The sequence below is a fragment of the Faecalibacterium sp. Marseille-Q4164 genome (genome assembly GCF_017377545.1).
Taxonomy (GTDB): Bacteria; Bacillota; Clostridia; order Oscillospirales; family Ruminococcaceae; genus Faecalibacterium; species Faecalibacterium duncaniae.
This window is the reverse complement of record NZ_JAFREJ010000002.1, coordinates 1-396,647: the sequence shown is the minus strand read 5'-3', so window position 1 is coordinate 396,647 and position 396,647 is coordinate 1. Positions and strand designations below refer to the sequence as shown.

Annotated in this window: 375 protein-coding genes, 1 tRNA gene, 2 other RNA genes, 3 pseudogenes and 3 other annotated features; of the genes and pseudogenes, 97 read left to right on the top strand and 284 right to left on the bottom strand. The window is 57.4% G+C overall.

Going from position 1 to position 396,647, the window contains the following annotated elements; genetic code table 11:
* Nucleotides 1–294: 294 nt before the first annotated feature.
* Nucleotides 295–1,344 carry a hypothetical protein gene (locus tag J3352_RS05015; protein ID WP_097773699.1) on the bottom strand — a complete coding sequence of 350 codons (1,050 nt, stop codon included), beginning with the start codon at nucleotides 1,342–1,344 and terminating at the stop codon, nucleotides 295–297.
* A gap of 10 nt (nucleotides 1,345–1,354) precedes the next feature.
* Complete coding sequence (locus tag J3352_RS05010) at nucleotides 1,355–1,684, bottom strand: hypothetical protein (protein WP_143405774.1); 330 nt, start codon at nucleotides 1,682–1,684, stop codon at nucleotides 1,355–1,357.
* Nucleotides 1,685–1,868: 184 nt separating this feature from the next.
* Between J3352_RS05010 and J3352_RS05005 the strand changes: the two genes are divergently transcribed.
* From J3352_RS05005 to J3352_RS04980, 6 genes are all read left to right on the top strand, one after another.
* On the top strand, nucleotides 1,869–2,234 hold the full coding sequence (locus tag J3352_RS05005; protein ID WP_179859190.1) for a helix-turn-helix domain-containing protein: 366 nt from the start codon (nucleotides 1,869–1,871) through the stop codon (nucleotides 2,232–2,234).
* A 259-nt stretch (nucleotides 2,235–2,493) separates the two neighbouring features.
* Entirely contained in the window at nucleotides 2,494–3,339 is an 846-nt protein-coding gene (locus J3352_RS05000) for a sulfide/dihydroorotate dehydrogenase-like FAD/NAD-binding protein (protein ID WP_035393563.1), read from the top strand.
* Between the two features lies 1 nt (nucleotide 3,340).
* Complete coding sequence (gltA, locus tag J3352_RS04995; RefSeq protein ID WP_097773696.1) at nucleotides 3,341–4,735, top strand: NADPH-dependent glutamate synthase; 1,395 nt, start codon at nucleotides 3,341–3,343, stop codon at nucleotides 4,733–4,735.
* 292 nt (nucleotides 4,736–5,027) lie between these two features.
* Nucleotides 5,028–5,783, top strand: coding sequence for a DeoR/GlpR family DNA-binding transcription regulator (locus J3352_RS04990; RefSeq protein WP_156065277.1), 756 nt, complete (start codon nucleotides 5,028–5,030; stop codon nucleotides 5,781–5,783).
* Complete coding sequence (gene pfkB, locus J3352_RS04985; protein WP_156065279.1) at nucleotides 5,780–6,685, top strand: 1-phosphofructokinase; 906 nt, start codon at nucleotides 5,780–5,782, stop codon at nucleotides 6,683–6,685. Before J3352_RS04990 ends, pfkB begins: the two co-directional genes overlap by 4 nt.
* A gap of 169 nt (nucleotides 6,686–6,854) precedes the next feature.
* Nucleotides 6,855–8,780, top strand: a complete 1,926-nt coding sequence (locus J3352_RS04980; RefSeq protein WP_156065281.1) for a fructose-specific PTS transporter subunit EIIC — start codon at nucleotides 6,855–6,857, stop codon at nucleotides 8,778–8,780.
* A gap of 82 nt (nucleotides 8,781–8,862) precedes the next feature.
* Here the strand turns inward: J3352_RS04980 and J3352_RS04975 are convergent, their stop codons facing one another.
* Nucleotides 8,863–9,273: an SseB family protein gene (locus J3352_RS04975; RefSeq protein WP_181966840.1), complete on the bottom strand. Its 411-nt coding sequence runs from the start codon at nucleotides 9,271–9,273 to the stop codon at nucleotides 8,863–8,865.
* Nucleotides 9,274–9,510: 237 nt separating this feature from the next.
* Here J3352_RS04975 and J3352_RS04970 point away from each other — a divergent pair, with 237 nt between their 5' ends.
* From J3352_RS04970 to J3352_RS04960, 3 genes are read left to right on the top strand one after another with little or no spacing between them, the layout of a single operon-like run.
* Nucleotides 9,511–10,935 carry an extracellular solute-binding protein gene (locus tag J3352_RS04970; RefSeq protein WP_156065283.1) on the top strand — a complete coding sequence of 475 codons (1,425 nt, stop codon included), beginning with the start codon at nucleotides 9,511–9,513 and terminating at the stop codon, nucleotides 10,933–10,935.
* A gap of 38 nt (nucleotides 10,936–10,973) precedes the next feature.
* Nucleotides 10,974–14,012: a bifunctional diguanylate cyclase/phosphodiesterase gene (locus J3352_RS04965; protein WP_156065285.1), complete on the top strand. Its 3,039-nt coding sequence runs from the start codon at nucleotides 10,974–10,976 to the stop codon at nucleotides 14,010–14,012.
* 59 nt (nucleotides 14,013–14,071) lie between these two features.
* Nucleotides 14,072–16,585, top strand: coding sequence for an excinuclease ABC subunit UvrA (locus J3352_RS04960; protein WP_097773689.1), 2,514 nt, complete (start codon nucleotides 14,072–14,074; stop codon nucleotides 16,583–16,585).
* Nucleotides 16,586–16,640: 55 nt separating this feature from the next.
* On the opposite strand, the gene prfB is transcribed toward J3352_RS04960, so the two are convergent.
* A complete protein-coding gene (gene prfB / locus J3352_RS04955; RefSeq protein WP_005930411.1) occupies nucleotides 16,641–17,762 on the bottom strand; it encodes a peptide chain release factor 2 in 1,122 nt (373 codons plus the stop codon).
* 178 nt (nucleotides 17,763–17,940) lie between these two features.
* Here prfB and J3352_RS04950 point away from each other — a divergent pair, with 178 nt between their 5' ends.
* The 6 genes from J3352_RS04950 (at nucleotide 17,941) to J3352_RS04925 (ending at nucleotide 24,799) form a co-directional block, all read left to right on the top strand.
* Entirely contained in the window at nucleotides 17,941–18,924 is a 984-nt protein-coding gene (locus J3352_RS04950; protein ID WP_156065287.1) for an RING finger protein, read from the top strand.
* Nucleotides 18,925–18,964: 40 nt separating this feature from the next.
* Complete coding sequence (locus J3352_RS04945) at nucleotides 18,965–19,840, top strand: UTP--glucose-1-phosphate uridylyltransferase (protein ID WP_035393570.1); 876 nt, start codon at nucleotides 18,965–18,967, stop codon at nucleotides 19,838–19,840.
* A 169-nt stretch (nucleotides 19,841–20,009) separates the two neighbouring features.
* The gene (locus J3352_RS04940; protein ID WP_156065289.1) at nucleotides 20,010–21,386 is read left to right on the top strand and encodes an MATE family efflux transporter; all 1,377 of its coding nucleotides are present in this window, start codon (nucleotides 20,010–20,012) and stop codon (nucleotides 21,384–21,386) included.
* 121 nt (nucleotides 21,387–21,507) lie between these two features.
* Nucleotides 21,508–23,124, top strand: coding sequence for a DUF5046 domain-containing protein (locus tag J3352_RS04935; RefSeq protein WP_156065291.1), 1,617 nt, complete (start codon nucleotides 21,508–21,510; stop codon nucleotides 23,122–23,124).
* A gap of 14 nt (nucleotides 23,125–23,138) precedes the next feature.
* Nucleotides 23,139–24,131 (top strand): PstS family phosphate ABC transporter substrate-binding protein, encoded by a 993-nt coding sequence (locus J3352_RS04930; RefSeq protein ID WP_156065293.1) that lies wholly within the window; start codon nucleotides 23,139–23,141, stop codon nucleotides 24,129–24,131.
* A 113-nt stretch (nucleotides 24,132–24,244) separates the two neighbouring features.
* On the top strand, nucleotides 24,245–24,799 hold the full coding sequence (locus J3352_RS04925) for a transporter (protein WP_156065295.1): 555 nt from the start codon (nucleotides 24,245–24,247) through the stop codon (nucleotides 24,797–24,799).
* Between the two features lie 64 nt (nucleotides 24,800–24,863).
* Here J3352_RS04925 and J3352_RS04920 read toward each other — a convergent pair whose 3' ends face one another.
* The 8 genes from J3352_RS04920 to J3352_RS04885 all read right to left on the bottom strand — a co-directional run bounded on the left by J3352_RS04920 (nucleotide 24,864) and on the right by J3352_RS04885 (nucleotide 30,358).
* The gene (locus J3352_RS04920; RefSeq protein WP_097770265.1) at nucleotides 24,864–25,127 is read right to left on the bottom strand and encodes a Txe/YoeB family addiction module toxin; all 264 of its coding nucleotides are present in this window, start codon (nucleotides 25,125–25,127) and stop codon (nucleotides 24,864–24,866) included.
* Complete coding sequence (locus J3352_RS04915; protein ID WP_035393578.1) at nucleotides 25,120–25,386, bottom strand: type II toxin-antitoxin system RelB/DinJ family antitoxin; 267 nt, start codon at nucleotides 25,384–25,386, stop codon at nucleotides 25,120–25,122. The genes J3352_RS04920 and J3352_RS04915 overlap by 8 nt, the downstream gene beginning before the upstream one ends.
* A gap of 141 nt (nucleotides 25,387–25,527) precedes the next feature.
* Nucleotides 25,528–26,439, bottom strand: coding sequence for a transporter substrate-binding domain-containing protein (locus J3352_RS04910; RefSeq protein WP_156065297.1), 912 nt, complete (start codon nucleotides 26,437–26,439; stop codon nucleotides 25,528–25,530).
* A gap of 113 nt (nucleotides 26,440–26,552) precedes the next feature.
* Entirely contained in the window at nucleotides 26,553–27,311 is a 759-nt protein-coding gene (locus J3352_RS04905) for an amino acid ABC transporter ATP-binding protein (RefSeq protein WP_156065299.1), read from the bottom strand.
* 5 nt (nucleotides 27,312–27,316) lie between these two features.
* A complete protein-coding gene (locus J3352_RS04900; RefSeq protein WP_098924970.1) occupies nucleotides 27,317–27,991 on the bottom strand; it encodes an amino acid ABC transporter permease in 675 nt (224 codons plus the stop codon).
* Nucleotides 27,972–28,631 (bottom strand): amino acid ABC transporter permease, encoded by a 660-nt coding sequence (locus J3352_RS04895; protein WP_156065301.1) that lies wholly within the window; start codon nucleotides 28,629–28,631, stop codon nucleotides 27,972–27,974. Before J3352_RS04895 ends, J3352_RS04900 begins: the two co-directional genes overlap by 20 nt.
* A gap of 227 nt (nucleotides 28,632–28,858) precedes the next feature.
* Nucleotides 28,859–29,680 (bottom strand): leucine-rich repeat domain-containing protein, encoded by an 822-nt coding sequence (locus J3352_RS04890; RefSeq protein WP_197036506.1) that lies wholly within the window; start codon nucleotides 29,678–29,680, stop codon nucleotides 28,859–28,861.
* A gap of 42 nt (nucleotides 29,681–29,722) precedes the next feature.
* Nucleotides 29,723–30,358, bottom strand: coding sequence for a LexA family transcriptional regulator (locus tag J3352_RS04885; protein ID WP_156065305.1), 636 nt, complete (start codon nucleotides 30,356–30,358; stop codon nucleotides 29,723–29,725).
* Between the two features lie 219 nt (nucleotides 30,359–30,577).
* Here J3352_RS04885 and J3352_RS14430 point away from each other — a divergent pair, with 219 nt between their 5' ends.
* Complete coding sequence (locus J3352_RS14430; RefSeq protein ID WP_279237275.1) at nucleotides 30,578–31,582, top strand: collagen-like protein; 1,005 nt, start codon at nucleotides 30,578–30,580, stop codon at nucleotides 31,580–31,582.
* A gap of 137 nt (nucleotides 31,583–31,719) precedes the next feature.
* On the top strand, nucleotides 31,720–34,485 hold the full coding sequence (locus J3352_RS04875; RefSeq protein WP_156065307.1) for a bifunctional diguanylate cyclase/phosphodiesterase: 2,766 nt from the start codon (nucleotides 31,720–31,722) through the stop codon (nucleotides 34,483–34,485).
* An 80-nt stretch (nucleotides 34,486–34,565) separates the two neighbouring features.
* On the opposite strand, the gene J3352_RS04870 is transcribed toward J3352_RS04875, so the two are convergent.
* The 4 genes from J3352_RS04870 to J3352_RS04855 form a co-directional block, all read right to left on the bottom strand.
* Complete coding sequence (locus J3352_RS04870; protein WP_156065309.1) at nucleotides 34,566–35,882, bottom strand: 2-hydroxyacyl-CoA dehydratase; 1,317 nt, start codon at nucleotides 35,880–35,882, stop codon at nucleotides 34,566–34,568.
* Nucleotides 35,883–35,898: 16 nt separating this feature from the next.
* Nucleotides 35,899–38,853, bottom strand: coding sequence for an acyl-CoA dehydratase activase (locus tag J3352_RS04865; RefSeq protein ID WP_156065311.1), 2,955 nt, complete (start codon nucleotides 38,851–38,853; stop codon nucleotides 35,899–35,901).
* Between the two features lie 254 nt (nucleotides 38,854–39,107).
* Nucleotides 39,108–39,905 carry a HAMP domain-containing sensor histidine kinase gene (locus tag J3352_RS04860; protein ID WP_197036507.1) on the bottom strand — a complete coding sequence of 266 codons (798 nt, stop codon included), beginning with the start codon at nucleotides 39,903–39,905 and terminating at the stop codon, nucleotides 39,108–39,110.
* 20 nt (nucleotides 39,906–39,925) lie between these two features.
* On the bottom strand, nucleotides 39,926–40,678 hold the full coding sequence (locus tag J3352_RS04855) for a response regulator (RefSeq protein WP_097770274.1): 753 nt from the start codon (nucleotides 40,676–40,678) through the stop codon (nucleotides 39,926–39,928).
* 332 nt (nucleotides 40,679–41,010) lie between these two features.
* On the opposite strand from J3352_RS04855, the gene J3352_RS04850 reads away from it, so the two are divergent.
* Nucleotides 41,011–44,187 (top strand): ABC transporter ATP-binding protein/permease, encoded by a 3,177-nt coding sequence (locus J3352_RS04850; protein ID WP_097773671.1) that lies wholly within the window; start codon nucleotides 41,011–41,013, stop codon nucleotides 44,185–44,187.
* 122 nt (nucleotides 44,188–44,309) lie between these two features.
* Here J3352_RS04850 and J3352_RS04845 read toward each other — a convergent pair whose 3' ends face one another.
* Both J3352_RS04845 and J3352_RS04840 read right to left on the bottom strand, forming a co-directional pair.
* Nucleotides 44,310–44,816 (bottom strand): HD domain-containing protein, encoded by a 507-nt coding sequence (locus J3352_RS04845; protein ID WP_097773670.1) that lies wholly within the window; start codon nucleotides 44,814–44,816, stop codon nucleotides 44,310–44,312.
* 36 nt (nucleotides 44,817–44,852) lie between these two features.
* Nucleotides 44,853–45,284 carry a hypothetical protein gene (locus J3352_RS04840; RefSeq protein ID WP_223383978.1) on the bottom strand — a complete coding sequence of 144 codons (432 nt, stop codon included), beginning with the start codon at nucleotides 45,282–45,284 and terminating at the stop codon, nucleotides 44,853–44,855.
* A 287-nt stretch (nucleotides 45,285–45,571) separates the two neighbouring features.
* Between J3352_RS04840 and htpG the strand changes: the two genes are divergently transcribed.
* From htpG to J3352_RS04815, 5 genes are all read left to right on the top strand, one after another.
* Nucleotides 45,572–47,500: a molecular chaperone HtpG gene (htpG, locus tag J3352_RS04835; RefSeq protein ID WP_156065315.1), complete on the top strand. Its 1,929-nt coding sequence runs from the start codon at nucleotides 45,572–45,574 to the stop codon at nucleotides 47,498–47,500.
* 99 nt (nucleotides 47,501–47,599) lie between these two features.
* Nucleotides 47,600–48,715, top strand: coding sequence for a 5-bromo-4-chloroindolyl phosphate hydrolysis family protein (locus tag J3352_RS04830; protein ID WP_154277280.1), 1,116 nt, complete (start codon nucleotides 47,600–47,602; stop codon nucleotides 48,713–48,715).
* Nucleotides 48,716–48,854: 139 nt separating this feature from the next.
* Nucleotides 48,855–50,141, top strand: a complete 1,287-nt coding sequence (locus J3352_RS04825) for a galactokinase family protein (RefSeq protein ID WP_156065317.1) — start codon at nucleotides 48,855–48,857, stop codon at nucleotides 50,139–50,141.
* Nucleotides 50,138–51,637, top strand: coding sequence for a UDP-glucose--hexose-1-phosphate uridylyltransferase (gene galT / locus J3352_RS04820; protein WP_097773666.1), 1,500 nt, complete (start codon nucleotides 50,138–50,140; stop codon nucleotides 51,635–51,637). The genes J3352_RS04825 and galT overlap by 4 nt, the downstream gene beginning before the upstream one ends.
* Nucleotides 51,638–51,829: 192 nt before the next feature.
* Entirely contained in the window at nucleotides 51,830–52,597 is a 768-nt protein-coding gene (locus J3352_RS04815) for a copper homeostasis protein CutC (RefSeq protein ID WP_156065319.1), read from the top strand.
* Nucleotides 52,598–52,651: 54 nt separating this feature from the next.
* Here the strand turns inward: J3352_RS04815 and J3352_RS04810 are convergent, their stop codons facing one another.
* Both J3352_RS04810 and J3352_RS04805 read right to left on the bottom strand, forming a co-directional pair.
* Nucleotides 52,652–53,242 (bottom strand): rhomboid family intramembrane serine protease, encoded by a 591-nt coding sequence (locus tag J3352_RS04810; protein WP_005930504.1) that lies wholly within the window; start codon nucleotides 53,240–53,242, stop codon nucleotides 52,652–52,654.
* Between the two features lie 82 nt (nucleotides 53,243–53,324).
* A complete protein-coding gene (locus J3352_RS04805; RefSeq protein WP_156065321.1) occupies nucleotides 53,325–54,608 on the bottom strand; it encodes an amidohydrolase family protein in 1,284 nt (427 codons plus the stop codon).
* A gap of 167 nt (nucleotides 54,609–54,775) precedes the next feature.
* Here J3352_RS04805 and holA point away from each other — a divergent pair, with 167 nt between their 5' ends.
* A complete protein-coding gene (gene holA, locus J3352_RS04800; RefSeq protein WP_156058306.1) occupies nucleotides 54,776–55,804 on the top strand; it encodes a DNA polymerase III subunit delta in 1,029 nt (342 codons plus the stop codon).
* A complete protein-coding gene (locus J3352_RS04795) occupies nucleotides 55,801–56,418 on the top strand; it encodes a toprim domain-containing protein (RefSeq protein WP_154277276.1) in 618 nt (205 codons plus the stop codon). Before holA ends, J3352_RS04795 begins: the two co-directional genes overlap by 4 nt.
* A gap of 55 nt (nucleotides 56,419–56,473) precedes the next feature.
* Here the strand turns inward: J3352_RS04795 and J3352_RS04790 are convergent, their stop codons facing one another.
* Complete coding sequence (locus tag J3352_RS04790; protein ID WP_227622120.1) at nucleotides 56,474–57,226, bottom strand: ZIP family metal transporter; 753 nt, start codon at nucleotides 57,224–57,226, stop codon at nucleotides 56,474–56,476.
* 73 nt (nucleotides 57,227–57,299) lie between these two features.
* Nucleotides 57,300–57,839: a TIGR00730 family Rossman fold protein gene (locus tag J3352_RS04785; RefSeq protein WP_156065323.1), complete on the bottom strand. Its 540-nt coding sequence runs from the start codon at nucleotides 57,837–57,839 to the stop codon at nucleotides 57,300–57,302.
* A gap of 132 nt (nucleotides 57,840–57,971) precedes the next feature.
* Between J3352_RS04785 and thiD the strand changes: the two genes are divergently transcribed.
* The gene (gene thiD, locus J3352_RS04780) at nucleotides 57,972–58,772 is read left to right on the top strand and encodes a bifunctional hydroxymethylpyrimidine kinase/phosphomethylpyrimidine kinase (protein ID WP_117476894.1); all 801 of its coding nucleotides are present in this window, start codon (nucleotides 57,972–57,974) and stop codon (nucleotides 58,770–58,772) included.
* A gap of 26 nt (nucleotides 58,773–58,798) precedes the next feature.
* Here thiD and J3352_RS04775 read toward each other — a convergent pair whose 3' ends face one another.
* The 86 genes from J3352_RS04775 to J3352_RS04350 all read right to left on the bottom strand — a co-directional run bounded on the left by J3352_RS04775 (nucleotide 58,799) and on the right by J3352_RS04350 (nucleotide 115,898).
* Nucleotides 58,799–59,371, bottom strand: coding sequence for a chromate transporter (locus tag J3352_RS04775; RefSeq protein WP_156065325.1), 573 nt, complete (start codon nucleotides 59,369–59,371; stop codon nucleotides 58,799–58,801).
* Nucleotides 59,368–59,937 (bottom strand): chromate transporter, encoded by a 570-nt coding sequence (locus J3352_RS04770; protein ID WP_156060779.1) that lies wholly within the window; start codon nucleotides 59,935–59,937, stop codon nucleotides 59,368–59,370. The genes J3352_RS04775 and J3352_RS04770 overlap by 4 nt, the downstream gene beginning before the upstream one ends.
* Nucleotides 59,938–60,009: 72 nt before the next feature.
* Nucleotides 60,010–60,609 (bottom strand): HD domain-containing protein, encoded by a 600-nt coding sequence (locus J3352_RS04765; protein WP_156065327.1) that lies wholly within the window; start codon nucleotides 60,607–60,609, stop codon nucleotides 60,010–60,012.
* A gap of 258 nt (nucleotides 60,610–60,867) precedes the next feature.
* Nucleotides 60,868–61,644: a DUF1871 family protein gene (locus J3352_RS04760; RefSeq protein WP_097773656.1), complete on the bottom strand. Its 777-nt coding sequence runs from the start codon at nucleotides 61,642–61,644 to the stop codon at nucleotides 60,868–60,870.
* A complete protein-coding gene (locus J3352_RS04755; RefSeq protein ID WP_242699864.1) occupies nucleotides 61,616–62,440 on the bottom strand; it encodes an EcsC family protein in 825 nt (274 codons plus the stop codon). Before J3352_RS04755 ends, J3352_RS04760 begins: the two co-directional genes overlap by 29 nt.
* Nucleotides 62,441–62,915: 475 nt before the next feature.
* On the bottom strand, nucleotides 62,916–63,143 hold the full coding sequence (locus tag J3352_RS04750; RefSeq protein ID WP_143405515.1) for a hypothetical protein: 228 nt from the start codon (nucleotides 63,141–63,143) through the stop codon (nucleotides 62,916–62,918).
* 14 nt (nucleotides 63,144–63,157) lie between these two features.
* Nucleotides 63,158–64,126 carry an ADP-ribosylglycohydrolase family protein gene (locus tag J3352_RS04745; protein WP_156065329.1) on the bottom strand — a complete coding sequence of 323 codons (969 nt, stop codon included), beginning with the start codon at nucleotides 64,124–64,126 and terminating at the stop codon, nucleotides 63,158–63,160.
* Nucleotides 64,123–64,440 carry a hypothetical protein gene (locus J3352_RS04740; RefSeq protein WP_156065331.1) on the bottom strand — a complete coding sequence of 106 codons (318 nt, stop codon included), beginning with the start codon at nucleotides 64,438–64,440 and terminating at the stop codon, nucleotides 64,123–64,125. The genes J3352_RS04745 and J3352_RS04740 overlap by 4 nt, the downstream gene beginning before the upstream one ends.
* Nucleotides 64,441–64,453: 13 nt before the next feature.
* On the bottom strand, nucleotides 64,454–64,870 hold the full coding sequence (locus J3352_RS04735; protein ID WP_156065333.1) for a hypothetical protein: 417 nt from the start codon (nucleotides 64,868–64,870) through the stop codon (nucleotides 64,454–64,456).
* The gene (locus tag J3352_RS04730; RefSeq protein WP_156065335.1) at nucleotides 64,867–65,106 is read right to left on the bottom strand and encodes a hypothetical protein; all 240 of its coding nucleotides are present in this window, start codon (nucleotides 65,104–65,106) and stop codon (nucleotides 64,867–64,869) included. Before J3352_RS04730 ends, J3352_RS04735 begins: the two co-directional genes overlap by 4 nt.
* A 95-nt stretch (nucleotides 65,107–65,201) precedes the next feature.
* Nucleotides 65,202–65,393 (bottom strand): Lar family restriction alleviation protein, encoded by a 192-nt coding sequence (locus J3352_RS04725; protein WP_156065337.1) that lies wholly within the window; start codon nucleotides 65,391–65,393, stop codon nucleotides 65,202–65,204.
* A 3-nt stretch (nucleotides 65,394–65,396) separates the two neighbouring features.
* Nucleotides 65,397–65,642 carry a hypothetical protein gene (locus tag J3352_RS04720; protein ID WP_156065339.1) on the bottom strand — a complete coding sequence of 82 codons (246 nt, stop codon included), beginning with the start codon at nucleotides 65,640–65,642 and terminating at the stop codon, nucleotides 65,397–65,399.
* Between the two features lie 3 nt (nucleotides 65,643–65,645).
* On the bottom strand, nucleotides 65,646–65,858 hold the full coding sequence (locus J3352_RS04715; protein ID WP_156065341.1) for a hypothetical protein: 213 nt from the start codon (nucleotides 65,856–65,858) through the stop codon (nucleotides 65,646–65,648).
* 13 nt (nucleotides 65,859–65,871) lie between these two features.
* Nucleotides 65,872–66,093, bottom strand: coding sequence for a hypothetical protein (locus J3352_RS04710; RefSeq protein WP_156065343.1), 222 nt, complete (start codon nucleotides 66,091–66,093; stop codon nucleotides 65,872–65,874).
* A 3-nt stretch (nucleotides 66,094–66,096) separates the two neighbouring features.
* Nucleotides 66,097–66,330, bottom strand: coding sequence for a hypothetical protein (locus J3352_RS04705; RefSeq protein WP_156065345.1), 234 nt, complete (start codon nucleotides 66,328–66,330; stop codon nucleotides 66,097–66,099).
* Nucleotides 66,331–66,347: 17 nt separating this feature from the next.
* Nucleotides 66,348–66,599 (bottom strand): hypothetical protein, encoded by a 252-nt coding sequence (locus tag J3352_RS04700; protein WP_156065347.1) that lies wholly within the window; start codon nucleotides 66,597–66,599, stop codon nucleotides 66,348–66,350.
* Between the two features lie 188 nt (nucleotides 66,600–66,787).
* The gene (locus tag J3352_RS04695; RefSeq protein WP_097777973.1) at nucleotides 66,788–67,195 is read right to left on the bottom strand and encodes a hypothetical protein; all 408 of its coding nucleotides are present in this window, start codon (nucleotides 67,193–67,195) and stop codon (nucleotides 66,788–66,790) included.
* Nucleotides 67,196–67,213: 18 nt separating this feature from the next.
* A complete protein-coding gene (locus J3352_RS04690) occupies nucleotides 67,214–67,843 on the bottom strand; it encodes a GH25 family lysozyme (RefSeq protein WP_156065349.1) in 630 nt (209 codons plus the stop codon).
* A 67-nt stretch (nucleotides 67,844–67,910) separates the two neighbouring features.
* Nucleotides 67,911–68,441 carry a hypothetical protein gene (locus J3352_RS04685; protein WP_156065351.1) on the bottom strand — a complete coding sequence of 177 codons (531 nt, stop codon included), beginning with the start codon at nucleotides 68,439–68,441 and terminating at the stop codon, nucleotides 67,911–67,913.
* A gap of 34 nt (nucleotides 68,442–68,475) precedes the next feature.
* Nucleotides 68,476–68,658 (bottom strand): hypothetical protein, encoded by a 183-nt coding sequence (locus J3352_RS04680; RefSeq protein WP_156065353.1) that lies wholly within the window; start codon nucleotides 68,656–68,658, stop codon nucleotides 68,476–68,478.
* Between the two features lie 20 nt (nucleotides 68,659–68,678).
* Nucleotides 68,679–68,828, bottom strand: a complete 150-nt coding sequence (locus J3352_RS04675; RefSeq protein ID WP_156065355.1) for an XkdX family protein — start codon at nucleotides 68,826–68,828, stop codon at nucleotides 68,679–68,681.
* A gap of 1 nt (nucleotide 68,829) precedes the next feature.
* Nucleotides 68,830–69,192 carry a hypothetical protein gene (locus J3352_RS04670; RefSeq protein WP_156065357.1) on the bottom strand — a complete coding sequence of 121 codons (363 nt, stop codon included), beginning with the start codon at nucleotides 69,190–69,192 and terminating at the stop codon, nucleotides 68,830–68,832.
* Nucleotides 69,129–69,701, bottom strand: coding sequence for a hypothetical protein (locus J3352_RS04665; RefSeq protein ID WP_156065359.1), 573 nt, complete (start codon nucleotides 69,699–69,701; stop codon nucleotides 69,129–69,131). The genes J3352_RS04670 and J3352_RS04665 overlap by 64 nt, the downstream gene beginning before the upstream one ends.
* Nucleotides 69,702–69,712: 11 nt before the next feature.
* A complete protein-coding gene (locus tag J3352_RS04660; protein WP_156065361.1) occupies nucleotides 69,713–70,333 on the bottom strand; it encodes a hypothetical protein in 621 nt (206 codons plus the stop codon).
* Nucleotides 70,334–70,645: 312 nt separating this feature from the next.
* Complete coding sequence (locus J3352_RS04655; protein ID WP_156065363.1) at nucleotides 70,646–71,191, bottom strand: hypothetical protein; 546 nt, start codon at nucleotides 71,189–71,191, stop codon at nucleotides 70,646–70,648.
* Between the two features lie 58 nt (nucleotides 71,192–71,249).
* Nucleotides 71,250–72,587, bottom strand: coding sequence for a hypothetical protein (locus tag J3352_RS04650; protein WP_156065365.1), 1,338 nt, complete (start codon nucleotides 72,585–72,587; stop codon nucleotides 71,250–71,252).
* Nucleotides 72,584–73,435: a putative phage tail protein gene (locus J3352_RS04645; RefSeq protein WP_156065367.1), complete on the bottom strand. Its 852-nt coding sequence runs from the start codon at nucleotides 73,433–73,435 to the stop codon at nucleotides 72,584–72,586. The genes J3352_RS04650 and J3352_RS04645 overlap by 4 nt, the downstream gene beginning before the upstream one ends.
* The gene (locus J3352_RS04640; RefSeq protein WP_156065369.1) at nucleotides 73,432–74,604 is read right to left on the bottom strand and encodes a baseplate J/gp47 family protein; all 1,173 of its coding nucleotides are present in this window, start codon (nucleotides 74,602–74,604) and stop codon (nucleotides 73,432–73,434) included. Before J3352_RS04640 ends, J3352_RS04645 begins: the two co-directional genes overlap by 4 nt.
* A 12-nt stretch (nucleotides 74,605–74,616) precedes the next feature.
* Nucleotides 74,617–75,078, bottom strand: a complete 462-nt coding sequence (locus J3352_RS04635; protein WP_156065371.1) for a DUF2634 domain-containing protein — start codon at nucleotides 75,076–75,078, stop codon at nucleotides 74,617–74,619.
* A 24-nt stretch (nucleotides 75,079–75,102) separates the two neighbouring features.
* Nucleotides 75,103–75,633, bottom strand: coding sequence for a hypothetical protein (locus J3352_RS04630; protein WP_156065373.1), 531 nt, complete (start codon nucleotides 75,631–75,633; stop codon nucleotides 75,103–75,105).
* Nucleotides 75,634–75,646: 13 nt separating this feature from the next.
* Nucleotides 75,647–76,891 carry a hypothetical protein gene (locus J3352_RS04625; RefSeq protein WP_156065375.1) on the bottom strand — a complete coding sequence of 415 codons (1,245 nt, stop codon included), beginning with the start codon at nucleotides 76,889–76,891 and terminating at the stop codon, nucleotides 75,647–75,649.
* A gap of 10 nt (nucleotides 76,892–76,901) precedes the next feature.
* A complete protein-coding gene (locus J3352_RS04620; protein ID WP_156065377.1) occupies nucleotides 76,902–77,579 on the bottom strand; it encodes a LysM peptidoglycan-binding domain-containing protein in 678 nt (225 codons plus the stop codon).
* 15 nt (nucleotides 77,580–77,594) lie between these two features.
* Nucleotides 77,595–81,161 carry a phage tail tape measure protein gene (locus tag J3352_RS14240; protein WP_156065379.1) on the bottom strand — a complete coding sequence of 1,189 codons (3,567 nt, stop codon included), beginning with the start codon at nucleotides 81,159–81,161 and terminating at the stop codon, nucleotides 77,595–77,597.
* Nucleotides 81,151–81,297 (bottom strand): hypothetical protein, encoded by a 147-nt coding sequence (locus J3352_RS04610; protein WP_156065381.1) that lies wholly within the window; start codon nucleotides 81,295–81,297, stop codon nucleotides 81,151–81,153. The genes J3352_RS14240 and J3352_RS04610 overlap by 11 nt, the downstream gene beginning before the upstream one ends.
* Nucleotides 81,298–81,323: 26 nt before the next feature.
* Complete coding sequence (locus J3352_RS04605) at nucleotides 81,324–81,842, bottom strand: hypothetical protein (protein ID WP_197036508.1); 519 nt, start codon at nucleotides 81,840–81,842, stop codon at nucleotides 81,324–81,326.
* A 108-nt stretch (nucleotides 81,843–81,950) separates the two neighbouring features.
* Nucleotides 81,951–82,406, bottom strand: coding sequence for a phage tail tube protein (locus tag J3352_RS04600; protein ID WP_156065385.1), 456 nt, complete (start codon nucleotides 82,404–82,406; stop codon nucleotides 81,951–81,953).
* Between the two features lie 15 nt (nucleotides 82,407–82,421).
* On the bottom strand, nucleotides 82,422–83,831 hold the full coding sequence (locus tag J3352_RS04595; protein WP_207700492.1) for a phage tail sheath subtilisin-like domain-containing protein: 1,410 nt from the start codon (nucleotides 83,829–83,831) through the stop codon (nucleotides 82,422–82,424).
* 1 nt (nucleotide 83,832) lies between these two features.
* Nucleotides 83,833–84,039 carry an oligoribonuclease gene (locus tag J3352_RS04590; RefSeq protein ID WP_156065389.1) on the bottom strand — a complete coding sequence of 69 codons (207 nt, stop codon included), beginning with the start codon at nucleotides 84,037–84,039 and terminating at the stop codon, nucleotides 83,833–83,835.
* Nucleotides 84,040–84,051: 12 nt separating this feature from the next.
* Nucleotides 84,052–84,936, bottom strand: coding sequence for a hypothetical protein (locus J3352_RS04585; protein WP_156065391.1), 885 nt, complete (start codon nucleotides 84,934–84,936; stop codon nucleotides 84,052–84,054).
* Nucleotides 84,926–85,207 (bottom strand): DUF5026 domain-containing protein, encoded by a 282-nt coding sequence (locus J3352_RS04580; RefSeq protein ID WP_156065393.1) that lies wholly within the window; start codon nucleotides 85,205–85,207, stop codon nucleotides 84,926–84,928. The genes J3352_RS04585 and J3352_RS04580 overlap by 11 nt, the downstream gene beginning before the upstream one ends.
* Nucleotides 85,208–85,222: 15 nt before the next feature.
* On the bottom strand, nucleotides 85,223–85,648 hold the full coding sequence (locus J3352_RS04575) for a hypothetical protein (RefSeq protein WP_156065395.1): 426 nt from the start codon (nucleotides 85,646–85,648) through the stop codon (nucleotides 85,223–85,225).
* Complete coding sequence (locus tag J3352_RS04570) at nucleotides 85,638–85,988, bottom strand: hypothetical protein (protein WP_156065397.1); 351 nt, start codon at nucleotides 85,986–85,988, stop codon at nucleotides 85,638–85,640. The genes J3352_RS04575 and J3352_RS04570 overlap by 11 nt, the downstream gene beginning before the upstream one ends.
* Nucleotides 85,975–86,400 (bottom strand): hypothetical protein, encoded by a 426-nt coding sequence (locus tag J3352_RS04565; protein ID WP_156065399.1) that lies wholly within the window; start codon nucleotides 86,398–86,400, stop codon nucleotides 85,975–85,977. The genes J3352_RS04570 and J3352_RS04565 overlap by 14 nt, the downstream gene beginning before the upstream one ends.
* Nucleotides 86,401–86,838, bottom strand: a complete 438-nt coding sequence (locus J3352_RS04560; RefSeq protein WP_156065401.1) for a hypothetical protein — start codon at nucleotides 86,836–86,838, stop codon at nucleotides 86,401–86,403. It lies immediately after the preceding gene.
* A 10-nt stretch (nucleotides 86,839–86,848) separates the two neighbouring features.
* Complete coding sequence (locus tag J3352_RS04555) at nucleotides 86,849–87,874, bottom strand: hypothetical protein (protein ID WP_156065403.1); 1,026 nt, start codon at nucleotides 87,872–87,874, stop codon at nucleotides 86,849–86,851.
* A 19-nt stretch (nucleotides 87,875–87,893) separates the two neighbouring features.
* A complete protein-coding gene (locus tag J3352_RS04550) occupies nucleotides 87,894–88,292 on the bottom strand; it encodes a DUF2190 family protein (protein ID WP_156065405.1) in 399 nt (132 codons plus the stop codon).
* A gap of 18 nt (nucleotides 88,293–88,310) precedes the next feature.
* Entirely contained in the window at nucleotides 88,311–89,588 is a 1,278-nt protein-coding gene (locus J3352_RS04545; protein ID WP_156065407.1) for a hypothetical protein, read from the bottom strand.
* Between the two features lie 78 nt (nucleotides 89,589–89,666).
* Nucleotides 89,667–90,143 (bottom strand): XkdF-like putative serine protease domain-containing protein, encoded by a 477-nt coding sequence (locus tag J3352_RS04540; RefSeq protein ID WP_156065409.1) that lies wholly within the window; start codon nucleotides 90,141–90,143, stop codon nucleotides 89,667–89,669.
* Nucleotides 90,144–90,226: 83 nt separating this feature from the next.
* The gene (locus tag J3352_RS04535) at nucleotides 90,227–90,595 is read right to left on the bottom strand and encodes a hypothetical protein (RefSeq protein WP_156065411.1); all 369 of its coding nucleotides are present in this window, start codon (nucleotides 90,593–90,595) and stop codon (nucleotides 90,227–90,229) included.
* Nucleotides 90,592–94,017, bottom strand: coding sequence for a phage minor head protein (locus tag J3352_RS04530; protein ID WP_156065413.1), 3,426 nt, complete (start codon nucleotides 94,015–94,017; stop codon nucleotides 90,592–90,594). Before J3352_RS04530 ends, J3352_RS04535 begins: the two co-directional genes overlap by 4 nt.
* Nucleotide 94,018: 1 nt before the next feature.
* The gene (locus J3352_RS04525) at nucleotides 94,019–95,428 is read right to left on the bottom strand and encodes a hypothetical protein (RefSeq protein WP_156065415.1); all 1,410 of its coding nucleotides are present in this window, start codon (nucleotides 95,426–95,428) and stop codon (nucleotides 94,019–94,021) included.
* A gap of 18 nt (nucleotides 95,429–95,446) precedes the next feature.
* Entirely contained in the window at nucleotides 95,447–96,937 is a 1,491-nt protein-coding gene (terL, locus tag J3352_RS04520) for a phage terminase large subunit (RefSeq protein ID WP_156065417.1), read from the bottom strand.
* The gene (locus J3352_RS04515; protein ID WP_156065419.1) at nucleotides 96,903–97,490 is read right to left on the bottom strand and encodes a hypothetical protein; all 588 of its coding nucleotides are present in this window, start codon (nucleotides 97,488–97,490) and stop codon (nucleotides 96,903–96,905) included. Before J3352_RS04515 ends, terL begins: the two co-directional genes overlap by 35 nt.
* Before the next feature lie 62 nt (nucleotides 97,491–97,552).
* A complete protein-coding gene (locus J3352_RS04510; protein ID WP_156065421.1) occupies nucleotides 97,553–99,253 on the bottom strand; it encodes a ParB N-terminal domain-containing protein in 1,701 nt (566 codons plus the stop codon).
* Between the two features lie 80 nt (nucleotides 99,254–99,333).
* Entirely contained in the window at nucleotides 99,334–99,939 is a 606-nt protein-coding gene (locus J3352_RS04505; RefSeq protein ID WP_156065423.1) for a hypothetical protein, read from the bottom strand.
* Nucleotides 99,936–100,922 carry a DUF5131 family protein gene (locus tag J3352_RS04500; protein WP_242699863.1) on the bottom strand — a complete coding sequence of 329 codons (987 nt, stop codon included), beginning with the start codon at nucleotides 100,920–100,922 and terminating at the stop codon, nucleotides 99,936–99,938. Before J3352_RS04500 ends, J3352_RS04505 begins: the two co-directional genes overlap by 4 nt.
* Nucleotides 100,919–101,380: a YopX family protein gene (locus J3352_RS04495; protein WP_156065425.1), complete on the bottom strand. Its 462-nt coding sequence runs from the start codon at nucleotides 101,378–101,380 to the stop codon at nucleotides 100,919–100,921. The genes J3352_RS04500 and J3352_RS04495 overlap by 4 nt, the downstream gene beginning before the upstream one ends.
* Complete coding sequence (locus J3352_RS04490) at nucleotides 101,381–101,752, bottom strand: hypothetical protein (RefSeq protein ID WP_156065427.1); 372 nt, start codon at nucleotides 101,750–101,752, stop codon at nucleotides 101,381–101,383.
* Nucleotides 101,753–101,755: 3 nt separating this feature from the next.
* Nucleotides 101,756–102,133: a hypothetical protein gene (locus tag J3352_RS04485; RefSeq protein WP_156065429.1), complete on the bottom strand. Its 378-nt coding sequence runs from the start codon at nucleotides 102,131–102,133 to the stop codon at nucleotides 101,756–101,758.
* On the bottom strand, nucleotides 102,130–102,294 hold the full coding sequence (locus tag J3352_RS04480; RefSeq protein ID WP_156065431.1) for a hypothetical protein: 165 nt from the start codon (nucleotides 102,292–102,294) through the stop codon (nucleotides 102,130–102,132). The genes J3352_RS04485 and J3352_RS04480 overlap by 4 nt, the downstream gene beginning before the upstream one ends.
* Nucleotides 102,291–102,551, bottom strand: a complete 261-nt coding sequence (locus J3352_RS04475; protein WP_156065433.1) for a hypothetical protein — start codon at nucleotides 102,549–102,551, stop codon at nucleotides 102,291–102,293. Before J3352_RS04475 ends, J3352_RS04480 begins: the two co-directional genes overlap by 4 nt.
* Nucleotides 102,548–103,348 carry a hypothetical protein gene (locus J3352_RS04470; protein ID WP_156065435.1) on the bottom strand — a complete coding sequence of 267 codons (801 nt, stop codon included), beginning with the start codon at nucleotides 103,346–103,348 and terminating at the stop codon, nucleotides 102,548–102,550. Before J3352_RS04470 ends, J3352_RS04475 begins: the two co-directional genes overlap by 4 nt.
* Complete coding sequence (locus tag J3352_RS04465; protein ID WP_156065437.1) at nucleotides 103,345–103,563, bottom strand: hypothetical protein; 219 nt, start codon at nucleotides 103,561–103,563, stop codon at nucleotides 103,345–103,347. The genes J3352_RS04470 and J3352_RS04465 overlap by 4 nt, the downstream gene beginning before the upstream one ends.
* Before the next feature lie 21 nt (nucleotides 103,564–103,584).
* Nucleotides 103,585–104,295: a hypothetical protein gene (locus J3352_RS04460; RefSeq protein ID WP_156065440.1), complete on the bottom strand. Its 711-nt coding sequence runs from the start codon at nucleotides 104,293–104,295 to the stop codon at nucleotides 103,585–103,587.
* A gap of 10 nt (nucleotides 104,296–104,305) precedes the next feature.
* On the bottom strand, nucleotides 104,306–104,593 hold the full coding sequence (locus J3352_RS04455; protein WP_156065442.1) for a hypothetical protein: 288 nt from the start codon (nucleotides 104,591–104,593) through the stop codon (nucleotides 104,306–104,308).
* A 10-nt stretch (nucleotides 104,594–104,603) separates the two neighbouring features.
* Nucleotides 104,604–104,864 carry a hypothetical protein gene (locus J3352_RS04450; RefSeq protein WP_156065444.1) on the bottom strand — a complete coding sequence of 87 codons (261 nt, stop codon included), beginning with the start codon at nucleotides 104,862–104,864 and terminating at the stop codon, nucleotides 104,604–104,606.
* Nucleotides 104,861–105,454, bottom strand: a complete 594-nt coding sequence (locus tag J3352_RS04445) for a Holliday junction resolvase RecU (RefSeq protein ID WP_156065447.1) — start codon at nucleotides 105,452–105,454, stop codon at nucleotides 104,861–104,863. The genes J3352_RS04450 and J3352_RS04445 overlap by 4 nt, the downstream gene beginning before the upstream one ends.
* A gap of 144 nt (nucleotides 105,455–105,598) precedes the next feature.
* The gene (locus tag J3352_RS04440; RefSeq protein ID WP_197036509.1) at nucleotides 105,599–106,588 is read right to left on the bottom strand and encodes an ATP-binding protein; all 990 of its coding nucleotides are present in this window, start codon (nucleotides 106,586–106,588) and stop codon (nucleotides 105,599–105,601) included.
* On the bottom strand, nucleotides 106,509–107,324 hold the full coding sequence (locus J3352_RS04435) for a DnaD domain protein (protein ID WP_197036510.1): 816 nt from the start codon (nucleotides 107,322–107,324) through the stop codon (nucleotides 106,509–106,511). The genes J3352_RS04440 and J3352_RS04435 overlap by 80 nt, the downstream gene beginning before the upstream one ends.
* A gap of 21 nt (nucleotides 107,325–107,345) precedes the next feature.
* The gene (locus tag J3352_RS04430; protein ID WP_156065453.1) at nucleotides 107,346–108,047 is read right to left on the bottom strand and encodes an MBL fold metallo-hydrolase; all 702 of its coding nucleotides are present in this window, start codon (nucleotides 108,045–108,047) and stop codon (nucleotides 107,346–107,348) included.
* Nucleotides 108,048–109,169, bottom strand: coding sequence for a recombinase RecT (locus tag J3352_RS04425; RefSeq protein ID WP_156065455.1), 1,122 nt, complete (start codon nucleotides 109,167–109,169; stop codon nucleotides 108,048–108,050).
* 18 nt (nucleotides 109,170–109,187) lie between these two features.
* Nucleotides 109,188–109,535, bottom strand: coding sequence for a hypothetical protein (locus J3352_RS04420; protein ID WP_156065457.1), 348 nt, complete (start codon nucleotides 109,533–109,535; stop codon nucleotides 109,188–109,190).
* Nucleotides 109,525–109,740 carry a hypothetical protein gene (locus J3352_RS04415; protein ID WP_156065459.1) on the bottom strand — a complete coding sequence of 72 codons (216 nt, stop codon included), beginning with the start codon at nucleotides 109,738–109,740 and terminating at the stop codon, nucleotides 109,525–109,527. Before J3352_RS04415 ends, J3352_RS04420 begins: the two co-directional genes overlap by 11 nt.
* Nucleotides 109,737–110,006 carry a hypothetical protein gene (locus tag J3352_RS04410; RefSeq protein ID WP_156065461.1) on the bottom strand — a complete coding sequence of 90 codons (270 nt, stop codon included), beginning with the start codon at nucleotides 110,004–110,006 and terminating at the stop codon, nucleotides 109,737–109,739. Before J3352_RS04410 ends, J3352_RS04415 begins: the two co-directional genes overlap by 4 nt.
* Nucleotides 110,003–111,967 carry an AAA family ATPase gene (locus tag J3352_RS04405; protein WP_156065463.1) on the bottom strand — a complete coding sequence of 655 codons (1,965 nt, stop codon included), beginning with the start codon at nucleotides 111,965–111,967 and terminating at the stop codon, nucleotides 110,003–110,005. The genes J3352_RS04410 and J3352_RS04405 overlap by 4 nt, the downstream gene beginning before the upstream one ends.
* The gene (locus J3352_RS04400) at nucleotides 111,942–112,277 is read right to left on the bottom strand and encodes a hypothetical protein (RefSeq protein ID WP_156065465.1); all 336 of its coding nucleotides are present in this window, start codon (nucleotides 112,275–112,277) and stop codon (nucleotides 111,942–111,944) included. Before J3352_RS04400 ends, J3352_RS04405 begins: the two co-directional genes overlap by 26 nt.
* Nucleotides 112,274–112,471, bottom strand: coding sequence for a hypothetical protein (locus tag J3352_RS04395; RefSeq protein ID WP_242699862.1), 198 nt, complete (start codon nucleotides 112,469–112,471; stop codon nucleotides 112,274–112,276). Before J3352_RS04395 ends, J3352_RS04400 begins: the two co-directional genes overlap by 4 nt.
* On the bottom strand, nucleotides 112,458–112,961 hold the full coding sequence (locus J3352_RS04390) for a helix-turn-helix transcriptional regulator (RefSeq protein ID WP_156065467.1): 504 nt from the start codon (nucleotides 112,959–112,961) through the stop codon (nucleotides 112,458–112,460). Before J3352_RS04390 ends, J3352_RS04395 begins: the two co-directional genes overlap by 14 nt.
* A gap of 28 nt (nucleotides 112,962–112,989) precedes the next feature.
* Nucleotides 112,990–113,634 (bottom strand): HNH endonuclease, encoded by a 645-nt coding sequence (locus J3352_RS04385; protein ID WP_197036511.1) that lies wholly within the window; start codon nucleotides 113,632–113,634, stop codon nucleotides 112,990–112,992.
* Entirely contained in the window at nucleotides 113,625–113,777 is a 153-nt protein-coding gene (locus J3352_RS04380; RefSeq protein WP_197036512.1) for a hypothetical protein, read from the bottom strand. The genes J3352_RS04385 and J3352_RS04380 overlap by 10 nt, the downstream gene beginning before the upstream one ends.
* Nucleotides 113,774–114,172, bottom strand: a complete 399-nt coding sequence (locus J3352_RS04375) for a hypothetical protein (RefSeq protein ID WP_156065470.1) — start codon at nucleotides 114,170–114,172, stop codon at nucleotides 113,774–113,776. The genes J3352_RS04380 and J3352_RS04375 overlap by 4 nt, the downstream gene beginning before the upstream one ends.
* The gene (locus J3352_RS04370) at nucleotides 114,169–114,411 is read right to left on the bottom strand and encodes a hypothetical protein (RefSeq protein WP_156065472.1); all 243 of its coding nucleotides are present in this window, start codon (nucleotides 114,409–114,411) and stop codon (nucleotides 114,169–114,171) included. The genes J3352_RS04375 and J3352_RS04370 overlap by 4 nt, the downstream gene beginning before the upstream one ends.
* A gap of 44 nt (nucleotides 114,412–114,455) precedes the next feature.
* Nucleotides 114,456–114,722, bottom strand: coding sequence for a hypothetical protein (locus J3352_RS04365; RefSeq protein WP_156065474.1), 267 nt, complete (start codon nucleotides 114,720–114,722; stop codon nucleotides 114,456–114,458).
* A complete protein-coding gene (locus J3352_RS04360) occupies nucleotides 114,719–114,940 on the bottom strand; it encodes a hypothetical protein (RefSeq protein ID WP_156065476.1) in 222 nt (73 codons plus the stop codon). Before J3352_RS04360 ends, J3352_RS04365 begins: the two co-directional genes overlap by 4 nt.
* Nucleotides 114,930–115,673, bottom strand: a complete 744-nt coding sequence (locus J3352_RS04355) for a cell envelope integrity protein TolA (protein ID WP_156065478.1) — start codon at nucleotides 115,671–115,673, stop codon at nucleotides 114,930–114,932. The genes J3352_RS04360 and J3352_RS04355 overlap by 11 nt, the downstream gene beginning before the upstream one ends.
* A 24-nt stretch (nucleotides 115,674–115,697) precedes the next feature.
* Nucleotides 115,698–115,898, bottom strand: a complete 201-nt coding sequence (locus tag J3352_RS04350; RefSeq protein ID WP_156065480.1) for a helix-turn-helix transcriptional regulator — start codon at nucleotides 115,896–115,898, stop codon at nucleotides 115,698–115,700.
* Nucleotides 115,899–116,062: 164 nt separating this feature from the next.
* On the opposite strand from J3352_RS04350, the gene J3352_RS04345 reads away from it, so the two are divergent.
* The 3 genes from J3352_RS04345 to J3352_RS04335 all read left to right on the top strand — a co-directional run bounded on the left by J3352_RS04345 (nucleotide 116,063) and on the right by J3352_RS04335 (nucleotide 119,143).
* Nucleotides 116,063–116,470, top strand: a complete 408-nt coding sequence (locus J3352_RS04345; RefSeq protein WP_156065482.1) for a helix-turn-helix domain-containing protein — start codon at nucleotides 116,063–116,065, stop codon at nucleotides 116,468–116,470.
* A 44-nt stretch (nucleotides 116,471–116,514) separates the two neighbouring features.
* Entirely contained in the window at nucleotides 116,515–117,159 is a 645-nt protein-coding gene (locus tag J3352_RS04340; RefSeq protein ID WP_156065484.1) for a hypothetical protein, read from the top strand.
* An 895-nt stretch (nucleotides 117,160–118,054) separates the two neighbouring features.
* Entirely contained in the window at nucleotides 118,055–119,143 is a 1,089-nt protein-coding gene (locus J3352_RS04335) for a site-specific integrase (protein WP_156065486.1), read from the top strand.
* A gap of 154 nt (nucleotides 119,144–119,297) precedes the next feature.
* Here the strand turns inward: J3352_RS04335 and guaA are convergent, their stop codons facing one another.
* The 12 genes from guaA to J3352_RS04275 form a co-directional block, all read right to left on the bottom strand.
* Nucleotides 119,298–120,848, bottom strand: coding sequence for a glutamine-hydrolyzing GMP synthase (gene guaA / locus J3352_RS04330; protein WP_097773655.1), 1,551 nt, complete (start codon nucleotides 120,846–120,848; stop codon nucleotides 119,298–119,300).
* A gap of 100 nt (nucleotides 120,849–120,948) precedes the next feature.
* Nucleotides 120,949–121,581: a GyrI-like domain-containing protein gene (locus J3352_RS04325; RefSeq protein ID WP_035393594.1), complete on the bottom strand. Its 633-nt coding sequence runs from the start codon at nucleotides 121,579–121,581 to the stop codon at nucleotides 120,949–120,951.
* Nucleotides 121,582–121,794: 213 nt separating this feature from the next.
* The gene (gene tuf, locus J3352_RS04320; RefSeq protein WP_005930548.1) at nucleotides 121,795–123,000 is read right to left on the bottom strand and encodes an elongation factor Tu; all 1,206 of its coding nucleotides are present in this window, start codon (nucleotides 122,998–123,000) and stop codon (nucleotides 121,795–121,797) included.
* A 168-nt stretch (nucleotides 123,001–123,168) separates the two neighbouring features.
* Nucleotides 123,169–125,295 carry an elongation factor G gene (gene fusA, locus J3352_RS04315; protein ID WP_097773654.1) on the bottom strand — a complete coding sequence of 709 codons (2,127 nt, stop codon included), beginning with the start codon at nucleotides 125,293–125,295 and terminating at the stop codon, nucleotides 123,169–123,171.
* A 24-nt stretch (nucleotides 125,296–125,319) separates the two neighbouring features.
* Nucleotides 125,320–125,790, bottom strand: coding sequence for a 30S ribosomal protein S7 (gene rpsG, locus J3352_RS04310; RefSeq protein ID WP_005930552.1), 471 nt, complete (start codon nucleotides 125,788–125,790; stop codon nucleotides 125,320–125,322).
* A 158-nt stretch (nucleotides 125,791–125,948) separates the two neighbouring features.
* A complete protein-coding gene (gene rpsL / locus J3352_RS04305) occupies nucleotides 125,949–126,377 on the bottom strand; it encodes a 30S ribosomal protein S12 (RefSeq protein ID WP_005930554.1) in 429 nt (142 codons plus the stop codon).
* A gap of 373 nt (nucleotides 126,378–126,750) precedes the next feature.
* Nucleotides 126,751–130,326, bottom strand: a complete 3,576-nt coding sequence (gene rpoC, locus J3352_RS04300) for a DNA-directed RNA polymerase subunit beta' (RefSeq protein WP_156065488.1) — start codon at nucleotides 130,324–130,326, stop codon at nucleotides 126,751–126,753.
* Nucleotides 130,327–130,352: 26 nt separating this feature from the next.
* Nucleotides 130,353–134,174 (bottom strand): DNA-directed RNA polymerase subunit beta, encoded by a 3,822-nt coding sequence (locus tag J3352_RS04295; RefSeq protein WP_117533316.1) that lies wholly within the window; start codon nucleotides 134,172–134,174, stop codon nucleotides 130,353–130,355.
* Nucleotides 134,175–134,616: 442 nt separating this feature from the next.
* Entirely contained in the window at nucleotides 134,617–135,696 is a 1,080-nt protein-coding gene (rpoD, locus tag J3352_RS04290) for an RNA polymerase sigma factor RpoD (RefSeq protein ID WP_156065490.1), read from the bottom strand.
* Between the two features lie 41 nt (nucleotides 135,697–135,737).
* Complete coding sequence (gene dnaG, locus J3352_RS04285) at nucleotides 135,738–137,513, bottom strand: DNA primase (RefSeq protein ID WP_097773650.1); 1,776 nt, start codon at nucleotides 137,511–137,513, stop codon at nucleotides 135,738–135,740.
* A 21-nt stretch (nucleotides 137,514–137,534) separates the two neighbouring features.
* Nucleotides 137,535–138,533, bottom strand: coding sequence for a deoxyguanosinetriphosphate triphosphohydrolase (locus tag J3352_RS04280; protein ID WP_097770300.1), 999 nt, complete (start codon nucleotides 138,531–138,533; stop codon nucleotides 137,535–137,537).
* A gap of 209 nt (nucleotides 138,534–138,742) precedes the next feature.
* Nucleotides 138,743–139,363, bottom strand: a complete 621-nt coding sequence (locus tag J3352_RS04275) for a YigZ family protein (RefSeq protein WP_156065492.1) — start codon at nucleotides 139,361–139,363, stop codon at nucleotides 138,743–138,745.
* 69 nt (nucleotides 139,364–139,432) lie between these two features.
* Here J3352_RS04275 and J3352_RS04270 point away from each other — a divergent pair, with 69 nt between their 5' ends.
* Both J3352_RS04270 and J3352_RS04265 read left to right on the top strand, forming a co-directional pair.
* Nucleotides 139,433–139,975, top strand: a complete 543-nt coding sequence (locus J3352_RS04270) for a hypothetical protein (RefSeq protein WP_035393599.1) — start codon at nucleotides 139,433–139,435, stop codon at nucleotides 139,973–139,975.
* Nucleotides 139,976–140,095: 120 nt separating this feature from the next.
* Nucleotides 140,096–141,004 (top strand): DUF4300 family protein, encoded by a 909-nt coding sequence (locus tag J3352_RS04265; protein ID WP_242699860.1) that lies wholly within the window; start codon nucleotides 140,096–140,098, stop codon nucleotides 141,002–141,004.
* 432 nt (nucleotides 141,005–141,436) lie between these two features.
* On the opposite strand, the gene J3352_RS04260 is transcribed toward J3352_RS04265, so the two are convergent.
* Nucleotides 141,437–142,300, bottom strand: a complete 864-nt coding sequence (locus J3352_RS04260; RefSeq protein WP_156065494.1) for an AraC family transcriptional regulator — start codon at nucleotides 142,298–142,300, stop codon at nucleotides 141,437–141,439.
* Nucleotides 142,301–142,549: 249 nt separating this feature from the next.
* Between J3352_RS04260 and J3352_RS04255 the strand changes: the two genes are divergently transcribed.
* Both J3352_RS04255 and J3352_RS04250 read left to right on the top strand, forming a co-directional pair.
* Nucleotides 142,550–143,920 (top strand): MFS transporter, encoded by a 1,371-nt coding sequence (locus J3352_RS04255; RefSeq protein WP_156065496.1) that lies wholly within the window; start codon nucleotides 142,550–142,552, stop codon nucleotides 143,918–143,920.
* Nucleotides 143,921–144,034: 114 nt separating this feature from the next.
* On the top strand, nucleotides 144,035–147,118 hold the full coding sequence (locus J3352_RS04250) for a glycoside hydrolase family 2 TIM barrel-domain containing protein (protein WP_156065498.1): 3,084 nt from the start codon (nucleotides 144,035–144,037) through the stop codon (nucleotides 147,116–147,118).
* Nucleotides 147,119–147,391: 273 nt separating this feature from the next.
* Here J3352_RS04250 and J3352_RS04245 read toward each other — a convergent pair.
* The 4 genes from J3352_RS04245 to J3352_RS04230 all read right to left on the bottom strand — a co-directional run bounded on the left by J3352_RS04245 (nucleotide 147,392) and on the right by J3352_RS04230 (nucleotide 153,344).
* A tRNA-Pro gene (locus J3352_RS04245) sits at nucleotides 147,392–147,469 on the bottom strand.
* 138 nt (nucleotides 147,470–147,607) lie between these two features.
* Nucleotides 147,608–150,490: an excinuclease ABC subunit UvrA gene (gene uvrA / locus J3352_RS04240; protein ID WP_097773617.1), complete on the bottom strand. Its 2,883-nt coding sequence runs from the start codon at nucleotides 150,488–150,490 to the stop codon at nucleotides 147,608–147,610.
* Nucleotides 150,477–152,534 carry an excinuclease ABC subunit UvrB gene (uvrB, locus tag J3352_RS04235; RefSeq protein WP_005930935.1) on the bottom strand — a complete coding sequence of 686 codons (2,058 nt, stop codon included), beginning with the start codon at nucleotides 152,532–152,534 and terminating at the stop codon, nucleotides 150,477–150,479. The genes uvrA and uvrB overlap by 14 nt, the downstream gene beginning before the upstream one ends.
* Before the next feature lie 84 nt (nucleotides 152,535–152,618).
* The gene (locus J3352_RS04230; RefSeq protein ID WP_097773616.1) at nucleotides 152,619–153,344 is read right to left on the bottom strand and encodes a RadC family protein; all 726 of its coding nucleotides are present in this window, start codon (nucleotides 153,342–153,344) and stop codon (nucleotides 152,619–152,621) included.
* 259 nt (nucleotides 153,345–153,603) lie between these two features.
* Between J3352_RS04230 and J3352_RS04225 the strand changes: the two genes are divergently transcribed.
* Both J3352_RS04225 and J3352_RS04220 read left to right on the top strand, forming a co-directional pair.
* A complete protein-coding gene (locus J3352_RS04225) occupies nucleotides 153,604–154,614 on the top strand; it encodes an RluA family pseudouridine synthase (protein WP_156065502.1) in 1,011 nt (336 codons plus the stop codon).
* Nucleotides 154,602–154,979, top strand: coding sequence for a PAS domain-containing protein (locus tag J3352_RS04220; protein ID WP_156065504.1), 378 nt, complete (start codon nucleotides 154,602–154,604; stop codon nucleotides 154,977–154,979). Before J3352_RS04225 ends, J3352_RS04220 begins: the two co-directional genes overlap by 13 nt.
* 152 nt (nucleotides 154,980–155,131) lie before the next feature.
* Here the strand turns inward: J3352_RS04220 and J3352_RS04215 are convergent, their stop codons facing one another.
* The 4 genes from J3352_RS04215 to J3352_RS04200 form a co-directional block, all read right to left on the bottom strand.
* Complete coding sequence (locus J3352_RS04215; protein WP_156065506.1) at nucleotides 155,132–156,313, bottom strand: FprA family A-type flavoprotein; 1,182 nt, start codon at nucleotides 156,311–156,313, stop codon at nucleotides 155,132–155,134.
* Between the two features lie 89 nt (nucleotides 156,314–156,402).
* The gene (rmuC, locus tag J3352_RS04210; protein ID WP_156065508.1) at nucleotides 156,403–157,734 is read right to left on the bottom strand and encodes a DNA recombination protein RmuC; all 1,332 of its coding nucleotides are present in this window, start codon (nucleotides 157,732–157,734) and stop codon (nucleotides 156,403–156,405) included.
* Nucleotides 157,735–157,737: 3 nt separating this feature from the next.
* Nucleotides 157,738–159,216, bottom strand: coding sequence for a transglutaminase-like domain-containing protein (locus J3352_RS04205; RefSeq protein ID WP_156065510.1), 1,479 nt, complete (start codon nucleotides 159,214–159,216; stop codon nucleotides 157,738–157,740).
* A gap of 18 nt (nucleotides 159,217–159,234) precedes the next feature.
* Entirely contained in the window at nucleotides 159,235–160,308 is a 1,074-nt protein-coding gene (locus tag J3352_RS04200; protein ID WP_156065512.1) for an alpha/beta hydrolase, read from the bottom strand.
* A 326-nt stretch (nucleotides 160,309–160,634) separates the two neighbouring features.
* Between J3352_RS04200 and J3352_RS04195 the strand changes: the two genes are divergently transcribed.
* The 3 genes from J3352_RS04195 (at nucleotide 160,635) to ssrA (ending at nucleotide 162,160) form a co-directional block, all read left to right on the top strand.
* Nucleotides 160,635–161,153 (top strand): GNAT family N-acetyltransferase, encoded by a 519-nt coding sequence (locus J3352_RS04195; protein ID WP_156065514.1) that lies wholly within the window; start codon nucleotides 160,635–160,637, stop codon nucleotides 161,151–161,153.
* 113 nt (nucleotides 161,154–161,266) lie between these two features.
* On the top strand, nucleotides 161,267–161,749 hold the full coding sequence (smpB, locus tag J3352_RS04190; protein ID WP_005930963.1) for an SsrA-binding protein SmpB: 483 nt from the start codon (nucleotides 161,267–161,269) through the stop codon (nucleotides 161,747–161,749).
* Nucleotides 161,750–161,811: 62 nt separating this feature from the next.
* Nucleotides 161,812–162,160: a transfer-messenger RNA gene (ssrA, locus tag J3352_RS04185) on the top strand.
* A 66-nt stretch (nucleotides 162,161–162,226) separates the two neighbouring features.
* Here ssrA and J3352_RS04180 read toward each other — a convergent pair.
* From J3352_RS04180 to pheS, 3 genes are read right to left on the bottom strand one after another with little or no spacing between them, the layout of a single operon-like run.
* Nucleotides 162,227–162,727, bottom strand: a complete 501-nt coding sequence (locus J3352_RS04180; protein ID WP_097773608.1) for a methylated-DNA--[protein]-cysteine S-methyltransferase — start codon at nucleotides 162,725–162,727, stop codon at nucleotides 162,227–162,229.
* Between the two features lie 3 nt (nucleotides 162,728–162,730).
* On the bottom strand, nucleotides 162,731–165,142 hold the full coding sequence (gene pheT / locus J3352_RS04175) for a phenylalanine--tRNA ligase subunit beta (RefSeq protein WP_156065516.1): 2,412 nt from the start codon (nucleotides 165,140–165,142) through the stop codon (nucleotides 162,731–162,733).
* A gap of 18 nt (nucleotides 165,143–165,160) precedes the next feature.
* Nucleotides 165,161–166,183, bottom strand: a complete 1,023-nt coding sequence (pheS, locus tag J3352_RS04170; RefSeq protein WP_005930972.1) for a phenylalanine--tRNA ligase subunit alpha — start codon at nucleotides 166,181–166,183, stop codon at nucleotides 165,161–165,163.
* An 85-nt stretch (nucleotides 166,184–166,268) separates the two neighbouring features.
* Nucleotides 166,269–166,510, bottom strand: a binding site (T-box leader).
* Nucleotides 166,511–167,103: 593 nt separating this feature from the next.
* Between pheS and J3352_RS04165 the strand changes: the two genes are divergently transcribed.
* Nucleotides 167,104–168,315, top strand: coding sequence for an MFS transporter (locus tag J3352_RS04165; protein WP_156065518.1), 1,212 nt, complete (start codon nucleotides 167,104–167,106; stop codon nucleotides 168,313–168,315).
* Nucleotides 168,316–168,369: 54 nt separating this feature from the next.
* Here the strand turns inward: J3352_RS04165 and J3352_RS04160 are convergent, their stop codons facing one another.
* From J3352_RS04160 to J3352_RS04120, 9 genes are all read right to left on the bottom strand, one after another.
* Nucleotides 168,370–169,812, bottom strand: a complete 1,443-nt coding sequence (locus J3352_RS04160) for a TrkH family potassium uptake protein (protein ID WP_005930985.1) — start codon at nucleotides 169,810–169,812, stop codon at nucleotides 168,370–168,372.
* A gap of 12 nt (nucleotides 169,813–169,824) precedes the next feature.
* Nucleotides 169,825–171,183, bottom strand: a complete 1,359-nt coding sequence (trkA, locus tag J3352_RS04155; RefSeq protein ID WP_156065520.1) for a Trk system potassium transporter TrkA — start codon at nucleotides 171,181–171,183, stop codon at nucleotides 169,825–169,827.
* 47 nt (nucleotides 171,184–171,230) lie between these two features.
* A complete protein-coding gene (locus J3352_RS04150) occupies nucleotides 171,231–172,550 on the bottom strand; it encodes a thymidine phosphorylase (RefSeq protein WP_097773603.1) in 1,320 nt (439 codons plus the stop codon).
* Nucleotides 172,551–172,705: 155 nt separating this feature from the next.
* Entirely contained in the window at nucleotides 172,706–173,623 is a 918-nt protein-coding gene (locus J3352_RS04145; RefSeq protein ID WP_097770339.1) for an ABC transporter permease, read from the bottom strand.
* Nucleotide 173,624: 1 nt separating this feature from the next.
* A complete protein-coding gene (locus tag J3352_RS04140; protein WP_097770340.1) occupies nucleotides 173,625–174,794 on the bottom strand; it encodes an ABC transporter permease in 1,170 nt (389 codons plus the stop codon).
* A 6-nt stretch (nucleotides 174,795–174,800) separates the two neighbouring features.
* Nucleotides 174,801–176,309 carry an ABC transporter ATP-binding protein gene (locus J3352_RS04135; RefSeq protein ID WP_097770474.1) on the bottom strand — a complete coding sequence of 503 codons (1,509 nt, stop codon included), beginning with the start codon at nucleotides 176,307–176,309 and terminating at the stop codon, nucleotides 174,801–174,803.
* Nucleotides 176,310–176,570: 261 nt separating this feature from the next.
* Complete coding sequence (locus J3352_RS04130; protein WP_097773601.1) at nucleotides 176,571–177,734, bottom strand: BMP family protein; 1,164 nt, start codon at nucleotides 177,732–177,734, stop codon at nucleotides 176,571–176,573.
* A gap of 202 nt (nucleotides 177,735–177,936) precedes the next feature.
* Nucleotides 177,937–178,386 carry a cytidine deaminase gene (locus J3352_RS04125; RefSeq protein ID WP_156065522.1) on the bottom strand — a complete coding sequence of 150 codons (450 nt, stop codon included), beginning with the start codon at nucleotides 178,384–178,386 and terminating at the stop codon, nucleotides 177,937–177,939.
* Nucleotides 178,387–178,399: 13 nt separating this feature from the next.
* Entirely contained in the window at nucleotides 178,400–178,843 is a 444-nt protein-coding gene (locus J3352_RS04120; protein WP_156065524.1) for a GNAT family N-acetyltransferase, read from the bottom strand.
* Between the two features lie 147 nt (nucleotides 178,844–178,990).
* Between J3352_RS04120 and J3352_RS04115 the strand changes: the two genes are divergently transcribed.
* Both J3352_RS04115 and J3352_RS04110 read left to right on the top strand, forming a co-directional pair.
* Nucleotides 178,991–179,257 (top strand): type II toxin-antitoxin system RelB/DinJ family antitoxin, encoded by a 267-nt coding sequence (locus J3352_RS04115; protein ID WP_005931018.1) that lies wholly within the window; start codon nucleotides 178,991–178,993, stop codon nucleotides 179,255–179,257.
* Nucleotides 179,258–179,521, top strand: coding sequence for a Txe/YoeB family addiction module toxin (locus tag J3352_RS04110; RefSeq protein WP_097770344.1), 264 nt, complete (start codon nucleotides 179,258–179,260; stop codon nucleotides 179,519–179,521).
* A 51-nt stretch (nucleotides 179,522–179,572) separates the two neighbouring features.
* Here the strand turns inward: J3352_RS04110 and deoD are convergent, their stop codons facing one another.
* From deoD to J3352_RS04095, 3 genes are all read right to left on the bottom strand, one after another.
* Nucleotides 179,573–180,292: a purine-nucleoside phosphorylase gene (gene deoD / locus J3352_RS04105; RefSeq protein ID WP_156065526.1), complete on the bottom strand. Its 720-nt coding sequence runs from the start codon at nucleotides 180,290–180,292 to the stop codon at nucleotides 179,573–179,575.
* 266 nt (nucleotides 180,293–180,558) lie between these two features.
* Complete coding sequence (locus J3352_RS04100) at nucleotides 180,559–182,445, bottom strand: M23 family metallopeptidase (RefSeq protein ID WP_156065528.1); 1,887 nt, start codon at nucleotides 182,443–182,445, stop codon at nucleotides 180,559–180,561.
* 130 nt (nucleotides 182,446–182,575) lie between these two features.
* Nucleotides 182,576–183,493, bottom strand: coding sequence for an RluA family pseudouridine synthase (locus J3352_RS04095; protein ID WP_097773598.1), 918 nt, complete (start codon nucleotides 183,491–183,493; stop codon nucleotides 182,576–182,578).
* A 106-nt stretch (nucleotides 183,494–183,599) separates the two neighbouring features.
* On the opposite strand from J3352_RS04095, the gene rnpB reads away from it, so the two are divergent.
* The 4 genes from rnpB (at nucleotide 183,600) to J3352_RS04075 (ending at nucleotide 188,147) form a co-directional block, all read left to right on the top strand.
* Nucleotides 183,600–183,937: RNase P RNA component class A (gene rnpB, locus J3352_RS04090), an RNA gene on the top strand.
* 183 nt (nucleotides 183,938–184,120) lie between these two features.
* The gene (locus J3352_RS04085) at nucleotides 184,121–186,055 is read left to right on the top strand and encodes an NAD(+) synthase (RefSeq protein ID WP_097773597.1); all 1,935 of its coding nucleotides are present in this window, start codon (nucleotides 184,121–184,123) and stop codon (nucleotides 186,053–186,055) included.
* A 3-nt stretch (nucleotides 186,056–186,058) separates the two neighbouring features.
* On the top strand, nucleotides 186,059–186,415 hold the full coding sequence (locus J3352_RS04080; RefSeq protein WP_097773596.1) for a NusG domain II-containing protein: 357 nt from the start codon (nucleotides 186,059–186,061) through the stop codon (nucleotides 186,413–186,415).
* A gap of 25 nt (nucleotides 186,416–186,440) precedes the next feature.
* Complete coding sequence (locus tag J3352_RS04075; RefSeq protein WP_097773595.1) at nucleotides 186,441–188,147, top strand: LCP family protein; 1,707 nt, start codon at nucleotides 186,441–186,443, stop codon at nucleotides 188,145–188,147.
* 70 nt (nucleotides 188,148–188,217) lie between these two features.
* On the opposite strand, the gene J3352_RS04070 is transcribed toward J3352_RS04075, so the two are convergent.
* Both J3352_RS04070 and J3352_RS04065 read right to left on the bottom strand, forming a co-directional pair.
* Nucleotides 188,218–188,697, bottom strand: coding sequence for a hypothetical protein (locus J3352_RS04070; RefSeq protein WP_179859179.1), 480 nt, complete (start codon nucleotides 188,695–188,697; stop codon nucleotides 188,218–188,220).
* A 169-nt stretch (nucleotides 188,698–188,866) separates the two neighbouring features.
* On the bottom strand, nucleotides 188,867–190,045 hold the full coding sequence (locus tag J3352_RS04065) for a phosphopentomutase (RefSeq protein ID WP_097773594.1): 1,179 nt from the start codon (nucleotides 190,043–190,045) through the stop codon (nucleotides 188,867–188,869).
* A gap of 335 nt (nucleotides 190,046–190,380) precedes the next feature.
* On the opposite strand from J3352_RS04065, the gene pyk reads away from it, so the two are divergent.
* Both pyk and J3352_RS04055 read left to right on the top strand, forming a co-directional pair.
* A complete protein-coding gene (pyk, locus tag J3352_RS04060) occupies nucleotides 190,381–192,129 on the top strand; it encodes a pyruvate kinase (protein ID WP_156064171.1) in 1,749 nt (582 codons plus the stop codon).
* Nucleotides 192,130–192,146: 17 nt separating this feature from the next.
* Nucleotides 192,147–192,599, top strand: a complete 453-nt coding sequence (locus J3352_RS04055; RefSeq protein WP_097770351.1) for an S-ribosylhomocysteine lyase — start codon at nucleotides 192,147–192,149, stop codon at nucleotides 192,597–192,599.
* A gap of 86 nt (nucleotides 192,600–192,685) precedes the next feature.
* On the opposite strand, the gene gpmI is transcribed toward J3352_RS04055, so the two are convergent.
* The 30 genes and pseudogenes from gpmI to J3352_RS03905 form a co-directional block, all read right to left on the bottom strand.
* Nucleotides 192,686–194,212 carry a 2,3-bisphosphoglycerate-independent phosphoglycerate mutase gene (gpmI, locus tag J3352_RS04050; RefSeq protein ID WP_097773592.1) on the bottom strand — a complete coding sequence of 509 codons (1,527 nt, stop codon included), beginning with the start codon at nucleotides 194,210–194,212 and terminating at the stop codon, nucleotides 192,686–192,688.
* Between the two features lie 97 nt (nucleotides 194,213–194,309).
* Nucleotides 194,310–195,080, bottom strand: a complete 771-nt coding sequence (tpiA, locus tag J3352_RS04045; RefSeq protein ID WP_005931061.1) for a triose-phosphate isomerase — start codon at nucleotides 195,078–195,080, stop codon at nucleotides 194,310–194,312.
* A gap of 202 nt (nucleotides 195,081–195,282) precedes the next feature.
* Nucleotides 195,283–196,491 (bottom strand): phosphoglycerate kinase, encoded by a 1,209-nt coding sequence (gene pgk, locus J3352_RS04040; RefSeq protein WP_097773591.1) that lies wholly within the window; start codon nucleotides 196,489–196,491, stop codon nucleotides 195,283–195,285.
* A gap of 267 nt (nucleotides 196,492–196,758) precedes the next feature.
* On the bottom strand, nucleotides 196,759–198,207 hold the full coding sequence (locus J3352_RS04035; protein WP_156065530.1) for a flippase: 1,449 nt from the start codon (nucleotides 198,205–198,207) through the stop codon (nucleotides 196,759–196,761).
* Between the two features lie 12 nt (nucleotides 198,208–198,219).
* Nucleotides 198,220–199,179, bottom strand: a complete 960-nt coding sequence (locus tag J3352_RS04030) for a glycosyltransferase (RefSeq protein WP_156065532.1) — start codon at nucleotides 199,177–199,179, stop codon at nucleotides 198,220–198,222.
* 13 nt (nucleotides 199,180–199,192) lie between these two features.
* A complete protein-coding gene (locus J3352_RS04025; protein WP_156065534.1) occupies nucleotides 199,193–200,149 on the bottom strand; it encodes a glycosyltransferase in 957 nt (318 codons plus the stop codon).
* Between the two features lie 11 nt (nucleotides 200,150–200,160).
* Nucleotides 200,161–201,309: an EpsG family protein gene (locus J3352_RS04020; RefSeq protein WP_156064163.1), complete on the bottom strand. Its 1,149-nt coding sequence runs from the start codon at nucleotides 201,307–201,309 to the stop codon at nucleotides 200,161–200,163.
* Between the two features lie 12 nt (nucleotides 201,310–201,321).
* Nucleotides 201,322–202,320 (bottom strand): glycosyltransferase family 2 protein, encoded by a 999-nt coding sequence (locus J3352_RS04015; RefSeq protein WP_197036513.1) that lies wholly within the window; start codon nucleotides 202,318–202,320, stop codon nucleotides 201,322–201,324.
* 15 nt (nucleotides 202,321–202,335) lie between these two features.
* Nucleotides 202,336–203,310, bottom strand: coding sequence for a glycosyltransferase (locus J3352_RS04010; RefSeq protein ID WP_156065538.1), 975 nt, complete (start codon nucleotides 203,308–203,310; stop codon nucleotides 202,336–202,338).
* A 9-nt stretch (nucleotides 203,311–203,319) separates the two neighbouring features.
* Nucleotides 203,320–204,423, bottom strand: coding sequence for a glycosyltransferase family 1 protein (locus J3352_RS04005; RefSeq protein ID WP_197036514.1), 1,104 nt, complete (start codon nucleotides 204,421–204,423; stop codon nucleotides 203,320–203,322).
* Between the two features lie 2 nt (nucleotides 204,424–204,425).
* Nucleotides 204,426–205,430: an NAD(P)-dependent oxidoreductase gene (locus J3352_RS04000; protein WP_156065542.1), complete on the bottom strand. Its 1,005-nt coding sequence runs from the start codon at nucleotides 205,428–205,430 to the stop codon at nucleotides 204,426–204,428.
* The gene (locus J3352_RS03995; RefSeq protein WP_156065545.1) at nucleotides 205,427–206,878 is read right to left on the bottom strand and encodes a sugar transferase; all 1,452 of its coding nucleotides are present in this window, start codon (nucleotides 206,876–206,878) and stop codon (nucleotides 205,427–205,429) included. The genes J3352_RS04000 and J3352_RS03995 overlap by 4 nt, the downstream gene beginning before the upstream one ends.
* An 827-nt stretch (nucleotides 206,879–207,705) precedes the next feature.
* Complete coding sequence (locus J3352_RS03990; protein WP_154276672.1) at nucleotides 207,706–208,041, bottom strand: hypothetical protein; 336 nt, start codon at nucleotides 208,039–208,041, stop codon at nucleotides 207,706–207,708.
* An 86-nt stretch (nucleotides 208,042–208,127) separates the two neighbouring features.
* Nucleotides 208,128–208,618 (bottom strand): annotated as a pseudogene (locus tag J3352_RS03985) (phosphoglucosamine mutase); the annotation flags it as partial.
* A gap of 33 nt (nucleotides 208,619–208,651) precedes the next feature.
* A complete protein-coding gene (locus J3352_RS03980) occupies nucleotides 208,652–210,190 on the bottom strand; it encodes a BCCT family transporter (protein ID WP_156065547.1) in 1,539 nt (512 codons plus the stop codon).
* Nucleotides 210,191–210,910 carry an NTP transferase domain-containing protein gene (locus J3352_RS03975; protein WP_156065549.1) on the bottom strand — a complete coding sequence of 240 codons (720 nt, stop codon included), beginning with the start codon at nucleotides 210,908–210,910 and terminating at the stop codon, nucleotides 210,191–210,193.
* Nucleotides 210,903–212,687: an NTP transferase domain-containing protein gene (locus tag J3352_RS03970; protein WP_156065551.1), complete on the bottom strand. Its 1,785-nt coding sequence runs from the start codon at nucleotides 212,685–212,687 to the stop codon at nucleotides 210,903–210,905. The genes J3352_RS03975 and J3352_RS03970 overlap by 8 nt, the downstream gene beginning before the upstream one ends.
* A gap of 206 nt (nucleotides 212,688–212,893) precedes the next feature.
* Nucleotides 212,894–213,112, bottom strand: a complete 219-nt coding sequence (locus tag J3352_RS03965; RefSeq protein ID WP_143405772.1) for a hypothetical protein — start codon at nucleotides 213,110–213,112, stop codon at nucleotides 212,894–212,896.
* A gap of 51 nt (nucleotides 213,113–213,163) precedes the next feature.
* Nucleotides 213,164–214,006 carry a phosphorylcholine transferase LicD gene (locus J3352_RS03960; RefSeq protein ID WP_097773576.1) on the bottom strand — a complete coding sequence of 281 codons (843 nt, stop codon included), beginning with the start codon at nucleotides 214,004–214,006 and terminating at the stop codon, nucleotides 213,164–213,166.
* A complete protein-coding gene (locus tag J3352_RS03955; RefSeq protein ID WP_179859176.1) occupies nucleotides 214,003–215,469 on the bottom strand; it encodes a lipopolysaccharide biosynthesis protein in 1,467 nt (488 codons plus the stop codon). The genes J3352_RS03960 and J3352_RS03955 overlap by 4 nt, the downstream gene beginning before the upstream one ends.
* Nucleotides 215,453–216,325, bottom strand: a complete 873-nt coding sequence (locus J3352_RS03950) for a glycosyltransferase (protein WP_097773574.1) — start codon at nucleotides 216,323–216,325, stop codon at nucleotides 215,453–215,455. The genes J3352_RS03955 and J3352_RS03950 overlap by 17 nt, the downstream gene beginning before the upstream one ends.
* A 39-nt stretch (nucleotides 216,326–216,364) precedes the next feature.
* Nucleotides 216,365–217,219 carry a hypothetical protein gene (locus J3352_RS03945; RefSeq protein ID WP_143405771.1) on the bottom strand — a complete coding sequence of 285 codons (855 nt, stop codon included), beginning with the start codon at nucleotides 217,217–217,219 and terminating at the stop codon, nucleotides 216,365–216,367.
* 280 nt (nucleotides 217,220–217,499) lie between these two features.
* The gene (locus J3352_RS03940) at nucleotides 217,500–218,321 is read right to left on the bottom strand and encodes a glycosyltransferase (protein ID WP_097773572.1); all 822 of its coding nucleotides are present in this window, start codon (nucleotides 218,319–218,321) and stop codon (nucleotides 217,500–217,502) included.
* Entirely contained in the window at nucleotides 218,318–219,679 is a 1,362-nt protein-coding gene (locus J3352_RS03935; RefSeq protein WP_156065553.1) for a sugar transferase, read from the bottom strand. Before J3352_RS03935 ends, J3352_RS03940 begins: the two co-directional genes overlap by 4 nt.
* Nucleotides 219,660–221,972 (bottom strand): Helicase associated domain protein, encoded by a 2,313-nt coding sequence (locus J3352_RS03930; RefSeq protein WP_243137856.1) that lies wholly within the window; start codon nucleotides 221,970–221,972, stop codon nucleotides 219,660–219,662. Before J3352_RS03930 ends, J3352_RS03935 begins: the two co-directional genes overlap by 20 nt.
* A gap of 73 nt (nucleotides 221,973–222,045) precedes the next feature.
* Entirely contained in the window at nucleotides 222,046–223,200 is a 1,155-nt protein-coding gene (locus tag J3352_RS03925) for a site-specific integrase (protein ID WP_156065557.1), read from the bottom strand.
* 346 nt (nucleotides 223,201–223,546) lie between these two features.
* A complete protein-coding gene (locus J3352_RS03920) occupies nucleotides 223,547–224,239 on the bottom strand; it encodes a tyrosine-type recombinase/integrase (protein WP_005931136.1) in 693 nt (230 codons plus the stop codon).
* 156 nt (nucleotides 224,240–224,395) lie between these two features.
* Nucleotides 224,396–225,427 (bottom strand): type I glyceraldehyde-3-phosphate dehydrogenase, encoded by a 1,032-nt coding sequence (gap, locus tag J3352_RS03915; protein WP_005931138.1) that lies wholly within the window; start codon nucleotides 225,425–225,427, stop codon nucleotides 224,396–224,398.
* A gap of 175 nt (nucleotides 225,428–225,602) precedes the next feature.
* The gene (locus J3352_RS03910) at nucleotides 225,603–226,409 is read right to left on the bottom strand and encodes a hypothetical protein (protein ID WP_005931141.1); all 807 of its coding nucleotides are present in this window, start codon (nucleotides 226,407–226,409) and stop codon (nucleotides 225,603–225,605) included.
* A complete protein-coding gene (locus J3352_RS03905; RefSeq protein WP_005931146.1) occupies nucleotides 226,409–227,779 on the bottom strand; it encodes a citrate synthase in 1,371 nt (456 codons plus the stop codon). Before J3352_RS03905 ends, J3352_RS03910 begins: the two co-directional genes overlap by 1 nt.
* A gap of 184 nt (nucleotides 227,780–227,963) precedes the next feature.
* Between J3352_RS03905 and J3352_RS03900 the strand changes: the two genes are divergently transcribed.
* The gene (locus tag J3352_RS03900; RefSeq protein ID WP_035393677.1) at nucleotides 227,964–228,983 is read left to right on the top strand and encodes a SpoIID/LytB domain-containing protein; all 1,020 of its coding nucleotides are present in this window, start codon (nucleotides 227,964–227,966) and stop codon (nucleotides 228,981–228,983) included.
* A gap of 103 nt (nucleotides 228,984–229,086) precedes the next feature.
* On the opposite strand, the gene J3352_RS03895 is transcribed toward J3352_RS03900, so the two are convergent.
* Entirely contained in the window at nucleotides 229,087–229,785 is a 699-nt protein-coding gene (locus tag J3352_RS03895; protein WP_005931151.1) for a hypothetical protein, read from the bottom strand.
* 289 nt (nucleotides 229,786–230,074) lie between these two features.
* Between J3352_RS03895 and J3352_RS03890 the strand changes: the two genes are divergently transcribed.
* Entirely contained in the window at nucleotides 230,075–231,073 is a 999-nt protein-coding gene (locus J3352_RS03890; RefSeq protein ID WP_005931153.1) for a glycosyltransferase family 2 protein, read from the top strand.
* 78 nt (nucleotides 231,074–231,151) lie between these two features.
* Here the strand turns inward: J3352_RS03890 and J3352_RS03885 are convergent, their stop codons facing one another.
* Both J3352_RS03885 and J3352_RS03880 read right to left on the bottom strand, forming a co-directional pair.
* Nucleotides 231,152–232,060, bottom strand: a complete 909-nt coding sequence (locus J3352_RS03885; protein ID WP_005931155.1) for a hypothetical protein — start codon at nucleotides 232,058–232,060, stop codon at nucleotides 231,152–231,154.
* 114 nt (nucleotides 232,061–232,174) lie between these two features.
* Entirely contained in the window at nucleotides 232,175–232,516 is a 342-nt protein-coding gene (locus J3352_RS03880) for an arsenate reductase family protein (protein WP_005931157.1), read from the bottom strand.
* 156 nt (nucleotides 232,517–232,672) lie between these two features.
* On the opposite strand from J3352_RS03880, the gene J3352_RS03875 reads away from it, so the two are divergent.
* The 3 genes from J3352_RS03875 (at nucleotide 232,673) to tsaD (ending at nucleotide 236,552) form a co-directional block, all read left to right on the top strand.
* Nucleotides 232,673–232,861, top strand: coding sequence for a ferredoxin (locus J3352_RS03875; RefSeq protein WP_005931159.1), 189 nt, complete (start codon nucleotides 232,673–232,675; stop codon nucleotides 232,859–232,861).
* A 121-nt stretch (nucleotides 232,862–232,982) separates the two neighbouring features.
* Nucleotides 232,983–235,541, top strand: coding sequence for a DNA polymerase I (gene polA, locus J3352_RS03870; protein ID WP_035393680.1), 2,559 nt, complete (start codon nucleotides 232,983–232,985; stop codon nucleotides 235,539–235,541).
* A gap of 3 nt (nucleotides 235,542–235,544) precedes the next feature.
* Nucleotides 235,545–236,552, top strand: coding sequence for a tRNA (adenosine(37)-N6)-threonylcarbamoyltransferase complex transferase subunit TsaD (gene tsaD / locus J3352_RS03865; RefSeq protein WP_005931163.1), 1,008 nt, complete (start codon nucleotides 235,545–235,547; stop codon nucleotides 236,550–236,552).
* Nucleotides 236,553–236,721: 169 nt separating this feature from the next.
* On the opposite strand, the gene rplL is transcribed toward tsaD, so the two are convergent.
* The 7 genes from rplL to rpmG all read right to left on the bottom strand — a co-directional run bounded on the left by rplL (nucleotide 236,722) and on the right by rpmG (nucleotide 240,228).
* Nucleotides 236,722–237,096, bottom strand: coding sequence for a 50S ribosomal protein L7/L12 (gene rplL, locus J3352_RS03860; protein WP_005931165.1), 375 nt, complete (start codon nucleotides 237,094–237,096; stop codon nucleotides 236,722–236,724).
* 70 nt (nucleotides 237,097–237,166) lie between these two features.
* Nucleotides 237,167–237,682, bottom strand: a complete 516-nt coding sequence (gene rplJ, locus J3352_RS03855; protein WP_005931168.1) for a 50S ribosomal protein L10 — start codon at nucleotides 237,680–237,682, stop codon at nucleotides 237,167–237,169.
* A 37-nt stretch (nucleotides 237,683–237,719) separates the two neighbouring features.
* Nucleotides 237,720–237,859 (bottom strand) — a sequence feature (ribosomal protein L10 leader region).
* A 95-nt stretch (nucleotides 237,860–237,954) separates the two neighbouring features.
* Nucleotides 237,955–238,647, bottom strand: a complete 693-nt coding sequence (gene rplA, locus J3352_RS03850; RefSeq protein WP_005931176.1) for a 50S ribosomal protein L1 — start codon at nucleotides 238,645–238,647, stop codon at nucleotides 237,955–237,957.
* Between the two features lie 57 nt (nucleotides 238,648–238,704).
* Nucleotides 238,705–239,130: a 50S ribosomal protein L11 gene (rplK, locus tag J3352_RS03845; protein ID WP_005931181.1), complete on the bottom strand. Its 426-nt coding sequence runs from the start codon at nucleotides 239,128–239,130 to the stop codon at nucleotides 238,705–238,707.
* A gap of 133 nt (nucleotides 239,131–239,263) precedes the next feature.
* A complete protein-coding gene (gene nusG / locus J3352_RS03840; RefSeq protein ID WP_005931184.1) occupies nucleotides 239,264–239,794 on the bottom strand; it encodes a transcription termination/antitermination protein NusG in 531 nt (176 codons plus the stop codon).
* A gap of 28 nt (nucleotides 239,795–239,822) precedes the next feature.
* A complete protein-coding gene (secE, locus tag J3352_RS03835; RefSeq protein WP_005931188.1) occupies nucleotides 239,823–240,062 on the bottom strand; it encodes a preprotein translocase subunit SecE in 240 nt (79 codons plus the stop codon).
* A gap of 16 nt (nucleotides 240,063–240,078) precedes the next feature.
* On the bottom strand, nucleotides 240,079–240,228 hold the full coding sequence (gene rpmG, locus J3352_RS03830) for a 50S ribosomal protein L33 (RefSeq protein ID WP_005920501.1): 150 nt from the start codon (nucleotides 240,226–240,228) through the stop codon (nucleotides 240,079–240,081).
* A gap of 307 nt (nucleotides 240,229–240,535) precedes the next feature.
* Here rpmG and J3352_RS03825 point away from each other — a divergent pair, with 307 nt between their 5' ends.
* From J3352_RS03825 to J3352_RS03805, 5 genes are all read left to right on the top strand, one after another.
* Nucleotides 240,536–241,630, top strand: a complete 1,095-nt coding sequence (locus tag J3352_RS03825) for a D-alanine--D-alanine ligase family protein (protein ID WP_097773558.1) — start codon at nucleotides 240,536–240,538, stop codon at nucleotides 241,628–241,630.
* The gene (gene murI, locus J3352_RS03820) at nucleotides 241,623–242,447 is read left to right on the top strand and encodes a glutamate racemase (RefSeq protein ID WP_005931199.1); all 825 of its coding nucleotides are present in this window, start codon (nucleotides 241,623–241,625) and stop codon (nucleotides 242,445–242,447) included. The genes J3352_RS03825 and murI overlap by 8 nt, the downstream gene beginning before the upstream one ends.
* A 19-nt stretch (nucleotides 242,448–242,466) precedes the next feature.
* Complete coding sequence (locus tag J3352_RS03815) at nucleotides 242,467–242,940, top strand: DUF1934 domain-containing protein (RefSeq protein WP_243137857.1); 474 nt, start codon at nucleotides 242,467–242,469, stop codon at nucleotides 242,938–242,940.
* Nucleotides 242,941–243,061: 121 nt separating this feature from the next.
* The gene (gene argS / locus J3352_RS03810; protein WP_156065561.1) at nucleotides 243,062–244,876 is read left to right on the top strand and encodes an arginine--tRNA ligase; all 1,815 of its coding nucleotides are present in this window, start codon (nucleotides 243,062–243,064) and stop codon (nucleotides 244,874–244,876) included.
* A gap of 404 nt (nucleotides 244,877–245,280) precedes the next feature.
* Nucleotides 245,281–247,980 (top strand): leucine-rich repeat domain-containing protein, encoded by a 2,700-nt coding sequence (locus J3352_RS03805; protein WP_207700491.1) that lies wholly within the window; start codon nucleotides 245,281–245,283, stop codon nucleotides 247,978–247,980.
* A gap of 147 nt (nucleotides 247,981–248,127) precedes the next feature.
* Here J3352_RS03805 and J3352_RS03800 read toward each other — a convergent pair whose 3' ends face one another.
* Nucleotides 248,128–248,811 (bottom strand): metallophosphoesterase, encoded by a 684-nt coding sequence (locus tag J3352_RS03800; protein ID WP_097773554.1) that lies wholly within the window; start codon nucleotides 248,809–248,811, stop codon nucleotides 248,128–248,130.
* Between the two features lie 160 nt (nucleotides 248,812–248,971).
* Between J3352_RS03800 and J3352_RS03795 the strand changes: the two genes are divergently transcribed.
* Nucleotides 248,972–250,312, top strand: coding sequence for a D-alanyl-D-alanine carboxypeptidase family protein (locus J3352_RS03795; RefSeq protein ID WP_097773553.1), 1,341 nt, complete (start codon nucleotides 248,972–248,974; stop codon nucleotides 250,310–250,312).
* A 184-nt stretch (nucleotides 250,313–250,496) separates the two neighbouring features.
* On the opposite strand, the gene J3352_RS03790 is transcribed toward J3352_RS03795, so the two are convergent.
* The 6 genes from J3352_RS03790 to J3352_RS03765 form a co-directional block, all read right to left on the bottom strand.
* Nucleotides 250,497–251,189, bottom strand: a complete 693-nt coding sequence (locus J3352_RS03790) for a peptidoglycan-binding protein (RefSeq protein ID WP_156065567.1) — start codon at nucleotides 251,187–251,189, stop codon at nucleotides 250,497–250,499.
* Between the two features lie 3 nt (nucleotides 251,190–251,192).
* Nucleotides 251,193–253,793: a peptidoglycan-binding protein gene (locus J3352_RS03785; protein WP_156065569.1), complete on the bottom strand. Its 2,601-nt coding sequence runs from the start codon at nucleotides 253,791–253,793 to the stop codon at nucleotides 251,193–251,195.
* A 72-nt stretch (nucleotides 253,794–253,865) separates the two neighbouring features.
* On the bottom strand, nucleotides 253,866–254,060 hold the full coding sequence (locus J3352_RS03780; RefSeq protein ID WP_005931230.1) for a DUF3873 family protein: 195 nt from the start codon (nucleotides 254,058–254,060) through the stop codon (nucleotides 253,866–253,868).
* A 198-nt stretch (nucleotides 254,061–254,258) separates the two neighbouring features.
* Complete coding sequence (locus tag J3352_RS03775; protein WP_156065571.1) at nucleotides 254,259–255,200, bottom strand: AEC family transporter; 942 nt, start codon at nucleotides 255,198–255,200, stop codon at nucleotides 254,259–254,261.
* 88 nt (nucleotides 255,201–255,288) lie between these two features.
* On the bottom strand, nucleotides 255,289–256,653 hold the full coding sequence (locus J3352_RS03770; protein ID WP_156065573.1) for a sensor histidine kinase KdpD: 1,365 nt from the start codon (nucleotides 256,651–256,653) through the stop codon (nucleotides 255,289–255,291).
* Nucleotides 256,650–257,369, bottom strand: a complete 720-nt coding sequence (locus J3352_RS03765; RefSeq protein ID WP_156065575.1) for a response regulator transcription factor — start codon at nucleotides 257,367–257,369, stop codon at nucleotides 256,650–256,652. Before J3352_RS03765 ends, J3352_RS03770 begins: the two co-directional genes overlap by 4 nt.
* A gap of 165 nt (nucleotides 257,370–257,534) precedes the next feature.
* Between J3352_RS03765 and J3352_RS03760 the strand changes: the two genes are divergently transcribed.
* Complete coding sequence (locus J3352_RS03760; RefSeq protein WP_120021016.1) at nucleotides 257,535–258,461, top strand: ABC transporter ATP-binding protein; 927 nt, start codon at nucleotides 257,535–257,537, stop codon at nucleotides 258,459–258,461.
* Between the two features lies 1 nt (nucleotide 258,462).
* The gene (locus J3352_RS03755; protein ID WP_156065577.1) at nucleotides 258,463–259,212 is read left to right on the top strand and encodes an ABC transporter permease; all 750 of its coding nucleotides are present in this window, start codon (nucleotides 258,463–258,465) and stop codon (nucleotides 259,210–259,212) included.
* A gap of 249 nt (nucleotides 259,213–259,461) precedes the next feature.
* Here J3352_RS03755 and J3352_RS03750 read toward each other — a convergent pair whose 3' ends face one another.
* Complete coding sequence (locus J3352_RS03750) at nucleotides 259,462–260,667, bottom strand: IS110 family transposase (protein WP_005931251.1); 1,206 nt, start codon at nucleotides 260,665–260,667, stop codon at nucleotides 259,462–259,464.
* Between the two features lie 286 nt (nucleotides 260,668–260,953).
* Here J3352_RS03750 and J3352_RS03745 point away from each other — a divergent pair, with 286 nt between their 5' ends.
* A complete protein-coding gene (locus J3352_RS03745) occupies nucleotides 260,954–261,688 on the top strand; it encodes an ABC transporter permease (protein WP_156065579.1) in 735 nt (244 codons plus the stop codon).
* A 41-nt stretch (nucleotides 261,689–261,729) separates the two neighbouring features.
* Here J3352_RS03745 and J3352_RS03740 read toward each other — a convergent pair whose 3' ends face one another.
* The 14 genes from J3352_RS03740 to murC form a co-directional block, all read right to left on the bottom strand.
* Nucleotides 261,730–262,995, bottom strand: coding sequence for a cell envelope biogenesis protein TolA (locus J3352_RS03740; RefSeq protein ID WP_156065581.1), 1,266 nt, complete (start codon nucleotides 262,993–262,995; stop codon nucleotides 261,730–261,732).
* Nucleotides 262,992–263,195 (bottom strand): hypothetical protein, encoded by a 204-nt coding sequence (locus J3352_RS03735; protein ID WP_005931258.1) that lies wholly within the window; start codon nucleotides 263,193–263,195, stop codon nucleotides 262,992–262,994. Before J3352_RS03735 ends, J3352_RS03740 begins: the two co-directional genes overlap by 4 nt.
* A gap of 3 nt (nucleotides 263,196–263,198) precedes the next feature.
* A complete protein-coding gene (locus tag J3352_RS03730) occupies nucleotides 263,199–265,070 on the bottom strand; it encodes a hypothetical protein (RefSeq protein WP_156065583.1) in 1,872 nt (623 codons plus the stop codon).
* Between the two features lie 15 nt (nucleotides 265,071–265,085).
* Complete coding sequence (locus J3352_RS03725) at nucleotides 265,086–265,469, bottom strand: hypothetical protein (protein ID WP_117535737.1); 384 nt, start codon at nucleotides 265,467–265,469, stop codon at nucleotides 265,086–265,088.
* Nucleotides 265,470–265,473: 4 nt separating this feature from the next.
* Nucleotides 265,474–265,686, bottom strand: coding sequence for a hypothetical protein (locus tag J3352_RS03720; RefSeq protein ID WP_097770405.1), 213 nt, complete (start codon nucleotides 265,684–265,686; stop codon nucleotides 265,474–265,476).
* Between the two features lie 133 nt (nucleotides 265,687–265,819).
* The gene (locus J3352_RS03715) at nucleotides 265,820–266,818 is read right to left on the bottom strand and encodes a N4-gp56 family major capsid protein (protein ID WP_082210765.1); all 999 of its coding nucleotides are present in this window, start codon (nucleotides 266,816–266,818) and stop codon (nucleotides 265,820–265,822) included.
* A gap of 98 nt (nucleotides 266,819–266,916) precedes the next feature.
* Nucleotides 266,917–267,870, bottom strand: coding sequence for a ribosomal-processing cysteine protease Prp (locus J3352_RS03710; protein ID WP_097773541.1), 954 nt, complete (start codon nucleotides 267,868–267,870; stop codon nucleotides 266,917–266,919).
* A 98-nt stretch (nucleotides 267,871–267,968) separates the two neighbouring features.
* The gene (locus tag J3352_RS03705) at nucleotides 267,969–269,693 is read right to left on the bottom strand and encodes a hypothetical protein (RefSeq protein ID WP_156065671.1); all 1,725 of its coding nucleotides are present in this window, start codon (nucleotides 269,691–269,693) and stop codon (nucleotides 267,969–267,971) included.
* A 212-nt stretch (nucleotides 269,694–269,905) separates the two neighbouring features.
* Entirely contained in the window at nucleotides 269,906–271,339 is a 1,434-nt protein-coding gene (locus tag J3352_RS03700; protein WP_156065585.1) for a phage terminase large subunit, read from the bottom strand.
* A complete protein-coding gene (locus J3352_RS03695) occupies nucleotides 271,336–271,620 on the bottom strand; it encodes a chemotaxis protein (protein WP_097770410.1) in 285 nt (94 codons plus the stop codon). Before J3352_RS03695 ends, J3352_RS03700 begins: the two co-directional genes overlap by 4 nt.
* 313 nt (nucleotides 271,621–271,933) lie before the next feature.
* On the bottom strand, nucleotides 271,934–274,687 hold the full coding sequence (locus tag J3352_RS03690) for an insulinase family protein (RefSeq protein WP_242699858.1): 2,754 nt from the start codon (nucleotides 274,685–274,687) through the stop codon (nucleotides 271,934–271,936).
* Nucleotides 274,688–274,934: 247 nt separating this feature from the next.
* On the bottom strand, nucleotides 274,935–276,185 hold the full coding sequence (locus tag J3352_RS03685) for an MFS transporter (protein WP_156065587.1): 1,251 nt from the start codon (nucleotides 276,183–276,185) through the stop codon (nucleotides 274,935–274,937).
* A 5-nt stretch (nucleotides 276,186–276,190) separates the two neighbouring features.
* Nucleotides 276,191–276,988, bottom strand: coding sequence for a zinc dependent phospholipase C family protein (locus J3352_RS03680; RefSeq protein ID WP_005931300.1), 798 nt, complete (start codon nucleotides 276,986–276,988; stop codon nucleotides 276,191–276,193).
* Nucleotides 276,989–277,245: 257 nt separating this feature from the next.
* The gene (gene murC, locus J3352_RS03675) at nucleotides 277,246–278,625 is read right to left on the bottom strand and encodes a UDP-N-acetylmuramate--L-alanine ligase (RefSeq protein ID WP_227611466.1); all 1,380 of its coding nucleotides are present in this window, start codon (nucleotides 278,623–278,625) and stop codon (nucleotides 277,246–277,248) included.
* Between the two features lie 326 nt (nucleotides 278,626–278,951).
* On the opposite strand from murC, the gene J3352_RS03670 reads away from it, so the two are divergent.
* Nucleotides 278,952–279,797 (top strand): DegV family protein, encoded by an 846-nt coding sequence (locus tag J3352_RS03670; protein ID WP_097770415.1) that lies wholly within the window; start codon nucleotides 278,952–278,954, stop codon nucleotides 279,795–279,797.
* Between the two features lie 70 nt (nucleotides 279,798–279,867).
* Here J3352_RS03670 and J3352_RS03665 read toward each other — a convergent pair whose 3' ends face one another.
* From J3352_RS03665 to J3352_RS03630, 8 genes are all read right to left on the bottom strand, one after another.
* Nucleotides 279,868–281,538, bottom strand: a complete 1,671-nt coding sequence (locus J3352_RS03665; RefSeq protein ID WP_156065589.1) for an amino acid ABC transporter ATP-binding/permease protein — start codon at nucleotides 281,536–281,538, stop codon at nucleotides 279,868–279,870.
* Nucleotides 281,535–283,268 (bottom strand): ABC transporter ATP-binding protein/permease, encoded by a 1,734-nt coding sequence (locus tag J3352_RS03660; protein WP_156065591.1) that lies wholly within the window; start codon nucleotides 283,266–283,268, stop codon nucleotides 281,535–281,537. Before J3352_RS03660 ends, J3352_RS03665 begins: the two co-directional genes overlap by 4 nt.
* On the bottom strand, nucleotides 283,265–283,663 hold the full coding sequence (locus J3352_RS03655) for a metal-dependent transcriptional regulator (protein ID WP_005931315.1): 399 nt from the start codon (nucleotides 283,661–283,663) through the stop codon (nucleotides 283,265–283,267). The genes J3352_RS03660 and J3352_RS03655 overlap by 4 nt, the downstream gene beginning before the upstream one ends.
* Before the next feature lie 123 nt (nucleotides 283,664–283,786).
* The gene (locus J3352_RS03650) at nucleotides 283,787–283,957 is read right to left on the bottom strand and encodes a FeoB-associated Cys-rich membrane protein (RefSeq protein ID WP_005931317.1); all 171 of its coding nucleotides are present in this window, start codon (nucleotides 283,955–283,957) and stop codon (nucleotides 283,787–283,789) included.
* Between the two features lie 34 nt (nucleotides 283,958–283,991).
* Nucleotides 283,992–286,181, bottom strand: a complete 2,190-nt coding sequence (gene feoB, locus J3352_RS03645; RefSeq protein WP_005931319.1) for a ferrous iron transport protein B — start codon at nucleotides 286,179–286,181, stop codon at nucleotides 283,992–283,994.
* Between the two features lie 25 nt (nucleotides 286,182–286,206).
* Nucleotides 286,207–286,428, bottom strand: coding sequence for a FeoA family protein (locus tag J3352_RS03640; protein ID WP_005931321.1), 222 nt, complete (start codon nucleotides 286,426–286,428; stop codon nucleotides 286,207–286,209).
* 79 nt (nucleotides 286,429–286,507) lie between these two features.
* Nucleotides 286,508–286,723, bottom strand: coding sequence for a FeoA family protein (locus J3352_RS03635; RefSeq protein WP_005931323.1), 216 nt, complete (start codon nucleotides 286,721–286,723; stop codon nucleotides 286,508–286,510).
* A 403-nt stretch (nucleotides 286,724–287,126) separates the two neighbouring features.
* A complete protein-coding gene (locus J3352_RS03630; RefSeq protein WP_156065593.1) occupies nucleotides 287,127–287,705 on the bottom strand; it encodes a DUF3793 family protein in 579 nt (192 codons plus the stop codon).
* 436 nt (nucleotides 287,706–288,141) lie between these two features.
* Between J3352_RS03630 and J3352_RS03625 the strand changes: the two genes are divergently transcribed.
* From J3352_RS03625 to J3352_RS03600, 6 genes are all read left to right on the top strand, one after another.
* Nucleotides 288,142–288,279: a hypothetical protein gene (locus tag J3352_RS03625; RefSeq protein ID WP_197036516.1), complete on the top strand. Its 138-nt coding sequence runs from the start codon at nucleotides 288,142–288,144 to the stop codon at nucleotides 288,277–288,279.
* A 140-nt stretch (nucleotides 288,280–288,419) separates the two neighbouring features.
* Entirely contained in the window at nucleotides 288,420–288,989 is a 570-nt protein-coding gene (locus J3352_RS03620) for a hypothetical protein (RefSeq protein ID WP_227622518.1), read from the top strand.
* A complete protein-coding gene (locus J3352_RS03615) occupies nucleotides 288,986–289,507 on the top strand; it encodes a GNAT family N-acetyltransferase (RefSeq protein ID WP_156065595.1) in 522 nt (173 codons plus the stop codon). Before J3352_RS03620 ends, J3352_RS03615 begins: the two co-directional genes overlap by 4 nt.
* Nucleotides 289,504–290,088 carry a uridine kinase gene (locus tag J3352_RS03610; protein WP_156065597.1) on the top strand — a complete coding sequence of 195 codons (585 nt, stop codon included), beginning with the start codon at nucleotides 289,504–289,506 and terminating at the stop codon, nucleotides 290,086–290,088. The genes J3352_RS03615 and J3352_RS03610 overlap by 4 nt, the downstream gene beginning before the upstream one ends.
* 97 nt (nucleotides 290,089–290,185) lie before the next feature.
* Nucleotides 290,186–290,890: an ABC transporter ATP-binding protein gene (locus J3352_RS03605; protein WP_005931348.1), complete on the top strand. Its 705-nt coding sequence runs from the start codon at nucleotides 290,186–290,188 to the stop codon at nucleotides 290,888–290,890.
* A 5-nt stretch (nucleotides 290,891–290,895) separates the two neighbouring features.
* Nucleotides 290,896–294,165 carry an FtsX-like permease family protein gene (locus tag J3352_RS03600; protein WP_156065599.1) on the top strand — a complete coding sequence of 1,090 codons (3,270 nt, stop codon included), beginning with the start codon at nucleotides 290,896–290,898 and terminating at the stop codon, nucleotides 294,163–294,165.
* Between the two features lie 90 nt (nucleotides 294,166–294,255).
* On the opposite strand, the gene J3352_RS03595 is transcribed toward J3352_RS03600, so the two are convergent.
* The 5 genes from J3352_RS03595 to J3352_RS03575 all read right to left on the bottom strand — a co-directional run bounded on the left by J3352_RS03595 (nucleotide 294,256) and on the right by J3352_RS03575 (nucleotide 299,042).
* Nucleotides 294,256–294,957: an ABC transporter ATP-binding protein gene (locus J3352_RS03595; RefSeq protein WP_156065673.1), complete on the bottom strand. Its 702-nt coding sequence runs from the start codon at nucleotides 294,955–294,957 to the stop codon at nucleotides 294,256–294,258.
* Between the two features lie 16 nt (nucleotides 294,958–294,973).
* Complete coding sequence (locus J3352_RS03590) at nucleotides 294,974–295,813, bottom strand: ABC transporter ATP-binding protein (RefSeq protein ID WP_097770421.1); 840 nt, start codon at nucleotides 295,811–295,813, stop codon at nucleotides 294,974–294,976.
* Nucleotides 295,806–296,819: a branched-chain amino acid ABC transporter permease gene (locus tag J3352_RS03585; RefSeq protein WP_005931359.1), complete on the bottom strand. Its 1,014-nt coding sequence runs from the start codon at nucleotides 296,817–296,819 to the stop codon at nucleotides 295,806–295,808. The genes J3352_RS03590 and J3352_RS03585 overlap by 8 nt, the downstream gene beginning before the upstream one ends.
* A 13-nt stretch (nucleotides 296,820–296,832) precedes the next feature.
* On the bottom strand, nucleotides 296,833–297,711 hold the full coding sequence (locus J3352_RS03580; protein WP_005931363.1) for a branched-chain amino acid ABC transporter permease: 879 nt from the start codon (nucleotides 297,709–297,711) through the stop codon (nucleotides 296,833–296,835).
* Nucleotides 297,712–297,839: 128 nt separating this feature from the next.
* Nucleotides 297,840–299,042 carry an ABC transporter substrate-binding protein gene (locus J3352_RS03575; RefSeq protein WP_156065601.1) on the bottom strand — a complete coding sequence of 401 codons (1,203 nt, stop codon included), beginning with the start codon at nucleotides 299,040–299,042 and terminating at the stop codon, nucleotides 297,840–297,842.
* Nucleotides 299,043–299,570: 528 nt separating this feature from the next.
* On the opposite strand from J3352_RS03575, the gene eno reads away from it, so the two are divergent.
* Nucleotides 299,571–300,869, top strand: coding sequence for a phosphopyruvate hydratase (eno, locus tag J3352_RS03570; RefSeq protein ID WP_097773525.1), 1,299 nt, complete (start codon nucleotides 299,571–299,573; stop codon nucleotides 300,867–300,869).
* Nucleotides 300,870–300,960: 91 nt separating this feature from the next.
* Here the strand turns inward: eno and J3352_RS03565 are convergent, their stop codons facing one another.
* The 9 genes and pseudogenes from J3352_RS03565 to J3352_RS03525 all read right to left on the bottom strand — a co-directional run bounded on the left by J3352_RS03565 (nucleotide 300,961) and on the right by J3352_RS03525 (nucleotide 308,028).
* The gene (locus J3352_RS03565; RefSeq protein ID WP_143405770.1) at nucleotides 300,961–301,494 is read right to left on the bottom strand and encodes a hypothetical protein; all 534 of its coding nucleotides are present in this window, start codon (nucleotides 301,492–301,494) and stop codon (nucleotides 300,961–300,963) included.
* Nucleotides 301,472–301,948 (bottom strand): DUF4430 domain-containing protein, encoded by a 477-nt coding sequence (locus J3352_RS03560; RefSeq protein ID WP_097773524.1) that lies wholly within the window; start codon nucleotides 301,946–301,948, stop codon nucleotides 301,472–301,474. The genes J3352_RS03565 and J3352_RS03560 overlap by 23 nt, the downstream gene beginning before the upstream one ends.
* Nucleotides 301,949–302,078: 130 nt before the next feature.
* Nucleotides 302,079–302,375: a DUF2442 domain-containing protein gene (locus J3352_RS03555; RefSeq protein ID WP_005931388.1), complete on the bottom strand. Its 297-nt coding sequence runs from the start codon at nucleotides 302,373–302,375 to the stop codon at nucleotides 302,079–302,081.
* Between the two features lie 14 nt (nucleotides 302,376–302,389).
* Nucleotides 302,390–302,521: pseudogene (locus J3352_RS03550) on the bottom strand (DUF4160 domain-containing protein); the annotation flags it as partial.
* Nucleotides 302,522–302,549: 28 nt separating this feature from the next.
* Complete coding sequence (locus tag J3352_RS03545) at nucleotides 302,550–303,476, bottom strand: ROK family protein (RefSeq protein WP_156065603.1); 927 nt, start codon at nucleotides 303,474–303,476, stop codon at nucleotides 302,550–302,552.
* A gap of 161 nt (nucleotides 303,477–303,637) precedes the next feature.
* Complete coding sequence (locus J3352_RS03540) at nucleotides 303,638–305,224, bottom strand: mannitol dehydrogenase family protein (RefSeq protein ID WP_117475970.1); 1,587 nt, start codon at nucleotides 305,222–305,224, stop codon at nucleotides 303,638–303,640.
* An 8-nt stretch (nucleotides 305,225–305,232) separates the two neighbouring features.
* The gene (gene uxuA, locus J3352_RS03535) at nucleotides 305,233–306,333 is read right to left on the bottom strand and encodes a mannonate dehydratase (RefSeq protein ID WP_156065605.1); all 1,101 of its coding nucleotides are present in this window, start codon (nucleotides 306,331–306,333) and stop codon (nucleotides 305,233–305,235) included.
* A gap of 226 nt (nucleotides 306,334–306,559) precedes the next feature.
* Nucleotides 306,560–307,246, bottom strand: coding sequence for a GntR family transcriptional regulator (locus J3352_RS03530; RefSeq protein ID WP_097773519.1), 687 nt, complete (start codon nucleotides 307,244–307,246; stop codon nucleotides 306,560–306,562).
* 137 nt (nucleotides 307,247–307,383) lie between these two features.
* Entirely contained in the window at nucleotides 307,384–308,028 is a 645-nt protein-coding gene (locus J3352_RS03525) for a phosphatase PAP2 family protein (protein WP_156065607.1), read from the bottom strand.
* A gap of 189 nt (nucleotides 308,029–308,217) precedes the next feature.
* Between J3352_RS03525 and J3352_RS03520 the strand changes: the two genes are divergently transcribed.
* The 6 genes from J3352_RS03520 to J3352_RS03495 all read left to right on the top strand — a co-directional run bounded on the left by J3352_RS03520 (nucleotide 308,218) and on the right by J3352_RS03495 (nucleotide 313,839).
* The gene (locus J3352_RS03520; protein WP_156065609.1) at nucleotides 308,218–309,123 is read left to right on the top strand and encodes a Cof-type HAD-IIB family hydrolase; all 906 of its coding nucleotides are present in this window, start codon (nucleotides 308,218–308,220) and stop codon (nucleotides 309,121–309,123) included.
* 174 nt (nucleotides 309,124–309,297) lie between these two features.
* Nucleotides 309,298–310,260: a bifunctional 4-hydroxy-2-oxoglutarate aldolase/2-dehydro-3-deoxy-phosphogluconate aldolase gene (gene eda / locus J3352_RS03515; RefSeq protein ID WP_097770432.1), complete on the top strand. Its 963-nt coding sequence runs from the start codon at nucleotides 309,298–309,300 to the stop codon at nucleotides 310,258–310,260.
* A 93-nt stretch (nucleotides 310,261–310,353) separates the two neighbouring features.
* The gene (locus J3352_RS03510; RefSeq protein ID WP_005931436.1) at nucleotides 310,354–311,379 is read left to right on the top strand and encodes a sugar kinase; all 1,026 of its coding nucleotides are present in this window, start codon (nucleotides 310,354–310,356) and stop codon (nucleotides 311,377–311,379) included.
* A gap of 26 nt (nucleotides 311,380–311,405) precedes the next feature.
* Nucleotides 311,406–312,254, top strand: coding sequence for a 5-dehydro-4-deoxy-D-glucuronate isomerase (gene kduI / locus J3352_RS03505; RefSeq protein WP_005931438.1), 849 nt, complete (start codon nucleotides 311,406–311,408; stop codon nucleotides 312,252–312,254).
* A gap of 62 nt (nucleotides 312,255–312,316) precedes the next feature.
* Nucleotides 312,317–313,117 carry a gluconate 5-dehydrogenase gene (locus J3352_RS03500; protein WP_117504564.1) on the top strand — a complete coding sequence of 267 codons (801 nt, stop codon included), beginning with the start codon at nucleotides 312,317–312,319 and terminating at the stop codon, nucleotides 313,115–313,117.
* A gap of 245 nt (nucleotides 313,118–313,362) precedes the next feature.
* On the top strand, nucleotides 313,363–313,839 hold the full coding sequence (locus J3352_RS03495; RefSeq protein WP_156065611.1) for a cytochrome C: 477 nt from the start codon (nucleotides 313,363–313,365) through the stop codon (nucleotides 313,837–313,839).
* Between the two features lie 284 nt (nucleotides 313,840–314,123).
* On the opposite strand, the gene J3352_RS03490 is transcribed toward J3352_RS03495, so the two are convergent.
* Entirely contained in the window at nucleotides 314,124–314,765 is a 642-nt protein-coding gene (locus J3352_RS03490; protein WP_156060600.1) for a transcriptional regulator, read from the bottom strand.
* Between the two features lie 244 nt (nucleotides 314,766–315,009).
* Between J3352_RS03490 and J3352_RS03485 the strand changes: the two genes are divergently transcribed.
* The 4 genes from J3352_RS03485 to J3352_RS03470 all read left to right on the top strand — a co-directional run bounded on the left by J3352_RS03485 (nucleotide 315,010) and on the right by J3352_RS03470 (nucleotide 318,754).
* Nucleotides 315,010–315,393 carry a RidA family protein gene (locus J3352_RS03485; protein WP_156060598.1) on the top strand — a complete coding sequence of 128 codons (384 nt, stop codon included), beginning with the start codon at nucleotides 315,010–315,012 and terminating at the stop codon, nucleotides 315,391–315,393.
* 96 nt (nucleotides 315,394–315,489) lie between these two features.
* Complete coding sequence (locus J3352_RS03480; protein ID WP_005931457.1) at nucleotides 315,490–316,884, top strand: APC family permease; 1,395 nt, start codon at nucleotides 315,490–315,492, stop codon at nucleotides 316,882–316,884.
* Between the two features lie 88 nt (nucleotides 316,885–316,972).
* Nucleotides 316,973–318,193, top strand: coding sequence for a MalY/PatB family protein (locus tag J3352_RS03475; RefSeq protein ID WP_156060596.1), 1,221 nt, complete (start codon nucleotides 316,973–316,975; stop codon nucleotides 318,191–318,193).
* Between the two features lie 3 nt (nucleotides 318,194–318,196).
* Nucleotides 318,197–318,754 (top strand): AhpC/TSA family protein, encoded by a 558-nt coding sequence (locus tag J3352_RS03470; protein ID WP_156060594.1) that lies wholly within the window; start codon nucleotides 318,197–318,199, stop codon nucleotides 318,752–318,754.
* 133 nt (nucleotides 318,755–318,887) lie between these two features.
* On the opposite strand, the gene J3352_RS03465 is transcribed toward J3352_RS03470, so the two are convergent.
* From J3352_RS03465 to J3352_RS03455, 3 genes are all read right to left on the bottom strand, one after another.
* Nucleotides 318,888–319,769, bottom strand: coding sequence for an aldose epimerase (locus J3352_RS03465; protein WP_156065613.1), 882 nt, complete (start codon nucleotides 319,767–319,769; stop codon nucleotides 318,888–318,890).
* A 76-nt stretch (nucleotides 319,770–319,845) separates the two neighbouring features.
* On the bottom strand, nucleotides 319,846–321,336 hold the full coding sequence (locus tag J3352_RS03460) for a UxaA family hydrolase (RefSeq protein ID WP_156065615.1): 1,491 nt from the start codon (nucleotides 321,334–321,336) through the stop codon (nucleotides 319,846–319,848).
* Nucleotides 321,337–321,422: 86 nt separating this feature from the next.
* On the bottom strand, nucleotides 321,423–322,937 hold the full coding sequence (locus J3352_RS03455) for a tagaturonate reductase (RefSeq protein WP_156065617.1): 1,515 nt from the start codon (nucleotides 322,935–322,937) through the stop codon (nucleotides 321,423–321,425).
* Between the two features lie 317 nt (nucleotides 322,938–323,254).
* Here J3352_RS03455 and uxaC point away from each other — a divergent pair, with 317 nt between their 5' ends.
* The 3 genes from uxaC (at nucleotide 323,255) to J3352_RS03440 (ending at nucleotide 327,039) form a co-directional block, all read left to right on the top strand.
* Nucleotides 323,255–324,688 (top strand): glucuronate isomerase, encoded by a 1,434-nt coding sequence (uxaC, locus tag J3352_RS03450; RefSeq protein WP_005931478.1) that lies wholly within the window; start codon nucleotides 323,255–323,257, stop codon nucleotides 324,686–324,688.
* A gap of 165 nt (nucleotides 324,689–324,853) precedes the next feature.
* Nucleotides 324,854–325,579, top strand: a complete 726-nt coding sequence (locus tag J3352_RS03445; protein WP_005931481.1) for a biosynthetic peptidoglycan transglycosylase — start codon at nucleotides 324,854–324,856, stop codon at nucleotides 325,577–325,579.
* 107 nt (nucleotides 325,580–325,686) lie between these two features.
* Nucleotides 325,687–327,039: an MATE family efflux transporter gene (locus J3352_RS03440; RefSeq protein WP_156065619.1), complete on the top strand. Its 1,353-nt coding sequence runs from the start codon at nucleotides 325,687–325,689 to the stop codon at nucleotides 327,037–327,039.
* A 55-nt stretch (nucleotides 327,040–327,094) separates the two neighbouring features.
* Here the strand turns inward: J3352_RS03440 and J3352_RS03435 are convergent, their stop codons facing one another.
* The 5 genes from J3352_RS03435 to J3352_RS03415 all read right to left on the bottom strand — a co-directional run bounded on the left by J3352_RS03435 (nucleotide 327,095) and on the right by J3352_RS03415 (nucleotide 331,728).
* Nucleotides 327,095–327,802, bottom strand: a complete 708-nt coding sequence (locus tag J3352_RS03435; RefSeq protein ID WP_005931487.1) for an LrgB family protein — start codon at nucleotides 327,800–327,802, stop codon at nucleotides 327,095–327,097.
* On the bottom strand, nucleotides 327,783–328,211 hold the full coding sequence (locus tag J3352_RS03430; RefSeq protein WP_099357294.1) for a CidA/LrgA family protein: 429 nt from the start codon (nucleotides 328,209–328,211) through the stop codon (nucleotides 327,783–327,785). Before J3352_RS03430 ends, J3352_RS03435 begins: the two co-directional genes overlap by 20 nt.
* Before the next feature lie 164 nt (nucleotides 328,212–328,375).
* The gene (locus tag J3352_RS03425; protein ID WP_005931493.1) at nucleotides 328,376–329,311 is read right to left on the bottom strand and encodes a GTP-binding protein; all 936 of its coding nucleotides are present in this window, start codon (nucleotides 329,309–329,311) and stop codon (nucleotides 328,376–328,378) included.
* Between the two features lie 10 nt (nucleotides 329,312–329,321).
* Complete coding sequence (locus J3352_RS03420) at nucleotides 329,322–330,203, bottom strand: YitT family protein (RefSeq protein ID WP_005931496.1); 882 nt, start codon at nucleotides 330,201–330,203, stop codon at nucleotides 329,322–329,324.
* A gap of 307 nt (nucleotides 330,204–330,510) precedes the next feature.
* Nucleotides 330,511–331,728: an FtsW/RodA/SpoVE family cell cycle protein gene (locus tag J3352_RS03415; RefSeq protein WP_227622529.1), complete on the bottom strand. Its 1,218-nt coding sequence runs from the start codon at nucleotides 331,726–331,728 to the stop codon at nucleotides 330,511–330,513.
* A gap of 275 nt (nucleotides 331,729–332,003) precedes the next feature.
* Here J3352_RS03415 and J3352_RS03410 point away from each other — a divergent pair, with 275 nt between their 5' ends.
* The 5 genes from J3352_RS03410 (at nucleotide 332,004) to upp (ending at nucleotide 335,603) form a co-directional block, all read left to right on the top strand.
* Nucleotides 332,004–333,206, top strand: a complete 1,203-nt coding sequence (locus J3352_RS03410; protein WP_050762776.1) for a hypothetical protein — start codon at nucleotides 332,004–332,006, stop codon at nucleotides 333,204–333,206.
* A gap of 139 nt (nucleotides 333,207–333,345) precedes the next feature.
* Entirely contained in the window at nucleotides 333,346–333,771 is a 426-nt protein-coding gene (gene tsaE / locus J3352_RS03405; RefSeq protein ID WP_156065621.1) for a tRNA (adenosine(37)-N6)-threonylcarbamoyltransferase complex ATPase subunit type 1 TsaE, read from the top strand.
* Complete coding sequence (gene tsaB / locus J3352_RS03400) at nucleotides 333,768–334,499, top strand: tRNA (adenosine(37)-N6)-threonylcarbamoyltransferase complex dimerization subunit type 1 TsaB (RefSeq protein WP_156065623.1); 732 nt, start codon at nucleotides 333,768–333,770, stop codon at nucleotides 334,497–334,499. Before tsaE ends, tsaB begins: the two co-directional genes overlap by 4 nt.
* A gap of 8 nt (nucleotides 334,500–334,507) precedes the next feature.
* Nucleotides 334,508–334,954 carry a ribose 5-phosphate isomerase B gene (gene rpiB / locus J3352_RS03395; RefSeq protein ID WP_005931511.1) on the top strand — a complete coding sequence of 149 codons (447 nt, stop codon included), beginning with the start codon at nucleotides 334,508–334,510 and terminating at the stop codon, nucleotides 334,952–334,954.
* A gap of 22 nt (nucleotides 334,955–334,976) precedes the next feature.
* Entirely contained in the window at nucleotides 334,977–335,603 is a 627-nt protein-coding gene (gene upp / locus J3352_RS03390) for a uracil phosphoribosyltransferase (RefSeq protein WP_035393712.1), read from the top strand.
* A gap of 61 nt (nucleotides 335,604–335,664) precedes the next feature.
* Here upp and J3352_RS03385 read toward each other — a convergent pair whose 3' ends face one another.
* The 11 genes from J3352_RS03385 to J3352_RS03335 form a co-directional block, all read right to left on the bottom strand.
* A complete protein-coding gene (locus J3352_RS03385) occupies nucleotides 335,665–336,681 on the bottom strand; it encodes a YgcG family protein (protein WP_154276742.1) in 1,017 nt (338 codons plus the stop codon).
* A complete protein-coding gene (locus tag J3352_RS03380; RefSeq protein ID WP_156065625.1) occupies nucleotides 336,678–337,439 on the bottom strand; it encodes a LemA in 762 nt (253 codons plus the stop codon). The genes J3352_RS03385 and J3352_RS03380 overlap by 4 nt, the downstream gene beginning before the upstream one ends.
* Before the next feature lies 1 nt (nucleotide 337,440).
* A complete protein-coding gene (locus J3352_RS03375; protein WP_097770455.1) occupies nucleotides 337,441–338,598 on the bottom strand; it encodes a toxic anion resistance protein in 1,158 nt (385 codons plus the stop codon).
* 131 nt (nucleotides 338,599–338,729) lie between these two features.
* Nucleotides 338,730–339,353, bottom strand: coding sequence for a 5-bromo-4-chloroindolyl phosphate hydrolysis family protein (locus J3352_RS03370; protein ID WP_156065627.1), 624 nt, complete (start codon nucleotides 339,351–339,353; stop codon nucleotides 338,730–338,732).
* A 185-nt stretch (nucleotides 339,354–339,538) separates the two neighbouring features.
* Nucleotides 339,539–340,027 carry a DNA-deoxyinosine glycosylase gene (locus tag J3352_RS03365; protein ID WP_098924614.1) on the bottom strand — a complete coding sequence of 163 codons (489 nt, stop codon included), beginning with the start codon at nucleotides 340,025–340,027 and terminating at the stop codon, nucleotides 339,539–339,541.
* Complete coding sequence (locus J3352_RS03360) at nucleotides 340,024–340,914, bottom strand: Cof-type HAD-IIB family hydrolase (RefSeq protein ID WP_156065629.1); 891 nt, start codon at nucleotides 340,912–340,914, stop codon at nucleotides 340,024–340,026. The genes J3352_RS03365 and J3352_RS03360 overlap by 4 nt, the downstream gene beginning before the upstream one ends.
* A gap of 245 nt (nucleotides 340,915–341,159) precedes the next feature.
* A complete protein-coding gene (locus J3352_RS03355; protein WP_156065631.1) occupies nucleotides 341,160–342,047 on the bottom strand; it encodes a putative manganese transporter in 888 nt (295 codons plus the stop codon).
* Nucleotides 342,048–342,292: 245 nt separating this feature from the next.
* Complete coding sequence (leuB, locus tag J3352_RS03350; protein ID WP_097770460.1) at nucleotides 342,293–343,366, bottom strand: 3-isopropylmalate dehydrogenase; 1,074 nt, start codon at nucleotides 343,364–343,366, stop codon at nucleotides 342,293–342,295.
* A gap of 170 nt (nucleotides 343,367–343,536) precedes the next feature.
* A complete protein-coding gene (gene leuD, locus J3352_RS03345) occupies nucleotides 343,537–344,022 on the bottom strand; it encodes a 3-isopropylmalate dehydratase small subunit (RefSeq protein ID WP_156058482.1) in 486 nt (161 codons plus the stop codon).
* Nucleotides 344,023–344,041: 19 nt separating this feature from the next.
* Nucleotides 344,042–345,301, bottom strand: a complete 1,260-nt coding sequence (leuC, locus tag J3352_RS03340) for a 3-isopropylmalate dehydratase large subunit (RefSeq protein WP_156065633.1) — start codon at nucleotides 345,299–345,301, stop codon at nucleotides 344,042–344,044.
* 147 nt (nucleotides 345,302–345,448) lie between these two features.
* Nucleotides 345,449–347,101, bottom strand: coding sequence for a 2-isopropylmalate synthase (locus tag J3352_RS03335; RefSeq protein WP_005931556.1), 1,653 nt, complete (start codon nucleotides 347,099–347,101; stop codon nucleotides 345,449–345,451).
* 220 nt (nucleotides 347,102–347,321) lie between these two features.
* Nucleotides 347,322–347,577: a binding site (T-box leader), on the bottom strand.
* Between the two features lie 469 nt (nucleotides 347,578–348,046).
* On the opposite strand from J3352_RS03335, the gene ftsH reads away from it, so the two are divergent.
* Together ftsH and J3352_RS03325 are read left to right on the top strand one after the other, a co-directional pair.
* Nucleotides 348,047–349,873, top strand: a complete 1,827-nt coding sequence (ftsH, locus tag J3352_RS03330) for an ATP-dependent zinc metalloprotease FtsH (RefSeq protein ID WP_005931562.1) — start codon at nucleotides 348,047–348,049, stop codon at nucleotides 349,871–349,873.
* Between the two features lie 359 nt (nucleotides 349,874–350,232).
* Nucleotides 350,233–350,862, top strand: a complete 630-nt coding sequence (locus J3352_RS03325; RefSeq protein ID WP_097773497.1) for a transcriptional regulator, IclR family protein — start codon at nucleotides 350,233–350,235, stop codon at nucleotides 350,860–350,862.
* 114 nt (nucleotides 350,863–350,976) lie between these two features.
* Here J3352_RS03325 and J3352_RS03320 read toward each other — a convergent pair whose 3' ends face one another.
* Nucleotides 350,977–351,906, bottom strand: a complete 930-nt coding sequence (locus tag J3352_RS03320) for a sugar phosphate isomerase/epimerase (protein WP_156065635.1) — start codon at nucleotides 351,904–351,906, stop codon at nucleotides 350,977–350,979.
* A 364-nt stretch (nucleotides 351,907–352,270) separates the two neighbouring features.
* On the opposite strand from J3352_RS03320, the gene J3352_RS03315 reads away from it, so the two are divergent.
* Nucleotides 352,271–352,429: a helix-turn-helix domain-containing protein gene (locus tag J3352_RS03315; RefSeq protein WP_197036518.1), complete on the top strand. Its 159-nt coding sequence runs from the start codon at nucleotides 352,271–352,273 to the stop codon at nucleotides 352,427–352,429.
* A gap of 59 nt (nucleotides 352,430–352,488) precedes the next feature.
* Here the strand turns inward: J3352_RS03315 and J3352_RS03310 are convergent, their stop codons facing one another.
* From J3352_RS03310 to J3352_RS03290, 5 genes are all read right to left on the bottom strand, one after another.
* Nucleotides 352,489–353,487 (bottom strand): beta-methylgalactoside transporter, encoded by a 999-nt coding sequence (locus J3352_RS03310; protein ID WP_005931572.1) that lies wholly within the window; start codon nucleotides 353,485–353,487, stop codon nucleotides 352,489–352,491.
* An 18-nt stretch (nucleotides 353,488–353,505) separates the two neighbouring features.
* Nucleotides 353,506–355,047, bottom strand: coding sequence for a sugar ABC transporter ATP-binding protein (locus tag J3352_RS03305; RefSeq protein ID WP_156058487.1), 1,542 nt, complete (start codon nucleotides 355,045–355,047; stop codon nucleotides 353,506–353,508).
* 169 nt (nucleotides 355,048–355,216) lie between these two features.
* Nucleotides 355,217–356,260 carry a substrate-binding domain-containing protein gene (locus J3352_RS03300; protein WP_242699857.1) on the bottom strand — a complete coding sequence of 348 codons (1,044 nt, stop codon included), beginning with the start codon at nucleotides 356,258–356,260 and terminating at the stop codon, nucleotides 355,217–355,219.
* Between the two features lie 381 nt (nucleotides 356,261–356,641).
* Nucleotides 356,642–357,844 (bottom strand): AraC family transcriptional regulator, encoded by a 1,203-nt coding sequence (locus J3352_RS03295; RefSeq protein WP_035393717.1) that lies wholly within the window; start codon nucleotides 357,842–357,844, stop codon nucleotides 356,642–356,644.
* Between the two features lie 131 nt (nucleotides 357,845–357,975).
* A complete protein-coding gene (locus J3352_RS03290; protein WP_156065639.1) occupies nucleotides 357,976–359,364 on the bottom strand; it encodes an MFS transporter in 1,389 nt (462 codons plus the stop codon).
* 414 nt (nucleotides 359,365–359,778) lie between these two features.
* On the opposite strand from J3352_RS03290, the gene uidA reads away from it, so the two are divergent.
* The gene (gene uidA, locus J3352_RS03285; protein ID WP_156065641.1) at nucleotides 359,779–361,605 is read left to right on the top strand and encodes a beta-glucuronidase; all 1,827 of its coding nucleotides are present in this window, start codon (nucleotides 359,779–359,781) and stop codon (nucleotides 361,603–361,605) included.
* 63 nt (nucleotides 361,606–361,668) lie between these two features.
* Here uidA and J3352_RS03280 read toward each other — a convergent pair whose 3' ends face one another.
* The 19 genes from J3352_RS03280 to J3352_RS03190 form a co-directional block, all read right to left on the bottom strand.
* Nucleotides 361,669–362,790: an MBL fold metallo-hydrolase gene (locus tag J3352_RS03280; RefSeq protein ID WP_097773491.1), complete on the bottom strand. Its 1,122-nt coding sequence runs from the start codon at nucleotides 362,788–362,790 to the stop codon at nucleotides 361,669–361,671.
* Nucleotides 362,763–364,829 (bottom strand): YgiQ family radical SAM protein, encoded by a 2,067-nt coding sequence (locus tag J3352_RS03275; protein WP_097773490.1) that lies wholly within the window; start codon nucleotides 364,827–364,829, stop codon nucleotides 362,763–362,765. The genes J3352_RS03280 and J3352_RS03275 overlap by 28 nt, the downstream gene beginning before the upstream one ends.
* A 56-nt stretch (nucleotides 364,830–364,885) precedes the next feature.
* On the bottom strand, nucleotides 364,886–365,752 hold the full coding sequence (locus tag J3352_RS03270; protein ID WP_005931608.1) for an NgoMIV family type II restriction endonuclease: 867 nt from the start codon (nucleotides 365,750–365,752) through the stop codon (nucleotides 364,886–364,888).
* Nucleotides 365,739–366,686 (bottom strand): DNA cytosine methyltransferase, encoded by a 948-nt coding sequence (locus J3352_RS03265; RefSeq protein WP_035393721.1) that lies wholly within the window; start codon nucleotides 366,684–366,686, stop codon nucleotides 365,739–365,741. The genes J3352_RS03270 and J3352_RS03265 overlap by 14 nt, the downstream gene beginning before the upstream one ends.
* Nucleotides 366,687–366,714: 28 nt before the next feature.
* Complete coding sequence (locus tag J3352_RS03260; RefSeq protein ID WP_035393724.1) at nucleotides 366,715–369,630, bottom strand: DNA translocase FtsK; 2,916 nt, start codon at nucleotides 369,628–369,630, stop codon at nucleotides 366,715–366,717.
* 217 nt (nucleotides 369,631–369,847) lie between these two features.
* Nucleotides 369,848–370,582 (bottom strand): DUF3137 domain-containing protein, encoded by a 735-nt coding sequence (locus J3352_RS03255; RefSeq protein WP_197036519.1) that lies wholly within the window; start codon nucleotides 370,580–370,582, stop codon nucleotides 369,848–369,850.
* A gap of 25 nt (nucleotides 370,583–370,607) precedes the next feature.
* Nucleotides 370,608–371,651 (bottom strand): hypothetical protein, encoded by a 1,044-nt coding sequence (locus J3352_RS03250; protein ID WP_005931619.1) that lies wholly within the window; start codon nucleotides 371,649–371,651, stop codon nucleotides 370,608–370,610.
* A gap of 16 nt (nucleotides 371,652–371,667) precedes the next feature.
* Complete coding sequence (locus tag J3352_RS03245; RefSeq protein WP_005931622.1) at nucleotides 371,668–371,859, bottom strand: hypothetical protein; 192 nt, start codon at nucleotides 371,857–371,859, stop codon at nucleotides 371,668–371,670.
* An 11-nt stretch (nucleotides 371,860–371,870) separates the two neighbouring features.
* Nucleotides 371,871–372,497 carry a hypothetical protein gene (locus J3352_RS03240; protein WP_005931626.1) on the bottom strand — a complete coding sequence of 209 codons (627 nt, stop codon included), beginning with the start codon at nucleotides 372,495–372,497 and terminating at the stop codon, nucleotides 371,871–371,873.
* Nucleotides 372,498–372,514: 17 nt separating this feature from the next.
* Entirely contained in the window at nucleotides 372,515–373,357 is an 843-nt protein-coding gene (locus tag J3352_RS03235) for a hypothetical protein (RefSeq protein WP_005931628.1), read from the bottom strand.
* 15 nt (nucleotides 373,358–373,372) lie between these two features.
* Nucleotides 373,373–373,963: a hypothetical protein gene (locus tag J3352_RS03230; RefSeq protein ID WP_005931631.1), complete on the bottom strand. Its 591-nt coding sequence runs from the start codon at nucleotides 373,961–373,963 to the stop codon at nucleotides 373,373–373,375.
* Nucleotides 373,964–374,001: 38 nt separating this feature from the next.
* Nucleotides 374,002–374,439 carry a hypothetical protein gene (locus J3352_RS03225; protein ID WP_097773489.1) on the bottom strand — a complete coding sequence of 146 codons (438 nt, stop codon included), beginning with the start codon at nucleotides 374,437–374,439 and terminating at the stop codon, nucleotides 374,002–374,004.
* A 5-nt stretch (nucleotides 374,440–374,444) separates the two neighbouring features.
* Nucleotides 374,445–375,263 carry a hypothetical protein gene (locus J3352_RS03220; protein ID WP_035393727.1) on the bottom strand — a complete coding sequence of 273 codons (819 nt, stop codon included), beginning with the start codon at nucleotides 375,261–375,263 and terminating at the stop codon, nucleotides 374,445–374,447.
* A gap of 106 nt (nucleotides 375,264–375,369) precedes the next feature.
* Nucleotides 375,370–377,865: a LuxR C-terminal-related transcriptional regulator gene (locus tag J3352_RS03215; RefSeq protein ID WP_099357289.1), complete on the bottom strand. Its 2,496-nt coding sequence runs from the start codon at nucleotides 377,863–377,865 to the stop codon at nucleotides 375,370–375,372.
* A 225-nt stretch (nucleotides 377,866–378,090) separates the two neighbouring features.
* Nucleotides 378,091–379,602, bottom strand: a complete 1,512-nt coding sequence (locus J3352_RS03210; RefSeq protein WP_197036520.1) for a carboxylesterase/lipase family protein — start codon at nucleotides 379,600–379,602, stop codon at nucleotides 378,091–378,093.
* A gap of 70 nt (nucleotides 379,603–379,672) precedes the next feature.
* Nucleotides 379,673–381,112, bottom strand: a complete 1,440-nt coding sequence (locus tag J3352_RS03205) for a glycoside hydrolase family 1 protein (protein ID WP_156065647.1) — start codon at nucleotides 381,110–381,112, stop codon at nucleotides 379,673–379,675.
* Nucleotides 381,113–381,144: 32 nt separating this feature from the next.
* A complete protein-coding gene (locus J3352_RS03200; protein WP_156065649.1) occupies nucleotides 381,145–382,089 on the bottom strand; it encodes an ROK family protein in 945 nt (314 codons plus the stop codon).
* Between the two features lie 34 nt (nucleotides 382,090–382,123).
* Nucleotides 382,124–382,306, bottom strand: coding sequence for a hypothetical protein (locus J3352_RS14235; protein WP_242699855.1), 183 nt, complete (start codon nucleotides 382,304–382,306; stop codon nucleotides 382,124–382,126).
* Nucleotides 382,307–382,397: 91 nt separating this feature from the next.
* A complete protein-coding gene (locus tag J3352_RS03190) occupies nucleotides 382,398–382,964 on the bottom strand; it encodes a hypothetical protein (protein WP_197036521.1) in 567 nt (188 codons plus the stop codon).
* 293 nt (nucleotides 382,965–383,257) lie between these two features.
* On the opposite strand from J3352_RS03190, the gene J3352_RS03185 reads away from it, so the two are divergent.
* Nucleotides 383,258–383,959 (top strand): hypothetical protein, encoded by a 702-nt coding sequence (locus J3352_RS03185; protein ID WP_197036522.1) that lies wholly within the window; start codon nucleotides 383,258–383,260, stop codon nucleotides 383,957–383,959.
* A 200-nt stretch (nucleotides 383,960–384,159) separates the two neighbouring features.
* Here the strand turns inward: J3352_RS03185 and J3352_RS03180 are convergent, their stop codons facing one another.
* The 7 genes from J3352_RS03180 to J3352_RS03150 form a co-directional block, all read right to left on the bottom strand.
* A complete protein-coding gene (locus J3352_RS03180; protein ID WP_097773471.1) occupies nucleotides 384,160–385,146 on the bottom strand; it encodes a TRAP transporter substrate-binding protein in 987 nt (328 codons plus the stop codon).
* Nucleotides 385,147–385,269: 123 nt separating this feature from the next.
* On the bottom strand, nucleotides 385,270–386,571 hold the full coding sequence (locus J3352_RS03175) for a TRAP transporter large permease (protein ID WP_097773470.1): 1,302 nt from the start codon (nucleotides 386,569–386,571) through the stop codon (nucleotides 385,270–385,272).
* Nucleotides 386,572–386,574: 3 nt separating this feature from the next.
* Nucleotides 386,575–387,129, bottom strand: coding sequence for a TRAP transporter small permease (locus J3352_RS03170; protein ID WP_005939311.1), 555 nt, complete (start codon nucleotides 387,127–387,129; stop codon nucleotides 386,575–386,577).
* Nucleotides 387,130–387,140: 11 nt separating this feature from the next.
* A complete protein-coding gene (locus J3352_RS03165; RefSeq protein ID WP_156065653.1) occupies nucleotides 387,141–388,175 on the bottom strand; it encodes a TRAP transporter substrate-binding protein in 1,035 nt (344 codons plus the stop codon).
* 216 nt (nucleotides 388,176–388,391) lie between these two features.
* A complete protein-coding gene (locus J3352_RS03160; RefSeq protein ID WP_156065655.1) occupies nucleotides 388,392–389,183 on the bottom strand; it encodes a helix-turn-helix domain-containing protein in 792 nt (263 codons plus the stop codon).
* Nucleotides 389,180–390,667, bottom strand: coding sequence for a sensor histidine kinase (locus J3352_RS03155; RefSeq protein ID WP_156065657.1), 1,488 nt, complete (start codon nucleotides 390,665–390,667; stop codon nucleotides 389,180–389,182). The genes J3352_RS03160 and J3352_RS03155 overlap by 4 nt, the downstream gene beginning before the upstream one ends.
* A gap of 131 nt (nucleotides 390,668–390,798) precedes the next feature.
* Nucleotides 390,799–391,464, bottom strand: coding sequence for a Crp/Fnr family transcriptional regulator (locus tag J3352_RS03150; protein ID WP_005931731.1), 666 nt, complete (start codon nucleotides 391,462–391,464; stop codon nucleotides 390,799–390,801).
* Nucleotides 391,465–391,563: 99 nt separating this feature from the next.
* Between J3352_RS03150 and J3352_RS03145 the strand changes: the two genes are divergently transcribed.
* Nucleotides 391,564–392,283 carry an ATP-binding protein gene (locus J3352_RS03145; RefSeq protein ID WP_005931734.1) on the top strand — a complete coding sequence of 240 codons (720 nt, stop codon included), beginning with the start codon at nucleotides 391,564–391,566 and terminating at the stop codon, nucleotides 392,281–392,283.
* Nucleotides 392,284–392,449: 166 nt separating this feature from the next.
* Here the strand turns inward: J3352_RS03145 and J3352_RS14475 are convergent, their stop codons facing one another.
* Both J3352_RS14475 and J3352_RS03135 read right to left on the bottom strand, forming a co-directional pair.
* Nucleotides 392,450–392,605, bottom strand: coding sequence for an IS3 family transposase (locus J3352_RS14475; protein ID WP_143405769.1), 156 nt, complete (start codon nucleotides 392,603–392,605; stop codon nucleotides 392,450–392,452).
* Nucleotides 392,606–392,802: 197 nt separating this feature from the next.
* On the bottom strand, nucleotides 392,803–393,777 hold the full coding sequence (locus J3352_RS03135) for a Fic family protein (protein WP_035393904.1): 975 nt from the start codon (nucleotides 393,775–393,777) through the stop codon (nucleotides 392,803–392,805).
* A gap of 181 nt (nucleotides 393,778–393,958) precedes the next feature.
* Here J3352_RS03135 and J3352_RS03130 point away from each other — a divergent pair.
* From J3352_RS03130 to J3352_RS03115, 4 genes and pseudogenes are all read left to right on the top strand, one after another.
* Nucleotides 393,959–394,243: pseudogene (locus J3352_RS03130) on the top strand (tyrosine-type recombinase/integrase); the annotation flags it as partial.
* A 372-nt stretch (nucleotides 394,244–394,615) separates the two neighbouring features.
* Complete coding sequence (locus J3352_RS03125) at nucleotides 394,616–394,828, top strand: helix-turn-helix domain-containing protein (RefSeq protein WP_197036523.1); 213 nt, start codon at nucleotides 394,616–394,618, stop codon at nucleotides 394,826–394,828.
* A 125-nt stretch (nucleotides 394,829–394,953) separates the two neighbouring features.
* Nucleotides 394,954–395,823, top strand: coding sequence for a DUF6017 domain-containing protein (locus J3352_RS03120; protein ID WP_097773440.1), 870 nt, complete (start codon nucleotides 394,954–394,956; stop codon nucleotides 395,821–395,823).
* Nucleotides 395,823–396,611, top strand: a complete 789-nt coding sequence (locus J3352_RS03115) for a ParA family protein (protein ID WP_097773564.1) — start codon at nucleotides 395,823–395,825, stop codon at nucleotides 396,609–396,611. Before J3352_RS03120 ends, J3352_RS03115 begins: the two co-directional genes overlap by 1 nt.
* The last annotated feature ends 36 nt before the right edge of the window (nucleotides 396,612–396,647 follow it).

The window sequence follows — 396,647 nt, the reverse complement described above, 5'->3', positions numbered from 1 at the left end:
ACTCGCTACCTCCACCTTGGCAAGGTGGCGCTCTACCAGATGAGCTACGGCCGCACATTTCATGTGGTCTGCCGGGGTTTCGCTCCCGGCGACGTGGGTTATTATACCGCACGGCGGGGGCTTTGTCAACCATAAATTTTCAATTTCTGCAAGTTTTCTGGTTTTACACCAAATAACATCAAAAAATGAAGGCCGAGGTTATCCCCGGCCTTCGCGTCCAGCTTCAAGAAATCATTTTCCAAGACACACTTCTGGGCCTCTGCCGCAAATAAAATCGGCAGATATCCTTTACCCTTACTGCTTGGTCAGAATATAAGTTCCATTCACAGGTCTCGTTGCATCAGACATATTGATATCAGTCAGAACATAAGATTTGCCATCTTCGACTGTTCCGTTGGCGTATGTTCTTTGTGGGCAATGATCCGGAAAAACATAAATTCCAACTGTCATCGGATTGCTCCAGAAAGAGTCAAACGTGTCTTCACTGGAGTACTCTGCATATCTTGTTTTTTCAAAAACGATCTCTATCCCGTAATAATCCGATTTCCAATCTTCATATACCACAGAGACCGGAACCGGCGTTAATGTATCATATCCTCTGGAAATCATTCTAGAACTCCAGCCATATTGTGGCATTCGGAACTGCGCTTGATATTTCACATACGCTGTATCACCTTCAATATGGTCGATCACAAATTTGTAGGAATCTTCTCCATTCGAAGCGACCCAGGTTCCGCACAAATCATCTGTGATCTGAACCTTTACATCATCTTCATTTTGCCCGACCAGTTCCCATCCATCCAAAGTATACTGATAAAAAAGCTGGTAGCCTCTAGTCGCACTCATATACTGTGTATCCGAACAAAGCTGTACATCTACCGTTATGTCCTGTTCTAGCGCATTGCTATATCCACAATATCCTGGCGTCAGATAGTATCGCACATTTTCCTTTTCCTGCAAAAGTTGCGCTACATCAGAATCCACAATACCTTGCGGCAGTGATTCTTTCGGTAATACGGTTGTGTTCATTTCCTGCACACTGGTTACATCCCAGTCGCCATTCTGGCGACTGCCCACAACGGCATACGCCACTTCATAGGCAGAATCCGCATTTTCTGCCCGGACTTCTACGGTCACGCTCTCTGTTTTATAATTGCTGTCGTAGTTTCGGTCTTTTACAGAAAAATCTTTGAGTTCCAAACCGTATTCGCCGTAATTTCCATCCTCGTTCTGGATTGCCGTTTTTAGCAGATCATTCGGCATTTGTTTCGAACCGCTGCAAGATGTGCAAAAGCACAAAGCAATCAGCATCATGCTGATTTGTATAATTTTAAGCTTTTTCATAAATTTCCCCTCACTGTTTATAATAAGTGATATATTCGCCGTTATTGTCCACTACAATTTTATTTCCATTGATTGTGCATTTGAAGCTCGCCCATACCGCATTACCCCAATAAAAATAGAGCGTTCCATTTTTATATTCATAGGTGCAGGTAAAACTTCCGATATCGCAATATCCGTTTTCAAAAACAAATTCTTCCGGGAGCATATAAATGTATTGCGTAGATTGATCCGTCTTATATCTGCCTGAAAGCTTTGTTTCAGATTTTTTCCATGCCATAAGCCCCACCATCAGCACCAGCACAGCCGCCACAGCCACAATGATTTTCTTTTTTTGTTCCATGATATCTCTCCTTTGTTTGAGTTCATCAGACACCTGCCCGTTTTTTTCATTCTATCACACATTCGCAGCTCAATCAATATCATTTGATATTATTTTTGATATTTATAGAACATTGAACTGGCAATCATTCCTGTGTATCCTTAACTCAAGGATAATACTTTTTGATAGCAAGGGAGTGACGATTTTGAAAAGTTCAGCAATAGAACGTCAGGCACTTTCCTTGCAAGTAGGCCAGCGGATCCGCTCCATTCGCAAACAGCGCGGTCTGAGTCTCGAAGCATTAGCACTGAAATGTGATATGAATGCCGCCTTTTTGGGGCATATTGAACGTGGCCTGCGCTGCCCCACCCTTTATACTTTGGAACGCATCAGCACCGGCCTTGAAATCAACATTGTAGAATTATTTCTCGATAATAGTGTCACACTTTCAAACGCTGTTGCTGTTCAGCACTTTTCCGATGCCATCGCTTCCCTTTCGCCATCACAGGTTCAACAGATTCTGAGTATCGTTGACCATTCCATTGCTCTTACAAAAGCGTCTGAATCCTGACTTTTTTGATGAAAGCAAACCTCCATGTACAGCCGCAAAACTGCACATGGAGGTTTGCTTTCGTTTCTTTGTACAGGTAGATACCATTCTTTGTTTCAGCTTTGCGGCGGCAGACACAAAGAAAATTCGGTTGCGTTCCCTTCTTAAAGAGGTTATAATAAACTTGTCAAAAAGTTGCACAAAAACACGTCTGCTGTGCCGCGCGGGCGGGCAGACGTGTTTTTGTGCCGAGATTTTGCCAGAAAAAGGAGCAACCGCAATGTACAAGATCACTGAAAAGGTCGCGCTGAACCCCACCGTGACAAAGATGGTCATTGAAGCCCCGCTCATTGCCAAAAAGGCAAAGCCGGGCCAGTTCATCATTGTGCGCCCGTTTGAGGACAGCGAGCGTATCCCCCTGACCGTGGCCGGTTACGACCGCGAAAAGGGCACTGTGGATATCATTTTCCAGATCGTGGGCGGCACCACCATGGAGCTGAACAGCCTGAACGCAGGCGACAGCGTCCATGACTTTGTGGGCCCCTTGGGCCGCGCCACCGAGACCGAGGGCCTGAAAAAGGTCTGTGTTGTCGGCGGCGGCGTGGGCTGCGCCATCGCCCTGCCCATTGCCAAGGAGCTGCACGACCAGGGCTGCACCGTCCACAGCGTCATCGGCTTCCGCAATAAGGATCTGCTCATCCTCGAGGACGAGTTCAACGCCTGCAGTGACGAGCTGCGCATTATGACCGATGACGGCAGCTACGGCACCAAGGGTGTGGTCACTGCCGCTCTGGACGAGCTGGTAGCCGCCGGTAACCAGTATGATCTGGTCATCACCATCGGCCCGCTGATTATGATGAAATTCGTTGTCAAGACCTGCCAGAAGCACGGGCTGAAGAGCATCGTCTCCATGAACCCCATTATGATCGACGGCACCGGCATGTGCGGCGGCTGCCGCCTGACCGTGGGCGGCGAGACCAAGTTTGCCTGCGTGGACGGCCCTGACTTTGACGGTGACCTCGTCGATTTCGACGAAGCCATGGCCCGCGGCACCATGTACCGCCCCTTTGAGGCAAAGGCCCGCGAGAAGGCCTGCAATCTGTTCAAGACTGAGGAGGCAAAGTAAGATGGCTTTCAATATGGATCCCAAAAAGTGCCCCATGCCCACCCAGGACCCCAACGTCCGCAACAAGAACTTTGAGGAAGTTGCACTGGGCTATACCGAAGAGATGGCCGTGAACGAGGCAAAGCGCTGCATCCACTGCAAGAACAAGCCCTGCCAGACCGGCTGCCCCGTGGGCATCGATATCCCCGAGTTCATCGGTCATGTGGCCGAGGGCGACTTTGAAGCCGCCTATCAGGTCATTGCCCGCTCCTCCTCCCTGCCCGCCGTCTGCGGCCGTGTCTGCCCCCAGGAGAGCCAGTGCGAGGGCAAGTGCACCCGCGGCATCAAGAACGAGCCCGTGGGCATCGGCCGTCTGGAGCGCTTTGTGGCCGACTGGCACCGTGAAAACGTCCACACCGCCCCCATCGTGCCCGCATGGAACGGCCACAAGGTCGCCATCATCGGCGCTGGCCCTGCCGGTCTGACCGCCGCAGGCGACCTGGCCAAGCTGGGTTATAAGGTCACCGTTTACGAGGCCCTGCATGTGGCCGGCGGCGTGCTGATGTACGGCATCCCCGAGTTCCGTCTGCCCAAGGCCATCGTGCAGCAGGAGATCGACGGCCTGAAGAAGATGGGCGTGGATTTTGAGTGCAACATGGTCATTGGCAAGGTGCTGACCATCGACGAGCTGATGGACGAGTACGGCTACGAGGCCGTGTTCGTTGGCTCCGGTGCCGGTCTGCCCCGCTTCATGGGCATCCCCGGCGAGAGCCTGAAGGGCGTGTACTCTGCCAACGAGTTCCTGACCCGCTCCAACCTGATGAAGGCCTACCTGCCCACCAGCAAGACCCCCATCCGCACTGGCAAAAAGGTGGCCGTTGTGGGCGGCGGCAACGTGGCCATGGATGCTGCCCGCAGCGCCCTGCGTCTGGGTGCCGAGACCGTGTACATCGTCTACCGCCGCGGCATGGCCGAGCTGCCTGCCCGTAAGGAGGAGGTCGAGCACGCCGAGGAAGAGGGCATCATCTTCAAGACCCTGTGCAACCCCGTGGAGATCCACGCCAACGACGAGGGCTTCGTCAAGTCCATCACCTGCATTGAGATGGAGCTGGGTGAGCCCGATGCTTCCGGCCGCCGCCGTCCCATTGAAAAGAAGGGCAGCGAGTTTGAGCTGGAGGTGGATACCGTGATCATGAGCCTGGGCACCAGCCCCAACCCCCTGATCCGCTCCACCACCCCCGGTCTGGAGACCAACAAGCACGGCTGCATCGTCACCGAGGGCGACGAGGGCAAGACCAGCCGTGAGGGCGTGTACGCCGGCGGCGATGCCGTGACCGGTGCTGCCACCGTCATCAAGGCCATGGGTGCCGGTAAGGCAGCCGCCAAGGCCATGGACGAGTACATCCAGAATAAGTAACCGTGCTTCCTGGCTTCCCTATTCGGGAAGCTCCGCAAGGCGCTGGCACAGCCAGACCGAAGCGGTGAGAGATTCAGCCGACATTCCATTGTGGAGTGTCGGCTTTTTTGTTGTTGTATCCCACTTCTTATGCATCCTGCCCAAAAAACAGAGCAATATTTTGTCACTCAAACTTGGCGGGATTTGATTGATTTTGACTGAGATTTTGCTATAATAAGGGGGCAAGGCGGTCAGAACCCGCCAACGTCAATCAAAATCAATCATATGAATCGAACAAGGGGGAATGTTCCCGATGCTGGCAGAAGAACGATTCAGCCTGATTTTGGATCTGCTGGCCCGCCAGCGCACTGCCACCGTGCAGGAGCTGTGCGAGGCGCTGAGCGCCAGCGAGTCCACCATCCGGCGCGATCTGAACGAGCTGGGCAAGCAGGGCAAACTGAACAAGGTGCACGGCGGGGCCACCCTGCCGGACAGCCCCTTCCGCACCGATGAGCCTACCATGGCCGCCAAGGAAGAGCTGGCCGTCAGTCAGAAGCAGAGCATCGCTCAGGCGGCGGCAGAACTGATCCTGCCGGAAGATTTCATCTATCTGGATGCAGGCTCCAGCACGCTGGCTCTGGCACGGGCGCTGAGCGGCCCGGCCCTGAACGCCAGCTATGTGACCAACGGCGTGGCCCACGCCCGCCTGCTGGCCCAGAAAGGCTGCCGTGTGTTCCTGCCCGGCGGGCTGCTGCGGCCCCAGACCGAGGCCATCATCGGGGCGGCTGCGCTGACTGCCATCCAGCAGTACAATTTCACCAAAGCCTTCATGGGAGCCAATGGCGTGGCGCTGGGTTCCGGCTTTACCACCCCAGACCCCGAGGAGGCCGCTGTCAAGGCTGCGGCTCTCCACCGGGCGCGGGAGGCGTGGTTCCTGGTGGACGACACCAAATTCGCGCAGGTCTACCCCGCCGTCATCTGTGATCTGCACAGCGGTGCCATCCTGACGAACAAGTGCCCCAACCCCAAATACCGGCAATACACTCTGATAAAGGAGACCGAGGTATGATCTACACTGTTACATTCAATCCTGCCATCGATTATGTCGTCCGTCTCGACAGGCCCCTTGAGGTGGGCGAAGTGAACCGCGCCGCCGGGGAGGACTGCGTGCTGGGCGGCAAGGGCATCAATGTTTCCGGCGTGCTCCGGGAGCTGGGCTGTAAGAGCGTGGCTCTGGGCTTTGTGGCCGGTGAGACCGGTGCCTGGCTGGAGCGTGGTCTGGCCGCGCAGGGGCTCCGGACCGATTTCATCCATCTGGCCGAGGGCATGACCCGCATCAACGTCAAGATCAAGGCAGGCACCGAGACGGAGCTGAACGGCGCAGGCCCCAGCATCCCGGAAAGCGCCATGCAGCAGCTGGAAGCCCAGCTGGACACCCTGCAGCCTGACGACATCCTCATTCTGGCGGGCAGCATCCCCAAGAGCCTTTCCCAGAGCACCTACGAGCGGCTGCTGGCAGGGCTGGAGGGCCACGGCGTGCGGGCCGTGGTGGATGCCACCCAGGATCTGCTGGTCAACGTCCTCCCCTATCACCCCTTCCTGATCAAGCCCAACGATCACGAGCTGGGCGAGATCGTGGGCCGGGAGCTGAAAACGGACGAAGAGATCACCGCCGCCGCCCGCGCTCTGCAGGAAAAGGGTGCCCGAAACGTGCTGGTGAGCATGGCCGGGAACGGCGCTCTGCTGGTGGATGAGCACGGCGAGGTGCACCGCATCGGCTGCCCCAAAGGCAAGGTCGTGAACAGCGTGGGCGCAGGCGACAGCATGGTGGCCGGTTTTGTGGCAGGTTATCTGCAAAGCGGCAGCTATGAGCAGGCCCTCAGGCTGGGCACCGCCTGCGGCAGTGCCACCGCGTTCAGCCTTGGGCTGGCAACGAAAGAAAAGATCGAAGAATTGTTTGGTCAAATTTAAGGCAGCTCACCCTCTCCGTCATTGCTGACGCAATGCCACCTCCCCCAAAGTGGGAGGTCTTGACAGTCATTGCTATGTTGATGGTTTTGCCAAGGGCTCTCCCTTCGGGAGAGCTGGACGCGAAGCGGCCTGAGAGGGTGAGGACGCTACGAGAGAAAGGAGAACCCTTATGCGCATTACGGAATTATTCACCGCAAAGTCCATCGAGCTGGATTCTGCGGCCTCCAACCGGGACGAGATCCTCTCCCGGCTGGTAGAACTGCAGGCCACCCACGGCAACATCACCGACACAGAAGCCTACAAGAAGGCGCTCTACGCCCGGGAGGATGAGGCCTCCACCTACGTGGACAACGGCATCACCGTTCCCCACGCCAAGACGAATGTGGTCACCCGGCCCAGCCTGGCCGCCCTGCGTCTGAGCACCCCGGTGCAGTACAACGCCGAGGATGACGGCAAGACCGACCTGCTCTTTGCCATTGCAGCCCCCGAAAACGGCAGCCTGCATGTGGATATGCTGGCCCGCATGATGCAGATGCTGATGAACGAGGACTTTGTGGAAAAGCTGAAGGCCGCCAGGACCCCCGCCGAATTCCTTGCCCTCATCGACGCACAGGAGGAGGCCCAGTTCGGTGAGGAGAGCTTCACCCAGCAGGTCATCCCCCAGAGCGGCTACCGCATTCTGGCCGTGACCGCCTGCCCCAACGGCATTGCCCACACCTACATGGCCGCCGAGGCGCTGGCCAAGGCCGGTGACAAGCTGGACCTGCCCACCAAGGTGGAGACCAACGGCTCCGATGGTGCCAAGAACGTGCTGACCCGCGCCGAGATCGCAGCCTGTGACGGCATCATCGTGGCTGCAGACAAAAATGTGGAGACTGCCCGCTTTGACGGCAAGCCCGTGCTGTTTGCCCGGGTGGATGACGGCATCCACAAGCCCGAGGAGCTGCTGAAAAAGGTAGCCCACTGTGAAGTTCCCGTGTATCACGCCAAGGGCGGTGCCGCCGCTGCCGAGGAGGAGACCTCCGGCGACAGCTTTGGCCGCAAGGTGTACAAGGACCTGATGAACGGCGTGTCTCACATGCTGCCCTTTGTGGTGGGCGGCGGCATTATGATCGCGCTGGCCTTCCTGCTGGACGATTACACCATCGACCCCTCCAACTTCGGCATGAACACCCCCATCGCCGCCTTCTTCAAGACGGTGGGCAGCGCCGCCTTTGGCTACATGCTTCCCATTCTGGCAGGCTTCATCGCCATGTCCATCGCCGACCGTCCCGGCCTGGCCGTGGGCTTTGCGGGCGGCGTGCTGGCCATGAACGGCACCAACTTTGTAGGCCTTGCCAACGGTGAGACCACCGGCATCTCCGGCGGCTTCCTGGCCGCTCTGCTGGCCGGTTTCGTAGCCGGTTATGTGGTCGAGTTTCTGAAGAAGATCACCGAAAAGCTCCCCGCCAGCCTGAACGGCATCCGCCCCATGCTGATCTACCCGCTGGGCGGCATCCTCATCATCGGTGCCGTGATGTGCGGCATCAACCCGGTCATGGGCATGATCAACACCGCCATGACCAACTGCCTCAACGCCATGGGCGGCACTTCCAAGGTCCTGCTGGGTGCCATCGTTGCCGGTATGATGAGCATTGACATGGGCGGCCCCTTCAACAAGGCTGCCTACGTCTTTGGCACTGCCGCACTGGCCTCCGGCAACTACGAGGTCATGGCTGCTGTCATGGTGGGCGGCATGGTTCCTCCCATCGCGATCGCCCTCTCCACCACCTTCTGCCCCAAGAAGTGGACCCCTGACGAGCGCCGCAACGGCATCGTGAACTACATCATGGGCCTGTGCTTCGTCACCGAGGGTGCCATCCCCTACGCCGCCACCGACCCGCTGCGCGTCCTGCCCAGCTGTGTGGCCGGTGCCGCGCTGGCCGGTGCCCTCTCCATGACCTTCGGCTGCGCCCTGCGCGCTCCTCACGGCGGCATCTTCGTGTTCCCCGTGGTCGATCATGCCCTGCTCTACTGCGTGGCTCTGGCCGCTGGCAGCGTGATGGGTGCCGTGATCCTGAGCCTGCTCAAGAAGGACCGCACCGACGCAGCCTGATCTGCCATTCTCCTTCTTCCTTTACCATATAAAAAGGGCCCGTCTGCGCGCACCAAAATGCGGCAGGCGGGCCCTTTCGTGCTTATCCCTTGATGATCCGGAGCAGGGTCTTGTCCAGCTGGATGGTGCGGTTCCAGGGGTTCAGAATGATGCCCTGGATCTCCGGCACCTGCAGTGCGGCATCCAACAGCTTTTCAAACTCCACCAGAAAGGTGGACTGCACCGCTTCCGCGCCCTTCATCTCCTCTTCAAAGCTGGTAAAGGCATACCACCAGCTGGCCCCATCGGCCGTGCGGAGGGCCCGCAGCTGCATCTGCTCACTGGCCGGGTTCGGCTCCACCGCCACCACGACCTGTCCGTTTTCCCGCATCCGCCGCCGGATCACGGTCAGGGTATGCGCCAGCTGCTCCTGTGTAGGCTCCTGCTGTAACTGGCAGACTGCCTGTTCGATCTTTTCGTTGCCGTTCAGGCCCTCGTCCTTCTTCTGTGCCATAAGCTCTCCCATTCTTTTTGTTGTATTTTATGCTTGTATTATATCCGGACTTTACGAAAAATGGAAGCACAGGCCAGAGATTCTTTCTTTTTTCGTCTGCTTTCGGGTGTTTTTTCAAAAATCAGTAGCCCCCGCCCCGAAAAAGTGTTACAATGTCTTCGTCTGGTATCATTTCAGAAACGACAGGACGCACCGCTTTTCCGTGAGCCGTTTTGTCGGAATGGGAGAGATAAGGTAATGAAACGAATCCTTCGTTCTGCCGTCAGTCTGCTGCTGTGCGCCGCCGTGGCGCTGGGCGGCACTGCCTGCGGCCGAAGCAAGCTGCCCACCACCATCACAATCTGGACCTATTACAACGGCGATCAGCTGGAATGCTTCAACCAGCTGGTGGAGCAGTTCAACTCCACCGTGGGCAAAGAGAAGAACATCCGGGTCGAAAGCTCCAGTCAGGGCAGCGTGAACGACCTGGAGACCAGCGTGCTGGCCGCCGCCGAGGGCAAGGTGGGTGCCGAGAAGCTGCCCAACATCGTCTCCTCCTACGCAGACACCGCCTTTACGCTGGATCAAATGGGCCTTGCCGTTGACCTGAGCCCCTACCTGACCGAAAAAGAGAAGTCTGCCTATATCGCCGGGTTTCTCGAAGAGGGCGACCTGATGAACAACGGGGAGCTCAAGGTCTTTCCCATAGCAAAATCCACTGAGCTGCTCTACCTGAACACCACCGATTTTGCCCCCTTTGCCGAGGCCACAGGCGTGACCTATGCGGATCTTTCCACCGTGGAGGGGCTGAACGAGGCCGCACACAAATACTACGACTGGACCGATGCCCAGACGGCTGCGCCCAACGACGGCAAGGCCCTGTATGGCCGCGACGCGCTGACCAATTACCTGCTCTGCGGCGCACAGGAACTGGGTACGACCATCTTTGATGCCGAGAACGGCGTGATGACCCTGCACTTTGACAAGCCGACCCTCCGCAAGCTGTGGGATAACTACTATGTCCCCTACATCAAGGGCTGGTGCAGTGCCAGCGGCAAGTTCCGCAGCGACGATATCAAGATCGGCAGCCTGCTGGCCTATGTCGGTTCCTCCTCCAGCGCTTCCTTCTTCCCCACCCAGGTGCTGACCAGCGACACCGAGAGCCACGGCATCGAGATGGCCGCGCTGCCCTGCCCCAGCTTTGCAGGCTGTGAGCCGGTGGCCGTCCAGCAGGGGGCCGGCATGGTAGTCATCCCGGGCACCGAGGACGAGATCAGCGCCTGCGTTGCCTTCCTGAAATGGTTCACCCAGCCGGAAAACAACCTGCAGTTCTCGGTGCAGTCCGGCTATATGCCCGTGACCTATGCCGCCAACAGCATATCTGCCCTTGAGAACAGCGGCCTGACGGTCTCCGAGAGTATCCGCAAGGTGCTGAGCCTGTCCATTGATACCGTCGATCGCAGCAAGCTCTACACCACCCATGCCTTCCCGGATGCCCTGCGCGCCCGCAATACCCTGCAGTACGCGCTGGAGGATCGTGTCACTGCCGACCGTGCCACGGTGCTGGAGCGGCTGGCTGCCGGGCAGACCCCCGAGGAAGCCGAAGCCGAGTTCCTGACCGATGCCTATTTTGATGCCTGGTACGACCAGACTCTGGCCGCTCTCAGCGCCTTTGCGGGCTGAGATGCCCTTGGAACAACCACAAAAGGAGAGACTCTCAGATGCAGAACCGCAAGCCGCACAGTCAGAAGGCCCCTCAGACGGGCCATTCTATCTTCGGCACCATCCTTTTCTCCCTGCTGGCTGTGCTGGCGGTGGAGTTCCTGCTGCTGACCTTTGCCGTCCACGTCACCCGGCTTGGCCCCCAGCTGAACCAGAACGCCGAGGATATCCTTGCCATGCAGGTGGACAACCGCAGCCGGTATCTTCAGTCCATCTTCCACGATGCACAGGAGCTGACCAGCCTTTCCGATGCCATCAATGGCCTGACCCAGCAGCTTCTGGACGAGGGAGAGATCAGCCTGAGCACGCTGGACAGCAGCAGCGACGCGGCCTATCCCCTGCTGGAAGCCGCCGCGCCGGAGCTCATCAGCACCCTGCGCATCAAGTCGGTGACCGGCGTGTTCCTTATCCTGAACACCCATGATCTGGACAAGCGGAAGCAGGACAGCCTCATGCCCGCCATCTACCTGCGGGATCTCGACCCGGATGCCGCTCCCTCCCAGCGCAACGCCGACCTGACCTTTGTGCGGGCACCGGCCCAGCTGGTGCAGTCCCTCTCCATTGCCACGGACAACAGCTGGGCTCCCACCATCCGCTACCGGGCACTGGGAAACCGTGGCTTCCTTTATCCCCCTTTCCAGGCCGCCTATAAAGACGGAGCCAGCCTTGCCGCCTCCGATTATGGCCACTGGACCTCACAATCCTATCTGGTGCCCGGGGACACCCACGAGGCCATTGCCTACAGCCAGCCCCTGATTCTGCCGGACGGCACCGTTTACGGCGTGATCGGCGTGGAATTGCTGGCCGACTACCTGTGGGAGAACCTGCCCTGCTCTGAGCTGCAGAACAACGGCACCTATTTCCTTGCCGTGACCGATACGGAGGAGCTCTCTTCCTCTGAACTGCAGCTGCGTCCGGTGCTCCGTTCCCACTGCGACGGGCAGCCGGGTTCTGCGGACGAAAGCCTTACGCTGCGCCTCCACAGTGCCCATACCCGCCGCTACCTCTTCAGCAATGCCCTCTACATTGCTTCGGTCTCCCCCTTGAACCTCTACAGCCGGAACGCCCCTTTCTCGGGCAAGCACTGGCTTCTCGTGGGCTCCGTTCCCGCGGTGCAGCTCTTTGCTTTCGCCCAGCGGCTGAAGCAGCTGTTCTCCTTCATCATTCTGATCACGCTGGCCGTTGGTTTTGTTTGCAGCTGGCTGGTCAGCAGGCGGCTGGCCCGGCCCGTTGCCAAGCTCTCGGCCGAGGTAGCCGCTGCCGAAGCGGATTCCTCCGCCATCCCGCATCTGTCCGCCACCGGCATCCGGGAGCTGGATCAGTTCTCCTCCGCCTTTACCCAGCTGAGCAAAGACGTGCTGGACTCCTCCACCCGCTTTTTGCGCATTATGAAATTGGCCAGTGCGGAGCTGGGCGGCTATGAGCTGCGCGATGACAGCGTTTATGTGACCGACAACTTCTTCTCCATGCTGGGCCTTGCGCAGGAGCAGCCCGATCCGCTCACGCCAAAGGCTTTCCGCGCCCTGATGGGCACACTGGAGCAGCGGTGGTTCTACCGCCTGTCCCCGGCCAACAACAAGGTCTTTGCCATCCCCCAGCCCGACGGCAGCACCCACTACATCACCCTGCGCATCACCCATATCCTGGGCGAAAGCGTCTCCGAGGTGGGTCTTGCTGAGGATATGACCATCACGGTGCTGGAGCAGCAGCGCATTGAGCACGAGCGCGATTACGACACCCTGACCGGCCTGTACCGCCGCCGTGCCTTTGACCGCGCCTGTGAAGCGCTGTTCCAGCAGCCCGAAAAGCTGGGCTGTGCCGCCCTGCTGATGATGGATCTGGACAACCTCAAGCAGATCAACGACACCTACGGCCACGACTGGGGCGACCAATACATCCGCCAGACCGGCCAGTGCTTTGCGGCCAATACGCCCGCCAACACCATCTGCTCCCGCCTTTCAGGCGATGAATTCCTGATCTTCTTCTATGGCTATCAGGATCAGGCACAGCTCCGCACCCAGCTGGAGCTGCTGAGTGCCGCCCTGCAGCGCAGCGTGTCCATCCTGCCCAACGGCAAGCAGCTGCACATCAGCATCTCGGGCGGCATCGCCTGGTACCCCACGGACGGCCACGACCTGCTCACCTTGAAAAAATATGCCGACTTTGCCATGTATCAGGTCAAGCATTCCCACAAGGGCCGCATGTGTGATTTTGATATCGGCAGCTACCATCAGGAGGCATACGCCGCCCAGACCCAGCAGGACTTTGAGCGCCTGCTGCAGGAAGAATCCGTATCCTACCACTTCCAGCCCATCTACTCTGCCCGCAGCGGCCGGGTCGCAGCCTACGAGGCCCTCATGCGGGTCGATCTGCCTACCCTGCACTCCCCCGCTCAGGTCATGCAGCTGGCCCATGAGACAGGCCGCCTGTATGAGATCGAGCGGATCACCGTGTTCCATTCCAGCGAGATCTTCCAGCGCATGCAGGTACAGGGCCTGCTCCAGAGCGATGCCCTGCTCTTCATCAACTCCATCGCCAATGTCAGCCTGACGGTTGAGGATGTGGAGGAATATGCTCAGCGCTACCCCGAGCTGCTTAAGCGGCTGGTGGTGGAGATCACCGAACAGGAAGATCTGGACCGCGCATGTCTGGAACGGAAGCGGAACGTTCCGGGCTTCTCCGGCTCCTTTGCGCTGGATGACTACGGCAGCGGCTACAGCAACGAATTGAACCTGCTGGAGCTCTCGCCCCGGTATATCAAGATCGACATTTCCATTGTGCGCGGGATCGATACCGACCGTGATAAGCAGCAGATCGTCTCCAACATTGTGGCTTACGCCCACGCCCGCAGTATGCAGCTCATCGCCGAGGGCATTGAGACCGAGGCCCAGCTGCGCACCGTCATCGGTCTGGGCGTGGACCTGCTGCAGGGCTACTACCTCAGCCGCCCCGCCGCAGTACCCGCCCCCATTGCCTCGGAAGCGCAGGCGGTGATCGACCAGCTCGAACACCAGCGGTTCAATGCTCTCGGTTTATGATCTTTCCGGCTCCCCTGTGGGGGAGCCTTTTGTGACCCCATTCAGAGAAAGGAGACACGATGAACCACGAATCCAGTTCCGCTCTCCCCGCCGCCATCCGGGTGCGGGGCGCGCGGGTGCACAACCTGAAAAACATCGACGTAGATGTGCCGCTCCACAAGATCGTCGGCATTGCGGGCGTGTCCGGCTCCGGCAAGTCCTCGCTGGCGCTGGGGGTCCTCTACGCCGAGGGCTCCCGCCGCTATCTGGAGGCCCTTTCCACCTATACCCGCCGCCGGATGACCCAGGCCGAAAAGGCGCAGGTGGACGAGATCCGCTATGTTCCCGCCGCACTGGCCCTCCACCAGCGGCCCGGCGTGCCCGGAATGCGCTCCACCTTTGGCACCATGACCGAGCTTTTGAACAGCCTGCGCCTGATGTTCTCCCGGCTGTCCCACTACCCCTGCCCCAGCTGCGGCTGCATGGTGCCGCCCAGCCTGAACATTGCGGCCGAGATCCCGCTCTACTGCCCCCGGTGCGGCGCACAGGTGCCGGTGCTGGGCGCGGAGCAGTTTGCCTTTAACAGCACCGGAGCCTGCCCAGACTGCGAGGGCACCGGCATCGTGCGGGTGGTGGACGAATCCACTCTGGTGCCGGACGAGAGCCTTTCCATCAACGAGGGCGCGGTGCTGCCCTGGCAGACCCTGATGTGGTCGCTGATGAAGGAGATCGCCGAAAAGATGGGCGTGCGCACCAACGTTCCCTTCCGGGAGCTGACCCCGGAAGAGCGCGACATGGTGTTCCACGGCCCCGCCAAAAAAGTGCACCTGCTCTACCAGAACAGCAAGACCGGCGCGGCCGGCGAAATGGATTTCACCTACTTCAACGCCGTTTATACCGTGGAGAACGCCCTTGCCAAGGTGACGGATGAAAAGGGCATGAAGCGGGTGGAGCGGTTCCTGAAGCAGGGCCCCTGCCCCGCGTGCGGCGGCTCCCGCCTGAACGCCGCGGCCCGGGCTCCCCGGCTGCGGGGCATCGGGCTGGCCGATGCCTGCCGCATGACGCTGGACACGCTGGTGCAGTGGGTGGAGGGGGTACCTGCCTCCCTGCCCGTGGAGATGCGCCCCATGGCTGAAAGCATCTGCGAGTCCTTTCAGGCCACCGCCGCCCGCCTGCTGGATCTGGGGCTGGGCTACCTCTCCCTTGACCGGGAGGCCGCCACCCTTTCCACAGGGGAGCGCCAGCGGGTGCAGCTGGCCCGCTCGGTGCGCAACCGCACCACCGGTGTGCTCTATGTGCTGGACGAACCCTCCATCGGCCTGCACCCCTCCAACATCGAGGGCCTGCGGGGCGTGATGCACGATCTGATCGCGGACGGTAACTCCATTGTGCTGGTGGATCACGACACCGAGATCCTGCGGGATGCCGACTGGCTCATTGAGATGGGCCCCGGTGCCGGTGAAAACGGCGGCACCATCCTGACACAGGGCACTGTGGAGCAGGTGGCCCAAAGCCCGGCTTCCCGCATCGGGCCCTTCCTTGCCGACCTGCACACCCTCTCAGCCCGCACCCGCACCCCGGAGGCGGAGCTCTTTGCGCTGGGCACCATCACCCTGCGCACCCGGGCCATCCACACCGTCAAGCCATTGGAAGTCCGGCTGCCCAAGGGGCGGCTCATTGCGGTGACCGGCGTGTCCGGTTCCGGCAAGACCACGCTGGTGCTGGAAAGCCTGATCCCCGCGCTGGAGGCCGCCGCCAAGGGCGAAGCTCTGCCCGCCCATGTGGAAAGCATCACTGCACCGGGCATTGCGCAGGTCAAGCTCATTGACGCAACGCCCATCGGCATCAATGTTCGGTCTACGGTGGCCACCTATGCCAATGTCCACGATGAGCTGCGCAAGATCTACGCCCGCTCTCCCCTTGCCAGGGAGAAGGGCTACAAGGCGGGCGATTTTTCCTACAACACGGGCCGCCTGCGCTGCCCCGGCTGCGACGGTACCGGCACCATCAGCCTGGACATCCAGTTCCTGCCGGATGTGGAGATCACCTGCCCGGATTGCGGCGGCTCCCGCTACCAGAAGGATGCCGCCGCCCTCTACCGCACCCGGAAGGACGGCGCCCAGGCCGAGAGCCTGCCCCGCCTGATGGAGATGAGCGTGGACGAAGCCCTTGCCGCTTGTTCCGACCTCAAGCTGGTGGCCAGCCGGCTGCAGACCCTTTCCAGCCTGGGGCTGGGCTACCTGACTTTGGGCGAGGCCACGCCCAGCCTTTCGGGCGGGGAGGCCCAGCGGCTCAAGCTCGCCAGCGAGATGGGCAAAGGGCAGGCTGACACCGTGTTTGTATTCGACGAGCCCACCATCGGCCTGCACCCGCTGGATGTGCGTACCCTGCTCGGCGTGTTCCAGCGTCTCATTGACAGCGGGGCTACTGTGGTGGTCATTGAGCACGATCTGGATGTGATCCGCAACGCCGACTATCTCGTGGACCTTGGCCCCGGCGGCGGCGAGAGCGGCGGACGCATCGTGGCCTGCGGCACACCGGAGCAGGTGGCCGCCGATCCCGCCAGCATCACCGGAAAATATCTGCACCTGTAACCAAAAGAGGGACCCCGCCCAACGGCGAGGTCCCTCTGACATTTTATGATAAATTTTAGGTATCCTGCAGTTCCCCGCGGCTGGCGGCCTTGAGGTAAGCAAAGATAAAGCCGTCCAGATCACCATCCATCACGGCATCGACATTGCCGGTCTCGTAGTTGGTACGGTGATCCTTGACCATGGTGTAGGGCATGAACACATAGCTGCGGATCTGGTGGCCCCAGGCGATCTCATTCTGCACGCCCTTGATGTCGTCGATCTTGTCCATATGCTGCTGCTTTGCGATCTGATACAGCTTTGCCTTCAGCATTTCCATGGCGTAGTCACGGTTCTGGAACTGGCTGCGCTGGGTCTGGCAGCTGACCACGACGCCGGTGGGCTTGTGGATCAGACGGACAGCGGAAGAGGTCTTGTTGATGTGCTGGCCGCCGGCACCGGAGGAGCGGAACACCTGCATCTCGATGTCCTCAGGGCGGATGTCCACCTGAATGGTGTTGTCCAGCTCAGGCATCACTTCCAGAGAGGCAAAGCTGGTCTGGCGGCGGGCGTTGGCATCAAAAGGAGACACGCGGACCAGACGGTGCACGCCGTTCTCGCTTTTCAGCAGACCGTAGGCGTTGGCACCCTTGACCATCATGGAAGCGCTCTTCATGCCGGCTTCGTCGCCGTCCTGATAATCCAGCACCTCCACGGTCATGCCGTGTGCCTGTGCCCACTTGTTGTACATGCGGTAGAGCATCTCGGCCCAGTCCTGTGCCTCGGTGCCGCCGGTACCGGCGTGGAAGGTCAGGATGGCGTTGCTGTGGTCGTACTCACCGTTCAGCATGGTCATCAGCTGCAGCTCGTCCACGGCCTTGCCCACAGCGTTCACGGCTTCCTCTGCCTCGGGCACCATATCGGGGTCGTACTCCTCGTCCAGCATCACCAGCATGGTCTCGGCATCATCGTACAGGCCCTGCAGTTTTTCAAAGCGGTTCAGCTTGCCCTTCAGGTCGCCCACTTCATCAAAGACCTTCTTGCTCAGCTCAGCGTCATCGTAAAAGCCAGGACGGCTCATGGTGTGCTCCAGCTCCTGCACGCGCTTGCGGGAAGCGTCGATGGCCAGCGCTTCCTCCAGGTCCTTCACAGCGGTGCCGTAATCGGCCAGTTGCACTTTCAGTTCGTCAGTAGTAATCATATTTTAAGAATCCCTCAAAAGATACAGTTTATACACAGATACTTCATTAGTATACCCAGAATCCATGATAAAGTAAAGAGGAAAAATACTCAACCTACTGGAATTTTGAAGATTTTTGCCTTTTCTTTTCTCTTTTAAGGGAGTATAATAAGTTCAACTAGCATACCGGGAGGATCTTATGCCCAAATATTATGGCTGCCCCTGTGAGGGCTGCGGCAAGCCGCTGACACTGCAGGACGATATCGTTGTCTGCCCCGACTGCGGCGCGCCTTATCACCGCGATTGTTATGAAAAGCTCGGCCGCTGCATCCATGCCCCGGCCCACGCCGCCGGATACGAGTGGAAGTTCCCTTATCAGGAAAGTGAGCTGTGCACCTGCCCTGCCTGCGGCGAGCGCACCCTGCGCAGTGAATCCGTCTGCCGCTGCTGCGGTGCGGCCCTGCCCCCGGAGGGGGCACAGGAACCCACAGACCGTGCCGATTCGGACGAGCACAGCGAGGAGTTTGATTACTCCACCTTTTACCGCCAGTTCCAGGAGACCGGAGCCCCGCAGGTAGACCCGCTGCGCCAAACCTATCAGGCGGCTTTTGGCAAGGAAGAGGTCATGGACGGCATCCCCTGCAAGGACTGGGCGGATTTCATCGGCCCGGCTTCCCCTGCCTACCTGAGCGCCTACTGCCGGATGCAGCTGTCCCACACCAAGACTTCCATGAGCTTTTCGGCCATGCTGTTCGGCCCATTCTATTTCTTCTACCGCAAGGCGTGGAAGCCCGCGTTCGCCTTTCTGGCCGCCGAGCTGGTGCTGGCCCTGCCCACCTTCATTGACCTTTTGCAGATCACGGACAGCAGCCTGGCCCCGGGGCTTTCCACCTCCACCCTGCTCACCCTTTCCCGGGTCTGCTCGGTGCTCAGCTTTCTGCTGATGATCGTGCGCGGCCTGTATGGCAAGTGGCTCTACCGCCAGAGTGCCGCCGAGAAGATCCGCCGCATCCGTGCGGAGTTTCCGGACGCGGCACAGCGCAAAGCCGTGCTCTGCGCTCAGGGCGGCACCAGCTGGGCCGCCGTGCTCGGCTGTCTGGTCCTGCTCATGGTCATCGGCAGCGCGTTCACCCTGCTGCTTGGCCCCAATGTGGATGCCCTGATCCATCTGGTCTACGGCTGAGCGTTCAGCCTGAAATGATATGATGAAGGAGTTCCGAACCATGAAAAAAGTTACGAAGGCTGTCATCCCTGCCGCCGGTCTGGGCACCCGTGTGCTGCCCGCCACCAAGGCCATGCCCAAGGGGATGCTCCCCATCGTGGATAAGCCCGCCATCCAGTATCTGGTGGAGGAAGCCGTCAAGTCCGGCATCACGGACATTCTGATCATTCTGGGCCGCAACCAGAGCATCATCGAGGATCACTTTGACCGCAGCCCCGAGCTGGAAGAAAAGCTGGCCGCCCCCGGCAAGGAAAAGATGCTGGAGGAGTGCCTGGGCATCTCGAACCTTGCCAACATCTTCTTTGTGCGCCAGAAGCAGACGCTGGGCCTGGGCCACGCCGTGAGCATGGCAAAGGCTTTTACCGGTGACGACCCGTTCGTGGTCATCTACGGCGACGACGTGATCTGGGGCGAGGACCCTGTCTGCGCCCAGCTCATCCGCGCCTATGAGGAGTTCGGCCGCCCGGCTGCTGGTGTCTCCGCTGTGCCCTGGGCCGATGTGAGCCGCTACTGCAGCCTGAAGACCACCCCCATCCACGACAACTATTTCTTTGTGGATGACATGATCGAGAAGCCCAAGAAGGGCCAGGAGTTCAGCAACTACTCCATTCTGGGCCGTGTGCTGCTGACCCCTGAGATCTACGATATCCTCGCCCACACCAAACCCGGTGCAGGCGGCGAGATCCAGCTGACCGATGCCATGGCCGAGTATGCCCGCAACTGCGGCGGCATGACCGCTGTGGAGTTCACCGGCACCCACTACGACATGGGCAACAAGCTCCGCGTGGTGGAGGCTCAGGTGGAGCTGGCATTGCAGCACCCCGAGATCGGCGAGGCTTTCCGTGCCTACCTGAAGGAGTTCTGCAAAACCCTGTAATATTCCGCTTCTTTTCCATGACCCAAGACCGCTCTGCCGCCGGGCAGGGCGGTCTTTTGCTGCAATAACCCCGGCAAGGAATTGGTTGATACAAAACAGTTCCTGCGGTATACTGGGCGTGAATGTTTTTTATGTAAAGATCGTGTCAAAGAGAAAGCGAGGTTTTTTCATGGCAAATGCCGACCGCAGCGCGGAGCAGTTCCGCAAAATGACGGAGACCCCCATCCCGAAATTGATCCTGAGTCTGGCGGCTCCCACGATATTGAGCATGCTCATCACCAGCATCTACAATCTGGCCGACACCTTTTTTGTGGGCCAGATCTCCACCAGCGCATCCGGTGCGGTGGGCATTGTTTCCAGCCTGATGGCCATTATCCAGGCGCTGGGCTTTATGCTGGGCCACGGCTCCGGCAGCATCATCAGCCGCAGCCTGGGCAGCCAGAACACCGATGCCGCCACCCGGTTTGCTTCCACCAGCTTCTTCACAGCGCTGGTGTTTGGCGGCATCATCACAGCGGCGGGCCTGCTCACCCTGCCCGATTTTATGATGCTGCTGGGCAGCACCGAGACCATCCTGCCCCATGCCTGTGCCTACGCGCGGTACATCCTGCTGGCCGCTCCCATTATGATGTCCAGTCTGGTGATGAACAATATCCTGCGCTATGAGGGCAAGGCCAGCTTTGCCATGATCGGCCTGGTCACCGGCGGCCTGCTGAACATTGCGCTGGACCCGCTGTTCATCTTTGGGCTGGGCATGGGCACCGCCGGTGCGGGCCTTGCCACGGCTCTAAGCCAGACCATCAGCTTCTGCATCCTGCTGTCCATGTTCCTGCGGGGCAAAACGGTCAGCCAGTTCCGGATCACGGCAGTCACCCACAGCCCGGCGGAGTTCGGCACCATCCTGATGACCGGTATGCCCAGCTTTGGCCGTCAGGGCCTGAACAGCATTGGCGGAATGCTGCTGAACATCGCCGCCCGCGGCTATGGCGACGCTGCCGTGGCCGGTATGAGCATCGTTTCCCGCATCTTCATGTTCATCATCTCGGTGGCCATCGGCACCGGTCAGGGTTTTCAGCCGGTGGCAGGCTTCAACTATGGTGCCAAAAAGTACCACCGGGTGCAGCAGGCCTGCCTGTTCACCATGGCAGCCAGCTTCTGCTTCCTCTCTGTCATTCTTACCGTCTGCTGGTTCAATGCCGAGACCCTCATCCGCCTTTTCCGCGATGATCCCGAAGTCACCGCCGTTGCCCTGCCCGCCTTCCGCTACCAGTGCTTTGCCATGCTGCTGCAGCCCGTGATCGTGGCGGGCAACATGCTGTTCCAGTCCATCGGCAAATCGGGCCGGGCCACCTTTCTGGCCTGCTGCCGTCAGGGCGTGTTTTTTATCCCACTCATCCTCACCCTGCCCCGGGTCTTTGGGCTGCTGGGTGTTGAGATCTGCCAGCCCATCGCCGATGTGCTGACCTTCTTTGTCACCGTGCCCTTCCTCTTCCCCTTCCTGCGTCAGCTGGTGCGGATGGACGAAGCCGAGGCTGCCGAGGTCTGAGTGAACCCTGTAACAAAACTGTAACCATAACCGGACGTTCGATTGCAATTGAACGTCCGGTTTATTCGTATTATAATCAGGATAGGAAAGTTAAATTCTGCCAAACCTGTGAGGTACGCTTATGAAACGTTCTGTTCTCCGCATCGGCTGTGCAGTGCTCAGCCTGTCTGCCGCGGCAGGGCTGCTGGCCTCCTGCTCCCTGCTGCCTCCGGCCTCGCCCCTGCCCGATTCCAAGCCCGCGCAGGCTGAGGAAGCGCCCGGCCCCGCTGCAGCTCCACTGGACGACGGCAAACTGCGCATCCTGTACAGCAACGGCTCCAACGGCGGCAATACCGTGCTCTGCGGCAATACCGTGTTGTATCAGGCCGCCAGCAGTGAGACCGTGTATCTGGTGCCCGACACCCTGACCGGCACGGCCCGCTACTATATGCGGCAGTGGTCAGAACCCGGCGCACCCACCGGCCGGGTCTGTGCCCTGTATGACCGAGACGGCAAAGAGGTCCTGACCTTTGACCGGGCCTACGATGCCGCCCTGACCGGCACGCTGCTGGTGCTGACCACCCCGGAGGAGTTTGCCTACTCCCCCGCGCTGCACCACGCCGCCGGAGACTGCCGGGTGCTGGACCTTGCCACCGGCGAGGAGCTGACCGTGCCGGAAAATGCCTACGGCTGCAGGATCGCGGGGGAAACGCTGGCGTTCAACCTGTGCAACGCCCCAGCTCAGGCCCTGGACGAGAACACCTGGGGCGATGACCTGACCCGCTATTACGCGCTGCAGATCCAGGACCGGGACGGAAACCGGATCCGGCAGGAGCCGCTGTGCGCCGCCGTGAGCCTGAGCTACTCCTACAACGAGATCTCGTCCCCGGCAGACTGGCTGGAACTGGACTATTACTCCGAAGACGAGGACATGGTGATCGACCATATCAGCCTGTACAGCACCGCCACCGGCGAGGAACTGACCGGATTCCAGCAGTACACCGGCGCGGGTACGGTCAGCCTGTACAACAGCGGCAGATATCAGCTGGTCGATCTAGCCAGCACCGAACAAAGCGCGGTGCTCTGTGAGTTCGATGAGCCGGTGCGGTATTACCTGCCCGGTGCTGCCATCACAGAGCCGGAGGCATCCGGGCGGTACCGCTTCCACGATCTGCTTACCGGCGAGGAAAAGGAACTTTACGATGTGGGCACCGACGATGCCACGCTGGCCATCTACGCCCTGGACGGCACCGTGCGGGTGTTCGACCGGCAGACCGGCGTGCTGCTGACCGACACCGCCATCGACCCGGTGGAGAACCAGGTGCGGGCCCATGTCTATGCTGAAAACGGCTGGGTCTGGGTCGCGCAGGACGACAACGACAACTATGTGAACACGGCCATCCAGATCTGTGGGCCGGACGGCACCCACAAAACGCTGGATCCCCGCACGCTGGAAGAAACCTACACCCATTATTATCCCCTGTTTTCCACAGCAGATGGACTCTATTTCTACGGCTGCTGCAACGGCCCCGGCAGCAGCTGGCTGTATGACATCCTGGACAGCGATGGCAATGTCGTCGTGGGCGGGCTGCGCAGCTGCAGCACCTATTATGCCGACAGCGCCAACGGCCTGCCGGAGGGTGTGTTTGCCGCCAGCAAGGGATTTTCTTATGGCTGGATGGATTTTTCCGGCCGGTGGCTCTATGCCGAAAGCATCTTTGCTTCCACCGCTGACGAGATGGACAACTACTACTTCTAAGGGAGGATTTCCGTATGAAAAACGTTAAGATCACCCGCCGCGCGTTCCTGACCGGTCTGGGTCTGGCATCCACGGCCGCCCTGCTCTCTGCCTGCAATACCGTACCTGCCTCCTCTAATTCGGGGGCGGCACCGTCTCAGCCTGATTCTGAGGCCCCTGCCTCCTCTGCCGCCAGTGAAGTGCCCGCACAACCCATCCTGAGCGTGGATGAATTCCCCATTACGGATGGCAGCACGGCCTGCATCCCGCTGATCGCGCAGATCATGGCCGATACCACCGGGCTGGATCTGGAGACCGCCCGGAGCGCCGTGACCACCAACACCACGGCCCAGGCCTGGCGCAACCTGGGCCTGTATGGCAATAATTACGGCGATTCGGTCAAGCTCATCATCGCCTACGAAGCCCCGGAATCCGTCAAGGAGGAGCTGAAGGCAGACGGTGACCCGCTGGAGCAGAAGGCCATTGGCCGGGACGCGCTGGTGTTCATCGTCAACGAGGACAACCCTGTGCAGAGCCTGACCCGGCAGCAGCTCAAGGACATCTACGCCGGAACGATCACCAATTGGAAAGATGTGGGCGGCAAGGATCAGGAGATCATTGCCTTCCAGCGGCGGGCAGACTCCGGCAGCCAGACCCTGTTCCAGAAACTATTGATCCAGGGCGGCCCGCTGATGGAGGCCCCCACCGAGCTGGCCCCCACCGCCATGGGTGAGCTGGTGGACAGCATTGCAGAGTATAACAACTCTGCCAACGCCATCGGTTTCTCGGTCTACTACTACATCGACCAGATGTACTCCAAGCCCGGTCTGCGGCTGCTGGCCGTGGATGGCGTGACCCCTTCCAACGAGACGATTGCCGACCAGAGCTACCCGCTGTGCAACGAATTCTATGCCGCCATCCTGCAGGATTCCGCTGCCGACAGCCCGGAGCGCAGGATCTACGAGTGGCTCTCCACCGATGCAGGCCGTTCCTGCATTGAGCACTCCGGCTATGTAGCCGTCCAGTAATTCCCAGAAAATTCGGCACATTTCATTGACTTTGCTCAAATCCTTTGCTAAACTTAAGAAAAGTTTGTCAGCTTTTTTCGTTTCACGATCTTGAGCAAAGGAGATGCTGCATCATGTCCCATCCTTCCGACACCCCGCACTCCGCCCACGTTGAGAGCCGCAGCCGCAAAGCACTGCGCAGCTACATCATTCAGGCCTCCACCCTGCTGGAGATCGTGCTGTCCGGGCTGGTGCTCATCGGCCTGCTGCTCAGCTTCATTCCTCTGCTCAAGTGGATGCCGGGCCTGCTGTTTGATGGCAACGATGTAGAGATCCGCGGCTTCCTTGAGCGGGCGCTGGACATTGTCATCGGCGTGGAGTTCATCAAGATGCTGGCCAAGCACAGCCCAGGCAGCAGCCTGGAAGTGCTGCTCTACGCCATTGCACGCCACATGGTGGTCGGCCACGAATCGGCTCTGGACAACCTCATCAGCGTGGGTGCCATTGCGTTGATCTTTGTCGTGCGCAAGTTCTTCTTTGTGCCGGCCTTTGGTGCCCACCTGCCTGACGGCAAGCCCGCTCCGGACCTGACCCCCAACCAGAGCGGCATCCCCGCCGAGGAGTTCCGCACCCGCCTGCGTCAGCGCATCCATGCAGAAGCTCTCGCCGAGGAGGAGGACGACGACTGAGGAAGTATAATCCCCCAGATACAGCAAAACGAGGGCAGCCATTGGCCGTCCTCGTTTTTTTGCTTCAATCGTCGTAATGTCCCTTGCACTGGTACACTTCGATCAGATCATTTTCAATGCGATAGACCAGCCGGTTCACATCATCGATCCGGCGGCTCCAATACCCGCTGAGATTTTCTTTCAGCCCTTCCGGTTTTCCAATGCCTTCATACGGGCTGCGCGAAATATCCTTGAGCAATGCGTTGATCCGTTTCAGCGTCTTTTTATCCTGAGACTGCCAATACAGATATTCCGCAAAGGCCCGCTCCGTGAAGGTGATCTTACTCATGTTCCATAGCCTCAAGCTCTTCCAGCGTTCTCGTTACAGTCTTTCCCTGACGCATTTCCTCAATGCTGTCATTCAGGGCGGCCATATTGGATGCACTATAAAAGGGATCCATCGAGACTTCAAACGGAATGCGTTTTTCACGCGTCATCTTCTTGGCCAGCATGGTGATGGCTGTTGTCATCGAAAGGCCCAGTTCATTGCAGATCTCATCAAAATCCCGCTTCAGGTTCTCATCCATCCGGACACTTACCGTCGTCATACTCTCACGCTCCTTTGTCACTTTTATTATATTCATATTGTGCAACATTGTCAATACATCGTTGCACAGATTCGCGTAAAAGAAACACCCTGTACATTTCTGCACGGGGTGTTTCTCATCACTGCATCTTAAAATTCAGATTTATGCGTTGGTCTCGCCGCCCTCAACGACCAGCTCATCCTCATAGTCAAGGCCGTAGGTATCCACCAGCGTCTCCTCGTAATCCTTGTGGAAGAAGCTTTCCTCGCCCAGGCTCTTGATCTCGTCGTTGATCCAGTCCAGCAGGGTGGTGTTGCCCTTGTTCACAGCGGGGGCGATGGTATCCTGGCTGCCCAGAGAGGGGATGCCCACCGTGTAGCCGGAATTCTGCTTTGCAAAAGCGATGACCTCGGTGTTGTCGTTGGCCCATGCAGCGCCATTGCCGTTTTCCAGCGCGTTCTTGGCGGTTGCGTAGGAATCATACTTCTGCAGGGGAATGTCGGGATATTCCTTGGTCAGGTAGGTCTCGGCGGTGGTGCCGGAAATGACGATCATCTGATCGTCGGCGTTCCAGTTGTCCAGACTGGTGATGACATTGCTGTCGGGAGAGATGACACCCAGTGCAACGTTCATGTAGGGCAATGCAAAGTCCACCTCCTCGGCGCGCTCGGGCGTGACGGTGAAGTTTGCCAGAATGATATCGACCTTACCGGTCTGCAGGTACTCAATGCGGTTGGCGGCTTCCGTGGAGACGAAATTTGCCTCCACGCCCAGATTCTCGGCCAGGCGGCGGGCGAAGTAGACATCATAGCCCTGATACTCGCCGTTCTCATCCACATAGCCGAACGGGTTCTTGTCGGAGAAAACGCCGATGTTCACGGTGCCGTCCGCCTTGATCTCGTCCAGCGTGCGGAACACGTCACTGCCCACAGCTGCGGCACTGCCGGATGCAGCAGAGCCGGAAGCGGCAAAGGAGGAGGATGCGCTGCCGCCGCAGGCAGAAAGCAGGGCGGCGGTGGAAGCTGCGCCCAGACCCAGCAGGAAGGCACGGCGAGAGATCTTGTTAATTTTCATGGTAGTAACTCCTTTCCTTTCTTTCCCATATAAAAATCTATCCATGATCTGTGACATCATTTCACAGCATCAGACAAAAAGGTTCAAAGTGGAAATGGGCTGCTGCACATTTCTCACTGCTTTGCAACCGCATCAAAGGTGAACGTGCGCAGGAAGCGCTGTGCACGTTCGGTCTGCGGGTGGTCGAAGAAGTCCGCCGGGGACGCTTCCTCCACAATACGGCCATCGTCCAGAAACAGCACCCGGCTGGCAATTGCCCGGGCAAACTGCATCTCATGGGTGACGATCACCATGGTCTTGCCTTCACGGGCCAGATCGAGCATGACATCCAGCACCTCGCGCACCATTTCAGGGTCAAGGGCGGCGGTCACTTCGTCGAACAGCAGGATCTCGGGGTGCATACAGAGCGCACGCACAATGGCGACACGCTGCTTCTGACCACCCGAAAGCTCCCGGGGGTAGCTGTTCTTTTTGGCCAGCAGGCCCACGCGGTCCAGCAGGGCCTCGGCTTCCTGCTGCACCTCAGCCCGGGGGCGTTTCTGCACCTTGGTGGGAGCCAGCAGGATATTTTCCAGCACGGTCAGGTGCGGGAAAAGCTCATAGCTCTGGAACACCATGCCGATGCGCTGGCGCAGGGCCGCCAGATTCTTGCCGCCGTAGGCGACCGTCTCACTGCCCAGCTTCACCCGGCCCGCCTGCACCGGCTCCAGACCGTTCAGACAGCGCAGCAGGGTGCTTTTGCCGCAGCCGGAAGGGCCCACCACAACGATGACCTCACCGGGCTTGACGGCAAAGCTGACATTATCCAGAACATTGGTCTTGCCATCGTAGCTTTTTACCAGATGGTCTACAGTCAGGATCGGCTCTGCCATAACAGTCACTTCCATTTCTTTTCGAGGTAACCGGCCAGCAGGCTGATGGGCCAGCAGGCCAGAAAATACAGGATAAACACGGTGAGGTAGATGCCAAACGCCGCGTTGGGGCTGGCGGTGCGGTTGGCCTCAATGATCTGCTGGGCCACCTTGAGCACCTCCACCACACCGATCATCAACACCAGGCTGGTGGTCTTGATCATGCGGGTGATGAGGTTGATGGACAGCGGGATGAGCCGCCGCACTGTCTGAGGGATGATGATGTACCAATAGGTCTGCGCCCGGCTCATGCCCAGCGCCTCGCTGCTCTCATACTGATGCTTCGGGATGGCGATGAGGGCACCGCGGACGAGGTCGCTCATCTCGGCCGTGCCCCAGAGCACGAACACGATGACCGCCGCCGTCTCGCCGGAAAGATCCCAGCCAAAGGCCCGCGTGGTGCCAAAATACACCAGAAAGAGCAGCACCATCTGGGGCATGATGCGGATGAATTCCAGATACACCCGGAGGATGGCTTTCAGGATGGGATTTTTGAAGGTCATCAGCACACCCAGCAGGATGCCCAGCGGCAGGCTGATGAGGACAGACACAGCGCTGATCTTAAGCGCCACGCCCAGACCGCCCAGCAGACGAACCATATTTTTGCCCTTGAGCAGGACCTCAAGACCCAAATCCGGCATAGCGCAGCCTCCTTTCCAGCCAGCTGCCCAGCAGGGACACCGGCAGCAGGATGATGAGGTAGAACACCACCAGCAGGAAAAGGTTCTCGGCCGTCTTATAGTACAGGCCGATGAGGTCTTTTGCCGTGAACATCAGATCCATCAGGCTGATGGCGCTGAACACGCTGGTCTCCTTGAGCAGGAAGATGATATTTGCCATAAAGGCCGGCATACTGATGGAGACCGCCTGCGGCAGCACCACATAGCGCATGGTCTGCAGCCGGCTCATGCCAAGGCTCAGGGCACTTTCTGTCTGGATGGGTTCGATGGCTTCCAGCCCGCTGCGGAAGGCCTCGGCCATGTAGCTGCCGCCCAGAAAGGCAAGGCCTGCAATGCCGCAGAGCTCGGCGTTGGTCTTGATGCCGATCTTGGGCAGGCCGTAATAAAGAAAGAACAGCTGGACCAGCAGCGGCGTGTTCCGGCTGAGCTGGATATAAGCGCCCACGATACGGCGCAGCACCGGCACTTTTTCGTACTGGAGCACGGCGCAGACAAGGCCCACAAAGATGGCCCAGAAGATACCGGCCACGCCCAGACGCAGGGTGAGCCAGGCCGCTTTTTCATACTGCGGCAGATATTGCACCATCACATTCCAGTCCATGTCTGTTCCCCTCCTTTTCTCCTGATCTTGCGGATGTTTGTTTCCGTTGGCCGTATGATATACCCATTTCCCCAGAATGTCAATAGGTTTATAGGTTTTTTTGTTGCACAAATTCCGGTCAAATTGATAAACAAGCTATTCATCGCTGATTTTTCGCTCCTGCTTTTCCACGCAAAAATGCCGTCTCTTGCCTTTTTGCACAAGAGACGGCGGGGTGTTTTGGGGATTTAGTTTTGTTTTTCGAGAAGCTGGTCTACCTTTTTCTGAATTTCTTTGTTGTCGCCCTCATAGTTGATTTCTGATAATGCAAAGCAGCATTCAAATGCAGAATTACCAATCGTCGAGACCTCTTTTCCCAAAAATACCGTTTTCAAAGAAATACAGTTCGCAAATGTATGCGGTCGGATCTCTCCCTTTATCTCTACTCTTGCCCGGGTCAACTTCTCACAGTCTGCAAAAACGCAGTCATCTTCCAACTTTACATTCTCTGGAAGGTCCAGTTCTCGCAGTCCGGTACTTGCAAATGCCGAATTAGAAAGCTCTAGCCCACTATTCTCCGGAAACTCTACCTTTTGCAACGCAGCACAGCCAAAAAAAGCTGACGCACCGATTTTGATCAGCGATTTTGGCAGCTGCACAGATTTCAGATTATAACACCCTGAAAATGCGGCAAAGCCAATCTCCGTAACACCTTCCGGGATACTCACCGATTCCATTGTGGTATTATTTTTGAAGCATCCTGAATCAATTTTGGTAAACTTCCCGCTGGGCAGAACAACATCCTTTTGCTTGCCGGTATCGTAGCTTTTCAGCACGCCATTCACGATCAATGGATTCTCTTTTTCCGGCACGCTGGATGCTGGCGGCTCCGGTTCACTGGAAGAAGCCGATTCCGAGGGGGCGGGCACTTCCTCCGGCTGAGAGGGAGCCGGTACCTCACTGGAAGCGGGCGGTTCCGCAGGCGCAGGCATCTCTCCCCCGCCGCAGGCAGAAAGCAGCACGGTACCGCACAAAAACAGCGCTGTGCACAGAACGGTCCTCCATTTCATAGCGAGCCTCCTATTCTGCTCCGCAGGGGCCATCTTCTTTTTTCAGAACACCTTGCGGCACTCCACCACAAGGCCGACCACCCGCACCTGCACCCGTTTCAGATCATAGATCTGGGGCTGGTGCACGGGGTTGAAGCTTTTGGGAGTCAGGACCACAAGGTTCCCCTCCTGACGGAAATATTTCACGGTGGCTTCATCGCCGTTGACCATCACCACGGCAAGCTGGCCGTTTTCCACCTCCGGCTGCTCCCGCACCAGGATCTCATCGTTTTCCGAAATGCCCACGGCGTTCATGCTGTCGCCCCGGACACGGAGCCAGAAGTACCGTGCCCCGTCCTTCCGGGTAATGGGGATGTAGCCCTCAATGTTTTCTTCCGCATACATGGGCAGGCCTGCACGCACCGTGCCCAGCAGCGGAGCCGTGAGGGCGGGATCGAACGGGACAGCCCCTTCGGGCAGTTTCCGCTCCTCCTGCACCGATGGAACGGCTTCGCCCAGCAGCTCCCCCACCGGCACACCGAAATAGGCAGACACCCTGGCCAGCGTCTCGCCCGAGGGGGTCGCCCCGGTGTTTTTCCATTTGGTCACTGTGGAGTTGCTCAAGCCCATCTCCTGCGCGGCCCGGCTGCGGCTGATGCCTCTGGCCTGACACAGGGCCGTGTAGCAGTCATAAAACACAAATTTTGCACTCCTTCTTGTGCAGAACGCCGGTTTTCTAACCGGATTCAGATTTTCCCTTGACTTTCTGAATTTAATCAGATATTATAGCCTCGTAAGCTGATTTTGGTTAGATTTCATCCACCAAACCTTCTGCGGTCTTTTCACAATCTTACCGGAAACTCTAACCAAAGTCAAGCTTTTTGAACGCAAAAACCACGACAAAAGGAGTGAAACTGTATGATTGAACGTCAGATCCATTTATCCTCGGGCGGCGGGGCTGCTTTGCAGGGGTACGATGGCCTGCTCCGCTTCGGCTACACCAAAAACCGGGGCATCTACGCCCTGCGGGTGGAAGCCGACGGCGAGTGGCAGGGCATGACCCTGCGGGCCTTCTGGCACCTGCCAGGCGGGAACCCCGCCCCCTCCACGCTGGTGGTGGACGGCCTTGTGGAGGTGCCCACCCTCATCACGGCTGTGCCCGGGGAGGGGCGCATCACCTTTGAGGGCACCGATGGCACCCGCACCCTGACCAGCGCGGACGTGTGCTACTGCGTGGCCGAAAATTCCGGCACGGAGGACAGCACCCTGCCCCGGCCCGGCACGCCCGCCTGGCAGGCCCTGCTTGACCGACTGAAAGCAGCTGTGGAAAGCGGTGCATTCCGGGGCGAAAAGGGTGACCCCGGACCGCAGGGAGAACCCGGTGCCGCAGGACCCACCGGCCCCAAAGGAGAGCCCGGCCCGCAAGGCCCGCAGGGAGAACCCGGCCCCCAGGGCCCAAAGGGTGACCCCAGCGATCCCGGCCAGTGGGAGCTGCTGGAAAAGGTGTCCCTGAACGCCGCCGCTGCCAGCTTTGAGCGCACCTTTCCCACCGAACTGCAGGCGCTGAAGGTGCTGTTTCGGGCAGGCAGCAGCCAATCCAAGGGCACGCTGCACTGGGTTTGCAGCACCAGCGATGGTGCCCAGCTGCTCAGTGCTTCTGCCCCCTGTGCTGCCAGCAGCTCGATGTCCAGCCCGCCCACCCGCACCTTTGCCAGCTTTCAGGCACTTCCCTGCTTCGGGCAGTATCTCTGTTTTGCCGCATCCGGCACCACGGGTGCACCGCCTGCGGTCGTTCTGCCTGCCGGAAGCAACGGCCAGAATGTGGATGCCAGCCAGAAGCTCGGCAGGCTGACCCTGACCGTGGACACCAATGTCCGGCTTGCCGCCGGTGCCACGATCGAGCTGTGGGGCGTTCCGGCCTGAGCGGGAGCACCGAAACCGTTCCCGACAGAGCTTTCGGTAAAATTTCTTTCACTTTCCATGAAATTTTTGTGTTACGCCTTGATGCATCTTCCATATTTTGTTATACTGGTTAAAAAGCGGAAAGTGGGGAATCAGCCATGGATGTCCCTGTTCGGTTTATCGATTCGATCATCAACAATCCCCTGCTGATGCAGTTTCTTGTGCATCGGTGGTTTTTCCTGCTGGAATATGACCCCCGTCTGGATCAGCTGCGGGTCTACGATACCCGGAGCCGCACGCTGGAGACACTGGATGCCTACCTTGGCTCCGAGAAGCCGGAGCACGCCACGATCTTCGCGGAGGACCGCTGGAAGATGCGTACCCTGCTCACCGGTGAGCTGTACGGTCCGCTGGAGATGCGCTTTGTCTCGCCGGAGGGGGTGTATTATTCCCGGGAGGTGGATGCCCGCCCGGTCGAGGACCCCGCCCGCGGCACGCTCTATGTGGGCTACGCAAAGGACATCACCGACCAGAAGAATCAGACCCAGGAGCTGCTGGAACAGGCCCGCCACGATTCCCTGACCCAGCTGTATAACAACCGCACCGGCAAGGAGCTCATTGACCGCTATCTGCAGGCCAAAGATCCCTATGCCTCCTGCGGAATGCTGGTCATCGACCTGGATTTTTTCAAGAACATCAACGACTGCTACGGCCATCTGTTCGGCGACAAGGTCCTGCAGGAGTTTGCTCGGCTGCTGCGCACCCTGTTCCGCTCCAGCGACATTCTGGTGCGGTTCGGCGGCGATGAGTTCGTGGTGTTTCTGAAGGATATCCCCAACACCACCCTGCTCCAGAAGACCCGCCAGCTGTCGGAGTCCGTGCAGCAGGTGAAGTTCTGGGAAAACGATTACCGGATGACCTGCAGCATCGGTGCCTGCTTCCTGCCTGAAAACACAGCGGGCTATTCCTTTGATCAGCTGTTCGAAAACGCGGACTGGGCCCTGTATCAGGCCAAGCAGAACGGCCGCAACCAGTATGTGTTCTGCGATAATCTGCGGCGCTATGCCCAGGCGGTTCCTGCCGCCCCGGAAACGGCCGATATCGATGCACGCTACCTGCACAACGACCTGATCTCCACCGCCTTTGAACTGTTTGAGAAGAACAACAGCTTTGAGACCGCCATTCCCCTCTTCCTGAGGATCGTCGGCATCCGGCTGCAGCTGGACCGCATCACCATTGTGGACACCCGCATCCGGGAACGCAGCATCTCCCGGCAGTTCCAGTGGACCTCTCCCCGCGCGGAGCCGGTGCCTCTGAACGGTGAATCCTATACCAAGGAGGACTTCCTGACCCTGTTCCACAGCTATGATGAATACGGTACCACCGTGCTGCAGGCCGACAACATGGGGATGTACTCGCCGCAGGGGCGCGCACTGCTGATGCAGGGCGGGGCCCAGACAGTGGTCTACGCTGCCATGTACGGCGAGGGCGAGTATCAGGGTGCCATTGCCTATGTGGTGTGCGGCAGCAAGCGGTACTGGACTCCCCAGAACCGCCGGGAGCTGGGCGAAATCACCAAGATCATCAACGCCTACCTGAGCAAGCATCTGGCCGTGAACGCCGTGAGCCGCGGCATGACCTCTGCCCCCGAGTTTGACCGGCTGACCGGCCTGCTGGCCTTTTCCCGTTTCAAGGAAGAGGTCTCCCACAAGATCATCGGCGGCTACGCCGAGGGCTTCCAGATCTTCTACTGTGACTTTGAGAACTTCAAATACTTCAACGAAAAATACAGCTACGCCACCGGCGATCAGCTGCTGAAGGAATTCAGCAATTTCCTCATCGAGGCGGCCCGCCACTGGGGCGAGTGCTACCTGTGCCGGGTGGTGGGCGACCAGTTCGTACTCTACCTCTCCTGCCGCGACGAGAAAGGCCCGCTCCACTATGCAGACACGCTCTGCCGCCAGTTTGAGCAGTATCAGGCCCAGCATTACCCGGAGGTACGCCTGCGGGTACGGATGGGTGTGTACGCCATTGAGCCCGGCTGCCTGAGCGCATCGGCCGCCATCGACAAGGCAAATTTTGCCCGCAAGCAGGTGCACAGCAACACCCGCGTGTCTGCTGTCCAGTTTGACAAAAAGCTGGAGGTCAAGCAGACCCTGACCGGTGAGCTGCTGAGCGGCCTGCCGCAGGCGCTTGAGAACGGCGAATTCAAGCTGTACCTCCAGCCCAAATTCTCGCCCAAAGATCTCTCGGTCATTGGAGCCGAGGCGCTGACCCGCTGGATCAAGCCGGACGGCACCGTGGTCTACCCCGACCAGTTCATTCCCATTCTGGAATCCACGGGCCACATCGTGGAGCTGGATCTGTACATCTTCGAGCAGGTGGCCCAGTTCCTGCAGCGCAATGCACAGACCGGGCACCGGCTGCTGCCCATTGCGGTGAATGCCTCGGTGGCGCTGGCCCGGGAGGATGCCTCCACCCAGGAGTACAGCGAAATTCTGGAAAAGCACAACATCAGCGCCCGGATGCTGGAGATCGAACTGACCGAGACGGCGGTGGTCTCGGAGTACGACCGGGTGAAGCGCCTGCTTTCCTCCTTCCAGAGCGATGGAATGCAGACCTCGCTGGACGATTTCGGCGCGGGCGGTTCCCTGCTGAACAACATGGTGGATATCCCGGTGAACACCATCAAGCTGGACAAGCTCTTTCTGACCCGGTGCAGCTCCAACGCGCGGGGCACCGATTTTCTGCGGGAGATCGTGCATCTGGTCAAACGGTTGGGCTACAACGTCATCTGTGAGGGCATCGAGACCGAGGAGCAGGTGCAGCTCCTCCGCTCGCTGGACTGCGATGGCGCGCAGGGCTTCTGGTTCTCCAAGGCCATTCCGGCTGAGGAGTTCGAGCGGCGGTATCTCTGCGACTGAGACAAAAAAACACTCCCCTTCGGGTGGAGCCGTGCGGCACACGGTCCTGCCCGAAGGGGAGTGTTGCTGTTTAGAAAGAATTATACCGTGGTCTCGACCCGGGGAGCCCCACCGGCGATCTCTTCTGCCGTCAGTGGGGCAGCCTGCGCCGGGGCGTTCAGGCGCTCCTTGGCGACTGCCAGCATCAGCTTGATGCGGTTTTCCTGGTTGACCCGGGTGGCGCTGGGGTCGTAATCGATGGGGGTAATATTGGCGCTGGGATACAGGGCACGGATCTTGTTCACCATGCCCTTGCCCACGATATGGTTGGGCAGGCAGCCGAAGGGCTGGGCACAGACGATGTTGCCGTAGCCGCCCTGCACCAGCTCGATCATCTCGGCGGTCAGCAGCCAGCCCTCGCCCATCTTGGCCCCCAGCGAAATGATGCCGTGGGGCTTTTCCACCAGCTCCTTGAAGGGCCCGGGGGCATAGAACCCGGCATCGGCTGTGGCCTTGAGCATGGCACGCTCCACACTGTCCAGCCAGTTAAGCAATTGATCCGTGCCCATCTTGACGGCCAACTTGCCGCCGTAGAGGACATGATCCTCGCCCATATTGAAGATGCAGTACTGCACAAAGCCCATCAGGCCCGGGAAGTTCACCTCACAGTCCTGGCTCTCCAGGAACTTCTGCAGGTCGTTGTTGCCCAGGGGGCTGTATTTGACGTAGATCTCGCCGACCACACCCACCTTGACCTTGGGCACCCGGGTCACGGGGATGGCCGCAAAATCCTTTGCAATGAGCGGGAAGGTGTGCTTCATTTCCCGGGCAGTAAAGCCCTTGCCGGCCAGCAGAACGCGGCCCAGACGCTCGACCCACAGATCGACCATCCGGTCAGCGGCTCCCTTTTCGTTCTCGTAGGGGGCCACCTGATTGCGCAGGGCACAGAGCATATCGCCGTAGAAAATGCAGGCCAGCGCGCGGCGGGCCAGCGGCAGGGTCATCTGGAAGCCGCTGTCTTTTTCCAGACCGGAGAAGTTCAGGCTGGCAACGGGGATCTGGGGATAGCCCGCCTTGACCAGAGCCTTGCGGAGCAGGTGGATGTAGTTGGAAGCACGGCAGCCGCCGCCGGTCTGGGTGATGAGCAGGGCCGTGTGATCCAGGTCATACTTGCCGCTGTTCAGGGCATCCAGAAACTGGCCGATGACCAGCAGGGCCGGATAGCAGGTGTCGTTGTGGACGTATTTCAGGCCCAGCTGTGCCACAGCGCTGCCGCAGTTGCCCAGGATCTCGCACTTGTAGCCGTCGTAGCGCAGGGCGTATTCCAGCAGCCGGAACTGGGTAATAGCCATGTTGGGGATGAGGATGGTGTGGGTCAGCTTCATCTCCGGGGTAAATTTGGGATAATTGTATTCCATAGGTTCCTCCTATGTATCAGGCTTCTGCCTTGGGGGCGGCCTTTTCCTCTGCCGCCTCGTCGCGCTCCTCCAGAGCGGCGAACAGGCTGCGCAGACGGATGTTGACCGCACCCAGATTGGTGATCTCATCGATCTTGAGCTGGGTGTAGAGCTTGCTGCCTGCCTGCAGGATCTCGCGGGTCTCATCGGTGGTAATGGCATCCACGCCGCAGCCAAAGGAGACCAGCTGCACCAGATCCATATCCTTCTGGGTGGTGCAGTACTTGGCCGCCGCATACAGGCGGCTGTGGTAGGTCCACTGGTTCAGCACACTGGTGGGGAACTTTTCCACCCGGTTGGAGATGCTGTCCTCGGTGACAACAGCCGCGCCGTGGCGGGTGATGAGGTGGTCGATGCCATGGTTGATCTCAGGGTCAACGTGGTAGGGGCGGCCAGCCAGCACGATGATGCGCTTGCCCTGACGGCGTGCCTCATCAATGATCTCGCTGCCCTTGACCCGGATCTGGGCCATGTGGGCCTCGTGCTCGGCGTAGGCAGCATCGGCAGCAGCCTGCACTTCCTTTTCGGAAATGCCACCGAAGTATTTGGGCAGGACTTCCTTTGCCATCTTGCGGACAAAGTCCTTGGGGCGGTGGATGCCCACATAGTCATAGATAAACTTCTGGCCCTCCAGCTCGGGGCAGTTGCCTGCCAGAACTTCAGGGTAATAGGCCACCACCGGGCAGTTATAGTGGTTGTCGCCCAGTCCTTCGTCAAAGTTGTAGGTCAGGCAGGGGTAGAAGATGGCATCCAGGTGCATCTGGCTCAGGGCCTTGATGTGGCCGTGGCTCAGCTTGGCCGGGAAGCAGGCGGTGTCACTGGGGATGGTGGCCTGACCGGCCAGATACAGCCCCCGGCTGGACACCGGGCTGGTGTGCACGGCAAAGCCAAGTCTGGTCCAGAAGGTGTGCCAGAAGGGCAGCAGCTCGTACATATTCAGGCAGAGCGGGATGCCAATGGAGCCGCGCTTGCCGGGCACGGGCTTGTAACCGGCCAGCAGCTGCTGCTTGTAGGCGTACAGATTCAGGCTGTCGTCCTCGCTCTTACCGGTCACGGGCTTATCGCAACGGTTGCCGGAGATGAACTTGCGGCCATCGGCAAAGGTGTTGATGGTGAGCTGGCAGTGGTTGCCGCAGCCGCCGCACTTGACGCTGACCACCTTCTGGTCGAAGGCTTCCAGCTCGGCCAGATTCATCATCCTGGAAGCTTCCTGATGGTTCTTATGGCTCTGGCGCAGGCCGAACAGGGCCGCACCGTAGGCACCCATCAGGCCCGCGATGTCGGGGCGGATGACCTCCACGCCCATCTCTTTTTCAAAGGCGCGGAGAACAGCTTCATTGTAGAAGGTACCGCCCTGCACCACGATCTTGCGGCCCAGCTCCTCGGGGCTGGATGCGCGGATGACCTTGTACAGCGCGTTCTTGACCACACTGATGGACAGACCGGCGGAAATGTTCTCGATGGAAGCACCGTCCTTCTGGGCCTGCTTGACTGAACTGTTCATAAACACGGTGCAGCGGCTGCCCAGATCCACGGGGCGGTCTGCGAACAGGCCAAGAGCGGCAAACTCCTTGACATCATAACCCAATGCCTGCGCAAAGGTCTGCAAAAAGCTGCCGCAGCCGGAGGAGCAGGCCTCGTTCAGGAAGATGTTGCTGATGGCACCATCCTCGATCTTGAAGCACTTCATGTCCTGACCGCCGATATCGATGATGAAATCCACATCGGGCATAAAGTATTTGGCGGCGGTAAAGTGAGCCACCGTTTCCACCAGACCATAATCACAGCGGAAGGCGTTCTTGACCAGCTCCTCACCGTAGCCGGTGGTGGTCACGCTGGCCACCTGCAGGCCGGGGTGTTCCCGGTAGATCTTGATCAGCTGTTCCCGGATCAGGGGCAGCGGGTTGCCAAGGTTGGGCTGGTAATTGGTGTACAGGATCTGGCTCTTCTCGTCCACCACCACCAGCTTGACGGTGGTGGAGCCGGAGTCGATGCCGATATGCACCGGGCCGCACTGGGTGCTGAAGGGCACATGGGGCACACTGTGGGACATGTGCCGGGCATGGAATTCCTCGTACTCCTGCTTGTTGGCAAAGAGCGGAGGCTCACTGGCATAAGTAGCGGTGGCGGCGTACTGGTCCAGCGCGTCGGCCACTGCGGAGAGTTCGAACTCCTTGTCCGCATAGAGGGCGGCACCCAGCGCCACATAGAGCAGGCTGTTCTCGGGGCAGGTTCCGGTGACCCCCAGCGCCTCATCAAAGCTTTTGCGCAGCACGCTGCTGAAGGTCAGCGGCCCGCCCAGATACAGGATATTGCCCTTGATGGGGCGGCCCTGTGCCAGACCGGCAATGGTCTGGTTGACCACCGCCTTGTAGATGCTGGCGGCGATATCCTCCGTGCGCGCGCCCTGATTGATGAGGGGCTGCACGTCACTTTTGGCAAACACGCCGCAGCGGGACGCGATGGTATAGGTGCGCTCGGCCTTTTCCGCGGCCTTGTTCATCTCATCGGCACTCATCTTCAGCAGGGTTGCCATCTGGTCAATAAAGGCACCGGTGCCGCCGGCACAGCTGCCGTTCATGCGGACCTCGGTGCCGTTGGTCAAGAACAGGATCTTTGCATCCTCGCCGCCCAGCTCGATCACGCAGTCGGTGGCGGGCACAAACCGCTTGACTGCCACACGGGTGGAGAACACCTCCTGCACAAAGGGCACGCCGCAGCTGTCGGCCAGGCCCATACCGGCAGAACCGGAGATGCTCAGCAGAGCCTTGTTTCCGTGCAGGTGCTCTGCATCGATGCGGCGCAGCAGCTCCTGCGCCTTTTCCAAAATATGGCTGTAATGACGCTCGTATGTTGAATAAATCAGCGCATCATGTTCGTCCAGCACCGCGCACTTGATGGTGGTGCTTCCGATGTCAAGACCTACTCTCACTTGCTTTTCCTCCTGAGGAACAATATAAAAATACAGTTGTATTATACTCAAAAATCGGGATACAATCAATCCAGTCACCACATTTTACACGCAAAAAATAGTATTTTCCGCTCAAAAAGTTAAACATTTTGTTAAATTCACGAATACAGCCCCCCTGTTTTTCTACATTCCGGTTAAGATTCTTTACTCAGAGTGATTTTTACACAAAAACGCCCTGCCCCGGAAAAGCCCGGAGCAGGGCGCTGAATATCATATCATTCCATTTTATCGGACAACAGGGCAAGTTCCCGCAGGATCTGCCAGCGCAGGCCGTCAGCAGTGGTGAGCGCCGGATGGATGGTGTGCAGTTCCACGCTGCCCTCAATGGGAAACATCGTTCCGGCCAGCGGGATGCGCACCTCCGCCCGGGTGCCGCTTCCGGCATCGCGCGGCGTGAGGGAAAGCACCCACCCCATGTGGGCGCAGTAGCGGCGGCAGAGCAGCAGCCCTGCCTGCACACCGCCCAGGAAGCGGCGGCGGTTCTCCATCCAGTTTTCACCGGTGGGCAGGCCGCAGCCGTCGTCCTCCACGATCAGGTACAGATCCTCGTCGTCCCGGGTGAGCCGGATCTTGATCTGCCCGCCGGGGCTTACGGCCCGCAGGGCGTTGGAAAGCAGATGAAACAGCAGCTGCTCGGCCTCCTGAGCATCCGCCTTGACATAGCAGCGCCGGAACGGGCTGTGATCCACGGTCAGCCGGATATCCAGCTGCTTCTCGATCTCCGGGGCCATCTGGGCGGCCTCCATCAGGATCCAGCACAGGTCTACCGGCTTCATGGACGGCTTGTCGTTCATCTCCACTTCCAGCAGACCCATCATTTCCCGCAGGGTGCGCTCCAGGCGGATGCTCTCCTGCCCCATATCCTCCAGCGCCTGCCGGGTCCTTTCGTCTCCGGTCCGGGCCAGATGCATCTGCAGGTATTCTCGGTTCTGGTCCATGATGCGCAGGGAGTGCAGCAGCACGCTCTCAAATTGTTTGCGGGGGAAATCCCCCATCCCGCTCTCTTTTGCCATTCCGTTCTCTCTCTTTTTTCTCATCGTCCGGCCTTCCGTCCCTGCGTTCCGCTGTCGATCAATTTCTGGCGGCCCGCATAGATCAGCTTGCCCAGGGTAACGCTATGCCCCATCAGGCCGTAATCCTGCTTGAATTTCTGCCAGGCTTCGGTGTTGTATTTTTCCACCCCGTCGATCAGGCGGCGCATCCCGCAGTCCACGGCGGCCACTGTGGTGTGGTGTTCCTCGGCCACAGTCTGCAGGATCTCCTTGCGCACGGCCAGCTTCCGCTCTGTGCCGCATACGACCTGCAGCGCGGTGGTCAGATATTCACAGTTCACATCCGGCTGCAGGATGCCCCACTCCGCATAAAGCTGCTTGCAGAACGGCAGCACCCAGAAGATGCCGATGTCCGTGGAGCTGCGCAGATCCAGCAGCAGATCCAGCAGGCTGCTGCGCTCCGGCAGGTACTGCCTGCCGTCCGGCCGCAGGAATGATGCCGTGGCATCGCTGTACCAGTCATCCCCCTGCAACAGCAGCAGCGGGCGGTTATGCAGGCTGTTGAGCCGCTTGAGGAACTCATACCCGTCCATATCCTCCAGCTGGCTCGAAAGCACCACGATATCCACACTGCGCTGCTGGCGCAGCTCCCGCAGCAGCTCCTCGCCGCTGTGGAAGCAGACACAGCAGATCGCAGGATTCTGCTCCTCCAGATAATTTTTCCGGACGCGGATCTCCCGCTCGTCGTAGCTCAAAAGCGCGACATGCAGCTTTGAAACGAGTCGTTCCGTCAATCCAACCTTCCCCTTTGCCTTAAATTTGCCGCACTTTTCTTCCGTGCGTACTGTACGATACTATTTTATAAGGCCCCGCGGAAAGATTCAATCCCCGAAAAAACGTCACTATGCGTCGAACTGTGCATATATTGCGGCTTTTTGCGTCTTTATTTCTGGCAATTTACGTCATAAAGTGTCGATTTTTGTTTCTTTTACCTTCTCCAGCATAACACCATCTTTCCAGAAAAGCAACGGTTTGTTCACATTCATCTGATACCATATCTACGTTATTTTGTTTTTTGTCCGGCATTTCCCACACGCCGCCGGGCATGCATAAGAAAGGCCTGCCTATGCTACAACTGAAAAAGATCCGCAAGGAATACAAAACCGGTGACCTTGTACAGACCGCACTGAATGATGTCAGCCTGAACCTGCGCGACAGCGAATTCGTCGCCATCCTGGGCCCCTCCGGCTCCGGTAAGACCACCCTGCTGAACATCATCGGCGGCCTGGATCGGTACGACAGCGGTGACCTTGTCATCAACGGGATCTCCACCAAAAAGTACACCGACCGCGATTGGGACTCCTACCGCAACCACACCATCGGCTTTGTGTTCCAGAGCTACAACCTGATCCCCCATCAGACCGTTCTGGCCAACGTGGAGCTGGCCCTGACCATTTCCGGCATCTCAGGCGCAGAGCGCAAGCGCCGCGCCACCGAGGCACTGCAGAAGGTGGGGCTGGGCAATCAGCTGCACAAGCACCCCAGCGAGATGTCCGGCGGCCAGATGCAGCGCGTTGCCATTGCCCGTGCGCTGGTCAACAACCCGGATATCCTGCTGGCGGACGAACCCACCGGCGCGCTGGACAGCGAGACCAGCATCCAGGTCATGGAGCTGCTCAAGGAGGTGGCAAAGGACCGGCTGGTGGTCATGGTCACCCACAACCCGGAGCTGGCCCAACAGTACGCCACCCGCATCGTGAACCTGAAGGATGGTGTCATCCGCTCCGACACCGCCCCCTACAAACCTGACACCGCTCAGCTTGCCCCTGCTGTTCACAAGAACATGGGCCACTCCTCCATGTCGTGGTGGACCTCGCTGACCCTGAGCTTCAACAACCTCTGGACCAAAAAGACCCGCACCCTGCTCACGGCCTTTGCAGGCTCTATCGGCATCATCGGCATTGCTCTGATCATTTCCCTGTCCACCGGTGTCAACCAGTATATCGCCGACATGGAGCGGGACACCCTTTCCGAGTACCCGGTGCAGATCCTGCGCAGCGGCATGGACCTGACCAGCCTGCTGTCTGCTGACCTGCCCGGCCAGACCGCCGCCCCCGACCTCGGCGAGGGGATGGTGCCGGTGCGCCAGCTCGTGACCCAGATGGTTTCCGGCATCACCTCCAACGACCTGAAGAGCCTGAAAGCCTACCTCGAGAGCGATGCCTGCAGCATCGGGGAGAGCGTTTCCTCGGTAGAGTATTCCTATAATGTACAGCCCCAGATCTACCGCCAGGACCCGGACGGCAGCATCCGGCAGGTGAACCCGGATTCCTCCCTTTCCGCTCTGGGCATCAGCTCCACCAGCTCGACCAACAACATGATGGCCAGCATGATGAACACCAGCGTGTTCTACCAGCTGCCCGCCAGCGATGCCCTGTATCATTCCCAGTACGAGGTCAAGGCAGGCCGCTGGCCCGAAAGCTACAACGAGTGCGTTGCCGTGCTGGGTGCGGATGGTTCCATCACCGATTATGCCCTCTACGCGCTGGGCCTGCGGGACAACGCCGAGCTGGACAAGATGATCCAGCAATTCGCCCAGAACCAGAATGTGGATGTGCCCGAAGATTTCAAGACCTACCGGTACAGCGATTTTCTGGGCCGCACCTTCAAGCTGGTCAACGCGGCCGACCGCTACCAGTACGATGATGCCCACAGCACCTGGGTGGACAAATCGGACGACAAGGCCTTCCTGCAGGAGCTTGTGGCCAACAGCGAGACCATGACCATCGTGGGCGTGGTGCAGCCCAGGGAGAACGCCTCCGCCGCCATGCTTTCTTCCGGCATCGCCTATCCCGCCTCCCTGACCCGGCATGTCATGGACACCGCCGCCCAGAGCAGGCTGGTGCAGGACCAGCTCGCCGACCCGCAGACCAATGTGCTGAACGGTGAACCCTTTGGAGCCGAACAGACCGCTGCCATGGACATGGCTTCCCTCTTCTCCATTGACACCGACCAGCTCGAGAGCGCCTTCCAGTTCGACCCCGGCAAGCTGGATCTTGACCTGAGCGGCGCATTCGACCTGAGTGACGGTTCCGTAGATTTTTCCTCCCTCATTGACCCGGACAGCTTCCAATTTGATCTGGCCGAAACGCCCGACATCGACATGAGCGCCCTGACGGACGTGTTCGCCAACATGGACATTTCCATCCCCGCCGACAAAATGCAGCAGCTGGCCCAGAAGGTAATGACCGGCTACAAGGATTACATCATCGGCAACGGCATTCTGGGGCTGGACAAGATCGGTTTTGACCAGTATCTCGCCAGCGACCAGTTCCAGCAGCTGATGAAGGATTCCATGGGCAGCCTCATCGATACCGCTGCCCTGCAGGAGCAGTTTACTGCCGCCATGCAGCAGGTCATGGGCAGCGTGATGTCAAACTTCTCGGAACAGATCGCCGCCGAATTACAGACCCAGCTGGGCGCTGCCATGGAGCAGGCCATGGGCCAGATCAGCACGAACCTGCAGAGCCAGATGACCGAGCGCTTCTCCTCTCTGGGCAGCCAGATGGAAAGCGCGCTGAAGATCGACGCAGATGCGTTCCGGAATGCCATCCGATTCAACATGACCGAGGACGATCTGGCGGAGCTGATGAAGTCGAAAATGATGTCCACCAGCGCCACCTATGAAAGCAACCTGCAGGCCTTTGGTTATGCCAGCGAGGACGACCCCAGCCAGATCAACATCTATCCGCTGGACTTCGAGCAAAAGGCGAAGGTCCTCAATGTGCTGGACAGCTACAATGCCGCCATGCGTGAGCAGGGCGCGGAGGACAAGGTGATCCAGTACACTGATGTGGTGGGCACCCTGATGACCTCCGTGACCAGGATCATCAACATGATCTCCAACATGCTGGTGGCCTTTGTCTCCATCTCGCTGGTGGTCTCCTCCATTATGATCGGCATCATCACCTATATCAGCGTGCTGGAGCGCCGCAAGGAGATCGGCATCCTGCGTGCCATCGGTGCTTCCAAGCGGAACATCTCCGAGGTGTTCAACGCCGAGACCTTCATCATCGGCCTGTGCTCGGGCCTCATGGGCATCGGCCTCAGCAGACTGCTGCTCATTCCGGGCAACATGCTCATCCAGAAGATCGCCGTCGGCACCAGCGTAGTGGCCGTTCTGCCCTGGAAGGCCGCTGTGGTGCTGGTTGCGCTGGCAACTGTGCTGACCATTTTGGGCGGCTTCATCCCCGCCAAAACCGCTTCCCGCTCTGACCCTGTCAAGGCTCTGAGAGCAGAATAAGATCACTTTTTCAAAGAGGCTGTTGCACAAGCCCCAACAAAAAAAGACCAGAGTTGTTTCGCCAAAAGGCGTTACAACTCTGGTCTTTTGCTTTCTTTCATGTGAACAGTGCGGCGGCTTCTTTACCACTCTTCTTCGTCAGCGCCCACCCTTGTGCGGTGGAACATACTCTCCACAATGGCGCAGTATTTATCCGCCAGACAGACGATGACCGCCTCCCGGCAGGTCGGGATATGGCGGAAGGTCAGGGGCCACATGTGGCTTGCAATGATGTTCTGCTCCTTTTTGGTAATGCCGAACACCCGCTGTGCGTTCACACAGGCAGACCCCGGGTGGGAAAAGCCGTGCATCTCAAACAGATGCCGCAGGCCGTGGAAAGAGCCCTGCTTGTGCCAGTCATAGAGATAGAAATCATGGAGGAAGGCCCCCACGGCCAGCGTGGTCTCATCGGCTCCCAAATGGAAGCGGTGGTTGATCCAGCAGCTGACCACGACCACATTCTTGCAGTGCTGGTAGGTGGTCACATCACCGTGCTGGATAAACTCACGCATTTCCTGCACCTTGGGGTGATGGTCGTACTGTTCCAGAATAGCGGACAGGCGCTCCCGTTCCGTTTGTGAAAGCTGCATGGAAAATTCCCTTTCCTTTTGTCAGAAACGCCGGGCTCAGCTCCGCAGCTGAACCGGGTTGGAGCTGCCGAAGTTCTCAGCAGCCGAAGGATTTTCGCGGGTCAGGCTCAGGTCCACCAGATACTGCTTGCCGTCGCCCAGTGCTTCCAGCTCGGCCAGCTTGGCCTCGGCAGAAGCCTTATCCGGGTACCACTGGATGAGGAAGAAGTTTTCCTCCTCCACGCCGTAATACAGCCACTGGCCGTCTGCCCGCAGCAGGTCGTCCAGATGGTCCACCTCGTCGCCGTCGGTCAGGCCCAAGCCCTCCTCGGCGTAGACATTTTCAGGTTCCACCTGCAGCACCTCGATGACCTGAATAGCGCTCTGTAAGTATTCATCCTGCGAAATGCTCTTGTCCGAGCGTTCCCAGCCCGTCAGGAATGCCTGCATCAGCAGGTTCTTCACGGAGATCTCCGGCTTCATTGCCATAACATATTCCTCTTTCCTCGTTTGTTTCCGCTGACCAGTATACGCTAAAAATTGTGAAAGGTCAACTATTTCTTTATGAATTTTTTGTAGCAACGCACAAAAGGCATTTTGTTCCAGTTCATTTCTGAACTTTTTATGAAACCCCTTGATTTTTAACCCGCATCGGTGTATATTAGCACTCGAAAGATATGAGTGCTAAGAAGATGCAGCATCGGCTGCTTCTTTTGCATTGCCGCTCCTTTTGCGAGGGGCCGGATCTGAATACTGTACAAAAGAGGTTTTGTATTATGGCGAAGAAAGAATTTCAGGCTGAAAGCAAAAAACTGATGGACATGATGATCAACTCCATCTACACCAACAAGGAGATCTTCCTCCGTGAGCTCATCTCCAACGCTTCGGATGCCATCGACAAACTTTATTATAAGAGCCTGACCGATCCTTCCGTGGGCATGAACAAGGGCGATTTCCGCATCCTGCTCACCCGCGATAAGGACAATCGCCTGCTGACTGTCTCCGATAACGGCATCGGCATGACCAAAGAAGAGCTGGAGCAGAACCTGGGCACCATCGCCCACTCCGGTTCTCTGGACTTCAAGAAGGACAACAAGGACGAGAACATCGACATCATCGGTCAGTTCGGCGTAGGCTTCTACTCCGCCTTCATGGTCGCCGACAAGGTCACCGTCATCTCCAAGGCATACGGTGCGGATGAGGCCTGGCAGTGGGAGTCCAGCGGTGCTGACGGCTACGAGCTGACCCCCGCTGAGAAGGACACCGCCGGTACTGACATCATCCTGCACATCAAGGACAGCACCGATACCGACAATTACGAGAACTTCCTCGATGAATACGGCATTGTGGCCATCGTCAAAAAGTACAGCGACTATGTGCGCTATCCCATCCAGATGGAGCGGGAAAAGAGCCGCCAGAAGCCCGAACCCGATCCCAAGCCCAAGGACTACAAGCCGGAGTGGGAGACCTACACCGAGCTTGAGACCCTGAACAGCATGGTGCCCATCTGGAAGAAGCAGAAGAGCGAGGTCACCGATGAGGAATACGCCAGCTTCTACAAGGATAAGTTCAACGATTACTCCGACCCCGCCCGCGTCATCGTGAGCCGCACCGAGGGCACCGCCAACTACAACGCCCTGCTGTTCGTGCCCAGCCATCGCCCCTATGATTTCTACACCAAGGAGTATGAGAAGGGTCTGGCTCTGTACGCATCCGGCGTGCTCATTATGGAAAAGTGCGCAGACCTGCTGCCCGATTACTTCAGCTTCGTCAAGGGCATTGTGGACAGCCAGGATCTGAGCCTGAACATCAGCCGCGAGATGCTGCAGAAGGACAACCAGCTCAAGCTGATCCACAACGCACTGGAAAAGAAGATCAAGAACGAGCTGCACTCCATGCTGGTCAACGACCGCGAAAAGTACGAGGCATTCTGGAAGGAGTTCGGCCGCCAGATCAAGTTCGGCGCTTACTCTGATTACGGGATGCACGCTGAGCTGCTGCGCGACCTGCTGCTGTTCTGGTCTGCCAAGGAGCAGAAGATGGTCACCCTGCAGGAGTATGTGGACAAGATGCCTGCCGAGCAGAAGTTCATCTACTTTGCCGCCGGTGACTCCACGGACCGTCTGGCCAAGCTCCCCGCCGCCGAGCTGGTTCTGGACAAGGGCTATGATGTCCTGCTGCTGACCGAGGATGTGGATGAGTTCTGCCTGCAGATCATGCGCAGCTACCCCCGCAAGGATGCCGAGGGTAAGGACGGCACCGTGGAGTTCAAGAACGTCAACAGCGGCGATCTGGGCCTTGAGACCGAGGACGAGAAAAAGGCCGCTGAGGATGCCACCGCCGAGAACAAGCCCCTGTTCGATGCCATGAAGGACGCTCTGGACGGCAAGGTCAAGGAGGTCAAGGTCTCCACCCGCCTGAAGGATCACCCTGTCTGCCTGAGCGCCGACGGCCCCCTGTCCATCGAGATGGAGAAGGTGCTCTCCAAGCAGCCCGGCAGCGAGGGCGTGAAGAGCGACAAGGTGCTGGAGCTGAACATCAACCACCCCGTGTTCGCCGTGCTGAAGGCCGCACAGGAGGCCGGTGATACCGACAAGGTCAAGAAATACAGCAGCCTGCTCTATGCACAGGCTCAGCTGATCGAGGGCCTGCCCGTGGATGATCCCGCCGCTTACGCCGAGGCCGTTTGCAGCCTGATGAAGTAATTTCCTTTCCCACAAATAAATTACCCCCTTAACAAAAGGGTCGTGCTCCGCTATAATAAAGTGGAACACGGCTTTTTTGTTTTAGGAGGATTCTGCCCCATGGAGCCCAGACGCAGCAAACATTTCCTTGCCCACATTCCCACCATTGCCCTGCTGGTAGTATTCGCCATGTCGGCACCGTTGGGTGTTCTGTTTTTCATCCTGCGCGCCATCGACCGGGATGCTGAGAAAAAGGAACAGGAGAACGCAGACTATTCCAGCGATTTCCGTCCCCAGGACACCGGTGCCGGTCAGACAGCCCGGGACACCGAGCCGGTCTACGGCCACGATGTGCCCACTGCCGAGCAGCAGAACGCCAAAAAGTGGCACAAGACCCTGACCAGCCTCTGCACGATGTTCGGCGGCATCTTTCTGGGGGTGGGCCTTGCAGGCCTTGCCGATATCATTGACCTGTGGGGCTACTGGTTCGACTGGGGCGAGTTTCTGACCGCGCTGGCCCAGACCATTGGCGGCGGCGCTGCGCTGGCCATGGGCCTGCGGATGAAGCAGGCTCGCAAGCTGGAGCGCCAGCTGGACAAGATCGTTGGGACCCGGGATAATATCCCGCTGGACGAACTTTTTGCAGCCGCGGGCATTGATGCCGACAGGGGCCGCGCCGCCGTGGAGCGCGCCATCGACCACGGCTATTTCGGGGCCGATGCCTATATCGACAACCGCACCGGCACGCTGGTGGTGCGGGGCGCTGCGCCCCAGCCGCCCAGACCCGCCGAGCCCGCACCCGCACCGGCTCCCGAGGATCAGTATGCCGCCCTGCAGCGCCAGCTTCGGCAGGCCAACGATGCCATCCCCGACCCGGTGATGACGGCCAAGATCTCCCGGCTGGAGGATGTCAGCGCCCGCATCTTCGCACTGGCAAAAAAGGACCCGGACAAAAAAGCCCAGCTGCAGAAATTTATGGATTACTACCTGCCCACCGCGCTGAAGCTGCTGAATACCTACGCCCAGCTTTCGGCACAGGATGTGCAGGGCTCCAACATCACTGAGGCAAAGCAGAGCATTGAGCGGAGCATGGATCTGCTCATCACCGCCTTTGAAAACCAGCTGGACAAGCTGTTTGCCTCCGATGCGCTGGATGTTTCCACCGACATTGCTGCGCTGGAAGGGATGCTGAACCTCGACGGGCTTACCGGCGGCGATTTCGCGCCCCGGAGCTGACCGCCGGAACTGCGTTGACCTTTCATCCAGATGCAACAATAATACATGGTCTTTTCTCGACAGAACCGATATTATAGAATCAGAAGAACGGGCCCTGGCCCTTTGAAGAATCATTCACCTATACGAGGAGGAACGCGCCATGATGAAGCCTATTTCTGTCTGGAAGCAGGAGCTGGCGGGCGGCACCCATACCGCCCGGCTGGCCTCCCTCTACTGCTGTTCGCCGGAGCAGACCGCTGCCCACGCCGCACGCTATGCGGCAGTGCTGGACGGGCTGGAAGCTGCCTTTGGTACCCACACCGAGGCCGGACTGTACAGCGCCCCGGGCCGCACCGAGATCGGCGGCAACCACACCGACCACCAGCATGGCCGGGTGCTGGCCGGCAGCGTGAACATTGACATGATCGCTGCCGCTGCCCCCAACAGCCTGAACCAGCTGCGTGTGCAGAGCGAGGGCTATGACCTCTGTGTCATCGACCTTGGCGACCTTGCTGCCCGCAAGGAGGAAGAGAACACCACCATGGCCCTGCTGCGGGGCGAGTGTGAGGCCTTCAAGGAGCGTGGCGCTGCCCTCTCCGGCCTGGACGTGTACATCTCCTCCAACGTGCCCAAGGGCAGCGGCGTTTCGTCCTCTGCCGCCTTTGAGGTGCTGATCGGTGTCATCCTGAACGACCGCTTCATGGCCGAAAAAGTCTCTCCCATTGCCATTGCGCAGATCGGCCAGTGGGCAGAGAACGTCTACTTTGGCAAGCCCTGCGGCCTGATGGATCAGATGGCCTCCAGCGTGGGCAACATTATCACCATCGACTTTGCCGATCCTGCCCACCCCGATGTGGAGCCGGTGCAGGTGGATTTCTCTCAGGCAGGCCTTGCCCTCTGCATCCTGGATTCCGGTGCAGACCACGCCGACCTGACCGATGAGTACGCCGCCATCCCCAACGAGTGCCGCGCCGTGGCCGCTGTCTGCGGCGGCGAAGTCCTGCGGGATGTTCCCTTTGAGACCTTTATTGCAAATCTGCCCGCATGCCGCAAACAGTGCGGTGACCGGGCTGTGCTCCGGGCTTTCCACATCTACGCCGACAACCAGCGCGTTGCCCGGCAGGTAAACGCCCTGCGTGCCGGGGATTTTGAGACCTTCCTGCAGCTGGTCAACGAATCCGGCACCAGCAGCTGGGAATACCTGCAGAACGTCATCCCCGCCGGGTACAAGGAGCATCAGGAAGTGGCTGTGACCATTGCCGCCGCAAAGCATTTTCTGAACGGCGCAGGCGCTGTCCGCGTTCACGGCGGCGGCTTTGCCGGCACCGTGCAGGCCTTTGTGCCGCTGGAGAAGCTGGATGCCTTCAAGGCTGAGATGGAGGCCATTCTGGGCGCAGGCAAGTGCCACATCCTCTCCATCCGTCCGGAAGGAGGTGCCGTGCTGTGATCTCTACTGCCATTCAACAGCTCGTCAACTATGGGCTGGACACCGGGCTCATCCTGCCCGATGACGAGATCTACATCCGCAATCAGCTGCTGATGACCATGCAGCTGGACAGCTTTACCGAGCCCGAGGGGGATATCTGCTACACGGACCTCGAGAGCATCCTGAAAACGCTGGTGGACGATGCCGTGGCCCGGGGCGTGTGCGAGGACAATTCCACCGCCCGCGACCTGTTTGACACCAAGCTGATGGGCGTGCTGACCCCGCGCCCCTCCATTGTCCGCGCCAACTTTGAGGAGCGGTACGAGAAAGAGGGCCCCCAGGCCGCCACCGACTGGTTCTATGAATTCAGCCAGGACACCGATTACATCCGCCGCTACCGCATCAAGCGGGACGTGAAGTGGGTCACCAAGACCCCCTACGGCGATCTGGATATCACCATCAACCTCTCGAAGCCCGAAAAGGACCCCAAGGCCATTGCCGCCGCCAAGCTGGCCCCCCAGAGCGCTTACCCCAAGTGCCAGCTCTGCGTGGAGAACGAGGGCTATGCAGGCCGGATGAATCATCCCGCCCGCGAGAACCACCGCATCATCCCGCTGACCATCAACGGCAGCGCATGGAATCTGCAGTACAGCCCCTATGTCTACTACAACGAGCACTGCATCGTGTTCAACAGCCAGCACACCCCCATGAAGATCGAGCGTGCCACCTTCCGCAAGCTGCTGGACTTCGTGGGCCTGTTCCCCCACTATTTCGTGGGCAGCAATGCAGACCTGCCCATTGTGGGCGGCAGCATCCTGAGCCACGACCACTTCCAGGGCGGTCACTACGAGTTCGCCATGGCCAAGGCCCCCATCGAGAAGAGCTGGGTATTCCCCGGCTTTGAGGATGTGGAAGCCGGCATCGTCCACTGGCCCATGAGCTGCATCCGCCTGACCTGTGCGGATGACGAGCGTCTGGTGGAGCTGGCCGACAAGATCCTGACCGCATGGCGCAGCTATACCGACGAGGCAAGCTTCATCTTTGCCGAGACGGACGGCGAACCCCACAACACCATCACCCCCATTGCCCGGGTGCGGGATGGCAGATATCAGCTGGATCTGGTCCTGCGCAACAACATCACCACCCCGGAACACCCGCTGGGGGTCTACCATCCCCACGCAAAGCTCCACCACATCAAAAAGGAGAACATCGGCCTGATCGAGGTCATGGGTCTGGCAGTCCTTCCCAGCCGCCTGAAGCAGGAGTTGTTCGATCTGGCAGATATGCTGGTGGCCCGGGTGCCTGCCGAGCAGTACCCCGAAGCCCTGCAGAAGCACGCCGCATGGGCACAGGAGATCCTGGCCCGCCATCCTGAGCTGAACAGCGACAGCGTCCACCTGATCCTGCAGGATGAGGTAGGCCAGGTGTTCGCGCAGGTGCTGGCAGATGCCGGTGTCTACAAGCTGGATGAAGCCGGCCGCGCCGGTTTCGTGCGGTTCCTCGAAAGTGTAAAGTAACCACCACAGGCCGGCGGTGATTCCCCACGCAAGTGAGTACGGGTTGCGGCTCCCAGCGTCTGCTTCGTGCAATTGCACTCGCATCCTGCTGGCCGCGGCCCCAACAACAGCTTCCTACATCCGCCACTGGCGGCGGTCGCTGTTGTTGCAGTCCATTTCATCGCCCGCTGGCCTGCTTCCCGGGAGGTTTTTATGCCCTATACTTTAGAAGTCTGTGTAGACAGTGTCGCAAGCGCCCTTGCGGCAAAGCGGGGCGGGGCCGACCGGCTGGAGCTGTGCGCCGACCTGATCATTGGCGGCACCACACCCAGCCTTGCGCTGGTGCGGCAGGTCAAGGCCGAGACCGGCCTGCCGGTGCGTGCCCTGCTGCGGCCCCGATTCGGTGATTTCTGCTACGACCGCTATGAGCTTGCCCAGATGGCCGAGACCGCCGCCGCGCTGGTGCAGGCGGGTGCGGACGGCATTGTGACCGGTGTGCTGACCCCGGAGGGAGAACTGGACGTGGACGCGCTGCGCCCCATCTACGCGGCCGCCCGGGCCGCTGCAAAGGCCGCTGGCCATCCGGTCGTCTGCACCCTGCACCGTGCCTTTGATGTCTGCAAAGACCCCTTTGCGGCGCTGGAAGCGGCCAAAGCGCTGAATCTTGACACCATCCTGACCAGCGGGCAGGCCGCCAGCGCCCCGGCGGGCGCTTCCCTGCTCCGTCGGCTGGTGGAGGCCGCCGGGCCCGATCTTGAGATCCTGGTGGGCGCGGGCGTGACCCCGGCCAATCTTCCGGCTCTGGCAGCTGAGACAGGCGCGCACGCCTTCCACATGTCCGGCAAGCAGGTTCTGGACAGCCGGATGACCTTCCGGCGGGAAGGTGTTCCCATGGGCCTGCCCGGCTTCTCCGAGTTTGAGGTCTGGCAGACCAGCGAGGAGACCATCCGTGCCGCGCGGCGGGTCCTGAACGAATTATAACCCATAAAACGACCCCGGAAAGCTGCAGTCAAGCTTTCCGGGGTCATTTGTTGATCATCGCTTTTTTCTGGCAGCCGGTCTCCTGCGTTTCCGGGGCAGCATGGCATACACATACCCAAAGGCTGTGCCGCACACACCGCCCACGATGTGCATGAAGTTCGCCACATTATCGTGCGCAAAGATGATATCATACACCTGCTGGCCCAGATACAGTGCCGCCACCAGCAGCATGGTCACCGGGATGCCGCCGGAGAAGCCCGACAGCGATGCCAGCATGATGAGCATGAACACGATGCCCGAAGCCCCCAGCAGGGCAGTATGGGGGAAGAGCACACACTGCAGAACACCCGAGATGAGCGCCGTGAGCAGGATGCCCTTGAGCAGGGGGCCACTGCCATATTTTTCTTCCATCGGCGGGCCGATGACCAGCAGCAGGAGCATATTGTTCAGGAAATGATCCCAGCTGGCATGGCCCAGCACATGGCCGAAGAGCCGGATGTAAAACAGTGGGTCTTTCAGAGAACCGCGATAGACGCAGAACAGGTGCTTTGTGGTCCAGCCGCCTGTCCACTGCCCCAGGAACAAAGCCCCCAGGGAGAGCAGAAAAAAGGTCAGGATCACCGGCGAATTGTATTGCAGCTGCAATGTAAGCTTGGGACGTTTCGTAAGCGTTTCATCCTTTCAACGCCCGCTCTGGCACGGACGGAATTTAAGGATATTATAGCATTTATGCCAGATACGGGTCAAGCTGGGCATCCACCGTTTTGTTCCGCTTGGGAGCGGGCTTGTGCACGGCACGTCCGCGGCAGACCACCAGCTCCAGCTGGCGCAGGGCAGTCAGGTCGTCCAGCGGGTTCTTCCGGGTCACGATGAAATCAGCGCTCTTCCCTGCTTCAATGGAGCCGGTCACATCCCCCACACCGGCCAGCCGGGCATTGCGCAGGGTGGCCGTGTAGAGAGCAAACTGGTTGCTCACGCCGCAGTATTTATGGAAGTAGCACAGCTCCCGCCAGAAATCATACTGTGTGACGTAGGGGCAGCCCACATCATTGCCCAGACCCACCGGAATGCCGTTGGCAAGGGCCGTTCTGGCGCTCTCCACCACGCCGTCAAAGACGATCCTGCCATTGTACTGGTCCTTCTCAGAAGCGCCGGAAATGGCCGGGTCAAACAGTGCATAGGGCAGCGCCGGGGAAATGGTGGTGCAGACGAAAGCCCCCCGCTCCTTGTAGAGCCGGATGGTCTCCTCATCCATCTTTGCGCCATGCTCGATGGAGTCCACGCCGTTTTTCAGCGCCACCTTCACGCCCTCGGGCGATTCGGTGTGGGCAGCCACGGGATAGCCCAGCCTGTGGGCTTCATCACAGACAGCCCGGACCATCTCAGGCTTCATCTTCAGCTCGCCGGGGGTGCCCTTTTGGGTGGCATCCATCACGCCGCCCGTGATCATCAGCTTGACCAGGTCCACCCCCTGTTCACCGGCCCTGCGGAGCTGGGCCAGCGCTTCGGCATTGTTGTGGGCCGCCACTGCCACCGAGCCTGCCATGTGTCCGCCGGGCACCGAGATGCCCTCGTTGGCGGCAAGGATGCGGGGAGCCAGGATCTTCCCCTTTGCCGCGTCGTCCCGGCAGCGGGTATCGAAATCTGCCAGACCGCCCACGGTGCGGATGGTGGTCACGCCGCCCAGCAGTTCCAGCTTGGCGTAACTGCACACCAGCCGGTAAGCCACCGCCCGGGTCAGGCCATTGCTCAGGATCCTGCGCACCAGTGCGGCGTTATCCCGGGGCTTTGCGCTGGGTTTGCCGTTGCCTGCCAGATGGACATGCAGGTTGATGAGGCCCGGCATCAGGTAACCGCTCTTAAGGTCCACCTTCTCATACCCCTCACAGGGGGCGGTATCCTCCACGATGGCGGTGATCTTCTCCCCGTCCACCAGCACCATCTTGTGGGCCACCGGCTCCATCTGTTCGGTGCCGTCCAGCAGGATGCAGTTGAAATAGGCTCGTTTCATCCGTATTCTTCTCTTTCCGTTCCGGCGCAGGCCGTTTTCTTTCAGTATATCACGTTTGCGGAAGCGATAAAAGACATCTGTCGTTTTTTCTTCTGCCTCCTGCATTGACATTTCCCGCCCCGGTGGGTACACTTATAAAGTATTCTTTTCTGAAAGGGGGCCCCGCCGTGGCAACGGAAGCCAAACTGCGTCAGCTGGCAGACCGCGGCTGTCCGGTCTACTATTTCTATTCCAGCGAGCGGTATCTTGTCCGGCAGGCGGTGTCTGCCGCCGTCCGGATACTGAGCGCTGACACGGATGAGGAGACCACCGTGCTGGACGGTGCCGCACCCGAGATCGAGCAGCTCATCATGGCAGCGGGCACCATTTCCTTCTTTGGCACCCGCCGCGTGGTGGTGCTGCCCGAGCTTGACCCCGCCGCCTACGGCGACAAGGACCTGGAGGAGCTGTGCAGCACCCTTGCCAGCCTGGAAAATGCCGTGGTGGTGCTGGGCAGCGTGTTCGAGCTGGAGCGCAGCAAGCTCAAGACCGGCAAGCGGGCACAGAAGCTGATCGCTGAATGCAAGAAGCTGGGCTTTGCCGAAGAGCTCTCCAAACCCAAGCCCTATGAGCTGAAGATGATGCTCATTGAGCGGGCCAAGGCGCAGGATACCACCCTGCCCGAGGGCGCTGCCGCAGCCCTGCTGGAGCGCTGCGGCGAAGATCCCTTTCTGCTGGAAAACGAGGTAGACAAGCTCTGTGCCCTTTCCGGCTACCAGACCGTTACCGCCGCCATGGTGGCCGAGATGGGCACCGTGAGCCTGGAAGCGGATGTGTTTGAGATGATCCGGATGATCACCGCCAAGAACGCCACCGGTGCCTGCAAAAAGCTGCAGACCCTGCTGCGCTTACAGCAGGAGCCCATTGCCATCACCGGCGCAATGATCGGCAGTTATGTAGACCTGTACCGGGTCAAGCTAGGGGCTTCCAAACGGAAGAGCTACGCCGCCGTGTTCAAGGATTTTGGCTACAAGGGCAGTGATTACCGGCTCAAGCGCTCAGCCGAAACGGCATCGCATTACACGCTGGGCCAGCTGGAGACCTGCCTGCAGGTGCTGCTGGACCTCGATAAAAGTTTGAAGAGCCAGCCCGTGGATGTGCAGACCCTGCTGGAAGCAGCACTCTGCCGTCTGGCGCTGGCGGGGAGCGGACGATGAGCGAACGAGAACTGCTGCACACCGACCGGGTGCTGGTGGTGGAGGGCAAATACGATGCCGCCCGCCTTTCCCACCTGACCGATGCCATGATTCTGCTGACAGACGGCTTTGGCATCTACAAGGACAAAAAACGCCAGCAGCTGCTGAAAGCCCTGGCGAAGAAAAACGGCCTGATCCTCTTCACCGATTCCGATGCCGCCGGGTTCCGCATCCGCACCTACATCACCGGTCTGGTGGGGGCAGAAAACGTGGTGCAGGCCTACGTGCCCGCCATCCATGGCAAGGAAAAGCGGAAGCCACAGCCTGGCAAGGAAGGCCTGCTGGGCGTGGAAGGCGTGGACGATGCCATCGTCCTGCAATGCCTGCGGGATGCACTGGGCGCAGAAGCCGGGGCCGCGCCTGCCCGCCCGGAGGGTCGGCAGATCACCTACACCGACCTGTACAACTGGGGGCTTTCCGGCACCCCGGGCAGTGCCGAGCGGAAATACCAGCTGCTCAACGCGCTGGGCCTGCCGCCCCGGCTCTCCAAAAAGGAGCTGGTGGAGGCGCTGAACCGGCTGTACAGCTTTGAGCAGCTGGATACCCTGCAGGCCGAAATACTCGAAGCGCACTGACAGACACAAAAAGGAGACCGCACCGCGCGGTCTCCTTTTTGTGTTACAGAATATTTTATAGGGCAACATCCAGCGCCATCATCAGGGCAAACCCTGCCACCACGCTGATGACTCCCGCCGGTTCGTCTGCCTCCACGGCTTCCGGGATCATCTCCTGTGCTGTCACACAGACCATACACCCGGCGGCAAGGCTCATCAGCCAGGGCAGGGCTGCACTGACCCACCCGGCCAGTGCAAGGGCCAGCAGGCCCCCCAGCGGCTCCACAAGCCCGGAGGCAGCCCCCGCCGCAAAGGCGCGGCACTTAGACCTGCCCTCCTGCGCCAGCGGCAGGCTGACCGCAGCTCCCTCTGGAATGTTCTGCAGCCCGATGCCCAGCGCAAGGGCCAGCGCCCCACTGATAGCATCCGGTTCTCCCCGCAGGGCCAGCGCAGCAGCAAGGCCCACCACCATGCCCTCGGGCAGGTTGTGCAGGGTGACTGCCAGCACCATCCGCCCACTGCGGCCCGGCCCGGCGTTCAATAGGCGGCCCGCCAGCGTTTCCAGCCGCAAAAGCCCTACCGCACCCAGCAGCAGGCCCACGGCAGGTGGGACCCATGCAGGCAGCGGCCCCTGCTCTGCCCGCTCAATGGCCGGCAAAAGCAGGCTCCATACGCTGGCCGCCAGCATGATGCCCGCCGCCATGCCGCAGAGCATCCGCCGGGTGGCAGGCTCCCCGGTCTTCCGCAGCAGGAACACACCAGCCGCACCGGCTGTGGTGCAGAGCATCGGCAGCAGCAGCACTGCCGCCGTCAGGAAAATCTGTTCCAAATCGCACTCCCCCTTTTCCCGGTCTATGCCAGGGCGGCAGGAGGTGTGCAGAGAGCGACCCTAAACAGGATCTTCAAAACAATTTCTGCAAAATTTCCTTGATCTGCTCCAGATCCTCTACAAAATAGATCCCCTGCTGGCGTTCCGGGGAGGAGAGCCCTTTTTCGATCATCCGGGCAAGCAGGGCTTTCAGGCCATCGTAGTAACCATTCAGGTTATAGAGGATGCAGGGCGCATCCAGATGCCTGAGCGACACCTTGGACATCACCTCGGCGATCTCCTCCAGTGTGCCGGTGCCGCCGGGAAACGCAATAAACGCATCCCCCAGCGCGATCATCTTTGTTTTGCGCTCAGTCATATCCTTTGTCACGATCAGCTCCGTCAGCCCCTCGTGCTGCAGCTCTCCCTGCACAAAAAACTCCGGTTCCACGCCGGTCACTTCGCCCCCGGCGTTCAGGGTGCTTTCGGCGATCTCTCCCATCAGACCGCAGCGGGAGCCGCCGTACACCAGCGCGTTCCCGCTCTCCCCGATCCACCTTCCCAGCTCCTGCACCGCCTGCTTCAGGGCCGGATCATTGCCCTCGTTTGCGCCCAGATATACTGTGATGTTCATTGTATTCTCCCCCAGTTTCGTTTTTGCCTTATTTTATCACGCTTTTCTCCGGCAGAAAAGAGGGCGGGCCGGTTTTCCTTGCAAATGCCGCCGGACTGTGCTATGCTGAGAGGAAAAAGGGGGATTTTCCTTATGAAAACAGCATTGACCATTGCCGGAAGCGATTCCAGCGGCGGCGCAGGCATTCAGGCCGACATCAAGACCATGACCGCCAACGGCGTGTTTGCCCTGAGCGCCATCACGGCTCTGACGGCCCAGAACACCACCGGCGTGACCGGCATCTTTGAGACCACACCCGAATTTCTGGCCCAACAGCTGGATGCGGTGTTCACCGATATCTACCCGGATGCCATCAAGATCGGCATGGTGTCGTCGTCTGCGCTCATTGAGACCATTGCCAAAAAGCTGCGCCAATACGATGCAAAGCACATCGTAGTCGATCCCGTGATGGTGGCCACCTCCGGCTCCAAGCTGCTGCAGGACAGCGCCATCCAGATCCTGACCGGGCAGCTTCTGCCCATGGCCGAGGTGGTCACGCCCAACATTCCGGAGGCCGAGATCCTGTCCGGCATGACCATCACCGATGCCGCCGGGATGGAGGCCGCTGCAAAGTGTATCAGCGAAAAATACGGCTGTGCCGTGCTCTGCAAGGGCGGCCACAAGGTGAATGATGCCGACGATCTGCTCTGGCGCAACGGCAGCGGCAAGTGGTTCCACGGCGAGCGCATCGCCAACCCCAATACCCACGGCACCGGCTGCACCCTGTCCAGCGCCATTGCCTCCAATCTGGCAAAGGGCTATCCCCTGGATGCCGCCGTAGAGCGGGCCAAGGCATATATTTCAGGCTGCCTGTCCGCCATGCTCGATCTGGGCAAAGGCTCCGGCCCCATGGACCACATGTTCGCCCTGCGCGGCGAATTCGTGGAGCACTGAGCCACAAAAAAAAGGGCGATGATCTCTCATACGCCCCAGAACAGGATTCCCAGTCCCGCCGCCAGCAGGATCATTCCGATGGGCGACGGGGCTTTTTGCGTCCGCTTCTTCCAGACAAAATGCACCGCCCATAAAACAGCAAACACAAGGATCGATCTCGCATCCGGTGCAAATCCATCCGCCAGCGTCTTGATGCCGCCCAGTGTGGAGAGCATCATGTTCAGCGCGGTCGCCAGGATCATGGCCACCACACAGGGCCGCACGCCGGAAAGAAAGGCTTCCACACCCGCATACTTCATCAGGTTTTTCAGCACCGCCGCGATCAGCAGGATGATGAAGAACGAGGGCAGCACCACCCCCAGCGTAGCGATCAGCGCTCCCGGAAAGCCGCCCTGTGATGACCCGATAAAGGTTGCCATATTGATTGCCAGCGGGCCCGGCGTGGACTCGGAAACGGCGATAAAACTCAGGAATTCTGCTTCGGTCAGCCAGCCATGACGCAGCACGGTCTCCCGCACCAGCGAGATCATCCCGTAGCCGCCGCCAAAGGAGAGCGCTCCGATCATCAGAAAATTGAGAAACAGCTGAAGGTAGATCATGCTCTCTCCTCCTTCCGCAGCTTTCTTAACAGGTAGAGCAGCACCCCTGCCGCTCCGCAGAGCAGGATGTAGTAGAGGGACGAGAAGGACACCGCCGCCACCGAGCAGCCCACCATGGCCGCCACGACACCGGCAACGATGATCCTGTTGAAGGCCGTGCCGGACAGGCTTTTCAGCATCTTCATCCCCGCCGAAAGGATCAGATAGATGACGCAGACCTGAATGCCCCGGAACGCGCTTGCCACTGCCGACAGCTGCAGGAACCGGTCAAACACCAGTGAGATCAGGTAGATGACCACAAACGAGGGCAGGCAGACCGCCAGCGTGGATGCCGCGGCCCCTTCTGCCCCTTCGATCTTATAGCCCACATAGGTGGCGCTGTTCACCGCCACAGGGCCCGGCGTGGACTCCGCAATGGCGACCATATCGAGAAATTCCTCCCGGCTCAGCCACTGCTTGTCTTCCACAAATTCCCGTTCCAGCAGGGCCACCATTGCGTAGCCGCCGCCAAATGTGAACGCACCGATCTTCAAAAAAGTCCAGAACAGATCTCTTGTTTTTTTCATACACTTCACCTCGCCACCTGCCTATTATAGCATAAAGTCTCCCATCAGGAAACCCATTCACAAGACCTTCGATCATCCTATCTCTTCCGGCACAAATGAGTCTTTCTCACAAACAAGGTAGATGTCCTTCTTCATTTTCTTCTCAAAGTATCGTTTCAATCTCATATTGGAATCCCACTTGTCCTGCGGATAAGAGCCATACCGTTTCTTTACATCGTTCATTCTATCTTCTATATCCAGAACCCCTTCCGCTCCTGCCAGACTATCACACAATTGAATCAGCCGGTCATAATCATCGTATACTGTCCTGGCCAATTCAGTCTTAATCATTTCCATCTCTTCATCTGAAACATCAAGCTTTCCAATGTATTCATCTAGCTTGTGATTGTTAAAAGAATGCGTCAAACAGATCCTTGCCGCCTCATCATATCCAAGCGACATCATAAATCTGTACCCATCGGAAACATGTCCAAGATGTCTTACGCCAAATTTTCTTCCTATATCATGCAGCAAGCCTAAAACATAGGCCTTCTCCGCATCCATATCTCCACATGCCGCTGCTATTTTTTCTGCACAATGTGCTGCTGTTAAACTATGTTTTCCCCAAGGCCCCGGATTATTTGATAGACCATCCCGAATCAACGCCATTGCTTCATCTCTTGTCGGCAGCATAACCTATCCCTTCTTTCCCTTTCCTTATGCATTGATAAAAACAAATGCCGAAAACCCGCATGAATACAGGCTTTCGGCATTTTGATCCATTACTCGAGCTCGGTAAGTTCAGATTATTACTAAACAAATTTGTTTAGTAATACTATTTAGGGATGTTCATTTTTCCATGAGATTGCCATGGTAGATGTGACTTGCTGATTTTTTAGTATCAGGATAGTATCACACAACCAGTGGGATCTCTGTGAGTATTATAACGTATTATCTTTTGTTTTTCAACCTGTTTTCGTACTTTGTTATTCTGTGTTTGATTTTACCGGCTACGTCCCTGCAATAGTCTGCCGAGAAGCCCTCCCCCTGACCAAAAGATTCAGAGAAGACTTCAGCAACTGCTTCTGCGATTTCGTCCGTAGGCGAGGAAACCGTTATCTTCCTCACAATTCTTTTACTTTCACCATCATACTCATTTGATGGTGCTTCCGGGAAGAAATCGTATGGATCCCACTTGTCGATTTCCTGTTTCACGCAACAATACACAAATTTTTCCTCGGCGCATATTTCATCATACCAAATCGTTGGATCTGCACCATGCGATGTCTGAACTTCGTTCTCTTCACTTTTGTGCTCAATCCATGCTATACCAAAAGGGTATACAGCCCGCTTCGCACCTGCCCGAATATGATACTGCACACCATTCTTTAGATATTCCGTCCAATAATCCATTATATCATCTGGTGTTTTATTCCATTCATCCGGAATATCACTGAATAATCCAATTGAAAGCTTTGTTGTTTCCCTACAGAAACTTTTTATATCAACTCTTTCATCTGGTTCTATAAAATCACTTTTTGATTCTCGGATCCCTTTTATACAACACGAAACCGTGTGCTCCTGCCCATCTGGAATATAGTCAATCAAAACCGCAAATCGTCCGTTTAATTCTGGGCACCGGCCGTCATTTCTTACTCTTCTGATTGTGCAATCGACTTTTTTCTCATCTTTAGTTATTTCAATCCTCCCCAATGGTGTCTGAATCATTCTGCTCACTTCTCTCTATGGTCGTTTCGATGAACAACTTCAAGGCATTCTGTGCAATGATGTTCGTTGTCACAAGGTCAAATCCACCACCAATTACACCGCCAGCCAACGGTACCATTTTTCCGAGATTGATGATTCCAGTTTGACCGAACTTCGTAATCAATCGAAATCCTACTTTTTGATTGATTCGAGTCAATGTTGCGCCTGAAATTTTTTCAATGCTAGCTGTTGCAATTTTCGTACCTAATTTGACACCTGTGCCTTTCAGAACATCCGCAACCGCTTGCCCGGTCATACAAGCATAGACCAATGTCTGCACCTGATCGGTATTGGGTTCATAACCGCCCAGTTTGGCTACCGCAGCAATCATACGGAGCTGCACATAGAGGACGCTGCTTACATTAGCCGGAACCGCAACCGGAAGTGTAATTATCCCGCCAAGTCCCGTAAGAAAACCTGATGTCGTGCACTTTACCAATTGATTTGCCACCAACGCCTTTGCTGCCTTTTCCGCTGTCGGGTATTTCGATGAATAATCCTCTGCCAGTTCATCAACCGACTTACTCACCTTCGGAATGCCCTGTAGTGCTTTGTCATAGCAGACATCCAGAATGTCAACCATCTGCTGCGAGGAAAGTGCTTCGTCTTTCTTTTGGTTAGCCTTGTCAAGCTGTTCCTTGCCTTTGCTGATTGCTGCAGCAGCCCCGTCTCCTGCCGTATCCACGATCTTTTTTCCAACAGTTGCGACCCCAGTCAAACCGTTTTTTAACGTGTCTTGAAATTTAGCCTTTGCCATTTTCTTTTCTCCTTTTATTCAGTGTCCTCATAATAATCCCTGAAATTTTCGCGACTACCAGTTTTACACATGATGGAAACACGGCATCCAATCGTTCACAGGAAAGCACTCTATACTTATGATCACAACTTTGTCCCATCAACTCTATTTTATGGTAAACCGATTATATCAAATACGTCTAGTTCATTCAACTTCATTGGTGTATCACACCTTCCAACCATTAAGTTTTTCTTAATAGTTCCCACTGCCAAACTTGAACCATTCGAAAATCCCGAATCGTTGCCCCTATACGCACAAAACCCCCACCAGCTCATACTGACGGGGGTTGCGCATTTCTGATTAAATCCAGTTGGTAGAAATTACTCGAGCTCTATGGTGGGCGGTTGTCTTCTGTTCGCATTGGTTATTTTCTATTCTTTCCAATGCTTGTATTTCCTGTATTTCCTCGGTTCTCGTTGGCTTCTGGGTGCTTCTGTTACTTGGGTGTTACTTCGGTGTTACTTTCAGGCTCAACCAAACCAAGCTCCACAAGGTAGCGGTTCACGGCCTCGTTGATGAAGTCGCTGCGGCTCATGCGGCCGGTTTCAACGTTCTTTTCCCGGTCGTCAATATAGTTGTCGATAATGTCCAGGGTGCCGGTGGGGATGTGTACCGTTGTGGGCACTCTCCGGCTGGCGCCCTTCATAGGCCTTCCGTATGGCATTGCTTTTCCTCCTGTTACTTGTTGCGGTGGCTCTCTGCTGCTGCGGCCAGAATGTCCAGATCTTGCCGCAGCCCAGGGGCCAGGGCGTCCACCCAGCGCGCCGGAATGGCCGAGAAGCCAAACCAGGCGCCTGCCAGGCCGCCGGTAATGGCTGCGTTGGTGTCGGTATCACCGCCAAGGTTTGCGGCCGCACAGACAGCCTCCTCGAAGGTCTGGGCGTGTGCGAGGCAGCTCACGGCAGTGCTCATGCTGTCCACCACATAGCCGCCCGCTGCATACGTCGCAGCCGCTTCCACGGAGCCGTCGTAAAACGTCCCCTTCAAGCACTCGTGCAGGAAGTCCGCCACGTCGCCGTCCTGGAAGTTACCAACCGATTCCGTTAATAAATATACCATTCTCGTGTACAAAACGCAAGCCTCGGTGGACTTGTCCCCGCGGTGCGTCATTTCTGCAAACGCCCTGGCCTGCATCTCCGCAGCGCCCTTTGTCTTGCAGTAAAGGCCAGGGTATACGGTGCGCATCAGAGCGCCGTTGCCTTCAACAGGGCGGCCGCCGTCGCGCCTGGTCTGTCGCGCGGCCTCCATCCAGTCCGCAGCCGTCGGAACGCCCTGCCAGCGAATGCGGCCCAGTCCCTTTGCAATGGCAATGCTGTGCGAGCAGGCGCCGCCGATGTCCTTCGGTTTGCTGTCGGCCCATGCAATGAACTGCTGGCCGACGGAGGCTACCAGGTCCAGGCCGTTGTCCCCTTCCAGGGCATCCAGGATGCCGCGGGCAACGCAAAGGGTCATCTGTGTATCGTCCGTAACCTCGCCGGGCTTCAAGTTCAGCCAGCCGCCGCCGATCATGTCGGTAACGCGACCGTATGCGTCGCGGATCTGCCGGTCGCTCATAAATTCCAGGGGACCGCCCAGGGCGTCGCCAACAGCCACGCCGTACAAGGCGCCACGGATTCGGTCAAGCTGCTTTTCGTTGATCTTCTTCATTTCTGTTCCTCCCGTCCAGGCATTCGGCCTGTAATCACTCGGCCGTTTTGGTCCAAAAGCGTGTAGCCGCACAACTGTGCGAAGATTTTCGCTGCCTCCTCCGGCTCGTACAGCAGAACCGCCGAAAGGTCTTCCACCGGGTACTCCCCCGGCACCTTCACCACCTGGGCATAATAGCTGCCGCCCATGCCCAGGTCGAAAAGCTCCCGGATTATGTCGTTCTGGTCGATTTTCTGCTTCTTGGTCTTTCCGTCAAAGCAGAAGGCCGCTCCTTCCGGTACGTTCTCGACCAGCTTCAAGTGATCGCCTATCATGCGCCCGCCTCCTTTACGCATGAACCGCAGGGTTGAAGCCCTGAGCCTTTATGTTCTTCGCCCAGGCCGTCACCATGGCGGCAAGGTCCTTTTTCATAGCCGGATAGTATTTTGTGGGCTTTCCGTCCACGAAATCTTTGTAAACTTCCCAATAGCGGCCGATGTAGTCGTTCTGGTAGGTCAGCGGCTCCACGGTACCGGTTTCCCGGTCAACGCCCATGGTCACATCCGGGTCCCGCATAAGGTCGCCGTTCTGCTCCCCATAGTGGGCCACGGAATACACCGGGCGGCCCTCGTGGTCATTGTAGCCCAAGGCCTCGATGCACAGGTCCATATAGCCCGGGGCCGTGAACTTCAAGGCCTTTTCTTCGGTGCCGTCCACGGCATCGAAGAAGGGCGCCAGGGTCTTGTAAATCGTTTTTTCACTCATGCCTTTTCCTCCCGCTCCATCAAAATTTCCGAATCGTGCGCCACCTTCCGCAATGCGGTAAGGCTGGCCGTTACCTGGGCCAGCGTGGCAGCGTGAACGGCCACCTCTTCGGCCCAGGTCGTCGGGTCTTCGCCAGCAGAAAGCAGCCGGATTGAATCGGCCAGGTGTTCCGCTTCAAGCTCCGCCATAACGATCTGGCCGTTCAACTGCTGGTTGAAAAATTTAACTTTGTCCATGCTCTGCGCTCCTCTCTGCGGTATGGCTCCCGCGACCTTGCCCGGCTGGCTGTCGGGTGGTTTCGGCCTGTGCCGGAGGCCATCGTCAGGCGGGGTTATTCAGGGCGAGTATTCCACGCTTCAATAGTTCGTTGCCTGCCCAATTCCCCGCGATGTTCATAAAAATCGCGGGAAAATGTGATATTGCATTTCGGGCATCTAATCCGAATGCCCTCAGTATTAGATTCAGTGATGGTCGTATGCTCCTGCCCGCAGAAAGGACAAGGCTTCAGCGCTTCCTTTTTCATCGTTCACGCCTCCTTCACTTCCACGCTCTTAATGCTGTTCTCAACGTAACTGCGGCCGCGGAGGTGCTCGCAGCTCCAGCAGAAGCCAATTCCGCGCTCTCTCAGAAAATAGCTCGCCTTCGTGTTGTCCTTTCCGCTAAAGGCGGATTGAAGCGCCCAGGCCTGGGCGTCCTCCACCAGGATCATTGCGCAGGCATCGCTGCGCTCGCCGTTCTGGATAGTGTCGTAGGTGAAAATAACATTCTTCATGGTTCAGTCCTCCTCTGGTGCAATAAAACGCGGCTGCGGCTCAATGCCGCGGGCCTTACAATATGCGGAAGCCTCTTTCTTTGCCTTGCAGCTGTAAACCAGCTTGCCTTCCGGGAGGTCGCCGCTCTGGCATCGGTGCGAATACTCGTGCACTTCCCAACGTGATTCCATCGAGCCGCTGCCGAAGTAGTGCCGCCTTTCCATGGTGTAGATCATCGCGCCGCCCTCCTTAGTGTACCTTAATCAGTGTCCCGCTGTTCAGAATGTACCATTCTTCACCGTTCTTCACGGTCGTCTTGCAGCCCTGTGCTTTAAGCAGCATCCGCATCTTTGCCAGCTGCTTTTCGGTGCACTGCATCCAGAAGAACCCTGCATAATTGAACCACTCGTTGCTCTGGATGTTCACGGAATGGGCATTCTCAAAAATGCGGTTAAAGGTACTGGTTTTCATGGTTTAGCCCTCCTTGCCTTCGGCTTTCTGCTCAATTTCGAGCAGCTCGTTGTAAATTTTTTCGGCCTCGTCGCCGGTCAAGTTGAACTGTTCGATCAGGTCGGAAATTGCATCGGACCGCCAACCGCCTTCGTACAGGGACGCCGCAGAATACTGGGTGTCGTATTCCTCCTGGCCGCCGCAGCGGAGGTCGTCGCGCCAGTTCTCGTAATCGGTCTCTGTCATGTTCAGCATCATGGATGTGTCCTCCCCTCTCATGCCTGGAACGCCGGGCACACAGCGCCGCGGAAACGGGTGAGCCGGATTGCGTGGTTCAGTTCCTTTTCGCTCATGCAAGCGGCAGGAATCTTGCTCACAAAGCCAATCGCCCACCAAAGGCCCTGCACCGTCTGGCGGTCCAGAACGGCCCGGCGCTCTGCGTCGGTCTTGGCGGCGTTGTACCGCTTCAAGGTGCTTTCGCAGCTTGCAATGAAGTTGGCCGGAATGTTAATGGAAAGCGCGTTCATTGTTTTGTCCTCCTGTTGTTGTGTGCTGCTGTTCTCTACGCCTTTATTATAAACTGCTTCGGTTTATAAGTCAAGAGGGAATTTTGCGAAACAAGATTATTTTTAGGCAAAAAGAAAAAGCCCCCGCTTCCAGCGTACTGCCAGAAGTGGGGGCTTTCATGTGCTTTTAGGTGGGATTCATGCGAGTGTTACTGCTGCGCAGCCTTGGCCGCCTTGTTAAGGTCAATCTGGGCCTGGATGCGGGTAGTCAGATACCCCACGGTATCGTCGCCGGAAATCTCCTTGATGTAGTCCAGCGCGTCCTTGCTCAAACTCTTAATTGCTGCGGAAATGGCACCGTTCAGGGCCTTGGCCTGGGCGTCCTTGTCGAAAGATCCGGACGCTTTCAGGTCGTTTACATAGGTCTGGTTCATGGCTGCCACAGCGTTTGCCACGGCATCGGTGATCTCGCGGCATACGCGCTGGATGGTTTCGTTCTTCACCTTCTCGGCCGTGGAGGCGTCAATGGCGGCAGCGGCCTTGTGGATGTACGCGGTCACAAGGGGGGAGCAGATGGTCAGGGCGGCAAAAAGAAGCTGGGTCAAAATCTCTTTCATGGTGTACTCCTTTCAAATTTAACGAATAACAGAAAGCCCGGCCCTCTGGATGATGGCCGGGTAGTTCTTATAGGCGTGGTTCAGGTCCACATTGCCGGTAATGCCGGGGATGATGCCCTCGCTGGTATACTGCCAGATGCCATGCTTGCGGGTGGGGCGCTTGCCGCGGTAGTCCGCGATCCACAGGTCAAAGGCTTTCAGGGCATCCATATCCAGCTCCGTGTTTGCGTAGCTGGTATAGGTGTAGACCATGGCGTAAAGGCCCCAGGCCTCGATCTGCTTGGCTGCGCCCGCCACCAGGGCGGACAGTTCCTTGGCGGGGATGGGTTTCAGCTTGTTGTCCTCCACGTCTACCGCAATCGGTAGCTGGAAGGTTTTGCCCTTCAAGGCCTGCTTCACTTTTACCAGCTCAACGGCCCGGGTGGCCTCGTTCTGGGCATAGGTGTAATAGTAGGCGCCCACCGGGATGCCCAGGCGGACGCACTCGGCATAGTTGCGCTCAAACTGGGGGTCAATGTAGACGCCGCCGAAGCTCTTGTTGGTGGAAACGGTTTTCAGGATCGCGCCGTCAACCTTCCCGCTGCGCTTCACGGCGTCCCAGTCGATGGTCCCCTGCCACCGGCTGGCGTCCAGGTATCTGTAAATCATTTTTCGGCTCCTTTCGTCTAAGTGTCCGGCCTTTCGTCTAAAACAAGGCTCATTTTAGACGAAAGCCTTAAAGAAAGTCGTGCTTTTCCAGGCGGTCGTCATAGCAGCGCTCAATATTCGCAATAGCATGGGTGCACTTGTTGTTTTTATACTCCTCGTGCGTCCTGCAATACGTTCTGTAAACGTCTATGATGCCTAAAATCTCGTCGAAGTCCTCTTGGGTGTGGTCGATGCCGCGGACCAACTCATTGTTAAACCGAAGAATCCGGCTCCGCAGAAGGTCCGCGTTGCGTTCATCGTCCATTCGGATGTGCTTGTCCAGAAGGCGCCGGGTTTCCTCCTGGTACTGCTTAACCTCAGACCATTTTTCGTCCTGGCTCTTTTGCGCTGCCTCCATCTTTTCGGAAAGTTCCGCGGTCAGGGCACGGGCAATGGCCTGTACAATGGTCTTCCACGGGTTGATCTCGATTTTCTTCACCTGGAAAATTTTAGTGACCGCCAGAAGCCCGGCGGCCACGAATCCGGCTGCTGCAAGTAAATCTTGGGTGCTCATGTTCCCTTCTTTCTGCACTTGTGCGCCACTATAAAAAGGCAGCAATCATAGGCCACCACCTCCTTTCCTGCTGCTTCCATCAAAGCGAAAACGGGAGCTCGTCTGCGCCCAAAAGTTGGCCGATCTGACCGTCCACGTTGGTGATCTGCTCCTCTGCGCATACCGCACCAACCTGGGCCAGAGCTTCCGCCTGGGTGTGGATGATCTCGTTCTGCTTGCTCACAATGTCGGTCAAGGCTTCGATAATCTGTAAATTGCTCAAGCCGCACCGCCTCCAAATGCTTAGCCCGAGTAGGCTTCGCCCATGATTTCCTCATACTCGGCGGCGGTGATCCACTTCTTTTTGACGGCCAGCTTGACCGTGGACTTCTTCCAGAGCCGGAAATCGTGGTGCTGCTTCACATCGTCGAATTTTGCGCTATGTTCAGTCATGTTACATATCCTCCAAATCAACGTCGTTTGTCAGAGCGAGGAAATCAAGCTGCGCCTGAATCTTTGCCCTGAAAAGCTGGTCTGCCGGAATCTCGCGCAGAATGAAAGCCCACTGACCGTCCGGGGTGTCAGCGGGCTGCATGATCTGCACAAGCTCCGCATCGTGCAGGGTGTCCGGGTAGGCGCACCCGGTCATATCTCCGTCGCTGGCGGAGATATGCACCTCCGACAAGTTGCCGTCAAACATTTCCGGGGTGATCTCGGTTTCAGAGTGGAAAGTGTTCGCGCCGCTGTTCAGGGTCAGGTTTTCGAGTTTTGCCCCATCAGCCAGCGTAACCGTCCATGTCCGCTTTTCTTTTTCCATGTGATGTCCTTTCTGAACAGCTCTCTAAAGAGTGCTGTCATGTTGCGGATTTGCTGCTTGCTCATAAACTTATAGTTGGCGCAAATCCATGATTTGAAATTGTTTTCAGCTTCTCGGTATTCCATTCGGCCATTATCCACCAGCCGCTTATAGGCTTTTAGCTTTCGGCGTTCGCGGGTAATAGCTTTCGGGTTGATCTTGCAGGTAATCTCACCGTCAGGGTGCAAGGAATACAGCATTTGCAGGTGGCGGTATTTGCCGCCTAGCTTGCAGATGTGGGTTTTCTTTTCGTTGATGATAAGGCCCAAATCTGCTGCTTCCCGGCGTACTCCCGCCATAGCTTCATGCAGTTCTTCCTTTGTGCGGGCGACCATATAGAAATCATCCGAATATCGGGCGGCTTCTTTGATGCCGCATACAATTTTGATGTAGTTATCTATCGGCACCGGCACAAAAACGCCCGTGTTCTGCGAGATCTGGTTGCCGATGTCCACGCCCTTGCGCAGCATCTTTTGCCCGGTCAGGGCGGATGCAGGAACACCAAGGTTGAGCGTGGAACTAACCTTTTCCCGTACATTCTCTGAATTTCTTCATCGGAGAATCTTGAAACGTCCAATTCGTAGGTTTTGAACGTGACCCGCAGAACGCCCATGACCTGCGCAAGCTCTGCCGGGTCTGCAATTTCCCGCGCCAGATACTTTTCCAGTTGGGCAAGTGCAACATCGTGCAAAATGTTTGCATAGTAGCCGGAAAAATCAGAAAACAGGATATAGCCCTCATTTGTGCCCTCCCGCTCATAATACTGCCGCAGGTGGATTTTGAAGCGGTGGCGGTGAAATGCCACGCCCTTGCCCTTTTGTGATGCGGAGTTGTCGTATTGCAGGTACTTTGCCAGCAGCGGCGTTAGATACTCGTCGCAGGTCAGGTGCGACACGGCTTTGTCCGCCGTTGCTGTGCTGGTGATAAAGCGTTCATGCCCTCGCTCTTTGATTTCGAACTTCACGCCCGGCTGCGGCTCATAGGTTCCTGTCTGGAAAGCACGTTGGAGCTTTGCCGTTTCAAGTAAGTGGTTCATCTCAAAAAGCTGTGTGCCGTATTTGTATGCGGACGGCTTTATCGCTTTCGTTCCCGCATCGTACAAAAAGTTTGCATCTTCAAATTTTGTCATATAAAAAGAAAAACAGCGTGATAGCTCCGTCGGTCGTAACCGGGAACATCGCTGTTGATGCCCTTTCGGGGCTTTATCGCAGCTTTCGCCACGAAGGGACAGCCTTTCCTTTCGCAGAGCTGCGCCGGGCTTTACCCATCATGCGCAGTTGTGAAATCCAAAGGCCCGGCCGCAGGCCAGACGCCATTGGCGTTGCTGGCGTTGTTGCAGTTCGCATTGCCGTTGCCGTTGCAATTCGCAAACTTAGCTGCCGAGACGACGTACAAAGGATGCCCCCAAAGGTGTTTATTTCTTCGGACTTGCAGCGGCCTGCACCGCTGCTTTGAATCGTTTTGCGTCGGATTTTCGCAGGTTCTTGATGTAGGCCACCAGCTTATCAATTTCAAGCACAATGCCCGTGTATTTGTTGAAATCTGCCGGGATGGCTTCGGCCACATACTGCAATTCATCCTGTAACTTCCAGCAGGCGGCAATGGCTTTGTCAAGCTCAAGCCGTCGTGCATCAAGTTCCATCTGGCAAGACGGCCAAATAGAATTTGCAGCGCGGAGATGGAGCGGAATTTCGCGGGAAAGATCGTGCATCCTCCGGCGTTCCTGCTCAATCAGCCACAGGTTGAAGCCCTGTTCCTGCTCTCGAATCTGCGCGGCCGCCTGCTCCCTTTCGGGGCCAGGCGGCAGATATTTTGTCATGGTCTCGACGCGCTTCTCGTATTTGGTTTTGCTGTAACCGAACGTCCGGGCCAGCTCCGTTGTGATCTCCATGCTGATCTTCCGCGCCAAGTGCTGCGCTTCAAGCCGGGACGGGGTGCGTTCGTGTTTCGGGATAGCCATTTCTTCACTTCCTTTGCGGTTGTCTCAATCCTGCGGTACAGGCCCGCAGGATGTTCGATCAACCGGTCAGCCCGGCCGCAGGCCAGACGCCATTGGCGTTGCTGGCGCTGGGGCAGTCCGCATCGCCGTCGCCGTTGCAATCCGCGAACTTAGCCGCCGAGACGACGTCTCGCAGCCAGCACCACTGGTCACGAACGAAGCTCATCCACGGAGCCAGCCGGAAAAGGGGCAACTGGCTCTTGTCAACGGTATAGTTACGGCAGGTGTTCCACGGGTCGGTGCCGTCCGGCATGGGCGAGAATTGCCGCCCGCCATAGACCATGTTCTCGTTCATCAGGTCAACGGTGCTGTCGTACCAGTCGGAGCCGGTAGGCTTGCCATTGGTGACAGCATTGACGAGGTATTCACGGTGATTCAAGATATGGGCAGAGCCAAAAGCAGTGTTGAACGTGGTCTTTGCCTGCGTCAAGCCGTTCTTGTACAGGTCAGAGCCAACGTAGCCGCCCTCGGTCGTGTTGGTGGGGTTGAACTTGTAGGTGTACAGCTGGCTGCGGGGAATGACTACGGCGTGATGGGTATTGCAGGCCGTATCGCCACACTTATACCAGTAATCAAACGCAGCGATGATGTAGTCCATGCCGCCGATAGACCAGTAGTCGCCAAGGTACAGGTCTTTGAACGTGCCCGCTTTGATGGCTGCCCACTGCTCGCTCGTGACGCTGGTGCCCAGTGCCTTGCCACGGTAGACCATGTTGTGCGTTGCGGCGTTGTCCTCAATACTAAGGGCAGTGCCGCCGCCGGGCATAACCAGCGGGCCTTTCAGCTCGCCGCCGGTCAGGGGCAGATAGGTTTCCTGCGCTTCCTTCTGCAAATCCTCTTTGGTCTTGTCGATTTTGGTGTTGACCTGCGCAATCTGCTGGTTCACCATCTTCACAGATGCAACGGCGTTGGGGTCAACGGTCACTTTGATGTTGGCGACATTGGAGATTGCCATAATGCCGTACAGCTCAATGGAAAAATCGCTGTTCTCCGTGTGGGACGGGATTTCCACGCCGCGGTCGTCCTGCATAATAACCAGCAGGGTTTCGTCGCCGTCTGCCAACTTCGCATAGATGCCGACCTGATGCAGGATATACCCAGTTTCCAGATCGCCATTGGTGATCTGGATTTTGACTCGCTTGCCCACGTCGTCGTCGCTGCTGTCGGTTGCATCCTCGATGCCAAGGATTTTAAGGGTTTGCTTCTGCTCTTTCACGTCGGTCAGAGCCGCCAGCGATTCCGCCTCCGTGGTGCCAGAGCCGCCCACGGCTTTAGTGATTGTCATGGTTGCGCCGGACAGAACTTCGCTCATCATTTTCGTGCCGACGTTGGTGTACAGGCTGTTGTTCCAACTCATGTGTTCATACCTCCAATTTTGATTTCAAACTGCTGTCGATACGCTGCCACGCCTACCGGGGCCGGGGCTGTTGCTGTATGGTCTGCCGGGCGAATGTCGCCCTTGATGCGGGCCGCCATCTGCATACGGTACGCGGCGCAGCCCGCCGGGGCGTACGTGACGGCCTTGTGGTCTTTTGGCCGCAGAGTGCCAGCAATGCGGGCGGCTTCCTGCTGCCGGATGCCCCACAGCCCAGCTTTCGCGTAGGTGGTTGAAAACAGCTCGCGGGGGCGCAGCTTGCCCACAATGGGCACAGCTACGCGCTGTGCGGTGCCGTGGTAGCCTGCGCCGATATAGGCGGTGGTAAAAACCTCAAAGCACACTTCAAACGCAAGGTGCGACGGCTTTACTTTCTTCAGCTTTCGGACGATTGCGTCATAGTCAACAAAACCTTCTCCATTCTCAACGTAAACACGGAACGTGTATGGCGCAACATTTTCTTCAACCCGGATTTTCCGTCCAGACATCGACGAAAGAATTTCCTCGATTCTGGCAGGATTCATGGGGGCCCGCGTTCCTCGTTTAGAAATAACCGCAGCCCGGCGCGCTGCCAAACTGCGGCTTTCGTCTACTTCGATACCATAGCGTTGCTCCCAGTAACATAGTCCCCAGGTTGCCGTTTCCGGGTTTGCCTGCTCGCGCAGTTCCGAAAAGCGAGTTTCTGCGTCGTCCACTTCCCGGCCCATGACCTCATAAAGCCATTTCGCAACATAGGAACGCTCATAGATGGGCGAAACACGGGAAATCATGCGCTTGGAAACATGATTTTCGGGGAATTTTTCAAGGTCAAAGTTCTTCTGGGTGCTCATTCGCTGGTCGCCTCCGTGTCCTTGATACCGTGGATTTCACCGGTGCAAGGGTAATCCGCCGGTTCCAGCGGGATATCCTTCACGTCTCCGTTCACAAGAATTTTAGAAAAGTTCTTCACGCCCACAGTGCGGGTCAGGGCCGCGTGGATCTCGTTATACTTCACCAGACTGTCAGCCTTGGCGGTGATGTAATACTCAATCAACGCAGCGCGGAAGATTTCTTCCACCTCCGTTGCAGTCTTGGTGTCGTCCAGCTGCAAGCCTTCAACGGAAATGTTCACCACTTCGCCCTCGGGGGCTTGCACCAGAAGAATTGCGCCCACAGGTGCCTTGCGTTCGATTCGGTTGTTGTCCCTCATAATGTGGTCATACACGTTTTGGATAATAGATCCGTTGGCAGGCTCGCCGGAGGAATCCAGAATAATAAGGCGCACCCAGTTGGGATGCGCCTTTTCATACTGGGCATCAACCAGCACCGTGCCAACGCCGGAAACCTCTTTGGCCCAGCGTTTATAGTCCGCGTCACAGCCCACAAAGGATTCACCCGAAGTTTCGTCATACTCCGCAATGCGCAGGCGGAGGGATTCGTCGTCTTCCTCCTCTGCGCCGCCGGTGATCTTGTCGGCGTTGGTCACAAGGGTAACGCCTGCAATCGGGTCCATCATAATTGTAATGGCACCCGCGCCCACGTTGCCGGTAGGGCCAGGCTCTACGGCCGTTACAGCAACGTCAACGGTGCCGTTCTCCCCGCTGGTCGCCTCGCCAATGTACGCCACGGAATCCGTGGCGTATTCAATGGCGGGCACTCCGCCAGAAGAAGGCACACAAACCACAGTCCCCTCCGGGATCTGTGTACCAGGTGAGCCGGTAAAGGTGACGGTTCCAGCCGCAGCGTTCGCTGGGCGGCGGGAAAGGCCGTCGCCCCTGGCGTGACCATCGAGATAGGCGCCGTAGGACCACGCCGGAAACATCAGCTTCAAGGTTTCTACAAGGTGGAAATTCAGAAGTTCGTCCTTTTCAAGCGCCGTCGGATAAGTAAAATCCCAGGGGAAACCGCCTTCGGTGTCGTCAATGTCGGGCGGGAGGCTCTCCATCATGCGCGCCTGGATTTGCTCCGCCGTTTCGGTTTTCAGCCAATCGGGCGGGGAGAATGCCGGAATTGTGGCCATGCTCTCACCTCCTTACTTTGAAAAGTTCAGATTGACGGTCTGGATCTCGTCATAACCGCGGCCCTTAATGTTAAATGCACAATCGCAGCTGTCTGGCCCGTCCCATGTAAACGTGAAGTCTCGGCAATACTCTGTTTTGGGGTTTGCCATGATGGCCTCCGTGATGGTCCGTTCCAGGCTGGCTTCCACGCTGGCGTGGTCGCTCTGCGCAAGCGAAGTTTCAAGCTCCGCACCGTACTTGGTCGAATACGCCAGAAAGGCGTCCCGTTCCGTCATAACGGTTTTTATGCACCATTGCATATAGGCTTCGCGGCCGCTGGCTCCCGCCATGCGTCCGGCGCCGTCAAGACGAAAATCACCGGTCGCGTAGTCAAAATAAACAGAGGGTTTATATTGCTGCTTCCGGCTTTCCTCGTTCTTCTTTGTGACGAAGTCGGGGACTTCAAAAACGGGGTAAAGCTGCTTTTCAGCCATGGGAAAGTCCTTCCTTTCGTCTGGTTATTTTTTCAGGTCTTCCGCCGGGCAGATAATGTCCACCACAACAGCCTCCGACTGTACCCAGGCCACCAGAACGCGGTCCCCGGGTTTCAGGCGGCGCATTTTCTCGGGGATCAAGACGTGGTGCTGGTGTGCGCCCTCGTCGCCTCCGCTGCCAGCGCTGTTCTTCGGCGGGTCTGGCGGGTCCGGCTGCCCAGCAGCCGGTATGCCAATCGTGCCAGAACACGTCTGGCCCCTGGAATCCAGAAGAGTTGTAACCTTCTTATGGTTATGCTCACCGCTGCCCGGAGAGCCGATTTCTTGGGTCTTCGCCAGAATGTCCCCGGTTTTGCCAAGGGTCAGCTGGCGGCAGACGTGATAATCTTCTACCGGGATCGGAATAGAAAATGTGTTGGTTTGGAGGCTGTAATCGTCCAGGATTTCGCCAAAATCAAGGACCAGGGCGGAATTTCGGTCCTGGTCCTTTTTGTTCTGCCCGGTCAAAACCTGAGCCAGGTGGTTCACACCCTTGTTGCCAGAACTCGGGTTCACAGTTTCCTCCTTCTTACTTCGAGAAGGCGCCTTCATCCACCCAGCCGTAAACGTGCGTTTCGGCCCAGTTCTGATAGATCAGGTGGTACGGGTGTTTTGCGCCCTTCTTTATGATGGTTATTTTGGCTTTACCCGGCGAAAGGTTTGTGCTTGCGGCCTTTGTATCGGTGGAAGCCTTGTAATGGCTGCCACCGGCAAAGTTCACAATGTCGCCCACCTTGTACTCGTCGGAGCCCTTCTTGTTCCCGGCCGAATCTTCGCCCAAAACCTTAACGGTCATGGTCATTGTGCGGTTTGCTGCATCATGCTGCACTCCCAGAACGGTGCAAAAGCCGTTCACGGTTCTGGCTGCGGCCCGGATTTTGTCGCCCTTGTTGATGAACGGAAGATCCGCGCCTTTCAGGGTGGTTTTCCGGGTCGGCTCCCCTTTTTCGTCAAGGGTCTTCTGTGCGGCGGACTTGGCCTGTGCGGCCGTGTCGTCCGAACTGCGGGTATAGATACGCTGCCGGATGCCGTACTCCGTTTTCCCGTCCAGGGTAGCTTCCACAGACCGCTTCTGGGTCTTCTTTTCAAGGCCTATCACCTTAACGCGGGTCACAAGGTCGGCCGTGCTGATCTTGTCGCCGCTCGTTGTCAGGCTGTCGTCCTCGTCGAAGTGGTAAACGGTTTCGTTGGCATTGATGGGCAGAACGTTCACCTTGCCGCCGCTCATTCTTATAACGTAGTTGTCCGCGCCGTGCTTTTCGGCATCGTCCAGAAGCTCCGTTATAATGTCCCCAAGGTATTCAGCCTTAAAAATGGTCTTTGCGTGGGGCTTGTCCGGGCCCTTGTATTCCCCGGCCGGGATTCCCCAGTCGGAAAAGATAGCGTTCAAGGCGGATTTCGTGCCAGTTCCGGCCTTGATATAGCGGTCGTCCTGGCTTTTTTGGAGGTTGTAAAGGTCATCGTAGCACACCACGGAAAAGTCCTTCATGGTGGCCCCGTCCTGCGGGTTCCATTCGATTACCTTCCCGCTGGTAACTTCCTGTTCATCGCCTCCGGCCGAGGCCGTTACCACAATAGCGGTGTTCGGTTTTATGGTCGAAGAAAGCGGGCTCCCGTTATAGTCCACGTTGGCAACCGTGAACGAAAACCGGGTGCTCAACTCGCTCTCTCCTTCCTCCCAACCTAGATCTGTGACCGCCGGGGTCACATTCAGCCGGGTGCCGTCTTGCAGGACCGCATAAACGTTGTATGCCACTTTGGAAATGTCGATCATGCGGCCCTCCTCACCCCGGAATGGTCAGGACCTGGCCCGGCTTAATTAAGTTCGGGTTGCTCCCGATCACGCTCTTGTTGGAGTTGTAGATCTCCGAATAGCGTGAACCGTTGCCAAGGTACTTCTTGGAAATGGACCACAGCGTGTCCCCAGGCTTCACGGTGTAGGTTTTGCCGGTTGCCTGGGTGGATGCTGCGGCCGCTGCGCTTGCCGGGCGCTCGTCCAGGCTTCCGCCATCCGTTTTCCCGTCCGCCTCGTCCGTGGTTTTAATCAGAATGTCCTTTGCTTGCACAAAGGAAATACTGTATTCTGCCCGGTCGAAGTATTCATGGGTAACGGTGAAGTTCTGGATATAAACGTCGTGGTTTATGGCCGTGCCGGTCACAAGAAGCCGAAGTTTCTTCCGGTTCTTCTTCCAGCCGTCAAGAATACCGATCATCACGCGGGGCGGCTTCCAGTCGAAAAGTGAAACAATACCCATGCCCAGCATGGAAACGCCGGGGAGAATACCGTTCCAGGAAAATTGCGCCAGCTTTTCACCATTCGGGATCTTCACCTCGCCAACATTCAGAATGTTGTATGAAATGAAATTTCCCTCTCGTTTGTCGGAAACCTTCTCGGGTGTAAGAGGGAGTGCAATTCTGGTTCCCGTGTCGAGCTGGGTAAGATACACAATCTCGGGTAACATTTTGCCCTCCTTTCCTTATGCGGGCATATTCGCAAGGACGCGGGCCAGGCGTTCGGCCAGCTCGTCGCTTATGTCGTCCACCATTTCGCGGATGCGGGATTTCACGGTTGCGATAATCTCGTCCGGGCTCATGCCTGCGGTGCCCTGGATGATAAACTGCGGGTTCAGCCCAATTTCTACCGGAATAGAAACGGGCTGTGCTGCGGCTCCTGCGGGTGCCTGCGGCGCCGGTGTCGGGTACACGACCGGGGAGAACGTGGGCACATTCTCGGGGGTGTTGTCGTCCGAATCGTCCGAATAATCTGCACCAAGAAGCGACCCCGTTTGATTCCAAAGATCAAGTGCTCTAGTTCGGCGGCTGCCACCAAGCGGAATAATCGCTTCCGGGCCATCTTCTGCCACAAGACCAATGTGCGGGCTCGTCATAATGCCGCCCATAGCGTGCGGAGTAACACGGCCGCCGCCTCCGCCGCTGCTCGTGCCTCCGCCGGTCGTGAACGATCCGGCAGAGAAGCCAGAACTAAAGGCGTTTTTGGCGTTGGTGAAAAATCCGCTGATCTTGTCGCCCACGCCAGACCAGAAGCCGGTCCACTTCGCCGGAAGTGTCACGGTGAAGAAGTTTGCTGCGCTCGTCACGCTGCTTTCAACCCATGCCGGGACTTCTTTTGTCCAGAAGTCGCCAACGCCGGTCCAGAAGTCCGTCCACTTGGTCGGCAGCGTTTCGGTAAAGAAGGCGGTCGCCTTCTCGCCGGTGCTCTCCACCCATGCGGGGACATCCTCGGTCCAGAACTCCCCCACACCGTCCCAGAAGGCGGTCCAGTGTTCGGGCAGCGTGTTGGTAAAGAAAACCTTCGTCTTGCCCAGGGCGTAGCCGATTGCATAGGGGATTGTTTCGGAGAACGTGGTGCCCACGCCATCCCAGAAGTTCGTCCAGTGCTCCGGCAACGTCGAAGTAAAGAAGGTTCCGACCGTCTGTTTCAGGTTATCCAGGGCTCCGCCTTCGTCCAAGGCGTCAGAAAGCGCCTGGCCGATTTTATCGCCAAAACCCAGGGCGCCCAGGCCGCCAATACCGGCACCAACAAGGGCACCGACGCCGGTTCCTACAACAGGCACCACGGAGCCAACGGCCGCGCCTGCTGCTGCGCCTGCGCCGACCATGCCAATCTTCGTTCCACCCTTGGAATACTCGTTCTGCGCGTCCTTGCCGGTGGTCTGGGTGCCGCGGTACAAGTTTCTCACGCCTGCACCGATGCCCAGAAGGCCAAGAAGGCCGCCCAGAATACTTGCGCCGCCCGCTGCGGCCGTGCCTGCCGCCGTGGTCGCATGGCTGCCAAGGGCCGTGCCAATGCCGCCCAGGGTGCCGCCAACGCCGCCGGTAACAGAAGTCAGGGTGCCGTCCGCGCTCATGGTGGCCTGGGTGGAGCCCTTTTGCAGGAGCTTGCCCAGCCAGCTGTTTGCGGAGGTCAGGCCCTTTGCGGACAGGGTCGCCGGGTCGATTTCAACGGCCGTTCCCTCAAAGGTTGCCTTCCCGTCGCCGAGAAGCCTTGTTGCACTCGGCAGGGCTCCGGCCGCTGCCGGTGTGCCCGTGCTGGGGATCAGCGAAGTGCCGGTGCTGCCGGAAAACGCGGTTTCTGCTGCCTGGCGGACTTTGGAGCCCTCCCCGCTGCCGAAGTTTCCAGACTTCAAAACCACCATCTGGGCCGTTACGTTCATAACGGCCGCGGAAGTCTTGAAGGAGCCTCCCATGGAAGGAAGCCCGGAAGCGCCGGTGCCGGTATCAGAGCTACCGCCCAGGCCAAGCGTAGCGGTCAGGCCGCGGAGCTTAGAATAGGCACTTGCTGCGCCCGTTACCAGCTTAAAGCCCAGAATTGCGCCAATGGCTGCCACCTGGCCCTTGTGGCCCTCTGCCCAGGTTTTCAGGCTGTCGAGAATCACATCGAAGTCCAGGCCATCCATAAAGCCAGAAACGAAGTTCGCGCCGATGGCTGCGCCGTCGTCAATGGCTCCGGCGGGGTCAATGCCCAGCAGTGCCAGGAATCCGGCAGTAATACCGCTGCCAAGGCCTCGGCCCAGGCCTGCGGCCCTGTCGGCGAAGAACTGGCGGCCGCTGCCGTTCCACCACTCGCCGAACGGCTCCGCCACGATCTTGTCCCAGGCAATGCCCAGCTTGCCCCAAATGTCGGCGTTTGCCCACTCGTCGCTCGCGGTAAACTCTGCAATGGTCTGGCGCAGGTCTTCGACCTTGGCGTCCACATGGTCCATTGCGTCGCCGATTGCGTCTTCCACCAGCGGCATTTTGCCGGTGATCCAGGTTGCAAATTTCCGAAGGTACGGGGAAAGGCGCTCGCCCAGGGCGATTTTTGCGCCGTCAACCGCAGATTGCAGCAGCGTAAAGCTGCCGTTCATGTTATCCAGCATCGTGTCTGCCATCTGCTGGGAGGCGCCGTCGGCGTTGTTCACGGCTGCGGTCAGTTTGTTGTAATCATCCGCGGATGCGTTGATGATTGCCAGCATACCGGCCATGGCTTCCTTGCCGAAAATGGTGCTTGCGGCCGCGGTCTGTTCGGTCTCGGAAAGGCCGCCCAAGCTGCTGCGCAAGTTGTCCAAAACCTCGTGCAGGGTCTTCATTTCGCCGTTGCGCTTGGTCAGGCTGATGCCGTACCGGTCCATGGCTCCCTGCATCTTGTCGGTGGGGGCCGCCAGGTTCGCAAGGGAGGTTTTCAGGCTGGTGCCTGCCATGGAGCCTTTAACGCTGGCGTTTGCCATAAGGCCCAGGGCCAGGGAAACGTCTTCCACGGAGTACTTCAATGCACCCGCCACAGGGGCAACGTACTTGAAGGATTCGCCCATCATACCAACGTTAGTGTTCGCGTTCGCACTGGCCTGCGCCAGAACGTCAGCGAAGTGCCCGGAATCGGATGCTTGCAGCCCGAAGGCCGTCAAAGCATCGGTCACAATGTCGGAAGTGGTCGCCAGGTCTTCGTTTGAGGCTGCGGCCAGGCTCATAATACCGTCAATGCCGTTCAGCATATCTTCGGTTTTCCAGCCTGCCATAGCCATATAGCCGAAGGCGTCCGCCGAATCCTTGGCAGTGAATTTCGTGGTTGCGCCTTCCTCTTTCGCTTTGGCAGTGAGTTTCTCGAACTCCTCGGCCGTGGCGCCGGAAATGGCCTTCACGTTCGACATGGATTCCTCGAAGGCTCCGTATGTGTCAACCGTATTTTTAAGACTGAGCGAAACGCCAAAAATTGCCCCCGCCTGCACAACGGGATTTCCTATCGTGTTTGCGATAATGCTCTTAAACGGCGCCGTCAGTTTGTCCACAACGCCAAGGGTCACATTCCAAACCTTTCCCGTGAAGCTCCGGGCTCTCGTTTCCACGTTCTGGATCGTAGCGGTCGCCCGGTCTACGGCGTCCAGGTCGATGTGGAAGCCCGTGCTTGTCAGCCGGTCCAGCTGGTCTTTGGTGTGCTCGACGCTCTTATCGAACCCTGAAAGGCGCTTCTGGGCAGACTGCACGCCGGGGCCGGTATTGTCGTTGACGGTCGCGTCAATGGCAATTCTAAAAGTTTCAGAGGCCATTTGTTCCCTCCTCTCCGGCCTTCTGCTCTTGTTCGAGCTGCACCATCATGGAGGCCAAACAAAACGCTCTTTCACCATGCGGGGCGTTCCAGACCTTGCCCGGCATTACGCCGGTGCGCTGGAAGATCTGGTGCAAAAGCGTTGCGCGCCCTCCGGCGAGGATTAGTTTTTTGCCACGTCCTCCTCGGAGAGCTCATAGCCGCTGATCTGGTCGATAAGGGAAAGAACGGCCTCTTTCTCGCCTGCCATCAGAAGCGCGTTTACGGCCTCGTAGCCGGTCACGAGATCCAGCTTCTTCCACAGAGCCTTGTTGCACCAGACCTTTGCCTGGTCCTCCGGGATGGTAGCCCGGAAAATCAGCTCGGCGCGGTAGTTCACCGCGTTCACTTCCTCCGGCACACGGATGCCGCCCTGGACCTTGCTCTTAACGAACTTGGTAAACTTCTTGCGGCAGTTGTTGTAGTCCTCCTCGCTCAACGGGTGAATGTGGAAGCTGAACAGGTCCTTGCCGTTGCGGGAGATCACAACGTTTTTGATGCACTCCTCCGAAGTCTTGAACTCGGCAGCAGCCAGAAGACCGTCCAGCAGGGCGGTTTCATTCTCGCGGGCGTCCGCAATCTGCTCTTCCTTGGTGGTTTCGGTGGTTTCTGCGGCAGGGTTCACAGTAGCTTTGATGCTCATATATTTGTCCTCCATAATGGTTTTGTTCGTTCATGCGAATAAAATAGAAGGGAGGCGCCCTCGCAAGGCGCCTCCCCCTGTATCTGTTCTCCGTTTTTGTGGCCTCTCTTATGCGGCCAGGAGCTTCTGGAGCTCCGGCGGGTCGTTGACCACCATGTTCCATGCGCGCTTAATAATATCGCCCACAGAAGCGCCCTGGAGGTCAATGTTGCCATCGGGCACACAGCCGCGGTAGTTCATGCGCTGCTCGCTGCCGTTACGGCCGTAAACAACGCCCTGGAAGTTCCAGTTAGGCTGCTGGCCGCTGTGCATCATGGCAAACATATCCTCGATCAGGGCGTCGTCTTCAATGGTGATCTGGGAGAAGGTCAGTGTCACCTTGTAGCTGGTCATGGTGGCGTGTGCCTGGGCGTCGCCCAAGGGCTGATAGTCAGAGTTAGAAACGTTCACCTGGACCTGGAAGCTCTCAATGGTGGCAAGCATAACGCCTTCACCGTTGAAAAGTACCGCGTCCTTGCCACTCAAAACCTTGCGGCTGTCGGCCGGGCCGGACTGATTATACATAGCTCATTCCCTCCTTTACTCGCTCACTTCGGTGGCGAAACGGAACTTATACGCCAGATAGACGTGTTCCAGGCTGTCCTTGTCCACAATGTCAAGGATGAACCATGCGGAATCGCCCTGCGGCGGGTTGCTCTCGTCCTCGTACATATCGCCGGAAGTCAGCTTCTTTTCGCCCACCATGGCGGCAATGACGGCCTTGCCCATGGAAATAACAGTGCCGCGGCCGTCGCTGTCGTTGTCCAGCTTGCCCACAATGGGGTCCAGGCTATCGTCAATGCGCTGCATAAGCTCGAAGCGCTCTTTGGTGCGGCGGATCTTCTTCCAGCCTGCATCCATGTCGCCGTCCGGGCTCACCAGGGTGTTGATGCCCTGCTCGATCTGCACCTGGCCGGAATCGTTCTTGGTCAGCACGATGCAGCCACGCTTCAACGCCTTCTCGATCTGGCTGTTGGTCAGGCCTTCGTCCAGGTCCACAAAGCCCTTCACAACGGTGTGGGTCAGGGCCACGTTGGAAGCCACGGAAGCGATCACGCCGCCAATGCGGGCGGCCAGCTTGTAGCCGTTGTAGTCGTCGCCGGTGGCATTCAGGGCGCCGTTGACGCAATAGTGCATCTTCTCGTCATTGAAGGCCGCGGCGTGGGTCGTGCGGGTGTCGAACTCAACGTCCTTATTCTCGGCAACGCAGCCCATCAGGTAGCCGCCGCCGGTAAAGGTGCGGGTGATGTAGGCCTGCATCAGGGCGTGGACGGCCGCGTCGTCGGTGTCCACACAGATAACGTTGCCGCGCACAGCGTCGAAGGCATCCAGGGCCGCGCTGTAACTCGCGGTGTTCGTGGTTGGCTGGGTGCCCTTGGTCATGGCCGACTGGGTAACGGTAGCCATAACGCCAGAGCCTGCGGCGGTTGCCTTGGCGGTGAAGTCCTTGGTTGCCGCGTTGATAGCTGCGGCCAGGCCCGTGGGTTCCTTCTTGTCGGCCGCAAACGTCACCTTCAAAAACTCGGTCGTGCCCTCGTAAATGATGCACTCGCGGTCGTCGCCGGTCAGGCTGTCGCGGATGGATACAGTAAAAGCCCGGTCGCCAACATAGGCGCCGGTAATGGTCACAACATCGGCCTTCGCATCGTCTTTCAGGGTAATGGTGGGCGCGGTGCCGCCGGTGCCGCAGCGGACAAAATAGCCGCTGGAAATACCGCCGGAAAACATTTCGGTGATAAGGTCCTCAGTGTTGCCGCTGCCAAATACCGCGTTCACGTTGGTAGACGGGTCAAAGGCAACGGCTTTGTTCAGGGGGCCCCAGTTGGCGCGAATGATGCCCATGCCGACGCCGTTCAGGGCGCCAGCCAGTTCACCGCCGCCAACGCTATAACGCCGGTGGTAAACGCCCGGGCGGGTCTTGGTTTCGCCCACAGAATAAGTGCCCGCCATATTATTTCACCTCCCTGTTTGCAAACTCGGTGATGATGGTCCTTGCCTCCTCAACGGTGGCAGTCTTCTTGCCAGCCATGCGCAGGGCAGCGGTGGCAACGTCCGGCGAAACGCCAAACTTTTCCGGGGCTGCTGCGATAAGCTCGGCCGCGGTATAGGTGGCGGCCGCCTCTACGGGCGCGGCAGCCGTGGTTTTGGTTTCTGCCATAATAGCCTCCTTTTACGGTTTGTAGTTGTAATTCGTATTGACGTGGTTCAGCTTGTGGGCGAACTTCGGCCGCCTCAAGATTCCCCAGCGGACGGCAAGGCGCATCTGCCCGGCCGTGAGCGGGTCAAGGCTCCCGTCCACCTCCAAACCGCGTATGAACATGGGGGAAGTGTCTAACATTTCGACTTCCCCGCGGGTTGCAAGCTCGTCCGCAAGGGCTTTGAGCCAGCGCTGGCGGCCTGCATAGGTCGGCGCGATCAGGTGACCCACCAGAACGCCTTCCAGCCAAATAACGGTGTTGGTTTCCTGTGCCCGGTGGTAGTTCGCAAGGCGGAAATAAGCCGCCGGATGCTGGTCCGACGGCTCCGTATACTCGCCCATGCGGTCGCTTCCAATCACGGTCACAGCGTTGCTCCACCTGTTCGTGAAGGCGTTCATTGCCAGGATGGGGTCCGGGTCGGTGGTTTCCTGCTGCGGCAGCGCATACAGATCAAAAGTCACCGTCACGCCAATAACGCGGGCGCTCTTGTCAAGCTGCTTCGTGGCCTCGAAGGTTTCACTTGTAACCCACGCCAGACTGTACGGGGGCTGTTCCTGCGGCGCCATAATAACGTCGCACAGGGCAGCCCGGACGCTCGGCTCTACGGCCTCCGGCGCGGTTCCGCTGTCCAGGCACCAGACGTCAAGGTAAATATTCCCGGCGGTCTGGCGCTCGGGGTTCGCCCTCATGTCGATGGTGTAGGAAATGCGCGGGTACTGTTCAGCCCCAGCCCAGCCCGGATCTGTGTCGGTCGGAGCCGGGCCAAAAAAAACGGCCGGTGCCCCGTTATGGGACGCCAGCTGTTCAGCGGCGGCGGATTCAGAGATCCGCTTATAGATAAGTTCTTCAAGCGTCATGCTGTTCTCCCTCGGTCTGGATGGTCTTCATGTCGGAGCTCCAGAAAATTTCCCAAAGCCCTTCCGTGACCTCGTCTGCCGCGATCAGAAAGTAATTGCACACGTTCCGAATACCCGGAAAATAAAGGCAGCGGATCTCCCCGCCGGTCACGGCGGTAACAATGCCGTTTTTTGCCTCGTTCCAGTCTGCATACTTGGCGCGGATCAGGTCGCCGGGGTGGATGGCGGTTGTATCAATCGCCGCGGATGTGGTTTCCTTCATAAGGCCCATGGGGCTGCCCTCCTCTTAGGTGTATTTTTCTTCAAAAATAGCCTTCACCTCGGGGAAGGCCTTCTGCTTGATTTCCTCCGCGTAGGGGCGCGGGGAAATTTTGCTGGTTCCATCTTCCAGGAACGGCGCATACTTCACATCTGTGCGGATGCCGGGCGTGTAGTGCTTGGCGCTCTGGACGATTTCGCTCTTGGCAAGCGGTCGGAAGCTCCGGCGGAGGTCGCCAGTGCGAAGGGCAGGCGGTTCACCAGGGGCGGACGCCGTGTAGGTCTTATTACTCGCGGGCTTGCGGTACACCTTGCCGCTGCGCTTCGGGTTGTTCGACAGCACACTAAGTTCGTGCTTGCGAATAACGTGTGCAGCGCGTTCGGCACGGCTCGCAACCTGTTTTTCTATGTCCTGCACAAAGCCTTGGACGGCACCAGAAATATCAATTTCCATTGTGCGTGTCCTCCCTCTGCTGAACATAATAGAGCGTATAAAGGCCCAGGTTTCCCAGCGGGTCCACGCCTTCAACGTAGTACGCCCGGTTCTCCAAAATAAGGCGGTCGCCATCCTTGGCCTTCGGCTTGCCGCGCTGCACGATCTGGTGTGTTACCGGGTGCGCGTTCTGGCTGAATCGCTCGATCGCCTCCGGGGAAGCATCCGAAAGAACGCCGCGGAGAAGTTGGCGGCTCTCCGTGTCGTATTTCGCGGCTGCCCGCCCGGTCGTGCTCTTTTCCGCCATGAGCGGCTCGATCACGAAGTCCTTGTAAAGGTTTCCTGGTCTAAGGTAAAACATGGCCGTTGCCTCCCCTGCCGCCGGTCCCGCGGTTTTCCATCATGCCAGCATAAAAATAATGCTGGCCGCCGATGGCTGCCGGGTTTGCTACCGGGGCGGAAGCGTTCACATCTGCCTTTAAGTCGGAATAGAGCTTCTTCCAGTAGTCCAGGCGGTCGCTCAACGAAAGATTCAGCTCGCCGACTTTGGTGTTCACCTCGTAGGAAAACCGGCGCAGGATGCTTTCCACACAGGCCAGCTTTGCGCGCTTCCAGCGGGGGTAGGCTTCAATGACGGCTTTATATTCCTGGTCGCTCAACGCACAGGTTTCCACGCCGCCCTCCACCATCGTGTCCCCCAACTCGAAACGCATCTGGTCAAGGCCGTGTTCAGTGATTTTGCTTGCATCGTAGGTGTATGTGAGCTGTGCCAATCAGCTCACCCCCTCGGAGCCGCCCTCCGGGGCCTCCTGCGTGGTTTTTTCGGCTTCGTCTTCCAGGAATACGCCGCGTTCCTTGGCGGCCGCCTTAACGCTCTTGCGGCTGTCACAGGCGTTCACCAGGATAAGGACGCTCTGGTCCTCAACCTCGGCAATGGCCGCCACAGCCTCTTCGGCCCGCTGCTGCAAGATGCACACAGCCTGGACAACGGCGTCCGGGGTGGCGTCAAGCTCTACCACGCCGCCCTCCGCGGTAATGGGGAGGGTCAGCGCTTCGATTTTGCCAACTTCGAGCTCCTGGCACTCGGCAATAATGCCCATGTCCTGCATTGCCCTTGCGCGGCCGGGCTGGATCATTTCAGCCTCCACAACGTCGCCCGGGCGGTATTTCACGCCGCCAAAGGTCGCCATTTTCAGACAGGTGTACTTCATAGCGGCCTCCTTATACGCACTCTTTCAGGAAGATTGCCAGGTCGTCAGAAGTCTTCTTCATGTCGGAAGCGCACAGGCCTTCGATAAACTCAGCATGGGTGCCGGGCTCGCCCTCGTACTGGTCAAAGGCGACGGAAGCGCCGTTGCCCAGCATATCCCAGGTGAAGATGTAGCCCGCGGAGGGCTCGTCGATCTGCGGGGTCGGGGTAGCATAGCACAGCAGCGCGGCCTTGGGGTCGCAGATGAACTCCATATTTTCCTTCTGGCCCAGGCCTGCGGAGTTGTAGGTGGATTCCAGGATCTTCACCTGCTCAACGCCGAAAAGCTGCGCCAGTACGTTGGGCGTAACGATGGCCGGGTTTGCGGTGGTGCCGGTGTACTTCACGCTCTCCTTGACGAAGGGGTTGTTTTTCAGGGCGTTGTAAGCCTCGATGCCAAGGGCCAGGCGGTTAGGGCTGCGGCGGCCCAGGCGCTTGATGTCGGTGCGCAGGTCGTCGAAGAAGCCGATAGGGTCAAAAGAAGTGTCCGTGAACTTCACAAACTCGTTGGAGCCGCTGCCGTTGCTGGTGCCGGTAAGCTCATGCTTCCAAACGCCGCTCTTGAAGAAGTTCTTTGCAAACAGAATATCCTGGTGCAGCAGCATCTGTTCGGTGGCGGTGCGGACCTTTGCGCGGCGGGGGTCATTCACGCCGGGGGCACGGCTGCGCTGGTAGTTCAGGGCGGCGATCTGGTCAATGCCAAGGATGATCTGGTCAACGTGGCACTTGTAGGTGTTGTCCTCCTGGCCCATCACAGCAGGGTCAACCTTGCCGAAGGCAGGCTTAGGCTGCACGTTGTCGCGGGCCAGATCTTCCTTGCTGAACGTGTAGTAGTAGGAAGCGGACAGCTGCACCGGGCAGACCGGGAAAATGCTGTTTGCCACATAGTCTTCCGGCTTCTGGAAGTAGGCCATGGACATGTTGGTCAGGTAGTTGTTGGGCTGCCAGCCTTTGGCAATCTCGGCAGCAATGCCCGCGGTGGTGTTTCTGGTATTCATGGTTTAGCTCTCCTTTCCTTTAACCCGCCTTCGGCACAAAGCCGCTCTTGGTGATCTGGATGTGGATAATCTGGTCTGCGGCGGTCGCGCTCTCCATGGCATAGCCGATAATATACTTCTCGGCAACGGCCTTGATTGCGCGGCCCTTTGCATCGCTCGCCAGCGGGTCGCCTGCGGTAACGGCCGCGCCAGCCTGGACCAGAGTGCGGTCTTTGATCTGCACGGTCACGCCCTCGCCTGCCGCCACCTTGTCCTCGGTGTCAGGCAGCAGGATGCCCACAGCGGCGGCGCCCTCGGTAGCCAAGGAAACGCCGTTCTCGCCCAGGGTGACGAAGTGGTTCTTGCCGTTCTCAATGGCCGCAGCAGCAGGCGCGGCCAGGTACGGGCTGGAATTGGTTGCAGTACCGATGATGCTCATACTCTTTTCCTCCTCTCTTTAGCGGCCGTTCTCGTACTCATGGACAAGCTCGGGGTTCTGCTGGCAAGCCTTGTCGATAGCCTCGTAATAGCCCATGGTGGGGGCAGACTTGCGGATCTCCTCGGCCTTCTTCTCGATCTGGCTCCATGCGTCGTCCGCGCCTGTCGTGGTGTGACTGTGGTCGCCGCCGCGCTTGCCGATCTCGGAAAATGCGCCGGACTTCTGCACTGCTTCCAGGTTTGCGTCCAGGACGCCGATCATGTCGTTGTAGGCGGTGCCGCCTGCGGCTTTCAGGGATTTCAGCACAGGGACAAGCTCCTCGGGCTTCTTGCCCAGAAGCTCGTACTTTTTGGCAACGGTCAGAAGCTCGCGGTTCTCCGCATCCTGGCGGAACTTGCGCAGTTCTGCGATCTCCTTTGCCACCTCGGGGTGGATGCCCTTGTAAATGTCCTCCTCGCCGCCCGTGGTGTTATCTGCGGGGGTGGCGGGTGCGGCCTTCTCAACGCCAGCAGGGACGGCAGGCGCTGCCTGGGCCGGAATACCGGCCTTCTTCTCGATTGCTTCCAGCTGTGCCACTTCCTCGGGGGACAGCTTGCTCTTGTCGATTTCCATGTCAAATGCTCCTTTCTGCACGGGTTCTTCCTCCTGCTGCGGTTCAGCGGGAGGCGTCGGGTCGGTGCCCTCTTTCGGGGGCTCCGGCGGTGTATTTTCGGTCGCGGGCTTCGGCTCCGCCTTGGCGATCATTTCGTCCAGACGGGCGCGGGCTGCTTTGGCGTTCTCGATTCTGTCGGGTGTCAGAGGAGCGGGGGCTGCCTTTTCCAACTTCACGGGAATACCGCCGGACCACTTCGGGATCGCTGCTTCGGTCGCTGCTGCGAACTCTGCGCAGCTCTGGGCCATGAGGGCCTTTTTGTCCTCGGCCGTAATGTCGGCATTTGCCACAATGCCGCACAGACTGTCATTCAGCGCGTAACAGTAATCCCAGATTTCCTCTGTGGTCTGGCGCATCCGGCGGCGGGCCATAGCGTCGCCAAAGGTGGGGACGTCCGCGTTCTTGGAAACTTCTTCAACGGCCGCAGCTGCCTGCGCATCGGTGGCACCGATACTCTTGGCAATGGCGTGAACAATCCGCTTCAAAATAGATTCCTCGGGCGGGGTGTCCTCCTTGGGCTGCACGGCAGGCGTTTCCCCTTCCGCAGGCTTGCTCTTGTACAGGGCAATACTCGCGCCAGGGTTCGCGCCGTTGTCCACGAAGTCCACTTTTTTGATTTTCAGGTTTTTAAGTTTGGTTGCCATTTGCGTTTCCTCCTTTCTTTGAAGATTTTTATAAACAACAAAGCCTCGGCGGGTGCCGAGGCTTTGGTTTATCGGTATTTAGTTCTCGGGTTCCTCGTCGTCCACTTCCTCGCGGACGGCCTCGCCCTCAATGGAAAACATGGGATAAGTGCCGTCTTTGACCTTCTCCCAAACCTCGTCGTCCGTCACCTTAAAGCCGATCCACCAGCCTTCCGGGACAACGCCCTCCGGGATGCCCATAGCGGCCATTTTTTCCTTGGTGAAAATTACGCTCTCCACCAGGACGGCACAGCCGCCGCGCTCGTGCATTTCGCCGCCCTCGCGGTAGAACTGCACGAAGTTATAGGCAGCCTGTTCCAGCTCGTCGGGCTCGATGATGTCCTCGTAGTAGTCCGTCACGGTATCGCCCGCGGCCGTGGCTGCCACGCTGGCCCAGCCAAAGGCCAGGCGCTTTTCATCAACGGATTTCTGGATCTTGAAGGTGCCAGCAATGCGGTCGTTCGGCTCTTTGCCGGGCGGCTTCTTGCCGGTGAGTGCTTCGTTAAAAGTAACCATGGCTTTCTCCTTATTCGCTGAATTTGCAGGATTTTTGCAAAAATCAGCGTAAATTTCAGCGTATTTCGTTTTTTAAGCGTAAATCATTCACTGTTTACGCGGGGATAGCAAAGCCCGGCAGCCTCGCCATACCTCTTGCGATACCATTCGTGAAGGTCCGCCGTGCTGCGGATCATCTGGGCAATGTAGTTGCCGCCTTCCACGATCTTGTAGGTTTCGCGCCGGAAGCGCTCAATGGTCAGCTTTTCAAACTGCCAGGCTCCGGGTGCGTAGCCCTCCGAAGTAAACGTGAAGGTGTCCTCTCCGTCCTCCGTCACCTTGCCGGGGACCTCGTGGCCGCGTTCCATGTCAAAGTAGCGGAAGGCACCGTGCCAAAGGTGGCAGTTCAGGGCAAGGCCGGTGGGCTTCTTGTCGCCCGGGCGCTTGATGGTGTAAACAAACCGTCTGTTCATAGCAGATCGCCAACCTCCACAAAATCTTCAATGGGCACTCCGTTCACTTCCGTTATTCCCGCGTTGCGGAACGCTTGCAGCAGCCTGCCGCGCTCATGCTCACCCGGGCAGCGAATCTTCTGTATAGACGTGGCCGGGATGCCCTGGCGGAACATGATTTCATTGCTGGGCCGAAAAGATTTATTCTGCCCTTTCACGAACTCCTCGGAGCCCTGGCGGCTGTGAAGGCGGCTCGGCTTGGTCGTGCCGTAGCTGTCGCCGGTGTATGCGTACCAGTCTGTGCGGCCCAGCTCCGCTTCATCAATGATAAGGCGGTAGCCGCTGCCGCAAAAACTATCATCATACCGAATATGACCACGACCCGCTTTCGTTCCGATACGGGTGAAAACGTTATCTGCGCCGCCGCTTTCCATGTCGGCGCTGGGGCTTGCACCGGTCAGCCGGATGCCGGAAAGGCAGCGCCGGTTTGTGCTGCGAAGGCCGCCGCTCTGAATGATAGAAACCACGCTGTCAGCGCTGCCAACGCCACACCAAACGTAATCTGCGCCCGCAGCCTTCAAGGCTTTGGCCTGTTCCGGGTCGTAATAGACCGCGTAGCCGTCGCATACCTTGCGCAGCTCCACGCCGTCCACCCGCTTCTGGTCAATGCCCAGGTCCTTTAGGATTTCGTCCAGCTTCTTGTCCAGGGCGTCACCGGTCAGATTTTCATACTCCGGGACGCGGGAAGGGGCGTTCTGCCAGATCAGGCGGGATTTCACAAGGCGTTTTTCGGCTTCCGCCGTAGGTGTTGCCGCCAGGTCGTCAAGGCCCGCCGTCTGCAACAGGTCTTTCATTTCCAGGGCATCAAACCCGCCGTCTGCCGTCACCGGCACACGGGCCCGGAAAAAGCCCTGCCAGGAGTAGTATTCGCCGCCCTCGTGGGTGTAGATCTGCAAGGTCTTTTCCCCATCGTGGACAGCCTGGCACTTCGTATTTACGCCAAGGCTTAAACCGCCGGAATTGAAAAAGGCGCTCGTCTTGGAGGCTTCCTCAAATTCCAGGGCTTCGGTTGTGCTGTTGGACTTAATCGTCTTCAATGCCCGCTCCCAGGTCCCTTGCGTGAGCTTCCCGCTCACCTCGTAAACCTCGGCGCCGTCAATGTTCATCCGCCGGGCGCGAAGGACAAGGCCCTCCACGCTGCCACGGTCGGAAGCAATGGGGATTCCCTCCTGTGTGGTGGGCACTTTGGACAGGTCGGAGAAAATTTCTCCGGCGCCCTTAATGCCCTTCGGGATTGCCGCCTGCGGGGCCGTGTACTGGGCTTTTGCCTTTCGTGCGGCCGCATTTGCGGCAGCCTTGGCCTTCACTTCCTGGGAAAGCTCTGCGGCTTTCACAGGGTCCGTCACGGCCTGCACCAGCTGGGCCTTGCTCATTTTGCCGTAGTAGGCAACGCCCTTGCTCTTTGCAATCTGTTTCAGGTCTTGGACGGTCATGCCTTTAGCTGCCTGCGGGGTGATCTGCACGGCTGCAAGTGGCTGCTTTGCAACGGCCGTGGCCTCGTCCGCCCAAACAAAAGAAGCCTTCGTGCCGGTGCGTTCCGTCAGAAGGCTTTCGTAAAACGTGCGGTAGGTTTCGCGGAGGGTGCTTTTCCGCTCCACGATCTCGTCCAGTAGCTTTTCCGCTTCTTTTCCTTGGCCGTGTAGGGCCTCGGCATAGGAGCGGAAGATCTCGCGGTATTCTTTATCTGGGATGCTCTCCACTCGCTTTATATACGGCAGGGTGTCTTGGAGGTTCAGGTCTATGTCCTCCTCCGCAAACCGGCGGAAAAGGGTGTTGTAGACCGGCTCTGTTTCGCCGTATGCGCTGTTCGGGTGGTATGTGTAGCTCATTACATGGCTTTTGGCGTCGCCCATGTAGCGGAAGGCCTGTTCCTTGTCAATGCCAACGATTCGGCCCTCCTGGTCGGTCAGGAAGTTTTCGCCGTGGGCGTCGAAGTTGCCCAGAAGCCAGTCTGTGACGTGCTCGCGCTGGATCTGCGCCGTTATTTCCGGCGGGAGGTCGGAAGCTGCGCCCAGCTGCCAGGATTCAAGGTCAATCCCTCCGGCGGAGGTTTTCACTTTCTCCTGGAAGGCTCCAAATTTTCCGTCAATGGTGCCAACGCCCACCGGGACGGCCGTGTCCGGGTCCACGATGGACTGCACCTTGTAGCCAGCTTCCTGCGCATACGCTCGGAAAGGCTCATACTGCCCGCCCTTGCTCTGGGCGGGTTTGAAATACCATTCCCAGCCGTTGGCGTCGGTGTAATCGTACATCTTGCCAGTGTTGCCCAGGTGGACAGGGCCGTTTGAGGTCATGCCGTCCGGCACTTTCAAGCTGCCCGCCACAAAGGCCTGGCTGTCGTCTGTGTCCCTTTCGCCCGGGTCCGGCAAATTACCCGGCCACGGCTGTATAACGTCCTGTGCGGGCTGCTGGGGCAGAAAGACGGGCGGTTCCTTTTCCTCGAAGTATTCAGCGCACCGGCAGCGCGGATGCACCGGCGGATGTGGGCCCATCTTGAAGGCCATTTTTGTTGTGCCGATGTGGTAGCTTCCCTCCGCGTCGGTTTCGGTGCCGTTCAGGGCGCCGCATACCGGGCAGACGTCTTCATCGTCAGCAGTCGAAAAAACATAAACGCCTTTCCCAAGGTAGCCTTGTGCCTGGGCTTGGGCTGTGCCCTCACGATACCCGGCGCAGTACGCTGCGGCGTTCTCTGTGATGGCAATGGTATAGGCTCGCTGCCGGAGCTGCCTGTCGGCATACTTATAAGCCTGCTCCCTGGCCTTCTTGGTGGCCGCTGCCGCCTTCACGCCGTTGTCAAGGAGGTTTTTCTTAACGCCGGCGTAATATTTCAGGTTTGCGGCCGCCTGTGGTTCTGTCAGGCCGATAAGCGGCCGGATTGCCCGGGAAAGCTCGTCCACCGTGAACTGGCCCTTTGTGCTGGCCTCGATCATGGCGCGCATGGCGTCCCGGGTTTCATTGTTTATTTTCGTTACCCACTCGGCGCCGTGGTCTTTGATCCAGGCCGTCATGGCGTCGCTCATGGGGTCAAAAACCCATCCGCCGGAAGCCGACGCCGCCAGGGCATCGGCTCCGGCTTTGGCTGCCTGCTGCCAGATGGGTTCAAGGTGGCTTTTCACAAAGAGGGAGTAATCTTGCTGCCACGCTTGGAGGGTCGCTTCGTCAAGGTAGCCGTTCATAATGGCTTCACGAAGTTCTTTGTAGGTGACGGCGTTGCTCTGGGCCTTCCAAAAGTTGTGAAGGAAGTACATCGGCTCACTGGAAGCCGAGTTCAGGTAGTCGTTCAGCTTTTTAAGGACATCTTTGCCCGCCTTCGACTTCTTGGGCTTAGATTTCACCACGAAGTCGTGGGGCGTCGGTGCCCGCGCCTTGCGAATACTAAACATTTTAGTCCCTCCCCAGGTCCTTTCTCGCCTTTTCTACCGCCGCCGGGTCTTCTTTCGGCTCCTCATCGTCAAGGCCGCGCATCTTGTCGCCGCCGGTCTTCTCCGGCTTCTGGGCGGTTCTCACCTTGCCCGGCTCGCGGTCCTCGCCAGGTATCGGCACATAATCGTCAAGCCGCTTCGGCAGCCCGGCGGCCTCGCGGATGTAATCCTCCACGCCCTCGTCGGGCACCAGGAGGCCGGAGGTCGTGACGTTCTTCAAGTAGTTGCCCAGCTTGTCCAGGTCCACGTCCTCTACGTCGCCGTGGGTAAGGTGCGGGTAGTCCGTAAGGCCTGCGAAGTGCTCGCCGTTCATCTTCATAAGGTCAGGAATGGCCTTATTGTTGAAGGTTTCACAGATCACGTCCAGAAAGGCTCCGATTGCCATGGAAAAAATATGCGTCTTGTTGTCACTCAACGCAAAGGAGCCGGTCTGCTGGTGGCCCAGCAGCACAAAATCCGCCATAACGGTCATGGCGATTCGTGTGTCGTAGCGGTCAATAACTTTGTTCGTATCAAACTGCCGGTCGCCGCCGCTGCTCAAAAGCTCCAACTTCCAGCCGGACGGAAGCACAAGGCCTTCCAGGTGGTCCCGGCGGATATTTTGAACAATAGCCTGGGCGTTTTTCAGAATGGCGGCCATATCAGGGTCGTTCTGATCCCAAATGTCAAGGCCTTCCGGCGCAGTCAGCACCGGGAAGCCCGCAAGGTCGCGTTCAATGCCAATGCCTTCAATCTCCTGGATTCTACGCTTAAAATACCAGGAGCGGTAGGCGTTGCGCAGGATGCTGCGACCCTCCGGGTTGCCCTTGCTGCTCTCCGTGCGGAAGAAAAGCAGCTTTTCCGCCGGAATCGTGATAAGCTCAAAATTCGGCGGGGGCATCTGGGTCATGGCGACAAGGTTGTCGTTCTCGTCATACTCCCATTGGTAAAGGCTCTCTTGGGAGCGGATGGGGAGTTTCATCCAGCCCACCAGGCTGTCGTTGTACTTGCTGTTCAGGCGCGGGTCCCGGCTGCTGCCGCACCGGCGCTTGTAAACGATCTCGTGGGCAGACCAGCCGAAAGTCAGGAAGGACAAGATTTCGCTGATCGTGTCCGTCCAGGTGTCTTGCATATCGGCCATACATTCCAGTACGAAGTCTGCGGCTTCCTGGTCCTTCTCGGAAGCGCCGCCGGGCGCCACGTTCCAGTCCACTTGCCGGATCAGCATTTTAATGGCGTACAGAATGGCGCCCACAAGGTCGTCATTCGCCGCCATTTCGCTATACACCGCCATGCCCCGGCGGCCGCGCAGTTCCGGTAGAAATTCTTCATAGAAGACGCCGCCATAGCGCTTTTGGCCTATGCGGCCGACTTCTCCTTTTCGGGTTGTCACGCGTTTTCCTCCTTCTGTTTATCTCCGCCAATAGCTGCTCTTGGAAAGCATCGTTTCTGCCTTTGGCGGGCTCTTGGCGGGCTTGTCCATCAAGTACAAGATAGCCTGCACAAGTGCGTCTATATCGTCCTTGTATTCGCCCTTTGGGAACATCAATAGATCCTGGATGGTGTCATGCACCCAGGGCGCCGTTTCCGGCTTCGGAAAATGAATATTCCCGGCTTCAAAGTAGGGTGTAACGGAAAGGGCACGTTCTTGCTTGCTGCCCTTCGGGTTAAACTCTACCATGCCGGGAATCTGTTTTTTCAACAGGTCAACGATTGCAGGGCCGTTGGCCTTGTTCTCTATAACCTTTGCCCTGGCTTTCGGCCATTTGCCCGTCAGGGTGCGCACGGCCGCCACGCTCTCGGTAAAGGTCATTTTTTCGTTTACCAGGTCCCAAATGTAAATGTCTGCGCCGCTCCGGCCCACAATGTAGCCCGCCACCTTCGCGCTTCCTTCGCTCTTGGTGAAGGCCATATCCCAGGACTGGATAAGCATACTTTGGTGTGGTGCTGCTTTGGGGTCGAAGAAGTTTTGCAGCCATTCGCGCTTAAAGATCAGGCCGTCCGCCGGAGCGGGGGTCTGTTCATACTGGCCCGCATACTGCAAGGAGCCCATGGACTTTTTAAGGCTCGCAAGGGTTTCTTTGTCGAAACGCTGTGGGTTCAGGATGTCGCCTTCCTCGCGGATCACCTCGCGGCCGCTCACCGGGAAAGTGATTATTGTGCGCTGCGGCGCCTCCGCCGGGAGGCAAAGGTGTGTATAGCCCAGGTCTTCGGCCAAAATATGGCCGGTCAGATCCTTTTCGTGAAGGCGCTGCATCACAATAATAAAAACGCCCGTCTTCGGGTCGTTCAGACGGGATTGCAGGGTGTTTTTGAAGAAGGCTATGGTTGCTTCTCTCTCGGTTTCGCTGTTGGCTTGTAAGGGGTTCTGCGGGTCGTCCAGGATGATGCAGTCGCCGCCTTCACCGGTCAGCGCGCCGCCGACAGATGTTGAAAACATAAGGCCTTGGTGGTTGTTCTTAAATTCGTTTTGCCGGTTCACGTCGTCCTTTAGGCTAAACCGGTCCCCCCAGTTGGCTGCATACCATGGGGATTGTATAATGTCACGGGTCAAAACATTGTGCTTGCGGCTCAAACTGTCTGAATAGCTAACCTTTATGAATCGCCGTTCCGGGTGTTTTACCCACGTCCAGGCCGGATAGCACACTGTAATTTCCAGGGACTTCATGTGGCGGGGCGGCATATTTACGATCAGGCGCGTTATCTGGCCGCGGTTCACCGCTTCCAGGTATTCGCCGATGCAGTCAATGTGCCAGTTATCAATAAACGTCGTGCCGGGCTCAATGATGGGCCAGGCCTGGCGGATGAACTCGGGGAGGTTCCGTTCCGCCTGTTCCCTGCGGACCTGTCGGAGAAGCGCCGCCGGGTCAACCTGGGCTAGATTTTTCCAGTAGTCCGGCAAGCTGGCTCAATTCCTCGTCAGAAAGGGCGGAAAGGTCTGCGCGCTGGGTGCTCTCCACTTCCAAGGCGCCGCCATGGGTAACGGAGCGGTTCTCCGTGGGCTCTCCACGGCTCAACCGCTCCACTTTTACGCCTATATCAACCATACGAACGACAGCGTTTGCGTCTATGTCGCCGTCTGGGATGGTCAGCAGGCGGCCGGTGGCCTTGCGCAACATCTGTTCCGCAATGGCCGCGTGTTTCTCGTGCATCTTTACGATGTTGGCCGTGTTCTTGGCTGCCACGCAGTCCAAAATATAGTTGTCGTACTCCTCCGCCCTCGCCACCCAGTCAAACTTCGCGCTCATGGGCTCCAAGCTCTTGCGGGTAACTCCCAGCTGTTCAGCCAGGCCGCGAATACTGCGGCGGACGGTAAAATCCGGCCGGACAACGTCGCCGGGCTTCTTCGGCTTCTCCAAATACCGCATATCGCGGTAAGCACAGAAGCACTCATACTGCCGGGCTGTTTCGCCGGGCAGCTTTTCCCAGGGGTCCCGCTGTCCCGTGTGTGCCATGGTTCTTTCCTCCTTCCTGGTAAAAAGTAAGGCCCGGGATTGCTCCCGGGCCTCCTGCGCTGTTATTCGTCCCCGGTATCTTCTCCGAGAATTTCTTTTAATAAGGCCGTGTTGTCGTACTGGTCGGCTTCCTCTGCGGTTTCCGGCGTTCCGATGATCTCCGCGGCCTTCTCCGGGTCGCCCTTGGCGAAAACCAGGACTTTTTCATGGTTCACGCCAAGTTTGCCCGCTCCGGCTTTCAGATAGTCGTTTATGTCCTCTGTGTATTCCTGCGGGTCTTCCGTGCGGAAGGCCGCGCTTTGGGCAGGGTCGCCGTTACAGAACACAAGGACGTTCTGGTGGTCTTTGCCCATCTTCCGGCTGTGCTCGAACTGCTTCCCCACGCGGATTGCCAGCCCTCCGGCCGTGTTTACCAGAATCGCTTCGTTGTAAAGCATCAGGCCCACGTCCTGGAAGGCGTCGATGGTGTCAGAAATGAAATTGCGGTAAAAGCCCTTCTTGTCCCGAAGGTCGCTCACCACAATAACGGCAAAGCTGTCAGGTTTCAGCATAGCGGTTGCCCGGCGGATAACATTGCGGTAAAGCTGCAAGAACTCGGGGTAATCCTTGTTTGAAAGGTCCTCGGGCTTGTCGCTGTACACTTCAAGATCCGCATAGGGCGGGCAAGTGAAAAAGAGGTCATATTCTCCCGGCGCCAGCTCGTCAATGTGGGAACTGTCGCCGTTTATCCATGTGGGCGGTGTCACCTCTGGCGCATCGTCCAGGACGCTAACGTGGGAGATTTCTTCCCAGTTGTTCACGTTGGCCTCAATCTGGCGGCTGCTTAAATCGCAGCCGGTGTATTTCCGGCCGGTAAGGGCCGCCACCACGCCGCGAACGCTGCCGCCTGCAAAGGGGTCAATGATCGTGCCGCCCTGCGGGCAAAACCAGCGGTAGGCCAGCTCACAGAGGACCGGGTCAAAAATGGACGTGGCGCTGTACGCCATGGCATCCGGGAAAAGCTCTGCGAACTCCTCCCAGCTTATTTTCTGCCCGATTTTCTCCTCATAGGCGTTCTTGGCCTTGTAGGCACCCGGCGGCTGGCTGCTTATGTTATAAGTCAAGCCCGCCTTCGTGTTGTCGTCGTCAGCGCCGCGGCCGACTTCGGAACGAATACCGAGGCGCTTCCAGGCCTTCTTCCTTTCGGCCCATGCTCCGCCTCTGGAATCCAGGACGGTGAAGGGCGGAATAAGGAATCTTTCGCCCAGGGTCAGGCGCGCGGCCTGCTCCTCGGCTTCCCTGTCGGGTTTGCTGCTGGCGATCATGTCTTCGATCTGCTCCATCGAAAAGCCGGACAGCTCCGGGTCCAGGTCGTCGGTGTTCTCTTTGAGCTCGGCCAGAATCCCGGCTATGGCGTCCTGGTCCAGGACAGCAAGCTCGGCGATTCGGTTGTCTGCGACAAGGTCCGCCATTTCGGCGCTGTCGTTGTCGTAGTCCTGCCACTCAATGGGGGCGTACTGGCTGCCCGCCTCGTAGCCTGCAAGGCGCCGGGCGTGGCCGCGTACAATGTAGCCGCTGCGCCTGCTCACGGTGATTGGGGCTCGCCACCCCTGTTCCCCGATTATGCGGGCCAGCATCTTCACTTGTGCCTCCGGGTGCCGGTTAGGGTTCCGGGGGTTCGGTTTCAGGCTGTCGATCTCCACGATCTCGTCGTACGCACAGTATACTTTGAAGCCGTCAGGCGTCACCTCGCGGGGGGGGGGTGCCGTTATAGGGTTTTTCATTCATCCTCAAGCCTCCATGCTAGTATTATATATCTTTCAAAGTGCCCTGTCAGTGCCCAATTTGTGCACCCTGGCGCACGTTAGGCAGCCTTTACGGCGTCAATGCCGAAAAACAAGGCGGTAAGCGGCTGAATCGCTGCATTGATGTCCTTGTATACGGTGCGCCGCTCAATGCCAAAAGTGCCCGCGATTTCCTGTACACTTTTTTTCGGCTCCCGGATGTAGGTTTCCATGACCACCTCGTAGCGCCTCACGTCCTCCTCTGTGCCGTTCTGCTGGCACCAGACGCGGTAGAGGTCCAACATCTTCTCAATGTGGGCCAGAATAATCAACGTGCGCTCCTGGCTGCGCTTGATGCTCTCAATATAAAGGCTGTCGTCCCGGGTGTAGCTTTCCAGGCCGTCCAGGATGCTGGCGGCGCTTTCCTTCTCCTTGGCCTGCTTGGCGTTGTAGATGGCGCCAGCGGTGTGCCGCTTCAAAAGGCGGTAGTTTTTCAGCAGGAGCCGGGTGTTATGGAGACGCCGGTCCGTGCGCTCCTTGGCCTCCTTCTGGTGTTCTTCCTCAATGTGTGCGGCCGCTGCGCTCACGCCTGCGGCAACGCCGGTGCGGATCGCGGTCTGCATAAGGGTCTGGCCCATGTTGGCAATACGGGTGCCCAGGGCGCCCATGTTCTCGCGGCTGTTCATTCTGCATCATCCTTTCTTCTCGGGCACCAGTCGGGGGACTGGCGGTTTCCTCTGGTGGGGATGTGGCGGGGGCCTCCGTCCTCGTAGCCCTCGGCCGTCCATCCAATGGCGCAGTCTTTCCGGGTGCCTCTCTGGCCCTCCTGGGTCTTAACGCAGTGCTCACACTCGGAGCAGTGCGGCGTGGGGCGGTCCTTGGGGCGTTTAAGCGCATCCGGCAAGGCCTGGGCCGGTTCTCCACCTATCACAGCGCGGATCTCCTCGCTGTCTTTGATCCAAAGCGGGACGCCTGCCCTTCGTGCTGCGGCTGCCAGTTCTTCCAGCCAGCCTTCTTCTGGGGTGATTTTCCCCGACCTGTGGCCGGTTTCGGCTCCGGCAATGATCCAGTCAACCTTTGCGGCGGCGTCCCCGTCTGCAATGCCCAGGGGTTTAAGCATGGGTTCATAACTCACAAAGGTGTGGTGGTATTCGCTCCACCAAAAACTGTTTTCCGGGCCCGTTATGCTGCTGCCATACCAGAAGTTCGGAAGCTCCGGCAGCTTTCCCGCTGCTGCAAGGGTCTGGTAGCGGCCTGGGTTCTTGGTCAGGAATAAGTAATTGTGCTGGGGCGCCGCCTTGCAGGCTTCAAAAACTGCCTCGATCCATTCTTCTGGAATCCAGTTCCCGAAAAGGTCCGCCATGCTGCAAACGAAAATGTTCGCAGGCTTCTTTTTCTTCGCCGGGTCTCCCAGGCGGTATTTGTGGAAGGTCGGGGCAAATCCGGCCGGGAACGGAAGAACGGCGCCGTTGTAGTTCTTAAAAGGTTGTTCCAGAATGTAAAGCCCGGCGGTTTCCGTTTTAAGCTGCTCGTTCGTCATGTTCAGGCGGGTGTTCCCGGAAAATCGGGTGGCCTGGCGGCGGGCGTAGCAGTATTCACAGCCAAAATTGCAGCCGGTGACGGGGTTCCATGAAAAATCGCACCAGTCGATGGCACTTTTATTCATCATTTTTGTGTGTCCTCTCCCTGTTTCAAAAGGTCCGGGTTGTCGTAAATGTTACCCACGATTTCGTCCGGGTATGCGATCCGGCAGGCGCACCAGGGGCGATCTACCGGAAAAGCTCTAAAAGCGCTCCACTTTTTGTCGTACTTCACCACGGCCAGGCCGACGGGCAGGGACGTTTTGTGGTGAATCTTCAAAATATCGCCCTCGAAAATGTCCCGGGCGCGCTTGTCCAGGATACCGGTAGCTTGCCCCACGGTTTCAGGGTTCACGCGGCCGTATTTGCCCACAACGTTTTTGCCGGGGCGGATAATACAGATTCCCTTGCTGTCAACGTTCAGGTTCCCGCGGGCCCATTCACCACTTTTCAGCTTCCCACGAAAAAGAATCCGGCGCGGAAGCTCCCGGGTTTCAGGCTCGCGGCTTTCTTTGGCTGCCAAGCCGAAAAAATCAAATCCTTCCATTTATCTGTACTCCTTCCCGGTCATCTTGTCGCGCAGCGGTATGCGGCCGATGATCTCAAAGCCTGCAAGCTCGGCCGTCTGGCGCAGAATCGGCACCAGGGCCGAAACCACAACAAGGCGGGCGGCATCCAGCCGCTTTTCCTCCCTGCGCATATTCTCCCAGGCCGTGCCGGGTGTGGGGTCGCTGTAATGTTCGCTGTTTCTGCCCATGTCCATGCGTGGGTCCTCCTTCGGTAAAATGAACTTTTCCCTTTCTTCTGGTCGCATCTGGTGCGCGGTCCAGTAGAAAAACGGAAAATCTTTCGAGTTGTAGTCTGTCGGGGTGCTGAATTCCCAGACCAGCGGTGGGCGTTCTGCCTTTTCATCACTCATTCATCAATCACCGCCCTGTTTTAACGGCTCGAACTTGCTCCACGCAATCGGCGGCCAGAAACGGCCGTCGTTGTAGGTGATGCAGAACGGGATCTCCGGGGTGTCTATGTATTCGGTGTTGGTGTGGTAGTTGCCGTAGGCGTCCACGGTTAAAACCGGGTGTTCCAGGGGCGGCAGGGTCTTTTTGACGTCCATCCATATATGAGGGGGCAGGGTTTCAAATTCTTCCGCGGTCATGCGGTGGAAGTCAGGCGCCGGGCCGTCCAGGAGCCGGAAGCCATCATGGCCCGGCCTTGGCTTCTTATAGGGCCAGTGCGGGAAGCGCTTGTGGAGGTCGATTGCCCAGGCAGCGAAGGGCGGGGCTGTTTTTCCGCTGCTCATTTATTTTTCAACCTCCTTGCAATGTCGTTGAAATTCCGGGCCGCCGTTTCCGTGGCTTCTTCCGCCGTCCTCCCAAGGTCCGCCAGTGCTTCCGCAAAGCGGTTCCAGGCGTCCATAGCCTCCATCTTTGCTTCCTCGGTGAAACGCTCTACGTCCTTCATTTCTGGCCCTCCCGCAGCCGCCGGGCAGCTTCGTTCATGGCGCTTTTGAAAGTCTGCGCCGGAACTCCGGTAAACGCCGGGCGTGCGTACAAGTCGCAGCTGCGTGCAATGCCTTCCAAAAATTCCGCCAAATGCTCCGTTGTGGCGTTCTCAAAGGTTTCAATACAGTTCCTTTCGTGGAGCTCGCATCCCTCTTGGCTGTCAAACTCTTTGCCGCAGCGATCACAGACGTATACGCTGATTTTTCTTTCTTTCACGTTTTCGTGCTCCCTTCTTCCGGTTCCAGGCGTGTGTGGCAGTACGGGCAGGCCTCCCGCTGCACATTCATCTTGCCGCCGCAAACTGGGCACTCATACCATGCACCGGGGCGCATTCTTTCAAGGGACGGTGCGCTTATGCAGTGCCATGTAAGAGGTTTCGGCAGCGGTGCGCCGGTCACTTCCGAAACCTTGGCGGCCTGCATAGCCGTCACAACGGCGGCCATGGCGGGGCTCAAAGGGTCAGGTTCTTCTTCCTGGAAGCCGTTTGCCCTGTTCTCCACCTTCTCGTAATAGCTGCGCCGCATCCGGCGTTCCTCCTCATACGCGACAATCTCGTCCGCATACTCATTTCCAACGCTACGAATAGCCCGGGTCAACATATCGGTTACAAGGTCGTGATATTTGCCATCTTTCTTTCCCTTGCGCTGTGCTGCCTCTCTGGCCTCCCACAAGTCCGTCAGCTTGTCCCGGCGGTCGGAGGTGATCTCGCCGTAGCCATAGGCCTCTTGGATCTGTTCCAGGCTTTCCCAGCCTTCCAGTTCCGCGAACGGGTCCGTCTCGGCTTTTGCCACGCTGCGGGCGCGGGTCTTTTTCTTGATGTATCTGTTCATGGCCTCCTGGTCTTCGTCCGCTTGGCTCCTTCCCTTTCCGCCGGTTGTCAATTCGTCCAGTGCGTCAATGACGTGCAGAACGGTTTCGGCTGCCTCATGGTGGCCTTGCAGCTCGTAGCCTCCGGCAGCGCCAAGAAGAAGGCGGCGGAAGGAATCGGCTCCAACAAATACGTTCTCGCTCATTTTCGTTCCTCCCGTGCCTTCCGAAGGCACTTCATTTTGTAGGCAGTTGCCTGGTAGCCCTGCCAGCGGTCGGAAAACCATTGCTGCCAGATCGCGCAGCCCGGGAAGGTCTTGCGGTCTCCACCTTTGCCCACAGTAATGCTCGTGCAGCCAGCGGAGGCACATTTAAGGCAAGGGCTGTCCGCCGGGCGCGGGAGGTTGTCTGTGCTGCTCATTGTGTGTTCTCTCCTTTCGCCTTATTTCCGGCCTCTGCGGGCCTTTGAGGGCTCGCTGTTCATGGGCTGGTATCTGTTCTTATTCTCGTTCCATTCAAGCGCCACCGGAGCCTCACAGTTCAGGCAAGGCATATCAAACGCGGCATCCTGGATGTTCGTATGGTAGCGGTAAGCGCTGCCGCACTCGCACCAGATCTTGACCTGGCGCATATTTTTGAGCTCCGTTTTCCCGCCGCACTCCCGGCAGTAGCACGAAGAAATGGGCGTTTTTGCGCAGAATCCGCGTTCCTGGCCGCACTTCTCGCAGCGTATATACAAGAAACCCGTGAACTTTGCCGCAGTGGGCGCCTCCGGGGCTCTGTGGGCGCTTTCGGTGGGCAGCGTAGGTTTCACCATGGCGGGAATGTTCGGCCGCTGTACAATGCGTTCTTTATGCGGTGCTGGGCGCTGGAACGTCTTCGGTTCAAATGGCAGCCGGTCCACCACTTCCTTCACGGAATCCTCCACAGCCTTTGCCACTGTCTTTTCCAGCGGTTCTTCCTGCTTCTGCCGGGCGGCCGCTGCCTCCTTCTTTTTCAGTTCGCCGAGGATCTCCACGGCCAGGTCGTCCAGCATGGCCCGCTCCGTGGCCGTGTGGCCCGGGTCGCCAAATGCGGCGCCCGCCTCATAGCAGGCCCGGCGCAGGACGCGCAGTTCTTCAACGTTGAAGGCTTCAAAACGTACTTTTTCCATGTGTTTCTCCTTACTCCACCGGTACAATCTGGCCGTCAATATAACGGCAAATTTTCCCCTGTTCGTTATAATATGGAACTGCAAATACGCCATACACACCGCTGTAATCTATGTAATACAAAATCTTTGTATCTTTCGCATAAACCAGCGGTTGCGGTCTCATTACGCTGATAAACCAGTCCGCTTTCCCGATTTCGTCGCCATCTTTCGGTGGCCTTCCCTCAAGTGCTTTTTCAATCTTCCCGCATCCCGTCAGAATCATTGCTGCAAGGGCCACGCAAACAATAGTCTTCTTCATATGTTTCTCCTCAAAGCCAGGCTTCCACAATGCTGTCGTCCGGTGCTGCCGGAAGGCGGCTCATTTCGGCCGGAATTGCCTTTCGTAAGTCTTCCAGGGTATCTTCCAGAACCATGTATTGGGTGCTCGTCGGGACGCTCATGTCCCAAAGGCGGGCAACATAGCGCCGCGGGTAGTCGTCCTGGTTTGCCGTCACGATAATAACGGGGATCGCGGCCTGCTCCGTCAGCTTCGCATACTCGAAGCGGGCTAAATAAATATCGTCACTCATTCCAGAACTCCTTCCAGCTTTTCAATGGTTTCTAGGTACGGCAGGCCGGTGCGGCCGCCGAGGTGCACTTCCCAGGCCGGAAGAAAATCTTCCGGGGCCGCGCTCGCCATGGGCGGCGGCGTCCAGGTCTGGCCGTAGGCCGTCACGGTGGGCGGTGTGCGTTTCTGCTTGGCCGTTCCTCTCTGGGTGGCCCATGCGGTCCTGGCTGCCCGCCAGAAGGGCCAGGGAACGGCAAAGAAGCGGCGAAGGTTGAAGCTAACCAGGATCATGCCCACCGACTTGTCGGTCGTCCAGGCGTCCAGGAAGGCCGCCTGGTGGGGCTGCACCGCGTCAAAATCAATTCGGCCGGTGTGGGTCTGCTTTGCTTCTACCGCAACAGGGGTGCCATTGTAGCGGCCCAGGAAGTCAACGCAAGATTTATGCTCCACCTTGCAGCTCTTGATCTGGCCGGTGCCGTCGCGTATCGGTAGGAACTCGGTCGGAACTTTGTAGACCACAGCCTTGCCGCTGCGGGTGTATAGGTCGTTCACCTGGATAACGAAGTCTTCAAAGTCACGGCCGCGGTTTGCGAATGTGTTGTAACCTCTCATGCTGTCCTCCCTGGGCTTTAATTTTCTTCTGCCACTCGCAGAGGGGGCAGACGTAGGATTTACCGCCGCCTTTTGTTATGCGGCTCACGTTCCAGCGGTTCCCACAGATCTTACAGATCCGGTAGCACCGGCCATTCTCTGCGCTCATTTCGCCCTCCACGAAGGGCCGTCAAGGGGAACTGCAAGGCACATTTCCCGGAGGCGGTCAATCATCTTCTGGGCGTTCCGTTCGCTGCATCCGGCCGGGGTCAGGCTCCGGGTCAGTTCTTCGGTGCCGCAGTTGGTCGTTACGATCACCGGCATATAGGCTTCATAGCGGGCGTTTACGATGGTGAAGATCATGGATGAAGTCCACTCCGTCGCGGCCTCGCTGCCCAGGTCGTCAATAATCAGCAGCGGGGTTTCGGTGTAGAGCTTCAAAATGTCCGCTTCGTCGCCCTGGCCGCTGTAGGTCCGGCGCACGTTCGCCAGAAGGTCGATCATGGTCATGCACAGCGCCGGGGTGCCGTTGCGGATCAGCTCGTTTGCCACAGCTGCGGCCAGATGCGTTTTGCCGGTGCCATAGCCGCCCACCAAGAAAAGGCCGTTGCGCTCCTGCTGCGGCGGCACCGCCTCGCCGTCCTTTCCCTTGCCGGGAAGCATCTGCGCTTTGAAGGCTGCCGCATACTCCTTGCAGGCGGTATAGGCCTTCTGGTTTTCCGGCGTCACCCGGAAGCGATCAAAGGTCCGGTTCTGGAATCGGGCGCCCATGCCGCTGTCACCCAGCAGCCGGTTTATACGCCGGTTGAAGGCTGCGGCGGCCTCTGCTGCTGCCTTTGCCTCCTCTGCGGCCTTGTTCTTGGCCTCCACTCTCTCCCAGTAGGCTTGCGCCCTGGGGCAGTTGCAGCGCTCCGGCCGCGAATCCCAGCCAAAAACGCGGGTCTTGGAAATGGCCGGAAGGAGGAAGCCTCTGTATTGCAGGGTTTTGCCGCAAAATTTACAGTGTTCCGGTGCCGGGGCCGGTTTGTCCATCTTGTAGCCGCGGCGGATTGCCTCGTCTGCCAGGATGGAAGTTTCACGCGGTGTGGAATCCTGCGAGGTCTTGGGTTGCCGGGATTGTGTCCCGCTGGCGATCATATCGCCCAGCTTTTCCATTTCTTGCTTCCTCCTTTGTCCATTTATCTGCATCCACGGCCGCGTCCAGGTCCTTCACGCCCTTGTCCCTATACCGAGCCAGAACGCCGCGGACGTATTTCCAGTTCGGGGCTTTGTTCCTCTGGGCGATTTCCATTGCGTGGATCACCACGTCGGCGCCGAAGTCCGCGACCGCCTGGGTCAGGTCTTCAAGCTCCCAGCGCGGCGGCGTTGGGTTGATGTTGTTCAAGTAAAATTGCCCGGCTCGGGCCAGTTCCGGGTCCGTTCGTGGTTCCGCTCTCTGCGGCGGCTGCGGGGCTACGACAAGCGGTTTTTGTGCCGGTGCAGGAACTTTGTTCGTTTCTGCCCTGGCGGCCTCTGCGGCCTTCTCTGCCCGCTTCCGCTCTTTGAATCTCCGTTGCCGTTCTCGTGCCGCCTCCCGGCGGGCCTCCGCTTCTATCTGGCCTGTGTTCTCGGCCCAGTCATGGAGCCGGAAGCCGTCCGGCGTATGGTCTATGTAACCGGCATCCACAAGGGCCGCCAGAAAGTCGGCCGGTTCGCCTGCCCACCCGGAAACCTCTGCGATCTCCGTTGGCGTCAATCCCACCAGGCTGCCGTCCTTTGCGTTGTTCGCGGCCCAAACCCAAAGCATTGCGAGGTGGCCGACTGCCTGGGCGACGCCTATCCCCAGCAGGCCTTTAAGGCGCAGCGTTTTCCGGTGCGTCAAGGTCCCCTGTTCAATTTTTACCCCGGCCATGTCGTCCTCCATCGTGAAAAATTAACAAACGTACACTTCCGCGCCCGTAAGCCGCTGGATCTCGCGTTTCATTTCGGCTTCGTCCGAATTTTCCGCCGAAAGGTGCACCAGGTAAATTTGTTTCAGGCGCGATAGGTCGCTGGCCTCCAAAAATTCAACCAGGTGTTGGAGGCTCATGTGGCTGTGCATCAGCCGGGCGGCGCGTACTGTCGGAAGCACGTCTTCCGCAAGGTTTTCTTGCACCCTCTCCCGGGTGTAGTTGCACTCGCCCAAAATGTGGGTAATGCCGGAAAACTTATATTTCAGGTAATAGGTATCTGTGAAATAGAGCAGCTTTTCGCCGGTTGCGGTCGATTCCAGCAGAAAGCCTTGTGAATCCGGCGCGTCGTGCTCCACATCGAAGGGCAAAACCAGGAAGGTTCCCACGGTAAACTGTTCAAGCGGCCGCGTAACGTGCAGCCTGTGGCCTTCCAGGTGGCAGGCATCAATGGTGCCCTGGCCGGTGTAAACGTCCACGCCGTAGCGCAGAAGGGCGCCTGCTGCCTTGCTGTGGTCCCCGTGGCAGTGCGTAATAAAGCAGCCTTTCAGCTCTCGCACACGGAAGCCGCAGCCTATCTGGATTGCCTTCAAGGGAATACCAGCGTCAAGCAGCAGCGGGGTTTTGCCATCGGAGATCCAATAGGCGTTGCCGCTGCTGCCGCTGGCAATGGGTCGAATTTCCACTTAAAAATCCGGTTCCGCAACGTCCCACTGTGCCGGGGCTGCCTTCCGGCCGGTGGGCTGTGCTGCGGGTGTCGCCTGGGGTTCCAGAACTTCGCCGGTGTTGGCGTCAACCCGGATCGTTTTCTTGGGCTCCGGCAGGCTGGCGGGTGCCGCAGGCTGCGGGGCGCTGGTGTCGATCAGAACGGTGTTGGCCTGCTCCTGGATCTCGGCCTCTGCCTGGATCTCTGCATAGGCAACTTCTCTGGCCTTCATCACGCGGTAATCTTCATCCAGCTTTTCAGGGTCGCGGACAATGTGCTTTGCACTGAAAACCTCGCGGATCAGGGTCTTGCGGCACATTTCATCCAGCCAGCCTTCCACGGTGGTGTCTTCCTTCTTGCCGGTTTCCTTGTTGTAAACCTGTTTCGTGCCTCCCCAGAACTCGGCACTTGCATACTTGGGCATCCGCTTCCGAATGGCAGCCATGGGCATAATAATGAGCTCGTTCTGGGTCGGGTCGTCATATTCAAGGTAGCCAAAGCCGCCCACAATGTCGCCGCGGTCAAAGGGGTTCACGACCTCGAACTCGTAGGAAGCGACCGGGTGGCGGCTGTCCTTCGGGTGCGGGGTGAACTTGTCGTTGCTATAAACAAGCTCGACCGTGTCCGACTTGGGCGGGCGCTGCGCATATTTCAGGGCAACATAGCGGATGCCGTTATAACCGGGCATCAGGGTCACGTCATACAGATTCGTTCTGTTGTTCTTGTAGGGAATCGGGAACAACATATTTTCGCACTGCATATCCAGGCCCATGCGGGCGTAGCGCACCAGGTCCATTGCCAGGTCTTGGAGGTTGACGAACTTCCACGTTACGGGGAGGGTTTCATCATACTTGTGGTCACGGTTCTTCGCGTTCTTCGCCACGCGGTTTTCCTCCGCCGTAGCCAGGGCGCGGTCGATCTGAATAAAATAGCCCTGGATAAGGCGGCGCTGGAAGTCCGTTACTTCCACCTGGCTGCCGGTGCTGTTGGCGAACTGGGCCAGCACCTTTTTGGTGAAGCGGGTGCCGATGCTCTCGGTGACGGTTTCTGCCACTGCGTTTTCGGCTGCGGGGGTCATTGCTGCGTTGTTCTCTGCGTTCATGTGTGTTCCTCCATTTTTTTATTTCTTGCTGGCCGCGTAGAAGTCTACGGGCGGAAGCTTTACGGATTTTGCAAGCTCGTCCGCCATCTGTGCGGCCGCCGGGTCCTGCTTTGCCAGGCTGGCGGCGATGTGGCGGTGGAGCATAATCAACATGGCGGTGTCCGCCATCGGGTAAGGCCCCAGGGCTTCCGCAATACAGTTGAAGTAGTGCGCAAAGCCTTCCAGCAGCACCCGCAGGCCTTCTTCCGGCTTGTGCTGCTCCATGGTCAGCTCAACAGCCCGGGGCAGATACAGCGAAGTTTCCGGGGCTGCCTTGGGCTCCTCCGGCTTCTTCCAGGGCGGGTGGAACGGAAAGTTATTTTTCATGTGTGTTCTCCTCTTTGTCGTTCAGGACGTCAAAAACCGTTACCTGGTTCGGGTCCGGCATTTCTCGAAGGGCTTTCATGCGGCAAACGTGGCCGATGCCGTTTCTTACGCCCTCTTTGCTGGTCAGCAGGCCACCGCAGCGGCGGCAGCGGCAGGCCTGGATCATAAACGTGCCGGGCTCCCGGTCCTTGTCTGGGGCGCTCATTTCTTCCCTCCCGGAATCGGAATCACAATCGTGGCGGTGTGCCGCAAAATGTCGTCTTCCAGCTCCGGGCCGTTCGCGGGAAGAACGCCGCGGATGCCGTCGTGAACAGACTTCATTGCCGCAAGGAAAATGGGCGCATCCGTGCCCGGAAAGGTCTTGATAAGGTTCTTGAACTGCTGGCCGTAGAAATTCAAGCCCTGCTGCATCGTGCTTTCGGCTGATTCGGCCCCTTCCTCGTAAACCTTCCGCATAAAAGATTCGTTCATTTGTCTACCTCCACGCGCAGGCTTTCGTCTTCTGCGCTCACGACCAGGCGGATCACCTGGGAATCAACAGGGAGAAGCTCGGTCACGCTCTCGGCGTTGTCTACCACAATCGGCAGCCGGACGCCGTAATGGTGGGAAAGCGTGGCGATAATTTCCAGGCCAGCGTTTACCACAGCCGCCTTGTTGGCGGTGGAATACGGCACCATGGCGCCGCCCTCACCGGGCACCAGAACTTCGCAGCAGTCAGCAAGGCCGCCGTTCGTCTGCTCCCGGAAAAGTTGGAAGCTCACTGACTTAAACTTGCTGTTGATCCGCTCGGTCAGCAGGGCCACTTTGGTTTTTACGAAGACTTCACAGAGGTAAACGCCCTGTTCGGTCTTCTCGTACTCGGCAGCCAGGCTCTTTTCCTCGGCTTCAAGTTCCGCAATGCGCTGGCGCTGGCGTTCTGCGGCCGCCGTCTGGCTCTGCATATAGCGGATCTGGCGGCAGTTGTTCATGGCTGCCTGCTGGCGCTCGTTCACTTCACGAAGGGCCGCGCTCTGCTTCTGCTCGGCTGCCTCGATCTGGCCGGAAATTGTCTGGATGGTCTTCGCAATGGCCTGGCCGCGCTCGGTTTCGGAGAAATCCGGGCGGGGCGGCTCCGCCTTGATGGCCTCTATGCGGGCGGAATAAATTTCATCGGCGCGGGCCTCGGCCGCTGTCGCCTTTTCTTCGAGGGCCGCAATGTCCTGTTCAAGCTGGGCAATAGTTTCCTTGCTGGCTTCTTTTTTGCCCTTGGCGTTGATGGCTTCCAGCTTGGCGGACCGGCGCTGGAGGAAGTCTGCGCGGAGCTCCTCCACCTTTTCCTCCGGCAATGCCTGGCCGCAGGTCGGGCAGATCTCGCGGTGCTCGTCCCAGGTTTCGGCCGCCGCTTCCTTGTACTCGTCCAGAATTTCGGCCCGGCGGACCTTCATGTGTTCCAGGTCCGCTTTTTTGCGCCGGGCGTCCGCGGTAGCGTTGGCGGCCTCTGTCTTGGCCTCCAAAAGCTCGTTTTCCGCCTTTTCCTGGGCCTTGCGGTACTCGGCCCTGGCCTCGCTGCCCTCCTCAATGTACGCGGCTTTTGCTGCTGCGTAGTCCGCCTTGGCGTTTGCCAGGGAACTGCGGAGCTCGGAAGTGTCACCGGCCAGAATCGCCCGCTTCTCCTCGGCGATCTTGGCCTCCTCGGCCTCTGCTGCGGTCAGCTTGTCCGCCAGGTCTTCGGCCGCCGGGAGGTCCTTGTCGATGGCACGGGTCGCCTCGTCAATGCGGTTCGGAATGGCTTCGATCTTCTTGTTCAGGTCCGTTTTCTTGGCGGCCGCAATTTTGCGGTACTCGTCCACCTTATAAAGTTTGGTCGCGCTGCCGGGCATTTTAAGGAACTCGGGCAGCTCTTTGAGCTCCGGGGTGCTGTCGATCACGTCAGCGTCGGAAACGTCGCCGCAAATGTCCAAAAGGATTTCCCGGCGCTTCTGCCAGTCCATAACGGATGGGAAGTAGTCGGGCATGGTCAGCAGCTTCATGGTTTCCTCGCCGCCGCAATACTCCTGGACGGCCGCCGTGTACTCTTTTTCTTTGCAGGGAACGCCGTTGATCTGGTAGTCAATGGTATTCCCGGAATACTCCTCGGCTGCACTGCCGCGCTTGCGCTTCCAAACCTCGTGGAAGGTCTTTTTCAGGATCACGGTCTGGCCGTCGTCCAGCCGGAAGGTGCCGGTTGCGCTGTGTTCCAGGTTGTGCAAGTCGCCGTTGGGGCCCTTCGTCTTGGGGTCCCAGTTCTTTGCCCATGTGCTCGGCTTGCCGAAAAGCAGCCAGGTGATGGCGTTGAAGATGGTGGTCTTGCCGCTGGCGTTCCGGCCGTAAATGCTGGCGCTGTGGCCGTCCAGCTGGATTTCTTCATGCTTCAAGCCCTGGAAGTTTTCAAGGCTCAACGTCAAAAGCTCCATTGTGTGTCCTCCTTGATTTTGCGTAAAAAACGTGATAAACTGTTGGTGTGTGTTCTGGGGTCGTCAATTTTTGGCGGCCCTTCTCTTTATTGTCCATTATTGTCCAGGCTGAAAACGCGGCCTCGCGGATGTACTCCGCGGCAATCTGCGCCATATAGCCGGGCTGCTCTCTGCATCCGTCATACCCGCAGAACTCTGCGATATGGCGGATTTTTCTTTTGGCCTTCTCCCAGGCTTCCGACCACGCGGAATCGCTCACAGGGTGGCCGAGAATCGCGCTGGTGCGCTCTCTGGTTTCTTCTTCACTCATAAGCCGCACCGCTGCATGAAATAGCTGCGAGGAACGCGGCCCCGGGGCACTTCGTAACCCTTGGCGCGGAGCTCGTTGTTAAACTTCTGGATGGTGTGGTAGGCGGTAGACTTAGAAACGCTCAAAATCTCCATTGCCTCGTCCACCCGCACCATTTTGGAAGGCTCCCGGGTGCTTTTCTTACTTCTTGCCATTGTAGGCATCTCCTTTCAAATTCTTCTTGATCCAAAGCTGCATTGCCTCCGCTGTGCTGGCAACGTTCTTCATGTAGGCCAGGATCTCGCCCATCTGCACATCCTCGCCGGGGTCCACGCGGCCATCCCTGGCAATAGAAATAATGGCGGCACTAACTTTGTCTGCGCCCTGCAATGCGGCAAGTGCCTGCATCATAACGCGGTCGAACTCCTGCAAGGCGCAGGGCTTCACGTTCTGGCGGCCAATCGGGCAGCACGTCGAACAATAGAAATTCAAAAGCTGCGGGGCGTCGTAGGCATCGGCCAGAAGCATAACTTCTTCCGGGTATGGGGTGATGCTGTCCAGCTCTATGCGGGCCAGCCGGGTGCGGTCAATGCCCGTTTCGTCTGCTGCTCCTTCGCGGCTGCTGAATCGGTCGTTGACCTTCGCAGCCTCCATTCGTGCCAAATAGAACGGGCTGTTTGCCGCTTTCGTGGCGGGTTTGCTCATGTGTTCCAACCTCTTTTCGTGGTAAAATTTAGGTAGCGGGCCAGTTCTTCGGGGCAAATAGGCGGCCTTCTTGCCGGGCAAGCGCCCGAAGGTCCTCTTTAGCCTTTCTTACGCCCACGGTGTTGTCCCAGGCGTAATAGTTGCCGTCCGGGGCCAGAACGTGCCGTTTACATTTGCCGTTGCATCGGTCAATAATGGCCTGGTAGCTGAAATAGTTCTGCTTGGCAGCCTGGCGGGCACTGGAATAGCATTCCAGCAGCTCGCCGGTGGCGCTGAATTTCAGCACCGGCCGCCGGGTGCTATCCGCGCCGGTCATGCGGCCTATTTCTTCCGGGGTGCGGAAAACCAGGTTCCAAACGGAGTTGTCCGCCGGGTTGCCGTTCTTGTGAAAAATCGCCATCCCGGGAGGAACTGGCCCCAGAAAGGTTTCTGCCACGACCTTTGCGGCGGAAGCCTCCTTCCTGTGCCCTTCCAGATCTGTGAGGTGCACAAAGCGTTTTGCGCTGTCCCTGGCCTTTCCGCGGGGCTTTTTCTTAAACTGGGCCAGGATGGTGCGGCCTCCATTCTGGCGCCTCCGGCCGTGCCAGAAGGTGTTTGCAATGCGGCCCATGTCGCTTGCCTGGTACTTGCCGCCATAGCCGGGCACGTCCCGCCAGGCTTCACTTACTGCCACCGGTTTTCCCTCCTCCGCATGGCTTCCATCTGGCGGTCGTAATATGCGCGGCACTCCGCGCAATGCCCGGAGGAAATAAGCCCCAGTGCAAAGATGCCAGCTAAGGCGCCAACAACCAGGCCGCCAATAAACAAAAGGATCATTCTTCGCAGCCTCCTTTCTTTGCAGGCTTGTGCGCCGCGCCCTGAGCCTCTTCCTGTTCTTGCTCCGTATCATTCACCAGCGACGCCTTAACGCTTTCCGAAATCTCGCGCACCTGAAAGTTAAACCGTTCCACGACCGCCTCTGCGCTCTCCGCCCGGCGGTCCCGCTCGTCCTGGATATCCTGCGCAATACGCTTGGCGAATAACTTTGCAAAAACATCCGCCACTTTCTGCGGGTCTGCGCTGTCCTTGGCCGAGGCGGCAATCAGGCCGGAAGTTGCCCGAAGCAAAAACACGATCGTGTCGTATGGGCTTCCTGCAACGTTGCCGGTCATTTCAAAAGAAAGGCTGTCGCCTCCCTTGTCTACAATGCGGATGCTGTCAAATTCTTTCATGCGTATTCCTCCGGTGCCCCTCTGGACCTCCAAACGCCATAGGTCAAAGGCTCAAGGCCCGCGGCCCGGCGCTGCTCGTTGTATTTCTTCAAGGTTTCCAGGTCGTCGTCCAGGCTTCGCGGCTTCGGCCGTGCGGCCTCCTCGGCCCTCCTGGTCTCGTTCGCCCTGCGGACGGATTCTCTGTTGTGGCCCACACGGCAGACGGCGCAGCGCTTTGTATTGCTCGGCACGTCAACCATAAGCGCGCCACAGTCCACGCATTTCACCGTTGTGTGAAACATGGTCAGCCTGCCTTCCGCTTCATGCGGGGCTTCACGGTGCCCTTCTGGGCCTTATGGATCTTGTTCTCCCGCTTCTCCATGTCCTGCACTGCAAAGCTCACACGGGCCAGCAGCACGGCCAAAAGCAGAAAGCCCAGGGAAACCATAAACGTGCCGGTGCTGGTTTCGCCGGTCGTCTCAAAGTTCCCGGCAAAGCCCAGGCCAAAGAACAGGCCCAGGCCGCCGCACACGGCCGCGATCTTCTGCAAGGTAATGGACTTGATTTTCATTTTGCTTCCTCCTGTGGTCTTATGGTCACGCCTTCCGGGTCTACGGTAATCACCGCGCCAAGCCCGGCGGCCAGCTTCATAACGGTGCCAAACCGCGCCTGCTCAAGTTCCGCGCCCGGCCTGGTCAGCTTGAAAACGGCTCCCATGGAAAGGTCTGCGGCCTTGCTCAGCTTCTCCATGGAAAGGCCGCGCAGTATGCGGAGCTCGTCAATCGTCATTTTCCGAGCCTCCAATATTTCCCAGCGCACCCAGCAGGCGCAGCGCATCAACCTGGGCCTTGCGGCACTTGCGGAAGTTCTTTGCACTGTTGGACGCGCCAACGTGGACGGAGTTTTCAACCTCTGCCGTCATCCGGTCCGCGTAGTAAAGTGCTTCTTTGGCGGCTTCGTCGGCCTGCTTCCGCAGCATAATGGTAAGTTCTGCGGCAACGTTGTCCGGGAGGATCTTTCCCTTCGCCTTTTCCAGGGCGATCTTGAACTCCGCAGCCTCCTTCCGTGCCTGGCCCTCCATCTGCTTGGCCTTCTGCAATTCGGTTTCAAGCTCTGCAATGCGCTGGCCCTGGGCGTTCACCTTTTCGGTCATGCTCTTGCGGGTTTTTTCGTGCGCCTCCCGTTCGTCTTCCCAACGGCCCCTCATGCTGACTGCAAAATCGTTGTCGATGTTCTCCTCGGCGTCCTCCACGCAGCCACCAAAGGCCCACGCGCAATAGCTATCTTCGCCCAGGGCATCCAGAATGTTCTTGATTCGGCCCAAATACTCGCGTTCGGTGTCTTTGGAAACGCCTGCGTTTGTCTGGATCTGCTGCACCGTGCAGTCGTCCAGCTTTTCGGCTCCGTAGATTTTCCCCTGGATAAACGCTTCTTTGAAAGCAGCGTCCACGTTAATTTCGTAGACCTTCGACTTGTGGGTAATGCCTTTGCCATCCACCACGCTGATTTCGTACAAATTCATGTGTGTTCCTCCCTCCGTGTTTCGTTACGAAACACTAGAATCCAAAAAAATATCGTCGTTCTGGCAACCGACGGCCTTTTTGATTCTCACTGCCACATCGAACGAGGGATTTTTAACGCCCCTTTCGATGTTGGTGTAAGCCGAGCGGCTGATACCCGCTTTCTGGGCCACTTCTTCCTGCGTCAGGTTGCGTTCGATCCGAGCGTTCAGCAGTGCCTTTCTCATTTTCTCGCCCTCCTTTCGTGTTTCGTTTGGAAACAATGCCATTATAGTTTCGTTTGGAAACATTGTCAAGTGATTTTTGAGATTTTTGTTTCTTTTGGTGTCAATATGTTTACATAGGAAACATAGGGCGTTAAAATGTTTCTATACGAAAGAAGGAGGGCGTCATGTTCAGCGAACGACTAAAAAGGCTCCGCATGGAAAAAGGCATCACGCAAAAAGAACTCGCGGATCGACTGCACATTTCCAGGTCAACCATTGCGGGGTATGAATCGCTCGGAAAAGAACCAGACGGCGAAAAACTCTGCGCCCTGGCTGATTTTTTTGGGGTGTCCGTTGATTATCTTCTCGGCGTTACGGACAGCCGCGAACTTACAAGCCCAGCGCCAGCGGCCGCGCAGCGCCCGGCGGAGGCCGCAATCGCCGGGGAACTCGGTTCCCTGTCTGATCGGCAGCTCGACCGGCTCTTGGGGTATATTCAGGCGTTGAAGGAACTGCCGGAAGGCGCCGCATCGCAGAACACGACCATTGTGGAGAAGAACGTCTCAGAAGAGAACTCCTCCGCTGCGGGCTGATTTGGTTTCGGAAGTGAAAGGGCAAGCCGCCCAGGGAGGAAAACATGAACACGCTAAAACGAATCTTGAAGGGCATTCTGAAATTTTGCGGAATCTGCCTTTTGATCTTTCTCGCCATGTGTGCTTATAGCATCATCAAGTACAGCGGCAAATATCGCAACAAGGCGGCCGCATCTTCGGTTTCTGTCGCTTCAAGCGTTGCGGCTTCCGAAAGCGTTTCTAGTTCCGCCGCCGCTGCCGCTTCCGAATCCTCGGAAAGTATCGCCGCCTCTCTTTCCGCTGCCGTATCGGAAGCGGAGCCCTTCATGCTCGACGCAAGCGTCCTCACAACAAGCCGCACCGGCCGACAGGTCGAAGCGCCGGGGCTTTCACTGTCCTATGGTGAAATCGAGAGCCTTACCGTTGGCGGCGCCTGCGACGGCCAGATCGTGGTGAAGGTTCAGGCCTTCCCGGTCAGCAATTCGGAAAGCCGGGCCTTTGAATCCGTCCAGGATCTAGTCTTGAACCACGGCTTTGATGCTTGCAAGGCCATTGATTACTGGGTCGTGAATCCAGCCGGCGGCAACAAGTTTTTGAGCTTCTCGCTCGATTCCACTCTCATTTCCAAAATTGCTTCCGGCTCCATCGGTGCCGAAGAAATGGCGGGCGAAGTTTCCGACCTCTGGGTTGATAGCTCCGTCGTGCAGTAAAAAGCAACGCCCACCAGACCGTCAGAAAGCGGCCTTGTGGGCGTTTTGTTTTTCTTTGGCTAGTTTTTCGCATCGGTTTATAAAAAGCCGTGACAGGGCTTCTCTGGGGCCTCTGGCAGCGTTTTACCCTCTTTCGGCAAGTTGCCAGCAAGTTAAACGGCCGCCCTGCGTTTTATTCGCGCCGCGCGTTTTTTCTCGCGCCATTGCACGCTATTGCACGCGAATTGCACGTTTTTTAGCACGAATCGCACGTTTTGCGCGTTTTCAATCACAAAAAAGGGGCATTTTCGCGCGTTTTCCGGCATCAAGTTCAACTTTTCAGATTGCACGGGTTGAACTCATTTTCCGGGCTGCTGTCAAGTTGTAAGCAACTGCCGGACCATTTTCGGCACGTCACGAAAAAGGTCTGCGCCATGTCTTCGTGGCGCCGCGCAAACGTCCGCCTCTCAATCTAACCCATAAGCTATATATTATATTATTAAGCTATATCTAAGATAATAATATCTAAGATTAAGTTATATAGACTAGATATACAGGGATGTAAGATAGGGGTTGTTAGGGGGAAGAATACGGCAATTTAGGCCGTTGAAAACCGTGTTGAAAGCATTGTTTTTTGTCGTTGTTCCGTTTTGTTTTGGCTGTTGAAAACTGCATTTTCGGGGCGGTAACGCGTTGCCAACGCGTTACCGGGTGCGTTTGTTGAAAACTTGTTGAATCTTTTTCTTTCGCTTATTCGTCAGTTTTTCAAAATGCTGCCCAGTGAAGAAAATTCACTTTCAACATGAAACTTGCGTTTTCAACTTTTTATCGGTAACGCGTTTGCAACGCGTTACCTGCGTTACTTGTTGAAAACTATGTTAAAAGCTGTTGAAAAGTAGCAAATGGAGGGTTGCTCATGCCTGCATACAAGAATCAAAAAACGGGTGAATGGTATTGCATCTTCCGTGTTACGGACTGGACCGGCAAACGGAAGCAAATAAAGAAAAGCTGCTTTGCCCGCCGGGCGGATGCCCTGGCCTATGAACGCGAATATCTGGCGAAAAGCTCACGCACCACCAAAATGAAATTCGGCTCCCTGGTGGAGCTCTACATGGCGGACGCAAAAACCAGGCTCCGGCCCACCACCTACGAAATGAAACAATGGATCTTTGAAACGAAGATCCTTCCCTACTTCAAGGATCAGCTGGTGGATGAAGTGTCCGTTTCGTCCATTCGTGCCTGGCAAAATCACCTGATCGACGCCAGGGACAAGAACGGGAAGCCGTACTCTGCCACCTACCTGAAAACCATCAACAACCAAATGAGCGCCCTGTTCCGGTTCGCCGGGAAGTATTACGGCCTGAAAGAAAACCCCGTTTCCCTGGCCGGGTCCATGGGCAAAAGCAGCGCCGAAGAAATGCAGTTCTGGACACTGGAAGAATTTCAGAAGTTCATTGCCGGAATGTCAGATCCTACGGCATACGCCGCGTTCAATATCCTGTTTTGGACGGGTATGCGGGAAGGCGAACTGCTGGCCCTCACCCTGGCGGATGTAGATTTTGAACGGAAGGGAATTTTTGTGCGGCACTCCTACGCCCGCCTGAATGGCGAAGATGTTATTTCAGATCCGAAAACCCGCCGTTCCAAACGGTTCATTACGGTGCCGGACTTCCTGCTGGAAATCATTCGGGACTACGCTGCCAAGCTCTACGAATACCAGCCGGAAGAACGCCTGTTTGAATGTACCAAATACTGGCTAAAGGAACAGTTAGAGCGCTGCTGCCAGCGCACCGGCGTGAAGGTCATTCGGGTGCACGATATACGGCACTCCCATGCCTCCCTGCTTATCAACATGGGCACGGACGCCCTTCTGGTACAGCAGCGCCTTGGGCATGAAAAGGTTTCGACCACGCTTGGCACCTATGCCCACCTGTACCCAGATCGGACAAACAACGTCGCGGATCGGCTGGAAGCTCTGGCCTTCCCAGGGGAAAAGAAACCGTGATACTGGTTTGATTCTGCCCGGGGTGTTACTTTTCTGTTACTTTGGGCGCAAAAAAGCCCCGCCTTCAAGCGAAAATTCTTGAAAGCGAGGCCATTTTTATACGTTGTTGTGTTCTATTTTGCAGAGGTCTAAAAAAACGGAAGGCAAATTTTCATTACTCGAGCTCGATGGTGGCAGGCGGCTTACCGGTGCAATCGTAGAACACACGGTTGACGTGCTTGACCTCATTGACGATGCGGCTGGTCACGGTGCCCAGAACATCCCAAGGCACATTGTAGCTCTCAGCCGTCATAAAGTCGGTAGTAGTCACAGCACGCAGGGCCACAGCATAGTCATAGGTACGCTCGTCACCCATCACGCCGACGCTGCGCATATTGGTCAGAGCGGCGTAATACTGGTTGATCTCCTTATCCAGACCCGCCTTGGCGATCTCCTCACGCCAGATTGCGTCTGCATCCTGCACGATGGCAACCTTCTCAGGGGTCACCTCGCCGATGATGCGGATGCCCAGACCGGGGCCGGGGAACGGCTGACGGCTGACCAGATACTCAGGCAGGCCCAGTTCGCGGCCAACCTGACGCACCTCATCCTTAAACAGGTTGCGCAGGGGCTCCACCAGCTCCTTGAAGTCCACGGTATCGGGCAGGCCGCCGACATTGTGGTGGCTCTTGATGACGGTGGATTCGCCGCCCAGGCCGCTCTCCACAACGTCGGGATAGATGGTGCCCTGTGCCAGGAAATCCACCTTGCCGATCTGCTTTGCCTGCTCCTCAAAGACGCGGATGAACTCCTCGCCGATGATCTTGCGCTTGCGCTCGGGCTCAGTAACACCGGCCAGCTTGCTGAAATAGCGGTCACGGGCATCCACACAGATGAAGTTGATATCAAAGCCGTTGGCATTGCCCGGGCCAAAGACAGAGCAGACCTCTTCCTTTTCGTTCTTGCGGAGCAGACCATGATCCACAAACACGCAGGTCAGCTGCTTTCCGATAGCCTTTGCCAGCATTGCAGCCAGCACAGAGGAATCCACGCCGCCGGACAGGGCGCACAGCACCTTGCCGTCGCCAATGCGCTCCCGCAGAGCCTTGACATTGTTCTCCACGAAGGAGTCCATCTTCCAGTCACCGGAGCAGCCACAGACGTTATACACGAAGTTGCGGAGCATCTTCTTGCCCTCAGCGGTGTGGAGCACTTCCGGGTGGAACTGAACAGCGTACAGGCCCTTCTCGGCGTTCTCTGCAGCAGCCACAGGGCAGTTCACAGTGTGTGCGGTGATCTTGAAGCCGGGGGCTGCCTGCTCGATGTAGTCATTGTGGCTCATCCAGCAGATGGTGGAGGGCTGAACATCCTCGAACATCTTGCTGCTGTTGTCCACAAAGACCTCGGTCTTGCCGTACTCACGCTCAGGGGCGCGGCAGACATGACCGCCCAGCAGGTGCATCATCAGCTGGCTGCCGTAGCAGATTCCCAGCACAGGGATGCCCCAGTTGAAGATCTCGGGGTCGATGGTGGGCGAATCTTCCAGATAGACGCTGTTGGGGCCGCCGGTGAAGATGATGCCCTTGGGGTTCTTCGCCTTGATGACCGACAGGTCAGTTTTGTAGGAATAGATTTCACAGTAGACATTGTTCTCGCGGACACGGCGCGCGATCAGCTGATTGTACTGGCCGCCAAAGTCCAGCACGATGACAGTTTCATGCTGCATGATGTTCTCCTCCCTTTTCTATCCAATGGAATTTTACAGATAGATATAGTATAGCACATCTCACAACGAAAATCGACAGTCTTTGTGAACTTTCCCGATTTTATTTTACGCGAACAGGATGCCGCAGCACCGTTTTCAATTTTTCCGGTGCTGTCCGGCGCGGATCGCTGAGGTAAATTTCGTGGTGACGGCGGTGCCCGGTGAAATCAGTCTCATAGCCCTGTTCCCGCGCAAAAGCATCCATCTGCTCCAGCGTCTCCGGTTCGGCATCATAAGAACCAACATGCATACACTGCACACAAAGTCCTTCATCATAGTGGAGGAACTGCACTTTGGAGAAATCCTTCTTCTTTTTTGCAGTCGCTTCCTGAACGGCCCAATCGAACACTTCCCGGGTCACGAAATCCGGCAGGCGGATCATACTTGTCCACTCAAAGCATTCTTTGTGGGCGTAGTCCACACCGTCCACCCCCTCTTGATGCCACAAACCCTCCAACGGTGGGACAACATATTCAAAGTAACCGTCGATCTTATGGCTTCCCTTGTAGCTCATCTTGATGGTAAAGGCAATGCCATACAGCAACTCCATTGCCGCCTGATATTCCCCACCTGGTTCATTGGGGTCTCCCCTGCCCTGTACAGACACAAAATTCATCGGCGGAACAGTTACAATACCCGGCTTCCTGGGTGGAAGATAAAACTCCTTGTACTCCTTCTTATAGTCAAACGCCATAGTGCCGTCCTCCATTCTTCGACATCTTGTTTCTTTAATGTCAGCATATCATAACAACCTTTATTTGTAAAGCACTTTTTGGCAAAAACAAAAATCCCCTGCCATCTCGGGCAGAGGATCTGTTAGCGCAAAAAGAGCCTTCCCACTCTCCGGAATGGGAAGGCTCTTTGTAAGTTTAACCTTTTGCCTTAGAACAGGCGCAGAGGGTCAAAATCACTCAATGATCTTGCCAACAACGCCGGAACCAACGGTACGGCCACCCTCACGGATAGCGAAACGCAGGCCCTCTTCCATAGCAACGGGGGTCAGCAGCTCAACGTGCATCTGAACGTTATCGCCGGGCATGCACATCTCGGTGCCTTCGGGCAGGGTGATGATGCCGGTCACGTCAGTGGTACGGAAGTAGAACTGAGGACGATAGTTGGAGAAGAAGGGGGTGTGACGGCCGCCTTCGTCCTTGGTCAGGACGTAGACCTGAGACTCGAAGACCTTGTGGGGATGGACAGTGCCGGGCTTAGCCAGAACCTGGCCACGCTCGATCTGGGTACGGTCAACACCACGCAGCAGAGCGCCGATGTTATCGCCAGCCTCAGCGAAGTCCAGAGACTTACGGAACATCTCCAGGCCGGTGATGGTGGTGCTCAGACGATCGGGCTTAATGCCAACAATCTCCATTGCATCGCCAACCTTAGCAATGCCACGCTCAACACGACCGGTAGCAACAGTACCACGGCCGGAAATGGTCATGACATCCTCGATGGGCATCAGGAAGGGCTTGTCTTCCTCACGATCGGGGTTGGGGATATAGCTGTCAACAGCGTCCATCAGCTCCTTGATGCAAGCATACTCGGGTGCATCAGGATCCTTGGAGGTGGACTCCAGAGCCTTCAGAGCGGAGCCACGGATGATGGGGGTGTCGTCGCCGGGGAAGTCATACTCGCTCAGCAGCTCACGGATCTCCATCTCGACCAGATCCAGCAGCTCCTCGTCGTCGACCATATCGCACTTGTTCATAAAGACAACGATATAGGGCACGCCGACCTGACGAGCCAGCAGGATGTGCTCACGGGTCTGGGGCATGGGACCATCGGTAGCAGCAACGACCAGGATAGCGCCGTCCATCTGAGCAGCACCGGTGATCATGTTCTTAACGTAGTCAGCATGGCCCGGGCAGTCAACGTGAGCGTAGTGACGAGCATCGGTCTGGTACTCGACATGAGCGGAGTTGATCGTAATACCACGAGCGCGCTCCTCGGGAGCCTTATCGATGTTGGCATAGTCCATGAAGTCTGCGTCGCCCTTCAGTGCCAGATACTTGGTGATAGCGGCGGTCAGAGTGGTCTTGCCGTGGTCAACGTGACCGATGGTGCCGATGTTAACATGCGGCTTAGAACGGTCAAATTTTGCCTTTTCAGCCATTGGAATATCCTCCCTTAATCGGATTGAATTTGGTTACAACAGTCCTGCAAACACAGAATTGCATTGCAAAACTATTCTACTAAATTTGTCCTGTAAAATCAAGTGCTTTTACAGGAAATTTTGCCGGAGCTACACTACCCCGGCAAAATTTTACTTTGTTTCAGGCAATCAAGCCTTGGTGCGGCCAGCAATGATCTGGTCGGCAATGTTCTTGGGAACCGGCTCGTAGTGAGAAGGCTCCATGACATACTGGCCACGGCCCTGGGTCTTGGAACGCAGGTCGGTGGCGTAGCCGAACATCTGAGCCAGAGGAACGAAGGCGTTGACACGCTGAGTGCCTGCCATTGCCTCCATGCCCTGGATCTGGCCACGGCGAGAGTTCAGGTCGCCGATGACATCGCCCAGATACTCATCAGGAACGATAACAGCAACCTTCATGATGGGCTCGGTGATGATGGGGTCAGCCTTGCGCATAGCGTCCTTGAAGGCCATAGAACCTGCAATGGAGAAGGCCATTTCAGAGGAGTCGACCTCGTGATAAGAACCATCCCACAGGGTGACCTTGACATCAACGACAGGATAGCCAGCCAGAACGCCGGACTTCATAGCACCCTGGATACCATTGTCGATAGCCGGGATGTATTCCTTCGGGATGGCACCGCCAACGATGGCGTTGACGAACTCGTAACCCTTGCCGGGCTCGTTGGGCTCGATCTTGATCTTAACATGACCGTACTGGCCCTTACCACCAGACTGACGTGCGTACTTGGTCTCCTGATTGGCCTCCTTGCGGATGGTCTCACGGTAAGCGACCTGAGGTGCGCCAACGTTGGCCTCGACCTTGAACTCACGCAGCAGACGGTCGACGATGATCTCCAGATGGAGCTCGCCCATGCCAGCGATGATGGTCTGGCCGGTCTCTTCATCAGTGTAGGTCTTGAAGGTAGGATCCTCTTCGGCCAGCTTTGCCAGCGCGATGCCCATCTTCTCGTTGCCGGCCTTGGTCTTGGGCTCGATGGCAACGCGGATAACGGGCTCGGGGAACTTCATGGACTCCAGAATGATGGGATGATTCTCATCACACAGAGTATCACCAGTGGTGGTGTTCTTCAGACCGACAACAGCAGCGATATCACCTGCATAGCAGCAGTCGATATCCTTGCGGTGGTTGGAGTGCATCTGCAGGATGCGGCCCATACGCTCTCTAGCGTCCTTCACGGAGTTGTAGACAGTAGTACCAGCCTCGACCTTACCGGAGTAGACACGGAAGTAAGCCAGCTTACCAACGAACGGATCGGTTGCAATCTTGAAGGCCAGAGCTGCGAAGGGAGCGTCGTCGGAAGACGGACGGGTCTCCTGCTCTTCGGTCTCAGGATTCACACCCTTGATGTCCTCAACGTCGGTAGGAGCGGGCATATAATCCACGATAGCGTCCAGCAGCTTCTGGACACCACGGTTCTTGTAGGAAGAACCACAGACCACGGGCACCAGAGTGTTGGCAATGGTCTCCTTGCGGATGGCAGCCTTCAGCTCCTCGCGGGTGATCTCCTCACCCTCGAGATACTTCTCCATCAGGACTTCGTCGTTCTCGGCAACAGCCTCGATCAGGATGTTGCGGTACTCCTCGGCCTGCTCGACCATATCCTCAGGGATGGGCTCAGTGCGCATATCGTTGCCCATGTCGTCATAGTAGACCTCAGCGTTCATATCGACCAGGTCAACAATACCACGGAAGGTATCCTCCTGGCCGATGGGCAGCTGGATCGCCACGCCGTTAGCGTGCAGACGATCATGCAGCATCTTGATGCAGCGGAAGAAGTCGGCACCCATGGTATCCATCTTGTTGACGTAAACCATGCGAGGGACTTTGTACTCATCAGCCTGACGCCAAACGGTCTCAGACTGAGGCTCGACACCGCCCTTAGCAGCCAGAACGGTCACAGAACCGTCCAGGACGCGCAGGGAACGCTGGACCTCAACAGTAAAGTCCACGTGGCCCGGGGTGTCGATGATGTTGATGCGGTGACGGTTCTTCTTGAATGCAACCGGATCCTTCTGGGTCTCAGAGTGGCTCCAGTAGCAGGTGGTAGCAGCGGAAGTGATGGTAATACCACGCTCCTGCTCCTGAACCATCCAGTCCATGGTGGCACCGCCATCATGGACTTCGCCGATCTTGTGGTTGATGCCGGTGTAGTACAGAATACGCTCGGTGGTAGTCGTCTTACCAGCATCAATGTGGGCCATAATGCCGATATTTCTCGTCATCTGAAGAGAAACTTCTCTGGGTGTAGCCATGAAATTAACCTCCTACAGAACAGATCAATAACGGAAATGAGCGAAAGCCTTGTTGGCCTCGGCCATCTTGTGGGTATCCTCGCGCTTCTTCACGGCGTTACCAGTGTTGTTGGCAGCATCCATGATCTCGGCGGCCAGACGCTGGGCCATGGTCTTCTCACCACGGCTGCGGCTGTAAGCGGTCAGCCAGCGCAGACCCAGGGTCTCGCGGCGGGCAGGGCTGACTTCCAGAGGAACCTGGTAGTTAGCGCCACCAACACGGCGGGTCTTGCACTCGAGGCTGGGCATGATGTTCTCCATCGCCTTCTCGAAAGTTTCCAGAGGATCGTTGCCGGTCTTTTCCTGAATCATGGAGAAAGCCTCGTAAACGATCTTCTGAGCGACGCCCTTCTTGCCATCCAGCATCACGCTGTTGACCAGACGGGTGACCATCTTGGAATTGTAAATAGGATCAGCTAAGACATCGCGCTTAGCAATGTTACCTCTTCTAGGCATCTTTCTTCCCTCCTTCACAGAATGATATCATCGGTACTCGAAAGTAATAAAACTCCCGTTGTGTCACAAAGAGCTGACCTTACATAAACCGTTACCCTCCGCGCAATGCGGACTTGTTATTTATATAATGGAAAGCCGTTTATGGCGGTTGTCCTCAATTACTTCTTTGCAGCACCGGCCTTAGGACGCTTTGCGCCGTACTTGGAGCGGGCCTGATTACGGCCTGCCACACCCTGAGTATCCAGGGTACCACGGATGATGTGGTAACGCACACCGGGCAGGTCCTTAACACGGCCGCCACGGATCAGCACGACGGAGTGCTCCTGCAGGTTATGGCCGATACCGGGAATGTAAGAGGTGACCTCGATACCATTCGTGAGGCGGACACGAGCAACCTTACGCAGAGCAGAGTTAGGCTTCTTGGGGGTCATGGTACGAACTGCAGTGCAGACACCACGCTTCTGGGGGCTGCTCAGATCAGAGTACTGCTTCTTCTGAGAGTTATAAGTCTTCTGCAGGGCGGGAGCGGTGCTCTTGGTAACCAGGACCTCACGGCCTTTGCGTACAAGCTGGTTAAAAGTAGGCATTTTGTTTCTCCTTTCTTAATAGTGAACATCGGATATTTTCCGACTTTTTAGCCGCACTTCCCCTATGGGGACGCGCAACAGTTATATAATACTCGTTTTGATTAGGAATGTCAACAGTTTTTCCAATATTTTTTTGTTTTATTCGCCGAAGGACTCAACCGCTGATTTTTCCTTTACTCCCTCAGTCTGCTGCGCAGACAGCCCCCTCTCAGAGGGGGCCTTTCCCCTGCTTCGGGCCAAGCAGGCCTCCCTCCCAGAGGGAGGTGGCATTGCGAAGCAATGACGGAGGGAGTTTCAAATCAAAAAAGCCGCCCTCCCCTGCGTTCAGGGAAAGGCGGCTCATGGATCGATTCAGTTCCGGGCAGACAGAGTTTTACTGCTGGTTTGCTGCAGCCAGCTCAGCGGCAACAGCCTCGTCGCGCTCCTGCTCACGGCGCTTCAGATCCTCACGCACCTCCGGCAGACCGGTACCGGCGGGGATCAGCTTACCGATGATGACATTTTCCTTCAGGCCGGCCAGCGGGTCAACCTTGCCCTTGATGGCGGCTTCGGTCAGGACACGGGTGGTCTCCTGGAAGGATGCGGCAGACAGGAAGGACTCGTTTGCCAAGGCAGCCTTGGTGATGCCCAGCAGCACCTGCTGATACTCGACCAGCTTGATGCCCTCTTCACCGTCATCAATGCGCTTCTGCAGCTCGGCGTTGATGTTCTCAACTTCCAGACGGTTTGCCAGTGCACCGCCGATCAGGTCGGAGGAGCCGGAGTCGGTCACGCGGACCTTGCGGCACATCTGACGGACGATGACCTCGATATGCTTATCGTTGATCTCAACGCCCTGCAGACGGTAGACCTTCTGGACCTCGCTGATCAGGTAGTTCTGCACATCGCTCAGACCCTTGATGGCCAGGATATCCTGGGGATACAGAACACCTTCGCGGGTGATGATGTCGCCCTTCTCCACACGATCGCCGGGCATGACACGTGCATGCTGGGTGAAGGGGATGGAGTAGCTCTTCACCACCTCGGCACCGTTCTCATCCTTGCCGGTGACCTTGATGACGACGTTCTTCTTGGTGTCATCCTGAGAGACAACACCGGAGATCTCGCTCATAATGGCCATGCTCTTGGGACGGCGGCTCTCGAACAGTTCCTCAACACGGGGAAGACCCTGGGTAATATCCTCAGCAGACGCAATACCGCCGGTATGGAAGGTACGCATGGTCAGCTGGGTACCGGGCTCGCCAATGGACTCTGCTGCGATGACACCGATGGACTCGCCCAGCTGGACGGGCTCACCATTTGCCATATCGCTGCCGTAGCAGTGTGCGCAGACACCCACCTTGGCGCGGCAGGTCAGCAGGCTGCGGATCTTCAGCTTGGTGATGCCTGCAGCCTCGATGTCGTTGGCATCGTACAGGTCGATCATCTTGCCCTCGGGCACGATGACCTCGCCGGTGACGGGGTTGATCACATCGCCCACAGCGTAACGACCGATGATACGCTCACGGAAGCTCTCGATCTTCTCCTTGCCCTCGTGGATCTCAGAGACCCACAGGCCGTCGGTGGTGCCGCAGTCGATCTCACGGACGATGACCTCCTGAGAAACATCGACCATGCGGCGGGTCAGGTAGCCGGAGTCAGCGGTACGCAGAGCGGTATCGGCCAGACCCTTACGAGCGCCACGGGCAGAAACGAAATATTCCAGAATGTTCAGACCTTCGCGGTAGTTTGCACGAATGGGCATCTCGATGGTCTTACCTGCGGTGTTGGCCAGCAGGCCGCGCATGCCGGCCAGCTGCTTGATCTGGTTCATAGAACCACGCGCACCGGAATCAGCCATCATAAAGATCTCGTTGTCCTTGGGCAGGTTGGCTGCCAGAGCCTTGGAGACCTTATCGGTGGTTGCCTGCCAGATGTTGATGGTCTGGGTGTAACGCTCGTTCTCAGAGATCAGGCCGCGGTTGAACAGCTTGTTGACCTGAGAGACCTGCTTATCCGCGTCAGCGATCAGCTCGTCCTTCTGCGGAGGAATGACAGCGTCACACACAGCAACAGAGATTGCAGACAGGGTGGAGTACTTATAGCCCTGAGCCTTGATGGAGTCCAGCATCTTTGCGCAGGCACGGGTGCCATTGCGGGTTATGCAGCGGGAAATGATGTCGGGCAGGGTCTTTTTGGTCACGCGGAAGCTGACCTCATACTCCAGCCAGTGCTCCGGGTCGGTGCGGTCGATATAACCCAGGTTCTGAGGAACGGGGTTATTGAAGATGATCCGGCCGACGGTGGCATCCACCAGACCGGTGCGCTCCACACCATCAATGACCATGGTGCGGCGGACCTTGATGGGAGCGTGCAGGGTCACAACGTGCTCTGCATAGGCCATCAGGGCCTCGTTCTCATCACGGAAGATCTTGCCTGCACCCTCTTCGTTCTCACGAACGGTGGTCAGGTAGTAGCTGCCCAGGATCATATCCTGAGTAGGAACGGTAACAGGTGCGCCGTCAGAGGGCTTCAGCAGGTTGCCGGAAGCCAGCATCAGCATCTTGGCCTCACGGCAGGCATCCTCGCCCAGGGGCAGGTGAACTGCCATCTGGTCACCGTCGAAGTCGGCGTTGAATGCGGTACATGCCAGGGGGTGCAGCTTGATGGCACGGCCCTCGACCAGCACGGGGTTGAAGGCCTGAATGCCCAGACGGTGCAGGGTAGGTGCACGGTTCAGCAGGACCGGGTGGCCCTTGATCACGGTCTCCAGGCTGTCCCAGACCTCGGGCTTTGCACGCTCGACCATCTTACGGGCAGACTTGATGTTGTTGGCAACACCCTTCTCGACCAGATCCTTCATCACGAAGGGCTTGAACAGCTCCAGAGCCATCTCCTTGGGCAGACCGCACTGATCCATCTTCAGCTCAGGGCCGACGACGATAACAGAACGACCGGAGTAGTCAACACGCTTGCCCAGCAGGTTCTGGCGGAAGCGGCCCTGCTTGCCCTTCAGCAGATCGGACAGGCTCTTCAGGGCACGGTTGTTGGGGCCGGTGACCGGGCGGCCGCGGCGGCCGTTGTCGATCAGGCTGTCAACTGCTTCCTGCAGCATCCGCTTCTCGTTGCGCACGATGATGTCGGGAGCACCCAGCTCCAGCAGGCGGCGCAGACGGTTGTTGCGGTTGATTACGCGGCGGTACAGATCGTTCAGGTCGGAGGTGGCAAAACGGCCGCCATCCAGCTGGACCATGGGGCGCAGATCAGGGGGCAGCACGGGCAGCACGTCCATGACCATCCACTCGGGGCGGTTGCCGGAAATGCGGAATGCCTCAACGACCTCCAGACGCTTCAGGATGCGGACCTTCTTCTGGCCGGAGGACTTTTCCACCTCAGCGGTCAGCTCAGCGCTCAGCTGATCCAGATCGATCTCCTTCAGCAGCTCCTGGATGGCCTCAGCACCCATGGATGCCTCAAACTCATCGCCGTAGCGCTCACGCATCTCACGGTATTCCTTCTCGGTCAGCAGCTGCTTCTTTTCCAACGGGGTCAGACCGGGATCGGTAACGATATAGCTTGCAAAGTACAGGACCTTCTCCAGCAGGCGGGGGCTGATGTCCAGCATCAGGCCAATGCGGCTGGGAATGCCCTTGAAGTACCAGATGTGGCTGACGGGCGCGGCCAGCTCAATGTGGCCCATGCGCTCACGACGAACCTTTGCCTTGGTGACCTCGACACCGCAGCGATCGCAGATCTTGCCCTTGTAGCGGATGCGCTTGTACTTGCCGCAGTGGCACTCCCAGTCCTTGGTAGGTCCAAAAATGCGCTCGCAGTACAGGCCGTCGCGCTCCGGCTTCAGGGTGCGGTAGTTGATGGTCTCAGGCTTCTTGACCTCGCCGTAGCTCCAGTTGCGGATCTGCTCCGGAGAAGCCAGGCCGATTTTAATGGAATCGAAAACGTTGTTTTCCATGAAACGAACCCTTTCTTAATCTCTAGTTAAAAATCCACTTCGTCGGAAGCGGGAGCCGCACTGCCGGAGTTGTCATCTTCCAGCACAGAAGGATCATCGAAGCCTGCGTCAGCATCCTTGATGGTGTAATCGTTCAGCAGCTCATTCTCGTTGGTAACAGTCTCGGAACCTGCAACATCACGCATATCAAAGCCGGTCTCTTCGTCGTCGAAGTTCTGGCGCATATCGATCTCGTTGCCGTCCTTGTCCTGGACCACAACGTCCATACCCAGAGACTGCAGCTCCTTCAGCATAACGCGGAAGGACTCGGGGATGCCGGGCTGCGGGATGGGTTCGCCCTTGACAATGGCCTCGTAGGTCTTGACACGGCCCTCAACGTCATCGGACTTGACGGTCAGGATCTCCTGCAGGGTGTAAGCGGCACCGTAAGCTTCCAGAGCCCAGACTTCCATCTCGCCGAAGCGCTGACCGCCGAACTGAGCCTTGCCGCCCAGAGGCTGCTGGGTGACCAGAGAGTAGGGGCCGGTGGAACGGGCATGGATCTTATCATCGACCAGGTGATGCAGCTTGAGGTAGTACATATAACCAACGGTAACGCGGTTATCGAACTTCTCGCCGGTACGGCCATCGTAAACGGTGGTCTTGCCATCACGGTCCAGCTCGATCTTGGAGAAGTCGATGATGTGGCCCTTCTCACCCATGATCTTGGGCAGCTTGGTGGGATATGCGGGAGCATTCTCACCGTGCCACAGCTCACGGGCGGTATCGAAGGTATCGCCGATGTCGTTCTCACGCGCGGAATCGAACACGGGGGTCATAACCTTGATGCCGCATGCCTTGGCAGCGTAGCCCAGGTTGACTTCCAGCACCTGACCGATGTTCATACGGGAAGGAACGCCCAGGGGGTTCAGCACGATGTCCAGCGGGGTGCCGTCGGGCAGGTAAGGCATATCCTCCTGCGGCAGGATGCGGGAAACGACACCCTTGTTGCCGTGACGGCCTGCCATCTTATCGCCGACGCTGATCTTACGCTTCTGAGCGATGTAGCAGCGGACGACCTCGCGGACACCGGGCTGCAGCTCATCGCTGTTTTCAGGAGTAAAGACCTTGACATCCACGATGATGCCGTACTCGCCGTGGGGCACGCGCAGAGAGGTATCACGGACTTCGCGGGCCTTCTCGCCGAAGATAGCGCGGAGCAGGCGCTCCTCAGCGGTCAGCTCGGTCTCACCCTTCGGGGTGACCTTGCCGACCAGGATGTCACCGCTCTTGACCTCGGCACCGATGCGGATGATGCCGCGCTCGTCCAGATCCTTCAGGGCATCCTCGGAGACGTTGGGGATATCGCGGGTGATCTCCTCAGGTCCGAGCTTGGTGTCACGGGACTCGGTCTCGTACTCTTCAATATGGATCGAGGTGTACACATCCTCGCGGACGATCTTCTCGTTCAGCAGGACAGCGTCCTCGTAGTTGTAACCTTCCCAGGTCATAAAGCCGATGAGGGCGTTCTTACCCAGAGAGATCTCACCGTTGCGCATTGCGGGGCCGTCGGCCAGCACCTGACCGGCCTTGACGCTCTCGCCCACTTCAACGATGGGACGCTGGTTGATGCAGGTGCCTGCGTTGGAGCGGGCAAACTTGACCAGCGGGTAGTTGTCCACGCCGCCCTGTGCATTGCGGACGGTGACGTGGTCGGCATCCATCTTCTCAACGATACCGTCGTTCTTTGCCAGAACAGCGGTGCCGGAGTCGGTGGCAGCCTTGTATTCCATACCGGTAGCCACGATGGGCTGCTGGGTGACCATCAGAGGCACTGCCTGACGCTGCATGTTGGAGCCCATCAGAGCACGGTTACAGTCATCGTTCTCCAGGAAGGGGATGCAGGCGGTCGCAACAGAGACCATCATTCGGGGCGAAACGTCCATATAATCGACCTTATCGGCATCGATTTCCAGGATGTCATCGCGGCGGCGGGCAGAAACGCGGGGACGGATGAAGTGCTTGGTCTCATCCAAAGGCTCGTTGGCCTGAGCAACAACGTACTCGTCCTCAACGTCAGCGGTCATATACTCCACTTCATCGGTAACGACCTGATCGATCAGCTTACCGTTTTCGTCGTAAGTCTTTTTGACCTTGCGGTAGGGAGCCTCAACGAAGCCGTACTCGTTGATCTTGGCGTAGGATGCCAGATAGGAGATCAGACCGATGTTGGGGCCTTCAGGGGTCTCAATGGGGCACATACGGCCATAATGGCTGTAGTGAACGTCACGGACCTCGAAACCTGCGCGGTCACGGCTCAGACCGCCGGGGCCCAGAGCAGACAGACGGCGCTTGTGGGTCAGCTCGGCCAGAGGATTGTTCTGGTCCATAAACTGAGACAGCGGAGAGGAGCCGAAGAACTCCTTGATGGCGGCGACCACAGGACGGATATTGATCAGTGCCTGCGGGGTGATAACGCTCTGATCCTGGCTCTGCAGGGTCATGCGCTCACGGATGACGCGCTCCATGCGGGAGAAGCCGATGCGGAACTGGTTCTGCAGCAGCTCACCAACGCTGCGGATGCGGCGGTTGCCCAGATGGTCGATATCATCGGTGGTGCCAACGCCGTGGCCCAGACCGTTCAGGTAGTTGATGGAGGACAGGATGTCCTTCACGGTGACGGTGCGGCCGATCAGCTGGTCATGGTTGCGGCGGAGCATTTCCTTCTGCTCCTCCACATCGGAGGTGGTGTCGAGGATCTTCTTGATCTCATCAAAGGAGCAGCGCTCGTTGATGCCGCACTCCTTGACATCAAAGGAGAAGAAGCCCTGTGCGTCCACACAGCCGTTGGTGATGACCTTGACCTTCTTGCCATCGATGCTCAGAACAACGGTATCCACACCGGCGGCATCTGCCTTCTCGGCCAGCTCACGGGTGATCTTGCCCTTGGCCTCAACGATGATCTCGCCGGTCAGGGGAGCAACGATGTTCTCAGCGGCAACAAAGCCGGTGATACGGCGGGCCAGAGACAGCTTCTTGTTCATCTTGTAGCGGCCGAAACGAGACAGGTCGTAGCGGCGCGGATCGAAGAACAGCATGTTGATCTGGTTGGTAGCGGACTCCACCGTGGGAGGCTCGCCGGGGCGCAGCTTGCGGTAAACCTCCAGCAGGCCCTCGTCCTGGTTCTTGGTGGTGTCCTTCTCCAGAGTGGCCAGGATGCGCTCATCCTCGCCGAAGAAGTTCAGGATCTCCTCATCAGAGGAAAGGCCCAGCGCACGGCACAGCACGGTGACGGGCAGCTTGCGGTTCTTATCGATACGGACATAGAACACGTTGGCGGCATCGGTCTCGTACTCCAGCCATGCACCGCGGTTGGGGTTCATGGTTGCGCTGTACAGGTCGTTGCCCACCTTATCTTTGGCATCTCCGTAGAATACGCCGGGAGAACGGACCAGCTGGCTGACAATGGCACGCTCGGCACCGTTGATCACAAAGGTGCCCGCATCGGTCATCAGCGGGAAGTCACCCATGAAAATTTCCTGGTCCTTGACCTCGCCGGTCTCCTTGTTCAGCAGACGGGCAGTCACGCGCAGGGGGGCAGCGTAGGTCACGTCGCGCTCCTTGCACTCCTTGATGCTGTACTTGGGTTCCTTATCCAGACGGAAGTCCACGAAGCTCAGCGCCAGGTTACCGGTGTAGTCCTCAATGGTGCCGATGTCGTGGAAGACCTCTTTCAGGCCCTCGTCCAGGAACCACTGATAAGAGTTCTTCTGGACCTCGATCAGGTTCGGCATACTGATGACTTCGTCGATGTGGGAGAAGCTCATGCGCTCGGTTTTGCCGAGCTTTACGGGCTTGACTTTCATCATAAAATCAACCACTCCTTACTTTTATACTCTACGGATATTGCGTTATACGGGTCAGATTTGAGCACACACACATAAATCGACCCGTATCCTCCAAGGAAGTTCGTCGCTTTTCACAAACTTTTCGGTCAACACCGTCCAGCCGCTTCCAGTACAGCTCCCTTTTTGGCGCACTAGGCCATTATGTGATACTAATGCAGTATACACCTCAAAAGCCTTGCTGTCAAGCCATTTTTCGCATTTTGGCCCAATATTTTTGTCAAGCCCGCGATTTCATGGTACGCACGGGCGCGTGTAAGCTTTGCGCATTTTGGCTCTTGATTTTTGAGTTTTGCACGTTCTCGCCAAAAACACCCTTGTGCATTTTGTACACCTTGGCTCTTGATGCACACTCTCCCCTGCCCATGCAAAAAGCACCGCAGCTGCCCGCGGTGCCCTTACATACTCATTCTTCCAGATAATCCCGCAGGCGCTTTGCGCGGCTGGGATGGCGCAGCTTGCGCAGAGCCTTGGCCTCGATCTGCCGGATGCGTTCCCGGGTCACGTTGAACTCCTTTCCCAGCTCTTCCAGGGTGCGGGCCTGCCCGTCCTCCAGCCCGAAGCGCAGGGTCAGCACCCGTTCCTCCCGGGGTGTCAGGCTCTTGAGGACGTTTGCCAGCTCCCGCCGCAGCAGTTCCCGCCCGGCCTCGTCCACCGGAACGCCTGCTTCCTCATCCTGAATAAAATCCTCCAGGTGGGCATCCTCTTCCTCGCCCACCGGTGTTTCCAGGCTGATGGGGTCCTGCGCCAGCTGCAGCAGCTCCCGCACCCGGTCGGGCTCCATGTCCAGCCGGACGGCGATCTCTTCGGCTGTGGGTTCCCTGCCGTTTTTGCGCAGAAGCTCCCCTGTTGTCTTTTTTACCCGGTTGATGCTCTCCACCAGATGCACCGGGATACGGATGACCCGCCCCTGATCGGCAATGGCCCGGGTGATGGACTGCCGGATCCACCATGTCGCGTAGGTCGAGAACCGGAACCCCCGGTCAGGTTCAAACTTCTCCGCCGCCTTCATCAGGCCGAGGTTCCCTTCCTGAATGAGGTCAAGGAAGGGCAGCCCCCGCCCGGCATAGCGCTTGGCCACCGAGACCACCAGCCGCAGGTTTGCTTCGCTCAGCTTCCGCCGGGCATCCGCATCCCCGGCCCGCGCGGCCCGGGCAAGCTCCAGCTCCTGTTCCATTGTCAGCAGCGGCACCCGGCCGATCTCCTTCAGATATGCCTTCACCGGGTCATCCAGCGCTACGCCCTCGGCTGAGAGCTCGTGCTCCAGTTCCCCGATCTGTGTTTCATCCAGCATGGGCATGTCCGCTTCTTCTTCGGTTACACGGATGCCCCGGGCTTCCAGCGCCGCATACAGCGCATCCAGCCCGGATACATCGTATTCCTGCTCATCCATAGCCCGGCTGATCTGCTCGGGTGTCAGGGTATGGCGGCGGGCCCGGCCTGCCAGGATCTTTACCAGTTCTTCCGTCTGCGACAATTTCCGCATGATTCTTTCTCCTTCCAGCTCCAGCCGGAGGAGAGGAACGGTCAGTCGTCCGCAGGGTCTGTGCCCTGCTTCTTTTCTCGCATCGACTGGAGATACCGTATCAAATCATCATTGGACATTTCGGCCGCCTTGCCTGCCACGGGGGTGCCCCGGGCAATGCGGTCCAGATAGAGCCGGATATCGTCCGGCGTACAGTTCACATCGCTGTATTGTGCCGCAAGGCGGCTCAACTCATTCAGCGCCTCTTCGCTCACAAAGGGGCGCAGAGTGGAAAGGCTGATTTCGATCCCCTGCTCCTGGCACTGCAGAAATGCTTCGTACAGCTCCTTCTGCTGGGGCAGAACGAACTTTTCCGGGCTGAGCTGGGCCCGCACCTGCGGGATATAGCTGGGCTCCCGGAGCATGGCGGCCAGCAGCCGCTGTTCTGCCGAGGCAACCCCCAGCGCCTGAGAGCCGCCCGCACTGTAAGGCACGCTGATCTGGTGCATCTCACCGGACTGCAGCCGTGCCTGATTCTGCGCCCACCGGCGTTTGCTGTTGGAGCGCTTTACTGCATCGGCAAGCTGGGTCATTATGGCGTTCTTGGAGATGTTCGTCTCCTCGGCCAGCCGCCCGGCGTAGACCTCCTGCTCGGTGGGGTTGGAGCGCTCCGCCAGCATATTCACGGCTTCCTTGACATATTCCAGCCGCTGGGCATCCTGCTTGAGGTCGTATTTGTTCTTGAGCCGCCCCAGCCGGAAGTCCAGCGCGTTGCCCACACCGTCCAGCAGTGCCTTGAACCGCTCGGAGCCATACTTTTTGATGTACTCATCCGGATCTTTTGCACCCGGGATCTGCAGCACACCCACCTTGACCGGGCTGTTGCGGAACAGTTCCAGCGAGCGCAGGGTGGCCTTCTGGCCAGCCTCATCCGAGTCGTAGCTCAGAATGACTTCCTCCGCGTACTGGCTGATGAGCTTTACCTGATCCGGAGTCAGGGCCGTGCCGCAGGCGCAGACCGCCGTGTCGATCCCCGCCTGATGCATGGAAATAACATCCATGTAACCCTCGCAGAGAACGAACCGCCGGGAAGCGCTCTTCTTGGCGATCTGCAGAGCGAACACGGTATCCGACTTGTGGTAGACCAGTGTCTCGGGGCTGTTGACGTACTTGGGTTTGGAATCATCCATCACACGCCCGCCAAAGGCTATGATGTTGCCCCGCAGGTCAAAGATGGGGGTCATCACCCGCTTCCAGAACAGGCAGTAGATCCGGCCTGACTGGCTGCGCTTGAACAGGCCGCTGGCATCCAGCTCCTGCTGGTTGTACCCCTTATCGCGCAGATACTGGTACAGCCCCTGCCCGTCATCCGGTGCATAGCCCAGCCCGAACCGGACGATGGTCTTGTCGTCCAGACCGCGCCGCCGCCAGTAGGCCCGGGCCTGCCGGGCTTCCTCGACCGTGGAGTTCAGGCAGGCGTGGAAGTACCGCGCGGCTTCCTTGTTCATGGAAAGGATGCGGCTGCGCAGGCGGCCCGTCTTGTCGTCCTCCTGCGGTTCCGGCATTCCCGCGCGGGCAGCCAGCATCTTGACCGCCTCGGTGTAGTCGATGCTGTTGATGCGGCGGACGAAGTGGATGACATCGCCGCCCACACCGCAGCCAAAGCAGTAAAAGCTCTGGGTATCCGGGTAGACGTAGAACGAGGGGGTTTTTTCGCTGTGGAAGGGGCACAGGCCGCCATACAGCCGCCCCTTCCGCTTGAGCTGGACATAGTTGCCCACCACATCCACGATATCGGTGCGGCGGGTCAGTTCCTCAATATATTCGTGTGGGATCATTTTGGTATTCCGATGCTCCTTTTATAACACATGCCACTTGCGGGGCACAAAGACATCCTCAAAGGTACGGATGGCAAATTCATCGCTCATGCCGCTGATATAGTCCGTCACTGCGCGGTCGCGTCCTTCCTGATAGGCCAGCTGCAGGTAGAAGTTGGACATCTGTTCGATGTGGGTCAGGTAATACTCGTACAGCTCGGTGAGCACCTTTTCCACCTTCTGTTCTTCCTTTTTGGCGCTGCGATCCACATAGACGGTGCGGTACATGAAATCCTTGAGGGCCAGGAAGGCTTCGTTCTCCTCTGCGCCCACCTGCACATCCCCCTCGCTGCTGCGCAGGATGCTGTTGATCATGGTGGTGATGCGCTGAGACTTCGTCTCGCCCAGCACGGCGGTGCATTCTCTGGGCAGGGTGGCCGGGTCCAGCACACCGGCACGCACGGCATCCTCGATATCGTGGTTCACAAAAGCGATCTGATCCGCCATGCGGACGATGCGTCCCTCCGGGGTAGCCGCCCAGGTGCCCTTGGTATGGGTCACGATGCCGTTGCGCACCTCCCAGGTCAGGTTCAGGCCCCTGCCGTCCTTTTCCAGCTTGTCCACCACCCGCAGGCTCTGCATATAATGCCGGAACCCCTCCGGGCAGAGCTTGTCCAGTGCGCTCTCCCCTGCGTGGCCAAAGGGCGTGTGCCCCAGGTCATGGGCCAGGCTGATGGCCTCGGTCAGATCCTCGTTGAGACGCAGGGCGCGGGCGATGGTGCGGGCGATCTGCGCCACCTCCAGTGTGTGGGTGAGCCGGGTGCGGTAGAGGTCGCCCTCCGGCGAGAGAAATACCTGGGTTTTCTGCTTGAGCCGCCGGAACGCCTTGCAGTGGATGATCCGGTCACGGTCCCGCTGGAACACCGGACGGATAGGGTCCTGCTCTTCGGGCCTCACCCGGCCCCGGCTGGCATCGCTGAATGTTGCCCAGGGGGCCAAGGTCAGCCGCTCGATCTCTTCGGTGCGCTGTCGTACATCCATCAGGAACCCTCACTTTCTGTTTTCTCCCCCTCCTCTCGCACGGCGCAGCCGATCCCCATGCCGCGTCTGCGGCAAGTATAGCACACCCGCCCTGTCGAAGGGGGAAATTTTTTGTCTTGGAACGAATAAAATTTCTCGATCCTGCTGCCGCTCGCCAGACTTTCCCGCAGGGAAGCCTGTGTCATAACGGCTGGCAGTCAGCTTTCAGGTCAGAATGGAGCGTAGAACGGCTGCGATACGCTCACCTGTGCAGCGCCCCGGGTCAGCTCCCGGAGCTGCTCCAGCAAGGGCGGCTCCGTACCCTCGGGCATCTGCCAGCGCAGGGTGACACGGTCGGTGAACTGAGGGTCTGCAAGCTTTGCCCCCGCCGCCTGGATGAGTAGCGCCGCCCGCTCATAGAGTGAGTAATCCACCGTCACTTCCAGCTCCACCACACTGCGCACCGTGACCACCTCGGCGGCTTCCAGCGCGCGGGCGGTGGCGGTGGTATAGGCCCGCACCAGGCCGCCGGTGCCCAGCAGCACGCCGCCAAAGTACCGGGTAACGACCACGATGAGGTCAGTCAATCCGCTGTGCTGCAGCACTTCCAGCGCCGGGGTTCCCGCCGTCTTGGCCGGTTCACCGTCATCGGAGTAGCGCTCCCGGTTGCCCTCCCGCAGGCGGTAGGCATAGACATTGTGCCGGGCCGTGCGGTTGGCTGCCCGCACCTGCTCCAAAAAGGCCACCGCCTTTTCCTCGCTGTCCGCAAAGGAGAGCTGCGCAATAAAGCGGCTCTTCTTTTCCTCATATTCGCCGGTGGCCGTGCCCCGGATGGTGCGGTAATCCTCCACGCTGGTTCCTCCTGCCCATTGATTTGATTTAATAAGTATAGCATAAATCCCGGCAAAGAAAAAGCCTGCTTGCTGGCACTGCGTACCGTAAAACTCCCGTTTCAATCTTCACGAGTGATTTTTCTTGGAAGAAGCCCCGCCGAAGAACATCTGCCCGGCATTATACAAGCGAAAGAATGTATGAAAAAGAAGAAACACATCTCAGAAGAGCAGCATTATCTCTGTGAAATCGGTCTGGAAAAGATGCCATATGGATCTTCCTGGCGCTACAAATCTTATACAGAGGAAAGCCTCACGCACATCAAGATTACGGCCTATTATAATGTGGACGAGGCGTTTCTTCAAACTCCCACTGCAGCATGGGGAAACCTATGGGATTGCCGTGCCGCGCTTCGCAAGTTGGTATCCTCCGTCTATCTGGAAAGCGATTTGAACCTTCCATTCGGAAAAAACGGAAAATTCTTATTCCAACTTGGGCATACTCCTGTTGTGTCCGACATGAAGAAAATCGTTCAGAAAACTGCCGCATTGTCTTTCCCCAAATGGGCGTTAGCCGTATGGGATATGGATACTGCAACAATATATATGGTCAAATGCGACAGAAGTCATTGATTTTCTTTGTTTATCTGTGATACCATTCGTTACGAGACCAACGGCGTTGCTCTCTTCGCTTATGGTTGAGACTCCGGCACTCAAAGAAACTTTCCAAAAAACACAACGAGGTGACCATTTTTGAAACGTCGAACTTTTCTTGTCTGCACCGCTGCACTTTTTTGCGGTGCGCTTCTGGCAGGAGGCTGCACTCAAAAAACTTCTCAGCCCGTCCTTCAGCAAATTGAATACTCCAATTTGGCAGATTCGGATACACAAGCTCTTCTTTCCAAGCTTTTGCAGGATGCCGGCGTATCCGACCTACGGATACAGACCTTCTTTGATCATGTGCAAAAGTTCAACAATGCTGTGGACCCGGCATGGCTCACCACAGGGTTTGAAAATGCCAAGCCTTCGGATCTGAAATACGATCCTTACTCCATGCAGGACGCATGGACAGAAAAATACGATACCTTCCCCGGCTGGAACTGTCGGATTACCGCTTGTGGGCTGTTCGGTGATTTTATCACTGTCACAGGCAAGGCAGACCTTGACTCAGCCGAGGACACCCTGTTTATGGACTATGAAACGCTGGATTCTGACCCGGAATCCCTTTGCGGCGATGAACGGCAAAAGTTTGATGCGCTGTTCGCCCCGGTTAAAACCACCAATACGACCGATATTCCTACCCATTTGAAAACGATTCAGCAGGAATGGAAGAAATGCGGTCTCTCTTTCGCGGAAGATGATAAAATTCGTCTTGTCTCCGTGATTCTGCACGATCAGTTCTCTGAAACGGACAATTCTCTTATGATCGGTCATGTCGGCGTTATGCTTCCCACATCGGATGCAGTATATTTCGTCGAAAAGGTCGCTTTTCAGGAGCCGTATCGCTTGTTGAAGTTCAAAAATCGAACCGAGTTGAGCGATTATCTGATGCAGAAATACGACAACTCGTGGGGACAGGATACCGCCCACACCTTTATTATGGAAAATTCAGACCTGATGGACGGCTGGCGCATTCTTGACAAACAGAAAGACGCAAGCTAAAAGCATCGCATTCATTGGGAATCGTTCAGTCTGACAGACCATTCGCCCTCTGATACCAAAAGGACGCTGCAACCTCTCACCCAGAGGCGGCAGCGTCCTTTTTATATCGGAATGTTTGGTTCGCAGGGGAACTCCGTGCTTATGACAGCGTGTTGATGAACTCCACAAAGGAGGACATATTTGCATTGAGCCAACCGATTGTATGAGGCTCTTCATAGGAGCATTGCATTATCCAGTATGAGGCTAGAAGAACTGACACTGCTCCCTAAAGTAAAAAATGGTAGATACCATTTTTTCAATAAGCATACAGCCGCTCCATGCAAAGTTCCTGCTCTGCCATGATGGAATCATCCGTTGGGTCGTAGACTTGTTGGCTGTGGATCGCATTTTTATCGGCATGGTTCTACTCTTCTTATTTATAAGGAATCCTTCTCATTTTTCAGTAGATTCTTCCAGATTCTTTCGGTACTGTGCCGGACTGACACCATACTCTTTCTTGAACACCCGGCTAAAATAGAGTGGGTTATCATACCCTACGATCTCTGCAATTTCTCCAATATTGTATTCGGTGTTCTCCAATAAGCTTTGTGCATTTACCATCCGAAGGGACAGGATGTATTGTGCAGGGCTTATTTTCATGTACTGCTTAAAATTACGGATAAACCAGTTCGTACTGATATGCAGTGATTCTGCGTAATCGTCCACACTGACCTTTGTATTATAATTCTCGTTAAAGTAGGCAACGGCGGCTTCGATTTCTTCGGGGATGCTTGTAGTTGTTTTCTCGCTTTCCTGCTGTTGCCTGCTTACTAAAAACAGAATGATGTTGAAGAGAGAAGCAATATAGTCTTCATAGCCATATTCACATTGTTGCAGTTCCCGGATGATCTTTCGGAACAGCATTTTGTAATCCGGCAGTGTGCCGCTGTAAAAAACGTGCTTGTCCAAGGGTATTCCGTGATAGTTCAGGATGTTTTTGACATCATATCCTGTAAAGTGAATCCAGAACACCTCTGGATGATCTTCTACATAGTAGACATACTTCTGGATTTCTTTCGGCTGATAAAGCACCATGTGTCCAGAAGTCACCACTTCCTCAACACCATCGAACCAGAAGTGTGCTTTACCAGATGCCACATAGAGGATTTGATAGTCTCTGCGACCCTTTGCCCAAAAAGTAGGCAGCTTAGGGCGTTTTTTCAAGCGATAAGTGCCGCAGCTGCCTACGACCAGCGGCTTTGAGTAGTCTTTGAAATCCAAACGGGAGTTGTGCAAGTATCCTGAGTTGAAATACATCCCTGCGTCCTCCTCATCTTCAGAGATTTTACAGTGATTTGGGAAATGTTCTATCAAAAAATTACAAACTCTTTGATTTTGTGCATATTTTGTTCCATCTTGTCTATATCTTTTCGATCCATTAGATTCTATAATATTTTCAGACGAAACGCAAGAGATTTGGGCAACTTGCGTAATGAGAATTCCAGTCTGAAGTGCGCAGCAGATTGGTCGCGCCCACACAAAACAAGCAAGATGGGAGAAAGCACAATGACTGGAAAACGTTATCTAAAGTGGTATAATAAAGTCGGCTATGGTTCAGGCGATATTGCAGGCAACGTGGTGTATGCATTCCTGTCCTCCTTCGTCATGATCTATCTGACCAACACCGTTGGCCTGAACCCCGGTATTGTCGGCACTCTGATTGCAGTTTCCAAACTGCTGGACGGTGTGACGGACATTTTCTTTGGTTCCTTGATTGACAAAACGCATTCTAAGATGGGCAAAGCCCGTCCTTGGATGCTGTACGGCTACATTGGCTGTGCCATTACGCTGGTGGCAATTTTCGCCATCCCGACCAATCTGGGACAGTTTGCACAGTACGCATGGTTCCTGATCGCATATACTCTGCTGAACGCTGTATTCTACACTGCCAACAACATTGCTTACTCTGCACTGACTGCTCTCGTCACGAAGAACAGTGCCGAACAGGTCGAGATGGGTTCTTGGCGTTTCATGTTCGCCTTTGCCACCAGCCTGCTCATTCAGTCCATCACGCTGGGTGCTGTTACGGCATTGGGCGGTGGTGCTGCCGGTTGGCGCACTGTTGCAATCATCTACGCCATCATCGGTCTGCTTGTCAACACCCTCTCCGTTTTCTCCGTGAAGGAACTGCCGGAAGGCGAATTGGTGGATACCACCGACAAAAAGGAAATCGAGCAGGACGAAAAGTACAATCTGGTTCAGGCTGCAAAGCTGCTTGCTGGTAACAAATATTATATGATGATTTGCGTCACCTACATTTTGCAGCAGATCTACGGTGCCATGATCAGCATGGGCACCTACTATGCAACCTACATCCTTGGCAACCAGAATCTGTTCGGTGTATTCTCTTGGGCAATCAACATTCCTCTGATCATCGCCCTGGTGTTCACCCCGACCTTGGTTGCAAGGTGGAATGGAATGTATCAGCTGAATGTAATGAGCTATACTCTGGCAACGATTTCTCGTGCACTGGTTGCTATAGCTGGTTACATGGGCAGCGGCAATGTGACCTTGATGCTGCTCTTTACTGCAATCGCAGCTCTTGGTCAGGGTCCTTGGCAGGGCGATATGAACGCTGCGATTGCTGCTTGCTCTGAATATACTTGGCTGACGAAGCATAAGCGCGTGGATGGCACGATGTACTCCTGCACTTCTCTCGGTGTGAAGCTGGGCGGCGGTCTGGGTACTGCCATCACCGGCTGGCTGCTGGCAGCAAGCCATTTTGACAGCGCTCTGACCGTTCAGCCGGATTCCTGCATCAATATGCTGAAGATCATGTATCTGGTGATTCCGTTTGCTCTGGATGCCATCATCACCTTCATTCTCTCTCGTATGAAGGTCGAAGAAGCAAATGAAAAACTGCGTGCAGCAGTCTGATAACAAGCCATTATCATTTCTCCTTCATCTGCTGTTCCCCGGAGGAATCGCTGGATTCCTCCGGGGAGGCTGGAGAAATATTATAAAATTATAAAAGGTAAATGAGGAAATACTATGGCTGCATTTGATTTTGCAAAAGTAAAAGACCCCACCTTTTTCAAGGAAAACGTGCTGAATGCTCATGCAAGTTTCCGTACTTACGCTTCCCGCGAAGAATATCGGACAGGCTCCTCTTCTTTGGCGCTGAAGCTGGACGGTATCTGGAAATTCGCCTACGCAAAGAACTACACCAGTGCCATCCCCGGCTTTGAAAAGACAGATTACGATTGCAGCGGCTGGGATGACATTCATGTTCCGGCACACATCCAGATGGAGGGCTACGACATTCCCCAGTACGCGAATATTCAGTATCCGTGGGATGGCCGTGAAGAAGTACAGCCGGGCGAGATCCCGCAGCGGTTCAATCCGGTGGCAAGCTATGTAAAATACTTCGATCTGCCGGAATCCATGCAGGGCAAGCCCGTCCACATCGAGTTCGAGGGTGTGGAAAGCGGCATGGCTCTTTGGCTGAACGGGTCTTATGTGGGTTACACCGAGGACAGCTTCTCCGCACACGCATTCGATCTGACTCCCTATCTCCAGCCGGGCGTGAACAAACTTGCTGTGCAGGTGTTCAAGTGGACCTCCTCCAGCTGGTGCGAAGATCAGGACTTCTTCCGCTTCTCCGGCATCTTCCGCAGCGTGTGGCTGTACGCCATCCCCACCGTGCATCTGGAAGATATATCCGTCAAAACGCTGTTTTCCGGGGATGATTTTACTCATTCCACGCTGGAAGTTGCATTGCAGGTGGAGGGTAAGGGCGCAGCCCGTCTGACCCTGCGCCGCAGTGAACTGGAAGTGTTCTCCGAAAAAATCGCACTGAACGGCGGCTCTGCTCTGTTCAGCCATGCGGTGGAGAACCCCCACCTGTGGAGTGCAGAGGACCCGGCTCTGTATGAACTGGAAATCGAGCTGCTGGACGATGCAGGCCATCTGGTAGAGGTGACCGGGCAGGAAGTCGGTTTCCGCAAGTTCGAGTTGAAGAACAATCGGATGCTGCTCAACGGCAAGCGCATCGTGTTCAAGGGTGCCAACCGTCATGAGTTCAGCTCCATTACGGGTCGTGCTGTGGGCGTACACACCCATGAGGAGCTGCTTCGGGATATCATCACCATGAAGCAGAACAACATCAATGCCATCCGCACCAGCCATTACCAGAATCAGGATGAACTGTACGACCTGTGCGACGAGTATGGTCTGTATCTGATCGCAGAGAACAATCTGGAATCCCATGGCACATGGGACATCCATCAGGCGGGCATTCGCGGCATCGAGGGCGTTTTGCCCAATGATAAGCCGGAGTGGAAAGCTGTCTTGTTTGACCGCATGAATTCCACTTACCAGCGTGACAAAAATCACCCTGCTGTTCTGATCTGGTCTCTGGGCAACGAATCGTTTGGTGGTGAGACCCTGCTCCAGATGGCCGAGATGGTCCGCCGCTTTGATGACACCCGTCTGGTGCATTACGAAGGTGTGGTCAATGATCCCCGCTTCCTCGAAACCACCGATATCGAGAGCCATATGTACAGCACTGTCAAGGACATTAAAGAGTATCTGGCACAGGGCGATAAGCGGCCTTATATCGAGTGCGAATATTCTCATGCTATGGGCAACTCCAACGGTGCTTTGCACAAGTACACGGAACTTGCCGACCAGAAGGACTGCGGCTATCAGGGCGGCTTCATCTGGGATTACATCGACCAGTCCATCTGGAAAAAAGACCGCTACGGTAAGTGGTTCCAAGCCTACGGCGGCGACTTCGGTGAGCGTCCTACCGACTATAATTTCAGCGGAAACGGCATTGCCTACGGTGGTGACCGTGCTCCTTCTCCCAAGATGCAGGAGGTCAAGTTCTGCTATCAGAACATCGCCATTTCCATCGACAACTCTGGCTTTGAAGTCTGGAATAAGAACCTGTTCACCTCTACGGATGCTTTCGACTGCGTTGCACTGCTGCATCGTGATGGAAAGTTGTATCAGCAACAGGAACTGACCAATATTGATGTTGCTCCCGAAGAGCGTTCCAGCTTCCCGCTGCCGTTTATGGTTCCTGCGCTCCCCGGTGAATATGCAGTGACCATCAGCTTCCGTTTGAAGGAGGACACCAGCTGGGCAAAGAAGGGTCATGAAGTCGCCTTTGGACAGGGTGTGATCGCTGTGGTTCGTTCCATTCCCAGCAAGAAGGTCACGCCGTTTACCGTTACGCACGGTACACACAACATCGGTGTCCGGGGTGAGAATTTCGATGTTTTGTTCTCCGATCTGAATGGCGGCTTGACTTCCTACCGCTATGCCGGCAAGGAGATGATTCAGGAGATTCCCCGTCCCAACTTCTGGCGCGCTCCCACCGACAACGACTGCGGCAACAACATGGGCGGCGTTCGCGGTCAGTGGAAGCTGGCAAGCCTGTACGCTACCACCAAGGGCATCGGCAAGGAGATTCCGTCTGTTCATGGCGGCGCCATCCTCCAGAACCCCACCTGCGAGGTGGAAGCCGACAGCGTGGTCGTGACCTATCTCTATAACCTCCAGACCAGCCCCGCAGCAGAGTGCAGCCTGCAGTACCGTGTGTTCGGTGATGGCCGCATCCAGACCACCCTGCACTATGACCCGGTGGAAGGACTTGCAGCAATGCCGGAGTTCGGCGTACTGTTCAAGATCGACGCTGACTACGACACGGTGGAGTGGTACGGAAACGGCCCTGCGGAGACCTACTGGGATCGTCAGCATGGTGCCAAGCTGGGCATTTACCAGAACAAGGTCGCAGACAACATGGCACAGTACCTTGTGCCGCAGGAGTGCGGTGCAAAGACCGCTGTGCGCTGGGCAAAGGTAGTGGACCGCAAGGGCCGCGGGCTGCTGTTTACCGCAGATGCCGCAAAGCCCATGTTCTTCTCTGCGCTGCCCTACACTCCCCATGAAATGGAGAGTGCCAAGCATCCTTACGAGCTGCCCCCGGTCCATTACACGGTCATCCGTGCCATCGGCGAGCAGATGGGCGTTGGCGGCGATGACAGCTGGGGTGCCAATGTCCACCCGGAGTATATTCCTGATGTGACCAAGCCTGTGGAGTTCACCTTTACGTTCCGTGGCATCTGACCCTCGTTATTAAGACACCTTCGCGTTGAGATAAGGACATCCCTGCATGAGATTCCTATCAAAAGCGAGGGTGTCTTTTTTGGTATCACAAAATCTCAATTCCTGACACCACTATTTATAAGTAGTGCTTCACTCTATATAAGCAGCGTTGCTATGTCAAATTAGACCAGATAAAATCTTTGGCATTGTGGTCAAAATTGTGGTCGAAACCAAATGAGGCCAGCCTATAAACAAAAAAATCCAACGATTTCTAACGTGAAATCGTTGGATTTATGGTCCGAGTGGCGAGAATCGAACTCACGGCCTCTTGAACCCCATTCAAGCGCGCTACCAAAACTGCGCTACACCCGGATATCGTCCTCTGCCTCCCTACCGAAGCATTGGCGACAAAAGACATTATACGCATCTTTCCGGGTTTTGTCAACACTTTTCTGCATCTTTTTCTGATTTTTTCAAGAAAAGTATGATTTTCGTCGTATGAGCGCCGCTTTACTTTTTTGCTTTTGCACCAGTTTCCGCTTCCGCGGCCCGCAGCTGTCTGTCCTTTTCCAGCAGGGGCTTGAGGTACTGGCCGGTAAAGCTGCCGGGCACCTCGGCCACCTGCTCGGGCGTACCCTCGGCAATCACCAGGCCGCCGGCGCTGCCGCCTTCAGGGCCAAGGTCAATGATGTGGTCCGCACACTTGATGAGATCCAGGTTGTGCTCGATGACAATGACCGTGTTGCCCGCATCCACCAGCTTCTGCAGCACCTCGATCAGGCGATGCACGTCCGCAATGTGCAGGCCTGTGGTAGGCTCATCGAGGATATACACCGTCTTGCCGGTGCTGCGTCGGGCTAGCTCATTGGCCAGTTTGACACGCTGGGCTTCGCCGCCGGACAGGGTGGTGGCGCTCTGACCCAGGGTCACATAGCCAAGGCCCACATCCAGCAGGGTCTGCAATTTGCGGGCGATCTTGGGCTGGTTGGCAAAGAACACCACCGCCTCCTCCACGGTCATGTTCAGCACGTCGGAGATGGTCTTTTCCTTATACTTTACCTCCAGCGTCTCGCGGTTATAGCGCGCGCCCTTGCACACCTCGCAGGGGACATAGACATCCGGCAGGAAGTGCATCTCGATCTGCAAAATGCCGTTACCCTCACAAGCCTCACAGCGGCCGCCCTTGACGTTGAAGCTGAACCGGCCCGGACCGTAGCCGCGCATCTTTGCATCCTGGGTCTCGGCAAAGACGGCGCGGATATCGTTGAACACGCCGGTATAGGTGGCCGGGTTGGAGCGGGGCGTGCGGCCGATGGGCTGCTGGTCGATGCCAATGACCTTATCCACAAACTCCAGACCCTCCACCCCGTCGCACTTGCCCGCACGGCTGCGGGCACCGTTCAGCTCACAGGCCAGCGTCTTGTACAGGATCTCATTGATCAGGCTGGACTTGCCGGAACCGGAAATGCCGGTCACACAGACGAACTCCCCCAGCGGGAACCGGACATCAATGTTGCGCAGGTTGTTTTCCCGGGCACCTTTCACGGTCAGGAAGTTTCCATTGCCGGTGCGGCGGGTCTGGGGCACAGCAATGCGCTTGCGGCCGGAAAGGTAATCGCCGGTGATGCTCCGCTTGGCCTTACAGATATCCTTCACGGAGCCCGCCGCCACGATCTCGCCGCCGTGAACGCCCGCACCGGGGCCCACATCCACGATATAGTCCGCGCTGCGCATGGTATCCTCGTCGTGCTCGACCACGATGACGGTATTGCCGAGGTCCCGCAGGTTCTTCAGGGTCGCAATGAGCTTGTCGTTGTCACGCTGGTGCAGGCCGATGCTGGGCTCGTCCAGCACATAAAGCACGCCGGACAGCGCACTGCCGATCTGGGTGGTGAGGCGGATGCGCTGGCTTTCACCGCCGGACAGGGTGCCAGCCGCACGGGCCAGGGTCAGGTAATCCAGACCCACGCTCTGCAAAAACTGCAGGCGGTTCCGGATCTCCTTCATGATCTGACCGCCGATCTGCCTCTGCTTCTCGGTCAGGTTCGGCTCATTTTCGGCAATGAATTTCAGCTCATCCCGGATGGACATTTCACAGAACTCGCTGATGTTCTTATCCCCAACGGTCACTGCCAGCACCACCGGCTTCAGGCGCTTGCCGTGGCAGTCCGGACACTCCACGCCGGACATGAAGCTGCCGATCTCTTCCTTCATCCACTCGCTGTTGGTCTCCCGGAAGCGGCGCTCCAGGTTCTCCACAATGCCCTCAAACGTATTATAGTAGACACCGCTGCCGAACTCGTTGGTTCGGTGCATCTCGATCTTTTCGCCGTTGGTGCCGTAGAGCAGGGCGTTCACCGCCTCAGTGCTCATATCCTTGATGGGCGTGTCCAGCGTAAAGCCGTATTTTTTACCCAGACCAAGGTAGTACATTTCGCTGACAGAGCCCTCGGCGTAGTACCAGCCGCTGGCCTTGATGGCCCCCTGCCGGATGGACAGGTTCTTATTGGGCAGGATGCGCTCCTCGTCCACCCGCATAAACGTACCAAGGCCCGTGCACTTCTCACAGGCACCTTGGGGGTTGTTGAAGGAGAAGAGCCGGGGCGACAGATCCCCGATGGAGATGCCGTGCTCCGGGCAGGCAAAGTTCTGGCTGAAGGTCATGCACTCCCCACCGATGACATCGATCTCGGCGATGCCTCCGGTCAGAGCCAGCGCAGTTTCCAGCGAATCCGCCAGACGGCCCCGGATGCCCTTGCGCATGGCAAGGCGGTCCACCACGATCTCCACCGTGTGCTTGATGTTCTTTTCCAGCGTGATCTCTTCGTCCAAGTCATACAGATTGCCGTCGATCCTCACACGGGAGTAGCCGCCCCGCCGGGCGGCATCCAGCTCCTTCTGCTGCGTGCCCTTGCGCTGGCGTACCACAGGAGCCAGCACCTGGAATTTGGTGCCGTCCTCCAGCTTGAGCACGGCATCCACCATCTCATCCACGGTCTGCTGGCTGATGACACGGCCGCACACCGGGCAGTGGGGCACGCCCACCCGGGCATACAGCAGGCGCAGGTAATCATAGATCTCGGTCACGGTGCCCACGGTAGAGCGGGGGTTGTGGCTGGTGGTCTTCTGGTCAATGGAAATGGCCGGCGACAGGCCGGTGATCTCATCCACATCGGGCTTGTCCATCCGGCCCAGAAACATCCGGGCGTAGCTGGAAAGGCTCTCCACATAGCGGCGCTGGCCATCGGCATAAATGGTATCGAAGGCAAGGCTCGACTTGCCGGAACCGGACAGGCCGGTCATAACAATGAATTTTTCGCGCGGGAGGGTCAGATCAATATTCTTCAGGTTGTGCTCCCGTGCGCCTTTGATGACGATCTTATCGTTTGCCAAGGTACTTTCTCCCTCTTCTCTGTGTCTGTGCATGGTTCTGCCTGCGCTCGGTCTCGGCATCCGAGTCCACAGTGGGGTTCTCGCCCCGGCGCAGGCGGTCGATCTGGTCACGCAGGAAGGCCGCATGCTCAAATTCCAGCAGCTTGGCAGCCTCCTTCATCTCCCGGGTCAGGCGCTCGATGGCAGCTTCCCGCTCCAGTTTGCCCATGCGGCGGGTATTCCGCTTTGCGTTCTCCGCCTTATCGCTGATCTCAATGCTGTCCGCAATGGCCTTGACGATGGTCTTAGGCACGATGCCGTGTTCTTCATTGTAGGCCATCTGGATGGCACGGCGGCGCTCGGTCTCGGTGATGGCGCGTTCCATGCTGTCCGTCACCTCATCGGCGTACATGATGACCAGACCCTCGGCGTTGCGGGCCGCGCGGCCAATGGTCTGGATGAGGCTGGTCTCACTGCGCAGAAAGCCTTCCTTGTCGGCATCCAGGATCGCCACAAGGCTGACCTCCGGCAGATCCAGGCCCTCACGCAGGAGGTTGATGCCCACCACCACATCGATGGAGCCCAGGCGCAGATCTTTGATGATCTCCATCCGTTCAAAGGTATCTACCTCGTGGTGCATATATTTGACCTTGATGCCCTGCTCGGTCAAGAAGTCGGTCAGGTCCTCGGCCATCTTCTTGGTCAGGGTGGTCACAAGAACACGCTCGTTCTTCGCCGTGCGGGCGTTGATCTCGCCCAGCAGGTCAGTCACCTGCCCCTCCACAGGCCGCACCGAGATCAGCGGGTCCAGCAGGCCGGTGGGCCGGATGACCTGCTGCGCGATCCGGGTGCTGTTCCGGCGCTCGTACTCGCCCGGCGTGGCCGAGACGAACACCATCTGGTTCAGTTTGCTTTCCACCTCCTCAAACTTGAGGGGACGGTTGTCAAAGGCCGACGGCAGACGGAAGCCGTATTCCACCAGCGTCTTTTTGCGGGCGTAGTCGCCGCCGTACATAGCACGCACCTGCGGCAGGGTCACATGGCTCTCATCCACAAAAAGCAGAAAATCCTCCGGGAAATAATCCAGCAGGGTGGTGGGCATACTGCCCGGCGCACGGCCCGACAGCACCGCCGAGTAGTTCTCGATGCCCTTGCAGATCCCCACCTCGGTCAGCATCTCGATGTCGTAGTTCGTTCGCTGCTGGATGCGCTGGGCCTCGATGAGCTTGCCCTCGGCGGTAAACTTCTTCACCTGCTCGTCACACTCGGCGCGGATCTTTTCAATGGCCGCTGCCTTTTTATCGGCGCTGACGATGTAGTGGCTGGCCGGGAAGATGGCCACATGCTTCACCACGTTCTGCCGGGTGCCGGTAACGGGGTTGAACTCCGTGATGCGGTCGATCTCATCCCCAAAGAATTCCACCCGGATGGCAAGGTCGCTCATGTAGGCCAGATAGATATCCACCGTGTCGCCGTGAACGCGGAACTTATTGCGGATAAAATTGATGTCGTTCCGCTCATATTGCAGGGTGACCAGCTTTTTGCACAGGTCATCCCGCTCCATCTGCATCCCGGGCCGCAGGCTGATGACCATGCTGCGGTAATCGATGGGGTCGCCCAGAGAGTAGATACAGGACACCGATGCCACAATGATGACATCCCGCCGCTCCGAAAGCGCCGCCGTGGCCGAATGGCGCAGGCGGTCGATCTCATCGTTGATGGCGCTGTCCTTTTCAATGTAGGTATCGGTACTGGGGATGTAGGCTTCGGGCTGGTAGTAATCGTAGTAGGAAACAAAATACTCCACCGCATTGTCCGGGAAGAACGAGCGGAACTCGGTGCAGAGCTGGGCCGCCAGCGTCTTATTATGGGCCAGCACCAGCGTGGGGCGGTTGCACCGGGCGATCACGTTGGCCATGGTAAAGGTCTTGCCGCTGCCGGTCACACCCAGCAGGGTCTGGCAGCGGTCGCCCCGCTCAACGCCCTCTACCAGCTGCTCAATGGCCTGGGGCTGGTCACCCGTGGGGGCATAGTTGGAGACGAGATGGAACTGTTCATCGGCCATGTCTCGGTTCTCCTTTCTGTTCTCAGATAGAACTACAAATAGTTGTGCTTTTCATGTTGATTATAACACAATTATTTTATAATATCAATACGGCCTGAGCATCTCCCCAGTCTGGAAATCGTAGAACGGCAGGCGGTTGGCCTCCCGCATGGAGAAATATTCGCTCTCGGTCAGGATGATGTGATCCCGCAGATGCACCTTGACCAGCCCCAGCGCCCGGACGATATTCTCAGTGGCCATCAGATCCTCCCGCGAGGGCAGAGCCACGCCGTTGGGGTGGTTATGGCAGAGCACCACACTGTCGGTACCGCCCTTGAGGGCTGCCGCCACCACATCCTTGATCTCCAGACTCACCCGGTCGCTGGTGCCGTCCCGCAGCCAGAACAGCCCCTTGATGCGGCTGCGGCCATCCAGCGCAGTCAGCAGGGCGCGTTCCTGCACAGTCCCGGCAAACTGTGCCATCAGGTATTCGACCAGCTGGTCGGTGGTCTTCATGCATTTTTTTCCGTTGACCGCACACTGGGTATAGTATCTGCCGACCTGCGGCAAAAGATGCAGCATCCGGGCGGTAGAGGGGCCTACCCCCTCCACTGTCAGCAGATCCTCCTCGGAGGCATCCAGCACCCCGGCAAAGTCTCCGAACCGGTCCATGAGGACATGGGCAAGGCCGTTGGTGTCCTTGCGGGTGTTGGTGATGTAAAGGACATATTCCAGCGCTTCGTGGGGTTCCAGACTTTCCAGTCCGTACTGCTCTACCCGGGCGCGCATCCGCTGGCGGTGCCCCTTATGCTGGCTGCTTTCCTTCGCCATGGTCATTCTCCTTTTGCATTATTACTTTAATAGTACCGTTTTTTCAGCAAAACACAAGGGGGCACAGGAAATATTCTGCGTTGACTTCAAAGAAAGGGTGGTTTATTATAGAGAAAACCTCTCAGGCGCTTTGCGCCAGCTTCCCTGATAGGGGAGCCAAGAAGCGTGTCTTGCCTCTCCTGTCAGGAGAGGTGGCATTGCGCAGCAATGACGGAGAGGTTCTGTCCAAAGAACCATTTCCAACAAAAGGAACGATTTTATGAAACAATTTACTGCCACCGCAAACGACGAGGGCGTGCGGCTTTCCCGCTTTGTCCAGAGCATGACGCGCGATCTCCCCACCAGCCTGCTGTACAAGAGCTTCCGCAACAAACGGGTCAAGGTCAACGGCAAAAAGGGAGCCCCCGAGGATCGGCTCAAGGCGGGCGACCTCATTGAGCTGTACATCAACGATGAATTCTTCCCGCCCGAGGGCGCAAAGCCTGCAGCCCGCAAGCCTGCCCCCAAAAAGCAGCAGAACCAGCCCAAGGTGACCGTCATCTATGAGGACGAGAACATTGCCGTGCTGTACAAGCCCACCCACCTGCTCTGCCACAGTGACCGCACCGGCGATGCCAACCTTGTGGACGCATTCACCCAGTATCTGGCCCAGAAGGGCGAGTACGATCCCACCGGCGAGAACCGCTTCAAGCCCGGTATCTGCAACCGGCTGGACCGCGGCACCGAGGGGCTGGTGATCGCGGCCAAGAGCTACGCCGCCCTGCGGGACATGAACGAGATCATCCGCACCGACCTGCTCAAAAAGGAATACTACACCATCACCGTGGGCATCCCCCAGAGCGGGCGGTTCACGGCCTGGTGGGAGCACGACGAAAAGAACAACAAGGTCAGCATCCACGCCCACCAATCTCAGGATGAGCGCCGCAAGCAGATCATCACCGATGTGGATGTGCTGCGCACCGCCGGGCCCTTTGCGCTGTGCAAGATTGGCCTCATCACGGGCCGCACCCACCAGATCCGCGCGCATCTGGCCTACCTGGGCAAGCCGGTGCTGGGAGATATCAAATACGGCAACCGCAAGATGAACGAGCGCACCGGCACCCGGACGCAGGCTCTCTGCGCCGTCCGCATCAGCTTCCTGGATATCCCGGAGGAGAACACCCTGCACTACCTCACCGGCAAGGTCATCAAGCTGAAAGACCCCCAGATCGTCAAACAGTTCGACGCGCTGGATAAGAATAAAGAAGGAGCAACATCATGGCAGACCTGAACGCCTATTTCAAGAGCATCATCGACCAGGACCGCGAGGCCGTGGTCATCTGCGACCTGGATCACACCATCCTCTATATGAACCCTGCCGCTGTGGTGGATTACGGCAAATACGGCGGAGCCGCCCTGCTGGGCAAAAGCCTGCTGAACTGCCACAACCCGCATTCGGTGGAGGTCATCGGGAAGGTGGTGGACTGGTTTGCCGCTGATGCAGGCCATAACATCGTCTATACCTACTACAATCCAAAGCATGTCCGTGATGTCTACATGGTTGCCCTGCGGGACGAGGACGGTACCCTGATCGGCTACTACGAGAAGCATGATTCCCGAAAAGCTGAAACTATGAAGCAGTACGATTTGTTCTGACAAAGAAAGGCGAACTCCACACAAAAAAGACTTTGCCGCCTACCCCCCGTGCGAAGATGCTACTCTGCTATACCTCCCGCATAGACAAAACGAACGCCTGCCGGGCTTTTCTCACACGGCAGGCGTTCGTTCTTTTTTATGGGGTCGATTCGTTACTTTGCCATCAGCTCGTCGGCCAGCACATCCATCTGTGCCTCAGCGGCAGCATTGGCGGCAGAGCGGATGGTCACAACGGCATCACAGACGGTGATGTTCTTCATGCCGTCCAGCTCGGCACGCATCAGCTTTGCAGCCATGGGGGCCCAGGTGCCGTTCTCCATCAGGCCAACGGTGCGGCCCTGGAAGTTCTTGGTCTTGAGGTGTGCCAGCAGATTCTCCATCGGCGGGAAGAGGAAGCCATCGTAGGTGGCACAGGCCAGCACGATCCGGCCACAGCGGAAGGCCTCAGTGACGGCATAGGAGACATCTGTGCGGGTCAGATCCATCTCCACCACCTTAGCTCCCTTGGCGCGCAGCTTCTCGGCCATGGTGTGGGCGGCGGCTCTGGTGTGGCCGTGGATGGAAGCGCTGGCCACCAGGATCTTCTCCGGCTCCTCAGCCTTGTAGCTGGACCACAGGTCATAGTAGTTCAGGTACTTGCTCAGATCGCCGGTCAGCACGGGGCCGTGCAGGGGGCAGATGGTGGCAATATCCAGCGCGGCGGCCTTTTTCAGCAGAGCCTGCACCTGCGGACCGTACTTGCCCACGATGTTCAGGTAGTAGCGGCGGGCCTCGCTGGCCCAGTCGGCGTTTTCGTCAAACCTGGCCACAGCGCCAAACCGGCCAAAGCCGTCTGCAGAGAAGAGCACCTTTTCACTGCTCTCATAGCTCACCATGACCTCAGGCCAATGCACCATGGGGGCAAGCACAAAGGTCAGGGTGTGGGTGCCCAGGCTCAGGCTCTCGCCGTCCTTCACCACCACGCGGCGCTCTTTGGCAACGGCATCCGCCCCAAAGAACTGATCCATATACAGGAAGGTCTTGGCGTTGCCCACCACCTGCATTTCCGGGTAGAGGGCGGTCAGTCTGGCGATGTTGGCACCGTGGTCTGGCTCCATGTGGCTGACCACCAGGTAATCCGGCTTGCGTCCGGCCAGTGCCTCGGTCAGGTTGGCAAGCCAGGACTCCGTGGCACGGTTGTCCACCGTATCCAGAATGGCGGTCTTTTCGTCCAGAATGACATAGGAATTGTAGCTCACGCCGGTGGGCACCGGGTACTGGCTCTCGAACAGGTCAATGGTGGTATCGTCCACACCCACGCCCAGAATGGCTTCGCTGATCTTTTTCACGCTCATAGCAGACATCCTCTCTATCCATATTGCTGTGCCGGAAAAGCGGCAGTATAATACTAATAACGGTTCCTAGTATAGCACATTGTTAAAGATTATTCAAGCTCCTCCGGCAGTCTTGCTGCCACCGGCCGGCCGGGCTCGTTGTCCAGCTCCAGCAGGGCTGCCGCGCTGGCATCATCCAGGCTCTGGACACTGCGGAGCTTGCGGCTGATGGCCCGGCTGCGGACACCAATGAGGTTGTCCAGCTCTTCATCGGTCTGGCGCAGGCGCTGCTGCATCTTGGAGAGCCCCTGCCCGAACTTGTCGAACTCCGTCTTAACGGCACCCAGCAGCTGCCAGACCTCGCCGGAGCGCTTCTGGATGGCAAGGGTCTTGAAGCCCATCTGCAGGCTGTTGAGCAGAGCCGCCATGGTGCTGGGGCCTGCAATGTTCACCTGATAATCCCGCTGCAGCACCTCCAGCAGACCGGCGTTCACCACCTCGGCGTACAATCCTTCAAAAGGCAGGAAGAGGATGCCAAAGGTCGTGGTGTAGGGCGGTTCCACATACTTTTCCCGGATATCCTTTGCCTCGCTCCGCAGCACCAGTTCCAGCGCATGGCGGGCATTCTCCACCGCCTGCGCATCGCCGGAAGCCTGGGCATCCTGCAAGTGCGCGTAGGTGTCGCCGGGGAATTTGGAGTCGATGGGCAGCCAGACCGTGCCGCCGTCCGTGCCCGGCATCTTGATGGCATATTCCACCCGCTGGGTGCTGCCCGGGATGGTGGCCACATTGGTCTCGTACTGCTCCGGGGCCAGGATCTCTTCCAGAATGGCCCCCAGCTGGATCTCTCCCAGAATGCCGCGGGTCTTAACGCCCGAGAGCACCTGCTTCAGCCCGCCCACATCGGCGGCAAGGTTCTGCATCTCGCCCAGCCCCTTGTACACCTGTTCCAGCTGGTCATTCACAGCCTTGAAGCTCTCGGTCACCCGCTTCTGCAGGGCATCCTGCAGCTGCTCGTCCACAGTGTGGCGGATCTCATCCAGCTTTTTGGCGTTCTCGGCCTGCAGCGCGGTCATGTTTTCCGCAAGGGTCCTGCGCAGCTCTTCCAGCTTCTGGGTGTTGGCGGCCTCCAGACTCTGGAGCCGCTGGGTCAGGATCTGCTGCTGGCCGCTCTGGCCCTGTGCCAGCGTGGTGCTCATGCTCTGTACTGAGGTCTGCAGCGTCTCACTGACGCTGCGGATGGCGGTGTAATTCTGCTCCGCCATTGCCGCCTGTCTGGCCGCAAAGTCTTTTGCCTGTGCATCGAGCTGCTGCTGCATCCAGCGCTTGAGCTCCTCGTAGTCTCCCCCGTTCCGGGGCTTGTTCAGTTTCCAGAGCACCACCGCCAGCAGCAGGCAGATGGTGACCAGCAGCAGGGTGTACAATCCAGCTAAAAATTCCATTGATTATAAGTCCTCGAAATCGACCAATTCTTTCCGGGTATCCAGCGCATCGCCATAAAGGCCCACGCCGTCCACCTCGCACTCGCCCGACTGGTTATCATAGGGGTCGGAGCGAAACCCGTACATCGGCGGGTCAAAGGGTGCCTCAAAGGCGCGGTTTGCCACCATGCGCCCGGTGTCCAGGCTGCCGAAGTAGTGGCGGCGCAGCTCTTCCTCGCCCTGCCGTGCCATGGAGGCACCAAACGAGCAGTCGGCATACATCCAGCCCTTGGGGGCAATGTAGAACATAGCCCAGTCGTGGCAGCCCACGCCGGTGGGCGACACCGACAGGCCGCTCTGCCAGCGGGCCGGAATACCCACCAGACGGCAGAGGGTGATGAAGGTCAGGGCCATAATGCCGCAGTCACCGCGCCGGTTCCGTGCGCAGCGGTCGGGCAGGCAGTCCTGCACAAAGTAGGCGGGCTGATAGTGATACCGCACGTTCAGGGTAACGTAATCATAGATGCGCCTTGCCTTTTCCGCCGGGTCGGTGATCCCTTCGGTCAGCTGTGCGGCCAGCGCCCGCAGGTAGGGCGTGAACACGATATGCGGAGCCTGCTCCTCGGTATCAAAGGTCGGCTGTTCCGGTGCAGGCACAAAGTCCAGCGGGTCAGCATAGACTGCCGTTGTCTTGTAACGGTACTGCACCCCGAAGCGGCGGTTTTCGGTCAGGTCAGCCTCCCAGCAGACGGTGCGCTGGGGAGCGTTTGCATCGGCGATGCGGCCCGGCTGCTCGGTAAAGCTCTGCAGCTCGATCTCGCTTTGGGCCAGGCATTCCGCCGGGATGGGCAGCCAGGCACGGACGTGCACGCTCTCCCGCCCCTCTGCCTTTGCCTTGGCCAGAGCGGCGGCAAAGGCCTCATCCGACATTCCAACGCTGGTCTTCAGCGTGATGCGGGCACTGGCCTGCCCTTCCCGCTCCATCTGGTCATGGATGCGGCGGCGCTCCCGGGCCAGCGCGGCCGGGGCGGGCGGGTCGAGCTGACGGGCGGCAAGGTCGGCGTGGGTGGCGATCAGCGTCTCGGCAAAGCGGTCAAGGTAGTGCTTCTCCCCTTCCACGAACCGCCAGTCCACCCGGCCCTCATGCACCAGCTGGCGGAACTCCTCCACCGTGAAATCCCGCACAAGGCCCTGCATCCGGGCCACGGCCTGTGCCTCGTTCCAGCAGTATTCCTGCGGCAGGCGGCGCATGATCTCCTTCTGTACCAGCAGGGCATCCCGCAGCGCGTCCACGCCGTGGGGCACAGGGTTGGCGGGCTGCTCGTACTCCGGCATTTCCAACCCCTGACTGCGGGGGCTGTTCTGGGTCTCCGTCCAGTCCTCGGCCAGATATTCATCGATCCGTGCCATTGCTTCTTTGTAATAGCCCGCGGCCTTCAGCCGCTCCACATCATCGGGCAGACCGACGTTCAGATGCACAAATGCTTCGTTCAGATCTTTCATCCTGTTTCATCCTTTCTCTCAGGCGCACTGCTCTTCCCAGAAAGCAGTGGCTTCCACCAGCCAGTTCTCGGCATCTGTTCCGGTGCCGATGCCGCAGACGTGAGGCGCATTGTTGAACACCCGGTAAACATGCTTGACGTGATTGGCCTGCAGGGCAGCTTCCAGCTGCGGTCCCTGCCGCCAGTAGACCAGCTCTTTCAGCAGCGTGTCGTTCACACCGTGCCAGTGGTAGGTGGCGGGGTAGTCCGGCGTGATCTCATCCGAAAGATTCCGGGTATAGTATTTGGGGCCGTACGCGCCGATATCCTGAATGACATGGTAGATGGGCTTGATGTAGGTCATATCGTTGATGGGATAGCCCAGCAGCAGGGCGGCAGGCTTGGGCACATTGTAATGCTGATACCCCACCGATTCCGTGCCGAACAGGCCCGTCAGGTGGCCGCCCATGGAATATCCCACGATGGCGTACTGCTCCGGCTGGATGCCAAACTCCGCAGTGTGTTCCTCAATGTACTGCATGGCCCGGCCGATGTCCTCCAGCGGAGCGTCATCGGAAGCATCCGTCCAGACGCGATACCGCAGAATAAAGGCGGCATAGCCCAGCTCATGCAGCTGCCAGGCCGTGCAGGCCCCTTCCTCCAGCTCGGCGCTCTCATTGGCACCGCTGCCAGCCAGGATCAGCGCAAACTTGGCATTTTCAGCCTTGGCCGGAAAATAGAACAGGCCGGTGTTATTTTTGGTGCGGTCCGCCGCCTTTTCCGCATCCGTGTAGAACGAGTGGGTGACCTGAACGCCATTGTTGTAGTTCTCAATGACCAGATTCAGCCCCTTGGCACAGCCTTCGGCCACATACTCGTTGGTGTAGCCCTCCACAGTGGTCATCTCCCACAGGGCCTGACCCGGCGGGCAGTCCTTATCCTGCGAGTAGGTGTAGAAGCCGGAGTTCTTGATGCCCGGGTTGTTGCGCACTTCCTTCATGGTGGTCTGGGCCGTGATGTTGGGCTCTCCCTTTTCCATTACGGCACCGGCGGGCAGGGCCAGCAGAGCCAGCAGACACAGCACCATCGCGACGATTCGTTTTGCCTGTTTCATGTTCCGTTCCTTTCCCCCGGCACCGCCCTGATTGCATTTTCCCGTACAGAGGGCTATAATATGAGACCGCACAGGCGACACCGGTTGGTTTTTGTTCTATTGTATCACACCCGCCGGTATTGTCAAAACAAATCTGTCCGCAAAATCCATGCGTTGTGATCTCCACGCTTCCGAGGGGCCGGGTATTCAGATTCCGGACACTCTGCCCGGCCTGAGGTGAACAGGTTTCCATTGTGATTTGCGGCAGATTCTGCTATACTGAAAAAAGATATTGCACACGCAATGAGGGGAAACCGGAGCATTGCGGCTCCGGTCAGGATAGGAATATGAGTGAGATCACAGTCCGGCCCATGATGCCGGAGGATTGGACTGCCGTGTCCAAAATATATCTGGAGGGCATTGCCACCGAGCACGCCACCTTCCAGACCAACTGCCCGCCCTACACCGCCTGGGACGCATCCCATACCCGGGAATGCCGCCTGGTGGTGCTGGACGATAGGGTCGTAGCCGGCTGGGCAGCCCTGCATCGGGTAGACCCCCGCTGGTGCTACCGCGGCGTGGCCGAGGTGAGCATCTATGTCGGGGAGAAATTCCGGGGCAAGGGGCTGGGCTATCACCTGCTCACAGCGCTCTGCCGCGAGGCCGAACAGGCCGGGTACTGGACGCTGCAGTCCACGGTGCTGCAGGACAACGCCCCCTCCCGGGGCCTGCACCTGAAATGCGGCTTCCGCGTGGTGGGCCGCCGGGAGCGCATTGCCCGGGACTGCCACGGCCGCTGGCTGGACACCTACCTGATGGAGCGGCGGTGTGCAGCGGACGAACCGGCGGGCTATAAAAAGCTGTAAGGCGCTTTTTGTGGGAAAGATTTACAGTTTCTTCAAAAAGTGACCTTGAAAATCCACAAAAATATGATATACTAACGTAACGATACCAAAGCGAGAGAAAGGAGGCGCGCGGAATGGCACCGACCAAAGAGCGTCCGGCAACCAAGACGATTGCCACAAACCGGGAAGCGCGCCACGAGTATTTCGTTCTGGAAGCGCTGGAGACCGGCGTTGAGCTGAAAGGCACCGAGGTCAAAAGCCTGCGTGCCGGCGGCGTGAACCTGAAAGACAGCTGGGTCGATATTGAGGACGGCGAGCTGCTGGTCAAGGGAATGCACATCACCCCCTACGACCACGGCAACATCTTCAATCAGGACCCCATGCGGGTGCGGCGGCTGCTGGCCCACAAGAACGAGATCCGGCGGCTGCACCAGCAGTGCAAGCTGCAGGGCTACACTCTTGTGCCGCTTTCGCTCTACTTCAAGCATGGCCGCGTCAAAATGGAGTTGGGCCTGTGCAAGGGCAAAAAGCTCTACGATAAGCGTGCAGATGCCGCCAAGCGTGATGCCAAGCGCTCCATCGACCGGGCCGTTAAATCCAACGGCGTTTACTATTGATTTCAGGCAGCATTCCTGCCCGGAAACTTCAAAGCTTACCCACACCGCAAGGTGTGTTTTATGGGGGCGTAAAGGTTTCGACGGGGGGAGCGAGGCCTGGGCAGCGGGTAGCAGTGGGGGACCTGCTCTAAACTCCTCCAAAAAATTAACTGACAACAATAATTATCAGTTGCTCGCAGCCTGAGTGCTGCGCGTTCCGCCCACTCTTGTGTCGTGTGGGGCCGGGGCGTCCTTTAGACACAGCACCTGAACGGACCTAAGCTTTGCGGACCGGCAGGAACTCATGAAGCTACCAATGCGTTAGCCTGGCGACCGGCGTGACGCGGAGGGAATGTTGTTGATCGCCTGCACCCGGAGACACCTACGCTGAACTCTTTTCGGACATGGGTTCGACTCCCATCGCCTCCACCACACAAGAAAAATCCGAACCTCTTTCCGTTGGGAAAAAGGTTCGGATTTTTTCGTTTGCCGTATTTCTTACCGCGTCATTTTCATTTCCAGTCTCAGCAGCGCGGCTTTTTTATCGATGCCGCCTGCATATCCGGTCAGGCTGCCGTTTGTTCCGACAACGCGGTGGCAGGGAATGATGATAGAGATCACATTGTGTCCGACAGCCCCGCCCACAGCCTGCGCAGACATCCGGGAAAGGCCGCGCTCTGCGGCAAGCTGCCTTGCCAGTGCACCATAGGTCGTGGTCTGGCCGCAGGGGATACGGCGCAGCAGCGCCCACACCTCCTGCTGAAAGGCAGAGCCAGCGGGATGGAGCGGCGGGGTAAAGTCCGGCTCCTGCCCGCCGAAATAAACATCCAGCCAGCGTCTGGCCTCGGAGAGCACGGCGGTCTCCTGCTCCTGATGCACCGTATCCAGGGTGCGGGCAAAGTACTTCTGCCCCTCGAACCAGAGGCCGGTCAGGCCGATGTCATCAGCGGCCAGCAGGATGCCGCCCAGAGGAGACTCATAGTGCTGTGTAAAGATCACCGTTTACCGGATCTCAATGCCCAGCTTGAACTTCAGGTTGCCCAGCACCTTTTTGACGGTGCGCTCGACCTGCTCAGCGGAGATCTCCGCGCTGGGGTCAGACAGGGTCAGGGAGAAGGCCATGCTCTTCTTGCCCTCGCCCAGGTTTGCGCCGCGGTAGATATCGAACAGCTTGACCTCGGTGATGAGGGAGCTTGCCTTCTTGATGGTGTCCTCGATCTCGCCGCAGGTGACCTTTTCCTCGCAGACAAGGGCCAGGTCACGCTTGACAGCAGTGTAGGGGCTCAGCGGCTTATAGCGCAGCTCACCGTCCACACAGGACATCAGAGCCTCATAGTCCAGCTCACCCAGATAGATGTTCTGGCTGTCCTTCTGGTCCTTTGCGATCTCCAGCTCGCCGTTGATCTCATTGGAGAGCTTACCGAACACGCCCAGACGCTTGCCGTTGCAGTAGACAGCGGCGCTGATGCCGGGATGGAGCCACGGGGCGGTCTCGCGCTCGTAGGTGAAGGTCAGGTCAAAGCCTGCGGCCAGCGCCTCCATTGCACCCTTGACGGTGAAGAAGTCTTCCTCGGGGCCAAAGGCACCAATGCAAAGGGTCTGACGTTCATGGGGATGCTCGCTGATGGGCAGCTCCTTGGCCAGATAGACGGGAGCCATCTCGAACAGGCGGCCCTCGGCATTGCCCTTCTTGAGGTTGTCCACGATGACGTTCAGCATGGACGGGGTCAGCAGGGTGCGCATGATGGACAGGTTCTCGCTGATGGGGTTCAGGATGCGGATGGCCTTGCGGGCGGCATCCTCAGCGGGGATGTGCAGCATATCCAGCTCCGCGTTGGAGTAGAAGGCCAGGGTGGAGGCCTCATAGAAGCCCTGTGCAGCCAGCAGGCGCTTGGTCTTGAGCTGCTGCTTCTGCGCATAGTTCAGGCCACCGTTGGTGACAGAGGCGGTGTTCAGGAAGGTGGGGTTGATGTGGTCATAGCCGTACTCACGGATGACCTCCTCCGCCAGATCGGGGAAGCTCTCCACATCCTCACGGTAGAGAGGAGCAGACACATCCCAGCTGCCATCGGCCTGCACATCCACAGTAAACTCCAGGCGCTGCAGGATATCGATCATGGTCTGCTCGGGCACAGTGATGCCCAGCACGCCGCAGATCTTGGCAGGGGTGGTCACGATGTGCTTGCGCTCCAGCGGGCGGCCATCGGTCAGGTCATACTCGAGGGTGGTGATATCGCCGCAGTCCAGCTCCTGGATCAGGTGCAGGGCACGGGCCAGGCCCAGCTCGGGAGAATTGCGGTCCACACCCTTTTCATAGCGGGCAGAGGAATCACTGTTCTGGCCCAGGGCACGGCTGGTCTTGCGGACGCAGTCACGGGCGAAGGTGGCGCACTCGAACAGCAGGCTGGTGGTGTTCTCATCCATGCCGGAGTTGGCACCGCCCATGATGCCGGCCAGAGCCACAGGCTTCTCGGCATCGCAGATGACCAGATTGTTGGGGTTCAGGGTGAACTCCTTTTCATCGAGGGTCACGATCTTCTCGCCCACGTGGGCACGGCGCACATCAATGGTGCGGCCGGCGACCTTGTTCAGGTCAAAGGCGTGCATGGGCTGGCCCATTTCCAGCAGGGTGTGGTTGGTGATATCCACCACGTTGCTGATGGAGCGCAGGCCGCACAGGGCCAGATGACGCTTCATCCAGCGAGGAGATTCGCCCATGCGGATGTTGCGGACGTAGTGCGCCATATAGCGGGGGCACAGGTCAGGGGCCTCCACCTGGACGGTGATGGGAGCATCCGGCTCGCAGACAGCCTTGTAATCCATGGCGGGCATGTGCAGGGGCTTGCCCAGAATGGCAGCGACCTCGCGGGCAATGCCCAGCACGGACTGACAGTCGGGGCGGTTTGCGGTGATGGAGATATCGAAGATATAGTCATCCAGACCGACAACGGGTGCGATGTCGGTGCCGGGAACGGAATCCTCAGGCAGGATGAGCAGGCCATAGACCTCAGAGCCCGGGAACAGGTCATCGTTCAGGCCCAGCTCCTCGCCGGAGCAGAGCATACCGTTGGACTCCACGCCCTGCATCTTGCGGGCCTTGATCTTGATGCCGCCGGGCAGGGTGGAGCCATCCAGAGCGGCGGGCACACAGTCGCCCAGCTTCATATTGGCGGCACCGGTGCTGATGCGGATATCGTGGCCGTAATCACCGCAGTCCACCACACACTTGGTCAGGTGGGTGCCCTCCTGCTTTTCCATCTCCACGATCTTGCCAACGACTACCTTGCTGATGCCTGCATCCAGCGGGATCAGCTCTTCCACCTCAAAGCCGCAGGAGAACAGCTTCTCCTCCAGCTCCTGAGCGGTAACGTCGATATCAACGAGTTCTTTTAACCAACTGAAAGGTACTTTCATTGTCTGTTCTCTCCCCTCTTATTCATGGAACTGCTTGAGGAACTGCAGGTTGTTCTCGAACATCAGGCCGATGTTGTTGATGCCGTACTTCAGCATGGCGATGCGCTCGATGCCAATGCCGAAGGCGAAACCGGAATACTCATCCGGGTCAATGTTGCAGTTCTCCAGCACCTTGCGGTTGACAACACCGCCGCCCAGAACCTCGATCCAGCCGGTGTGCTTGCACAGAGGGCAGCCCTTGCCGCCGCACTCAAAGCAGCTGACATCGACCTCCACACTGGGCTCAGTGAAGGGGAAGTAAGAGGGACGCAGGCGGGTGCGGGTGTCCTTGCCGAACAGCTTCTGCACAAAGGTATTCAGCGCGCCCTGCAGGTCGCCCAGGGTGATGCCCTTATCCACAACCAGGCCTTCCATCTGGTGGAACATGGGGCTGTGGGTGGCATCGGAATCGGAACGGAACACACGGCCGGGGATCAGCACCTTGATGGGCGGCTTCTGGCTGTCCATGGTGCGGATCTGGCCGCCGGAGGTCTGGGTGCGGAGCAGGAACTCGTCGGACAGGTAGAAGGTATCCTGCATGTCACGGGCGGGGTGATCCTTGGGCACGTTCAGGCGGGTGAAGTTGTGGTCGTCATCCTCGATCTCAGGTGCGTCAGCCACGGCAAAACCCATGCCGGAGAACACGTCGATGATCTGGTTGGTGACCAGCGTCAGGGGGTGCAGACCACCCACCGTGCGGGTCTTGGCGGGCAGGGTGATGTCCACGGTCTCAGCGGCGTTGCGGGCGGCCAGCTCGGCCTCCTTCACCTTGGCGGCGGCGGCATCGTAGTCTGCCTGCACCTTCTGCTTGAGTTCGTTGATGATCTTGCCCATGGCGGGGCGCTCTTCGGGCGCGACAGAGCGCAGATTCTTCATCAGCGCGGGGATCTTGCCGTTTTTGCTCAGATATTCCTGCCAGAACGAGGCCAGCGTCTCCTTGGAAGAGACCTGACCGAGGCTCTCTGCGGCCTGTTTGGCCAGCTCGTCGATCATTGCTTGCATGGAAATTCTCTCCTTCTCAGTTCGTGTTTTCAAAGCGGGGCAGCAAAAAAGGCCCCGTCCCCTGCCGGGCCATTTCTGGCCGGACAAAAGGGACGAAGCCTTTGCAAATCCAATGCTCCGCGGTACCACCCGGTTTCCGCCCTGCACAAAGAAGGGCGGCTCTCAAACGCCGTAACGGGGCGCGCCGTCCTGCCCTAATAGAAGCCGTTCGGGCAGGCCGCTCAGGAGCGAACTTCGGCACACACCCACGCGGAAGCCCTTTCAGCCGGTGAAGCTTCTCTCTTTGCTGTGGAACTGCATGCGTACTCTCTCCGTCGCTGCGTTTTCAAGATATTCAGGTTTCATAACCAGATATCATCTTATCACACTTTGGGCCTGTTTGCAAGCCGGGGCGGCACTTTTTCCCTGAATTTTACGGTTTTGCTTGTGTTTTGGCCGAAAGTATGGTATTATAAGCGTAACGTTTTACTGAAAGGAGGGTACACCCAGATGGGTTGGAATGGCTGCATCTTTTTCAAAAAAGGTCAGATTTAATACGTTCCGGCTCGAAGTGTACCCTTTTATTGGAAACAAAACCTCTCAGTCTGCGCTTTGGCGCAGCCAGCTCCTCTCGTAGGGGAGCTAAATCGAGGAAACCTTTCAGCAAGACGTGGAGCATGATTTTCAGCGCCGCGCAGCTTTGCTGTGGGGCGCTTTTGTTTTGCCTGAACCCCTCAGACTCGCTTCGCTCGTCAGCTCCCCTAGTAGGGGAGCCTCTGGCGAAACCGGAAATTCTGCACGGATTGCCAAGGCCTCCACTATTAGGGGAGGTGGCAATGCGTCAGCATTGACGGAGGGGTTTCGTCACAGCAAACTTCCGTCTGCAAGGGTACACTTTCTATTTTGAAATTTCACAACGACAAATAGAAAGGGTGTTCCCCATGAATCATAAACGTAAACTCAACCTGAAAAAGCAGCTTGCCTGCATTTACACTGCCGATCTCTTCTCCGGCCTGCGCATCACGGATGCGGTATGGGTGGCCCTGCTGGCGGCCCGGGGCTTCTCCCTGTGGGAGATCGGCCTGGCCGAGAGCGTGTTCCATGTTGTCAGCCTGCTGTGTGAAGTGCCCAGCGGCATGGCGGCAGACCTGCTGGGCCGGAAAAAGACCCTCGTGTCCGGCGGCGTGTGCATGGTCCTGCAAAGCCTGCTGATGGCCTTTGCGTCAGACCTATTCACCATCTGCCTTGCCATGGGGCTGAACGCGCTGGCTATGACCATGTTTTCCGGCACCTCCACGGCGCTGCTCTACGACAGCCTGAAACAGGAGGGCTGCGAAGAGGAATACATTCAGGTCTCTGCCAACGGCTCCCAGATCTCCATGCTGGCCAACGCCATAGGCTCCATGGCCAGCATCCTGAACCGGTTTCTCGGCTACGCGGGCTTTTATCTGCTGAACGCCGCCTTTGAGGGTGCTTCTGCCCTTGCCAATATGCTACTTGCGGAGCCCATCGTCACTGAGTCGCAGGCCAGCCGGGAAAAGCACCCGCTGCACGCTCTGCCCGAACAGTTCCGCCAGCTGGTGCAGGACAGCCTGCATGTCCTGCGCACCTGCCCAATGGCGGTGAAGCTTATCGCATCCAGCGCCCTCATCAGCGTGCCCAGTTACCTGACCAAGATGTTTTTGCAGCAGCGGCTCGTTGAGCTGGGCTGGCCCACAGAGCTGCTCTTCCTTCCCCTGCTGCTGGGCGGTCTGGCCTGCGTTGCGGGCACTGAGATCGGCCGCAGGGTGAGATGCCGTTCCATGCGGCGGCTCTACACAGCCTGTGCCCTGCTCTGCGGTGTGGGCACTCTGCTGGTGGGTGCTGCGCCTGCCTGGGGCGGCATCCTGGGCATGATGCTGGTGCAGGGTGTGTTGGAGGTCTATCTGCTCCACGAGAGCCAGAAGCTGAACGATGCCATCCCCAGTGACCAGCGGGCCACCCTCATCAGCGTGGACGGCATGGCATACAGCCTGCTGATGATTCCCGCAAGTCCTCTGGTGGGTGCTGTCGGCGATGCCTTCGGGCAGGCTGGTGCGGGCCTTGCCCTGCTGGGCGGGGTCATCGTGCTGAGCGGCGTGGCGCTCTTGAGGAAAAAGCCGCAGGAATCCTGATACAGCAAAAAGCGGATGCGTTCCGGTGGGAGCGCATCCGCTTTGTTATTTTGCTCAGAACCGCCGCCAGGTGTCCGGCATAAAGAACACCAGCATGGGGAAGATCTCCAGACGGCCCGCCAGCATGTCAAAGATCATAACCAGCTTGGCGGGGTTGGAGTAGCTGCCAAAGTTCATCATGGGGCCCACCTGGGCAAGGCCCGGGCCGATGTTGTTCAACGTGGCGGCAATGGCGGTGAAGTTGGTCACCATGTCAAAGCCATCCAGACTGATGAGGAAGAAGGATGCCGCAAAGATGAAGATGTAGGCGGCCACATAGACATTGGTGGCACGGATGGTCTCATGGTTGACCACCTTGCCGTCCATCCGGACAGGGGCCACCACCTGCGGGTGAAGGGCCTGCTTGAGCTCCTTGCCCACAGTCTTGCCCATCAGCAGGAGGCGGCTGACCTTCATGCCGCCGCCGGTGCTGCCTGCGCAGGCACCCACAAACATCAGCATGACAAGGATCTCCTTGGAGAGGGTGGGCCACAGGTCAAAATCACAGCTGGAAAATCCTGTGGTGGTAATGATGGAACCCACCTGGAAGGCGGCGTGGCGCAGGGCCTCGCCCAAGCCGTTGTACATGCTGTAAATGTTGGCCGTGATGATGACCACAGCCACACCGATGATCACAAAGTAGGCGCGCACCTCCTCGCTAGCGGCAGCGCGGCGGAAGCGGCGCATCAGCAGCAGGAAATAGGCGTTGAAGTTCACGCCAAACAGGATCATAAAGATGGTCACGACCCACTGGACATAGGGCGACATGCTGGCAAAACTGTCATTGCGGAAGCCGAAGCCGCCGGTGCCCGCTGTACCAAAGGAGGTCAGCAGAGCTTCAAACACCGGCATCCCGCCAAACAACAGGAACACGAACTCGATGACAGTCAGGCCAAAATAAATGCCATAGAGGATCTTTGCCGTGGACTGCACCTTGGGCACCAGCTTATCCACCTGCGGGCCGGGGCTTTCGGCTTTCATCAGGTTGACATGGGAGCCGCCGGTCAGGGGCAGCAGGGAGAGCAGGAACACCAGAACGCCCATGCCGCCGATCCAGTGGGTGAAGCTGCGCCAGAACAGGATGCCCCTGGGCAGGTCCTCCACGGCGGGCAGGATGCTGGCACCGGTGGTGGTGAAGCCGGAAACGGTCTCAAACATGGCATCCACCGGGTTGGGAATGCTGCCCGTGAGCACAAAGGGCACCGCGCCCACCACACTGATGAGCAGCCAGCAGAGCGCCGTGGTGGCAAAGCCCTCCCGCATATAGAAGATCTGGCTCTTGGGCTTGATGCGGTGGAGCAGAGCGCCCGCCACCGCAGAAAGCGCTGCCGTGAGCAGGAACACGCCCAGCACCATCCACTCACCGTAGATCAGGCTGGCCATGGCGGGCAGCAGGAGCAGCGCGGCTTCGCAATAGAGGATGTAGCTCAGCAGCCGCAGAACGATCGCATAATTCATGCCGCGCCTCCGTTAATCTTCCACGATGTCCCGCAGGTCATGCAGGCCGTGCTCCAGCGTGACCACGATAACGTTGTCGCCCACCTGGATCTCATCGCCGCCGCGCGGGATCTTGATCTCGTTGCCGCGGGTGATGCAGCAGAGCAGCAGGTTCTTTTTCAGGTGGAGCTGGCTCAGGGGCACACCGGTGGCGCGGCTCTTCTCATGGACCGTAAATTCCAGCGCCTCCACACGGTCGTCCAGAATGCGGTACAGGGTCTTGATGTTGCTGCCTGCCTCGTTCTGCAAAGCGCGCACATACTGCACGATGTAATCGCAGGTCATGTACTTGGGGTAGACGATGCTGCCCAGATCAAGCCCGGCCAGGATATCATCAAATTCCAGGCGGTTGATCTTGGTGACCAGCTTGCCGTTGGAATGCTTCTTGGCAAACAGGGTCAGCAGGACATTTTCCTCGTCGATGTTGGTCAGGGCCACAAAGGCCTCGGTGGAGGTCAGGCCCTCGGAGAGCAGGAACTCGCGGTTGGAGCCGTCCTCACACAGGATCTGTGCCTCGGGCAGGGCCTGGGCCAGCACATCGCAGCGGGCAGGGTCCCGCTCCACGATCCGCACCCGGACATGGTTTTCCAGCAGCTCCTGGCTCAGGTAGAAGGCAATGGCACCGCCGCCCACGATGAGGGCATTGCGCACCGGACGCACGGCCAGATGGATGCGCTGGAAGAACTCGTGGGCCTTTTCCTGCGTTGCAAGAAAGGTGACCTGATCGCCGGTCTGGAGCACAAAATTACCGTTGGGGATGATGACCCCGCCGTTGCGCTCCACGGCACAGACCAGGATATCGCTCTTGAGCCGGGTGGGGATCTCCCGGATAGCCACGCCGTCCAGTGCCTGTGCCTCGGTCAGGGTGAACTTGATCAGCCGCACCCGGCCTTCCGCAAAGGTATCGATCTTGCTGGCACCGGGGAAGCGCAGCAGGTGGGAGATCTCCCGCGCCGCCGCCATCTCCGGGTTGATGATGGCCGAAATGCCGATCTGCTTTTTGATGAAGTCCAGCTCATGGCTGTAGGAGGGGTTGCGCACACGGGCAATGGCGTGGCAGTGGCCCGCCTTTTTGGCAAACATGCAGCAGAGCAGGTTCAGCTCGTCCGAGCCGGTAACTGCAATGAACACGTCCGCCTCCTCGATTCCCGCCTCGGACAGCGTTGTGATGGAGGAGCCGTTGCCGGTAATGCCCATCACGTCATAGGATTCGCTGATATGCTCCACACGGGCCTTGTTGGTATCGATGATCGTGACATTGTGGCCTTCCTCGCTGAGCTGTCGTGCCAGCGCTGTGCCGACCTTGCCGCAGCCCACCAGAATGATCTTCATAGAAAATGTCCTTTCCGTCCCTCCCGCCTTGCGGGAAGGATGCTTTCTCAGTAGCGCTCCACGCCGTCCTTGGTGACCAGGGCGTAGACCAGCGGGGCCTCCTCGGGCTTTTCCGCACCATAGACCAGACCGCTGCGGTACTCCGCAGCAGCGGCTTCAAACTTATCTGCCGCACCATAGAAGGTGGCCAGGCTTTCGCCCTTGTGCACATAGTCGCCGCGCTTTTTGTGCAGGGTGATGCCGGCCGCAAAGTCCAGCGGGTCTCCCTTCTTCTGGCGGCCAGCGCCCAACAGCACACTGGCAGAGCCGATCTTCTCGGCATCGTTGGCCACGATGTAGCCATCCTGCTCGGCCAGCAGCTCAAAGCTGGCTGCAGGCTGTTCAAACAGGCTGTAATCGTCCAGCACACGGGTGTCGCCGCCCTGGGCCGCAAACATCTCCTTGCACTTGGCAAAGGCAGAGCCGTCCGCGATCACAGCCTGTGCCATGGCACGGCACTCCGCCGGGGTACCCTTGCCTGCCAGCACCAGCATATTGGCGGCCAGCTGCAGGCAGACCTCGGTCAGGTCGGCAGGGCCCTTGCCCTTGAGCACGTCCATGCTCTCCATGACCTCAAGGCTGTTGCCGATGTTGCGGCCCAGCGGGGTGTCCATATCGGTGATCATGGCGGCCACCCGGCGGCCATGGTGGGTGCCGATGGCGACCATCAGCTCAGCCAGCTCAATGCTCTGGTCCACGGTCTTCATAAAGGCACCGGTGCCGGTGGTCACATCCAGCAGGATGGCATCGGAGCCGGAGGCCAGCTTCTTGGACATGATGGAAGAGGCGATGAGAGGGATGCAGCTGACCGTGGCGGTCACATCCCGCAGGGCGTACATCTTCTTATCCGCCACGGCAATGCCCTCGCTCTGGCCAATGACCGACAGCCCGATCTTGTTCACCTGGGCAAAGAACTCCTCCTGCGAAAGGGCAGTTCTGGTGCCGGGCACGCTCTCCATTTTATCAATGGTGCCGCCGGTATGGCCCAGACCGCGGCCGCTCATCTTGGCGATCTTTACACCGCAGGCCGCCACCACAGGGGCGATTACAAGGGTGGTCTTATCGCCCACGCCGCCGGTGGAGTGCTTATCCACCTTGATGCCGGGGATGGGGGAAAGATCGACCATCACGCCGCTGTGGGCCATCACGTCCGTCAGCTCGGCTGTTTCTTCGTTGGTCATGCCGCGCAGGTAGACCGCCATCATCCAGGCGGCCATCTGGTAATCGGCCACTTCCCCACTGACAAAGCCGTTGACAATGGCTTCCAGCTCTTCCCGGGTGTGGGTACCGCCATCGCGCTTTTTCGCGATCAGATCATAAATACGCATCGCAATTCTCCTGTCTGACAGTATGACTTTCAATAAATTCCATTATAACAGACTTTTTGACAAAGGCAATCCACATTCCGTCTCCTTTGTCGGGTTTTGAACACCAAGGGCGCAGCTGCCCGGAAAAGCAGCTGCGCCCTTGGAACAAACCTCGCTCAGCGGGAACCCTTGTCGTAAGGGATACCCTCAGCCTTGGGGGCCATGCTGTTTTTGGAGGTAAAGGCCAGAATGATCATGGATGCGATGAACGGCATCATGTTATAGATGTTGCTGGACCAGTGGAGCTGCGCCAGGAAGGTGGAGTCCGCAATGTTTGCCAGGCTCTTGAACACGGCAAAGAACATGGCGGCGGCACAGATGTTGAAGGGCTTCCACTGGCCAAAGATCATAACAGCCAGTGCAAGGAAGCCCGCGCCAGCCACGCCGACCTCAAAGTTCCAGGTCTGCACCGGGGGCACGATATAGGCCAGACCGCCGATAGCGCCCAGCGCACCGGAAAGCAGCACACCCGCGTAGCGCATCTTGTAGACGTTGATGCCCACAGAATCGGCTGCCTGAGGATGTTCGCCGCAGGCGCGCAGGCGCAGACCGAAGCGGGTCTTGTACAGCACCACATAGCTGATGACGAGCAGCACAATGCCCAGCGGCACAAAGATGCTCAGCTCCAGGCCGCCGATGCTGAACAGGAACGGCTTGTTGGAATAGTTCAGCTTGGCGCTGCCGCTGTCGCTGAAATACTTGGCAATGACCACGGCAATGGCGGTGGCCAGCAGGTTCAGGGCCGTGCCGCCGATGGTCTGGTCCGCTTTCAGGTTGATGGAAGCAAAGGCCAGAAGCAGGCTGTACACGATACCGGCCAGCGCAGCCACCAGGACCGAGATCAGCACCACCAGGAACGGCGACATGTCGGCCGGAAGCATGGTCAGGGTCAGAACACCCGCCACACCGCCGATGACCATGATGCCTTCCAGCGCGATGTTGATGATGCCGGAGTGCTCACTGAACATACCGCCCAGTGCCACCAGCATCAGGACGATGCCATACAGCAGGGTATATTTGATCAAAAGCAGCATCTTACTTGCCCTCCTTCTTCGCGTTGGCCTTTTCCGCCGGGGCAGGCTCTGCGTTCACATTGGTCTTGTCCGCATTCTTGAACAGCAGCTTCTGGATCTTGCCGCGGAACAGCATGGAGAATGCACACAGGTAGATGATGATGCCGCTGATCAGGTCGGCGATCTCCGTGGGGTAATACTTGGTGGAAAGGAAGGTGCCGCCCACCGAGATGTGGGAGATGAACAGGGCCGAGAAGATGGTGCCAATGGGGTTAGAGCTTGCCAGCAGGGCAACGGAGATGCCGTTGAAGCCCATGGCGGGCAGGCTGGTGGAGTTCAGGGGGTTCCACTGGCCCACGTTGGACAGGTAGAACAGGCCCGCGCCAAAGCCTGCCAGCGCACCGGCAATGGCCATGGAGAGGATGATGTTCTTCTTTTCGTTGATACCGGCGTAGCGGGCAGCACTCTTGTTCAGGCCGACCGCCTTCAGCTCATAGCCAAAGGTGGTCTTGTTCAGCACCACCCAGATCAGGATGGCCACCACAGCGGCCAGGAAGATGGCAATGGTGGTGCTGTTGGTCTGGAACAGCTTGTTCAGGCCGAAGTCCGGGATGACAGACTGGGCGAGATCCGCGTTCTTGCCCAGGTTCAGGGTGCGGGTGTTGCGCACATCATACATGGGGCCGGTGCCGTTCTGGTAGACCAGCTCATTGACAAGGTACAGGCCGATCCAGTTGAACATGATGGAGGTAATGACCTCGTTGATGTTGAAGTAGGCCTTGAAGAAACCGGGGATGGCCCCCCACAGACCGCCCAGAATGGCCGCAGCCAGCAGGCAGACGAACCAGGGCAGCTTGAGCATGATGGCGCAGTAGAGGGCACCGTAAGCGCCCAGCGTGTACTGACCGGCTGCACCGATGTTGAACAGGCCGGTCTTGAAGGCGAAGCCCACGGAAAGGCCGGTCATGATCAGGGGCGCGGCGTTGGCCAGCTCCTTGCCGACACCATAGGGGGCATCATGGAAGCCGCCCTTGAGGATGCGGACAAAACCGTCTGCCCATGCGTGGGCCGGGTTGATGGCCAGCAGCACGAGGAAGCCCACAGCCAGACCGATCAGGATACACAGCAGAGCAGCCATCACGCTGGTGACAGAACCCTGCAGCCCGTTGTGGGAAAGTTTTTTGTTTTTCATTTCTGCTTACTCCTTTCCCTGCTTGCGGGCACCGGCCATGTACAGGCCCAGCTCCTGGACTGTGGTGGTCTTGGGGTCAAACTCACCCACGATCTCACCCTCGTACATCACAAGGATCCGGTCAGAGAGGTTCATCACCTCGTCCAGCTCCAGACTGACCAGCAGCACGGCCTTGCCCCTGTCGCGCTCATCCACGATCTGCTTGTGGATATACTCAATGGCACCGACATCCAGGCCGCGGGTGGGCTGCACTGCCACCAGCAGCTTGGGGTCTTTGTCGATCTCACGGGCAATGATCGCCTTCTGCTGGTTGCCGCCGGACATGCTGCGCACGATGGTGGCGCTGCCCTGGCCGCTGCGCACGTCATACTGGGCGATCAGCTTATCGGAATACTCCCGCACCTTTTCACTGCGGATAAAGCCGTTGTGCTGGAACTCGGGCTGCCAGTAGCGCTGGAGCACCATATTGTTCTCCAGACTGTAATCCAGCACCAGACCATGCTTGTGGCGGTCCTCAGGGATATGGCTCATGCCGTCCTTGGAGCGCTGGCGGATGCTCTCGTTGGTGATCTCCTTGCCGTCCAGCAGCACCTTGCCGCTGTTGAACTTTTCCAGACCAGTCAGGCCGTAGACAAACTCGGTCTGGCCGTTGCCCTCGATGCCCGCCAGACAGACGATCTCACCGCCACGCACCTGGAAAGAGACGTTCTTGACGGCATCCTTCTTGTGCTGGGCATTGTGCATGGTAACGTTCTGCACATCCAGCACCACCTCACCGGGGGCAGCGGGCTTTTTGTCCACCTGCAGCTGAACATCGCGGCCGACCATCATGCGGGAAAGCTCTTCCTTGGTGGTGTCCTTGATGTCCACAGTGCCCATATACTTGCCCTTGCGCAGAACCGTGCAGCGATCTGCCACTGCCATGATCTCGTTGAGCTTGTGGGTGATGAAGAGGATGGATTTGCCTTCCTTCTTGAACCCGCGCATGATCTCCATCAGCTCGTCGATCTCCTGCGGGGTCAAAACAGCGGTGGGCTCATCAAAAATCAGGATCTCGTTGTCGCGGTAGAGCATCTTCAGGATCTCAACACGCTGCTGCATACCAACAGAGATATCGCTGATGAGTGCGTCGGGGTCCACACGCAGGCCGTACTTCTCGCTCAGGGCCACGACCTTCTTGCGGGCCTCAGCCTTCTGCAAAAAGCCCAGCTTATTGGGTTCCACGCCCAGAATGATGTTATCCAGCACGCTGAAGCATTCCACCAGCTTGAAGTGCTGGTGCACCATGCCGATGCCCAGCGCGTTTGCATCGTTGGGGTTGCGGACGGCGACCTCCTTGCCGTTCTTGAGGATCTTACCGGCCTCCGGCTGGTACAAGCCGAACAGCACGCTCATCAGCGTACTTTTGCCAGCGCCGTTTTCGCCCAGCAGGGCATGTACCTCGCCCTTGCGCAGCTGCAGGGTGATATCATCGTTTGCCTTGATTCCAGGGAACTCCTTGGTAATGTGGAGCATCTCGATCACAAAATCCTCTGCCAATCTGCTCACTCTCCTTTCGTGTCAAATCGACACCTATACTATTCTGTGTACCATTATACCGTATTTTTGCGGTTTTGCACACTTCTTTTTGATTTTTTGGCGGGATGTACTCTTATAAGTATTACTTTTGTGCAAGCTGCACGATTTTTCGCGAGACAAAAACGACCCTCTCCGTCAAAGCCTGGCGGCAATGACGGAGAGGGTCGTTCCCTGCAGCCCTTGCGGACTGTTCAAATTTTACTGGATGTAGGTGACGTTGGTGAACTCGCTGACGGTGGGCTTGGTAGCGTCATCAGAGCTGTTGTCAACAACGATCTCGCCGGAAGCGATCTTCTGCTTCAGCGCCTCGTACTCCTCAACCGTGAAGGTCTCAAAGTTCCAGCTGTCCTCAGCGGTGGGCAGGCCGACGTAATCGCCGTCCTCCAGACCAAAGTTGCCGTTGGTTGCTGCGATGGTGCTCCACTCGCCTGCCTCGATGTCGGACAGAGAAGTAGAAACAGCCTCAGACAGGCCCTTCATAGCAGAGGTGATGAACGGGTTGTAAGCATAGGTGCCGTCAGCAACGCCGTTTGCACCGATGTAGTTCTGGTCAACGTCAACGCCGATGACGTAGCCGTTGTTCTTCAGAGCAGCCTCAACAGCGGAGGTGTAGATGCCGCCGCCGCAGGCAAAGACGACCTGAGTGCCGTTGGAGTACCAGCCCTCCATACGGGAGGTGATGTTGGCATCGCCGTAGAACTGGCCGCCGTAGAAGTAGTTGATGTCGATGTTCTGACCCAGCTCCTGAGCAGCAGCATCAGCGCCCTGCACAAAGCCGTAGCCGTAACGGATGACAGCGGGCACAGCCATGCCGCCCAGGAAGCCCAGCTTGGTCTTGCCGTCCTTGGCGATGGCGTAACCGGCCAGATAGCCTGCCTGCTCCTCCTTGAAGGTGATGCAGTAGCAGTTGGAGGGGATCTCATCGGTGCCGATATCGCCCTGGGTCACGTCGATAGCGATGAACTTGACATCGGGGTACTGCTCAGCAGCCCATGCCAGAGAAGCGCCGTACAGGTAGCCGACGCAGACAATGACCTCAGCGCCGTCGTTGACAGCCTGACGGATCATGGTCTCACGGTCCTCATCGGAAGCGTCAGCCTCAGGGATGTAGTACTGGCAGTCATCGCCCATGTAGCTGGAAACAGCGCTCCAGCAAGCCTGGTTGAAGCTCTCGTCATCGATCGTGCCGGTATCGCAGGTCAGAGCGACCTTTGTGATCTTGCTGGCAGCCTCAGAAGCTGCAGAGGAAGCAGTGGAAGAAGCGGTGCTGGTGGAAGAGGAAGAACCACCGCAGGCGGTCAGAGCAGCGGCAGCAGCTGCAGCGCCAGCCACAGCCAGGAAGTTACGACGAGAAATCATCATAAGAAAAGTCTCCTTTTTATACATTAAAAATTGCGCTTTAAAAAGGGAATGCGCACACTTGCACATTTACTGACCCAAGTATAGCCGGGTCATGTGAGGAAAGCAAGGTATTTCCGATTACAAAATCTTTACAGATTTTTTGTAAAATTCGCGTAAAAGTCGTACTACTTTGCCAATTTTGGCAAAATATCCGCTTCCCGCCTCACCCTTCCACGGCTTTGTTGCCCGCCACGTTGGAGGGGCCAAAGCCGAAGGGCAGCAGCTCGTCCATGCTGCGCTCGATGAAATCATCGGGGGTCTTTGCCATGATGACATTCAGCTCCGGTCCGCCGAACTCAAACAGCGCCTGACGGCAGACCCCGCAGGGCGAGGTGATCTGCTTGTTCACCTCGCCGCGGCGGGAGCCCACCACGGCAATGTCGGTGAAGCGGGTCACGCCCTCGCTCACCGCCTTGAACAGGGCCGTGCGCTCAGCGCAGCTGGTGGGGGTGAAAGCAGCGTTTTCCACATTGCAGCCGGTGAAGATGCGGCCATCTTCGGCCCGCAGGGCAGCACCCACCATAAAGTCGGAGTAAGGCACATAGGCCTGCTCCCGGGCTTCCAGTGCCATCCGGATCAGGGCTTTCTTTTCGTCTAAAGTCAGATTGGTCATAGGGGCCTCCTTTTCATTCTAAAGTATAAACAAACGTTTCTGCGTCTTTCTGAACAAATCCTATACTTTCAAACATTTTGCGGGACTGCTTGTTGAAGGAATAAATTTCTGCATAGCATTGCGGATATTTCTTCTCTTTTGCCAGTGCAAGAATCTTCCCAATCACTGTTCTCCCAATGTGCCGATTCTGATACTCTTTGCAGACCACAATCGAAATTTCTCCGCTTGTCTGCAAGCATACATCTCCGCACAGAATGCCCTTATATTCAATGTAGAACAAATCACCATGACTATCCAGATACTGGTACATATTTTTCAGGATAGGCAGGTCATAAATGCGATTCTGATTATCTACATGATGGCACAGTTCTGCGTCCTGATACCACGGAAGGGCAATTTCATAGGCTGGGTAATAAGGTACAAGGCAGATATCCTGATTTGGTTGAAAGTCGTTCATCTTTCATCCCCTCTTTTGCACTTCAATTATACGGCGTGTTCTCAAATTCTTCAAGAGATTTCTCGTTATCCATTTATTATGTAACGAAAGTTCTTGCATTTTTCATTACAGACGCATATAATAGAATCAAGAAGGAGGTGTATTAGAATGGCAAATGCAGTCAATGTGAACTTCCGGATGGACCCAGACCTGAAACGCAGCATGGAAGAGGTTTGCGCCGAGATGGGACTTTCTATGACAACGGCATTCACGATTTTCGCCAAAAAAGTTTCCCGGGAGCACCGCATTCCCTTTGAGGTTTCCGCCGACCCGTTCTACTCGGAAAGCAACATCAATCATCTCCGCCAGATCGTCCACGACATCGATACCGGAAAAGCCAAACTCACTGAGCACGATTTGATCGAGGTAGATTAAATGAGATTGCTTTGGGAAGAGGAAGCATGGGAGGACTACTGCCTTTGGCAGACGCGAGACAAAAAGCTGCTGAAGCGTATCAACACACTTCTGAAAGACATCCAGCGGAACACCTACGAGGGCATTGGAAAACCCGAGCCCTTAAAAGGTGATTTGAGTGGATGGTGGAGCCGCCGCATCGACGATACGCACCGCATTGTTTATAAAGAGCAGGACGGCAATATCATTATCGCATCCTGTTTCGGACATTATAGTGACACTTAAAACATAAAAGGGTTGTTGTCGTGTGACAACAACCCTTTTTGTGAATGCAAATCAGTACTCCGCGCCCAGTGCGACCTTCATCATGTTGGTGAAGCTGGTCTGACGCTGCTCGGCGGTGGTGATCTCCGGGGAGACAAAGCTGTCGGAGATGGTCAGCAGGCAGGCGGCGTTCTTGCCCAGAACCTGAGCGTTGGCGAAGAGGGCAAAGCTCTCCATCTCCACGCACAGGCAGCCGCGATCATCCCGCAGCTTTTCCCAGTAGGTGGGCTTTTCATCGGAGGGCTGGCGATAGAACACATCGGAGGAATGGATGTTGCCCTCGATCAGGGGGATGCCCTGCTTTGCGGCAGAAGCACGCAGCTTGTCGTTCAGGGTCTGGCTGGGCAGGGTGAGGTCCCCCTCAAAGCCGCTCTGGACCCGGGCATAATTGCTCTCGCTCACAGCACCGGCAGCCAACACCACATCGAACAGCTTGGCTTTATCGGTGTAGCTGCCGGCAGAGCCGATGCGAATGATGTTGTCCACATCGTAGAACTTGTACAGCTCGTAGGAGTAGATGCCGATGGAGGGCATTCCCATGCCGCTGCCCATCACACTGATGGGGCGGCCCTCATAGGTTCCGGTAAAGCCCAGCATTCCACGGACACCGGTGACCTGGCGGACATCCTTGAGGAAGGTATCCGCAATGAACTTTGCCCGCAGCGGATCGCCGGGCATCAGGACGGTCTTTGCGAAATCGCCTTTTTCAGCGCTGATGTGGGGTGTTGCCATAATCATTCTCCTTTTTTGTTTGTAAAATAAACCTCTCAGGCGCTTCACGCCAGCATACGAGTTGCGGCTCCCAGCGTCCACTTCGTGCAAAGTATTGCACTCGTGTCCTGCTGGCCGCTGCCCCAACAACGCCTCCCTTCATCCGCCACTGGCGGCGGTCGTCGTTGTTGCCTGATAGGGGAGCCAAGTTTACGCTTCCGCTCTCTTGCCTCTCCTATTAGGAAAGGTGGCAATGCGAAGCATTGACGGAGAGGTTCTGTTCTGATTTATCGCTTTCCGGAGAACACGCTCTGCGGTGCGATGTACGAGCCGTTGCGGCGGATCTCGAAGTGGCAGTGGTTGCCGGAAGAGCGGCCCGTGCTGCCCACATAGCCGATCAGCTGACCCTGCCGCACGGTCTGGCCCGCACTGACCGCCAGAGACAGGCAGTGGGCATAGACCGTGGTATAGCCGCCGGAGTGGCTGATGATCACGGAGTAGCCATAGCCCGTACCGGCACCGGCCTTGTTATAACCCGCCTTGGTCACAGTGCCGCCCGCCGATGCATAGATGGGCGTACCGGCAGAGGCACAGATATCCACGCCCTTATGGCCGCTGCTATACCAGCGTGAGCAGTTGCGGTAGCCCGGCACAGGCCAGATGAACTGACCGCTGCCACCGATGTATGCCGCCGCACCGTACTTCGTGACCTTCTTGGTGCCAACGACCACCTTTTTGTTCACCGGCTCCCGGATGGTCTCGGTGGAAAGGATGGTCTGCTCCAGCAGCGCGCCATTGGTATCGTAGACGTTCTGCATGGTGACGCGGCGCAGGCCGTTCTGGCCCTCCTGCAGGGTCTTGGTGGTACCCTTGGTGTACTCGTTGGACTGGGTGGTCTCGGTGCCGAAGGGGATCTCCTCCTCCCGCGTCTCCACCTTGGTGATGCGGACTTCCAGCAGAGCCTCCTGCTTGGTCACGATCAGCTGGTCGCCCTCCTGGATATTGGAGTTCTCGGTCAGGGGAGCACCCTTGAAATTCGTATTCAGGGCACACAGCTCCCGGAAGGTCAGGTCGTTCTTCTGGGCAATGGCCCACAGGGTATCGCCCGCCTTGACCGTATAGATCTTCTCCTGCTGCTGCACGCCGGTCAGCATATTCTCGATGGAATTGTCATCCTCAAAGCTGTCGTTGAAGTAGATTCCATCTTCCAGCGTCACATTTTTGTTAAAGCCCACGCTGATATTCTCGTCCGTCTGATCCTCGTAGGGGGCCAGCAAGCTCTCCAGATAGCTGCGCAGGGTGTCACCATCGGAGCTGACTGCCGTCAGTTCCCCGTCCAGATACAGGGCGGTGCCCTCACTGATCTGGTCACTGGCGCTCTGCAGAATGGCGTTCGCCGTCTCGCTCTCGTCCATGGTCTTGTGGGTCACGGAGATGGTATAGGTCGGCTCGATGGTCAGCTCGGTCTTGTCCGAACCGGCGTAGTTGATGCGCTGCATCACATCCTCTTTTGCGAGGTTGAACACTTCCTCATTGGCCACATAGCCAACGGTCTGGCCGTTCACCTGCACAGCCAGCGCATAGGGCTGGGCCATCGTCCTGTTCCAGACCGTGACGAACACGGCCAGCATACACAGGGGCAGGATGTACATTGCTGTCCGGGGCAGCAGGCTCAGGTTGCGCTTGAGCCCGCCCACAAAATAGCGCCCGGCCGCTTTTACGGAAGCACCAAAGCCCCGCTCCCGGCGCACGTCGTTGGCGTGGGCCGCCACAGCGCCGAGGCCCTTGAAGAACAGGTAAAGCGGTGCCAGCAGATCCTTGAACATCTGCGCCGCACCGGGAAAGGCTGTTGCAATGATGGTATGCCGGGCATTCCTGCACCAGCGGGCCAGTCTGTGGGCCACGGCAGCAATGCCGCGCCCTGTGCGCACCACCATGTACTCTGCCGCAAAGCCCAGTGCATAAAATGCCTCGCCAACTGCCAGCACCACGGCACTGGCCCGCAGCTTTTTGGCCACATCATTCATGTGCCGCTGCGTTTTGCGGCGGAAACGGTGCCGCCGCAGCAGGCCGGAGATCTGGACCTTTGCCCAGAAGCTTCGCAGTTTTTCTCTGCCCTTTACCGGCGCTGCAGGAGCCTGGCTCTGCGGCTCCTTTGTTTTTTCTTCGATCAAAAGGGGTTGCTCCTTCCTGACGTTTTGGGTCGAAAGTTACAAATTCATATCAATTATACACTCTGCCCGGGCCGATACAAGGCTTGTCACAAAATTTGGGCAGAGCTTTCACAGAGGTTTCACCGTATTTTCATATTTCAGCATCCAGCAATGCCCGCATATCCTCGGGCAGTGGGCTCTCCACTGCAACGGTGCGGGCGTGTTCCCCCACCGACGTTTCCAGCCGGATGCCGCCGGGCACCTCGCTGTAAGCCGGCACCCGGAAACTCTGCCGGGCACAATGGAGCGCCTGCCGGGCAATGCGGTCACGGTGCCCGCCGTAAAGGTCGTCCCCGGCCAGCGGGTGGCCGATGGATGCAAAGTGCACCCGGATCTGATGGGTGCGGCCCGTCACGGGAACACAGGCGGCAAGGCTCAAGCCCTGCGCTGCCCTTAATATGGTATACTCAGTGCGGCTGGGCTTGCCCTCGGGGGTCACGCACCGCCCGATGATGCTGTCCCCTCTTCGGCCAATGGGGGCATCGATGACTCCGGGGCCAAGGGGCAGTTCGCCCTCCACGATGGCGTAATAGAGTTTCTCTACGCCCTCGGCCAGCAGGGGCGCGGCATAGCCGTTCTTTGCGGCCAGCACCAGCCCGCTGGTGTCTTTATCGATCCGGTTCACCGGGCGGAACACCGGGCTTTCGCCGTGGGCAGCCGCCCAGGCGGCATAGCCGTTGGCCAGGGTGTCCCGGGGGTAGTTCAGGGTGGGGTGGACCGCCAGATGGGGCGGTTTTTCCAGCACCACGGCAAAGGCATCCTCGTAAACGACCCTGACCGGGATCTCAGGCTGCGGCTCCACGCCGGGGCCGTCGGCGGGCAGCGCAAAGCGGATGGTCTGCCCCGCCTGCACGCGGCGGTTGGCCAGAATGGGCGCATCGTCTGCAAAAAAGCCGCTGCCATGGAATTTGACCGCCCGGGCCAGCTCCGTGGAGACGGCACACCGGCGCAGAAAGCCGCGCAGCAGCACGCCGTCGGCTTCGGGTGGGACATTGAAAAGCAGCTGCATCCGTTGTCCCTCCCCAAAAATTTCACGCCATATTTAAATTTATTATACCAAATTTTATCGTCACTTGCAAATCTTGTTTTTTTATGGTATTATGGGGAACAGAAAACGAGTGGAACATACGGCGGCGGGGCGGCTTTGACCGCTCTGAGGAAAGTCCGGGCCTCACAGAGCACGGTAACTGCTAACGGCAGCCGAGGGTGACCTCAGGGAAAGTGCAACAGAAAGGAAACCGCCGCAGCAATGCGGTAAGGATGAAAGGGCGAGGTAAGAGCTCACCAGCGCATGGGTGACTATGCGGCTTTGTAAACCCTACCGGAAGCAACGCCTATATGGGACGTACAGCGCTGCTCGCGTGTCCCGAAGGCGGCACGAGCCTGTCAGCAATGGCAGGCCTAGACAGATCGTCGTTTAATACAGAACCCGGCTTACGGTCCATCTCGTTTTCCATTTGGTGTATCTGCAGGGGGTTGTTAGAACCCTTCTTTGCCCCGCCGTCAGGCGCAGAGGCAGAGAGGGTTGATAACAGCCCTCTTTTCGTTTTGGCCAGAGTGTGGTATACTATCCTCACCACGGGAGCACAGTTGTTCGCCGTGGGCAAACAAGAGAGACAGGATGTGAAATCCTCCGATGAAAGATGGTTTTTTGAAAGCAGCAGCCCTCTCGCCCGCGCTTCGGGTGGCGGACTGCGCCTACAACACCCGGCAGATCCTCACGGAGCTGCGTGCCGCCGCCGCCCGCGGCGTGAAGCTGGCCGTGTTCCCTGAGTTCTGCCTGACCGGCTATACCTGCGGCGACCTGTTTTTGCAGCGCACCCTGCAGCAGGGAGCCCTGACCGGCCTGCAGGAGCTGCTGGATGCCAGCCGGGAGCTGGACACCGTGGCCCTTGTGGGCCTGCCCCTGATGGTGCGGGGCAAGCTGTACAACTGCGCTGCCGTGTTCTGCCGCGGGCAGCTGCTGGGTCTGGTTCCCAAAACGTACCTGCCCAACTACGGCGAGTTTTATGAAAAGCGGCAGTTCACCCCCGGTTCCACCGAGGTGGAGTGGGTGAATGTCTGCGGGCAGGATGTCCCCTTTGGCACCTCCCTGCTCTTCCGCTGCCGCCAGATGCCCAGCTTTGTGCTGGGCGTGGAGCTCTGCGAAGACCTGTGGAGCGCGCTGCCGCCCTCCACCTTCCACGCACTGGCAGGCGCTACCGTCATCGCCAACCTTTCGGCCAGCGATGAAACGGTAGGCAAGGCTGAGTACCGCCGGGCACTGGTAGAAAACCAGTCTGCCCGCCTGCTCTGCGGCTACCTGTACGCCTCGGCAGGCCACGGCGAGAGCACCCAGGACATGGTGTTCGCAGGCCACGACCTGATCGCCGAGAACGGCACTCTGCTGGCCGAGGTAAAGCCCTTTGCGGGCGGCCTTGCCGAGACAGAGCTGGACTGCCAGCGGATGGAATCGGAGCGGGCGCGCAACACCAGCTTTGAGCCCAGCACCGAGGGCTACCAGACCGTGGAGTTCGACCTGGCCCTGACCGACACCGTGTTGACCCGCTGGGTAGACCCCACCCCCTTTATCCCCCACAACGAGCAGCTGCGCGCCGAGCGCTGTGAGCTGATCCTGAAGATGCAGGCCGACGGCCTGGCCAAGCGTCTTGAGCACGCCCGCGCCAAAACAGCCGTCATCGGCATTTCGGGCGGTCTGGACAGCTGCCTTGCCCTGCTGGTGGCTGTCCGCGCCATGAAGCAGCTGGGCCGCCCCACCACCGATGTGCTGGCCGTGACCATGCCCTGCTTTGGCACCACCAAGCGCACCCGCAGCAATGCAGAGATCCTCTGTGACGAGCTGCATGTCAGCTTTACCGAGATCGACATTGCCGCCACGGTGCACAGCCACTTCCGGGACATCGGCCAGGACGAGAGCGTGCTGGATGTGACCTACGAGAACGGCCAGGCCCGCGTGCGCACGCTGGAACTGATGGACACCGCCAACCGCACCGGCGGCCTGGTGGTGGGCACCGGCGACCTTTCCGAGCTGGCCCTGGGCTGGGCCACCTACAACGGCGACCACATGAGCATGTACGGCGTGAACGCAGGCGTGCCCAAAACGCTGGTGCGCCACCTTGTCCGGTACGAAGCCGACATTGCCGCCACCCCGGCCCTGAAAGAGGTGCTGCTGGACATCCTCGACACCCCTGTGTCCCCCGAGCTGCTGCCCGCCAAGGACAACGGCGAGATCGCACAGCGCACCGAGGATCTGGTGGGCCCCTATGAACTGCACGACTTCTACCTTTATTATGTACTCCGCTTCGGCTTTGGCCCTGCAAAGATCTTCCGGCTGGCCAGGGCAGCCTTTGCAGGCCGGGAGGAATACCCGGACGCGGTACTGTACAAGTGGCTGCGCAACTTCTACTGGCGGTTCTTTGCCCAGCAGTTCAAGCGCAGCTGCCTGCCCGACGGCCCCAAGATCGGCAGCGTGACCCTCTCGCCGCGCGGGGACTGGCGGATGCCCAGCGATGCCTGCGCCGCCCTGTGGCTGGCCGAGCTGGAACAGCTGTTCCCCCAGAAGGATGCCTGAGCCATGAAGCAGAAAAAAAATCTCTGGGTCAATTTACTGTTCGCCGCTGTTGTTCTGGTGATCGCGGGGGTGCTTTTTTACCTCCGCAGTGCCGGGCAGAGCGGCAGCACCCTGGGCGCGGAGCTGATCTACGGCGATGCGAACACGGTGCAGAAGCTCTCTCTGGACAAGGATGCCGTCTATGACATCGACACCGGCTATCTGACGGTGCACATCGAGGTCAAGGACGGCGCGGCACGGTTCATTGATTCCCCCTGCCCTGACCACATCTGCGAAAGCTTTGGCTGGATCTCGCAGGAGGATCAGACGGCCACCTGCCTGCCGGCACGGGCCGTTCTGACCATCGTGCCCCTTGCCTGAGGACATGTCAAAAAGGAGAATTCCTATGTTTGATGAAACTTCCCGTTCCCACGCGGACGATGACAGCACCCGGCACATCCACCGGGGCCACCGCCCGCCGGAAGAAAAGACTGTGGAGGTGGACAGCGCGGCCTTTTTTGCGCCGGAAACTGCCGCTCCCACCCCGCCGCCTGCACCACCCAAGCCGCCGAAGCATACCGGCGGGCCTGCCCCGGAGTCAAAGCCGCCCCGCCGCAGGCCGGATGCAAATACTGGCGCGGCCAACCCGAAACGAGGTACTGTTTTGCTGATCGTACAAGCCATTCTGAGCATTGCGGCCTTCTTCCAGCTCTGTCGCACCCAGATGCTGCCCGCGCTGTATCTGGTCATCATTGCGGCACTGCTGGTGCTGTTCTGGCTGCTGGTCAAGCGCTGCCAGGAGTACAGCGCCCCCCGCAAGGTATCCCGGGTGTTCTCGGTGTTCCTGTGCGCCTTTCTGGCGCTGGGCTGTGTCTGGGCGCAGCAGGGCCTGAGTGCACTGGACAACGTGACCTCCGGCCTTGTCACCGGCACCGAGGCCAACAAGATCACCAAGGAGCCCTTTGTGGTCTACCTGAGCGGCGTGGACAACCGCGGCGAACTGACCGAAAATGCCCGCAGCGATGTGAACATCCTTGCCGTGGTCAACCCCTCCACCAAACGGGTGGCGCTCATCAACACTCCCCGCGATTACTACGTTGATCTGGCGGGCACCAACAGCAAGGACAAGCTGACCCACGCCGGTCTGTACGGCGTGGAGACCAGCATGGCAACCCTGGGCAACCTGTACGGGGTCAATGTGGACCAATACCTCCGCATCAATTTTGCAGGCTTCATCAGCATCATCGATGCCGTGGGCGGCGTGGATGTTTACTCCGATCAGGCGTTCACCTCGGTGGGCAGCCCCGGCTACTATGACCCCACCACCTTTGCCGAGGGCTGGAACCATCTGGACGGCAAGAGCGCTCTGGCCTTTGCCCGTGAGCGCCATGCCTTTGCCTCCGGCGATATCCAGCGCGGCATCAACCAGATGAAAGTCATCGATGCCATGATGAACAAGATCAAATCCCCCACCGTGCTGATGAGCTTCTCCAAGCTGATGGATGCTGTGTCCGACTGCTTTGTGACCAGCCTTTCTCAGGAGCAGATCTCCGCACTGGTGCGGATGCAGCTGGCAAGCCTGTCTGACTGGGACATCCAGAGCTATGCCGTGACCGGCACCAGCGGCAAGAGCTCCCAGTGCTACTCCGCAAAGGGTCAGAGCCTCTATGTGATGAAGCCGGATGAGAACTCCGTCAACCAGGCCAAGGAGCTGATCGCATCCGTTCTGGGCGGCGAGGGCACCGTGAGTGATACCCAGCAGACCCCCGAAAAGACCGAGGTATTCACCCCCACGGCTGACCCCAACGCGGGCACCTCTGTGGAGGAATCGCCCGACAGCGTCATTGTGGAGGAACCTGCCGAGAGCGTGCCTGCGGAACAGCCTGCCGATGAGCAGCCCGCAGAACCCACCCCCGAAGCGCCTGCCGAGAGCGAGGCTTCCACCGAAGCACCTGCTGAGAGTGAAGCCAGCAGTGAATCCACCAGCGGAGCAGAAACACCTTCTATCTCTCTGCCCACACAGGAGCAGGTGGAATCTGCTGCCAACTCCCTGCATCAGGCCGCTTCCACCGTGCTGGATGCCCTGTTCGGCTCCAGCAGCAGCGGACAATAAAACAGCACAAGCCCCGGGCCTTGCAAAAGGTCCGGGGCTTGTTGTCTTCTGATCTTACCGGGAAGCGCGATTACTCAGCGTCGCCCAGCTCAAAGGTCTTGACAGAGACAGTGCCGTTGCGGCCAGCCTTGTCGGTGCGCAGATACTGGCGGGTAGTCTCGCCGTTGCTGGTCACGTCAGCAACATAGATCTGCTCGGCCTCGGCCTCGATGGGGAACTCCTCGGCCATGCCCTTCATGGGCAGAGCGCTCAGGTCTGCGTAAGCGTCCTTCACCTTCCACAGCTTCATGGTGTCGCCGTTGGACAGGGTGAACTCGCCGTAGCAGTCAGCGGAGTAGGTGGTGCCGTTCACGTCCAGATCCTCGGTGCTGACAACGCTGGCGGCAGCGGCCTCGCTCTCGGCAGCTTCGCTGGAAGCGGCAACAGAGGAAGCAGCCTCGCTGGAAGCAGCGGAGGATGCGGTGGAAGATGCACTATTGGAGCAGCCAGTCATGGCAACAGCCAGCACAGCAGCGGTCAGTGCCAGACCCAGAGTACGATTGATTCTCATGTGATAGTCTCCTTCTATTCTGAAACCATATCAATTCCTGCGCCCGGCGTAAACTTTGTACGCACCGGGCGTGCATGTGCTAGTCTACCACAACTGACTATATTGTTCAAGACTTTGCACAAAAAATAACCCTCTCGGTCACGCGATCGCGTGACTGAGAGGGCTCATATTACTTCAGGATCTCCTGCAGCACGCTGTGGCCATCCAGGCTGGAAGCATCCACGCCCAGATATTCACACACGGTCTGTGCAATGGTACCAAAGCAGAGCCGGGTGCCCAGGTCCACACCGGGCTTCACGCCCTTGCCGCAGACCAGATACGGCACATACTCGCGGGTATGGTCGGTGGTCTTGGTGTAGGAGGGGTCGCAGCCGTGGTCGGCGGTGATCATCAGAAGGTCGCCCTCCCGCATCCCGGGGATGAAGTCGGCCAGGAAGCGGTCAAATTCGGTGGCGGCGGCGGCATAGCCGGGCACGTCGCGGCGGTGGCCGTAGAGCATATCAAAATCCACCAGATTCACAAAGGCCAAACCCTCGAAATCCCGGGTCTGCAATGCCTTGGTGAAGGCGATGCCATTGGTGTTGCCGGTGGTCTTGATCTTTTCGGTCACGCCCTGCCCGTCAAAGATATCAAAGATCTTGCCCACGGCGATAACATCCCTGCCGGCCTCCTTCAGCAGGTCGAGCATGGTGGCACGGGGCGGCTTCAGGCTCAGGTCGTGGCGGTTGGTGGTGCGGTAGAAGGTCTCGGCGCTGCTGCCCAGGAAGGGCCGGGCGATGACACGGCCCACGCCGTACGCGCCCTTCAGCATCTCACGGGCGATCTCGCAGTAGCGGTAGAGCTCTGGCACAGGCACCAGCTCCTCGTGGGCAGCCACCTGGAACACGCTGTCGGCGCTGGTGTAGACGATGAGGGCATTTTCCTTCATGGCCTGCTCGCCGTAATCCTTCAGCACCTCAGTGCCGGAATAAGGCAGATTGCAGAGGACTTTGTGGCCGGTTTTTGCCTCAAACTCCTGAATGAGCTCCTCCGGGAAGCCGTTGGGGAAGGTGGGCAGCGGGTTCGGGCTGACCACACCGGCGATCTCCCAGTGGCCGATGGTGGTATCCTTGCCCATGCTCTGCTCCTGCAGGCGGGCAAAGGCACCGGCGGGCGCGTCGGTCTTTTCGCCCGCGGTCACACCGTCAATGTTGAACAGGCCCAGCTTTTTCAGGTTGGGGCAGTTGAAATTGGGATGCCCTGCAATGGCCCCCAGCGTGTTGGTACCCTCGTCGCCAAAGGCGGCTGCATCCGGCTCCGCGCCGATGCCAAAGCTGTCCAGTACGATCAAAAATACACGCTTTTCCATATGTTTTCACTCCATTTTCCTCCGGGGCTGCCCCGGAACAGTCGCACTTTTGCTTACCTTCATTATAAGCAAATCCCGCCGGTTATGCAAGCGCTTTGTGGTGGAAAGTTTTTTGTTCAAACCTGATGAAATCTTAGCAGTTTCTTTGCAAAGATTTTTCTTGCGCTATTGTATCCAAGAGCTTATAATGTATAGTGGTATGGTTTGTTGAAACAGCCATATTGGCGTATACTGCCGCCGCGGGCGCAAAGCAATCACTGCCCGCCAGAGAGCAGCCAGCTTGGGCTGCTGCGTCAAGATAGAGAGCATTATAGCGTGAACGTTGGAGGTATTTTATGAGAAAAACGAAGATCATCTGCACCCTGGGCCCTTCTACCGATAAGGGCGATGTCCTGCGCGACCTGATCGCAAACGGCATGAACGTGGCCCGTTTCAACTTCTCCCACGGTTCCTACGAGGAGCACGGCGGCCGTCTGGCAAAGCTGAAAGCGCTGCGTGAGGAGCTGGGCAAGCCCGTTGCCGCCCTGCTGGACACCAAGGGCCCCGAGATCCGTCTGAAGGAGTTCAAGAACGGTGTGGAGATGCTGGAAGCCGGCCAGACCTTTACCCTGACCACCCGCGAGGTGGAGGGCACCAAGGAGATCTGCTCCGTCACTTACAAGGATCTGCCCCAGGACGTGCAGCCCGGCGGCACCATCATGCTGGACGACGGCCTGATCATGCTGCACATTGAGCAGGTCACCGACACCGACATCATCTGCACCGTGCTGAACAGCGGCAAGATCAAGACCAAAAAGGGTGTCAATGTGCCCGGCGTGCATCTGTCCATGCCCTACCTGAGCCAGAAAGACCGCGAGGACATCATCTTTGGCGTGCAGAACGGCTTTGACTTCATCGCTGCTTCCTTTGTGCGCACCGCGCAGGATGTGTACGACATCCGCAACCTGCTGAATGAGTACGATTCCAACATCCGTATCATTGCCAAAATCGAGAACCGCGAGGGTGTGAACAACATCGACAGCATCCTCTCCGCAGCCGATGCCGTCATGGTGGCCCGTGGTGACCTGGGCGTTGAGATCGACTTCACCGAGCTGCCCGGCATCCAGAAGGACATCATCGACCGCTCCTTCTCCTTCGGCAAGCCCATCGTCACTGCCACCCAGATGCTGGACAGCATGATGGTCAACCCCCGCCCCACCCGTGCCGAGATCTCCGACGTGGCAAATGCCATCTACGATGGCACCTCTGCCATCATGCTGTCTGGTGAGACCGCTGCCGGTGACTACCCCGTGGAGGCCCTCAAGACCATGTCCGCCATTGCAGAGCGCACCGAGAACGAGGAGCACTACCGCGCCCAGCGCCACGCCGAGATCCAGATCAGCGTCAGCGATGCAACCGCTCATGCTGCCTGCCTGACCGCCAAGGACGTGAACGCTGCCGCCATCGTCACCGTGTCCGAATCCGGCAACACTGCCCGCCTGCTGAGCAAGTACCGCCCCAAGCAGCCCATCATTGCCTGCGTTATGGACGAGCAGGTGCAGCGTCAGCTCTCCCTGAGCTGGGGCATCACTTCCCTGCTGATGGGCCCCGCCCACAGCACCGATGAGCTGATTGAGATGTCCACCGCTCTGGCCCAGAAGAACGGCTACCTGCACAACGGCGAGCTGGCCGTTGTGACCGCAGGCGTGCCCGTGGGCGTTTCCGGCACCACCAACATGATCAAGATCCACATGGTGGGCAACTGCCTGGCCACCGGTGTAGGCGTAGGCCGCGGCAAGACCGATCTGGTCTCCGCCAGCGGCAAGGCCTGCGTCTGCCGCACTCTGGAGGAGGTCAAGGCAAAGTTCCGCCCCGGCATGGTGCTGGTCGTTCCCTCCACCACCAACGAGATGCTGGGCTATGTCCGCGATGCCGCCGCTCTGGTGGTCGAGGAGCCCGGCCTGAACAGCCACGCTGCCATCGTGGGCAACTCCCTGCTCAAACCCACCATCGTGGGTGCTGCAGGTGCCTGCAGCCACATCCGCGACGGCCTGGATATCGCTGTGGATTGTGCCCACGGCAGCGTCCAGCGCCTGCAGGCCTGATCCTGAAGGAGAACATCATGGAACGCATTGCAAGCTTCTGTGTCGATCACACCAAACTGGACCGGGGCATGTACCTGAGCCGCCAGGATGGTGATGTGCTGACCTGGGACATCCGAATGAAGAAGCCCAATCAGGGCGATTACCTGACCACCGGTGCCGCCCACACGCTGGAGCACCTGTTTGCCACCTACGCCCGCAACAGCGCGGTGAAGGACGGCGTGATCTACGTTGGCCCCATGGGCTGCCGCACCGGCTTCTACCTGCTCACCCGCGGGCTGACCCCGGCGCAGGCATTGGAGCTGACCGTGGATTCCTTCCGCTTCATGGCCGCCTTTGAGGGGGATATCCCCGGTGCCAGCGAGGTGGAATGCGGCAACTACCGCGATATGGATCTGCCCGCCGCCAAGGCCGAGGCAGCCGCCATGCTGCCGGTGCTGGAAGCACTGACCGCTGACCAGCTGCACTACTAAGCGATACAGCAAAAGACCTCCCCATGCAGGCAGCACCTGCACGGGGAGGTCTTTTTGCGTTTCAGGAAAGCTCTTTTGCGGAGTGCTTACTCCACGATGATGCTCTTGCCGGTCATCTCAGCGGGGACAGGCAGGCCGATATAGGGCAGCATGGTGGGGGCGATATCTGCCAGGCAGCCGCCCTCGCGCAGCTTCACATCGCCGCAGCCAACGGCCACAAAGGGCACCACATTGGTGGTGTGGGCGGTGAAGGGAGTGCCGTCCGGGTTCATCATCTTCTCGGCGTTGCCGTGGTCAGCCGTGATAAAGGCGCAGCCGCCTGCGTTCAGCACAGCGGTGACCACCTGATCCACAGCGGTATCCACAGCCTCAACGGCCTTGACAGCGGCATCGAACACGCCGGTGTGGCCGACCATGTCGCAGTTGGCAAAGTTCAGGATGACCACATCATACTTGCCGCTCTCGATGCGCTTGACGCACTCAGCAGCCACCTCAGGGGCGCTCATCTCAGGCTGCAGGTCGTAGGTGGCAACCTTCGGACTGGGGATGACGCAGCGGTCCTCACCCTCGTAGGGAGCCTCCACACCGCCGTTGAAGAAGAAGGTGACGTGTGCATACTTCTCGGTCTCGGCAATGCGCAGCTGGGTCTTGCCGTTCTCGGACAGGTACTGGCCCAGAACATTCTTCAGCTCCACGGGAGGATAGGCGACCTCGCAGTTGGGCATGGTGGCATCGTACTCGGCCATGCAGACATAGTTGACCTGCTTGCGGCCGCCGCGGCGCTCAAAGCCCTTGAAGTCGTCATCGCAGAAGATGCGGGTCATCTGGCGGGCACGGTCGGGACGGAAGTTCATAAAGATGACGGTATCGCCATCCTGCACGCGGCCACCCTCACAGGTGACGCAGGGCAGAACGAACTCGTCGGTCTTATCGGCAGCATAGGATGCCTCAATGGCCTCGGCAGCGTTGGCAGCGTGGTTGCCCTCACCGTAAACGAATGCGGCGTAAGCCTTCTCCTCGCGGTCCCAGTTGTTGTCGCGGTCCATAGCGTAGTAACGGCCGGAAACGCTGGCGATCTTGCCAACGCCCAGCTCATCCAGCTTGGCCTGCAGGTCAGCCAGGAAGCCCTTGCCGGCGTGGGGGTCGGTATCACGGCCATCAGTGATGCAGTGCAGGTAGACTTCCTTTGCGCCCATGTGCTTTGCCATTTCCAGCACGCCGAACCAGTGGTCAGCGTGGCTGTGGACACCGCCGGTGCCCACCAGGCCCATCAGGTGGATGGCCTTGCCTGCCTCAATGGCAGCCTTCATGTTCTTGACCAGCACGGGGTTCTTGAACATCTCACCGTCCCGGATGGACTTGGTGATGAGGGTCAGCTGCTGATAAACAATACGGCCAGCGCCCATGTTGGTGTGGCCCACCTCAGAGTTGCCCATCTGACCATCGGGCAGGCCGACAGCCATGCCGGAGGCCTCGATGGTGGTCATGGGATATTTTGCCATCAGGGCATCCAGATGGGGGGTCTTTGCGGCGACCACGGCATTGCCGTAGGTCTCGTTGGGCACCCAGCCAAAACCATCCATGATGCACAGAAGTACAGGTTTCTTGGACATAACGTTGAATCTCCTTTGATTTAGAACAAATAGCGCCCGGCACAGCGCTGGAAAAACGGCGCAGCCGGGCGCTGGGAAAACAGGTCAGAGGACTTTCTCAGCCGTTGGAAGCGGCATTGACGATAACAGCAAAATCAGGAGCCTTCAGAGATGCGCCGCCGATCAGGCCGCCGTCCACATCCTTCTTGCTCAGCAGCTCCTCGCAGTTCTTGGCGTTCATGCTGCCGCCGTACTGGACCGTGACAGCCTCGGCCACAGCCTCGCCGTACACTTCGCCGATGACCTTGCGGATCTGAGCGCAGACCTCCTCGGCCTGGTCAGCGGTCGCGGTCTTGCCGGTGCCGATGGCCCAGATGGGCTCGTAGGCAATGACCACATTTGCCATCTGCTCGGCGGTCACGTCGCGCAGGGCGATCTTGGTCTGCATCCGCACCAGCTCCTCGGTCACGCCCTCCTCGCGCTGCTGCAGGCTCTCGCCCACGCAGATGATGACCTTCAGGCCCGCATTCAGGGCAGCCAGAGCGCGCTTGTTCACGGTCTGGTCGGTCTCTGCAAAGTACTGGCGGCGCTCGGAGTGGCCGACGATGACGTACTCCACACCCAGATCCACCAGCATATCGGCGCTGATCTCGCCAGTGAACGCACCGGACTTCTCAAAGTGGACATTCTCAGCACCCACATGGATGTTGGTGCCCTTGGTCTTTTCCACGGCGGTAACCAGATCGGTGTAGGGGGTGCAGATAACGACCTCACAGGAAGCATCCTTGACGGCGGGGATCAGCTCATCCACCAGCTTGGCTGCCTCAGTGGCGGTCTTGTTCATCTTCCAGTTGCCTGCAATGATTGCCTTACGCTTTGCCTTATCCATTCTAACGATCTCCTTATCACAAAATACCTCCCCGCCGCCTTCGGTGCCGCCTCTCCCGGCAGGAGAGGCAGGATAAACGACAGCTCCTGCCTCCCGGATGGGGAGCTGGCGAGCGTCGGCAAGCCTGAGAGATCTTATTACCCAAAATAAAAAGTGCGGCGGCGTATATGCCGCCGCACCTCAGTGATGCTGGTTCAGATGCTTATGCGTTCTGGATCACAGCGATACCAGGCAGCTCCTTGCCCTCCAGATACTCCAGAGAAGCGCCGCCGCCGGTAGAGATGTGGGTCATCTTGTCGCCCAGGCCCATCTGCTGCACAGCTGCTGCGCTGTCGCCGCCGCCGATCACGGTAGTAGCATCGCTCTCAGCCATAGCCTTGGCAACAGCCAGAGTGCCGGCTGCCAGGGTGGGGTTCTCGAACACGCCCATGGGGCCGTTCCACACCACGGTCTTGGATGCCTTGACAGCATCGGCAAACAGCTTCATAGTCTCGGGGCCGATGTCGCAGCCCTCCATGTCAGCAGGGATGGCGGTGACGGGCACCACAGTGACATCCACGGGAGCGTCGATGGGATCGGGGAAGTCCTTGATGCAGGCTGCATCCACGGGCAGCAGCAGCTTCACGCCCTTCTCCTTGGCCTTGGCCATCATTTCCTTGCAGTAATCCAGCTTGGTATCGTCGCACAGGCTCTTGCCGACTTCGTAGCCCTGAGCCTTGACGAAGGTGTAAGCCATGCCGCCGCCGATAATCAGGGTATCGACCTTCTCCAGCAGATTGGAGATGACGTTCAGCTTATCGGCGACCTTAGCGCCGCCCAGGATGGCGGTGAAGGGACGGACGGGATCGTTGACTGCGTTGCCCAGGTACTTGATCTCCTTCTCCATCAGGTAACCGACAGCGGTATCCTTGATGTAGTCGGTGACACCTGCGGTGGAGCAGTGTGCACGGTGGCAGCTGCCGAATGCATCGTCAACGTATGCATCTGCCAGAGAAGCCAGCTCCTGGCTGAACTCAGGCATGTTCTTGGTCTCTTCCTTGCGGAAACGGGTGTTCTGCAGCAGAACGACATCGCCGTTGTTCATTGCGGCAACAGCAGCCTTTGCGTTCTCGCCCACAACATTATCGTCATCAGCGAACACAACGGTCTTGCCCAGCTTTGCGCTCAGAGCCACAGCAACGGGTGCCAGGCTGAACTTTGCCTCGGGGCCGTTCTTGGGTTTGCCCAGGTGGCTGCACAGGATGACCTTAGCACCATCGTTGACCAGCTTCTGGATGGTGGGCAGAGCCGCATTGATGCGGTTCTCGTTGGTGATCACGCCGTCCTTCATCGGGACATTGAAATCGCAGCGGACAAGGACCTTCTTGCCGCAGTAATTCTGATCGTCGATCGTTTTCTTACCTAAACCCATGGTAACAAACTCCTCTCAAATTCTTTTCGTTCGGAATCGAATTTTGCTCTTCATCGGGGGCCGCGCACTGCGAACTTCCCCGTACATCCTTATTATAAACAAAAAGCGTGTGTATTGCAAGGACAGGGGATGGATAATTTATTAACAAACATTTGTTGCAGAAGCAAAGAAATGTGGTGATTTTGCCGGAACGCACCAAAAAACGCCGTTTTTTCTGAAAAAGACCCGCCGCAGGGAGTGTTCGCCCCCGCAGCGGGTCCTGTCCATTCAGGATGTTTTCCGGAACTTCTGCTTCGCTTTTTCCAGATATTCCAGCACCAGCGGATTTTTCATGCCCAGCAGGATGACCGCGTATGCAGCCACTGAGCCCAGCACCGCCGCCAGAATGCAGATGAGATTGGACAGAGCCAGTGCCTTGACCCCGGTACAGACAAGAACGATGCCCACACAGCCGCAGAGCACCGAGCCAACGGTGCGCCGGTCAGCTGAAACCGTGACCAGGCCCCTGGAGCAGCGGATACAGAGCATCATGGAGCACAGCTCTGCCAGCAGGGTGGTAAAGGCTGCCGCATTCTCCCGGAACCGCGGGATGAGCAGGATGTTCAGCCCCACGTTCAGAATTGCACTCACAAGCGTTGCTATCAAAAATTGACCTTCTCTTTTCCATGGCACCAAAACACAAGTATTATAGAGCCACCCAAATAAACTTGCTACCAGTGCTATACTCAAAATGCGAAGTGGCACAGCTGCTTCCAGATAGCTTTCGCTTGAGATAAAAAGAACGACCTCTTGACTTAGTTCAAACAATCCCACTACAGCCGGAAGAACGGTTAATACCATTGCCCCAAATACTTTATTAAAAAGTCTTTCAAAATTCAGCCTATCCTGCATTCCCGCATAACGAGACAGCCTCGGAACAGATACTAAAAGAATAGATGCCAGAACCGATTTTACCATCGTATATATCTTCATTGCAACGGTGTAAATTCCCACATGATAGTCTGAAGTTAAAACTCCGAGAATTGTCACATCTGAATTTACATAAATCGTAATTGCAAAGCTCGATGCAAAAATCAGAAGTATTGGTTTTAAATGCTTTTTCCAGTCTATTTTTGCTGTCAGTCGAATCGTGCAATATTTCCTAGCTCGAAAGAAGTTCAATATATTCGCACCTGCTGCGGCAAACACCGTAATTCCTGTGTAAATACAGTAATCGTCCTGCGTTTTAACAAATGCGAACATCATCAGAATTGATATTATCTGAAAAATAATACCTCTAACTGTGATATAGGTATACTCCTCAAAGATCGTGAACACCCATTCGGTACCGATGGTCGTAAAGAGGATCTGTAAACTCAGCACCAGCATCAGGTCGGTATAGGCATGGAGCTTTGTCCAGAAGAGCATCGTCACAGCCAATGCCGCATAGGTCAGGGCCGTGGAGATCATATTGATGGAGAACATCTCCGATGCAAAAGCCGACAGTTTTTCCCGGTCGTTCACATAGCGGGACCCCTCACGCACCGCATAGGAGGAGATGCCAAGGCCTGCAAACAGCAGAAAATACCCGCAGACGGAGCTGGCAAAGTTCACTTTGCCCAAATTGTTTACTTGTAGAATGTTAGATATGTACGGGAATGTAATCAGTGGAAAGATGATTTGTAGAATCGTCTTGATTCCACTCATTATTGCATTTAATGTAAGCGATTTCTTCATAACTAGATACTTTCACTCACCCTGTTTTTTCTTTACCCATGCGTCCCAGAAGAAATACGAATACATGGTTTTAAGCCAGTAAAAATATCTCTTTTCCTGAAGTTGCTGTTGCATCATTTCCTTTGCCCATCTGTAAAACCCTGTTTTTGCTTTCGGATAACCTTCTTCCATAAAGTGTGCACTCTTTCCATATTTAACCACCAACTCACGACAAACCTGTGAATATCCCGCTTTTGCAGTCTTCTGTACAAGTGATTCATTCTCATACAATACAACAATTCGCTCCCACGCCATCATTTCTGTTAATTTTCCAGTAAAATAATCGCACAGCGTTACCGACTGATCATTGCGGTAGTAATAGTATAATTCACTTTCCGAACGAACAATCTTAGATGCTTTTTTGATGCATTCTGCTAAGAAAAGAGTATCTTCTCCAATATACAGGTCATCAGAAAATCGAATATCCTTCACACAGCTTTTTCGGTATACTGCGCCGCAGGCGACTTTATGCGCTGCTGGTGTAAACCAATCGTACCGTCTTGCATCCAATATGCAAACTTTATCTGTAATTTTGGGAATATGTTCTACGTCACTGCCTTCCCAAACATCCAGCATTTTACAGTATGCAATTTCCGCGTCCGATTGCACCAACATCATTTCCAGCCGTTCTATAAATTCCGAATGAATAAAATCATCTGGATCAACAAATGAAATATACTTTCCTGTACTTTTTTCCAATCCCAAGTTTCGCGCAGAGGAAACACCACCGTTTGGCTTGTGGTATATCTTGATCCGCAGATCTTTTTCCGCGTAACGCTGGCAGATGGCAAGGGAGTTGTCTGTTGACTCATCATCCACCAGAATGATCTCCAGATCCCGATAGGTCTGACCAAGGATGCTGTCCAGACATTTTTCCAGATACTTTTCCTTGTTATAGATCGGCACAATGATACTGACGGTATCGTTCAGCACAAATTTTCCTCCCTTATTTTGCCGCCGGGCCGTTTTTCAGCAGGAACAGTTTTGCATACAGCCTCCGGCTGCATCTGAGCAGCTGATACTTCCGCTGGCTGCTGGTGCAGAGCAGCTTTGCCGCCGCCGGGTCACACTCCTGCAGAAAGGCCTCCATCTTTGCGCGGCGCACCGTGTCCTGCATCAGATACGGATAGCAGTGCTCCACCACGCTCAGCATGGCAGCATCATTCTCCGGCATTCCCGGGTATGCTTCCCGGATGGCCCGATATTTCTGATAGCCCATATCCAGCTTATCCTCATAGAACTTCATGTTCCTGCGGTGAAGGATGCTGTCCGGGCGCTGATAGTAATAATACAGCGGCACCGGGCGGTATACGACCTTGCTGCACTGCTGAAAAATGCGGTATGTCGTACCCTGATCTTCCATCATCCGCCCCAGCGGATAGCGGATATCCCGGAACAGCTCCCGCTTGTAGAGCTTGTTCCAGGCAAAATCCCCCAGCTCATCCGAGACAAGGGTGCTGCGGATGGCCTCCCGGCCTGTCATACACTGCACCGGTACGGCGAGTTCAGCCGGGGCAAGCTCTTCCTCCCGTTCAAACATCCGGAAGCCCACCACAGCCACGTCCGCATCCTGTTCCTGCAGGTCACGGCAAAGCGTTTCCAGCATCCGGCTGTTCAGAAAGTCATCACTGTCCACAAAGCAGAGATACGTTCCCTGTGCCCGTTCGAGCCCCGCGTTGCGCGCTGCAGAGAGTCCCCCGTTTTTCTGGTGGACTGCTGTTACACGTTCTTCCTGTGCGGCATATTCGTCGCAGATGGCTCCGCTGGCATCGGTGGAACCATCATCCACCAGCAGGATCTCAAGATCCTGATAGGTCTGGTGCAGGATGCTGTCCACGCAGCGGCGGAGATATCGCTCCACATTGTAGACCGGAACAATGACACTGATCAGCTCTGTCTCCATGTTCTGTTCCCTCAGAAGAATGTTTCTCTGCCAATGTGGAGGATCTCCGAGGTGTACGGGCAAATGGCATTGTTGCCCTGAATATACGCCTGATAGATCCAGATGATGACCAGCATTCCCCACATGGCAGCCTTCAGCAGCTTGCGCAGACGCTCATCCTCCACGCACTTGACCACACGGCCAATGGCGAGATAACGGAAGAACGCAAAATACAGGCAGATGCGGTAGAGCGGCACATTGATGTTGCGCAGCTGGGCCGTTGCCATCTCGATCAGGATCATCACGATCCAGAAATCAGCATCCGAGCGGGTAAAGCGGCGGCGGCCCTCCCCTTCCTCTTTTGCGTACCAGCGGTACAGCACAATGGGCAGGATCAGAAAAGGCAGACGCACAATGATGGGATTCAGCGTGAAGCCGCCCGCATTGGCATCATAATAATATCCGTAAAGTCGATCAATGAAGTCCACATTCAGGGCCAGCCTGACCACAGCCTTGCTGAAGAAGGCAAGGTAGACCGAAAATGCCGCCAGGCCACCCTTGACCCACCAGTTGTCGAAATGCTGAAGCAGGATATAGATCAGCAGCGCACCAAACGAAATAAAGGTGGCATTGTGGAACAGGCAGGAGACCGCCAGCAGTAGGACCGCCCAGTGATACTTTTTCTTCCACGCAAAGCTGAACGCCAAAAATGCCACACCCAGCGCCACAGACTGCCGCTCGGCATTATAAGTATCGCCATAATACAGGCAGAGGTAAGCCAGCCAGCCATAGGGCACGGAGACATACTCCTTATACTGCACCAGCCCGATCATAAACAGGCCGCAGGCCAGCAGGTCCACCATAAAGTAGAGCCAATGGACATCACCAAAAACATGTGCCGCCAGATAGACCAGCGTCATAAACAGCGGCTCTGTTTTGTGCCGCTGCCGGATGCAGGCCAACAAACCATCCTGCAGCTTTGCATCCGCCACCCATCCCTCATACACCACGCTGTCCGTGCCAATGGACGGGTCCCGCAAGCCTGCCAATACCGCCATCACCAGCACCGCCAGCGCCAGGCAGAGATAAAAGCCCTTCTCGTTGTTTTTCTTCGTCCGCAGGTGCTCGCCATAGGCGGCAATGCCCACAGAAACCGCAAAAGCCCCCAGATAAATCAGCATAACTTCTCCATTTTATTTTTCGACTGTGTGTTTATTTTTCCATTCTCCCAGCCCATAAACGGCATAAAACAGCCGCTTGCTGATCAAAAGTGTTTCCACCTTGATCCGGTCTGCTCTTTTGGCCCAGGGCCGCCGGGCAAGCGCCCGGTGTTCCTGCACAAAGCGGCAGATCCGTGCCTGAGCCTCCGGATAGCTGGCAAAATCGCCATCCAGAATGCCTTTCAGTGTCTTCAGGTAAGTAACCAGCTGCAGATATTCCGCTTCTGCTTTCAGCACAGGGACCGTTTCCGCAATAAAGCGGGTCACGTCTTCGCCCACATCCAGAATGACCAGATTCTTCTCGGCAATGCCGCTCTTCATGGTCGAACCGGTATGGATGCGGTAATCGTACATCGGTTCCGGAAACACTTCCACTTTTGCACAGCGGGCAATGGCCCGATACATCACCGCATAGTCCTCGTACAGGATGCCAACGGGGAACTGCAAATCTCCCCAAACCTCCCGCCGGAAGAAAACGCCGCCTGCTCCATGCCCGATGCCCTGATGCAGCAGCATCCGGCGCATGGTCTCTTCCCGGTTCAGCAGCTCTGGGATCTGGAGCGGATTTTCCGTCCGTCCCTCCGGCTGCTCTGTCGAGAACATCTCCAGCGGGGTCAGGGCTGCATCAGCACCATCTGCCTCACAGCGCTCCACAAATTGGTCAAACGCTGTGGAGCGGATCAGGTCATCGCTGTCCAGCAGGTAAAAATATTTTCCCTGCGTCTGTTGCAACCCAACGTTCCGGGCATCAGACTGCCCCCCATTGGGCTTATGGAACACCCGGATGCGGCCATCCTCCACAGCCAGTTCATCACAAAGTTCCCCGCTGCCATCGGTTGAGCCGTCATCTACCAAAAGCAGCTCCCAATTCTGGTAACTCTGCGCCTGCACGCTCTGCACACAGTCCCGCAGATACGGATAAACATTATAGACCGGCACAATGACCGATACAAGCGGTTTTCTTTCCTCCAACCGGATCCCTCCACCTTACTTTTTTCCACGCCACTGCGTTTTTTCATAGACCCGTCGGGTCATGGCATAGCCGCTGTAGGAAAGCGCCGCCGCCAGCCGGGCCTTTTTGCGGGCCTGCGGGTCCAGCAGAACGTTCCGGCGGTATTTTTTCACTTCCTGCCAGAGGGCCTTCTCTATTTTTTCATGCTGCCTGTCCTGAATCTGGAACAGGATATTGCAGACATTGCTCAGATAGCGGCACTCCGCTGCACGGCTCAGCCGGGGGAAATCACGCTTCACATTTTCCATCAGCGCGTGGCAGTGCCGCACACTATCCAGCTTTCTGGGGTTGAAGGCCATATTTTGGATACTGCTGCCCCGCTGGAAATAGTAGTAATCCCGGTTTGCGATATGTGCCACCTTATGGGCACGCTTTGTCACCTCGTAGGCGACCGGGATATCCTCATAGAGCTTGCCCACCGGGTAGCGCACGCCCTCAAACAGTGCACGCTTATAGAGCTTGGTGGGGGTGGTCACCTCCATGCCCTCCTGATACAGGATGCGGCGCAGGCATTCCTCCCGGCTCAGGATCTCGAATGCTTCCAGACGCTCTGTGGGCACGGACTGCACCGGCTGGCCCTCGAACACCTCTTCAAAACAGCTGGCTGAAAAATCCGCTCCCGCCTGCTCCAGTGCCCGGTACAGGTTCTCGATGTAATAAGGTGACACCCAGTCATCGCCATCCACAAAAGAGAGGTATTCCCCCGCTGCCGCGTCCACACCAGCGTTGCGGGCATCGGACAGACCACCATTTTTCTTGTGGAGCACCCGCACCCGGGCATCCTGTGCAGCATATTCATCACAGAGGACCTCGCTGCCATCGGTGGAGCCGTCGTTCACCAGCAGCAGCTCCATGTTCTGATAGCTCTGCCCCAATAGACTGTCCACACAGCGGTTCAGATATGGCTTTACATTATAAACAGGAACGATGATGCTTACCAAAGGGTCCATCTTATCTCCTCATTTCAGCAGGTCGAAGTAAAACTCTTCCAGCTTCTTCGCCTCGGTGACGATATCAAAGCCGCCTGCCCGCATCTCGACAGAGGTATCCCGCCGCCGGGCATTTTCTGCAGCCCGGATCGCCGCATCCGCCCAGACTGCCGGGCTTTCCTGCAAGCTCAGGTACTGCATCTCGGGCAGGACCTGAGCCTCCTGCGGCACCTCTGTGGAACAGATGACCGGCAATGCCGCCGCTTGTGCTTCGATCAGCACGATCCCAAGCCCCTCATACCGCGAGGGCAGAACAAAGGCATCCATGGCCTGATAAAACTTTGCGGGATCGCTTTGTCGGCCCAGAAAGCGGACATTCTCCTGCAGCCCCAGTGCCTCCGCTTTCCGGCGGGCAGCGGCCTCGTTTTCCCCTTCTCCAATCAGCAGTAAAACGGCATCCGGCCGTTGCTTGCAGACCTCCGCCATTACATCCAGCAAAAATTCGTGATTTTTGGCATAGCAGAACCGTCCGACATGGCCCAGCACCAGTTCATCCCCCAGGCCAAGCTCCTGCCGGACGGCTTTCCGTTTGGCGGCATCATAAGTAAAGCGGTCGAGCTCAATGGCATTGTTGAACACCCGGAAAGGCTTTTCACCATAAAGCCAGCTGCCTGCCGTTCTGGAGCAGGCACAGAGCCGGGTGGGGTACACTGCGGCAAAGGGACGGAGCAGGTACTTCATCACATTTTTTGCCCCTTCTCCCCTGCCCACCGTAGAATGGTTATGCGCGATCCGGTTGGGCACCCCTGCACGCTTTGCCCCCCAGAGGGAAAGCACGCTCAGGGTGTTCATGTGGGAGTGAACGATCTGGTATCCGTTCTGACGGAACAGCCGCCCGATCTCCCGTTCATACTGCGGCAGGTGGGTATATTTTGGCACCACATACACCCGGCCGCCCAGCCGTTCGATCTCTTCCCGCTGGGGCAGAGTCGAGCCTTCCAGCGCAAAAAAATCAAACTGAACTCTGGAACGGTCCATGTGGCGGTAGTAGTTCATCACCACCATCTCCACACCGCCGTAGTTCATATCCGTCATCATCTGGGCCACACGGATGGGCTGTGCATTCTGCTCCATGGTCATACCAGCTCCTTGCGGTCACAATCCTCGAACCAGTCCCGAAAGCTCTCCTCCAGCGTATAGTGGAACTTGTAATCAGTGGCGGTCAGCTTTCTGCCGCAGACATTGGTGGATACCATCAGCTTCCGGACACGGGCGGGATGGATACCCACCTTTTTGCCCCCGATGGGTCCCAGAATGCCCGCTGCAAACAGCAGCAGTCCGGCGGGCACCAACGGCACATGGCGGTGCAGGCCGGTCGCCTTCTGCATCGCATTGCAGATTTCTTCAATGGTATAAGCCGGCTCGTAAGTACAGTTATAGATCTCTGCTCCGGGGAAAGAATGTTCCAGCATCCGGTACTTGAAGAAGCGCACCAGCTCCTTGACATAGATGCACGCCTTGATGGTGTCCTTCCGGCCGGCATAAAAAAAGTAGCCCTTCTTCTGCCCCCTGTACAGGCGGGTCATGTTGCCGTGCTCCCCTTTGCCATAAACGATGCCTGGCCGCACGATGGTCAGCTCCCGGGCCGGATCACGGGCCTGCCAGATCTGGTGGATTTTTTCTGCCACCAGCTTGCTGATCCCATACGGCGTGTTGGGCGTCGGCAGAGTCTCCTCCGTCTTAAGGTCCTCAGACGCACCATAGGGTGCAATGGAGCTGGTGAACAGGATCTTCCGGATGCCGTATTTTTCCGCAAATGCGGTCACATTTTCCGCGCCCCGGATATTTGTTTCAAAATAGGCTTCTTCCGGGTGGCCGGGGGTGCGGTGGACCGCTGCCAGATCAAAGATCACATCCTCCGGGGTCGGAACGAACTCAAAATCGATGGGCTTGCGCACATCCAGCCGGATATACTGCACCCCATCGTTCTTTTCCACAATGCCCGGCACCACGCCCTCTTCCCCAGGCATCACAAGATCCAGGTCGTAGATCACGTCGCCGGGTCTGACGCACTCCTTCAGCAGCAAATGAATGAGATGGGTGCCGATAAAACCAGATCCACCAAAAAGAATATAATTCATTTTGCCCCTTTCCGGTCAAACACAACGCCCACCGTCCTGAACAGCAGGTAGATATCCATCCAGATGGACCAGTTGTCGATGTACTGGACATCCAGCTTGACCACTTCTTCAAAATCATCAATATCGCTGCGGCCGCTTACCTGCCACAGGCCGGTAATTCCCGGCTTCATGGAAAGGCGGCGCTTGTGATGGCTCTCGTACTGCCGGTACTCATCCAGCGTGGGCGGGCGGGTACCCACCAGGCTCATGGAGCCCCGCACAACGTCAAAAAACTGCGGCAGCTCATCGATGCTGGTGCGACGGATGAAGCGGCCCACTCGGGTGATCCGGGGGTCATCCTCCATCTTGAACATCAGGCCGTTCATTTCGTTCTGGGCCATCAGCTCCTTTTTGCGTGCTTCCGCGTCCACATACATGCTGCGCAACTTGTGGATGTAGAACACCCGTCCATTCCGGCCCACCCGGCGCTGCTTGAAGATCAGCGGGCCGGGGCTTTCCAGCTTGAGCGGGATGGCCACCAACGCAATGATGGGGATACTGATGATGCACCCCACGATGCCGCCTACGATATCCATGGCCCGCTTCAGCACCTGATCCCGCAGCTTGAGTTCCACCGTGCCCATCGTCACAACATTGCCGCCCGCACAGCGGCTCAGTTCCCGGCTGATGCGCACCGCACTGGTCTCATCGCAGCAGGCTTTTTCGATCCGGTCCAGCACCGGCAGGCGGAAATGGACCGTCAGCCCCATGCTCTCCATCTCCTCGAGATAGGGCAGCATGTTCTCCTCACTCTCCTGCGCCACATCCAGATACACTTCATCCAGCGCTGCCTGCCGCAGCCAGTCCATGAAATTATCGAAGTTCGCCTCGATCTTCACCCCATCGATCTCAGTGTGAAGCTGCTCCGGGGCAGCTTCCAGAATGGCAAGGCCGGTCACACGCTTGGACCAGTCCTTTTTCAGCTCTTCCAGAATGGGGCTTGCGTTCTCCTGCGTAGTCACCACCCCCACAAGGCTCTGAATCCCCTTGGTATAGCGGGAGCGCATCAGCATCTTTTTGAGGACAGCATGAGCGCCCGTCATCACAAAGACATCGATGACGGGCACAAACACCAGAAAATAGCGGGAATGCAGCATGGAAGCCTTGGTCAGCGCCAGACAGGCCGCATCAATGAGAGTCAGCAAAAAATTGAACCGCACCGCAATTTCAACTTCACGAATCGGAGTGCGGTTCACGATATTTTCGCTCTGATCAAATGTAAAAAAAGTCAGAATATAGGCCAGCAGCAATAAAAAACAGGCTTCTACCAGATCGTCCAGCTGGAAGTCCCCCATCTTGTGCAGAACACCTGCGGTCAGCCCCCACGCCAGCCCGATGCTGAGAGCCAGAGAGAGCAGATCAATCAGAAACAGGTATCCATACTGCAGTTTTTCACGTTTCGTAATCATACTGTTTCGTTGTCTCCATTTATTTTTACCATTTTATCATATCGGGAGAAGGGTTGCAATAGATGGAGATCGAATACGTGCTGCTTTTGTCGGATCACTACAAATGTGTTGTGCCATTTTACAAAAGCGCCTTATCGCGCCCAAAATGGTCAGCAAAAAGCGCCCTTTCTCTCGCATCACACAAGAGAAAGGGCGCAGTCAAGCTTTATTCAGCTCAGGAGAAACTCCGATCAGCAGTTCTCAGCGAAGTACTTAATGGTACGGACCATCTGAGAGGTGTAGGAGTTCTCGTTGTCGTACCAGGACACGACCTGAACCTGATAGGTGTCGTCGCAGCTACGCTGAATTTTTGCACTTTTCCGAGTAGTTCTTCACAGTTTCGTAACAACAGTTACAGTACCAGAACATACCGTTGTCGTACCAAAACCGGTTTGTTCGTACCACAATTATATCACGTTTCAGCGTCATTTGCAAGGATTTGATCCGTTTCACTTATAGCCTGCATTTTTCAGATTCTAACGTATATTTTTACGTCATTCCACGGTTCGAGCGCCTGAAACCTAGGGCTTCCGCCGGGGCAGCAGCTCTCCCAGGCACTCTCCTCAGAAGCTCTATGACAGCTAGATTGCCAACATGTTCCTGCTGATTAACTGAAATTTCTCCGGACGTGATTTTGAGCCATGATGTGGGAAATGTAGCCATCTTGTTCGATATGAAACAGTTCTATTCGTTCCGAGTCACACCAATTGCCATTTATATAAGAAAACCGCGTGAACTGCCAGAGCTATAACTCTACGCTCCGACTGATCCACACGGCTCTAAAATATTTATTTCAGCTTTGCGAGGATCTCATCTGCCGTCATACCGGATGCCAGCAGCTTCTTCAGCACATCCTCAGCTTCAGCTTTCTTTGCGGATTCCGCTGCTTTGGTTTCAGCTTTGATCTTTTTAGCCTCGATTCTGGCGATTTCCTTATCGATAGATTTCAGCGCTGCCTTCTTGGTTTTCAGGTCAGCTTTCAGCGCATCGATATTAGCGGTGATGGATGCAATTTCGGCGGTAGCGGCTTCCTTTGCAGCCTGCTTTTCAGTGATCTGTGCGGCAAAGTCAACGGTTGCTTTTACGTTCCTAGGCTTGTTCTTGCTTCCTTTGGGACGGGGCATAGGGGACACCTCCATTCAGTATTTATAACATAAGTATAGCATTACAAATATTGGATGGCAAGAAATATATATCGGCATAACTTGCGTTAGACGGCGTAACCCTTGCCCTTGATGGCCTCCACGACCTGAGAGACATACTTCTGACAGGTAACATGGTCAGGGGCTTCCACCATCACGCGCACCAGAGGCTCCGTACCAGACTCGCGCACCAGAATACGACTAGTGTTACCAAGTGCTTCAGCACAGCCTTGACTGCTGCCTGCACTGCCTCATCATCCTGTGCGGCTTTCTTATCGGTCACTCGAACATTTTCCAGAACTTGCGGGTAGATCTTCAGCGGGGCGGCCAGCACACTCAGAGGCTTCTTCTTGGCCAGCATGACCTCCATCATCTTCAGGCTGGTCAGGATGCCGTCACCGGTGCTGGCGTACTTGGAGAAGATGATGTGGCCGCTCTGCTCACCGCCGATGCGGCAGCCGTTCTTGGCCATATACTCGTAGACATACTTGTCGCCCACGGCAGTCTTGGCGTAGCCGATGCCCTGCTCGTCAAAGGCCTTGTACCGGCCAAAGCAACTTCGCAGCACATTTCTGTCAAGCCATCTATTAGTTCATCGCTTTTCATCCGTCCCAAGCTCTGATTGGTATTTCTTAGCATCTTTTAAGAAACTTGCCGCAATCATCACGATAACTGCACCAATGGGAAACGCTGCTACGATACTGACCGATTGCAGGTTGTTCATGGAACTTTCGGCAAACAGCAATGCAATGGGCAACAGAATCAGCAGGATGCACCACATCAACTGGATGCCCTTATTGGGCTGTTCATCATCCTTGAGGGTGTGGTAGCTGTAGCAGGATGCCGTCAGTGCGATAGAATCAAAGGATGTTGCGTAGAAGGCGATCATCGTAATCAGAACAGCCACCATAACGACCGGTGCACCCGGCATAGTTTTGATCATATCCACGATCATACCGTACATATCGCCGCTGTCCAGATACTTGGCGATAAAATCCGCCTTGTCAGTCATCTGCAGTCCCATGGAGTAGTTACCCAGCACAATGAAGCTGGTCAGTGTAGAGCCCACGCCAAACACATAGCCGCCCAGAATCGTCTGGCGTACCGTTCTGCCACGGGAAATGCTGCCAATGAAGAACGGCGCAGCCACACACCAAACCATCCAGTAGGCCCAGTAATAAATGGTCCAGTTTTGGGGGAAGTTGGAGGTACGCAGCGGGTCGGTAAAGGTGGAAAGGTCGATGAAATTCTGCATCATCCGTCCCAGCGAGGAAAAACCGGTTTCGATAATATACCGGGTCTCGCCGCCAAACAGGAGGACAAAGGCAAGCAACCCAAAGAAAAGATAGATGCAGACATTGGCCAATTTGCTGATACCCTTGAAGCCATGCAGCAAAGAGTAAGTATACACGGCGCAAGTGATCAACAGGATGATAATATTGATGACCGTGCGACTGACAGCAACATGGAATAGCTCTCCGATGATGGTTGCCATCAGCGGTGTTGCTACGCTGAAAGTAGTGGCTGTACCCGCTAGCAAAGCGAACACCGCCAGCAGGTCAATGATGCGGCCTGCCCAGCCATCGGTGTGCTTGCCCAGAATCGGGCGGCAGGCTTCCGAGTATTTCTGGCGGGTTCTCTTTCTCACGTGCAGCATAAAGCCGAATGCTACCGCCAGCACCAGATAGAAGCCCCACGGGATAAAGCTCCAATGGAACAAGGGATATACCCCTGCCCAGTCCTGAATGCTGCCCATCTCTGCCAGATGGGGGTCGGTTGCATACAGCACCCATTCCGAAAAAGAGTAAAACAGGATATCCGCAGCAAGACCGCAAGTAAACATCATGGAGCCCCATGCAAAGAAGGAATACTGAGGCTTTTCGTTGGGTTCACCCAGAACAATGTCCCCATACTTCGAACACGCAATGTACAGTGACAGGATGAAAATACCCAGTCCGATCACCAGATAATAGGTACCAAAGGTATCTCCGAAAAAGAACCGGATCTGGCTCAGCACGGCATTGGACTGTTCCGGTGCAAAGAAGAACAGAATACACAGGGCAATGATAATGGTCAGTGGGAGCAGCGTTATCATCCAATCAATTTTCCCACGCTCTCTATTTTTGTTCATTCATGCTTCCCCCTCGTATTTTTTGTAGCTGGAATCCAAGGCAAGCAACTCACTAAAGTTGTCCACCTCGATAATATCGTCCTTATTCATCGGACGAACTCCCAGCCGATATTCTTCCGGATAGCAGAACAGTGCCACATCATCCCAGTAAATCTGACGATTCTGCTTCTGCTCAAACTCAACTTCCAGATGATGCTTTAGTCTTTTTCCATCCTCAGCCGTCCAGCGAGAAATACTATACAACTGCCAGCCACCTTTGCCGCCTGTACGACTGCAGGAGGTGACGATGCCATCTTCTACGGTTTGCAGCCACTCATCCGTTTCCTCATCCGTCCATACGCTGTTATAACCGGAGCGTTCAAACTCCGGAGCCAGAATATCTGGGTTATAGATAATTTGATCTCCGTCCAGAATGATTGCATTCTCGATGTGATCTCTTGCTACATACAGGGATGCGATATTATTGCAGGTATCATAGTAGGGGTTTTCAATCAGTCGAACACCGGGATACTCTGTCACCAGCGGGGCGAACTGTTCTTTCAGGTAGCCCACCACGATGTATATCTCCGAAATGCCGTTGTTGTGCAGCCCCTCAATTACCGTATCGATCATCCGCTTGCCGTTTACTTTGACCAGCGGCTTCGGCGTTGTCAGCGTGACCGGGTGCATCCGGTTTCCCAGCCCTGCCGCCATAATAATGGCTCTTTCTACTTTAGGCATTTTTCTGTGCCCCACTTTCCCCTGATTTCTTCAGTTCATCCTGAACGATTCTGTAGTAGTCTTTTGCGTAGCGATACTGCCGCAGGGAATACTCGCCAAATTCCACGCCCAGATTCCGCTTATACTCACACCAGTTGCTCCACAACAGTCCACAGGCAGCGATGTAGCAGTAAATCTTAATCCGTGTCGCATCATCGCAACCGTCTGTAAAATATGCCGCAATCAAGCGATCCACCTGCCGCTTATTGTAAAGCGAATAAATGCAGAACATTGCTATATCCACATGAGGGTCCTGCATACCTGCATACTCCCAGTCAATCAGACGAATCTCCTCTTTTCCATTTTTCTGGACAAACAGGAAGTTATCCGGTACTGCGTCAATATGCGTCAAAATCTTTTCGCCTGCGTGTGCATCAATATAAGGCTTCAAAGACCAGACATTCGCCTTAGTTTTCTCATAGTCCTTGTAAACAGAAGGAGTGCCATCCCACAGCGTTTCGTAGAACTCCATCTGCCCGAAAATATCAAACTCATGCGCAACTTTCAGCTTCATCGCATGGAAATCACGCAGACGGCTCATGCACTTCTTGACATCTTCATAATCGGTGGGGTCGCATACCCGGGCGCCCTCCAGAAACTCTGTAATCTTATAGCCATTCTCCGGATTAATATAGGCGATATCATCACAGATGTTTTTATCAGCGATGGCATGATACACTGCTGCTTCCTGACGGCGATTGATGAGTTGATCCGTACCCTCTCCCGGAATACGCATAATGTACTTTTTGTCCTTACAGGTAAACAGAAACGAACGGTTGGTCATTCCCTTTTTCAGGACTGTAATATCCGTGACATCCTCCGGTTTTGCGCACAATGCCTTGCAGATTAAACGAATCGCATCCGTTTTCAGTTGGTTGGAATCGCTGTCGATCTCACGAAGCTGCTCATAGGTGTTGATCTCCACAACATCTGCCGAATGCACAACTCGAGCTGTGACGATCATGCGATCCTTCTTATAGAGTGCTTCTTCCCAAAACGAACCATCATACTGCGGCTTCTTGCAAAGTTCCTCTATACGATTGGAAACTGTATCAGCGTCCTCTTTTATAAGGTAGCTGATTCCGACCATCGCATTGCCGCCAGCGTTTTCTGGTACAGTTACCAGTTCCATCTTGCGGTTTACACGAACATTGCTTTCATTCTCCACAAGATCGCTGACCATATACCAAGAGTACAGTTCATGGCGGTGGAACGGATTGCGGTCACACCAGATGTCGCAAGGAACAATGTATGCATTCTCCAAATGCTCTTTTACCAGTTTTAGCGAATGCAGATTATTCTTGGAGGCATAGTCCGGGTTGACCACCAGTTCCACGCCGTATTCATCCATCAGGTATTCATATTTTTCCTTCATGAAACCCACAACAACGTAAATTTCCTGAATTCCCACTTCGTGAAGCTGCTTAATGATTCGTTCAATCAAAGGCTCCCCATTGACTTCCAACAGGCCTTTGGGCATCTCTGTGTTGATGGGGACCATCCGCATACCAAAACCGGCTGCCAGAATAATTGCTCGTTTGGGAGTCTTATTCTTGTACTCCGACACAGCCTTGGCTGTGGGGCTGATTGCTTCGTTCAGATACCCTGCCTTAATAAGCTCCTTGAGGGAACGGTTTACAACCCCTAAGGAATGACCCGAAACCTCTGCTAGAATTCTTTGATTAATAAACGGTTCTAGCAAAAGTGCATTCAAGATATCGCTTTCTTGTTTGTTCATATACACCTCTCCACAGTTTTTGGTGAACAGTATGCCAGCATGAAACCGCAATCCAAGATTGCGTTTTTATGTCATCAAGTTATTCTTAATGTTCTCCAACGCTACTGCTCTGCCAAATAGCATTTCAGGTGGTATTTGTAAACTCGCTTATTCTCTGGCGGCAGTTGCATATAATCTCCAAAAGATCTGGTCAATACCTTGTCGATTTATGAGGGGGCATAAAAATACCTTCCCTCAAATTCGCTTTCAATTCTATTTTTTAGCCAGTCGCTTTCATAAGGGATACCATCCCATGGGAGTCCCATATATTCTGTAGGCTTTTCATCGAATTTTATGTAACGTTTATGCATTTTCATAAGAACATCATGAGCATCGAATAATTTTGCACCATAAAAAGCTAGATTTTTACGCACTATCTGCATCAATCTTTTCTTCTCATTTAAAGCTTCATGGACTCGATCGTTTTTATATAGATTTTAGAGTTCTGGTTCTTTTCTGGTCACAATCTTATACTCGTGATAAGCTACGCGTTTTTCTACAGGAGGAAGTTCCATATAGTTCCCATAAATATAAGCTAAAAGTTCATCCCACTTTTCAGGCGCATAGAATTTGTGATTTTCAAATTCCAATAGCACTCTTTTCTCAAACCATGCTTTTTCGAATTGCTCCGGATTCTTTTCATCCGACCACACTGGAATGCCAACGTATCGGTTTGTGTTTTTTGTGTTCTCGTGTATATATTCAACTATTTCCAAATCAAATTTTTTCAAATAATCTCTGCCATAAACAACCTGCAACAAAAGGTGATATGGAATTTTCAGACAGGACTTGATGGTCGAGTTTCCTTTTCCATTTACATATATTCTTATTTTCCTATTTTCTTTTTGAATATGTTTCAAAATTTTTTTTGCCTGAGCAACATTTTCCCCATAGAAGTCCAAGGGATAAACGTCAACAAACACACCGATATCAATCGGTTTTTCATTATTGGTATGTATGTATTTATATCGCCGGTCCGAGAATCTCGAAATACCAAAATAATAGTTTTCTTCAGTTTGACGATTTGAAAGTTTATACGGTGCTATCGAGTCCTTGTTCTTTTGGCAATAATCCAGAAATCTGTCATAGTCTTCTCTTGGCATCCAAACGTCTGCATCATCATCCCACGGAATAAATCCATGATGGCGAACAGCCCCCAGCAATGTTCCATAGGCAAGGTAATACCGAAAACCTTCTCTTTCACATAAATCATGAAATGTCTGTAGCACATTCAGCGTAACTGTATGAATTTCCTGTATAGTTAATTCTGTTTTATTCATCTATTTGACCTCCAAAATCGCTTTAGAATGCCTAATGTCTTCTCTTCATGAATCAAGCCGGCTCCACACAATAACAAAACGACTAAGATTCTCAGAATAATATGGTCAATCAGAACATTTCCCAGTATTACTGCTGAAAATATTCCTGCGGAGCATCCTAGCATTACCTTATTTGAGAACAAAATCTTTCCTTCAACCTTTATCGCAATCAGATAATGCAGAAGAAAATAAAGGAAATATGTTGCCAATGTTGTGTATGCAGCGGCAATGTAGCCATATTTCTTTATAAAAACAAAATTCAGAATAATATTTACGATTGCGGCCATAATCGTTCCGCTGGCTATGTACTGAGTTTTTCCATAATAATATTCAACACAGGACGGAATCGTATATAAAAAAGCAAAATACCCCCCTGCAACGATAGGAATCACAGAATATATTGCATCCCAGTAATTTTCACTTGCCAGAATCTTAACGATTTCTGGTGCCATAAAAATAATCGCACTCGAAAACAGTGCCATGTACGATGCATAGTAGCCACTATACTTTCTTATTGAGAATAAATCATTGTCCTTTCTTTTTTGGTAAAACCATGGTCCCCAAACACTATCCAGCGAATTTGCCGTAACCTGTACAATTGCGTAGATATTATAAGCAAAACTGTAAATTCCAGCATTCTCATCCGTTCCCATTTTCATAATCATAATTCGATCAAACTGATTAAGCACAATTTGACTGAGTCCGTGCGGGATAATGGGAATGCTATACTTAACCCCCCATTTCAGGAGAGATAGATCTTTACACGGTTTTTCTCTTTTCCAAAATTCGATGATTATATTGACTGCAACTACCACAATCGCTATTGTCGAACCCAGAATTCGCCCAATATACTTATCCTTCTGAAAAACAAATACGATAAGAAACAGCGAAAGCAGAATGTTAAGTATAGCATTTATGCCAGATACTTTTATGAATTTTTGGTACCTGTAATCGATTCCTGCATCTGTGTTATAGCAAGTCATTACGGCATTTCCAAATGCATACAAAACTAAAAGGTTCAAGCAGACTTTATCCAGCTGCAGAAAATTTTCAATCGCATCTCCAAATATATTTACAGCCAACAGCCAGCCCGCTGTACTGCAAAGCACAAGGCAAATTGTTGTCGAAACATAAGAATGGTAGTCCTTTCCTTTCTCCGCTCCTTCCGAGGCAAGACCATACCGATAACGTGCATTCTTATAGCTACTGTGAATTGCAAATCCGATCAACACAAAAATTATATTTTCATAGGAAAGAAAAACGTTGTACTTTCCATAATCCTGCGTTGTCAGAAGCCTTGTGAAAATTGGGATTGTAAAGAAAGAAAGTCCCTTCAAAAGGTAATTTCCAATTGTGTATCCAATGCCCGCCTTGAGAACACGGTTGCCCGCTTTTTTCTCTCGTGTCTTATCGTTGGTGCCCATATTCTCCATGGACTCCCTTCTTGTAGTCATTGATTCCCCGTCTTATAAATTTCATCCTGCTCTTTTTATCATCCAGCATCAAATAATGTACAACCGGACGTATCGTCACATTTGCAATCAGCCGCAGCCGCATCTTCAAAGGGACATAATTTTCCTGAAGAAGATACAGTGCATCTCTCGTCTGATAGTATTCTCTGAAAGGCTGGCCGACTCTCAGTTTAATAGGACCAACTTTCTTTTCGCCGTTTCCTACAGAATGGTGCAGCACAACTTTTTCTGTCATGCAGCACACCATACCGGCTTTCTGCATCCGCCAACACAGATCCCAATCTGCCAGGTCCAGAAAAACTTTCTCATTCCAGAAATCGATCCTTTTCAGGTTTCCATACCGCATCATCAACGAAGATGTAATGGTATTGCTTACCTCATATGTCTCATCTGTAATATTTTTCTTCTGCCGTGGTCTCTCCGTCCGACCATTGCTCGTATTGTAAAATACAGGCCCCAGACACCCCAGATTCGGAATAAGTGTCTCAATCTTCCGGTATTCATCCTGCAGCGCTTGAATATAACCTTCGCCAATCTGTGAATCCTGGTCAAAGAATATGATCAAATCATCATCTTTCCAGCCATAGGTATCATTTTTTAGTGCCACATTAAATGCTGCACCAAGACCAAGGTTCTCATTTTTTGTTATGTAGATTATGTTTTTTTCATTTTGAAATACGGTCTCATGGGATTCCTGACTATTGTCACATAGAATCACCGTGTCCACCTGTTGAGACAAAATCCTACAATTATTAAATTCTTTTTCGCTTGGATTATATAAAGTCACCAAGGCATGCGTTTCACTCATTTTTAGCCTTTCACTGCCAGAATCAATAAGTTGGCAATTTTATTCAACACAATTAGTAATTAGAAGAACTGCAAATATATGTGTGCTATCAAAACAGTACGGATTAAAAAAGGTGTAAATCAGGTATGTTATATAGCACATAAGTTTTTTTCGCTTTTTTTGTCTAGCATATGGAATAAGTGTCAGTAAATAAAAAGTTCCTAGTCCAATTATTCCAATTTGATTGTAGATATATAGCGTTTGTAATTCGAAATACGTATCGCCATCATACTGCCTCCACACTCCTCCGCCACTGACGTTATGTCCTAAACCACTCCCGATAATGGGATTTGTTTCCGTTAGCACCTGAATTTGTTCTACTCGAACCGCATTTGAAAATTCTGCCTTTACCTTCATCGATCTCAACGAATAGAATCCAAATACTGTAACCATCACTATTGAAATTGGAATAACGAAGATCAATTTCCAGTGTTTCTTTTTAATCCATTTCAGAAGTACCGGACCATAATAAAACACTACAAAAGCAAATATTCCCAAAACGTATGCCGAATTTCCTGCCGCAAGGGCAGTTACTGCCATTAGTGCTCCGTAAAATGTCAATCTGCGTTCTTTCATGAATTCACAGATAAACAGTGTCACAAATATACTTGTTCCTAAAATTTGTACTCGCGGTATGCCGTTTAAAATATAGATATCTCCCGCCCCCGTACTTTTTGCCCACATACGGTAGGATTGATAATCCTGTTTGATGAAAACATCTATCCATGTAAGCAAAACTGTACTCGCCTTAACCACCGCAAGTATTTTAAGAACTATCCATTCTGCATGAAAATTAGGTTCTCTTACACATTGTGCCAATGGAATTGCCAAAAGAATCAAATAAAACCGTAGCATACTTCCAATAGACGAGCCATTTATATACGAAATTATCCCTGAAATTGTCAGATAAAAAAAGAAAAAGCAGTATAATGGCATCCAACTTCTGTACGATTGGAATTTCATATGATTACTCTCGAGCAAAAGAAATGTCGCCAGACATGGGACAATTAATGTTGCAAGCTCTCTCTGGTAACACTGAAACATGTACGCCATCATAGAGACAGTCCAGAATGCACATGCCAATGTATTTTTGTTTATCCTAATTTTCATACACATTTTCCCAGTCCAACGAGATCTACTTTCTCAGCACTTTCTCAAACATAAACTTCCGCAGCCAATTCGGAGCTAACGCCGACCCACTACGAATCACGCAGCTCTTTATGTACTGACCCTTTCCAATGAAGCCTTTCTGCTTCATAAACTTGAACAGCTTTGCCTGCGTCTTGGCATATTTCCAACCAGCACGCCGCAAGTACATATCCGAGCCAGCTCTCATATGGAGCAGCGGCTCCTGAATGTTGTACCCCTGATATCCGGCCATTAGCATCCGGAGCCAAAGGTAATAGTCCTCCAACAAGTAGAAGTCCTGGTAAGAACCAACCGCCTCGACTGCGGATTTTTTATACATCACACAAGGGTGATTAAACGGATTGCGCTTCTTTGCAAATTCTACAATTTCCGCATTTGTCTCCGGTGGCACACGCTTCGCATCGACGGTATTCGGATCAGTAGTAAACTCTTCCACGATGCCAGAGCAGATACTCACTTCTGGATGCTCGTTAAACACAGCAAGCTGTTTCTCACAGCGATCCGGATACGCAATATCATCGCTATCCATCCGAGCAACCAGCTCATTTTTACAGTGCTTGATGCCCTCATTCAGTGCATTGCCAAGTCCACCGTTCTTAGCAAGGCGAACGACATTTAAAGTTATCCCCATCTCTTGCTGCTTTTTGGCAATCACCTTGTCCAGCGCATCATTCAGTGGTCCGTCACATACCAGTATGAAATCATCAGTTGGGAACGTCTGTGATTGAACACTTTCAATTGCTTGCTCGAGGTATTCTGGCTTTTCCTTATAATAAACAGACATCAGGACACTGTAATTCTGCATCATTCTTCCGTCTCCTGCCCCATTGCCGTAGTCGCACCTTCCGCCACACCTTCAGTACTCTCCGGCATGAACAAAATTTTGACGGTTGCCAGCATAATCTTCAAATCTTCAATCAGGCTGGGATGTGCAATGTACATCAGGTCCATCTGTAGCTTATCGTAGGGAGTGGTATTGTACTTGCCGTACACCTGCGCATAACCGGTCAAGCCAGCCTTTGCCTGAAGCCGCAGCGCGAACTCCGGCATCTCCTCGCAGTACTGGGCGGCGATCTCCGGGCGTTCCGGGCGTGGGCCTACAATGGACAAGTCTCCCTTCAAGATATTGAGAAGCTGGGGCAGCTCGTCCAGACGGCAGGCGCGGATGATATGGCCGACCTTCGTAATACGGTCATCCTTATCACCGGTGGAAAGGCGTGCCACACCATCCTTTTCGGCATCCACACGCATCGAGCGGAATTTCAGGATTTCAAACTGTTTTCCGTCTTTGGTAAGGCGAACCTGCTTGTAAAAGGCAGGGCCACCATCAGACTTGACGGCAATGGCCGTGATGAGGAACAACGGGCTAAGAATCACCAGTCCAACCAACGAAACCACAATATCCATCAAGTGCTTCACAAACAGATACTCCGGGCTTGCCATATAGCGACCCACCCGCAGAACCGGCAGATGGAACATGTGCATCGGCTGTGAACCGCTCATGATCACATCTCCCACGCGAGGGATCACGAACACATTGATGCCCTGCCCTACGCAGTATTTCAGGATGATATTGCGCTCATGGCTGTGGACACCGCTGATGAACACGCTCTGCATGTCATCCAGCAGGCTCAGGTCGTTCAAGCACTCTTCCACGTTCAATGTCATCTTGACATCGTATTTTTTCGAGAGGCCATACTCATTGATAAGCTTTTCCAGTCCATGACGAACATCGTAGACCACCGCAGTAGGCTGAGGCGGAAAGGTCCGGAAATACCAACTATGGGCGCATTTTGCCCACAGGGTTGCCATCACGACCTGTCCTGCAATCGCCGCAATGCCCGGCAGAATATTGCAGAGCCGCCGAGACATCAGGCAGATCACGATATACAGAATGCCGTCTGTCGCCATTGCCGCCAGCACTTGCCCATAAATCAACTCTGAAATGCGCTGCAAAGACATCCAGAATGCATCGTAGACTTTTCCCAGCAGGAAGAACAACACCGCAAACAGACCGAGCATGGTCCAGTTGCCTCTCCAGCCAAACTTTGCATAGACCTGATACGAATAATACAGCTCCCAACAAAGTGCAAACGGAATCGTGATCATCACCAGATCGATGATTTTTACGATCTTCAACATCACATCATGCTGAAATTTTGACATAATACCCCAATAACTCCTTTAGCTTTTTCTTTTGCTCTTCGCTCAACTTTTCCGACCCGCTTTGCAGCAGCCGTTTCTGGTTGTACACCCATCGGCTCAGCCAAATGCCATCCGCAGTCTTGTATTTTGCCGGAATATCCAGATTTCCATGGCATCTTTTATATTCCTGCGCCAGCTCGTACCGGTGCTGCCACGGGTCAGGTTTCTCCCACTGCATTCCGATGGCATCCAGTAACTCAATACGCTCTTGTGATAAGATTGCATTGCTTTTCTCCGGATTCCGATACGCATACTGCTGTCGCCGCACCCATTTTCCAAGAGCATAGCCCTCCGGTGAAACATAGGCCACCGGGACATCAAGGTTTCCATTTGCCTCAAAATAGCGCTTAGCTGCCTGATAAACCTCATTCCACTGTCGGTCATAGCGACTGCCCCACTGCATTCCTATGGTTTCCAGTCGTTTGATCTGATCCGCAGACAACTTTTTCTGCTCATAGGCTAGTTCTTGATTTTGAATCCAGCGACCAAGCGTTTTTCCATCTGCTGTTTTATAATCTCGTGGAACATCCAGATTTCCATACTCCTGCGCATAGACTGCCGCAAGTGCATATCCCTGTTCCCATTTGGCATCAAATACGCTCCATATCATTCCCATCTGATCCAGTTGTCGAATGCGCTCTTCCGTCAGCTTTCCATCGTTTCGACGTTTCCGCGCATTGTTGATCCACTTTCCCAGAGGATAGCCATCTTTCGTTTTGTATTTCGCCGGAACCTGCAAATTCCCAAACTGTTCCCGAAATTTTCTCGCTTCTTCCAGACCACGCTCCCAGGCGGCATCGTTGCGGTTGCCCCACTCCATCCCGATGCTGTCCAGCCGTGCAATTTGCTGTTCGGTCAAGTTCCCCGGAATCTGTCCCGCACGAACACGGCGCTGGGTCGTCAGCCATTCGCCAAGGCTCAATCCCGCCGGTGTGGTATAACGCTTTGGAATATTCAGGTCGCCATGCTCCGCATAGTAAATGCTTGCTTCCGAAAAATAATGGTCCCAACTAGAGGACAAGCTTGCTTGCAGCCGCTCAAACAGCACCCGGCAGTCATGCACCTGCTCAACAACCTCGAACCGCTCGGTGACGATCTTATCGCCCTCGCCGTTGGCATTCAGACGGTAGACCGCCTCCTGCATCTCGCCCTGTAACCCCGCAATGCTGCATAGACCCTCGAAGTTGTTGACTACATCGAGGATAAGCGGCGTAGAATTTTCCCCAGCGGTCAAAGCGCGGCCAATCTGCTGCTTGTAGATGATGGGTGAAATGGTGGGCCGGAACAGGATGACACCTGAAATGCCTTCTACATGAACGCCCTCGTTGAGCATGTCGATGCAGAACAGCAGCTTCAGCTTGTCGCTCTCATCCGTCTTGAAGTCGGCAAAAGCCTTGTCTGTACCAGGGTCATCGGAATAAGCTTCGTACACCGCCACGTCTGGATTCACCTTTGCAAACCACTCCGGAACATGGGAGATCATTTCATCCATATGCTCCTTATTGGCGCAGAACACGATGTACTTCCCGGACTTGTTCGTGATATGATGTTCAAAAACCTTGTCTAATCCATCTGCCTGTTCCAAGGCGCGGCGCAGGGCATCCAGATATTTTTGATTTACGTCCTGAATCTCAGCAGAACGCAGATTATCCACTCTTGTCTGATAGCGTGCCAAGTCTTTCTGGTACTGATAGACGGTGGTCACATAGTTCGGAGTAGGCAAAATACCCCTGACGATTGCTTCGCCAAGGGTCATGTCGCTCGCAACACGGCTGTCAAAAAGCTCTTCGGCCATGTCACGGTTATTATCCAGATATCGGATGTTTGTCGCTGTCAAGCCCAGCAGTCTTGCGTCCGGGCATAACCTTAATAAAGCCACCGTGCTTTCGCCCCAGCATTCCGCACCGGCACGGTGGAATTCGTCCAATATGATATAAGATGGCTGAAGTCCTGCGATTTCTGCAAGCTGGCCTTCGGTACAGCACATCAGCTTCGCATAGGTGTAAAAATGGACGTTCGCCAGCGGAAAATCCGGGTCGTTCCTTTTCAGGCTTTCCAGCTGGGTCTTGAAGATATATTCACTGGGCGAAAGCCAGATCACAACCTTCTCCGGGTTGTCTTCGATCAGCTTGAACGCAATGTAGCTCTTTCCAGTGCCGGTCGGGTGGACAATGGCGGCCTTGCCATACTGCTCCATCATCCAGACTGCCGCATGATATGCTCTCTCGTTGTGCTCAAACAGACGCAGTGCCACCCTGTTCACCCCTTTCCGCAATTCAGGGGTATCCTTCACATGGAAAATGGAGGGCCATGGACAAAATCTGGCGTTATTCCAACAGATTCAGCGCTTTTCTGCCCCTCATAGACACCTGACGTGAAAATATCCGGTTCATCTCCCGGCGCTTTCGGGTCAGGTCAGAGTGTACATAGCGCTGCAAAGTGATGTTGGCGTTGGCATGTCCCAACAGCTCGCTAAGGGTCTTTACATCGCACCCCGCCTGCAAACAGGTAGTAGCAAAGGTGTGGCGCAGTGCGTGCGGGCGCACTTGACGGACAGTCGCCTGCTTCAGATACGCTTTGATGCTTTTTCGATAGCAGCGGGGTTCGGTGGGCTTGGACTCGCTGCCGGACAGGAACCATGCAGCATTGCTGGCGCTTCCGCGCAGCTTTTTCAGCATCAGCGATAGCTGCTTTGGGATGGGAATTTCCCGGCGGGAGGTGCGGGTTTTAGGCGTTTGAATGACTACCTTTGTATGACCGTTTCCACAGGAAATTCGGCAGACCGTCCGATTGATGTTCAGCGTGCCGAGTTTCAGGTCAAAATCGCCCCATTGCAGGCCGCAGATCTCACCAATTCGAAGCCCCAATTCCAGCCCCAGTAGTAAGCCAATTTTGCGAGGCGTAGGGTTCGCCTGTACATATTGATGAAGTCGCTGCTGTTCCGCCGGGGAGAGAGGCGCAGAAATTTTGTCGCCGGCTTTTGGCAACGCAACTTCCAGCTCCATTGGACGAATCAGACGTAAATGAGCGGCATATTTGCAGATGCGACGCAACATCGAGAGGCATTCCCGGGCAGAGGAGTTTCCCAGTGGCTTGTGTGCCGCATCTGTGGGCGTGATGATTTGCTGCATGGCCTGTTCCAGAAAGCTTTCCTCAAGGGATGCAACGGGCACCTTGCTCAAAACCGGAAGAAGATATTTGTGCAGTGTGTACGAATAATGCGCATAGGTGGATTCTTTTATAGCGTTTTTCAGGGAGTACAGCCACACCTCGGCCAGTACTTCAAAGGTCAGGTCGGTTTGATTCAGGTTGTAGAACCCCGCCTCCGCTTTTCTCTGGATTAGTACCCGTTTGACCTCCGCATAGGCCGTTCCGTAAACGTAACCCCACTGGACCTTCCCCTCCGATGTGCGCGCCTTGATGTACCTGCCTTCCCACCGACCGTCCTTACGCTTGCGAATGTTTTCTCCCCGTCGCGCCATCGCTGTTTCCTCCTGCCGTTTAGACCCTCATCTGACCCCTTATTTTCTCAATCTTCGTTTACAGCTGGAATTATTATACAGAACTGGGCATGACACAAAAACAATCCGGCTTTCGCGATGTTTTTTCAGGGTCAAATGTGATACATTTATGATGATTTCTATTGAATCCCAGATATAACCATGATAAAATAAGATGAGATTATAGACAACGATGTCAAAGGAACGGTATCCTCCATTTTCCATGTGGAGGATACTTTTTTCTTTTTTGAGCAACCTTCTCCTTAACGCAAAAAGGCCCCTGCCCATCACATTTCTGTGAAAGGCAGAGGCCTTCTGTTGATAGATTTTAATGTTTCAGCATCCGGGCAACCGCTTCATCCGTCAAAGGCTTCCCGTTTTTGCTGAGAAACAGGTTCTTGTGGCGACTGGGGTATTCCTTTAAATAGGCATCCCGTAGGGTACGATACTTCATCAGCTGCTTGGACAGCGCAGGCGACTTTGGCACCACGCGTTCCTTGCTGCCCTTGCCATGCTTGACCAGAATATAGTCCGGTTTGATGTCTTCCGGCTCCATCAGGATCATCTCATTGCAGCGCATCCCGGTGTCGAACAGCAGCATAATGATGGTCTTATTCCTCACCGACAGGAAATCTGTCCCATCGTAAAATCGGATCATCCGCCTCATCTCATCCACTGTAAAGGTATCAATGATGGTTTTGGGCTGACGAAGAGGCTTCACCTTCTTGGCCGGGTTATCCCGTTCATCCAGATAGCCTTCGGTCACCAGATAATTGAACCAAGTCCGCCAGACTTTGAGCAGATCATTGATGTACCGTGGCGTGCTGCCCATGTCCTGCTTTTCCTTCATCAGATCCCGGATGTGGTGTGGCTTGACCTCCTCCAGTTCGGTGATCCGTCTCAATTCCAGAAAGTCCACCAGGAATCGTGTCGCTGCCCGGTAGTTGCGCAGGGAGCCTTTGGCAAGATGGCGGCATTCGCAGTCGTACAGAAATTCATCGCGGAGATCCTTCAAACACATAAAAAACACCCTTCCTCTCACGGAAACCCGCAAAAGGAAGGGTATTGAACTCGTTATCCTGTTGTCGTACCAATCACAGCATGTTCGTACCAGCAAAGCCGGTACCAGCCGTCATTCAGCACGGCACTTCAAGCACTTTTGAGCGTAGAGCTGTAATTAGCAGTTCTCAGCGAAGTACTTAATGGTACGGACCATCTGAGAGGTGTAGGAGTTCTCGTTGTCGTACCAGGACACGACCTGAACCTGATAGGTGTCGTCGTCGATCTTAGCGACCATGGTCTGGGTAGCGTCGAACAGAGAGCCGTAACGCATGCCGATGACATCGGAAGAAACGATCGGATCCTCGTTGTAGCCGAAGGACTCAGAGGTAGCAGCCTTCATAGCAGCATTGATGGACTCCTTGGTGACATCCTTGCCCTTGACAACGGCAACCAAGATGGTGGTAGAGCCGGTGGGAACGGGCACACGCTGAGCAGAGCCGATCAGCTTGCCGTTCAGCTCGGGGATGACCAGGCCGATAGCCTTAGCAGCGCCGGTGCTGTTGGGAACGATGTTCTGTGCGCCAGCACGAGCACGGCGCAGGTCGCCCTTGCGCTGAGGACCATCCAGGATCATCTGGTCGCCGGTGTAAGCATGAACAGTGGTCATGATGCCGGAAACGATGGGGTAGGTCTTGTTCAGGGTGTCAGCCATGGGAGCCAGGCAGTTGGTGGTGCAGGAAGCAGCAGAGATGACCTGATCCTCAGCGGTCAGGGTCTTCTCGTTGACGGAGAAGACGATGGTCTTCAGGTCGTTGCCTGCGGGAGCAGAGATAACGACCTTCTTTGCGCCAGCCTGGATGTGAGCCATGCTCTTCTCCTTGCTGGTGTAGAAGCCGGTGCACTCCAGAACGACATCAACGTTCAGCTCGCCCCAGGGAGCATCCTTTGCGTCCTTAACAGCATAGATCTTGATCTCCTTGCCGTCGACGATGATGGAATCCTCGGTAGCCTCGACAGTGTGCTTGCCTTCGCCGATCTTGCCGCAGAAGGAACCCTGAGCGGTATCGTACTTCAGCAGGTGAGCCAGCATCTTGGGGCTGGTCAGATCGTTGATTGCAACGACCTCGTAACCCTCAGCATCAAACATCTGACGGAAAGCCAGACGGCCAATACGACCAAAACCATTGATAGCAACTCTAACAGCCATGTTAATAGTACCTCCTAAATGTTCTTACCCTTTTATCGGATAATAATCACGGTATCTTTATTATAGACCAAATTGCGGAAACCTTCAAGTGCCCGCCAAAAAATTAACAAGGTAATTTCACACTTTTTTGTTTTTGAACGATTTTCACAGCTTTTATGGGAATCTTTTCAGCAATTCAACCAACGGCGTGTCGGGGTATTGCAGGCCTTCCGTCACTTCCTGCCACCCGCGCCACAGTGAAAAGCCCCAGCGCGCCGATGCAGCACATGCCAAAGCCAAACAGCACCTCGGGCAGGTCAGCTACCGTGATGCCGTGGAACAGCAGCACCAGCACCCGGGGCAGTTCCCAGCAGAAGCAGAGCAGGAACGTGCAGATCCCGGCCTCGCACAGCTGGCAGCCGTTGGACGTTTCCGGCAGCCAAAGGGCGCGGACCATCGCCGAAAGAAACACCAGCGCAGCCAGCATCTGCCAGACCATGGCAGTCGGTTCCACCCGGTGCCAGCTGGAGCTGTTCTCCATAAAGCGGCTCAGCACCCCCCAGTAGAACACCGCCGTGCCAAGCACCGCCGGGGTCATGCTCCGGCCGGGCAGACGGTATTCTCCCTTATGCGTCCAGCTGCGGCCCAGCCGGATCAGCCAGACAGCGCACACCACCTCCAACACGGCACGCACCAGCGCGCCAACGCCGGTCATGCCCACTGCCAGACGCACCGCACCGGCCAGGCCGACACACACGCCGCCCAGCACCGATGTGATCCCCACCGGCCTGCACGCACTGCGCAGAACAAGGGGCTGGCGGGCCAGCTTCCGGGCGGCAATGATACCAACGACCAGCGCCGCCCACAGGCCGCCGTACCGCAGCCAGACAGAGCCCGCTGTGCACAGGCCGGTGTTCCAGTCCGTCCACAGGGCCAAGTCAAGCCCGCGCCCAATGGCAAGGGCACCACCACAGGTGAAAATCAGCACAAATAAAGCGTTCATCAGCGTTCCTCGATCGGTTTATATTTCTGGCGCACGCCCAGATACTTATAGGCGGGCCGGATGATCCGGTTGGCAAAAATGACTTCCTCCACCCGGTGTGCGCACCAACCCGGCACACGGGCAATGGCGAACAGCGGGGTGTAGATATCCTCAGAGATGCCCAGCATGTTATAGATCAGGCCGCTGAACAGGTCCACATTGGCGCACACCGGCTTGCTGCTGCCCTTTTCCTCGGCAAAGATATCGGGAGCCAGCCGCTCGATGCTGCACAGCATGTTGTACTCTTCCTCAAAGCCCTTCTCGTAGGCCAGGTGCTTGGCGCGCTCCTTCAGAATGACCTCACGAGGGTCGCTCATGGTATAGACCGCATGGCCCATACCGTAGATCAGGCCGGAGCCGTCGCCCGCCTGCTTGCGCAGGATGCGGCGCAGATACTCGCGCACCTCGTCGTCGTCCTCCGGGTGCTCCACATGCTTGAGAATATCCTGCAGCTGGCGGTTGACCATCAGGTTGGCACCGCCGTGCTTGGGGCCCTTCAGCGCGCCAATGGCGGCTGCAATGGCCGAGTAGGTATCGGTGCCCGAGGAGGACAGCACACGGGCGGTAAAGGTGGAGCAGTTGCCGCCGCCGTGGTCAGCGTGGACCAGCAGGCACATATCCAGCAGTTTGGCTTCCTCGTGGGTGAACTTCTGGTCCGGGCGGTAGGTGCTCAGGATGTGCTCTGCCGTGCTCTGGCCGGGCTTGGGCATGTGGAAGAACATGCTCTGCTTGTCATAATAGCGGCGCTTCATCTGGTAAGCGTTCACCATCATGGTGGGCATACTGGCGATCAGATTGATGCTCTGGTTCAGGATATTCTCCAGCGTCAGATCCTCGGCATGCTCGTCGTAGGAATACAGGCCCAGCACGCACCGCTGCATCTTGTTCATAATATTGGGCGAAGGAGCATTCATGGTATCCATAAAACCATCGGGCAGGGCACGGTGCTCTGCCAGCAGCTCGCAGAAATCGTCCAGCTGCTCCTGGGTGGGCAGGCTGCCGAACAGCAGCAGCCAGATGACCTCTTCAAACACAAAGCGGTCGTTGCGGTAGGCCTCATTCACGATCTCGTTGATGTCCACGCCGCGGTAGATCAGACGGCCCGGAATGGGAATGACATGCCCTTCCTGATCCTTTTTGTAGCCCACAACGTCACAGACATTGGTCAGGCCTGCCAGCACACCGGTACCATCCGGGTTGCGCAGGCCGCGCTTGACACCGAGACGCTCACTCGTCTCCGGGTCGATGTAGTTGTTTGCCAGATACTCTTCACACAGCGTCCGCATGGTCTGCGGGTCCAGCGACGCTACTTCTGCATGGGTATAGTTCATGCGCGAATTCCCCTTTCTCTTATTTCTCTCTTATATACTTTCCGGCCATCCACCATGATGGCACACCCTTATGATAGCGCTTTTGTGAAGTAAATTCAAGTCTTGGATGAAATGTGCGCTTTTTCACCCCGCCGTACTGGTACACTGGGCCCAGAAAAATGCCTGTCCGGGAGGGAAAACTACGATGAAAAAGACATTCTTTCTCCTCTGCGCCCTGCTGCTGGTGCTGGGTACGCTCCTGCCGATCGCCGGTTACCGGCTGACACTGGCAGTGTTCGGCCCGGCACAGGGGGCTTCTTCTGCTCCTCTGCCGGGCACTGCGACTTCGGAAACCGCCCCGGACAGCGCCGCTGTGCCGCCCTCCGATCAGGACAGCGAGAGCTTTCTGCTGGCCGACCAGAGCGCCGGGGCCGTAGTCTCGGTGCCCCGGCGGGACTATCTGATTGGTGCCGTGGCGGCGGAAATGCCCATCAGCTGGCCGGACGAGGCGCTCAAGGCGCAGGCCATCGCGGCCCACAGCTATGCCCTCTACTGCCGCGACCATACCGCCGAACCGGCTTCCGGCTGGCTGAGCGTGGACCCCGTCCGGCGGCAGGGATACTTAACAGATGCAGTCCTCCGCAGCTACTGGGGCACCGCCTATGAGGAGAACTATGCCCGCCTCTCGGCGCTGGTGGACAGTGTGCTGACCGATGTGCTCTACTATGGCAGCGCCCCCGCCGGGGCAAGCTACTTTGCCATCTCCAACGGCATGACTGAGGCCAGCGAAAACGTCTGGGGCACTGCCCTTCCCTATCTTGTGGCCGTGGACAGCTCCACCGACCTCAATGCGGACAACTACCTTTATACCGTTCAGTTCACCACCGAACAGATGCAGCAGGCTCTCGGCGGGCTGGGCCTGCTCCCTGACCTCGCCGCACCTGCCAGCTGGTTCGGAGAGGCCGCGCTCACCCCTTCGGGCTATGTAGCCTCCCTGCCTGTCTGCGGGCAGAGCGTCACTGGCCCGGCCCTGCGCAAAGCTCTGGGCCTGCGGAGCGCCTGCTTCACGGTGCAGTATCAGGAGGGCAGCTTTCTCCTCACCACCAAGGGCTATGGCCACGGTGTGGGGCTGAGCCAGTGGGGTGCCAAGGCGCTGGCCGAGCAGGGACAGAGCGCGGAAGAAATTCTGGCGCACTATTTCCCGGGGACAGAGCTGCGGAGATAACTCCCTCAAGCGCTCCGCCCCGGCTTCTCTGGCCGGGGAGCCGGAAAAGCAGGCAATAAAAAAGGCAGCTGACCCAACGGCCAGCCGCCCAAAAGATCAATATTCAGCCAAACAGGCTCGTCCACCAATCCTGACTGCTGCTTTCCTCGCCAGCAGCGGCTTCAGTCTCTGCCACAGTCTCAGTTTCCGCGGCAGCTTCCTCCGCCTGCACAGCCTCTTCCAGAAGCTCCAGACCATCGTCATTGCCATCCTCGGTGATGTACCAATAGCAGGACGCGCCGCCAATGGAGATGCTGGCGGCAGACAGCGGCACACGGCCAGAGGCAACGCCGTTGGAAGGATCGGAACAGTAGAACACGCCGTCGGTGTAGTCCGTCAGGAGCACGGCATGGGGTCTGGTGCGGTCGTACAGCACGATGCCCTCCGGATGCTCTGCCAGAATGGAGACCAGCGCTTCCGTCTTGGCCGCCTTGCCCGAAGGCAGGGTCGCATAACCCACATGCATATCGTTGTATGTAAAGCTGTGGGAGAGCCCGCCTGACCAGGCCGTGCTCTTGATGCCGTTTTCGGTCACATCCACCCAGCTGTCCATCCCATCCAGATAAGCCCGGCGGCGAAGCATCATTGCGGCAGAGGCCAGGGTGCAGGTGCCGCCCCGGCTCTGTTTGAAGTAGAACCCAACATCAACGTTCAGGTCCACGGCCAATGCCCCGGGGAGCAGCACGGCCATCAGGGCCATCGTTGCAAGCAGGGCAGCGAGAGTTTTCCGAAGTTTGCTTCCAAAGTGCTTGGCTGTTTCCACGTCAGTATCCTTTCTTCACAAAAGAGCGTTTCATTCACTGGTGTAAAGTATATCATTCTGTTACTCTTTTGTAAACAGTTTTGCAGCCATTTTCTCAATATTTACACGCTTTGGTCACAATTCAAGGGCAGATTGCACAATCGTACAGTGAAGTGGTTGGTTATTTGCTACAAAAGTCCGGAAAAGTTTTTCATTGTGCTTTCCGCTTTTCTTCCCAACTGCCGGTTTCTTTTTCAACGCAATTATGGTATAATCTGCCCTGAAGTTGAATTTTCAGGAGCATTTATATATGAAAGCAACCATCGTCATCCCCAACATCAACGGCAAAGGCTGGCTCAAGGACTCCATCGAGTCGGTCTACGCCCAGACAGAGCAGGATTTTGAGCTCATCATCGTGGACAACGGTTCCACCGATGAAAGTCTGGAGCAGGCCCGCAGCTACTGCGGCCGCCCCAACTTCACCCTGATCGAAAACGGCACCAACACCGGCTTCTCCCACGCCGTGAATCAGGGCATTGCCCGGGCCAAGGGCGAGTATGTGGTCATGTTCAACAACGATGCCTTTGCCGAGCCCGAGTGGCTGGCCGAGCTCATCCGCACCGCCGAGACCGATCCCAAAATTTTTGCCGTGCAGAGCCTGATGCTCCGCCACTTTGAACGGGAGCTGGCCGACGATGCCGGTGATTACGTCACCTGGATGGGCTTTGCCTGCAAGACCGGCGACGGCCGCCGGGCCAGCCGCTACACCAAACAGAAGCGCATCTTCTCGGCCTGCGGCGGCGCGGCGCTCTACCGCAAGAGCATTCTGGAGGAGATCGGCACCTTTGACGAGAACTTCTTCGCCTACTTTGAGGATGTGGACCTGAGCTGGCGTGCCAACAACGCAGGCTACAAGTGTGTCCTCTGCCCCACCGCAAAATGCTACCACATCTGCGGTGCCAGCACCGGCGCGGTGAAGTACAACGCCTTCAAGAGCCAGCAGAGCGGCCGGAACAGCATCCTGCTCCCCCTCAAGAACGAGCCGCTGCTCATGCTCATCCTGAACTTTCTCCCGCTGGCGCTGGGCTATCTGCTCAAGTGCTACAAGTTCCACAAGCAGGGCTTTGGCGAAGCCTGGGACAAGGGAATGCACGAAGCCTTCGCCCTGCTCAAAGAGGGGCGGCTCGGCAAGCGCCCCTTCCGCCTGAAGGACCTGCCCAACTATATCCTCATGGAGCTGTGGATGGTCTGGAACATGGTGCCATACCTGTGGTATCGGCTGGTCGTGGTCAGGTTTGATCTGAAGTGATCTGGAAACAAAAACACCCCTGCGTGGAATGCTTCACACATTCCGTGCAGGGGTGTTCTGTCAGATTTCGGTTTTCGGTTATGCCGCCGGGCTCTCAGAGGAAGCCTCGGTGCTCTCCGCCGGGGTGCTCTCCGCCGCCTCTTCCACCGGGGCAGCCTCGTCAGCAACGGCGCTGGCGGCCACGCTGGCGGCGGCAGAATCGCCTGCGGTTGCAAGGATGGCATCGTTGACCTCACTCTCAGCCAGCGGGGCAGGCTCCGCGGCAGAGGCTGCACTGTCGGCGGATTCGGGCTTGGTCTCGCTGTCGGTCAGGCCGGTCAGGTACCAGCTGCCGCTCTGGCGGCTGAACAGGTAATCCATATACTTGGTGGGCGTGTCGGACGAGGTGTTCAGGATGCTGTCATCACTGCTCTGGGTGGGGATATAGCCCACGGTAACGTGGAGCAGGCCGTCCTTCTTGAACAGTCTGGTGACGGTAGCGCGGAAGGTGCCCACGCTGCCGGTGACGGGGATCTTATAGCACTGGGTCGTCTCATCGAACTCGACAGTCATGTCGTCCATCTCAAAGCTCTTGTGGGTCAGCTTGAAGCTGGGGCCCACCAGCTTTGCCAGATAGGCATCCACATCCACCGAGGGCAGCAGCAGCTGTTCGGTGTCGGGGTCCGTGTTGTAGTTATCAAAGCTTCCCTGGGTCTCCTGGATGCTGTACACGCAGCCCCAGACGGCGGCTTCGCGCAGGGTTAGGTCATCGATGTTCTCGATGCCGTCAAAGGGCAGCGGGTCGAACAGGACCAGACCTTCCAGCCGGTCCTCATATTCCGCTTTCTGCTGGGTGTCGTCAAACAGGGTGGCCACACCCTTCACACCGGCCCGCACGACCGTTACAATGCCCACCAGCGCCAGCACAGCGATCAGCAGGCCAAGGGTCTGCCGGGCGCGGCGGCGGTGGAGCCGGGCGTGTTCTTCCGGGGTCATATAGGTTTTCATATCCTTATCGTCTCCTAAATCAGGTCATCTTTTGGGGAAATACCAGCTTTCAGTATACCACAAACTGCCCGCCGGTGCAAAACCCGGGGCGTGGATTTTTTGTGAAAGCGCGATTTATTCCCACGTTTTCCAGATCTCGGGCTGGTAGCCCACGGTGGCCTTTTTGCCGTTGCGCACGATGGGCGTTTTGAAGAGCTGCTGATTCTCGAACAGCTTGTCCTCCTTCTGCCAATCCACCAGTGCATCCAGCAGGGCCAGCGTCTGCTTGTCCTTTGCCGCCGGGTTCACCAGCTGCTCCCAGCCGCCCAGCGCACGGGCCACGTTCTCAAACTCGCCCCGGCTCATCTCTTTTTCCTTCAGGTCGATCATCTGGAACTTGATGCCCCGCTCCTTGAAATAGCGCTGGGCTTTTTTGGTATCAAAGCACTTGCTGGTGCCAAAGATCTGAATGTTCATCGTTTTTCCTCCTGGATCCTGTGTGCTCTATTGTATCATATCTGCCGGAAAAAACCTAGGGATAATTCATCTTCTTTCCGTCCATACTTGCTTTATCACAAGCCGACCCTGAGATTGAACGAAGGGCGGGCCATTTCAGAAAGAGAGGAACTTCCCATGAAAGCATTCGTTGACCCCGATCTCTGCATCGGCTGCACCCAGTGCACCGGGATCTGCCCCGAGGTATTCCAGATGACAGGCATCCTGGCCGTCGCTGTGCCGGGCGAGCTGCCGCCCGACACCGTACCCACCGCCGTGGAAGCCGCACAGGCCTGCCCGGTGAGCGCCATCACCATCTCGGAGTAACCCCTTCACCTGCCTTCCCAACACGGGAGGGCATTTTTGTTTTTTCTGCAAAAATCCCCCGCTGGCCCCCATTTTGTGTTATACTATAAATTGAGTTATAATGCAATGGAGGAGACTGACTATGCGTTTACTGGTCATTGACGGCAACAGCATTGCCAACCGTGCCTTTTACGGCATCAAGCTGCTGACCACCAAGGACGGCCGCTATACCAATGCCATCTTCGGCTTTTTGAATATTATGAATTCCCTGCTCCGGGAGTGTGAGCCCGACGAGGTGGCCGTGGCCTTCGATCTGAAGCACCCCACCTTCCGCCACGAAATGTACGACGGCTACAAGGGCACCCGCCACGCCATGCCGGACGAGCTGGCCCAGCAGATGCCCATCCTGAAAGAACTGCTCACCGACCTGGGCTACCGCCAGGTATCGGCAAAAGGCTGGGAGGCCGACGACATTCTGGGCACGCTGGCCGCTGCCTGCGAGGCCCGCAGGGACGACTGCTTTCTGGCCACGGGAGACCGCGACAGCCTGCAGCTGGTGAGTGAGACCACCACCGTGCTGCTGGCCACCAGCGCCATGGGCCGCAGCAAAACGGAGACCATGGATCTGGATGCCATCCACGAAAAGTACGGCATTGAGCCCAAGCAGCTCATCGAGGTGAAGAGCCTGATGGGCGACACCTCCGACAACATCCCGGGTGTGAAGGGCATCGGCGAAAAGACCGCCATGACTCTGGTCAAGAACTTCGGCACCCTGGACAGCGTGTACGACCATCTGGACAGCCCGATCATCAAGCCCCGTCAGCGGGAAAACCTGCTGGCCTGCCGGGAGGATGCCTACCTCAGCCACACGCTGGGCACCATCCGCACCGATGCTCCCATCGACACAGCGGAAGGGGCCTACAAGGTGACCGAGGGCAACAAGCCCGCCGCTGTCCGTCTGATGCAGGAGCTGGAGATCCAGACCCTCATCACCCGGTTTGGACTGGACGGCATCGTCCCGGAACTGGACCCCGACACCCTGCCGGAGGTAGACGCAGCCATTGCGTCCCTGCCCGCAGAGCCTTCCGGCCACTATCTGGTGGCCGCGCGCCCTGCTGTTCTGGGCAAAAAGAGCGCGGTCGTGCAGCCGGAGGCCTGGTACGCCGTGCAAGACACCACCGTGTATCCCCTCTCCGAGGAGGAGCTGGTCTCCCTGCTGGACGACCCTAAGGTGACACTGGATGTATTCGATTCTGCCCCCCTCTACGCCAGAGCCATGGCCGCAGGCAGCTGGGGCAGCAGCATCGTCTGGGACGGCAAGCTGGCCGCCTACCTGCTGGACGCTTCCGCTTCCCACTATCTGCTCACCACCCTTGCCACCAGCTACCATGCAAGGTCAGCGTTCTCCTGTGAGGAGTACCCCGATGCCGGTTTCCTGGCAGACCTGTTCGCCAAAATGAAGGCGGAGATCACCGAAAACGGCGAGGACGATCTCTACAACAACATTGAGTTCCCGCTGGCACAGGTGCTGGCCGATATGACCCGCACCGGCATCCTTGTAGACCGTGAGGGCATCGAAGCCTTCGGCGTGCAGCTGCGGCAGGAGCTGGACCAGGTGCTGACCCGCATCGAGATGGAGGCAGGCACCTCCGATTTCAACCCCAACAGCCCCAAACAGCTGGGCACCCTGCTCTTTGATACCATGGGCCTGCCCCACGGCAAAAAGACGAAGAACGGCTGGTCCACCGATGCCGAAACATTGGAAAAGCTGCGGGACATCCCGCTGGTGGAGGACATTCTCCAGTACCGTGCCTGCCAGAAGCTGAACTCCACCTATGTGGAGGGTCTGCTCAAGGTCATTGGCGAGGATGGCCGCATCCACACCCGTTTCAACCAGACCGAGGCCCGCACCGGGCGGCTCTCCTCTGACAATCCCAACCTGCAGAACATCCCCATCCGCACCGAGATGGGCAGCAAGCTCCGCGCCTACTTTGTGGCAAAGCCCGGCTGCGTGCTGGTGGATGCCGATTACAGCCAGATCGAACTGCGCATCCTGGCCCATGTCACCGGCGACGCACACATGCAGGAGGCGTTCCTCTCCGGTGCCGACATCCACCGCAGCACCGCAGCCAAAATCTACAACATCCGGCCTGAGGATGTCACGCCCCGTCTGCGTTCCAGCGCCAAGGCCATCAACTTTGGCATCATGTACGGCAAGGGCGCTTACAGCCTTTCCAAGGACATCGGCGTGAGCGTCAAGGAGGCAGAGGCCTTCCTGCAGACCTATCTGGCCACCTTCCCCAATATCGACGGTTATATGGAAAAGACCATTGCGGATGCCCGCCAGTGCGGCTACGTTTCCACCCTGTTCGGCCGCCGCCGCGCCCTGCCGGAGCTGAACAGCAACAACCACAACATCCGGGCAAGCGGCGAACGGATGGCCCGCAACACCCCCATTCAGGGCACGGCCGCTGATGTTATCAAGCTGGCCATGGTGCGTGTCTGGCGGCGGCTGCGGAACGAGAAGATGGAAAGCCGCCTGATCCTGACGGTCCACGATGAACTGATCGTGGAAGCCCCGGAAGCAGAGGCCGAAAAGGCCGCGCAGATCCTGCGGGAGGAAATGGAAGGCTGCGTGCACTACGCGGTGCCCCTGAGCACCGATGTGCATACTGGCAAAAACTGGCTGGAGGCCCACTGAACTATGATCGTTTTAGGAATCGAATCCACCTGCGACGAGACCGCCGCATCCCTTGTGGAAGATGGCCGTCGCCTGTTGAGCAACGTCATCTCCACCAGTGTCAAGGAGCAGGCTCTTTATGGCGGCGTGGTCCCTGAGATCGCCAGCCGCCGCCACTGCGAGTTCATCAGCGCCACGGTCAAAAAGGCTCTGCTGGATGCTGGCAAGACCATGGACGATGTGGACGCGGTGGCCGTCACCTTTGCGCCGGGCCTGATCGGCGCAGTGCTGGTGGGCGTGAACTTTGCCAAGGGGCTGGCCTATTCGGCCAACAAGCCGCTGGTTCCGGTGCATCACCTGCGGGGCCACATTGCGGCCCTCTATCTGACCCACCCGGAGCTCAAGCCGCCCTTCCTCTGTCTGGTGGCATCCGGCGGCCACAGCCATATCGTGGAGGTGCAGGACTACACCCACTACCACATTCTGGGCCACACCGTGGACGATGCCGCCGGCGAAGCCTTTGACAAGGTCGCCCGCACCCTGGGTCTGCCCTATCCCGGCGGCCCCAGCGTGGCAAATGCCGCCAAAACAGGCGACCCCAAGGCCTATCGCCTGCCGGTGCCCCATGTGGACGGCAAGTACAACGTCAGCTTCTCCGGCCTGAAAACCGCCGTGCTGAACGAGGTGAACAAGGCCCAGATGAAGAACGAGGAGATCAACGTGCCTGATCTGGCGGCAAGCTTTCAGGAGCGCATTGCGGGTATTCTGGCCGAAAAGCTGCTGCTGGCTGCTGCCGACACCGGGGCAAAGCAGGTCTGTCTGGCGGGCGGTGTGGCCGCCAACGGCCGCCTGCGTCAGCTGGTGAACGATGGTGCCCAGAAGTTGGGGGCCAAGGTCTACCTGCCGGAACTGAAATTCTGCGGCGACAACGGCGCAATGATCGCAGCGCAGGGCTACTACCAGTACATGGCGGGCCACACGGCAGGCCTTGATCTGAACGGTCTGCCCACCCTGCCCATCGACTACGAATAAGCGAAGCAAAACCAAAGCTCCCGGAGCGGTGCGGCATTCAGTGCCATCGTTCCGGGAGCTTTTTGCCCTGCTGCGGGCGCACAACCAAAAAGGCACCCTCGCCTTTCAGCGAGAGTGCCTTTTGTTTCAAGAATAAGAATTCAAGAAAGAACGTTCAGAAGGGATCAAATTACTTGATCTCGACCTTAGCGCCAGCCTCTTCCAGCTTCTTCTTGATGTCCTCAGCCTCAGCCTTGGAAGCCTTCTCCTTGACAGCCTTGGGAGCGCCGTCAACGATAGCCTTTGCTTCCTTCAGGCCCAGACCGGTGATCTCCTTGACCAGCTTGATGACCTGCATCTTGGTAGCGCCAGCCTCAGCCAGGATAACGTCGAACTCGGTCTTCTCTTCCTCAGCGGCAGCAGCAGCGCCAGCAGCAGCGGGAGCAGCAGCAGCAACAGCAGAAACACCGAACTCCTCGCAGTAAGCGTCGATCAGCTCTTTCAGCTCCAGAACGGTCAGGCCCTTGACGGACTCGATGATGGCAGTAATCTTCTCAGAAGCCATGGTAATAACCCTCCAATATCAATGGTTTTTGTTTGTTTCAGTTTTGTGTTAAGCAGCGGTCACGCAGCCATTAGGCAGCGGGCTCCTCCTGCTTGTCGGCGTAGGCCTGCATAGCAACAGCCAGACCGGACAGAGTGCTGGTAAGAGCACCTGCGAACATGGACAGCATACCCTCGCGGTTGGGCAGCTTTGCGATGGCGTTGGTCTCGGCAGCGTCCATGACCTTGCCTTCCATGAAGCCAGCCTTCACGACGAACTTCTTGGACTTATCGCCATCCTGGTACTTGCACAGGATGCGGGCAGCGGACATGGGGTCTTCTTCGTGAGCAAAGGCAACAGCAGTGTCACCCTTGAAGTTCTCAGCCAGGCCCTCCAGGGAGGTACCCTTGACAGCCAGACGCAGCATGGTGTTCTTCACGACCATGTAATCAACGCCTGCCTCACGCAGCTCCTTGCGGAGCTTGGTGTCGTTCTCGACGTTGATACCGCCGTAAGCGACGACGCAGCCGGAAACCGCACTCTCAAACTTTGCCTTCAGATCAGCGACATAAGCCTGCTTTTCAGAAAGAATCTTTGCACTGGGCATTCGGTTTCACCTCATTTCAAAAACTTGTATCGAAAGCCGGAGCAACGAAAAAGCCTCTTTCCCGCACTGTGTCGAGAAAGAGGCATAAAACAACTTTACGCGCGTTTCTCGGCAGGCGGTTTGTACCTTACGCTGGACTCCAGCACCTGCTGTCTCAAAAACAGCATCATTATTTTACCGCAAACGCGCGGTGTTGTCAAGCGCTTTTTTGAATTTTTAAAGATTTTTTCTGTCATCCGTCAGGATGACAGAAAAAACATCAAAGCTTCAAATTAGACACCGTACTTCAGGGTGTTCAGACGGATGCCAGGGCCCATGGTGGTGGCGATGGTAGCGCTCTTGAAGTAGGTACCCTTTGCAGCAGCGGGCTTTGCCTTTGCAATAGCGCTCATCACGGTATCCAGGTTGGTGTACAGCTTCTCAGCGCCAAAGGATGCCTTGCCCACAGGAACGTGGATGATGTTCTGCTTGTCCAGACGGTACTCGATCTTACCAGCCTTAGCCTCGGTAACAGCCTTGCCCAGGTCGGGAGCAACGGTACCGGCCTTGGGGTTGGGCATCAGGCCGCGGGGGCCCAGAACCTTACCAAGACGGCCAACGCGGCCCATCATGTCGGGGGTGGTGACAACAACGTCGAAGTCCATGAAACCGCCGGCGATGCGTGCGATCAGCTCGTCATCACCCACGATGTCAGCGCCGGCTGCCTCAGCAGCAGCGGCAGCAGCGCCCTTAGCAATGGCGCAGACGCGGACAGTCTTGCCGGTGCCGTTGGGCAGAACAACAGCGCCGCGGACCTGCTGGTCAGCGTGGCGGCCGTCAACGCCCAGGCGGACGTGCAGCTCAACGGTCTCGTCGAACTTGGCGGAAGCGGTCTTGCAAGCCAGCTCCAGAGCCTCGTTCATATCATACAGCTTAGAAAAATCGACCTGCTTAGCAGCATCGACATAGTGCTTGCCATGTTTCATTGTATATCCTCCTATGTGGTCATGCGGGCAGTGTTATGCCCTCCCACTGTTTGTGTCTCAGCCCTCGACGGTAACGCCCATGGAGCGGCAGGTGCCACGGACCATGCTGCATGCAGCTTCCAGAGAAGCAGCGTTCAGGTCGGGCATCTTGGTCTTGGCGATCTCTTCCACCTGAGCGGCGGTCAGAGTAGCAACCTTTTCCTTGTTGGGCTTGCCGGAAGCGGTGTTGATGCCAGCAGCCTTCTTGATCAGAACGGCAGCCGGAGGAGTCTTGGTAATGAAGCTGAAGGAGCGGTCAGCGTAAACAGTGATGACGACGGGGATAACATAACCCATCTGGTTCTTGGTACGCTCGTTGAACTCCTTGGTGAAGGCCATGATGTTAACGCCCTTCTGACCCAGAGCAGGGCCAACAGGGGGAGCCGGAGTCGCCTTGCCGGCCTCGATCTGCAGCTTAATGTAGCCAGTAACTTTCTGTGCCATAGTAAATGCACCTCCAAAAATCTGTGGTGAGTTGCGGCGTGGTCTCCCCACGCCTCCCACGAGCGCGTACACGATGCACACGCTCTATAAGAACCGCACTGCGGTCTTACCTTGGTAAACGGATGCCGGTTGGTTACGGCAGCTCGACCTGCGCGATATCCACTTCTGCGGGTGTCTCGCGGCCAAACATGTTGACCTTGAGCTTGACTTTGAAGCTCTCGGTATCGATGCCCTCCACAAGGCCCATAAAGCCTTCCAGCGGGCCGGCGGTGATCTGCACGGTATCGCCGACATTGAAATCGACGGTCAGCGGAGCCGCCTTTTCAACGCCCATCTTCTCCACTTCCTCAGCAGAGAGGGGAACGGGCTTGGATGCGGGACCGACGAAACCGGTGCAGCCGCGCGTGTTGCGCACCACATACCAGGTATCGTCGTTCATGACCATCTTGACCAGAACGTAGCCGGGGAACAGCTTATGCTCCACCATACGCTCCTTGCCGTCCTTGATCTCAGGCACCATCTCGGTAGGAACCTTGATGTCACAGATCAGGTCCTGCAGATGGCGGTTTTCCACCATGGTCTGTAGGTCGTTCGCAACCTTATTCTCGTAACCGGAATAGGTGTGGACTACATACCAAAGGGCCTCATTGGTCTGTTCTTCCATTTTGGTTAAGCCTCCGTTTCAAGATGAATCATGCGCCGATGATCAGGCCCAGGATGCCGCCGAAAATGGCATCCAGCGCGATCATCACGACGGCTGCGATCGCCACGGTCACGAGCACGACGATGGTGTTGGTCTTAACGTCCGCCTTAGACGGCCACACGACCTTCTTCAGTTCGCTCTTCGTGTCGCGGAAGAACTTGGCGATGTTTGCGCCAAAGCCCTTCATTCTGGCTACAAAGCCCGGCTTTTTCTCGGTTTTGTCTGCCATGATGCGTCCGCCTTTCTTACTTCGTCTCGCGGTGAACCGTGTGCTTCTTGCAGAAACGGCAGTACTTCTTCATCTCAAGACGATCGGGGTTGTTCTTCTTGTTTTTCGTGGTGTTGTAGTTGCGCTGCTTGCACTCGGTGCAGGCCAGAGTGATTTTAACGGTCATTTGTTGACACCTCCATTATAACGGTTGTTTTGAACCTCCCTCGGCTTGCGGTGCACGCCCTAAAAACAGGGCGCACTTAATAACCCCGCAAAAGAGGTGATATCATTGTATCACGCGTTTTGCCATCCGTCAAGCGGATTTTTTGCGTTTTTTGAGACTTTTTTGAATTTTTTCTCTCCTGCCTGTTTTGGCCTACGCCTTGAATCCGCCGCATAGATATAGTATAATAAAGTGTCTATATCTGCTTATAGAAAATCCGGCCCCGGGCAAAGCGCCCCTTCCGGCCATAAGATCAGGAGAGATCATGATGCAATCTGAAGATAAACTCTGTGTCGTCGTGCTGTTTGGCGGCATGTCCAGCGAGCACGAGGTCAGCCGCGTGTCCGCCGGTACCTTTGTGGACAACCTGGACCGCGCCCGCTACGAGGTGCTGACCGTGGGCATCACCCGGGAGGGCCGCTGGCTGTGCACCGAGGCCACCAGCGCCCAGATGGCCGACGGCAGCTGGGAAGAGCTGCCCGGCAACATGCCCTGCGTCATCAGCCCCGACCGCGCCGACCACGGCATGATCCTGTTCACCCCGTCCGGTCAGGTGGAAAAGCTGCACGTGGATGTGGTCATTCCCGCGCTCCACGGCCTGTGGGGCGAGGACGGCACCGTGCAGGGCCTGCTGGAGCTGGCCGGCATCCCCTATGTGGGCTGCGGCGTGCTGGCAAGCGCTGTCTGCATGGACAAGGCCGTGGCCAACGCCCTGTTCGATGCAGCCGGTATTCCCCACACCAAGTGGCTGAGCGCCTGCCGCTGGGAGATCGAGAGCGACCTGGACGGCGTGTGTGACGGTGCCATTGCCAAGCTGGGCTGGCCCATCTTCGTCAAGCCTGCCAACGCCGGTTCCAGCGTGGGCATCACCAAGGCCCACGACCGGGATGAGCTCAAGCAGGCCATTGCACTGGCCCTTGAAAACGACCACAAGGTGGTGTTCGAGGCCTTTGTGGACGGCCACGAGGTCGAGTGCGCCGTCATCGGCTCTGACCCTGCCGTGGCCACCCGCCCGGGTGAGATCCTGGCCGGTGCCGAGTTCTACACCTATGACGACAAGTACAAGAACGGGGTCAGCCAGGTGGTCATCCCGGCCAGACTCAGCGAGGAAAAGCTGGACGAGGTCAAAACCTACGCCGCCATGGCCTACACCGCCCTGAACTGCGAGGGCCTGGCCCGCTGCGACTTCTTTGTAGAGCACGGCACCAATCGGGTGATGATCAACGAGATCAATACCTTCCCCGGCTTCACCCCCATCAGCATGTACCCCAAGCTCATGGAGCACGAGGGCACCCCCGTGCCCGCCCTGATCGATCACCTGATCGAACTTGCGCTGGAAAGGACGGAAAAGCAGCATGGATAACCGCCCCATCGGCGTATTTGACAGCGGCCTGGGCGGCCTGACCGGTGTGCGGGAGCTGCGCAGGCGGCTGCCCCACGAAAACATCGTCTACTTTGGCGACACCGGCCGGGTGCCCTACGGCAGCCGCAGCCCGGAGACCATCCTGCAATATGCCCGGCAGGACATCGCTTTCCTGCTCTCCAAGGATGTCAAGTGCATCATGGCGGCCTGCGGCACGGTGTCCAGCACCTACCCCGCCGCTGAGGCCGAAAAGCTCCCGGTGCCCTATCTGGGCGTGGTGGATGCCGCCGCCCGGGAGGCGGCCTTTTCCACCCGGAACCGGCGCATCGGTGTCATCGGCACTGCGGCCACCATCCGTTCCCGCAGCTATGAGGCGCTTCTGCGCAGGCTGGTACCCGGTGTGGAGATCACCGCCCGTCCCTGCCCGCTCTTTGTGCCGCTGGTGGAAGCGGGCTATGTGGATCACAGCGCTCCGGACAAGCAGGAGATCACCAAGCTGGTCATTGCCCAGTACCTGACGGAGATCCGGGATGCCGGGGTGGACACCCTGATCCTGGGCTGCACCCACTATCCCCTGATCAAGACCATGATCGGTGAGTTCATGGGCCGGAACGTGGTGCTGGTGGACCCGGCCAAGACTGCCGCCCACCATCTGGAGCGCATCCTGAGCGAACGGGGGCTCAAGGCCGACCACCCCGCCGGGCAGGCCCATTTCTATGTCAGTGACGCGCCGGACGGGTTCGTGCAGACAGCCGACCTGTTCCTGGGCGAGTACAAAGGCGGCGAGGTGGAGCAGATTGCCATTGACAAATATTAAAGTGAAGGAACACAAAACTGTGAGCACTGCACACAACGAAGATTACCGCATCCTGATTCGAAGCGTCTCGGAGCAGTTCGAGCACACGGAGCCCCTCCCCGCTGAGGAGACAGACAAGATCGAGCTGATGACCTATGGCAGCTTCCTGAAAAAAGCCGGTTCCTATTATATTAGCTATAAGGAGACGGAGACCATCGGCTTTGCAGGCTGCACCACCACCATCAAGATTGCCGAGGACGGCAGCCGGGTGGCCCTGCTCCGCTTTGGCAAGGTCAGCACCCAGCTGGTCATTCAGCGGGATTACCGGAACATCTGCTACTACGAGACCGAGGTCGGCCCCATTACGCTGGGCGTAACCGGCGACGGCATCGCGTGCGACCTCTCGGAGCCTGCGGGCGGCACGGCAAAGTTCAGCTATCTACTGGATGCCGATGACCCCACGGCGCTCATCAATCGGACAACGCTTGAGATCCAGGTCGAAAAGGTAAAGTAAGAGAACAATGGATAGGATTCTCTTTCAACACAACCTCTCCGTCAATGCGTATGCGAAACTGAGAGGTTGTACAAAGACGAGACCTGTCCAAAACAATTATCCTAATGAAAGGGACATTTTAATGACAGACTTTGAAAAGACCTATCAGAACTACAACCCCCGGGCAGCGGCACTGGCCGAGGCCCGCGCTCTGCTGACTGAGGCTGCCAAGGCCGCCATGGCCGACGGCACTCTGGCCGAGGCCGAGCTGCCCGCTTTTATCGTGGAGATCCCTGCCGACACCAAGAACGGTGACATCGCTTCCAATCTGGCCATGGCCGGTGCCCGCACCTGGCGCAAGGCCCCCAAGATGATTGCCGATGCCCTTCTGGCCCATCTGCCTTCCATCGAGCACAGCGTGTTTGCCAAGGTGGAAGTGGCCGGCCCCGGCTTCATCAACCTGTTCCTCGCGCCCTCCTTCTGGGCCAGCGTGGTGCTGGGTGCCTGCTCCAACAAGGAGTACGGCCGCACCGACCACGGCAAGGGTGCCAAGTACAATGTGGAGTTCGTTTCTGCCAACCCCACCGGCCCCATGCACATGGGCAACGCCCGCGGCGGCGCTCTGGGCGACTGCCTGGCCGCTGTGCTGGACTGGTCCGGCTATGATGTGACCCGTGAGTTCTACATCAACGATGCAGGCAATCAGATTCAGAAGTTTGGCAAAAGCCTGGCCGTCCGTTACCTGCAGCAGTTCTGCGGCGAGGAAACCTATCCCCTGCCCGCTGAGTGCTATCAGGGCGGCGACATCAAGGTGCTGGCCGGTGAGTTTGCCGAGATCAACGGCGACAAGTACGTTGCAGCCTGCTCTGGGCTGGACGAAGAGGCCCTCTTTGCCAGCGAAGCCTTTGAGACCCTGAAGAACGCTCTGGTGGATTACGCCCTGCCCAAGAACATTGCTGCCCTCAAGCGCGACCTGGGCAAGTACCGCATCGATTACGATGTCTGGTTCCACGAGAGCACCCTGCACGAATCCGGCGCTGTCCTGGATGTTGTGAACAAGCTGCTGGAGTTGGGTGCCTGCTACAAGGCCGAGGATGGTGCCATCATGTACCGCAGCGCCCAGTATGCTGCCAAGTACGGCACCGTGAACAAGAAAAAGACCGAGGATGGCACCGAGGAGGAAGCCAAGGACGAAGTCCTCGTCCGCGCAAACGGCATCCCCACCTACTTCGCCGCCGACATTGCCTACCACTACAACAAGCTGGCCACCCGCGGCTTTGCCAAGGCCATTGATGTCTGGGGTGCCGACCATCACGGCCACGTTGCCCGCATGAAGGGTGCCATGGATGCCATCGGCCTGAATGGCAACGACCTGGATGTTGTGCTGATGCAGATGGTCAACCTGATGCGTGACGGTCAACCTGTCCGGATGTCCAAGCGCACCGGCAACGCCATCACCCTGACCGACCTGCTGGAGGAAGTGCCCATCGACAGCGCACGCTTCCTGTTCAACATGCACGATGCAGGCAGCGGTATCGACTTTGACCTGGACCAGGCCGTCAAGACCGACAACGACAACCCCGTGTACTATGTCCAGTACGCACACGCCCGCATCTGCTCCATCCTCAAGAAGATGGAGAGCGAGGGCGTGGCCTTTGCCGGTGCCGAGCAGGTAGATGCCACCCTGCTGACCGACCCCAGCGAGATGGACCTGATCCGGATGCTGGCCGCCTTCCCGCAGGAGATCGTTATGGCTGCCGAGAAGTACGACCCCAGCCGCATCAACCGCTTTGTCATTGATCTGGCAAGCGCCTTCCACCGCTTCTACGGCAACTGCCGCATCCAGGGTGCAGATCCCGCCGTGCAGCAGGCCCGCCTGGCCCTGTGCATCGGTGTGAAGAACGTTATCTTCAATGTGCTGACCATGTTCAAGATCAACGTCCCCGAAAAAATGTAAAAGAGAATGAGAAGGGGCTGTTGCAAAACAGTGCCAATGAAAAGATGAGATAGACTTCCCCGAAAGGGGTTGCCTATCTCATTTTTTTATTGTATGCTGAGCCTTCCATGAACCTGCTGCAACAGGCTCCAGGAAAACTCTGCACGTACCAATCACTCCCCCAATGCCCGTGAATCCCTGATTGGGAAGTGCGCAAAGGCCCATATATATCACAGGACTCGGTTCTTTTTGTATCTCCCGTATAAAAAAACTCTCTGTTTTTGTGTTCTCTCACAAAGCATGTCCTATTATATTGACTTTATATTTTCATCTACTGTAAAATATTTTGTGTAAAGCGTCATATGCATTCGCATTATGACGCACATCGGACAAGTCTTTTACGAAATGCAAAGGAGGATTTTCTTATGAAAAAGCGTCTACTCAGCTTATTTCTGACATTCAGTATGCTGCTGACCTTTTTCCCTGTGGGCACTGTCACTGTTTTTGCAAGCGATTCCCCTATGGCATATACAGATGGTTCTTATCAGTTTATCCTCAATGCTGACAATACTGCAACAATAACAAAGTATATGGGCAATGAACATAGGATCACGATCCCTGCTCATGTAACACAAGATGCTCAAACATATCCTGTATCAAAAATCGGAGACCGGGTGTTCTCCAATTACAGAAACGTCCTGATAAGTGTCCAGATCCCCGACACTGTAACAGAAATTGGCGACAATGCTTTTTATAATCGCACTTCACTGAAAAGCGTTACCATTCAGGACAATAAAACATCCCGCGTAAAAAAGATTGGCCGCCAGGCCTTTATGTTTTGCAGCGAATTGACAGATATTCCCATTCTTGATTCTGTAACAGAGATCGGCTCTGAGGCTTTTCATCAATGCGAAAAATTAGATACTGTCACCATTCCAGAGGGTGTAACATCCGTTGCAGACGGCATGTTCAGTTATTGTTACAGCTTGCACACCGTTACTCTTCCAGACAGCGTAACTGCCATTGAAGAGCGGGCTTTTACCGGAACTGCATTGACTCAAATTCATATTCCTGCCAAAGTGACACGGATCGGAACTAATGCATTTTCCGAATGTTTCGCTCTCTCAACGATCACATCAGACAGCGAAAGCTATCCGGCAATAGACAATGTGTTGTACGAAAAATCAGCAAATGGCGATTACGCCTTAATTCGTTATCCTTCTCAAAGGGAAGATCCTGCTTTCAAAATACCCAATGGTGTGGCACGAATTGAAACTCATGCTTTTGACTCTTGTGCGTATCTGGCATCTGTGAAGATGCCAGACTCCGTGGTCTCTATTGGAACCGGTGCCTTTATGAATTGTCCAGCTCTGCAAGACATTGAATTTTCAAGCAGGATAACGGAACTTCCGGAATCAGTTTTTGCAGGTTGTATCAGTTTAAAGAGCATCGATATCCCGGAGGGTATAACACAGATCCTCGATGATGCTTTTGCTGGCTGCGAGCAGCTCGAACGGATCGCGATTCCCAGCAGTGTAACCAAAATTCCCGAGTCAGCATTTTCCAATTGCACAGCATTGAATAACATAGAGTATTCAGGCTCTCGTTCTCAATGGAACGCTATTTCCACGGATTCCGGCCTACAAAATCTCCCTGTAGCACCTGGTTCTATTGATGTTACGGTAACCAGCGACATCCGTACCGTTACCGCCAAAGTTGATGGCAGCAGCGTTCCCATCAACGATGGCAAATTCATTGTCACGATTGGTAAAACAGTGGAATTGACCGTCGGCGATCCTCAATACAGAGATCGTTATACCTGGGCAGGGGGCAGCGGCACTGTGAGTGCAGACAATACCACCTATACTTTTGTTGCAGGTCGCGATGATACAGCCGTAACTCTGACCACTGTCGAACACACAAATTATGACACCGGTGATTTCATCATCAGCGGTCTAGCGGACTATTCCTATGGGGACAATATCGATATCAGGATCGAGCCCAAGGATACACGCATCACAGATTACATTGTAAGATATGTCAGGAACGCAGGCACCTCAAATGAAGAAGAATTCAATGAGCTTCCAAAAGATGCCGGAACATACACCCTGCGAATCATTCAGGGTGATACCGTCCGAATCGACATTCCGGAAAAGATCACGATCCACCCCGTTACCATCACCAATGATACTTTCCAGAACGAACTCACTGTCACCCTTCCAGCAGATGCTGTGGAAGAGGAAGGAAATGATCATACGGCCACAGTGACTGTCCGGGCGGACAGCAGGCTGAATGCTCTTTTACAATCTGACGAGATCAAACTTGAGCTTGTCTATCTCAACGATATGGGAGAAGAAGTCGTTGCCCCCACAAAAGCAGGCAGGTATACCGTAAAGGTAAAGATCCATTCCAATAGTCCCAATCTGATCTCTGCCATCGTGGACGGAGGCACGTTTGAAATTCGCCAAAAAGCTGCTTCCATTGTTCCCACTGCAGATCTCTATCTCCTGACCATTAAGAATGCTGACGTTTTTATTGAGCATGATGGCGAGGAGATCCATGCTGGGAGAAACGAGATTGGTGATCTGGTTGCAAAGGTGCCTGAAAACGCCAGTGTAACTGTCACCTACATCAGCCAGAGCGATGCCATTGCGTTCGATCAATGGTTGGTCAGCGGTTTGGACGATTCGACCGATGTCAAACAAAATCCATTGCGCTTTCAAATGCCCGCAGGTGAAAAGGGCGTAACAATGGAAGCCATGACAAAAGATGCTTCCATCGAAGATGGTGGTTCTGGCATTCTGGGCACCGTTATGGTCATTGGTGCTGCCGCCGTGCTGACATGGCAGGGCTGCCGAATCGGCATGGAGCTTTATCTGAAGCGTATTCTCCCCGATGGCGCAGCGATTCCCGCCAATGCCACCGAACTTGCCGAACTGGTGTGGGTTGATGCCGGCAAGCCTGCTCCCGCTGCTGCGTTGGACAACGATGCCACTGACGCACAGAAGGCTCTCACCTGGGCCTCTGAGAACCAGCTGCTTCCTTCCAATAAAACTGCAGATGCTTCTGTAAGTTACTGGGAAGTGATCCAGATCTGGCGCAAGGCGCAGACACTCAAGAACTAGCCCCTGGCAGGCAGAAAGCCCCCTGACGATTACACTGTCAAGGGGGCTTCCTGCTGTTTATTGGTGAACCCAATAGAGTGTTCACGATCTTCTTCGTCTTTTTATGATGTACACCACCGGCCTGAAAGTCATGGGCACCTTCTCTTTTTACCGCTTCGCGTGGCGCTCGCCCATGGGGATGACATCACAAAAGACGCACCGGCTCTTGGTGGAAAGGGCCACATCCTTGTGGTAGCAGCCAAAGAACCACTTTTCGTAGGTCAGCTTCAGCAGAACCTTATCAAGAAACAGGTGCAGGCGGTTGGATTCGCCCACCGCGAGAGAAGTAAAATCAAGGAATCTGCTTGGGGCATCGTGGGTCAGCACATAATCTACCTGCCAGCCGTTTGCTTCGAGATTGGTCTCACAGGCGGCGTATTCCTCATCGCTGGGCATCTCCTGCGGCCACCAGTTGTATCCGGCCTCCCGCTCTTCCTTGTCGGGGCTCTCGGTGCCGCCGAAGCAGAGATATTTCTTTCCCTCCAGCTCCAGCACGCTGCCACGGCAGACATGGTACACATTGCCGCCCAAAGCCTGGACCCTGCCGCCAAACCGCTCCTCGACGGGGTACTGGCCCAGCAGGTCGTAATTCTCGTGGGCACCATCAAGGAAAAGCAGGGTATAAGGGCGCTTGCGCAGCCAGTCGAGCTTTTTCTGTTCCTCCTTGCTGCCATCCCACACAAAGCCGAAATCGCCCAGCACCACCACAATGTCCCGTTTGCCCAGCCAGCGGAGCCTGCCGTGCTTGAAACGGTCAAGCTCGCCGTGGGTGTCGCCTGTCAGATATACCATAGTCCCCTCCTGCCGCTTTGTGAAACCGTGGCAAAACCCTTGTCTCTGCGCGGCAAACCTGTTATTATTAAAGGAGCGAATCTTTGTTCGCCATTCTTTGTCATTTCCGGGCGCAGCGCCCGTATTTTATATATTATCGCTTTTTGAAGGAATTGTCCACATGAAACGTATTTTTGCACTGCTTTTATCCCTTGCCGTCCTGTTCAGCTGCCTTGCCGTGACGGCCGGAGCCATGTTCGACCCCAGCACGGTCTACGATGTCAAGGCCCAGAGCGCCTATATCGTGAACACCGACACCAACATCATCGTCTATGAAAAAGACAGCGAGAAGCAGGTGTCCGCCGGGGGCCTGACGAAATATATGACCATTGCGCTGGTGCTAACCAACTATGCCGACCAGCTGGACAGCACGTTCACGATGCCCTTTGCCATCTCGGACTATGTCCACAGCACCGACAATGCCGACATGCGCTCGGGCGAGACCTTTACCTACCGGGAAGCCCTTTACGCCATGGTGACGCGCAACGCCAATGAGGCCGCCATGGGTCTGGCCTACGAGCTCTCGGGCGGCGACCTGGCGGGTTGGGTGAGCCAGATGAACACCCTCTCCCAGCGCATCGGCACCACCAACAGCACCTGGACAGATGCCTGCGGGCTGGACAGCGGCAACACCACCACCGCCGTGGACATGTACCTGATCCTGCGCTACCTGATGAGCTTTGATGCCTTCAAGGAGATCTCCGCTGCCCCCACCTTCACGATGCCGGCCAAGGAAAAGCACGCCAAGAGCTTTGTGCTGCTGAGCCAGAACGTGGCCCTGAACAAGACCAGCGGCGGCAGGTTCTACCGCAGCGCCATGCAGGGCGGCATGTGCGACGTGATGGCCTACAAGAACGACAGCGGCGATCAGAGCTATGTCTCGTGGGCCAACAAGGACGGGGCCACCTACATCTTCTGCATCATGCAAAGCCCCGACACCTGCGATGATTACGGCTATTCCAACCGCCGCCCGGCGCTGTACGAGACCACCAAGCTCATCGACTGGGTGTTCGAGAGCTTTTCCATCCAGGCCGCGCTGGACACCGACCAGGCACTGGCGGAGATCCCGGTCAAATACTCCTCCGATACCGACACCCTGCAGCTCTACCCCGCCGACAGCATGATGACCCTGCTGCCCTCCACGGGGGATGGCTCGGTGACGCAGAAATATTTCCACCTGCCCGATTACGCCACGGCCCCCATCCAGCAGGGCGACGTGGTGGGCACTGTGGAGCTCAAGCTGGCAGGCGAGACCATCGGCGTGGTGAACCTCATTGCCGGGCAGGATGTCCACCAGAACGCATTGCTTTTCACGGTCTCCAAGGTACAGGCCTTCTTCCACAGCCTGTATCTCAAGGTGGTTATCGTCCTCTCCCTGCTCACTCTGGCGGTCTACGGCCTGTGGGTGTTCATCAACCTGTGGAACGGGCGCAGACCGAACCGAAAGATCCATAGAAGATAAACCCCACCGTCATCCCTACGGGATGCCACCGCCCCTGGTAGGGGCGGCCTTGGCAAAACTGGACAGCTTTACGCCATGCCAAGGGCCCCACTATTAGGGGGGCTGTCACGCGAAGCGTGACTGAGGGGTTTCGCCACCGATTGCAAAGAAGCTCCACCTTCACGGCGGAGCTTCTTTCTATTTCTTAGTCGATCGTCGTTTTTGTTCTGCCAATGCCGATCACTGCAGTTGTGATCTTTTTCCAGCTGCTGCAGCCGCACACGCCGTCCACCGTCAGGCTGGTGCGGCGCTGGTAGCCCCTCAGGGCTTCCTCGGTGCGGGTGCCGAACAGGCCGTCGATGCGGCTGCCGGTCTGGTAGCCCAGTGTGGAAAGTGCGTCCTGCAGGATCATCACATAGCAGCCCCGGCTCCCCCGCCGCAGGGTGGGGTAGCCCGCTGTGGTGCCGCTGCAGGCCGGGGTGCCGTAGCGGCGGTCAAAGTGCACCCATGTGGGGGTCTGGCTCAGGGGCTCCACATAGCCCCAGGCTCCGGTGGACCGGGCGGCCTTATAGATGGCTGTGCGCTGGCTCTGGGTCAGGCGCTGGCCCACATCAAAGGCCACGCCGGCGTAATGCTGGCTGCGGGTGCCGTGACCGCCCTCCCAGATGCGGCGGAAGGCATATCCCACCGGGATGCCCTTGCCGTACTTGCGGCGGGTCAGGTTCCAGGCCTCCATGGCGGCGATGGTCGTCCAGAGCACCGGGCTCCCCGATTTGCCCCGGAACTCCCGCAGTGTCAGGGTGCGCTCGGTGCTGTAAGGCATCGGGTCGTTTTCGTTCAGGCTGTTGTAGGTGTACACCTTGTTCTCATAGGCATCGTAGATCAGCAGCCGTGCCATCCGTCATCCCTCCTCGCATTCGCAGCTCTGGGCACGGAGCGCGGCCCAGGTCTCCTCGTTCACCGTGCCTGTTACCAGCAGGTCCGCCCGCTCCTGTGCTGCCCGGACCCCTTCTGTTTCCTTCGGGCCGAAGCGGAAGTTCTCGGTCACATAGTCCTCGCCGCAGTTCCGCATATAGCGTCCGTTGAGCCACTGTTCGATCTGCCCCACATCCGGGCCAACGCTCCCCTCTTTCATGGCGCGGCCAGGGTAAACATCGGCCTGCCCGGCATCTCGGTCAGGGTTGGGGGAAACGGCGGCCAGCTGCAGGCTCAGGGCCTCCACCGTCGTCCAGGTCTCTGCATCCGCGACCCCGGTTTCGGGCAGTTCCAGCAGGGCCTGTGCACTGCGGGTAGAGGCTGCCGTCTCGTCGGTATACCGGTCAGACAGGGGCGGGCTTTCCACGCTGTCGAAATAGTAGGCAATGCGCTGCAAAAGGAGGTTGTAGTAGAGCACCGCATTCCCTGTGGCCCCCACTGCCAGCGGTGTGCCCGGGTAAGGCAGGCGCTTCAGCGTGACCACCGGGCCGGACACCCGCAGGATGCTTGCTTTGCTGTAGAGCGAATTCCAGGTCGTGCGCCCTACTACACCGTCCACCGTCAGCTTCGCAAAGCGCTGGTAGGCCCGCACGGCATTCTCGGTCGCCGCACCGAAGCTGCCGTCGATAGAAACCACAGGGATGCTGCTCTCGTAAGCGCTCATCAGGTAGAGGTAGAACTGCAGCTCCCGCACTGCCGTTCCGGTGCTGCCCCGGCGCAGAATGCCCGGATACTCGCCGGGGCGCAGGCTGGCTGTGAGCAGCCGGTTGGCGATATCGTTGTAGACCTCATACAGCTTGTTCCAGGTCGTGCGGCCCACCACGCCGTCGCTGGTCAGGCCGAAGTAGCTCTGGAATCTCCGCACTGCCGCCGCCGTGCCTGCGCCGAATTTTCCATCCACGGTCAGGGTGTTCAGGCTGGGATACACCGTACGGGCGATCTTGAGCCAGAATTGCACCAGCCGGACGTTCTGCCCGCTGCTGCCCTGCCGCAGGGCCGTGCCCGGGTAGGCGTTGGGCCTGCCGTTGTCGGACTGGATGCTGCGGAACTGATTGTAGAGTTCTGTCCAGGTGGCGCGGCCCACCACACCGTCCACAGACAGGCCGTATCTTCGCTGGAAGGCCCGGACCGCACCGGCGGTGCCGCTGCCATACACGCCATCCACTGTCACGGAGGGGATGCTGCTCTCGTACTGGGCCAGAGTGTTCAACCAGAACTGCAGCTGCTCCACAGCGCTGCCGGAAGAACCGACGCGCAGGACGGTGCCGCCCCAGGTGCCGTCCGAGAGGGTGCCGGCGGCTGTTTCTCCCTCGCTGGTCAGCTCTGCAAGGTCTTTCACCGAAACATAGATATAGCTGATCTTATACCAGGTCTGCCGCCCCACCACGCCGTCAGCGGTCAGGTTGAACTGCTTCTGGAATCTCTTCACGGTCTCGGTCATCCTGCTGCCAAAGATCCCGTCCACGGTCAGCAGGCCAAGGAAGGGGTAATCCTTGGTGATGCGGTTCAGCTGCCGCTGCAGGGTGAACACCGCCGTGCCCCGGTCTCCCTGCCGGAGGGGGGAACCCGGATAGCTTCTGGGGATGGACTGGATGTTGCTGGTGCGGACGATCTCGATATCGCTGCCGTAATAGTACTTGAGGATGCTCAGGGCATTGCGGCCCTGATTTGCCAGCGTGACCGTGCCCCACTGCTTGAGCCCCGGGCAGGTAACGGACTTTCCGTCACAGTATTCGGAGTAGTAGGGATTCACGGTGCCGGTCTTGCGGATGTAGGTGTTGAAGATATCATCCGTCAGCTTTACCATCACATCGAACACGGTGCGGCCATGGACGTAATACTGGTCGTAGCTGGTGGAGTTGGTGATATTGAAGGTGTATCCCTTGCTGGGATACCACTCGGTGTAAATGCGGTTGAGCGCCAGCGAGATCTGGCAGTGGATGTTCGCTTTCAACGCTTCAATGGGCCAAGTGGGGTAGACCTCGCTGGAAGCCACATTGGCGATATAATCCCGGAAAGACACCGTCACGTTCCGGGCCGAGGCGGCGGGCCTGCCCAGATGGACCGTAATATTTTTGGGTACGATGACACGGTCCAGCACCCGGCTGCCGGTGCATGGATCGGTGGGAGCCGGGCCGCTGCCGCCGTTCCCCGCAAACAGAGCGTGGGTGGGGATGATCACAGGCGGGTCGACAATGTCTTTTCCCTCCTCAGTGTCCGGGATCATCTCAGGCCGGGCCAGCGTGACCTGCCCGGCAAAGATCTGGATGCCCTGGATGCGGACGGTGCGGTAGCCCGGCTTTCTGGCCGTCAGGCTGCACACGGCATAGGGCAGGGTCGTGGTGTTGTTCTCGTCCAGCGAGAGGGCGCAGGCCGGGGCACAGATGGCCACATCCTCGGCATTGCCCTCGGCATCGGTGATGCGGTGAGCCGTGAAGCCGCTGCCGGTGATCACAACAGTCACTCCCTCCACCGGAGCCGACTGCCGGGGCCGATAGGTCTGGATACGCAGGATGCCATTCATCATATAAAAAAACTCCTTTGCCGATCAGCTGATTCTCTTACAGCTTATTCCGCAAAGGAGCAGAGGGTGCATTTTTCAGTTGATGTAGCAGCGGTCCTGACCCACCAGCCAGTCCTCGCACAGGCGCTCGGCTTCTTCCACGCTGCGGCTCACACAGCGGAACAGCGCCCCGTTCAGCGAACAATAGGAGTAGCGGACTTTGGGCACACCGTTCGCATCCTTAAACTGTTCACAGCGTTCCTGCCCGGGCATCAGATAAAATGGTTCCATTTTCCACGCGCTCTCCTTGTTTTTGTCATGTTATGGCATTCTGCGGCACCGCCGCGCAACACCTTGCCTATTGTATCACCATCCGGCGGCAAAGGCTATTCGCCGATTGGACAAAAAGAACCGTGATTCTTCGGCCATGATTGCCATTGACAAGGTGTTTTTCGCATTCCGCTGCGGGCGCAGCGGTCGGCCCCACCCTTACACGACCATGCACCACAGCGGTGTGGTGATGAGGGAGAGCACCGTGGAGACCGCAACGCACTTGCTGGCAAAGGCGGAATCCCCGCCGTACTTTTCCGCCAGAACGGCGGTCACGCCGCCCATGGGCATGGCGGCCAGCACCACGGAAACACCGGTCACAAGGCTCTCCGCGCCGCAGAGCCTGCAGCCCAGCAGCACCGCCGCCGGGATGAGCCCCAGCCGGATGAGACAGTAGAGGAAGCAGTCCTTATCCCAGAGTTTGCCCATCCGGCTGCTGCCGATGATGGCACCGATCAGGATCATGGAAACACCCATGTTGCAATTGCTCAGGCTCTTGACAGTGCGGCCCAAAAAGCCGGGCAGCGGCAGCTGAGAGGCCATCAGCACCATGCCCACCACGACCGCCAGGATGCAGGGGTGGGTGAATGTTTTCCGCAGCACGGCCCTGCGCTCTGCCCGCATCTCCTCTTTGGAATCGGGCTTTTCGTCCTGCAGAAAGTAGCTCACGCCCACCGACCACATTGCCACACGCTGAGGGATGAGGTAGATGGAGCTGAGCAGCAGGCCGCTGCTGCCCCAGATGCCGTCCACCAGTGCGCTGCCCAGAAACGCACCGTTGGAGCAGACCGTGCCATACTGGTAAACGCTCCGCCTTGCAAAGGGCAGCCAGTTGTAGCCCAGGGCACACAGCACCACACAGCCGATCTGCAGCGCCAGCGAGATCACAAGGATCGATGCACTGCTCTTCAGCACATCCCAGCTGAACTCCACCAGAAACGACTGGATGATGTTCGCGGGCAGGATGACATTGATGAGCAGGTCGGTCAGGCACTTGCGTCCCTGCGCATTGATGATGCCCTTGCGGGCCAGAAAAAAGCCAATGAGGGTCAGCAGCGCAAGCTGGCCCTGCAATGTCAGCAGACTTGAAATTTCAGCCATGATTCCTCCTGTGTTTTGCACCAAAAAAGACTTCTTTGTCCAAAGTATAAGAAATCCGGCTGGGAAAAGCAAGGATTCCGATCAATTTTCAGCCCAGCGGCAGGTACACCACCGCTTTGGCACCGTGGGGGGTGTTCTGTCCGAACACTGCCCTGCCGCCATGGGCGGCGGCGATCTGCTGCACCACATACAGGCCAAGGATATGGGGTGCGTTTTCGGCAGGCTCCGCAGCGTTCAGCGCCGCCAGAACGGCAGGGGGATAGCCGATGCCGTCATCCGCTACGGTCAGGCAGAAGCGCTCCCCTACCTGCCGGGTGTGCACGGTAATGTTCACCGGCTTTGGGTTATGCCGGACGCTGTTGTTCATCAGGTTTTCCAGCAGCCGTGCCAGCAGCGCCTCATCCACCGAAAGCACCGTCTGCTCTGCTGGTTCTTCCTGTTCCAGCGTGATCTCGCAGCGCTCTGCCAGCGGGCTTTCGCAAAACTGCGCCACTAGCTGCCGGAACAGCGGCCCTGCCCGGAGGTCTTTCCGGCGCAGGGGTTGGGCACCGTATTCCAGCTTACTGGTCAGGTTCAGGTCATCAATGAGGGCACGGAGCTTTTCGCACTGAGTGCGGATGCCGGCCGCTTTCTGCCGGGAGCTGTCCGGCAAAAGTGCATCCTGTTCCAGCTGCTCCGCCCAGCCTAAGATCAGCGCCAGCGGGGTGCGCACGTCATGGCTGACCCCTGCGATCCACTGGGTGCGGGCGTTGTCCCGCCGGGAAAGCATCTCATTTTTGGCTTGCAGCTGCGCCCCGGTTTGGTTCAGCTTTTCTGCCAGTTCCCCGGCAAAACCATCGGTAGGCAGCCGGACGGTCTGCCCCTGCGCCAGAGCATCCAGACCGTTTGCCACGGTCTCCAGCCGCTTTGCCCCCCGCCAGCTCAGCCAGAAGCAGAGCACCAAACCCAGCAGCAGCAATCCCAGCGCTGCCGCCGGGAGCACCCGCACCATGCTCAGAGCAAAGTCCGGTGAGCTGTAAATGCTGTACTTCCACAGGCTCCCCTTTGGCAGCCCGATAACGAACAGCCCGTAGGGTTCTGTCCAGCAGAACACCGGGTAATCCGCCAGATACCAGCGGGCAAATTTGGCGATATCGCCGGGAGTGTAGGCATGGTTCAGTTCCTGCGGCAGGCCGTAGCTCCAGCGGATGTTTCCCACATCATCCAGCACCATCGCCCACTCGTAGCCGTTCATCCACTCCTGCGGGGTGCGTTCTGCCCCAAAGGCAAGCCCTTCGGCGGTCTCCACCATAGAATCCGCGATTTCGCTGGATGAATACTCCCGCTGCGGCAGGCGGCAGCCCTCCTGCCAGCCCAGCCAGCCCAGCACTGCAACACCGGAAAACAACAGCAGCAGAACAATGCCCACCGCCGCCAGCACATACCGCCGGATCAGGCGCACAAAGGTTTTCATGCTTCTTCCCCCTTTGTCAGCTTATAGCCAATGCCCCGCACCGTCCGCAGAAACTGCGGCGCACCGGGTTCGGCTTCCAGCTTCTCCCGCAGATGTCGGATATGTACCCCCAGACTGTTCTCGTAGCCATAGTAATCTGCGCCCCAGACCGCCGCACAAAGGGCATCGTAGGTAACGATGTGTCCCCGGTTCTCTGCCAATTTCCGCAGCAGCGCCAGCTCGGTAGCGGTCAGCGCCAGTGTTTTGCCCTCTGGCAGGGTAACAATGGCATCATTCAGGTCTACGCACCGCTCCCCCAGCTGCAAAGGTGCCGGTTTTGTACGGGACAGCTCTGCCCGGTACGCCCGCTGCAAAATATGCTGCACCCGCAGCAGCAGTTCCTGCATCAGAAAAGGCTTGGTCAGGTAGTCATCTGCGCCAAGACCCAGCCCGAACAGACGGTCGGCATCCGCATCCCGTGCGGAGAGGAACAGCGCCGGAACGTCCGCTTTTGCCCGCAGCGCCCGGAACAGCGAAAATCCATCCCCATCCGGCAGGTTGATATCCAGGATCATCAGCTCCGGCTGCTCTGCCGCAAAACAGGCGCGGGCAGCGGTGCAGCTTTGGGCAGTTCTGATATGGCCATATCCTGCGCCCCGCAGCTGCTCACACAGCAGTGCCAGCAGCTCGGCGTTGTCGTCCACAAGCAGGAGCTTTGCATCATAAATGGTATCCATAAGGGCAGTTCTCCTTTCCCGCCTTTACTATACCACACTTTTCGCGCCGCAGCGGAAAACGCCTGCAAATTTAAGGGTAAATTAAGCTGCGCTTCCGGTCAGTTTAAGGCAGCGGGTGTATTCTGGCATCGTTCCGAAAACCGTGAATGCGAAAGGAGACCATTTATGAAACCTGTGATCGAGACCCATGCCCTTTGCAAAAGCTACCATGGCCGTCCGGTGGTGGATCATTTGAACCTGACTGTCCCGGAGGGCTGTGTCTACGGCTTTTTAGGCCCCAACGGTGCGGGCAAATCCACCACCATGAAGATGCTGCTGGGGCTTGTACACCCCACCGGCGGCAGTGTGGAACTGCTGGGGCACACCCTGAACGAAGCAAACCGCATTGCCCTGCTGCGGCAGACCGGCAGTCTGATCGAATCCCCCTCCGGTTACCTGCACCTGACCGCCCGGGAAAACCTTTCCATCGTGGCTGACCTGAAGGATGTGGACCGAAAGGACATCAGCCGGGTGCTGGAGATCGTGCACCTGACCAAAGACGCTGACCGGAAGGTGGGGCAGTACTCCCTTGGCATGAAACAGCGGCTGGGCATTGCCATGGCGCTGCTGGGCAGCCCCAAACTGTTGATTTTAGATGAACCCACCAACGGTCTGGACCCGGCAGGCATTCAGGAGATGCGCAGTCTGATTGCTTCCATGCCGCAGACCACCGGAGCCACCGTGCTGATCTCCAGCCACCTGCTGGGCGAGATCGAGCAGATGGTGGATCAGGTGGGCATCCTGAACCACGGCAGGCTGCTGTTCGAGGGTTCTCTGCAGCAACTGCAAAAGCACAGCCGGGGCGGCATTCTGCTGCGGGTGCTGGACGCACCCAAAGCCGCTGCCGTTCTGCAGCAGCAGGGAGTAAAAGCCGCTGCACCGGCAGATCAGCCGGACACCCTGCAGCTGCCCCCGCTGCCGGACGAAGCGCTGGCGGCACTGGTCTGCACCCTTGCCGAAAGCGGCGTGGGCGTGGTTGGACTGACTGCACAGACAAAGAGCCTTGAGGACATCTTCCTCAGCCTGACCCAGACCAGCGGGGAGGTGGCGTAAGATGGCAGCTTTCCGTGCAGAACTGCAAAAAGCCCACCGTCGGCACGACCTTGCTCTCTGCCTGCTCATCCCCGGCATTGTCGTGCTATGGGTGGGCGGCCTTGCCCCAGCTGACCCGGAGGAGCTCGCCAACGGTTACAGCGCCCTGCTTTACAGCCTGCCCGTCATTGAAGCCATTCTGATGCCGGTGATGATGGCAGTGCTGGCCTCCCGGCTGTGGGATATGGAGATCAAAGGCAACACCACAAAGCTGCTCTACACCCTGCAGAGCCGCCGCAGCCTGTTTGCAGGCAAGTCGGTCTTTGGAGTGCTGGAAGTTCTTCTGGTCACGGTGCTGGAGCTGGCCTGTGTTCCGGTGCTGGGGCGTGTCCATGGTTATACCGAAGCCTTTCCCACTGGGCAGCTATGCTATCTGTTCGTCTGCACACTGGCTGTGGACGCAATGCTCTTCTTTGGAGAATTTCTGCTGATGCTGTGGGTGGGCAATCCCCTGCCGGCGCTCTGCGTGGGCATCGTCGGGGCACTGGTGGGGCTGTTTTCTGCTTTTATGCCGCCGCTTGCCAGTTACTTTGTGCCCTTTGGGTACTACATCCCTCTGAGCGCCTACGAAGTGGCGAACTGGGATAAGGCTACCCACACCGTCACCTACGGCACACGCCCCTTCAACTGGGTGCTGCTGGCCTTCACCCTTGCGCTGGGCGCTGTGCTGTTTGCCCTTGCGTGGCGCAAGGTACAGGACGAGACCTGCTAATAAAAGTCAAGTCCTAAAACAAGAAAATTCGCTAAACAACCGCTGCCCATGACAAACAGCATTCAAATGCTGTTCAAAACACAGCGAGGGCGACGGAGGGGATAGCAAAGCAAGCCCAGCCAGCCCTCGCAAAATCAGGATAGCATTTGAATGCTTCGGTTTGTCAAGGGTTCGCTGCGCCAGCTAGGTAGTTCTTTGGATTTAGCTCAGGCTCAAGAGGGGTTATGTCCTAAAAACAAATATCCATGCTTACTGTGAGCATTCAGAGTCCATTACAGCTTTCACTCTAGCATAGTAGATTCGTAAGAACTTGTTGGCCGAAGCCATCATGTAGACTTTGTAGGGTTTTCCTTCAGAACGCTTTTTGTTCATGAACTGAAAAACAGGTTCATCCTGTGGCTGTGTTTGCAAAATAACGGTCATAATTAGAAAAAGCGTCCTACGCAAAACGGCAGAACCAACTTTACTGATTCCTTTGTCGTTTCCCATTATCTTGCCGGAGTCGTTCGGCTGAGGTTCGATTCCAGCAAAAGCAATGAGAGATTTCTTGGAGGAGAAGCGGCGGACGTCTCCAATCTCAGCCATCAACTGAGGACCGAGAGAAGGGCCAACGCCGTACATTTCCATCACGGTATCAAATTCAGGAAGCTGTTGAGAAAGACGGAGCATCTCCTGCTGGAATGCAGCCACTGACTTAGAGACAGCTTTAAGTTGAGCAACCTGTTGCTGAATAAGGAGTTTTGAAGTTGGAGATTTCGGAAGAGAAGTTGCATTGACAGCACAGGAATAGATCTCATCCGATTTTGAGCGAGTGAAATTGTATCTATGCTTCTGACACCATTTCAGATATTTCTTAGCAAAAGCATCCGCGGAAAGGCTTGAAACACACCCGCTGTGCCAGAATTCTCCAATAAAATCGACCCATTTTTCACATCCATTGCTCTTTGCAGGGCTTGAAAATAAATTATTTGCATCCGGAAAGGTCAGGTCAAGAGATGAAATCAGATTATTCTTCAGCATAGTACGAATCGCTACGGCCTGCTGGTACTGGCGATAACAATTCTTCAAAGCCAGCCGGGCCTCATCTTCTGGAAGATACTGCCGCAGCCGTGTCCACTTGTCGAGCGTATAATTGGCGATTTTAACAGCGTCCTTCTTATCTGTCTTAACGCGCCTTAAACTGTTGTTATCGTAGTCATGAATTAGAACAGGATTGACTACGGAAACAAATAAACCCGCATTGTGTAAAACGAAAGCAACTGGTTTGTGGTAATTCCCGGTGGCTTCCAGAACAACGCGGGTCTCTCCGTCCAGAGCTTTGAGCTTCCCAGCCAGATCGTTCAGGTTCTGGGCGGTATGTAAAACTTCAAAGGGTTCGAGTACCACTTCTCCGAAGGAACGCATAACACAAACCATGCTCTTTCCTTTGGAAACGTCAATGCCTACTGCGTTCATGATTTTTCCTCCATTATTTTGTATTTGCAACTGGAATCCATCTTTTACTCGTTGCCGATTCAATCTATTGGGTGACACGAGCGCTCCGCTTGGCGGTGGCTCAACCTGCTTAAAACGAATGCTACAACAAGAGAGATGTCTAACTGTCTCGTCAGCGGACGTGAAAGCCCAGGGAGGTGAACGTTAGCCGATTACTCTCTTATTGTAGCTTAGGAACGAGCTGGAATGGAATATGACTGGCTGCCATATCCGGTTCCAAATATATTGTAATAGGAGGTATAAAACCATGCTGAAACGCTGTATTCTTGCGGAGAACCGCAAACTCCACGCATCCCCCATCTGGGCAATGTTCTTTGTGCTGCCTATTCTTTCAGCCACCTACGGCACCTTCAATTATCTGCAAAATCTTGAGATTCTCACCGACGGCTGGTATAGCCTGTGGACCCAGCACACCCTGTTTTATTCCATGCTCTTCTTCCCTGCCATGGTAGCCACCTATGCTGCCTACCTGTGGCGGCTGGAACATCTGGGGCACAACTGGAACCTGATCATGGCAAGCCCCATACCGCCGCTGGACCTGTTTGCCGCAAAGTTTGCGGTGGTGACAAAGCTGGCGCTGCTGACCCACGGCTTTGTGTTTGCGCTGTTCGTGTTCTGCGGCAAGGTATTTGCCCATCTGCCCGGGCTGCCGCCGGTCACCCTACCTCTGTTTTTGCTGCGGGGACTGCTGGGTGCGCTGGCTGTTATTGCCGCACAGCTGGTGCTGGCCATGGTCATCCGCAGCTTTGCCGTGCCCATTTTTCTGGGGCTGCTGGGCGGCATTACCGGCATCTTTATCAGCTCCAAAGGCTTTGGAATCCTGTGGCCCTATTCCCTGATGCAGCTGGGTATGAACTCCAACAAAAGTGCGGATGCTCTGGCGGGCAGCTACGGGCTGTTTGCCTTCAGCTGCATCTTCTGGCTGGGGACGATGTTCCTTCTGGCATGGCTGATTTTACGCCGGAAGGATATGCGGGCATAGCACAAAGGGGAGAGCACCTTCACGGTTGCCCTCCCCTTTTTTCAGCTGTTCAGCTGCTGCATGATCTTCCTGACCTCGCTGCTGGAGTATCCCTCCTTGAGCAGCTGGGTGCGGATGGCCGTATCACTGCGGCCCTGACTGCGCATCCTCGCCGCGCTGTACGGCACGGTGCCCCCGCTGGAAACGCCGCTTTTGCCCACCTTCAGGCCGGTGTCACCCGTCAGGCTGCCGCGCTTCGCCGCTGCATCGGCGCTGGCTTTTTCGGCAGTCCGGCTGGCCTTTTCCTGCTTGGCTGCCCACTGGCTCTTGCTCAGGTCCAGCCGCTCTGCCGCAAGGGCATTGCTGACCTGCTGCTGGCGGAGTTTGTCCTGATATTCCTGCTGCGCCTGCTCGTTTTTGTACTGCTGCTGTGCCAGCTCATCCTGCCGCAGCTGCTCCTGCATTTTCTGCTTCCACGCCGTGTCGGCCCGTTCGGCTTCATAGGCGCGGTTGCCTGCATAGATGTTGTACCCGGTGTTCAGCAGGCTGCCTGCCATGCTGCCCAGACCCGTGGTGCCGGTGATGGCCAGCTGGGCCGCATCGCCCAGAAGGCCCAGCACGGTCATCACATTGTTGAATCCCTGCTGGCGGCGGGCCGCCTCCTGCTGTTCCTGTGCTGCGTAGTAGCCGTACAGGCTGTCCAACTGGCCCAGATAATCCTGATAGCGCCCGTAATCCTGGGTATAAGCCGTGTTGTAGGCATTGCCCTTTTGTTCCAGCTGGGTGTAGTAATCCGCCAGCTCCCGCTCATACTTCTGCTGGGCATTCTGCTCCTGCCCGTTCAGCTGGTCGATCTGCTCCACCAAGGCATCGCCGCCGCTCTGGTAGGTATCCAGCGCCAGCCGGTACAGCGTGGGGATGGCCTCGCTCAGTGCACCGATCTGCTGCTGGTATGCCTGCCGGGCCGCACTGGCCGCGTAGCTGGAACCATAGCCGCCGGTCAGGGCAGCGGCCTGCGCCGCCGCGTCAGCACTGGCGTTCTGGGCATTCTGGGTGTACAGCTGGGCGTACTGGCGGTACAGTGGGTCGGCACCATAGCTGTAACTGAATTCCTTCCGGTCCAGCAGATCCTCCATCAGGCCGTCAATGCGGCCCTGATAGGCGCTCTCGTAATCGCCGGGGCGGTTGGCCTGCCACTGCTTCAGGTCGCTGGCCGCGTCCGTCACCTCCTGCGAGGGCCGGTACTCTGCCGAAGCCAGCGCGTGTTCCACATCCTGCCGGTTTTTCAGCCCGCCTGTGGTGTACTCCTGCTTCTTTTTCTCGCTCATGTCTCCTCCTTTCCCAAACTGCCGGAAAGCCTGCCCCGCAGCTCCTCCGAGAAATTCTCGGTGTCCAGATTGCAGAGCACATACTGCAATTGCTCCTGCATCTGGTACAGATAATTCCGCAGGGCCCGGGCATCCTCCGGGTCCATATTCTCACTCAGCCTGGGCAGGCCGATCTTGCCCAGGCCCGCAATGCTTGCCATGGTTCATCCCTCCAGTTCCATCCAGTTTCCCTTTGCCCCGCTGAAGGTCTTGGCCAGGCTCCGCAGGGTGATCTGCCCATAGCCCCACAGCCGCAGCCGGAGCGAGGCGCACCGCCGGGGCACAAGGTGCAGATCACAATTGCGGCGCGGCCCCTCCACTGTCAGGGCGGCGGCGTTCTCCCAGGGGCCGCCGTCATAGCTCACTTCCACAGTTACCCGGCTCCTGCAGGCGGCATCCAGCCGCAGCGTCAGCCGGGAGAGGTACCGCTCCTCGGGGCTGTCCAGCCCCAGATCTCCGGTGGTCAGGGCAAACTCCACGCCCTGTTCCGTTTCCTCGCTTCTCTGCCCTGCCGCTTCCCGGCTGGGGTCAGCGGCCCAGAGCGCCCGGCCATCCCAGAGATAGAGCTGTCCGCCGGTGCTGGCCATCTCAAAGGAGCAAACATCCTCCTCGTGCCAGAGACCCCGCTCGGTATCATAGACCAGCAGACGCACCTCGTTTTCCCGGCTGACATGCAGATAATACCGGCCATCCAGCGCGCCGCCCACAGCCTGCTTCACATTGGCAAGCCGCCCGGCATCCAGCGCCGCCGACACCTTGGCCGGGATGCTGCCGTCCCACGCCATCACGCCGTCGGGCGAGAGATAGTACAGCGTCTCGTTCAGCACGCAGAGACTGCGGGCCGCGTTTCTGGCCACGCCCCGGCAGCGCAGGGAGCTGAGCTGGAAATCCGAGGGCTTGGAGCCGTAGAGCTTGTGCAGGGTGTTTTCCTTGAAGAACAGTGCATAGCCCATGCAGGTGGCCGCGCCGGTAAAGGGGCCGTCGCTGCCCACGGTCACGGCATAGCTGTCTGCCGCGATGCCCCGGTAGGAGAACCAGTTGGTGGGGTCGCCCAGCTTGCAGGCGTAGATGACATTCTCGCTGCTGGAACAGCCCCACACCCGGTTGTCGCACTCGGTCAGGTACTCAAGGTCGGGCACCCGGCGCTCCACCTTCACACCCTCCGTCGGGAAATACTCTTCCCGCTGTGTGCCGTCCATGCTCACCCAGACAGCACTGCTGCCATTGTGGACAAGCCTGCCGTAAAAGTGTTCGCCGCCCGGGTCAGCCCGCAGGCGCAGGGTGGTCTCGGTCACACCGTACACGATACGGTCGCCGTCCAGCCCGGCCCACTGGCCTGCCTGTTCAGCCCCCGTACCGGTCAGGGTCACGGTATCCCACACCCGGAACTCCGCCCCGATGCCCTCAGCGGTCACAAGGCAGTAGTCCAGCGGGATCACCGTCCAGTTGCCCGAAGCCTCGCTGTACACCTCCAGCGTATTCTCTGCGGAATAGGGCTTGTCCGGCTCGTTCAGCTTCAGAAACAGCTGGCCGTCCTGCGGGTGTTCCGGCTCCTTCGTGCCCTTGTCCTTCACCTCGTAGGTATTCCCCGAAGCATCACAGGGTGCAAAGCTCACGCTCAGGCTTCCCGCCTCCCAGGCAGCACCCAGCGGAGCCGCACTGCCGTCGGCCGTATCGAACGCCACCTTGTCCGGGAAGATCAGGATCTTTGTTCCGATGCCCACCATCGTCTTGCGGCTGTCTGCCACGGCATTTTTCACGGTGACGGGCTGGGCCGGGGCCTCGTCCGGGGTATAAACCAGGTCCTGCCCGCAGACGGTCAGCAGACCGTTCAGGTGATACATCCCGTTCAGCCCGGCCAGTTCCTGCAGCCTGCGGCGGGGCAGCCGGGTGCTCAGGGCCGGGAAATCCCGGGCCGAAAAATTCATTCCCCCGCTGTACTCAGCCTCGGTGCAGCCGTAGGTCTCGTTCAGGCCGCCAAAGGCCCGCAGCAGATCCCGGGTATTCTTCACACCGGTCCGATTTGTCAGAAGCATCCACTTTCCTCCCTTTCACCACCGCCACTGCGCACCGCGCTTCGGCTTTGCCCGCCGCCGCAGCCAGGCGCTCAGCTCGGCCAGAATGCTGTTATACCGGGCCTGCTCCCCGGCGTAACGTTCCGTCTCGCCCAGGGCAGCATCCAGCTTTGCGCAGAGGTAATGCGGGTAGAGCGCATCAAAAGGTACGGGTACCAGCAGCTCTACGGCATCGTCCAGACCGCCCTCCGCAGGCCAGGCAAGGTCTGCCCCCACTCCGGCCCGCAGCCCGCAGCCGGAGAACAGCAGGGCCCGCAGCATCCCGTCCTCCTCACAGAGCCAGCGCTGCCGGGTGCAGCTGTCCACCTTGCAGCCCGGCCGCAGTTCCTCGGCCCGTTCCAGAGCCTGTCCCACTGTCATGCTCTCACCCCGCGATCTTCTCGGCGGCGGCAATGCGGGCAGCGGTGCGCTCATCCTGCACCTGGCTGTGCTCCAGCACCTCTGCCACCTCGGGCGGCACTTCCACCTCCACGCCCCGGCGGATCTTATAGCTCACGCCGTTCACGCTCACAAACAGGTCGCCCTTGTACCGGCTGTTGTCCTTGAACAGCCGGATTCTTACGTTTTTCTTGTCCATTTTTCATCCTTTCTGCCCTCTGTCGCAGGGGCACTGCCTTTTACGCCTCGCCTGGTCTCGTCATCCAGCAGGGCTTGCCCGGTTTGCCAAGGGCTCCCCTACTGGGGGAGCTGGCGCGAAGCGCCTGAGAGGTTCAGTTGGCACTCGCATTCTCCGAATAACTGGATACGCTCTCAATGCGCACCATGTACTGCTCCACCAGACGCTCGGCGGCGCGCATTCCCTTCCAGCCCACGGAAGCGCGCTGGTTCAGCGGGTCGTCGCCATAGCCCAGCTGCTTGACGATGTGTTCCAGGCCGCCGCCCTCCAGCTCGGTCACACCGTAGGCATGGGCACCCAGCACCAGCGTGCCGAACACGGCCAGACCGCTGGGGCAGGTGGTGTCCTTCCAGATCTTGGCCTCGCTGGTCTCCACAAAGCGGATATTGCCCAGCTTGCCGATCTCGCCGCGGTACATGGTCTCAGGGTCGGCATACTTGTGCGCCTCAATGAATTCCCTGCAGGTCTTCAGGTCATAGGCGGCATAGGGGTGGATGATGGCAATGTAGCTGTCACCGATGGGGTCCGCGTTCATGGCACCCAGCTGCGCCGCCGCCCGGAAGAACAGCTTCGGGGTCAGGGTGCAGGTCTTGTCCAGCTCCTTGCGGCTCTTCACCTCCGTTTCGGTGCCGTCTGCATTCTGCTTGGGAGCATACAGCACATTGGTGCCGCCCGCCAGCACATCACGGGTGATGCTGTCCATGGTGCGGCCCGCCTGGCTTGCCAGCACACGGGTGGCCTGCACCACATTGTTGTCGATGGCGGTCATCTGCAGCACGTCAGTCAGCGGGGTCCAGCCGCCATACTGGTGCAGGTCGCTGGTGATGGTGGTCACGTTCAGAGCCTGACCGTCCGGGGTCACGCCCTCGGTCAGCGGAGTGGAAGCCTTGGGCAGGCTGTCGTACTTGCGGAACTCGATGGTCTTGCCGCCGTTCTGGGGCACAGGATAGTAATCCGCAAACTGGTCATGCACCAGCCGGGGCTCTGCCTGGTCGATGAGGCGCTTCTCGTAGAAGGTCTTCATCTCCGGGGTCATGGTGGTGGTGGAGTTCAGGGGAGTTTCGGCAAACAGCTGAATGTTGAAGTTGTTCATAGTCATTATCCTTTCTTTCATTGATTTCAAGCTCCCCCTTCGGGGGAGCTCCGCAAGACGCTGGCAAAGCCAGACCGAAGCGGTGAGAGGGTTTTCCCTCAAAAACTGATCTTTGCGCCATGGAGCGCCTGACGTTCCAGCGCTTCCCGCTGGCTGCGGGTCATCCGGTTCACATCCGCACCGGTCACGGCAGCGCTGCCGGGGTGGGTGCCGTTTTCAGCAGGGCGTGCCCCGCGCTGGCGGATGCGCTCCACCACGCCCTGCTCCACGGTGCGGGCAGTCTGGCGCATGGCATCCCCGTAGTGGGCCAGCCGGTAGGCATCCAGCATCCGCATCCCGGGCAGCTGCATCAGGCGGCGCATCTCGGGGTCTGCCAGCTCCTTTTGCAGGGAAAACTCCGGCACCGCCCGGCGCATCATGGCCTCCTCGGCAGCCCAGCGCCGGTGCAGGGCATCCACAGCCTGGCTTCCCGGGAAACGTTTTGGCAGCGCGGGGCGGGGCGGTTCCTGTTCCTGCCCTTCTTCCGCCTTGACCGGTTCGGTCTCTTTCACCTCCTTCTCCCCCTCCGGGGCGGTCGTCTCCTGCTTTGCGTCCGCTTTCTCACCGGGCTTCAGGGTACCCGATGCCACAGCCTGCTGCTCCTGGGCCGCGCTCAGGGCAGGAGCAGCCGCTTCGCCGCCGTCAGCAAACAGCTGCAGGTCCATCATCTCCTGCTTGCCCCGGGCACTCCGGTCGGCAAAGCGTACATTGTCCGGGTAGCGCTCGGCCAGCAGGGCAAAGCCCGCCTTGGCCAGCTCAAAGGCTCCCTCGACCCATGCGGTACAGGGCCGGGCAGCAGTCACCGTCAGGCGGGGGCCATCTGGCTCGTCAAAAGCATCGCTGTGGGCGTTTTCCTCGCCCGCCAGCAGGCTGACCAGTGCCTGCATCAGGGTGCTGACACCGGCGCACACGATATCCTGCCCTGCCGGGGCATAGCCTGCATGGCCCGCCGCCTCCAGACGCATGGCCGGGCCGTAAGGGCCGTCCAATTCCGTATAATTCACCTTGATCATTTCTGCCTCCTTCTCATGTAAAACCTCTCCGTCACCTGCGGTGACACCTCCCCTCATAGGGGAGGCAAGCCAGTAGCAGCGTGAACCTGGCTCTCCTGTTAGGAGAGCTGGCGCAAAGCGCCGGAGAGGTTCTTCGCCAATGCTCTTGTGCTCAGATTTTCCTCCGCGCCGCTCAATTTCTCGTTGAACCGCGCGATCTGCATCTGGGCCGCCGTCAGCTTCTGTGCCAGCGTGCCGTTCTGCCGCACCCTCTGGCGCACTTTTTCGATGCCCTCAAAGTCCATCATCTCCAGTGCCGCCAGGGCCGCGTCGGCATTCTGGGGTGCAAAGAAACCCAGCTGGTAGCACTCCTTCGCCGTTTCATTCTGGGAAAGGCGGCTGAAGGTGGATTTCTTCTCGGCGCTCACCACGATATCAAACACCGGTTCCCGGCTTCCCAGCTCCACGCCGCCCATCAACCCCATGGGGCGGGCACGCAGCGCTGCCCCGGAAAAGGGCACGAACTCCCTGCCTCCGGCAGGCCCGATGACACGGAACACCCGCTCCTCATCGTAAAACTGCCGCATCAGGTCAATGATGAGGTAGCACTCCCTTGCAAAGGCCCGGTAGGCGCTCTTGAGCATATCGCGGGAGAGTTTGCTGCCCGCCTCCTGCAGGGCCGCAATGGCACTTGCCGCCGTCACGCCGCCTGCGGTGCCGCCCTGGGTCATATCCCGGTTTCCGCTGATCTCCTTCAGCTCCTCAATGCGGCTGTTGCGGTAGCTCAGGCTGTTCCCCTGCAAACCGGCGGTCTGCAACGGGCGGAAACTCTCGTCTCCCAGCCGTCCGGCCACATGGACGATGTCCCGGCTGAGATCCGCCAGTTCCTCCTCGTTCACGCCCGCCGTGTCGCTGAGCACATACCGCTGCTTGGATGCCAGCAGGACATTTTCATCCATAGCATGGTTCATCCTGTCGATGGCGGTCTGGCATTCCTTCATCACATCGATATAGCCAAAGCCCGCCGGGCTGTCCTCCTCCATAAACAGCGGGTCGAACACGAAGGGATATTTCCCGTGGTCGTAGAAGCCCCGCCCGGCAAGGGCCGGGTCGTTCTCGCTGGCGTAGAGCACCACGCCGTTGCAGAACTTGCAGTAGTGGAGCAGGGTGTGTCCGGCCTCGTCCGGCTTTTTGTAGTACCAGTCCACCACCACGCTTTTTTCGGTGGTGTCCAGCCCGCCGTCGTGGAGAAAACGGGGCACATCCAGCACACTGGCGCTGTGGCCCTTCAGCTGGGGCCAGCGGTTTTCCAGCTGTTTGGTGTTTTCCATGCTCAGGGAGAAAAAGTGGGGCGAGGCCTGGATATCCGCCACGCCCGGCTCCCAGTAGAGCATGAGCAGGTTCATGGGCCGGATGGCGATCTCTCCCACGCCGCCCCGGGCCTCCGGGTCCCAGAACACGCCCTTGACCCCGGTGCCCTGCTTGAGCTTGCGCCACCAGGTGTCGCTGTACACCTGCTCATAGTCTGCCTGCTCCAGCACCACCGGCAGGATGCTGGAAAGCACCTGTGCGGTCTGCGCATCGTCTGCTGCCCGGGGCAGAACGTTGGGGGCCGGGTAATTGTCCATGGCATCGGCGTGCTTGTTGGCAATGCTGTTGAACAGCCACCCACTGGCAGGCTGGGGCTTGCCCTCCATCATGGGGTTCTGGTAGTTCTTCCAGTGTCCCATCCGGAACCACAGCTCGTTGTCCACAATGCGTTTGTCCAGCGCGGCTTTTCCGGCCTTGTATTTCTGTAAAATGGCAGTGGCTTCGGCCACCTGCTCTATACCGATCACGTCCATAATATTTTCCAAGTTTACCTCCTTGCTGCCTCTCAGGCAGGTTTCGTCTTTGTCCAACCTCTCCGTCATTGCTTCGCAATGCCACCTCTCCTAATAGGAGAGGCCTTGGCAGTCCCCGCAAAGTTCCCGGTTTCGCCAGAGGCTCCCCTACTAGGGGAGCTGTCGAGCGTATGCGAGACTGAGAGGTTGTACAGAGCAGAGCCTTTCCATAGCTACACCCTATACACCCTCGCCCTCCGGTGCAGCTCCAGCGGGTCGTCCCCCACCGGAGGCTGCACGGTCTGCCGGGGCGGGGAGATGGGATTTTCCATCAGCACATAGCGGCACTCGTCATAGATATGGTCCTCCTGCCGGGTGTCGATGTCCTCCACATTGCTCTCGTCATAGACCAGGTTCGGGAGGGTGCGGATGAAGTGCCTGCAGGTGTTGAACACCTGAAACATGGGCCGCCCCTCCCCATCGAACGCCAGCCGGTAGTGGAACTGCATCTTCCCCGCCAGCCGGGTGTGGTCACCGGGGACCCAGTGGAGAAAATGGGGGCCCCGCTCCATCATGGCGGCAATGCTCTCGCCCCGGCTCTCATCAAAGATAGCGGGGTCAGCCACCCCCAGAATGGTGCGGCCCTTGAGCATCGGGTCGTTCTGCTCCACCTCCCGGATCCGCCTTGCCTGCTCCACCGGATCGATGCGCAGGCCCTCGTTGGGGCGGCCCGTGCAGCCGTACAGCTCCTTGATGCGGTAAAGCCTGCCCTCCTCATCCGCCGCGTACCACCCCACCGAGAACGGCTTCGAGAAACCGAAATCGTACCCCCGGTAGATCTTCCAGTGTCTGGGGATGGCAAAGGGCGCAATGACATGGGTCCAGCGCTGGTCCTGATAATGCCCCGGGTCGTTCCTCCACTCGGTGAACACCTGCCCCGAAAAGCTGTCCCAGCTGCCATAGAGCAGGGCCTGCTTTTCTGCCTCGGGCAGGCTTGCCAGACTGGCAAGGTAGTCCGGGTCATTTTCCAGCAGAGCGGGGTTGTCGAACACGCTGGACGGGATAAACACCCTTGCCCGCTCCAGCACTTTCTCGGTTCCGTCCGGCATCCGCACCGGGAACTGTTCCACAATGGGGGTGCCGGGCGGGGCAGGCGTGATGAACCGTGCTTTCACCCAGCCGTGCCCCACACCGCCGGGATTGGTGGTGGCCCGCAGGTAGACCCGGGTGCCCGGGCCGGTAGGGCGGTTGCGGCTCATCATATAGCTGTACTCTTCCCACTCGAAATGGGTCAGCTCATCGAACCCGATGAAGTCGAAGGCCTTGCCCTGATAATTTGTGCGGTCCTTGGTGTACTGCATGGAACCAAAGTAGATCTTTGCCCCGCTGGGGAACACCCACACATGGCTGGTGGCGTTGTACTGCGCCGTGGGAAAAGCCCGCTTGTAGTAGGCCATGCTCTTGTCCACCAGATCACTGAGCTGGGGGTAGGTCTTGCGCAGGATGAGCCCCCGATAGTGGGGGATGTGCACCTGCCGCAGGGCCTCGATCACCAGCGCGTCACTCTTGCCGCCACCTGCCGCGCCCCCGTACAGGGCTTCCGGTTCCGGGCGGCGCATGAACTCCGCCTGCCGGGGCTGGGGCCGCCATACGATCTCTGCATTCATACGTCCTCCACGGCTGGCAGAAGCACCACACCGCACGCCCGGGCCTCGGCATCCGCCCCCTGATCGTTCAGGGTCTTGGCCACCGCGGCCAGATCCTTCAGCACCGCCGTAGCCTCCTTGAGCCCCTTCATCAGGGCGGGGTCAGAGCCATCGCCACGCTGGACCTTCTGCCGGGCGTTCAGTTCCTTGACCTCCTGTGCCAGCATGGTGCTCAGGGTGTCGGTGGCCTTGTGCAGGCTGGCAAGGCTCTTGTCCCTGCCCGGCTGTTTTGCTTGCGCCATCCTGTGTTCTCACATCCTTTCTGTTTGGCTTGGCACAAGGATACCAGCTTTTCGTCCCCTGCAACAGCGCGCACTTTTGCAAGGCCGTTTTGTACTTTTAGCGTCATAGAATCCCATCTGTATAAAATAATCTTTCATTTTTCATCGCTGTATCGCGCCGTGCGGAAATCTCCGTTTTTCTCCCGGATTTTCCATGCGCAGGCACATCAGGTGCGTGAAGTACCTTTTGCGCAAAAAAGCAGGCACTCCGCCCGCCCCGTCCGGGGCAAAGGCAGAGTGCCTGCTTTCGTTACAGATTCAGTTTCAGTTCTGCTTACAGGGTCTCGATGCGGTCAAACAGCTGCTTGCCTGCTTCCACAGCGTCCTTGCTGCCAAAGGCCACACGGGTGGCGTTTGCCATCCGGTCTGCAAGGTCTGCAGCCTGTGCCCGGATCGTTTCAGCTGTCACACTGCACATGGCCTTGCGGTCCGCGGCCAGCATGGCATCGGTGATGCCGCAGAAGTACCGGCGGTCCAGCTCCTTGGCCTCAGCGTTGGACTTTTTGGGCGAATCCATCTCGGACACCGCGCCCACGATGAACTCGGTCAGGTCTTTTTCGGTGTACTCCCGGCCTGCCAGCACCTCGGGGGCCTTGGCAAAGGTCTCGTAGCTCTCGGTCAGGTGGGGGTCACGGTAGGTGTACAGTCCCTCGGTCTGGGCACGGGTCAGCATTCCGGTGCCGTAAGCGCCGCCCACCTCACGGATGTTGTGCCACAGGTATTCGTAGCTCATAATGCGGGCCAGCACCCGGCGGTCGGCCTGCCGCTCCATGGGCCAGGTCAGGATATCATAGTTCACGCCGCCGTCAATGATAAAGGCCTCGTTCACGGGGGCAGTCAGCACCTCTGTGTAGGGCTTGGCAGCGGTGCGGCCCTGGGCAGCAAAGGCACTGCCGGGCAGCAGGGCACGCAGCTTTTCCAGCGCTTCCTCGCTGCCATGCAGGCTGACGGTCAGGGCTGCATGGTTCAGCACCTTTTCCCGCACCGCTTCCAGCTTTTTGCCCATGGCGGCCCAGTCGGCCTGTTCCAGCAGGCCGCACAGGAAGTGGTACCCGGTCACGCCGCTGCACCGCTCACTCAGGGCATACTCCACTGAGTAGTGGGCGGCGGCACGCACGGCAGCGTACTGGTTGCCCTGCCGGATGAACTGCTGCTCCATGTTCAGCTTCTGCTGGCTCAGCACCCGGGCAAAGGCTTCCTCGGCCTTGGGGCCGGTCAGGCAGGTCTTGTAGAGATACTCACTGCCCAGCGCAATGGCCTTGTCCAGATTCCGCTCCAACAGGCTCATGTTCCAGGTGAGCTTTGCGTGGCAGGGGCTGCCCTCCTGCCGCCCGGTCCAGAAGCTGATGCAGGCCGTGCTGTTGCCCAGCCAGGTGGCGCGCTGGGTCTGCAGCTCCCGGGCAGTGTGCTCCGGGGTATCCAGCTCGTCCAGAATATCGGTCAGCAAGTCAAGATACTGCACCTCTTCCGGGGTGCACTCGCCCAGGTCGTAGTAGAAATTCAGATACAGGCTGCCCTTGGAGGGGTGGTGCAGCAGCTCCGCACCGGCCAGCGGTTCCACCGTACCGGCAGCGCTCCTGTCACCATCGCCCAGGTCGGCCACGGTCAGCGGATGGTCCAGCACCAGCTTGCCGTCGTTGCGGGCAGGGGCAGCATCCTCTTCGTCCTTCTTGGGCAGGGCCGGGGTCTGGATCACCTGCACCGGCTCGGCCAGCAGCAGATCCTTCAGCAGGTCGTTGAACCAGCCGGTGGAAAGCTTCTCCCGCAGGGAAGCAAACAGTTTGTCGGTGTGGAGCAGCAGGGCCGGGTCTCCGGTGTGGAGCCAGCCGGTGGCGGCATAGATGGCATCCAGCACACCGTCGGGCAGGCTGCCCGGGCGCTCCAGGGAGGCAAACTCCATGGCGTTCAGGCTGGCCAGCAGCAGTTCCTCGGGGATGCCCCCTGCCAGCAGGTCGGTCACAGCCTGTTTCACGCCAGCTGCAAATTTGGGGGCAGTCTCTGCGGTGGCCCCCCGCAGCACCAGCTCCAGCGTGGGCTGCAGGGTGCTGTCGTCAAAGCCAATGTCGATATCCGCGCCCAGCTTCTGCTCCAGCAGAGCTGCCTTCAGCGGGGACTGGTTGGTGCCCAGCAGGGCATCCAGCAGGATCTCCACGCCCAGCTGGCGCTCTCGGTCAGCAAACGCGCCGGTGTACCAGGCCAGCGCACACTGCACCTGATCCGGCTCGGGTTTTTCGGTGTAGTACGGGATGTGCACACGCACACCGTTCTGCTGGTCCTGCACCGTCAGCCGGGGGCGGCTGGTGCCCTTGGGCATCCTGCTCAGATAGTGCTCATCCAGAAACGCCAGCTTCTCGGCCATATCCATCTTGCCGTACAGGGTGATGCAGCAGTTGTCGGCGCTGTAATGGCGGCGGTACACCCGCTGGTATTTTTCATAGGTCAGGGCCGGGATGGAGGCCGGGTCGCCGCCGGACACAAAGCCGTAGGCCGTATCCGGGAACATGGCCCGCTCCAGCGCGTTCTGCAGCTGCGCGTCCGGGGAGGCCAGCGCACCCTGCATCTCATTGTAGACCACACCGCTCACCGTGCCGTCCGCGTCCCGGTGCCAGCCCTCCTGCTCGAACACGGCCTTGTCCACCATGGCCAGCGGGCAGAACACGGCGTTCAGGTACACGTCCATCAGGTTCCTGAAGTCGGTCTCGTTGGGGGTGGCAAAGGGATACACCGTCTTGTCCGGGAAGGTCATGGCGTTCAGGAAGGAGGCCATACTGCTCTTGAGCAGCTGCAAAAAAGGCGAGTTCACGGGGTACTTCTCGCTGCCCGCCAGCACCGAGTGCTCCAGAATGTGGAACACACCGGTGTCGTCGGAGGGGAAGGTGCCGAAGCCGATGCCGAACGCCTTGTTGGTGTCCTCGTTCTCCACCAGCAGGACAGTGGCCCCGCTCACATCGTGGTTCAGAACCGTCAGCACACCGTGCTGCTCCGGGCAGTCCTCGCGGCGCACCAGCGTATAACCGGGATAGTTCATGTTGTTTCTCCTTTGGGTCATATTTTTTCAAAGTGTTTGGCCCTATTGTACCACGCCTTCCGGTAAGACGCAACGAACAAAAAAGCCCTCCCAAAGGGAAGGCTCTTGCGGTTAAACCCCACCGTCATCCCTGCGGGATGCCACCGCCCCTGATAGGGGCGGCCTTGGCAAAGAGGTCAGGCTTTGCGAAATGCCAAGGGCCCCACTACTAGGGGGGCTGTCACCGCAGGTGACTGGGGGGTTCAATTCACTTTTGATCCGACACCCGGAACAGCACGAATCCCACAATGAACAGCACGATCAGGCTGCCCACGCCCACATTGGCGCTGCCGGTCAGCTGGCTGCCCACACTGACGATCATGGTGCCCAGAAAGGATGCGCCCTTGCCGCAGATATCGAACAGGCCGAAGTACTCGCCCGATTTTTCCGGCGGGATGATCTTGGCAAAATGGCTCCGGCTCAGCGCCTGGATGCCGCCCTGGAACATGCCCACCACAACGGCCAGCACCCAGAACTGCCACTGGTGCTTCAGGAAAAAGGCAAACAGCGCAATGCCCGCGTAGGCTGCGATGCAGACCGGGATGAGGGTGCCTGAGGGGTATTGCCCGCTCAGCCGCCCGAACACCAGTGCCGAGGGGAAGGCCACGATCTGAGTGACCAACAGCGCCAGCAGCAGGCCGGTGGTGTCCAGCCCCAGGGCCGTGCCGTAGGCCGTGGCCATATCGATGATGGTGTACACACCATCGATGTAGCAGAAAAAGGCCAGCAGGAACCAGAATACCTGCCTGTCCTCTTTCAGGTGGCGGAGGGTGTGGCCGATGCGGGCAAAGCTCTGCTGGATGGCATGTTCCTGCACCTCCACAAAGTGCACCTGCTTATACTGGCGCAGCAGGGGCAGGGTGGTCACCAGCCACCAGACGGCGGTGATAAAGAGGGCAAGGTTCAGCGCCGTCATCTGGGAGATACCGATGCTCCCGGCCCCCAGCACCAGCGCCAGACAGACCACAAAGGGCACACAGCTGCCAATGTAGCCCCAGGCATAGCCTTTGGAGGAAACCTCATCCATCCGGTCCGGCACAGTCACATCGCTGAGCATGGAGTCATAGAACACCAGACTGCCCGAAAAGCCCACCTTGGCAAAGATGAAGATGAGCAGGAACGGCAGCCAGGTGCTTGCCATCCCCATGGCGCAGCAGCCGATCACACCCACTGCCACGCAGAAGGTGAAGATGGGCTTTTTGAAGTTGCGGGTATCGGCCAGTGTGCCAAGGATCGGGCTGAGCACCGCCGTGATGACCGTGACCGCCGAGGCGGCATAGCCCCAGTAGGCCAGATACTCCACCGAGCTCAAGCCGCCCCCCTCAGCCAGTGCGTTGAAGAAGATGGGGATCAGCGTTGCCACCAGCAGCACAAACGCCGAGTTGCCCACATCGTATAAAATCCACGCCCGTTCCAGGCTGGTCAGGCGAAATTTTTGCTTTGCTTCGTTCATTTGCATTCCTCTCAAAATTCTCCGAAGGTGTGGTCATAGGCCTTGTCCAGCGGTGCGCCGTTGGAGAGCCCTTCCACATATTCCGTGATGAGCCGCACTGCCAGCGGGAGAGCCTGCTGATACAGCGCTTCCAGCTCTTTGTCGCTGGCCTCGCACCGGGGATTGGGCTGGAGGTTCGCCACCAGCCCGTGCATGACATCATAGGTACCTGCCGCTTTCAGGGCCGTCAACACCACCCAGCGCTTGACCGGGCTGGTAGCCTGCAGCAGATGGTGCACCCGCACCATGCCCCGCATGGCCCCGTAGGTCTCGTCTGCCGTGACATTTTCGTAGAACGGCGCAATGATCTTTGCAAACTCCCGGTTGGGGCGGATATGCCCTGCCGTGAAAAAGTGCATCGGGTCAAGCCCGTCCTCCCGCATCAGCTGGTTGTCAAACTCCGTCTCGATCTCGCAGTGGCTCACACCGCTTTCCCGGGTGTAGCGCTCCACATAGGGGTGGCAGGTGCTGTCCAGTGCAAAGTGGCAGACGAACCCCAGCGCATAGGCCAACGCAGCATTCTTGTTGCGGGCCGTGTTCACCACGCCCCGGGCCCGGGTAAAGAACACTCGGCCCGGCTGCTCGTGCATGGCGTTGCCCAGCCGGTTCACGGGGTTGGACTGCAAAGCCCGGTAGTAGAACATCAGGTCAGGCCCGTGCAGGCCCATATCATACAGCGGCCGGTACGGGGTGATCTTTTCCCGCAGCTCCCTGGGCAGCTGCACCAGAACATCCGCACCAAAGCGGCGGTGTGCATACGTAGATGGCATATCCTCTCTCCTCCTTTTCGTACCAGAATCAGTATAGCAGAATCCCACCCCCGCCGCCACCCTTCCGGGTCTGATTTGTGTAAAATTTTTGAGATATTTCTCATCACGCCCATTCCATAGCGCAAAAACGCCCCGCCGATCTCCCGGCAGGGCGCTTTCGCAGGGTGGTATTGCAGACCGGTTCGGCCTGTGAAACGTCCGGCAGCCAAAAGCCGCCGGGCGTTTTTGACCCGGCGGCTTTCACCTACTCCAAACGATCAGTCTTTTTTCACCATCATCTTGCTGGCCTTATAGATATCGCCGCAGCCCAGAGTGATGACCAGATCGCCCTCCCGGGCGTTCTGTTTGACCCAGTCAGCGGCAGCCTCCAGGCTGTCCACCAGCACAGAGTTGGGGATCTGCGCCGCCAGCTTTGCGCTGGTAATGGTGGGGTCGTTGGGCTCGCGGCTGCCCATGATGGGGGTGATCACCGTGATATCAGGGATCTTGAACACATCCACAAAGTCGTTGAACAGCATCTTGGTCCGGCTGTATGTAAACGGCTGATGGACTGCGATGACACGATTGTAGCCCAGCTCCTTGGCGGTGTTCAGGGTCGCGCGGATCTCGGTGGGATGGTGGGCGTAGTCGTCCACGACCACCGCGCCGTTGCACTCGCCGTAGACCTCAAAACGGCGGCCTGCTCCCTTGAAGTTCAGGGCAGCGTTGGCGCACTCCTCCACGGTCAGGCCCACAGAGCGGCAGACAGCACACATGGCCAGTGCATTGTAAATGTTGTGGCGGCCCGGCACTGCCAGACGGATGTGGCCCAGCTCATTGGTATCCCACTCCTTCAGATCAAATTCAAAGAAGCCGGGCTTGTACTCCTGTACGTTGACAGCACGGTAATCGGCCGCATTGTCAATGGCAAAGGTGCGCACGCGGCGGTCCAGGGTGTACATGACATCCATGGTGTTCTTATCATCTGCATTGGCAAAGATCATGAAATGGGTCATCAGGGCAAAGCGCTTGAAGGCAAACTTCAGCTCGCCCATGCTGCCGTAATAGTCCAGATGGTCGTTATCGATGTTCAGCACCACGGACATATAGGGGGTCAGCTTGAGGAAGGTCTCGGAGAACTCGCAGGCCTCGATGACGATATCATCGCCCTTGCCGGCCTTGCCGTAGCCGCCGATGAGTGGCAGCTTGCCGCCGATGACTGCAGAGGGATCACGGCCTGCCAGCTCCAGTGCGGTGGTGATCATGGAAGTCGTGGTGGTCTTGCCGTGGGTGCCGGAAACGCAGATGCTGTCCTTGTACAGGCGGCTCACATAGCCCAGCAGAACGCTGCGCTCCACAGTGGGGATGCCATAGGAAGCGGCGGCGTTCAGCTCCACGTTGTCCTTGGCAATGGCGGCAGAGTAGACCACCAGGTCAGAGCCGATCACGTTGTCCGCAGCATGACCCAGGCTGACCTTCACGCCCATCTCCCGCTCCGAGCGGATGATGCTGCCGTCCAGCACATCGCTGCCGGAGATATCATATCCCTTGGCAGTGAGGATCTGGATCAGCGGATACATACCGCTGCCGCCGCAGCCGATGAAGTGGATCTTTTTTACATTATCCAGCAGATGCATGGTATAATCAGTAACGAACATAAGCAGGCAAACCTCCAATAAACAAACGGCCGCAAGGCAGACCGAATCCATCTTAATTCTTGGGTACTACTTATTATATAATTTTTGGCCGACAAAATAAACAGTTCCGAGCGAATTTTCGGAAAGAACCAGAAACTCCGGCACATTTTTGTGACAACTGTACAGATATCCCATGGATTTTCGCCCCTTTTGCACACTTCATAAAAGATTTACATTTTTTATCGGCTTGATAGCTAACAATTTTGAAGTATTTGTGGTATGATAGTGGCGAATTTTGAACTATCACGCTGCCGCCGGACGCGCGGCTGGAAAAGAGGAATCTCATTTTGAACATCAAGATCACTGCGGACAGCACCTGCGATCTGTCCGAAGCGCTGCTCCGGCAGTGGAACATCAGCCTGATCCCCATGCACATCCTCATGGGGGAGGAAAGCTATCTGGACGGCGTTACCATCCACCCCGCCGATGTATTCGCCCATGCCCAGAACGGCGGCAAAATGCCCAAATCCGCCGCCCCCAATCTGGTGGAATACACCGACTTCCTCGCCCCCTTTGCCAGAGACTACGATGCCGTCATCCACATCAATGTCGGCTCCAAATTCTCCTCCTGCTTCCAGAACGCCCGGCTGGCGGCGCAGGAGTTCGGCAACGTCTATGTTGTGGACAGCGAGAATATCTGCACCGGGCAGGGCTATCTCGTCCTGCAGGCAGCCAAGTGGGCCGCTGACGGCCTGCCGCCCAAGAACATTTCCATGCGCTTACAGGGCCTTGCCAAGCGGGTCGAGTTGAGCTTTGTGCTCAACCAGCTAGACTACATGGCCAAAAGCGGCCGCTGCTCCGGCGTGCTGGCCTTCGGGGCCAACATTCTGGGCATCAAGCCCAGCCTGGCCGTCATCGATGGTGAACTGAAAGTCGTGCGGAAATACCGGGGCAGTCTGCCCATCTGCGTGGGCAAGTACATCACCGACCAGCTGGCGAACCGGGAGGACATCGACCGCAGCATGGTGTTCATCTCTTCCACCCAGGCGAAGCCCGGCTGCATGGAGGCCATCAAGGCCGGACTGCGGCAGTACGGCAATTTTGAGAATGTCTACGAGACCGACATCGGCACCACCATCGGCGGCTATTCCGGCCCCGGTACCATCGGCATCGTGTTTGCACGCAAGCAGTAAATTTCTCCCTGCACACAAAAAAGACGCGCTCATCACAGAGCGCGTCTTTTTTGCTTGATATCCGGTTTTCTCAGCTCAGCCGTCCGCTCTCTACCGAGAAGCTCAGGTCGGCCACGGCCATGGTGGATCTGCGATGGGAGACCAGCAGGACGGTCTTTTCCCTGCACTCATCCCGCACGGCCTTGAGGATGATCCCTTCGTTCAGGCTGTCCAGATTGGAGGTAGGCTCGTCCAGCAGGAGAAAGGGTGCATCGTGCAGGAAGGCACGGGCCACACCGATGCGCTGGCGCTCACCGCCGGAGAGTGCACCGCCCAGCTCGCCCACAGGGGTATCATATCCCTTGGGCAAGCTGTTGATAAAGCCATCCAGCGCGGCCTTTCTGCAGGCAGCCTCCACCTCGGCACGGGTGGCATCGCGCCGGGCGATCCGGATGTTGTTTTCTATGGTATCGTCAAACAGCTCCGTTTCCTGGGTCACAAGACTTTCCTGGGCGCGCAGGGCGGCAGTGTTCACGGTGCGGATATCACGTTCACCAAACCGGATGGTGCCGCCGCTCACATCCCAGAAGCGCATGAGCAGCCGCAGAAAGGTGGATTTGCCGCTGCCGGAACGGCCCGTAATGCCCACGATTTTCTTTTCCGGGATGGTCAGGCTCAGGTCGTGGAGCACCTCTTCCCTGGCGTAGGCAAAGCTGACATGCTCAGCCTGTGCACCGGTAAAGACGGTATCAGCGCCGTCGGTCACATCGGCAGTCACGGGGTCCTCGTCCAGCAGGTCAAGAACGCGGTCGGCACTGGCGAACACCTGGGTCAGGCTGGCACCGAGGTTGGCCAGCGCCACCACCGGGCCAAAGGAGCTCAGGGCCGACAGGGTGCAGACCAGCACTCCCTCTGCGCCCAGCTGGCCGTTCTGATACAGCCGGATGCTTACCCCCAGCACAGCCAGCGCCGTCAGCACGATGAGAGTGTTGGCGGCACCCACAGTCACGCCCTCGCGGTACTTCATGGCCTTCTGCTTCTCCCCCAGCGTCTCGCTGTGGGCCGTGATGCCCTCGGCACGCGCGGCGGTGTTCTGGTACTGCAGGATATCCCGCAGACCGCGCAGGCTTTCCAGCAGATAGCTGTTGGTGTCGGCCAGGGCCTGCCGGTACTCGCGGGCGGCTTTGTCGCCCCGTCTGGCAGACCACACCGGCAGAGCAATGCCCACCAGCAGATAGCCTGCCAGCAGCACCAGTGCAGGCAGAATATGATAACTGGCCGTAAAGCAGGTCATGCCGGTCACACAGAGGATCGCGATGCAGACCGGCGAAATGGTGTGGGCATAGAACACCTCCAGCTGCTCGATGTCGGCGGTGATCAGAGAGATCAGGTCGCCCCGGTCACGGCCCTCCAGTTTGGCGGGGGTCAGGCGGCGGAGCGCGCTGAATACCTTATCCCGGATGAGGGCCAGCAGCTTGAAGGCGATATAGTGGTTGGAGGCCTGCTCTGCGTAGCGCAGCACGCCGCGCAGCAGGGCAAAGACAAGGATGCAGACAAAGGCCGTGCTCACGCCTGCCAGCGGGCTGGGCAGGCCTGCCGCCGTGAGCAGGGCAAAGCCGCCGAAGATCGTGATAAAGGTGGCGCAGAAGTGGCCGATGACACCCATGACAATGGCTGCCAGCATGATGGGCAGCATGGGCCGGACCAGCACGATCAGCCGTGCGGCAATGGCAAACGGACTGCGGTGTTTTGTGTTGTTCATGCGCTCACCTCCCCAAGGTCTTCCAGCTGTTTCTGGGCGTTGTACAGGCGGCTGTACACCCCCTGTGCCGCCAGCAGGTCGTTGTGCGTTCCCTGCTCGGCGATGCGGCCTGCCTCCAGCACATAGATGCAGTCGCTGTCTACCACATTGGCCAGACGGTGGGAGATCAGGATCACTGTTTTCTTTCCCGCCAGGCTGTGGATGGCTTTCATGATATCGTTCTCGCTCTCGGCATCCACATTGGAGGTCGCCTCGTCGAACACATAGATGGGTGAATCATGCAGCAGGGCACGGGCCATGGCAAGGCGCTGGCGCTGCCCGCCGGACAGGTTGGAGCCGCCCTCGTGGAGCGCCGTTGCAAGGCCGCTCTGGCTGCGGCAGAAGTCTGCAAGGTTCACCTGCTCCAGCGCCGCCCAGAGCTCGGCTTCGGCTGCATCGGGCCGGGCCATCCGGAGGTTGGCTTCCACCGTGCCCTTGAAGATGGCCGCATTGTGGGGCACCAGTGTCAGCAGGCGCAGGCGGTCGGCCTGCTTCCATTCGCTGACCGGGATGCCGCCCAGCGTGACCTCTCCCTCCGTCGCGGTGCGGGCACCGGACAGGATGGCCGCTATGGTGCTCTTGCCGCAGCCGCTTTCGCCCACCAGCGAGACAAAGCTGCCCTGCGGGATGGTCAGGGACACATCGTGCAGGATGGTGCGCTCCTTCTCGTAACCAAAAGTGACATGCTCCAGCGCAAGGGTGCTGTCGGCCGGGTCGGCGGTCTTTTCACCATCTTCAGGCTCCTGGGCAGAGAGCAGCCTGAAGATCTTCTCAGCCGAAGCCGCGCCATTCATGGCAATGTGGAAGTAGCTGCCCAGCAGGCGCAGGGGCAGGAAGAAATCCGCCGCCAGCAGGAGGATGGTCAGGGCGCTGGTCAGGCTGAGCTGGCCCTTGGCAAAGGCCGATGCCGCGCTGATGATGCCCAGACCCGCACCGCCGTAGGCCATCAGGTCCATCAGGGTCACGCTGTTCAGCTGCATGGTCAACACCTTCATCGTGATCTTGCGGAACCGCTCGGCCTGGGCATTCATCTCCTCGTGCTTCCAACCGTCTGCCTGATAGATCTTCAGGGTGGTCAGGCCCTGGATATTCTCCAGAAAGCTGTCACCCAGGGTGGTGTACTCGCCCCAGTAGTTCGCCAGCAGCTTCTTTGCAAACTTCTGCACCGCCACAATGGACAGGGGGATGAGCGGCACACAGCACAGCAGAAGGATGGCCGAGCGCGCGTGCACGCCCACCAGCAGCACAAACAGGGTCACCGGGGCCAGCAGGCTGTAAAACAGCTGGGGCAGATACTTTGCAAAGTAGGTGTCGATCTGCTCCACACCCTCGCTGGCCAGCATCACGGCTTCACTGGTGGCCACCGTCTCGCTGTAACCGGCCCCCAGCCGGGTGAGCTTTGCATAGATGCTGCTGCGCAGGGTGCGCTTGACATCCTTGGAAGCCCGGTCGCTCATATCGGAGGCGCAGAGGGTAAGGCCATAGCGCACCGGCACAGTCAGCAGGCAGAGCAGCATCCCCTGCCAGAGGGCATTGCCGGTCAGGCTGCCCGCAAACACGCCGCCGATGAGGCGGGATACCGTCATCACCAGCACCACATTGCACAGCATCCCCAGCCACTGGAACAGCACGTTCAGCCCCACATAGTGCAGGGCCTTCCGATCGAAGGAAAGCAGTTTCTTGTTGATCACGAAGCGTTCTCCTTTTCAGATTCATCCGGGCCGAACAGGCGGTCATATTCGCCGGTAAAAGCCCGTTCGGGCAGGGCCGAAGTCAGGGCCAAAGCGGCATTATAGCGTTCCTCCTCGGTCATGTCGATGCGCACGGGCGGAAAATGCGTCAGCACCGTTTCCAGTTGAGCCCTGACCGCCTTTGCCACAAAGATGCCCCGATCGGTCAGATAGATCTTGCCATAGTGTTCCTTCACGATCATGCCCCGATCCATCAGCAGGTTCATAATGCGCACCACGCTGGGCTTGGTCACGTTCAGCTTTTCGGCAATGCTGCGGGAGCAGATATCCAGATGCGTCTGGGAGACCTCATAGATGGCCAGGAGATACCGCAGATGGGCTGCTGTCAGTTCCATAGTATCACTCTCTCCTATAATAATGTAAGCCGCTTCCAGTGTTATCCAAAGCTAACTTTTTTCATTCTAAAAAAGGGCGCGGGCCGATTGGATGTTCGACCCGCGCCCAGCGGTTTTTACTGATCAGTGGCAGCCGCTGCAGCCGCCGCAATTGCCATTGCAGCCGCCTTCGCCGCAGCCCCCACAGCCGCCATGCTTGTGGGAGTGCCATGTGGCCCAGCCCACACCGCCAAACACGATAGCACCTACAATAATGGTAGGCAGATTAAAGTTCGTGGCCAGGAATTCCATCATACAGAACACACCCTTTCAAACTGGACAGATGATCTTACTTGATCTTGGAAACGTCGATCTTGACCTCGTTGTCGCCAACGTACTTGTTGGGGCGGAACATCAGGTACAGGAATGCGGCAAAAATCACGATTGCCACGATGGTGAAGAAGTTGAAGCCAACCTCACCGGTGATCAGACCACCGATCTGGTACACGACCAGAGCCGCGCAGTAAGCCAGAGCGCACATATAACCGATGGCGATGGCAGTCCACTTGCCGTTGTTCATCTCACGCTTGATCGCGCCCATAGCAGCGAAGCAGGGAGCGCACAGCAGGTTGAAGATCATAAAGGCGTAAGCGGACAGAGCGGTGTAATCCTGCGCAACTGCTGCCCAGATCTCATCACCGTTCTCAGACAGCTCGCCGCCGAAGTGATACAGAACACCGAAGGTGCCAACCACGTTCTCCTTTGCGATCAGACCAGAGACGGAAGCAACGGTTGCACGCCAGTTGCCGAAGCCCAGAGGAGCGAAGATCCAGGCGATCTTGGTAGCGATAGCGGCCAGGACGGAGTTGTCCTGATCCTCGACCATGCCGAAGGCACCATTCTCGAAACCGAAGCCCTGCAGGAACCACAGCACAACGGTAGCTGCCAGAATGACGGAACCGGCACGCTTGATGAAGGACCAGCCGCGCTCCCAGGTGGCACGGAAAACGTTGCCCCATGCAGGCACATGGTAAGCGGGCAGCTCCATAACGAAGGGTGCGGGGTCGCCAGCGAAGAGCTTGGTCTTCTTCAGAATAACACCGGAACAAATGATGGCAGCCATGCCGATGAAGTAAGCGGAAACAGCAACCAGAGAGGAACCACCGAACATTGCACCTGCGATCAGGCCGATGATGGGCATCTTAGCGCCGCAGGGGATGAAGCAGGTGGTCATAATGGTCATACGGCGGTCACGCTCGTTCTCGATGGTACGGGAAGCCATAACACCGGGCACGCCGCAGCCGGTACCGACCAGCACGGGGATGAAGCTCTTGCCGGACAGGCCGAAACGGCGGAAGATACGGTCCATGATGAAGGCGACACGGGACATATAGCCCACATCCTCCAGGATGGACAGCAGGAAGAACAGGACCAGCATCTGGGGAACGAAGCCCAGCACCGCGCCGACACCGGCAACGATACCGTCCATGATCAGGCCGTACAGCCAGCCTGCCACACCGATGCTCTCCAGGAAGCCGCCCAGCGCGCCCGGCACGATCTCACCAAACAGGACATCGTTGGTCCAGTCGGTCGCAAAGGTGCCGATAGCCCAGCCGCCATCTGCAATGGAGGTGCCCATGGACAGGGAGTACATCAGGAACATGACCAGCGCGAAGATGGGCAGAGCCAGCACACGGTTGGTCACGATCTGGTCGATCTTGTCAGAAGCAGTCAGGTGCTCCACACGGGCCTTTTTCTTGACGGCCTTGTCAACGACACCGTTGATGTAGGAGTAGCGCTGGTTGGTGATGATGCTCTCCGCATCATCGTCCATCTCCTTCTCGCAGTCTTTGATGTGCTCATCAATGTGGTCAGCCAGAGCCTTGTCGAGCTTCAGCTCTTCCACGACCTTCTCATCCCGCTCGAACAGCTTGACCGCGTACCAGCGCAGGAAGCGGTCATCGACCTTGCCCTGAATGGACTCCTCGATGTGTGCAATGGCATGCTCCACACTGCCGGTAAAGACGTGGGGCAGCTCACCGGCCTTCTGCTTCTGGGCAGCGGCAACCGCAGCCTTGGCAGCAGCCTCGGTGCCCTCGCCCTTCAGTGCGCTGATCTCAACTGCCTGGCAGCCCAGCTCGCTGCTCAGCTTCTTCAGGTCGATCTTATCGCCGTTCTTGCGGACCAGATCGATCATGTTGACCGCCATAACAACGGGGATGCCCAGCTCGATCAGCTGGGTGGTCAGGTAGAGGTTGCGCTCAATGTTGGTGCCATCGATGATGTTCAGGATGGCATCGGGCTTCTCCTTGACCAGGTAAGTACGGGAGACGACCTCCTCCAGCGTGTAGGGAGACAGGGAGTAGATGCCGGGCAGGTCCTGGATGATGACGTCCTTATCGCCCTTCAGCTTGCCTTCCTTCTTTTCCACGGTAACGCCGGGCCAGTTGCCAACGTACTGGTTGGAGCCGGTCAGGTTATTGAACAGGGTAGTCTTGCCGCAGTTCGGGTTACCGGCCAGTGCAATTTTAATACTCATTGCGTGTCCTTTCCTCTCTTTGGAATCAAACCACTTCGATCATTTCAGCGTCGGCCTTGCGCACACTCAGTTCGTAGTTGCGCACGGTCAGCTCCATGGGGTCGCCCAGAGGTGCCACCTTACGGACATAGATCTCAACACCCTTGGTGATGCCCATGTCCATGATGCGGCGCTTGACCGGGCCTTCGCCATGCAGGCGTGCCACGGTGCAGGTCTCGCCGACCTTCACGTCCTTCAGAGTTTTCATGCAAATTTCCTCCTCTACTTGTCTTTATTCAGAGACCATTCCAGTGTCGGAGCAGGTCCCAAACAGCGTGCTGCGCTGTTCAGCCGATCATAATGCGATTTGCCATCGTCCTGTCGAGTGCCAGGCGGCTTTCCTTGACCTGTACGATCAGGTTGCCTGCGATCTCGTTGACCACGGTCACTTCGCTGTCCACCACAAAACCAAGCTCTGCCAGATGCAGGCGGACTTCATCTTTGCCGGTGATCTTCTTAATGGTGACGGTCTCGCCCGCCTTCGCCATTGTCAGAGGCATCATAACATTCCACTCCCTTTTTCATACTGTTTGTGGGCTGCTGATGCACCGGAGGGGTTAGTCAGTCGGAACTATCAGCATAGATAGTTTACGCTTACTAACCTTTGTTGTCAACAGTTTTTTCATCATTAAAAGTTAGTTTATATGAACAAACAGTTTTTCTGCCCAAATATCCCAGTTTTTTTATCACAATCAACAACAACTAACTCAAATTCCTGAGTAAAAGTTAGCCATTGTTTACATTTTACCGTCATTTTTTCTGTTTGAAAATGACACAGCCGCCCGGTGCAGTAGTCAAGGCTGCAACGGACGGCCGCGTGTCAAAAGGAGGATTTCTTCCCACCGGAGCGTGGTTTGTTCCGGTGGGTGCCAGGATAAAAAGAGAGTATTGGTAGAGAATGACTTGTCAAGCCGCCACAGCAAGGCGGAAAATGGGGGTACCCTCGTGGAACAGGCGCAGATATACTCTGGTGCACTTGTTCAACTGGGCAAAATGGCGCGCGGCGGCATCGGGGTCGCCGTAAGCCTTCCAGCAGCCGCAGCAGGTGAAGTTGCGGCCCTGATTTTCGATAAAGCCCACCACATCGGTGAGCGGATAACCAAGAAACACACCGATCTCATGGGGAAAATCGGCTTCGCAGCACAGCCGCCGGGACAGCTGCCGCAGCATACCGTCACAATCGGAAGCATCCTCCGGCAGGGCATAGCCCTCGCGTTGCAGGAACTCCTGCACCGCCTCATCGGCCAACACCTGACGCAGGCGGCTCTCGCGGTAAACATAAATGAGATACCGGTGGGTTTGAGCACAGCCCTTGAGGACCCGGACCTTCAGCCCCTTCTCCCCCAGCTGGTCATTCCAGCGGTGCACCCGGGCGGTCAGGTCGGCGCAGTCCCGGGTCTCATAGCGGAACAGCCCGGCAGGCTTCAGCCCTGCCAGCACCGGCGCGCACTGTTCGATCATCACGGTCTCAAAATTACGCTCCATGGCTGCTTTCCCTCCGCTTTTATCCATTTGAGGAACAGCGTTCCCCGCTGCACCGCATTCTATGCAGGTGCAGTAGTTAGATATTTCTAACCTCAAACTCTAAAAGAATGCGGCACAGGCCATTTGCCTGCTGACCGCTTTGTGGTTAGTTATTTCTAACGTGGCATTATCTTACCACAGCATTGGGGTGGTGTCAAGGGGTTTTGACAAGTTTTCTGCATCAAACTTTTTGCGCGTGTTGCGGCGTGTCGAAATTCATGGTATAGTATAGTCAGCCGCCCGCAAAGGCGGCGAAGGCGCTGTCTGCATCATTGGTGGTCATGCTTTCCAATCCCGTATCGCTGATTCTTCCTACATGGAATAAAGCAGGATACCGGGGACGGAACTTTTTTGAAGGAAACTTCCCGGAGCCTGATGGCGAAGGGAGGGATGTCGAATGATGCTGTTGGAAACTCTGGCACTGCTCACTTTCATGCTTGGCTTGCTGAGCCTGATTGTGGATGTGGTCCGCCTGACTCTTGAGGTCATGGATAAGTTTTCGCAGAAGAAAAACGATGATAGCAAAAAAGATTGACTGCCTCAGCGTACCAAACCTGACAGTCAATCTTTTTTGATTCTCGGGAAGGAAAGCTGACCGATGTGGATCAGCGCCTTTTCTATTTGTAGTATAGTCAATTTCCTTTATTTTGTCAAGGAAAGGCCGGATATAAACCTATGCCATCAATCTTTGATTACAAGCACTTCTTTGATGATTATTGTAAAGAACGCTCCCTTGATCTGCACTTATCCTTTGATATGCCCTCTGATTATGAGACCGCTTGCGGAACATTTGACCCTGCAAGCAAAACTGTGTTCATCAATGCAGAGCATCTGAACGCCAAACCTGACTATGAGAAAGCATTTTTTCTGTTTCACGAACTGCGTCACGCATCGCAGTATCTCTGTCCGGAACACTTCGGTTCCGAAATACACCGAAGCCTTCAATATGTCATTGGCTATGATGGTACATGCTATAAGCTGGTAAATGGCCATTACATCTCCTGCAAATTGGATGGCAATGAAGATTATTTTACCAACCTATATCTTGGTCAGCCGCACGAAGTCGATGCCAATACATTTGCTTACAAACAAGTCAAACAGCTCTATGGAGATTCTAAAGAGTTAAAAGCACTGTTTGATTTTTGGATGCCTCGCCATCCTCTCCCTGCCCACGCATACGATCTCATATTTTCGCAAATCGACAAAAGTATTTCTTGTATATCACCTTTGGAGGAAACGATATGACTTTCACGCCTTTTGAAACCGCCCGGCTTCGCCTGCGCCCGCAGGAAGCTCGGGATGCCGGGTTTGCACTCTGCATCTGGGGTGACCCCATCACCGGAAAATATTTGTCCGACCCGGTGCTGGACGATATCGATGACCTGAACAAATATATGGAATTGCTCCGCAGCCTGAGCGACAGCACCGACTGCTATTATGTCATTGCAGAGGACAAAGTCACCCACCAGCCCATTGGTACCTGCTGTGCTGTGGTCAAGGATGGCGGCAGCTGCTGGGATATCGGTTACTGCATCCACCCTACCTGCTGGCGCAAGGGTTATGCCAAAGAAATGGTAAACGCTCTGGTGCAGTTCGGTGCACAGAACGGTATAAAAAACGTTCTGGCCGATGTTGCCGCTGAAAATGCCGGTTCCTGCGGTGTGATGCGTGCACTAGGTTTCACGCCCACTGAAAATGGAATCTTCCGCCGAAGCGGCTCTCAGACCGAATACAAAAATCTGACGTTTAAGAAGGAATTATGATTTCAACCACCCTTTCCCCTCTCGTGGAAAAACTCTCCAATTTTCTCTCTGCCCATCCCGATCACCCGGTGCTGGTGGCGCTGGACGGCCGGTGCGGCAGCGGCAAAACCACGCTGGCGGCACAGCTGGCCCGGCAGTTTCCCCAGAGCATCACGGTGCATACCGATGACTTCTATCTTCCCCCAGCCAGCCGTGTGGCAAACTGGGAGCAGATCCCTTGCGCCAACATGGACTTGGAGCGTCTGCGTGCCCAGGTGCTCACCCCCGCCCGGGCCGGGCAGGCGATTCCCTACCGTGCCTACTCCTGCCGGGCGGGTGCCTACCTGCCGGAACAATGCTTTGCGCCCCAGCCGCTGGTCATCGTGGAGGGCAGTTACAGCTGCCACCCCACCCTTGCGGACTGTTACGATCTGAAGGTTTTCGTCACCTGCTCCAAGGAAGAGCAGGCCCGCCGCCTGCTGGCGCGGGAGGGAGAACGCTATTCCGGCTTCACCGCCCGGTGGATCCCGCTGGAAGAGGGGTATTTCGCAAAATTCCAGATCGAGCAGACCGTTGACTTTATCCTTGATACGACCTGTTAACTTTTTGCAAATTCCAGCGCTCTGCCCCTGCAAACCTGCTGCAAAATATGTTATAGTTAGGATGGAACAATAATTTTTTCAAGGCAAGGAGCAGCATATGGAACATTTTGTGCAGTTTGAGGATGTTTCCAAATATTATCAGACCGGCAGTGTCCGCATTGCGGCGGCCGATCACCTGAATTTTTATGTAGACAAGGGCGAGTTTTGCATCATTGTGGGTCCCTCGGGTGCAGGCAAGACCACCCTGCTGAACATTCTGGGCGGCATGGACACCTGCGACGAGGGCCATGTCTGGCTGGATGGGCAGGATGTGAGCCATTTTTCCGAAAAAGAGCTCACCACCTACCGCCGGTACGACGTAGGCTTCGTGTTCCAGTTCTACAATCTGGTGCAGAATCTGACTGCACTGGAAAATGTGGAGCTGGCCAGCGAGATCTGCCGTGATCCGCTGGACCCCGCCGCCACGCTGGAAAGCGTGGGTCTGGGCGAGCGGCTCAACAACTTCCCTGCCCAGCTTTCGGGCGGCGAGCAGCAGCGCGTTTCCATTGCCCGGGCGCTGGCCAAGAACCCCAAGCTCCTGCTCTGTGATGAGCCCACCGGTGCGCTGGACTACAAGACCGGCAAGCAGGTGCTGGCCCTGCTCCAGCGCACCTGCCGCGAAACAGGGCGCACCGTCATCGTCATTACCCACAACACGGCCCTGACGGCCATGGCGGACCGGATCATCCAGGTCAAGAGCGGACAGATCCTGTCCAACAAGGTCAACGAACACCCGGTGCCGGTGGAACAGATCGAGTGGTGACCGCTATGCAGAAAAGCTATCGTAAAAATATCCGGCGTGACTTCCGGAGCAACCTGAACCGGTTCCTTTCCCTGTTTGGCATCGTGGCGCTGGGCGTGATGATGCTGACAGGTCTGGTCAGCTTTGCCCCCAGTATGCGCACCGCCGGACAGAAGTACTATGTCCAGCAAAATGTGTTCGACCTGCGGGTGCTCTCCACGCTGGGCCTTTCGGAATCGGATCTCTCCGCCATTGCCGCCACGGAGGGCGTGAGCGCCGTGATGCCCGTGAAGTATCTGGACACCGAGGGCCGCTGGTCAAGCTCTACCGACGGAGCCGTGCTGCGGGTGCAGCAGCTTCCCGCCGACCCGGCTGCGGATACCGAGGCCAATATGAACCGCCTGACTCTGCTGGAGGGCCGGATGCCCGAAACCGCCAACGAGTGTGTGGTGCAGGTGCTGGGCCACGCTGACCCTGTCCCGCTGGGCACCGTGGTCACCCTGCCCGAGGATACCGAGGACATCCGCCGCACCGAATATACCGTGGTGGGCCAGGTGCAGGACCCCCAATATTTTTCTGCCACCCAAGAGACCAGCACCGTCGGTGATGGCATCCTGGATGCTCTTGTGTTCGTGCAGGACGGTGAATTGACCGCAGATTATTATACCGTCTGTTATCTCAAGGTAGCAGATGCCGCACAGTATGACAATTACAGTGATGAATACCAGACCGCTGTGGATACTGTGGCTGACCGGCTGGATGCCATCAGCAGGGAGCACTGTGTGGCCCGCCGGGCCCAGCTTATCGAGGATGCCACCACCCAGCTGGACGATGCCAAACAGACCTACAGCGAGCAGAAGGCCGAGGCCGAGCGCCAGTTTGCACAAGCCGAGCAGAAGCTGACCGACGCGCAGCGGGAGCTGGATGCCGCCAAGGCCCAGCTGGACGCAGGCGAAGCCGAGCTTGCCGCCCAGAAGGCCGCCCTGCCCGATACCATGCAGAGCGGTGCCGCCACGCTGGTGAGCAGCGAAGAGCAGGTGCTGGAATTTGAGGATCAGCTTCAGCAGATCCAGCTGCTGGTCAACCTGAAACAGGTGGCTGACCCCCTGCTGGGCTATGCCGAGACCGCCCTGAACAATGCCCAAAAGGCTCTGGATGAGGCCGAGCCCGAGGACGAGGAATACACCGAGCTGCGGGACGCGCTCGCCAAGGCGCAGGCCGCCTACGATAACATCAAGGGCCAGCTGGACGGTTATCAGGCCCAGCTGGATGCCGGCAAGCAGCAGATGTATGCCAAAGGGCTCATCTCCTCACCCAACCTCTCCAACACCGACCTTGTCACCGAAGCCAAAGCCGCCCTGCGCAGCATGAAGGTGCAGCTGCTGCAGGGCCAGCTCCAGCTGAGCACCGGTACTGCCACCGCCTACACCCAGTTTGAGGCCGCCCGCGCCCAGCTGGATGAGGGCTGGGCACAGTACCAGTCCGGTCAGGAACAGCTGAACGCTTCCCGCACCGAATACGAGACCCAGAAGGCCGATGCGGAGCAGAAACTCGCCGAAGGCCAGCAGCAGATCAACGATGCGGAAGAGAAGATTGCGGACATCCAGAACGGCGAGTGGTATGTGCTGGACCGCGGCAGCACCCTGAGCCTTGTCACGCTGGAACAGTATGCCGACCGGATGGCTGCCATTGCCCGGGTGTTCCCGGTGTTCTTCTTCCTGGTGGCGGCGCTGGTAGCTTCCACCACCATGACCCGCATGGTGGACGAGAACCGCCTGCAGATGGGCACCCTCAAGGCGCTGGGCTACTCCAACGCCAGCATTGCAGGCAAGTACTTACTCTATGGCATTGCCGCCAGCGTTCTGGGCAGCATCGTGGGCATTGCCGTGGGCTTTGTGGTGTTCCCCACCATCTTCTGGTACGCCTACCGCACCATGATGTTCTCCCTCCCCACCTTTACCCTGCACTTCTACCCGGGCCTGGCACTGGGCAGCATGGCCCTCAGCGCGGCGGTCATCGGCCTTGCCACCCTGCAGGCCTGCCGCGCCAGCCTCAAGGAAAAATCCGCCGCCCTGCTGCTGCCCCGTGCGCCTGCAGCGGGCAAGCGCATCCTCCTTGAATATCTCACCCCGCTGTGGAAGCGGATGAGCTTCTCCCAGAAAACCACCGCCCGCAACCTGTTCCGCTATAAAAAGCGCTTCTTTATGACCGTTCTGGGCGTGGCGGGCTGCACGGCCCTGCTCCTCATCGGCTTCGGCATCCAGGATTCCCTGCTGCCCATGCTGACCAAGCAGACCACCGAGCTGACCCACGCCGACCTGACCATCTCCCTGAGCGACGAAAAGGCGCTGACTATGGAGAACGGTCTGGCCGACCTGCTGGATTCCAGCAGCGGGATCACCAGCTGGGGCCGCTATTACACCAAGAGCGTCACCCTTTACAACGCCGCGGGGGAAAAAGAGACCGTCAGCCTGGTTGCCGCCGCAGACGAAAGCCAGATGACCGAGTACTTCACCTTCCGCACCCGGCAGGGCCACAAGGCCATTGCCTTTGACGATTCCAGCGTCATTCTGACCGAAAAGACCGCTGAAAAGCTGGGGCTTTCGGTGGGCGACAGCTTTGAGGTGGAGACCACCGACGGCGGGCGCAGGTCCCTGACCCTGACCGGCATCACCGAAAACTATGTCTTTACCCGGCTGTACCTCTCGCAGGCGCAGCTCAAAACGCTGAACGGCGGTGCTCTGCCCGCCTGGAACGCCGTTTACGGTCAGACCGACTGCCCCACCGATGCAGCCCGCGCCTCCCTCTCCTCCTCCATTCTGGCCTGCAACTATGTCAGCTCCGTCTCCTTCATCGAGGACACCACCCAGATGTTCGATGGCCTGATCGGCTGCCTGAACTATGTGGTCATGCTGGTCATCGTCTGCGCTGCCGCATTGGCCGCCGTGGTGCTCTACAACCTCATCAGCGTCAACCTGGGCGAGCGCAAAAAGGAGCTTGCCACCATCAAGGTGCTGGGATTCTATGACAAGGAGGTCTACCGCTACATCTTCCGGGAGATCGACCTGCTCTCTCTCATCGGCTCCCTGGTGGGTCTGGTGGTGGGCATTCCCCTGCACCAGTTCATCATCCGCACTGTGGAAATGGACCAGATGATGTTCATCCGTTCCATTGCCCCCCGCAGCTTTGTGTTCAGCGTGGCGCTCACCATGCTCTTCAACTTTGCCGTCTGCCTGCTCATGCGCCGCCATGTCCGCCAGATCAGCATGGTGGAAAGCATGAAAGCGCCGGAATAATTCCCTTACAGACAGAACAACGCCCGCCGGGTGTGGTACTTCTCGTACCGCCCGGCGGGCGTATTGTTTTTGCGTTCTACAGCCGCGGTCTCAGCCGCCCAGATAAGCGTTGCGGACGCGCTCATTGGTCAGCAGCTCTGCACCGGTGCCATCCATGACCACGTGGCCTGTCTCAAGAACATAGGCGCGGTCGGCCACGGAAAGGGCCATCTGTGCGTTCTGCTCCACCAGCAGGATGGTCATACCTTCCTTGTGGATATCGCGGATGATATCAAAGATCTCCTGCACCAGCAGCGGGGAAAGGCCCATGGAGGGCTCATCCAGCATCAGCATGGAGGCGTTGCTCATCAGGGCACGGCCCATGGCCAGCATCTGCTGCTCGCCGCCGGACATGGTGCCCGCCAGCTGCCTGCGGCGCTCCTTCAGGCGGGGGAAGAGGGTGAACACCTTTTCCTTGTTGGCCGCAATGGTGGAAGCTGGCTGGGTGTAGGCCCCCATATCCAGGTTTTCCTCCACGGTCATGTGCAGGAACACATGGCGGCCCTCCGGCACCTGTGCCAGACCGGCCTCCACGATCTTATGGGCGCGCACGCCCTTGATGCTCTTGCCCTTGTACAGGATGTCGCCCGTTTTGGGGTGGAGCAGGCCGGAGATGGTTTTCAGGGTGGTGGACTTACCGGCACCGTTGGCACCGATCAGGGTCACGATCTCGCCCTCGTGCACCTCAAACGAAACATCCTTGACTGCGTGGATGTTGCCGTAATAGACGTTGATGTTATCAACTTTCAGCATCGTTTCTGCCATCGGTTCAGCCCTCCTTCTTGCCCAGGTAGGCCTCGATGACCTGGGGATTGTTGCGGATCTCATCCGGGGTGCCCTTGGCGATGATGCGGCCGAAGTTCAGCACCGCGATGCCCTCGCAGATGCCCATGACCAGGCTCATGTCATGCTCGATCAGCAGCACGGCGATGTTGAACTCATCGCGGATGCGGCGGATGGTCTCGGTCAGCTCAGCGGTCTCCGAGGGGTTCATACCCGCGGCAGGCTCATCCAGCAGCAGCAGCTTGGGGCTTGTGGCCAGCGCACGCATGATCTCCAAACGGCGCTGTGCACCATAGGGCAGGCTGCCGGCCTGCGTATAGGCCATATCTGCCATGTGGAAAATGTCCAGCAGCTCAAAAGCACGCTCGGTGCAGTGCTTTTCCTCTTTCCAGTAGTTGGGCAGGCGGATCAGCGAAGAAGCAAGATCGTACTTCATGGACTCATGCAGGCCGACCTTGATGTTGTCGATGACGCTCATTTCCTTGAACAGACGGATGTTCTGGAAGGTGCGGGCCACGCCCATCCGGTTGACCTGATAGGTCTTTTTGCCCGCCGTGGGCATTCCATCGATCAGGATGGAGCCGCGGGTGGGCTGGTAAACATTGGTCAGCAGGTTGAACACCGTGGTCTTACCGGCACCGTTGGGGCCGATCAGGCCGGTGATCTCGTTGCGGCCGATCATCAGGTTGAAGCCATCCACGGCGGTCAGACCGCCGAAATCGATGCCCAGCTCACGGACATCCAGAATGGGCTTTTTGTCCTTATCGCGGTCCGTCAGGAAGCCGCCGGAGGGGACGCTGTTCAGTCTGGTCTGGAACTCACTCATGGTCTGCACCCTCCTTCTTTTTCTTGCCAAACAGGACACGCTCCACAAGGCGGCTCATGGAGAAATCGTAGCTGCCCAGCAGTCCGCCCGGGCGGAAGATCATCATCAGGATCAGCACCAGCGAGTAGATGACCATGCGGTAGCTGTCGAAGCTGCGGGTCGCCTCAGGCAGGATGGTCAGGACCGTTGCAGAGAGGATGGAGCCCAGCATGGAGCCCATGCCGCCCAGAACCACCATGACCAGGATCTCGATGGACTTCATAAAGCCGAAGGTGGAGGGGTTCAGCACGCCGATGTAGCAGGCATACAGGCCGCCTGCCAGACCCGCAAAGGCAGCGGAGAAGGCAAAGGCCATGACCTTGTAGTAGGTGGTCTGGATGCCACAGCTCTCGGCGGCGATCTCATTGTCGCGGATGGCCAATACGGCACGACCGTGGCGGCTCTTCATCATAGCGTGGATCAGGAAGCAGGTGATGACCACGCAAAGGAACACGTTGGTGAAGTTGGAGTACTTGGGGATGTTCTTCAGGCCCTTGGAGCCATAGAACAGCTTGAAGCCCAGCACATCGTCGATATTGTTCAGGGTGATGCGGATGATCTCGCCAAAGCCCAGCGTCAGGATGGCCAGATAGTCGCCGGTCAGGCGCAGGGCCGGGATGCCGATGAGCACACCGAACAGACCAGCCACGATGCAGGCCAGCACCAGACCGATGGCAAAGGAGACACCGTCCGGCAGCGGGCAGAACTTGGTGAACAGGGCGCAGGTGTAGGCACCCACAGCCATGAAACCAGCATGGCCCAGCGGCAGCTGCCCCAGATAGCCGGTGGCAACGTTCAGGGAGACCGCCAGGATGATATTGATGCCCACCGTCATCAGCACCTTGTTCTGGTAGGTGGACAGGATATTCCGGGTCAGGTAGGAAAGCGCCACGAACAGCAGAGCCACCAGCACCGCGTTCATCAGGTAGCGCACGGGCATTTTGATCGTTTTACGGTTCTTATTCATCTTCCTGCCCTCCTTACACCTTTTCCTGCACCTTGCGGCCGAGGAAGCCGGTGGGCTTGAACAGCAGCACGATGATCAGGATGGCAAACGTGACGGCATCCTTCCAGGCGGAAAGGCCGATGGCGGAGACGAAGCATTCGCACAGGCCGATGGCAATGCCGCCGATCATTGCGCCCGGGATGGAGCCGATGCCGCCCAGAACGGCGGCAACAAAGGCTTTCAGGCCCAGCATGGAGCCCATGGTGGGGGTAGCCTGCGGGTAGGAGCAGCAGTACAGCACCGAGCCGATACCGGCCAGCGCGGAGCCCACCGCAAAGGTAAAGGAGATGGTACTGTTGACATTGATGCCCATCAGGCGGGCAGCGTCCATATCCTCAGAGACAGCGCGCATGGCCTTGCCCAGCTTGGTCTTCTGCACCAGAAAGGTCAGCACCAGCATGGACAGCACAGTGACCACCAGTGTGATCACGGAGGTCAGGCCCAGGGGCACACTGCCGATCATAAAGGTCTTGTTGCCGTAGTAGGAAGGGATGACCTTTGCGCCGGAACCCATCACCAGCTCAGCGGTGTACTCCAGGAAGAAGGAGACACCAATGGCTGTGATCAGCAGGGAGATGCGGGGCGCGTTGCGCAGCGGGGTGTAGGCGACCTTTTCGATCACCACACCCAGCAGGGTGCAGGTAATAATGGTGGCGCACACGGCCGTCACCGGGCCAAGGCCCAGCTGGTTCATAACGAACCAGGACATGTATGCACCCACCATGATGACATCGCCGTGGGCAAAGTTCAGCAGCAGGATGATGCCGTACACCATGCTGTAACCCAGTGCGATCAGTGCATAGATGCTGCCAAGGGACAAGCCGTTGATCAGCTGACTAAAGAACACTGTCATTGGATGGACACTTCCTTTCTTTCTACCAAAAAAGCGGAGACAACCTGTTCCGGCGGCCTCCGCAAGGGTACATCATTCTCTGGTTCCGGCATTCAGGCCGCACACCGGTGCGCGGCGCAGAAGCGGGATCAGAACATTTCCTTCAGTTCGGGTTTGCCGTCCACATAGGTCAGGATCGCAGTCTTTTTGACGGGATCGTGGTGCTCATCAAAGGTAAAGGTGCCGGTGATGCCCTCGATGGTGCCGGAGGCAATGGCATCGTTGACAGCCTGCTTGTACTCATCGGTACCGGCCTCCAGGCCGGCATCCTCAGCAGCCTGCACACCGTAAACCACGGTCTTGGCGGCATCGTAGCCCAGAGGAGCAAAGCCGTTGGGGTAATCCTCGCCGTACTCTGCCTTGTAGGCATCCTCAAACTCGGGGCTGGAGCCCTTTGCGTAGTTTGCGCAGAAGTAGCTGTCCTTCAGCTGATCGGCAGTGGCATAGCCCTCCAGGCCATCCCAGCCGTCGCCGCCCAGGAAGGGAACATTCAGGCCGACGCTCTCAGCCTGAGACAGGATCTGGCCCACCTCCTCGTAGTAGTTGGGGCAGAACACGGTCTCGGGGCCCTTGCCCATGATGCTGGTCAGCTGGGTCTTGAAGTCCACGTCGCCATCGGAGTAGCTCTCCTGATCGACGATGGTGCCGCCCAGGCTCTCAAACTCGTTGACGAAGTTCTCAGCCAGACCCTCGTTGTAGTCAGCGCCCTTTTTGAAGATGACGGCTGCCTTGGTGTAGCCCAGCTTCTGGTAAGCATAATCGGCCATCTTGATGCCCTGGAACGGGTCGGTGAAGGTGGCACGGAAGACATTCTCGTTCACGGTGTCGGTCTCGGCATCGTAGGTAACGGCCTCAGCGGTAGCGGAAGCAGTGACCATGGGCATGTTGTAATCTGCGCTCTCGGCAGCAACTGCCAGAGTGGGGGTGGTGGTGACATCGCCCACCAGAGCGGTGATGCCCTCGTCCACCATCTTGGTGAAGCAGTTGACAGCCTGCGTAGCATCGCCCTGCTCATCCTCGGTCAGGATCTCGATCTGCTTGCCATTGATGCCGCCGTCGGCGTTGACCTGCTTCAGGTACAGGGCAGCGCCGTTGACAACGGCCTGGCCGTAAACGGAAACGTTGCCGGTCAGGGGGCCCATCACACCGATCTTAATGGTGTCACCGGAAGCAGCGGCAGTGGAAGAAGCGGCAGTGCTGGAGGAGGAGCCGCCGCAGGCGGTCAGGACACCGGCAGCAGCCACGACACCGGCAGCGGTCAGAAAGTTGCGGCGAGAGATCATCTTTTTCATAATACAATATCCTCCTGTTGGAAGTTTTTCGTGTGATAGATGCACAAAGCAGGGCGCTTCCTTCAAAGCGGCCCTGCTTTGTGCGTGTATTCATTATAGTCTCGCCGGGCGGGTTGTGCAATTCACAAACCGTCCATACTTTTCCGGGCATTTTCCGGCATTTTATGTGAAAGCCGCCAAAAAAACCGTGTCATTTTTGGTTATTTTTTCATTTTGTTCACTTTGTTTCATCGTGACATGAAGAGCTTTCACCCATGTCAAAAAAGTTACAGCGTCGTTTTTTCTTCTGCCTGCCGGTAAATAGAGGTACGATAAAACACCATGGAGAGCACGGTGCCCACAAGGCTGTCGGCAATGTTGTAAAGCTGCCGGATACGCACCCGCCCCGGCGGGCATCCTATCAATGTTTACAGCGGCAAACATCCGCAGACCCTCTTGCACAAGGGTGCGGGACGTGGTAGGATAAAAGCAGTTAGTTAGTTTTGACTATCTGTATAATATCTCATCGAAGATCGGGAGGTTACTGTGATGAACTATCTGGAAATTGAATCTGTGATCGGCCGCGAGATCCTGGACTCCCGCGGCAATCCCACCGTTGAGGCCGAGATCACTCTGGCCGACGGCACGGTTGCCCGCGGCTGTGCCCCCTCCGGCGCTTCCACTGGCGAGTTCGAGGCTCTGGAGCTGCGCGACGGCGACAAGGGCCGCTATCTGGGCAAAGGCGTGACCAAGGCTGTGGAGAACATCAACACTGTCATCGCTGACGTGGTGGTGGGCATGGATGCCTCCGACATCTATGCCATCGATGCCGCCATGCTCCGGGCCGACGGCACCAAGGGCAAATCCAATCTGGGCGCAAACGCCATTCTGGCGGTCTCCATTGCCGCCTGCCGCGCTGCCGCCGCTTCTCTGGAAATGCCCCTGTACCGCTTTCTGGGCGGCGTGAACGGCAACCGCCTGCCCGTGCCCATGATGAACATCCTGAACGGCGGCGCACACGCTACCAACACCGTGGACACGCAGGAGTTTATGATCATGCCCGTGGGTGCGCCCAGCTTCAAGGAAGCCCTGCGCTGGTGCGCCGAGGTGTTCCACGCTCTGGCTTCCATCCTGAAATCCAGGGGCCTGGCCACCTCCGTGGGCGACGAGGGCGGCTTTGCCCCCAACCTGTCCAGCGACGAGGAGACCATCGAGACCATTCTGGCTGCCATCGAAAAGGCCGGTTATCAGCCCGGCAGGGACTTCATGCTGGCCATGGACGCCGCTTCCTCCGAGTGGAAGAGCCCCAAGGGCAAGGGCTTTTACAAGCTGCCCAAGGCCGGCACAGAGTACACTTCCAGTGAGCTGATCGCACACTGGAAGAGTCTGGTGGAAAAGTATCCCATCATCTCCATTGAAGATGGCTTGGATGAAGAGGACTGGGAAGGCTGGCAGGAGATGACCCGGGAACTGGGCGGCAAGGTCCAGCTGGTGGGCGACGACCTGTTCGTTACCAACACCGAGCGTCTGGCCAAGGGCATCCAGCTGGGTGCAGGCAACGCCATCCTGATCAAGCTGAACCAGATCGGTTCTGTTTCCGAGACGCTGGAGGCCATCAAGATGGCCCACAAGGCCGGCTACACCGCCATCAGCTCTCACCGCTCCGGCGAGACCGAGGACACCACCATTGCTGATCTGGCTGTTGCCCTGAACACCTGCCAGATCAAGACCGGTGCCCCCAGCCGCACCGAGCGCGTTGCCAAGTACAACCAGCTGCTCCGCATTGAGGAAGATCTGGGTGCAAGCGCCGTTTACCCCGGCATGGCCGCCTTCAACGGAAAGCGCTGATCTCCGCAGCTGCAACCTGCTTTCTTTCCTGTTTCCGCGCAGAACAAAAGGGAGCGTCCCATGGTTTTCCACCGTGGGACGCTCCCTTTGTTCAATCCAGATGGATCTGCCGTTTGGCTGTCTGCAGCGCCCTGCGCAGGGGGCGGTAGAGCAGCAGCATGATGACAAAATTTCCCACGCCGTGCATGGCATCGTAGGAAAGGCCGCTGAGCCACCAGCTCAGGGCAAAGGCCGGAGTTTTTGCCACCAGATACACCGCCGCACACAGACCGCCGAAGCACAGGCCGTAGATGCCGCTGAACACCGCCCAGCCAAGGGCATTGTCCATCCGGCGCAGCAGCCATGCCAGCAGGGCCAGCAGATACCAGACATACAGGTACATGGCCCACCACAGCCCAAAGCCATACAGCACGCCCTGCAGCAGGATGAACACCGTAACAGCCCCCGGCGTTTCCCGGGGCAGCTCCAGTGCAAACAGGATGACAAGCAGCGTCACCGGTTCAATGTTGGGCAGGCCGCTCATGGCCTGCTTGCTCACCACCAGCAGCGCACCCATCAGGCCGCTGAGCACCAGCCGCAGCACCCGGATGTGCACAGGCTCCTTACTTCGTGTAGATAAAGGCATAGCTGTCGCCATCATGCAGCGCAATGTCTGCCACACCCACGGTGGTCATCTCGCCGGTGGCATCGGTCAGGCACCACCATGCCTGATCCTTATCCCAGTCGGCAGTCTCGCCGTTGACGGTGGTCACAAAGCCTGCCGCAGCCTCCTCTTCGCTGATGAGACCAGCTTCCACCAGAGCATCGCTCAGCTTCTCGCCATCGGTCACTTCCAGCGTAAAGGTCTGGCTCTCGCCATCCGCGCCGGTCACGGTAAACTCTGCCTTGACCTTGGCATCCGCAGCCTGCCCGGAAGCAGCCTCAGAGGAAGCGGCTTCACTGGAAGCTGCCACAGAGGACACGACCTCAGAAGAGGCGGCACTGGATGCCGTGCTGGAAGCTGCACCGCAGCCTGCCAGCAGCCCGGCAGCCAGAGCGGCACTGATCACAACGGCCAGAAATTTATGCATGGTTTTCATAGAAAAAGAACTCCTTTGTTTGTTTTCCGCGCGCCCTGCGCGCAGGGTCTATCATATCATGGGTGCGCCAAAAAATCAAGGCACAGCGCAGATACGATGATGCACCAGCGCTGTGCCGTTGTGTTTTATTTCAGGATGCCTTTTCCAACGGGTCAACGACCACCGGACAGGTCTCATACAGCTCTATCGGGTCAAGGTCGATGCAATTGCAAGGGTCCATGTCACCGCTCACATCCCATGCCGCCGTGTCATTCAGCACCGTCAGCCGGTCACGGAAATAATCCGGATCGCGCATAGGCTCGAACACTCCCCCCAGCTGCAACAGGGGCTTTGCATCATACAGCCGGACAGAGCCATCACTGAAATACAGGTAGATGGTAAAATCCTCCCCTGCAACAGCCTGCAACACTTTTGGAATATATTCCATACTGTACTCCCCTTTCAGATCAATGGTGCCACATGATTCAAAGGCTTTGCATCCCTGGCAAGTTCCCAGTTCTGCATCAGCTCATCTTTATGCAGCTCACACCATGCCAGAATCAATTTCAACTGGCGGCTGGGCAATGCACCACGGATAACACAGCTTCGTGCGTTTTGTCCATCAATTTTCCCAAAACGCCTTCTGGTAGCTTGCAAAGGCACCGATCTGGTTGGCCTCGCTCAGGAACCGGCAGGGCACGATCTCCGGGCGGGGCAGGGTATGTGCCGCCGCCCCGAAGGGATGGCCCCGCAGGATGTACTCCTCATACACCTCGTTCAGGGTCTCCACAAGGATGGGCTGCTTGCTGATGCCGCCGCCGATGGCCACCTTTTCCAGATCCAGCAGGACGTTCAGGTTGTAGATCTGCACGGCAACGGCCCGGCAGAAGCTGCGCAGGGCCTCGTTGGCCTCGGCCTCCCCGGCGTGGACCGCCTCAAAGAAGATGCGTCCATCCATGGGTGCATCGGCGGGCAGACCCTTGCGGGCGCGGTAGCCGCTCAACAGGCCGCTGGTACTGCACTGGCCGGCCATGGTCTTGGAAGGGTCGCTCCAGGCATCGGCGTTGGTGTTCATAAAGCTGTATTCGCCCGCCGTGCAGTCCCGGCCGCGCACCAGCTTCCCATCAATGATCAGACCGCCGCCCACACCGGTACCGATGATGAACACTGCTGCGTTCCTGCAGCCCTTCAGCGCGCCCCGCTCCAGCTCCGCAATGGCAGCCGCTTTACCGTCATTCTCGATCCAGACACGACAGCCGCAGGCCTCGGCCAGCCGGGGGCCCACAGGCGTGCCCACATTGTAGGCCAGCGAGAGTGCCCCGCCGCCCTTGACCACGCCCTGTTCGGCATCAATGAAGCCGGGCAGGCTCAGGGCAATGCCGTCCACCTCGTCCTTGTGGGGCAGGTAGATCTCCCGCAGGGTGTTCAGGAAGTGTTCCTGCGAATCCGCCGGGGTGGGCGTGCTGCCCGTATCGGTCCGGTTCAGCTGCTCATCCATCACGGAATACTTGATCCCGGTGCCGCCCACATCAAAAACCATTACTTTCATGTACAGATCCTCCTGCGCTTTTTTTCTATTATTGCAAATCGCTCTTCAAATGTAAAGAGCCATGCGCTCCGCCATGCCCGAAAACAAAAAAATCCCGCACTGCGGCAAAGCAAAACGCAGCGCGGGAACGAAGATAGCTTAATTCAGGATCGTATCAGCGCTCAGCGGGCGACAACATACTTGTGCAGGGTCTTGCGGACTGCGCCGTTGCCAGCGTACAGCTCCTTGACCATGCCCTCGATCTGCTCACCCAGGCCGACCTCGTACAGGTCAACACCGAACACATCGGCACGGCTGTACAGGTTCTTCAGGCAGCTGAAGTCCTGCTCGCCTTCCTTGACCTCCAGAGGAGCCACGATGGCCTGCAGCTCAGCCAGCATCGGATCGGGAGAGATCTCGAAAGCCTTGCCGTTGTCATCAATGCCCTTCAGGTAGCGGGCATAGCCTGCCAGCACCAGGGGGATCAGCACCAGGTTGGACTTGTCCAGACCGCGTGCCTGATATGCCTTGATGGTCTCGCCAAAGCGGATGGCCAGCTTCTGAGAGGTATCGGTAGCGATACGCTGAGGAGCATCGGGCATGAAGGGGTTGGGCAGGCGGCGGTTGATGACAGCGCCGATGAACTCATAGGGGTTCAGGACACCGGGATCAACGACCACGGGCATTGCCTCGATATAACCGATCTTCTGGATGAAGGAACGCAGATCCTCGTCGGCCATCTCGGCGCTGATGAGGGTGTAACCCAGCATGCAGCCGTAGATGGACATTGCGGTGTGCAGGGGGTTCAGGCAGGTGCACACCTTCATCTTCTCGATCTTGTCAACGGTCTCGCGGTCGCAGTACAGCACACCGCCCAGCTCCAGCGGAGGACGGCCGTTGGTGTAGTGATCCTCGATACACAGGTACTGGGTCTCCTCTGCGTTGACAAAGGGAGCAGTAAAGGTGTGCTTCTCGGTCACGATGGTGTAGTTGTCCTCAAAGCCGTCCTTGGCCAGCATATCCTGGACCTTTGCGTCGGGACGGGGAGTGATCTTATCGATCATGCTCCAGGGGAAGGTGATCTTGGTCTCGTCCTGAACGTATGCCAGGAACTCAGCGGGAACCAGACCCTGCTCGACCCACTTGGAAGCATAGGCGTGGACAGCGGTCTTGACCTTGTCGCCGTTGTGAGAGCAGTTATCCATGCTCTGAACGGTCAGGGGCAGCTTGCCGGCCTTGAAGCGCTCGTACAGCAGAGCGGTGACCTTGCCCATGGCCAGAACGGGGGTCAGGCCGCGCTCCAGGTCAGCAGGAGCAACGCCGTAGCCCTTCTCGGTGATGGTGAAGGAGATCATCTGCAGGCTGGGGTTCTGGAAGATCTCGACCAGACGGGCCCAATCCTCGCCAAAGGAGTAATCAGCCTTCAGGCTCTCAGTCACGGAAGCAATGACCTTCTTCTCGATGTCGCCGGTGGACTTCAGGCAGACCAGCAGGCTCAGGTTGTCGTAGGGCTGGTAAGCCTTGTCGATGATCTCGTAGTCAAAGCTCTCAGCAACGATGACACCGCGGTCATACTTGCCGCTGTTCAGGGCCTCGTTCAGGATGGCAGCGGGGAAGGCACGGAAAATATTGCCTGCGCCGAAGTGCACCCAGGTGGGCTCTGCGTGGGTCTTGGCCTTGACAGCCTCCACGTCAAACTTGGGCAGCTCGTAGCCCTTTTCTGCCCACTCGGCGGACAGATTGCCGTTCTTGATATCAGACAGCTTCATAATAGTACTCAGCCTTTCTTTTTCTCTTCATCCAGACGATCCAGCAGGTCCCAGACACCCAGTATGTACTGGATACCCAGAGCACGGTCATACTTGCCGTAACCGGGGCGGCAGTTGCCGGGGCCTTCCTCCCACAGCTGACGGCCGTGGTCGGGGCGGATATAGCCCTCGTAGCCGCAGTCATGGTAGGCGCGCAGGATCTCGATGATGCCGGTCTCGCCGCAGCAGTCGCGGTGAGCAGCCTCGGAGAAGTCGCCATTGGGGAAGTGGTGGATGTTGCGGATGTGAGCAAATGCAATGCGGTCGCAGTGCTTGCGGACGATCTCGGCAACGTTGTTGTTGGGGTTTGCGTTCAGGCTGCCGGAGCACAGGGTCAGGCAGTTGTACTCGTCGTCCACCATGCTCAGGAAGCGGTCGATGCTCTCAGCATCCACCAGCAGGCGGGGCAGGCCGAAGATATCCCAAGGGGGATCGTCCATGTGGATGGCCATCTTGATGTCGCACTCGCGGCAGGTGGGCATCAGAGCTTCCAGGAAGTACTTCAGGTTCTCCCACAGCTTTTCCTTGGTAACAGGGGCATAGGCCTTGAACAGCTCGTCCAGCTTTGCCATACGCTCAGGCTCCCAGCCGGGGAAGGTCATGTTGTACTTCTCGGTGAAGCCCAGGATGTAGTCGGCCATGGCCTTGTAATCGTCCTGGATCATGTCCTTCTGGTAGAACAGAGCAGTGGAGCCGTCGCCGACGGGGTGGAACAGGTCGGTACGGGTCCAGTCAAAGATGGGCATGAAGTTGTAGCAGATGACCTTGACACCGAACTTGGACAGGTTGCGGATGCACTGCTTGTAGTTCTCGATGTACTTGTCGCGGGTGGGCAGGCCGATCTTGATGTCATCGTGGACATTGACAGACTCGACCACGTCCATGTCGAAGCCGTAGGCGTGGATCTGATCGGCGACCTTCTGGATCTCGTCGATCTCCCAGATCTCACCGGGCATCTTGTTGTGCAGTGCCCAGACGATGCTGGTCACGCCGGGAATCTGCTTGATGTCGTTGAGGGTGATGGGATCGTTGCCCTCACCGTACCAACGCCAACCCATTTTCATAGGCATAGTGGGTTCCTCCTTGTTTGTTGCTTTGCTTCTTAAATGCCCCGGCGGGTGCCGTGGCACATTCTTGCTTATATTCTAATATATCAGTTTCAAATTGGCAATTGACGTTTTGACAAGTTTTGATGTTTTTTCTTGTATACTTTACACAAAGAAACGGCCACACATGGGATTTTGCCCCCATCCGGCCGCAAAATACACGCATTGGGCAGTTTGACGAAAGAAATTTTTACCATGTATCACCGTTGCCGATAAAATAATCCGGGTGGGCGGCACGGGCCTGATCCACACTGAGCTTATACCGGTGCAGATGTTCACTCAGCGCCCGGCTCACATCCTCCTCCGTGCCGTGGAGCACAGCCTCCAGGATGCGGGTGTGGGCACCACAGACCGATTTGTTCTCATCCGTCTGCAGGCTGAACTTACGCAGCCGCTCGATGTGCTGAAAGGTGGAAAGCATGTGGTCAAAGTGTCCCTCCATGCCGCAGAGCTCAAAGGCGCGGCGATGGAAGGCGTTGTCCAGATCCAGCATCCGGGTCTCACGGTTTTCAGCCTCCGGGTGGCTTTCCAGCACACGGTACTGCTCGATCAGCAGCCGGTAGGCTCTCTCCTGCTCGCCGGTCAGGCGGCCCCGGATATGGTTCAGAAGCTCTTTTTCCAGCGTGAAGCGCGCAAACTGCTCCATCTCCATCAGCTCCAGATCAATGGGGGCCACATAGGTGCCGCTCTGGGGCTTGATGGTCACCATGTGGGCAATGTTGAGCATGATCAGCGCTTCCCGCATGGGGGTGCGGCTGATGCCCAGTTCCTGGGCCAGCTCGTGGTCGTTCAGTTCATCCCCGGGTTTGAGCTCCATGGTGATGATCCTGCTGCGGATGGTTTCGTAGGCTGCCTCGCGGGCGCTCCGAACTGCCATACTGTCTTCGCTCCTTTTGTGCTTCTGCACGCCTGTTATCTTTGTGTTTTACTAATATATCAGTTTCATTTTTATTGTACTCCACACACTTTGTCCGCGTCAATTGGGAAACTGCCAAAATTGAGAACTTTTTCTTGTCAATCCTGCCGCTTTTTCCACGGGCCGTAAAGGATCACGCCCCACACAGCCGCCAGCGCCAGACCGCAGACCACGTCAATGATGGAATGCTGCTTGGTGAACACGGTGGAAGCGCAGATGAGCGCTGCCCACACCCAGGCCGCTGCTTTGAGCCAGGGGCGCTGCTTTGTCAGCGTGCTGCCCGAAAAGGCAATGGCCATGCAGGCCGTGCTCTGGCAGTGGATCGAGGGGCAGACATTGACCGAGGCATCTGCTTTCCAAATGAGCTGCATCAAAGTCATGGCAAAATTCTCCCGGCCGATGGCTTCCGCCGTGGGGCGGATGTCAAGGCCGTTGGGCAGTACCATATAAATAATGAGGCAGAGCGTCATGCCCGAGAACATCATCAGGCAGAGCTTGTCATAGCTGGCGGTGTCGAACCACCACAGCAGGGCCGTGACCGCCGCCAGCAGCACGAACCAGCTGCAGTACGGGAAAATGAACCACTCGTTGAAAGGGATGAGGTCATCCACCGGGGAGTGGATGATGTATTTGGGGTCAGTGATGGTCAGATCCAGCCAGAAGAACCAGATGAGGTAGATCACCCAGTAAGCCTGATACCACAGGTGGGGCTTGAGCCGCATGCGCAGAGTCTTTGCGTTCATATTCTTTTCTCCTATAAAATCACTCGCCGCATAGCGATTATTTTAACACAGAACCAGCGCTTGCGCAAATATTATTTATGGGATAAAATAAGGGTATCAGTCTCTCCGTCACCTATCGCGGCAGCTCCCCTGGCAGGGGAGCCATGTTTACGCTGCTGCCGGAGAGGTTCTTAAATCAAAGGAGAAACTATGTCACCTTCTACCCCGATCCGTCTTGTCGCCCTTGATCTGGACGGCACCCTGCTCGATTCCCAGAGCCAGATTTCCCCCCGCACCCGGCAGGCCATTGCCGATGCCGTCGGGCGCGGGGTCATCGTGCTGCCCTGCACCGGGCGGCCTCTTGCCAGCCTGCCGCCGTTGGTGGCGCAACTGCCCGGCATCCGGTACGCCATCACCACCAACGGTGCCGCTGTCTGGGATATGGGCACAGACCCGCTGGGTGCCGTTTACAGCCGTTACTCCGATGCCATCCAGCGTCCGACCCATGAACCGGTTCTGCTGGAACGTCATTGTTTGCCCCCGGAAACCGCCCGGGAAGTGTTTGCCCTCTACCGGGAATATCATGGCCCACTGAGCATTTTTTCGGACGGGCGCTCTTATTTGGACGGTACCGGTATGGCCCTGTTTCAGGACCGTCATATCCAGCGCCATTCCACCGAGGCCAGACAGCCGGACGATGGCCGTACCCATGTTGTGCGGGATCTGGACGAATGGATGAGCCGCCACGCCCACGAAGTGGAAAAATTCTGTATGTTCTTCGACAGCATCGAGATCGCACAGGCCGCTCTCGTCCGTTTCCGGGCGTTTCCCGGCATCGAGGCCGTACAGGGTGCCCCGGACAATGTAGAAGTCACCGCCGCAGGGGTGGACAAGGGTACCGCCCTGCTGGCTCTGGCCGACCGGCTCGGCATCCCCCGGGAGGCCACCCTTGCCATCGGCGACAGCGACAACGACCGCGCCATGCTGGCCCGGGCCGGTGTGGCCGCCGTGATGGCCAACGCCCTGCCCGAGATCCGGGCACTGGGGGATATCGTCAGCACCCGCGACAACGACCACGACGGCGTTGCAGAGCTGTTTGAGCGGCTCGGACTGTGACCGTTGGGCATTTTTGTGCAATGTATACAAGCTCTTATGCAAAACATTGTGCTTGTTGAGCATTACCAAAAGCGGCCGGGTCGTTTATACTAATACTGTGAACGTATGGTGGGGAGAGTGTGCCCATCCGGCCCTGCCCCGCCCTGAGTGTCAAATAAAAAGGAGAAATGCGTTATGAATCCCATCGTTGAAAAGGTCTATCAGATCGGCATTATCCCTGTTATCGCCTTCAACAGCGTGGACGAGGCCCTGCCCCTGTGCAAGGCTCTGGCCGAGGGCGGCCTGCCCGCAGCCGAGGTCACCTTCCGCACTGCATGTGCTGAGGAGTGCATCCGCAAGATCCACGAAGAGATGCCCGAGATGCTGCTGGGTGCAGGCACTGTCCTGACCTGTGAGCAGGCTGACCGTGCAATGGCAGCTGGTGCTTCCTTCATCGTTGCTCCCGGCTTCGACCCCGAGGTCTGCAAGCACGTGATCGACAAGGGCGGCATTATGATGCCCGGTACCGCTTCTGCCGGCGAGATGCAGCAGGCCATGAACATGGGCTGCGAAGCCCTGAAGTTCTTCCCCGCTGAGGCAAACGGCGGTGTCGGCATGCTGAAGAACATCGGCGCTGCCCTGAAGGGCGCACGCTGGATGTGCACCGGCGGTGTCAACGCAAAGAACGTCAACGATTACCTGGGCTACGACCAGATCTTCGCTGTCGGCGGCACCTGGATGTGCAAGAGCGATGTCATCAAGGCTGGCGATTGGGCAAAGATCACCGCTCAGAGCAAGGAAGCTGTTGACACCATGCTGGGCCTGCGCCTGCACCATGTCGGCATCAACACCGGCAACGAGGAAGAGGCCATGAAGGTCGCCACCCTGCTGGGCGGTCTGCTGAACATGAAGGTCGCTCCCGGCAACTCCAGCATCTTTGTGGGCAACAAGGAATTCGAGATCATGAAGAAGCCCGGCCGCGGCACCAATGGCCACATTGCCATCGCCTGCAACAACGTTGACCGTGCCATCTATCACCTGTCTCAGCGCGGCGTGAAGTTCGATCTGGACAGCAAGAATGTCAAGAACGGCAAGACCATTGCCTGCTACTTTGCTGACGAGATCGCCGGCTTTGCAATGCACCTGGTCCAGGCCTGAGTTCCTGAGCATTTTCACGGCGTTTCCCGCCGCACCGGTCCACCCTGCGGCGGGTGATATAAAACACATCTGATTATAAAGGAGAACACCACAATGAAAGTCGTTACTTTTGGCGAACTGATGGTCCGTCTGCAGCCGTTCAACTATGAGCGCTTTGTCCAGGCTAACAGCCTGGAGTTCACCTTCGGCGGCGGCGAGGCCAACGTTGCTGTTTCTCTGGCCAACTACGGCCTGGACGCAGCTTTCGTCACTAAGCTGCCCGCACACGCCATCGGTCAGGCCGCTGTCAACAGCCTGCGCCGCTACGGCGTTGACACCAGCATGATCACCCGTGGCGGTGACCGCGTTGGTATCTACTACAACGAGAAGGGCGCTTCTCAGCGTGGTTCTGTCTGCATCTACGACCGTGCCAACAGCGCAATCCAGCTGGCACAGCCTTCCGATTTCGATTGGGAGAAGATCTTCGAGGGCGTGGATTGGTTCCACTTCACCGGCATCACCCCGGCTCTGGGCGAGAATGTTGTCGAGATCTGCCGCGAGGCCTGCAAGGCTGCTAAGGCTCACGGCGTGAAGATCAGCTGCGACCTGAACTACCGCGGCAAGCTGTGGACCCGTGAGCAGGCTCGTGCTGCCATGACCGATCTGTGCCAGTACGTTGATGTCTGCATCTCCAACGAGGAGGACGCAAAGGACGTGTTCGGCATCGAGGCCGAGGCTACCGATATCTACGGCGGCAAGCTGAATGCTGAGGGCTACAAGAGCGTTGCCAAGCAGCTGGCTGACAAGTTCCACTTCGAGAAGGTCGCTATCACCCTGCGTGAGAGCCACAGCGCATTCGACAACGGCTGGAGCGCTATGCTGTACGACGTTGCTTCCAACGAGTACTGCTTCTCCAAGAAGTACGACCTGCACATCATCGACCGCGTTGGCGGCGGTGACTCCTTCGGCGGCGGCCTGATCTACAGCCTGCTGACCGGCAAGAGCACTCAGGAAGCTGTTGAGTTCGCTGTTGCTGCTTCTGCTCTGAAGCACTCCATCGAGGGCGACTACAACATGATGACCGTGTCCGAGGTCGAGAAGCTGGCTGGCGGCGACGGTTCCGGCCGTATCCAGCGCTAAGCAAGCGTTACAGGAGGTCGTCCGCAATGGATATCCGTTATTCCTGCAACCAGAAGGATTTCAAGCGCTACACCACCGAGGAAATGCGGGACGAGATGCTCATCACCGGCCTGTACAAGGCGGATGAAGTTGTTGCCGTTTACAGCCATGTGGACCGCATGGTCACGCTGGGCTGTATGCCGGTGCACGAGACCGTGTCCATCGACAAGGGCATCGACATCTGGGCAAACTTCGGCACCCACTATTTCCTGGAGCGCCGCGAGATCGGTATGTTCAACATCGGCAAGGATTCCACCGGCATCGTGGTGGCTGACGGCGTGAAGTACGAGCTGGGCTACAAGGACTGCCTGTACATCACCCAGGGCACCAAGGAAGTGACCTTTGCTTCCGCCGATCCTGAGCATCCTGCCAAGTTCTATATGGTGTCTGCTCCGGCACACTGCGCTTACGAGACCCGCTTGATCAAGATGGCCGATGCAAACCATCGTCCTCTGGGCAGCGTGGAGACTTGCAACAAGCGCACCATCAATCAGTTCATCCACCCGGACGTGCTGAAGACCTGCCAGCTGAGCATGGGCATGACCGAGCTGGACCCCGGTTCCAACTGGAACACGATGCCCAGCCACACCCATGAGCGGCGGATGGAGATCTACACCTACTTTGAATTGCCCGAAGGGCAGGTGGTGTTCCACATGTGCGGTGAGCCTACCCAGACCCGCCATATCGTGATGCACAACGAGGATGCTGTCATCAGCCCCTCCTGGAGCATCCACAGTGGTGTCGGTACTTCGAACTATACGTTTATCTGGGCTATGGGCGGCGAGAACATGGAGTTTGACGACATGGACAACATCGCTACCACCGACCTGCGCTAAGCACAAACCAGACCCCGCACCGGCGAACCGGCGCGGGGTCTTTCAGTAAAGGAGTTCTACTTATGGATCTTACTGCATTTGATCTGAAGGGCAAGGTTGCCCTGGTCACCGGCGGCGCACATGGCATCGGCTTCTCCATTGCCGAGGGCATGGCAAAGTGCGGCGCTACCGTCTGCTTCAACTGCTCCAACGAGGGCAGCCTGGAAAAGGGACTGGCCGCCTACAAGGCTGCCGGCATCGACGCACACGGCTATGTGGCCGATGTTACCGATGAGGCTGCCGTGAACGCCATGATCGCCCAGATCAAGGCTGATGTGGGCCCCGTGGACATTCTGGTGAACAACGCCGGTCTGATGAAGCGCGTGCCCATGATCGAGATGAGCCACACCGATTTCCTGCGCGTCATTGACGTGCATGTTGGCGGTGCCTTCAACTGCTCCAAGGCTGTTCTGCCCGATATGATCGCCAAACGCGAGGGCAAGATCATCAATATCTGCTCCATGATGAGCGAGCTGGGCCGCGAGACTGTCTCCGCCTACGCTGCCGCCAAGGGCGCACTGAAGATGCTGACCCGCAACATCGCCTCCGAGTACGGCGAGTACAACATCCAGTGCAACGGCATGGGCCCCGGCTACATTGCCACCGCCCAGACCGCTCCCCTGCGCGAGATCCAGCCCGATGGCAGCCGCCATCCCTTCGATACCTTCATCTGCGCCAAGACCCCCGCAGGCCGCTGGGGCACCCCCGAGGACATGGTCGGCCCCTGCGTGTTCCTGGCTTCCCACGCTTCCGACTTTGTCAATGGCCAGATCCTGTACGCTGATGGCGGCATCCTGGCTTACATCGGCAAGCAGCCCAAGTAAGTAAAGTACAGCGAAACAGAAAAGACCCTCTCCGTCATTGCCTCGCAATGCCGCCCCTCCCTTTTGGAGGTGCTGGCGGGCATCAGCAGGACGGAGAGGGTCTTTGTATTACTTTTCACACTTTTGTAAAGGATTTGTTATTGTATTCTTCGACACATCCTTGTATAATAGTTGCTTGTGGGTAGCCTTTCACGAGAGCTGCCCACGAGAAAAGATTTTCGTCACGAACAAGGAGAAATTACACAATGAAACTCAAGAATGTTGCTGTTGTTGCCGCTGCTCTGGCACTGGCTGTTGGTATGACCGCTTGCGGCGGTTCTGCTTCTTCCACCACCGCTTCTTCCGCTGCTTCCTCCGCTGCCGCTTCCTCTGAGGCTGCAAGCTCTGAGGCAGCTTCCAGCGAGGCCGAGGTCGAGTCCGCCGAGTACACTGTCTACAACACCACCGGCGAGAATGTCACCGAGCTGTACCTGTACGCTGCTGGCTCTGAGGACAAGGGCGAGAACCTGGCTGCTGACGGCCTGGCTGACGGCGACAGCGTTGTGCTGACCCTGCCCGAGGACGCTGACAAGAGCGCTGAGTATGTCCTGGAGTTCACCACCGAGGGCGGCGACACCCAGAGCTTCGACACCCTGGGCTATGAGGTTGCTCCCATCTCCCTGCTGAGCGTTGACGCTGCTGCTGGTGCTACCCCCATCAGCTTCACCGCTCCGGAGCAGTAAAAAACACGGTCCTGAGCCTGTAACATAAAAACTCCCCTGCACTCCATTTTACCGGGATGCAGGGGAGTTTTTTGCGTATCAAAGGTTCCGCAGCGGGCAGTGCGTTCGTGCTGACAGAGAGAGTTGTAGCCTGGCCGATAATCAAAAAATCAGTTGATAATTATTTTATTATTTGTGCAGTTTTGCCCTTTCCAACCGGGTTATAATGTGGTAAGATAAAAGCACAAAAAGCAGAGACGCTTAGGAGCTTTCCAAAGCGTCTCTGCTTTTTTTATCCGTTTTTTTCAGGCCTGCGTTTTGTTCAGATAACGATAAATCGTAGGAACTGACACTGAAAGCTGATCTGCGATCTCCGCAACCGCGCCTTTCATCATCAGGATACCGTCTGCATCCAGCTTATGTACTACGCGGATCTTTTCCTGCATGGACATGTGGGCCGGGGCAGTGCCTTCCCTGCTGATGATTTCCGCAATGCGAGAGTGCATCACACTCTCCAGCGGACTGCTCAGATCCTCAGAGGGCGAATCTTCCGGCGGAGCCGAGAGATTGAACCGGTCCAGCAGCGCACGCAGAGCAAGATGCAGCTCCTGTGCAGCAGCAAGTTCCTTGTTGACGCAGAGCATCCCGATGAGCCGTCCCTCGTTCTTGATGAAGTACGTCGAGGACAGGAATTCCCCGCTCTTGGTCTTTCCTTTGTAGTTCAACAGGGATTCAGTATCAGCGTAAGTCCCTTTTTCCTGCAATTCCCGTGCAAGGTCGGTCATGGGGTCACCCAGCTCACGGCCAGAAATTCCGTTTCCAATGGCGATAATAGACTGTTCCGGGTTGGTCACATCATGGATGACGATCTCACACCCCGGTCCGCACACAGCCGCCAGAAACGGAACGAAATCCGTGTAGCACTTCAGCAATTCCTGATCTGTCACATCGTTGTCCTCCTGTTTCTCACCGTAATTATTCTATTATTATTTATTATATAGAATTTTGCGGCAGAGCGCAAGTTAGCAATCTGCACAATTTAGAGTGATAAAATTTTACTCACGATGATAAAAATATTTGTAAAAAAGTATTTACATTTGTGATGTGGTATTGTATAATCGCATCAACAAGTGATAAATAAATTATCACAGTGATTTCTGTATTCTTAAATTCAAAGGAGTTGTTTCTATCATGGCAAAGAATCAGGTATCTACCCCCGCAGCACCCGCAGCCATTGGCCCCTACTCTCAGGGCATCACCGCCACCGGCACAGCCGTCTATGTTTCCGGTCAGCTGCCCATCGACCCCGCTACCGGCGCTTTCCCCGGTGAGGACATCACCAGTCAAACTCGTCAGTCCATTGAGAACATCAAGGCTGTGCTGGCCGCTGCCGGTTACGAGCTGTCCGATGTGGTCAAGACCACCGTCCTACTCAAGGACATCGCCGATTTTGGCGCAATGAACGAAGTCTATGCTTCCTATTTTACCGGTGTGTGCCCTGCCCGCAGCGCTTTCCAGGTGGCGGCACTGCCTAAAGGTGCCCGTGTAGAGATCGAAGCCGTTGCAGTCAAGTAACATTCTGCCCCCTCCCCCTGCCGATTTTCTCACTTTTCCCACAGATCACAACGAGCACCTCAATAAACGGTGCCAAGAAAAGAGAGGTATTTCATTATGGAAGAAAAAGGCAAAAAACTAGGCCTTTGGAACATTATTGGTCTGGGCCTTGGCGGTGCCATCGGCACCGGTGTCTTCGTGCTGCTGGGCTACGGCGTTGCCTACACCGGCCGCTCCATTTCTCTGGTTGTTACCATCGGTTGCTTCTTCATGCTGCTGGCCTACTGGTATAATCTGATCATGCCTTCTATGTTCGTATTGAAGGGCGGTGATTACAGCATGAAGGCCATGCTGTTTAACCCGTTCATGAGCGGTGTCAGTGCCTGGATGATCCTGGTCAATGGTCTGGCAATGTCCAGCTATGCGGTAGCTCTGGCACAGTATTTGGCTATCGCTGTACCAGCCCTGCAAAATCATCAGACACTCGTTGCTTTCATTGCAATCACGCTATTTTTCCTTTCCACCATCAAGGGTTCCCGCTTCATCACCATTCTGGAAAACATCATTACTCTGGTTCTGGTAGCTTCTCTTGCACTGTTTATTATTTTCGGCATTCCCAAGGTTGATTTTGCCAGCACCTTTACCAGCGCTGACGGCGGCTTCTTCCACGGCGGTTTCACTGGTTTCGTCTCCGCCTTGGCCGTGATGGGTTTTGCCTGCCAGGGCACTACGATGGCTCCCGTCTCCATGGCAGCCGTCACCAAGAACCCCAAGCGCACCATTCCTCTGGGCATTATCATCATCACCCTGCTGCTGGCCGTGATCTACGGTGCCATGGGTATCGTTGCCGGTGGTGTTCTCCCCTACGCTGAGACTGCTGGCCAGAACATCAGTGTGACCGCACGGGCCATCTTCCCCAATGCACTGTATGTATTCTTCGTGGTCGGCGGCGGCATCGGTGCCATTGCAAGCTCTGCTCTAGGCGGTCTGGGCATGTTCCGTTATCCCCTGCTGCAAGTGGCCAACGATGGTTGGCTGCCTTCCGTCTTTAAGAAAACCGATAAGAACGGCTACCCCTACGCCATTTATCTGCTGTTCTACGTCATTAGTGTCTTCCCCATCGTCACCGGCCGCAGCCTGGATGCCATCGTCTCTCAGGTGATGATTCCTGCCATGCTCATCAACATCTACATGAACCTGGCCTGCCTGACACTGCCCAAGAAATACCCGGAGCAGTGGGCACAGCGCAGCATCAAGATGCCCCTGTGGTTCTACAACATCTGCTGCGTGCTGGGTGCTTTCTGCGCCGGTGTAGTTGCCTACAACCTGTTCAAGGATCTGACCTTCAACGATGCTGTGTTCGCAGTGGTCATCGTGGTCGTTCTGTGCGCGCTGAGCATCCTGCGCCTGAAGCAGGGCGCTGTCAAGGCTGAAGATCTGGCCGCCAAGAAAGAGGAGATCGTCCGTCAGGCCATTGCAGATACCACTGCTGACGAGGCAAAAGCTGCCTGAGTTTTCTGATGTTTCGATGTTTGTTAGAAAGATTCAATCCCATACACACTGTAAGAAATCGGCATTTGCCGGAAAAGGAGAATTTACTATGAAGTACGATTTCACCTCTATCATGGATCGCCATGGCAAGGACGCAACCGCTATCGATGGTCTGGGCTCGATGCCCGGCTTCACCCCCGACCTGCCCAAGGAAGGCTATGATGCTATTCCCATGTGGGTGGCAGACATGAACTTCCCCACCGTGCCCACCATCCCGGAAGCCATCATCGAGCGTGCAAAGCACCCGGCCTACGGCTACTTCCAGCCCTCCGATGAATACTTCGACTCCATCATCAAGTGGCACGAGACCCGCAACAATGTCAAGGGCCTGACCAAAGAGTGCATCGGCTACGAAAACGGCGTTCTGGGCGGTGTTGTATCTGCACTGACCTGCTATGCCGCCCCCGGTGATGCCGTGCTGCTGCACAGCCCCACCTATATCGGCTTCACTATGTGCATTGAGAACAACGGCTATAAGATCGTTCACAGCCCGCTGGTCAAGGATGAAAACGGTATCTGGCGGATGGACTACGAGGATATGGATACCAAGATCAAGGCAAACCACATCCACATTGCCGTGTTCTGCAGTCCTCACAATCCCTGCGGCCGTGTCTGGGAACGCTGGGAGATCGAGAAGGCCATGGAAGTCTACAAGGCCAACGATTGTATCGTGATCTCTGACGAGATCTGGTCTGATATCATTCTGGAAGGCCACAAGCACATTCCCACCCAGTCTGTCAGCGAAGATGCACGGATGCGCACTGTCGCTGTCTATGCTCCCTCCAAGACCTTCAACCTGGCCGGTCTGGTGGGCAGCTACCATATCATCTATAACCCCACCATCCGTGACCGCGTGGTTGCCAAGAGCAGCAAGCCCCACTATAACGATATGAACGTCCTGTCCATGCACGCCCTGATCGGTGCCTACAAGCCCGAGGGCTACGAGTGGGTCGATGAGCTGCGTGAGACCATTACCGGCAATGTGGATTACGCCTGCGATTACATCACAAAGCACTTTGAGGGTGTAACCGTCTCCAAGCCTCAGGGCACTTACATGCTGTTCGTGGACTGCACCGAATGGTGCGAGAAGCACGGCAAGACCATTCAGGAACTGGAAAAAGCCTGCTGGAACGTGGGCGTTGCGATCCAGGATGGCCGGATGTTCCACGGCCCCTGCTCTATCCGCATGAACCTTGCGCTGCCCCTGTCCCGCGTGAAAGAAGCTTTCGACCGTCTGGACAAGCACGTGTTCAACGGAGAGTGGGTGTGAGTTATGGCTGCTGAAACTGCTGCCCGCCTGACGGTGGGCGAGGTGATGCCCAACTTCACCTATGACACACCTTTTGCAACTGGTCTGACTCTGTCCGACACAGTGCAGAAGACCCCGAAAACAGCTCTGCTCTTCCTGCGCTACTACGGCTGCACCCTCTGCCAGTACGACATCCATCAGCTGGCCGAGAACTACCATCAGATCACCGATGTAGGCGGTCAAGTCATCGTTGTCCTGCAATCCGACCCCGCCGGGCTGGCGCAGGAGCTGCAGCCTGATACCTTCCCCTTCTCCATCCTGTGTGATCCGAAAGCCGCTCTGTATGAACGCTTTGGCATCCAGCCCGCAGCCTCTATGGCCAAGATGGCTGATGCCGGGACGATGTTGAAGATTGCCAAAGCAACTGCCGCAGGCTACAAGCACGGTGCCTACGAGGGCAACGAGCTGCAGCTGCCCGCCTGCTTTGTGGTGGACAAGGAGCGGAAGATCCTCTACGCACACTACGGCAAGAGCGCCGGAGACATCCCCGATGCCCGCACCCTGGCCAGCCTCCTCAAATGACATTTCTCCTTTTTTACCAGCATAACCTCTGAGACCCTCTTCTATCAGCAAGACAAACGCCGCATGGCTTCCTCCCCGGAGCACATGCGGCGTTTGTCTTTTCTGTTATCTCAAAAAGAAAGGAATTTCAAGCTTAGACCTTCTCAATGGTGATGGTCCACTCGCTGGTCATGGCCTCATCGGGCTCCAGCACCTCGTGCTTGCCCTCTTCGTTCACGCTGTTGGCCCAGCCGTTCCAGGGCTCCATGCAGACGAAGTTTTCGGCATCCTGCTGCCACAGCACACCGTTGGTAAAGCTCTCATCGGCATCCACGGTGACCTTGTGGCCGTTGCCCTTATCCGTAAAGGTCATGGGGAACTCCACGCCGGTCATCAGGCGGATGGAGTTGTCAGAACCTTCCTTGCGGGTCAGGGTGATCTTCTCGGGTGCGGCAGGCTGCTCGCCCTTGGCATCCTCGGAGCAGGTGGCGCACCTGATGTCAAAGTCCACATTCTCCAGAGCAGAGGCCACAAAATAGGGATGATAACCAAAGCTGAAGGGCATCGGAACATCGCCCTCATTGATCACAGTCATGCTCAGGGAAGCGGTGTTGCCCTGCAGGTTGTAGTTCATCAGGACAGTGAAATCGAAGGGGTAGAGGAACTTGGTCAGGGGGCTGGACTCCAGGATCAGGGTCACGCCGTCGGGGCCGACGCTCTCCACTTCCCAAGGGCACAGGTCAGCCATGCCGTGGATCTCCATGGGATAGGCCTGGCCGTTGAAGATGTGCACGCCGTTGTCGGGCTTGCCGCAGTTGGGGAACAGCACAGGGATGCCGAAGCGGGGGCGGTTGCACTCGCTGAAATTGGGGCGGCGGGTCCAGATGTACTCGTCGCCGTCCAGGGTAAAGCCGGTGACCATGCCGCCGCGCTCGGGGGTGATGGTCAGGGCAGTTTTTGCCACGGGGTCGGTGATGACATACTGCTCAAAGCATGCGCCGCCCTCGGTGACGTACTGGGTGGTGATCTGGTTCATAAGTTGTACCTCCATATCATTTGATACAAAAAGGCCGCCGTACGCACAAAAAGCACGCACAGCAGCCATTTTTCAATTAAAGAACAACGCCATCCTTGAAGATGGAGATCTCGCGGAAGCCGTGCTTCTCGGCCTTGGTCTGCTCACCGCCTGCAACGCGGATGACCAGATCCAGCAGGTCGCGGGCGGCCTCGTCGATGGTCTTTTCACCGTCCGCGATGACACCGGTGTTGAAGTCGATCCAGCCGGACTTCTTCTCGGCCAGCGGGGTGTTGGTGGAGATCTTCAGGGTGGGGGCCGGGGCAGAGAACGGGGTGCCGCGGCCGGTGGAGAAAAGGATCAGATGAGCGCCTGCGGCGGTCATGGCCGTTGCAGACACCAGATCGTTGCCGGGGCCGTAGAGCATGTTCAGGCCCTTGGTCACCACGGGGTCACCGTAGCCGATGACATCCATGATGGGGGCGGTGCCGCCCTTCTGGACACAGCCGCAGCTCTTGTCCTCCAGGGTGGTGATGCCGCCCTGCTTGTTGCCCGGAGAGGGGTTGTCGTAAACCACCTCGTTGTGGCTGATGAAGTATTCCTTGAAGCCGTTGATCATGTGCTCGGCCTTAACGAATACGTCCTTGTTGATGCAGCGGTCCATCAGGAAGCCCTCGGCACCGAACATCTCGGGCACCTCTGTCAGGACGGTGGAGCCGCCGCGCTGGCCCATCATGTCGGAGAAGCGGCCGATGGTGGGGTTGGCGGTGATGCCGGACAGGCCGTCCGAGCCGCCGCACTTCATGCCGACCACCAGCTCGCTCACAGGGATAGGCTCACGCTTGAACTGACCGGCGTAAGCAGCCAGCTCCTTCAGGATCTCGCGGGCGGCGGTGAACTCATCGTCCACATCCTGGCAGGTCAGGAACTTGACCCGGTCGTGGTCATACTCGCCCAGCTCTTCCACGAACTGGTCGTGCTGCAGGTTTTCGCAGCCCAGATGCAGCACCAGAACAGCGGCGGCATTGGGGTGGCGGACCAGCGCGGCCAGCAGCTTGCGGGTCTGGGCATGGTCGTGGCCGGTCTGGCTGCAGCCAAACGGATGGGTAAAGGTGTACAGGCCCTCAATGGAGCCGGTAACCAGATCCTGGTTGTCGTTCACCATCTTCTTGGCGATGTCGTTGACACAGCCGACCGTGGGAATGATCCAGATCTCGTTGCGGATGGCGGCACGGCCATCCTTGCGGCGGAAGCCCATAAAGGTCTCAGGCTCCACCTTGGGCAGGGGGGCCAGGTCGGGGGCGGGGTGATAGCTGTACTCCACCTCACCGGACAGGTTGGTGTGGACATTGTGGGTGTGCATCCAGGTGCCCGGCTCGGCATCGGCGGTCGCGTGGCCGATGGGGAAACCGTACTTGATGACATTTTCACCGTTCTTGATGGGCTTTACTGCCATCTTGTGGCCCTGAGGGATATCCTCCAGCGCGGTCACGGCAAGGCCGTCCACCTCCACCAGAGTACCCTTGGCAATGGGGTGCAGTGCAACCACCACGTTGTCAATGGGGCTGATATGAATCGCCTGCGGCATAGTTATTCTCCTTAATGACATTTACAAAGCACAAGGAGGCCGCTGCCCAAAGCAGCAGCCCCTTGTTGTGCAGGTGATATTCCAGCTTACAGGCAGCTCTTGTAGGCAGCTTCGGCACCCTGGGTGCGGATCAGCTCCAGATCAGCCAGAACAGCGGCCTCCAGGCCCTCGATCTTGGTCAGATCCTGATCCCACATCTGGGTGTTGGTCAGAACGGCGTGCACCAGCTGAGCGTCGGTGTCGTCCTTGTGTGCATAGTAGAAGTCCAGTGCCCATGCGTCATCCTGGATCTTGTAGGTGTTGCCTGCGGGGCGCTTGCAGATCAGGCCGTCGGCAGTGCGCTCCTGGATATCATTGGAGTAGAAGGCAATGTAAGCGGCCAGAGACATGGTCAGGCACTTGGGCAGCTGCTTCTGCTCCTCGATGTAAGCCAGGAAGGAAGGCATGTTGCGGGCCTTCCACTTGGAGGTGGAGTTCAGGGAGATGCTCATCAGCTCATGGTTGACGAAGGGGTTGTTGAAGCGGTCCTCAACGGCGGAAGCGAACTCTTCCAGATCCTTCTTGTCCAGAGGCAGGGTGGGGATGATCTCCTCATGCAGCATCTTGTTCATAAAGCCGCGGACGGTATCGTTGTGCATGCAGTCACGGACGATGTCGAAGCCAGCCAGATATGCGCCCAGAACGAAACCGGTGTGTGCACCATTCAGGATGCGGACCTTGCGCTTCTTGTAGGGGGTAACATCAGGCACGACCATAACGTTGACACCGGCCTTCTTGAACGGCAGCTTGTCCTCCAGACCTGCAGGGCCCTCGATGACCCACACGCCGAAGACTTCGCCGACATCCAGCGCCTGATCGTGGTAGCCGTTGGCCTCTTCCATGGCAGCCAGCTCCTTGGGGTCACGGATGCGGCCCGGAACGATGCGGTCCACCAGAGTGGAGCAGAAGGTGTTGGCGTTGTTCATCCAGTCGATGAACTCAGCTTCCAGATTCCAGTCCTTGGCGTAGTTGTTGCAGCACTTCTTCAGCTCTTTGCCGTTGTTGTCGATCAGCTCGCAGCTCAGGATGACCAGACCCTTGTCCGCAGCACCGTTGAATGCCTTGTAGCGCTCGTACAGCACGCGGGTCAGCTTTGCGGGGAAGCTGTTGGGAGGAACCTGATCGAACTCACTGTCGCCCTGAGTGTAAGCGATACCGGCCTCGGTGGTGTTGGATACAACCGTTTCCAGATCCTCAGAGCGGGCCAGAGCCAGCACTTCATCCCACTTGCCATCGATGTAGGGGCAGACACAGTCAGACACGCAGGAGATCACGCGCTTTGCATCCACCTTCTGGCCCTTCTCGCTGCCGCGCAGGTACAGGGTGTACAAGCCCTCCTGCTCGTTGATCCAGTCAGCCATCTGGGGGAAGTTGCCGATGGGCTGCACCAGCTTGACCTTGCCGTTGTAGCCAGCCTTCTCGTTGGCGATATCATAGAAATAGTCCACGAATGCGCGCAGGAAGTTCCCCTCGCCAAACTGCATGACCTTGACAGGGGCATCCTTGAGGATGTAGCCGTTGTAGCCGGTCTCAGACAGAACCTTGTAATTCAAAGTTTCCATATCACGTGTTCTCCTTTTAGCTTGCTTTGCTTCTCTCCGGGGCACCCATTTGTGCCCCGCACTCTGTCTCTATTGTATGCTGTTGTATACAAAGAAGTCAAGTGTTTTTTGCCAGATTTTTGGCCCAAAACAGGCTATTTTTATAAATTCCAGCGTTTTTTACAAGGAAAAGTCTGAAAATTTGTCAGTTTTTCAGTTGTATACATTATCGTTTTCCGCTATACTAAAGATAGGCTTAACACGCCCTGCTTGGGCGCTGTTAAAGGTACCCCATAGTGATATATTAGTACATTAGAATGAAAAGGAGTTTTCGACCCATGAAAGCATTTATGGACAAGGAATTCATGCTCCAGTCTCCTGTGGCTCAGCATCTGTATCACACCTACGCTGCTGATATGCCCATCTGCGACTATCACTGCCATATCTCCCCGAAGGAGATCTACGAGAACCGCCGCTTTGAGAACATCGCTCAGGTGTGGCTGGGCGGCCGCCAGCCCGACGGCTCTCTGGCAGGCGACCACTACAAGTGGCGCGTGATGCGTTCCAACGGCGTGCCCGAGGAGTACATCACCGGCACCAAGCCCGACCGTGAGCGTTTCCAGAAGTTTGCCGAGGCTCTGCCCATGTGCGTTGGCAACCCCATGTACCACTGGTGCCACCTGGAGCTGCGCAAGTACTTCGGCTATCAGGGTGTGCTGAACGGCGATACCGCTGAGGAAGTCTGGAACCTGTGCAACGACAAGCTGCAGCACGATGACAGCATGACTGTCCGCGGCCTGATCGAGCAGTCCAATGTTGCTTTCATCGGCACCACCGACGACCCCATCGATGATCTGGCATGGCACAAGAAGATCAAGGAAGATCCGTCCATCAAGTTCACCGTTGCTCCCTCTTTCCGTCCCGACAAGGCCATCAACATCCAGAAGCCCGGCTTCGCGGAGTACATGGGCAAGCTGGCTCAGGCCGTTGGCAAGGAAAAGCTGGAGTGCATCAACTGCGTCACCGACGCTCTGACCCAGCGCATCGAGTTCTTTGCCGAGATGGGCTGCCGTGCATCTGACCACGGCCTGGACTATGTGCCCTACCGTGAAGCCACCAAGGAAGAGGTCAACGCCATCTACCAGAAGGCTATGGCCGGTGAGGCTGTGACCGCTGAAGAGGCTGAGAAGTACCAGACCTACATCCTGATCCACCTGGGCAAGCAGTATCACCGCCTGAACATCGCCATGCAGCTGCACTACAACTGCCTGCGCGGTGTCAACCGTAAGATGAACGCCCTGCTGGGACCCGATACCGGTTTCGACATGATCAACACTGCCAAGTGCGGCGGCGAGATCGCTGCTCTGCTGAGCGCCCTGAACGACACTGATGAGTGCCCCAAGACCATCATCTACAGCCTGAACCCCGCTGACAACGAGCAGATTGGCACCATTCTGGGCTGCTTCCAGAATGATGAGATCCCCGGCAAGATCCAGCACGGCTCCGGCTGGTGGTTCAACGATCAGAAGATCGGCATGGAGAACCAGATGAAGAGCCTGGCAAACCTGGGCCTGCTGGGCAACTTTGTTGGTATGCTGACCGACAGCCGCAGCTTCCTGAGCTACACCCGCCACGACTACTTCCGCCGCATCCTGTGCAACCTGATCGGCCAGTGGGTCGAGGATGGCGAGTATCCCAACGATGAGAAGGCTCTGGAGAAGATCGTCAAGGGCATCTGCTTCGACAACGCAAAGCGTTACTTCGCTCTGTAAGCAGCGTCTCTGCATCCCCTTTCTATAACTTGTAAAAGCGCTCTGCCGGTTTGCCCCGGCAGGGCGCTTTTTTCTTGTGCAGCCGTATTCATAAAAATGTAACTTGCATTCTGTCGTCAAATCGGGTAGGATAACGTTGAATCAAAACCGAAGGGGAACGTGAAGATGCTGAAACGTTTTGTAAAGCGACTGCTCAGCTGCCTGCTGCTGGCGGCGCTGTTTGTATTGGTGGTCATTGGCGGAACACTGGGCGTGCAGGGCTGGCGGCTCTACCGCGCCACAGCAGCGCAAAAGCCCATTGCCGGCCTCTATGATGAGATCAGCTCCCGGCCCGGCTTTGCCAGCTGTGACCAGCTGCCCCAGACCTATATCGACGCAGTCATTTCCGTGGAGGACAGCCGGTTTGAAAAGCACCACGGCATCGACCCGGCGGCCATTGTCCGGGCGCTCTGGGCCGACCTGCGCACCCGCTCTCTGGCCGAGGGCGGCAGCACCCTGACCCAGCAGCTGGCCAAGAACGAGCTGTTCACCCAGGAAAAGCAGATGGCCCGCAAGGCAGCGGAGATGTTTGCCGCCAGGGACATCGAGGATTACTACTCCAAGCAGCAGATCTTTGAGATGTACGCAGGCAGCTGCTACTTCGGCAACCAGTGGTCCGGCGTGGCGCAGGCTGCGCAGGGCTACTTTGGCAAACCCACCCGGGAGCTGACCCGCGCCGAATGTGTGGTGCTGGCCGGCCTGCCCAACGCGCCCTCGGTCTACGCCGCCAACGGGGAGCTGGCCCGCAGACGCGCCCTTGTGGTGGTGGAGCGGATGGAGCGCGCCAAAAAGCTGACCCACACCCAGGCACTGGAGCTCCGGGATGAAGTCAGTGCCCTGCCCCTTTGGTGAGAAAAAACAGAATTTATCCGGGTTTTCCATAAAATAATGCTAACACCGGAGGCGGCTGCCGTGGTATCTTAATAGCAGATCAAACCCGGAGGGAGCATGTAAAACTTATGGAAGAAACCAAAAAGGGTTCCGGCACCACCGACCTCACGGTGGGCAGGCCGCTGCCCCAGATCCTGAAATTTGCCCTGCCGCTGGTGCTGGGCACCCTGTTCCAGCAGTTGTACAGCTTTGTGGACACCGTCATTGTGGGGCGCTGTCTGGGCACCGATGCACTGGGCGCGGTGGGCACCACCTACTCTCTGAATTTTCTCATTTTAGGCTTTGTGCTGGGTTCCTGCACGGGCTTTGGCATCCCGGTGGCCCAGAGCTTTGGTGCAAGGGACAGCGAGGATATGCACAAGTATCTGTTCAACGGCGCGGTGCTCTGCGTGGTCCTGAGCGTGGTGTTCACCATCGTCACCACCCTCACTGCTGCCCCGCTGCTGCAGCTCATCCACACACCGGCCGAGCTGTTCCCGGACGCGGTGGCCTACATCCGCATCATCTTCCTCGGCATTCCGGCCACGGTGCTGTTCAACTACACCTCCACCGTCCTGCACAGTCTGGGCGATTCCCAGCACCCATTCTATTTCCTGCTAATCTCCAGTTTCCTGAACATCGGGCTGGACTGGCTGTTCATCGTACCGCTGGGTATGGGCGTGGAGGGCGCAGCCATCGCCACCGTTGTCAGCCAGCTGTTCAGCGGCCTGCTTTGCACCTGGTGGTTCTTCACCCGGGTGGAGGGCATCCATTTCACCCGGGAAAACTGTGTCCTCTCGGCGGGGCACTGCGGGCGGCTGGCCTATATCGGCCTTCCGATGGGCTTTGAGTATTCCGTTTCTGCCATCGGTGCCTTCATCATGCAGGATGCCATCAACCTGCTGGGCAGCACCGCCGTGGCCGCCCAGACCGCCGGTGAGAAGATTCGCCAGATGTTCACCGTGCCCATGGCAAGCGTGGGCACGGCTATGGCAACTTATGTCGGCCAGAACCACGGTGCCCACCGCACTGACCGCGTCAGGCAGGGCATCCGGGATGGCTGCATCCTCCAGCTGTGCTACTGCGCGGCTGCCTGGGTGGTGCTCTTCTTCGTCAAGGGCTGGGCCGTGGGCCTTGTTCTGGGCGATGCCGACCCTGCCGTGACTTCCGGTGCTGTGGAATACCTGACCGTGATCAGCGTGCTGTTCTGCATCAACGGCCTGCTGATGGTCTTCCGCAACACCCTGCAGGGTCTGGGATACAGTGTGCAGGCCGTTATCTCCGGTGTGGGCGAGCTCATCGGCCGCGCGCTCTGCGGCTGGCTGGCCGTTCATAGTCTGGGCTACTTCGGCATCTGCATTGCCAACCCCATTGCCTGGGGTCTGGCACTGCTCTACTGTGTGTTCATGGTGACCAGAGTTCTGAAAAAAGAGAACGCATAAAAATACCCCTCTCCGCTGTGCTGATGCACGGATGGAGAGGGGTGTTTTTATGCAATCAATCAATAAGGTTCACGAACACCGGGCAGAGCACTGCGGTCAGCACACCGGCCACGGCGATGGACAGGCCGCTCATGGCACCTTCCACCTCACCCATCTGCAGGGCCTTGCTGGTGCCCACGGCATGGGCCGAGGTGCCAATGCCCACACCCTTGGCAATGGGGTCGGTGATGTGAAACGCCTTGCAGACCGTCTCGGCCAGCAGGTTGCCCACGATGCCCGTCAGGATGACGATGGCACCGGTCAGGGCTGCAATGCCGCCCAGCTCTGCAGCTACATCCATGCTGATGGCAGTGGTCACGGATTTGGGCAGCAGGGTGGCGTACTGCTCCTGGGTCAGGTGCAGCGCCAGTGCCAGTGCCAGCGCGCTGCCCAGGCTGACCAGCGTGCCCACCGAGATGCCCGCAATGATGGCGGCGGCGTTTGCCTTGAGCAGGTCGAGCTTTTCATACAGCGGGATGGCCAGCGCCACGGTGGCGGGCAGCAGCAGATAGTTCACCGGGGCGGCGCTGACCTTGTAGTCGGCATAGGGGATACCGCATACCGACAGGAAAATGATCACAAAGATCGCACCCAGCAGCAGCGGGTTAAAAAATGCCTTTCCGGTCACTCTGTTCACAAGGGCTCCCAGTGCAAAGGCGGCCAGTGTCAGCAGCACACCCCAGGCAACAGAGCCCGAAAGGAACTCATTCAGCAATTCCATCATTGGCAGCAGTCTCCTTGTTCTTTTTGCGGCTGGTCAGAGCCTGGGTGGTCTTTCCGGCGGTCACCATGACCAGAACCGTGACCGGGATGATGGCGATGATGATGGGCAGCAGCATCTCCCCCATCTCCGCCCAAAGCTCCATCACGCCTGCGGCGGCGGGCACAAAGAGCAGCGGGAAGATACCGGTGAGGAACACGCCCACCTCTTTTACATCCTCCAGACGGATCAGCCGGAAGTTCAGGGCCAGCAGCAGCAGCACAAGCCCGTACACACTGGCCGGAACCGGCAGCGGCAGTACGGCATGACATACTTCCCCCAGAAAGCAAAACGCGAGGATACGCGCAAATTGAAACAGATAATTCGTAAAAAATCCCCCTTGTCTAACAGCTAAGTCAAAATTATAGTCCAAAACCTCCGGGGGCGCAACAGCAATATCTGACAAGGATTGTTATATTTTGCCGGAAAAACTGTGGAAAAGAAAAGGGCCCGGCAGAAAGCGCACACCCACGTGCCGCGATCTGCCGGGCCGATGCACCGCAAAGCGGTGTTTTTCTGTGTTTCCCGCACGCTCCCTCAGTTCCGCAAAACAGCTTCGATCCGTTCCTTGTCCAGCCCTTCGCCGATGACGATGAGCACCTCCTGCCCTGCCGGAATGGGGGCCGCGGTCAGGCCGTCGGCGGTGGCATTCAGCTCCACCCAACCGGCGGCATCCTGCACAAAACCCTTGACCCGCAGCACCCGGCCGCAGGCGGCATCCGTGAACAGGCTGGGAATGCGTGCTTCCAGCTGCTGCCGGGACAGGCCCAGCTCGAGGAAATACGCCGAACCGAATGCATCGTGCGCATCAAAGCAGAGCTTTTCGCAGTCGGCATGCTGATAGCCGCAGGCATCCAGCGCCGCAAGATCCGCATCCTCCAGGTCGGCCCAGTCCTTGATCAGAAAATCTTCTTCCGTCAGGGTACGGCTGCACTTGCAGGCCGCAAGGGCACGCTTCAGGTGGTCGATGGCGCTTTCCCGCTGGGCCTGGGTGGCCAGCTGACTGCGGGAGAGCAGGATGCGTCCGGCGCTGGCGGCTTCCGATGCCAGAATGTACTCTGCCTGCGGGGAAAGCGTCTCGGGCAGCAGGGCATCCACAACGGCAAACACATTGCCCAGTGTATACCACCGATCCAGCGGCTCATCCCGCAGAACGTCAAAGAACTCGTCCACATCAAAAATGCCGCTGGGCTCCACCACCACCCGGTCGAACCCGCGCATGGCCATTGAGATGAGCTTGGTGCGCATCCGGCGCTGGTGGGTATCACAATCACACCCGCCGCTGATGGTCTCGATCTCGCAGCGTTCCCCCAGCAGATCCTGCACCAGCATGGCATCCACGTTCACAGCGCCAAAGTCATTTTCCAGAATGCAGACATGATGCCCCTGCGCGGTCAGATACGCAGCATATCTGCGCAGGAACGTCGTCTTGCCCGCACCCAGAAAACCGGTGATGAGATCAACCTGTACCATACGTTCCTCCTTATGCGTGGTTGAAGCCCTTGCCGAACACCTCGGTGGTGCTCAGCATGGACATGAAGGCGTTCAGGTGCTGTTTGTGGATAAAATCCTGCAGCTGGTCGGCCTCGCGGCGGGTCAGGGTGGTGTAGATGATGTAGTGGGGCTTGTCGGTATACGCGCCGAAGCAGGGCGTATAGGTTGCGCCGCGCACCAGCTTGCGCATGACAAAATCACAGATTGGCTTCCTGTCGTCGCAGACGATGAGGATGGCCTTGCACATCTTGATCTTTTCCAACACGGCATCAATGACCAGCGATTTCACGGTCAGACCCACGAAGGAATAGAGGGCGGTGTACAGGTCGAACACAAAGCAGGCCGCAATGACCATGAACAGGTCAGTCAGGAACAGCGCCACCGCCACGTTGTGGATGTGGGTATACTTTTCCACAATGAGGGCAATAACATCCGTGCCGCCGGAGGAAGCGCCCACATTGAACAGCAGAGCCGACGCAATGGCCGGCAGGGCAATGGCAAACAGCAGGTCGAGCATGGGCTGGTCGCTCAAGGGGCCGCGCAGGGGGCAGATCTTTTCCAGCGCCATCAGCTCCAGCGACATGACCACAGTGGCATAGCCGGTGGTCATGGCAAACTTTTTGCCCAGAAAGATCAGGCCCACCCCCAGCAGGATCATGTTGGCCGCCGAGGAAAAGGCCGAAGCCGACAGCGGGGTGAGCTTGGCCGCCAGCGCCGCCATACCGGTCACGCCGCCAAAAACGAAGTTGTTGGGGAATTTGAAAAAGTACACACCCACCGACATGATGGAAATGCTCAGCGTGATCATTGCATACTGCTTGACATATTCAATGACCTTGTTCTGCATGGGAGATTCCGCATTCGTATCCATAAAATTTACCGTTCAATACTCCTTTTTTGTGTTCCGCAGCCCAAACAGACAGGCTGTACCGGAAATATTGTAACACGGAACGCCCCGGGGTCAAGGGCAAATTCCACACACGCCGTCTTTTGCGGGTGAAAACTGTCAACTCCACCAAAATTCTCCCTCAAATTTCAGCGGTTCTCCCATCGGGAACTGTTCTCTCACCGGTCTCAGCTGAAACGGCTTGCCAACAAGCTGCGCAATACCTTTGGCTGACATACAAACGCGGCCCCGGAGAGTTTTCCTTCTCTCCGGGGCCGCGTTCTGTTCCGGCTCAGCCGAACAGCTTTTTCGTATTGTGGGTATAGACCGAGAGCACCAGGCCCACACAGATGTACAGCATCAGCACCGAGCTGCCGCCCGCCGAATAGAACGGCAGGGTGACACCGATCACGGGCAGAACGCGCAGGTTCATGCCCACGTTCACGGCGATCTGGGCCATCAGAGCGCCGCCGATGCCCGCGCAGATGAAGGCACCCAGCAGATCCTCGCTGCGGGCACCGGTGAGGAAAGTCTTGATGACCAGTGCGAACAGCACGCCCAGCACCACACAGCAGCCCACAAAGCCCGCCGCGTTGCCGATCCAGCTCAGGATGAAATCGTTGTGGGCGTTGGGCACGCTGTAATAACTGCCGCCAAACAGCCCATTGCCAAAGATGCCGCCCGAGCCCAGCGCGATCTCGCCGCGCTGCTGCTGGTAGATGATGTTCTTCCAGATGGTCTCGCTGGGGGCCCAGCCGGTTTTGTTATCGGGATCGATGACAGCAAGGATACGGTACCACTGGTATCCCTTGCCGATCTTATCGCTGAAAAAGGCGAACGCCGTCGCCATAGCCACTGCCGCCGCCGAGACCGCCCCCAGGATATACTTCCAGCTCAGGCCCGCCGCAAACATCATGCAGCAGCCGATGATGGCATAGATGATGGCGGTGCCGTCGTCGCCCTGAACATGGATGATGAGGATGGGCACTGCCAGATGCAGCAGCAGCTTGCCCAGCTCCTTTGGCTCGTTGAGCCGGGTGCGCACATTGTTCAGGTGCATGGCAAAAGTCAGGATAAAGCTGATCTTGGCCAGCTCTGTGGGCTGCAGGGTAAAGCCCCCCAGCTTGTACCAGGAATAATTGTCGGTATCACCCGCGTTGTAGCCGATGGTCAGCGGGCCGATGCTCACATTGCGCAGCACCAGCGTGGGCAGCACCATGCCCCAGGTCAGGGCCACGTGCACCGGCCACACCTTCACCAGGCTGCGGTAATCGATATTGGACAGCAGCACCGCAATGACCAGCCCGATGAGGGCTGCACCCGCCTGCACCGCCGCCCGGCGGTAATCGCCCAGACCGGTGATCTGGCCGGTGATCTCATCCACGGCAAAGCCATTGCCCTGCTTGGCTGCCCAGCTCGAAAGCGCTGTCACAGCCATCACGCTGCTGAAGATGCACAGCAGCAGGTAAGTTTTATCGGTGCGCTTGAAGTAGCGCCGAATGTTTTCCAAACGAAAACACCTCTTTCTTTCATTGGATCGCCCGCTCAGGTCTGCTTCGCTCGTCCGCAATGCCAGAGAGGGCGTATACTGCTCCATTATGTAATATAAGTATACCGCACCGCCCTTTTTTGCGCAAGATTGCGGAAGTTTTTTCCACAGATCTTTTCATCCTGTGACAACTCTGCAAAATATTTGCCGCAGCCTTGACAAAGCCCCCTCCACCTTCTAAAATGGAAGCTGGAGACCTGCTTTTTCGGCAGGATTTTTCCGGAGGAACTTCCAAGATGAAAACAAACTCTCATCGCTTTCTGTGCGCGCTCTGCGCACTGACTGTTTTTATTTCCGCGCTCTTCCCTGCTTCTGCTTTTGCCGCACAGACAGCCGACACCGTGGCCCAGACCACGCTGACCACTGCCGATGCTCAGGAGATGCAGCAGGCCGACAGCGCCGTGACCGCCCTGACCGGCAGCGACGCTTACGCTGAGATGACCCGTGCCCAGCGGCTGGATGCCGCCGTGGCACAGCTGCAGCAGCTGGCCGAGGAAGGGCTTGTTTCGGCGCGCTCTCTCCATGTGGACAAAGAAAACGGCATGGTCAGCTTTGCGTACAGCTGCGGTGCGCTGGGCGGCGTTCTGGTGGAGGACCCGGACGAAGAGAATACTCCCTTCGCCCCTTCCGAACTGCCCGCTGTGGATCTGCACGAAATGTCCAACGCCCCGCAGGGTGATCTGGGCAGCGCCATGATCTACTACGCCTTTGACAACACCGTGAACAGCTCCCGCTACCCGTACTACTCCTATATGAAGGGCTTCTGGACGGCGATGGGCCTGCACACCCGCATCGATACCACAGTCACCGTCTCTGACCTGAAACGGATGAACGATTACGGGCTGTGCATCCTCAGCGCCCACGGCTCCTACTACACCTACACCTCCGGTTTTCTGTTCAAGCAGACCCGTACCGAGCCGGTCATCCTGCTGACAGAGGAATCGGATTTCTACAAAGACCTCTACTACGGCATTGATCTGCTGACCCACCGGGTCATCAAGATCAACGGCCTGTACTGCATCACGCCCAGCTTTTTCCGGGCGGCATACCGGGGCGGCCAGCTCAAGGACACCGTAGTGCTCTCCGAGACCTGTGAGTTCCTTGGCGTGAGCGGCAGTCTGGATACCTCCATGGCCGATGCCCTGCTGGCCGGTGGTGCCAAAGCAGTGGCAGGCTATGTGAACAACGTCTACACCGTGTATTCCCGCAGTATGCTGTGGGATACCGTCAATCACCTGATCCTGGGCCAGACCCTGCAGGAATCCGTTCAGCACTCCATGGATACCTATGGCGCGGATGATCTGGTCTGGTACAACGCGCAGGGCGGCAAGCGCCCCCATGCGGCGGCAGCTTACCCGCTGCTGTTCGGCGATGTTGGGGTCCGGCTGATCGAACCGAACGCGGCACCTGTCCCACAGGAAGTACAGCAGGCCGCTTGAGCGTTGCACTTTTGCTCGATTTATATTATACTGGGGGATGGCAGAAGTTTCTGTCATCCCTTTTGATTTACCTCTCAGTCTGCTTCGCAGACAGCTGGCAAAACGGGAAAGTTCAAGCTTCAAGATGAAGGAGCATTGTATGGCTGAATATATTACACACTCCAGAGAAGAAACGGTGGCGCTTGGCCGGAAGCTGGCGGCAGTGCTGCCGGACGGGGCCTTGATCGCCTTCACCGGCGGTCTGGGCGCGGGCAAGACCGCCTTTTGTGAGGGCCTGGCCGATGGGCTGGGCTGCACCGACCCGGTCAGCAGCCCCACCTTTGCCATCGTCAACTATTACCGCGGCCCCCGCCCGCTGGCCCACTTCGACCTCTACCGCATCTCCACCGAGAACGACCTGTGTGCCGCCGGTTTCTACGATTATCTGGATCAGGGTGCCATTGTGGCCGCTGAGTGGAGCGAAAACTTCGCCGACCTGCTGGCCCCGGAAGACCCGATCCATATCAACATTGACCGGGTGGACGACACCACCCGCCGCATCACCATCGAGGGGGTCAGCGTATGAATATCTTAGCCGTAGACACCGCCGGTAAAACACTGGGCGTGGCCCTGCTGCAGGACGACCGCCTGAAGTACGAGTGCTATCTGGACGGCGGCATGACCCACAGCGAGACCCTGATGCCGCTGGTGGATCACTGCCTGAAGCTGTGCGGCCTGACCTGTGCAGACATCGACCTGTTCGGTGTGAACGCAGGCCCCGGCAGCTTTACCGGCCTGCGCATCGGGCTGGCCGCCGTCAAGGGGCTTGCTTTCCCCCGCGAGACCCTCTGTGCCCCGGTCTCCACACTGGAAGCGCTGGCCGCTGCCCACACCGGCGAGGGCACCGTGCTCTGCGCACTGGATGCCCGCCGCGCCCAGGTGTACAGCGCCGCTTTTGACCTGGCCACCCACACCCGCCTGCTGGATGACGATGCCCGGGCTGTGGCTGACCTTGCCCAATTTGTAGAAAATTGCAAAAAGCCCCTGTTTTTTGTTGGTGATGGCGCATCTCTGTGCTATAATAAATACAGCAATGTTCCGGGCGTGCTCTCTGTTCCGCCAGAGCTGCGGGGCGGCCGGGCCGCTGCCGTGGCACTGGTGGCCAAGCAGATGGCCCAGCGGGGCGAAGCCGTTCTGCCTGAGGCCCTGCTGCCGGATTATCACCGCCTGAGCCAGGCCGAGCGGGAACGCGCCGAGCGACTTGCTGCCGAGGCCGCTGCCCGGAACAACGATACGGAAAACGGAAAGGATTGAAATTTCTCATGGCAAAACCCATTGCGCTTGCCGCCGACCATGGCGGTTTTGAACTGAAGGAAGCCGTCAAGGCTCACCTGGACGAGCTGGGGCTGGAGTATATCGACTTTGGCACCCACAGCACTGCCAGCGTGGATTACCCCGACATGGCACTGCCTGCCTGTGACGCTGTGGTCAGTGGTCAGTGCGATAAAGCCCTGCTGTTCTGCGGCACCGGTGTCGGCATCAGCATGGCCGCCAACAAGGTCAAGGGCATCCGCGCCTGCTGCTGCTCCGACAGCTTCAGCTGCGAGTACACCCGCCGCCACAACGATGCCAACGCCCTGTGCATGGGCGGCCGCGTTGTCGGCCCCGGCCTTGCCTGCCAGCTGGTGGATCTGTTCCTGAACACCCCGTTTGAGGGCGGCCGCCACGAAAAGCGCATTGCAAAACTGATGGCAATCGAAACCCGATAAACATAAAAAGGAGCGTGTATTTATGACCCCTATGATCGTTGAGCATCCCCTGCTGCAGCACAAGCTGAGCATCCTGCGCAACAAGCAGACCGGTACCAAGGAGTTCCGTGATCTGGTCGGCGAGATCGCAACCCTGCTGTGCTACGAGGCCACCCGTGACCTGCCCATGGAGGAGGTCGAGATCGAGACCCCCATCACCATGGCAAAGACCAAGGTGCTGGCAGGCCGCAAGCTGGCTCTGGTGCCCATCCTGCGTGCAGGCATGGGTATGCTGGACGGTATGCTGACCCTGCTGCCCGCTGCAAAGGTCGGCTTCATCGGCCTGTACCGCAACGAGGAGACCCTGCAGCCCGTGGAATATTTCTGCAAGCTGCCCCAGGATATCGCCGAGCGTGACGTTCTGGTTCTGGACCCCATGCTGGCAACCGGCGGCAGCGCCATTGATGCCATTACTCAGATCAAGAAGCACGGTGCAAAGCGCATCAAGTTCATCGGTCTGATCGCTGCTCCGGAAGGCATTGAGGCCCTGCACAAGGCTCACCCCGATGTTGACATCTACCTGGGCGCTAAGGACGACCACCTGAACGAGAACGGCTACATCGTTCCCGGCCTGGGCGATGCCGGCGACCGCATCTACGGCACGAAGTAAATCTGAATCAACAAAAAGTGGACGGTTCACACGAACCGCCCACTTTTTGTTTACTCAGATCTTACCGCCCGCGGCCACCGCCGCCGCCATGGAAGGAGCCGCCGCCTGCGTGGAAGCTGCCGCCCCCGCCAAAGCTGCCGCCGGAGCGTCCGCCGCCCATGCCGCCAAAGGAACCACCGCCGAAGCCGCCGCCCCCACGGGGAGGACGCGGCCCGCCGCCGCGGGGCGGTCTGGGCCCGCGCGGGCCACGGGGGCCGCCGGGGCCCCAATCATCATACGGAGGTCTGCGCCGCCGTCTGCTGCCCAGGCCGTAGCCCAGCCCGAAACCGAAGAAGGGGCCAAACCCGCCGCCGCCAAAGCCGCGCCGGATGCCGCCGAAGATGGAGGTCAGGGCAAACACCACGATCACCACTGCCAGAAGGGTGAGGAAGGGCGATTGATAGGATGCTGCCGGGGCCTCATAGTAATCATTTCCGTTGTTATAACCATCTGTATTGCCGTTGCTGACCGTGCCGGTGGTCCCGCTCAGGGTCACACCGTAGAGATCGGCAATCGTACTGGCCACATTGTTGGCACAGGTGGTCACAGCCGCGTCATAATCGCCCGCCGCGAAGGAATCCTCCATGGTCTGGGCAATGGCGCTGGCCTGCTTTTCCAGCGTGGTATTGCGGAAGCCGTCACCGGTGGCAAGGTAATAGTCGCCATCGGCGTACTGCTGGGACTGCATGACCAGCAGGATCAGCACACCGTTGTTTTTGCTGGAGCTGCCCAGCCCCCAGGTGTTGGCGGCCTGCACGGCGTAATCCTCCGTGGATAAACTTCCCGTATAATCCACAGTCAATACGCCGATCTGTGCACCCTCGCACTGCTGGGTGAGCTGTGCATTCAGGTTCTCAATGGCCGTTTTGGTGCTGCTGCTCAGGATGTTGGCATCATCCACCACGCACTGACTGCTGGGCAGATCAGGCAGCTGGGCCTTGGTGGCCGCAAAGGCGGCGGGCACCAGAGCCGTCAGGCTGACGGTCAGCACCACGAACAGGGCGCAGATGCGGGCGGCAAATCGTTTCATCGTTTTCATGCGAAGGGTTCCACCTCCTGTACGCCGAACAGCCTGCCCAGCATACTGGCCGGGAAGCCGCCGACATCGTTCTGATACTCATACACTGCATCATTGTACTGCAGATTGCCGATGATGGTGTCTGCGCTGTTGAACTGGCCGTACTGGCCCTGCACTGCCCCCATCTTCATGGGGTCAGCGGCCTGCTCCTGCATTTTTGCATAGAGCTGGTCGATCACAGTGCCCAAAGCCTCATTGGCCTGATAAAGGGCGTGCATGGCACTGCCCTGATAATAGGGCAGCGAGGTCAGGGACTGCTTTTTGCTGCCGTTCTGCACTGCTTCCAGGCAGGCAGAGAAATCATCCAGCGCTGCCTGTGCGGCCTGCACCTCGGCGCTGTCGGCCCCCAGCGTGTTTGCGCCGGTGGTGATGATATTTGCCGCCGTGTTGGCACGGGTGGTCAGCTCCTCGCTCAGGGCATAACCGTTGTCTGCCGAAACGCCGGTGGTGAACCACTGGCGGGCCTCGTTATACTTCCCCCTGACCTTGGCACCGCCAAAGCCCACGAACGCCGCCAGCATCACCACCACGCTCAGCACAAGGGCTGTGCCCTGCTTTGCCAGTGCGGCGGGCAGCGCCTTTTCCAGCCCGGCCAGCTTCTGCTGCAAGGGGGTCAGGCGCACTGCCTCGGTGTCCGGGCGCTTTGCCTCGCGGTAGCTGCCGCTGTCAAAGCCGCCGGGCGTTTGATTCTGTTCTCTGGAAAAATCAGCGTTTGCCATTTCAGCTCCGGATCTCCATCATCTTTTGTTTCAGCTCGTCCTCGATGCGGGTCAGCTCCTGCTCGGCAGCCACACGCTTTGCGCGGCCCTCGGTCTGGATCTTGTTCAGCTCGTCCAGGGTCTCGATCAGGCTCTTGTTGGTCTGCTGCAGGGTCTCGATATCCACCACGCCGCGCTGGCTCTCCTTGGCGGTCTCGATGGTGCCCATCTTGAGGGCATCGGCATTCTTCTTGAGCAGGTCGTTGGTCATGTCGGTCACGGCACGCTCGGCCTGCATGGCCTTCTGGGTGTGGGCCAGACCCAGCGCCAGCACCATCTGGTTCTTCCACAGCGGGATGGTGTTGACGATGGTGGACTGGATCTTCTCAGCCATCATGGTGTTGTTGTTCTGCAGCAGGCGGATCTGGGGGCCCATCTGCAGGCTGATGTTCCGGGTCAGCTCCAGATCGTACAGCTTTTTCTCAAAGCGCTCGCACTGGTCTGCCAGGTCGCGGGCGGCCTGAGCATCCTCGGGCAGGCCGGACTGCTTGGCCTTGTCCATGGCCTGCTGCAGCTCGTTTGCACGGACCTCGGCCAGCTTTTTCTTGCCGGCCAGGATATACATGCTCAGCTCCTTGAAGTAGGCCATGTTCAGCTCGTACATCTTATCCAGCATGGCGATGTCTTTCAGCAGCTGCACCTGATGGCCCTCCAGCATGGACTGGATGTTCTCCACGTTGGTCTCGGCCTTGTTGTACTTGGTCTTCAGGTTGTCCAGCTCATTGCCCTTCTTTTTGAAGAAGCCCAGAATGCCCTTCTGCTGCTCCTCATTGGCATCAAAGCTCTTCAGCTCCCCGATGAGGTTGGTGATCATATCGCCCACCTCGCCCAGATCCTTGGTGGACACCTTGGCCAGAGCAGCCTCGGAGAAATCGCCGATCTTCTTCTGGCAGGCGGAGCCATACTGCAGCACCTGCTGGCTGTTGGTGATATCGATCTTTTCCGCAAAGGAATCCACCATTGCCTGCTCCTCAGGGGTCAGCTGCACCTCCGGCTGCTGGGCCGCCGGGGCGGGCTCAGGCTTTTTCTCCTCAGCTGCTGCCTCCGGGGTAGGGTCCAGCGTCAGGGTGGGCACTGCAGGAGCATCGAGGTCGAAGTTCAGAGTGTTGTTGTCAGCCATTGTTGATTCCATCCTTTCCAATTACGACAGCGCCTGCCGCCTATCGGCGTGCGCTATTTTCTAACCGGTTTGCCAAGGGCTCCCCCTTCGGGGGAGCTGGCAAAGCCGTCAGGCTTTGACTGAGAGGGTTGTTACAATCCCTGCCCTTTCAGCATATTCTGCAAAACGGTCAGGTCTGCCGAGAGGTCCATGCTCTCGGCAGCATACAGGGCATCCAGCTGATTTTCAAATGCCGTGGCAATGGAGGCTGCGTTGCGCTCCACCTCTGCGCGGATGGAGGCGGCATTCTCGCCCCGCACCCCCTGCTTTGCCAGCTTGGCGTACTGCTGCAGCACGTTCACGGCATCGGGCAGATAGTAATTGGCGAACCGCCGCACCTGCTTTGCCTTGGCGGGGGTGGCTTCCACCGTTTCCACAATGGAGCGGCCTGCCTTTTCCATCCGGGCCATGGCGGCGGAGAGCTGCGGGTCCGGCAGGGCTTCGTTCAGGGCATGGAGGGTATCCAGCTGCTGCTGCATCTCGGTCAGCATGGCATCCACATCGTCCACACCGGTATGGAAGGGCACTTCCGTCTCCACCACCCGGATCGGGCAGATCTTTTTGGCCCCGGCAAAGGCCAGCACAGCCGCGCCCAGCGCCGCCAGCAGTGCCCACAGCCGATAGACCGGAAGCACGGCACACAGCACCACAAATGCCAGCGCCGCCGCGTAGTACGGCAGGACACTGGGCTTCCGGGTGCGAATGATCTTGCTCATGGGTTCCTCCTTTTCCGGGAGCTGCGCCCCCTGTATCTTCCATAATAAATCCTTTTCCAGCGGGGCGCAAGCGTTTCACGAATTATTTACAGGTTTGAAATCGAAATGTCAAACCTCTCAGGCGCTTGCGCGCCAGCTCTCCTCATAGGGGAGCCCCTGGCAGATCGGGTAAGTCCGCGCGGCATTCAAGGCAGAATCCAGTTCGACAATTCTTTCTGCCAGATCTCCCGTAATTTTTCCGGCCTGCAGGCGGCATTGGCGGGGCTGGTGCTGGGCAGCCTGACCGCCGGAATGCCGCTGACCGGCTCAAGATACTTTGTATAGATCTTATATGCCGTGGCCCCGTTGCAAAAAACAGCCTCAATGGGCGCTTTTGCCAGCAGACCGGCAATATCATTGGGCACCACGTCCCGGATGGACGCATCCGACGCGCCGGTGATGGTACAGCTTTCCAGCGTATCCCACAGGGCCAGCCCGTGGCGCAGGATAATCTGCTTTTTTGCTTCGATATCCTCCCGGGCGGGCACAGGCTCCCCGGTCAGGGCCGCCAGCATGGGCCAGAAGCGGTTTTGCGGGTGGCCGTAGTAGAAGGACATTTCCCGGCTCTTGGGGCTGGGCCAGGTGCCCAGGATCAGCGCCCGGCTGTGCTCGTTGTAGACCGGTGCAAAGCTCACTGCTTTTCCTCCGCAGCTTCCATCTGGCCCCAGGGAGAGCCAAGTTGATGGTCCGAGGGCTCCGCACGGGGGCCGTCGAACCACAGCTCCTCAATGAGGGCGGCAAGGCCGTCCTCCCGCACATCCCCGATGATGCGGTCTGCGGCTTCCTTGGCATCGTCTGAGCCGTTGGCCATACAGCAGCCCAGTCCTGCCGCCTTCAGCATTCCCACATCATTGGCGGAATCGCCCGCCGAAACAGCATCGGCCAGCGTCAGACCCACGGTTTCACACAGGTCAGCCAGACCCACCCCCTTATCAATGCCCTCCCGGACGATATCATAGCAGTGCCAGCTGCCCTCCCGCACAGCACCCACCATCATAAAACGGAGGTTCAGGTGGCCGTACTTCCGGCTGAACGCCTCCAGCGCCTCATCGGGCAGGCAGGCAAAGGCGGCATGGGGCATATCGATGAGATGGCGGTCCTGATCCTCGCCGTCCTTGCAGGTCAGGCCGCTGCCGCTCAGCTGGGCGTAGAAATCCCGGAGGCTCTCGTATTCGCAGTAGGCATAGTAGCCATCCCGGAAATTGAACTGCAGAGGGTAGTTGTAATCCTCGCAGAAATCCACCAGGGCGTACATTTCCTCATTGGTCATCGGGTGCTCGGCGATGATCGCGCCGTCCCTGTCCACCACGCAGGCTCCGTTGTTGGTGATGGCGTAGTCGAACCGGATGCCGCCCAGCTGCTGCTTGTTGATCACGCAGTAGCCGCGGCCGGTGCTCAGCACAAATTTGCCGCCTGCGGCCTGCATCTTTTTCACGGCCTTGACCACCGCCGGGCGAGGGCAGGGCTCACCAAAGGGAACAAGGGTATTGTCGAAATCGCTTGCCAGAAGTTTATATTGCATAGTTGCTCCTATTTCAGCATCCTCACCCTCTCAGGCCGCTTCGCGTCCAGCTCTCCCAAAGGGAGAGCTTTTGACATAATCGGAAACTTCCCAAAGACTGTCAAGACCTCCCACTTTGGGGGAGGTGGCATCGCGCAAGCGATGACGGAGAGGGTGAACCATTTTATCGTTTTGATACTGTCTAGTATAACACAAAACGCCGCTCCGGGATATCCCGAAACGGCGTTTTGACTGAATATTTTACTTTAACCGAAAATGGCTACCATGATCTGGATCCCAACACCCACAGCCGCACCGGCAGCCCAGGTCAGGCCGGTGATAAAGAGGTTCTGCTTCCAGGAGGGGTTTGCCCGCCAGAGAACGGCCAGGCCCACGCCCGCGCCGGTGCACAGACCTGCCACCAGACTGGAAAAGCGGAGGGCTCCCTCCACATAGAGCTGGGTCAGCAGGACGCTGGCGGCACAGTTGGGGATCAGCCCCACCAGTGCGGCCACCACCGGCTGGAAGAAGCCCATCCGGCCCAGAGCGTCGGCAAAGACATCCTCGCCCACGCCCTCCACAATGAGGCCGAACACCAGACTGAACACAAAGATGAACACGAAAATCTCCAGCGTGTGGCGAAGGGCGGCTTTCCAGATGGGGGCGGGCTTGCCCTCCTCATCGCTGTGCTCCTCGTGGCAGTCGATCTCATCGGCGCTGCCGGTATAGCCGCCCCGCAGGCTCCTGGGCAGAACGCCCCGCAGGACAAAATCCAGCACCAGGCCCACCGCAATGGCGTAGAGCACCTTGATGACCATGAGCAGCACCAGCTTATCCCAGTAGGCAGGCATGGAGACCAGCAGCGGAACCGCTTCATCGCTGGTGGCGAGGAACACGGCCATCAGCGTGCCCAGGCTGATGACCCGGGACGCATAGAAATTGGACGCAATGGCAGAGAAACCGCACTGGGGCACACAGCCCAGCAGCGCCGCCGGAACAGAGCCCCAGCGTCCGCCGCCCGCCAGAATGGCTTCGATGCGCTCGCCGTGGCGGTTCTCCACATATTCAATGAACAGATAGGCCAAAAACAGGAAGGGCAGCATCTTGGCGGTGTCCACCAGAGATTCGCCCAGAACATCCAGAAACAATTCCATTTGATACTCCAAAAACAACTGTAATGTGCTTTATTGCAGTAAATTGCAATCAATTTGCATTTTCGTGCAAGGGAGATTATACACGCTTCGGATGCAAATTGCAAGAGGAATTTGCAAAAAGTTTGCATTTTTGTTTTTGGGAGAACGAAAATGCCCTCTCCGTCAAGGCCGCAGGCCTTGCCAGCTCCCCCTTCGGGAGAGGTGGCAGCGCGCTCACGCTGACAGAGAGGGCGATTCATTTCAGATCAGATCTCGGCCAGGATCGCATCGCCCATGGCGGTGCAGCCCAGGCAGGTGCAGCCTTCGCTCATGTTGTCTGCCGTGCGCAGGCCCTTGTCCAGCACCTTGTTCACGGCGTTCTCAATGGCATCGGCTTCCTCAGTCATGCCAAAGGAGTAGCGCAGCATCATGGCGGCAGAGAGGATGCAGGCGGTGGGGTTGACGATATCCCTGCCCGCAATGTCGGGGGCCGAGCCGTGGATAGGCTCGTACAGGCCCCGGGTGCCATCACCCAGAGAGGAGGACGGGATCATGCCGATGGAGCCGGTGATCATGGAAGCCTCGTCCGACAGGATATCGCCGAACATATTCTCGGTGACGATGACATCGAACTGCGCGGGGTTCTTTACGATCTGCATGGCACAGTTGTCCACGAACATCTCGCTGTACTCCACGTCCGGGTACTCGGCCTGCAGGCGGTGCATCACACTGCGCCACAGGCGGCTGGTATCCAGCACGTTGGCCTTATCCACACAGCAGAGCTTTTTGCGGCGTTTCTGGGCGGTCTCGAAGCCGATGCGGCCAATGCGCTCGATCTCGTGCTCAGAGTAGGGCATGGAGTCGATGGCCTGCTTTTCGCCGTTCTCGAGGGTGTGGGTCTCGTGCTTGCCGAAGTACACGCCGCCGATCAGCTCCCGCACGATGATGAAGTCAATGCCCTGTGCCACGATCTCAGGCTTCAGGGGGCTGGCCGGGGCCAGCTGGGGCCAGATCTTTGCGGGGCGGTTGTTGGAGTACAGGCCCATGCCCGCGCGCAGGCGCAGCAGGCCCTTTTCCGGGCGCTGCTCACCGGGCAGGCCCTCCCACTTGGGGCCGCCCACGGCACCCAGCAGGACGCTGTCCGCAGCAAGGCACTTGTCCAGCTCGTGCTGGGGCAGCGGGTCGCCGTACTTGTCAATGGCTTCGCCGCCCATGGCGGCATCGGTATAGTGGAAGGTGTGGCCGTACTTTTCAGCCACCTTATCAAGCACCCGGATGGTCTGTTTCACGATCTCGGGGCTGGAGCAGTCGCCCCAGATGACAGCAATGTTTTTTTCCATAGTTCTAAATTCTCCTCAACAGCTTCTTACCCAAACCCCTCAGTCGCTTGCGCGACAGCTCCCCTAGTATGGGGAGCCCTTGGCATAAAGGGGAACTCGCAGAGCTTTCCGCAACGCCAGAGCCGCCCCTACTAGGGGCGGTGGCAATGCGTCAGCATTGACGGTGGGGTTTATTTCTTGGTCAGCGACTTCATCAAGCCACCGTCGGCAATGATCTTCTGGATAAACGGCGGGAAGGGTTCCGCCTGGAAGGTCTTGCCGGTGGTCTCATCGGTGATGAGGCCGGTAGTAAAATCCACGCTGACGGTATCCCCTGCGCTGATGGAATCCACAGCCTCGGGGCACTCCATGATGGGCAGGCCGATGTTGATGCTGTTGCGGTAGAAGATGCGGGCAAAGCTCTTGGCAATGACCACTGAGATGCCCGCGGCCTTGATGGCCACGGGGGCGTGCTCACGGGAGGAGCCGCAGCCGAAGTTCCAGCCGCCCACCATGACATCGCCATCCCTGACATTCCGGACAAAGTCCTTGTCGATATCCTCCATGCAGTGGCTGGCCAGCTCCTTGGGGTCCTGGGTGTTCAGGTGGCGGGCCGGAATGATGACATCGGTATCCACGTTATCCGGGTATTTGAAAACAGAACCTTTTGCGTTCATCGTTGTTTCTCCTTTTCGATCAGACCGTGCGGGGGTCGGTGATATAGCCGGTCAGGGCGCTGGCAGCGGCAGTGGCCGGGCTTGCCAGATAGACTTCACTCTTGACATGGCCCATGCGGCCCACAAAGTTGCGGTTGGTGGTGGAGACACAGCGCTCCCCCTCGGCCAGGATGCCCATGTAGCCGCCCAGACAGGGGCCGCAGGTGGGGGTGGACACGATGCAGCCCGCATCAATAAAGGCTTCGGTCCAGCCGCGCAGGATGCACTCCTTATAAACCGCCATGGTGGCCGGGATGATGATGCCCCGCACACCCTTGGCAATGTGTCTGCCCTTGAGGATGTTGTAAGCGGCCTCCATATCCTCCAGACGGCCATTGGTGCAGCTGCCGATGACCACCTGATCGATCCGGATGTCCTTTCCCTCGCTGGCGGGGTGGGTGTTCTCCGGCAGATGAGGGTAGCTGACCGTGGGCTCCAGCTTGTCCAGGTCGATCTCAATGGTCTTTTCGTATTCGGCATCCGGGTCGGCCTCGTAGTAGACCGGGGTGCGCTGGCTGCGGCCGTTCAGATACGCTCTGGTGACCTCGTCCACAGGGAAGATGCCGTTCTTGGCACCGGCCTCAATGGCCATGTTGCAGACGCAGAGGCGATCCTCCATGGTCAGGGAAGCCACGCCCGGGCCGGTGAATTCCATGGACTTGTACAGTGCGCCGTCCACACCGATCATGCCGATGATGTGCAGGATCAGATCCTTGCCGGATACGCGGGGGCTGAACTTGCCCTTGAGCACAAACTTGATGGCAGAGGGCACCTTGAACCATGCCATGCCGGTGGCCATACCGGCGGCCATATCGGTGGAGCCCACACCGGTGGAGAATGCGCCCAGTGCACCGTAGGTACAGGTGTGGCTGTCGGCACCGATGATGCAGTCACCGGCGGTCACGATGCCTTTTTCGGGCAGGAGGGCGTGCTCAACACCCATCTGACCCACATCGTAGAAGTTGAGGATATCATATTTGTTGGCAAACTCGCGGCACTGCTTGGACTGGGTTGCGCTCTTGATGTCCTTATTGGGGACGAAGTGATCCAGCACGATGGCAATGTGCTCCTTGTCGAACACGCCGTCAAAGCCTGCCTTCTCAAACTCGTTGATGGCGACCGGGGTAGTGATATCGTTGCCCAGCACGATATCGAGCTTAGCATTGATGAGCTGGCCTGCCTTGACCTCCGGCAAACCCGCATGTGCGGCCAGAATTTTCTGCGTCAGAGTCATTCCCATGGTGATACTCTCCTTTTATCTTCTATAACTCCCCCAGTCGCTTACGCGACAGCCCCCTCTAGGAGGGGGCCTCTTTGCCTTTCCGTTACGCAACAGGCTCCCTCTTAGAGGGAGCTGTCACCGCAGGTGACTGAGGGAGTTCGATTTTTATTTACTGTTAATTGCCGAAACCAGTGCCTTGATGCCGGCGACGATGATATCGGTGTCGGTGCCGGCACCCCAGGTCATGCTGCCATCCCCCCAGGCAAGGCCCACATAGGAAGCCGCGCGGGAGGTGCTGCCCTCGTCCAGGCTGTGCTCCGAGTAGCTTTCCAGATGGAAGTCCATCCCGGTGGCGCTCTGGATGGCGTTGGCCACAGCATCCAGACGACCATTGCCCACCGAAGTGACCACCTTGCGCTGACCGTTCAGATCCAGGGTGACCGTGGCGGTAATGCCGTTGACCTGTGCAAAGTGGGCCTCCACCACACGGAGGGGCTTTTCGCGGTTGAGGAAGCTCTCCTCGAAGATGCGGAGCACCTCGCCTGCACTCAGCTCCTTGTGGCTGTGGTCGGACACGCTCTTGACCTTGTAGCCCAGCACCTCGCGCATCTTGGGGGGCAGGTTATAGCCGTAGTTCTGTTCCAGCACAAAGCCGATACCGCCCTTGCCGCTCTGGCTGTTGATGCGGATGACATCGGCATCATAGGTACGGCCGATATCGTGGGGGTCGATGGGGATGTAGGGGCAGGTCCAGCGGTGCTCGCCCCGCTCCTTGCGGTAGGCCATGCCCTTTGCAATGGCATCCTGATGGCTGCCCGAGAAGGCTGCAAACACCAGCTGACCGGCGTAGGGGGTGCGCTCGTAGATGTGCATCCGGGTCACGCGCTCGTAGGTAGCGCAGATCTCGGGCATATCGGAAAAGTCCAGTCTGGGGTCTACGCCGTGGCTGTACAGATTCATGGCCAGAGTCACAGCATCCACATTGCCAGTACGCTCACCGTTGCCGAACAGGCAGCACTCCACGCGCTGAGCACCGGCCAGAACGGCCATTTCGGCGCAGGCAACACCGGTGCCGCGGTCGTTGTGGGGATGGGTGGAGATGATCACGCTGTCACGGTACTTGAGGTGCTTGTCGCAGTACTCGATCTGGTTGGCGTAGACATGGGGCATACTCATTTCGACTGTAACGGGCAGGTTGATGATCATGGGGCGGTCAGGGGTGGGCTGCATGATGTCCAGCACTGCGTTGCAGACCTCCACAGCATAGTCCACCTCGGTGCCGGTAAAGCTCTCGGGGCTGTACTCAAACAGGAAGTTGCCCTCGTACTCCTGACTCAGCTGTTTGACCAGCTTTGCGCCGTCGGTGGCGATCTTCTTGATCTCTTCCCTGCTCTTGTGGAACACCTGCTCGCGCTGGGCCACAGAGGTAGAATTATAGAAGTGGATCACTGCGCGGGGGGCACCCTTGACAGCCTCAAAGGTCTTGCGGATAATGTGGTCGCGGCACTGGGTCAGCACCTGCACGGTCACATCCTCCGGGATCATGTTTTTCTCGATCAGGGTACGCAGGAACTCGTACTCGGTATCGCTGGCGGCGGGGAAACCCACCTCGATCTCCTTGAAGCCGATCTTCACCAGCATCTGGAAGAACTCCAACTTTTCCTCCAGGCTCATGGGCACGATCAGAGCCTGATTGCCGTCGCGCAGATCCACACTGCACCAGGCCGGGGCCTTTTCAATGTGATCCTTCTTCACCCAGCTGTCATAACCGGCAGGGACAGGGTAATATCCCGGTGCGTACTTGGTTGCGTCCATCATTTTGCGTGTCCTCCTAAACAAATTACACTTTTGAGGTTTCTTCCTGCCCAACTCCCCCAGTCACCTACGGTGACAGCCCCCTCTGAGATGGGGCCCTTGGCAGTACAGTAAAGTTTCCCGCTTCGCCAGAGGCTCCCTCCCCGAGGGAGCTGGCAGATCCGTAAGGATCTGACTGAAGGAGTTACATACGAAAAGGCCCTCGTCTCCAAGGCGATAAGCCTTGAGAGACGAGGGCCTGTCATTTTTCTAACAGAGCACCCGTGGTACCACTCTCTTTGCTGGAAAACCAGCCACTCACACGATCAGCTTTTGGCGGCGAATCGCTGCCCCGGTAACGGTGGGCATCCGTCAGAGCCTACTCTCCGTTCAGCTCTGCCGCTCAGGGGCCAGTAACCGAAGCTCTCCGCACTGCCTTGCACCACCCGGCAGCTCTCTGAAGCAGAAGAAGATCGTTTTTTCCCCGTCAACGCATTTGGTCTTTGTGTTTCAAAGTGAGCTTATTGTACCAAACGTCGGATTTGCTGTCAAGAAGTTTGGCTCATATCAAAAATGAAACAAATTCACATCAGGAGCGGCACAATTTTCCAAATTTTGCGCTTTCTGCATCGAATCGTAGAGCGCTGGGGAAGCGGGGGATGCCCACGCAAGTGAAACGGGCCATTCCATCGCCCGCCCTATTGCCTGCGGCAACAGGGTCCCACCCCAGCGGACACTTGCTTAGGGCATTCCCCCGCTTCCCTCCCGCCAGGCTTCGGGGTTTGTTAAGAATCTGGGAAGTTTTTGGAAACAAGCCCTCGAAAAGCTTTTTTGTTAATTTTCGTTGTGTTAAGATAAGCTTATCGAAAGAATAAGGCCCCTGACCGATTTGTCAAAGGCTCTCCCTTTGGGAGAGCTGGCTGCGAAGCAGACTGAGAGGGCGAGGCCGTTTACCGAGGAGGAAATCCTATGAAAGAAGTCAAGACACCGCGCAAGCCGTTGGCGATCTATTACGCCCTCGTGCTGCTGATGCTGCTGCTCCTCAACCTTGTGCTGCTGCCGTGGATGGAGGAGCGCCAGATCAAAGAGGTAGACTACGGCACCTTTATGACCATGACCGAGGAGAAGAACATCGGCCGTGTGGACATTGAATCCAACCAGATCATCTTTACCGATAAGGACGAGACGCAGGTCTACAAGACCGGCCTGATGAACGACACCGGCCTGACCGAGCGGCTGTACGATGCCGGAGCCACCTTCTCCAGCGAGATCGTGGAGCAGTCCTCGCCGGTGCTGAACTTTTTGATTTGGTTCGTCCTGCCCATCATCCTGTTCTCGGCCATCGGCAACCAGATGAACAAAAAGCTGATGGAAAAGGCCGGCGGCGGCCCGGGCTCCATGATGTTTGGCGGCATGGGCAAATCCAACGCCAAGGTCTATGTGCAGTCCACGGCAGGCATCCGCTTTGCGGATGTGGCCGGCGAGGACGAGGCCAAGGAAAACTTACAGGAAGTCGTCAACTATCTGCATGACCCCAGCAAGTATGAGAGCATTGGTGCCAAGATGCCCAAGGGCATCCTGCTGGTGGGCCCTCCGGGCACCGGCAAGACCATGCTGGCCAAGGCTGTGGCCGGTGAGTCCAACGTGCCCTTCTTCTCCATCTCCGGCTCCGAGTTCGTGGAGATGTTCGTGGGCATGGGTGCCTCCAAGGTGCGCGACCTGTTCAAGCAGGCCAAGGAGAAAGCGCCCTGCATCGTGTTTATCGACGAGATCGATGCCATTGGCCAAAAGCGCAGCGGCGGCCAGTACGGCGGCAACGATGAGCGCGAGCAGACCCTGAACCAGCTGCTGACCGAAATGGACGGTTTTGAGGGCAACACCGGTGTCATCATTCTGGCCGCCACCAACCGTCCCGAATCCCTTGACCCTGCCTTGACCCGCCCCGGCCGCTTTGACCGCCGGGTGCCCGTGGAGCTGCCCGACCTCAAGGGCCGCGAGGAGATCCTGAAGGTCCACGCTAAGAAGGTCGCGCTGGCCCCGGGCATCGACTTTACCACCGTGGCCCGGATGGCCTCCGGTGCGTCCGGTGCCGAGCTGGCCAACATCGTCAACGAGGCCGCGCTGCGGGCCGTCCGTGCAGGCCGCAAGAGCGTGACCCAGTCTGACCTGGAGGAGAGCATCGAGGTGGTCATTGCAGGCTACCAGAAAAAGAACTCCATCCTGACCGACCACGAAAAGTGCATCGTAGCCTACCATGAGATCGGCCACGCTCTGGTCGCCGCCAAGCAGACCCACTCCGCCCCCGTGCAGAAGATCACCATCATCCCCCGCACCTCGGGTGCTCTGGGTTACACCATGCAGGTGGACGAGGGCAACCACTACCTGATGAACAAGGAGGAGCTGGAAAACAAGATCGCCACCCTCACCGGCGGACGTGCCGCCGAGGAAGTGGTGTTCCACTCCATCACCACTGGCGCTTCCAATGATATCGAACAGGCCACCAAGCTGGCCCGCGCCATGCTGACCCGCTACGGCATGAGCGATGAGTTTGACATGGTGGCACTGGAGACCGTCAACAACCAGTATCTGGGCGGCGACACTTCCCTTGCCTGCTCTGCCCAGACCCAGTGTGAGATCGACCAGAAGGTGGTGGAGCTGGTCAAGGCCCAGCACGCCAAGGCTGTGCAGATCCTGACCGACAACCGCGCAAAGCTGGATGAGCTGGCCCAGTATCTGTACCAGAAGGAGACCATCACCGGTGACGAGTTCATGGAAATCCTGAACCGGGAAGGTTAAACCCCACCGTCAATGCTTCGCATTGCCACCGCCCCTAGTAGGGGCGGCTCTGGCGCTACGTAGAGCCCTGCGAGTTCCCCTTTATGCCAAGGGCCCCACTATTAGGGGCAACAGTAACAACCGCCGCCAGTGGCGGATAAAGGGCGTTGCTGTTGGGGCCGCGGCCAGCAAGACACAAGTGTTGTTTACAACACGAAGTGGATGCTGGGTGCCGCAACCCGGACCTGTCACGCGGAGCGTGACTGAGGGGTTTAACGTTCCATAAAAATTTCCTTCCCCCTGCAATAAACCAGCCGCCCGTTCCGTATTCATTACAGAACGGGCGGTTTTTCGTCCATAGTACAGGAGGTATATTTCTTATGAAGATTCTGAATACAATGCTGGGCCGTCAGGCCATTGCCGCAGCCCTGGTGCTGTCCCTTGCCATCCCCATGAGCGTCGGCGCATTTGCCGAGGAGCCTGCCGCTGCGGCTGCCGCCGATGACACCGTTGTTGCAGGCTACCTGCCCCCGCAGGATGAAAGCGTAATGCTTCAGGGCGAGATCGCGCTGCACAGCGGCGACGTTGCCGTGGGCGAGACCGACCCCGCCTACGGCGGCTACGGCGCACCGGAGGGTGACCCCATTCAGGGCGACATCATGCTGATCTCCGCTGACGAGGCAAAGACCACCGAAGTCCGGTACACCGTCAAGGGTCTGCTGGGCCGTCAGGTCCTTTACACCGCCCGGCAGGAGGGCCGTGTCCTGACGCTGGACGTGCCGGACTGCGCCGCCACCTTCCGCACCACCATTCAGGACATGAAGGCCCTGATGAATCAGGGCGTATCCACGCTGGTGCTCACCACGGAGAAGGGTTCCACCACCCTGAACCTTTCCCTGCTGTGTGAGGGCCAGACCGACACCCAGCGGGTGGTGCTGCGGCAGCTGGGCGACAGCGCTTTCCTGATGGTCGGCCTGCGCTGCCGCCGCGACCTCATCGTGGGCCGCTGAGTGGAGTGTGTTCCCCTTTCCCGCTGCAATACACGCTAATAGCAGAAGCCCCCCGCCGGTTCTCCCGGCGGGGGGCTTCTGCTGTGGCAACTTATGGTAAACGGAGAGTGGATATCAATTGAGAATGGGATTCAGGATCTCGACCAGTGCATGATACTGGGTGGCGTAAGCTTCTGCGCCGTCCTTGGGGCGGCCCGGCTCGGCCATCTCGGACTTCATCTTCTCGACGATCGGGTTATTCTCAAATTGGAGCTTCTGGCTCTTACCGCCTTTGGCTCCTGGTGCAAAGAAATCAAACATTGCCAGATGGGGCTCCAGCGTCAGGAAGCCGTGGTAGCCCTCCTCGCAGAAAGCACGGCGAAGCAGCTCAGGGATCTTGCCAAGGCCGGTGCCTGCGGGCACATTCAGCAGGTAGCCGGGCAGAGCATCCTTGATGTGGATATAAGCGATCTGGTCATGGAGCAATTCCCAGCACTCCGCGGTGTCCTGCTCACACTGGACAAAGTTGGCAAAATCAAACGCCGCCTTGAAGTGGGGGCAGGCCAGCCGGTCGAACAGCAATTTGCAGCGGGCACCGGTGTCCCCGTAGATGCCCTTCTCATTTTCATGGAGCAGGACAATGTCATGCTTTTCCGCGATCCGGATAAACTGACGCAGCTTATCCAGCACCACATCGGTATAGCCGTCTGCATCGGCATCCTTGGGGATGAGGAAGCTGAACATCCGGATGAAGGAGCAGTCCAGCAGCTTGGCCGTTTCGCAGAGCGTTTCCAGCTGCTCCAGCTGCTTGGCAAAGCCCTCTTCATCGTCCACCTCCACCTTGCCGATGGCCGTACCCAGGCTAGAAACGCCCACGCCTGCGGCCCGCAGCTTCGGCAGAAGAACGGTGCGCACTTCCTCGGGGGTGTAATCGGCAATGCCCTTGTGCTCGGCGCTGCGGATGCAGATATACTTCATCCCCAGATCCGTCACAGTTTTGAGCTGCTGGTCAAAGTCCTGGCTGATCTCATCCGCAAAACCGGAAATTTTTTCGTAAACACTCATAAGACACACCTCATTCACCGATCTTTGTTTTCCGAACTTAACAGTACTGTTCCTGGCTTGTAGTATACCACTCTTCCGGGAGCTATGTTATAATAAATCGAAGGAAAATATCAAAATTCAAAGAACGTTCATAAATTCAACGCAACCGCCAAACAGGGAGGCAAGTTCTTGTGCAATTCAACGAAAAAGAAAAAGTTCTCCAACTTTTTCGGAGAGTGGGCGAGAAAACGCGGAGGGCTATTTTGTAACATTAGGCAGCGCACAGGATATCCTTGACTCCATCGCTGCGGGCAATCCGGAGCACGCCGTTGCCCTATATCGTGCAGCATTTGACCGGGCGCTCCCCATCACGAATTCAATGTGGATGGATCATCTGCTGCTGCTCACCACGGAAAAAAGCGTCAGTGACATTGCTGCCGAGCTGGGGTTTGCCTCCGCCAGCCACCTTGGAAGCCTGTTCAAGCAGCAGGAGGGGCTGACACCCCGCCAATACCGCCTGCAGCAGCGGCAGCTGGGAAAATAACAGCAGAAGCCCCCCGCCGGGAGAACCGGCGGGGGGCTTCTCTGTATGCGAATGAGGAATTACTTCTTTGCCAGGTACTTACGGATATCGATGGCCACAGCCACGATGATGACAAGGCCCTGGACGATATAGGTGTAAGAGGAGTTGACGTTCATAAACTGCAGAGCGACCTTCATCAGCTCAAAGACCAGAACGCCGACCAGAATGCCGGGCACAGTGCCGACACCGCCGGTGGTAGAAACGCCGCCGATGGTAGAAGCCGCAATGGCATCCAGCTCATAGCCCATTGCAGTGTTGACGGATGCGCCGCCGGACTTTGCAGCCAGCAGGCAGCCTGCCAGACCGAACATGCAGGAGGCCAGGATGTAGATGCGGATCTTGGTGGCGTAAACGTTGACACCGGCAACCTCAGCAGCAGCCTCGTTGCCGCCGATGGCGTACATGTACTTGCCGTGACGGGTCTTGTTGTACAGGAACCAGAAGCACACAGCCACGACCAGGGCGATCCAGATCAGCACGGGGACCTTCAGGATGGTGTTGGAGGCCAGAGAGGTAAAGTTCTTGTTCAGGGAGCCGATGGGGGTACCGCCGGTGTAGACCAGGCAGATACCGTAGACGACCTGCTGCATACCCAGAGTTGCGATAAAGGGCTGGACCTTCAGGTAAGAAACGACCAGACCGTTGCACAGACCCACAATGGCGCAGATGGCAATGACCAGAATGAACACCACAGGGGTGGGCAGAGTGGGCATGTTGGGGTAGAACTTACCGGCAGCGCCCTCGGTCTGCGCAAAGATGCAGGCCAGGCAGGCAGCAAAACCAGCCAGACGGCCTGCGGACAGGTCGTTGCCGGTGGTGATCAGACAGCCGGAGATGCCCAGCGCGATGATGTAGCGGATGGACACGTTCTTGAACAGGTTGATCAGGTTTGCAGGTGCAAAAAAGTTCGGATGGATGATGCCGACGAACAGAGAGACGAGCAGCATCAGAACGATAATGGCATTGTTGCCCAGCCATTTCTTTACGGATTTACCCGTTAATTTCTTGGTAGCTTCCACAATAGACAGCCTCCTTGTTTACTGATTGGCCGCTGCCGTTTCGGGCGCGGTCTCAAACTGGGTAGCCAGCTCCATGATGTTCTCCTGGGTCGCGTCCTTGCCGTCGATGAAGCCGGTGACGCGGCCATCGCACATGACCATGACGCGGTTGGACATGCCAATGATCTCGCTCATTTCAGAGGAGATCATAATGATGCTCTTGCCCTGCTTGGCCAGATCGGCAATGATGCAGTAGATCTCGTACTTTGCACCAACGTCGATGCCGCGGGTGGGCTCGTCCAGGATCAGGACATCGGGGTTATTTGCCAGCCAGCGGGCGATCAGCACCTTCTGCTGGTTGCCGCCGGACAGGCTCTTGATCTGGGTCTTGGGGCTGGGCACCTTGATGGCCATCTTTTCCTTATTGGTCGCCACCAGATCCAAAATCTTCTTGTCATCCAGCATGATGGGGCCCTTGCGCAGAGCGTCCAGCGATGCAATGGAGATGTTGTCGGCCACGCTCAGCACACCCATGATGCCGGTTGCGCGGCGGTCCTCGGTCAGCAGAGCCACGCTCTTCCGGATGGCATCGCGGGGCTGCTTGATGTGGACCTCTTCACCCTTGATCCACACCCTGCCGGAGGTGTGTGCACGCAGACCAAAAATGCCTTCCATCAGCTCGGTGCGCTGTGCGCCCACCAGACCAGCCACGCCCAGGATCTCGCCCTTTTTCAGCTCAAAGCTGCAATGGCGGAAGGAGCGCGGATGGATGGAGGTGAAGTCCTCCACCTTCATCATCACTTCCTCGGAGGGGTGGTTCTCCAGCGGCGGGAACAGATTGGACAGCTCACGACCCACCATCTTGGCGATGATCTGCTCCTTGGTCATGTTGGCAACGTCCCACTTGCCGATGTAATGGCCGTCACGCATGATGGTCACTTCGTCAGCAATGACCTTGATCTCGTCCATCTTGTGGCTGATGTAAACCAGTGCAACGCCCTGCTCCTTCAGCTCACGCATGATGCGGAACAGCGATTCCACTTCGTTGGCGGTCAGGGAGGAGGTGGGCTCGTCCAGGATCAGCACCTTGCAGTTTGCGGAAACAGCCTTTGCAATTTCCACCATCTGCATCTGGGCAATGCTCAGGCTGCCCAGCTTTGCGTGGGAATTGATCTGCAGCTTCAGCTTCTTCAGCAGTGCATCGGTATCGGCATACATTTTGCTGTGGTCCACAATGGTGATGGGGCCAATCTTTTTGGTGGGGTAGCGGCCCAGCCAGATATTCTCAGCCACGGTACGGGCCGGGATGGGCTGCAACTCCTGATGCACCATGGCAATGCCGCGGCCCAGTGCTTCCAACGGGTTCGCAATAACGACCTTTTCTCCCTCGTATTCGATCTCGCCCTCGTCCATCTTGTAAATGCCGAACATGCACTTCATCAGGGTGGACTTACCGGCACCGTTTTCGCCCATCAGGGCCATAACTTTACCGGGGCGGAGCTCCAACTGCGCGTGGTCCAGCGCTTTTACGCCGGGGAAGGTCTTGACCACGCCTTTCATTACCAGACGGTATTCTGACATTCCGCAGAGCCTCCTTATCTTGCAATTTGCAGGCCGCGCGGTGCGTCCTTTCTTTCCAAAAGAAGGCGCGTGCGCCCGAGAGAAATCTCGCACGCACGCGCTTTTAAGCTTTTACCAAGCCATAGGACTCACTGCGTACCTTGCAAACGTGAGTTTTGTGCTACAGGAATTAGAGGTACTGTGCTGCGTTCTCGGTAGTGACCTTGACGTAGTCGACCCAGTAGTACTCCTCAACGTCCTTGCCCTCAACAAACAGCTGAGTAGCCTCGGCAGCAGCGGTAGCCTGGCCCACGTCGTCGTTCAGAACGGTACCGGTCATCTTGCCGTCAACAACGTTCTGGACAGCCTCTTTCAGTGCGTCAACACCGACCAGGTAGATGTCCTTGCCAACGGTACGGCCAGCCTGCTCGATGGACTGCAGAGCGCCCAGAGCCATTGCGTCGTTGTTGCAGAAGACAACTTCGATCTTCTCGCCGTACTGTGCCAGAGCGTTTGCAACGTCCTGCTGTGCGGTGGTCTGATCCCAGTTGTCCAGGTACTCGTACAGGCACTCCACTTCCTTGCCGGCATCGGTCAGAGCCTTGATGGAGTACTCGGTGCGGTACTGAGCATCGATGTTCTCGGGGTCGCCCTTGCACATGATGTAGGTGATCTTGCCGTCGCCGTTGATATCGCCCTGGGTCTCGGTCTCCAGGATCAGCTCGCCCTGGTAAGTACCGGACTGACGTGCGTCAGCGCCAACGTAGCAGCACTTGCCTGCGTAGGAATCCAGAACAGCCTTTTCGGGCTCACGGTTGATGAAGACGATGGGAGTGCCGGAGGGAGAAATGGTATCCACGATGGTCTGTGCAGAGGTGGTCTGAACAGGGTTGATGATCAGCACGTCCACACCCTGCTGCAGGAAGGTGTTGATCTGCTCGGTCTGGGTGTTCTGGTCGTTCTTGCCGTCAACGATGGTCACGGCGTAGCCCTTATCCTTCAGGTACTCTTCCAGGTCGGTGCGGTACAGGGTCATAAAGTTATCAGCAAACTGATAGATGCAGACACCGACGTTTGCGCTGCCGGTTGCAGCCTCAGAAGAAGCAGCTGCAGAGGAAGCGGCGGTAGAGGAAGCAGCAGTGGAGCTGGAGGAGCCGCCGCAGGCGGTCAGAACGCCGGCAGCACCCACAACAGCAGAAGCCTTCATAAAGTCACGACGGGAAATCATTTTCATAATCTTGTTCTCCTTCATTCGCATATCACAGCATCTCATGGAATATACTTACATGTATGTTCCATGGTTTCTGTTTGTATTATAACCGTCTGGAAAATCATTCGCAATGGGACAAGTTCACAAGATTCCGGTCATTTCTTTGTGCACTCCTCACAGTTGATATTGTTGTGTACAACATTCTTTTTGCTATGAAGCACAAAATAAGTCAAAAATGCAACATACATCCAAATTTCATGCCAAAAATCCATAAATCCTTTCAAAATGGTTACAACATCATTCTGTTCATGCAACAAATTTCTCTGTACAGAAAATGCCCGTTTTTCCCGGGAGTTTTGCACAAAACGTACATTTCCGGGAAAAACCGGGCATTTTTTTCATTTTTCACTTTTCTTTGTGTTCGCGGCGGTAGCGGGTAGGGGTGACTCCCAGCGTCTTTTTGAAGATCTTTGTAAAATAATTCACGTCCAGAATGCCCACTTCCTCGGCCACGGCGGCAATGGTGTGGTTGTTCTGCACCAGCAGCTGGGCCGCGCGGTTGACGCGCTGGGTGTTGATATAATCGATCAGAGTGCTGCCGGTCTCCTGCTTGAACAATGCCGACAGGTACGATGGGCTGATGAAGCACATGGCGGCCAGACTTTTCAGCGTCAGCGGCTCGGCCACGTTCAGGTTGACGTAGTTCATCACCTTCTGCACCGCGGGCGAATACTCCTTCAGCGAGTAGCGGCGGACATAGGCACAGTAATCCCGCGTCATCTGCCACATCATCTCGTTGGGCACCTCGTTGGCTTCCTCAATGATGCGGCTGTACTTGCTGGAAATGGCATCAATATAATAGGGATGCACCTTGCTGGGCTCAATTGCCTTGCGCAGCAGGGTGTTCAGCACGATCATCTTGTTCTTCTGCTGGTAGAGCGTCCCCTCGAACCGGCCGCCGTAGGTAAAGCGGGAGTGCTGGTGCATGGCCTCGATGGCGGCTTCCTCATCGCCCCGGGCCACCGCGTCCAGAATGCGGTTCTCCGATTCATACCGCTGCTCCAGCATGGTGACCGGGATCTCCTTCTGGAACTCCGGCTCGTGGAAATAGCGGGTATCCGGGTGGAACTGGAAGGGCAGGAATTCCTTCAGCTCCTGCACCGGGACAGTGCAACCGAACATCGTATCCACCACAACCCGCAAAGCTCCATAGAAATCGCTGGCCTCCAGGATCTTCACGCCGTTGTAGTACTCCTGCACAGCGGCCTCTCCGGCTTCCCCCAGATAGCGTCTGACCCATTTGCGGGCGCTCTGGGTGCGGGGGCCCACCGTCCAGGGTCCAATGAGAAAGACCGTGTTTTTTTCATCGGGGATGCGGAACAGGGCAAAGTGCAGCTCAAAGGTGCCCTCCACCAGCAGCAGGGTATTCTCAGGGGTGCTGTCCAGCAGCAGCTGGCCGAACTCCTGCCAGTCGAACTGGGGGTCCAGCGATCGCCGCAGGCCGTAGTCAAACTCTTCCAACCCCTCAAAGGGCGGGGTGACCCGCCGGGTCGGGATATTCTGCACCGCTGCCAGCTTTGTAAGGATCTGCAAAGGATCCACCCGCATCGTACACCGCTCCTTTTTCCTGTTGTTCCGCTCGTGCCATTGTGTCATTCCTGATATATTAGTATACATCAATTTTGAAGCAGAAACAAGCCGCCCACAGGAATTTCCCGTGGGCGGCTTGATCCGTTTCCTTACTTATTATGGCGCTGTGCCAGTGCGGCCACGTTCTCTTCCACCTTCTGTTTGGTCAGGGGGTAGATGAAGAACAGGCTCAGGGCCACGGCCACAAAGCCGATGGCGGGGGCAATACAGGAGATGTTGAAGATGCCCATGGTGACCTCCGGGTCAAAGGCAGTGGCAGCACTGTAACCGATCATGGTCAGCAGGCCGCCGGTCAGGCCGGAAGAGAACGCCTGACCCAGCTTGCGGGCAAAGGAGTAGACCGCATAGATGGTGCCGTCCTCACGGATGCCGTTGCGGACCTCGGAATCATCGATGACATCGGTGATCATTGCCCAGATGATGGTGTTGAAGAAGCCCAGGCAGATGAAGGCGGCGCAGAAGAAGCCGACATAGACCCAGACATTGGCGGGCTTGAGAACAAAGCAGATGACCTCCAGCACCGTGGCCACGATGCAGGATACGGTGGCCAGCTCTTTTTTACCGAACCGGCTGGCCAGCCTGGAGGCAAAGGGTGCGCAGACGAGCAGGATCAGCACGCTGCTCAGCAGAGAAGCGGTAGACTGGGCGGCGGCGCTGCCGTAGAAGTTGGGGAACACATAGCCTGCCATGCCCTGCATGGTCAGCATGGCCAGCAGCAGGAAGAGGGCGGCAGCAATGATGCCCAGCAGGGCACGGTTGGTGAACACGCTCTTGAGCATCTTGCCAATGTCCATCTTGCTGTTGTTGGCGGGCACATCCACACGCTCACGCACCAGGTTGAAGCAGAGCAGGTAGCAGAGGATGGCGCAGACAGAGAAAACGCCTGCAATGATGGTCATGCGGCTGCCGGAGAGGACCGTCTGGCCATTGACGGTGACGTAAGCCACCATGGGGGTGCCAACGCCGATCACAAGGCTGGCCAGGGTGCTGCCGATGGTACGCCAGGTGGACAGCTCTGCGCGGTCCTTGGGGTCAGCAGAGATGGCGGAAGCCATGGAGCCGTAAGGGATGTTGACGGAGGTGTAGAAGATGGAGCCCCATAGGATATAGGTCACAAAGAGCCATGCCACCTTGAAGCCGTAGGACATCCCGGCCAGACCGGACTGGAAGATGAGGAAGGATGCGATGGCCACAGGGCCGCACATCCGCTTGAGCCAGGGGCGGAACTTGCCGTCCTTGGTGGGATTGGAGCGGTCCACGATCTGGCCCATGGTCACATCGGTGAAGGCATCCACAAAGCGGGCGATCATCATGATCATGCCCACAACACCGGCGCTCACGCCCATCACGTCGGTATAGAACTTCATCAGGAAGCTGGACGACAGGATAAAAGTAAAATCGTTGGCGAAATCGCCGAACATATAGCCGACCTTGTCCCGCATCCCAAACGGGGTGGTCTTTTGCATTTCATTTGCCATTGTATTCTCCTTCGGTGGTCAATTCAAGCGGTACAGCGTCTCTTCTGCTGTATCCAAGTTTGTACTCCAATATTATGACAAACTTTTATCAAAAAATGTTAGAATATTTTTTAGGTGAATTCGTACAATTTTAAGGTATTATTTTTGTATATTTTCACAGTTCGTTCACATTCTGTTTTTCCTCTTTTTCCCAGCATTCACTTTTTGTGGCACTCTTTACGGAAGTTTTTAAACCCGGACGAAGATAATAGGTATTCTGCCCAGAGCAGCGCCTGTTTTCCTGAAAAAAGTCTGGATTTATTCAAAAATCTTTCTATCCCTTTTATAAAATTTCTGTCATACTGGGTATAAAGACAATAAACGCCCCTGTGGCACGCAAAATGCCGCCGGGCTGATGAATGTGAGGTCATCCTGATGAACCGCTCCCTGCTGTATCCCCGCGCTACCACCACCCGCCGTCTCATCGGCCTGGACGGGATGTGGCGTTTCAGCTTCGACCCCGAGAGCAAGGGTGTGGAGGCCGGATGGGCGCTCGAACTGCCCTCCTCTCTTTCCATGCCGGTGCCCGCCTCCTTCTGCGACCTGTTCACCGACAAGGCCTCCCGCGAATACTGCGGTGATTTCTGGTACGAGACCAGCTTTTTTGTCCCTGCGGAATGGAGCGGTTGGGACATCGTTCTCCGGTTTGGCTCGGTCACCCACCGGGCCCGGGTCTTTGTCAATGGCGTGGAGGTGGCCCAGCACGAGGGCGGCTTCCTGCCCTTTGATGCCACCGTGACCAACATCGTGCGCTACAACCAGTTCAACAAGCTCAGTGTTCTGGCGAACAACGAGCTCAGCGAGACGATGTTGCCCGCAGGCACCACCCGCACCCTTGCGGATGGCAGAAAGATCGCCGCACCCTACTTTGATTTTTACAACTACTCCGGCATCCACCGGCCCGTCTGGCTGATGGCCCTGCCCAAGGAGCGGGTGCTGGACTATTCCACCCGATACCGCCTGACCGAGACCGGGGCCGAGATCGACTATACCGTGTCCACCAACGGCCCCCACCCCGTGACTGTGGAGCTTTACGACGGCACCACCCGGGTGGCCGAAAGCTCCGGCACCACCGGCACGCTGGTGGTCAAAAACGCCAAGCTGTGGAATGTCCACGCCGCCTATCTCTACGATCTGGTCATCCGCATCCACGAGGGCAGTGCGGTGGTGGACGAGTATCTGGACCGGATCGGCATCCGCACCTTTGAGATCCGGCACGGGCGTTTCCTGCTCAACGGCAGCCCGGTCTATCTGCGGGGCTTCGGCCGGCACGAGGATGCCGACATCCGGGGCCGTGGGCTCGACCTGCCCACCGTCAAGCGGGATTTTGAGCTGATGAAGTGGATCGGCGCAAACTGCTTCCGCACCAGCCACTACCCCTACGCTGAGGAGATCTACCAGATGGCCGATGAGGAGGGCTTCCTCATCATTGACGAAGTCCCCGCCGTGGGCTTTCTGCAGAGCACAGCCAACTTCCTGGCCGCCAATCAGGGCAACGGCAGGCAGCAGGGCTTTTTTGAGAAGGAGACCACGCCTGCGCTGCTCAAGAACCACAAGGCAGCCCTGACCGATATGATCGACCGGGACAAAAACCATCCCTCGGTCATCGCATGGAGCCTGCTCAACGAGCCTCAGTGCACCAGCGCGGGCACCGAGGAATACTTCAAGCCCCTGTTCGAGCTGGCCCGCCGCCTCGACCCCCAGAAGCGCCCCCGTACTTATACGGTCCTGATGACCAGCCTGCCCGACACCAGCAAGGGCCAGCGCTTTGCCGATTTCGTCAGCCTGAACCGCTACTATGGCTGGTATGTACTGGGCGGGGCCGGGCTGGCAGATGCCGAAGCCGCCTTCCACCATGAGATGGACGGCTGGGCAAAAGTCCTGCATGGCCGCCCGCTCATCTTCACTGAGTACGGCACCGACAACCTGAGCGGTGCGCACAAGCTCCCCAGTGTGATGTGGAGTGCCGAGTACCAGAATGAATATCTGGAGATGACCCACGCCGTGTTCGACCACTACGATTTCGTGCAGGGTGAGCTGGTGTGGAATTTTGCCGATTTCCAGACCACCGAAGGCATCCTGCGGGTGGACGGCAACAAAAAAGGCATCTTTACCCGCCAGCGCCAGCCCAAGGATGCGGCGTATCTCTTCCGGGAGCGGTGGACAACTCTGCCGGTCGATTTCAAGAAGCGAAAAAAATGATCCCAGAAAACAGCAGCGCCCTGCCGGTTTGTCCCGGCAGGGCGTTGCTTGTTTGATATGCTTTTACTTGATGCAGCTCGAGCACGGGCTGTACCCTGCCGCAATGGCCTCCTCGTAGCTGGAGAAGAGGATCTGGTTCTTCTCCGCAGGGAGGTTTGCACAGCTGGGCAGGTGGAACTTTTTGCTGTTCACGTTGCCGATATACCCCTGCTGCGCGGTGGACGCTGCCGCCGGGTCGGTGTGGTTGAGCTCAGCATCGGTAGCCGTTTTCTCGGTGCGGATGGTATAGTTCTGTCCATCGGAACCGATCACAATGGCCCCCAGCAGGTCCGTGCGGTAAACATCCACGCCCGCATCCCGCAGGATGCTCAGGGTCTCCTCGTGGGGGTGGCCGTACTTGTTGTTCACACCGCAGGAGATGATGCCCATCTCGGGCAGGACGGCGTTCAGGAAGATGTAGCTCGTGCTGGTGCTGGAACCGTGGTGGCCCACCTGCAGAACATCTGCCTTCAGGTTGGCCCCGCTGTTCACAAGGTCGCGCTCCGCATCCGATTCCATATCGCCGGTGAGCAGAAAGCTGGTGGAGCCGTAATCCACCCGCAGGACGATGGAGGTATCGTTGGTGTTGTCATACTGCGCCACAGGGCCCAGCATGGTCACAGTGGCGCTGCCCAGCGGCCAGACCGTGCCCGCAGCGGGCACTTCCACCTGCAGGCCCTGCTGCTGGGTGTACTTGACGAAATCCTGAAAGCATTTGGTGGAGGCTTCCGTCACGGGGCTGTACACATGGTCTGCCGGGAAATAGGCCAGCGCAGCGGACAGGCCACCCACATGATCCTCATGGGCGTGGGAGCAGAACACATACTGCAGCTCCTCCACGCCGAGATTCTGCAGGTAAGAGACGACATAGCTGCCATCGTCCACGTTGCCGCCGTCGTAGAGCATATACTGGCCGTCACATTCCACCAGCACGCTCAGGGCCTGCCCCACATCCAGGAAGTGCATCTCGAAGTTGGCGGTCTGGCCGTCTCCGGCAGGCTGGGCAGTGCTGACCGTAGGGGTGCTGCTGCCCGGCACCACCGCCGAGGCATCACAGGCGGCAAGGCCAAGGGCCAGCGCCGCCGCCAGGGCCAGAGCGGCAATGCGCCGCCAGAGGCTTACTTTTTCTTTTTTGAAGTTTTCCACGATGTATTCTCTTTCTGTTGATCATTCTTCGGCTTACGGGGTGCCGTGCCGTTGGGCGCAAAGCGTGCGCCGGGGCTGGGCTGGCGGCCGCCTGCGGTGCGGGCCGGGGCGGCTCCGCGGCTCTGATTCCTGCCTCCCCTGCCCTTGTTGGAGCGGACGGTATAGGTGCCGTCGTTGTGGATGGTCACCTCGGCAGGCTCGGCCCGGCGGGCAGAGCGCTGGACCGCGCGGCGGCCCTCGGCGGGCACCAGCAGCGGGATCAGGTCCTCCCTGTGGGTCATTTTCAGCGCTTTGATGACCTTTTCGGCATTGCGGGGCTCGTAATACTGGAGCAGGGCGCGCTGGAGCGCTTTTCCCTCCGCAGTCTTTTCCACGAACACAGGCTTGAGGGTGTAGGGGTCAAGGCCGGTGTAGAACATGCAGGTGCTCACCGTGCCGGGGGTGGGATAGAAATCCTGCACCTGCTCGGGGCGCATGTGGTTTTTGTAGAGATACTCGGCCAGATAGACGGCATCGCTCAGGGTGCTGCCCGGGTGGCTGGACATCAGGTAGGGCACGAGGTACTGCTTTTTGCCCGCCTTCTTGCTCAGCTCGTAGAACTTATCCTTGAACTTGTTGAAGGTCTGGATGGGCGGCTTGCCCATGTAGGCCAGTGTGTTGGGGGCGCAGTGCTCCGGGGCCACCTTCAGCTGGCCGGAGACGTGATACTCCACCAGCTCCTTGAAGAAGGTGTCGTCCGGGTCAGCCATCAGGTAATCGAACCGGATGCCGCTGCGGATGAACACCTTTTTCACGCCGGGCAGTTCCCGGACACGGCGCAGGATCTTGAGGTAATCGCTGTGATCCACGATCATGTGGGAGCAGGTGGTGGGGGCCAGGCAGTGCTTGCCGCCATTGCACATGCCCCGCAGCATCTGCTCCCGGCAGGACGGGAACCGGAAGTTGGCGGTGGGGCCGCCGATATCGTGGATGTAGCCCTTGAAATCAGGCTCATGGGTCATCCGCTCGGCCTCGGCCACAATGCTGTCGGCACTGCGGCTGGTGACCCGGCGGCCCTGATGCAGCTGGATGGCGCAGAAGTTGCAGCCGCCGAAGCAGCCGCGGTTCTGGATGATGGAGAACTGCACCTCCCGGATGGCAGGCACGCCGCCCATGCTCTCGTAGATGGGGTGGTAGCGGCGGGTGTAGGGCAGCGCATACACCTTGTCCAGCTCCCAGCGCACCAACGGCTTTGCCGGGATGTTCTGCACAAGGTACTTTTCACTCTGCTTCTGGACAATGATCTGGCCGCTGACCACATCCTGATTGTCCATCTGGATGCGGCAGGCTTTGGCGTAGGCCACCTTATCGGAGGCCACTTTCCGGAAACCGGCGCACTCCACATACTTTTCGGGCAGGTGGTCGAAATCGGTCAGGTAGCAGGTGCCATCCACATCGGTGATGGACTCCACCGGCTCCCCTGCCGCCAGCCGCCGGGCGATCTCCACGGTCTGGTGCTCGCCCATGCCAAAGCTGATGAGATCGGCTCCGGAGTCCTCTGCAATGCTGGGCAGAACGGTGTCCAGCCAGTAATCGTAGTGGGCAAACCGGCGCAGAGAAGCCTCCAGACCGCCCAGGATCACAGGCAGGTCGGGGTAGGCCTCCTTGGCCAGCCTGGTGTAAACGGTGGCGCTGCGGTCAGGCCGCGCGCCGCCGATGCCGCCGGGAGAGTATTCGTCCTCGGCACGCGGAATTTTTGCCACGGAGTAGTGGCTCACCATGCTGTCCACGTTGCCGCCGCCGATGAAAAAGCCGTACTTCGGCCTGCCGAACCGCTTGAAGTCCTCGCAGTCGGAATAACGGGGCTGGGCCAGCACGCCGACCTTATAGCCCTCGGCCTCCAGCAGGCGGCTGATGATGGCGGTGCCAAAGCTGGGGTGGTCAACGTAGGCATCGCCGCCCACCACCACAAAGTCCAGCTGATCCCACCCCCGGGCTTCCATGTCCGCCCGGCTGATGGGAAGAAATTCGGTATAGATCGGGGAAGTATTTTCCTGCATATCCTTTATATCCTCACTTCACACTTATGAAGTCTTTTAGAACGCAATTCATCTCATTATACGGAAAGATCTAACGGCAAATCCGAAATATCTTTCAATCTTTTTCCTTCCACCAATGTTTTAAGTGTTTCTATCACATCTGCCCGTTCTGTTGAGTTAACTGACGCGATCAATTCCGGCAATGCAAAGTGATATACACAATCAATGTCCCCTGTCCCAAGTGCAAGTGATGCAATTCTGGATGGAAGAGGTTCTCCCGTGACAACAACAATATGCGGAAGATGCCCTTTTCTATTACGAATCAGATTTAATGCTTCCGTACGACTGTTTTGTGCTCGATCAGATCTCATTGTCCATTTTGCCGAAACAGAAGCATGTAAGATTGCTTTGCCACCATTCTTTTCTCTCAAATCAGCATACCGACACACAGTATCATTTACGATAGGTTCTGTTGCGTTTATTTCCTCATCAGAACAAAGGTTTCGGTAAACAACAATATCAGGTGCTACCATATAGTCATTTCCAATCATAGCTGACAATTTTCTGTTAGCTTTTGTCAGTTCGGTCAAATACGCCAAATGTTCATATTGAGCGAATGTTGATGTTTTCGTCCTGCTTCTATTTCCAAGTTTAAGGACTTCCCAATTGCCCGGTCTAAGATGTTGCAGCTGTGGGAACGTTCTCTTTACAAACTCCATCGTAAGCATTTCAAATGACGCTCCTGCTGTTTGACCTGCAACACGCTCATTGGTTTCTGCCATCAGCTGCTCGGCAATTCCTTTAGCAATCATTACAGATATCACACTGTCTTTGTCTGCATTTGTGGCAACACCATTTGCATTGATTGCCAATGTACCAGTCTGCAGCAGTCTCTCATGGTATCTCTTGCGTTCCATTGCAATCAAGACTTCATCTTTCGGCATTTTCTAAGCACCTCCTGATTTCAATTCCAACAGCCTGCGCCACCGGTGGCGGAAAAGCATTGCCGATCATTCTACAGGCAATAGTCTTTTTGCTTCCAAAAGTCCATGTGTCTGGAAAACCTTGGATGCGTGCCATCATTCGACTGGTCAGACGTGGCATCCCGTCAAAATCCTGTTCCGGTGCCTCATTTGCAATTCCCTTTCCGTCAACGCCAAGCTCTGCCCATGCATTTTTTGCTCTTGTCGGGCCAAGGTCCGGTCCGCCATGCTTTTTAGAGCCTCCAACCAGTGTAGGTGCAATCCTATCAGCTCCTTCAGCCCATTTTTTTGCACCTTTCCATCCATTTTGTGACATCAGATCGCACAGTGTCTCTCCAACCGTAGGAGATTCTCTTGGATGCTCTTGTGGATATTCAAATGCCCCTGCCTGATCTTTTCGGATTCCAACTATAACAACCCTTGGACGAAGCTGGGGCACCCCATAATCTGAGGCATTCAATAATTTAATGTGTGTAACATACCCTAGCTTCTTTATCTCTGTAAAAATATGGTCTCGGTATTCCTCGAAGCCAGAGTCCAGAAAACCTCGAACATTTTCCAGCATAACAGCTCTTGGACGAATCTCTCGAATCAAACGAATTGCTTCCGGAAACAGGTCACGCTCATCATCCTTACCTAATTGCTTTCCTGCAACAGAAAACGGCGGGCATGGGACACCTCCTGCCAGCAAGTCCACTCCTTCATATGGATGACCATCAAACTTATGGACATCTGCACAAATAACATTCCATTCCGGACGGTTCGCTTTCAGAACATTACAGTACTCTTGTTCATATTCAACAAGTGCAACATGGACAAAACCCGCCATTGCAAGACCCAAAGCCTGCCCTCCCGCACCTGCACATATTTCAACACACGTTAAAGGCCGTCGCATTAGTTATTGCTCCTATATAAAACTATAATTATTCCTCCGGCTGATTCATCTGCATCTCCAGCCACTGCTGGCGGCTGATGAGGACAGCGCGGGGCTTGGCACCCTCATAGGGGCCGATGATGCCCTTCTGCTCCATCTCATCCATGATGCGGGCGGCGCGGGCATAACCCAGCTTACAGCGGCGCTGCAGCAGGCTGGTGGATGCCTGCCCGGCATCGATGACCACCTCAACGGCCTGCTTGAGCATCGGGTCGCTGCCGGTCTCCTCATCCGCATCTGCAGAGGATGCGCCCTTCTTGCCATCCTGAATGGCGTGCTTTTCCATGGCTTCGATCATGGCCTCGTCGTACTGGACGGTGGCGCTCTGCTTGATGAAGTCCAGCACGCGGCTGATCTCCTCATCCCGCACAAAGGTGCCCTGGATACGCACCGGCTTGGGCGCGCCCACAGGCATAAAAAGCATGTCGCCCTGGCCCAGCAGCTTCTCGGCACCGGCACCATCCAGAATGGTGCGGCTGTCCACCTGGCTGGACACGGCAAAGGCAATGCGGCTGGGGATGTTGGCCTTGATCAGGCCGGTGATGACATCCACGCTGGGGCGCTGGGTGGCAACGATGAGGTGCATTCCGGCGGCACGGGCCTTCTGGGCAATGCGGCAGATGGAATCCTCCACGTCCTTGCCCACGACCATCATCAGATCGGCCAGCTCGTCGATGATGATGGCGATATAGGGCATCTTTTCCAGCATGGGATCGGTGGCCGCCAGCTTGTTGAAGGATTTGATGTCACGGACATTGTTTTCCGCAAACAGGTGGTAGCGGCGCTCCATCTCCTGCACCGCGCTGCTCAATGCACCCGCCGCCTTTTTCGGCTCGGTGATGACGGGCATCAGCAGGTGGGGGATGCCGTTGTACTCTGCCAGCTCCACCACCTTGGGGTCGATGAGCATGAGCTTCACGTCCTCGGGGCTGGAGCGGAACAGGATGCTGATGATGATGCTGTTCACACAGACAGATTTACCGCTGCCGGTGCTGCCCGCGATGAGCAGATGGGGCATCTTGCACAGGTCGGCCACCTGGGCCACACCGGCAATGTCCTTGCCCAGCGCCACGCCCAAGGGCGAAGTCATCCGCAGGAAGGCCTGGCTTTCAAAGACACTGCGGATAAAAACGGGGGTCTTTTTGTGGTTGGGCACCTCGATGCCCACGGCAGGTTTGCCGGGGATGGGTGCTTCCATGCGGACATCGGCCACGGCAAGGTTCAGGGCGATATCATCGGCCAGCGAGGTGATGCGGCTGATCTTCACGCCCGCCATGGGCTGGACCTCGTACCGGGTAACGGAGGGGCCCCGCGAGATATCCAGCACCCGGGTGCGCACGCCGAAGCTTTCCAGCGTGTCCACCAGCTTCTGGGCGTTGGCCTTCAGCTCGTCCTGGGCACCGGGGTCCCCCTCCTCGGCAGACTTTTCAAACAGCTCGATGCTGGGGTACTGATACTGGAAGGTCTCCACCACCTCCGGCTCCTCGGCCGGGGCGGTGGCGGCAGCCTGCTCGCCTGCGGCGGGTTTTTCCATGGCAGCCGCCACCAGCGTGTTCAGGTCTTTTTCCTCCACCGGTTCGCTGGTAATGCTGATCCAGCCGTCCTCGTCCGGTTCACTGCGCATGGCCACCGCGTTTTCCGCGCTGACCCGCACCGGCACCACCGGCTCATCCGTAGTGGGCAGGGTGGGGGTCTGGAACACCGGCATCTCAGGCTGCACGGGCTCTGCCGGTGCAGCCGCAGGGGCTTCCGGGGCCGCAGGCGGCACGGTGGGATTCACCACCGGGGCCGGAGCAGGCGATCCGGCGGGCGCGAAGAAATCCTCGGCGGCAGTCTCCACGGCATCCGGCACCACCGGTTTGACGATGGCCCGGGGCGGGGCCTTTTGGAGCGGGTCCTGCCCAAAGGTGCCGCCCGGCCCGATGATGATGGGCTCAATGGGCTCGCTTCCGCCCTCGGAAACAGAGGTATCCGGCCCAAGATCAATATCAAACGCCGCGCGGGGATGGTTGGAGGTCACCTTGACCGGCTCAAAGGCTGGGGCAGGCTGGGCGGGAGCCGGTTCCGGCTCCACCGGCGCAGGCGGCTCGTAGCCCAGAGAATCGTCCACGGGAGCAGGTTCCGCTTCGCCTTCCATCTCCTTGGTCACCTTGTGGCCCCAGCTGAACACGCCGGACAGCCACCCGGGCACCGGAATGCCGCCGGGCACGTCTTCCTCATCGAAATTATCATCGTAATCGTCCGCAGGTTCCTCGGCGCAGTACTCCTCTTCCGCCTGCCGGGCCGCAAGGCGCTCAGCACGGCGGGCGGCGTTCTGCTCATAGACCGCCACGCCTTTTTCATGCACACCGCCGCCCACATTGCAGAGCCACTGCCAGCACTCGGCAGGGGTGATATCAAAAATATACAGGCTGGCGCACAGGGCCAGCACCGCCATGACCAGATTGGCCGCAGGCCGCCCGCAGAGCAGGAGCAGGTTGCCGCCCAGCAGAGTGCCCAGCACGCCGCCGCCCAGCCAGGCGTTTGCGCCGTTCTGGTAGCAGGCAGCGATCATCTGGGCAGCGGTCAAGTCGGCGGAGATATCCGAAAACACGATGACCGTGCCGCTGGCAAAGATCAGCCCCAGCAGCAGCTTGAACACCTGCATCAGCAGGTCCTGCCCCCGGGTGTAGAGGATGGCCAGATAGCACACCGCCGCGCCCAGCACAAAGCTGCCGCAGCCGAACAGCCCGAATAGGATCTGGTGGGCGCTCTTCCAGACGGAGTCCCCCTCCACGAACGCCAGCACGATGAGCAGCAGCCCCACAAACAGGGTGCCCAGCCCCGCCGGCATCCGCTCCTCGGCCCGGCTTTTTCTGCGTGCAGACGCGCGCTTTGCAGTTGTTTTTCGCTTTCGTTTTGCCATTTTCTGTTCTGACCCCTGTCCTTTGTTCCCATAGTATTCGATTCTTTCATTATACCACGGGTTGGGTCAAGTGGCAATTATAGAATGCAGACCGGTTTGACCCTTGAATGCCGCGTGCGGCATCCATTCTGCACAGATAAGGCAGCAAGCAAAAATGCAGTACCTTCCATGCGAGAAAGCGCAGAGAAGGTACTGCATTTTTTAATTTCAGCCCCATTCAGGGTGCAAAAACATCCATAACATCGGTACACCACTTCAGCTGCCGGGCAAACTTTTCCCGCAGGACATCGTCACTGCCGCTGCCCTTGAAAAGCCCCTTGTTGTTTTCCACGGCAAAATACAGGGTGCCGTCCCGGTGCAGGCTTCTGCTGAAGCTGCCCTCGGCTGTTCCGGCCAGGGCCAGTAGCTTCCGGCATTTTTCCTCCGTCAGACAGACGTTCCGGGCGGTGTCATCGTCTGCTGTCAGCTTGAACTGCTGTTCAAAGCCGTCCACGGGGTTTTGCACCGATGCGCTCCGGACAAGCTGCCCCAGCTTCCCTCTTGGGGTAAAGGTCAGGCTCACCGGCATTGGTGTACCGTACCGGCAGATGCCCCACAGACCGGCGTAGACCGTGTCATAGGACGGCGCATTGACCACAGTGGGGTCGTCTGGGTCCGTATAGCTGACATCCCGGTCCAGTTCGATGCTACACAGCTCCACCTCATAGCCCCGGTACTTTGCCCGGACGTGTTCCCCGCCGGTCATGCGGTCATACTGGGGCAGCGGAAGCCCCGATTCTCCAAAGCAGGTGATCCGGCCATTGGGTGCAAACTGCACCTCCTGAAACACGGCATCCAGCACCACCGGAACGATGCGGCGATCCGCATCCTGCCGTGCGGCCTCCTTCCGGCTGCTGTGCAGCCACCCCAGAAGAAGCACCACTGCGATCACAAAGAGCATTCCATAGGGCATAGTGTCCTCCTTTCCTCTGTCCGGCTCAGCCGCAGATGTTAAAGTACAGGCTGGCGTAGGGGTCCAGCGGGGAAAGATCCATGATGTTGCCCTCAGGGCTGACATTTTCCAAGTTGTCCAGCGCCATGGCATCGGCATAATTGTCCGGCTGCGCCTGTGCGGCAAACACCAGCCCATCGTAATCCTCGGGCAGATAGACCACATAGCTCTTGGTAAAGATCTTGTCGTCACTGGTGCTGCTCATATTCCAGTCGGTGGAGAAGAAGAACTCGATGTCGTAAGCGTTGTCGTTCCAGTACACTGTGTGATAATAATGGTTCTTGTCCCGGCCCGTATCTCCTCTGGCGGTGGATGCCGTGAGCCATGTGCCGGTATAGGCATCGTAGAGCTCGCTGGAGATGTAGGTTTCGTAGGTCTGTCCAAAGTAGGGGATGGAGGAATCCGGGATGTAGCAGACCGCATCGAACTGGATCTCCCGGATGCCGTCGTGGGTCACATCGTTATACTTTGTCACCTGCCAGTAGCACAGGTCGGTGTTGTAGCCGCTGCCCTTTCCGGTAAAGCTGCACACGCCGCTGTCCAGCTGGATGGGGTCAGAGGAATCCACGGCGGCATTGATCTCCAGCCCATTTTTCTCAAAGCAGGTCGCCCGGGAGACGATGGCATCCACCGGGTGCAGCGCATCCGAAGACCCCACCTCCAGCAGGTCGCCGCTGACGGAAAGATCCAGCCGCATCTGCGGGGTATCATCGTCGAAATAGAGATCCATACCGTATTCGTCCGCATCTGCCGTGCCGGTGTAAATGGCCTCATCCTCAGAGTTGACGAATTCAAAGGTGCTGTCCTCATGGACACGGAGCCAGAGGTCGATGTCGTAATAGCCCCACAGACCGATATAATCATTGAGGTAGTCGTAACCATCCATGGCACTGACCTCCTCCACAGAGGAAGCCGTGCTGACGGCAGCCGGAGCACTGCTGGCCGGGGCAGCACCGCCGCAGCCGGTACAGAGGATGCCTCCCGCCAGCAGAAGGCCGGCAAGGGGCAGCAGACGTGTTTTGTGTTTCATGGTCGTTTTCTCCTCTTCAAAGTTTCTGCCCCGCTGCCCAGACAAACAGCAGCGTCAGCAGGATATACGCCGCATCCAGCATTGCCGCCATGATGCACAGGACCTGAAGCCCCCGGCGCAGCCGGGGCTTCCGCGGCAAAAGCCGGGGCAGCACATACAGCCCGGCCAGCGTCAGCACAAGCAGCAGAACCGATCGTTCCAGTGTCATATTCTCAGCCCTCAATTCACCAGCTCAAGCTGATCGCAGATGTTGTAGAACACATCCTGCATGTCGTCTGCCTCATCAGCAATGGTGCCAAAGGCATAGAGATAGGTGTAGTCGTCGGTGTCTACCGTGTAGACCATCCATTCCCGCTGGTCCTCCCCCGATCCTGTGGTGTACCAGACAATGTACACCGGGTAGGAAAGATTCTGGGTGTAGTCCTCATCCTGGAAGCAGGTGACGTTATAGGGTTCTCCCTCGCCGGTATCCAGGGCCGCAAATTGGGCGGCATATTCTGCGTATTCCTCCACGGTCTCGTCGGTCCGCAGCGACTGGAACGCCATATCCACCACCAGCACCGAACCGTCCTGGGTCATATCCTCATAGGTGTAAGTGCCATCCTCGTAGTTCTCGTTCATCAGGTTTTCCATGCTGGTAAAGGGCAGGCCGCCGCCCACCAGCACCGGGATACTCGCCACGTCCGAAGAGGCAGGGATCAGGTCGCCCCGGCCGTCCTCCGGCGGGATGACCTCATAGGCTCCCGCCTTGTCGGTGTCCGAAGCCGTTCCTGCGGCCTCGGAACTGCTGCAGCCGGTCAGGGAAAAGACCAGCAGTGCGGCAAGCAAAAGTGCAATGTGTTTCATTTGTCGTTCCTCCTGTTTCAGAACAGCTCCGTATTCTGCGCCACAGCTTCCATCAAACCCTTCATCAGGTCAACCGAGTCCTGAAAACTGCGGCGGTATTCCTCAATGATCTTCGGGTCGATATCCTTGGAAACAGCCATGATCTGCCGGTCGGTGGCAAAAGCGGCAAACATCAGATCCCCCCGGAAGCTCATCCGCAGTTCCCGGGCATCCACTGCCCTCCGCAGCTGCTGCTCCCAGTTTTCCAACTCCGGGCCAAAGCCGGGGCGGGGGCTTCCGGGCAGGACGAACGCTTCCTGCGCCACCGGCCTGCGCATCCGGCAGACCAGAAACAACCCCTTGAAGATCGTTTTGGAGCAGGTGCGGGTGTTGTGTGGGTCGTCGGGCATGGGGTCCCGCACCTCCCAGACATGGGTGAGGGAAGCGTTGTGCATGGCAAAGGGGATGCCCTGATAGCTGCCCTCGTAGCTGCCGCGGGCACTGGCAGATTCCCATTCCTCCGGAAAAAGCCCGGAACGCCGCACCAGTTCATTGCTCATGGGCCACTGTTTGTGCTCCGGCTGCGGGCCAAAGGCCTTGCGCAGTGCATCCAGAAAGCCGTCGCCCAGCTGCCCGAGGATCAAAGCGCTCTGCATGGCGTGGATCAGCTGGATCAAAAATACCGCTGCTACGATCACAAGCATCACGATGACGCAGCCCGCTGCAAAGCTTTCAAGCAGGATGCCTGCCAGAACACCCAGCACGGCACCTGCAATGCAGCCGTAGGCGCAGAGGTTTGCCAAATGGCCGTAAAACAGGATGCGGCGGGAAAACTCCTCATCCGGCATCTTTTCCTGCGGGGCACGGTTCCGTTTCCTCATACCGCATCACTCCCATCAGCACCCGACGGTGCTGCTCACTTTTTTGCCCATCTTGTCTGCCTTATCGTAGCCGTTGTACTCCGGAACAAAGAAGGTCTTGGCCATCACGTTGTTGTAGCTGGTGTCCCAGTAGATCACAGTCCACATATAGGCATCCATCTCATCGTTCCAGATATAGCCCCGCATGGTTGCAACACGGTTGGTGGCGCTGCTCTCATCCACCACTTCCCAGGAGGTATCGGGCCACTGACCGCCGTACAGCTGCTGGAAATCATACTCCAGATATTCCTCTGCGTAGTCCAGAACAAAGTCATCATCGGAGCCGGTATAGTCCAGGTATTCATTGGTGATCCTGCGGCAGACCGCAAAACCACAGTCGTCCCATTCGGGGTTCGCCACCACCAGTGCGTCGTCCAGAACGTCCAGCACATAATACTCATAAGGGTAATAGGTCTGCACATGAACGGTCTTGTCCTTGACGTGCATCCGGTTGCCTTTGTCGGTAAAGGTCAGGTCGTGGCCGGATGCATAGGCGCTGAGTGCCAGCGTCATGGTCAGCAGCGCAGCCGCAAAGAACCCAAGGGTGCGTTTCATCGTGTTTTTCATAAAAATGCCTCCCTATTGCAAAATGATTTCAGATTTGGTTATGACGGAACAGACAGAAAGTTCTCTGTCTCCGGGTCCCAGCAGAAGAGCAGTTCCAGGGTTCCTTTTCCCTGCGAAAAGCGGAGCAGGATATCGCTGCTGCCATCGCCGTTCCGGTCTGTGATCTCCATGCCGAGGTAGCGTTCCTCCGCATTCTCCACAGGGGCGGGGTAGACCAGTTCGGCCAGCAGCACCTGATCCTCTGTATCATAGTAGAGGGCGGTGTCCCCGGTGTGGACGCAGGCGCAGAAGTCGATGGCCTCCCCGCCCCGCACCAGCGTCCCCTGATCGTCGATGATGCCCCAGGTGCGCCAATCGCTTCCGGCAATGTCCTCCTCCGGCGGGTCAGTTTCCCGTACTGCAGGAGCTGAAAGGAGGTTCCATCCCAGAAGCAGGATCAGAATTGCCGCCAGCAGGATACCGATTTGTTTTTTCATCTTTTTTACCACCTGTTGTTGAAAAGCAGGTCGGTGCCGTTCATGCTCAGGGTGCTCACGTCCTCCCCAACATCGCCCGGATGCTCATTGGGGATCAGGACAGCGGTGTCCTCGGTGCCATCGTCCCAGAAAAGGCTTACTGCATCGCCGTCCACCATCCACTGACCGGTATACACGCTGTCGGCATCAAAGCCGTAGACGCTGTCCCCCAGGTCTTTCTGGCCATACAGGATGAAGCCGTGGTTGGGGTAGAAGTTGAGGTACAGATGCTCCTCGTCCAGCCGCCACTGCCGGTACATCAGCACGCAGGCATTGTGCAGGTCCTCGTCATCGGTGTAGTCGGAGCGGATGTAGTAACTCGGGAAGGAGCTTGCATTTCCGGTCAGAAAAGCCCGTCCGTCCTCGATGATCTCCACGCTGTTGAAGACGTTCTCCTCCATCTGAAGGCTCAGGAAAGGCACATCGTCCGGGCCGATGTCAAAGCCCTCCATGTTGTAGACCGTTCCCTTCATGGGGTAGGCGGTGTAGGTGTCATCGGTGGAGCCGTATTCGCCGTGCATCTCCACCGTGCCGTCGGAGCCGATGTGGTACCAGTTTTCCGAGGTGTAGTCGCCCCGCTCATACCAGAGCCAGTCGTCCAGCGCTTCCTGCTGTTCGTCGCTCAACTCGGTCACAGAGGATGTATCCGGGCTTTGTGCAGAATAGGGCGCTTCCTCCGCTTCCGAGCTGGGGGAAGGCTCTGCCGTGCCTCCTCCGCAGGCAGAAAGGCAGATGCACCCTGCCAGCAGCAGGCTCAGGGCAGCGATGTTCTTTCTCTGTTTCATCGTATTCCTCCTTCCTTTTCCGGGATTTTTGTTCAGATAAAACAAAAAGATCCACGTTACACCTTTAATGTAGCGTAGATCTTTCCAAAATGCTATTAACCTGAGGTTAGTATTTTTTTGCAAACAATTCTGCCAGCTGGGCACGCTTCGTGCGCGCGCCGCCGCCAATGCCCAGCTTGGAATAAAGCTGGTTGGTATACTGCTTCACGGTGCCTTCGGAGAGGAACAGCCGGGCAGCGATCTCTTTGTTGGTGCAGCGGTCTGCAATGAGCCTTGCCAGAGCCAGCTCCCGCTCTGTGAGCCGGGCGGCCGCTTCGGGCAGGGCTTCGCTGCGGTTCAACGCCCGGCAGCGTTCCTGCTGCGCTGCGCCCAGAGCAAGGATGCACCGGACAGCATTGGCATGCGGCCCTTCCTGCGCTGCTTCCAGCAGAGGTTCCAGATCCCGGAAGTTTTCTGCAAAGGGCACTACAAAGCCGTCCAGGGCGGCCTGCGCCAACGCCTGCTCCAGCAGGCTGCGCCCCTCGTCCTGCCTGCCCAGCCGGGCACAGGCTGCCGCCATCTGGATCCGCAGATGCAGGGCCACCAGATCGTAGTGAAGGGCCTCGCACATAGCCAGCAGCCCCGGGCCGCGGCCCAGCACCCGGGCCCATTCTCCCTGTGCCAGATACACCTGATTTTCGATCAGCCCGATCATGGGTTTGCCGGGAGCAAGGGTGTTTACGGTGTTCATGCGGTGGGCGGCGTACACCTCCGGGATGCCGTCCGTCTGCCCCCGCAGCGCGTAGTAATAGGCACAGATGGCATGGAACAGATTGCGCCATGCCATATTGTGCTGCCGGAGCAGCTCTTCCCGCCGTACTTCCAGCGGGACCCGGGGCGTGTACGGCCCGCAGAGGGACAGCCGCCACGCCAGAAAATCACAGCAGAGGGTCATGTTGGTCTGACCGTTCCCCTCGATCTGTGCATAGGCACGCTCCAGCAGGATCTGCGCATCATCGAACTGCCCCTGTTGCAGATCCGCTTCTGCCCGCATGATGGTCTCCGCCCCCATGCCGTGCCCGTTGGTGATCTTATAATAGTGGGGCATACACTCATCCATCTCCGCCAGCTCCCGGTCCAGCTGACCGGGCTGGCGATGAAACATCATCAGCACCGAGGGCGAACCGAAGGTCCATCCGCCGCTGTTCTGGATGCTGCTGGCCGGGTGGGACATCTGTGCACTGGCACTGCGGTGCAGGCGGCTCATGGCAGAGATATCGTTATACATGAGAAAGCTCAGGATCAGGTCACACTCTCCCAGCAGGTTGCCTTTTTCCTCCTGAGACCACTCCGGATGCTCTGCCACCGTGGTCAGCAGAAGCTCCTTCAGCTCCATCATTTTGGGGATCTGCCGCCAGTTGAACATGCAGCGCATCAGCACCAGAATGGCAAACGGGTGCTGCTTGAGCGTTTCCACCGGGCAGCGCCCCAGCCGTTCCAGCAGCTCTGCCGAACCAAGGGAGGTCAGCAGGATCCCCGCATCCCGCTCAATGACCTGCAATGCCGCATCGTAATCCCCGCACGCCTCGTAGGCAGTCAGGGCGTGGAGATACTGCAGCTTTGCCTCATACCACGCCCCGTACCGCTTCCGGCAGGCATCCTGCTTCTCTGGTGCCAACCGGGCAAACAGCCGCTCGGCACACTCCTTGAGCATGTGATGGAACCGGAAGGTCTTTCCGTCCGGCAGACGGGTCACAAAGGCGTTCTGCTCGGTCAGGGTCCGCAGGATCTCCGCTGCGTCCGGCATTTCAGTCACGGCCTGTGCCATTTCCACAGTGAATTCATCCGCAAGCCCCATCATGGCAAGGAATTCCTGCATTTTGGGCGGCAGGTTTTCCAGCATCGCCGCCGCGAACATGGAATAAATGTCCGCGTCCTCACTCAGCAGGATGCCCCGTTCAGCCAGGGAGTGGAGGTTCAGGTAGATGGCGGAGAACCACCCCTCGCAGGAGCGCAGAAGGCTATCCACCTGTGCTTCGGTCAGGTCCATGCCGCAGCGGTGGGCGTAGTGGGCAAGCTCGGTATGGTTGAGCCGCAGCTGTTCCTTGCCAATGCGGTGCAGGCGGTGCCCCAGCCGGAGGATCTCCTCTTTGGGCAGAAAGTTGTTCCGGCTTGCCACGATCAGGTGAACGTTCTCCGGCAGGCGATTTGCCAGTCCGCACAAAAACTTCGCCGCTTTTTCGTCCTTTAACAGGTGGAAATCATCCAGAAACAGGTAGCAGGGCCTGTCCCCCGCCAGCACCGTGCACAGGTCATCCATCAGCTGGGCCGCACTGCTGGCATCCTCCGGGTACTCGCAGCCCGCCAGTGCAGTCAGCCCCGCTGCTGCAAAGGCATTCTGTACGCTTTTCCAGAAGATGGAGCGATTGTCAGAATAGATATTCACCCGCAGGATGACTGCATTTTCCGTCTGCTTGCGCTGGTTCAGAAACCAGTTGATGGCAGTGGTCTTGCCATAGCCCATGGGAGCCACCACCGCCGTCAGTGCACTGACTGAAACAGGGCGCAGGGTCTCCTGCACCCGCTCCGAAATATAGATCGCATTCAGGTCCAGTTTCCGCATCGTTTTTGCTCCTTTTCCCCATCCGGAGGATCCTGTGATCCGCTGTGTCAAGTATAGCATAAATGCGGAAAAGCTGCACGCTGTTTTTATCTAACTGAGCCATTCTCCCCCCATTCTTCTTCATCATAGCAGAACAGGCATCCTGCCCGATACCGCCAAACGGTAACGCAGGATGCCTGTTCTGCTTTATGTTTCCCGGAATTCCCGCGTATTGAACGGCGCTTTTTAATGCTGGATCTGTCCGCCTGCCCGGGTCGCTTTTTTCATCCGTAAATCTGTGAAGGGTGCCAATGCTTCGATCAGTGCGTGATCGTGGTTCTGCACCAGACGGCTTTGGGGGCCGAAAAGCATGGTCTGTTCCACATCCTCCGTACTGGCAGCCCAGCCCGGCGCACCGGTACGGGCAAACTGCATCACAGCGCCAAAAATTTCCGTTTCCAGCTGCTTTGCTCCCTCAAAGGCACACACTGGCACAAGCTCTGTGTTGTGGAACACAAATGGGATATCCGCACAGTGCCACGGGGTGCTTTTTCCCATCAGAGGGAAATCCTGATCAAACAGATAACTGTACACCTTTCCGCCCGCCTTGGCACGCTCCCGGACATATTTGATCGTGGGGGCGCGGAAGCTGGTATCTGCCAGCAGCAGGTCTTCCTCCGGGCGGTGCGGGTAGGCAGTGCGGAACTGCTCCCGCAGGGTCTCTGCGGCAGACAGGCCCACTGCTTCCTCCGGGCCGACTCCTTTCAGTCCATCAAAGAAACCGTAGAACTCCGAATAAACCGTACCGATCAGCACCGGAACGTCTGCAGTCTCGGGCCGAAACCCACTGCCGTTATGGAGCGGATCTCCAAGATAGAAGCGGTTCGGGTGGGGACTTTGGCCCACGTTCGCGCCTTTTGCTTTCAGAGCCGGGCTGACGTTCCGGTAAGCCTGCGCCAGTTGGTGGTAGGGCACAGTTTCCAGCTGCTGTGCTGTCTGCACGCCAAGCTCCTGCATCAGCGCCTGCACACAGTCCCTGCCGCTGCCGACACTGTCGTTCAGCAAACCTTCCAGCACACCACTCATTATCATCGCCCTGTGGTACAGGCCATCTGCTGCCGGGGTCTGCAGCAGCGTTGTCACTTTGGCACCGCCGCCGGACTGGCCGAATACCGTCACGCAGCCGGGATCGCCGCCAAACGCTGCAATATTGTCCCGCACCCACTGCAGTGCCAGGATGATATCATCCCCACCCGCATTGCCGGAGTTTGCGTACTCCTCCCCAAAATCGGAGAGATCCAAGTAGCCCAGGATGTTCAGCCGGTGGTTCAGTGACACCACCACGCAGTCCCCTTCCCGCGCCATGTTTCCGCCCTCGTAGGCCACCTGCTCAATGGACGAGCCGGCAAAAAAACCGCCGCCATGGAGCCAGACCATCACCGGCCGCTTTTGGGCATCGCAGGCCGGGGTCCAGATGTTCAGGTTCAGGCAGTCCTCATCCTGCACCCAGTAGCGGTGGGGCACACGCAGTTCGCCGCCGGGCTTGTCGATGCTCAGCAGAGGGCAGACGCAGCCGTAACTGGAAGCGTCCAGCGGCTCTGCCCAAGGCTGGGGCGGCTGGGGTGCATGGAAGCGCACCGCCCGCCCATACGGGATGCCTTTGAAGCTGCTGATCTCCCGGAAGCGATATCCCTGCACCGGACCGTAATTTGTCTGAACCACCGGGAAATCCGGCGCACAGCAAAATGCCTTTTCCATAAATGACCTCCTTCTTTCAAAAAGACAGACCCCCGGTACTGCAAACATGGCACCCGGAGGTCTGTTTTTGTTATCCTAAATCTTCGCCGTTGGTAGCAATGACCTTCTGATACCAGTAGAAGCTGTCCTTCTTTTCGCGGCTCAGGTCGCCGGTGCCGTCGTCAAACTTGTTGACGTAGATGAAGCCGTAGCGCTTTGCCATCTCACCGGTGGAGGCACTCACCAGATCGATGCAGCCCCAGGGGGTGTAGCCCATCAGGTCTACACCGTCCTTTACAGCCTCAGCCATCTGCTCGATGTGGGCACGCAGGTAGTCGATGCGGTAGCTGTCGTGGATCTTTCCGTCGGCATCTTTCTTGTCGTAAGCGCCCAGGCCGTTTTCCACCACCATCAGGGGAATGCGGTAGCGGTCGTAGATCTCGTTGAGGGTGTAGCGCAGACCAACGGGATCGATCTGCCAGCCCCAGTCGGAGGCTTTCAGGTAAGGATTCTTCTTACCAGCAATGATGTTGCCGCCCACATCATCGGCATCCTTATGGGTGGTGATGCAGTTGGACATATAGTAGCTGAAGGTGTAGAAATCGACAGTACCGGCCTTCAGGATGGCGGCATCCTCCGGCTCCTGCCGGATGGTGATGTTATTCTCGGCAAAATAGCGCTTCATGTAAGAAGGATACTCGCCGCGGACATGCATATCAGAGCAGAACCAGTTGCTGATCTGCATGGCCTTCTGGTTGGCGATCTCGTCGGCCGGGTCGCAGGTCAGTGCGTAGCTGGTGATAAAGCAGATCATGCAGCCCATCTTGAACTGAGGGTAGTGGTCGTGGGCATACCGAACAGCCTCTGCACTGGCCACAAACTGGTGATGCAGCGCCTGAAAACGCTCCTGCTTGTTGTCCGGCACCTTGTCGGTAGGGCCTTCAAAGCCCCGGATAGTGCCTGTTTCCAGGATCGCGCCCATGGGCATGGTACCGCAGTTGATCTCGTTGAAGGTCAGCCAGTACTTGACCTTATCCTTGTACCGCTCAAAAATAGCCTTGCAGTAGTTCATATAGAACTCAATGAGTTCCCGGCTGGCCCAGCCGTTGTATTTTTCCACCAGCGCATAGGGCAGCTCGTAGTGGCTGATGGTGACCAGCGGCTCGATGCCGTGCTTCTTGCAGCAGTCAAAGACCTTATCATAGAATTCAAGGCCCTTCTCGTTCGGCTCGGTCTCCATACCGGTGGGGAAAATGCGGGTCCAGTTGATGGAGGTGCGGAAGGTCTTGAAGCCCATCTCGGCGAAGAGAGCAATGTCCTCCTCGTAGTGGTGGTAGAAGTCGATGGCCTCATGGCTGGGATACAGCCGGTCGGAGCGGATAGCAGTTGTCACCCATTTCGGGCTGGTGTGAGAGCCATTAGTGCACAGGTCAGGGACACTGGGGCCTTTGCCATCCACGTCCCATGCGCCCTCGAACTGGTTGGCTGCACAAGCACCGCCCCACAGGAAATCATCACGGAAAACGCTCATAAGTTTCTACTCCTATCCTATTTTGTTCTGGTTCAGGCGGGGTTCTGTTCAAAGAACAGCTTCAGGGCACCGATCAGGTTGGCATCGTTGCCATAGCGGCAGCGCACCAGCTCCGGCTTGACCGCCGGCATGACTGTGCAGCGCTCAAACAGCCAATCCAACTCGGCCTGAATCGCAGGCAGCAGAGCCTCCGCTGCGCTGATACCGCCGCCGATGGCCACCTTTTCCACATCCAGCACATGCTGCAGGCTCAGGATGCCAACGGCCACCCGCCGGGCAAAGATCTTGAGAGCCTTCTGCGCTTCCGGCTCCCCGGCATTGTAAGCCGCAAAGATTTCTTCCCCGGTGGGTAGCGGGCCCTGCAGCGACAGTTTCTTCTGCCGGGCATATTCCCGGATCAAACCTGTCGCCGAAGCGGCACCTGCCCACAGGGGTGCATCCGAGAAAGTTTCCACCTTGTTCATCTCAAAGGTTTCTGTCTCCATGGCTGCCATATTGGAAACAAGGCCGCTAACCTCGCCTGCAGCAGCGTGAGCACCCATCAGCACCTTCCCGTTCAGGATGATGCCGCCGATGCCGGTGCCCAGCACCAGCACAAGGCCATTCTCCACACCGGCCAGCGCACCGGTCCACCCCTCCGCTGCTGCGGCACACTTGCCATCGTTGGCGATGGTCACCGGCACGCCCAGCCGTGCCTCTACCTGCGCAGCAAAGGGCTGCTCCCACATAAAGGCACTGAGCATTCCACCGGTATGGGCGATGCCGTTTCTGGTATCGATGCGGCCCGGCATAGAGATGGCGCAGCCCACGAACTGTCCCTGAAGGGGAGCGGCAAAGCCCTCGATGGCCGCCAGAAGGTCATCCATATTCGTCAGCGGTGTCGGAACCTTACCGCCGGAGATTTTCCGGGCCTGTTCATCGGCCAGGCTGTACTTGATGAAGGTGCCGCCGATGTCGATCAAAAGATACTGTTTCATCTTATCTCCTGCTTTCTGTTGGTTGTTTTCAGACTCAGGCAAAGCCCAATGCGGCAGCCAGCTCCACAGCTCCCTTTTCCGAATACTCAATACAAAATGATTTTAGCACAACACAGGGCAGCACGCAATAGAACAGCAGCGGCAGCAGAGCATCTATAACAGGGCGGTAGCCGTTGGCATACAGGTGCATTCCTGCCGCGGCAGGCATCTGTTGCATAGGGGCAGCACTGTTCGATCATAGAACAGGAGGAACGGGATCGCCAGCAGAACAAAAACAGCGCCCATCACCAGTCGGCTGTCCTTTTATTTCACACCTCCTGCTGCTTGCAGGCATCCCCGCGCAGGAGGGCACTGGTCTGACCGAAGCAAAGACCACCAACACCTCCAACGAACTGGCCCGCTCCGGCCAGGACCTGGGCGACCACCAGAAGCACACCCTCCCCTACGCGTAGGTTGCATCTGCTATTATGGTCGCTGTGGGCTGCGTAGCCTGTGGGCTGCTGTTCTGAGGTCTCACCAAAAGAAACACCTTCCTCCTTTTTCACCCATTCCTTCATTCTGATTCCGAAACGTCTGCCGGGCGGAGTACCCGCAGCACGCCACGGAATGCGTGCAAACCAGCAGACTTCCACCCGGTGCTCCGGGTGGTGTCGGCTGGTTTTGCCGTTGTTAGTGGGCGCGCGCCAGAAGTTAGGGCGCACGGTATCGTCCAGCAGCTGCACGCCGTTATAGCGGATGGACACAAGCCCCTTGCCGCAGCCGAAAATGTACTCGAAACCCTCACCCTTTATTCCGATGTTGCAGTCCATTGCCACCAATTCCGGCGCGGCAGCGGTGAGCCGGGCGGCGGCATAGTTGTGCCATACCTGCCCCAAGGCAGCTTCATAGCCCGCTGGGATGCCGGGCTTTGCGTCCCGCTAGATGGCGGTAACGGTCATGCAGGCAAGCCCAGCCTCCGGCAGAGCAAACGGGAACGGGATGTGCTCTGTCCCGTCCGGCTTGCAGCCTGCGGAATAACAGGGCTTGAGGGGGTCGAGGCTTTTTTCTTTTTTGGAAAATATTTCAAACCCGTGCACTTCCGAGGGCGGCTCATTCGTATCCAGAATGAAGCGACAAAACCGGGTGTACACCCCGGCAGCGACACACAATAAAAAGAGGGGATATCATTATGAAAAAGACGGTTTCTGTTTGCATGACGGCTGTGATGGCCCTTTCCCTGCTGGCAGGCGGTGCGGTACAGGCATACGCACTTTCGGCAGAGACGGCAGAGCCGGTTTTTGCCGTGGCTGAGGAAAACTGCATTTCCGGCAGCTGGAAGCGTGCTTCCGACCCGGCACTGACCGAGAAAGTCCGCAAAGTGTTCGACAAGGCCTTTGATGGTCTGGAGGGCGTTTCCTATACGCCTGTGGCCCTGCTGGCAAGCCGCACCACCGGCTTCGGTACCCAGTACCGCATTCTGTGCAAGGCGACTGTCGTCGTACCGGGCGCACAGGAAGAGTATGTTGTGGTCACGCTGCAGCACAGCTGGCTGAGCAAAGCAGAAATTCTGGACATCGGCGATCCACTGTGCCTGACAAATCTGGACTATGAAGAAGGCGCTATGGGCACCTGGCAGGAAGCGGAGTCCCCCGCCATGACGGAGGAAGCCACGGCGGCGTTCAACGAGGCCACCGAGGGCTTTGTGGGCGTGGACTATGTGCCGGTGGCTCTGTTGAGCACCCAGACCGTGGCAGGCACGAACTATCGCATCCTGTGCGAAGCAACCACGGTTTATCCGGGTGCTGAGATGCACTATGCCGTTGTGAACGTGTATGAAAGTCTGGAAGGCAATGCCAACATCATCAGCGTGACCGATGGATATGTGAGCTAAGGGAGAGTTTTTGATTCAGAAGGTCCTCCGCTGCACCTTGGGTATATTCAGCGGAAACATTTATTTTGATATTGCAAACAAGCCAGACCGGCGGGTCTGGCTTGTTTGCTGTTCCACGGAGTGGGCGTGGAGGAAAAGTGCTCCGCAGCATAACCTCAAAGCTGTGAGCCTTTTTATTTGACTCGTCCCTTTCTCTGTTGTCACTCTGCCTGTATCTCCTCCACCAGCGGCAGATAGTCGGCACAGTATTTCCGGTACAGCGGCTGCACCAGTTGCCGGAAGTTCTGCATTTCTTCTTCGGGCAGCGGCAGTTCGATGCAGCCGCCTGCAAGGGCTGCTTTGCGGGCGGCGGTTTCCTCCTGTGCCCAGAGCTGGCGCTCATACTGCGCCGATGCCCGGGCGCATGCCTGCAGGGTCTGCCGGTATTCCTCCGGCAGTGCATCCCATGTGCGTCCGGAAGCCAGCTGCACCTCCGGTACGCGGCTGTGCTCATCGGCCATGTAGTACCGTGCCACCTTGTAGTGCTCCATGGAATAGTAGGCCGGCCAGTTGTTTTCGGCGGCATCGATTTGCCCGGTCTCAAGCGCCGAGTAGACGTCGCTGTACGCCGTGGTCTCCGGCACTGCACCCAGCAGGCGGATCATGTCGATCACGATCTGCGAATCCTGCACGCGGATGGTCTTGCCCTGCAGATCGTTCAGGCTGCGCACCGGCTGACGGGCATAAAACGAGCGGGCACCCGCGTCGTACCAGCTCAGGCCTACCCTTCCCTGCGCAGCAAAGTCCTGCAAAAACTCTGTCCCGATGCTGCCGTCCAGCACGCGCCACATGTGGTCGGCATCCCGGTAGAGATACGGCAGCAGCAGCACGTTGAGCCGGGGCAGATCGTCGGTGGCCACCGAGAGCGACACACGCGCAAAATCTACGCCGCCAATGGCAAGCTGTTCCCACACTTGCTGCTCTGAGCCGTACTCGCCGTTCGCTTTGATCTGAATGACCACCTTGCCCCCGGTCTGCTGCTGCACAAGGTCTGCAAAATACTGTGCGCCCTGTGTGGTGGGGTATCCGGCGGGCTGGTTGTCGGCATAGGTCAGCACATAGTCCGGTGTGGTCTGCAGCTTTGCGGCACAGCCTGCCAGCTGTAAAGCCGCAAAGCCCAGCCCGGCTAAAAAAGTCCGTCTGCGCATGGTGTCTCCCTCCCTTTGCAGATAGTATAGCGCACAAGGCTGCCTTTGTGCAAGAGACAGGAAAAGGCAGTGCCCGCCGCAAAGCAGGTACCGCCTTTTCAGGAGAAGAAGGGAATATCTCAGTTACATCAGGCCCATTGCCTGCGGCAGTGCGGTAGACACTGCCGGGATAAAGGTGACCAGCAGCAGGCCGCCGATGATGGCCACATAGTACATAAGCATGTACGGCATGACCTTGGAAAGCGAGGTGCGGCCCACCTTGATGCCCACGAACAGTGCGTTGCCCACAGGCGGGGTGATGTTGCCGATGCACAGGTTGTACACGAGGATCAGACCGAACTGGATGGTGCTCATGCCAAAGCTCTGGCAGATGGGCAGGAACAGCGGGGTGAAGATGAGGATGGCCGGGGTCACATCCATGAAGGTGCCGGACACCAGCAGGATCACGTTCATGATGAGCAGGATGATGTACTTATTGCTGGTCAGGCTCAGCAGGGCTGCCGCCACAGCATCCGGGATCTGCAAAAAGGCCATGACCCAGCCCAGAATGTTGGAAACGCCCACCAGGAACACCACCATGCCGGACATCTTGGCAGAGTCCACGATGATCTTCCACAGGCTCTTCAGGTTGATGGAGCGGTAGCAGAAAGCCAGCACCAGCGCATAGACGACCGCGATGGCAGAGCCTTCGGTGGCAGAGAACACACCGCCGATGATGCCGCCGATGACCACGATGATCAGGGAGAGCGAAGGCAGAGCGCGCAGGGTGCAGATGCCGAGGTTTTTCCAGTCAAATTTGCCGGGGGTGCCTTTATAGCCCAGCTTGACCGCCAGCAGCACGCCCACCACGCAGCAGCACAGCGCCCAGATGATGCCGGGGATGTAACCGGCCATGAACAGCGCAGCCACAGAGGTGCCGCCGGATGCCAGCGAGTAGGTGATCAAGGCGTTGGACGGCGGGATCAGCAAACCGGAGCAGGAGGAAGCGGCATTGGTGGCAGCGGTCACGGCGGGGTCGTAGCCCTGCTCGTCGGCACCGTCGCGGATCATGGAGCCAACAGCAGCAGCCGCAGCAGATGCAGAGCCGGAGATGGCACCGAACAGGGCGTTGGTGCCGATGTTGGTCACCAGCAGTGCGCCGGGCATCTTGCCCAGAATGGCCATGACGAAATCCACCAGACGCTTGGCGATGCCGCCCTGATTCATGATGTTGCCGGCCAGAATAAAGAACGGGATGGCGGTCAGGCTGAACTTGCTCATGCCCACAAAGGTGCGCTGGGCAGCGGTCAGCACGGCCACATTCAGGTCAATGGAAGAAAGGATGGCAGTCAGGGAAGAGACTGCAATGGCGTACGAGATGGGCACGCCAAGGAACAGCAGCACCAGCAGTACTGCCAGAATTACGAGTAACGCTTGAATTGCCACAGCTTAGTCCTCCTTGTTTTCCTTGTCAGCATCGGCAGCCATTTCGGCTTCCACTTTTGCAAAGTCTGCATCTTCCGGGGTATCCAGACAGATGGAGCCGTTGGCAATGCCGATAATGTTCAGCACGGAATACACCAGAATGATCACGCCGCAGATGGGCATGACCCAGTAGAACACGCCCACGGCAACGCCCAGCGAGGAGGTCTGCTGTCCCATAGCCAGCTGGGACACCTGAAAACCGCCGAACACCAGAATGGTCGCCGAGAAGATGAAGGCGATGACCTCGGCAAAGATGTGGAACGCCTTGCGCATGGTGGGGTTGAACCGGTCCACCAGCACGGGAATGTTCATGTGGCCGCGCTCGCCGGAAACGATGGTGGCACCCAGCATGGTGCTCCAGCCGAACAGATAACCCACCAGCTCTTCCGACCATGTGGAGGGAGAGTTGAAGATGTAACGCACGATGACCTGATAGGTGGTCAGCACCACCATGACTGTCATGCTCAGACCTGCCAGCAGGTTGAGCACCTTGTTCAGGGTATTTCTCAGTTTTTCCATGACGCTCCTCCTCAGTCCGCAGTATGGGCAGCGTTGTGCTGCTGGATCAGGTCATAAATGGGCTGCAACTCCGGGTTTGCTGCCAGCACGGAATCGTGCAGGGGGGCCATAGCCTCCTGAAACGGTGCAGTGTCCGGGTAAATAAAGTTGACGTGCTGCTCATTCTCGGCCTTATCTTTCGCCTCAGCCACAGCATCCTCCCAGGCGTCCTGCTCGGTGCGCTTCACGATCTGGAAACCCTCTTCAAAGATCGCGCGCTCCTCGTCGCTGAGTTCGTTCAGGAAGGCGTAGTTTGCCACCAGCAGGTCCGGCACCATCTGGTGCATATCGTAGGAGTAATACTTGCAGATATCGCCGTGACCGTTATCGGTCAGAGCCAGCTCGTTGTTTTCGGCACCGTCCAGAATACCGGCCTGCAGTGCGGTGTACACATCGCCGAAGCCCATGGGAGTAGCCGTTCCGCCTAGCAGACGCATCATTTCCACGTTGGTGGGCGACTGCTGCACGCGGATCTTCAGACCCTTCAGGTCGGAGGGCTGGTTGATGGGGGTCTTGATGGTGTAGAAGTTGCGGGTGCCGGCATCCAGCCATGCCACCGTTTCCAGACCGGCCTTGGAAGTGGTCTTGAAAATGGGGTCCGTCACCTCGGGGTCGTCCATCGCCTCGTGGTAGGCTTCTACGCTGGAGAACAGGTAAGGCAGGTTGAAGATTTGGTATTTGGCACTGAAGGTCTCCATGATGGCAGTGGACGCCACCACAAAGTCGATGGCACCGGTCTGGGTCAGCTGCACCATTTCGGTCTGGGAGCCCAGCAACTCGCTGGGGTACACCTCCACGCGGTACTTGTCGCCCAGCTTCTCGTTGATGTAGTTGGCAAAGGCTTCCAGTCCAAGATGATCCGGGTGGGTCTGGGACTGCACATGGCCGATGCGCACGATCTTGCGGTCGTCACCGGAGCCGACACCGCAGCCGGTAAGCATCATGCTGCTGGTCAGTGCCGCCGCGCCCATCAGCGACAGAAACGTTCTTCTCTTCATGAATGGCATCCTCTCTTTTCGCGTTTTTTCTATGATTTTATTTTAACAACTCGTTCATTTTTGTGAAACCGGATTATTTTGTGAAACGCAGCACGATTTTGTCTTTGTTGTATCCAAGTACAATTTTTGTGTTTTTTGGACGAAAGAAACTGGCAAAAATAAAAAAGCACCCGTTCCTCTCCTGCTGACAGGCAGGAAAGAACGAGTGCTTCTTTTGGATTCGATTTATCCTTGTGCCGCTTTTTCCGCTGCGGCTACGCGGTATTCCGAAGGGGTCTGGCCGGTCAGGCGCTTGAACACCCTTGTAAAATAGTTGGCGTCGCTGTAACCCACAGCAGCACCGATATCCTTCAGGCTCAGGCGCGGGTCCAAAATCAGCTGGCGCGCCTTGTTCACCCGGTATTCGTTCAGGTAGGCCGAAAAGTTTACCTTAAAGCACTGCTTGAACAGCTTGCAGAAGTAGGCATCCGAGTAGCGCAGCGCAGCGGCGGCATCCTGCATGGAGATATCCTCCCCATAGTGGGCGTCGATGAAGCGGCTGATCTCGGCACGGATGATGGCGGTACGCATATCCTCGTCCTCTTCCCGGCGGACAGGCTGTTCAGGCGCAGGGGGCTGTACCGGGTGGGCAGGCAGCGGCACCGACACCTGCCGGATGGCATCCTCCACCGCGAATACCAGTTCCTGCTCGTTGTAAGGCTTGAGCAGATAGTCCATCGCCCGTACAGAGATCGCCTGCCGTGCATAGTCGAACTTATCAAAGCCGGTCAGGAACAGGATGGCGCAATTTCTGTCTGTTTCTCGGATCTTGCGCGCCACCTCCAGCCCGGTGAGACCCGGCATTTCAATGTCCAGCACAGCCACCTGCGGCGCTTCGCGGGCAAAAATTTCCAGAGCCTCTCTGCCGTTTTTGGCTTCATACAGACAGATCAGGTCTCCCAGATACTTCTGCAAAGTCCGGCACAGCACCTTGCGCTCGATCAATTCATCCTCTGCCACCAGCAATTTGCACTTCACGAGAGCGTCTCCTCCTTTTCTTCCGGCTGCTGCGTCTGCGGGAGCTCAAACCGCACCACAGTACCGTGACCTGCGCGGCTGTATACCTGCATTTTACCGCCCGGATATAGCATCCCGATACGGCGGGAAATATTGCCAAGGCCAATGCTGCGTCCGGTCTGCTCGCTCTGCGCAAGTTTTGCTTGCACAGCGTCCAGTTCCTCTGGGGTCATTCCCCCGCCGTTGTCCGCGACCGTGAGCACCAGCACCTTGCCCTGCATCCATGCTCGCAGCAGGATGCGTCCGCCTTCCTCGCAGGACTTGAGCCCATGCGAGTAAGCGTTTTCCACCACCGGCTGCAGCATAAAGGACGGCACCAAAACCGCCGCAGGCTGCACCCGGATGCTTTTTTCTACGGTAATGCGTCCATCGAACCGCATTTGCTGCAAATAAATGTAGTCCTCCAGCCCGTCCAGTTCCTCCTCCAGCGTGATCTGCTGGCGCTTGGTGCGCAGGTTGTGCCGGAACAAACTGCCCAAATGCACGATCATCTGGTCGGTGGTGGAAGCATCCTCCAGCCGCGCCATGCAGGAGATCATGTTCAGGGTGTTGAACAGAAAATGCGGATTCACCTGACTTTTGAGCACCTCCAGCCGGGTGTGCTCCAGATCTTTTTCCAGTGCAAGGTTCCGCACCTCTTCCCGGTGCAAGGCCTGCTGGGTGGTCAGCTGCTGCGCCATGGCGTGCTTCATCTGGTTAAAGGTTCCCGTCAGCCGCCCCACTTCGTCGCTGCTTTTCACCGGAAGATCCGGGCTTGAAAGATCCCCCTCGGCAATGCTGCGGGAAGCCTGCGCCAGCCGCAGCAGCGGACGCACCACAGCGCGGCTCAGCACCCGGATGAGCAGCAGCATCAGCGCGGCTGCCGTCAGGAACAGCCCCAGATACAGCCACGGCAGATGCCGGATGTGAGCCGCCGTGCTGCTGTAAAGGGCGTTTTCCTGTTCCAGCGTGGCCTGCGTCAGCCGCAGCGCATACTCGGCAAGGTAGTCTTGCAGCGCCATCACATGGTACATCTGTCCAATGTAGGTATCTGCCGAGGGGGAAAGCTGCAAAAAGGCATCCCGCTCCTGCCGGTACCCCGCGTACCCTTGCAAAAGGTTCCATGTACGGGCATAGCGCTCTTCACCGATGCGGGCATAATCGAGGGGCAGGGCCGCAAGGCTCTGCTCGGAAGCGGTGCAGGCGGCGGTATAGGCCTGTTCCGTTTCAGAAGTAGGCTGACGCACATAGCGTGCAAAGGCCTGTGCTTCGTCCTTGAGGGCGTTCTGCACCGTGTAGCAGACGGCATTGTCGGCCAGCAGCGTATCAAAGGAGCGCACCGTCCATTGACCTGCCATGGTAGCAATGCCGGTGGAAAGCATGGTGACCAGCAAAATCGCGGCAAGCCATGCCGTGACCTTGCGGCGCAGGGATATACCGCCCTGTGCGGTTTTGTTCCGTGCCATACGCTTTCCCTCCTGTCCTTGCAGCACCCGGCCTTTTTATAAGTATAATAATCTCCCGGGGAAAGTGCAACTGCAAAAAAAGCACCGGTTTTCGCAAGGGAGCCGGTGCTTGCAGGCAATGTGCCAGGCTGTCAGCGGGTCAACAACTGAAAATGATTCCGTTTGGTGACCAGCAGCCCTTCCTTTTGCAGCTTGGAAAGTTCTGCCGACATGGCGGCGCGTTCCACGCAGAGAAAATCCGCCAACTGCTGACGGTCAAAGGGAATGTCAAAGGAAAGGGAGGACTGCCGGATGGACTCGGCAGACAGGTAGGACAGCAGTTTTTCCCGGGTGGTGCGCTTGCTGACATGGGTGATCTTATCGTTAAAAAGCAGTATTTTGTTTGCCAGAACGCTGACCAGATTGCGGATGAGTTTCTGGTGATGGTCGCAGGCGGTGGGGCAGGCGGTGAGCAGCCGCTTGACGTTCAGCAGCAGGATCTCGCAATCCTCCTCTGCCACCACGCTGATATTCAGGATGGCACCGGGAGTGGCGGCGTAAGGTTCGCCGAAAAAGTCTCCGGTATTGCACTTGGACAGGATATTGCGGTGTCCCCAAAGATCCTCCTGTATCACAAGGGTGGAGCCGGACAGCATAAGCCCCATGACCTCCGTGGAATCTCCGGCACGGAAAATGTAGGAGCCCCGGGGCCGGGTGATCTTCGCTGCACTGACACAGTGCAGGATGGACAAAATCTCATCGTCGGTAAGCCCGGTAAAAAAGGGGCAGTTCCGTAGAACAGGCAGATATTTTTGCATAAAAACCCTCCTTGTTGGAATTCAAACATACAAGTTGCCTTTAGTATACTATAATAAGGATGCAAATGCAAAAAACATCCACAACAGGAGAGTATAGATATGATTCGGAAGATCATCCATATTGACGAAGAAAAATGCAACGGCTGCGGGCTGTGCGCAACCGCCTGCCACGAGGGAGCCATTGACATCATCAACGGAAAGGCAAAGCTGGTGCGGGAGAATTTCTGCGATGGCTTTGGCGACTGCCTGCCGGGCTGCCCCACCGGTGCTATCACCTTTGAGGAGCGGGAAGCCCCTGCCTACGACGAGGCAGCGGTGCAGGAGAACAAAAAGAAAAAGGAGCTGCAGGAGAAGATGAAGCACCTGCACGAGGGCGGCTGCCCCGGCTCCCGGATGCGGATGCTGGAACAGCCGGAGGCTGCCGAAAGCGCAGCTGCTGCCTCTGTGCAGCCGGTTTCCCGCCTGCGCAACTGGCCGGTGCAGATCAAGCTGGCACCCGTCCATGCGCCCTACTTTGAGGGCGCAAAGCTTTTGATCGCCGCGGACTGCACGGCCTATGCCTACGCCAATTTCCATCAGGAATTTATGCGCGGCAAGGTGACCCTCATCGGCTGCCCGAAGCTGGACGCTGTGGATTACAGCGAAAAGCTCACCGAGATCCTGCGCAGCAACGACATCCAGAGCGTGACCATCCTTCGTATGGAGGTGCCCTGCTGCGGCGGCTTGGAGATGGCAGCGAAAAAGGCACTGCAGACCAGCGGAAAGTTCATTCCCTGGCAGGTGGTCACCATCTCCATTGACGGAAAAATTCTGGATTAAAAGTACAGGGCAAACGATATGTACCCAGTTTTCTGGACACTGAATCAAAATTGAATCATTAAGAATCCATCATGGATGCTTCTCTGAATTTATAGCAATTCAACTTTTCAATGCAACAGCAACAACGTTGAATTGCATATCGCAAATATGCTGTTTGAACGTTGCGCTAATTTCTTGACTTGCGATAGAGGGGAGGCATCCATTTTGTTTTTGCTTGGATTCTGCTGTTATTGTAATAGTCAATATACTCGGCAATCGCCTTGGAGAAGGCTTGAAATGGGATTCCATTGACTTTGAGAACAAGAAAATCAGCATTCAGCATACGGTTGTGACCGCAAAGGTCAACGGAACGGTAACGGAAATCGCACGAGATAAGACAAAAACAAAGTCGAGCTGCCGGACACTTCCTCTTATCCCTGCCTGTGAGCAGATGCTCAAAAAGATGAAAAAGGAGCAGGAGCTTAACCGGAAGTTCTGCGGCAAAAGCTATTGCACCGATTATCTTGACTATATCTATAATCAATCTGCCAATCTATATGCCCAATAGCGGCCATTTCGCACTTTGGCGAGCTTTCCTTCTTTTGTCAAAGTATTCAAGACTCGACTTGCAGTGGCAGGAGAAACATTGAGAAGATTCTGAACATCGACGTTCTGGATAATATGGTTCGTGCGGAGAAAAGCTGCAATCTTCATCCAACGCACTTCTTCCTTACTCTGTGCAACAGGCTGTTCGTTGATTGCTTCGGTCAAAGCCTCTTTGATAATTCCCAGCATAAACTCGATAAAAACAGTTCCTTCCCCCTGTGCGTTAGACTGATTGATTGCTGCGTAATACTCGGCCTGATGGTCGTGAATGATGGATTCGATGGGAAGCCATGCAAACAAGGGGTTCCACTTTGACAGCAGAAGTGTGTGCCAGAGCCGCCCAATACGACCGTTGCCATCCGCAAATGGATGGATCACCTCAAATTCATAATGGAAGACGCAGCTCTTAATTAAAAGCGGTAAAGGACTGTTTTCTGTCCACTGAATCAGTTCCTCCATCAAAGAGGGAACATACTGCGGCAGGGTGCCGAAATGGAGGACATTACCCTTGCTGTCTACTACGCCGACAGGACGAGAGCGAAACTCGCCAGCCTCCCGGACAAGACCCTGCATCATCGTCCGATGTGCAAGCAGAAGATCATTCATCGAATATGGATTCAACTCTGCGAGATGGTCGTAGATTTCGTAGGCGTTTTTTACTTCTGCAATGTCTTTTGGAGGGGCAAGCACACGTTTTCCAGACAGAACAGCCGTCACCTGCTCCAAAGAAAGTGTGTTCTGCTCGATAGCCAGAGAAGAATAAATCGTTCGGATGCGATTCTGGCGGCGCAGAATCGGACTTGTGGAAAGATTCTGGGTGGAACTGATTTTGCCTACCAGTTCGCTGATTTCCATAGCCTCTGAAAGAGCTGCTTCTGTGATTTCAAATGGCGGTTTCTTGTTTCGCACGGTGTATACCTCCCATATCATTTCTTTTATCATATCATTTCATCTATCATTCATCAATCAAAAATTTGAAAAAATGATAGATGAAATGAGGTCATTGTTCCATACGGCGGCTTGAGCAGCAAAGGAAAGCCCTCTGCGGTTTGCAGTTTTATTGAATGTCCGTGCTCCAAGCTGTGTTTTTTATGTAGACCCGATGGGAAAGCGGATTCGGCCCGATTTCCTGAGCCAGCATTTCCCGGATTTTCTGGTAGCACACCAGATGAAGCGTATCCGTTTCCACGACCTGCGCCATAGCTGCGCCAGCCTGCTCTATGCCAATGGCGTGAGCCTGAAGGAAATCCAAGAGTGGCTCGGTCACAGCGGCATCAGCACAACAAGCAACATTTATATACATCTGGATTTCTCCAGTAAGGTATCTTCTGCCAATGCCATCGTCTGGATCTTCCCGGAGGAGACAAAAGTGTGAGAATGAGCCGGATGCGGGGGATAAAAAAGAAAAGCAGCCTAAAATCTTACGATTCTAAGCTACTTTTCAATGCCGGTGGTGGGGGTCGAACCCACACGTGTTATTAGCACAAGGGATTTTGAGTTTTTGTCCTCATCTTCCATCTGGTGTCATCCAGTGATATCTAGTGATATCTGGTTCCCACTGTGCAAAGGCAAAATTCACGCCTCAACGAACAATAATTTGGAATATCCACGATTTTTCGATGCGTTTTCCCCCTACTCTGTTTTTTCGGTTTGGACCGCCCAAATGGAAATTGGAGGGATGTTCAGGAGGGATGCAGGGCAAAACGCTCCTCTGCTTAGGCACAAAACGAAAGGAAAGTCAAGGATAATGAATCAAAATCAAGCAAAAGAGTATTATAAAAAATTATTTGTGAACTATCCTGATGTGCTGTCTGTCGAAGAAGCAACAACTTTACTCGGTTTCAAAAGCCAGACTGCCATCATCAGAAGAATCCATCAACATAGAATTCGCTGCCTGAAAGTCGGACGATCTTTCATGATTCCGAAAGAATATCTCATCGACTATCTTTTGGATAGCTAAATTATACAACCATTATATTACATAGCGCACCACTTTTCAATAAGAAAAGAGTGCGCTTTTTATTTTCAAATGAAAGGCGGTCGATTTTTTGAACACAAGCTGGAGTAAAACGTTGAAAAAGCCACATGACCCTTGACTACTTCTACGGACAAGCCGGAGAGCTGTTCTCCTTCTACCGCATTCCAAAGGCTCTGTTTCAGGAGCCACGGTTCCAGAGCCTGTCAACCGATGCCAAGACCCTGTACGGTATCCTGCTTGACCGCATGAGCCTGTCCGTGAAAAACGGCTGGCTGGACGAGCAGAACCGGGTGTTCATTATCTTCTCGATAGAGGATGTCAAGAGGGCGTTGTGTTGCGCAGACAACAAAGCGACCAAGCTGCTCCGGGAACTCGAAAAGTTTGGTCTGATTGAACGAAAACGCAGAGGTCTGGGAAAGCCAAGTTTGGTATATGTGAAGAACTTTTCGGCAGAATCGTCAAAATCAATATTCCAGAATCGTGATTTTCACGATTCTGGAGGCTTCAAAAACGCAAGTCAAGACCCTTCAAAATCACGATGTAATAAGACTAAAGAGAATGATACTGAAATGAGTGAGACTGATCCATTCTATTCTGAAGAAGCGGATGGGATGAGCAAACGCACCCAACTGGAAGAATATTTTTCTCAGTCTTTGGAGATAGACCTTCTGCTCCGGCTCTGCCCGGATGATGAGGACACCATCTATCAGATCGTAGATTTGTTGGTGGACACCTGTGCCACCAACCGCAAGTTGCTGCACATTGCCGGGGACGATAAGCCCGCCGAGGTGGTACGCAGTCGCTTTATGAAGCTGAACGCCGACCATATCCGCTTTGTGCTGAAGTGCCTTGCAGAGAACAGCAGCCCCATCAGGAACATGAAACAATATCTGCTCGCTTCTCTGTATAACGCACCGACTACAATGCAGCTTTCCTACCAGAACCAAACCAACCACGACTTAGCGATGCGGAGGTGATAAAAATTTCAAAGAAAGCAACCACGGTAGCCATCGTCAACCAGAAAGGCGGCACTGGCAAGACCACCACCTGTGAAAATCTTGGCATTGGGCTGGCGATGGAAGGTAAGAAAGTCCTGTTGGTGGACGCTGACCCGCAGGGCAGCTTGACCATCAGCATGGGCTGGCAGCAGCCCGATGAACTGCCCACCACCCTTTCCACCCTGATGCAGAAAGCCATAAACGACCAGAGCATTCCGCCCGGTGAAGGCGTTCTGCACCATGCGGAGGGCGTTGACCTGATTCCGGCGAACATCGAACTGGCAGGGCTGGAAGTGTCTCTCGTCAACTGCATGAACCGGGAAAAGATGCTCAAGCAGGTGCTGGAAGGAGCAAAGCACGAATATGATTTCATTCTGCTGGACTGCACTCCTTCCCTTGGGATGCTGACCGTCAATGCCTTGGCAGCGGCGGACACCACCCTGATTCCCGTGCAGGCGCAGTACCTGTCTGCGAAAGGTCTGGAACAGCTTTTGCAGACCGTGCAGAAGGTCCGACGGCAGATCAACCCCAAATTGAAAATTGAGGGCATCCTGCTGACTATGACCGACAGCCGCACCAACTACGGACAGCAGATTGACAACCTGATTCGAGGTGCTTACGGCAGCAAGATCAAAGTGTTTGACCAGACCATTCCCCGATCTGTCCGTGCTGCGGAGATCAGTGCCGTTGGCAAAAGCATTTTCCAGCACGACCCCAAAGGCAAGGTGGCAGAAGCCTACCAATCTCTGACGAAGACTAACTATTAAAAGTCAAGCCCTAAAATGAAAAAATCCGCCAACCAT

What these genes read in the sequence shown, in the direction of transcription:
- J3352_RS05015 (WP_097773699.1), bottom strand. Translation starts at nt 1,344, where the DNA reads ATGAAAAAGCTTAAAATTATACAAATCAGCATGATGCTGATTGCTTTG.
- J3352_RS05010 (WP_143405774.1), bottom strand. Translation starts at nt 1,684, where the DNA reads ATGGAACAAAAAAAGAAAATCATTGTGGCTGTGGCGGCTGTGCTGGTG.
- J3352_RS05000 (WP_035393563.1), top strand. Translation starts at nt 2,494, where the DNA reads ATGTACAAGATCACTGAAAAGGTCGCGCTGAACCCCACCGTGACAAAG.
- gltA (WP_097773696.1), top strand. Translation starts at nt 3,341, where the DNA reads ATGGCTTTCAATATGGATCCCAAAAAGTGCCCCATGCCCACCCAGGAC.
- J3352_RS04990 (WP_156065277.1), top strand. Translation starts at nt 5,028, where the DNA reads ATGCTGGCAGAAGAACGATTCAGCCTGATTTTGGATCTGCTGGCCCGC.
- pfkB (WP_156065279.1), top strand. Translation starts at nt 5,780, where the DNA reads ATGATCTACACTGTTACATTCAATCCTGCCATCGATTATGTCGTCCGT.
- J3352_RS04980 (WP_156065281.1), top strand. Translation starts at nt 6,855, where the DNA reads ATGCGCATTACGGAATTATTCACCGCAAAGTCCATCGAGCTGGATTCT.
- J3352_RS04975 (WP_181966840.1), bottom strand. Translation starts at nt 9,273, where the DNA reads ATGGCACAGAAGAAGGACGAGGGCCTGAACGGCAACGAAAAGATCGAA.
- J3352_RS04970 (WP_156065283.1), top strand. Translation starts at nt 9,511, where the DNA reads ATGAAACGAATCCTTCGTTCTGCCGTCAGTCTGCTGCTGTGCGCCGCC.
- J3352_RS04965 (WP_156065285.1), top strand. Translation starts at nt 10,974, where the DNA reads ATGCAGAACCGCAAGCCGCACAGTCAGAAGGCCCCTCAGACGGGCCAT.
- J3352_RS04960 (WP_097773689.1), top strand. Translation starts at nt 14,072, where the DNA reads ATGAACCACGAATCCAGTTCCGCTCTCCCCGCCGCCATCCGGGTGCGG.
- prfB (WP_005930411.1), bottom strand. Translation starts at nt 17,762, where the DNA reads ATGATTACTACTGACGAACTGAAAGTGCAACTGGCCGATTACGGCACC.
- J3352_RS04950 (WP_156065287.1), top strand. Translation starts at nt 17,941, where the DNA reads ATGCCCAAATATTATGGCTGCCCCTGTGAGGGCTGCGGCAAGCCGCTG.
- J3352_RS04945 (WP_035393570.1), top strand. Translation starts at nt 18,965, where the DNA reads ATGAAAAAAGTTACGAAGGCTGTCATCCCTGCCGCCGGTCTGGGCACC.
- J3352_RS04940 (WP_156065289.1), top strand. Translation starts at nt 20,010, where the DNA reads ATGGCAAATGCCGACCGCAGCGCGGAGCAGTTCCGCAAAATGACGGAG.
- J3352_RS04935 (WP_156065291.1), top strand. Translation starts at nt 21,508, where the DNA reads ATGAAACGTTCTGTTCTCCGCATCGGCTGTGCAGTGCTCAGCCTGTCT.
- J3352_RS04930 (WP_156065293.1), top strand. Translation starts at nt 23,139, where the DNA reads ATGAAAAACGTTAAGATCACCCGCCGCGCGTTCCTGACCGGTCTGGGT.
- J3352_RS04925 (WP_156065295.1), top strand. Translation starts at nt 24,245, where the DNA reads ATGTCCCATCCTTCCGACACCCCGCACTCCGCCCACGTTGAGAGCCGC.
- J3352_RS04920 (WP_097770265.1), bottom strand. Translation starts at nt 25,127, where the DNA reads ATGAGTAAGATCACCTTCACGGAGCGGGCCTTTGCGGAATATCTGTAT.
- J3352_RS04915 (WP_035393578.1), bottom strand. Translation starts at nt 25,386, where the DNA reads ATGACGACGGTAAGTGTCCGGATGGATGAGAACCTGAAGCGGGATTTT.
- J3352_RS04910 (WP_156065297.1), bottom strand. Translation starts at nt 26,439, where the DNA reads ATGAAAATTAACAAGATCTCTCGCCGTGCCTTCCTGCTGGGTCTGGGC.
- J3352_RS04905 (WP_156065299.1), bottom strand. Translation starts at nt 27,311, where the DNA reads ATGGCAGAGCCGATCCTGACTGTAGACCATCTGGTAAAAAGCTACGAT.
- J3352_RS04900 (WP_098924970.1), bottom strand. Translation starts at nt 27,991, where the DNA reads ATGCCGGATTTGGGTCTTGAGGTCCTGCTCAAGGGCAAAAATATGGTT.
- J3352_RS04895 (WP_156065301.1), bottom strand. Translation starts at nt 28,631, where the DNA reads ATGGACTGGAATGTGATGGTGCAATATCTGCCGCAGTATGAAAAAGCG.
- J3352_RS04890 (WP_197036506.1), bottom strand. Translation starts at nt 29,680, where the DNA reads ATGAAATGGAGGACCGTTCTGTGCACAGCGCTGTTTTTGTGCGGTACC.
- J3352_RS14430 (WP_279237275.1), top strand. Translation starts at nt 30,578, where the DNA reads ATGATTGAACGTCAGATCCATTTATCCTCGGGCGGCGGGGCTGCTTTG.
- J3352_RS04875 (WP_156065307.1), top strand. Translation starts at nt 31,720, where the DNA reads ATGGATGTCCCTGTTCGGTTTATCGATTCGATCATCAACAATCCCCTG.
- J3352_RS04870 (WP_156065309.1), bottom strand. Translation starts at nt 35,882, where the DNA reads ATGGAATACAATTATCCCAAATTTACCCCGGAGATGAAGCTGACCCAC.
- J3352_RS04860 (WP_197036507.1), bottom strand. Translation starts at nt 39,905, where the DNA reads ATGGCAAAAGAGAGCGGGATGGGGGATTTCCCCCGCAAACAATTTGAG.
- J3352_RS04850 (WP_097773671.1), top strand. Translation starts at nt 41,011, where the DNA reads ATGCTACAACTGAAAAAGATCCGCAAGGAATACAAAACCGGTGACCTT.
- J3352_RS04845 (WP_097773670.1), bottom strand. Translation starts at nt 44,816, where the DNA reads ATGCAGCTTTCACAAACGGAACGGGAGCGCCTGTCCGCTATTCTGGAA.
- J3352_RS04840 (WP_223383978.1), bottom strand. Translation starts at nt 45,284, where the DNA reads ATGGCAATGAAGCCGGAGATCTCCGTGAAGAACCTGCTGATGCAGGCA.
- htpG (WP_156065315.1), top strand. Translation starts at nt 45,572, where the DNA reads ATGGCGAAGAAAGAATTTCAGGCTGAAAGCAAAAAACTGATGGACATG.
- J3352_RS04830 (WP_154277280.1), top strand. Translation starts at nt 47,600, where the DNA reads ATGGAGCCCAGACGCAGCAAACATTTCCTTGCCCACATTCCCACCATT.
- J3352_RS04825 (WP_156065317.1), top strand. Translation starts at nt 48,855, where the DNA reads ATGATGAAGCCTATTTCTGTCTGGAAGCAGGAGCTGGCGGGCGGCACC.
- J3352_RS04815 (WP_156065319.1), top strand. Translation starts at nt 51,830, where the DNA reads ATGCCCTATACTTTAGAAGTCTGTGTAGACAGTGTCGCAAGCGCCCTT.
- J3352_RS04805 (WP_156065321.1), bottom strand. Translation starts at nt 54,608, where the DNA reads ATGAAACGAGCCTATTTCAACTGCATCCTGCTGGACGGCACCGAACAG.
- J3352_RS04795 (WP_154277276.1), top strand. Translation starts at nt 55,801, where the DNA reads ATGAGCGAACGAGAACTGCTGCACACCGACCGGGTGCTGGTGGTGGAG.
- J3352_RS04785 (WP_156065323.1), bottom strand. Translation starts at nt 57,839, where the DNA reads ATGAACATCACAGTATATCTGGGCGCAAACGAGGGCAATGATCCGGCC.
- thiD (WP_117476894.1), top strand. Translation starts at nt 57,972, where the DNA reads ATGAAAACAGCATTGACCATTGCCGGAAGCGATTCCAGCGGCGGCGCA.
- J3352_RS04775 (WP_156065325.1), bottom strand. Translation starts at nt 59,371, where the DNA reads ATGATCTACCTTCAGCTGTTTCTCAATTTTCTGATGATCGGAGCGCTC.
- J3352_RS04770 (WP_156060779.1), bottom strand. Translation starts at nt 59,937, where the DNA reads ATGAAAAAAACAAGAGATCTGTTCTGGACTTTTTTGAAGATCGGTGCG.
- J3352_RS04765 (WP_156065327.1), bottom strand. Translation starts at nt 60,609, where the DNA reads ATGCTGCCGACAAGAGATGAAGCAATGGCGTTGATTCGGGATGGTCTA.
- J3352_RS04760 (WP_097773656.1), bottom strand. Translation starts at nt 61,644, where the DNA reads ATGATTCAGACACCATTGGGGAGGATTGAAATAACTAAAGATGAGAAA.
- J3352_RS04755 (WP_242699864.1), bottom strand. Translation starts at nt 62,440, where the DNA reads ATGGCAAAGGCTAAATTTCAAGACACGTTAAAAAACGGTTTGACTGGG.
- J3352_RS04750 (WP_143405515.1), bottom strand. Translation starts at nt 63,143, where the DNA reads ATGCCATACGGAAGGCCTATGAAGGGCGCCAGCCGGAGAGTGCCCACA.
- J3352_RS04745 (WP_156065329.1), bottom strand. Translation starts at nt 64,126, where the DNA reads ATGAAGAAGATCAACGAAAAGCAGCTTGACCGAATCCGTGGCGCCTTG.
- J3352_RS04740 (WP_156065331.1), bottom strand. Translation starts at nt 64,440, where the DNA reads ATGATAGGCGATCACTTGAAGCTGGTCGAGAACGTACCGGAAGGAGCG.
- J3352_RS04735 (WP_156065333.1), bottom strand. Translation starts at nt 64,870, where the DNA reads ATGAGTGAAAAAACGATTTACAAGACCCTGGCGCCCTTCTTCGATGCC.
- J3352_RS04730 (WP_156065335.1), bottom strand. Translation starts at nt 65,106, where the DNA reads ATGGACAAAGTTAAATTTTTCAACCAGCAGTTGAACGGCCAGATCGTT.
- J3352_RS04725 (WP_156065337.1), bottom strand. Translation starts at nt 65,393, where the DNA reads ATGAAAAAGGAAGCGCTGAAGCCTTGTCCTTTCTGCGGGCAGGAGCAT.
- J3352_RS04720 (WP_156065339.1), bottom strand. Translation starts at nt 65,642, where the DNA reads ATGAAGAATGTTATTTTCACCTACGACACTATCCAGAACGGCGAGCGC.
- J3352_RS04715 (WP_156065341.1), bottom strand. Translation starts at nt 65,858, where the DNA reads ATGATCTACACCATGGAAAGGCGGCACTACTTCGGCAGCGGCTCGATG.
- J3352_RS04710 (WP_156065343.1), bottom strand. Translation starts at nt 66,093, where the DNA reads ATGAAAACCAGTACCTTTAACCGCATTTTTGAGAATGCCCATTCCGTG.
- J3352_RS04705 (WP_156065345.1), bottom strand. Translation starts at nt 66,330, where the DNA reads ATGATGCTGAACATGACAGAGACCGATTACGAGAACTGGCGCGACGAC.
- J3352_RS04700 (WP_156065347.1), bottom strand. Translation starts at nt 66,599, where the DNA reads ATGAACGCGCTTTCCATTAACATTCCGGCCAACTTCATTGCAAGCTGC.
- J3352_RS04695 (WP_097777973.1), bottom strand. Translation starts at nt 67,195, where the DNA reads ATGAAAGAGATTTTGACCCAGCTTCTTTTTGCCGCCCTGACCATCTGC.
- J3352_RS04690 (WP_156065349.1), bottom strand. Translation starts at nt 67,843, where the DNA reads ATGATTTACAGATACCTGGACGCCAGCCGGTGGCAGGGGACCATCGAC.
- J3352_RS04675 (WP_156065355.1), bottom strand. Translation starts at nt 68,828, where the DNA reads ATGACTGAACATAGCGCAAAATTCGACGATGTGAAGCAGCACCACGAT.
- J3352_RS04670 (WP_156065357.1), bottom strand. Translation starts at nt 69,192, where the DNA reads ATGGAAAAAGAAAAGCGGACATGGACGGTTACGCTGGCTGATGGGGCA.
- J3352_RS04665 (WP_156065359.1), bottom strand. Translation starts at nt 69,701, where the DNA reads ATGCTGCGCAAGGGCGTGGACATCGGCAACCAGATCTCGCAGAACACG.
- J3352_RS04655 (WP_156065363.1), bottom strand. Translation starts at nt 71,191, where the DNA reads ATGGCTATCCCGAAACACGAACGCACCCCGTCCCGGCTTGAAGCGCAG.
- J3352_RS04650 (WP_156065365.1), bottom strand. Translation starts at nt 72,587, where the DNA reads ATGAGTTGGAACAACAGCCTGTACACCAACGTCGGCACGAAAATGATG.
- J3352_RS04645 (WP_156065367.1), bottom strand. Translation starts at nt 73,435, where the DNA reads ATGAGCACCCAGAAGAACTTTGACCTTGAAAAATTCCCCGAAAATCAT.
- J3352_RS04640 (WP_156065369.1), bottom strand. Translation starts at nt 74,604, where the DNA reads ATGGCCACAATTCCGGCATTCTCCCCGCCCGATTGGCTGAAAACCGAA.
- J3352_RS04635 (WP_156065371.1), bottom strand. Translation starts at nt 75,078, where the DNA reads ATGGCTGAAAAGCAGCTTTACCCCGTTTTTGAAGTCCCCGACTTCGTC.
- J3352_RS04625 (WP_156065375.1), bottom strand. Translation starts at nt 76,891, where the DNA reads ATGATCGACATTTCCAAAGTGGCATACAACGTTTATGCGGTCCTGCAA.
- J3352_RS04620 (WP_156065377.1), bottom strand. Translation starts at nt 77,579, where the DNA reads ATGTTACCCGAGATTGTGTATCTTACCCAGCTCGACACGGGAACCAGA.
- J3352_RS14240 (WP_156065379.1), bottom strand. Translation starts at nt 81,161, where the DNA reads ATGGCCTCTGAAACTTTTAGAATTGCCATTGACGCGACCGTCAACGAC.
- J3352_RS04605 (WP_197036508.1), bottom strand. Translation starts at nt 81,842, where the DNA reads ATGAGCATCAAAGCTACTGTGAACCCTGCCGCAGAAACCACCGAAACC.
- J3352_RS04600 (WP_156065385.1), bottom strand. Translation starts at nt 82,406, where the DNA reads ATGTATAATCAGTCCGGCCCGGCCGACAGCCGCAAGGTTTTGAGTGGC.
- J3352_RS04595 (WP_207700492.1), bottom strand. Translation starts at nt 83,831, where the DNA reads ATGGCGGGCACTTATTCTGTGGGCGAAACCAAGACCCGCCCGGGCGTT.
- J3352_RS04590 (WP_156065389.1), bottom strand. Translation starts at nt 84,039, where the DNA reads ATGGCAGAAACCAAAACCACGGCTGCCGCGCCCGTAGAGGCGGCCGCC.
- J3352_RS04585 (WP_156065391.1), bottom strand. Translation starts at nt 84,936, where the DNA reads ATGACGCTTGAAGAACTTATCTATAAGCGGATCTCTGAATCCGCCGCC.
- J3352_RS04580 (WP_156065393.1), bottom strand. Translation starts at nt 85,207, where the DNA reads ATGGGCCTTATGAAGGAAACCACATCCGCGGCGATTGATACAACCGCC.
- J3352_RS04575 (WP_156065395.1), bottom strand. Translation starts at nt 85,648, where the DNA reads ATGGAAATTGATATTTCTGGTGCCGTCCAAGGCTTTGTGCAGGACATA.
- J3352_RS04570 (WP_156065397.1), bottom strand. Translation starts at nt 85,988, where the DNA reads ATGTTTTACCTTAGACCAGGAAACCTTTACAAGGACTTCGTGATCGAG.
- J3352_RS04560 (WP_156065401.1), bottom strand. Translation starts at nt 86,838, where the DNA reads ATGAAGTACACCTGTCTGAAAATGGCGACCTTTGGCGGCGTGAAATAC.
- J3352_RS04555 (WP_156065403.1), bottom strand. Translation starts at nt 87,874, where the DNA reads ATGAATACCAGAAACACCACCGCGGGCATTGCTGCCGAGATTGCCAAA.
- J3352_RS04550 (WP_156065405.1), bottom strand. Translation starts at nt 88,292, where the DNA reads ATGAGCATCATCGGTACTGCAACCAATTCCAGCCCGTACCTGGCCGCG.
- J3352_RS04545 (WP_156065407.1), bottom strand. Translation starts at nt 89,588, where the DNA reads ATGGCAACCAAACTTAAAAACCTGAAAATCAAAAAAGTGGACTTCGTG.
- J3352_RS04540 (WP_156065409.1), bottom strand. Translation starts at nt 90,143, where the DNA reads ATGGTTACTTTTAACGAAGCACTCACCGGCAAGAAGCCGCCCGGCAAA.
- J3352_RS04535 (WP_156065411.1), bottom strand. Translation starts at nt 90,595, where the DNA reads ATGAACAGACGGTTTGTTTACACCATCAAGCGCCCGGGCGACAAGAAG.
- J3352_RS04530 (WP_156065413.1), bottom strand. Translation starts at nt 94,017, where the DNA reads ATGTTTAGTATTCGCAAGGCGCGGGCACCGACGCCCCACGACTTCGTG.
- J3352_RS04515 (WP_156065419.1), bottom strand. Translation starts at nt 97,490, where the DNA reads ATGGCACACACGGGACAGCGGGACCCCTGGGAAAAGCTGCCCGGCGAA.
- J3352_RS04510 (WP_156065421.1), bottom strand. Translation starts at nt 99,253, where the DNA reads ATGAAAAACCCTATAACGGCACCCCCCCCCCGCGAGGTGACGCCTGAC.
- J3352_RS04505 (WP_156065423.1), bottom strand. Translation starts at nt 99,939, where the DNA reads ATGAACAGCCGCGAGAACATGGGCGCCCTGGGCACCCGTATTGCCAAC.
- J3352_RS04500 (WP_242699863.1), bottom strand. Translation starts at nt 100,922, where the DNA reads ATGATGAATAAAAGTGCCATCGACTGGTGCGATTTTTCATGGAACCCC.
- J3352_RS04495 (WP_156065425.1), bottom strand. Translation starts at nt 101,380, where the DNA reads ATGGAAGGATTTGATTTTTTCGGCTTGGCAGCCAAAGAAAGCCGCGAG.
- J3352_RS04490 (WP_156065427.1), bottom strand. Translation starts at nt 101,752, where the DNA reads ATGAGTGATGAAAAGGCAGAACGCCCACCGCTGGTCTGGGAATTCAGC.
- J3352_RS04485 (WP_156065429.1), bottom strand. Translation starts at nt 102,133, where the DNA reads ATGAGCAGCGGAAAAACAGCCCCGCCCTTCGCTGCCTGGGCAATCGAC.
- J3352_RS04480 (WP_156065431.1), bottom strand. Translation starts at nt 102,294, where the DNA reads ATGAAGGACGTAGAGCGTTTCACCGAGGAAGCAAAGATGGAGGCTATG.
- J3352_RS04470 (WP_156065435.1), bottom strand. Translation starts at nt 103,348, where the DNA reads ATGAGCGAGAACGTATTTGTTGGAGCCGATTCCTTCCGCCGCCTTCTT.
- J3352_RS04465 (WP_156065437.1), bottom strand. Translation starts at nt 103,563, where the DNA reads ATGAGCAGCACAGACAACCTCCCGCGCCCGGCGGACAGCCCTTGCCTT.
- J3352_RS04460 (WP_156065440.1), bottom strand. Translation starts at nt 104,295, where the DNA reads ATGGAAAAAGTACGTTTTGAAGCCTTCAACGTTGAAGAACTGCGCGTC.
- J3352_RS04455 (WP_156065442.1), bottom strand. Translation starts at nt 104,593, where the DNA reads ATGAAGAAGACTATTGTTTGCGTGGCCCTTGCAGCAATGATTCTGACG.
- J3352_RS04450 (WP_156065444.1), bottom strand. Translation starts at nt 104,864, where the DNA reads ATGAGTGACGATATTTATTTAGCCCGCTTCGAGTATGCGAAGCTGACG.
- J3352_RS04445 (WP_156065447.1), bottom strand. Translation starts at nt 105,454, where the DNA reads ATGAGAGGTTACAACACATTCGCAAACCGCGGCCGTGACTTTGAAGAC.
- J3352_RS04440 (WP_197036509.1), bottom strand. Translation starts at nt 106,588, where the DNA reads ATGGAAAAGCTGGGCGATATGATCGCCAGCGGGACACAATCCCGGCAA.
- J3352_RS04435 (WP_197036510.1), bottom strand. Translation starts at nt 107,324, where the DNA reads ATGGCCGGGGTAAAAATTGAACAGGGGACCTTGACGCACCGGAAAACG.
- J3352_RS04425 (WP_156065455.1), bottom strand. Translation starts at nt 109,169, where the DNA reads ATGAACGCAGAGAACAACGCAGCAATGACCCCCGCAGCCGAAAACGCA.
- J3352_RS04420 (WP_156065457.1), bottom strand. Translation starts at nt 109,535, where the DNA reads ATGAAAAATAACTTTCCGTTCCACCCGCCCTGGAAGAAGCCGGAGGAG.
- J3352_RS04415 (WP_156065459.1), bottom strand. Translation starts at nt 109,740, where the DNA reads ATGAGCGCCCCAGACAAGGACCGGGAGCCCGGCACGTTTATGATCCAG.
- J3352_RS04410 (WP_156065461.1), bottom strand. Translation starts at nt 110,006, where the DNA reads ATGAACGAATCTTTTATGCGGAAGGTTTACGAGGAAGGGGCCGAATCA.
- J3352_RS04405 (WP_156065463.1), bottom strand. Translation starts at nt 111,967, where the DNA reads ATGGAGCTTTTGACGTTGAGCCTTGAAAACTTCCAGGGCTTGAAGCAT.
- J3352_RS04400 (WP_156065465.1), bottom strand. Translation starts at nt 112,277, where the DNA reads ATGAGTGAAGAAGAAACCAGAGAGCGCACCAGCGCGATTCTCGGCCAC.
- J3352_RS04395 (WP_242699862.1), bottom strand. Translation starts at nt 112,471, where the DNA reads ATGGCAAGAAGTAAGAAAAGCACCCGGGAGCCTTCCAAAATGGTGCGG.
- J3352_RS04390 (WP_156065467.1), bottom strand. Translation starts at nt 112,961, where the DNA reads ATGAGCAAACCCGCCACGAAAGCGGCAAACAGCCCGTTCTATTTGGCA.
- J3352_RS04380 (WP_197036512.1), bottom strand. Translation starts at nt 113,777, where the DNA reads ATGATCCTTTTGTTTATTGGCGGCCTGGTTGTTGGCGCCTTAGCTGGC.
- J3352_RS04375 (WP_156065470.1), bottom strand. Translation starts at nt 114,172, where the DNA reads ATGAAAGAATTTGACAGCATCCGCATTGTAGACAAGGGAGGCGACAGC.
- J3352_RS04370 (WP_156065472.1), bottom strand. Translation starts at nt 114,411, where the DNA reads ATGGTTGACGTGCCGAGCAATACAAAGCGCTGCGCCGTCTGCCGTGTG.
- J3352_RS04365 (WP_156065474.1), bottom strand. Translation starts at nt 114,722, where the DNA reads ATGAAAATCAAGTCCATTACCTTGCAGAAGATCGCGGCCGTGTGCGGC.
- J3352_RS04360 (WP_156065476.1), bottom strand. Translation starts at nt 114,940, where the DNA reads ATGACGATTGACGAGCTCCGCATACTGCGCGGCCTTTCCATGGAGAAG.
- J3352_RS04355 (WP_156065478.1), bottom strand. Translation starts at nt 115,673, where the DNA reads ATGAATTTGTACGAAATCAGCGTGGTGGATGGCAAAGGCATTACCCAC.
- J3352_RS04350 (WP_156065480.1), bottom strand. Translation starts at nt 115,898, where the DNA reads ATGAGAAAGGCACTGCTGAACGCTCGGATCGAACGCAACCTGACGCAG.
- J3352_RS04345 (WP_156065482.1), top strand. Translation starts at nt 116,063, where the DNA reads ATGTTCAGCGAACGACTAAAAAGGCTCCGCATGGAAAAAGGCATCACG.
- J3352_RS04340 (WP_156065484.1), top strand. Translation starts at nt 116,515, where the DNA reads ATGAACACGCTAAAACGAATCTTGAAGGGCATTCTGAAATTTTGCGGA.
- J3352_RS04335 (WP_156065486.1), top strand. Translation starts at nt 118,055, where the DNA reads ATGCCTGCATACAAGAATCAAAAAACGGGTGAATGGTATTGCATCTTC.
- guaA (WP_097773655.1), bottom strand. Translation starts at nt 120,848, where the DNA reads ATGCAGCATGAAACTGTCATCGTGCTGGACTTTGGCGGCCAGTACAAT.
- J3352_RS04325 (WP_035393594.1), bottom strand. Translation starts at nt 121,581, where the DNA reads ATGGCGTTTGACTATAAGAAGGAGTACAAGGAGTTTTATCTTCCACCC.
- tuf (WP_005930548.1), bottom strand. Translation starts at nt 123,000, where the DNA reads ATGGCTGAAAAGGCAAAATTTGACCGTTCTAAGCCGCATGTTAACATC.
- fusA (WP_097773654.1), bottom strand. Translation starts at nt 125,295, where the DNA reads ATGGCTACACCCAGAGAAGTTTCTCTTCAGATGACGAGAAATATCGGC.
- rpsG (WP_005930552.1), bottom strand. Translation starts at nt 125,790, where the DNA reads ATGCCTAGAAGAGGTAACATTGCTAAGCGCGATGTCTTAGCTGATCCT.
- rpsL (WP_005930554.1), bottom strand. Translation starts at nt 126,377, where the DNA reads ATGCCTACTTTTAACCAGCTTGTACGCAAAGGCCGTGAGGTCCTGGTT.
- rpoC (WP_156065488.1), bottom strand. Translation starts at nt 130,326, where the DNA reads ATGGAAAACAACGTTTTCGATTCCATTAAAATCGGCCTGGCTTCTCCG.
- J3352_RS04295 (WP_117533316.1), bottom strand. Translation starts at nt 134,174, where the DNA reads ATGATGAAAGTCAAGCCCGTAAAGCTCGGCAAAACCGAGCGCATGAGC.
- rpoD (WP_156065490.1), bottom strand. Translation starts at nt 135,696, where the DNA reads ATGCGGAAATTGTCGCAGACGGAAGAACTGGTAAAGATCCTGGCAGGC.
- dnaG (WP_097773650.1), bottom strand. Translation starts at nt 137,513, where the DNA reads ATGATCCCACACGAATATATTGAGGAACTGACCCGCCGCACCGATATC.
- J3352_RS04280 (WP_097770300.1), bottom strand. Translation starts at nt 138,533, where the DNA reads ATGGATGTACGACAGCGCACCGAAGAGATCGAGCGGCTGACCTTGGCC.
- J3352_RS04260 (WP_156065494.1), bottom strand. Translation starts at nt 142,300, where the DNA reads ATGTATTTCAACTCAGGATACTTGCACAACTCCCGTTTGGATTTCAAA.
- J3352_RS04255 (WP_156065496.1), top strand. Translation starts at nt 142,550, where the DNA reads ATGACTGGAAAACGTTATCTAAAGTGGTATAATAAAGTCGGCTATGGT.
- J3352_RS04250 (WP_156065498.1), top strand. Translation starts at nt 144,035, where the DNA reads ATGGCTGCATTTGATTTTGCAAAAGTAAAAGACCCCACCTTTTTCAAG.
- uvrB (WP_005930935.1), bottom strand. Translation starts at nt 152,534, where the DNA reads ATGGCCGATGAACAGTTCCATCTCGTCTCCAACTATGCCCCCACGGGT.
- J3352_RS04230 (WP_097773616.1), bottom strand. Translation starts at nt 153,344, where the DNA reads ATGGCGAAGGAAAGCAGCCAGCATAAGGGGCACCGCCAGCGGATGCGC.
- J3352_RS04225 (WP_156065502.1), top strand. Translation starts at nt 153,604, where the DNA reads ATGAAACAATTTACTGCCACCGCAAACGACGAGGGCGTGCGGCTTTCC.
- J3352_RS04220 (WP_156065504.1), top strand. Translation starts at nt 154,602, where the DNA reads ATGGCAGACCTGAACGCCTATTTCAAGAGCATCATCGACCAGGACCGC.
- J3352_RS04215 (WP_156065506.1), bottom strand. Translation starts at nt 156,313, where the DNA reads ATGAGCGTGAAAAAGATCAGCGAAGCCATTCTGGGCGTGGGTGTGGAC.
- rmuC (WP_156065508.1), bottom strand. Translation starts at nt 157,734, where the DNA reads ATGGAATTTTTAGCTGGATTGTACACCCTGCTGCTGGTCACCATCTGC.
- J3352_RS04205 (WP_156065510.1), bottom strand. Translation starts at nt 159,216, where the DNA reads ATGAAAGATCTGAACGAAGCATTTGTGCATCTGAACGTCGGTCTGCCC.
- J3352_RS04200 (WP_156065512.1), bottom strand. Translation starts at nt 160,308, where the DNA reads ATGAAACAGGCAAAACGAATCGTCGCGATGGTGCTGTGTCTGCTGGCT.
- J3352_RS04195 (WP_156065514.1), top strand. Translation starts at nt 160,635, where the DNA reads ATGAGTGAGATCACAGTCCGGCCCATGATGCCGGAGGATTGGACTGCC.
- smpB (WP_005930963.1), top strand. Translation starts at nt 161,267, where the DNA reads ATGGCACCGACCAAAGAGCGTCCGGCAACCAAGACGATTGCCACAAAC.
- pheT (WP_156065516.1), bottom strand. Translation starts at nt 165,142, where the DNA reads ATGAAAGTACCTTTCAGTTGGTTAAAAGAACTCGTTGATATCGACGTT.
- pheS (WP_005930972.1), bottom strand. Translation starts at nt 166,183, where the DNA reads ATGCAAGCAATGATCGACGAGCTGGCCAAACAGGCCGCAGAGAGCCTC.
- J3352_RS04165 (WP_156065518.1), top strand. Translation starts at nt 167,104, where the DNA reads ATGAATCATAAACGTAAACTCAACCTGAAAAAGCAGCTTGCCTGCATT.
- J3352_RS04160 (WP_005930985.1), bottom strand. Translation starts at nt 169,812, where the DNA reads ATGAATTATGCGATCGTTCTGCGGCTGCTGAGCTACATCCTCTATTGC.
- trkA (WP_156065520.1), bottom strand. Translation starts at nt 171,183, where the DNA reads ATGAAGATCATTCTGGTGGGCTGCGGCAAGGTCGGCACAGCGCTGGCA.
- J3352_RS04150 (WP_097773603.1), bottom strand. Translation starts at nt 172,550, where the DNA reads ATGCGTATTTATGATCTGATCGCGAAAAAGCGCGATGGCGGTACCCAC.
- J3352_RS04145 (WP_097770339.1), bottom strand. Translation starts at nt 173,623, where the DNA reads ATGCTGCTTTTGATCAAATATACCCTGCTGTATGGCATCGTCCTGATG.
- J3352_RS04140 (WP_097770340.1), bottom strand. Translation starts at nt 174,794, where the DNA reads ATGAAAAACAAAAAACTTTCCCACAACGGGCTGCAGGGTTCTGTCACC.
- J3352_RS04135 (WP_097770474.1), bottom strand. Translation starts at nt 176,309, where the DNA reads ATGCTCCACATTACCAAGGAGTTCCCTGGAATCAAGGCAAACGATGAT.
- J3352_RS04130 (WP_097773601.1), bottom strand. Translation starts at nt 177,734, where the DNA reads ATGATGATTTCTCGTCGTAACTTCCTGGCTGTGGCTGGCGCTGCAGCT.
- J3352_RS04125 (WP_156065522.1), bottom strand. Translation starts at nt 178,386, where the DNA reads ATGACCAATCTGACTTTAGACGAAAAGAAAGCCCTGATCCGGATGGCA.
- J3352_RS04120 (WP_156065524.1), bottom strand. Translation starts at nt 178,843, where the DNA reads ATGAACGACTTTCAACCAAATCAGGATATCTGCCTTGTACCTTATTAC.
- J3352_RS04115 (WP_005931018.1), top strand. Translation starts at nt 178,991, where the DNA reads ATGGCAAATGCAGTCAATGTGAACTTCCGGATGGACCCAGACCTGAAA.
- J3352_RS04110 (WP_097770344.1), top strand. Translation starts at nt 179,258, where the DNA reads ATGAGATTGCTTTGGGAAGAGGAAGCATGGGAGGACTACTGCCTTTGG.
- deoD (WP_156065526.1), bottom strand. Translation starts at nt 180,292, where the DNA reads ATGGCAACACCCCACATCAGCGCTGAAAAAGGCGATTTCGCAAAGACC.
- J3352_RS04095 (WP_097773598.1), bottom strand. Translation starts at nt 183,493, where the DNA reads ATGCAGCTGCTTTTCAATGTCCCACCCGAAGCCGACGGCGTGCTGCTG.
- J3352_RS04085 (WP_097773597.1), top strand. Translation starts at nt 184,121, where the DNA reads ATGAAAGATGGTTTTTTGAAAGCAGCAGCCCTCTCGCCCGCGCTTCGG.
- J3352_RS04080 (WP_097773596.1), top strand. Translation starts at nt 186,059, where the DNA reads ATGAAGCAGAAAAAAAATCTCTGGGTCAATTTACTGTTCGCCGCTGTT.
- J3352_RS04075 (WP_097773595.1), top strand. Translation starts at nt 186,441, where the DNA reads ATGTTTGATGAAACTTCCCGTTCCCACGCGGACGATGACAGCACCCGG.
- J3352_RS04070 (WP_179859179.1), bottom strand. Translation starts at nt 188,697, where the DNA reads ATGAGAATCAATCGTACTCTGGGTCTGGCACTGACCGCTGCTGTGCTG.
- J3352_RS04065 (WP_097773594.1), bottom strand. Translation starts at nt 190,045, where the DNA reads ATGGAAAAGCGTGTATTTTTGATCGTACTGGACAGCTTTGGCATCGGC.
- pyk (WP_156064171.1), top strand. Translation starts at nt 190,381, where the DNA reads ATGAGAAAAACGAAGATCATCTGCACCCTGGGCCCTTCTACCGATAAG.
- J3352_RS04055 (WP_097770351.1), top strand. Translation starts at nt 192,147, where the DNA reads ATGGAACGCATTGCAAGCTTCTGTGTCGATCACACCAAACTGGACCGG.
- gpmI (WP_097773592.1), bottom strand. Translation starts at nt 194,212, where the DNA reads ATGTCCAAGAAACCTGTACTTCTGTGCATCATGGATGGTTTTGGCTGG.
- tpiA (WP_005931061.1), bottom strand. Translation starts at nt 195,080, where the DNA reads ATGGATAAGGCAAAGCGTAAGGCAATCATTGCAGGCAACTGGAAGATG.
- pgk (WP_097773591.1), bottom strand. Translation starts at nt 196,491, where the DNA reads ATGGGTTTAGGTAAGAAAACGATCGACGATCAGAATTACTGCGGCAAG.
- J3352_RS04035 (WP_156065530.1), bottom strand. Translation starts at nt 198,207, where the DNA reads ATGAAGAAATCGCTTACATTAAATGCAATAATGAGTGGAATCAAGACG.
- J3352_RS04025 (WP_156065534.1), bottom strand. Translation starts at nt 200,149, where the DNA reads ATGGAGACAGAGCTGATCAGTGTCATTGTTCCGGTCTACAATGTGGAG.
- J3352_RS04020 (WP_156064163.1), bottom strand. Translation starts at nt 201,309, where the DNA reads ATGCTGATTTATCTGGGGGCTTTTGCGGTTTCTGTGGGCATTGCCGCC.
- J3352_RS04010 (WP_156065538.1), bottom strand. Translation starts at nt 203,310, where the DNA reads ATGGACCCTTTGGTAAGCATCATCGTTCCTGTTTATAATGTAAAGCCA.
- J3352_RS04005 (WP_197036514.1), bottom strand. Translation starts at nt 204,423, where the DNA reads ATGGAGCAGAATGCACAGCCCATCCGTGTGGCCCAGATGATGACGGAT.
- J3352_RS04000 (WP_156065542.1), bottom strand. Translation starts at nt 205,430, where the DNA reads ATGAATTATATTCTTTTTGGTGGATCTGGTTTTATCGGCACCCATCTC.
- J3352_RS03995 (WP_156065545.1), bottom strand. Translation starts at nt 206,878, where the DNA reads ATGATTACGAAACGTGAAAAACTGCAGTATGGATACCTGTTTCTGATT.
- J3352_RS03990 (WP_154276672.1), bottom strand. Translation starts at nt 208,041, where the DNA reads ATGCCCCGTCCCAAAGGAAGCAAGAACAAGCCTAGGAACGTAAAAGCA.
- J3352_RS03980 (WP_156065547.1), bottom strand. Translation starts at nt 210,190, where the DNA reads ATGAACAAAAATAGAGAGCGTGGGAAAATTGATTGGATGATAACGCTG.
- J3352_RS03975 (WP_156065549.1), bottom strand. Translation starts at nt 210,910, where the DNA reads ATGCCTAAAGTAGAAAGAGCCATTATTATGGCGGCAGGGCTGGGAAAC.
- J3352_RS03970 (WP_156065551.1), bottom strand. Translation starts at nt 212,687, where the DNA reads ATGAACAAACAAGAAAGCGATATCTTGAATGCACTTTTGCTAGAACCG.
- J3352_RS03960 (WP_097773576.1), bottom strand. Translation starts at nt 214,006, where the DNA reads ATGAATAAAACAGAATTAACTATACAGGAAATTCATACAGTTACGCTG.
- J3352_RS03955 (WP_179859176.1), bottom strand. Translation starts at nt 215,469, where the DNA reads ATGGGCACCAACGATAAGACACGAGAGAAAAAAGCGGGCAACCGTGTT.
- J3352_RS03950 (WP_097773574.1), bottom strand. Translation starts at nt 216,325, where the DNA reads ATGAGTGAAACGCATGCCTTGGTGACTTTATATAATCCAAGCGAAAAA.
- J3352_RS03945 (WP_143405771.1), bottom strand. Translation starts at nt 217,219, where the DNA reads ATGCTACGGTTTTATTTGATTCTTTTGGCAATTCCATTGGCACAATGT.
- J3352_RS03940 (WP_097773572.1), bottom strand. Translation starts at nt 218,321, where the DNA reads ATGATGCAGAATTACAGTGTCCTGATGTCTGTTTATTATAAGGAAAAG.
- J3352_RS03935 (WP_156065553.1), bottom strand. Translation starts at nt 219,679, where the DNA reads ATGTCAAAATTTCAGCATGATGTGATGTTGAAGATCGTAAAAATCATC.
- J3352_RS03925 (WP_156065557.1), bottom strand. Translation starts at nt 223,200, where the DNA reads ATGGCGCGACGGGGAGAAAACATTCGCAAGCGTAAGGACGGTCGGTGG.
- J3352_RS03920 (WP_005931136.1), bottom strand. Translation starts at nt 224,239, where the DNA reads ATGTGTTTGAAGGATCTCCGCGATGAATTTCTGTACGACTGCGAATGC.
- gap (WP_005931138.1), bottom strand. Translation starts at nt 225,427, where the DNA reads ATGGCTGTTAGAGTTGCTATCAATGGTTTTGGTCGTATTGGCCGTCTG.
- J3352_RS03910 (WP_005931141.1), bottom strand. Translation starts at nt 226,409, where the DNA reads ATGAACGCTTTATTTGTGCTGATTTTCACCTGTGGTGGTGCCCTTGCC.
- J3352_RS03905 (WP_005931146.1), bottom strand. Translation starts at nt 227,779, where the DNA reads ATGAACTATACCCATGCAGAAGTAGCGTCGCTGGACCCGCAGACCATG.
- J3352_RS03900 (WP_035393677.1), top strand. Translation starts at nt 227,964, where the DNA reads ATGAAAAAGACATTCTTTCTCCTCTGCGCCCTGCTGCTGGTGCTGGGT.
- J3352_RS03890 (WP_005931153.1), top strand. Translation starts at nt 230,075, where the DNA reads ATGAAAGCAACCATCGTCATCCCCAACATCAACGGCAAAGGCTGGCTC.
- J3352_RS03885 (WP_005931155.1), bottom strand. Translation starts at nt 232,060, where the DNA reads ATGAAAACCTATATGACCCCGGAAGAACACGCCCGGCTCCACCGCCGC.
- J3352_RS03880 (WP_005931157.1), bottom strand. Translation starts at nt 232,516, where the DNA reads ATGAACATTCAGATCTTTGGCACCAGCAAGTGCTTTGATACCAAAAAA.
- J3352_RS03875 (WP_005931159.1), top strand. Translation starts at nt 232,673, where the DNA reads ATGAAAGCATTCGTTGACCCCGATCTCTGCATCGGCTGCACCCAGTGC.
- polA (WP_035393680.1), top strand. Translation starts at nt 232,983, where the DNA reads ATGCGTTTACTGGTCATTGACGGCAACAGCATTGCCAACCGTGCCTTT.
- tsaD (WP_005931163.1), top strand. Translation starts at nt 235,545, where the DNA reads ATGATCGTTTTAGGAATCGAATCCACCTGCGACGAGACCGCCGCATCC.
- rplL (WP_005931165.1), bottom strand. Translation starts at nt 237,096, where the DNA reads ATGGCTTCTGAGAAGATTACTGCCATCATCGAGTCCGTCAAGGGCCTG.
- rplJ (WP_005931168.1), bottom strand. Translation starts at nt 237,682, where the DNA reads ATGCCCAGTGCAAAGATTCTTTCTGAAAAGCAGGCTTATGTCGCTGAT.
- rplA (WP_005931176.1), bottom strand. Translation starts at nt 238,647, where the DNA reads ATGAAACATGGCAAGCACTATGTCGATGCTGCTAAGCAGGTCGATTTT.
- rplK (WP_005931181.1), bottom strand. Translation starts at nt 239,130, where the DNA reads ATGGCACAGAAAGTTACTGGCTACATTAAGCTGCAGATCGAGGCCGGC.
- nusG (WP_005931184.1), bottom strand. Translation starts at nt 239,794, where the DNA reads ATGGAAGAACAGACCAATGAGGCCCTTTGGTATGTAGTCCACACCTAT.
- secE (WP_005931188.1), bottom strand. Translation starts at nt 240,062, where the DNA reads ATGGCAGACAAAACCGAGAAAAAGCCGGGCTTTGTAGCCAGAATGAAG.
- rpmG (WP_005920501.1), bottom strand. Translation starts at nt 240,228, where the DNA reads ATGACCGTTAAAATCACTCTGGCCTGCACCGAGTGCAAGCAGCGCAAC.
- J3352_RS03825 (WP_097773558.1), top strand. Translation starts at nt 240,536, where the DNA reads ATGCAATCTGAAGATAAACTCTGTGTCGTCGTGCTGTTTGGCGGCATG.
- murI (WP_005931199.1), top strand. Translation starts at nt 241,623, where the DNA reads ATGGATAACCGCCCCATCGGCGTATTTGACAGCGGCCTGGGCGGCCTG.
- argS (WP_156065561.1), top strand. Translation starts at nt 243,062, where the DNA reads ATGACAGACTTTGAAAAGACCTATCAGAACTACAACCCCCGGGCAGCG.
- J3352_RS03805 (WP_207700491.1), top strand. Translation starts at nt 245,281, where the DNA reads ATGAAAAAGCGTCTACTCAGCTTATTTCTGACATTCAGTATGCTGCTG.
- J3352_RS03800 (WP_097773554.1), bottom strand. Translation starts at nt 248,811, where the DNA reads ATGGTATATCTGACAGGCGACACCCACGGCGAGCTTGACCGTTTCAAG.
- J3352_RS03795 (WP_097773553.1), top strand. Translation starts at nt 248,972, where the DNA reads ATGAAACGTATTTTTGCACTGCTTTTATCCCTTGCCGTCCTGTTCAGC.
- J3352_RS03790 (WP_156065567.1), bottom strand. Translation starts at nt 251,189, where the DNA reads ATGGCACGGCTGCTGATCTACGATGCCTATGAGAACAAGGTGTACACC.
- J3352_RS03785 (WP_156065569.1), bottom strand. Translation starts at nt 253,793, where the DNA reads ATGATGAATGGCATCCTGCGTATCCAGACCTATCGGCCCCGGCAGTCG.
- J3352_RS03780 (WP_005931230.1), bottom strand. Translation starts at nt 254,060, where the DNA reads ATGGAACCATTTTATCTGATGCCCGGGCAGGAACGCTGTGAACAGTTT.
- J3352_RS03775 (WP_156065571.1), bottom strand. Translation starts at nt 255,200, where the DNA reads ATGGCTGAAATTTCAAGTCTGCTGACATTGCAGGGCCAGCTTGCGCTG.
- J3352_RS03770 (WP_156065573.1), bottom strand. Translation starts at nt 256,653, where the DNA reads ATGAAAACCTTTGTGCGCCTGATCCGGCGGTATGTGCTGGCGGCGGTG.
- J3352_RS03765 (WP_156065575.1), bottom strand. Translation starts at nt 257,369, where the DNA reads ATGGATACCATTTATGATGCAAAGCTCCTGCTTGTGGACGACAACGCC.
- J3352_RS03760 (WP_120021016.1), top strand. Translation starts at nt 257,535, where the DNA reads ATGAAACCTGTGATCGAGACCCATGCCCTTTGCAAAAGCTACCATGGC.
- J3352_RS03755 (WP_156065577.1), top strand. Translation starts at nt 258,463, where the DNA reads ATGGCAGCTTTCCGTGCAGAACTGCAAAAAGCCCACCGTCGGCACGAC.
- J3352_RS03750 (WP_005931251.1), bottom strand. Translation starts at nt 260,667, where the DNA reads ATGAACGCAGTAGGCATTGACGTTTCCAAAGGAAAGAGCATGGTTTGT.
- J3352_RS03745 (WP_156065579.1), top strand. Translation starts at nt 260,954, where the DNA reads ATGCTGAAACGCTGTATTCTTGCGGAGAACCGCAAACTCCACGCATCC.
- J3352_RS03740 (WP_156065581.1), bottom strand. Translation starts at nt 262,995, where the DNA reads ATGAGCGAGAAAAAGAAGCAGGAGTACACCACAGGCGGGCTGAAAAAC.
- J3352_RS03735 (WP_005931258.1), bottom strand. Translation starts at nt 263,195, where the DNA reads ATGGCAAGCATTGCGGGCCTGGGCAAGATCGGCCTGCCCAGGCTGAGT.
- J3352_RS03730 (WP_156065583.1), bottom strand. Translation starts at nt 265,070, where the DNA reads ATGCTTCTGACAAATCGGACCGGTGTGAAGAATACCCGGGATCTGCTG.
- J3352_RS03725 (WP_117535737.1), bottom strand. Translation starts at nt 265,469, where the DNA reads ATGACAGTGGGACAGGCTCTGGAACGGGCCGAGGAACTGCGGCCGGGC.
- J3352_RS03720 (WP_097770405.1), bottom strand. Translation starts at nt 265,686, where the DNA reads ATGGACAAGAAAAACGTAAGAATCCGGCTGTTCAAGGACAACAGCCGG.
- J3352_RS03715 (WP_082210765.1), bottom strand. Translation starts at nt 266,818, where the DNA reads ATGAACAACTTCAACATTCAGCTGTTTGCCGAAACTCCCCTGAACTCC.
- J3352_RS03710 (WP_097773541.1), bottom strand. Translation starts at nt 267,870, where the DNA reads ATGATCAAGGTGAATTATACGGAATTGGACGGCCCTTACGGCCCGGCC.
- J3352_RS03705 (WP_156065671.1), bottom strand. Translation starts at nt 269,693, where the DNA reads ATGGACGTGATCGGTATAGAGCAGGTGGCCGAAGCCACTGCCATTTTA.
- J3352_RS03700 (WP_156065585.1), bottom strand. Translation starts at nt 271,339, where the DNA reads ATGAATGCAGAGATCGTATGGCGGCCCCAGCCCCGGCAGGCGGAGTTC.
- J3352_RS03695 (WP_097770410.1), bottom strand. Translation starts at nt 271,620, where the DNA reads ATGGCGCAAGCAAAACAGCCGGGCAGGGACAAGAGCCTTGCCAGCCTG.
- J3352_RS03690 (WP_242699858.1), bottom strand. Translation starts at nt 274,687, where the DNA reads ATGAACTATCCCGGTTATACGCTGGTGCGCCGCGAGGACTGCCCGGAG.
- J3352_RS03685 (WP_156065587.1), bottom strand. Translation starts at nt 276,185, where the DNA reads ATGCAAATGAACGAAGCAAAGCAAAAATTTCGCCTGACCAGCCTGGAA.
- J3352_RS03680 (WP_005931300.1), bottom strand. Translation starts at nt 276,988, where the DNA reads ATGCCATCTACGTATGCACACCGCCGCTTTGGTGCGGATGTTCTGGTG.
- murC (WP_227611466.1), bottom strand. Translation starts at nt 278,625, where the DNA reads ATGTTCGTTACTGATTATACCATGCATCTGCTGGATAATGTAAAAAAG.
- J3352_RS03665 (WP_156065589.1), bottom strand. Translation starts at nt 281,538, where the DNA reads ATGAACAACACAAAACACCGCAGTCCGTTTGCCATTGCCGCACGGCTG.
- J3352_RS03655 (WP_005931315.1), bottom strand. Translation starts at nt 283,663, where the DNA reads ATGGAACTGACAGCAGCCCATCTGCGGTATCTCCTGGCCATCTATGAG.
- J3352_RS03650 (WP_005931317.1), bottom strand. Translation starts at nt 283,957, where the DNA reads ATGATGGAATTCCTGGCCACGAACTTTAATCTGCCTACCATTATTGTA.
- feoB (WP_005931319.1), bottom strand. Translation starts at nt 286,181, where the DNA reads ATGAGTATTAAAATTGCACTGGCCGGTAACCCGAACTGCGGCAAGACT.
- J3352_RS03640 (WP_005931321.1), bottom strand. Translation starts at nt 286,428, where the DNA reads ATGAAAACTCTGAAGGACGTGAAGGTCGGCGAGACCTGCACCGTGGCA.
- J3352_RS03635 (WP_005931323.1), bottom strand. Translation starts at nt 286,723, where the DNA reads ATGATGCCTCTGACAATGGCGAAGGCGGGCGAGACCGTCACCATTAAG.
- J3352_RS03630 (WP_156065593.1), bottom strand. Translation starts at nt 287,705, where the DNA reads ATGGAGCGTAATTTTGAGACCGTGATGATCGAACAGTGCGCGCCGGTG.
- J3352_RS03625 (WP_197036516.1), top strand. Translation starts at nt 288,142, where the DNA reads ATGATGCTGTTGGAAACTCTGGCACTGCTCACTTTCATGCTTGGCTTG.
- J3352_RS03620 (WP_227622518.1), top strand. Translation starts at nt 288,420, where the DNA reads ATGCCATCAATCTTTGATTACAAGCACTTCTTTGATGATTATTGTAAA.
- J3352_RS03615 (WP_156065595.1), top strand. Translation starts at nt 288,986, where the DNA reads ATGACTTTCACGCCTTTTGAAACCGCCCGGCTTCGCCTGCGCCCGCAG.
- J3352_RS03610 (WP_156065597.1), top strand. Translation starts at nt 289,504, where the DNA reads ATGATTTCAACCACCCTTTCCCCTCTCGTGGAAAAACTCTCCAATTTT.
- J3352_RS03605 (WP_005931348.1), top strand. Translation starts at nt 290,186, where the DNA reads ATGGAACATTTTGTGCAGTTTGAGGATGTTTCCAAATATTATCAGACC.
- J3352_RS03600 (WP_156065599.1), top strand. Translation starts at nt 290,896, where the DNA reads ATGCAGAAAAGCTATCGTAAAAATATCCGGCGTGACTTCCGGAGCAAC.
- J3352_RS03595 (WP_156065673.1), bottom strand. Translation starts at nt 294,957, where the DNA reads ATGCTGAAAGTTGATAACATCAACGTCTATTACGGCAACATCCACGCA.
- J3352_RS03590 (WP_097770421.1), bottom strand. Translation starts at nt 295,813, where the DNA reads ATGAGTGAGTTCCAGACCAGACTGAACAGCGTCCCCTCCGGCGGCTTC.
- J3352_RS03585 (WP_005931359.1), bottom strand. Translation starts at nt 296,819, where the DNA reads ATGAATAAGAACCGTAAAACGATCAAAATGCCCGTGCGCTACCTGATG.
- J3352_RS03580 (WP_005931363.1), bottom strand. Translation starts at nt 297,711, where the DNA reads ATGACAGTGTTCTTTAGTCAGCTGATCAACGGCTTGTCCCTTGGCAGC.
- J3352_RS03575 (WP_156065601.1), bottom strand. Translation starts at nt 299,042, where the DNA reads ATGAAAAAGATGATCTCTCGCCGCAACTTTCTGACCGCTGCCGGTGTC.
- eno (WP_097773525.1), top strand. Translation starts at nt 299,571, where the DNA reads ATGAACTATCTGGAAATTGAATCTGTGATCGGCCGCGAGATCCTGGAC.
- J3352_RS03565 (WP_143405770.1), bottom strand. Translation starts at nt 301,494, where the DNA reads ATGCCTTTATCTACACGAAGTAAGGAGCCTGTGCACATCCGGGTGCTG.
- J3352_RS03560 (WP_097773524.1), bottom strand. Translation starts at nt 301,948, where the DNA reads ATGAAAACCATGCATAAATTTCTGGCCGTTGTGATCAGTGCCGCTCTG.
- J3352_RS03555 (WP_005931388.1), bottom strand. Translation starts at nt 302,375, where the DNA reads ATGGAATATATTCCAAAAGTGTTGCAGGCTGTTGCAGGGGAGGATTTT.
- J3352_RS03545 (WP_156065603.1), bottom strand. Translation starts at nt 303,476, where the DNA reads ATGAAAGTAATGGTTTTTGATGTGGGCGGCACCGGGATCAAGTATTCC.
- J3352_RS03540 (WP_117475970.1), bottom strand. Translation starts at nt 305,224, where the DNA reads ATGAAGCTGTCTGATATCAAGAACGGCAATCTGTCCGCCGAGTGGGCA.
- uxuA (WP_156065605.1), bottom strand. Translation starts at nt 306,333, where the DNA reads ATGCCTATGAAAATGGGTTGGCGTTGGTACGGTGAGGGCAACGATCCC.
- J3352_RS03530 (WP_097773519.1), bottom strand. Translation starts at nt 307,246, where the DNA reads ATGGCAGTTCGGAGCGCCCGCGAGGCAGCCTACGAAACCATCCGCAGC.
- J3352_RS03525 (WP_156065607.1), bottom strand. Translation starts at nt 308,028, where the DNA reads ATGAACGCAAAGACTCTGCGCATGCGGCTCAAGCCCCACCTGTGGTAT.
- J3352_RS03520 (WP_156065609.1), top strand. Translation starts at nt 308,218, where the DNA reads ATGTCACCTTCTACCCCGATCCGTCTTGTCGCCCTTGATCTGGACGGC.
- eda (WP_097770432.1), top strand. Translation starts at nt 309,298, where the DNA reads ATGAATCCCATCGTTGAAAAGGTCTATCAGATCGGCATTATCCCTGTT.
- J3352_RS03510 (WP_005931436.1), top strand. Translation starts at nt 310,354, where the DNA reads ATGAAAGTCGTTACTTTTGGCGAACTGATGGTCCGTCTGCAGCCGTTC.
- kduI (WP_005931438.1), top strand. Translation starts at nt 311,406, where the DNA reads ATGGATATCCGTTATTCCTGCAACCAGAAGGATTTCAAGCGCTACACC.
- J3352_RS03500 (WP_117504564.1), top strand. Translation starts at nt 312,317, where the DNA reads ATGGATCTTACTGCATTTGATCTGAAGGGCAAGGTTGCCCTGGTCACC.
- J3352_RS03495 (WP_156065611.1), top strand. Translation starts at nt 313,363, where the DNA reads ATGAAACTCAAGAATGTTGCTGTTGTTGCCGCTGCTCTGGCACTGGCT.
- J3352_RS03485 (WP_156060598.1), top strand. Translation starts at nt 315,010, where the DNA reads ATGGCAAAGAATCAGGTATCTACCCCCGCAGCACCCGCAGCCATTGGC.
- J3352_RS03480 (WP_005931457.1), top strand. Translation starts at nt 315,490, where the DNA reads ATGGAAGAAAAAGGCAAAAAACTAGGCCTTTGGAACATTATTGGTCTG.
- J3352_RS03475 (WP_156060596.1), top strand. Translation starts at nt 316,973, where the DNA reads ATGAAGTACGATTTCACCTCTATCATGGATCGCCATGGCAAGGACGCA.
- J3352_RS03470 (WP_156060594.1), top strand. Translation starts at nt 318,197, where the DNA reads ATGGCTGCTGAAACTGCTGCCCGCCTGACGGTGGGCGAGGTGATGCCC.
- J3352_RS03465 (WP_156065613.1), bottom strand. Translation starts at nt 319,769, where the DNA reads ATGAACCAGATCACCACCCAGTACGTCACCGAGGGCGGCGCATGCTTT.
- J3352_RS03460 (WP_156065615.1), bottom strand. Translation starts at nt 321,336, where the DNA reads ATGCCGCAGGCGATTCATATCAGCCCCATTGACAACGTGGTGGTTGCA.
- J3352_RS03455 (WP_156065617.1), bottom strand. Translation starts at nt 322,937, where the DNA reads ATGGAAACTTTGAATTACAAGGTTCTGTCTGAGACCGGCTACAACGGC.
- uxaC (WP_005931478.1), top strand. Translation starts at nt 323,255, where the DNA reads ATGAAAGCATTTATGGACAAGGAATTCATGCTCCAGTCTCCTGTGGCT.
- J3352_RS03445 (WP_005931481.1), top strand. Translation starts at nt 324,854, where the DNA reads ATGCTGAAACGTTTTGTAAAGCGACTGCTCAGCTGCCTGCTGCTGGCG.
- J3352_RS03440 (WP_156065619.1), top strand. Translation starts at nt 325,687, where the DNA reads ATGGAAGAAACCAAAAAGGGTTCCGGCACCACCGACCTCACGGTGGGC.
- J3352_RS03435 (WP_005931487.1), bottom strand. Translation starts at nt 327,802, where the DNA reads ATGATGGAATTGCTGAATGAGTTCCTTTCGGGCTCTGTTGCCTGGGGT.
- J3352_RS03425 (WP_005931493.1), bottom strand. Translation starts at nt 329,311, where the DNA reads ATGGTACAGGTTGATCTCATCACCGGTTTTCTGGGTGCGGGCAAGACG.
- J3352_RS03420 (WP_005931496.1), bottom strand. Translation starts at nt 330,203, where the DNA reads ATGGATACGAATGCGGAATCTCCCATGCAGAACAAGGTCATTGAATAT.
- J3352_RS03410 (WP_050762776.1), top strand. Translation starts at nt 332,004, where the DNA reads ATGAAAACAAACTCTCATCGCTTTCTGTGCGCGCTCTGCGCACTGACT.
- tsaE (WP_156065621.1), top strand. Translation starts at nt 333,346, where the DNA reads ATGGCTGAATATATTACACACTCCAGAGAAGAAACGGTGGCGCTTGGC.
- tsaB (WP_156065623.1), top strand. Translation starts at nt 333,768, where the DNA reads ATGAATATCTTAGCCGTAGACACCGCCGGTAAAACACTGGGCGTGGCC.
- rpiB (WP_005931511.1), top strand. Translation starts at nt 334,508, where the DNA reads ATGGCAAAACCCATTGCGCTTGCCGCCGACCATGGCGGTTTTGAACTG.
- upp (WP_035393712.1), top strand. Translation starts at nt 334,977, where the DNA reads ATGACCCCTATGATCGTTGAGCATCCCCTGCTGCAGCACAAGCTGAGC.
- J3352_RS03385 (WP_154276742.1), bottom strand. Translation starts at nt 336,681, where the DNA reads ATGAAAACGATGAAACGATTTGCCGCCCGCATCTGCGCCCTGTTCGTG.
- J3352_RS03380 (WP_156065625.1), bottom strand. Translation starts at nt 337,439, where the DNA reads ATGGCAAACGCTGATTTTTCCAGAGAACAGAATCAAACGCCCGGCGGC.
- J3352_RS03375 (WP_097770455.1), bottom strand. Translation starts at nt 338,598, where the DNA reads ATGGCTGACAACAACACTCTGAACTTCGACCTCGATGCTCCTGCAGTG.
- J3352_RS03370 (WP_156065627.1), bottom strand. Translation starts at nt 339,353, where the DNA reads ATGAGCAAGATCATTCGCACCCGGAAGCCCAGTGTCCTGCCGTACTAC.
- J3352_RS03360 (WP_156065629.1), bottom strand. Translation starts at nt 340,914, where the DNA reads ATGCAATATAAACTTCTGGCAAGCGATTTCGACAATACCCTTGTTCCC.
- J3352_RS03355 (WP_156065631.1), bottom strand. Translation starts at nt 342,047, where the DNA reads ATGGAATTGTTTCTGGATGTTCTGGGCGAATCTCTGGTGGACACCGCC.
- leuB (WP_097770460.1), bottom strand. Translation starts at nt 343,366, where the DNA reads ATGGAAAAAAACATTGCTGTCATCTGGGGCGACTGCTCCAGCCCCGAG.
- leuD (WP_156058482.1), bottom strand. Translation starts at nt 344,022, where the DNA reads ATGAACGCAAAAGGTTCTGTTTTCAAATACCCGGATAACGTGGATACC.
- leuC (WP_156065633.1), bottom strand. Translation starts at nt 345,301, where the DNA reads ATGGGAATGACTCTGACGCAGAAAATTCTGGCCGCACATGCGGGTTTG.
- J3352_RS03335 (WP_005931556.1), bottom strand. Translation starts at nt 347,101, where the DNA reads ATGATGGACGCAACCAAGTACGCACCGGGATATTACCCTGTCCCTGCC.
- ftsH (WP_005931562.1), top strand. Translation starts at nt 348,047, where the DNA reads ATGAAAGAAGTCAAGACACCGCGCAAGCCGTTGGCGATCTATTACGCC.
- J3352_RS03325 (WP_097773497.1), top strand. Translation starts at nt 350,233, where the DNA reads ATGAAGATTCTGAATACAATGCTGGGCCGTCAGGCCATTGCCGCAGCC.
- J3352_RS03320 (WP_156065635.1), bottom strand. Translation starts at nt 351,906, where the DNA reads ATGAGTGTTTACGAAAAAATTTCCGGTTTTGCGGATGAGATCAGCCAG.
- J3352_RS03315 (WP_197036518.1), top strand. Translation starts at nt 352,271, where the DNA reads ATGGATCATCTGCTGCTGCTCACCACGGAAAAAAGCGTCAGTGACATT.
- J3352_RS03305 (WP_156058487.1), bottom strand. Translation starts at nt 355,047, where the DNA reads ATGTCAGAATACCGTCTGGTAATGAAAGGCGTGGTCAAGACCTTCCCC.
- J3352_RS03300 (WP_242699857.1), bottom strand. Translation starts at nt 356,260, where the DNA reads ATGAAAATGATTTCCCGTCGTGACTTTATGAAGGCTTCTGCTGTTGTG.
- J3352_RS03295 (WP_035393717.1), bottom strand. Translation starts at nt 357,844, where the DNA reads ATGCGGGTGGATCCTTTGCAGATCCTTACAAAGCTGGCAGCGGTGCAG.
- J3352_RS03290 (WP_156065639.1), bottom strand. Translation starts at nt 359,364, where the DNA reads ATGGCAAATGAAATGCAAAAGACCACCCCGTTTGGGATGCGGGACAAG.
- uidA (WP_156065641.1), top strand. Translation starts at nt 359,779, where the DNA reads ATGAACCGCTCCCTGCTGTATCCCCGCGCTACCACCACCCGCCGTCTC.
- J3352_RS03275 (WP_097773490.1), bottom strand. Translation starts at nt 364,829, where the DNA reads ATGCAGGAAAATACTTCCCCGATCTATACCGAATTTCTTCCCATCAGC.
- J3352_RS03270 (WP_005931608.1), bottom strand. Translation starts at nt 365,752, where the DNA reads ATGCCGAAAGATGAAGTCTTGATTGCAATGGAACGCAAGAGATACCAT.
- J3352_RS03265 (WP_035393721.1), bottom strand. Translation starts at nt 366,686, where the DNA reads ATGCGACGGCCTTTAACGTGTGTTGAAATATGTGCAGGTGCGGGAGGG.
- J3352_RS03260 (WP_035393724.1), bottom strand. Translation starts at nt 369,630, where the DNA reads ATGGCAAAACGAAAGCGAAAAACAACTGCAAAGCGCGCGTCTGCACGC.
- J3352_RS03255 (WP_197036519.1), bottom strand. Translation starts at nt 370,582, where the DNA reads ATGCCCTATGGAATGCTCTTTGTGATCGCAGTGGTGCTTCTTCTGGGG.
- J3352_RS03250 (WP_005931619.1), bottom strand. Translation starts at nt 371,651, where the DNA reads ATGAAACACAAAACACGTCTGCTGCCCCTTGCCGGCCTTCTGCTGGCG.
- J3352_RS03245 (WP_005931622.1), bottom strand. Translation starts at nt 371,859, where the DNA reads ATGACACTGGAACGATCGGTTCTGCTGCTTGTGCTGACGCTGGCCGGG.
- J3352_RS03240 (WP_005931626.1), bottom strand. Translation starts at nt 372,497, where the DNA reads ATGAAACACATTGCACTTTTGCTTGCCGCACTGCTGGTCTTTTCCCTG.
- J3352_RS03235 (WP_005931628.1), bottom strand. Translation starts at nt 373,357, where the DNA reads ATGAGGAAACGGAACCGTGCCCCGCAGGAAAAGATGCCGGATGAGGAG.
- J3352_RS03230 (WP_005931631.1), bottom strand. Translation starts at nt 373,963, where the DNA reads ATGAAAAACACGATGAAACGCACCCTTGGGTTCTTTGCGGCTGCGCTG.
- J3352_RS03225 (WP_097773489.1), bottom strand. Translation starts at nt 374,439, where the DNA reads ATGAAAAAACAAATCGGTATCCTGCTGGCGGCAATTCTGATCCTGCTT.
- J3352_RS03220 (WP_035393727.1), bottom strand. Translation starts at nt 375,263, where the DNA reads ATGAAACAGAGAAAGAACATCGCTGCCCTGAGCCTGCTGCTGGCAGGG.
- J3352_RS03215 (WP_099357289.1), bottom strand. Translation starts at nt 377,865, where the DNA reads ATGCGGAAACTGGACCTGAATGCGATCTATATTTCGGAGCGGGTGCAG.
- J3352_RS03210 (WP_197036520.1), bottom strand. Translation starts at nt 379,602, where the DNA reads ATGGAAAAGGCATTTTGCTGTGCGCCGGATTTCCCGGTGGTTCAGACA.
- J3352_RS03205 (WP_156065647.1), bottom strand. Translation starts at nt 381,112, where the DNA reads ATGAGCGTTTTCCGTGATGATTTCCTGTGGGGCGGTGCTTGTGCAGCC.
- J3352_RS03200 (WP_156065649.1), bottom strand. Translation starts at nt 382,089, where the DNA reads ATGAAACAGTATCTTTTGATCGACATCGGCGGCACCTTCATCAAGTAC.
- J3352_RS14235 (WP_242699855.1), bottom strand. Translation starts at nt 382,306, where the DNA reads ATGCAACAGATGCCTGCCGCGGCAGGAATGCACCTGTATGCCAACGGC.
- J3352_RS03185 (WP_197036522.1), top strand. Translation starts at nt 383,258, where the DNA reads ATGAAAAAGACGGTTTCTGTTTGCATGACGGCTGTGATGGCCCTTTCC.
- J3352_RS03180 (WP_097773471.1), bottom strand. Translation starts at nt 385,146, where the DNA reads ATGCGCAGACGGACTTTTTTAGCCGGGCTGGGCTTTGCGGCTTTACAG.
- J3352_RS03170 (WP_005939311.1), bottom strand. Translation starts at nt 387,129, where the DNA reads ATGGAAAAACTGAGAAATACCCTGAACAAGGTGCTCAACCTGCTGGCA.
- J3352_RS03165 (WP_156065653.1), bottom strand. Translation starts at nt 388,175, where the DNA reads ATGCCATTCATGAAGAGAAGAACGTTTCTGTCGCTGATGGGCGCGGCG.
- J3352_RS03155 (WP_156065657.1), bottom strand. Translation starts at nt 390,667, where the DNA reads ATGGCACGGAACAAAACCGCACAGGGCGGTATATCCCTGCGCCGCAAG.
- J3352_RS03150 (WP_005931731.1), bottom strand. Translation starts at nt 391,464, where the DNA reads ATGCAAAAATATCTGCCTGTTCTACGGAACTGCCCCTTTTTTACCGGG.
- J3352_RS03145 (WP_005931734.1), top strand. Translation starts at nt 391,564, where the DNA reads ATGATTCGGAAGATCATCCATATTGACGAAGAAAAATGCAACGGCTGC.
- J3352_RS14475 (WP_143405769.1), bottom strand. Translation starts at nt 392,605, where the DNA reads ATGCTGAATGCTGATTTTCTTGTTCTCAAAGTCAATGGAATCCCATTT.
- J3352_RS03125 (WP_197036523.1), top strand. Translation starts at nt 394,616, where the DNA reads ATGAATCAAAATCAAGCAAAAGAGTATTATAAAAAATTATTTGTGAAC.
- J3352_RS03120 (WP_097773440.1), top strand. Translation starts at nt 394,954, where the DNA reads ATGACCCTTGACTACTTCTACGGACAAGCCGGAGAGCTGTTCTCCTTC.